The sequence below is a fragment of the Candidatus Nomurabacteria bacterium genome, from assembly GCA_016699085.1.
GTDB lineage: Bacteria > Patescibacteriota > Minisyncoccia > Phycocordibacterales > UBA9973 > CAZLWF01.
On record CP064958.1, the window covers coordinates 230,685 to 690,446 of the forward strand.

The following is a 459,762-nucleotide window of genomic DNA, read 5'->3' on the forward strand; positions in this document are numbered from 1 at the left end:
TCATTATCTTGTCCATCACCGCAACTGTAGGAAATATAGTTACCACCGGAGCCAGCTGGAGGAGCTGGAGTTTCTTCAACAATTACTTCTTCATCAGCTTCATTATCATCATTACTATCGGTACAACCTGGATCATCTGCATCAATAATACTGTCACCATCATTATCAACATCATCTCCGCACTGATAGGTTACAGTATTGCCTGTTGTAAAGGTTTGATCACTAGATGTTGCTATATTGCCACTTGCATCTGTTGATATAAGTGAAACATAGTAAAGCGTACCTGGAGTAAGGCTCTGTAGTGTAACGGAATGACTAGTAACACGAGGTAATGTGTCACTCGTACCAGTCGTTAAACCGTAACTTGTTGTAGTGCCATAGTTTACTAGCGTCGAAGCTAATTCATCAGTTGTCCAAGTGGCTACAGCCGTAGTATCCGTAGGGGAAATTGTAATACTTGATATTACTGGAGCAGTGATATCTGGTGTATCTGGTGTCACTTCTGTATAACTAAAGCCTGCTGAACAACCAGAGACATTACCAGAACTATCAGTTGCCGTTGCTTTAAATGTTGTTGTTGAATTGTCTGCAACTGAGACTGTGAGACCTGGGGAGGCAAATTTATTTGACGTGCCGGAAATAACAACACTTTCGGCACATGCGCTATCTGCGTATATTTTTACTGTTGTACCACTTGGTGCTGTTCCTTTTAGTTTTGGACTATTGTTGTTTGATCCAGAAATTGGATTAGCAGAAGTGATTGTTGGAGTTACCGGTAAAACAATAGCGAGTGTTGTAAAGAAATTATCCGACGAAGCCCCAATATTCCCTGCCGCATCTTTTGATTTTACAGAAAAATGGTACAGCGTATTGGCAGCTAGTCCGGTTATTGTCACGGTATGGTTAGTCACTTTGGGGGAAATATTTGTTTCGCTTGTCGAATTAGTATATGAGGTTGTTGTACCATAATCTACACTGGATGAAGATGCTTCATTAGTAGACCAGGTAATAGTTGCTGTCGTCTGGGTAGATGTAACACCGATTGAAGAAATAACTGGATCAGTAGTATCTGGTGTCACTTCTGTATAACTAAAGCCTGCTGAACAACCAGAGACATTACCAGAACTATCAGTTGCCGTTGCTTTAAATGTTGTTGTTGAATTGTCTGCAACTGAGACTGTGAGACCTGGGGAGGCGAAAGCTGCTGCAGTTCCAGAAGTAACCGCACTGCCAGTACAGCCAGCTGTTGTATAAAGTGCAACAGTCGTGCCTGAGTCAGCAGAGCCTAGAAGCTTCGGGCTTGTATTATTCGATCCAGAAATTGGATTTGAAGAAGTTATAGTAGGCGTGACTGGAGGAATTACAACAGCTGCGTCTGTTGTAAATGTATTATCTGAAGAAGTGCCTGTATTGCCACTTGCATCTTTTGACTTCACATCAAAATGATAGGCCGTATTTTGCGTAAGCCCAGTAATCGTAACTGAATGTTGAGTTACCATTGGCAATACATCCTCTTCAGTTGTTGTTCCGTATGAAATTGTCCTACCATATTCAACAATAGAAGAAGCATTTTCATTAGTATTCCAGGTTATTGTGGCAGATGTTTCACCAGGATCAACCGCAATTGAAGATATAACTGGATCAGTTGTATCTGGCACTACAATATCACTTATAACTACGGTAATTGGATCACTCTGTTCTGATGTATTACCACTTGTATCTGTAGCACTAACCGCGAAGATATAGGTGCCAGCAGAAAGACCAGTAATTGTTGCTGTATTGGTTGTTACTGTTGCAACGACATTGCTTGTTTTATCATTAATGTTATTTTGATTTGCATTTGGAGTCAGTGCACTCTTAATACTGCCACCAAAATCAACAATACTATTAACAACAGTTGAGAATGTACTTTGTTGTTTTGGTCCCGGGCCCGTGGTCGTTTCATCAACCGGCGTTGGCCGCTGCCGCACCGGGGTATCAGAGACTGGAGATGGATCTGCATCAATAACTCTAGCTACCCCAGTAAAATTTTGATTACTGTGGGTGAGTATAAAATAACCACCGCCAATAATAACAGCGAGAAGTAACACTATTTTTGCTGCGTTGTAGTTCGGATTAGAAAAATTCATATTGGTTTTAATTTTAACATACTAATACGATTAAGTTAATTACTACTCGATGCATAACATTCCATGTACAGTTAATTTAAAATTTTTGTAATATTACTATAGCTTTGTGGGCAACCACCTACAATAACATCAGTATATAGTTTTGAAAAAATATCCGGAATAATCTCATCAGCATGCCCTACTTTATGACCCGTATCAGGCCAATGGGTAAATGTTGATGGAATAACAGTCATAATCTGATCAAAAGCACTTTTAACCAATGTGTAGTCAAGTGTAGCATCATCTTCACCATGATAATCATGCATTGGTCCATCGTTCGCATCAAGAAATGTATTAAGCATTGTCATAGTCACACCTCCTGGATGTCCAGCAGCAGAACAAATCCATGATGGTTCACTCATATTACTCAAACTCACTCGCGCATCGCTTGTAATCGCTACATTATTCATGTTATTACCAAGCATATCAGCCGTAAATGAAGTAAGTCCACCTGCCGAGGTACCTGTTGCCACAATTCGATTTTTATCAAAATTATAAAGTCCAGCATTCGCGCGAGCCCATCGCACCGCAGCTGCAAGATCGGTGCCTGCTAAAATTTGATTGGCATTATTAAAATTACCGCCACCTGCACCTCGATAGTTTATCGATGCACATGCCCAACCTCGCATGGTGAAATCCTTGCACCAACCACTGTCAGCCTTATCTCCCCCGCCACCATGTAGATTAAATGCAAGTGGTAATCGTTCGTTGGATTCATTTGGTGGTAAATATAAATCAAGTTTTAAATCAGAATTATCATTATCTGGAGCTGATGCGTATTGAATATTAGCTATTTTAGTTACCTCTGCAAATTCATATATTTCATTACAATAACGAATTGACCCGGTATCATTAGTATTACTTGTTACACAATTTGTCGATCCTCCTATTCCTACATCATTTTGCCCTTCTTCATTGCCGTCTTCATCAATAATCTGATACACCGTATACTCTTCTATCTCACCACTATTATCTATTGATGGATCCCATGTAAGTGTCACGCTAGATGGTGACTGTTCGGTTACTTCAATATCTGTAGGTGGAGTCGGTGGAACTTTATCTTCAATTGATAGCTCTTCACTATCTAGGCCTTCGATCCTGGTAATACTAAATGGCCTGAGCACTACAGCACTTGTACCGGAAAAAGAAACCGAATCCCCATCAATAATTGGAGTAAAGGCATCGGTATTGCGCTCATCGGCACGTCCGTATGTAGAAGAGAGTTTTTGTCCATAGACTTCAGTCAGTGTAATATTCGCACCCGGATCGTTTATTGCCACACCGTCAAATGAAATTGCTGAAAGCGGAATACTTTTATTTGACCAGTTAAATATAAAGTAGAGATTTTCACCACTATTTAAATCCGTAAATCCATAAAGTTGCGCCTGACCGATCGGTACATCAGCTGGGAAAGTTGGCACCACATCGAGCACATCATGGAATCCGTCGAAGACTGGTTTTATAAGTTTATAAGTAAGACCTACTGCATTTAATTTAAGTGCATTTTTTGTGTAATATGAACCATACAGTTCGTCAACAGGAATGGTACTGTCATTGGTATTTGGTTTTGTTTTCGAGACAAGATTTTTTAAACTACCACTAAAACTCATAAGTGAAGCGCTTTTTACCGCATTGTTGTGGTCATCATTAAATTCAGCGATTTTAAATAGCATTTCTCCCATAGTTGCAGCATTTGCGAACGTATTCTCAAATGCAGCCGTTGAAAATTCAGGATTGATAGTACTTTGATCATAATTATTTATATTGATCTGCGTGGCACGAAATCCGCGAGCTGGTCCGAAGTACGAGGTATATGCATCGAGTACATTGGGCACATGCACGTCGAGCATTTCACGTGCACGGTCTCGAAAGCAGGCAAATATATCAAATCCTGTCACCTCAGGATTATTGACTGGATCACATACCTCGTCAGTATTTACAAATCCATCGGTCCACAAATACGCACCAATGTCTAGTTTGTCGATATCAGCAAACGCAGTCCGGATTGCAGCATTCCAATTCGAACTTACACCATAGTCAGCCTGATTTGGATTAGGCACTACTGTGTGAAGTTGAATACGGATATCAGGATAGTTCTGTTGAATTGCGAGTGCGATTGGATGAACACGAGCAATGAAATGATCAACGTCAGGAAATGCAACTTGGCCGTTTTCTCGTGATGGAGCATTGGGGCCACATTCAGAACAAAGCTGGACTCCCTCCACGACAATTCCTTGATCAATAAGTCCCTGGATAGCAGAGAGGCTCTCACTAATTGCAAGATTGATACTTGCCGAATCAACAGGCACTGGTGCTGTCAAACCAACCGCACTTTGTGTAACAACGTTCAAACTATACGTCACCACTGGACGGCGAATATTTTGGGCGAGATCAATGTATTTATCATAGAAGCGAGTAAACGGATTCCCATTGCTACCATTAAATGTGGTTGAGTAAGACATTTCCGTATCCTTAGTGCCATCGCTATTCCAAAATTCGTTTTCTTCAAAAATAAGTCCCATACCTGGTCCGTCGTGGTGAGCGTAGTTAGAAGTTACGCCTGGATGGATACGGAGCATGTTAATACCAGTATCAGAAAAAATCTTTCGGATATCAGTATTGGAAGTATCAAAAAGCGTGCCCGCGCCCGTATCAAATCCAGTAGAGAGGAGTGACGGCAATACTGCACCTTCTTCAATTGGACCTCCAAGATCAATCACCTGAGCACGGTTAAAAAAATTCCTTATACTAGTGTTGAAAACTATAAAAATCCCAAGAGCAACAACAGCAAGAACTAGTAAAGTAAACTTGATGGCATCGTTATGATGATTTTTTAAAAAGGTAAGCATGTATTGATAGTATAGCAGTTTCTTATTTTTTTTCGCTATAGCAACGCTTGTCCTAGTCAATAATATGGGAAAGATTGCTATAACTTTGAGGACAGCTCTCAACTATAAGTTCTTTGTATGCAGTGGGTATCACTATTTTATCCATTGCAGCATCTTCTCCTAGTCCATGCCCTGAATCATCAAAACATTTGAAATAACTTGGGATACCAAAGCTTTGCATAATTCCAAGCGCTTCATCACCATCATCATTTTGTGAATCATCTGGATCTGAACAGTGCCAACCATGAGTCGTATCTTCACCTCCCAAGAAAAACACAGATGGCGGATCATTGGCATCAATATAGTCATAAGCAAAAGGTGCAAGTGGTCCAGACGTACTCGTCACCATACAACTCCATGATGGGACAATACTACTTTGATACATTTGGTTATCTCTGTTAACTAGTGCATCACTTGATGGGTAAAAAGATGCATCATTAGCCGTAGCCGCAGCGAGCATCGAAGTGATTCCTCCAGCAGAAGTCCCCGCTAGTAGTATTTTATTTGGGTCAATGCCATATTCACTAGCATGAATTCGGGCAAATCGTATAAGTGCAAGCATATCTGAGGCTGCATGCTTCTGCTCTGACATGGTAAAACCCATATTTGTGTGATCAGTTCGATAGTCACCTGAGATGCAAACATAGCCAAGACGGGCAGCTTCATTGCATGGCGCTGCTCCACCTTCAGCTTCTCCTCCACCTCCATGCATAAATATTTTAAGTGGACGGTTAGTTACAATATCGGAAAGCGGTGGTGTATACAGATCAAAACTCAAATTATAAGTTTCTGAAAACTCTCTTGAAATTGGATCTGGTATCTCTGATTGGTCAAAAATCTCATTGCAGTAGCGGAGTGTACCTGGAGTACCAGCCACATCTGGATCACAAATTGGAATTTCCTCTTCATCTTCGCCAGTAATTTGGTATACCGTATATTCTGCTACATCACCACTATCATCGGATGAAGGATCCCATGAGAGAGTGGCTGATGATGACGTTGTTGATTGAACAGCAAGATTGGTAGGGATGGATGGTGCAATCAAATCAATCACCTGAGCTGGATTAAAATTATTCCTAAGATTCGTATTAAAAACGATAAAAACTCCAAGCGCAATAATGGCAACTATAAAGAAAAAGAGTTTAACGACATCGTATTGGGGATTTCGTAGAAAATAAAACATCGTAGCTAATGGTATAGTAGCAAATTAGAAAATGACAAGCAAAAACACGTTACTATACATAGCTATTTTATTTTTTCTGATTTTTGTATGAGATATTTTTTTTGATCAGTGATTTTGCTGACGATGAATGAAGCAATCGCGCATTTGGAATAATACAGTGGCCGCCGATTGGTCCATCGATATGTTTCAAATATGGTCGCAATACTTCGTGTCTGCCTAATTTTATATAGCCTTCATTGTAGGTTTGATTACCGAGGCGATAGACAACATCGGCATCTAAACCAAGTGCTTTACAATACGTATAGATTTCCTTCTCAAGTGCAATCAGCACACCATACTGCGTCGTATCCCAAAGTTTCAATGCTTCAGTCGTTTCAGAAAGTGCAGTTGTATAGACATTGATACCTCTATTTTTAAATAGCTTGGCTGCCTGCTTCGCATCTTTGCCGCCAAAAAATTTCACAAATGTCTTTATGCCTTTTGCTATATGAGGATGAACTCCTCGCACAGGCGAATGCACAGCAGCGAGTTTGCGCGATGTACCAACAGAAACAGATGAGTGAATAATCGTTAACGTTGGTTTAAATAATTTCTGATAACTTTTAACATGTCGTATAAATGTAGGGGTATATGGGATAGCAATATGCATGACATCGTAGTGTTTCCTAGGTGCAACCATATGCTTGTATGGGTCATGGCAATCGCAGGCTAAAACCTCTTTTAGTGCTTGCCCAACTTCCCCGTATCCAATGACGACTTGAGATCTATATGCCATAGCAAAAGTATACTATAGTTTTTCTTGCCTGATTACCGAACTTACCATTGGGTCCACAGACTATATATTCCCTTAGAATAGCTTTTATAGTAAACTTTAAAGCAGTAATGGATACATCATTAGATACAAGAAAAATCTTAATTGTTGAGGATGAAGAAATCATGCTTAATCTTTTGGGCGATGCACTTGAAAAAAAGGGCTGCGTGGTCTTTAGAGCAAACAATGGTGAGGATGGATTAAAACTTGCCTTGAGTGAGAGCCCTGATTTAATTTTGCTCGATATCCTTTTGCCAAAAATTGACGGACTTCAAGTTTTAAAGAAAATCCGTGAAGGAGCTGAAGCTATAAAGGATGTTCCAGTCATACTCCTAACTAATTTGAATCCTGACAAGGAAGAGATAAACCAAACAATCACCCAAACCTACCCTGCCTACTACCTTGTCAAGTCCAATTGGAACGTTGATGACGTCATTGATAAAGTCCGCGAGCGACTATCTCGTAAATAAATATAGTAATTAACTCTACTCAGTCGTCGTAGCTTCAAATGCAGTAACCTCTGCATTTTCTACTTCATAGCTAATGTCGATTGGATGGCAGCAAACTTCACAATCCTCAATATAACTTTGACTACCAGCTGAAAGATCTAAAATCACTGATATTTCTTCTCCGCAGTATGGGCAATTAAAAAAGTGCTCTTTGGTTTCCATTCTTGTAGTATACAATTGATTGCGCAGACAATGTCACATTATTGACTTCTGATTCGTCTATTTTAATATAAATCTATGAGCAAATCTTCAAAAAATTTTTCTATAGCATTTTCTTTTGTCGTAATAATACTTACGCTTTTTGGTATATCACAAACGAGCTTTGCAGCGACTACACAAGCAAAACCATTTGAAGTCACCGGCTGGATTCCCTACTGGAGTATAACTGCAGGCACAACCGTAGCAAATAAAAATTTAACTACTTTAACCTCGATATTTCCTTTCGGCTACGGTGTCAACACTGACGGCACCCTTACTGATCTCGCCAAACTCGCTACATCACCTACCTGGGCAAGTCTTAAGATTAATGCCAAGGCTAAACAAGTAAAGTTCATCCCAACTATTACCTGGACTGATGGTACGGCAATCAATCAAATCCTTTCTGATAAAACCCTTCGAACAAAACATATCGATACTATTGTTTCAATGGTAGAAAATGGCAAATTTGATGGTGTCGATATTGACTATGAGAAGAAGTTAGCTATAACCAAAGATAACTTCTCTGCGTTTCTAACGGAGCTCAAAACAAAACTTGGCAGTAAAACTCTCGTATGCTCGATCGAAGCACGCACGCCGCTATCTTCACTATATCGTGTCATTCCAACAAACATCCAATACGCCAATGACTACAAAGCTATCGGCAAAGCATGCGACAGAGTCGCCATACTCGCCTATGATCAAGGCCGCGCAGATTTCGTTTTGAATAATGCCAAAGCTGGCGCACCATATAATCCGATCGCTGATGCTGAGTGGGTAAGAAAAGTAGCAATGCTTGCGAGTGAATCAATTCCAAAAGAGAAAATTCTTCTCGGTGTTCCAACGTACGGATTTAACTATGAAGTAACGATCGCACCGAACTGGTTCAAGGGTTACAAAAAGGTCTCTTCTGCTACCGCTTCCTACGCTACTAAAACTGCAACACTCTTTGGCATCACCCCTACTCGCAATAAATCCGGCGAGATGAGTTACTCATTTGCTTCTGGATCTACACCAAAAGAAGTCGCGACTTATAAGCTACCAAGCACGCTCACCACTGATACCTTTGCCAACCGTGCACTCGCCTATGCTAATGCTACTGGCAAAACGTTTACCTTTAACACTGTCTGGTGGAGTGATGCTGATGCTATCAAACAGAAAGTAACTCTCGCCAAAGAATTAGGCCTCGCTGGTATCTCTCTATTTAAAATCGACGGCAATGAAGATCCAAATATCTGGACTATGCTTGCAAAATAATAGCTAGAAGAAAAATGTACTAAATTTTTTACGTATAGGTTTTGTCAAGATTTTTGTTTTATATACACCATCGTGTCATAACCGTGAGTTACTTGATCATTCAGATCAACTCCAAGACTAACCAGAAAATTAAAAAGTTCTTTTTGCACTATTTCTGCATCAACATCTTCATCCATAATTTTCTCTGCTTCTATAAATGAACCCAGGTCTCTGACTTCATCTAAACAAATTTCGATATCTTGATATGTTGTTTTGATTCTCTCTTTGTGAATATAGACTACTTCTTTGTATCCCATGACGAGGAGTGCTGCCTTGAATTCCACAGGGTCAGCTATTTCTGTTTCGTGCTCTATTGCATCAAATTCATTCTTATTGGGTTGCTTGAGGGTAAAGATAAATTTCCCGTTTGATTCTCGAATTCGTAATATATTTTTACCTGTCTGAAATTCATCATACGCACCATAGTTTTGATCTACAAAAGTAATGTCATCTTGGACAACTGGCGCAGATAACGTGCACCCAAGCTCTGTAAGCTTTTCTATAATTTTCTCTTTATCTTTTAATTTTGCTTTGACTTCAATTTCTTTTCGCATATATTGTTTTTGGGATGCCTATTGAGATTTCCCGCGACTCAAAGTTCGTCGCCACTCATTTTAGTCTAGATACCAGCTCGTTTATTTCTGTATTGAAAATTATTTGTTGTTTATAATATCTTCGATTTCCATAAGTCTATTATATTTGCAGACTCTCTCAGCACGAACAAGTGATCCCGACTTAATATAGTCACTGGCAAGTCCAACTGCAAGATCGGCAATAAACGTATCTGTCGTGTCACCGGATCGATGGGATACAAACGGAGACCAGCCCTGCTTTTTTGTCAGCTGAATCGCCTCTATAGTTTCAGTCAACGTGCCAATTTGATTTGGTTTGATAAGCACAGCATTGATCGCCTGTTTGTCGATAGCAACTTGTATTCTTTTACTATTTGTCACCGTGAGATCGTCGCCAACGATTTTTATCTTGTCGCCCAATCTTTTTCTCATTTCGACAAAACCCTCCCAGTCGTCCTCTGCTAGACCATCCTCGATAGAAATAATTGGATGTCTTTCGATCAATTCCTCATACCAATCAATTACTTGATTGGTTGTTCTATCTGCGCTTTCTCCTGCAATTTTCAATCGGTATATACCATTCTTATAGAAACTCGATGCAGCCGCGTCTATTGCGATCTTAACCTGGTCTAATGTGTAGTTAGCAGCTACAATCGCCTCTTCAATAAGTTCCAATGCCTCTTCAGAGGTTGTGAGTCTTGGCGCAAAACCACCTTCGTCGCCGACACTTGTTGTATAACCCTTAGATTTCAATATCTTTTTCAATGACAAAATGATTTCCCCCGTAGCTTGCACTTTCCGACGGAAAGAATCAAAACCAATGGGAGCAAGCATGAATTCCTGAATATCTAAGCCACTATCAGCATGCTTGCCACCATTAATAACATTAAACATTGGTTGTGGAAGTTTAAAGGTCATGGTACTCCCCAGTCCCCCCAAATATTCGTACAGCTCAACCTTTTGCTCTTCTGCACAAGCACGGGCAAAAGCCAAGGAGACTCCGAGAAGTGCATTTGCACCGAGGCGTGATTTGTTTTCCGTACCATCTCGCTGAATTAGAGCCATATCGAGACTAGTCTGATCAAAGTCTTTATCTTTGATAGACTCATAAATTTCTGTATTTACATTTTCGATAGCTCTAAGTACGCCGAGTCCTCCGTATCTGCTCTGATCGTGATCACGCAATTCAAGAACCTCATGAACTCCAGTACTTGCTCCGGAGGGGACAGATGCCTTTGCCATCACACCACCGCGCGAGAGTGTACAGCAAACCTCTAACGTTGGATTGCCACGGGAATCGATAATCTCTTTTGCTGTAACTGATTGTATCTTTGCCATATTATATGCTTTTCAGTTGGTTAAAAGTGACACTACCAGAGAGATGTTTCTCTGCTTCAATAATAATTTTCTCCATCATTATTACCGCTTCGACTGGATACTTACCTTTTGCTGTTTCGTCCGAAAGCATAACTGCATCAGCACCCTCGAGTATGGCAGTAGCCACATCGGTCACTTCCGCCCGAGACGGTGTAAGGTTTTCTACCATAGAAAGAAGCATCTGGGTAGCGACGATGACAGGTTTGCCTGCTTTTCGTGCTTTTTTGATTATCCGATCTTGTATAAACGGTATCTGTTCGAGAGGCACCTCATTGCCGAGATCGCCACGGGCTATCATAACAGCATCAGCTTCGGCAATAATCTGTTCGAGTGACAGAAGTGCTATAGCTCTTTCTATTTTTGCTATTACCATCTGCCTACCTCCAAAACCATGCACCAATCCTCTACATTTTTTTATATCCTCCGGACCAGCGACGAAAGAAACAGCTACGTAGTCAACAGCATGAAGAGCAGCAAATTTTATGAACTCCTCATCATTGCTCGTAATCGATGAGAGCGCTCGAGAGTCATACGTATGACTCTCATTTTCCTGGACCCGAGGACCAGGTAAGTCGATGATAATCGGAATTCGCCGACCACATTCTTTTTCGAGTTGTCGTATAAAAGTGATTTGTTCTGCCCATAAGGCGAGATCGCCCCAGGAAAAGTTAAGTCTCACCACATCTAGCTGGTGACTCACCATCGCCCTTAGGATGTCTGCTTTTTCTGACACCGGACCGAGTGTGACTACAATTTGTGCTTTGGAATTTGTCATGAGGGTACTTGTGATTCAGTCTGGCGAATCTCCTTGTGTATCATATGGCCAGTCTCGTCAATATCATAAATAAGAATCGAGCCAAAGGGTATCTCGATATCTGCTATATTCTCGTCGGAAATGTTCTCAATATATTTGACGAGCGTGCGAAGTGAATTACCATGCGCTACGACCAGTATATTTTTATTTTCCATAACTCGTGGCAAGATTTTTTCTAAAAAATAAGGGACCGCGCGATCATAGACCATCTTAAGCGATTCGCCATTGGGTATGGGATATTCCCAGCCTCGTCGGAGTTTCTTAAATTCTTCTTCGCCGAGAATCTTCTCCATTTCCCATTTATTCTTTCCTGTATAGTCACCATAATCGCGTTCATTCAAAGCGGCAGCGTGTTCCGTTGGTACTTTGTATCGCTTACATACATTGAGCATGCATGAAAGTGTCTCAATAGAACGTACGAGCATCGAAGCAAAGGCATAGTCGATCTCGATATCCTGTATGAGGGATCCCATATCTTCGGATTTATTGAATCCATATTGGTCCAAATGGCGATCACGCAAACCCGTCCATTTGCCGAGCTTGTTCCATTCTGATTCGTGATGTCGTACCAAGAGAAGTTTGCTTGTCATAGTTTAAGGATTAACAATATTCTCTGGAGTTCTGCCTTCAAAGAAGCTAATAATATTGCGAGCTACAATTTCAGCCATCTGGTTTCGAGCCCCAATACTTGCGGAGGCGATATGTGGAGTCAGAATAATATTTTGTAATCTGAGAAGTCCCGGAACGGTTTTGGGTTCAAATTCGAAAACATCGAGAGCTGCACCGCTAATACTTTTTTCTCTCAAAGCCACCTCAAGAGCCTTCTCATCAATAATTGGACCACGTGAAGTATTGATGAGAAAAGCAGATGGTTTCATAAGTCGAAGGCGTGCTTCATTTATCAGATGCCTTGTCGAATCAAGGAGTGGTACATGCAGACTCGTGACATCCGCCTGGGGTAAAAGCGTCTCAATTGTACTACAGTATGTCGCACCACATTCTTTTTCGATACGATCATTTCTAGCCACGTCAGTGTAGATAATTTTCATACCAAGACCCTTAGCGTAATAAGCAACTCTCTCACCGATCCGACCGGCCCCAACAAGACCAAGTGTGCTCCCAAGAATGTCTGTACCGATAAACTGCATCGGCGCCCAGCCTTTATACTTTCCTCGCCTGACAAACTCATCAGCTTCGACAATCCTCGCCGCAAGAGCAAGCATGAGAGCTATTGTGTGTTCTGCAACAGCTTCAGTGGAGAGAGGAGTGGGGGCATTTGTTACTGTTATTCCAAGTTTTTTTGCTTCTGTCACATCTATATTGTCGAAACCAGTAGCATAGTTGGCATATAGCTTTATATTTGGCACATGATGAAACACCTTTGCGTCTATACTGTCAGTCAAAAGGACGAGTACGGCATCATATGGTTTCTTTTTCAAAAATGAAATGAGTTTTTTTTGAGAAAGTGGAGAATCGTTTGGATTGATATCCACCGTATATCCTTTTTGCTTCAGCATATTAATTCCAATATTAGGAATTTGTCGAGTTACAAAAATATTCTTTGACATACCTATATCTTAGCAGGTATCTACACAAATTGCTGACTTACACAAGGGAAGCTAGTAAATGGTATTGTGTTTTCCTAAAGAAACAATCTGCACTGTTCAAATCTGAGCGCGAGTGAACCATTTCACTCGCTTATTCACCACTCGCCTTGCTCGTGGGTCCTTCCAAATTAAAATTAAGAACCATATTCCGATAAAGCCAATAGTACCAGGGTTTAGGGTTTCCAGAAATGGCAAATCTAATGGTACCACAGGGACAATAGGCCGAATACTGTATTGGCATAGAGTTGAAAATGACCTGTATACCCTTTCGAATATTATGAAGGAGTATATGGGAAAGGTGCAGAAGAAGACTGATAAGACTGACTTCTTTTCACAGTTTGATGAACCTGTTTAGGATTGATGTCTGGGAAGCAAGATTTGCTGATGCTATCAAGCAGAAAGTAACTCTCGCTAAAGAATTAGGCCTTGCAGGCATTTCTCTATTTAAAATAGATGGCAATGAAGATCCAAATATTTGGACTATGCTTTCTACTGCAAAGTAAATAGATTATATTTTTGTCGAATTTTTTCATATATATTTCTCTATCAACTCACTCAATTTACCACTGGCAAGCATTACTCCAATTTCATCATCGATAAGATTTTTTAGTGAGAGATCGTCTTTCTTGAAAACAAAAGTGTTTTCATATATGCGAATAGGGTCGCTTGTTGCTTGAACCAATTTTTTCTGTTTTGTTTTTGTAAAAATTTCCATCAGATTAATTTCTGCAAATGTCATATCTCCCTTTCCGTCAGTAACAAACTGTAGTAACTCTTGCGGGTCTGAAAGCTGCGGCACAAACACTAGTCGTGCATTTGGAAAATCAGCTTTTGCGATCGAATGAGATATATCGTTTTCTTTTACCACCACTCTCAATTCGGGGCTGTTCTTTAGTTTTTCATATTCAATGCCTGGCAATGTCCATGGATATGCATTACTCGTGTATATAGATTTTGAAAAAGATGCTTTCTCCTTTCGTTCAGGCGTCGGCCAAACAGTACTTCCAAATAAGTCAAAACGATTATGGTCCAAACCATCGATCACAACACCATATCCAGTTTCTTCACTCCACTTGATCTGCCATTCATGCTTCTTTGCTATAGCAGTAATAATCTCATAGAAAATACCCGAGAAAGTGTCGGTTTCGTGATTATAAAATAGTGCAGGTGGATAATTGGTGAAAGCTACACGTAGCGTCTTTGTCTTTTCTACGCGATCAAGAGCGGAAGTATAACTTCCATTCTCATTATCTTCATCGCCCCACACAGAACGATACGTCTCCCAAGGATTTTCCATCAGCAGAAAATCGACACTATCTTTTGACTTTCCGTCGTACTTTCCTGCGATATAGTTTTCATAGACCGGCCAGTTTTTGTGATAAATGTAGACCACTTTTTCAGCACCTAAAAACCCCGGCGCAAAATCAAGAAACGCGAATTCTGATAGTAAGTAGTGAACTGCTGTTTTTACCGCAACAGCTACATCTGCGATTTCTTTCTTCGATCCTGTAATAACACCTTTTGTGGTCTCATTCGCATCGTACTCAAACTGTTTGTTTGATTCGTATAGCTGTCGAATATACTCATAGGACTTTTTATAATTCTCATTTGGCTCTATTTCATTTTCCCAATCTATGATTCTCACTTGGTCTTTTGTATATCCAAGTTGGACGACGGCTCGCTCAGTTCTATTCTTCAGGAGATTTCCTTGTGGCAGGGCCTTATCGCGCCGCGCGCGATTTTCAGGATATCCAAGGGCAATATAAGTCGAGATAGCGGGAATATCAGCGATCATAACAGCAACTTTTCCATAGCGGTCAATGGCCGTCTTGAGGAGGTATTTAATCTCTTCATCCTTGAAGTAGCTATTGCCGGGACTCATACCGATGATTGGATATATATTCTGCATATTTTTAATTCACGTTGTTTTAGTGATTACTTAAACTCATTTAGTTTTGATTGGGTGCCTATCGGGATTTTCCCGCGACTCAAAGTTCGTCGCCACTCATTTTAGTCTAGATACCAGCTCGTCATTTTTTCTGCTGAAAAAATATTACTGCACTTTTCAAATCTGAGCGCGAGTGAACCATTTCACTCGCTTATTCACCACTCGCCTTGCTCGTGGGTGCCTATCGGGATTTGAACCCGAACTGAGAGTTCCACAAACTCTAGTGCTAACCATTACACTATAGGCACCATATTACTTGTTTGTAATTCTTAGTTTTTCTCCTTATCCAAAAACTACAAACTAGTCCCTGTTATAGCAAAATTTGCCTGAAAAATCTAGCTTTTTGAAATTACTACTACGTTCTTAGCTATACGTTGGGACTTGTTCACCTTTGTCTTCTATGTGATTAACTAATCGTGCCAAGGCATAGAGAACAGATGATAGCCGGTTAAGGTAACGAAGTGTTTCAGCGTCGACGAGATTGTTTTCTTCTTGATATGCCACAATGAGCCGCTCGAGACGCCTTGCTACCGTTCGAGTAACATCAAATCTCGCACCTGCTTCAGTTGCCCCGGGAATAAAAAAAGTTTTGATCGGCGGCAAAATATTTTCGATAGTTGTCGTAAGTGTTTCGAGGTGGACTATTTTTTCTGACTGGATCTTCATGTCTGCACCAGCGATTTCAGCTTGGATGATAAACATATCCTGCTGCAAATCCAAAACAGCATCAGACAGTAATTTCCCATCTGGCAATGCGTACTTTTTTTCATTAACTGAAGCTCTTGCAAGACCAAGAAACGAATTGAGCTCATCAAGTGTACCCAAGACTTCAAAGACGAGTGCACTTTTAGAAACTCGAACTCCCTTTTCAGTATTAAAAAGTTTGCTTGTTCCCTGATCACCTTTGCCTGTATAGAGCATATTATTTTTTTGCTACGTAGATATAGTCATAGAGTTGACTACCAATGATCGCAAGCACGAGTAGCGTGAGATAGAAAACAATAAGCGTTGCAAATGAAAAAGACACATTACGAAGTGCCCCAAGTACAAACGTAAAGTACCACGTGGTGATCGATATAGCGCCGAGCGCATATGAGAGATGACGAAGCCTATGCAGCTCACCAGGCTTGTGCGGATGCGGTTCACCAAAGGTAATATGCACAAGCTTCGGTGCAATAATGATATTAAGGAGAAATCCGTTGACGATCAGTACTACTACCGCTATCATCTTGATCAAGAATTTCGAAGACTCGGCAAGTGTGTCTGCTTGTGGCAAATAAAGCCCAACACCACTTGCAACCAGTATACCTAGCGCACACCAAATGACATGTGAAAGCGTATTCATTATGTCTGATTCTTCTTCAGATATTCTATAGTCTCGTAAGAACTTAAAGAAAAAGATATCAGTAATCGTTGCTGCACCAACACCTATCGCCATGCCGAACAAATGAAATATCGTTATGATTCGTTTGTGCTCAAGCAAAAACGGCGTGATATTGATCGGTATACTCGTCACCGTCAATAGAAAAATAACCGTACATAGGAATGCCGAGAAGAGACACCAGGTACACCACTGCTTGAGAACGAAAGCTTGAATAGATACTAAATACAGGGAGAACAAGAATGAAAAGAAAGAAATAACGAGCACCACGAACGAAAACCACCCTGGGGTACCATTCTTGTAAGCCAATAAGAAAAGGTGGGATACAGCAATGAGCGCATAGTAGGCAAGACCAAACAGTTCTACAGGCACGCCAAGAAATTTTGAGTAGTTACTATGAACGACACTTTCGCAACTCGAACGAAGCGGACAGACGAGTGGCTGTTTAGCTTTCTTCTTGGTATGAATATAGAACGCTAAAATAAATCCGCAAAAGCCTGCCAATATTAAGAAAAGTTGAGTTAGTGTCTCTGGTATCATACACGATGCATACTATCATCAATCTTGGCAGCTACAATAAAATCATTTTCAGTGAGCTCACCGATTGAGTGCGTTGAGAGTGTCAAAGTAACTTTATTATATTCAATCATAATATCAGGATGGTGCCCTTCGCCTTCGGCAATATCAGCAACCATATCGACGAAATTCACCGCACCGATAAAGTCCTTGAACTCAAACATTCGAGATATACTTTTGCCATCTTTGGCAAGGGCCCAGTGGTGTACCTCATCGAGAAAATCCTGCAAATCCGCCTGGGCAATACCCTTGGTTTTTTTGTCTTCACACGGTTTACATTTTTTTCGAGCGAGCTCCATATTAATAGCTACCTGCTTCTACATTGGCAATACTAACTTGAAGCGCAATTGCCTGAACATTACGAGTAAAAAATACGGCAAAGAGGATAAGCGCGATCCCCACGATGAGCAGTGTCCCACTACTAGCTTTTGATTGAAATTGTTTCATATAAATACATGCTAATTATAAAGTTGTAAAACTGAGTATATCACCATTTAAACGCTGATTGTTTTCAGGTTTGGGTGTTGCGTTAAAATCAAGCACTGCTTTGTAATAATATGTTGTATGTGGCTGCAAATTGATTAAAGGACTCGAAAACGGCCCAATAACCCGAAAGGAAATGCCTCCAGTTGAGGTAAAATTTAAACTTTCCTTTGAAGTGCCATATAAAAAATGAGGTAGATTTGCCGGAGGTATAGTATTGGCAGTATTTGTAATAATCCCATTTAAAATTACTGACGTTTCTGTTACATTTGTTGCTGTCATGGTTGCGACTGAATAATTTTCAATTTTATTAGCTGTCTCTCTTCCTTCTTGCATTCTTTTTTCTCCATAGCCTTGCCCATAGAGTCGCTGCTCTTCCTTTATGCTATTTTTATGTTGGATATAATCTACAAATGGTTGCCTGCACAAAACTAGAACAGGAACAATAAAGCTCACTACAAACATAATCGGAAAATAGGATAGCGTCGAATATTTTTTTATCGGCACAAGCCAAATAAGAAACAAAAGAATAGGTGGAGCAAAAATTACAAAGATAAAAAAATATGCCAAATATGCCACTGGTACAATTGAAGGCGCAAAAGCTAAAGCAGAGAAAAAGAAAAGCAGAATAACAATAGACAAAATTTGTGCCAACGGAATCAAGAAAGTCCATTTACTAATAATTTTTCTCTTTTCAATGGGCTGACTATTTGCAACTTGATTTTCAATTTCCATAATAACAATAGTATATCAATTTTCTTATATTTTTAAGAGAATATTGTGCGCGGGAGAAGATTTGAACTTCCATTCCCTTGCGGGAGCTACCACCTCAAGGTAGTGCGTCTACCAATTTCGCCACCCGCGCATGGACGTTACTATACAGAAAAGACTCTTTCTTTTCAACTAAAACAAAACATCCCGATATATGCGAGATGTTTTATACTGCTGTTTCGTCTTTTGTTTCTTCGTCAGTAATGTAGGTTTTGGCTGTCTTCATTTTACGGCGAATATCACGGACTGCTTTCTCACGGATATAGTAAAGCTTACTGCGTCGTGCTCGAGTCTTCTTGACGATCTCGATCTTGTCGATCATTGGAGAATAGAGGGGGAAAATACGTTCAACACCCACACCACTTGCAACTTTGCGGACCGTAAAGGTTGCGCCAGCTTCATTGCCATGCTTCCTCGCGAGCACCATACCTTCAAATGCCTGGAGACGAAACTTGCCCTTATCGAGAATTTTTGACCAAACTTTGACCGTATCTCCAGACGAAAAAGCAAGCTTGGTTCGCTCGTCGACTGATACAGGAGTTTGATTTGCTTTGACCTTCATAATGGGATTACCTTACCATACTTACCTTTTTCCTGCAAGAATACAAAAACCCCTCTCCGTTAGGAAAGGGGTTAGCTCTTACATATGACTAACAAGCCACTGACGAGCATTTTCTACTAATTTAATATATGGGCTTACTTTCATGCCTTTTGCGTACCCTTCTTTCCAGCTAAAATTAAGCATAGAAAGAGCACGTTCTGGGTGTGGCATAAGCCCAAGGAACCGTCCATCTTCAGAAACACAACCAGCAAAACCATATGGCGAACCATTAGGATTGTCTGGATACGTTTCAGTTAATTGACCATTATGATCAACAAAGCGAATAGGCGATAATCCTTTGTCACGGAATTTCTCTGCACATTGCACATCTTTAAAGGTATACTTACCTTCACCATGAGCTACAGGAATCGGAAGCTTTGCGCCTTCAAAGCCAACAAGCCATGGTGAATTGCTTTTAAGAAAGCTCACCGTTGGTTCCCTTGCCTCAAATTTACCAGAGATATTATGCAGAAGTCTTGGTCGCTCATCCAATGGAATGCTCGGAAACATAAAGTGTAAATAACGATCAAGCAAAGAAAAAGCTTGATTACCATTACAAACCCCAAGCCCCATAACATCAAGACGAGCAAAATGTCTCGTAACTTCTGCAAATAAAACTGGATGCTCGACAATGCCAGCTACCCATCCAACCGCACTTCCAAAGACATCGCCAAATGACCATCCTCCGACCCACGCTGTCATGCGAAAATCATCGAGAGTGGCCTGTTTGTTTCGAAGCATATCCATTGACACACTGTGTGGATGAAGTCCCCCTGCTTTGAGATATGCAGCCATCTCTGGCACACCATTACTTCCCTCTTCAAAAAGGATTGCGACTTTTGGATCAGTACCGTGTCGCTGCCTGCTATAACTAGTAAATGGCACAACATATGGCGTAGGTGATTTCTCCTTAGTAAGTACCTCAAATTCAGTCATTGCAAGTGCGGGTCCAATTTTACTTTTGTTAATCTCAGAAGAAGTCCGTTCAATCATTTGCAATAACTCAGTCGTCGTAAAACTTTCACTGCTTGCATTCTGATTAACGTACAGATTTGTGTCTTCACTGTCAGTTATGCAAATTGTATTGAATGAAACTCCATATATACGCACCTGTCTCTCAATCTCATCAAAAGATTCTTCAGTGTACTCCACAAGCATGCCTGGTGCTTCCGAGAAAGCGAACTTCAGGAATTCATTCTCTCGATTCGAATACGTCTGTCCTCCACTACAACCAGCAACCAGCATTTCAGTAAGTGCAATCAGAAGTCCGTCACCAACCCGATCATGGCACGCAGTAATTAATTTGCGACGTTTCAGTTCCATCACAAAACGAAGTCCTTGCATAAATTGTTTCGGATCCACTTTTGGATATGTCTTACCGATCTCACCGTGGGCTTGAGCCAATGCTGAACCTGCAAGCGATATATCACCAGCTGCAAAATCCACCAATCCAATCATGCTTTTGCCAGGATTTTTAACATATGGGGTCATTGCACTTCGAACATCCGGGACAGCAGCGTATGCAACCATTGCAAGTGTATCGAGTGATTTCACAAACTCTTCCATCACTTTCGTCTTCATTTTAAGGGAATCTTTCCCTCCATTTATATGAAGACCACAAGCAATGAGAAACTCTGACACAATTTTCACTGATCGATACATTCTTTCATTCTCATCAGGATCTCCGGTGGAATACATTTCATTTACCAGGAAAGCAATGTCAGATAATTCAAGTGACGACGGCGCTCCTGCTATCAAGTTTGAAAGCGCCTCAACAATTGTCTGTATTGATCCACCTTCCGCATCAGCCAAAAGGGTGTTGGGTTTATACCCAATCCCTAGGCAAATGCCACTATAGTCATCAGGATGAACGCTCATTTTAATAATTGCACAATCGTTCACCGTCATACCAAGTGGTCCACTAAATTGATGCTGCACCGTACGTCCGCCGACTGTCTGATCCATTTTGTTTACTATCCATCGTTTCGATCCAACTGCTAGTTGGGCAAATGTTATTTCGAGCGCTTTCTTAAGCGATAGGTCACTTGGTGGAACAAATTCTCTTCTTGATTGATCAATGCGTGATGCAACAATTACTTTTTCCTCCGCACGATCAAATGCACTGAGTCGCATATCCATAAGCGTCTGACCAGTCACTCCATCTATCATTTTGATTCTCCCTGTATCAACAATTTCACCAAGTATTTCCGGAACGATGCCTGTCTGACGACCAAGGACATTGAGAGCATTAAGATTTTGCTTTTTGATGATAAGGATGAATCGCTCCTGTGACTCACATAACCATTTCTGCGTATTCGACATGTCTGCACCCACATGTACTTTGCTTAGGTCTACTTCACCACCGACTGAACCAATAGCTTCGAGAAGTGCATTGCAAATACCTGCAGCACCTTGATCATTTGCAAGATCAATTATTTGCTGACCAGAAACAATTCTTAAATTAACACAACTTACTATCAAATCATGTACGTTTCTCGCCATGAGTGCATCACCCCGCTGAACCGAATTTTTATCCTTATCTTCCGATTGTGTTCCATGTGCGAGTGATGATGCCAGTCCCCCTCCAAAACCAATAGGATAAACTGGGCCACCAATACCTATAATAAGCATGCCGGGTTCTGGGTTTGATTTCTTGATATTGTCATGCGGCATAATACCGACACCACCAACATATACAACAGGCTTCAAATTTTCCCACCGTTTACCATCAGGAAGTATAAAAATACTTGATGACAAACTTCCAGCAATACCTGGTGTTCCATGTGGATTACCATAATCGCAAATACCATCTGATCCTTGTGACAGAATTGGGAACGGACGTGCACATGTTTTCGGATACACCAAATTTAAACCTTGGCCAGGAATTACATAGTCACCCAGATCTAGCGCACCAACTCCTAATATATTAAATGATCCAAAGAGAAATCCTCCTTGGCCATTGATATACACATCTCTCATCAGTCCTCCTAACCCAGTTTCAGCACCAGGCTTGGGTGAAATACCCGTTGGGTGATTGTGAGTTTCAGCTTTCATAACTGCGTCCATATCGGTCATTAAATACTCAAATGGATGCATGTTATTTTTCTCTACAGGAAGCAAGTGAGGAACCTGGAATCCTCGAATTGCACTTGCGTTATCATGAAATGCAATAACTGATTTTCCTGGATTTATTTTCCACGAAGCTTTTACTACATTCATAAGAGGCTCATGGCCAACACCGTCAATTCTATGAATACTCGTGAAATGTGGATGTTTAGAATGTTCAGTATAACCATAGAGTGGCGTCATAACTTCCAATATTCTCGCATTTCTTTTTTCTTCGTTCACAAAATAGTCATACCAATATTCTGCCACTACTTGCTTCATACCCAGATCAGTAAGATTCTTGATTCCATCACTTTTTCGAATTCCCAAAAGCTTTATTTCTTCTGGAAATGAAATGTAGGATGTGCCAATTTCTTCAGCAAAAATTGCTTCAGCTTCATAGACACACTCCTGCATGGAGTCGAAATCAGGAAGTGTTTCAAGGAAATTTTCTGTTGATATGTTCACGTCAACAAAATAGCGTCTGGCTTCTTCGCATCGCAATACACCATCAATACCAATGTGTCCAAACTGACGCAATGCTTTAGATGACCGAGGTGATGCATATTCAAGGATTGGACGAATTTCAACAACTCGCTTACCTTCTCTAATTTGAGCAGGTACGTAACTTACGGGGTAAAGACCGTGTTGTGAAAAGTGTAATCGCTCTAATGTTTGCAGATTATTTTCAGTAAAATTTTCGTTAACATGAAGTATGAAGCATACTTCATGTGTACGGCGTAGAGAATACATTCTAATCGTTTTCATGGGCTGTTATTTAGTTTAAAATATACGCTTTGTTTCCAAACTACAGTAATAAAATACCGCTGTCAACGACAGCGGTATTTTATTACTTTTTCTTATTTTACATACTTCTGGAACAACTCAGGCAGAGGCGCTTGGACAGATAGTTGCTCACCATCAGGTTTGGTAAAGGTGAGTACGTACGCATGGAGCGCCAGGCGGTCAAAACCAAGCATGTAGGGCTTCTTGGAAGCATAGAGACTATCTCCAACGATAGGATGATTCCTGTACGCCAGATGCACACGGATCTGGTGCGTGCGACCTGTCTTCGGATGGACCTCGAGATAGCTAAATGCCGTATCTGCTTCTTCAAAGTAGCGAAGGACATAGAATTGCGTAACCGCATCACGAGTCTCTCCTCTAATACCTCGCCCTGCATGCCACTTACGAAAGTCACTAGCACTTCTGCCGATCGGAGCAGTGATCGTGCCACTTGAGTCTTTCATGGTACCCCACGCTATCGCATGGTAAGTTTTTTTGATTTTGTGTTCTTGAAATTGTTTTTTAATGAAAAGAAATGTTGGCTGATCTTTTGCAATCAAAAGTACACCTGAAGTTTCTTTGTCGAGCCGATGGACGATACCTGGCCGTGGCACCTTAATCACTTCACCCTTTAGTGTCATTTCGACTGGTTCGCCAATAGTTTCCAATTCTGGATACACTTCCAAAATATACTCGGACAGAGTTTTTTCTTTTGATCTACCATCGCCGTGCACCATGAGCCCCGAAGGCTTATTGATGACGAAGAGGTGTTCATCTTCGTAGAGTATGCTTTTTTTGAGATTGAATTTCACGCTGTGCGCGATGAGGGACTCGAACCCCCGACCTTCCCAGTGTAAATGGGTTGCTCTACCAACTGAGCTAATCGCGCATATATTCATACTTTCATGGTCACAACTCTCGATTCGCCGTCGCTCATCTCGGTCACGACCCTGCCTCGCGGTTTTATCTGCTGATAAAACATCGTTCCGGCTCACAAAGCCGCAAAATTGCCATGCAATTTTAAAATTCGGCTTTGTGCCCCTGGTAGGAATCGAACCTACATCGACGGCTTAGAAGTCCGCAGTTCTATCCATTGAACTACAGGGGCAATGCAGGACGAGGCAGTAGAAACATTATCGAAAAGCTTCTAGACTATAGCAGTCAAAATTCGCTTGGTCAATTATTTAGCTGGATCAGGCAGTATGACAGTCGAAGTTTCTATCGCTTTGGTTTTTTCTGCGCGCTTGGCAAAAAATGAGAGTACTTGTTCGAGCTCGTTGCGCTTAATAATGTCTATTGGCACTGTTTCTTCTGGTGCCTTAGTCAAAAAGTAATCATTGCTAATTCGAACAAAATAAAGTGCGCTCAATGCCAATATGATAAGAAAAGCGACAGCACAGCCACCTATCATCAAAAGCCATGATGAAAAATGATGTTTTTTTGAATGAGTATTTCTTTTGAAATGTGGAAATGTAATAGACATATTATTTTGATACGTAGCTTGTTAATTCAATTTGAATATCAGCCTCCCACAATTTTGAAGGATTTTCTGGTGTCGATGCTGGGTCGTCTCGTGTGGCAAGGGAAAGAGTTTTTACTTCTGTCGCATACGGCACTTGTTCAATGAGCTGAAGAAAACGAAATACGTTCCCAAAATCTCCTACTGATGATAGAGCAACAGACAATTTCTTATCCTCCGTATTCTGTATGACAGAAGAAATTTTTACATCAGTACCAGATGTAGCACCTAATGCTTCGAGATTTTCCAGAAAAATAACAATGGTATCATCAGTGACAAAGTATGAGGATAATGTCTGACGATCTTCTTCACTTGTTGAGATAGTTTTCTTCAGGGTAACTAATTCTTGGTTTTTCTCTTCGGCTTTATCAACCTCAGCGAGAATAGTACTTGTTTCTTCGACAACTGATGTAATCGTGAAATACATAAAGAAATACCCGAGACCACCAACACAAAAGAGTGCTATTGCAATACAAAATAGAAGAATGTTTTTTTTGATTTGCATACTATTCTTTGACAGAGAAACTGATAGTGTATGGAATATTTTTGCCAGAGACATACTCAGACAAAGGTACAGAAACATCTTGTATATGTGGCAATTGCTCTAACGCCTGGGTAAATGATAGCAACGTTGCTCTGTTTTCGGATACACCAGTAATTTGGACAACTGTTCCTTCTTTTTCTTTGGTTATAGCCATAGACGAAATCACAAGAAGTGGAGGTTTAGTCATAACGACGGGCTCGACAATCTCCTCACTATACAGATGACTATCATCAGGCGAGCCAATCTTCTGCACTTTTGCATTAATATCATTGATGATTGTATTTAATGTTTCATCATTCTTGAAACCTTCGGATGATTTGATGGCATCTAGTTTGCCTTGCGCAATATCACGTTTTGTCTCTGCAATCATATATGATGGCAACAAAAGCAAAATACCTACAATGCAAAGTGTTGTGAGGAGCATCAGCGCAACAGAAAGCATACGGAATGTATGTCCGCGTTTGATGCGCTGCTTTTCTTCTGGAATTAAAAGATTAATCATTTTCGAAATGACCGAGTACAAGCCCGATCGCTGTTGCGTAGCCCAAAGCTTCGCGCTTATTCATGTCAGGTACTTCATCGGTATAGCCATCAACATTAATCCATGTATTCCCGAGTTCAACCGGAAATCGCAAACTCTGACTCAAGTAGTCTCCGACCCCATACATGTTGGCATTGCCGCCACAGAGGAAAATCTTCTGGATAGGACTCCGATCACCACCATTATCATCTTTGTGGGTTTGCCAGTATATAAAGTGTTTATTGATTTCATCACGCAACACACCGACACCATCAGTCATAATTTTGAACAATTCTTGACTAGACTGACTACTCTCTAAACTAAATGTTCGCTTCATTTTTTCTGCTTCTTCAAAAGGTATTGAGTATTTTTTCTCAATCATTTTAGTAATAGCATAGCCACCGATTTCAACTGTTGAACTAAAGAGCGTGACGCCGTTGGCAACGATTGAGATACCCGTCCTGGTTTCACCGAAATCCACTATCATATAAGTATTAAGGTCGCCCTTTTTAATAAGTGCGCGGGCAAGTGCCGTACCTTCTAACTCAAAGGATAATGGGTATAATCCCGCTTCTGCAAACACATCCATATAGTTTTGAATAAGGACTGTTTGTGCTGCACAGACTTGGACATTGTAAGCATTACCTGTTTGAGAAATAACAGCAAAATCAAAAGTTGCTTCGGCCGCTGCGATAGGAATATGCTCTTCGAGTGAAAATTCAATAGTATTTCGTAGCTCTTTTTCAGTCACATCAGTAAGTGTCAATCGAAAAGAATACACCTGCTCTTCAGGTAATGACACTCGCACGTAAGAAATATTCTTATCTTTTTTAAGTGCCGCCAAAATCGGCACTAATTTCTCTTGGTCAACAATCTTTCCTGAAGCAATAATCCCAAGCGGGATCGACACATGGCCGTAGTGTCCTAAAACCAAACCGCGCGGCTTGGCTACAAGCTCGACAAATTTTATCGATTGATCTGACACGTCGAGCCCGATAGCCGGCAATGTGATGTATGCCGGTTCAGGAAATAATCGTAATAGTGATTTGGTACTCATCGTATACTAGTATACGTGATTTCAATAAATACCGAAAGACTTATTGAGCTTTTGTGCCTGGTGGAATCGTTTGATTTGGTTCAAGTAGTGAGAATGCACCATCTCCAGTCGAGAGTGCGAATAACATACCGTTTGATTCATGACCTTTGATCAAGCGAGGTTCCAAATTTGTCACAAACATACAGGTTTTGCCCACAAGCATACCTGGATCAGGAAAATACATCGCTATACCTGAGATAATTTGCCGAACACCTAGTCCTTCCCCACTACCAAAATCTACCGATAGCTTCAGTAGCTTATCAGTATCAGGAATCTTCTCCGCACTTAGAACTTTGCCTGCTCGAATTTCTACTTTTGCAAAATCATCGTAGGTAATCATAGGATAGTAAATAGTTAATACATTTTAAAGATTAATTTTATCTAAATATCGCTGCAAAATAAGTGCAGCGGCCTTATCATCTGTTGGTCGTTGTTTTTCTTGCTTATTCTTTCGCGCATGCAAGCTTTTCTTCCCTTCTAAACTTCGTCTTGCTTCAACTGACGTAAAAGACTCATTCATGAGTATAACCTTTCCACCGACAGCATCCTCCAAAATTTTTTTGAATTCTACAATAACATGCATGACAGTATTTTCTTCACCTTTGGTATCTACTGATGAACCGAGAACAATATCCTTGCCATTAGTCTCGTCAATAATGGTAACAATTTCTACAAGAGCACTTGGAGTATTTTGAATAATTCTAAATGGAAAAGCAATCCTGCCACCTTCGTCAGAGACTGCAATGCCTATTCGTTTTGTACCATAGTCGATACCAAGATATTTCATTTGCGGAGGCGGTGAGATTCGAACTCACGATGCAGTTTCCCACATGACAGTTTTCAAGACTGTTGCCTTCAACCACTCAGCCACGCCTCCGTAATGTATTCCCACCTTACCTTAAAACAGCTTTTTTTTCAATGATTGTTTGCCCTAAACCACAAATTACAGGGGCATTTTATTGCTCTTATCACAAAAACCTATATGATACGTAATATATGACGAAGTGGCTAGATAATACCGAATCTGGAGATGACCCACAGGAGCTTTTGCGTAGAGCAAAAGCAGGCGACGAAGAGTCGTATGGCTTACTCTATAAGCTGTATTACACTCCTATATATCGTTACCTATTTTTTAGGACGAAAGACAAGACTGAAGCAGAAGACCTAACGCAGGGTGTTTTTGTGAAAGTTTTCCAGGCACTCCCTAATGTTGAAGCAGGCATGAAGGAGCCAATTGCCTATTTTTATACCGTCGCGAGGAATATGCTCATCGACCATTACCGTAAACAGAAAGTGCGCCAGACAGTAAGTGAGGACGATATGGAAGATGTTCCCGACACCCGAGAAGATATTGCAGTGTCACTTGACATCATATTTACAACCGATAAAGTAAAGGAGACGTTGAAATCTCTTACTGCCGAGCAACAAGAAGTTATTATATTAAAATTTGTGAACGAGCTCTCTAATAAAGAAATCGCTACTGTGCTCGGTAAAAACGAAGACGCAGTTCGTCAGCTTCAATCTCGTGCACTAAAACTTCTCCGACAAAAATTATTGTATTTACGTGAAAGTATGTAAAATTTTTATGAAAGACACCAGCCTACAACATATAGAAAACTTTACTCATGCGCGCGGCGCCGGTACTTCAGCTCGGGAATTTTTAAATAAGCTCACCCTGGAAGAACAGCAAGAATTGTGCGACACGATACTTTTTATTGAAGCTTTACAACAAGAGCGAGACAGTCTTGATGCCAAAGCCACGTTCAGTAAAGTATTCGCTACACTGCCTACACCAGCACAAGTACACACAACAACAGCAAAAACTGCACCTAAAAAACGTTCAGTATCATGGTCCTTTATTGGCATGTTCGCTATCCCTGGTGCATTTATTGCTCTTATTGTCTTTATTTCCAACACATCGTTAATGAACCTTTCTTTATCAAAAAGTATCCGGGGTGACGTTGCCGCCGTTAATACTATTGTTGTAAGCACCGATATAGATACTAGTTTATTCAATGAGGAAGACATGGCAAACAAGGCTGCTATTGAAACTGACTATAGCAATGACTTTACTGCAACATATTATGATGATGAACTCTAAACAATTCGCTACAGCATTTCTCGTATTGGCAGTAAGTGTCGGGCAATTTGCTTTTGTTCCTAATGCTTTTGCTGTGAATGAAGCAACGTTTTGCACGAACATTGATGCAGCAATAACTAAAATCAAAACAACATTTGACGAACGACAAGCTCAATTCCAAGCAAAGGAGAAAGGTCAGCTCAGTACTCTTCAAGCAAGGTGGACTGACATAGACCAGAAACGAAGCAACGATAACAGTGCTACAGATAAGAAACGTGACGAAGTATTTGCAAAACTTGAAGCAAAAGTGGTGACAGAAGAACAGCGCACTGCGGTAACAATATTTGAAACAGCGATCCGATCCGCGGTAAATGCCCACCGCACGAGTATTAGAGAGGCAGTAGCAATGCACCGCGCGAGTGTGACCAAACTTCTTACAGATGCTGCTACTCCAAACGATAAGTTGGTCAACAATTTAAAAAATGATTTTGATACAGCAATCCGTAAAGCTAAAGCAGACTGTGCCAATGGTATTGCACCTCAAACAATAAAAAATGAGTTACGCGATAGTTTAAAAATTGCCAAAGAATCACTCCAACAAAATATCAAAAATGATACTATAAATAAAAATATGGAAAGCATCTCTGCTGACCGAGCAAAAAATGTTGCTATCGCTGATGCAACGTTCAAAAAAGCCATAGCTGAAGCAAAAAAAGCTGTTCTCGAAGCCTTTAAATAAACCTAAAAGCTCTCCTTGTTAAGGAGAGCTTTTAGGTTATACCTATGCTAGACTTTGTATAGTTATTGTTCATTAAAATAAAAGGAGGTGCACATGCTTCTCATTCTCATTTTTTTCGCTTGCCATTGGTATGGAAGCCTTTTCTTCCAAACGTTTTTGTACCATAGATATGGTGCACACGAAATGTTCACCATGCATCCATGGACTGAAAAAGTCTTCATTTTTTTCGCTTGGGTATTTACTGGATCATCTTATATTTTAATTGGCCCATATGTGATTATGCATAGACTCCATCATGCATTTACTGATACCGAACTTGACCCGCATTCGCCTAAATACGATAAAAATATTTGGCGAATGATGTGGCACACCAGAGAGGTCTATTACAAAATAAACAAAGGAGAATATCCTGTAGATCCTAAATTTAAGAAAAATGTCCCGGGTTGGCCATGGTTCGAAAAAAATATCGGTAATAGTTGGATTTCTCGTATAGTCTGGGGAACATTCTATATTCTCGTGTATCTTTTTGCGCATTTCTACTTAGGAGCTTCATGGTGGTGGTTTCTACTATTGCCTATTCATTTCTTGATGGCCCCTTTTCATGGAGCTATCATAAATTGGTTTGCACATACCATTGGCCAAAAGAGGTTTACGATGAATGACACCTCTACAAATATAGTCCCAGTTGATTTGGTAATGTTAGCTGAGGCATATCATAATAATCATCATAAATATCCAGCACGGCCAAATTTCGGTATTAAGTGGTACGAGATTGATCCTGTATATCCATTTATTAAATTGTTTCATTGGATGAGAATCATTAAGTTGAAACCTATCAAAACTACATAGTGCCAATCCCTGTTCATGTAAATGCGCAGGGATTTTTTATTTCACGTATGCTACGATATACGTATGGATGCTCATCAAACACTCCTTGCATGGCAAGCGTACGAATATGAATTTCGAGAAAAGTCGACGGACTGGTTCTGGGCGCTCGGCATTATCACTATCGCAGGCGCAGCTGCAGCATTTCTCTTCGATGATGTTCTCTTTGGAATATTTATTCTTATCGCTGGCGGAACACTCGCTATGTATGGCGTACGTAAGCCTGAGCTACAAAACTACCAAATTACCGAAGGTGGCATATTGATTGATAAATATTTCTTCCCGTATAACAACATCGTCTCTTTTTATGTCACCAAAGACCCTTATCACAACGTACTTCTGATCCACACAGATCGTATGATGATGCCAGTTATCACTATTCCTTTGATTGATGTAGCACCCCCTGAGGTGGAAGACATCCTCCGCAGACATTTACCTGAAATCCCTATGGATGAACCTGTCTTCCATAAAATCATGGATCGAATTGGTTTTTAGATTATTTTTCTTGATTCAATAAAGACTTGTGATAACATGAGGAAAAAGTGACCTCATGAAAAAAAGAATAAGAAAATCTAAAAAAATTACAATTTTAAATTCTCACGCTGATATTATTGCTATTCAGAAAATGAATAGTTCAGCCAGGCTAACTAAACGTCAATTGCAGACAGGTATCATGAAATCTCAAAGAGCCACCATTATTGTTGACTAAAATCTCTTAATTTAAAAAGTATGCTGTCTTTTTGGCAGCTTTTTTATTTGTGTTCTAGTGTGAACCTAGCCTCTGGCTTTCCGAACTGGCAAAAGGTCATTCTTTGGTAAAAGCGAGTATACACGAACTCCAAAACCTTATCCTACCCAAAGAGGCTCTAGTAAAATGATTTTCCTTTTTTCGAGTTTGAGTGTCTTTATTTTCACAAAACCATCATATTTTATCTCTTGTTTTTTATTTAATACTATCGCTACTATTGAAACTTTAGCCAATCTAGTCTTAATTTTATTTAGAAACTTTTGTGTCGGATTAACATCTTGTGTAAGGCCTACCCAATTCGTGAGTTTGCCATAAGGGAGATCGGTTATTACAAAATCAATAGTAGGTACTTGTTTCGGCAAGTTTTCATTAGAAAGAATATCAAATCCAAAACAATTTATTTTTATATGATTTGTAGATTTTATTTTTTTCTCCAACTTGTGCGCACTTTCTAATGCTTCCTTATGTGAGACTTTACCGTATTCTTCTATAAACCCTTCGAGTTCATTTATACGCTTTTGTAAACCAATCTCACTAAGTAGTGATAAGTTTTTCTGAGCAAACTCTAATATAGTATTATTAACATCCGAAGCAAAAATATCCTTTATTTTTAAACCATGAAAAAATCCCATGACTGTAAGTGAATACGCTGAACCACAAAATGGGTCATAAATCGTGTATGGTCCAGAGCTCCCGTTTTTTTTAAGGTGTTCACTACAACATAAGAATATTTCACTTGCTAAACGAACAGGGAAATTTGTAGCTTTAGGTGCTCCATAGAGAACCCTACCACTTGAGTAGTCTTCATAATTTTCCTTAACAGGATTAAATTTATATTTCTTCCTACTTGAGTTTTGTTTTGACTTCATTTTTGTGCGTGATTCCTTGTATTCCTCCGAAAAAGAAGAATCTTTTTATGTCATAGTCTTTTTTAATCCTATTTAAATGCAATGCTATGGCTTTATCATAAGTAAAACTCTTATTTAGTAAAAGCTTTACTCCTTTTACAATCTCTGGGATTTTATCTTGTATTAATTTGTCAGAAACACATAGGGCTTTTTTGTTTTTATTGAGTAAAATATTGCACTTTTTGTCATTATCCATTAATGACGGATATGATCCACATTCTGGAAGAACGGAGTAAAATGGCATATCGTTAAAAAAATATGCAGGCCAACGGCATGTTGCAATTTCAAGCCAAGGAGCGCCAACTAGTGGGGGCATGAATGCAAATCCTGTGTGCGGTGAGATAAAAACATCACATTTAGAAATGAAAGCTATTTGATTCCACAAACCAACATCATAGACACTCTCAGCATTCGGTAATCTCTTTATAAGAAAATCTACATCATCTAAGGTAAAATCTTTCGTACTTGTTCTTCCATTAGAGCTTTTACTGATACCAGTAAAATAAATTTTAAGATTGGGAATTGATTTATAAAGGGCTTGGCAAATTTTCAGCCACATATCAATACTTGGACTTTGTTTTAAACCAGCAGAGCCACCTAACATAATGCAGATTTTTGGGCCCTTGTGTATAAATCTATTAGCAAATAACTTTGCTTTTTTGGGAATTGGCAATGTAATCTTTGGGTTTGCAACTATAGGTAAAATACTACTCTCATGAGGTCCACTCTGTTCGAGATAACCCTTCGCCGTTTTTGCAGTTAGGTATGTACTAAGTAACTGATGAGCTTTAACAAGATCTTTTTGGTCATATGCCGGATTAAAATGTCTAGCACGATTATCAGTACTAACATAATCCCATTTCTTTGGAATTTTTTGTATTGATATTGCGTGTATTCCATCTTTTGCAACTTCTTGCAGAGAAATCGCATATACCTTCTTTATCCATGGACAAGCTTTTGCGATTTCAATCGGAGAATCAGAATTTAAAATCAAATACACATCTAAATTCTTATTGGCCAATACATAACCCTTGGCAAGTTTTAGTGGCTCAATTGCGTGCCCAACGGGACGGTAATATAACCAATTTAAGAGTAGCTTTTTCTTCATTATTGCATTGTAGCAGAATTAGTCCTCGATCATTCATAACCAATATGGGTTCTGAACACCAACTAGGTATATGTTAAAAATCCTAAAAAATAAAGATAAAAAACGTGGTGACCCCGGCAGGAATCACGATTACCATGCGCGGGTACTTTTCAATTTCGCAAGCTCAATAATGAAAAGTCTTTCGATTCCTGCCCACGAGTGAAGCAGTTCACTCGCTCGTGGCAAAAATCTACACAGTAGATTTTGTGACCCCGGCAGGAATCGAACCTGCATCATAACTTCCGCAAAGTTACGTCCTATCCATTGAACGACGGGGCCAAATGTATTTTCTATTTCCACTTTACTATCACTTCAAGTATAGAAGACTATACGCTGTTTTCTATAAATAGTAAATCACACCCTAAATCTAACCGTAAATGTTGCACCTTTGTCGCGACCAGCAGATCTGACACTAATCGTACCGTGATTCTGCAAAACAATCCGCTTGGCAATATACAGACCGAGTCCCATGCCCTCAGTATCAGTAGTTTTGGCTTTATCCCCACGATAAAACTGCCTGAAAAGCTGCCTACGTTCGCCCGGTAGTATGCCTATACCCGAGTCAGATACTATGATCTCAATAAAATCCCCTTTCCGTATAGCCGCTATGCCGATACGGCCGTCTTTGGGTGTATACGTAATCGCATTTTCAATTAAAATTTCCAAAACAAATTCTATTTTAAGCTTATCAAGAATAACCAAAGGCAACGTACTAGGGATTTCAATAGCAAATGTTAGACTTTTCTCTTCTATTTTCTGGCTATATTTGGCAGCTGATTTCTCAACGATATCACGCACAGATACCGCCTCAAATTTATTTATATGGGTATTTTCAATGCCCTCGATATGCGAGAGGATTTCAACGATTTCAATAAGTCGCTCGCCGGCGTTGTTAATCTCTTGACTGATGTACGTAAGCTCAGTCGACGTCATTGGCTTGAGTAAACTTTTAGCTGCCCACTTGATACCCGTCAAAGGTGTGCGGAATTTATGCAGTGCGATCGTGAGAAACTCTTGCTGGAAATGATCATAGCGAATTTGCTCCCGAATAAAAACAACGACCATACCGCCAACGAGCAATAGTATCGCAGCCCCAAGTACGACCAAAGGCAATGTCCATATAGCGAGATTCTCAGTGCGCAACAAATAGCCACACAAAAGTAGCAGAGCAGATGCGAGAAAGATAAAGAATGACTGAGAGATAAGCCTAAGTTTTGAAGTCGAGAAAACTTTTTTCATGATATGGATTACTTAGCTTTTGACCAAGCAATGAGTTCGCTATGCGTGGCTTCACCACAAATAGTTGCATCAGTATCGGTGTTCACGAAGTAGGGCACACCGCCACATTCCCCCTCTTTATCATATGATTCAAGCTGTTTCATATGCTCTTCGTTGTGCCAAACCTCAACAAGCTCAACTTTGACGTTTTCTTCAGCCTCAAGCTTAGCTACAAGCGTACGCATCTTTTCACAATGAGGACATTCTTCTCCATAAAACATAATAAGTGACATAGGGCGAGTATACCACAGCCGTACTTAGCAGAACAAAATATATTATTTTATTCTGCCATAGATACGAGTGGTACATTTTCGCAGTGAGGACTGTTTGATTCTCGCGTGGCGAGATGAGTTCCACAACAAGAAAATGTACCACTCGTATCTATGAGACTATTTAGAAATAAAAAATTCCTCCACGTGGAGGAATTTTTTATTTTGTGATTCGAGATAAACGTGATTTCTTGCGAGCAGCAGTGTTTTTCTTGATAACACCTTGTTTAGCAGCTTTATCGATTGCAGCATAGGCGGCAGGAACGAGCTTCTTTGCATCAGCTTTCGTATCACCTTTGGCGAGCTTTTCGACTTTCTTAATAGCATCTTTCATAGACTTGCTTCGGCGGTCATTGATTTGCTTTTTGCGCATTGATCCACGAAGCGCCTTTTTTGCTGACTGGGTAATTGGCATTGCGATTAAAAATTAATGAGTAAAAATAAGTATAATCTTGAGAAGTGCGTACAGTAGACGGCGCATTTCTTGTGGGCTCATACTACCAGAAAAATCCTTAGTCTGCAAGGGTACACTAGGATCACAGCCTGACTTGCCTACTTGATACTTCGTACAGAATACCTCATACTTGCCTCATGATCGCAAGCATAACAGGCACCGTACGAAACCTAACCGACAAATACGCTGTCATCGAAACAGGTGGTATTGGTTACAAAGTCTATCTCGCCCCTGATGCACTAGCTAGTTTAACCGAAGGCACAACGACTTCTCTATCTACCTATCTATCCGTCCGGGAAGACGCGCTTGACCTCTATGGATTCAAGTCCCAAGACGAGCGAGTATTCTTTGAACTCTTACTCTCTGTTTCTGGAATTGGCCCCAAGTCCGCATTGTCTATCTTAGGCATTACGACGATCCAAACACTTGAACAAGCTATCGGCACCGGCGACACGAGTTACCTCACCAAGGTTTCTGGTATAGGCAGAAAAACTGCTGAGAAAATCGTCATTGAGCTTCGCGATAAACTTCGAGCTAATGTCGACATGAAGGAAGCTCCTGGCGCACTTCGCGCAGAGAGTGATGTCGTTGAAGCTTTGAAATCTCTCGGCTATTCGCAAAATGAAGCTCGCGATGCACTCAAAAATGTACCAAGCGACATCCTCGGTACCAATGCACGTATCAAAGAAGCACTGAAAATTTTAGGTAATAAATAATATGGGAAAACTATCTCAATTTTTTAAGAATCCACAAGCTAAAGTATGGATTATTACGTGTTTAGTAGCAGCTATTTTGGTTTTTATACGGATTGAAAACATAACATTTAAATATGATACAGCTTGGTGTATCAATACATATGGTGAAAGCTATCTGGTACACCACGGTGGGCGATATTATCGTTGGAGTGCCTGTCACTGTAATGATGGATATAGCATGAGCCATTCACAATGCCTACTGCCACTGCAAGCGGATCAAAGAAATACTGAGATAAATACTCTTATGACTGACGGAAAGATACTCTGCGATCAAGGAGAAGTACAAGCGGGTATAGCAAAAATTAAACAAGTAATTACACTCAATTCACATGAGCCCTTTAGCTATTCAACTATTGGCTACTGTTATCAACAAGCGACAGATCTACCAAATGCAGAAGCATGGTACGAAAAAGCTCTTACAGATTACGATTATAAATTTGGACCAAATTTTGAAGGCCACTACTACCATGACATGTCAGTTAATGACCTACCTGGGCATAGTGACTACATACCGGATTATCAATTTGTAGATGGCATAAAAACAAGCAATAGAGAAGCAATTTTTATATATAAAAACTTAGCAAAAATATATTTTGAAAGAAATAATCCAATACTTGCGATGTTAACCATTAACAAAGCATTTGCCTGGGACAGTTTGGATAATCCAGTTAATGCCGAATCCTACTTCATTCGTGGAAATCTGTATCTAGCAAAAGATACAGATCAAGAACAACTATTTTCAAAAGGAAGCAACACAATAAGTGGTTGCCAAGATATGAAAAAAGCTTCTGAACTAGGATGGCCTGGAGCTGAAAATATCTACATAGAGAAATGTAAATAAAAAAGCAATATACTACTGCATGTTATACTTTTTGTATGCCTGAACTCCCCGAAGTGCAAACAACAGTCGCAGGACTCGCCAAAGTGTTACCTGGGCTTCGAATTACCGATGTTTGGACTGATTTGGCCGTTAAAACTCACACAACTCCCCACCTTTCACAATCACTCAAAGATAAAAATTTTTTCAAAAAATTTAAACAGATTTTAGTCGGCAGTAAAGTAGTTTCAGTCGAACGACGCGCTAAAAATATTCTTATCAATCTTGCAAACAAAGAAACCATCCTCATCCATATGAAAATGACAGGCCACCTCATGGTCGGCAAGTATACAAAAGTTGAAAATAAGAAAACAAAAACCTTCTGGCAACCAGCAACAAGTGAGAAAAACGACGCCCTACGTGATCCATATAACAAATACTTACATGTTGTCTTTAGTTTATCGAATGACAAACAACTCGTGCTATCTGACGCAAGAAAATTTGCCAAAGTAACTCTAGCGCCAACAGAGAAAATTGCAACAAGCATTCATCTTGGGCACCTTGGACCTGAGCCACTCGAAAAAAAGTTCACGTTCAAAGAATTCAAACTGCGTCTCACCAAAAGACCACGCGGCAAAATCAAGGAAGTGTTGATGAATCAATCTGTTATTGCTGGTATCGGTAATATTTATTCTGATGAAATGCTCTGGCTTTCCGGTATTCATCCTGCATCAATTGCAAAAGAAATACCTCCGAAGTATTTGCAAATATTGTATACAGCAATGCAAAAAGTCTTGCACCAAGGCATAGACTTTGGTGGAGATTCGACGAGTGATTATCGTGACATCGATGGCAAACGCGGCAAATTCCAACACCACCACAATGTCTACCGTATGGCTGGCAAAACTTGTTCAAAGAAAGACTGCACTGGCAAGATTATTCGCATGATTATCGGCGGACGTAGTGCGCACTTCTGCAATACCCATCAGAAAATGCTAAAATAATCCTATGGATCCAATGAAAGAATTACGATGGTTTGGTGGACTTCTCCTAGTCTTTTTTGCTTTATGGCTCTTTGGCGGTGGCTACGAGCGCTATAGCAAAGAAAATGATAAGCCTTTTATTAAGCCTCCTGCACCGCTTGATACCGGTGAAGTCTATGGTCCAACAAACAATACCGTTAACACGAAAGTCCCACCTGGCTGGCAAAGTGCGACAACAGACTACTTCACTATTGCCCTACCGCCTGGCTGGTATTACAAGCCATCACCATCGAGTGTTTGGAATTCGAACCGCGGCGAATTAACCGATACCAAGACCGTCCTTTTCTTCGAATATGGACCGTATGCTGCACTACCCATAGCAACCACCGACAGTGCATACATAGTTACTTCAGAACAAATAGCTGGGGTGTCAGCCAAATTATTTCATCCAAAACTTTTCTCTGGAACAACAACTGGCGTCTTTATTGATCAAGGTGTCGGCAAAGAAAAACTTTCGATTGCAGGCTACAATTTGACTGCCACAGAACAAAACATGGCATATCAAATATTTCGAACAGTAGAATTCCGATATTAGCTGTCGAAGATACACTTTTACAAAGACTTGCACAGGTTGACGAACCGAGCATAAGGCGATTTTTCAACAGAAAAATACGCCGTTCTTTGTAAAAGTCGTATCGAGACAAATATTAAATATCCGACAATCGGAATATCGCAATACCAGCTGCCACTGCAACATTGAGTGACTCTTTTCTGCCTGCCATTGGGATTTCGACTATGGTATCTACCCCATCAAGTACACTCTGTTCAATACCCATCACTTCATTCCCAACAATAAGTGCAATAGGTTTATCTGTTTTGTATTTTTTATAGTCAATAGATTTTGGTGATTGTTCAAGTGCGACAATAGTATACTTCTCGGCTCGCAATTTTTCACATACCGAAGCAATTGTTTTCTCATACGACCATGGCACAGTAGTTTCTGCACCGAGTGAGGTCTTTATCATGTCAGCACGCTTTCTGCCAAATCGGTCAATAGGTGTCGGTGTGTAACCAACAATATAGATATGCGAAATGCCCGCCGCATCAGCGGTACGAAATATTGATCCAACATTTTGAACACTACGGATATTGTGGAGAATGAGAACCATTAGAATTTTTAAAATTATTATAAGGAGTTTAATAAGATACTAAATCTCAATTTCAAAATTAAGTGAAAGTGGCAAATGGTCAGAAACTTCATCATTTAGGACTTTAAATTCAGATACTTTTATTTCAGGAGAAGTAAAAATGTAATCTGCATAAGGAAACTCTTTTAATTTTTCATAGTGGCGACTTCTTGTTGTCGTGTAGCTACTTTTCATCATTTGATTTGTAAAAATTAAATTAAATGCGGCAATAGCTTTTGTATCGGGATTTAGATTAAAGTCACCGACGATGATTTTAGGGTTTGTATCTTTATTTACTATATCCAGTACCCTCTTAGTCTGAATATCTCTTACTGGTGTGTCTTTCTTATCTGCTTTTGGCACTCCGTGGAAGTTATATATGATTAGATTTTTAAAATGCATACATTGTAAAATCCTTGGAAAAGGAGTTGGCATGTGGGTAATTTCTTCTTCTGATAAAATAAGATGAGTTTCTATATGATCTACGACTAATTCTTTTTTTATAAAAATGGCATGTCCAGTACCTGGAACTTGAGGACTAAAGTAGCCTGTAAATTCAGGTAATACCTCTTTAATATGTGAGAAAAGGTTCTTATCTTCTTCTGGAGAGTCAACGGTTTCAGCAGAAGCATTATTGTTCATCTCTTGAAAACAGAAAATATCAGTATCATCATTATTTTTTATAAATTGCAATAATGGTTGGTTTATTCTACCACCCCAGGTGTTTAGTGTGATGAGTTTCATAAATGAGACTATAGCATAGGTTTGGACTTATATCTCAGGCAAATAAAAAACAGAATAAAAGGCAGAAGTAGTTACTTTTGCCTTTTATATCTTTCATAAACCTCACTTTGTGGTCATAAATAATTCTTTCGCCGTCGCTCAAGAATTTTCACGACCCTGCCTCGTCTATTTTTTCTGTTGAAAAAATATGACTGCGGCTCGCACAAGTCCATCTTTGTGGTCAGGAATAGTTTTCTACTGAAAACTTTCCCGACCCTGGCTCGCGCCGTCGCGCTCCGCCTCGCACAAAGTGCCCCGCACTTTGTGCGCCCGGTAGGAATCGAACCTACGACCATCTCCTTAAAAGAAAACCGCCCGGGGTTGTTTTCTAAAATATCTTTATTTATCAAGCTAAAATCGTTAAAATGAGAAGTTTTTAAATCGATTTTAACGACCAGTTCTCAATCAAAACGTGAGTGACAAAAAGCAAATAAAGTCAGCAGTCTTATTTAAAATAATAATGACCCGACACTGATATGGTGACAGATTCAGATGAGATTATCAAGACATATACTTATAGGATAATGTTCGGATATTGATAATAAAAAAGCCTCTTGGTTTACAAGAGGCTTGCTGTTTAGAATTGAAGTCTTAAGTTAATTTAGACTTACATCTTCCATTTCAGGTTGAAGGTCATCTTTAGTCATACTGGGAAGAATAAAGATGTCAAAAATGTTAATTGCTGTAGGAAGGCACTCGAATGTTTCAATATACATTTTCATTCCTTTAATCATATGGTCTGAGCCTTTCTGCAGAATTTCCTTCTCTGATTTCTCCATTACTTCTCCTGCAACAGATATTTGTAGATCAATTGCAGCTTTAAAGCCTTCACTGAAAGAAAGTAGATCTTCTACACTGGTCACGGCATTAAGAAGAACTTTCTCCCAAATTTCAAACATTTTTCTGATCTCTTCTTCATTCCCCGTTGATTCCTTTTTGAAATACTCTGCAATACTCTTCAATGCCGTTGTAATATTCAATGATTCCATGCTTATCAACAAATCCCTTGCTGATCGTAATTGCTCAAGGCCAGAGGTTGTTCTTAGGGCAGTATCAATTACTTCAAGTCTGTTACTGAAATCCTTTATCTTTAAGTATGCGTTTATTGTCTTCATTGGTTTGTTATTGGTTTCCTCAGAAGACAAGAATCTGCTGGGGGAGCCAATAAAAACCATATATTAAAGGACTATTACTTTCAGTATAATAGCATATATATTGGGAAAAGTCAATGTTTTAATAAGCAGGAAAATAAAAAGAGGTAACCTCGACGGTATACCTCTCAATGTGCTATTTACTATTTACAAATCTACCTCAATGACCTTGTGCTCATAGACTCGTAACAAAAGTGTTTCAAGATCAGGTTTAAGATTATCCAGTTTACCCTCATACTCTTGCGTGTAATGCGGGATCAGCTTTATAGGTAGAAAAGCTAAACCTTCAAACGAACTACCAGCACTCGGGCTGTAAAATGCAGAGGTGAGGACATTTGCTCCTGCAGATTCACCGGCGACAATTTTTCCTTGTAACATTTCTTTCAGAGTAGGAAACTTTTTCAGCGCCTCAAGCAATTTCAATGTTTTACCTCCCTGAAAGTAAACAATATCAGCTAAACGCAATTGTTCAATGAAAGATTCTTCCCTGGCAACATTAAAATAGATCCACTTTTGCCATTTATTTGCAGTAAATTCCTCCATTACTTTTTGTGTACTAGCCTCTATCCGGCCAGGTTCTTTTGCAAATGGCACAATTAAAATCTCTGGTTCTTCGGGGGCATCTTTTAATATTTCTGCGTAGAAATCGTCGTTATCTTCATCTGTTTTTCCTGGAGTGAATCCTCCATGTAAAATAAATTTTGTTGTCATCCTTATTATTTTTAGGTGAATACAAAAGACTTTTAGAAATCTCCTGTGTTCACCTAAAAATGGATTGTATGGAAGAGCAATTATTTTGCATATAATAGCATAAATAATAGTAAAAGTCAATCAGTACTCTACATTTTGAGGCAATGAAGAAATGTAAAAATAAAAAGTCGGAAGTGGGGATACCGTATGATACAATAAAATCATGTTTTACATGCTACAACTTAGAAAAATTGTTATTGCGATTTACGACTATCAGGTCAATACACCCGGAAGTACAATAAATGGGATGGAAGAGAACAAGATAATTGAGTATCTTATGAAAAAATATGATGCTTCCCGCGAAAAAGTACAAGCTAAGTTAAAAGAATTACAGAAAGAAAATATAATTGATGATGCCCTAAGTGGTAATGCTAATGAAAGAAAATTAGAACTAACGAAAAAGGGTTATAAATTAAAGCGTTCATGGATAAACGCTTTGATATTTGGGTTCTAATCCACAAGTTCGAAACGAATTAATCCTCTCTTTCTGATCTTTTAGATACTGCAAGCCAGATTGCAAAACCTGCGAATATTATTTCAAGAAACCCGCCCTCAATGTTTGGGCCTTTTACCGTGACATAATCACCAACACATTCACTCCCATCCCTAGTCTGTATTCTTTGAGCACATTCACTATGATACTTAGCGTTAAAAGAAAAATATGCCTGAACTAATAAGACTCCCGCAACAATGGCAATGAGTGCTCGCCAGAGTCTGTCGTTTGATAGTTTGTCCATACCCCACTTTCTTCCCCAGAAATAGAGGATCAGCCAAACCAGCGATGGAAAAATAATCAAATATGCAATGCGAACTAAAAACCCGTAGGGTTCAACTGGCCCAAAAAGAAATAGGGCAACGAAAACCATACCTACAATAAAACTTCTATTCCCACTGCTTAAACCAATCTCTTTTTCGGAGCTATGTATCATAAACTTAATTATACCACTCAAATAAATAAGCAAGCCCGAATTGCGAGCAAAATATTATCACTAGACCCCTCCCTACAGGATATTGGGAAATGCCACAAGATAAAGGAGATGTGGTAGAATTTTGACCATGAGTGATATTGAGAATGATATAAATATCGACGCAAATTATATAAAAATAAAAGAGAAAGCTGAAGTTTTTTATAAGACTGTCAGCGAAGTTTACTGTCCATATTTCAAAGAAAAAGTTGCATTTAACGATAAAGGAATTAAACATATTAAATTTAAATCCGAGAGAGTAGCACGCGATAGGAAAGATCAGTATATGCGTCTGAAAAATATTCATCTTGCTCCACTAGTGTTGAAGAGTAGCTATACACTCCAAGAAATTCAAACCAAAAAAATGTTTATTGATATCGACACCAACACAAGACATGAAAAAATGTTAAAAGAAGTTACATATTATGCTTTTATTGCAATTCTAAAAGATGGTCAGTTTGATAAAAGAGTGAAGGTAATTGTTAAACAAGTATCAGGTGGTATTAAAATGTTTTGGAGTATTATTCCATTCTGGAAAAGTAACAAGGAATTAAAACTACATACTGGTGATTTAGAAAATGACTAGAAACTAAAAACCACCAAGTTTCCTTGGTGAGTTTTAGTGTGTTTGGTTACAGTTTGGTTTCTAACCGTGACGGGGTAAAGACCCCCCAAACACTTTTCAATAATAACATAAACGATATCCACAAGTCAATAAAGTAACATTATACTTTATAATGTCAAGGTCTTTTAAAAAAGGATCACTCCCTACAGAACATGTGATATACTTAAATTGCTTAATTAAGCAACGCGTTAAATAACCTAAACAAGCAAAAGCCCGATCTCTAAATCGGGTCTTTTGTTTGCTTCAAATTATTGTCGTTTTCCAATAAGCTTAGAATGTACAGAAGTGTTCAGACAGTTCTGCCTTATTCCACCCTTAGAGGGGTGTTTATAACTTACCATCCTACCAGACAATTCTTTTTAGACTTGTACTTCCGCTCTCTTGGTAGGATGCATTTACTTACTAAATTTCTGAAAATTTAGCTTTGCTGGTTCCGCCGAGAACGAAAGGTGGTACTACTAGTATTGTTATAGTTATTTTCATAAATATAAAATAGTTAGTTAATAAACCTCTTCATTCTCGAAGAGCTGGCAATTTTTCTACCTAAACAAATAGATAATTTAAACTGCTTGTTTAGAACTATATCATTTACACATCGGAAAAGTTAATGTGAAAAGTGGAAAACATGTGATTTACTGTCTCCCGCAAAGTAGAGAATTCAGACAGGAACGTAAAATGCTTTCTAAAATTAAATCAAGACCAGAAAATTTATCATACCTAGCAAATTTTCCCTGGTAAATAATCGATTCTACGACTACCTCCCTTAGAGAACTGCTCATCCAACCTCTTTTTTAAGGGGCAGTTCTCTATTTTTGTAAAGTTTTCTTATGAACCGAGATTTTCTCCAACTCACGAAATACCTTTATATATCAACGTGAAATCAAGAATTCCAAAATTTTTCTCACGTTTCAAATCTCAAAATTTGTGCGCCCGGTAGGAATCGAACCTACGACCATCTCCTTAAAAGGGAGCTGCTCTACCGACTGAGCTACGGGCGCATATATCTACTTTAAAATCTACACTATTCTATGTTTTCTATTGAAGCCACTACGACTAGCTATGGCGCAAATGAATAAAAATTACAGACATTACTCTGTACTAAACGCTTTAAAAAGTAACATATTTACACACATAAATCAATATTGGTGGTAAATAAAATAGTTTACAAAAACATACTTCACTCCGTAACCTGTGCTAAACTAGTACTATGAAACCAAAAACCAAAATCAGTATTGCAATTGTTGTAGGGATTATTGTTCTTATTATTGCTAGTATCTTTATTAATAGCCAAAAAAGCACTGACCCTAAAGTACTTGCACCGATTGAGCAGTTTGCACAGTGTATAGCTGACAGTGGCGCCAAGTTTTACGGTGCTTTCTGGTGTCCTCATTGCGCCACCCAAAAGCAGCTCTTTAGTAAAAGCGCCTCCAAACTCTTGCCATATGTCGAATGCTCAACACCAGACAGTAAAAGCCAAACACAGATCTGTATTGATGCAGGCATCAAGAGCTACCCTACCTGGGTATTTACTGATGGATCAACACTCTCTGGTGAACAATCTCTCAAAACTCTAGGCGCTAAGACTAACTGCCCACTCCCATAATATGTTCACAACGATTCTCAACAACATAACGACAATAAGTGCGATTGTGATTGGACTTAGCGGAAGTGTGCTTATTATCTGTAAAATATGTAAAATCAAAATCCCAGAAGGGGTTGTCAAGCACGCATATTTATTTGGTTTTATTATTTCGCTCGGTGCTATATGCATGAGCCTCTTGTACTCGGAAATCATCGGTTTCCCTCCATGCAAGCTTTGCTGGTTGCAACGGATCTTTATTTACCCACAAGCGATAGTATTCGGACTCGCTCTTTGGAAAAAATACCCGACCTATATCATCCGGAATATCGCACTATGGTTAACCGCTATAGGAGGAATCATATCTGCCTACCACAACTTCATCTACTATACTGACTATTCGCCGCTACCTTGCGATGCAGCCGCTTCATGCACGCAGCAGCTGGTGACGACACTCGGCTTTATGTCTATACCGCTTATGGCGCTTTGTGCTTTTATTGGTCTTTTTGCAGTCATTTTGCTATTACCCAAAGAATCCAAGGAGTAGTTATCCACAGATGTTCTTACGCAAGTGCAGAAAATAGCATATACTGTATGCAAGTACATTTATATTTCCAACCAGAGCTTGCCGTTTAGGCATCAAATTAGTGGTATGGAAAAAATATCGAAACAGTTCTTTCAGCACAGAATTATTTGTGCATAGTATGTTCTTTATCGTAGGATAGGAGAAAGAGCCTCATGTTTGCCCCATAGATTTCTATGAGCCAAACACGAGGCTCTTTTTTTATGTTACATATATGCCAGCAGTATCGCCTCAAGTCCTTCATCAATCGATACTGTACCTCGTCTCGCATCATGATACAGTTTTACAATTGCCTGCCGGAATGCGAACAGCTCGTCGTTAGTATATTTCGTCATATAAGTACGGGATTTTTTTTCAACATAGGGATTAAGTCCAGAGGGTGCACCTTTTGGCAACTTGGTTAGAAGGCTTACTGTTTTTAAGAGCCAGAAAAGTGCACCAATAATCTCGTCAGGACTTTTATCATGGAGTATAGCCTCCGTATACATTGCCCATGCTCCTTTTTTATCGCGCATACCAACACGCTCAGTAAATGCAAATGGCGTCCACACTTGGTTACGCTCTTTTGGTAAGGCATATTCTGCACATAACTTTGCATTTTTTTTAAATAATTCTCTCTCAGCTGCAAGTATTGTCTCTTCAGAAATAACACAAACCGCAGGTGAATCTACTATTGTTTCTATGTTTGATAGGATATAGTCTTTGACCTCGCTTACCATCATCGCTCCATCGAGGATAACTACGTAAGCCTGTCCAAAGAGTGATGTACTCTCAAAATATTGAGTGAGTAATTCAGGCTTTGCCGTCAAATCATTAAGTGTAATGGTTTCGTATGCTTTATATAAATCATTGTTCACCAATTCCTTTACAGCATTCTGTCGCTTATCTGTATCAGTGCCGTAGAAAACAAAAAGCATACTAGAATGTAACTATTTTTTTATAATTTACATACGCCTCACCATATCGTTCAACCAAAATTTCTTCTTCGCGTCTGATATAGGTATATCGAGTGACCACATAGGCAACAATGGCACCCATGACAATAAGTCCAGAATTCATAATGAAGCCAAAACCAAGCACTAAAAACACAAGGCCGATATGTGTGGGACTGCGCGTATATTTATACGGGCCATACATAAAATCAGCTGGTGTCATACCTATACCATGCTCTTTTCGATTTTTAGCGGTCATTTCCGATGTATGTTGCGCCCAATATATAAGCGCCGTACCAACTATCAGGAGTACGGGACCGAAAGCTATAATCGTTCCACCAAAAATCCGAAATGGGTAGAAGTAATCAACAATAAAGCCAAATATTGCAGCTGCAAAATAGATTAAATATGAATGCGCTAGAACTTGATGAATATTGGTTATATGGCCCAAAAATTGTATATGTTTTTTCTGCATAGCGTATGATTTGCAAAGTATACCATACCCCTCCTATTTCAATTCTCCCCAATGAGCACCCTCTTTGCTATGAACTTCGATTGGTACTGACTTAAGATTCTCAAGGAATGATGGCGGGATGATGTCTTGCATAGCTTTACCAATTATCTGCTTTGCCAGTAGTGCAACTGATGTGTCCACTTCATAGACCAATTCATCATGCACCTGCAGTACAAGCAGTACCTTATCTACAATTTTGTTTTCTTCAAGCTTTACTTGAACATCCCGAATTGCCAATTTGACGATGTCTGCAGTTGCTGTACCTTGGATTGGCGCATTGATCGCCATGCGCTCTGCCATAGCGCGTACAAATGGCATTTTAGATTTCAATCCTGGGAAATAACGTTTACGACCAAAGAGAGTCTTGGTATAGCCATACTTATACGCATCAGCTTTGACCGTATCTAAATACTCTCGAATTGTAGGAAATTGTGCAAAGTAATTATCATAGAATTCCTGTGCAGTTTTCCGATCAGTACCGAGATTCTCCCTCAGTGCCGTAACTCCCATACCATAGAGGATACCGAAATTAATAACTTTGGCGCGACGGCGCATTTCATTATCTACTTTATCTTCTGGTACACCGAACACTTTCGAAGCAACAGCAGCATGCACATCTTTGCCTTCTTGAAAGACTTTAATCATAAAAGGATCTTGTGATAGAAGTGCAGCAATACGAAGCTCGATTTGGGAATAATCAAATGCTAAGAGCACACTTCCCTTTTTGGCAACAAAAGCATTCCTGATATTTCTACCAAGTTCTGTGCGAGTGGGAATATTTTGCAAATTTGGATCTTGGGAGGCAAACCTACCAGTTGTTGTGCCTGCCTGGATAAACTTGGCATGCAATCGTTTGTCGTCACTTATAAGTAACGGCAACGTGTCTATATATGTCGAAAGTAATTTCTGTAATTCCCGGTGCAGTAATATGTCAGCAACGATTGGGTGAGCATCACGAAGCTTCACAAGTTCGCTTTCCCGTGTCGAACGCGCTCCGCCTGCAGTTTTCTTGAGCTTTGTGCCCGTACCCTCGTTGATCGCCAGTTCGTCGAAGAGTATATCTCCTAGCTGCTTCGGTGAATTGATATTAAACTCTCTGCCTGCATGTTTCCATATTTTAGCTTCGAGACTAGCAAGTTCCTTGTGGTACGTCTTCGAAAGTTTTTCTAAATAAGCCTTGTCGACTTCGATACCTGTCTCATAGATACCATCAACGATAGGGATAATCGGAAGCTCTATTTGTTCATACACATATGACAAGTCATTGGTTTTGATATCTTCTAGGATCTTTGTCCGCGCGCTATCAAATGTAGCAACATGCGCATAGGCGAGCATGTCAGCAAGGGTAATATTGGTTAATTCTGAATTCAAAAGCCAGAGAGCGATTGCAGTTTCATTAAATAATTTCTGGTCGACTTGCTCTTGGGGTATTTCTGTTTTTTCTTCTGCCACAATTGCAACATTAAAAATTGTTCCAACTCGAGCAATAAGACTTCGAAATTCATACTCACGGAAAAGTATTTCGATTTTAGAAACATCAATATTGTCTCGAAACGTTTTCTCTGGTAGTTGAAATGCTATAGCTGCATCACGCCTAATGGTTGCTAGTGTTTTAGAAAAAAGGGCTTCATCCTCTCCTTCTTCGAGAAGTGTAATGATGCGGTCAGTGATGCCTGCTTTCTTGAAAGCTGCTTTGTCTTTTTTTAATTTCTTATAAATCTCTTCAATGGTGCCAAATGTTTGAATAAGCGTTGTTGCTGTTTTCTCGCCAATACCTTTGATGCCAATAATATTATCTGACGGATCACCACGAAGCCCTTTATAGTCAACGAGAAGTTTCGGCTTGAAACCATAGCGTGCCACAACCAAATCTTCATTATAGAGAATCGTGTCATTGATGCCTTTCTTCAAGGTAAAGACTTGGACCTTCTCATCATCGACAAGCTGCAATGTATCCATATCACCTGAGGCAATAATAATATCTATATCTTTATCTTTTTTCATATTCTCAACAATTGTTCCCAAGACATCATCAGCCTCAAATCCCGGCGCATCATACATAGGAATATTGAATGCTTCGAATATAGTTCGAGAACTTTTGATCTGAGTGACGAGGTCATCATCGGCTTTCATGCGTCCAGCTTTGTACGCATCGTATACTTCGTGGCGAAATGTTTTCTGCGGCAAGTCATAGGCGGCAACAATATAGTCAGGCTTGAGATCGGTAATTATCTTCATGAGCATAGTCGATAAACCATAGAGCGCCCCAGTCGGCTCACCCTTTGAGCTCATAAAATCAGGCAAGGCATGATAGGCTCGGTGAATAATCGCATGAGAATCAAGCAAAATTAGGCGTTTTTTGATTATTTTCTTATCTCTCATATTATCTGCTAACTATAACGTGTTTACATAAAATAAAAAACCGAACCTCTTTGAATGTAATTCGAAGAAGTTCGGTTATTGTGAACTAATCATATGACAGACTTTTGTGTACTTCTAAAAGAAACATTGTTAGAGAAGTTGTCATGAATCCTGTAACTGCAATAACAGGGAAAATAATCATCATGATTAATACAAAATCTAATCTTACAATAATTGAAAAAATGAGTGTCGTTGCAAACAATATTATCACAACCGGTGCAAGCGCTTTTGGTTTCTGATAACTAAAAATATCTACACCCTTTTCAAAGAGTCGGTGTGTCTCTATTAGATATTGCGCTAAGAAGAAACTGGTTGGCATGACAAGCATTAACCCCACTAAAAGAATCGTGAAATACTCTTGTAGTGTCCAAGCAAAATCTGAGTACAAATTGATAGACATACTACAGACAAATGCCCATATAATGTGGCTGATCACCAAAGCTGTCATATTTTTATTGCCCCACAGCTTTGCACTTTCTAAGGAAGTTCTTAATTTCTGTATCATTTTTAAGTTTTCTTAACAATACATTATTTATAGCATTTTGTCAAAAAAACAACTCCAATATTTTAAACCAAGATTTTTCTATCAAGAACCCACGGTAAGCCCTGGGGAATTCTTTTAGGAATTATGCAAAACATAGTTAGAGCCTTAAGCTCTAACTATGTGATCCGTATTGAGCGAGACTGATCCTTGTGTTCCAAAGAAATTCTCACCGCATCTTTTGGAATCAATTTTTTCACTCGCACTGGCCACTCAATTAAAATCAAATTTTCTGGTTCAGCTATTATTTCTTGCCAGCCAAGTTTCTCCAATTCTTGTTCACTGTCGAGACGATAGGCATCAATATGTATCAAAAGTCGAAAGCCGGGAATCATAAGTGGTATCTTGTACTTTTTCATAATGACGTACGTTGGAGAATTGACGTTTTCCTTGATACCAAGCTGTCTAGCAATTTCTTGGGTCAACGTTGTCTTCCCTGCACCGAGTTCACCGGAGAGTGCGACAACTTGTGCTTTGCGGTGAGTTGAAAGTCTTAAAGTCAAAAGTTGTTTCAAAATTTCTTTGGCTATACCTGGAAGTTCTTTTTCAGTAAATATCCTTTTCATTCCTGCACTATATCACAACCTTGTCTTTGAAACGGAGCAATCAAATATTTTGAGCCGAACATTGTTTGAGCCCCGCTCATGCGGGGCGAGTTTGAGAGGCAAAAAATATTTGATTATGAAGTGTTTGGAAATATAACAGCAAAAAATCACCCCGTGTGGGGTGATTTTTTGTGTTGTGTTCTCTTAACTAAACATTGGTCCTGTTGGTCCAGGTCGGCGAGACATATAGAGTCGTCGAGCTAGATATACGAGAGCAAGGATGATAAGGAGAAGGAGCAACCAGCCAAATAGTGAGTTTGGAAAGAATCCAAATCCAGCTAAGAAGGCAAGACCAGCAAGTGCGTTTCTGACATTATTTACATGGTTGATTTCGTATGCTGTTGCTTCTTGCTGAGCACCATTTGTATTGGTATATACCAAGTTTGCTGTTGCAACCAAGGTATCACCATAGCGAGCTACACCAGCGACCTGACCTGAGAGGTAGTATGTACCTGTCTGGTTAGGAATAAGGCTACCTAGCTCAATCGTAAGTGCATTATCTGCATTTGAGAAGAAGCCAGTTGAAGAGTTACGGTAGGAAATATCTTGTGGCAAGATAACACGGAGAATTGCGTTTTGGAGTGTTCGTCCACTGATATTTTTGTAGATTACTGTGTAGTCAATGATGTCACCAACGTACACGTTTTCATATCGTGAATCGATTGTAAGCATGATGTCACCGTTACCATTACCTGTACCAATAACGGTACCTGTATGAATAACAATTGGTGCCGGTGCAACACTAGTTGAAAGTGTTCGGAAAGAAAGTATCTGACCGTACTTCAAGGTGCCATCATTTGCACGAGCAACTGCACGGAAGTAATAGGTAGTATTTGAACTAAGTCCTGTTACTGTATTGAAGAAGCTAAGTGTGCTGTTGGTACCGAGTACTTGCTGTGTTGAATATTTACCCATCGAGGTTGTTGTACCATATTCGAACCAGCCAGTGACACTATCATTTGAGCTGTTAAGGACAAGAGCATTTAGTACTGCACTTGATTGTGTGATTGATGAAGCAGGAGTCGTGGTAACTGATACATTGCTGTATATGATACCGCCTGTCGTCGTAAAGCTAAGCACTTGTCCACAAACTGGACCTGAACTAGACGATGTGCTCTGTGCGCAAGCTTTGTAGTAATACACATGGTTAGAAGATAGGCCATAGAGTGAGTAGTTGAAACTACCAGAGTATGACTGTGTACCTGAAGCATAGACAGTGTTGGCTAGATTGTACGTACTATTTGATGTACCCCATTCAAACCATCGAGTCACATTTGAATACGAAGTATTATTTGTATTCAAGTATCCTTGGAGCACTGCTGACGTATCAGTAATGTTTGTTGGATAGTTTGTGGTAACTGTTAGATTAGTGTTATTTGAACCATTGTATAGATTTTCAGAGTCATTGAATGATGTACAATCTGGGTCAGACGCATAACCATTGTAACCACCATAGTCTATGTAGCCATCACCATCGTTATCGAGGTGGTCGTTACATGTATACACTGTTTGACCATTAAATACGTTTTCAAAATCAGTATACGATGTACAATCTGGGTCAGACGCATAACCATTGTAACCACCATAGTCTATGTAGCCATCACCATCGTTATCGAGATGGTCGTTACAGGTAGCTAAGATTTGGCCGTTAAATACATTTTCTGAATCAGTATTTGATGTACAATCTGGATCAGCTGGATAGTCAACGAAACCGTCACCATCATTGTCGAGATCATCATTACATGTTGCAGTCGCAACTGTATCTTTACTGATAAGGTATTGTACGCGGAGGTACCCTTGTGTTGACCAACCAGGAGCAATGTTACCAATATTAATACCACTAGTGAAAAGTTCACTATCACCTATAGTCTGTTGCGTCGTCTGATTTGGAAACCAAACTGCTGAACCAGGAATGTAGGCCATGGTTTGTGGAGATGAGATTGCAATCGTTACTGAATCTGAGATACCACTGTATCCATCCGCAGTAATCGTTGCTGTGTAGTTGAAACTAGTGCCTTCAGTAGGACCAGTTGTTGATGGTGACATTTTGATGCGAGTGTTATTCGCAGTTGTCGTACCAGTGTTGTGGTAGTAGATATCAAAAGATATAGTATCACCGGCATCCGCTGACACTGTTGTTGAAATCCAGTTTGAACTGTTTGGATACTTTGTCGCATTGATTGCGCGAAGTGTCGCATAGTCCTGAGGATCATTATTAAAGCTTACAAACGCTTGCGCGCTATGTGTCACACCAAATACTCCAACACTGAAAACAGCGAGGAAGGCGAACACGGTAGCGACTTTTGTTATATATGTTTTCATATTTTTATTGTGATTAAGCGCACCTAATAACTTGTTATGCTATAATAATAGCATATTTTAATAAATAAGTCAATAGTATACTAACCCTAAGCTTTTGGCCTAGTTTTATTACTGTTAACCTTATTAAACTGCTAACTACATCTTTTAGGCCTCAATCAATCTGTATGACGATTAAGAACTAAAAATGTAGTGCGATTGTTTCATAAAAACGAAACAATCGCACTGTATGCTTATAATTTTGCAAGATACTATTGGGGATAATATACCCCATTTAATACATAGCCTCCTCCAGATCCTCCGCTGGTATTAGTCCAAGGACCATTGGTTCCCGTACTACCTCCAGTGTTTGTTCCTGTCCCTGTACTTCCATTATTAAATGGGTACCCACTTGGATTCCCGTATCCAGGAATGGATCCTTTGTTATTCTTTCCTAAAGTTTCGGAAAGTATCCAAGCAGTACCGACAGCAGCAGCACCGATAGCAGCACCCACAGCATATTTGCCATTTTTGGGTTTGCATTCTTTGCAATCAGCCTCTGTTTTGGTGGTAGTTGTCGTTGCAGTTTTATCTACATACAACGTTTCAACCACTACAGTATGTTTAATAGGCGGCATTGGGGGGTAATAATTCGCGCCAGCCAAACGAGCTGTGGTGTCCGCGTAGGTAGTATGGTTACCGTTATTATTGCCGTTGTTATTACCGGCGTTAACAAAAATGTTAGTAACACCACCTGGTGTCGTTGCCACAGATGTAACTTTTGTGAACCCTTGGGGGGCACGCAAATCATCTGTAAAATTAAAACACCGTGCTGAACCAATCATTCCACCGGTTGCAGCGTGAAGAAACTGCTCACCATTAATATTTGCACGAAAGGCTCTATAATTGAAACTTCCGTCAGGATTCTGGGAGCATGAAATTTTTACTTCCCCGGCCTTGAATTTGTCCTCAGCTAAATACGATGCATGGAGTGCATCAATTAAATCTTCCTTGTAGACTATTGGTACACCTGCGGCTCGATACCGGTTTGCTAATTCAAGCTGAAAGCTCGTAGCGCCGTAATTTAAGATACCATCAACATCGCCCTTATCAACGATGTTTACCATTACGTTGATGCAATCGCTGTAGGCGATTGAACCAGCGTCTTTTAGTCCAGGCTGTGCGTAACACAGGCTAACACTTTGCAAAATTAAGAAAATTAAGAACGTTATTTGTTTCATAGTCTATCGTTTAAGGTATTATGAATTTTTTGGTTTATTTACCTATATCCTATCATATTTAACTATATATGTCAATAGCCAGAGGTAGTCTGAAAAGAGTTCTATTTCCTTCGTTTTTAGCACATTTCCTTGTATTATAAGGACAATGATTCAATTCGATGAGGATAAACAAAACAAGCGACTCGAAGACCTACACAAGCTAGAAGAGGAAGAGTTAGTCAAAGTTCTTGCAGCTGCCAAGTACGATATTCCCTATATTGATCTCTCCAGTGTCACCATCGAAAATGAGGCACTACGCATGATTAGTGAACCAGAGGCTCGCAAGGCCGAAGTTGCAGCATTTAAAATTGCCGGCAAAACCATCGATGTCGCAGTACGATCCCCTGTCCGTGAAGAGCTCGCTTCGATTCGCGACTCTCTCGAGAAGCAAAACTATAGCGTACAATTTTTCATGGCATCGCACGCTAGCCTCGAGAAAGCGTGGAGCAGATACGCTGAACTTTCTATGGCATCAGCTTCGAAAGCCGGTGGCATCGATATTTCCGGTGAAGCACTCGAAGAAATCGCCGAGAAAGTACACTCAATCAAAGATGTTGCACATGTTGTAGAAGAAGTCACCAGTGAAAGCAAGACTCACAAGCTATCACACATGCTTGAGATTATTTTAGGCGGTGCTATCGCTATCAAAGCATCCGACATTCACATCGAACCCGAAGAAGATCATGTGCGTTTGCGCTTCCGACTCGATGGTGTGCTCGAAGACATACTGACATTCCCTCACGATACGAATAAACTTTTAAATTCACGCATCAAACTTATCTCGGGACTTAAGCTCACAATGAAAAGTATTGCTCAAGACGGACGCTTCAGTATATTTATGAAAGACGGCACTGAGATAAGTATGCGTGTGTCGATCATTCCTGGTGCGTATGGTGAGTCAGTCGTCATGCGTATTTTGGATCCGAAATCTATCCAAGTAAAACTCGAAGACATGGGTATAGCCAAACGACTCTTTGAGCTCATGGATCGTGAAATCAAAAAACCAAACGGATTGATACTCTTAACAGGCCCGACTGGTTCCGGCAAAACGACGACACTCTATGCTTTCCTACGCCGGATATATTCTGCTGAAATAAAAATCATCACTATCGAAGATCCTATCGAATATCACCTGCCTGGTATTACACAGACACAAGTCGAGAATAATTATTCGTTCCTCGATGGCTTGCGTGCTGCACTCCGCCAAGACCCAGACGTCATCATGGTCGGCGAAATCCGAGACGCTGAAACAGCAAAAATTGCCGTTGAATCAGCATTGACCGGGCATTTGGTCTTCTCAACACTCCATACGAATAACGCTGGCGGTGTTATTCCTCGATTGATCGATCTTGAAGTCAATCCTAAAATTATGGCAGCGGCACTAAGGCTTTCTATCGCACAGCGACTCGTACGCAAGCTCTGTCCTGTCTGCAAGAAAGAACATGTCCCGACAGAAAGTGAATCCACAAAAATTAAAAGTATTCTAACGGCAGCAGTCGCTAATGGCAAAAACCTCACTGAGTATGGCATTGATCCAAATGCACCGATCAAGCTCTGGGATCCTGTGGGTTGTGACAAATGTAATACGACAGGTTACAAAGGACGTATGGGTATCTACGAAGCCATTTATACTGATGAAGCAGTTGAAAAAATAATTCCTCTTAATCCAAGCGAACGAGAAATCAAAGCTGCCGCACTTTCCCAAGGCACACTCGATATGAAAGAAGACGGTATCGTCAAAGTACTTTTGGGTATCACTTCCTATGATGAAGTCAAAAGTGTCGTTGATCTCGACGAGGAGTAAGAAACAACTAGAAAAATTGATAGTGGATATTAAAAAAATAAGCACTTCTCGCCCCGTAGCCAAAATATATGCATTCGATATATTTTGTGGTTCGGGGTGGTTGATTTGGATGAAGAGTGATTGCTTTGATTATATATTTAAAGAGTACGAATATTTTTGTACTCAAAAATTCCTCGAGTTCACGCCGCCGCACTCGCTAGCCTCTTGAAATATATAATCAAAGCAAAAAGGGATGGTTTGGGGAAAAATAAAACACAATTATTTTTGCAGCGAGGACTGTTTGAATCCAATTGTAATTGGATGAGTTCCGCAACAAGAAAATAATTGTGTTTTATTTTTTACTTACATTAATATACAAAAGAAAAAACATGAATCTCTAAACAATCCTTATAACGCTAGGCGCCATAAGTAACACAAGTTTGAAGGATGGCCCCAGCGCTCTTAATAAATTAAGTGCCAAAGCGTCCTACGCACAAGCATAGAGATAAATCTGATTGCTTAGAGATTCATGTCCTCTCAAGGTTTCTATTCAAAGTATACCGTGGTTACAAGTACCACCAAGCCTTATTTCTAAAGGTTTTGTGGAAATGCTGTGGAAAAATAAAAATCACTGGAGTTTCTAAATCTCCTTGATTTATATGGGTAATGGTATACTTGGGAGGTCTTATTAACCTAAAAGGTTTTCACTGAGGAGAGTATAGCATATATAAACTTTATGTCAAGCGATTCGAAACAACCAATCAAGTCCGATGATCACTACCTCGACACAACCCTTCGACCAAATACGTGGGATGAATACATCGGGCAAAATCACATCAAAGAAAATTTACAGATATTACTCCGTGCGGCGCATGAACGAAGTCATACTGCCGAACATATTTTATTTTACGGACCACCGGGTCTCGGTAAAACCACCCTTGCGCACCTGATCGCCAAAGAAACAGGCAGACAAATGAAAACAACATCAGGTCCTGCAATCGAAAAAGTTGGCGACCTTGCATCAATACTCACCAATCTCTCACCAGGCGATATACTTTTTATTGACGAGATTCATAGACTCAACAAAATGATCGAGGAAGTCCTCTACCCCGCCATGGAGTCAGGCATTCTCGATATTATCATCGGCAAAGGTCCTTCTGCACGAACCATCCAACTCGATTTGCCACCATTTACCCTCATCGCTGCAACAACACGCGTCGCACTACTCTCTGCCCCTCTTCGCTCGAGATTCTCAGGTGGCACCTTCCGCCTCGAGTTCTACACTGAGCAAGAAATAACCGAAATTGTGAAGCGTTCTGCAAGCATCTTGGGAGTTACGATCGATGAAGAAGCCATCGGAGAAATTGCCAAGCGTAGCCGCTTTACACCACGTACAGCCAACTATTTCTTGAAGCGCTGCCGCGACTATGCACAAGTCCACAAGAAAGATTTGGATAAAAAGACTGTGTTCTTGGCATTATCGCTCCTCGGTATCGATGAGCTCGGTCTTTCTGAAATCGATCGAGCAGTGCTTACGGTTATCATTGAGAAATTCGACGGAGGGCCTGTGGGACTTAACACCATCGCAGCTGCAACTTCGGAAGAAGAAGCCACTATCGAAGAAGTCGTTGAGCCGTACCTTATCCAGCGAGGATTGCTTGATCGCACTGCCCGCGGCCGCACAGCAACTAAAAAAGCCTACGAACATTTGGGATTTGAATATAAAGGCGACGTACAAGAAAAACTCTTATAATATAGTGACCAAATACATTTTAATAGGCGGACAAATTCATAAAGCAGATGACGGAGGCAAGGCATTTTGTGAAGAATTAATTAAAAACGCCACTAATAAACCTATAAAAATTCTTGACTGCCTTTTTGGCCGTGCGAAAGAAGAATGGAAAGAAAAATTTGAAAATGATACGGATTTCTTTTCTAAAAATCTTGAAAGTTTTGAGCTTGCACTTGCGTCACCCGAAAAATTTATTGATCAGATGAAAAATAGTGATGTGATATTTTTCCAAGGTGGTATTCCTGGTATGTTCATGTCGATCCTTAACACAATTCCTAATTGGCAAAATGAACTTGAAGGAAAAGTACTCGTCGGAAGTTCCGGTGGAGCAGATACTATTGTCAAATATTATGGAGTTGGAAAAACTATGAATATTGGCAATGGACTGGGTCTGCTGCCTATCAAATTTATTCCACATTGGAAATCTGATTACGCAAAAGGTTTAAATATCGACTGGGATGCACTCTTAGAGAAATTGAAATCCTATAAAGAAAAACTTGAAACAATAGTATTAAAGGAAGGAGAGTTTTTAGTTTTAAATCAATAAAAAACCCAAACATCTTAGAATGCTTGGGTTCTTGTTAACTTCAAATAATTCAGATTGTTTTGGTATGTATGCCTTTATCTTTAACGGTATATAGAATTTTTGGTTCAATCAAATCTCTGAGCCACCGAGCAGTGCTTGCGAGAAATTCAACTGTTCCAAGGATTTCCTCACTTACATTTTTAAACATATGTTCATCTGTGCGGTTATCATCCCTGAAACTAATTGTAACTTTATTGTCACGTTCAAAGTCGATTGTGACCTCCCTCTCTTGCTTTCTTGCATACTGTTCATTTAACCAAATATAAATAGAACAAGTATTTGGCTCGACCCCCTCTTCGAGGGTTAAATCCATTATTTCCCAATCGAGAATGTACTCTTTTAATTCCGTTTCCAGCAAATAAAGGAGTGTTGAGTTTTTCCGCTGAGCTATTAACTTCTGAATTTTTTTATTAATCATATAATCCAGTTTAATGGTGGACAGAAAAGACGGTACTTATCATCTACTCTGGTCACCACTAAACAATTTCAAAGAACACCATAGCACTTTTAATATTAACATAAATATATTAAATGTCAATATTCTTTCTACTTACTACTTTATACTTTATACTATCCCCATGTCTGGTCATTCCAAATGGTCACAAATCAAACGACAAAAAGGCGCAACCGATGCCAAGAAAAGCCAAATCTTCGGCAAACTTTCACGACTCATTTCAACAAATGTGAAATTGGCTCATGGAGATCGTAACGCACCATCAGTTCGAGCTGTTATAGAGAAAGCCCAAATGGCAAATATGCCGAAAGACACAATCGAGCGAGCGATCCTTAAAGCCCCTGAAACCAAAGACATGGAATACATCACCTATGAAGCATATGGCCCCGGCGGCGTTGGGATCATGGTTGAGACATTGACCGACAACCGCAATCGCACAGCACAAGAAATCAAGCATATTTTTTCAAATCATACGTTCGCACTTGCGGGCATCGGATCTGTTACCTGGGCATTCGTAAAAGAAGACGGAGAACTAAAAGCAACAACAACTATTGCCCTATCTGATAAAGATACCACCATCCTTGAAACACTAGTTGAAGAGCTAGAAGCTAATGAAGATGTACAACATGTCTACACCAATGCCGAATAATAAAATAATTTTAGGCATTGACCCAGGTTATGACCGGATTGGTGTAGCTATACTTGAAGGTAGTAAAAACTTACTTTACTCAGATTGTATTACGACAAACCCAAAAGATACTTTTTGTGATCGTCTGGTTATGCTCGGCAATGATGTTGAGAAACTTATTAAAAAATACAAACCTAAATTACTCTCGATTGAGAAACTTTTCTTTACCACCAATCAGAAAACTGCCATGCAGGTAGCTGAGGCAAGAGGGACGATTATGTATCTCGCCCGGCAAAATGGCTTGGAAATTATGGAGTTTACACCAATGGAAATCAAAGTCGCAGTTACTGGTTATGGTAAAGCATCCAAAGAAAACGTACACGATATGGTAAGAAAATTAATAGATGTTCCAATAAAAAAGACTTTCGATGATGAAATAGATGCCATAGCGATAGCACTCACCGGCGAGACATGTCAACAGTCATACAAGCGAGGTAAATAGTTTTCCACAGTATTGGTATTTTTGTCTTGCAAAGATAAACAACTTTTGTTAAAACTATCGCATACACAAAAGGTGTACTATATTCATTTTATTTTTTTGTAACAAATATGTACGAAGAAGAAGAATTGATTGGTTTGGAATTAGGAGAGGAAGAAGATCCACTAGCAGATGATATCGATTCAGATCTTGAGCCTTTAGCCGACGATGCTGTTGGCGTACCAGAAGAAGAGGAGGAAGAGGCAGGATACTAGTAAAAACACCCCATGATGGGGTGTTTTTACTAGTCTGTGACGAGTTTTATAAAACGGTGTTTGCCGATACGAATCACGAGGCTCTCAACAATTGGCATCTTGGGATCAGTGACGATAGTCTCCTTTTCGCCATTACCCATCACTATCTTGATTGCATTTTGGGTAACAAGTCTTGCAAACTCTGATTTTGATTCAATGATCCCTTTGTCTAATAGAAAATCAACGAGTGGCGTACCCCGTGTAACGATATGTTCTGGTATATGATCAGGCATTTCCTTTTTCTGAAATGTATTTATGAAAAAAGTTTCAGCACCATTCGCCTTCTGTTCACCATGATAGATAGCCACAATTTCCCGCGCTAGTCTCATTTTAAGATCCTTAGGATTTAAGTTGGTATCAGTAAGTTTTGTTTTTATCTCATCGATTTCATTAAGGGGTGTAAAAGTAGCTAGTTCAAAATAATTTGCAATTGATGCGTCCGGTATCGACATAACTTTGCCGTACATATCTTCTGGTGTATCAGTAATCGCAATATAATTATCAAGACTTTTCGACATTTTTTCTTTACCATCAGTGCCGACAAGGAGATCGCAAGCAAGAACTGCCTGCTCTGGTTGACCATTAGCTTTCATGACATCACGACCCATAAGCATGTTGAATGTTTGATCAGTGCCACCAATTTCCAAATCGCAGGTGGTATATATTCGCGCAAGTGCAAATGAGTCAATACCCTGAAGCACTGGGTAGAGCATTTCATGCATATAGAGTTCCCGACCATCATCTATCCTCTTTTGAAACATGTCCCGTTCAATAAGTCGCGCATGAGTAACATGTTTGAGTGTCCACAATAATCCCCGGAGTGTAATGGCAACGATGTTATCTGTATTATGAAGATGGGTTATTTGCATTCGCGTCTTTTCAAATAAGACGGATTTACCAATAAATGAATTTGGTGCAAATGGCACACTCATTTTTTTGTGCTCACTATCTTCTACATCAAGCGATATAGCAGTATCTTCTGATGGAGCAATGTCAGTAATACCAAAAAACCAATCAGAATTTCTGATCCAAGAAAATAATTCTGGATCAATCGTGAGAATATTGCCTACTTGATCCAAGTACGTTTGCATGTTTATTTCAACTTCCTTTTGATCCATTTCTGGTCGTATTTTATCTTTTCCGGTCGGATCACCAATTCGCGCAGTAAAATCCCCAATAAGAAAAATAACTTTACAACCCATGTCTTGGAATTTTCGCAATTTTCTAAGTACAACAGCATGACCCAAATGTATATCAGGGCGTGTAGGATCAACGCCAAATTTAATGACAACTTTTTCTGGAGTTTCTAAAATTTTCTTTTTAAACGATCCTTCTGGATCAATGAAAGAGCCCACGCCGCGGGAAAGGAGTTCATCTATTTCTTTTTCAGTTGGCTTTGCCATAGTGAGAGCCTAGCATATTTTGGCTATTTTGTCCTTATACAGTCTGCTCGTATGGTAGAATAAAGCTCTATGAAATTAACGAAAAAAGAGAGGCACTTTCTACGGAGCACAGCGCTTGTAACACTTTCTGCGGTAGTACTTATCTTATCAGCTGCTTTTATTTGGGTAGCAACACTGCAAGTCCCTGATTTCCGAGCATTTGAAGATAGAAAAATTTCAAATTCAACAAAAATATATGACAAGACCGGTCTTGTTCTACTTTATGATGTCCATCATGACTATAAACGGACAGAGATTCAACCTGAAGCCATGGGTACTAACATTAAAAATGCTACCGTCGCAATTGAAGATGCTGAATTCTACCAGCATAAAGGTATCCGCATCACTTCCATTATACGTGCTGTGCTCATAAACCTCGCCCATGGAGAATTTTCCCAAGGCGGATCGACGATTACCCAGCAAATAGTCAAAAATACACTTCTCACCAAAGAAAAGACAATTACACGCAAATTTAAAGAGTGGATTCTGGCGCTTAAACTTGAACGAACAATGACAAAGGAGGAAATACTCACGATTTATCTCAATGACAATCCGTATGGTGGCAGTATTTATGGTATTGAAGAAGCTTCAGTTACATACTTTGGTAAACACCCCATAGATCTTACCCTCGCTGAGGCAGCTTATTTGGCTGCTATACCTAAAGCCCCGAGTTATTATTCCCCTTTTGGTAAAAATCTTGATAAATTAGAGGAAAGGAAAAATCTTGTTTTGAGTCGCATGGATGACTTGCATTTTATTACACCAGAAGAGTACGCCGCAGCAAAAGCGGAAGCGGTTGTATTTTTACCACAAGAGCCTACTGGTATTAAAGCGCCACACTTTGTATTTTTTATTAAAGACTACTTAGTTCAAAAATATGGTGAAGATGTTGTTGAAAATGGAGGACTCAAAGTTGTCACAACGCTTGATTGGGATTTACAATCAAAAGCGGAAGAAATAGTTAAACGGAATGCGCTACTAAATGAGAAAAATTGGAATGCAACGAATGCTAGCATGGTTGCTATTGATGCAAAAACTGGACAAATAATTACTATGGTTGGTTCCAGAGATTATTTTGATAAAGCAATTGATGGCAATTTTAATATTGCAACAGCAAAACGTCAGCCAGGGTCTTCATTTAAACCGTTTGTGTACGCAACTGCATTTAACAAAGGCTACACTCCTAATACCGTCGTCTTTGATGTACCAACAGAATTTCAGAGCAGTTGTGATCCATATGGTAATGCCTATCCTGGACACTCTCAAAATGACTGCTACAGCCCATCAAACTATGACAACAAGTATGTTGGTCCTATCAATCTTCGAAATGCACTTGCTCAGTCTCGAAACATACCTGCTGTTAAGGTATTATATTTAGCGGGAATTAAAGATGCAATAACCGTTGCTAGAAATATGGGCATTAGTACTCTTACCGATGCTTCAGTCTATGGTCTTACACTTGTGCTCGGAGGTGGTGAGGTTAGTTTACTCGATATGACATCCGCCTACAGTACATTTGCTACAGCGGGTATTCATCATGATCCAACTGGTATTATTAGTGTCACAGATGAAGATGGTGTAACTCTTGAAACATATACTGATTCTTCAAAAACCGCGATTCCTAAAAATACTGCACTTATGATTTCTGATATCCTATCTGACAACACTGCTCGCACGCCGCTTTTTGGAGCTAATTCATTTTTGTATTTTCCTGGACACGAAGTTGCAGGCAAAACTGGTACAACTAATAATAATAAAGATGCGTGGCTCTTGGGATACACACCTGATGTTGCACTCGGTGTATGGTCTGGCAATAATGACAACAAACCGATGAAAAAAGGTTCAGCTATTGATGGACCTATGTGGAATGAATTCATGAAATTATTACTTGCTAAATATCCAAACTCTTCGTTTGAAAAGCCACTCATCAATACGGACCCATCACTAAAGCCAATACTGCGCGGGGTGTGGCAGGGAAATCAAAGTGTTGTTATAGATACTGTTTCTGGAAAACTAGCCACTGAATTAACCCCACCAGAAACGAGGAAAGAACTTGTGGTTACTGATGTTCATTCAATACTTTATTGGGTAAATAAAAATGATCCATTAGGACCCCCACCCGCTAACCCTGCTAGTGATCCAGAGTTTGATCATTTTGAAACAACTGTGCAAAACTGGTGGAATGCGAATAAATTTGCATACCCAAGCATTGCACCAAGTATGATTCCAACACTCATTGACGATGTTCATACTCTAGAACACATACCAACCGCCATACTCAATAGCCCTTCAGAAACAGTTCTCTATGGAGCAGTCAACCCTATTACTGTTGCATTGCTTTATCAAGGCTTCTATCCATTTCAAAAAATGGATATTTACGCTAATGATCAATATATAGGTACAACTTCATCACATACATATACCTTTGTACCAAATGAATTAAATACGACTAGTTCTATAAATAATCTAAAAGTTATCGTCTATGATAGCGTCTACAACCAGCAAATACTAAACTCAACCTTTAGTATTAATTAACGAATATCAATTATTGGAGATGTTTCAAACACTTCATTAATTTCTTTCAGTATAGTATCTTTTTTTAAAAAAAGTTGGCTTTTTATGATTGGTTTTATAGAAAGATATACCACATTATTAGTGATGGTAATTTGATCAATAGAAATATTTTCCGCTACTGCTTTCGATAATATAGAAGCTACCGCATCAAATGATTTCTTTTTTTTAAAAGTTTTACCTAATGATGTAAGTAATAATTCTTTAACTGTCTTCATATACTATCTATTCATGGGCATAATGAGATAACGAAATGTTGCATCTGACCCACCTTTGAGTATTAATGGTTTATTTATTCCATTAAAATTAAGTGTAATACTATCAGCACTTATTGACTGGAAACAATCAATAATATACTTATAATTAAAACTAATCGTTATAGGTTCTCCTTCTAGTGCCCCTTCAACCATAGTCTTATTTTCACCCACATCATTGTTTTTTGTTGCTAGGAAAAAAGCTTTTTGTACTGGATCAATAGTAAAAGTAATCTGATTAAACTTATCAGAGAAAATATTTGCTATTTTCAAAGCCCTTATAAAATCTTCTTTCAAAACAACGACACTAGTTGTTGTTTCTTTGGGAATAATTTGTTTATAATCAGGAAAAATTGCATCAATAATACGTGAAGTAAGATATATTCCACCATATGCTATAGCTAGTTGGTTTTTACTTGCAGTAATAGTTATATCATCATTTATTTCTTCAAAAATTCTTATTATTTCGATTATATTTTTATAAGGTATAAGAATGCCTGGAAATTCGGTATCATGGGAAATTTTTATTTTCTTTTCAGCAAGTCTAAAGGAATCAGTAGCCACAAAACTAAGTACGTCTGCGTCAGTATATATATAAATACTGGCAATTTCAGGTTTTATATCTGATATTGATGAACTATAATAAACTGATTTAATCCCTTCAATAAATTTCTTACACGAAATATGATGCTGTGCCCCCTCAACGATAGGTATTGTGGGAAAATCTTCATACGAGGCAGTCTTTATTCTAGAAAAATTATTTTTACTTGTACAGACTAAACTATCATTTTCAATAGTTAGGGTAATATTTTTTGTATCCGTTATTGTCGCTAAAAACCGTGACAACACATCACCTTTAATTGCAACAACACCTTCTTTTTCAACTGTAGCTGGAATTTCAACCTCAATACCTAAACTTAAATTAGTAGAACGTAATTTTATTGATTTTCCTGAAGCAATAAGTAATATACTTCCTAAGATAGGAAGTGATAAATTTTTCCCAGTAATTCTTTCTGCATATGTAATACCTCGTAATAATTTTTCAACTGAACATTCTAGTTTCATAGTAGTAGTATTTATTTTATATAAAATTAATTATTACTATTAGTCCTGTGGATATGTGGATTACTATATATAGTCATATATACAAGCCTATTTACCGAAATAATATTTTTTACTAACTGCGATTGTATGGTTTTATTTTTCATAACTATACTTTTTCTTTTAATTTTTTTATTTATACACAGTCTACACATTTCTATCCACACGTTATTATTATTTGAACATACCGCGTATCTGTTCAAGTTCTTGGGATAAATTTGGGTTTCTTTTTAAATCCTCTTTAATTTTTAAAAATGAATGTATAACAGTTGTGTGATCTTTGCCACCAAGTTTCTGTCCTATGAGTGGATATGAAACATTAAAATCCTCACGGAGAATATACATAATCATTTGCCTCGCGTGCACGATCTCTTTGCGTCGGGTTTTTTCATATATAGAAGATTCATCAATATTATAAAATGTGGAAATAATGTGTACTACTTCATCAATAGAAACATTTTTCTTTGGTTTGATATTATTTTTAATAAGACCTTTGACCTCACTCATTGAAATATCCTTATTTTTCAACCTTGTTTGACAAATAATAGCATTTAAACTTCCCTCGAGTTCTCGGATACTGCCGCTTATAACTGCTGCTGTATATTCTAAAACCTCATCAGAAATTTCAATTTTTTGTTCTTGCAGTTTTGTTCTGAGTATTGCTAACCTTGATTCATAATCAGGCTCAGTAATATCTACTATCATGCCAGCCGAGAATCTAGATTTTAATCGGTCTTCAAGACCGGGGATATAATTGGGATGTTTATCTGAAGAAAAAATTATTTGACGGTTACTTTCATAGAAAGTATTGAATGTATGAAATAATTCTTCTTGTGTTTTCTCCATTTTCCCTACAAATTGGATATCATCGATGATTAGCACATCGTATTTTCTATATTTTTCTTTAAAATTATTTGCTTTATTTGTTTGAAAAGAATTAATTAGGTCTGTTGCAAACTTTTCAAGGGTAATATAATGCACTTTTTTATCTGGATACTTTGTTTTAATAGCATTACCCACACCTTGAATCAGATGTGTCTTTCCTAACCCGGTACCACCATAGATGAAAAATGGGTTATAACTAGCACCAGGCTTACTAACAATAGCTTGGGCCGCTGCAAATGCTAGTTCATTGAATGAGCCAACAATAAAGCTTTCAAATATATAACGTGGGTTTAAATTATCCTCTTTATTGATATATAAGTCTTGTAAAGGTAATTCTTTGTTGATAAAAGATTTCTGCTCGATACTAACTTCCTCTTTTGGTTTAATATCATAGCGAGTAATAGTATATTCTACAGCTCTTACATTCTCTGAATATTGCATCAAGGTCTTCAGTATCAGTTTGTGGTATTTATTACAAAGCCAATCTTTAACAAATTCATTTGGTACACCAATACAAGCGGTGCCATTTTCTTGACGAGTAATTGTCGTATTTTTAAACCATGTACTATAGTTTGCTCGCGAAACTGCTTGCTCTATATCGCCTAAACATTGTTCCCAAAGTTGTTTTGTATCTTGCATAAGGTTGAAGTTAACCTATTATAGTCCCTTGTGTGGAAATGCCAACAGGGGTCAATTGGGATGTCTTTGTTGATATCATGTTAATAAGTGTATTGTCGATTTTTAGCTAGATATTGTTTTTTATTCAAATTCGCCTATACTAGCACTATGCAAACCTATAAACCTAAAAAGCGTAAGCGAGCAAAGACTCACGGCTTTCTTGTCAGAAATGAGACAAAAAATGGCAAAAATGTCCTTCTTAGGCGTCGCCGAAAGGGACGAGTGAAGCTTACTGTGTCCAAACCACGTAAATAAGCCTTACATGTTAGCCAAACAAAAGCGTATTACCAAACAAAGCTTTCCTAGAAAAGCTGATTTTCGTCTGTCAGGCAATACGCTATCTGCTACTATTACCCATTTAAATCAAGGTAAAATAGGTTTTTCAGTCGTTATATCAAAAAAGGTTGCTAAACTTGCTGTTACTAGAAATAAAGCCAGACGTCGTATTTATGCAATTCTTGAGACATATAGTACAACCACTTCCCCAATGCTTATTGTCATATATGTTAAAAAAAGCATTGAAAAGCTTACAAATCAAGAATTAAAAGAAGAAATGAAGAGATTATTTCACCAAACACCAATACACACATAACGTTCCTGTGCATTTTATGGTAAAAAAAGTTGTACTCATTGCTATTCGTGTCTATCAGAAAGTATTTTCACTTGATACTGGCATATTGCCGTGGTTGGGTTTGATTAAAACAAAGAGTTGTGTTTTTTACCCAACATGTTCTGAGTATATGTACCAAGCAATAGTTAAATATGGTATTTGGAAAGGTAGTAAGCTTGGCTTACGAAGGCTTTCTAAATGTCATCCATGGGCAAAACCTACCATTGATCCACTTCTGTAATATTCTTTCGTAATCCCTACTTTCTGCTACAATGGGGGAATGTTACTATTACTTTGGAATTTCATACTCTATAAACCCCTCCTTAATGCTTTGGTCTTTCTAACATCGATTGCTCCGGCGCACGATGTCGGTATTGCGGTCGTTCTCCTTACTATTGTCGTTAAATTGATACTTTTTCCTTTAACCAAGAAATCGATTATTAATCAGGCGAAAATGAAGAATATTGAGGGTGAAGTCGCAAAAATAAAGGCAGAAACCCCTGATAAGACAGAACAAGCTAAAAAAACCTTTGAATTGTATAAGGCAAATAAGGTCAATCCATTTTCGAGTTGTCTTGTTGTGCTTATCCAGTTCCCTATCATTATTGCGCTCTATCAGACATTCAAGAATGGACTAGATCAATATCCAGAACTTCTCTACTCTTTTGTTCATTATCCTGAACACATACGGACATTTTTCCTTGGATTTATTGATATAACCAAACACAGCTTACTCTTAGCTATTTTGGCTGGCGTAACACAGTTTATACAGGCTCACCTCTCGTTTTCATCAACTGCGCCAAGCGTCCCAGTAAGCAAGGATGCTTCGTTTAGTGCTCAACTGGGGCAAAGCATGCAATTTCAAATAAAGTATCTCCTGCCGCCATTTATAGCCTTTATTGGCTATACCGTGTCAGCAGCTATCGTACTGTATTGGGTAACTAGCAACATAGTAAGTATTATTCAGGAAGTTATCATTAGAAAAAAAGCTGGTTTATTAGACACCAAAGCACTTTTTAAGTTTAGAAATAAATGAAAGATGAAACTAAAAAATTATTGGATGATCTCATACTGAAAAGTGGTTTTGATGTTGTTAAAACTGAAGTGATTCTTGATGAGACTGGTTCGTACTATTGGTATCACATTGAAACTAGTGAGCCGAAATATTTGATTGGTCATAACGGAGAAACACTACAAGCGCTTAATCATATTGCAAGAAGAATGCTTGAAACAATAGAGACTGTAGATGACAAAACCATACTGATCGATGTCAATAACTACCAAAAGACCAGAGTAGATAATTTAAAAACAATAGCTCATATGATGGCTGAGCGAGCGATATTTTTCAAATCTAGCGTTGAGATTGACCCAATGTCTGCTTTTGAACGGAAAATCATCCATACTTTTTTAGAGAATAAGAACGACATTAAAACAGAATCAACAGGCATTGGTCGTGACCGACGAGTAGTCATCAAATATATAGGGAACATCTAAATAATTGCGAATTTACAACTACAAATTACGAATGCATACTGTATTTCAATTCGTCATTCGTAATTTTTAATTACAACTAAAATAAGACGATTATTTTCTTCTTGTGGGGCGTAGGTCCTCATCGAGAATAATCGTTTTTTTATTTTAGTTGAATTGATAGCTCCAAAGTGATCCATCGATTTTGTTGGTGAAATATATAAATTTTTCAGATGGATCAGTAAACAGTTTTGTCATGTCGATCGGGGATTGATTGATTGTGCTTGGATCGACAAGGTTGGCAAAGATGTTTGTTGTCAGGTTGATTCTCCAAAGTGAATCATCGAAAGCTACTTTGCCTTGGTACCATGCATCGGGATATGTTTCGACTGGTAGAGCCTTAGGTATGCCGCAATATAGAACCTGGCTACCTATTCCCCAGGTACATTTTTCAGGTAATGTCGCTAGTCCAAGATTTGCTGATACGTGGGTTAATACATCATACGAATAGAGGGAGTAACTGCCTGCAATTGTTGCGCCGTAAATAAGTTTTTTTCCGTCAGGGCTCATGAGAGTGGTTACTCCAGGAACATTGCCAAGTATTTTTGTCATAGTGCCCGTTGTCGCATTGATAGAATACACATAGCCGCCAAGTATACCTGCTGGTTTTGTTGTTGCGACAATAGTTGAGCTATTTGCATATTGCATGAGCCACTCAGTAAATGCTGAATTCCAAAATTGTGATTTTTTAATACCTGCAAAATCCGTACTTATCCCGAGTAGTCCCCCATCTGTTGGAAATGTATAGAATATTTTTGTGCCGTCACTTGATTTTGTCATTTCAGTAATATTTTCTGGCATAAAAGTGCCTTCAAGTGTATATGGTGTTGTGGCGAGTGGTACTTCCTTTATTTCAAGTAGCTCTTCTTCATTGGAGAGTGTATCGAGTGGAAGTTGGGCTATGAATGTTGCCATATAGGTCTTGATTTTGCCTGTCGCGTCATCAAGGTAGCGAAGAATAACAGAGGTGCCCGATGCGTCCCATATTGCCTCATGAATTCTCGGAATTGTTGTATTAGAAATCCTTTTTGTCTGTAAAGAATCGGTATACGTTTCGTAGGCATGTGCCGTCTTGGTTTCAATGTAGCGGATAGCTGTAGCTGGCACAGTGGTGATAATTGGAGGTGGAACGATCGACAGTGATCCAGGGATACCACCTGAATCGCCTTCAATTGCTGCTGGTGCGACAGGGGTCACAATGGTGCGTGTTGTTAGAAATGCAATTGCTCCTGCTACAGGTTCGGTTGTGATATGGCGAAGTTTAGGTAGTAGAGGCTCCTCGCCTATTGGTTGAGGTTCTCCAGGGACACTTCCTGGTGGCATAACGTCATTTGTTGGGGGTAGTGGCGTAGGGTTGTCATTCGTCTTTTGTCCAAATGGGAAAAGGTTTCGTAGTGTTATTTCGATATTGCTTGGATTTGGATTAGTGTCTGTTTTTTTTATAAAAAATCCAATAGCAATAAATGCAATGAGCAATATTCCCGTGATTAGTATTACTAATTTGAATTTTTTATTCATAGATATCTATTAGCCGTTGGTGAGGCAAGATTGGTAAATACCATATGCATTTTGGCCATATGCACTCGGTGATGATGCACTGCACATACTGTTACCACCATTGTAGGCTGAGAAAGTTTTTGCATAATCGCTTGTACATCCTGGGAGTCCATTGAAATATTTCCAGATTTTAGCACCTTCAGTCAAATTTTTTGTCATATCCAACATATCAGCTGGGGTAAAACCATCCCGTGTTGGGTAGGTATTCCTACTTTCCCATGATGGTGGATTCGTTGTGTATGTTCCAGAATCATACCCAATTGGGAAAAACGTAACTTGTACGAGACCTATGCCATTACTAAATCTCCAATCAAGGCCGAGTCCAGGTGTGTTGGTAATCTCATTTTTGCTTACATCATTTTTTTTATTTGGATCACTTGCACCATTAAAGGTTACTCCTTTGTATGTTTTACCTGAGTTTAGGAAAGCTTTGTTGGATTTTGTGCCTTTTACATTTGCATCCATGCCTATTTGTCCCGCTTGCCCGCCTTTAGTTTCTACTTGCAAAAGTGTGTGTAATACACAATATGGAATGCCAGTGTTTGTGGCAACGGTATGTGCTGCCGCATCAATAGCACCTGGAAGTGGTACAGCATTGCCAGTAATTGATTGGTAGACGGTATCTGGAATGATAATATCTTCGACGGCAATGCTTTGGGTACTAATCCCAAGGTGTAAGCGAACTAAGTTAGGATTGATGGTGTTAAGTATAAGAAATGCAGCAAGTGCAAGTAGTAGTCCTCCAATGGCATGTCCAATCATCCCCTTAGCATCTTCTTTTTTAGTAAATGACTCACTTCCCATGTAGGTAATACCGCCTAAGACTATCATAACTACAGCCAGTACTCCCGCAAAACCTATAGTAAACTTAACCACAATATTAAGATAATCCCCTAGGCCTGTTGTAGGAGTGACTTTTACTATGTTTGGCAATGGTGCAAGTAGACAATATTCACCAGCTCCCTCATTGCACTTTATTATTTCACCGTTTTGCGTTGGTGCTGCAGGCAAGTTAACATCTGCGTCCTGGCCACTCACTGCTCCTTTCGCAGTGTCTGGCGTTTTAAACTGCTTTAAGTCACTGACGGGTTCCTGGTTGCTAGCATTATATAATTCAAAGTAATAGGTTGTATTTGGTAGTACCCCATCAATTTTTCCGGTAAACGTATTGTCGCTCAACGGCGTAATAGTTTGCCCAGTTTTATCAAGTGACGAGGTACTGGTGCCGTACTTCACCTGCATAACTAGATTTTGATATTCAAATACTTCCCCATTGAAACTAAAAGAAGTTGGAGTTGCTTCTGTAATGCTGTAGATGATTACTTGCTGGTCTGCATGGAGTAACCCATGAGGCATGAGTATTGCAACAATGAGTGAAAAGAAGAATATAATTCGTTGTATTTTTTGCATATTATTCTAAATTAACGATTACTGACTTTTCTGCTGATTGAAAGAGTCGTGAAATACTTGCAATCGATACGGCAATCGATGCGCTTCCTGCAATACCTTCTGGTTTCTTGATGACAAGCCAATTCTTTTTGCTTGGTGTTGCTATGTTCTGCTCATTTAATTTCCAGCTGTATTTTAGATCACTGCTTACTGGATCAAGTGGTGAAAAAAAGTATGGCTCTGCAACAATGGTCGCCTCGCTACTTTCTAGACTAAATATGTTGCCAAGCTCATGGCTGTACAATATCCCTTCGAGCGGATTATAAACATAAAAAAGAATCTGTGGTTTACCGGTTGTAAGTGTGATACTCTGTGTTCCTGTTGCTCCGGAGCTTACGTCGGTTGCTTTGACACTTATCTGCTCTTTGGCATTTAGGTAGCTCGTTTGAAACAAAAAGCTATTTTTGCTATAGCCAGAAAAATCTGGGTATGCGTTAAAATTTCTTTGCCACGCAAATGTCATGCTCGTAGGACTTGCAATAGTGCCAGCTTTTACTTGTGGCATAGCAACAACTTTGATTACTGACTGGGATGATGGCATTGCTTTGCCTTTATAAAATGGTGGTACATGCGAATCAACGGCTTGCCAAAGAAGATCGATCGAGGACGGGACTATCAGAACACTTTTTGTTATTGATGAGCCATCAACTGAAATGATTGCTTCAACGGTGACTGATGTTCCGACACTGTCAGTTTTTACTTGATAGCTTATTGCTCCCGTTTTATTGAGTCCAATTTTGCCATTTACCTTCCAAGTAATGTCTGCGCGGCTTAAATCAATAGCAAAACTAGTTAATTTTATGGTGACAATTTGATCAGGCCCTGGAATTTCTGGTACTGTCGATACACTGACATCGCTTTGTACTAGTTCTGCGTGTGCGACCACAGTTAATCCGAAATATATCGAAATAATGAGGAGGATAAAAGCTTTTTTCATTGCTTAAAGTATAGCATAGGAGCATAAAACGTAAATCACATTCCTATTGAAATCAGTGCAACTTTTTTACGCACTATCCTTTTCACTTGCTTCTAGTTCCTTTTTTGCTTTTTGTATGGCAAGGACTTGCGAAGGATCAGAGGTGATAATTTGATCTTCGGTATAGGAAGCAATCGTCTTAATCGCTACATGTTTGAGTCCTGCAAAGAATATGCCTTCACCGACACCGGATTCGAGGAGAAGATATTTCTCTTCGTCAGTAAGATTAAAGGTTTTTTGTAGTAAATCGATTGACGATGGGGACTGTTTCAGAAGAAATTGGATTGAAGAGTTCGTCACAATCGGTATACCATAGGGACTTTTCATGAAGTCTGCAACGTCTTGGGTAATTGTAGCAAGTCCTAGGTAGTACTTACGGCCACGTTTTGCAATCGAGTAGAGAAACGATGCTGTATCTTCTGATTTCATCATCCACCAGGCTTCATCAACGACGAGGAGGCGTTTCCTTAAGTTTTTACGAACGGAGTTCCATATATAGTGGGTCACGATGTACATGGCAACAGGTTTAAGCTCGTCTTCCATGTCACGGACAGAAAAAACGACGAATTTTTTGTTGATATCTACATTTGATGGTTTGTTGATGAATCCTGCCCATGAACCGCGGGTATACTTGGTAAGCTTTTGTATGATTGACTCAGTTCCCTCCATACCAGAGAGCACCATTTCAAAATCAGACATGAGCGGTGGCTCAATATTTGAGAAATCAGAATTTGGAGTGATATCTTTGATGCCGTACGTTTCAGTAATCGCTCGATCAATAATAGAATCTTCTTCAGGTGTGAGGCCGCCTAGCATGATGCGGAATAGTCCGACTAAGTTGATCGTATTTGATCTGAGCACATCTGCTGCTGTCTCATCATCGTGTGGAATCGGTAAATCAAAAGGATTGATGTGGTGATCAGATGATAGTGAAATATTAAAGTATCGTCCTCCGACTGCTTCAGCCAGATATTCATACTCGCGCTCCGGATCAATAACGATTACTTCTGTATCAAACATGAGTGTACGGATGATTTCGAGTTTGGTTGCATATGATTTACCTGAACCTGATTTGGCAAAGGTAATGGAGTTGTAGTTTTCGAGAGAGAAACGGTCAAAGATAACCAAGCTTGAATTGTGGCGGTTGATACCATAGAGAATACCTTTGTCTGAGGTCAAGTCAAAAGAAACAAAGGGGAAAATTGAAGATAGAGGCTCAGAATTAAGCTTCTGGTGTACATTGAGGAGGTCAGTGCCAATCGGTATAACACTCTTGAATCCTTCTTCTTGCTGGAAAAGTGCTGGTTTCAAATACACGAGCTTAGCATCGAGTATTGATTTGATTTCATTTTCAATTTTAAAAAGCTCATTTTCATTGTCGGCATACATAGTGAGGTACAGTCCAACATCAAACATTTTCTCCTGTGCTTGCTGTAGATTATCCCGGAGCGTTTCAATATCGCGATAGGCAGTATCGAGCATTGGGTCGCGCACCAAACCGCGCGATTCGCGCATATTGATCTGGCTCTGCACTTCTGCAACTTTCTTTTGAAATTGTCGCAAAATTGTCGCAGTATCAATCGGATGAATAAAGATTGAAACATCAAAAATCTTGTCGAGGTTGATAATCGGCGCAAACCAGTTGTCAGTCAAATACCTTGGATACGAAATCACGAAGAAAGTTCGGGCAATCTTATCTCCTAGATGTAGTGCTTTTGGCTCAACTTGTAGTGCTGATGGTGCAATAATATCCTGTAGCTCAAGTGTTGCGGCCTCGTATATTTCTTGTGGCAAAACAGGCAACACTTGCTTGTCGCTCCCGCTTCCCTTTTTTGATTTTCCTAAAAGTCCAAAAAGTGCCATATATTATTCTAGTTTAATATTTTGCTCTGTCTCGCCTGGATTAAATATCTTATAAAAAAGTTCAATAATCTCTTCGGTTCCAAGTTGGGTGCTTCGAATACCACATCGGTTAAGCCCTTGTTGGATGACAGCAATGCGCTCTTCGAGTTGTGAACGTTTCTCTTCAAAAGCTGCCAATGCATCTTCTTTTGCTTCTTTTGATGATTTATTAAAGCCGGTGAACATTTGGGTAATGCCGCCAGTATTACCTATCGTAGTTGCTGAATACGGGATAACGATAAAGAAGTTCTTTGTCATGATGTTTACCTGCTCAGTAAAGCTTTTGATGAATTCGATGTATTCTTTTGTCTGTACCTTAAGGAGTGGCTCTAACTGCTCCTTCATTCTGTTTTCAAGAGTTACAAGGTATGGCTGAATATTTAATCGTCGTGATTGGATAATAATCTGAGTTGAAAATTCAATCGAATTCAAGAAATTTTGAAATTGCAGAAGAATCGCGTGCTGTTCATCAGCTGACTTGAGTGACAGATTGATTGATGAAGCTATAACAACAGCTCGTAAGCCGCCATCTTTAAGTACGATGATGCCGTCGCGAACTTCTTTGATTGGCACAAACCCTTGGGTGGCCTTCGCATTGATTGCCATATGGGACAGTATACCATCCCCGCGCATGGATATTGTTATTTTTTGTTGATATCAAGCACATCCAAGCTCCAAGAAATCTCTTTGAGCTTGCTGCCGGAGAGTCTTGGGATAACTGAGGTTGGCAATTCAGTGTCTTTTTTCTCGACAATTTTCTTTTTCGGTTCACGTTTCCAAATGTAGAGTTTTGACTGGAAAAAATATCGTAAACTATTTTCAAGTACGAATATAAATGGCTTATTATTCACCTTATAGAACGCAAGGGCGAGTGCTAGTCCGCCTATCGGTGCAATAAAAAGTACAGCAAAGAAAAATGGCAATAGCCTATACGCAATAAAGCAAAGTCCTGCCCCACCTGCGAGGTAGACGAATTGTCTGAAGGTAAATGGCCCGAATATCTTGTCTTCTATATCAATAAATTGTGGAACTTGGAATCGCATATAGGTATTATATAGCTTCTCGGTATAAATCTTTTTGTTTATCTGCACTACCTGTTACTTGAGGTAATGTGTAATTGCTTTCTTGCTTTGGAATCTTAAATGTCGTCTGTAATTTTTGAGCGACAACATTACCTTGAGGTGCTGGGACTGGTGTCGGGGTAGCTGTTGATGGTGCAGTAGATTCTGGTTGGTTTTTAGGCATGCCCACAAATTGCTGTGGCACTGGCATATCTTGGAGTTTTACTGTAGGCGGAATGATTTTTGGTGTTTGGATAGCACTAGCTATACCTACATTAGCAGGCTTTTGTAGTGGATGAGGCATCGATGTGTCGTTTCTGATTGGATTCTCGAGTGACTTTATAAGTGCATCTCGAGTCAATGCTTGAGCGTCGGTAGTATCTAATGCGTCACTAATAGCGGTCTCTCTCGGTTTGATGAGTTCAATCTTTGCGTCTTTTAGAATATTTGTGGTGTTTTTCTCTTGAGTTGGGCTATCAAGATCAACAGAAATTATTTCTTTAGGAATTACATCTTGTTGTATAGTTTCAACTACTTCTTCATCCTCAATTGGTCTATTTAATTCTTCGATCTCCTGCATCTTTTGACGAACTGGAGCAAATATTTTTTCATTGAGATCACTAATCAAAAGCGGTGTTTGGATAACAGAAAGTCCCATTTCTTGCGTGATCTCTTGTGAGAATTCTTGAGGATTAAGAAGACCTATAAATACAAGTGGAATCAAGCCATCAAGTATTCCAATTTTATCTATATGAAGATTATATTTCTTCCCTAATTCTTGAGTAATTTGATCAATTTTTATGCGAGAAGTAGCTTGCATAAGTTCAGTTGGTGCATTCTCGAAAGCTTTTTTGATTTCTTCTGGTGAAATATTTTTCATTGTTCTATTAGCTATTTAGTTTATCATTAGCGTCCCTTGTTTTTTGCTCAACAGTATCTTTTTTAGCAAATACTTCTTTATACATTTTAATATCTTCCTTTGCCTTCTCTATATTCATGTGGGCCTTAGCAATCTCAATTGGATTTTTTGAAGCTTCAGCTATGGTTAGATTTGCCTGTGCGGTTGCAAGGTCTTTTTGCCTGTACTCAACTACTTGTTTAATATGACTTTCATCTACTACTGGAGGACGAACACCTGTTTCAAATTCAATATTATCAGCAATGTCTTTCAAATGATCATTAACTTCTGCCATTTCTCGAGCGGCCTTATCAAGTGTTTGTTGTGCACGTCGTCTCTCTGTAATACTAATTGGTTTCTGTGCGTCCTTTGTTTCTTCGCCAGCTTGTTTACGCAATGAGGATATCGTTGCTTTCTCAGTTGCATTTAAGTTACGTTTTGAAATTGTTTCAGCTTCTCTCCACTTTTCTTCACTAAATGCTGCTGTTCGACTTCCAGCTGCTACACCAGCTGCTATTTCTTCGGCAACTTGCTGTTCGTTTGCAGTTCTAGCAGCATTTTTAGCACTGACATAGCCTGGTCCATATTCGATAGTATCTGCAGAATCACGCATGCGCTGAGCATTAACTTCTGCGGCTGATTGTACTTTTGCGCCACCACCATTTCCGTTGTGGGTAATATTGCCATCTTTGTCATAAATAGTTGCCATCTGTTTTTCATATAATTTTTTGAAATCTGCTTCCTTAAATTTATCACCCAGTGCAGCTCGAGCATTTTCTTTGTCTGTCTCATATCTTTCTTGCCAATCTTTTGCTTTTTTATTTTGCTGGTCAGCTTCATACCCTGACATCTTGTAAGTTTCTGCTTCTTTCATGCGAGCGTCCTTCTTGCGTTCAGTAGCACCTTTTGCTCCACCTTCAGTAGATAGATCAATTCTGCCAGTGCCAAGTGTTAAATTAGCTGCGCCCTGAGCAAATCCGCCAAGGCCAGATGAAGCTTTGGTATCCCAGCCAGTTTGTTTCGCAAAACCTTCGCCAGCTTTTGTCTTTCTGAAATCAAAACTACTTGCTGCCATTGAATTTGAAATTGTAAGTTGTCGTTGTGCCCACTTATCCCCTTCAGCCGCACGTCGTTGTAGATCAGGATCTTTTGCCCTTGCGGCTGCGACTGCTCCGAGTGTTGATCGTAGTCCAAGTGCTGCTCCACCTGTTGCAACGCCAACCGCGGCGCCGCCAACTTTGTTCATAACTGCAAGCGATGCTGCCCCAATGTCACCAGAAAGTTTGACTGCCATATCAACCGCTGTTTTTATCAAGAAATATATAATCGCAAACGGTATGATGAGGCCGATAAGTCCTTGGATATTACTTTCGAGACTGCCGCCAGTTGGACTGTTACTTGCTGCGATTGGTAGTAGCTTAAGATCAGTCGCCATAATGATGATATAAAGGAAAAAGAGGAATATTGGTGCCATAAATGCCTGAGATACTAGTTCGTGCCACCAGTTTGTCCAACCAATTTTCATCCAACCTTTCATCGACGGCACGATCCATGATACGAACGCAAACGGAGATAGTATCATTGAAACCATCAGCCCTATGACACGGCCGAGAAACAGTACAGCAACCTTGAGAAACATGAGGAACATAAATATATTGATTGCAATAGCAATGAGTAGCACAAAGAAGAACCAGCCAGTGTTTGCGTTTGCGTCGATATCGCTTGTTTTGAATATTTTCTGTGGATTAAATTTAGAAACAAGTCCAAGGGTTATACTCTTCTCGCCACCCACTGAAGAGCTTTGTCCGGTCACATTTACTGAGTCGTACATGATCCGAGCGAGGATATTTGACGTGTCGATAATAATTTTGGTAAAAAATAAGCTGAAGTTGATAAGGAGCGCCACAACGACGAGCGAGGCGATCATTTTCTTGGCATCGACACCACTGATTCGTAGAATAGTGCCGATAGCAATATAGAGCAGTACGAATATGAAAAGAATATTTGAAATATCACGAACAATGCGCCAGCCTTGAGGTACGAATTCTGTAGCGGTGTAACTTGAGCTTTGTAGGGAGAAATGTAAGAACCAATCAAGGAATCCAGCAGCAAGTCTCGCAAGTGCAGCTGTTGGAATGTATAAGACGTAATACACCAGCTGAGTAAAACACCCGAGCATGTTGATTGCTGCCCTGCCTGATGTCAGACTGAAATCTAGACAGTATGGCAAATTACCAGGATTGCCTGTGTCCGTTGAGCCTTCGACTATGTTTTGGCCCCCTGTTGGACTTGTTGTTACCTCAGGAGAGCCAGCTGGCAGAGTTTTGAAGGGCGCAATTTTTTCCTCATCATCACTAAGGGCGCTCAAGGTGTCATTACTAAGCTCACCAATACAATTACGAATTAGCGGGATAACTGAACAAGTCTCCTCAAGTCTCCCTTGACTTACATATTGGGTATCTGGCTTTAAACCCGTAACAGTAATGTTGATTGTTTGAGTGCCAAGAAAAATGTCTGGAATAACGACAATGCTCTGTCCAATATTTTGATCGAAAGTAATTCCTGGAATGGGCTTTCCTGCACGGTCTAGAATTTTACCATTGATAACTTCTTCGTCGGAGAGGGTCGCTGCTTCCTTTTTGGCCATAGTACCCAGATTGTCCTCATTTGTAGCAATATCTAAATAGACACCGCAGCCATACCCATTACATTCGAGTGGATCATAGGATCCTAGTGCCCCACCATTGCCTGGGATTTCTTCATTGCCTTGAGACGAATTGGATTGTCCAGAAAGTACTTCGTAAATAGGATTACCGTCTTGCCCTTCGATGTATGTCCATCCAGTAATTCCATTGGTGCTTCCATTAGGAGGAATTCTTCCTTTATAAATATCATGACCAATATTGCCGTCATTACCGCCATTAACTTGTAACTGGAATTGAAGTACAGCTGTTGTTGCTCCGACGCTTATCACCTTAACTTCAGGTATATTAAAATTATCATCCAAATAAGCTTCGGCTTTTTGCGGAGTAAATATTGGCAAAAAGCTTCCTGATAGGATAGTGATGAAGAGCACATAGAGCAGGAATTTTTTCATTACGTAGGATGAATAAGAAAGCTATAATCTGCCTTCTCATTTTATCACTAGAGCCTTTGTTTAGATAGCAAAAAACTGTTAATTAAAACAAAATACACTTCCTACATTAGGAAGTGTATGAGTAAGGAGATTGTTTAGTAATTCTGTGGGAGATAATCACTGATTGAGCTCCTGTAGAATTTACTACACTCCATTTTAAACGGCTCATTATTGTAGCCTTTCGTATAGGTATATCCTCCTCCCTCACCTGCGTGATAGACAAATGGTATCTCTGAGAAAATCCATTGCCAGCCTGGTTCAACGAGTGGATCGGCGTCATGATTTGCATCAGTTCCGCAGAAAAGTAGTTGCACGGCATCTTTGCCGACCGCTTCTCTTGCAATTGGGTCTGTGCTATTTTTTTCGTTTAGGCAAGCCTGCTGGAGAGATGGTTCACTAATGGTAGTTCCGGGCGTATAGTTTGCAGGATCAGATGAGCATTTTTTATATAATGCATTAATATCTTCGCCACTTACTTTAAACGCGTAGGATAGATCAGCAACATAGCCGTTACATTCATTTTGGGCATCACTAATCGTATCACTGCGGCTAATTTTATCTTTTAAAACTACATATTGTCCTGCAAGTTGGTTTTTATACTGAGCAACACTTGCAGAATCAGGGCTACCATCAGAAGGTTTTGGGTGTGCGGCTATGCCTGCAACGATGCTCTTTAATAATGCAAGGGATCGTACTTTATCAGAAATTCTATTCTGTAGATTACTTTGGTCTTGGTTGTACTCCTCGACTTTTTTGACTTGATCAACAATTGCTGCTGCAGAAGTAATATTCTTGATAAGGATATTAGTCTGGAAATTAGCGAGAATATATGACATTGCATTATTCAAATATTTTATCTGGTCCTGAGCTTGCTCTCCATTATTTGTATTATTATCTGATTTTGATTCCAGTTTTCTTGATTCAGTGGTAAATTCTGACTGCATTCTGGATGCGTATTTGTAGTCTGGTCCAGGTAAACATTGGTCAAGCTGCATTGTTCTTAATGGAAATGTTTTTAATAGATCGCGACTTGCAGTTAGAATCGTAAGCTCTGTTTGGGTTTTATTTATTGCATCAAGTAATTCTGGGGATGGTGTTCCAGGAGCTGTCCCTTCGAGAGGTACTGCATCAGCGACATTCCAGCTAAATGTTCCATTTGTGTCTGACACAAATGCACTGTTATCTCCCGGGCCTTCGACGGTTTCATCACCGCTTCCGGTTGCAATGCTGCCAATCAGTTGACTCAAGCCTTTACTAATAAGCCCTGCAGCTAAATTTGAAACAGCATCGACGACTGGACTGCCACTTGCAGAGTCAAGGAGGGCTTTTTCAAGTGGTGCAGTGACAGATTGGTTGAGCTGATCAGCAACAAGTTTGCCTGGAGTTACAGTTTCATACCTTGCGCAGTCATCGCTAGCATCAAATTGGATACTGCTTCCGAGGCTGAGGCTTAAGCTGTTCAAATAATCATCTGCATTCGTGCCGCTGCTCGTACATTCACTGGTTGCGTTTGTATTGTTTGCAGAATCAGACTGGCATTCGGTCTTGGTAGTAAACGGGCCGACAGTGTATGTTTGTAGATTGTCATTCACTGCTGTGTATGTCCAATCTGTTGCTGTAATTGCATTTTGACCACTTGAGCCATCTTTGTATTCAACACATTTTTTTGCTGACAGGAATCCTCCACTTTGATTGAGTTCATTTTGGATTGTGCCCTGTGCCTCTTTTGCCCGATTCTCTAATTCCTCAGCAGTTCGTAAATATGAACCAACGGGATTATTTGCGTCATTTTGAGTAAATGCCATCCAACCATCCCATCCTCCTACAGCAAAATCGCCGTCAGTAAAGTCTTGCCAGTTGGGGCCGATTACTTTATCTAAGGTAAATTTTGATTTATCTGCAAACACACTCGAATTTGTTGTCAAATACGAGGTAATGAGGTTTTTAGCAACCCCTTGGGAATACGGGAACTTTGTTATATCCCCTGTAATTTCATTAACAAAGGATTCAACTTTCTGGTCTGCTATGCTTTTAAAAAAACTTGATTGATCACGGACAAAAAAAGGATTGCCATTAAATCCAGTTGATCCCCAGTTGATGATTTGCTGGGTCATGTTGAGTGCAACCTGAGAACTTATACGCTTGAGAGATTTTTGGAGCAAGGTACCAGCTAAAGTTTTGCCGGCACTCGCAGCTGATTGGGAGCCAAAAATAGTCTGTATAATTTGTTGGGGCAAATTCGGCAAATCTACAACTGGCAATCCTGCGTGAGCTGGCTTAATTTGTACCGCCAATAATAAGAAAAGACTAAGAAAAGAAATAATACTATACTGATAGCGCTTTTTCATGTTGTTTTAGTATAACACCCGCTTTATTGTGAACCAAAGCCTCCTGCAATATAAATATCATTTTGAAGTATATTTAAATTTGTCTCGAGTGAAGTCAAAATATCATTTGACTGGTAAATACTTGCAAGTGCTGGAATTGGATCAATAGGATATTTGGCAATATCGGCAAACATATCAGCTGTTCTGTTGATACTATTAATAAGGGCAAGATGTGTCACTGCCTCGCTCTCAGGTACTGGCAAAGCGATAAGCGTAGTAACTAATGCGTGATACTTGTCAGCGATTTTTTGTATATTTGCATCAGGTGTCGTTAAGTTTGGAGTAACAACAATACTACCAAGGGTAATAAAATCTTCTTGTTTAATTGGGTATTTGAGTAATGCATTACCAAAACCAGTAATATATGCCAAAGAGTTAGTGCTCGTATTAGCGTTACTTTTAATATCAGTAATTGTGTATGTTTTCCCTGGTGGTTTAGTTTTTATAAACGTGATTATTTCAGCTGTAATGCTTGCTGATGATTCATCAGTTAGTTCTCCATTTTCTTGCAATGCTGCAATCGTTGAGAAAAGCTCTCTGGTAAATGTATCTGTTTGACTTAAAATTTCACTGGCAGATTCCTCTGATGTTGCTGTTGATGTATTAATAGACGTGCGTAGATTGGCAACTTCTTCACCATCGCTTATGCCATTACCATTTGTGTCTGAATTTTTTGGGTCCATATCCCACAGTGGCTCTTCCCAATCAGCTAATCCATCGTTATCTGTGTCTGTTTCAACAAGCGTACCTAATGCGACGGTAGGTCCTGCAGGAATACGAGTATCTTTGATCTCATTTGTTTTATTAAACTCGATCCGAGTACGTATGTATGAAATGCCAACACCGACAATGATGACAATGCCGATAATCAAAAGCACGCGAAGCATCTTTTTGCTAGGTAAATATGAAGTGATTCTAGATGGTTCCACAGAGTACAGTATACACGTTTTAGATTTCTTTTTCTAAAGAGTTTTGCAGTAGCTTTTTTGCAATAATAAACCAGGTTTCTAAATCTATGTCCTCTGCCCGTATTTGTTCTGGTAAATCTCCGGCTTGCCAAATATTGGTCAGTGCATCATATGGCATAGGCAATGATGTAAGATTTCTGATGAGTACTTTGCGTTTATGGGCAAATCCTGTGCGAACAACATTGAAAAAATGTTTTTCCGATACAGCATACTTTGTAAAAAGATTTTTTGAGATTTTCTCAATTGAAAGTATGGCTGAGTCGACGCGAGGCGGTGGTGTAAAACTACCGCGTCCTACCTTGGCTATGATCTTTGGGTTACCGTAGGCTTTGACTGCGATTGAGAGAATGCTTTCCTTGTTGTCTTTAGCGATAATCCTTTCGGCGACTTCTTTTTGCACCAAAAGAACCATCTGTTCTGGTATACAAGGAGCGCTCAAGATATGCTTCAATATTGCGCCAGTGATATTGTATGGGATATTGGCAATGACTTTGTAGGTAAGATCATGATAAAAAGCAAATACACCTGGGTCAAAATCAAGAATGTCTTTTTCAATAAGCTCAAGTTTACCGTCTGCTATTTCTTTTGCAAATGTAGCCGAAAGTTCTTCGACTAGTGTACGATCTTTTTCAATCGCAACCACTTTGCCAGCAAAAAAAAGTAATTTTTTGGTAAGCACACCGTGCCCTGGTCCAATTTCAAGAATAATATCAGTCGGCTGTATATCCCCACTCTCTATAATAGTGTCGAGTGCGTGTTGGTTATGGAGAAAGTGTTGTCCTAAAGATTTTTTAGCAAGCATGTTATTCAAAGTATAGTATTTTTTCACTGCGTCCTCTAGATTGGTAGAGTTCTTGTTCGACGAGCAAAGGCGGAATATCATAAATAAATTCCGAAGGTATATTGATTTGGCGCATACCAAATATAGTTCTCGTTTCTGCGTATGATAGATAGAGAAATTCCTTAGCGCGAGTGACAGCGACATAAAACAACCTGCGTTCCTCTTCGGCATCTTCGATTGTCTTACTATCGAGTCTGGCATGTGGGAAAAGATCTTGTTCAAGGCCAACAATAAAGACAACTTTAAATTCCAAACCCTTCGCGGCATGGACGGTCATGAGCCTAACCCCACCTCTGTCTTCTTCTAGATTATCTTGATCGCTTGCGAGTGCTGCGTCAGTTAAAAGCTTATCCATGCCTTCATCAATCCCCCATGCGTCATACTTGGTCGCAAGTGTTACGAGTTCTTCTAAGTTCATGAGTCGATCTTCATCATCTACGCCTCCAGCTCGTAATGTCTCGTCAATTTTTGCTTCATGAAGAATATACTTAAATACTTCTGATGGAAGCATGGTTTTTTTACATTCGTTGATACGATCGAGTAGTTCATAGAAAGCATTGATTTTTACTTGCATTGGTCTTGGTAATGATTCAAGTTCTCCGGCAAATAGTTTTACCAATGTCACTTTACCAATGCCTCGTGTTGGGAAATTGATGATGCGTTTGATGTCAGATAGTGAATTGCGATTGTGCGCTGCCCGAACATAGGCAAGCATGTCTTTGATCTCTTTACGCTCAAAGAATTTTGTACCAACAACTTGGTATGGAATATTGGAACCTAGCATGGCTTCCTCGAGTACGCGTGATTGGAAGTTGGCTCGATATAAAACGGCAATATCCTTTGGAGCTGTTCCCTCTCGAATGAAGTTGTCTGCTGTGTCAGCGACAAATTGCGCTTCATCATTCTCACCAAAGGCAGTATAGAGCTTGATACTATCACCGTCTTTACCGGTATGCAGAAGAAGTTTCGGTATCCGAACAGTATTTTTTTTAATGATAGCGTTTGCCGCATCCAGGATTACTTTTGTCGATCGGTAATTATGCTCAAGAAAAACAATCTTGGCTTCTGGATAGTCCTTCTCAAACCGAAGCATATTTTTCATGTTGGCACCCCGCCAGCTATAAATGTTTTGGTCCATATCTCCCACGACGCAGATATGATGGTCATTGCCGACCAATAGCTTGGCAAGTTCATATTGCACTGTATTGGTGTCTTGGTATTCGTCAATGTGGACGTAGCGCCAGCGCGACTGATATTCATCACGTATGGTTTGGTTACGAAGTGCGATAAGTGCATAGAGCAAGAGATCGTCGAAATCAACCGAACCTTCTTTCTTTTTCTTCTCTTCATATTTCTGCCAAACACTATTGATAAGTTCTTCACTATAGTTTGAAGCTTTGGCTGCAAATTGTTCTTGGGTCTCACCTTCACCTTTGGCCTTAGATATGACGTATCGGAATTTGCGTGGCTCTTGGGCTTTGGGATCAAGGCCGAGCTCTTTGATGGATTCTTTGATAAGCGATATCGTATCTCCGTCATCTAAAATAGTAAAATATCTTGTTAAATTAAAAAGTCTTGCGTGTTCACGCAGGATAGTCGCTGCCAACGCATGAAATGTTGCGACAAATGGCACTTCGGTTATACCTTTTGGTAACACGTTTACCACACGCTCACGCATTTCTTTAGCAGCTTTGTTGGTAAAGGTGATAGCTAGAATATGTGATGGCAACACGCCTTCTTTGATGAGGTGCACAATCCGATGAGTAATGGTTTTTGTCTTGCCAGCGCCAGCGCCGGCCACGATTAATAGTGGTCCATGTATAGAAAGTGCGGCCTCTTTTTGCTTTTCATTGAGTCCATCGAGATATTCCATCTGATTACTATAGCATGACGTAGAATTCCCCTTTCCTTTACGTTTTTTAAGAAAGTTTGGATAAATTTTTTCTTGTTGCGGAACTCATCCAATTAAAATTGGATTCAAACAGTCCTCACGGCAAAAAATATTTTTCCAAACTTTCTTTTGGTTTGTTCATAAACAACAAAAGTGCCATGGTATACCATGGCACTTTTGTTGTTTATTTATTATTTTCCAATTTGACTCATCACATCCATGCTCTCTTGTTGGAATCGTTCTGCTTCTTCTTTGGCCATGACATCGAAGTTCTCAACGTTAGTTCGTAGGTATTCCATAAGTTCTTCGGGACTTGCATCGTTATCGAGCATTTTCTCAAATGCTTTTTGCATTGTGTCATCCATTGTTTCCATTGCCTTGATAAGAACACTCTGGAAGATTAGTCCACCGATTCGTTCGATAGTATCATTCTGTTCTGCCTCAGATAATCCACCTAAGTTGTATGCAGCAATAATTGTTTTTCGTAATGTTGGATCCATATAGATAGTGTATCGTATTAATAATTTTTTACAAACTACGTTTTATTATTTTGGTATGTTGCCTGTCGGTATAGTAGCTCCGGGTCTATTTGCAACATTAGGAATTCCCCCGTTGTTTACGCCTGGCCGATTGGTAACATTCTGGAGTCCGTCGTTACTTACTCCGGGTCTGTTGGCAAGTTTCTGTAATCCGCCTGTTGTAGCTTGCCCATCTGTTGTACTGGTTGGTAGTGCATCTGGTCGTGATGGTAGTGGCTGTAAGTTTGGATTGTTAGGCAATGGCTTTAGTGCCTGTGCGCCAGTGCCAGATTTATTATTGTAACCATATTCGTAGCTATCGGGATTTGATTCAAATGCAGAACTGCCAATGATGTGCATTCCGTTGTCTTTTGGTATGCCGTCCATATATTCTTGAACTAAGTAGCCAGCGCCAAAAGGATTTTTCTCAATAGCGTACGATGCATGACCAATGCTGCCCGTAGCGAGGCGAACTTCATGTCCATTTTGGAAGTAGCCAGTTTTGCTTGCAATCTCATGCGCTTGGTGTTGTGCGAATTCATGCAAATCACCACCAGTCCAGCCCATTTTTGCAGCCAATGCACCATTATTGGCTTCAAGTTGTCGTATAAATACATTTTCAACACCGTCACCTTTTTGTACCAATGCATATTCGCTAATCGAAGTTGGAGTTTCTATTGTTGGCTGATCAATGGTCGTTGGGTGGTCTACAGTTGCTGGTGCCTGGTTTGCAAAATGCTCAGTGGCGTAGTGTCCTGCCCATAGCCCAAAGCCAATGCTCGAAGCTCCACGGATGCCGGCATTCAAGTAACGATCAAGGCTCTCACTCTTTTGCTTTCTTTTGTGAACACTTTGATACAGTGCCTCATTTCTGGTGAGCCATTCATTACCAAATCCTTCACCGTATTTATTGAGACGCTTCATGCGTTCCATGTCTCTCTCAAAATCTCTGTCAATTATTTTTTGATTATGGAAAAGATTTTTGATTCCAATCCCTACTTCACCAGCTGCGGCACCACCGACAACTCTCGCACCTACACCAGCTGCCGCTGCGCCAAAGGCAGCCAAGCCTCCGCCGCCTGTGAGTGTTGTGACTACTGCGACTCCTGTACCTATACCGATCGATAGAAGGATGCGTTTCCAGCGAGGTTGAATTTTGCCATACCATGCGATGCCTTTTTCCAAAATACCGCGTTCACGTGTTGGTAATGCCTCTAGTTTTGCTCGAGCAAGTGTGTCACCTTCATCGAGAATGAGTGTTTTAAATAAAGCGCCATTTTGAAAGCTATCGAGTGCCAATTTCTTTTCTACTGGACTCGCATGATTACGGTCAAGCTTGTCGTTTTCTTGTTTAAGTAGATGTTTGCCGTACGCGACCTTGGCGTCCTTGTACGTTTGTTGGGCACGCTCGTGTGCAAGGCGCACTGGGTCAGTCGCCTTGAGATCTTCTTTGGCAATTTTTTCACCCACAAGTTTGTTCCAAATATTTCTTTGAAACCATGCACCGAAACCTTTTTTATTGCGAGCTTGATCCTGTCGCTCTTCGAGCATGTCGCGGTAGGTTTCGATATAGATTGCACGTGCTTCTTGTAATGATTGCTCAGGAGTTTTGGCTTGTTCTTGTCGATTAGCTGGATCATTTATTTGCTGCGCAAGCACTTCTCCTGGTGCCTGCCTTGCTTCAGTCGGTTGTGGCTCTGTTCTCGCTGTAGTTTCATTTTCTGTTACTACATGGATACTTGTTGCACCTTCGTGTTCGCGTATATCTTCTGGGGTTGCGATGCGAAGTTCTCCATTTTCAAATTGTCCAAGAAATTGTCTCTCTGGTATTGATTTAGTCTGATTTGAGACAAAATAGACGTTGTACTTTATGCCTCGGGCATTAGTTTTTTCTTGAATATCAGTTATAGAAAATAGCTCTTTCTTTACACTATCGAAAATAGTAGTACCTTTTTTTAATTCAAACGCCGGGGATGTTTCCACTTTTTCTACCTCTGGAGTTTTAGTTTCGATAGGTTCCCCGTCTGCTAGTAATAATATTTTCCCTGAGGTAAATGCGCGAGCAAGGTTAATTGCTGATACTTCATTCGGTTTATCACTAAAAACATATGCATTGAATTTTTCTCCCTTAAAATTTGTTTGCTCTTTAATTTCTAAAACAGTAAGTATTTTTCTTTTACTTACACCAGGCAGAGCCTCTCCGACGCGACTACCAATCTTAAGTTTTGCAACCTTGTCCATACCGGCAGTAATTTCTGGTTTTGCTTCGACTGCCCCCGCTTTCTTTTCTGGTGGAGTTATTTTGGTTTCTACAGTTGGTGCTGGTGTTTCACTCTCAGTCATTAGTCTAATTTTCCCTGTAGCAAAGGCAAACGTGAGTCCTCTTGCAGATACCTTGTTTGCTTTGTCACTAAACGTATACATATTCTTCTCTACGTTTTTGGTCACATCCTCCTCTATATTTAGAAGAGTATGTAGTTTTCTCTTGTTTGCACGAGGTAAAGCTTCACCAACGACGCTACCATTTTTAAGTGCCATGACTTTTTCCCATGCCGCAGCCCATGATTCATCTGTAATTTTATCTTTAAATTGCTCAGAACCAGTTTTTTTGGTCTCTATTTTTGGTGGATGCGTAGATAGTATAGCTACTTTTGGTAGACGCTTTGCCTGTGCTGTGTACGTTGTATAACGTTCACCTTTTTCTTTTTTATTTGCTATTGGTCCAAGTAAGTTCTCAATGGTCTTATTCGTATATATTTCTGTAGTTGCATTTGTATTCTTATCTAAATCTTCTTTACTAGCGAACACACTTACAGTAAAATGTTCAGTACCTTTTTCGTCAGTTTCTTCCTTATCGATTCGATAATAGTTGGTATCTTTTTGCCAAGTATCTCCTTCGTGGAAAGTCTTTAATGGTGACATGTAAAATCCACTATTTTCTTTGTATCCTTCTAAGTTCACTTTCTCTTCATTTGAACTAAAAAGCTTTACACCTTGTGCAACCATGTCATCGTATGAAAAAGTCACTTTATTATTTTTTGAATCTTCGAGTTCAACAGTAGAAGCTTTTGGATCTCCAGGAACTATATTAACTTCACTTATTGTGTAATTTTTTTGATCCCCAGGGAATTTCCATACTTGGCCTTTTTCAAATTTTAAATTTTGCTTGATTTGGTCTAATGCTCTATTTTTGCGAGCACGTAAAGCTTCTAGCCCATTATTGATAGCATCTGTTTTATTATTTGAACTTTTGATTATGCTCTCAGCAATTTTATCTGTGTCGATCGACATAATGGTTTAAATTTAAAATTATTATTTAACTTCTTTAACCTCAATTTTCAAATTCAATGCTGCTTGGCGACGTTTTTCTTCTTTTGCATTTACTTTATCACCTATGAATAAATAGTAGCCTTCTCCCTCATCAAGTGCCTTAACAATATTTTTTCCTCCAGGACGATGCTCCATAGCCAGAGCACTAGTAATACGATTTGCAATTAATTCTTCATATTTATTGAGTGTAATTCGATATGAGCGATTTTTATCGTTAGTGCCAGAACTGAATTCAAGTATATCCTCATTTTTTTCAAGATCAAAGTATACTCTTTTAACAATAAATGTATCTTTAGACTTAAAAAAAGTTTCGAGAATAAACTGTTGGTAGTTTTCCGTAACCGTTTCGCCCGGCTTGTATATTTGTCCAGCCATATTTATTGGTGTTTCTTCAAGTCGTTTTGTCTGGTCTCGTAATATTTTCGAAACAACCATTCCTTGAGCTACAACAAATTCCTTGTCAGGACTTTCCTCTGGCGCAAGCACTAGCATAATATTATTTTTTTCCTCTTTTATTTCTTTCAGTATGTATTTGGGTGAATTTTGGATTGTAACTGCTTTTACTGCTTCAATAAATAAAGGTTCAGTAATTACATCACCAGGTTTTATCATTTTACCCCCAATATATGTACGTGTGATCTCTACATCACTGCCAATTTGGGCTCTACTTTCAGCAGTATCTTTAGTCCTCTTTTCGTGCTTAATGTTTCGTAGTTCATAGCCATGTCTATATCTCATTACATTCGTTAATTTTGAAACAGTCATAGCTTGTTCACCTTTTTTCTCATAGTCGCCTTTCCTAACTTGAACTTTCCTTGCCCTTATGTCATTTAACCAATCTCTTTTGCCACATAATATATTAATTATTTCATCATCAATTTCTCCCAACTCCTCATATAATTCACTAAGCTCTCTTTCAAGTGTTTCCATGGTACCTGCCCTTTCACCATTACTGATGCCAGCTTTAAATCGATCAAATTCATCAGGCTCACCTATATTTTTATAGTAATTAATTTCATCCTCAATATTTTTTAATTGTACCCCTGCTGCTTCTTTGGCTTTCTTGCTTTTTGCATGCGTAAGTTCGTCAAGTTTTTCTACATAACGTTTTAATAGTTCTTTTTTTTCATATTCTCTACGCAGTGTATCTTGTTCAGCCATCTTTTTCTTATATGCTTTCAGCTCACTTTCATTAAGTGTTTTGTTGCCTTTATTTACAAAACCACTATTTGGATCTGGTGGGTTTGTGTCAGTAACTTCAATTATTTGACCCCACATTGGATCATAAATACGATCCCCAGTTTTAAACACATTTGGTATTCTTCTATTAATACGCTCAATTTCTTCAGCTGAAAGGTTTAGGATTCCCTTCATTCGTTTCTTGAAAGCTTCTGAAAGTTTTCCAAATGGTTTTGATTCGATTTTACTTAGGGGGCCATGGCCGTTATCAACATATTCAATAATTTTATCTTTTGACCAGCTCTTTACACCTTCATGCCACCCTCGTGATTCAAGGATTGCAATACCTGTTTCAATTAGATTCTGGTTTATTTCCTGACGTTCATGCACACTCATGCCTCCTGATTCTATTTGTTCTCGTAACAAATCAAAAAATTTAGATAGAGTTGTCTCTTCTTGTTTTTTTACTAGATCTTTATTTTCAACTGATGGCGATTCAGTTTTTTTTGCCGTATTTCTTGGCTTGGCTACTTTCTTAGGTATTGATTTCTCATCTTCTGGCTTAGACTTGAGAAGATCCTTAATTTTTGATAGGTCATTAGCTTCTACAGGAGTCTTTTCGTTCGAATCCTTTTTTGCACCCTCAAATTGTTTCGCCATAGTCTTTAAATTATGTATAAAATATTAGTTTCTGTCAATTTTTAGCCTTTTTTCTTATCCACATGTCGATGTGGATATCGTGATTGACTCACCCAGCCTAAGGCGGTACCCTTGTATCTGTGGGTGGTATAGAGCTAGTATATATCCTACAAATTTGTTTACCTAGTAGATATCCCCATTTTCAAGCAATTTCCTCATATTTCTGAACTGATCGTAACGACTGTCTAAGCTTGTGTAATCCTTGCAGCCTTCTTATGTAGCCATAAGGTCGTTCTGTGAGAGAGCTTCGCAGTTATTTTTTTAGTATATAAAACCCTTTTTAAAAGATTCTTCAAGCGACAACGCTGTCTCAGATCGCTCAAAGATGATAAAACCCTTATTTTACAAGCGCGGAGCATCCGGGGTTGTTTTTGTGTTGCTGGCTATTGGTTTACTACTCTACCCACTCGAGTCATATGCCAATTTTTTCTCAACCGCTCTATTTCAAAAGCCCGAAAAAGCTTATGCCCAAAACGTGCCAATAGCTAAAAATTCACAAACATTGCCAATTTTGAGGGCAGAAAATACGACAGTGGCCATGAAAAGTAGCGAAATTGCTGACATTATTATCTCAGATGATACTGCCTTGGTACCACAAGCTGGACCTTCGGGAACTGTCGCTGATATGTCAGAAGATATAACGAGTGGTCAGATTAGCACCTATGTTGTTAGATCAGGTGATTCGCTGTCGGTCATAGCTGACATGTTTAATGTCTCTATTAATACGATTCTTTGGGCAAATGATTTAAAGAAAGGTCAAGCACTCCAAACGGGTGATACGCTCATTATTTTACCAGTAACAGGACTTAAATATACAGTCAAAAAGGGTGATACAGTTAGTTCAATTGCTAAAAAGTTTAGTCTTAGTTCATCAGAAGAAATTATTTCATACAATAATTTAGAGACAGTCACAGTTGCTGTTGGTGATGTACTCATTATTCCTGGTGCAGAATTGCCTGCTGAAGTTCCAGTGACACCAAAGAAAACCCCTGTCAAACAAGGGGGTAGTAGTAGTGTATTCGTTAAGAATCAATCTGCAGGAAGCAAAATTGCAGGTTACTTTATAAAGCCAATACCGTGTGGCCTTACCCAAAACAAGCATGATAAGTATGCGATCGATATGAGTTGCGGTGGTTCTGGTATGCCAGTCAAAGCTGCTGCAAGTGGTACTGTCAAATTTGCTAAAACTGGTTGGAACGGTGCTTTTGGTAACCTCGTCGTTATTGCTCATGCTAACGGCACGCAGACTTTCTATGCTCATCTTTCCAAGATAAGTGTTTCAATTGGTCAGGAAGTGAATCAAGGTAGTATTATCGGCAATGTCGGTTCTACAGGACGCTCAACTGGTCCACACCTTCACTTCGAAGTTCGAGGTGCGTATAATCCTGGCTTTGACACTTCAGGACAGCTTTGGAAGAAGTAAAATAGATTAAAAAGAGCGAAAAGATTTTTCTTGTTGAGGAACTCATCCAATTAAAATTGGATTCAAACAGTCCTCATTGCAAAAAATCTTTTCGCTCTTTTTATGTGACTGTACATTTCTCACAGCGCCTTCGGCCGATACTGTAGTGCTTCTAATATATGTGGAGTACCCACGGTTTCATCTCCGTTAACATCAGCGATTGTTCTTGCTAGTTTTAACACTCGATGATACGCACGTGGCGAGAGATTAAGCTTGGTTGCACTTTGATTGAAGAATGTCTGTGTTTTTGGATCTAGTGTAATTAGTGCACTAATATCTTTGGCATTCATATCACTATTGGTAGTGTGTGGGCGATTTGCATTTTCGAAACGTGTGCGTTGTTTGGCTCTGGCTACTTGAACTCGATCTCGGATGGTTTCTGTTTTTTCGCCAACAGGAGCATCACTGCCTAATTTCTCATAGCCGATCGCGCCGACTTCAACCCAGATATCGACACGGTCCATGATCGGACCTGAAAGTTTACGATTATATCTCGCTATGTCGCCTGCGGTGCAGGTGCATTCTTTTGCTCGTGTACCGCGATAGCCACAAGGGCATGGATTCATAGCAGCAATCAAAATAAAATGTGACGGAAACAATGCAGTGCCTTTGGCCCTGGAAATAGATACGATTTTGTCTTCGAGCGGTTGGCGCAGAGATTCGATGACTCGCTTGTCGAATTCTGGAAATTCATCCATAAATAATACTCCGCGATGCGCAAGTGTTATTTCACCAGGCTTCGGTGTGCTACCACCACCGATGATCGATACATAGGATGACGTATGGTGTGGTGCACGAAATGGTGGCAATGTAATCACATCAGCGTTGAGATTGCCGGCAACAGAATGAATGCTCGTGATCTCGAGTGCTTCAGTAAGTGTGAGCGACGGCAAAAGTGTTGCAAATGCTCTCGCGAGCATGGTTTTGCCTGTGCCAGGTGGTCCATACATGGCGATATTATGTCCGCCAGCTGCTGCTATCTCAAGCCCACGTTTAGCACCTTCTTGTCCACGGATATCTGAGAAATCAATATCACTGACATGCCTAGAAACATCAATTGGTGTTTTTTCTTTTGGTTGTATTTTAGCAGTTTCTTCTGTTGCAGTAAGGTGAGTAATCAATTCACTAAGCGTATGTACACCAAATACTTTGATACCATCAACCAGTGCTGCTTCACGTGCATTCGCTTCTGGTACATAGAGTTCTTCAAATCCATCACGCTTGGCTTTCTCCGCAAGCGGTAGCGTGCCTTTGATAGGTAACACTTCCCCATTGAGTGCGAGTTCTCCTAGGAATAACTTTTTTTGAATTTCAAATGTAATTTCTTCTGAGGCCAATAAATAACCGAGTGCAATGCCAATATCAAATGTTGAGCCTTCTTTTTTTGTTTCTGCTGGCGAGAGCGAGACGATGATTTTCTCGTTTTTGCTTTTTGGGGACGTGTAGCCTGAATTTTTGATTGCTGAGCTTACACGATCGCGCGCTTCCTCGACTGCTTTATCAGGCAACCCAACAATAGAGAATGTGTGGAGTCCTTTTGAAAGATCTACTTCAATAGTAATAAGTTCTCCGCGAAGGAGTGATGTTTGTGCCGAATATAATCTGGCAAAAGACATACTAGTAATTTAAATTACAAAACGTACTACAATAATCTAAGCGCACATAGTCTCCAGTCTACGTTTTATTATATGTGCTTCATGCACGTGCGAGCAGCAGGATTGGCCTCGAGTCGTTCTTCTTCGATTTTCTCCTCTCCTATTTCACATGTTCCGTAAGCATTGTCTTTGATTTTCTGAAGTGCATCTTCGATATCTTTGAGTCGACTCGTGAGAGTTCTAACAAGTCCAGTTTTCTCTTCATAATCTTCAGCTCGATCTGCGCGATCATTTTCATCGGCTTCAGCTATGCCTTCAAGTGGTCGTGCGTCCCAAAGTCCTGTTTCAGGGTTAAAGAGTGCACCTTCTGATCCAAGCTGTGACAAAAGCATTTTCTGCTCCTCTTCAAGTTTTTGTTTGTATTGGTCTGTTGATTTCATGTGCTTATGATAGCAGTCAGGCCAGTCATGTGCAAATGCTACAGTGGTGTTTGTAATCGCACGAGTATTTCTTTGATTGTATCAATACTCGTGGTGACGAGAATAGTTTCTGTATCCAAAAATACGTATACCATCACAATATTCCCTGCACCGTCTCGCAATACGCGACCATCACGATTCTCAACAATAATATCCTCAAATTTTTTCTGAAAGAGTGCTGCATTGTCGCCCTCGATAGACAGACCAAAGAGTTCATACATATTATCAAACAGTTTGCGTTCCCATGTGAGCATACCCGAGAAAGCTGTGTCATAGGAATTTGTTTTAAATATGAGAAACGGTACATTGACTATCTCCATATGCGTACCGAACATGTACTCTTCATCAAATGATCGTATGAGTGTTGGGTCGGCATCACTTTCGAGCTTCTTCAAGAATTCTTCTGTCGTAAGCATTCGCGCTCCCGGATAGGTCGGTGCCGTGAGAAGAATGGCAGTGATTTTGCCGGCATCTTGCGGCAGTATCAATTTCTCCCGTATAGCATCTACAAGCTGTTTTTTCGTGAGGAGGCTACCAGTATCGACGCTTTGGTGCGCATCAGCAAAGATGAGTGTCTCTATGGTTGGTTTTTTCTCGACGACGATTGGGTCACTATCGTGAAAGAAATACAAATAGCCAAAGATACCGCCTGCGATAACAAGGCAGGCAATCGAACCAACGAGGAATGCAATATTTTTCTTTGCGACAGGAGAAATAAGTTTGGCAGTATCTTCTTTTTTCTTTTGTTCGGCGATAGCGATCTTGATCACCGAGCCTTGCTGTTCGCGTAGTGCTTCTGCCATATCGGACTGGTAGGTGCGAAGTGGCTCGATATTCTTGGCAAATAGCGGTTTAGTTTCCGGCGTAGCAGGCTTGGGTTCCTCTGGTATTTTTTGATCTGGAAGTAATGGATCCATAGCTCTATAGTAGCGTATTAGTTGTTTCTTTTCGAGTATCTTGGAATTTAGTTTTCTTTATAAAAAAATATTTTCTGAATATTCGTTTGATTTTGTCCGCTTTATGTTTGTTGCGACTAATGACCAGTTTATTTTTACCGCGAGTTCTGATAATTTCACTTAGCCTCAATTGGGCGTCAGTATTCCATTCAGTCGTGTCCGTATAGAATATATTGATCGATTCTGTGGTTTTTTGATCAAGCCAAGCTTCAATCAAGAAATCTCCAAAGATGTTGACGTAGTAGTTCTCTTTTGGAAACAATTTCTCTTCCGTCATATAGTAGAAACTCTTTTTGTTATCAAATTCCTTGCTCGCATATTTATCAAGTGGTGTTTTCCCTCCGACAATCATATAAATTTCTTTCCCATGTTCGAGCACCTCATCAAATAGCACTCTCTCACTCGCATGGCGCGCCAAGAAGAACCATTCATGCGGATCATACATATAGAGGGGCTCGTGCTCACTTGTTGCGTTATTGAGAATACCAAATGCGTGTCCCCAAAACTGATCAGTTAGGTCTGGGTTTTTAAATGTGTATGAAATCTTGTCTCCATCTGCAAGTTTCAAGAAGTCTTCACTTGGAGTACTTGTCGACGTGTACATGCTCTCTGCTGTGCGGAAGTAGTCTGTCATTTTGTTGATCCAAATATGTGAGAGTGTTGCGCGTTTAGCATAGACTACCACCACTTCTTCCTTTTTGAGTTTCCTTAGGGCCTGATAGAAGCCCTGCTTTGTTGTTTTGGGGCGTACTACCTTAATTTTCTCTAGGAGTTCAATTGTTCCCGACGATCCCTTTTGTAGGTAGTTGAGAATATATTCTTCCAGCGTCTTTGGCTCATAAATCATCATATAAGTATAGTAAATAGTCAAATAAAAGTAAACAAAACGCTTACTTTATATATAAAATAAGCTTATTGATAGACATATATCTATATTTATGTCATAATCTGTAAAGATCGGGTTTGATTGGCAAAATGGGGCAATTCTAGAAGCCCCTCTTACTAATTAAATCCAAACAAATGAAAAATTCAAAAAAATTACTTATTGTAGCGGGAGCTGCAGGCGAAATCGGAACCGAGTATTGCAAGATGGCCATTGCACACAAAGTTAATTGCATTGGGATTGTTAGAAATCGAAGAACAGGAATCAAATCACCTTTCTTTACTGAAGTAGTATGTGGCCTCGACAAAGAAGCATCCATACATGAGTCATTTGCAGATGTTGATTTCAGTGAATATAAAGAAATCATTTATCTGCACACTATTGGCGTAGATAACTTTGATCCCCGTGGTTACCCAAATATAGAGCCCTTAAAAACAATTCCGCTAGAGATCTATGATTCAAATGTAAATTCATTTAAGTATTTACTTAGGTATTGTGGAATGAAGATCAGTGCGTTAAATGATGGTAGAAGAGACTCTAAGATTAGCTTGAAAATTGCAATTATTGCAGGAGTTTCAGACAAGTACACTCCCTTTGTAATTGAGCCTTTTTGTGAAGCTAAATTTATCTTGAGACAGTATATTCAATCATATATACAACTGCATCCGGATTGGATTTCAGGACTCTCGATAAATATTACCTCAACAATTACTGCTTCTGCATTACGAGTACGGCCACATGCAGATACCACGTACTGGCTACAGCCATCTGAAGTAGTTCAGAAATCATTTGAAACGCTTATCTCAAACGCCCGTAAGTACAAGGAGATGGATATCATAAAAAACTTTCCAGATTTTATTCCTGGATATTATATGTCCAATAAAGATTTGTATGAAAAATGGAGCAGAGAAACAGGTGTTAAGTAATAATCTAAGGAATTTCTGTCGATTAATCTTCAGAAATTCCTTTCATTATTCAGCTCACGATATTTCGTGGGTTGATAGTGAAATTGCCCTTTGTTAACTTAAAAAGTACATTATGAAAAAGGATGTTTCTGAAATTCTTGCCTTTGTGTTTGCTAAAATTGTAGGTTGTATTTTCTTTGGTTGGCTAACATACCTCGCTGGGATTCTTGTAGTTCTAGCAGTACTGGATGATAATCAAAACTTGTTTTCAACATTCGGTTATTCCATCTTTTGTTTGGGCTCACTGATCTTTGCCGTATTTTTTCTTGCAATGAGTGAAGAAGATTTAAGGAAAAAGCGGAAAGATAGGAATACTAACTGGAGAAACTTGGCTCCCAAACTTTGCCGCCAGCGGATCATTATTGAAGCAATCACGGATCACTGTGTCACACCAGAAGAGTTCAAAGACTATCTTTTGAAACTCTCTCATGTTGTCGGCATGCGATTACTGGAGCATGGCAAAGATCCTAACCCTTCTGCCTATGACGCCGAGAATATGGGTTACGGTGGCTGGATTCATTGGGTCACTTCCGGCGCGCATATGTATTCGTATCCTGCCGAGGTCACAGGTGGTGCAGGACATTTGCTTAGTGTCGATGCCTATACCTGTAAACCGTTCTCCGTCGAGAAAGCTGTTAAATTCACCCGAGAGTATTTCAAACCGAAAGACATAGTCTGGCGGGAATTTTAACTCTATCCTAAGTCGTATTTTATGAAAATGAAATACGACTTTTTCTTATAGTCAGTAAACTTAAAGTTTATTAATTTATAATAACAAACAATAAATTATATATCTGTCAATATTCCTGCTATGCTTATCACAAAATAAGTTCACTAAAAATCAAACAAGATGAAAGAAAAATATTATGTAATAGCATCCACTGCCTTCTTGTTGGTCTTGATTACTGTTTTGGTCTCTTTACCTTCTTGTGGTTTCCATCTGGTGAAATTTGGGTCACAACGCGCTTTCATTATGAAAACTGGGAAAATAGTTTCAGTTCGTAGTGTTCCGACAGATAAGGAAATCGGGGATACAATCATTGTGTTCCATACTAGTGACCAATCAGATACAACATATGTTTGGATAGAAGATGACTTTGCTCCGACACATGAGCAGGAGGGAATAAAAAATCAAAGCGGTGAGTGTAGGTATAGGGCAATAATCGTCTCTCCTGGCACGAAACAAGTGACCCCAACTAATGCTTTTACTGTTGATACTTATTCGAGCTCGTATAATCCCAATACAAATTCATTCGAAGTTGGATTCGATGTTAAAGAAAGAAATACAACAGGAAAGGTTCAGGTATTTGTAAAGCAAGGAGAAGATTGCAGAACAACCAACCATAAGATTTTCGACAGTTTATTAGTAGTAACTCAGTATGCAGACACCTACAGATTTATTTCATTTAAAGAACGTTAGGGTTCCAAAAAACCAGACAGAATGTCTGGTTTTTTATATTTTGTCCTCCAGATTTTTAGGAATGACAAAATTTTTCGTAAAGCGTTTTTTGAGTATATGGGCTTTTGATTTGTTGTGATCGACAAGTATCTTGGACTTCCTGTGCTTGGATAATATTGCTCGTAGTTTCTTGTCAGCTTCTTCGTCATATACTTTTAGCGCTCTAAACAATATGTCGATTTCATTTGCAACTTTCTCATCATAGCGAGTCGTAATGATATAGTCTCCCATCACGACAATATTGTCTGTGAGGGGAAAATTGAAACTCTCATCGATTGCAACTTGGACAGTATCGGTCTGATATTTTTTCTTAAAAGAAATTGCCATTGGTGTCTGCACACCAAGTGTTGTGAAGAGTTGGTGCCTTTTCTTCTTGATTAAATCAAATAAGTTATTTTCAGCTTCTGGCCTGTCATACATGAACCACTCATGATGGTTATAGAAAAATATTGGTTCACCTTTTAGTTCTTCGGCCAACAGTAGAAAAAGATGTGCCCAATAAATATCAAGTTCGGTAGTTGATGTGAACGTATATGACTGTATGCGTCCTTCTCGTTTGGAAAGCCTCTTAACAATACCGTATGCACTCTCTGCTTGTTCAACAAATTTGGCAATTTTTGCAATCCAAACAATATTTAACGATACACGCCGTCCATGTTTTATTACCTGTTCTTCTTTAATAAGCTCACGAAGTGCTTTGTAATAAGCTTGTTTCGTTGCGTCAAATGGTCTTGCAACTAAATCCATTAATTCGAGGCTATCCTTTTCACCAGCAACAAGCTCAAGTACGATTGCGCCTTTCAACCCTATTACGCTTCCCGGGAAAATATTGTGAGTAAACTTTTTATTTACTATCATAATATAACTATCGCATTTTTTGAAATGGTGTCAATAGCATTGTATGCTTAGAAAAATTGTTAACTTAAATCAAAACCAATGGCACTCTGCGGATTCAACAAGCAAATGATAGATGGCGTCAAGAATTTTTTTGAAGGCGCTGCTGATCAAATCACTATTCGTGCTCAAGAAGAAAATATGGTTATTCGAGAAGTAATTGAAAATATTGAGCTACCAGAACTTGATTTTATGATTTCTGAACTTTCACGTTCAGGCAAAGATGATGTATTCTTGGGTCTTTCCTATCTAGCGAGAGCACAATACAAAGTTGGACTCAAAGGAGTTAAAGAAGGTGGTGATATAAAAATTGTTTGTAATACATTTGTCGAAAAAGAAATTCCCCGACTTTTGGAACTTGAGGATAAGTATTATAAAGAATTGCGACCAAAATATGGAATGGAAGAAGCAATAAAAAGAATGTTTTCGTAAATTCAAAAACCGACTCATCGAGTCGGTTTTTTTCTTTTCCAAATTTATTATTGCTCTGGTGGAGGAGTTGGTTTTGGTGGTGTTGGAATAGCTGGTGGGTACGGATTCTTGATGAAGTCTTTGTCAGCTTCACGGATCGACAGTGATATACGATTGCGTTCTTTATCAACACCGACGACTTTAACCGGTACGCGCATGCCTTCTTTCAAAACATCAGTGACGCGGTTCACTCGGAAGCTACCGATCTCAGATATGTGTACGAGACCTTCAGCTTGCATGCCGATTTTGACGATAGCGCCGACCTCAATAATCTTTACCACTTCTCCTTCATATCGTTCGCCAGGCACATATTCATGCGTCATCTCTTCGATTATTTTTTTAGCTTTTTCAGCGCCGCCTTCCTTGCCGGTGACATACACTGTGCCATCATCTTCGATGGTGATCTCTGCACCTGTATCTTCGCGAATGGCATTGACTGTTTTGCCGCCTGAGCCGATCACCATACCGATTTGATCAGGTCTGATTTTCAATACTAAAATTTTTGGCGCTTTTGGAGAAATATCTGCACGTGGTTTCGGTATCGTCGCCTCCATCACATCGAGAATTTCGAGACGTGCTTTCTTGGCTTGGAGAAGGGATTCTTTCAAAATCTCTGGTGGTATGCCGTCGACTTTGATATCGAGTTGGAGTGCGGTGATACCAACACGAGTGCCTGCAACTTTGAAATCCATATCACCGTAGTGATCTTCGGGACCTTGGATGTCAGTTAGGATTTTATAATTTTTGTGTGACGTTGTGTCGAGCATGAGTCCCATGGCGATACCTGCGACAGGTCGGCTGATCGGCACACCACCATCCATGAGTGCGATCGATGCAGCACAGATTGATGCTTGCGATGTTGAACCGTTCGACGCCATTGATTCTGAGACGACGCGAATTGTGTATGGGAAGTCGAGCTTGTTTGGCATCACTGGCCAGAGTGCTTTTTCTGCGAGGAAGCCATGTCCCATTTCACGGCGGTTGATACCACCGAGTCGTCCAGTCTCGCCGGCTGAGTACGGTGGGAAGTTGTAATGGTGCATGAAACGTTTCTCACCTCTGACTTCCATGCCTTCTTGCATGTACGTATCAGCTGGTCCGCCGAGTGTTAGTACTGATAGTACATGTGTCTCGCCACGATAAAAAATACCTGAACCATGGAGCGATGTTGATAGTCCGCCGGCGATCGCTTCGAGTGATCGAACTTGATCCATTGTGCGCAAGTCAGCACGCTTGTTCTCCTCGAGTGCACCTTTGTGGAGGAATGCATCAACTTCATTACTGAAATAATCTTTTGCAGTTGCGAGGAGTTCTTTATTTTTCTCATCAGCACCATACTTTTCTGCGACGAGTTCGTTCCATTTGTCTTCGAGTCCATGAATCATTTTCTTACTCTCAGTGCCGAAAAGATCTGTCATCATACTTTTCTCGATATGAGCATGAAACAAGTCTTTGATGTCATCTGTTACGGTCGGGACAGCGAAGATTTTTTTCGTTTTGCCGATATCGCTCACGATTTGCTTCTGGAATGTCTCTAGGATTGTGATATGTTTCACAGCGAGGTCAAATGCATCACCTAATTCATTTTCAGGAATTTCAAATGCCAATGCTTCGATCATATTGATATGCCCTTCGCGTCCACAGACCGTCAGATCAAGATCGTACTGTGGTTCACCGCCGGGTGCTACATAGAGATTGATACCGGTATCTGGCACGCCCTTCAATCTGCCAACATGCACAGCACCGACTGGTCCATTCCATGGAATATCAGAAACTGCGATCGCAAGTGATGCAGCATTGATGCCCAAGATCGTAGGATCACAGTCACCGAGCGCGATGACTGTTACCACAACCTGTACGGCATTTTTAATATGGTGCTCAAACAGTGGTCTGATCGTTCGATCGATGACGCGCGATGCGAGGACTGCTTTGTCACTGGGTCGTCCCTCGCGACGGTTATACTGGCTACCCAATATAGAGCCAGATGCATAAAACTTTTCTAAGTATTCAACAGTCAGGTTAAAAAATCCTGGATTATTATTGCCATCTTTTGACATGACAGCAGTAGCCAAGACGACTGTGTTGTCACATTTAAGCATGACTGAACCATGCGCCTGATCAGCCAGATCAGAGAACACGGCCGTAATTGTCCGACCAGCGAGCTCGAGTGTGTATTCTTTTATTTTCATTATTTTTTGAGATCAAAAAACTTTAGTATTGTTCCTCCACTTACTATGGAACACTACTACCTGTCTTTTGACCTCGATTATTGCTAATAATTTTAGCCTAGCAGAAAATGGATGATTCTGGAAGTTTTTAATAAAAAGAAATTCCCTAACAAATTTGTTCGGGAATTTCTTTGTTATCTTCGTCCTTGGCCGAGCAAATATTTCCTTGGATTTTCTGATAGGTCCATGAAGTCATCTGCGACTTCTTTGAGTTTCATTGATGATGATTTACCGAATGAGACGACTTCGACTTGGATACCTGAATGAATCTGCAAGTATTCAACGAGCGGGATAAAGTCTCCGTCACCTGCGACGAGTATGATTGCGTCAAGCTTTGGTGCCATCGTGATCGCATCAACAGCGAGTCCGACGTCCCAGTCGCCTTTCTTGGCGCCGCCCATAAATATTTGGAGGTCTTTGGTCTTAGTTTCGATGCCCATTTTCGTCAAGGCTTCAAAAAATGCTTTCTCATCACCAGCTTCAGTGTTGATGACGTAGGCGATCGCTCGCACGAGCTGACGGCCCGCAACAGCATCTTTGACGATGGCTCCGAAGTTCACTCTCGCTTTATATAAATTGCGTGCGCTGTGGTAGAGATTTTGTGTATCGATAAATACAGCGACGCGTTGTTCTTTGTGTTTAATAATTGACATATAGTTCTTAGTATAAAAAATTGTTTACTTAATTAGTATTAAAATGTTTCGCTTGCAGTATATATTTTTCTCATTGCGGGGCGCAGTCTGTTAGGTCGCGCTTGTCCTCATTTCGAAAAATATATACTGCAAGCTCGTTGCTTGTCTGTAAGAGAATTTTTGTAACGAGGACTGTTTGAACCTTGTTACCACAAGGTGAGTTCCGCAGTAAAAAAATTTTCTTACAGACAAGTAGATTATTCTTCGATTTAGTATAACATCTGCCCGGACGATTGTTCAGTCGGACGAGGGAAAACCGCCCCGCACATGCGGGGCGGTTTTCAAGCATTACTCTTTGATTTTTTTGAGGGCTTTGGCGTAGCGAGTCTTGTCTTTCTTCTCGAGATATTTGAGGTGAGTTCGGCGATCAGAAACCATTTTGATAAGTCCACGCCTAGAATGGTTGTCTTTCTTGTGTTTCTTGAGGTGGGTCGCAAGTTCGCCGATTGAGGCTGAAAGCATGGCAATCTGGACTTCAGGAGAGCCGCTATCTGTAGCATGCGCCTGGTTTTCCTTGATGATTTTCTGTTTTTTCTTTGTCGTTAACATGGGGAAATAGTAGCATATTTAAAGGAAAAATGCAAGCCCCCATGCTATACTGACCATATGAGTGCCTCTATTGATACCTTAAAGCGTCAATTCCTCGAATATATGGAAATCGAGCGCGGTTCCAGCTTGAAAACCGTTGCCAACTACTCGCACTACCTCACTAAATTTTTTGCCTTTGCCAAAATCACCGACGTGAATGCCATAACAGATGATACGGTACGAGAATTTCGTCTGCACCTCAATCGCCAGTCTGGGTCGCGAACTCGCGGCCAGCGGAGCGGTACGATGAAGAAAAATACGCAGAACTATTACTTGATTGCCGTTAGGAGATTTCTCAAATACTTGATGAAGCGAGGCATTACGTCGCTTTCTCCTGAGCGGATCGAGCTTGCCAAAGTCGGCGTACGAGAACTTGATCTCATCGGTGGTGATGAACTGACACGACTCCTTGATGCACCTGCCAAAACTGATGTGCAAGGGCTTCGTGACCGAGCAATCCTTGCCCTTTTTTTCTCCACAGGATTACGTCTCTCTGAGCTCTGCTCACTCAATCGAGATTTGGATTTATCAAAAGATGAATTCTCTATTCGCGGTAAAGGTGAGAAAGTCCGTGTGGTATTTCTCTCAGACGAAGCTAAAGATGCAATTCGTGCGTATTTAAAATTACGGAAAGACATGGATGAACCACTCTTTACTCAGACATCCAAGAAAAAAAGTATGGACGGCAGTACTCGCCTATCCCCTCGCTCCATCGAGCGAATGGTGGCACACTATGCTATCAAAGCTGGTATATCAAAAAAGGTAACGCCCCACATCATCCGTCACTCATTTGCAACAGACTTGCTATCAAATGGCGCTGATATTAGAAGTGTGCAGATGATGCTCGGTCATGCCAACATCGCAACGACACAGGTCTATACGCATGTCACCGATCGACAATTGAAAGAAATACATAAAAAGTTTCATAGTAAGAAATAAAAAATACCCCCAAATTATTGGGGGCATTAAATAATTAACTCTGGATCAGATCATTTTTTTTTGCGGTAGTCCCGGGTTTTCCGGTGCGGGACATGCCGCGCAGTGTGGTTACAGTTTTTGTTTACTCCATGCATTACTACGTTGGTACGTAGGTTAGGTTGCCAAGACCACGGAGTTGGCGGCTTTAATTTTTGAGGTTTCTTCACCTGGCCCGGGTTATTCTACCGCGGAACAGCTGCAGTGCCGGAGTGGATTAAATGCGAATAATTTTTTTTGCAGGGTGCCTCAGCATACTGAGTAGCGGGGCCTGCGCGGCCGAGATTTGTGTTCCTCATAAGTAACAATTTTTGGTTACCAGTATCATATACCAAAGTAACAAATTTGTCAAGTGCCTACAAAATAGTCATGGATTTTAAGGTTAAATCACGTTTAACATTCTGTAGGTGCAAATGTTCGCCCAGGAAGTATTGATGAACTCAGTGTAACCGCATTCTTTGTTACTGGAGTTAATTCATCATTAATTTTTGTAGTAAATTCATCCCCATTGAAGAAAGGGTGAAACTCCTGTTTAAATATTTTGAACTTCTTTTTGCCTGGCATTAAATCAGTCATCGTAAATGATTCAGTTTGATTTTGCATAGAATTGTTATTTAAGAACGATGAAAAATGTCTAAAGACGAGTATACCTCTTTTAAATAAAATGAAAAGTGTTAACTGTGCATATATGCACTTCATCTAATGTATGTCATGCGCTATACTATAAAGTAATGGATTATTCTTCTGCGAAAAAATATTTTCAACGAGCGTATCGTACTGGCAGTGACTTCTGGACATTGATGCCATACAAACTTAAGGGTCGCGATTTGCTTCGCTACTTACCTGCCGGATCAATGCTTCTCGATGTTGGTTCGGGTCGTGGTAGATTTCCGCTTGAGTTAGCACGCTTGGGCTACAAAGTGATCGGTCTCGATTACGTGAAGAAAATAGTTACTGACAATAATGAAGAAGTGCGTGTGAACGACATGGCAAGCTCGCTTCGTTTTGTCGAAGGCAATGCGCTAGATATTCCCTTTACTGATGCGTCGTTTGATGGAGTGCTCGACTTTGGGCTCATGCAGCATTTCTATCCACCTGACCGCGTAACCTATGTTCGAGAAATCAATCGCGTACTCAAGCCTGGTGGCTATGCGCTCCTCGTGCTTCTCTCTCGCGAGACAACATCATATCTTACTTGGACTCCTAAGGCACACGCAGATGCTGAGTATGATTATGAAGATGTGCACTATCACTTTTTTACACCAGAAGAAATCATGGAACTCTTTGGTGAGGAATATGCCCTCATGAGTAAACGTATTGAATACATCGAAGGTCGCGAAAGCCTCGCCTACCTCGTCATGCTACTTCGGAAAAAATAAAAACCCGGAACGTCATTCCGGGTTTGTCATATGCTCATCTGAGAGGTCTCCACTTGTTGAATGGATTCCAGAATCACTGTGATTCTGTAGACACATCTCCGAGGATTGTTTCGACTCTACTTATCCTTACGGAATTTCAGTCGCTAACACTTCTCTCGGCTCCCTATGTATAATTCTTTGCTTTGGGAGTCTTATCGATCTTACTAACCTTATTAAATTTTATTACATTAAGTTTAGCATGTAATACACTATTTGTCAAGTTCCCTGAATTTGCTATACTGTTTTCATAATTTTTAATTATTAATTTTTACCAAATGCGAATTATTAGCTGGAACACCTTAGTATCAAAATTTACTACCGCATGCGCAGAAAATTTGTTACAGGGCGAGAAGTTATTACTATGAGTTTATATTTTATCTATACTTTGTTTATATAATTATGAGAATCATTTCATGGAACACCAATGGCATCAGAGGTACTCACAAAGCGGGACTTTTTCTGCCATTATTTACCAAATACAAGCCTGATATGGTTTGTATCCAAGAAACCAAAGCTGAGGCAGAACAATTGCCTGATGAAATTAGAAACATCCCTTCCTACCAAGCATTCTTCTCTCACTCTAAAGGTCGCAAAGGTTACAGCGGTGTCGGAACGTATACAAAAATAAAAACCACGAGCACCCATGTCGGATTTACGGTAAAAGATCTCGATGATGAAGGTCGGACGATGGTGACTTATTTTGATTCACCGGTTGGCGTTGTTGCGCTCATCAATTGCTACTTCCCCAACGGCGGCGGCGGGCCAGTACGGCTCGACTTCAAGCTCAAGTTCTACGATGAATTTCTGAAATTTATTGATCGACTTCGCAAAGACGGCAAGAAAATTATTTTCTGCGGTGACATTAACACTGCCCATGAAGAGATCGACCTAGCGCGACCTAAGGCTAATGAAGAAAATACAGGCTTCCTCCCTATCGAGCGTGCCTGGATCGATGAAGTAATAGCACATGGGTATGTCGATGTCTTCCGTCATAAATATCCAACCAAAGCTGATGCTTATACGTACTGGGACCAAAAGACTGCTGCTCGTGACCGCAATGTCGGCTGGAGGATAGATTACTTCTTTGTTTCCCCAGAACTCGTCAAAGATATCAAGGCTACGAGTATCCTTTCTGATTACTACGGTAGCGACCATTGTCCGATACTGCTTGACATATTTTAAGTGAGCGTTACACTTGCTATATTAGTTCTTAAGGTTAGTAAATTGCTGCCAGTTGGGGTTTGGTGTTTACCCCCAACTGGTTTTTTGTTGCCTCAGTCTATTTGACTATATATCATATTTATGATATAGTTTAAAAAATTCATTTTACATAAATGAGACAAAATGGAACTTCGAATAATTTCACTATACGAACTTAAAGATTTAACCGGCCCTTGTTTATGTGACATTCTCCTTGAATGTTTCAGAAAAAATAAAGCCAAAACTTTTTCCTTTCAAAAGAGTAAAGAAGAACTTGGATGGTTTCTATATAAAAGTTTACTCACAAATGATAAGTTAACATATCAACAGAAGAGGAATATTGATAATGAATATAGTATGTATCTGGGTATACAAGATGTATATATTTCTGAATTGCGAAACAAATGGCTCATAAACATACCTGAATACCAGGATGAACAAGTCGCACTTCGATTATCCAAAAGTTTCTTATAGTAGTCCGCGCACGTATGCAGCATTGCGTGAACTTTTCAAAAGAAGACCTGGATGGGTTAATGCATTTGAGATCGTTGCATTTGAGCGTGATCAGCCCTTAATAAAAGCATCATAACAAAACCCCGAAACAGCAATGTTTCGGGGTTTATTTGACAATAAAACTATATCATGCTATGATGTTTACTCGGCTGGATGAGCAGCCATTTTCTTTTGAATTTCATAAAAAACAAAAAAATCGTACATGAAAAAAATCTTTTCTCTTGTGTTGCTTCTTTCTGGAGCATTTTTTTGACTCAACCTGTGAAAGCGCAGGATTGTAATTTAAATGCCCCGGATCTCCAGATGAAATGGACACATTATATTGTCCAGCATCCAGTTGATTGGACAAATGAGGTACATGTTTGTCCCGGAGTTCAATTGGCTCTCCAGGTTAACATAGTGCCTGCACAGACATACCAAACCGATAATGTCGTTTGGTCAACTGGGGTGAACTCCCAATACCTGGAGCCGGTTATTGAAGAAGGTGCATATTTCTACACACTAACGAATCCTAATAACGGATGCGTTTACACTTCACAAACAGTGTTCGTGTATAAAGATGCATTCCCTGACGAACAGGAGGCCACTGTAAGTAATAATAGTAATCTACTTACAGTCGATAATGCATCGGCATTTGAAACAATCAGGTGGATGAGGAATGGATCTTTCTTAATGAAACCAGATGGAACAGTGATTACTGGGCCAACGTATAAGATGAAAAGAACAGGCACGTACTGGGCATTTGCAACAGAAGGAGGCTGTGATGTTTCATCTCAGCAGTTCTATTATCTAAATAATGGAGTGATGTTGCATTCAGTAGCAGAGCTTGATTTGTCCGAGGATGAATCAATTGTCATGATTGTCGATCGAATGGGTGTGCAAATGCGCACTGACGGTAGTAATCTGCAAAATGGTCAACTTTACTTCGTTATTATTCAAAGCAGTACAGGGATCGAAAAGGTTCCGATTCTAAAGGAATAACATTACTTTACCAAGCCAGCGCTCATTCGCTGGTTTTTTCTTTGCAATTTTTATAAAAAAGCATAAGGTTGAGTCAAATGATTCCCTATGCAACTACTCATGTTTTTTGTAATGCTTTTCATTGCTGGATACTGTATTGTGCAAATCGATGATATAAGTGTTCTGATTGCTGCGCTTTGTGTAACAGTGCCGGTGTATGTCGCAATCTTTTTGAGTCTAACTTCTAAAAAAGAATAAACCACTCTCGCGAGTGGTTTTCTTATTCCCCATTTTTAATAATTAAACCATTTAAACAATCCAACTTTGACTGCGGGAGTATTGCAGCCCAAGAACTTGTTCAAGAATTTATTAGTGAGTGATGATTTGATACCTGAAGTAAAGCCACCTGGATCGAGCACGTAGCTATGGAAGGTTTGTTGGAATTCACTGAGAGAATTTTTTAAAGTTTCATCAAACATAGCATTCACTGGGCCGTCGTAGTAGCCAAGTATAGTAAGCATTTGTTTGGTTTTGAAGATTTCAGGTGAAGTGTTGTTTCGAGTAGTCGAATTGTATTCAACAAATGCTGGACATGCATCAAGTGTTGGCATACAGGTGAGAATATTGATCTCGTTTTGTGTCACTGATCCAACATTGCCAAGTGGCAAGTTAACGCCCGGTAATGCTGGAATACGATCAGCATATGTTATTTGGAATCGTTTTACTGCAGCAATGTCGTTGACATCAAATATACCGTCGATGCTAAGTTTTTCACCTTCATGCTCATTCAAGAATTTTTCTAGTTTCATTACTTCATCTGGATTATTAGCTTTCTCAATATATATTGGCTCTTTTAGATATGGGCATGCAAGATTTGCTTGCATGGCTGGCGTATCAGTTGATTTGTTTTCGATCGGTACTAACGGGCTGCCACCAGAAACTGTCCCTCCTCCCCCGCCGCCGCTTGTTGTGCCGGTGGTCTGGTCAACGACTACTATTCCGTCTGTTGGGATGTGTGTGATGTTGCTGTAGGCTGGTGGGCATCCTTCAATCACGGTTGCTGTATAGATTTTCGGCAAAAGATCAGCTTCGATTTCTTCTGTGTGGCCCAGATCATGGCCAGTATTTGGAAACGATAAAAGAGTAGTCGGTATACCAAGACTACTCATTTTATTTTTTGTTGCAACAGCTTCCTCGTAGAATACTTTAGTATCTTCTTCTCCGTGGTACATAGCGGCTGGTGAATCATTGTGGTCGAGATAAGTATCTATTGTTCCATTGACGGCACCAGCAAGTGTCACTGCCATACAGCTCCATGAAGGTTCATCTTTGTGTGTTGTGTTTGATTTGGGATCATCGAACATATCAGCATCTTGGTTGTTGCCCATGACGGATGCTTGGATTGCAGTAATCGCGCCAGCAGAACTGCCCATCAAAATTATTTTGTTTGGGTCAATACCAAGCATGGTGCTGTTCTCTCGAGTCCATCGAACCGCCGCCTGCATATCCGAGAGTGCAATATTCTGGAGTTGGATAGTAAATTCACCTGGTACTTCTGTTGCACCTCGATAATCGATGCTCGCACAAACATAGCCGCGTACAGCAAATCTGTTTTTGCACCATTCTTGAATAGAGTTATTTGTTCGCTCACCTCCACCCCCATGGGCAAAAATGATTATTGGGCGAAGTGCGTCCGTGTCATTGATCGGTGCGAATACATCGATGAGGAGGTCGGCGGTGCCGTTCTCTATCGCTTTGGGCACATCAGGTGCATAGGTATAGGTTGTCATGCCAACGACTGATTCAGGGAAAATAAAGTTACAGTACCGTAACCCAGAAGCATTGGGGTTAGTGCAGGGCTCCGTATCTTTTGCTGTAGTGCTACCTGCGCCACGTGAACCTTGTGGTAGGAGTGTGTGGATATTAGTGTAGGCATCTTTGATAACTTGAAGTACGTGAGCTGATGAAGACGTAGAGCTACTTCCCTTAGTTTTTGCGATTGTTTGGCTTGGTAGTGCTATAGATATGAGGCACAGTATGACGATTAGGCTATGGAAGGTAGGATATTTTTTCATGCGCAAATACTACAGTAAATTTGGGGTTTTGTCACGTTCGGTAGTGTTTTGACAAAAGAATATTACTCATCTAAGCTTTGAGGTAAATACATGTCCTATGTCAAAAATCAAAGAACCAATTGTTGATCCAAGAATTTTACGAATGGACTTGCCATCCGATAGTGAAACAGTGAAAGTAAATTATGGTGAACATGGTGGAAACTATGAAGTATTTGTTCGAAAATCTGAGAAGAAACCTTTTGTCCACGTCGGTTCCCTCCATGCATCAGATGCGATGATGGCTTTGCTTTTAGCAAAAGAAGTCTATGGGCGCAGGCAAGTTATTTCTGAGTCGAATATTTGCATTGTCGAAACTGTGAATATGTATGGATGGAAATACGATGTGGTTGAATCTAGATTGCCGGCAGTAGAAACACAGCATCCATGTGAACCGTATCAAGTTTTTGCACAAAAGAAACGTGGTGAGCAGCATGAAGCAGTAGGTACTATTGAAGCAAGTAGCCCAGAAGAAGCTCTCGTTACTGCTAATGCATCATTTGGATTACCAAAGTTTATTCATGTGTGGGTTGCAAAAGTTTTTGCTACGCATACTTTCACTACTGAAGTACGTGAAGGACTTTTTGTTGATTCGAAAGATGAAAACAGTAACAAACACTACCGGGAAGCCGGTTCCTATGCACTAAATGTTCAGAGAAAACTAAATACATTGAAAGAAGAAAATAAGACAAAACCAAAAACCGACCCATAGTGGATCGGTTTTTTCTATACTCCATGTTTTTTATGCAATTCCCCAACCTCTTTTTCTTCAAGCTCGTCTTTCTTTTCTTTGCCTCGCTCCCCTAACGCTTTGAGTTCACTGTCGCCTAACATATTTAGTGATTTTACAAGTTCAGATAGATGCTCTTTGGTATTTTTTGTTGGATCATCGAGTACTTCTTCGAGTAGTGCATGGAGTATCCAGCCCATGCGTGGTCCAGGTGTAATACCGAGTTCATTCTTTAATACAACACCGTCGATTGCAAGTGCGCCGACTGATATCGGATCACGGAGTACTTCCTCGATCATAGCGTGGTACTTGCGCAATCTAAATGGCGCTTCTTTTTTTGCCATCCCTACCCTATCGCACTCACGTACATTCATAAGTGTCCAAATATTTTCTTTGCCAACCTTTGCTACAACTCTCCGTACGGCTGAAAGTGTAATTGTTTCTGTATCGGAGAAGAACATATGCTGTCGAACCAGGGTCACCACGAGTTCAGTTGTTTTCTTAGGAAATTTTAAACGCTCCATGATTTTCGCTGCCATACGAGCACCGATAACTTCATGGCCGTAGAATGTATAGGCTTTCTTCACCCCTGGACGCCTCGAGCGAGGTTTACCTATATCGTGGAATAATGCTGCTAGTCTTATTTCTAACGGCCAGTTTTTATCTGCTGCATGCTTAAGTGCCATGAGGAGATGTTCATAGACATCATAACGATGTGCTCCGCCCTGGATACAGCCAATACCCTCTTTGAGTTCAGGAATAATGTGCCCCAGTAGTCCAAATTTCTCAAGCATCATTATGCCGACTGCTGGTTCATCAGAAGCAATGATTTTTATAAACTCATCTCGTATTCGCTCAGTCGAGATTTGACTAATAGATGGTGCGTGTACTAAAAGCGCATTAGCCACTTCATTACTAATAACGAAAGGCTTATGTTCAGATGTTTTAAGTGTTACAGCAAAACGTACTGCTCGTAACATTCGAAGAGCATCTTCATTGAATCGTTCGCCTGCGTCCCCTACAGTTTGTATGCGTCCTTCATATATGTCCTTGATACCGTCAAATAAGTCAACAACTCCCCCCTTGTCCTTTAGGCTATATGCCAGAGCATTTATTGTAAAATCACGTCTTTTCAAATCATCTTCGATTTTGTCACTAAAAAGGACAGTGTCTGGATGTCTTTTATCACTATACTCAGACTCAATACGGTATGGCGTTACTTCTATTTGTCTCAAAGACATGTCAGTCTCATCTTCGAATATCACCGCTACAGTGCCATACGTATTTTCATACACTGTTTTTTCAAATAACCCTATGATGTCTCCAGGAGCGGCATTCGTTGTAACATCCCAATCTTTGGGTTGTTTACCAAGCATAAGATCACGAACTGATCCTCCGACTATATATGCCTCAAAGTTTGCTCCCTGTAGCTTCCCAAGCACGTCTAAAACTCTCTGAGGAAGAGAAGCACTAGTAATCTTATTTTGTACGGTTGGGCTCATTGCCTGTTATATTATGTGCACCCGGAGGGATTCGAACCCCCAACATCTGCTTCGAAGGCAGGTATGATATCCATTTCACTACGGGTGCTTTATTTCTAATGGCAAAATTATACCTAAAAAATTGAAAAAAGTAAAATAATGCTTATAAAGTATTGTTAAAATTGCGTTTCTCTAGGAAAAATAATATAATGCAACTGTTTTATTGCGGGTATGGTTTAGTGGTAGAACACGTCCTTGCCAAGGATGAGACGGGAGTTCGATTCTCCCTACCCGCACCACTAAGGGTAAGCAAGCAAACTGCTTTGCTTGCGTGGGAGATCGAAAGGCTTTTCAATCCTCAATATAATTATACTTGAGGTGAAAAGCACCCGGTTATGTAGTAACCGATTCTCCCTACCCGCACCGAGTAAGTGCAAGTAAGCAAACTTTCCCGCTTACAATACTATAAATTATAAGTCCCACTGTTTAGTGTCCTTTTAATTCTATAAATATCCTTAATTATCAACAAAATGTGGATAACTGTGTGTATATAGTGTATAAAGGACAGCTTAAATTTATAGCCAATAAATCTTATTTTTTGACTATAATGTCAGAATATCCTTATATATAAACGTTTTATTAAAGACATTTCTATAACACACAATGTATGTCTTATAAATACCAATGAAATTCAAATATGTTTCACGTGAAACATATTTCATAAGTTACACATGAAACTTATCAATATTTTGAACATTATGTTACACGTGTAACAAATTATATGAAAATACAAGCAGAGTACATTGGCTACTCAAAAGTAAAATATATACTTGAATACGAAGACTGTGATGATTTTTCTATATTGCCATATGAAAAATGTACTCAGGTATATACGGTTTGTTTTAATGAAGACAAAATAATCATTGGATACGGCGGTCATAAAAATACATGGGGACTCATAGGGGGTACAATTGAGCCTGGTGAAACTTTTGAACAAACTTTAATTAGGGAAGTACAAGAAGAATCAAACCATAAACTACTAAAAATGTTACCCATAGGCTATCAAAAGGTGACGGACACAAGAGATAATTCCATTGTTTATCAATTGCGATATGTTTCATGTGGAACACCATACGGGCCTTTTATTTCAGATCCAGCGGGTACTATAACGCAAATAGCATGTATTGAACCATGTGACTATAAGAAATATTTTGATTGGGGCAAAATTGGAGAGCGAATCATGCAACGAGCTGTAGAATTAAAAGATCAGCTTTAAATCTGTTAGTGTGACAGATATCTAAGTATGCCAAAAGTATTTACATCAAAAAGCCAAAAAATTGGAGAACTAGGTGAAGATATAGCTTGTAAGTATCTTACTAAGCACGAGTATACTATTTCGGAGCGAAACTATACAAAAAAATGGGGTGAAATAGATATTGTAGCTCAAAAAGGCCAAAAAATTTACTTTGTTGAGGTAAAATCTCAGAATCAAGTGGGTGTTACACATGAAACTATTCGTCCAGAAGAAAATATGCATCCCAAGAAATTACAGAGGCTCTCTCGAACGATTCAGACGTATGTCCTTGAGAAAACGAGTGGGGAAGTTGATTGGCAATTTGATCTTATTGTTGTCCTTTTGAATGAAAACAAAAAGACAGCCCATGTACGTCGCATAGAAAATATTATTTTGTAAATTTGACAAAATATAAATTTTCTTATATAAAGATAAAAACTTTTGTATGTTCTACACTTTGCTTCTTTTTATGGCAGCATTACAAAATGTGCCAATTCAGATTCCATTAGATGCAGCAAGACCAGTGGCAATTCTTGACAGTGTGCAATTGAAGCGGTTGCACAAGGGACGTTTTGATGACACAAAAGTAAATCGTTTAGATGGAAACCTGTACGTACGGTTTCAAGATAAAAATATTTATTTTTTCGACAAGGATAATCTTAATGCAACTCTTTCCAAAGAAGGGAAGTTACTGCAGGTGCTTATATGGAAAGATACTGTTTTATACAGCTATGTGTATTTGGATTCGTTGAGTGAGATTGGTGTAATGATGACCTATACAAAAGATAAGGAATTTATATCAGGGGGAGAAATTCCTGCAAACGAATCTTTGAGGGTTGTGTATCCAATTATTAAGGTCAGATTTGATTCAATAAAAATATTTACTTCAGGTTCAAAAAAATGATACAGCACAAGGAAAGGCGACCATAAGTCGCTTTTTTATTTTTTCTATTATTGTAAATAACATTGTATTTGAAGGGGAATATGCTAGGATAGGGAAGTTCAGTTTTTAATTCGTAATTCTTAATTTTAATTGATTTCGGGGTGTGGTCCGCCAGTGGTCGGGTAAATGTAACGGCTAATCACGACTACGCTTGCGCTCCGCTGGACTGTGATTTCTACAGTTTCTTTGAAACTAAGAAATCGGGAGCATTCCTGTTTTGGGGATACAATTCTTTTCATACCAATAAGATTTTTGAGATATGAGTCGGGGTGTGGTGTAACGGCTAACATTCCTGTTTTGGGAACAGGCGACTCAGGGTTCGAATCCCTGCACCCCGACCCATATCTTAAATTGGTATGAAAAGAATTGTATCCGGAGATTTGGGAAATCTCCGTGGCATTTTATAAAAATGAGGCGACTCAGGGTTCGAACCACTCCCGACAAAAGCAAAGCTTGTGTGGAAACGATAATTTTAAATTTCCAAATAACTATATGGATGAGCAAAAAAATGTGCCTATGCCAATACAAGTTTCTAAGCTACAAGGATTTATTGACTTCATCCGGGAGCAGGGAGTTGTTGGTCTTGCGATCGGTTTTATTTTAGGTGGCGCAGTATCAAAAATTGTTGGGTCTTTGGTAGATAATGTTATCAATCCGATCGTCGGGATTATTCTCGGTAAAGTTGATCTTGCTGAACGCATGATTACTATTGGACAGGCAAGCATTAAATGGGGAGCATTCGTCTCGTCAATTATTGATTTTGTCGTTATTGCTGCAGTCGTTTATTTTGGATTTAAGATGCTTGGACTCGAAAAACTAGATAGGAAGAAAGAATAATTTGCCTTCGTAGTTCAATGGATAGAACGCAAGTTTCCGGAACTTGTAATATAGGTTCGATTCCTGTCGAAGGCACACAAAGAGTTTTGTGTGCGCCAGGAATCGAATGGAGTTTCGTTATCGAGTTTACGAGATCGAAACTCACCTGCGGCAGTTGCCGAGATTCCTGTCGAAGGCACAGATGCATTTTCTATGATTTTTTGCTATTGTGTGAGCATTCACTGCGGGATTAGTTAAATGGTATAACTCTAGTTTTCCAAACTAGTGTCGGGAGTTCGATTCTCCCATCCCGCACAAACTTGCTATATCTGGCAATTACTCGAACTCCTTTAATAATACGCCTTATTTATCAACAAGAACTGAATTTTGATTACTAGTATTTAGTTCGATTCCACGATGGTTTAATAATCTTAAATTATGAAATGCTATTTATGTTTAAAAGAAATAATGAATGAAAAAGTATCGAGGGATCACGTACCAGCGCGAAATATTTTTCCTGAACCAAAGCCATCAAACTTAATGACACTTCCAACCCACTTAATATGTAACCAAGAGTATTCAGATGATGAGGAAATATTTAGGACTGATATTGTTTCAATAGCAGATATTGAAAATAATCCAAGCGCTAAAAATGTCTGGGAAAAAGTAAAAAGAAGTCATGATAAAAATCCAAATAAACAAATAGAAATGTTTTCAAGGATTGAGTTTATTAATATAAAAGACCACAGAATTCCTCAGCTGAAATTATCAGAAGAAAGAACAAAGAGAGTTATTACTAAAATAGCAAAAGGACTATATAATAAGCGCACAGGAAATTTTATAGATAATTTATATGAAATAAAGATACATTTCCAACCAGTAGAATTTATACCTGATTTATTAAAAAAGCTCAATATAAAGGAACTTTCACTGATACTTTTTCCTATGCAGGCGCCGTCTCAAAAAGTGGGTCAATTTGGTGGATGGTTTTCTATAAACGAATTGCTGCTATTGTTAGTTTCTGGAATGAAGAGATGGAAAAGGAAACTCAATCAGTCTAAGCTTGTGAAAATAATAATCTATTATAAAATTTGATATACTGGGTCTACTATGCCAATGATAAATGTCGAATATGATAGTAATCTGGTTCCTGAACCGGATATTCAGTCCCTATCGGAAGCTATAAGGGATATTGTATCTAATGTTACAGGAATTGAAGATGTCTTTACATATGCGAATTCTGCAAGGATCAAAATTAAGATTGCTCCAATTGAAATTTTTGTCCGCATGACAGATAAGAAAATAAAAGACGAAGACGCTTTAGTGAATGACATCAAATTAAAGCTAAAGGAATGGAAAGTAGCAAGTAATTTCCAATATCCTATTAATCTCACTTTAATACCTATGAATTGGAAGGTAGAAATAGGCATTTAATGTAAAGTAGGAATATGTATATAAGCATCATATTTTTTCTGAAACACGGTTCGAACATCCTGCACGGTGGTTGCACAAAGTTACCACTTATGGCAAGTACTCGAACTCACTTATAAAATAGCCTTATTTATCAAAAATAAATCACCAAGTAAATAAGATTCTTAGTTCGATTCCATAAGGGAATGTTTTGCTTGGTGTAACAAATAGTTAAATGCAATCAGACAAGCAAAAAGGAAAATTTCTATCAAAACTCCAGATTGTTTCTATGGAACAAAGAATTAAGGGGGCTTTAGAATATCATTTCTTTAGATATCAGACTTTAGAAAAAGAGGGGCATCCTGTTGATTTGGCAGGCAATTTTAAGTCAGACAATGAACGGTCTGAAGCCGCCAGAAATGAAATTAAGTATGAATTAGCGGCATATCTTAATCAGTTAGGAGCTTTTTACCATTTCATTTGCTCTCAAGATGTTACACAACCCGTAGACCCTGATTTAAAAGAAACTTGGTATGATTTACATAAAAATGGGGTACTCCATTTTATGGACAATAAGTGGTCTGGACACCGTTCTGTAGATTGTCCCAAGAAAGAAGATAGTGATTCAGTCCACACACAAATAATGTTTTTTGATGTTGGTGCAACTACTTGGAATGGCGAGCACTTTATGGTAAACATTCACGAGAAGTCCCTAGATCTTTGTGACCTGCATCCGAAAATTAAGAAATTTATAAACTGGGCTTTTAAGGAAATTAATAAAAAAGCCTGAGAATAGAAGGAATGATTGTATCTACAATCTTCATCTACAAGAAAACCAAATTTATTTACTACCGATGAAGTACTTATTAATAATTCTATTGATTGCGGCTGGATTTTGGATTTTTCACAAAAAAGACGTTTGGGAAGGATTTTATTATCCAAATGGTTGTTTAAGTTGTGCTGAAAACTATATCTATAGTCCAAAATTTGAAACAAAAGAGGAATGTTTTGATTGGGCAGATTCCATAAAAATTTCTAGAAATAATCCCGACGATTTATTCGAATGTGGCTTAAACTGTAAATATAAAGATGGATTTAATGTTTGTGAGGAAACTGTAGATTAGGAATGTGGATGTATTCATTATTTCTTGTTAGAAACACGGTTCGAACATCCTGCACGGTGGTGCACATAAAACACTTGACCTGGATGTAAAGCATTCAGGTTTTAGTGTTTTACTGCGGATGGAGAATCGAAAGACGGAGGCCGCGAAGCCGTCCGAAGGACGTGGCCGAGTCGGGGTCGAGAAATTTTTATGCAATAAAAAATATTCGTGACCGATTCTCCTCCGCCAAAGGTCGGACAAGCATCCCGCACAAAATAAAAATTCCCTCGAAAGGGAATTTTTTACATGATTTTTCCTAAGAAATTAGAATGATGATTTTTGATAAATTGTTTCCGAATATAATAACGTCGGGCTTTTCTTCGAAAACAATTAATAATTGTAGGTTCTTTTCCATGCTAAGTAATTATTTCTCATACTATACCACATCAATTAATTTTAAGCAAATAAAATCCCGAACAAAGTCGGGATAATAAAATTTTTCTTTATAAACATACAGCACGATATTGTATCTTGTCGATGTTCACTTCCGGTTGAACTCCATGATCAATATTTAAATAATAGGTAACCATTGACTGAATTTGAGCCAGGGTCTTGTCACTTTTCTTGCCGTTTTCTTCAATACTGATGCCATTAGTCGTGCCGGTACTACAGTCTACTTTAACTGTATATATACGTTCGCATTCACTAAAATAAAAAATTGATGTTCCGGCATCACCAGAATCAGTATTCATTATGAGTCCGTGGCTCTCAACAAAATTAACGAATCTTTCCCCGCAGTCCTGATTCGTCGTTCTGAAACTTACAAACGACGGGGTGCATGTAGGGAAGAACTCCCTCTCTTTTGCTGTTGCATTTGTTTGTGCGTATGTTTGTGTTGTCAAAATGAAGGTACTCATGAGTACCAAGAGTAGTAGTTTCATAGTGCAGTTTTTCTCCACTATACTCGCTTGTATGAGATTTGCAATAGTTTGCAGGCAAAGAAAAAATCCGGGGATAGGACCGGATTTTTTCTTATATATTTTTTTCTCGAGAAAAAAATTATTTGTCCTTCGAGATACTCAGGATAAATAATCCTAGTTTTTTTCAAAGGAATTATTTAACTGCGTCCTTAAATGCTTTTGCTGCGCGGAATTTTGGAACTTTGACTGCAGCAACTTTGACTTGCTCACCAGTCTTTGGATTTCTAGCCATGCGCGCTGCGCGCTGTTTGACTGAGAAGATGCCGAGGCCAGCGATAGATACCTCATCTCCCTTTTTCAAGGTTGAAATGATCGCATCAATCAAGCCATCAACAATTTCTTCAGCGGCAACTTTGGTGCCGCCAATCTTTCCATGAACCCATTCTACGAGTGCTTGTTTATTCATAGCAATAGAAATGTGTGTGGAACTAAGTGATAATATAACGACCCGTCATCTGGTTGCGTTGTACGAAACCATCAAACGCTTGCCTATAAGTATATCGCCCTTTGTTTACAATGCAAGGTAGGATTAAATTTGACAAATCTTATTTTCCGTTTTGCCACGCAATGTTAAAAAGCGAGGTAAGTAAGCCTGCAATTTTACTATTTTTTACAATCGCTGTGTGGAGTCCTTTGTCCCATACAGTAAATGCTACTGTATCACCGAAAATTGATGTCTGAACGTCCGGATTGTACATTTCTTTGGAAATCGATCGTACTTCGCGAGATTTGCCGAGAGCATCTTGCTTCTCAAATTCTGCAAATGGAGATTCTGGTAATAGAAGCCGAACTTTGATCTTCTTTTTCTCGCGTTTTTCTCGAAATGTTTTGAGTTTCTCCCTTGCAATAGTAAATTTCTCTGCTTCACCGCCAAAACGAAGAATTTCCGCATGACCGCCTTCAAGCGAGCGATAAAATGTCTCGACGAAACCATCTTCACCTGCAAGTTCTTCGATCTCGATAGGCTCCTCACCGCGAGAGATCGTGAAAAGTGCTTGTAGCTCTGGTAGTGTCCGCTCAAGAATGCTTTTGCGTTCATTGATACTGGTCTCATCATAGCTGATGATCTGACGCAGGCGCAAAGGCGAATCAATATAGAAAAATCTTCGCTTACCTTGCTTCTGAACAAGGACAGCGCCTTTTTCAACTAGCTCTTCGATAGAAAGATGGACGCTTGACCGAGGCAAATGCACTAGCTGTGCAACATCTTGTATGGAAAGTGGCTCTGCACCTGAAAGTGCAACAATGATTTCTACTTGCGTTCGATCGAATCCAGCTTTGCGTAAAGAAGCTTTCAATTCCTGTGGTATTTGTTTCATAAAATGACAAATATTTCTGACAAAAATTAATAATATCTATAAATAATCAATACTAACAATATACTATCACAATACATATACCAAATATAGTTGACAAAATAGAATCAAACTGGTATGTTATGTCCAGATTATTCAATACCAAATATTTCAAAGAGAGATTACTGGAAGTATGTTGAAGCTTGCTTCTGGTAACCTCTCTTTGAAAAGGCTGTTTAAGGGATAAGTCGTGGACATCGCCACTATACGAGGGCCGCCATGAAGGTAACTTCATAGGTCATACTCACTAACGGAACTTGGCACGGGCTCCGCGAGGACCGCATCTGCTTGCCTGCGAAATCAGGATATCCTTACAAAACAGTTTGATCGTACCCGCCACGCCTTTAGCGAAAGCTTGCGCACCTGGCGGGTCTATTTAAATCCTTGTTCTTTATATAGCCAGTAAGTTCTGCTGAAAGAAGAGTAGATGGTTCACGACATTGCCATGATGAAATAATTCATTGGGAACCATCGAACGTAGCGTGTGAGTATATGCACACTATGGAGTCCTCTTCGCTGATGTCATATGGAGGAAATATTCTTTCCTCCGCTTTATCAGACCTTTGAGCAATGATTCGAAGTTCTGTAGAGATTTGTTCTTTCAAATAATTTTCATTGTAACGTTTGTACTTCGCCTGAAGTATTTCTGAAATTCAAGCGCTCCATGCGTCATCTACACGAAAAAACAAACAAAACTAAAACGTTACAACATGAAAAAAGGTAATGCAGTGCTTATCACAAGAATCGGAGATTCTTGGGGACCAGATCATCCAATCGAAATCGGCCGTGAATTTATGTGTCGACTTCGCTATGATTTGGAACTCGGGGATAGTTGTTATGCAAAAGGAATCAGTCCTTCGCATGGCATCGAAACCACCACTATCCTCAGTATCATTGTGATAGGTAGAGTTGTAATCTTTAAAACTTACAATTCGGTTTATATGGTTCAGCCATTATACCGAACATATCGTTTTAAAGGTTAAAAATCTGGGAAGCTCTGCTTCCCATCTTTATCAGAATCGTGATCAAGTATCGTGATTCTGTAGAGAAATTGTTCTTTATAAAGATGTGATTAGTTACCTTAGTTTCTCATGGTGATTAAGGTAACTAATCACATTCAAATTATGAAAAAAATTAAGGAATCAATTAATAATACGATTGATAACAATATCTGGATATTCGCTGTCATTGTTGTAGGTATCTGCGGGATTAGTCACTTGTTAGTAACCTATACCGCGTTGGGTGAAGTATTCAGAGCGATGAAGCCGTAGGTAGCGTGTATGATTTCTTGAAGGTCTAACATGCCTTTCGCCGCAAGCGATAAAAGTGGTTCTAGCAGTTTCACCAACCTCTCATAGATCCCTCTTTTCGAAAGAATAAGGATCGCAAACCGGGGAAGGGAGTTCAGGCTAGTCTCCAAGTGGCGATAGAGTGCAAGATCTCTGTCAAAGCGGAATCCATCGGCTGATGGAGTAATCTCGGTCGCACCGAGTAGGAGAAAACGCATCGGAATGACGTTGCGAGTAACTCTATAGCTTTTGGGCAACAAATGTTGCCCTGATTTTTGAGAACTTAATTACGATTGAGTTTTCAAAATGAAATTGTTCTTTGTAAACGTTCGAAAAGAATATAGTTGGCATTATTGCGCATATAGTGCTCAGTATATTCTTTTCGAACTATGGAAAACACAAACACATTTCCTGTATATTGGATTACTCTTGCACATACGCATGCCACAAATGGCCTCGCAGCCTTTGCTCGCACAAAACGCGTGAGTGCTTTGATTCATGCTATTGAAAATATTGCTTCTGATTTAACTAAGGCAAAAGTTTTGCCGCGTCAAATCAGTTATGATACGAGCTCAGTAATTGAGGTGCTTACGGACTATAAAAAACGGTTCGTTGAACATTCTCCAGAAACGAAGAACTGGGATTCATGGCGTCTCGTGTCGCATAAAAATGCATTAAAGAGTTTACAGAATAGACTGGAATGGGCGATGATCGGACTTGTGCGGGCACTAAAGTATCAAGCACTTGAGCACAAAATTTATGTCCGAGATTGGAGAGGTGATCGCACATTATATATCGCGAATGACTACTGCTACTTTCAAGTTACCGGCTCTTGCCAGAACCAAGGCTGTGAGACTTGCCGTAAAAGGCTTCGCGAAATGAAATATGCACTCAATCAGGCTGATATTACTTTTAGTTATGCATGGGAACTTTCCAAGAACGTGACTTTCTTCAAGATCGAATTGCCGTCGAAAGACATTCGATCGATTGATGAAGTGAAAAGTGCGCTTGCGAAAGCCGGAGTGTATATCCATACATAGGATTGGGGCGACGAATTCGGTCGCCCATGTTATTTAGCTCGGTACAAACGTAGTGAGCTAATCGCATGTGTTCTATCGATCACAAAAATCACGACGGGGAGACCGATGAAGCCCCAGGATTGTTTGCGCAGGCAATCTGAATCATTGGCTTGGGCGTGTGTAGATGAAATGAATTGCGGATGCTGGGGTGAAACAGTATCGGATCATGTGTAATCTATGTATTCCAATGGAGCTCAGTTTACCCAAGTGAGGTGAATTGAGTATCGTATGCGGTGGTGGTACGGACGCGTCGTACTCCTTGACGGGAGGAGATGTTTCTTTTGAAACATTGAGATGTGCATCATCGAGGCAACATGCTTCCAGAAATACATCAAGGTGCTTTGCCAGTGTCTTGATGTGTAGAAAAGCCAATCTGTCTACGGATGGATTGGCTCTTTATCAGAATCGTGATCAACGATCGTGATTCTGTAGAGATAAAGTTCTTTTCATAAAAAAACAAATATGGGCAACCAAGTTGAAAAAATTATTATTGTGCAAAGGCATCAAGAAAATTTGAACAGTATACGGGAAATGGTGGCGGAAAATCTGCCATCCTGTCTGAGTATTATGACGTTTTTTACTTCGCCAGAAGATGCACTTCGTGCGGCAGCTGGGAGCAACAAGAAAACAATTGTTATTTCCGGGAACGTCTTCGAGGAGACCAATCTCGATGGCGATTGGTTCGCTCGAGAATTTAAAGCGAATATGAGTGATGTAAAAGTGTATTGTTACTCAGTTTGCCCAAGTGGTGGTGAACATTGGGACGGATTGATTGTAAAGGAACAAGGTACATGCGCTACCGGCGATCATGCCAGTTTGATTGAATTCTTGCGTGCAGGATTGAAATAATGGTGCATAATATTTTTTCACTAAACCAAATGAACTTATGATTGTAAGCATTACCGAAGAAAAAAAGCGTAAGCTCTATGCTACTGCCAACAAACTTTTAGCACGCAATAATTTTGCATTTGACGGCACGCCGAGAGAGAAAATGAAGAGAGGACAGAGACATTTTGAAAAAAGGATTATTATGACGCCGATGGGTAACGGAAGCAGGTAGCTTCCAGGACATGGACAACAAACGTTGTCCAGATTTTTGAGAACATAAAGTGATTTGTGTTTTCAAAATGAAACCCGCCAAAGGCGGATAAGTTGTTCATTTAAAAAATATAATTATAGCAAACCATAAGAAGAAGTCATCATTTACGGTTACCTTTGATAAAGTCAAAGAAATCAAACATATGTCACGAACTATTTTTATGGGAGTCGATACGAAACAAAAGCCATTCAAGGATAAAAGTAAATACTACAGGAAGGAAAAACATAGCAAAGCTTTTGCCTAATAAGAAGCATATAAATCCGACCTACATACAGGCGGATTTTATTTTGACATCGTATACATTATATGGTAATTTAAGAAATCGGGAATTTATTATGTAAGATGGTACGTTTCCTGTTTTTATCAGAATCTGAAGCATGGACTTGAGGTTCCGTAGAAATATTCAGTTCATTTTAAAAAAAAACAATAATGCCTAACACACTAGCACACATTTTCAGAAATTTACAAACATCAAATGATGATGTTCTTACAAAACTTAATGCCATGTTTACAGGTATTAATCAAATGACAGGTGATGAACTCGTGCCGGCATATCAGGCAGCGAAAGTATATGAAGAAAATTTGTTACCCAATGATCAATTCAAAAAACTGGCAGGGAGTTTAGTGGAAGCAATTAAACAACGGATGCGAAATGTTGCTCGTGCTCAATTTACAATTGTTGATAATAAGAATTTCAAAATTATTTTTGCTGAAGTTACTGGCGATGAATCATTTCGTGCATTGAAACGTTGAAATAAAAGAGATGTGTAAATAAAATCCGTCCAAGAGTTACTCTGGACGGATTTTCTTATACTAAAAAATTCAACTATCTTGCGTATTCGATTACACGTGTCTCCCGTATGAGGGTGACTTTGATTTCACCTGGATACTTGAGTTCGGATTCGATTTTCTTGGCAACATCACGGGCGAGGTCTTTGGCTTCGACGTCAGTGATTTTCTCAGGGGTGACGAATATTCTGATCTCACGACCAGCAGAAAGTGCGTAGGATTTCTCGACTGAAGGGAATTGGTTGACGAGTGCTTCGAGTTCGGCGAGACGCTTGAGATAATTCTCGACACTATCACGTCGTGCACCAGGACGTCCGCCTGAGATATAGTCCGCAGTCTGAACAATGACAGCTTCGATCGTCTCATGAGGACAGTCATCATGGTGACTTTTCATAGCGACGATGATGCGTGGATCAGCACCAAATTTCTGAAGGATGCGGATACCGATATCGATATGTGTGCCTTGGACTTCATGGTCGAGCGCTTTGCCGATGTCGTGGACGAGTGCGCCAGCTTTGGCAATAGCGACGTCAGCTCCGAGTTCTTCTGCGAGCATGCCAGCAATATGGGTCATTTCGATCGAATGTTGCAAGACGTTCTGTCCGTAGCTCGTGCGGAAGTAGAGGCGACCCAAGATGGCGATAATACGTGGATCAAAGTTAAAGATGCCACATTCATAGACGGCTTGCTCACCTTTTTCTTTGATGATTTTGTTGATATCATCTTTGGCCTTATCAACCATTTCTTCGATTTTGGCTGGTTGGATACGGCCATCGAGAATCAAATTCTCAAGTGCAAGTCGGGCGATCTGACGTCGTACAGGGTCAAATGATGAAATAACGATCGTGCCAGGTGTATCGTCGACGATGAGTTCAACACCCGCTGCTCGTTCGAAAGCTCTGATGTTACGGCCTTCTTTACCAATGATTTTGCCTTTGATTTCATCTGAAGGAATCGCAACGTTAGTCGTCATGAGTTCAGCTGCTGTCGAAGATGCGAGACGTTGGATAGAGGTCGCGAGTATGTCTTTGGCACGGTTCTCAAGTTTTTCGGCGTTCGAGTTTTCAAGCTTCTGCATACGAATAAGAAAGTCCTCTTCGTATTCATTCTCAACACTTCGCACAAGTTCGCTCTTGGCATCTTCACGAGAAAGTCCTGCGACACGTTCGAGGGCTTTAGCTTTCTCACCTTCAAGCTCGACAGCTTTCTCTTTGATCTTCTTGATGTCCTCGATCTTGAGTTTGATGTTTTCGACTTCCTTGTCGATCTCGACTTGTCGCGCATCGAGCAGTTCTTCTTTCTTGATGAGACGCTTCTCTGTGTCTTTGAATTCTACTTCTTTCTTCCTCTCTTCATTTTTAAGCTCCTCGTCGCGATCTTCTGCTTTTTTCTTGGCTTCGTCCAAGATTCTCTGGGCTTCTTCTTTGGCATCAATCATGGTCTTCTTGATCTCAAGCTCCATCGAACCTTTCTGTCCGAGAGATATGATGAGTCGTAGATAGTAGCCAATACCGACACCGGCAAGTGCTGCTATAGCCAAAAAGGCTAGTAAGTGCAAATTCATATATTTTCAGATTTCCTTATGCCAAAAGCACCGCGTGTGCGGAATGTCGAGAGTAAGATGCAAGTTCTAAATATTGTGTAACCATAGTGTGAACAAACATCGGAGCGTGAGAAAGCGGAATTTTTGGAAATCAGGAAATAACTATTTAATAAAAATCGATACTTTCATAGTAGCAAATCTTCATGAGGATGTCACGAATGCTTAACCGTCAGTAGTGTTACTTGTCTGACTTAGGTTTGGTGATGATTTCGTCTACGATGCCGTACTTGAGTGCTTCTTCGGCGCTCATGAAGAAATCACGTTCGACATCTTTTTCGATTTGTGCAAGTTTCTGACCAGTATTTTTTGCCATGATTTGATTGAGCTGATGCCGTGATTTGATGATGTGCTTAGCAGAGATCTCAATATCGGTTGCTTGGCCTTCAGCGCCGCCGCTCGGCTGGTGAATCATGATCTCAGAGTTAGGAAGTGCGAAGCGTTTGCCTTTGGCACCACCAGAAAGGAGAAATGCTCCCATTGATGCAGCCATGCCAACACAAATCGTTGAAATATCAGGTTTGACGAAATTCATCGTGTCATAGATTGCAAGACCTGAAGAAATCACACCACCAGGAGAGTTGATATAGAGACTAATATCACGCTTGGGATCTTCATTGGCGAGGAAGATGAGTTGCGCGATGACGATGTTTGCAACATGATCATCAATGACGCCGCCTAAGAAAATAATGCGCTCGCGAAGCAGTCTGGAGTAAATATCGTAGGCTCGTTCGCCGAATTGTGATTTTTCAATAACAGTAGGAATCAACATGGTTAAATTAATTATTTAGTAATTGGTCATATAAAACGTCGTACTATATCGTCTCGCCCCGTACGAAGTTTTGTGTGCGTCTGAGATGAAGCTTTCGTTCTGGGGTAACTGTTGGGATTAACATATAGGTAAAAGGTAAGGTTAAACTTGATTAGTAACAGATTAAGTATAGCAAAATAGGGCATTCTGAGGGACTTGACAGAATAGGGTATAGTATGCTATGATATAGGCACAAATTGTTCCCGTTTAATTTCATAAAAACAAAAAAAACATAAAGATGAAGAAAATCTTTTCCTTTTTGCCACTGGCAACCCTTACTTTATTTGTCATTTCAATGACCTCTTGCTGGGACGGTGATCGTCAGGCAAAGAGGGAAATGCTTTTCGAAAACCAACCGGATGCAGCTTTTGTAGATAATTACATTGCGACAATTAAATTTTCTTCCCCGATTGCTGTGGATCCTTTGACTGTCCGGGTCCAAGACGCTGCAGGCAAAACAATTTTTGTCCGCTGCATTGACAAGGCTAAGCTTACTGATATCCTAAATCTTGCATTAGATGGCAAGATTCATGGTTTTGAAGTCTGGGGAAGAGTTCGACCTACGTCATACCATACGAAGTATTTAGGCAAAAAAATATTTGTATGGGAAGTTGTAGGAGAGGTATGGACCACAGAAGATAAAGATTATCACATGGTTGCCGACTCGGTTAGAGGATACAATTTGAGGGATATTGAAAAAAACTCTCGCGAAAAATCCAAAGTCCGGATAATACAGGCGCCGTTACCGAGCAGGGTTACAAAACCTTGTGATGGATCCAATGTGGAATTTAGTTCTACATTCCCTGATGGAACGAAAATTGAATTTAAGTCGGTACAGGGAGTCGTGCAGCAAACCAAAGCACTTCCCAGTATGCCAACTGTTCCAAAGTCAGATTCAATCCCGCGGCCTGGTGCGACAGTGCCCGTGCCGCAATGATGTTTCGCCTATGCGAAGCAAAACACCCTCAATTATAGAGGGTGTTTTTTATTACATAAAGTAATCAGTGGCAAGTATTTTACTTCTGTTCTTCAAGAAACTTAAACACCCCAAACAAAATAACGGTTAATAAATAACCTATTTCGTACGGGGCGAGAAGTGATCGATGTTACTTATTCAACTTAGCAATTTCAGAGGTTTATTTGAGCCCTTCTAGGAAACTAAACACTTTTTCATTCCTAAGAATATTCTCAACATAGAGCTCTGCTTGGAGCGGATCAGCATCTTTGTACATATCCATAAGTTTCTTTACTTCGGTATCAATGTTTTCTTTTGGTACGGTAATATTTTCGACTTGGGCGATTTTGTTGAGTGTAAGCTCAAGTATTGCTCGGCGCTCGGCATCTTTTCTCCATTCCTCACGAAGAGATTCCTTGGTCTTCTTTACGTGCTTCAAGTAGTCGTCCATATTGAGTCCCATATTTGAAATGTCGCTCTCCATGCGGTGGAACATTTTATTGAGTTCAGCTTCAATTAAAATTTCAGGTACATCGACTTTGACACCATCGATGATTTTCTCAACTGCTGCAATGCGTTTCTTCTCTTCTTCTTTATTCTTTTTCTCGAGTAGGATATTTTCTCGAATTTTTTCCTTGAGCTCATCAGCTGTTTTAAAATTACCAACAGCTTGGGCGAAAGTATCATCAAACGGCGGCAATGCTTCCTCCGTTAATTCTGGATGATTGTGCTCATGCGATTCGCTAGTGTCGTCTTTGTGAAGTTCTTGATGGGCGCGCATTTTCCTGAATTCAAGTATTGCATCGTCGACTTCCTTCTCGGTTACTTCTGCCTTCACTTCTTTGCTAAAAGCCTCCGTAGCTATCTTTTTATAGTCGGGTAAGGTGAGCTCAGGCAGTACGGCGGTGCGGATTTTGAAACCGAGGGGATTATCTTTGGCAAGCTTGGTAATCATGATTTCAGGCCGGCCGATAGCGTCGATCTTCTCACTCTCCAGGATTTCTGGATAGTGTTTTGCCATGGCAAGTTCTGCCATTTCCTCAAGGATCGGCATGTCGCCGATTTGTTTGCGGAATACATCAACAGGGACTTTGCCTTTACGAAAGCCAGGCATTTCGAAATTTGCGAGCAAATGCTCGATAGCTTTGGTTTCGAATGTCTTGAATTCTGCTTCAGGTATTTCACCTTCGATCTCAATTCTGCTTTTTTCTAGTTTAGTGATTTTTGGTTGCATGGATTCGAGTGTACTTGGGAGAAGTGTTTTTGTCAAAAAGTGTTGAAATGTATAAGATACAGAGCAATTGACAATAATGATTTATTGTGATAATATGTCTTCAAACCTAAAAATAAAAAAAATGGAAAATGAATTTCTCAAAGTAAGGGTAAAACTGATTAAAGCAATTGGTGAAAAAAGATTTGATAATATTATGGACAGTATGAATGAGTGGAAAGAAGCAATAAAATTACTTGTACTTTCTGCGGAAGAAAAAGAAAATGGCAGTGGAGAAAAAATTGAGAATTTACTAAGGGAAATTTCCAACAGTTCTTTCCTTCACACTTCTGCAGTGAACGGTAAGCCAGAGAAATTAATAAAAGCTCTGGAGGAATTAAGGGATAAAATTAGTTTTGCATAATGTTTCTATGAAGAATTTACAAAAAAGCGCTCAGATTTTTTCTGGACGCTTTTTCTTTTGCAAAATTTATTTTTTTATTCCTCTAACTTCGGAGCGTAGTCACTCTCGTAACGAGCAGCACATTCATCGATAATCTTTTTTGCTTCGGCTGCGTCAAAGAATCCCAAGACTTTACATGTGCCGGGTTTCTTGAGGTCTTTGTAGTGCTCGAAATAATATTCAGTCTCCTTTTTCCAGTGTTCGCCGAGTTGATCGAGAGAGGTGAGGTGATCCATGCGCTTGTCATCTGAGAGTACAGTGATCACTTTATCATCACGCTCGCCCGCGTCTTCAAATTTCATAATACCAATAACACGAGCTTCAACGAGTGAGCCAGGCACTAATGCTTCGGTGACGTCAACAACGATCATATCGAGAAGGTCGCCATCTTGGTCCCAGGTCTTAGGAATCGCACCATAGGCAACAGGGTACGCGAGCGATGAGTAGCCGACGCGATCGAGCTTGAGATGGCCGGTTTCAGTGATGAGCTCGTATTTATTGATCGAACCAGAATTTATTTCGATAATTGCATTCACAGTATTGTCGTCTTTGTTTACATAGGGATCGAGCACATGCTGGAGATTGAGCATGTATTTTGATGGTTTGTGGTTTATGTTGGCCATGAGTTAAATAAGTATTAATTAATAATTACGAAAGATGAATTAAAATTCAGGAGATAGTATTTACTCGCGACAGTATCTTCTTTGCAGTGAGGACGAGTGCGACTTATTGACTGCGCCCCGCAACAAAAAGAGATATTGTTGCGAGTACTTTATTATTCGCTTTTTTGTTCCTCTGGTTCTTCAGCGATAGCTACAGTAGGTTCACCAGAAACATCTTCATTTACTTCTGCGGGAACATCTTTAGTTGCACTTTTCTTTTTAGTTTTAGGTTTCGTGTCAGCATTTTCATCAGCAGATTTTTCTTTGGTGAGGTCTCCGAGTGATACATAGCCTTCATCGTCGCCATCGACTTTCTCTGAAACATCTTCACCCTTGATACCTTTGATATCGATGCGCCAACCAGTGAGTTTTGCTGCGAGTCGGACATTTTGTCCGCCTTTGCCGATAGCAAGACTGAGCTGATCATCTGCGACTTCAATGAGGGCTTTGTGTTCGTTTTCTTCCATATCAATATCGAGGACCTTGGCAGGCGAGAGTGCGCTTGCAACAAACGTAGAAATATTTTCTGACCAAGGAATAATATCGATCTTCTCACCAGCGAGCTCATTCATAACGGTCGTCACACGAACACCGCGCTGGCCCACACATGAGCCGACTGGATCAACATGATCATCGGTCGACATAACTGCCATTTTACTTCGGGAGCCTGCTTCACGAGCGATCGCTTTGATAACAACAACACCTGATGCGATTTCTGGTGCTTCGAGTTCAAAAAGTTTCTCTAAGAATTTTGGATGGGTACGTGAAAGTTTGAGTGTGATACCTCGAGGAGTTTCTTCGACGAGGTAGAGGTAGGCACGAATACGCTCACCACGGCGATATGATTCGCCAGGGATTTGTTCTTCGAATGGCAATATGCCTGTTGCTCGATTGAAATCAATATACACAATACCTCGCTCTATCTTTTGGACGACGCCGTTGATGATTTCGCCTTCCTTTGTGCCGTATTCATCCATGATTGAACTTCGTTCAGCTTCTCTGATGCGTTGGATGATGACTTGCTTGGCAGTTTGTGCGGCAATACGACCAAAGTCTTCTTTGGTTTCAAGTGGGAATATGATTTCTTCATCGAGTTCGATACCTTTTTTTATCTTGCGTGCGTCATCGATAAAGATATGATGTTCTTCGTTGTAACGCACACGCTCGTCGCCCTCTTCTGGCTTGTCTTCTTCATCGAGTATTTCAGGTGATACGACTCGTACAGTCGTGTCATCGACAACTTTTTTGACTTGGTAGAATTCGGTTGTGCCAACTTCGAGATCAAATTTAGCACGGATAATTTGGCCGCGTTTGCCGTATTCTTTCTTGTAGGCAGCTGCGAGAGATTGCTCGATGGCATCTATGATTTTCTCTTTTGGAATCTTGCGCTCTTCTTCGAGCTGTTCAAGCGCTGATTTTAGTACTTTGAGGTCTAACATATTATTGTATTGTTATTAATTTTTAAGAAAAAAAGTCCGCTTCCGCGAACTTCTCTTACATCACTACTATAGCATTTTCAGAGAAATGTGCAACTATTTTTTGTTGTTTTCTATAGTAGAAATACCGCCTTCGACAGCTATGGCTACTTGCTTGGCTTTATGATATGTCGAACGAGTTTGATCGCTTGCATTTGCTGTTGCCGCGTCACCAACTTGTAGTAATACCCCCATTATTTTTTTGCGAGTTTCAGCTTTTTGCTCTGTTGTTTTCTTGGGCTTTTTATCATCTAGCGAAGTATCTATGTTTGCAAAGCTTTGGGTTGTGGCCACAGTCATAAGCAAGGCTGGAATAAGCATTTTCATTTTAGTAGCTGCTTTAGCGGCCAAACGCCCAATGTAGTTCTCTTTGGATTCTGCCTGGGAAGCAAATGATTGTTCTGGTGATTTCATATGTGGTGAGTATAGCATTTAGGAAATAAAAAAGCCCCTGATAGCATTTGCTAACAGAGGCTTACTAAAATGAAAAAACAAACCCAACTCACTCTATCTTCTCGAAGCGGGCTACACTTCGTGCGTCCTTCGAAACTATAACTATCGTGTATATGCCTGTTGGCAAATCACCGATATCGAGCCTTACCTTAGAGCCAATTCCCACACTCGGTACAACAACTTGCTGTCCCAGTATATTGACGATCTTGATTTCGTCTATATGGGTGACTACATCAACAGTAATTATATCGGTCGCAGGATTTGGGTATAGCTTTAGGGCCTGCACATTACGTATCTCATCTACAGCAGTAATTGTAAACTCTGCTGTATCAAAGACATAAATGTCTACAAGGCCATTCCCGTTTATTGAGCCAATCATTGCATAGTACTTTTCCATGAAGGGTACTCCAACATCCTTGTATCCGATGCAACCATCGTCGTCGTAGGCTTTAAAAGTGCCATTAATTCCGATGTAATTTAGATTGCATGTTTCGACATCAATATCGTTAATACGATCAATGACGCCAGTAATTAGCATTATACCTTTCCAGACATCAGTACTCAGCGCCCAGTGGCAGTCAATGAATGATTCAGATCCTACAGTGAGAATTCCCGTGCTTACGGTGAGATTTTCATCCATGAATTCGCCAACCAATATTGGTTGGTTAGATACGTTTGTGCGCACCTTAACCTTTCCTGGCTGGTATTGGGTCGGCAATGTGATTTCCTCCCATATGTGACCCTCAACGCTGTACCTTTTCAGCTTTTCTTCGGGGAAGAAGATATTTTCTTCACCTTCCACAGTGTACAAGAAGCCATCTATTACCATACCGGACTGCGTATTTAGAGTGGCCTGATTCCCAACGGGAATTACATTTCCCTCCAAATCGATTTCTACGATATGGTACACACTGTCTCCGTCAAAAGTTTTAAAATCACCAATGACGTACATTTTTTCCGGTGTTACGATTAGATCGTTTACTGGACCGTCTAAGATATATGGTGACGTCCAATGTTTTGTGGTGCCACTCATTTTTGCAAAATATTTGCAAGTGGAATTAATAAAATTTCCACCTACCCACCATGCATTGTTGAAGTAGGCACACACTTTTTTTTGATCGCTTGATAAATCGACACCTTCTAATCCTGTGGTTGGAATAATTTGCTGCTGGTTTGCTGTCCAAAGAACTGCACCTGGTGTACCGCCAAACAAAAGAAGGGTATCTTTGTTTGCTGTGATTGATGAAGGAGCATTATTTGGCTCCCCTAATGCAAGGGGAAATTTCTGCGAAAATAATGTTTGTGCTGAAGCATTGATTGCTCCAACAAGAAGTATGAGCAATAAGGCTATATTTTTCATCTGATTTATTTTTTAAATGAAGAATCGATGTTTTGTACATTAAATCATATATTTTGTCAAATGTAAAGGGCTTTATCCACAGGTAAGTAGGTACCCAATTTGAGGCCTTTTTATAAGGCTGTGGTATACTTTAGGTCAATATAACTTATTTCCTATGGATCCAATACAAGCTCAATCATCACCAGTAGCTGATTCTCATAAACGCAAGCTTTTATGGCTTGGATTGGTTGTTTTACTTATACTAATAGGTGGGTATGCATACTATACGAAGCATAAAAAACCAGTTCTTGATCCATCTTCAGTTGAAGCGCGACTAGAAGAACTCAATCGATTAGGAGAAACTTCCTCAAAAGAGCCAGTTACTCCAGAACAGCAAACACAAGAATTAGATAATTTAGCAAAATCATCTTCGGGGACTACAGTGACAACAGAAGACCAGATGAATGCTCTCAATAGTTTAGGTGGTCAATAAATAATATGAGACATTTTATTTTTGGTGCATATCTACTTATAGCATTGCTCGCCGTGAGTACTTTTCTCTATGCATCGAAAGCATTTGCTGGCTCGGGTGACAATGTCACTGGCTGGGCATGGGGTGAAGCGCAAATGCCAGACGGTAGTGCGGGGGGAATGGGCTGGCTTTCATTTAATTGTACCAATGCTAGCTCTGGAGGTTGTTCACATCTAGATGATGCAATGCAAAATATCTCCACAAAATATGGTGTAAATGTCGACATGACGACAGGTTATATGACTGGTTATGCGTGGAGTGATAACTATGGCTGGGTACAGTTTGATGCTGGCTGTCCTTCTGGAACTAGTGGAGAATGTAATGCGAGACTTAATTTTACAACAAATAAATTAGTTGGTTTTGCTAGGGTCTTGATCGGTAATGGTCAGACAGATTGGGACGGATGGATAAGTTTAAATGCTGTGAATGATCAAGACCCAAGTTCAGTTGGGTCACAACCCTCTGCATTTGCGTACGGTATTTCATATGATCCAGCAACAGGGGCTCTCACGGGATTTGCTTGGGGTGGAGAAATGATAGGTTGGGTCAAATTTATTAATGTTGTTACTGCGGCACAATCAACTGATGGACTCGCCCTTATACCAACAGCAACCCCCGCTACTAATCTACAAGGACTTCCAAAAGTAATTACTATCCCAACAGGAAATAAGGTATATCTCAATTGGTGGTCACCAAATGGTACCGTCTTTGATCATTGTGAAGCAATATCTACACAGGTAGTGCCCGCATGGACCACCCTTGATTTTTCAGCTGGCTCTGCTAATTTGCCACCTCCGCCACCGGCTAATCCTACAATATTCAAATCAATTTCCGACATACTTGTTCCTACAAGTGGGACAAAATACACACTCTCTTGTTATAAAACTCCATCAGCTACCAAGGCAACTACTGCCACAGCAACGGTAAACACTTCACCGACAATTACACCTACTTTGTCCCTTCATATTAATGGATCGACAGCAACAAGTGGTACGGCTTTCCCGCCAACATACTTGATTGATCTTGGATTTGATTCTTCTAATCCTGACTACAATCCAACTACGAGTTGTGTTGGTATAGGCGGTAGTACTGATTGGAATACGAATCTAGGCACATTAACTTCAGCAAATAATTATGCGATAAGTAAAATAGGCGTTAGTGTGCCAACAAATCCGACAAATTTCCAAGTTAGATGTCTGGCAAATAATGGCACATGGATAACCTCGAATATTGTCACCGTTTCAAAATTTACGGCAACTTGCCAAGACCCAACTGCAACAAACTACGGAGGATCATTGCCGTGTACGTATGGACAAAACCCAACTACAGGTGGAGGTGGGGGTATTGTGCCGATATATAATGAGCCGAGAAATTATTAAGCATTGTTTACTTACCATTAATTTAGTATTCTACATATTATGAAACAAGAAAAAAATAATATATTGCAAAGTGCAAAAGTGATATTACTCGGACTCATCATTGCAGTCGGGGTTAGCTATGTGTCTGCATTCGTCGGTCCGACAGCAGATGCGCCTGGCAATAATGTGAAAGCACCACTTAATTCAAGTGAGACAAATCAGGCAAAAGATATTGGTTCATGTACGACTGGTAGCTGTGGTGGTATTGCAGTCGGAACATTTAATGCGTATCGGGACTCTTCTTTTTCAGGTACAAACGTATATTTTGGTCTATCTGACCCTACTTCTCATGTTGGACCTGATCTCTTTCTCAAAAAATATAGTATTGAAGGCAGTACGGCCACAGATCCTCTTTGCGTACAGCGTTCTACTGGTAAAGTTGTGACATGTACTGGGTCAGCTCCAACAGTAACATTGACAGCTACACCTACTTCAGTTACGAGTGGAGGCACCTCAACAATCTCAGTCAATTACACAGGAAGCAATTCCTCAAGCTGTCAAAAAAGTTCAACACCATCTAGCGCATGGAGTGGAACAGGTATAGCTTCTCAATCAATTAGTAACATCACAGCAACAACGACGTTTAATATTAGCTGTGATAGCGGATCGGTAACGGATAGTGTTGTGGTTACGGTAGGCAGTGTACCTCTTCCTGTGATTACACTTACATCAGCGCTTGATCAAAGTGATGCATACGATGCATTAACAAAGACAATCAGTACGTCAGGTATTACCGCAATCAGTTCTGTTTCAACAACAGACACAGTAGCCAATGATAGGAAGGTTTGGATGGCGCTTGCAACTACCAATGCGACTTCTTGCACATACACTTCAAGTCCTTCATTTTCAACCTGGAACAGTGGATCAGCAACATCATTTAATGCAACAAGTTATGATTTGCCAAACTGGGGAACAAATTCATTTACGATTACATGTTTGAATTCTGCTGGTCAGTCAGCAACAAAAACAGTCTCATTCATTGTTAAAGGTAAAATGACTTATGATGCAAACGGGTCATGGACAACGCCTGCAAATATTACTCAAATATTCTTTGAACTTTGGGGTGCTGGAGCTGGCGGAGCTGGTGGTGGTGGTGGAGCAAGTAATGGCACACAAAGTAATGCTGAAGCTGGAGCTGGTGGTGGTGGTGGTGAAAGTGGTCAATATAATGCCAGTTTGGTTACTAGTGCATCTGGAGCGTATACGCTAACAATCGGCTCAGGAGGCACAGGAGGTAATAATGGTAACGGAGGTGATCCAGGTACAGCAGGAAGCGTAGGAAGTGCAGGTGGTAATACAACAATTGCAGGTAGTGGGTTATCTTCACTTGATACTATCGCAGAAGGCGGAGCTGGTGGTGGCGGAGGACAAGGTGGAGATCACAACAATGGTGCTTCTACTGGTGGCTACGCTGGAGGGTCACTTACCTCACCAGGTGTTGGAGATAATCGAGTTAACGGACAAAGCGGTATAGATGGTCACCCTCAAAATATTAGTGGTTGTGGCATAGACAATGATAATGGCATAGGCGGATCTGGCGGAAATCCATCTGATCCAAATGCTAGTGCTGGAACCAAAGGTGTGGGTGGATCAGGTGGATCTGGTGGTCAACCAGGACCAGGTTGTGGCGGCGGTGGTGCTGATGGTACTGATGGAGCAAATGCTGCGGGCGGACGGGCAATCATCTACTGGCCATCAATGTAAAAGTAAAATAAGTAAAAAATAAAAACTCCGAAAGGGGTTTTTATTTTTTACCCACACAATTTGCGTCATATTGTCTGTTATACTTGGTATAAGAATGCAAATCAAAGAAGAACAATTAAAAACTTTTATTGCAGAGGCAGGATTAGTTTCAAAAACAGATTTAACTGCAGCAATAAAAGAAGCCAAAGAGAAAGAGCAATCAATCGGCGACATACTCTTGTCCGCTGGTAAGATTACCGACTCTGATCTTAAACGTATGCAAGCCTACATATTGGGCATACCGTTTATTTCACTGCTTGGGGAAAAAATCCCATTTGAAATACTTTCGCTTATTCCTGAACCTATTGCTCGCAATCATAATATTATCGCGTATCGCAAGCGCGCTGATGAACTCGAAGTCGCAATGCTCGATATTGAAGACCTATCGGTGATTGACTTCATTAAGAAAAAAGTTGAACTTAAGATTTCTCCACGTTTGACTGATACTGAGTCTCTCAAACACGCACTCTCACAGTATAAGAAAAGTCTCAAGGCGGATTTTGATGACATCATCAAAAAAGAATCTGTCTCACTTAAGATGATCGCCGAAGAAAATGGTGAGGCAGGACTTTCAGGTAAAGAACTCAAAGCTATGGCTGATGATCTACCAGTCGTTAAGATTGTCGATACACTTATATCCCATGCAATTCTCCAAAATACATCTGATATCCATATTGAGCCTGAGGAAAATGAATTGCTTGTTCGCTACCGTATCGATGGCATACTCCATGATGCGATGGTACTACCAAAAGATGCAGCAGCTGGTATTACAGCGCGTATTAAAGTACTTTCGAATTTAAAGCTTGATGAGAAACGATTGCCGCAGGATGGGCGCTTCAAAATCACGACTGAAGCCGGGGATCAGGTATCGTTTCGTGTCTCAACATTGCCTACATATTATGGCGAGAAAACAGTTATCAGAATTTTGAAGGAAAATGCCAAAGGTTTTACCTTGGAAGGTTTGGGCTTCCACGGCGAAGCGATGGAGCGCATTCATGAAGGCATGAAGCAAAAAACAGGGATGATTTTAGCGACCGGACCGACTGGATCAGGTAAGACCACAACACTCTATACTGTGCTTGATATTTTAAACACTCCAGATGTTAATATTTCAACAGTTGAAGATCCAATTGAATATCAAATGCAGCGAATCAATCAAACGCAGGTAAAATCAGAAATTGGACTCACGTTTGCTAATGGACTTCGCACGCTCTTGCGACAAGACCCAGATATTATTATGGTCGGTGAGATTCGTGATACCGAAACTGCATCGCTTGCAATTAACGCCGCACTGACCGGTCACTTGGTGCTCTCAACGATCCACACCAATTCTGCAGCAGGTGCTATTCCCCGAATGATAGACATGGGTGCGGAGTCATTTTTGATTGTCTCGACAGTGAAAACTATTATTGGCCAACGCCTTGTGAGAAAATTAACCAATACGAAAGAAAAATATTTTTTGAATCCGACTGAAATAGCTGCGCTAGCTAAAATCATAGATTTGGATCGGATGCTTACCATGATTAAGACTGAGAATATTGTGCCACAAGATGCGACCTGGGAGACGATACCGTTCTATAAAGCTATACCTTCTGAAGAATCTGAATCAGGTTATAGTGGCCGACTTGGTATTCATGAAGTGCTAAAAGTGACGACAAGTATTAAGGAACTCATACTAAAAGGTGCCTCAGAAGATGTTATTTCAGAACAAGCCAAGAAAGAAGGTATGATGACGATGCTTGAAGATGGTTTATATATGGCAGTGTCTGGATTAACCACAACAGAGGAAGTGCTACGAGTCGTGTCTGAATAGGCAAAAAATATACTATGCAATTTTCATACAAAGCAAAAAATAAAGAGGGGGTGCAGACTGACGGTGTTCTTGAGGCATCAGACAAATTTGCCGCAGCCAAAGCGTTACGTGCGCAAGGACTCATACCGGTCATGCTTACACTTACAAAAGTAAAGGCATTAGGTGGACTTTCCTTTCTGAGTGGATTATTTGGCGGCGTTAAACTTCACGAAAAAATAATTTTTACCAGAAATCTAAGCGGTATGCTTTCGGCTGGGCTGTCACTGTATCGGGCTTTATCAGTCTTGGAGAAGCAGACAATAAATGAGAAATTTAAGAAAATATTAAATATGCTTATCAAGGACATTGACCGGGGTGGCACACTGTCTGAAGGTATGGGGAAATTTCCAAAAGTATTCTCTACGCTGTTTGTCTCTATGGTACGTGCTGGAGAGGAATCTGGAAGTATGCCACAGACATTGACCGAAGTTGGTGGCACACTTGAGAAGACCTATGCGCTCAATAAGAAAATAAAGGGCGCGCTCATGTATCCGTCTATTATCTTGATTGCGATTGTACTCATTGGTATTTTGATGATGATATTTGTCGTACCAACACTCACGAATACATTTAAAGACTTAGATGTAGAATTACCGAAAAGTACACAGCTAGTTATATTTATTAGTGATTCGCTCTCACAGAGCCCTGTTATTACATTCCTTGTTCTCTTCACTTTTGCAGGGGGATTGTTTGGAATTTCAAGAATAAAAGGTCTTAAAAAATACACTGATTTTATTGTTATTCGTATACCAGTTATCGGTGGCATTGTGCAAGAAGTAAATGCTGCCCGTACAGCTCGAACACTATCCTCACTTTTGAACGCAGGTGTTGATATGACTAAAGCATTAACAATTACTGAAGAAGTGGTTCAGAACATGTATTACAAAGCTGTTATTACCAAGGCGATTGCGTCAGTACAAAAAGGTATCACACTCTCCTCAATATTTAAGGAAGCAGATCGGCTCTATCCAATCATGGTTGGAGAAATGATGGAAGTTGGAGAAGAAACTGGCAAATTATCAAGCATGCTTATGGATATCGCCACCTTCTACGAAGGTGAGGTTGATACAAAAACAAAAGATCTATCAACTATTATTGAGCCGATTCTAATGATTTTCATTGGTGGTGCTGTCGGATTTTTTGCGATATCAATGATTTCACCGATGTATTCCTTAATGGATAGTGTTTCATAATATGCAACGATATAAAACAAACAGATATCGTGGTATGACACTAATTGAGACGCTTGTTGCGATAGGATTTTTCATGGTTGTGTCTGTCGCATTGTATGAAGTGTATGTAAAAATTATAAAGACTACGACGATTTTAAATGCACGTGTTGTTGCAGCGTCTCTAGCAAATGAAGAATTTGAAATTTTACGTAATATGCCATATGCAAGTGTCGGAACTCAAGGTGGCATTCCATCAGGTTCTGTCCCACATATCCAGACATTAACACGTGATGGTATTTCATTTGATGTGACAACAACAATTCGAAATATTGACGAAGCATTCGATGGCACCATCGGAGGCACACCCAATGATCTTTCTCCAGCTGATAATAAGCTAGTAACGATTGAGATTACTTGTGCAGTGTGTGAAAATTTTGTTCCACTCATGTATACAACCCACATCGCGCCAAAAGATTTGGAGACAGCTTCAACGAATGGGGCACTCATTATCAATGTTTTTGATGCAAATGGAGTAGCGCTGCCTGATGCCACAATCACCATTGATAATCCAACCCTCGTTCCAGCTGTCCATATAAGCGATGTTAGTGGTGTGGATGGCACGCTTACTATTGTTGATGCACCGCCAGCAGTCGGTTCGTACCATATTGTCGTAACGAAAGACGGCTATTCTACAGACCAGTCATATCCGCCGAATGCAGTCGATAATCCAAATCCTACAACCCCCGATGCAACAGTTGTTGTGCAGCAAATTAGTCAGGTAAGCTTTAGTATTGATAAAACGAGCACGCTAACGACTACGACAACGAGCGATACGTGCGTTGCAAAGCCTGGGGTAACGTATGAACTTTCAGGATCAAAAATAATTGGGACAACGCCTGATGTGTTGAAATATACATCTACAGAAACTACTGACAGTTCTGGGGTAAAGACTATCACAGGCCTTGAATGGGACACCTATACGATTGCACTCGCCGACTCAACCTATGATCTTATTGGTACTAATCCATTGCTGTCGCTCGGCCTCTTGCCTGATTCACTGCAAAACATGCAGCTCATTGTCGCACCAAAGAACCCAAATCGATTACTTGTTGTTGTCAGGGATCAATCAACCGGGTTGCCTATTACAGATGCTCATGTTGAAGTGGCAACTGAAGATTTGTCATATGATGTCATTCAAAGAACTGGTGAAGGATTTTTGACGCAGACTGATTGGTCGGGTGGTAGTGGACAGGAAGATTTTATTGATCCGACTCTTTACTATAGTTCAGACGGTAATATCGATACGACGAGTCCAACGGGTGAATTAAAATTGCGAAATGTATTTGGTACCTACGTAACGAGTGGATATCTAACCTCCTCAACATTCGATACGAATGGAGAAAATAATTTCCATCAGATTTATTGGTCACCTACATCACAACCCGCACAAACTGGCAGTGATAGCATTAAGTTTCAAGTGGCTACCAACAATGATAATACAACTTGGGATTTTAGAGGTCTTGATGGTACAGACGCTACCTACTATACTACCGAGGATAATGCATTGAGTGCACTTCTCAATGGTAATCGATATTTTCGTTATCGAGTGTTTCTCGCCACAGCTGATACAGCTGTCACGCCGTCAATATCGGATATTTCATTTACGTTTACAACCTCATGTACCCCACCTGGGCAAGTTTCATTCAGTGGACTTTCGCCCGGAGAGTATACGGTGTCTGTTATCAAAGCTGGATACCAGACGTATTCTGGATCAGTAACTATTAATTCAAATTGGCAGAAACTTGAAGTTGCTATAACGCCATAATTTTATGTCAAAAGGATTTACACTTATTGAATTGCTTGTAACCCTTGCTGTCATCGGTATTGTGGTTACGATCGTGGGAAGATTTAGTGGTGATACATTTTATTTTTCAAATATCTTTTCACATTCACTCAATACTTCTGATCAAGCGCGCCGTATTCTAAGGCCGATGGCGGATGAAATCAGATCAATATCGCCATCATCAGCTGGGGCATATCCAATTGAGCAAGCTGCATCAAATGCATTTATTTTTTTCTCTGATATAGATAATGATGGACTCAAGGAACGTGTGCGATACTATGTAAGTGGTACACTACTGAAGAAAGGTGTCACTAAACCAACAGGTAATAATTTTACATATGATCCTAGCTCGGAAGTTATTATTGATGTTGTTGAGGGTGTCCAAAACGGTGCGAGTCCAGTTTTTGAATATTATGATACTAACTATGATGGCACAACGAACCCATTAGTGCAGCCAGTTATCATTTCAACTATACGGCTAGTGAAGGTCACCTTTATTATTGATGAAGATGTCAATCGAATGCCGGGTCCGATGACAGTAATGACTCAAGTCTCAATGAGAAATCTTAAAGATAATTTATGAGAATAAAAGGATTTATACTTCTTAATACTATTGTTTTCTCAGCAATCGCGATTACGCTTGTTGTGGCATTTGTTGGCTGGGCAGGTGCTAGTTTAAAATCAGCAGCAAATCTGGTGAAGCGTGAGCAAGCTTTTGCAATTGCAGAAGCGGGTATTGATTATTATCGATGGCATTTAGCGCATGCAACGAATGACTATCAGGATGGTACAGGTCAGCCCGGTCCGTACGTTCACGCATTTAATGATAAAGATGGCAATCAAATCGGAACTTTTACACTTACGATTACACCGCCGCCTATTGGCTCGACACTTGTGATTATTGAGTCAAAAGGTACGCTTATCTCTGATCCAAATATATCGCGCACAGTTGTTACACACCTCGCCATACCTTCCTGGGCACGGTTTGCACTCGTGACTAATGCTGATACGCGCTTTATTGAAGGTGCTGAATTTTTTGGTCCAGTACATTCAAATGGGGGGATACGATTTGATGCTTTGGCACATAACCTAGTGACCAGCGGCAAAGCATCGTATATTGATACGAGTCATCCTGGAACTACTCAAGAATTTGGTGTTCATACTCATGTAAAACCTCCTCCACAAAATGGTATTTCCGGGGGTAACTATGTAGCCGCTGAGGCCCCACCATCTGTTATGGAAAATCGACCTGATGTTTTTATTGCCGGCAGACAATTTCCAGTACCGCAAGTAGATTTTGTAGGTATTACTAGCAATTTAGCAGCATTTAAGACAGATGCACAAACAAGTGGGTATTATTTTGCCGCATCTGGTGCTCTGGGATACCACATTGTTCTAAAAACCGACGATACATTTGATATATATAGGGTAAACAGCTTAGCTCCAGTCCCACGCAATTCATGTAAAAATATATCGAACCAAAACGGCTGGGGAACCTGGAGTATCAACCCATCCGCTGGTGGTCAGACGCTTATTGGCAATTTCCCTAATCCAATGAATGGGCTCATCTTTACAGAAGATGATGTTTGGGTTGACGGTACAGTCAACAGTGCTCGCCTTACTATTGCAGCAGCAAAATTTCCTGACAACCCCTCAACAAGAAAAAATATAATTATAAATCACAGTATTAATTATACTAACTTTGATGGGCAGGATGTTGTTGGGCTTATTGCACAGAATAATGCCATTATCGGGCTTTTTGCTGATGAAGAACTTGTTATCAATGCTGCACTTATTGCACAAAATGGGAATTTGATCCGATATAATTATCCTGGCCCTGGTAATGGTAATGGCTCAGCACAATGCTCACCGAATGATGTACTTACCTCATTTAATTCATACGGTATGATTGGTAGCAATTTACAGGGAGTACTAAGCTATAGTAATGATGCAAGTGGATTTTTATCTCGTACCTATACGTACGATGCTAATTTGCTCTATAGTCCGCCACCATCATTTCCGAGGACATCAGATAAATATTCAACAATATTTTGGCAAGAGCTGCAGTAATCTCATGCTATACTTGGTGCATGGAATCAAAGCGGAAAATTATTGTTGGCAACTGGAAAATGAATCCAGTCGGATCTTCGAAAGCTCTTGCAATATTTAAAGCAATAAAAAAAGAACATCATTCGTATAAGAATATCGATGTCATAGTTGCAGTTCCGTGTGTCTATTTACCAGTTTTGAAATTATTAGCCTCAAAACGTCTTAGTTTGGCTGCACAGAATGCCTTTTATGAAGCCGCTGGTCCCTTTACAGGAGAAATGGCAATAAGTATGTTGCAAGAAGTAGGTGCAACAGCAGTTATTGTCGGACACTCAGAGCGTCGTGCTCTTGGAGAAACTAATGAGCTTATAAATAAAAAAGTAAAAGCTGCACTCAAGAAAAATATATTGCCAATCCTCTGTATCGGCGAGAGTACTCGTGAAGATGATGTATGGTATTTACATGCTGTAAAATCGCAATTGGAAGAATGTCTTAAAGATGTAAAAGCATCAGAACTCAAGTCACTTGTTATTGCTTATGAGCCACTATGGGCAATCGGTAAAGATGCCAAAAGAGTTGCTACACCTATTGAATCAGAAGAAATGGCTATATATATACGAAAAGTGCTTACCGATCTATTTGGTGCACGATATGCAGCACTACCGCGGATTATTTACGGCGGTTCAGTAGATGAGCAAAATGCGCAAGGTTTCTTGTATCATGGCGGTGTTGATGGACTACTGCCAGGACGTGTTAGTCTTGAACCAAAGAAATTTTTAAAAATTCTAGCAATGGCAAACGAGATGTAATAAATATATGAAATCAATTACGAGTATTAAAAGCCTACAAAACAAGATTGTCTTATTGCGTGCTGACTTTAATGTACCAATTGAAAATGGCAAAGTCCGGGATGCATTTCGTATCGAAAAAACATTGCCAACAATAGACTATCTCGTAAAAAAAGGTGCTCGGATCATCATCGTCTCACATGCTGGTGAAGATGGTAGTGTTTCTTTGCAGCCAGTTGCGACATGGCTGTCAAAAAAAATGAAAGTTCGATTCATAACAGATCCATTACCAAATGCAATTGAGTTTAATACTACTAAAATAGTATTGCTTGAAAACATTAGGCAAAATAGTGGTGAAATGAATAATGATAGGACATTTGCAAAAAAATTAGCTAGACTTGCGGATGTGTATGTCAATGATGCTTTTTCTGTCTCACATAGAAAGCATGCATCACTCGTTCTTATACCTAAATTGCTCCCAAGTTATGCAGGACTTCAGGTAATGGAGGAAGTTAAGCATTTGTCGCTGATTTTAAAACCGAAACACCCATTTCTTTTTATTCTAGGCGGCGCTAAGTTTGACACAAAAATGCCTCTTATAGATAAATTTATACAATCTGCAGACCATATGCTTATTACTGGAGCGCTCATGAATAATTTTTTTAAAGATGCAGGGTTTGAAATTGGTAAGTCATTATATGAACCGAAGGATTTTCATTTACAAAAGCTTCTAAAAACGCCTAAGTTACTTTTACCTGTTGATGTAGTCGTAACACAAAAAGATGGTGGTAAGCAAACTAAGTCGATTGCTGAAATTACATCAAAGGATATTATTGTTGATATTGGCAGTCGAACAGTACAAGAAGTTGCACTACTTATTGCAAAAGCTAAATTAGTTGTTTGGAATGGTCCAACGGGCCTCTATGAAAAAGGATTTGATAGAGGGACGCGCGGTGTACTTGAACTATTAGTAAAATCCAAGGCAACTACCATAATTGGTGGAGGTGATACAGTCGCATTAGTTCACAAACTTCATCTAGAGAAAAAATTTACTTTCGTCTCAACAGGAGGAGGGGCCACCTTGGCATTTTTGACTAAAGGTACTTTGCCTGGGCTGAAAGCGTTAGAATAATTTTATAAAATTACCTATTGGTTATGTATTGTAAGATAAGTTTGGTACACTTATATATACATAAATTATATTTAAAACAAAAAGGTATAGTATGTCATTTTTACGAAACCCACAATACGATGTTGTTAAATTATTTTTCCTCGCAGTTACTATTATTGCACTTGGGGTTTTTATAGTTTTCAATATTAACAATAGAAACAACTTTAATAGTGCGCTCGTGGGAGATACACTGGCACCTTCTATTCCAACGGGGTTAACAGTAGAATCAACAACGTCATCGTCAGTCACTCTTTCCTGGGATCCATCGACTGGTGATGTTGCTAACTATACTGTCTACCAAATTACCGATGATGGGGATGTTCCAGGTGATGGTATTATGATTAATGTTTCGACTGCCCCAGGCACACCAATTGCAAAAGATATCTATGGTGTCGCAGTGAATAATCTCGGACGCGACTATGTTGAATTTGGAACTAACCCGCTTTGGAATTCGATGCTCGATGAGATCGGATTTACCAGTGCGGCATATACAGCTGGCGCGGAAGATCGATGGATACATCCAGTGTCTGCAACAGGTGGATTTGATAGTGGCAGGGAGTTTTCTGTACTAGCAGCTCCTGTTGGTATGGGAGCAAACATTGACGAAATTTTTTACCATACACAAAAGACCACAGGTGCATATAATCTACAAAAAAAGAATAACGATACCAATGTTGATTTTTGGGACGTGACCGCTGACTACATTAAAAACCATAATCAAAAAATGGTGTTTACTGCTAATGTCATCCGCGGTACTACAGAAGAGATGGGAACATTCATTAACTCTATTGGTACACACGGTATTAGTAAATACAAACTCCGGTACGGTCAAGAAGTACCGAGTGGCGAAGGGGGAAGTCTTACTTCAAATGAGTACATTGCAAAGCTCAACGAATTTGATGCATACCTTAATAGTCACTATGGATCTCTCCCTGAGCGAGTAGTAAATATGGCTGATCATACAACGTGTCCGAATACTAATCAGACCAATTGCTGGGATAACAATGCAGTCTATCAATGGGCACTTGCCCATGACGTAGAAGAATTTAGTCAGTATTTCTGGCTCGATGGTATACAAGCCACCGCAGATACTCAGTTCAAAAATATTGATGATTACTTTGCGCAATCGAATACTCTCCTGCAGACAAGTCTCAACAATGATGTACTCGTTCGTTTAACGCAGTACCAAGACGATATGCCAAATCTTAAAATGCATCTTGGGCAATACGGCATGAGTTTGCAACGAAGTGGATATGCTGCGCATACAATGCTTCACGGAGTTATGCTTTGGAATTTATTGTTTGAGATTCTTAAATTTAACAGCGAGCACAATAACTTTGTAAATTCTGCAATTTTCTTGGAGAACGAAACTGCTGTCAGTCCGTATGGGGCAGGCGATTCTTCTTTCACTATTGATCCGAGTTTTATTCAAACAAGTGGTTCAAAATCATTTGTAAAACGAGTTCCGGGTGTTGCGTATGAAATGTTAAAGCCAGTTTTCACTTCGGCAAACCCATTGTTTGTACAAACAGAAATTACAAATCGTGCCACAGGACTCGATGCAATAGCAGTAAAAAGCGATAAGACCAGATTATATATTTACAACAATGGTCCGGAGAAAACAATTTCAGGACTGACACTTAACAGTGCTCCGATTACTGGTTCGCATTATAGAAATGCACTTTGGAGTGAAAAATTGTACGGTTCAATCGGTAGTTCTCCCGCATATTCAACCTTTAAAGACGAGGATCACATCGAAGCAAATCCAAATCTGCAAGCAATTCCAGCCCAGGCCGAAAAAGGTAATATTGATTTAGGAAATCCAATTACTATTAGGCCGTACAGTATTACCGTAATTGATCTTGAGTAATTACTGTTTCAGTAAATCAAAAGCGCCTATAAGGCGCTTTTGATTTTTTCTGCGATTATCGATAACGCTTCAATGTTTGCCATCTCTTTGCCTTCACCCATGCAATCATCGTTTTCTTCATAGCAAGGGAATAATTTTAAATGACCATGGTTAACTTCTAGGCCTTCCATGACTTGTATGCATCGACGAGAACCAAGAGATGTATCAATCGCTCGTGCTATACGTTTAGTAAAAAGATGCATACTTGCAAACTCGTTATCGTCTAAAGATTGATACAGGTAACTCGAAACATGTTTTTTAGTAGCAATGACAGTCATACCAGGATATTTTGGGAATACTCCTAGGAAGGCAATGAAATTATCGTCTTCAAGAATCTTTGCCGAAGGAATTTCTCTACTTACAATTTTACAAAAAATACAGTTTTCCATGGACTAAGTGTAACATAATTAGCAGTTGTGCTTGTGGCTATTTGTAATATCCACACATATCCTTGTCTATAGATAGGTAACATACTATTATTTACTCATACATTAATCTTACCTCATGAACTTTCTCAATAATCCCGAATACTCGTCTCTTAAAATTATTGCTGTTTTAGTAGTTGTTGCAGGCCTCGGCTTCTTTGTATTTGGCAAAGAAAACTCAGGTAACCTTGCTCGCATCTTTAATGATAATAGCCGGATCGAAACAGCAAAAAACACTAATCCCACCCAAGGAGAGGGTGACCCCCAATTCTTCTCCTCTCCCACCATAGTCTCCATCATCCCAAACGTGGGTCCCACTACAGGTGGAGCTCTCGTCACCATCACTGGTACGAGCTTCTCTCCTGACATCACCGCTACCCTCGACTCTCTGCCATGTACTGACCTCTCCTATGTCAGCGACACAGAAATCAAATGCAAAACACCCCCACACTCCATTGACCTAGTAGACGTCACCATCACAGAAGCCACTGGTACTGCTACTCTCACAGATGGGTATCAGTACATTGATGCTCCAGTGACAGCAGGGAGTGGAGGAATATTCAACAATCAGGGAGGGGTGCTTTCGACTGGTGGTACTACTTCCACGAGTTCCAAGAAGCCTAAGGTTTCCTTCGAATCAGACAAAGGCATTCACGAAGAAGCCGGTACCTTCACCGTCACTGCTACGCTCTCTTTCACCTCCAACGATCCTGTCACCGTACCCTTCACCATCGCAAGCACCAGTACTGCCCTCAACCCTGCCGACTATTCCTTGATCTCCGCCAATCCACTCATCATTCCCGCCAACGAACTATCAGGAAGTATTTCTTTCAAAGTCCTCAACGACTCTTCTTACGAAAACGATGAATCAGTCATGCTTACCATGGGAACACCAGTCAACGCTACTTCTGGTGACACCACTCACACAACTATGATCGATGACAATGATGTGCCGCCGACGGTGTCGTGGGTGCTTGCCTCACAAACAGGCAATGAGAACGTGGGGACGATGAAAGTGGAAGCGAAGTTGTCATTTCAAGTTGGAGTACCGGTCACTGTACCGTTTACATACATTGGTACCGGAGGTACGGCTTCAACTCCCGCCGACTACACCATGTCAGCCAGTCCTATTATTATTCCTGCCAATACACCATCATACTTCACAACCATCAACGTCGTCTCTGACCCATATCCTGAAGGCAATGAAACCGTCGTTGTGAAAATGGGAACACCAACCAATGCCACTCCCGGAAACATCACAACCCACACAGCGACGATTACAGATGCGCAGCCGCCATGTAAGATCACTTCTTTCAATGCGAATCCAACTTCGATTGGAAGTGGAGCATCCTCAATACTTTTTTGGACGACAGGGTATTGTACTAGTACATCAATTGATCAAGGAATAAATATTGTGACGCCCGTATCGGGGGGATCGGTTAACACTCCTCCACTAGTAGAAACAACAACTTTTATATTGACTGCGTCTTCAGCAATTAATACTGTGACAGCGCAAGTAACTGTCGAGGTAGTAGGTTGTGGATGGCAGTTCGTATTAGATACCCATCCTTCAGAGATTGATTGGTATAGAGTGGCAATGTCTGCAGATGGATCAAGGATTGCAGCAGTCGCTTATGATACCCCTTTTGGCCCTTCTAATCCTGCCTATATCTACACTTCAAGTGATAGTGGTGTCACTTGGGTACAACAAACAAATTCTGGAACGGGCTATTGGCAATCCATTGCAATGTCTGCAGACGGAATGAAGATTGTAGCAATAAAAAATAGTAATTATGTTTTCACTTCCATTAATGGTGGAGTTACTTGGGCTTACACCCAAAATCCTCTTTGGAATTCTCTGCAATCCATCACCTCTTCTGCCGACGGCACAAAGCTTGCAGTGGCAGATTTTGGGGGATATATTTATACTTCTACTAATGGTGGTTCCAGTTGGGTCCAGCGAATAAATTCTGGAATAGGTAGTTGGTATTCCATCGCTTCTTCTGCTGACGGCACAAAACTTGCGGCAGTAAGAGAAAATGGATACATTTATACCTCAAGTGATAGTGGTTTTACGTGGACTCAACAAACAAATTCTGGAACGGGTCTATGGCGCTCCATCGCTTCTTCTGCTGACGGCACAAAACTTGCGGCAGTCATGGAAGGTGGTTATATTTATACATCTACAAATAGTGGGGCAACTTGGACAAAACAACTTGGAGCGGGACATCATGACTGGTTGTCGATCGCTTCTTCTGCTGACGGCATAAAGCTTGTTGCGGCAGATCGATGGTTGAGTCCAATCGCCGGCGGAGATGTTCATACTTCTACTGACGGAGGTGTAACCTGGAAAACTCATGAATGTATTAGTGGTCATCATTGGGAAGCCGTAGCTTCCTCTGCTGATGGTTCGAAATTGGTAGGCGTTTGTAATGTAGGGCATGTTCATACAACCTACTAAAGACTTCTAGGAATACTGCCTGTAAAATAATTAAAAATTACTAATTACAAATTGAAATCGTGAACACTACACACAAAATAATTCTTGTCATCATTTTTCTTACAGTCATTGTAGGTGGAGCGTTGTACTTGGATAAAAATAAAAAAGAAGAGATAGTAAATCCATATGCTGATTCGGTTGTTACTACTACCATTCTCACCAATCCTGACGGTACATTTGGTTACGACATTTTGATCGATGGCAATATCTATGTGCATCAGCCGACCAAGCCTGCTGTCGGTGGCAATGTTGGCTTTGCGACCGAAGCCGAAGCAAAGCAGGTTGCTGACTTGGTTATTTCTAAAATCAAAAACAATATTTTACCACCAAGTGTAACATCTGAAGAAATTACAAATTTTGTAATTGATTAATTTCGAAACAAATCAAAAAATCCCGCTGTGGCGGGATTTTTTGATTTGTTCTAATTTATTCAACTGTAACTGTATAGATAAAAGGTTCCGATACAACGTTTGAACTAGTATTTTTTGCCGTAAGAACTGCATTGTAGGTTCCGGCCGCAGTGCCTTTGGGAATAATTATGTTAAATGACTGGGTAGCGTATTTACTTGCAACAACATTTAGATCTTTTGAATATGATCCTGCATATTCTGTATAATTTTGATAAATAAGCGTCGGTGACGGGGAAGTCATAGTTAGTGTAAAGGCTTGCGTTCCACATAAATATGGATTGCTATTCGTTTCATTGAATTGGACATACACCATTTGCCGGTCGAGATCAACTTTTGATTTCGGTATTGTAATATGTGAAAGGTCGCCCCAGATGACTGTGTTGGGACCTTTTTGGCTGTTATTTTCTTTGACTGACCAGTATGAAGACATGACTGGGGATGTGACTGTCGAAGCGGTGCATGAAGTAGGAGTTGCCAAATCAACGGAAAATGAAATTGATCCATCGCCACCTTTTTGAACGTTACTAAGGGTAAGCCCATATAATGGATCAGAAAAACTTGTTTCTTTGCCGAGTGTGTAGTCTTTCATATCATCACCAAAGGCATGCTCACTTGGATTTGCGTCGAGAATATATGTTTGACCGTAATCGATTCGAGATAAAGTGAGCCCAAAGGGTGAAAACTGACTGAGTGACTTATTAAATCCAACCGGAGCATGGTACTCAAGGGTGTAGGGAGTAGTAATGGTTGTGCCATCTTGTGCGGTAACTGCAATCTTGATGAGTCGAGTGCCAGTACGAGACTCAACTGGTTTGAGAGTATATACTCCAGAAGTCGTAACAGTCATAACGTCTTCGTCAGGTAGCCATCCTAAAGCGTTTCTTGCAAATGCACTTAAGCCGAGTGAATAGCTTGAATTGCCCATGATATCGAAATTGTTTCCAGTTTCAATTTTTACACAATCAGTGATTTTGTCCTTAATTGTCGTGTTGCCGCAATCATAGCCGTTGGCGTGATCGAGTCCAAATAAATGACCAACTTCATGGATCATGACGCGTTCGAGGCCTGTCTGTTCTGGAGTAAATGTACTCCACAGATTTTCGTACCACCAAGAGCTTCCCATACCTGCAGCAATATTTGTGCCTAGTTGTGCAAGTCCATTGAAACCAGGATAGTCTGAGCAATTGTGTAGGATAAATGTATAGTCGTAGGTTTCGAGGTTGATGCTATTTTCCGAAATGTAATTTGCAAGCGCTGTACCAGGAATAATGCTTGCAGATGTATTGAAATCACATTCACTTGAGTCTATTGGTTCTGTAATCCATCCATAGACATCACCTCCGAAAACTATATCTCCATAGGAAGCCTGCTTAAAAAACTTTGCGAAATTGCCGCTAAATATTTTCTCAGTTGCTTCTGAAGGTGTAAATGGATTTTGAGTCGAGTCAGTATAATTAACAAGAAAAACGGCAAGTGTTTTAGTCACTACAGCTGCTTTCTGTTCATCGTTTTTAATTACGTTTACAAAACTTGTGGTTGAGATAGGAATATAAGAACCTATGCCATTTTTTGGAGTATTGTTTTCTACGGGAGAATTAACTGGATTCTTAATAGCATGCACGCTACTGCCAGTTACAAGAATGATAATAACTAAAATAGAGATACAAGTTTTGGCAAACAAAGAAAATACTGAACGTTTTTGCATATATGATGAATTGCCTATAGGGCTGGTCTTAATCGGTTAATAATAATTATTATAATATATTTTCCAGAAAATGCAATAGGTGACGAGTAGATGTTCTAATAGCTTCATGTTTGTATATTTTCCAAATAGAAAAACAAAAAATTTTTATTTTGCATATGCTACAATCTTCTCTATGAAAACTACAGATCTAATTGATCTTCTACTAGAAAAACGCGGTATTACTGGTGTGCAAGATAAAGAAATGTTTCTGCATCCTTCATATGAGCGCGGTATGCATGACCCCATGCGAATGAAAAATATGGAACGTGCAGTGGTACGGCTCTATGAAGCTATTGAAGCAAAACAAAAAATTGTTATTTATGCTGACTATGACTGTGATGGTATTCCGGGTGCGGTAATGATGCATGATCTCCTAACCAAAATCGGTTACACGAATTTTTCTATTTATATTCCAGACCGACAAGATGAAGGATATGGACTCCATATGGATGCGATTAAACAATTTATTATCGAGAAAGTTGATTTACTAATTACGATCGATTTAGGGACGACCGCTGTCGCTGAAGTTGCCGAAGCTCAAGCAAATGGTATCGATGTCATCATTACAGACCATCACCTGCCGCACGGCGATCTGCCGAAAGCATTTGCCCTGCTTAATCCAAAGCAGGAAGGCGATACATATCCATATCCTATGCTTGCAGGTTCTGGAGTTATTTTTAAGTATATCCAAGGGTTTCTTTTTAAATATAGAGAATATTACAAGATTCCAAATGGTTTTGAGAAATGGCTGCTTGATATGGCTGGACTTGCAACACTCGCTGATATGGTGCCCTTAACTGGGGAAAATCGAGTGATTGCATATTACGGACTTATGGTTTTACGCAAATCAATGCGCCCAGGACTACGTGCACTTTTTTCACATCTTAAAATTGACCAGCGACATCTGGCTGAAGATGATATTACATTTATGATTACCCCTAGGTTGAATGCCGCATCTCGTATGGATTCTCCAATGCGAGCATTTGAACTTCTATCCGAAACTGATAAAACTAAAGGCAACTTGCTTGCATTACATCTTTCGAAAATTAATGATGAGCGTAAAGTGTTAGTTGCTCAAATTATGAAAGATGCCTATAAACATTTGGAAAAGCGCGATCTAGGTCAAGTTATTGTGATAGGGAATCCTTCCTGGCGTATTGGTGTGCTTGGTCTTGTTGCGGGCAAGCTCTGTGAAGTATACAAGCGACCAGTCTTTGTCTGGGGAAGAGAAAGTCATGACGGGTCAACGACACTCAAAGGCTCATGTCGAAGCGATGGTAGCATAAGCGTTGTAGAACTCATGCAGGCAAAAGAGTCTCTCTTCCTTCATTTTGGTGGACACGAAGCATCAGGTGGATTTTCTCTGGAAGAAGCAGGGATTCATTTTCTTGAAGAACATTTAACAAAAAGCTATCTCTCACTTGCGAAAGATACCTCAGAATCGAACGTGGTCTATGATGCGCAATTGGCTGTATCAGATATAACATCCAAAATGCATACAACACTCGCAGAGCTTGCGCCGTTTGGCTGTGAAAACCGTAAGCCTACGTTCTTGTTTTCTGGAGTAATAGTAGAGCGTGTACGGCAATTTGGTAAAGAAAAAAATCATTTAGAACTACACGTTAGTGATGGTAAACGTAGTATAAAAGCTATAGCTTTTTTTACAACAGCAGATACTTTTGATGTAAGTATTACAGAAGGTTCGTGTATTGATCTGGTGGCGACTGTTGAACTCTCGTATTTTGGTGGTCAGTCAGAATTACGCTTACGAATAGTTACTATCCAATAAAAAAATGCCCACAAGGGGCATTTTTTATTTACTTCGTTTTTATTGAAGTGAAGATTGGATGTTTGAGTTAAATTCAACTGAATTTGGGAGGATACTGTTTACAGGATTTGTTGAAATTACAGCGTCTGCTTTTACATCAGCCTTAATGCTTTCAAAGAAAGCTTTTTCTTGTGCATGAAGGGCCTTTGCTGCAGTTAGGAAATCTTTAATGGCAGTAACAGCTTCTTTGAGTGCAACTTTTGCATTCTCTGTAGATTGACCATTTTGATATGCACTGACTGAAGTTTGGAAAGCTAAGATTTTTGCCTTTGCAATATCATGTTTAACAATAACCTGATCAAGCTTAGCATTGTACATACTCATGTCGTGACCGCGAGCTTGGAGTTTCTGATTGATTTCTCGTAGGTGGTTTACAGCGTTATCCATGCGTGTCATGTACTCACTGAGTCTTTCTCGGACAGACATAATTCTATCTGAAGTGCTCATAGTTGCTCGTGCGTTTGTATCTACTGTTGTAACAGCAAATGTTGGTGCAATACCTGCAAACATAAGCATTGATAAAGCGATAGTACTAATAAGAATTTTTTTTGTGTTTTTCATAAAGTAATAATTACGGTAATAAATGACAGGATCACTGTCAGAGGGCTTTCTAAGCCTCTCGCCTAGTATGACGTATCATCCTCTAAATAGTGACACTCCCATATAAAGCAATAAAATCCAGGCATCAGCCTGGATTTTATTGGGGCAACTCTTATTAGAGCCCTTGGTCAATATTGGTTGTATCAATACTATTGAGATCATTGCTTGCACTGTTAAAGTCAGCATCCAATTGCGCATCTGTGCTTGCGCCATTTGTAGTGTCAGATGGATAGGTATTTGTCATGTCAGCATTATATGGAGTAACTGCGTTTTGATTTGTATTTTTAACAATAAAGTAAACACCAATCAAAATAACAACTGCTACTAAAACCCAAATAATTGCGTTGCCTCTTTGTGAACGATTTGTTTGTGACATAGGTAGAGATGAAATATATAATCTTTTAGTTTATATATTTCAGAAATTAATATATTAATAATTGTTACCTTTTTATTATTCTACAGTGACGGGATTACTAGCTCGATATGCCTCTAGCGCAGTTTTTAAATAATCTCGAACAGTTGCTACTGTTTGTTTCAAATCAATAAAATCGTTTTTAACTTTTATCACCTGAGCTCTCATTTCTGGTGTAAAAGCTGTTGCAGTGCCAAACATTGCCTTGAGTGTATCAATATCAGCTTTAAGTGTTGCTCGCTTTGCTACAGCTGTCTGTAGAAGATTTTGTGCTTGTGTAACATCTCGTCCGCTTGCTTGCGCTCTTGTAATAAGATCGTCAAAACGGTCCATGACAGTTGCCATGCGGCTGTACATAGACTCAATACGATTACTAAGATCTGCTGGGGTAATAGTCGCTGCAAATGCCTGTGTTCCTGCAAACATGATAGTAAGTGCCAATGCGCCTACAAGGATTTTATTTTTCATAAAAAATATCTATTTTATTAGTAATAAGTAAAAATTCTATTAAGAATTTTTATCTGCTGTAATAACGAATGAATATATATATTGTGACAACGATCAATCACTCTATATGCACTTAAGTATAGCATGTATGCATTCGGCACAATGTGTTTTTGCACATGCTCCTTTTATAATAAAAAGCTATACTTGGAAAATGAAACAAGATATAACGACTGTATTTACCGATGGATCATCGCGCGGCAATCCTGGTCCTGGTGGCTGGGGGACTGTCGTACTTTATGCTACCGGTATGGTTCGTGAACTCGGCGGTTATGCAGCAGATACAACAAATAATCGTATGGAACTTACCGCTGCTCATGAAGCATTGTATTTTCTTGAGCAAGAAAAATACGACCGCGAAGTCATTGTCTGTACGGACTCTACGTATCTACTTAATGGCATTACAGGTTGGGTATTCGCATGGGAGAAAAATGGTTGGAAAACTAAAACAGGTGAGCGAGTTGAAAACCGTGACATTTGGGAAGCGTTGCTCGGGCTTACCTATCGATTAAGTCGAACAAATAAAATAACCTGGCAAAAAGTAAGTGGTCATCGAGGTGTATTTGGTAATGACCGTGCAGATTTTATTGCAACATCGTATGCACTTGGTACACCGCCACTTCTCTATAAAGGTTCATTTGATGAATATGTACGGTTATTCGGCAAAGGTGGAGCAAGTGAGGCAAAAGCACCAAAACGTAAAGGTGAAGCATATGCATATGTTTCACTCGTTGATGGTGCATGCTATTCGGATCAAACGTGGGACGCATGTGAAAAACGAGTCAAAGGGAAAAAAGGTGCAAAATTCAAAAAAGTGTTTTCTGTTGAAGAAGAGAAGGAGTTGGTAGCACTATGGAGTAAATAGGATACAATCCTTGACTTTTTGCAAAAAATATGTTTATATACAAGAAGACGTAAGAAGGAAACTTCCAGAGCGTCTAATACTTTGAAGCATTAGTGCTTCATTTTTCGTTCATTTCACTTTCATAAAAAACAAAAAAACATGAAGAAAAAACTCTCCATGATTATGATTTGCATTTTCGCAATGACTGTGCAAATTTCATTTGCTCAGGAAGCAGCTTTCACCGTCAGTAAGGCCAATCCCTGTATGAAGCAGGATTCAGTTATTTTCACCGATCAATCGACTGGTGATATCACCGAATGGTATTGGAGTTTCGGCGGAGGTACTCCATATAGCCATTATGGCCAAACTCCTCCCAAAATTCATTTTGATTGGGCAGGTAGTCATCAGGTGTGGCTTACCATAACTACAAGTGATGGATATCAACACCAGACATCCCAATATATAAATGTCAGTGAATTGCCAGCAGCGATGTTGGACCAAAATAATTTAAGTAATAACTGCCCTGGGACAGAAGTTACATTGTCTTCATCGCAAACTATGGAGAAATTTGAATGGTTCAAAGAGGACTCACTTATTTCCTCTGGTCTTGTAAAAACCATATCCGTAACTGAAACAGGTGAATACGAGCTTTATGTAACGGATGCAAATGGTTGTCGATCCCAGTATGGAGATGACATATATGTTCCATATTATCAGGAAATGATTGTTATCATGGATGGTTGGGGGCCAACAGGCGGAATGGAAAACGGGGAACTAAGTAATTGCTATAGTTCACCTGGAAGTTTGAATGCACAGGTATACAATGCCTGGGCGCAGCCACTTACCTTTGTATGGAATGGAATTGATACAACATACTATTCAAACTATACACCAACAGGTACGGGTGATTATTCAGTTCAGGTCACTGATCAAAATGGCTGCAAAGCAAAATCTGAAACTGTCCATGTAACGACGCATCCAACCCCAATCATTGCAATTAATGCATTGAATGGCACAAGTGCATGTTACGGTGATAGTCTGTTGTTGACCGTTCCAAATTCCTGGTCCTCATACCAGTGGAATTACGGCTCAACGAATAGTGTCATGTATGCCATGTGGAGTGGAAACTATAGTGTGACAGTAACTGATATGTATGGTTGCATAGGTATGGATAATATAGATCTAAACTTTATGCAACCACCCCAGGAGCCAAATATTTTTCCGGGTGATGGGTGTACACTTGCGACAGATGGAATCGATGGAGTGCAACAGTGGTATGTCAATAATGTTGCTATTGCGAATTCAGATACGCCATACTTATTTATCAATACTTCCGGTTTTTATACCGTGGAAGTTACGAATACGAATGGTTGTATTTCTGAACGATCCAATCCGTTTTGGGCAAATTGCTCAGTAACAGGAATTTTGGAGCTTCAACCAACAATTGAGTTTATGGTGTATCCGAATCCAGCAACAGATGTGATCAATATTTCACTGCCAATTTCGGATGATTATACAGTTGAACTCATTAATATGGTTGGCCAACATGTTTTTGACTTGCAAAACCAACAAGGTTTGGTAAATGTTCATCGACCAAATATTCCACCTGGTCAGTATTTACTAAAAGTTTCTGACAAAGATGGAATCAATACAGTGCAGCAAGTGATTTTCAATTAGCAAGAAAAACACTTACTGCAATACCCTCACATTCTGAGGGTATTTTTTATGTTAAAATTTTTATATGCAACGATATTTACTTTTTATCGTTATGCTTGCATTTGGTATTGGCATACTAACAGCTAGTTATGTTCCAATACCTATAAATATACTCTGTATATTTATAGGTATTGGTGTACTCCTTTTCTTTTTACAATTTGTATTTCAAAAGCGCAAAAATATTTTCCTTCTCATTTCAATACTCCTGCTTGCTTTTACCATTGGCATAGTTCGTACACAGTTTGCGATTATAGGCATACCACCCTATTTAGAAGAATTAGTAGGGGATAATGTCTCGTTTACTGGAGAAATAATTGCAAAACCAGATGTGCGAGAATCGAGCACGCGGTTAATAGTGGAGAGTACTAATCTTGTGCCAGATGAAAAAGTTAGATTACTTGTCGTTGTTGGTCCTTATGAAAATATTTCTTACGGGGATACGCTTAAAGTTACAGGCATAGTCGAGACGCCAGAAAATTTCCAAACCGATCAAGGCAAAGAATTTGATTACGTTTCCTATCTCGGCAAAGACGATGTGTATCTCATAGTACCGAAAGCAAAGGCGAGTGTTATAGACACTCGCCCACGTTCGCTCCTTAAGATGTTGTACAACATCACTGACCGTTTTAGTAATGTTATTAGTGACGCTGTTCCTGCGCCCGAAAGCACATTTGAACAAGGTATTCTTTTGGGGGCAAAGTCTGGATTATCCCAAGAGTTGCGTAATGCATTTATTACGACAAGTACCATCCATATTGTTGCCCTGTCTGGCTACAATGTATCAATAGTTGCTCGCGCAATTGAAAACATCTTCTCATCTTTCCTCTCTCAAACATTCGCACTTAGCTTAGGGGGGTTAGGCATCGTACTGTTTGTACTGGCAACTGGTGCACAAGCAACGGCAATCAGGGCAGGTGTGATGGCGCTCTTGGCAATTATTGCCAAGCGTACTGGACGGACGTACATGATTACTCGTGCGCTTTTTATTGCTGGTGCATTGATGCTTCTTTGGAATCCAAAATTGCTTGCATTCGATGTATCATTCCAGCTTTCTTTTATTGCAACAGCGGGAATTATTTGGATAACACCAATTCTTCTACAGAAACTTTCATGGATCCGTATTTTGTGGTTCAAAGACATAATTGCAACAACAATAGGGGCTCAAATTGCTGTTGCGCCGCTCATACTGTATAAGATGGGCACCTTTTCTTTGATTGCACTTCCAGTCAATATTATTATCTTGCCATTTATTCCTATCGCGATGTTGCTCGGATTTTTTATTGGGGTTATTGGACTTGCGAGTCCCGTGCTCGCCATGCCATTTGGCTATTTGTTGTACCTATTACTCCATAGCATACTTTTTATTGTGGTTACTGCGAGTCATATTCCTTTTGCAATGGTTGTTGTGTCGCATTTCCCGTTCATACTGGCATTGATTCTGTATCTGGCACTTTTGTATTGGCTTTATCGGACGCACCGAAATAGAAGTAATGAAATAAAAGACACTGCATTTTAATTCTATTTTTTATTCCAGCGCTTCCTCGAAGTTATCTTCAACATCATTCCAATTAAGATTCTCAAAAAAGGCTTCAACGTATTTTTTCTTGTCTGCTGGTGTATAGTCAAAAAGATACGAATGTTCCCACATATCAAGTGCAAGGATTGGTGAGAGTCCAGTTAGTTGTCCCAAGTGTTGCTCGTCTACCCACTGCATGATAAGCCTTGTTGTTTTTCTGTCGTAGTAAAGCATAGCCCAACCAATGCCTCGAGTAAGTGCGATTGCTTTAAATCGTGCAAGCCACGCATCATATGAGCCCCATTCTTTCTCTATATTTGTCTGCAGCACACTATCCGCTGGGAATGAGCTAGCACCGCCTTCGAGTGCGCCAAAGTAATATTCATGGTTTCGCATGCCGTCGAATTCAAATGCAAATCTGCGCTGTAGTTCGCCGAGTTCATAGGCATATTTCTCACTATTTCCCGCTAGTTCATCGATATGTTCGAGAATAAGGTTGGCATTTTTAACATAGCCCTGGTAGAGCTTCAAGTGTTCCTCGATTGTTTTTGCTGATATTCCTGCAAGTTCAGGAATTACGAATGCTTTAGCGGTAAATGGTGTCATACATTATATTGAAATAGTTAGAAGTAATGGCTAAAGTATACCACGGGAATTTTTTACCAGGAGAGGTATACTTTATATATGTCACACAGGTATACATACCTATCTATAGGATTTGGAACGTTACTTTTTGTTATTTGGTTTTTTATTTTGCAAAGTTTGCCCCACGATTCAGGTAAACTCAAAGTTGCCTTCTTAGATATCGGACAAGGGGATGCAATTTATATTGAGGCACCCAATGGCAATCAAATGATTATCGATGGCGGACCGGGGATTGCACTTATGAATAAATTGCCCGAGGTGTTGCCATGGGGTGACAAAACTATCGATACAGTTGTTATTACCAACCCAGACGCAGATCATTATTCAGGTCTAATTCCTTTATTTGAACAATATGCAGTTGCTTCAGTTGTTGAACCTGGCACGCGTTCAGAGACATCGCTCTATCAAACGCTTGAAGAGCATATAATTCTAGAACATGTGCCTCATCTACTAGCGACGCGTGGAATGGAGATTATACTCGATAGTGAGAAACATATTTCCTACGAGATCCTTTTCCCGGATCGTGATGTGTCTACCTGGGAAACTAATGACGGATCAATCGTCGGCAAACTCACCTATGGCGATACATCATTTCTTCTTATGGGTGATGCCACCATACTGACCGAAGGTATTGTCGTTGCTGAAAATAAAAATACGCTTGATACTATTGATGTTCTCAAGCTTGGTCATCATGGTTCGCGGACATCATCTGGCAATCCGATTCTTACTGCGACGACACCTGATGTTGCGATTATTTCTGCGGGATTGAATAATAAATATGGTCATCCACACCAAGAAGTCATTGATCGATTACTAGCTTTGCATATTCCATACCTTACAACATTCAAAGAGGGAACAATTATCTGCGAGAGTGATAGTATGGATATTATCTGTCAGTAAAATAAAAATCACGCATATGCGTGATTTTTATTTTACTGCTCCGGCTTTTTTGAGAGTGGCGTAGACGCCGTTTTTGTTGAGTGTTCGTAGTCCTCGAGTCGAAATTTGGACTGTGACTGTTTTCTTGAGCTCAGGTACGTAGATTCTTTTCTTCTGAATATTGATATATCGACGAGTTTTACCAGTTGGCGTGAAAATAGTAGCACGTGTGCGGTTCGCATACTTGCCGGCGGTCGTCGAACTTCGTTTTGTGACTATACATGTTTTAGCCATAGTGTTTGCATGCTATCATGCTATATACCTATATGCAAGTTACTGAATCAATTTTTTACGTTGCTGTGCTCATTATGTCAGTCGTTGTCCACGAAGTGGCTCATGGCTATGCGGCATCGCGCCTGGGGGACCAAACCGCAGTCATGGCTGGCCGGTTGACACTTAATCCCCTTAAACACCTCGACTTCATTGGATCGTTTCTTTTACCGCTCCTCCTCATTATTTCCAAAGCAGGTTTCGTTTTCGGCTGGGCTCGACCAGTGCCATACAATCCGAATAATTTACGCGATAAAAAATGGGGAACGGTGATTGTGGCTTCGGCAGGTGTTATAGCCAATGCTGGCATGGTTGTTATTTTTTCACTCGTGTTGCGGCTCTTGCCACTTGTTGGTGTCACTTCGCCAGCACTCATAGGCATTCTTTCTATTATCGTCTTGGTCAATATTGTGCTTATGATTTTTAACCTTATCCCGATTCCCCCGCTTGATGGTTCTAAAATCCTCTTTGCTTTTTTGCCACCAAGCGCTCGTCGTATTGAATACTATATGGAGCAGTACTCCCTCGTCGTACTTCTTTTCTTTGTTATATTCCTCTGGAGATATATTGCACCGTATATATATATATTATTCCATGCAGTAACAGGATTAAGCTAGGTCATGGCAGACTTGCGTTTTCCTTGGGGCTATAGTAGAGTTATCGCACTAGCTTTTTGAGCTATTTTTGTTTAGACATATGCCGACAATCAACCAATTAATCAAAAATAAAAGAAAGAAGGTTATTAAGAAATCAAAAACTGTCGCACTTGCGAGAGGGTTTAACTCGCTTAAGAACCGACCAGTCTACTACCCTGCCCCATTTAAGCGAGGAGTTTGCACGAAAGTTTCAACAACAACTCCAAAGAAGCCTAACTCAGCGCTTCGTAAGATTGCACGTGTTCGTCTCACTAACGGTCTCGAAGTGACTGCCTACATCCCGGGTATTGGTCACAATCTCCAAGAACACTCAGTTGTTATGCTCCGTGGTGGCCGTGTGAAGGACTTGATCGGGGTACGATACCACATTGTTCGCGGTATGCTCGATGCATCAGGAGTCGATAAACGTATGCAAAGCCGTAGTCGCTATGGTGCCAAACTTCCTAAGAAAGGCGATAAGAAATAATTTTAATTTAAATTCATGCGAAGAAAAGTCAAAAATCGTAATACTGCAGAGCCAGATCTAACCTACAACTCAGCCCGTCTAGGTAAGTTTATCAATGCCATCATGTTTGATGGTAAGAAAGAAACTGCGCGCCAAGTTGTCTACGATGCACTCACGATAATCAAAGAAAAAGCTGCAACTGAAGAACCGCTTGAAGTATTCGATACTGCTATTAGAAATGCTTCTCCTGCAACTGAAGTTCGCTCACGCCGAATCGGTGGTGCTAACTATCAAGTCCCTCGTGAAGTTCGTCCTGAACGCCGACAAGCACTGGCATTTCGTTGGATTATTGATGCTGCTCGTGCAAAGAAAGGCTCACCAATGGCCAACCGTCTTGCAGATGAGTTAATGCTTGCTGCTAAGAACGAAGGTTCTGCTATCAAGAAGCGTGATGATACGCATCGTATGGCTGAAGCCAACAAAGCCTTTGCTCACTTTGCGTGGTAATTGTAAATAATCTTCAATAACAAAAGCTCCCTAATAGGAGCTTTTGTTATTTGCATAAACTTACCTTATACCGTATAGTATTGGCACAAGACGCAAGTCTCTTTTTTATTTATTTTATACATATAACGAACTATGGAACGAGATTATCCGTTAGAGAAAGTAAGAAATTTTGGTATTATCGCCCACATTGATGCGGGTAAAACAACGACAACTGAGCGTGTCCTTTACTATACCGGTGTGTCACACAAGATCGGCGAGGTGCATGACGGCGAAACAACGACTGACTGGATGGAACAAGAGCGCGAGCGTGGTATCACGATCACGTCTGCTGCGGTGACTTGTTTCTGGACGCCAACGTATGCATTGACTGACAAAAATAAAAAGCATCGTTTCAATATTATTGATACCCCAGGTCACATCGACTTTACGGTTGAAGTAAAGCGCTCCCTCCGTGTGCTCGATGGAGCTGTCGTTGTGTTCGATGGTGTTGCTGGTGTTGAACCACAATCAGAAACCAACTGGCGTTATGCTGATGAGGCAAACGTCCCTCGAATCTGTTTCATCAACAAACTTGACCGAACCGGTGCATCATTTGAACATTCCTATGCAACAATCCTTGATCGTCTTTCCAAAAAAGCTGTTCGTGCACAAATTCCAATAGGACTTGAGGAGAAACATGAAGGCGTGATTGATCTCCTTCGTATGAAGGCCTACTACTTCGAAGGTGAGATGGGAAATAAAGTTATCGAAAAAGATATTCCTGAAGAATATAAAGCTGATGCGGAGAAATACCATAGTGAGCTTATCGAGAAAATCGTCGAGCAAGATGATGCAGTCATGAATGAATATCTCGAAGGCAAAATTCCTGATTTTGATATGCTTAAGAAATTGCTCAGAAAAGGCGTGATTGCCAACAATGTATTTCCAGTCTTTGCTGGAAGTGCACTCAAGAACAAAGGCGTGCAACTCGTTCTCGATGCTGTTGTTGACTATCTCCCAGCACCTACCGATATTCCGCCGATCCCAGGTATCAATCCTGATACTGATGAAGTGACGGAACGCAAAGCGTCTGACGCGGAACCATTTGCAGCGCTCGCATTTAAAGTTGCTACTGATCCATTCGTCGGACAGATTATTTTCTTCCGTGTGTACTCAGGTACACTTGAAGCCGGCTCATATGTCTATAACCCACGTACTCGCAACAAAGAGCGCATCGGCCGAATTCTTCGTATGCATGCCAACGATCGAGAAGAAGTGAAGAAAGTCTATGCCGGAGAAATTGCGGCAGCTGTTGGACTCAAAGATACGATTACGTCAGACACGCTCTGTGATCAAGAAAAACCTGTTGAGCTTAACCGTATCGTCTTCCCTGAACCAGTTATTTCGCTACGAGTAGAACCAAAGACCAAAGCTGACCAAGAGAAAATGGGTATGGCACTTAACCGTCTTGCCCAAGAAGATCCGACATTCCGCGTATCTACTGATCAAGAAACAGGAGAAACGATTATTGCTGGCATGGGAGAACTACACCTTGAAATCATCGTTGATCGTATGAAGCGCGAATTTGCTGTGGAAACCAATGTTGGCAAGCCACAAGTTGCCTACCGAGAAACAATTACCTCAGAAGCTTCAGCCGAAGGCAAGTACATCAAGCAGTCTGGCGGCCGCGGTAACTATGGTCACGTCAAAATCAAGATCAAGCCAATGGATATGTCACTTACCAAAGAAGACATTGAAGATTTACCAAAGAATACCAAGCGTGAACCACATTTCGAATTCATCAACAATATCAAAGGTGGCGCGATTCCGCAGGAATATATTCCACCAGTTGAGAAAGGCTTCCGTGAAGGACTTGATCGGGGAATTCTTGCAGGGTTCAAAATGGTAGATGTTTCTGTTGATCTCTGGGATGGTAGTTTCCATGAAGTTGACTCGAACGAAATGGCCTTCAAAATCGCAGCATCGATGGCTATCCAAGACGCAGCCAAAGCTGCTAAGCCTGTCATCCTTGAACCTATGATGAATGTTGAAGTCGTGACCCCTGAGAAATTCATGGGTGATGTAACTGGAAGTCTTTCTGCAAAACGTGGACTTATCGAAGGCATGGAAGATCGAGGTATGAATAAAGTTGTTCGTGCTATCGTGCCGCTATCTGAAATGTTCGGCTACATGACCAATCTCCGTTCGATGACTGAAGGTCGGGCAGGATTTACTATGGAATTCATCCGGTACGATATCGTACCTGCTAACGTTGCGGAAACAATTATTGCTGCAAGGAAGTAAAAGCGTACGCAAGTTTATATAACAACATCTCGCCCCGTACTAAACAATCTGCGCATTCGGCAGGTTGTTTTGGTTCTGGGGTGCCACAAAACGTCGCTGAGACGATCATTGCCGCAAGGAAATAAAATTTACATAAACAAAAATCTCCCCAAACAGGGGAGATTTTTGTTTATTGACATTTATGATAATTTGTGATAATCTAAGCAAAACTTAAAAATATGAAAAATAAAAGACTTCCTTTTATCATCTTGGCACTGGCTGCCATTGCTACGATTATTTTTTTCGCTGTCTCCTGCTCCAAGGAGAAAAGTATTGTTGATTTGGTGAACGATATTGAACCGGTTCATCGGTTAGATAATCGTTATACATCTATCCTGGATACGTTATCAACAATGACAGACAAAGGCAAATTGGAATATATTAACAAACAGTGGCCAACACTCGGAAATGATGTTGTTTATTGGGTAAGAAACTATTCTGATGATATGCCTGCATATTCTCGAATTTCAAAAACTGCAAGAATTGATTCTGTGGTCTTACTTTTCGGTAGTGGAAAAGATGCACAAGGCAACGATGCAAATGGGAATATGCATGATGGCGGAATATTTGATAATGATCTAATTGCCGCAATTTATGTTCACGGAGAAAAGGATCCTCACAAATATTTCGTACAATGCACCAATGGTATGAGCTATCCGGTAGAAACATCAAATGTTCGGAGAATTGGTCGCATAAAATATGGAAGTGAATTTACCATCGGAGAGGGAGAAGGATTCTGTCACTATATATCCTTTGATGTTGGGATTGACTTAGGACGTGAGTGCGGAATTAAATTTTATGAAGGGAGAATTCAAACCCCAGAGCATGAAATATCATATGAACGTGCATGGGAATTGAGAGATCAAACTGATGATATACAGGTTACGGCTGGATTGAAAAAAGGAGATTATTTTAACCTTACTACCAGGAAGTGCAAACTGGTTCCCAGATAAATTTGCTATTTTAAATGGCAAAACCCACCAATTAGTTTGGTGGGTTTTCTTTTGCGTCTTTTTTAGGTAATACGCCTTGTTCTTCGAGTTCCTTTCGTTTTTCTGGAGACATAAAATCTTTGGCTAACATGTCGCCTAATGCTTCGGGTGTAAGTGGTTTATCCTTGATAAATTTACCTTTTTCATAATTAAAAATTTCTCTTTTGTCCATACATATATTGTATAGCGGCATATACCACCGGTCAATCATTGTGATTGGGAAGCGCTTTACAATAAAACCAAGATACTTCATGATAGGAAAAACCATTATCTAAACAGGCAAGTACATGGAAAGTTCCAATAAAAAATACCATCAAGCATATGCAATCGCTAGAGCATTGTATACGTTAATATATGTAGGAAGCCGTAAAATGTCTCCAGAAGTTTATATATGTATCGTTCAGGGTGTCAAAATGTCCCAAGGTACTCTTGCTGAAGAGTCGGAGTTCCCCGGTGTTGTAGAATTTTCTCATGAACTAAATTTAGCTTTGCAAAAAAAATAATTGGAAGGATATCTATCTCACCTACATGTTGCAAACTTTAGAAGGAGCCCCGGCAATCATCACCGAAGCGCAAATCAAGAGTTTAGTTATTCTTTTAAGAAATGTGAGGAATATACTAGAGAAAAAAATGTTGTCTTAGTTAAGAACCCCATGGGGTTCTTTTTATTGCAAAATACAATATTTATGTTATAATAAAATAAACTTTATTTGACATGCTAAAAACAAAACAAAACAAAGAGGCAGATGTTGCGGTGCTCAATCTATTTAAGGCACTGCGAAGACTGGTAAAGGGCGAGACTAAGAAATTATCAAAAGCAAACTACAAGAAACTTACTTCTGTAGTACGTTTGATGAATACCAAACCCACCGAGAATAATCTTGAGGTGGTGAAACAATCTTTCCTGAAGAGTATCAAAGGTGATCCTGACTATATTGGCTGCAATGAAACGTATTATTTGATTGAGACGTATACCCCAAAAGAATCGCTGGATTCAATTGTGAAGGAATTGCTCAATATATGTGGATCTAAAGATTTCAAAGCCTCTGTGCTTTTACTTTGGAGCCAAACCATGCGCGATAAAGCGCTTGAAGAAAAACGAAAACTGACAAAATAAGTAACATGGAAAATACGACATCACTTGCCCGATTACGAGTGGGCACAGCAAAAAATATTGCTTTTGGACTTGTAGAATTTATTGTTAACAAAAGGGGTATTTTGTATCCTAAGATAAAAGAAACAGTCTATCAGGCATTACATTTTATGGAGACTGAAAACGGTAAAAGTATTGAAGAATACCGACCTTGCAATACGGGCGCGCGAGAATTGGCTGAGTGGATGATTGATAGTGTGAGTCAATATCGTCGTGCTGCATTTGCGGCATATGTCCGTGCGAAGTTAAATAATGATCCGATTATTGCTAACGTAGAAGAGAAACAGATATTCAACGACGCCTTGGAAGATGTGTCGTATCAGCTAGCTTGTCAACTGAAACACACGAAGTAATGCACAGATCCTTAGAACTTTCAAATGCAATGAGGGAAATTTTCCCTCAAGATTCTAAGAAAGATTTCTGGATTGAGTGTATACGAAGCAAACTCAGTCACCCACATATGAACAGTAATGCTCAAGAATGCACAGGTGATTTGCTTGTCGTGATGGAAAAAGTAAAAGATATTCTCCATCAGAGGCGAAAAGCATTTCTCTGATTGCTCAATACCCCTTCTTTCTGGGGGTATTTCTTTTTTACAGAAAATCTGTACACTGAACCAAATGGAAAACGATATGAAAAAAATTAAAGGAATTGCATTGATCACAGGCGCAACTGGAGATATTGGCGGGGATGTGGTCGCAGAAGGCATTTCCCGCGGATACTTCATATTGGCGTTTGGGCGAAATCAAGATAAATTATTGGCGCTTAAAGATAAGTATCAAGACGCAATAGAAACAGTGTCGCTTGATCTTTCTGACGAGGCACATGTTGAAAGAATACTTAAGGATATGAATCAAAAGTATCCTAAGGTTGATGTGCTGATCAATGGTGCCGGACTTTTTCGTTGGGATTATGAATACGGGAAGGCAACTGTGGATGAGAACAGGCTTGCGGCCATGGAAGACTTGATGGAGCAGAACTATACTTCAAAAGTTCGCTTCATGAAATATTTCAAACCGCTCTATCGTGGGCAGAAAGTAAAAGTGATAGATGTGTCATCTTGGGCCGCGCAGTTTCCGTTGTCGGATTTGATTATCTGGCCGGAATGGGGATATGTATTCTCAATGCGTTCTGTGTCTGCTCGAAACTTGAATTTACAGAAGCAGAATGATCCAACTGATACGTTTAGTTACGATTTGATCGAGCCGAAACTCATTGATACGCCCAAAATGCGGGAGAATATGAAAGATGACTCCGAAGGTCGTCGACCAACAATGCATGTCAATTGGGAAGTTGATGCTCAAAAGCCTGCAGCTCTTGCGAAAAATATCTGGGATCTAGCTGAACAAGAATAATCGAAATAAAATGCCTCGAAAACCTCGGGGCATTTTTTATTTATCTAAAACTCATTCTCACATTCTCAAGTATGTTGGCATGAGTTTTAGGTAAAAGAAAACCCAAGCGCATGTAGGTGTTTCATTTGACAAAAGCCCGTATTTCATTAGACTGAGTCTAAATTTCTTCATAGTAAAAATCAGTCACAATGGAATCAAAATTTAGCCAGAAACAGCTGGATGCTGCAAGAAAGAAAATCATTTTCGCGCTCGATGTGGATGATCTTAAAAAAGCTAAAAACATCATAAATGATTTAGGTCCCCATGTCGGAGGCATCAAGATTGGTTTGGAGACTCAAACAGTTTTTGGTGGTCCAATTATGCTTGATCTGACAGAAAAGCAGGACGTTGATACATTCTATGATGGCAAGTTCAATGACATCCCCGCTACCATTATTGGTGCAACAAAACCTCTCGCAAAACGTGGAGTCGGAATGTTTAATATCCACGCTACAAGTGGTAATGAGGCAATTAAAGCTGCAGTAAAAGCATGTGAAAGTGCAGGTTGTATTGTACTTGTTGTAACTGTGCTTACTTCCATTAGTCCTGAAGAATGCATGGAAATATTTGGCGATACTCCTGAAAACAAGGTGTTACAGTTTGCTCGTAAGGCAAAAGCAAATGGAGCTCATGGTGTCGTGTGTTCAGCAAAAGAACTTCCAGTGCTTATGGCGGATGAAGAAACTCATTCGCTTATAAAAGTGACTCCAGGTATTCAGCCTGAATGGATGCAAAAGAATGATCAACAGAGAGTTATGACACCCTACGAAGCGATCAAAGCTGGTGCTGACTATTTGGTGATTGGAAGAGCAATCAGTCAACCACCTAAAGATCACGAGTATATCCAAGGTGATTCTCTCAAAGCGATTGAACTCATCACTGAAGAAATCGCCAAAGCATTGAGTGAAATGAACATAGAATAAATAATTAGATATCTAAAATTAAAATCCCCTAAAGTGAATCACTTTGGGGGATTATTTTATACTAGCACCTTAGCATCACGCATTGCTTGCATTAGTATAGGCCATTCGTCTTTTGTTTGAGTCACAATATTTCCATCCTTAATGTCTGCATAAACCGCAGGATCTTCTTGTACATATTCCACAAATGGCTTTTGCCATAAAGAATATACAGGGATAGTTTGTTCACCATGCTTGAATTCTGTCTTTACTGATGGAGATCTATTAAATGCACCAACGATGGCGACAACTGTACCTCCATTTTTCTCAATCTCAGTAATGGTTTTTTCTGTGGTGCTGAAATTATTCAATACATCTTCAACTATAACAGTCACATCGCCTTTCCGTATTGAATGCCGCGCAAAAGCCAGATTTGTTTCCTCACGTTCCTTTTCTGACCTTGCCTTCTTCACCTTTTTTTCAGCACATGCATACCTTTTTGTACACACAAGAGCAAGCATCAGTGCCAGCGCGATACCGCCCATTTGAGGACCAATAAATACTGTTATCTTTTCGAGCAAAGCAGGGCTAATTTCGCGTTTTAGTTGTGTAGCGAAGTAGTGTACTAATGTTGGATGTTCTTCGGCTTTGGCGAAGTTTATGTAGATGTCGCCAACATATGCTTTTTCTGTTTGGTCAGGAAGGGGGTATTTACCCGCATACGTGACTAATGGACCTAATCGTTTGCCACCTTGATCTTTCGGACATTCATAGAATCCATCGATCGCATGCATGATACTGATAGGATCATTTTTCTGGTCATTAACGATCTGCATAATAGGTTTTTCGTGTGCCATAGGGAGTGTATTTGTGTTTTTTAAATTTTTTTAAACTTTACCATAGTATGGCTTTATAGCAAGATTTAATCTGCTTTATAAAAATCAGGGGAGTAAGAAGCCTCCTGTCAAAGGACTTATTGACAAATATTTTCTATTTGCTAGGATGAGATGTAATCGCAATTTTGCGCCGTTTTTATTTAGTCTTTTTATTATTACTAGTAATTTTTTATTTCTATGGCAGAACTATTTAAGCGAGACAAGCCACACATCAATGTGGGCACTATTGGTCACGTTGACCACGGTAAAACAACTCTAACAGCAGCTATCCTCCATGTGTTACAGATGGCTGGTAAAGAGGTGAAAATGAAGGGAGTTGGCGATATCGACAACGCTCCTGAAGAAAAGGCTCGTGGTATCACGATTAACATTTCTCACAACGAATACGCAACAGACTCACGTCACTATGCGCATATTGACGCTCCTGGACACGCTGACTACATCAAAAACATGATTACCGGTGCAGCTCAGATGGATGGTGCTATCCTCGTTGTTGCTGCTACTGACGGCGCGATGCCACAAACTCGTGAACACGTGCTTCTTGCTAAGCAAGTCGGTGTTCCAAAAATCATCGTCTTCTTGAACAAAGTAGATATGGTTGATGATAATGACTTGGTTGATCTCGTTGAAGAGGAAATCCGAGAAATCCTTGCAAAACAAGGCTTTGATAAAGATTGTCCAATTATCCGAGGTTCAGGCCTTAAGGCTCTTGAATCAACATCTATGGATGATCCATGGGCACAGAAAGTTATGGAACTCGTTACAGCTCTCGATACCTATATTCCAGTCCCAGAGCGTGATGTTACCAAGCCTTTCCTTATGCCTATTGAAGATATCTTTTCTATCGAAGGTCGAGGTACTGTGGTTACTGGTAAAATCGAACGTGGGATCGTTAAGGTTGGTGAAGATGTTGAAATCGTCGGTATCAAACCAACACTTAAAACGACCGTTACTGGTATCGAAATGTTCAACAAGCAACTCAATGAAGGTATGGCTGGAGACAATGCAGGTATACTTCTCCGTGGAACAAAGAAAGAAGAAATTACTCGCGGACAAGTTCTCGCAAAGCCAGGCTCAGTAACACCTCATGATAACTTCGAATGTGAAGTCTATATCTTGAAGAAAGAAGAAGGCGGCCGTCACACACCATTTTTCGCAGGTTACAAACCACAATTCTACATCCGAACAACTGACGTGACTGGTGATGTTACGCTTCCAGAAGGTACTGAAATGGTTATGCCAGGTGATACGATCAAGCTCGTGGTTAAATTGGTTACTCCAGTTGCCCTCGAAGATCAGACACGCTTTGCAATCCGTGAAGGTGGCAAGACAGTTGGTGCAGGAGTTGTAACTAAGATCATCAAGTAAGCTTACTATCCGAGACTATTGTTCATTCATGACAACACAAACAACAAAACCAAAGACGACTCGCAAGAAAGTCACGAAAGAAGAGGCAAGTGTCAAACTCCGCATTCGCGTCAGGGCATATGAGAATAAAATTCTCGATGCTTCAGTGAAGCAGATTATTGATACAGCTCGAAGGTACGATGCAGTTGTTGTAGGTCCAATCCCACTTCCGACAGAGATCAAAAAGTACACAGTCAACCGCGCATCGTTTGTCTACAAGAATACTCGAGAACAATTTGAGATGCGAGTTCACAAGCGAGTGATTGACATACTTAATCCTAATCAGAAAACGATCGAAGCACTGACAAACTTGAGTTTGCCGTCAGGGGTTGATATTGATGTCAAGATGATGTAAGGTATATCTCTAACCGAGCATGTCGGTTCGCCCGACCTCTACTATATGAAATTTATTCTAGCTACAAAGGAATACATGACAACCTATTTTGCACCGGATGGCAGAGCTATTCCGGTTACGGTTGTTCACGCAGGTCCTATTACGGTAACCCAAGTTAAAACTCAAGAACTCGATGGCTATGACGCTATCCAGTATGGTTCAGGCACTCAGAAAGAATCACGCATGACGAAAGCAGAAATTGGCCACCTCAAAGAATTACAGAAGACCAACATTCTCCGTGAAGTTCGGCTCGATATGCCAGCTGATGTCAAACGTGGCGATACTGCTGATGTTTCATTGTTTACGCCAGGAGATGTCGTCAGTGTTTCAGGTATTTCAAAAGGTAAAGGATTTCAAGGTGTCGTCAAGCGATATAACTTTGCTGGTGGACGTAGAAGTCATGGTCAAAAGCATTCTGAACGTGAAGGTGGATCAATCGGTGGAGGTTTGCGCTCGCGCGTACCGAAAGGCATGCGAATGCCAGGCCGTATGGGAACTGATATGATTACGGTCACTAACCTCGAAATTATCGCTGTTGAATCTGAAACTGGCACAATGCTTATCAAAGGTGCGCTTCCTGGAAGACGAGGTACGCTATTAGAAATCAAGGCAAAATAATACTTGTCCCGTTAGAAAGAAACCAAAAACAATATGACAACAAATCTGAAACAACCAAATACTAGTACAACCAAGCGAAATGAAACGCAGGTTGTTTCTGATGGTATGGAAGTAATAAAGAAACAAAAGAATACCAAAGCAAAGACTGGCAAACCAGTACTTAAGTCTTTGGAAGTGCCTTTGTATACGCAAGCTGGCAAATCTGACAGCATGCTTCCACTTCCACCTGAATACTTTGGTTTGCCTTGGAAAGCTGATTTGGTGCACTATGTAGCAAATGCAATGCTTCTCAATAAACGTGCAGGTACTGCCGATACAAAAAGTCGCGGTGAAGTTCGCGGTGGTGGCAAGAAGCCTTGGCGTCAAAAAGGTACTGGACGAGCTCGACATGGATCAAGTCGTTCACCAATCTGGAAAGGTGGAGGTGTGACCCACGGACCGCTCGCTGAGAAAAACTACAAACAGAAAATAAATAAGAAAATGAAAGTGAAAGCTCTCTTTACTGCACTGTCAGCTAAGGCTAAAGCAGGAGATATTCTTTTCATTGACGCACTAAAACTCGACAACACGAAAACTAAAGATGCAGTGAAGATTATCGGTGCAGTAGGTACTATCAAAGGATTTGAGCGAGCAGCAAAAAATACAAAACGCCAAATTGCGCTTATCCTACCTGATTTGACTTCTCTAATGGATCGCTCATTTAGAAATCTTTCCTCTGTTGAGCTTGTTGCGACCAAAGAGCTCAATGTCGTCAATATTCTCGAATACAAAACAATTATTTTTGTTGATCCGAAAGCAACCTTTGCATTATTCGCGAAGAAATTTGCATAAATTTTATGGCTACTACAACGACTAAAAATCTATACGCACATGTCCTCACACGTCCTCGTATAACTGAGAAGGCAGCACAAGTAAGCACAAAGAATGTGTACACATTTGATATTGCAAAGACGACAACGAAGAACGAAATTATGAAAGCTATAAAGGCTCTCTATAAAGTTACTCCAGTTGCTATCCGTGTAGTGACTATTCCACGAAGAAATGTTATACGACGTGGCAAGGCTGGTGTACAAAGCGGTGGTAAGAAAGCCTATGTATCACTTAAAAAGGGCGACAAAATAGAATTAATTTAATCGTACTGACATGAAGCACTATAAACCTACAACTCCATCACGACGTCACATGACCAATGTATCCTACAGAGGTGTTTTGACAGGCGTTAAGCCCCACAAGGCTCTGACGAGTGGCTTCAAGCGACATTCTGGTCACAACAACCAAGGCCGTATTACCACGAGACACAAAGGTGGTGGCCACAAACGACTCTATCGTGATGTTGATTTTCTATATAACAAAATTGATATTCCAGCCAAGATCACGAGTATTGAATATGATCCAAACCGAAGTGGTTTTATCGCTCTTGCTGTATATCGAGATGGTGAAAAGCGATATGTCTTGGCATCAAAAGCTATGACAGCAGGAACGAGTTTCATCGTTTCAGAAAAAGCACCACTAACTCCTGGTAATCGTTTGCCACTACGACTGATTCCAGTTGGAACTTTTGTATATAACATTGAAGTCAAACCAAAAGGCGGCGCTAAGATTGCTCGCTCTGCAGGTATTTTTGCGCAAGTCATCGCTAATACTGATGGTAAGACTCATATCAAAATGCCTTCGACTGAAGTACGCACAGTATCAGAGAATTGCTGGGCAACAATCGGTGAAGTATCAAATGAAGAATATAAATTGCAGAATTTCGGTAAAGCTGGCCGTTCTCGATGGAAGGGTATTCGTCCAACAGTTCGAGGTTCTGTCATGAATCCAGTTGACCACCCATACGGTGGAGGTGAAGGACGACAAGGCCGTGGCACTCGAAGGCCTAAGACTATGTGGGGTAAAGTCACTGGTGGACGCAAGACTCGCACACCAAAGAAATACTCAAACACCTTTATCGTCTCACGACGCAAAACTGGCAAATCAAGGAAGTCCCAATAAATCAAAAACAACTCCTCGCGGAGTTGTTTTACATTTGTTAAGATTACGATATGGAATCATATGAAAAAGATAAACAAGCTTTTACTATCTCTGGACGTATTCGAAGTATGCGGCACGCGTGTCGAGGACTACTCATCTTTATAAAAAATGAGCACAATGCTTGGCTGCATATCGTAGCGCTTATTGCTGTGGTGATGCTTGGCATGTATTTTTCTATTTCGTCTATCGAATGGTTGTTTATAATCCTAGCTGTCGGTATCGTCTTTGTCGCGGAAGCCTTTAACACTGCGCTAGAGATCGATATGAATCTGACGAGTCCTGAATTCAACCCCAAAGCTCGTGACACCAAAGATATAGCTGCAGGGGCTGTGCTCATCACCTCACTTGCCGCACTTCTCATCGGCCTCATCATATTTATACCAAAAATACTCTGGTGTTTTAAATAAAAAGACTAATAAATTGGGCTTTTTTAGATGTACGCAAATGCAAGGGAAATCCTTGCATTTTTCTGTAGTTATGGTATAGTGTCAACAAATTCATTGTTAAACAAACAAAAAAACAAATAAGCCATGCTGTACTTAAACATTTTGCCCGATACCTGGGGAATCCCATATGGTAATTCGATTGTATTAGGGATACTAATAATTCTTTTGGTGGTGTTTTTAATATACCGCAAAAGGATTTTTGCCCGATTTAAAACTCATAAGTCAGATAAGACGATCGGATTGAATGATCCAATTGTTGATGAAACAAACAGGTCAAAATTTGAAAATGGGAAAGCAATTATTGTGGCCACTGCTGATCCGAATGTTCGTCCACTTAAAAAAGCTGAAGAAGAAAAACAAGCTATTCCAGTGTCGGATGTAAATGAAAATAAAGCTGATGAACAAACTCTGGCAGTGAACTATGTTGCACCAGAGCCTGAGGCATTGCCATTTGCTGCTTTTCTGCCGGAAGATGCCAATGACTTAAATTCTGTCATCTCGGCGCATAAGAACATTCCAAAAATTGCCCTTAATGCAGAGGAATCCAGGAAAATTCTTGGAATGTTCGCAAAGGACTATGAGAGTACGATTCCTGATTTCTTTTCTAAATTGGAAACACAAAATGGTTTCGCATTAATTATGGAAACTTTTGATGGTTTTACTTTGCCGCATATGTTTGCCGGTTATTCAGAAAAGGAACTTGCGGTTAAAAAAACAGCCCTTGCCTTGTTGAAAGATATTTTGGGTGGAATTGAAGCCTATCCCGATATTGAAATAATGGAACGGCAATTAAGGAATACCTATCCATACAACCGCATGGAAAATGTCCTTCCTACCCTTGGGGAACGCGTGAAAGTAATTTCCTGCGAAGAAATAAAAAAGATCATTGGTACAATTGAGATAGCTGGTAATGAGCTCAATGACGCCCGTGAAGAAAATTCCGGGAACGATTTGATTGCAGAGGAATTAATTGAAAAAATCGCCGATCTTGTCAACTCAGCAATTGATATCTTGAAGCGTACATTGCTTTCAGAAAAAAGTGTTAATGATCTCAAAGATAGGCTCTACCCTTGCCTGATTAGGGTGATTTCACTTATGAAAGCCGGAGAGGAAGCACGTGCTTTTGATGTAGCCAAAGATATTACCGATTTGAAGAAAAAAGCTTTTGCAGAATTTACAGCAAAGGAAAAACTAAAAGATGAGGTAAAACCTGAAAACAAATCAGTACGCAGGAAAGTGGTGAAAAAAAATGCCGGTAATGGAATTGAAGAGTCAGCTTCTGAACAAATAACTCTGCCTACTGCTTTACAGGAGGAAGTATCCCCTAATACTAATGGTAGTGAAATTATAAATGAAGCAGAAAATAATTTGACGGAACCGGTAGTAAAAGAAGAGGCAGTAACTGCTTAATAAAAGCAATTGCAGCAAACCCAGGAAATTATCCTGGGTTTTTTATTTTGCCTGTATAGAGCTTACTGCTGTAGGATTTGACTTTGTACAGCAATTTGTTAGTATGGGAGAACTAGCTCAGAGGAGCTATTTTATTTCATACATGACACGATCCATCAAAAAAGGTCCTTACGTTGACCCAAAATTGCTCAAGAAAATCGAAGGTAAAGACCCCCTAAAGACTGGGGCTATTCGTACATGGTCACGAGCATCTCAAATCGCCCCTGAGATGGTAGGATTCATGTTCGGAGTTCACAATGGCAAGACACACGTTGAAGTCTTGGTGACCGAAGACATGGTAGGACACCGATTGGGCGAATTTTCACTTACTCGTAAATTTACTCGTCACGGCGGTAAGATGCAGAAAGAGCTTGAAGCTAAAGCAAAAGAATCTGAAATAGCACAAGCAAAGGCTGCTAAAGCTGCAACTGATACTAAGGCAACTAAGAAATAATATGAAAGCTTCTATTTCCAACTTACGCCAATCTCCACGCAAGGTCCGCCTTGTCGCAAGTCTTATCAAAGGCATGCCTGTTGCTACGGCTGAACTTGAGCTTGCATTTCTCACTAAGCGTGCAGCATTGCCATTTATGACACTACTAAAATCAGCAGTAGCAAATGCAGTAACCGCTGGAGTTCCGAAGGAAACTCTTATGGTCAAAGAAGTGCGTGTTGACAAGGGGGTAACACTTAAACGTATGATGCCTCGTGCTCGAGGTAGTGCGTATCGTATCAACAAACGCTCAAGTCATATTTTGATGACATTAGCTCAAAAAGTCGAAAAGGTAAAACCAGCAAAGAAAGCTGTTACTAAAAAAGTTTCTAAATAATTTGTATGTCAAAAATCGTCCATCCATATGCCCATAGGTTAGTCATTCTCCGAGATTGGAAGTCTCGTTGGTTTGCTACCGACCAAAAGTACAAAGACTTTTTGCGTGCTGATGTTTTGATAAGAGAATTTCTTGAAAAGCGACTTCGTGGTTCATACGTTTCTTCAATCGAAGTAGAACGCAATCAAAAAATGTTCCGGATGATTATCCGAACATCTCGTCCAGGCATGATCATTGGTCGCTCAGGTGAAGGCTCAATCAAGCTTAAGGCTGATATTTTGAAAGAACTCAAGAAAAAGGGGATTGCAGTTCCATCTGAACTTCGTCTTGATATTGTTGAAATCCAAAATCCAGAAGCAGATGCAGGTATCGTTGCATATATGATTGCAGAAGGTCTTGAGAAACGATTGACGTATCGTCGAGTGCTCAAGCAGACGATTGAAAAAGTCATGGCCGTCCGTGGTGTTCTCGGAGCACGTATCGTTTTGGGTGGACGACTCGGAGGTGCTGAAATCGCTCGAAGTGAAGAAATCAAACGTGGCTCGATTCCACTACAGACATTTAGAGCTGATATCGATTTTGCTCGGGAGAAAGCGCATTTGCCATACGGAGATGTTGGTATTAAAGTTTGGATTTACCGTGGAGAAATCTTTGCTGATAAGCGTGCTGCCCCAGGTGGAACAACTAAAAACTTTTCATAATAATTAAACTCCTATGTTACTACCAAAGAAAGTTAAATATAGAAAGTGGCAGCGCGCGAGAAAGGATATGGATTCTCTGACGCCTGATACCCGGGGTATTACGCTCTCGTTCGGCTCGTTTGGGCTCAAGGCGCTTGCTGCTGCTCAGATCAAATCAAACCAGCTTGAATCTGCTAGAAAAGCTATGACAAGGGCTCTTGGTAAGGGTGGACGAGTGTGGATCCGAATCTTTCCGGACCGACCGATTACAGCCAAGCCTGCTGAAGTAGGTATGGGTAAAGGCAAAGGGGATTTACAGGGATATTGTTTCGAAGTTCGCCCAGGAAGAATTATTTTCGAAATCGATGGTGTTGATGCAGTTGTTGCCAAAGAGGCCCTCCGTAAGGCTGGGACCAAGCTACCAGTAAAGACAAAAGTTATTGCTCGCTAGTCTCAAGCTCGACAAACATCAAAAAATAAGTATAGTGATTGAACATGAAAGACATACATCAAATGACAACTGACGCATTGGCAACCAAGCTAGAAGCTACTCGAGAGAGTTTGCGGTCATTTCGATTTACACTTTCTGGTGCTAAGACAAAGAATATCCGTGAAGGCAAAGCACACAAAAAGGCAGTTGCTCAGCTATTAACTGAACTTCGAATGCGTACAAAATAATCCTATGGAAACCAAAACACCAAAAATTAAAAAGACATTGCAAGGGGTTGTAACTTCAAACAGCATGGATAAGACTGTTGTTGTACTTGTGAACCGTTTCGAGAAGCACCCAAAGTATCAGAAATACGTCAAGATGTCTAAGAAATATAAGGCACATGTTGATGGTGAAAAAATCCCAGTTGGCACGAAAGTCATGATTGAAGAATGTCGCCCACTATCAAAAGATAAGCATTTTATCGTTGTTAAATAAATTTTATGGTACAAGACGGCTCAATGGTAAAAATCACAGACAATGCAGGAGGCACACTCGGCAAAGTTTTCAAAGTGCTTGGCAGTTCTAAACGCCGTTATGCTGGTATAGGCGACGTCGTCGTTATTTCAGTCAAGATTGCCCAACCTCGCAAAGGTGTCAAGAAAAAGGATGTGCATCACGCTGTTGTCGTACGTACAACAAATGCGTTTCGCCGAAAAGATGGTTCGTATATTCGATTTGATGACAATGCAGTTGTGATTATCGGAAAAAACAAGCAGCGTTATGAACCTATCGCAGGACGTGTTTTCGGACCGATTCCGCGAGAGCTTGGTGAGCGAGGTTACCAAAAGATTATTTCACTAGCACCAGAAGTTATATAACTATATGCACGTCAAAAAAGGAGACAATGTCATAGTGTTAACCGGCAAAGATAAAGGCAAGCGCGGCCAAGTGGTAAAAGCTATGCCCCAAAAGAACATGGTGATCATTGAAGGCATCAATATGAAGAAAAAGCACAAGAAGCCAACTCGAACAACAAAAGGGCAGACTATTGAACTCGCATTCCCACTTCATATTTCGAATGTGAAACTTGCCAGTGAGAAAGCCCCGAAGAAGCAAAAAGCAGCTAAAAAGAAAGCATAAATACTATGGAAACTGTCAAACAAAAAACTGAAAAAGCATACGATGTCATGAAGAAGCAATTTGGCTACACTAATGTCATGTCATCTCCTAAGGTTACAAAGATTATCATTGCTTCAGGTACAGGTAGTGGTATCAAGCGCGATAAGAATCGCAATACCTTTATCATGGAGCGAATCGGCAAAATCTCAGGACAAAAACCTTCAACAAAGCAGGCAAAGAAATCCGTTGCAAGCTTCAAGGTTCGCCAAGGTGATCCTATTGGCGTGATGGTGACACTTCGTGGTACTCGAATGCAGGCATTTCTCGATAAGCTTATCAATGTTGCATTGCCTCGAACCAAGGACTTTCGTGGTATTGATCAGAAAATTGTTGATTCAATCGGTAACCTCACTATGCCTATCAAAGAACATACTATTTTCCCAGAGACAGCAGACGAAGAGCTCAAGGATGTCTTCGGTCTTGCGATTACGATCGTAACGACAGCTAAATCTCGCGACGAGGCATTAGAATTTTTCAAACACATCGGCATACCATTTAAAAAATAAAAGCAATAAAAAAATCTTCACGAGTGAAGATTTTTTTATTGCATAATGTTGGATTCCTCTATACAATGTACCTATGGAAAAATTTAGTTTCGAAAAGAAAAATACTATTGACGTACATTCAGAGCAAACCCAGGTAGAATCTTGGCTTGCAAACGGTGAAATCTCCCCAGAATCTTACGCTCCACTTGCGCGTCTCTATAAGCTCCGTCAAGATGTTTCATTGTTGCCCCGAGAATAATATTATGACATTCGATGATTACATTAATGAGATAAAAGCGAGTCCTGATTTGGCTGAAGGTGACAAAGCCAAGGCTATTGCACTATTGACGTCGCGTGCGGTGACGCCTTCGATGCTCGATGAAGTGCAGGCTATTATCGATGCAGCATACGACAAGGAGTATGCCAAAGTTACTGCCCAAAGAAATGCGAGCTTACGCCACCCTCCTGAATCAGATCAGCCTATTGCGGCTTAAATGCTACATTGACAACGAAACCTTATTTTGCTATTGTGTCCTTAGGTTCATACGGACCTTTTTTATTTGGTTAATCCGTTTTACTCCTTGAGCAAGCACTACATACGTGCCAATTCAAGAAATAACACGTGACATTGCCAGAGAGAAATAAGCAATTTATTTATGGCAAAAAAATCAACCGTTGCACGGTCATTACGAAAACCAAAATTTAGCACCCGCAAAGTTAATCGGTGTTTTCGCTGTGGTCGCACGAGAGGTTTTATGGGGGATTTCGGACTTTGCCGTATTTGCTTTCGTGAGCTTGCCAATGAAGGCAAGATTCCTGGTATCCGCAAATCATCTTGGTAATATTATTTTCGACTAACACTATTTTATGGACCCTATTGCAGACATGCTCATAAAAATCAAGAACGCTAGTATTGCTTCGCATGAAGTGGTACTTACGCCTGCATCAAACATGAAGCGCTCGCTTTTGGAATGTCTAAAGCGTGCAGGTTATGTTGCAGGGTTTACAGAGAAAACACTTAAGAATCATCCAATATTTGAAATCGAACTCCTCTACAAAGATGGCAAGCCTCGCATCACTGATGTTGTTCGCGTGTCCAAGCCATCACGCCGAATGTATATGCAAGTCAAAGAAATGAAGCCTGTCAAAAATGGTCACGGTATTCTTATCGTCTCAACATCAAAAGGCATCCTTTCTAACAGTGAGGCGCGCAAAGAATTAGTTGGCGGCGAAGCAATATGTAAAATTTGGTAATACTTATACAACCTATATGTCACGAATAGCCAAAAAACCAATAGCAATTCCTCCAGACATCACCATCAAAGTTGATGGCAGTGTTATTACTGTAACCGGTCCGAAAGGCACTCTAACAAGAACATTTTTACCAACTATTGCTATTACAGTAGAATCAAATGAGCTCATCTTAGTGCCTCAAAATGATGCTCCAGCTACACGTGCACTTTGGGGGACATATGCATCACATTTGAAAAATATGATTACAGGGGTGACGACACCATTTTCCAAGAAACTTATTTTAGAAGGCGTTGGCTACAAATCAGAAGTCTCTGGTAAAAATCTTGTCCTAGCGCTGGGCTTCTCACATCCAGTTTCAATGCCAATACCAGAAGGTCTTACGGTTACTGCTGAGAAAAACCAGATCACTGTTACAGGCATTGATACTGAATCCGTTGGACAGTTTACAGCCACAATACGTTCACTGAAGAAACCAGAACCATATAAAGGAAAAGGATTTCGATATGATGGAGAAGTTATTCGTCGTAAGCAAGGTAAGAAAGCAGCATAGTACATTTGTATGAAAATGAAAAACAAAAAAACTGAAAAGCGATTGCGCATCAAGCGAAAAATCAAGATGAAAATATCAGGTACTTCAGAGCGTCCACGACTTACAGTATTTCGATCAAATAAATTTATCTATGCTCAGCTTATTGATGATGTCAAAATGGTAACACTTGCGCAGGCTTCTGATAGTAAGATTACAAAAGGTACAAAAAATGAGCGTGCAAAAGAAATCGGCAAAGCAATCGCCAAGGCTGGTATCGACAAAGGGATCACAAACGTTGTGTTTGACCGCAATGGATTCAAGTATACTGGTAGAGTAAAATTATTGGCTGATGAAGCACGCAGTGGCGGACTATTATTTTAACTATTATTATGGAACCAGAACAAGCAACAACTAAAATACCAGAGAATGCACCAGCTGAGGCACCTGCGTTTGATCGTCCACGACGAGGTACTCGCGGTGGTGGAGGTAGTGGTCGGGGAGGTCGCGGTGGATCTTTTGCAAGACCAAAGCCTGAATTTGACCAGAAGATAGTTTCAATCCGACGTGTAACTCGTGTTGTTTCCGGTGGTCGCCGTATGAGTTTCTCAGTTGCTATGATTATAGGAGACAAAAAGGGTTCAGTAGGATTTGGTACTGGCAAGGCATCAGATACAGCGCTCGCTATCGCCAAAGCTCTCAAGCATGCTCGAAAAAACATGATTACAGTCTCGATGACAAAGACTGGATCAATCCCGTATGACATATCTGCCAAATTCGCAAGCTCACGTGTTATGTTGATGCCAAACCGTGGCAAGGGAATCGTAGCCGGCAGTACTGTTCGTGATATCGTTATCCTCCTTGGTCTTAAAGACGTCACAACCAAGATTTATTCACGAAGTAAAAATGGTCTCAATAATGCACAAGCAACAATCAAAGCATTAAGTAGTATTGCCAAGAAGCGACGTGTATCTGTTGTTGAAGAGGCTCAAGCATTCACTCAATAAAATTATATGCAATTCCATACACTACAACGCAAAAATAAAAATCCAAAAAAGATTACTGTCGGCCGAGGCGGTCGTCGCGGTAAAACTTCTGGGAGAGGAACCAAAGGTCAGAAAGCTCGTGCGGGGCACAAGATTCGCCCAATGATTCGTGATATCATAAAGAAGCTTCCAAAGCGACGTGGTCGCGGTAAGAATAGTTTCAAAAGTTTTGCGTATAAGCCAAAAACAGTCAATCTTGCAGTGCTTGAAAAGCATTTCACAACTGGCGAAGTGGTGACACCAAGCAGTTTGCTTGCTAAGGGTCTCATTACAAGGACCAAGGGTGTTACTCCTCGTGTAAAAATATTAAGTGATGGTGAACTTACTAAGAAGCTTACAATCAAGGATTGTCTCGTTTCAGTAGTGACTCGAGAAAAGCTTACCACCGGAGGTAGTACTATTTTATAAAACAAATGGAAAAGCTAAAAAATAAGATAAAAATTATTCTTCATGACAAACGGCTCTTGAAGCGAATCGGTTTTGTCATTTTAATGTTAGCAGCATTTAGATTGCTTGCGGCAATTCCAATTCCTGGCATTGATGCGGCACGACTTGCACAATTCCTCTCAACAAATCAATTTTTCGGCATTCTCAATATTTTTTCTGGCGGTGGACTTTCAAATCTGTCTATCATCATGCTTGGGGTAGGACCTTTCATTACGGCATCTATCATCATGCAGCTTTTGACACTCATGGTTCCAAGGCTCAAGTCACTCTATCAAGAAGAAGGCGAAGCTGGTCGCAAGCGCTTTACGCAGTATTCAAGGCTTTTGACGGTACCGCTTGCAGCACTCCAGGGCTTTACACTCCTTATTGTTCTTAACCGCCAAGGTATTATTGAATCATTTACACCGTTTGCAATTGCAGTTAACTTGATCGTCATTATTGCCGGATCGATACTTCTTATGTGGATCGGCGAGCTTATTTCAGAATATGGCATCGGTAATGGTGTCTCACTCATTATTTTTGCAGGTATTGTATCCCAAATGCCACGGGAAATTAGCCAATTGATTTTTAGTTACGACCCATCGCAAATTCCAATCTACATATTATTTGCTGTAGTCGCGTTTGTTATGATTGCCGGTGTCGTTATGGTCACCGAAGCAGAACGACCGATTCCAGTCACTTATGCTAAACAAGTACGAGGCTCACGAGTATCAGGTGGCACATCGACGTATATTCCACTTCGTATCAACCAAGCTGGTGTTATTCCGATCATCTTTGCATTAGCCATATTGCTTTTCCCACAGCTGTTAGGGAACTTACTAGCAACCTCTACGAACGGATTCCTTCACCAAGCATCAACCGTACTGTTATCATTTACTCAAGGTTCAGTCGCATACGGTATCGCATACTTCGTTTTGGTTTTCCTCTTTACGTACTTCTACACTGCGGTGACCTTTGATCCACATACGATGGCAGAAAATTTGCAGAAAGGTGGCGCATTTATTCCAGGTATTCGTCCAGGTCAAGCAACGGAAGAATACGTTGGAACGATTGTGACGCGTATTACGCTCCTAGGTGCACTATTCTTAGGCTTTGTGGCAGTGTTGCCGCTTATCATGCAAGCTATTAGTGGTATTACAACGATCGCTATCGGTGGTACTGCACTCCTTATCGTTGTCTCAGTTATCATCGATCTCTTGAAAAAAATTGATGCCCAGGTGTCAATGAGGGAATACTAAAAATAGCGAGTATGGCACCATACTCGCTATTTTGTTGTTTTCATTTATACTACAAATATGCATCCAGAAACCTTTATCTTCATTGGCCGGTCAGGCTGTGGGAAGGGTACCCAAGCCAAGTTATTGATAGATATACTCAAAGCTCGCGATCATGATCGTGATGTTTTCTATTTGGAAACCGGTGCGCAATTTCGCGAATTAATAAAAAAGCCGACGTTCACTAGTTCACTGGCGTATGATATTTATAAGTCTGGTGAATTACAACCATCATTTCTCGCTATTCATGTATGGTCACATGAATTTATCGCCGGCTTAAATGGCAGACAGCATATGGTGCTCGATGGCACACCAAGAGGTCTAGGGGAAGCAATGATTCTCGATGGAGCGCTTCGCTTCTATCAGCGAGTAAAGCCAACTATAGTGTATATGAATGTAAGCAATGCATGGTCCCAAGAGAGATTACGAGACCGCAAGCGTTCGGATGATCGCAGTCAAGATGAGGTAACCAAGCGTCTGGCTTGGTTTGATAAAGATGTAATGCCTGCAGTTGAGTATTTCCGTAATGAGCCGTGGTATAACTTCATTGAAGTAAATGGTGAACAATCTATAGAAGTAGTTTGGGCAGAGCTTCAGGAGAAAATAAATTTTTCTAAATAAAAAGTTTTCAGAGGATTTTTTTGGTCCTCGGTTCTCCTCTTTGCTTTCGCAAAGAGGCCAGACTAAAAAAATCCTCTGAAAACTTTTTATTGGTTCAGGTAACTGGTCATGTATTTAGTCATATGGTCATCATCAAAACTGACAAAGAAATAGCAATACTTCGTGAAGGCGGCAAAAGGCTCGCTTGGATTTTAGATATGGTAGCCAAGAAAATTGTTCCAGGAATTACTACGGGCGAACTCGATAGCTATGCAAAACTTCTAATACATGAAGGCGGTGATACTGCAGCATTTTTAGGCTACACACCTGATGGTGCAAATTATCCCTATCCCGCGGCTCTTTGTACATCAATTAATGATGAAGTAGTACATGGCATACCGACAAATCGTAAACTCAAAAAAGGTGATATTGTTTCGATTGATCTAGGACTTAAACATGATGGTATGTTTACTGATCACGCGAGGACTATTGCCGTTGGTAAACCAACCAAGCAGCTACAAAAATTACTTTCGACAACCGAAGAAGCTCTCATGATAGGAATACAAGCTGCAAGGGGTGGGAGCACAGTAGGCGACGTAGGCGCTGCAATTGAGGCTTATGTGAAGCCTTATGGCTACGGTATTGTGCGTGAGCTTGCAGGGCATGGTGTTGGTCGAGCAATCCACGAAGATCCCTATGTGCCGAATTTTGGTAAAGCGGGCAAAGGTGAACGGTTGGTACCTGGCATGGTTATAGCGATCGAACCGATGCTAAATCTAGGAAGCAAAGAGGTTGTATTTGAAGATGATGGCTACACAGTCAAAACCAGAGATGGCAAACAAAGTGCACATTTTGAGCATACGATTCTTATCACCAAAGGAGAGCCTGAAATTTTGACAAGTTTAAATTAAAATTCCGCCAGATGGCGGAATTTTAATTTAAAAACCTTTAACTCTTTTTCTTGTCAGGCAGAATTTCATTGAGACCTTTAATTGATATATATGGAGATAATATGGTAGCTGCAAGATATGCGATTGAACCTGTTTCCATAAGCTCATGAGCACTGTATCCGGTCGCCCCTGCTCCGAATAGTATTGCCAAAGCGCCACCAAATTTTATAATATTTTTTTTAATATTTGAAGCAGTTTCTGGGTGCTGCTCTTCTTGTTGTATTGTGATTTGATTTGCTTCTGTATATATATCTTTTGCCTTAGTGAGTAATGCAGCTTCCTCTTGTGTTTTTGGTGTTACAGTCTCATTAATTAACTCATCCATAAGTGCGTCTTGAGCAATTTCTGCTGTTTGATCTGTGTTTGTATTTGTTCCTGTTTCCGCACGTTTCCCGATACCTGGCATTATTTCCATAATTTTTTATTTAAACTTATAATTTATTCGCTTTTCTGTATTTTCTCCAAATCTCCGTTAAGTGAATCGATGAGAGAATTAAACTCTTTGAAAAAGAGGGTTTTTTCTTCCTCAGATGCTAAACCGTCCTTGATTTTTTGTGCTAATTGTGTGATTTCTTCGTCAGTCATAGTGGTGGGTGATTAATAATGATTATCTCTATTATAGCGGGGAACAACAGTATGTCAAAGATAAAATCCCCTCCGCACAAACGAGTGTGGAGGGGATTATTAGTTATTTGCTATAGCATACTTAGTAGTTGAAACCTCTTCTATTACAGTAGACGTTCCATCCACCACCTTTTTTTCTTTGCTAAGCTTTTTAATATTCTTAGCTCTCTTTGCTGCATTATAACTACAGCCATCGATTGAAGTTATTTTTCCAACTATCCACTTTATGAATTCCATAATTTGATTTTTTTAGATTATATACTATTTATACTCTTTTGTCAATACATATACAGTGCGAGTTTGTATAGGTTATTTTTCAAAGTATTCTATAATACAAACAATGCAGCCGACGTTTAATGAACTTCCTAAATTTCAAACTCCTGAAGAGGAGCTTACTTACTTGCGAGAACATGTTGCGAGGCGTGAACAGGAACTAAAAGAGCAAGGAACTCCAGCTTCCACAGAAAGTGTTGCCAAAGAGGCGATTGCTTCCTATAAAGAAATTCCGCAGGAGCAAGTGTTAACTACGAACATCCAAGTTACTAAAAAAGAAATCGAAGGTTTTGCACTTCCGCTTACACCTGAACCTCATGATACAAAAATGGAAGAGCTTTTAGGGGTACTTTTGTCGCGTGGGGTAAAGGTCGCGCTTGAGATGGCAAATGGATTTCATAATCCTCATATTGATGATGACTTTCATCGTTTTTTGGCACAGTATCTAATCGCTACCCATGCTGTACCCGGACTCAAAGATGGCACACCAATTTTCAAAGGACTTAATATGTCGCTTTTTGAGATTACATTACCGCCAGTAGCTGCTGGTAAAGAACGTGGCTTCAAGGAACTCCTCGGCGCTATGGAACAGTTTTATGCAGGCATGCAATCTGTCGCAAGTGATACATCCAATAAAACCAAAGAGTATTACACGATAGAAATAGCACTCTCAAGTGCAAGTGATGAAGTGATTATTTATGCGGCTATACCAGCGGGGAAAGGTCCGCTTTTTGAGAAACAAGTGTTTGCTTTCTATACCGATGCTAAGATTCGTGAAATTACTGATGATTATAATATTTTCAATGCAAACGGTAGTGCAGCAGGGGCGTTTGCAACACTTGCAGAGTCCGATGCCTTGCCGATAAAAATGCATGACACACTCGATCATGATCCAATGAACTCTATCTTAAATGTCTTTACTAAAATGAAGCGTGTTGGTGAGGGGGCAGCAATACAGTTTGTTATTGCACCTGCAGGGGATAAATTTATTAAACGCTTTACATCGATGCTTGCTGATCTAAAAGACGGCATGACGATTAAAGAATCTGCCGATAAGAACAATATTGGCGCAGCCTTTCTGTCTGCTTCTAAGGATTTGATTTTTGGTGGAACTAAAAAAGAGAAAGAAAAGAAAATCGACGATAATGCAGTCACAAAAGTTGGCGAGAAAATCAAAAGTACGATTGTCGTAAGTGGTATTCGTATTATTGCTTCTGCAGAAACCAAAGAAAGGGCAAATAATATTTTATCTGAGCTTGAATCAGCATTCAACCAATTTGCAGAACCAAACAGTAACAAATTTATATTTAATAAAATAAATGATAGAAAGTTGGCGGAACTTTTTCATGCATATTCGTATCGATTGTATGAAGAGAGTATTATGATGCCATTAAATTTTACTGAGTTATCGACTGTTTTCCACTTTCCGATGGGTGTTGGTAATCCGCAGTTAAAAGAAGCCAAGGCTGGTATTGCGCCTGCACCTGTGGATATGAGTACGGACGGCATCTTGCTTGGCTACAACGAATATCGAGGCATGAAGACTCCCGTACATATGAAGCGAGAAGACCGTATGCGACATTTCTATGTTATCGGTCAGACAGGTACTGGTAAGACCGGTATTTTAAAGTCAATGATTGCGCAGGATATCAAAAATGGCGAAGGTTGTTGCTTTATTGATCCGCACGGCAACGATGTACAAGATATTCTTTCGTATGTACCAAAAGAGCGTATCGATGATGTCATCTACTTTGACCCAGCATACATTCCGCGACCAATGGCGCTTAATATGCTTGAGTATGATCCCCGTTTCCCAGAACAAAAGACAATGGTGATCGACACTCTCATGCTCATATTCAATCAGCTTTTCGATATGAAGACAGGTGGTGGGCCGATGTTCGAACAATATTTCAAAAATAGCGCGTATCTCGTTATGGATCACTTGGAAAGTGGTAGCACACTTCTTGAAATTACGCGTGTCTTGGCAGATAAATCGTTCCGCGATATGAAGCTCTCGCATTGCAAAAATCCAATCGTCAAACAATTCTGGGCTGGCGCTGAAGCAACCACGGGGGATCAGGGTCTTGCGAACTTTGTGCCATACGTGACGTCAAAGTTTGATGTCTTTATATCGAACGAATTCATGCGGCCTGTTGTGCTCCAAGAGAAGTCTGTGCTTAATTTCCGAGACATCATGGACAACAAGAAAATTCTTCTCGTTAATCTTTCCAAAGGCCGTCTCGGTGAACTCAATGCAAATCTTATCGGTATGCTTATTGTTATGAAGCTCCAAATGGCAGCACTATCTCGTGTTGATTCATATGGTAAAACGTTAGCTGATTTCTATCTCTACATCGATGAGTTCCAAAACGTGACGACGCCTGCGATCGCTTCTATTCTCTCTGAGGCGCGTAAATATCGTCTGTCGCTCAACATGGCACATCAATATATCGCTCAGCTTCCGGAAGACATCAAAGGTGCAGTTTTCGGTAACGTTGGCTCGATGGCAGTGTTTCGAGTCTCTCCTGAAGATGCAGGATTCCTGGAATCGAAATTCGCGCCAACATTTACTGCTCAGGACATTACCAAGCTTGATAACCGTAATGCGTACATGAGCATGATCATCAATGGTGCACCATCACTGAAGCCATTCAACATTGTTACGGCTGATTTTCCTAAAGCAGATTTCTCTATGGTTGATAAACTCAAAGAACTTTCATACTTGAAATATGGTAGCGATAGGGAAGAAGTCGAAGCGGCAGTATTTGCGAAATTTGATCAGTCCAGGTAAGTATAAAGAAATCAGAAAGATTTTTCTTGTTGCGGGACTCGCTTCGCTCAAACAAGTCCTCACTACAAAAAATCTTTCTGATTTCTTTATTTGTTCTGGTATACTTTCTTCATGTCAAACTATACAGCATTTGAAGTTGTAATTACCGCCATCGTTGTGAAGGACGGCAAGTATTTGATCACTCAGCGGTCAAAAGATAAGAAACGTTTTCCAGAAATGTGGACGGTGCCAGGTGGACATTTGGAGCCAGCGGATTTTCTCGAATTTCCGAAAGACACAGAACACTATTGGTACAATGTCCTTGAGCAAACCCTTCGTCGTGAAGTCAAAGAAGAAGTTGGCATCGAGATAGGTGATGTCGAATATGTGACGTCGCTCGCTACGGTGCATACTGATGGTGCGCCATCGCTCGTGATTTCGTCTATGGCAGAATATGTGGGAGGCGATATTATTCTTCAAGAAGGTGAGACACAAGACTTTGCGTGGGTGAGCCTTGAAGAAGCAAAGGGGTATAACCTTGTCGATGGTATTTATGATGGACTCGTGATGGCAGATGCAAAGAGGAAAGGAATACAGAAAGAATGGAAACGAGCATACTAATATAGTCATTTGCTCTGTATAGACTTCTCTAGTAAGATACAAGCATCTTTATTCGTAATTAATTTTATATGCCACGACCAAACGACGAGCAATCACTTATTATAATAAAACCTGATACCCTTCAGCGTAATCTTGTTGGAGAAATCATCTCTCGATTTGAACGTAAAGGCCTTAAGGTAATAGGGTTAAAAATGATGACCGTTGATGATGCGGTTCTCAAAGAGCACTACGCACATATAGTAGATAAGCCATTTTTCCCAGGAATATTGAATTACATGAAATCAACGCCTGTCGTCGTCGTGGCTCTTTCTGGTATTAATGCTATCTCCGCTATACGGCTTATTGTTGGGCCTACAAGAGGGTATGAAGCAGGTGCGGGGACAATCCGAGGCGATTACTCAATGAGTGCTCAATCAAATTTGGTGCACGCTTCTGACACTGTTGAAGCAGGTGAAATAGAAATTAAGCGTTTCTTTGACTCAAAAGAACTCTTTGATTACAAAAAAATTGATATTGATTTTATCTACGCAGATCACAAAGATGCATAAAAATTGCCCCATGCGGGGCAATTTTTGTTTTGAAACAATTATTATGAAAGTCTAGATTGCCAAGGTATGAGCAACAGTCTATACTCAAAGTAGGATTATTTTTTAGTGTATTACTTAGAACAATTTTTTTATGGGAATTTCTGATTTGTAGGTATGGATGCTATCTTCGGATGACTGAAATACTTACTTTCGAACACCCACGTAGCTACTATGGCTATGGTAATCACTAAAGAATAATCCTAAAAAAGACCTCTGCATCGCAGGGATTTTTTTATTCCTCTACATAGTGTAGACTAATGCCATGACATTGATGCGCCGAGAGCTTGGCTACACATTGCTGGGCTTTATAGCTTTTATTTTCCTCACAAATCTCATTGCGAGCGTTTTCTATTGGTATATAAGTATGTGGTGGTTTGATATGCCAATGCATTTCTTGGGGGGAGTATGGCTCGCTTTGTTTGGGTATTGGTTGTTGCTAGTTATTTTCGAACGAAAACATTTGGCTATTTCAGATATTAGGAGTATTCCCACTATACGTCTCATGTTGTTCGTATTAATTCTTGGTATATCATGGGAATTTTTTGAATTTGTCGTAAGTCATACTACTGGTGCAATGTTGGGTAACACTGTAGATTCCTTGAGTGATATCTGTTTTGATCTTGCGGGGGGATTGGTGGGATTGCTGTACCTTAAATCCGTGGGTACTAGCATTAAAGAAAATATTACTCCAGCGGAATCAATACAGTAAAAAAACCTAGCGAGCGTTTGAGATACATGCAAGGCTAGGGTATACTATTTTTATGGATAAAAATTCTGCACGTATTACATTTTGCGCTGGCGCAGGTACAGTAACCGGTGCCAATTTTCTTTTTGAAATTGGCGGTAAGAAAATTTTGATTGATTGCGGTCTTATCCAATCAACAAAGGCCGCTGATGATAGTAACTGGCAAGACTTCTCATATGATCCTGCAAGTATTGATTACCTTTTTATTACTCATGCTCATGTTGATCATATCGGTAAAATTCCCAAATTAGTCTATGACGGCTTCAAGGGTAAAATTTTCTCGACTCGAGCAACACAAGATCTCGTCGTTCCAATGCTTGAGGACACGATTGCTATATTGGGACACCAAGGTGAAGATCATTTGGAGAAAATATATGCAGCTCCAATCGTCCCAAAGATTTTAGCTCTATGGAATGGGTTTGAATATCATGAAAAGATAGACATTGGTCCAGATTTTGAAATATTTTATCGCGATGCTGGTCATATCTTGGGTTCTGGCATGCTCAGTATTCTCTATGGCGGCAAGCACTTCGTTTTTACCGGAGATCTAGGCAATTCGCCATCGCCAATACTTAAAAATACTGAGCTCGTCGATGATGCAGATTATCTTATTATGGAGTCTGTCTACGGTGATCGTAATCATGAGTCCCGCGACGAGCGCCGCAAGAAGCTTGAAGAAGTTATTGAGGACAACTACAAGCGTAAAGGTACGCTGATTATCCCAACATTTTCCCTCGAGCGAACCCAAGAGCTTTTGTTCGAGATTAATACACTCGTAGAAAACAAACGCATTCCGCAGATGCCTATATTTCTTGATTCGCCACTTGCGATCAAGCTGACAAAGATTTATCGCAACTACGAGCACTTATACAATGATGCTGCTAGGGAACACATCACGCATGGTGATGACATATTTATTTTTCCTGGTCTTATGTCTACACTTGAAACCAAGGAATCAAAACATATTCTCGAAACTCCAAACCCAAAGATCATTATCGCAGGATCTGGTATGTCGAACGGCGGCAGAATTATTCATCACGAGAAAAATTATTTACCAAATGAAAATAACACTCTGCTTCTAACTGGCTATCAGTCTGCTGGCACGATGGGGAGACAAATCGAAGACGGTGCTAAAACTGTGAGAATTTTTGGTGAAGATGTGCCCGTGCGAGCACATATTGTGAAAATTAGTGGCTACTCTGGTCATAAAGATTCTGATCATTTGGTAGGTTTTGTTGAAACTATGAGTGAGCGAGTACAAAAGGTATTTGTCGTCATGGGTGAGCCGAAATCTTCGTTCTTTTTAGTTCAAAAGCTCCGCGACATGCTCGGTATTGATGCCGTAGCACCCGAAGGAGGAGAAACAATCACGATCTCATGGTAAACTAGAACATATGGATGATCAAAAATATATTTGTTACAACGGACCGATAGGTAATGGTGAGAAGCATAACCATTTAAAAGTAAAACTTGGTGTTTCGGGTGCAGCAGAAACAGGGCATTGCGGACTTGGAGCGCTTGATATTGCCAAAGAATTAGGACGTGAAATTATCCGCCAAGGCGGGGTGTTGGTTACTGGAGCTACTACAGGGTTTCCGTTCTGGTCTTCTATAGGAGCCAAAGAAGAACGTGGGCTTGTTATTGGACTTTCGCCAGCAGCAAATGAGAGAGAGCATGTTGAAACTTTCCGTTTGCCATTAGATTATACTGATCTCATTATTTACACTGGGTTTGGTTTCCCCGGGCGAGATCTTCTGTTTACGAGGAGTACTGACGCTATGTTCATAGGCTGTGGACGAATAGGCACTATACACGAATTTACTATTGCATTTGAAGATGGCAAGCCAATAGGCGTCTTAGAGGGTCCATGGAATATGGATAAAGAAATCAGAATGATACTTGAAGAAGGACATAGATCTAATCCCAAAATTGTTTTTGATAGCGATCCCAAGCGACTTGTGGAAAAAGTAATGGCACTTGTTGCCAAAGATAAGATAGCAGAATTTAAAGTCGGTGCGCCAGCATTGAAAACATTACTCTAATAAAAATCCCCGCAAAAGCGGGGGTTTTTATTAGAGAGTTCCTACGAGTCGTTTTAGGGTTTCAGGGTGCTCACCAGCAAGCGAAGCCAAAATCTTACGGTCAACTTCAATATTTTTTTTCTTGAGCTTGTCGATGAAAACACTATATGACATGCCGAGTGTGCGGACGCTTGCGTTGATGTCGGTATTCCATTCTCGTCTCCGTGTGCCTTTTTTGTCTCTGCGGTGAGCAAATGCATAGGCGCCAGCATGTGCGATAGCTTCTTTTGCTTGAGCTTCTTTTGTGCTGCGACCGAATCGGTAGCCTTTAGTTTTCGCTAGAGTATTTTTTCGGCGTTTATTTTTGATAATACCTCGTTTAACTCGGGTCATAAAATAGTGATTAGTAAATAGTAATTAGTAAAAAGGGGAGATGCCAGTTTCTATATATTTGGCAACAAATGGCTTTTGACTTTATTTTTCATAATGAAAACCTTCATTTTTCTGCCAGCGAGCTGCGTTGTGCGGCTTTGTTTAGCATTGAAATGGTTAAAGCCAGGCTTGCGTGCCATCAGCTTGCCAGTCTTCGTGATCTTGAGTCTTTTTGTATAGGATTTATTTGTTTTCATGGATTTAATTGATTATGTAAACTAGAGCTTTCATTACCCTAGCATACATCTTTGTGTGATTCAATAGAATTATTTTTTAGTATCGCGCTCGATGGTTATCATAAGGCCTTTTGGTCCTCGCTTATATGCATCAGCGATTTTGTAGTCTTCTGTTATTAAATGCAGGATTCGATCGAGGCGTTCACGATGGAATTTTTCATCCATGTATTTCGATCTGCCTGACAAGAAAAGCTCAACTTTGATTCGGTGTCCTTCTTTAAGCCAAATAGATGCTTGCTTAGCTTTGAGCAATAAGTCGTGTTCTCCAGTGCCAACTTTAACTTGGATTGCTTTTGTTTCTGTTGGTTTTGCACCTGCTTTTGCTTTCTTTTGTTTTTTGTTCTGCTCGTAGAGATATTTGCCGAAATCCATGAGCTTAGCAATTGGGGGATTGGAATTCGGAGCAATTTCAATAAGATCGACACCTAGGGCATTAGCTTTGGCGAATGCATCCTCAAAGGATAAAACGCCTAAATTAGCACCATCGGCATCAATGACACGTAGCTCTTTGGCTCGTATTTGATTGTTGATTCTCTCTCGCAAGTGATATCAGGTAACAAAAATAGCAATAAATAGATACGAATACCTAGGCTTAAATATAGCTTGTAACCTAAGAAAAGTCAATGGATTACACACTAGAAGCATATAGGTGATTTTCTATGCTAGGCTACTTGTGTGGAAGAAAATCTATTTCTTGTATATAAAAATCTAGGGGAAACACCACTTGAGGCACTCGAGAGACTGCGTCTTGATAAAAATCTAGGAGACATACCGCTTACCTATGCCGGTAGACTTGATCCTGCGGCAGAAGGTTTGCTTCTAATTCTCGGTGGAGAAACATGCAAAGAAAAAGATACCTACCTCGGGCTTCCTAAGGTCTACACTGCACAAATACTCTTTGGTATTACTACTGATACCCATGATCTCTTGGGTATACCAGCAAGCTCTCTTCATGTTTTACCCGACACTACTACCTTTGCCAACTCACTGGAAAACATACTACAAACATATCCATCTACATTTATCCAACCATATCCGGCATATGCATCAAAAACGGTAAGAGGTAAACCGTTGTTTACCTACGCTAGAGAAGGGGAGGTGGTGTTACTTCCAGAGCATGAAGTCACCATGCATGCCATAACACTAGAGAAGATCGAAGAAATCACTTCAGCGGACATCGGCGAACGAGTAACTAGGCTTTTATCTTTGATCAAAGGAGATTTTCGACAAGAAGCAATAGGAAATGCTTGGAAAGAAATACTACACCATGACCGAAAATATTGCATGGCAACGGTAACCCTGACGGTTAGTTCTGGTTTTTATGTGCGAGTGTTTGCAGATACTCTGGGCAAGGAACTTGGTACTCCCGCAGCACTTTTCTCACTCATACGTACTCAGGTAGGTTCCTATACTTTGGATATAGAATAAAAGAAAAAACGCTCATGATATAGGACATGAACGCTAATTGTAGTGAGTTTTTTCAAGTAGTGAATCAATGGTCCTTTTCTCGGAGATGACTGGTGACAGAATAAACAATTCACCTCTCGTTATGCTTTTAGGGAAGATATAAAGCGAACCAACCAGGAATGCATCGATATATATTGCACTAGTCTGTTCCTCTTCATATATCGAATCACGCATGTCCCATGAAAACGATGGTGGTTTGAGCTCATGGAGTTTCCAATTGCTTCTCGTTGGTACCCATATTTCTGTAAACCAAATTTCAATAGTTGTTCCTTTGACAAAGATTTCTTTGATTTGGCCGCGATATATGGAATCAATATCCATACATTCGAAAAATCTGTTACATATCGGATAGTCACACGCTGGTGCGCAGTAAAGAGCAATAAAAATTTCCCAATTATTCATAATGGCGATTTTCTTTATTGAAGCATATATTTACCAAAAGAAAAACCCGACAATATTGTCGGGTTGGAGTAAATTATTTTGGTTGTTTGTAAGCAACTTTCAGGAGGAGTGCGGTACTTACAGTTTTATTTTCTGGGAAAATGTACCATTCTTCGCCCTTTGTTTTAATCGTAATTGTCCCGTCATCAGAATATAGGATATTGTCATCCTTAATATTACAGATAAGATCTGCATCATCACCGTCAGACCATATTTTCTCATCCCATACTGCGACAATCTGGATATGGAAGAAAAATATGGTATCGCTATTATGTTTGGTCATATCACTGATACACCCTCGCTGTCGTTTTTTTTCAGTTGAATAAAATTCCACTAATCGCCCAACGAAATTAGTCCTATCCTCTGTATCTTCTATAAAACGCTCTTTATGTTCCATGAAAAATGTTTCTTGCATTTAAGCATATAAATTAGACTGCGTCAAAGAGATCTACTTTTTATTGAAAAAATAGAGTGGTACTATATAAAGAAAGCTCTTTATGAAAAAGATACTCATGCTCATTATTGGTCTTTTCTTTTTAAGCAAATATACACCCATCGCACATGCGCAGACGCAAGATTCATTGATTTTTTGCAATCCCAAGAAAATTGAATACGTTTTCAGATTTGCATTGTATGATAACCTTCTGGCGGATTCTGGGCTCGTTGTCAAATATAGCGGTCAGTGCAGTGATGAGTTTTTCGTTAAGCGAACTGATGCATCATGGGAGAAGATAAATATCCCGAACCGTCCACGTGAAATATATGTGCGCATTCATAAAACGCATACAGACTTTAGCTGTTATCCGAAGAAGGAAGTTTGGCGATTAGATTATACAAACTTTACCTTTTCTGATATCACTAGAAAGCCTGGCGCGATCTTTGTGCATGATTGCGCCGATGAAGTACGATTTTAATAAAAAACAAAACCCCGCGAAATAATGCGGGGTTTTAATATGACCTATGCATTGTAATTTTTTAAAAATGTGGTATATTGTAGATAATACTTTTCTTTACGTAAAAAATATAAATAATGATACAAGATCATAGATTAAACAACTATCTTCGTGCGTTAATTGAAAATTCACCCGCAATTGCAAAAATATATGCTCAAACTCCTGAGGTTCCAAAAGCAGATTCTTTAAATGAAGGGACGTTTGAAGTTTCGCCAGGGCTTGTGCATAAATTTAAACCAAGCGTTGTACTGTTGCTTAACGGGATTTGTGCTGCGCAATGTTCATTTTGTGAACGTTTACCCACCGGAGTCGGTGATCCAAATTATTACGGTGATTTGACTATGAATGCGCTCGATCTCGCTAAAGCTGTTTCTTACATACGAGCAGATGCAGATATTAAAGATGTTATTTTCTCTGGTGGTGATCCACTTAATTCTCTCTCTGAACTATCGGCATGTGTACAAGAGCTTTCGAAAATAGATCATATTAAAACAATCAGAATTCATACAAAATTTCCGCTGCAGAACCCGATTGGCATGAAAGGGAAGTATTGGTTACTCAGGAATGTCTCTCTTTGTATTAAGACTGCTAAGAAGATACCGTATCTTTCATTAAACATTAGTCACCCTGATGAGTTTACAAAAGAAGCTTGCAATGCCATCTTGGAATTGAAAGATATAGGCTACACCTTAATATCTCAGTCAGTTTTTTTGAAAGGAGTAAATAATGATGTTGGTACTCTCGTGCGGATGTTTGATCTTATTGTGGAAAATGGGATATCTCCCTATTATCTTTATCATTGTCAATCAAAACCTCACACTCATGCGCTTGGTTTTGTAGAAGATCTGAATAAGGAAATTGCAATAGTTAGACAAGTTTTCGAACGTCTTCCTGGGATCTATAGACCCACGCATGTTATCGATATTGAGGGAAATCAGCATGCTTCAGGTCTGGCTCGTGGTAAAGTTACTGTCCCGCATCATTTTTCAGGAAAAGAATTTTTTGATTTTGATAGAAAATCTTTTTCCCTTTCGGATTACATATAAATAGTTGGTGGCAAATATTTAATACATTTGTCACCCTTTATTGGTACATAATTTTCTGTGCATAGTGTATCGATAAAGGGTATAAATATTCATATGAAAACAATGTCTCAAAAACAGAAAACTTTAGTGCTCTTTAGCGGGGGTAAAGATAGTGTATTTGCACTTTACAAAGCACTATTAGATGGATATGAACCTGTGTTACTTTCATTTGTAAACAAAAGTGATCAAGTACAATTTACTGACGGCCCGGAAATTGACCATATCTTTTGGCAAATGTACCTATCTCTATTTGGGATGTTTCAATCCATTAGTATACAAACTGATGGGTTGGATAATTCTTTAGCACAAAAAATACAATCTATATCACACGAGAATAATATTGAATCAATATACACCGGAGATCTTGGGCACCCAAATGGCATTGATGAGCTCCTAATAAGGCAAACTCAATTGAAAGTTTATACACCAGGTCGTAGTTATGTAAAATCATATGGAAAGAAGGCATACATAGAATATTTGGTTTCTCTTGGTTTCGTTATGCCTATAATTAGTGTGCGATCAGATGTTGCTCAGGTAGTCTCTGTAGGGGAAATACTAACTGTTGAATATTGCAATCGATTAGAATTGTGTGGAGTTGACTGTACTGGAGAAGATGGAGAATTTCAAACTATTGTTACAAAATGTCCACTGTATAAATATGAAATGCAAATTAATGCATATTTACTTGAAAGTAATAAAGGTCGGGATGATAAAAATTTTGAATATAAGCGTATGGTGTCAATAAAAGCAGTTTTAAAATAAAAACCCGCATTATTTCGCGGGGTTTTATTTTTGTGGAACTGGGGAGAATTGAACTCCCGTGCAAAGGGGATTTACCTATACGTCTACATGTGTAGTATGTTTCTTTGTGTTCAGTTTCTATGCTAGGAAACAAACAAAATACAGAGAAACTAAAGTCTCATTGTTTCGAGGAAGAGGTGAGACACTCCTCTTTCTCTAGTTCGATAATATAGTGTCAGAGTTATTCCATCGAACAGAGAATAGTCTGACATTCGCGAGCGTTACGCTCGAGCGAAAGCAAAATCTGACATACTGAAGTATGGAGACTTTACTGAACCAAATGCTTTTGCATTTAGAGGTTGCACGATGGTTAACGAGAATACGTACGTACTCGACATGCATATAGCTAAAGCATCCCTCTGTCGATGCCTTGCAGTCCCAGATATATCTCAGTGAATATTCTTTCTAAAAGCACGGATATTTTTGTGTTCAAAAATTCCTTGAGCTCGCGCCGTCGCATTCGCAAGTCTTTTATGAAGAATATTCACTGATTGATTTTTTTAACGAGCTTTTACATTTCTTCGAATTTCTCGGTCGAGATCTCGTTTCTTGATTGTCTCACGCTTGTCGAATTTCTTTTTGCCACGAGCAAGCGCTATCTCTACCTTAATTTTCGAGCTTTTATTATACAATGATATAGGAATAAGTGTCAATCCTTTCGTGAGGAGCTGTTTTTCAAGATTTAGGATTTCTTTTTTTGTCAAAAGCAGTCGTCTGGTGCGCAGTGGATCATAGTCATCGGCAGTATTACCAGCTTGATATGGTGGGATCGATATGCCGACAACATAAGCTTCGCCTCCGCGAATAAGCGCACGGGCACCTTCGAGTGTTGCCTGCCCTAGTCGTATAGATTTGACCTCGGTTCCGATAAGTTCGATCCCGGTTTCATATTTCTCGAGTATGTCGTAGTCAAAATGTGCTTTTCGATTGGTTGCGTAGGCTGCCATAGAGAAAATTGTAGCATATTGACCTTTATTTTCGTTTTTGACATTTTCCTGTATACTATGCTCTATCAAAAACATATATGAAATTGCCATTACAAAATCTAAGTTCGAAAGGTAAAAAGCCGAATATGCCCAAGGCCGGTATCGGTAGCCACTTGTTGACTGCGTTCCTTATATTTATGGCTATTACAGCTGCCTATACGCTTATTGTCGGCAATACAAAAACGACCAAAGAAGTCCCACTTTCAGAAGTTGCAACATCAATCAATAATGGCGAGGTAACAAAAATCATTGTTGACGGTGACAAGCTTACCATTACGCTTGCTGACGGTACAGAAGAGAAATCAAAAAAAGAATTGGAATCATCGCTCACTGAAACGCTTGCTAATTATGGTGTACCAGCTGAAAAGATCGCTGCAACCGAAATCAATATCAAAAGCCAATCAGGTGTAAGCTTTTGGCTGGCGACGATTTTACCCATACTGCTGCCTATTTTGTTTGTCGTCGTATTTTTCCTCTTTATTTCTCGCCAAGTCAAAGGTGCAGGCATGCAGGCATTTTCGTTTGGTCAATCCAAAGCAAAAATTACTGATCCAAATGATAAGAATAATCGTGTAACCTTCAAAGATGTTGCTGGTAGTAAAGAAGCTAAAGAGGAACTCAAAGAGATTGTTGATTTCCTCAAGAATCCAAAAAAGTTTCTGGATATTGGAGCTCGAATTCCTAAAGGGGTATTACTAACAGGCGTGCCAGGTACAGGCAAAACACTTTTGGCTCGAGCAGTTGCAGGAGAAGCTGCAGTGCCATTTTTCCATCTGTCAGGTAGTGAGTTTGTTGAAATGTTTGTTGGCGTTGGTGCGTCACGCGTGCGAGATCTTTTTATGATGGCCAAGCGTGCAGCGCCCGCGATCGTCTTTATCGACGAGATAGATGCTGTCGGCCGTGTCCGCGGTACTGGTGTTGGTGGTGGCAACGACGAACGTGAACAAACCCTTAACCAAATATTGGTTGAGATGGATGGTTTTGAGCCTAATGAAAAAGTGATCGTTATGGCTGCGACGAACCGCTCAGATGTGCTAGACCCCGCACTACTACGACCAGGCCGATTTGATCGACGAGTGATTCTAGATTTGCCTGATCGCTCTGACCGAGAAGAGATTCTCATTATTCATGCTCGCAAGAAGCCATTTGCCGAAGACGTTAATCTCAAAGTGATTGCAGAGCGTACACCAGGGTTTTCAGGAGCTGATCTTTATTCGCTTATGAATGAGGCAGCAATTCTCGCTGCTCGAGAAGACAGGAAAAGTGTTGCGCAGTTTGATCTCATTCGTTCTATAGAAAAAGTTATGCTTGGTCCAGAGCGCAAAAGCCACCTCTTTTCGAAACATGAAAAGAAAATCACGGCATACCATGAAGCTGGTCATGCAGTGATCGCATCAGTCTTGCCATATGCTGACCCTGTGCACAAGGTTTCCATCGTTGCACGTGGGAGAGCAGGTGGCTATACGTTAAAACTTCCACTTGAAGATCGTAAACTACAATCCAAGAAAGAATTCCTCGATGATATTGCGATGTCGCTCGGCGGGTACGTTGCTGAGGAAATGATTTTCGGTGATATTACGACTGGTCCATCAAATGATCTGCAGGTTTCAACATCACTTGCGCGAGCTATGGTTACCCGCTGGGGCATGAGTGAGCTTATCGGTCCAATCGCACTAGAATCTGATGGAGGCCGTCCATTGTTTGGCAGAGGAGTTGAGAGTCATGAATATTCTGAAGAAATGTCTGGCAAGATTGATAGTGAGGTCAAGAGAATTATGGATACGGCATTTGCGAAAGCTCGTGATGTACTGACTACTCACCGCAAGGCACTCGATGCTGTTGCAGAGAAACTTATTGAAGTCGAGACTCTCGAACAAGGAGCGTACGAAGATATCATCAAAATGCATGGCATCATGCCGAAAAAGAAAGAAGGACAAAAATCAGATCTTGTTGTAGCAGAATAAATTACAATAAAAGTCAAAACCCTCACTATAGTGAGGGTTTTGACTTTTATTGTAAGCAGGCGTATGGTAAAAGAAAAATGTTCATGGCACGTATCATACCATTTCGACATCAGCAAAAAAGAACTGCAGGTTTTGTTTGTAGGCTTATTTTTTTGAGCTTGCTCATAACTTCCGGTGTACTGTTTTGGGCAATAGCAGCGTTCGCCCTCTCTCTTAAGTTATTTATTTTCATGCTTGGATTACTGGCAGATCATTCTGTATTTACCTTACAGTTATTGCTATACCGTATCGGGGTCATTACTATTGGTGGTAGTTTAGTTCTTAGTTTTGTTATAGTTTTGGGTGTATATCGTAACAATATAAAAGACTACTCTGACTTTCTAAAGGGAGCAAAGGATGCAGCACTTTTTGCCAATATTGTTGTCCTACCATTCTATGTGGCTTGGCAGGCATGTCTCTTCATAAAGAAAATGTTTGAAAGTTTTTTGTAGTTTTAAAATAAAATGGACTCGTTAGAGTCCATTTTTTATTTCGCTTTATCTTGACCAATGGTTTGCAATTCACCGGCGACAATGTCGAGAAATGAATGATAGGCATCGAGTGCTTCATCGGCGAGCATCATGAGAGGCTCGTTACTTATCGTCTCCGCTGCGCCTTTGATAACTGCAAAATGCACCATACACGCTCCAAAGTAGAATCCATGCCATTCCAGTATCTCACTTGCTTCTTGCCATCCGTGTTCTAAGTATTCGTCTCGCATATCTCGCAACTCTTTGAGAGTTTCGTCACGCTTTTCATTGGTAGTTTCTTTTACACCACTTTCATTTACTATATTGGCAATGTTCTCTTCATATATGCTGCATTTCTCTGCCATGTCAGCAAAAACACCTTCACCTAAGACTGGTTCAAGTACTGCCTGCGTCTTTGAAAATGTTTCTTTGCCGATATTCATAAAGGCAATCACTTCACCTAACTTTTTTGCTGTAAATTCATTCATAGGTTTTTTAATTAAAGTAAATAAAATCTGATATAGCATTATATCATGGCTAATTAGATTCTTTTTTAAATGTATGCTTTTTATTGACAATGCAACAATTTTATATTAAGGTTTTGTTAAATTAAACTATTTTAAAATTCAAAACCTCTTCGCATGTTAGAAATTCAGATTTCACGGAGATGTGATTACTCTGTGCAAAACTTAAATAGTCGTTTATTTAAAGTACTAGAAGCATTAAACGTATATTTCACAACAAAAGAAAAAGACATTATTGATAAAGTATTTGCCAGTATTGATTTTGCTGATCAGATTATTGACGATAATTATATCGTTATTGATAACCCACAAAGACAAATTCTTGGTTTTGTTGTTGGGGAACTTGAGGTGCTACCTTGTGCCATCCCTAAAAACGTCGTTGACCACTTTGTTTTTGTAAGAGATATTATTGCTCATAAAAAAAATGCAGGAGCAGTCCAGAAGCAATCACTTGCATTATTTGAAGTGCACGATAACCGTCTATGTACTAATTCAGAAAAAGAGTATGTACGTCTAACCATAGCGGAAAGTATAGGTCATTATAACGTTCTTATGCTACTTTTCCCCGATAATAAATTAACCGAGCAGGCAAAAAAATTTATGTTGCAAGCAAGTATGATCGGTAGTTTAGCTGATAATCTTATTGATTTAAAAGAGGATTATTCAAGTGGTAGTATAAAAATTAAACCGAGTTTTACTCTACAATTGCGCTTACAAGTTGCGTTAATGAGAGCCTCGTTTAAAGCATTTTATTTATATCCCAGTAAATTAGAAGCTTTAATATTAGGTTTGCGATATATAAAGTATTCTCTAGGATTTTTGAAAAAAGTAGTAATTTAAGCTTCAGTTAATAATTGACTGAAGCTTTTTCTATTGTCCGTCCTCTTGGATTCGAACCAAGGACCCTCGAGGTATAAGCTCGATGCTCTAACCAACTGAGCTAAGGACGGATTAACGGAGTGTAACTGAAATAAGCAACTATTTCAATCAGTACTCCTTATTTTGGTATTTCTTTGTTATACTTACAAGGACAAAGTACGCTAATTGACTATTATTTATTAAAGTAGCATAATTTTGATATGAAAAATATTGAAGAGTTTGTCGATAAGATTATCGAAGAAAAAGGTTTCAATACAAAAGATCCAGAAGTTGTTGCACAAATCAAGTCTGATTTATTGTCGCGCGTTGAAGATCGGATCAATGCCATGATAATGGCAAATATGCCTGAAAGCGCACTAGTCGAATTCGAAGGTTTGCTCGATGCAAAAGATGAGAAGACAACAGAGGTCTTTATCCGTGAGCAAATACCAGATATTGATGAAAAAGTTGCAAGTACACTACTCGCTTTTAGAACTATGTACGTAGGATAATGCCATGCCTCACGAAACTCCAAATAATATTGCTAGTGATCATGCAGTAACAGAGCGCACCAAGAAAGATATTGAAGAGAAACTCGCACTCGAGCAAGAAGAGAAAAATAAAAAAATAGAAAAGAAAATTTACAAAGCGGCAGTAGTGAATGCCAACAAACTTCTCGAAACTCAAGCTCGGGATATTGGCGATGCCAATATGACAGAGTCGAGCGAAGAACGTTCCGGTAATTGGTTGAAAAAACACTGGAATCGAATTTGGAAGCACAACCTGGCCCAGGAATATTATCGTCAGAAAAAGATCGCGGAGGCGCGTAATGAAATTATAGAGACAGGCAATTTGTATGCTGGCGAAAAAGGTTTTGGTCCTGATAACGTAGACACAAGCAAGGCAAGCGAAGAAGCCATGCAGGCTATTGTTAATCGTTTTACGAGTGAATATGAGAAGGACACACTTAGAGAAGATGAGCTTAAATCTAAGAAAGAAAAAACTGAGAAAATTCCAGCTGAAGTTAACGAGCAAATTAAGAATCTCATTAGAGCATTTGCGGGAGGCTCTATGGATAAAGCGGCATTTACAGAAGAAAGGAATCGTATACTTGCTCCGTATGATCCAGAAATTGCTAAAAAAGGAAGTCTATATGCTGATAACCTTTTTACTATAGCCGAAGAAGTTAGAAGCGCAGTAGATCACGGGACAAAACTTACTGAGATTGATTTTGATGTAGAAATTACGCTCGGTACAGCCCGTGATAGTTTGAGCACAAAAGCGAATTTTAATGCTTTTGATAAAAGTGTTGAGTATTTACAAAATTCCAAAGTTGGGAAATATATTGTGAATGCACCTGGTGCAATGTTGGCAACTGCAGCTGTATATGGTGCAGTTCTTGTTGCAGGAGAGCAAGCCGGGAGATGGGGATCGAAATTTGCTAACATATTTACGTTTGGTGCTGCGGGTCTAGCATTCTCAGGTGGCGTTGCAGCGCTGAAAGAATCAGCTCGTGTTACTCGCGAACGCTCACAGCATATGCGTGAACGTGCCAAAGGTATGGAATTTACCGAAGAAGACATGAAGCGTCGTCGGAATATGGAGAAAAATACGTATGAAATGAAAGGTGCGACAGAAATTATTGCAGGACTCGAAGCTGATCTAAAAAAAGTTAATGAAGGCAAACTTCCTGCTGGTGCTATAGAAGATATTCTGGGGCGTGTTGCTGACCTAGAGGCAAGAACCAAACTAAATAACCAAAAAAATATTGATCTCATTTCATATGATAAATTCAATAGTATAGAAACAGATCGAACCGACTTGCTTGTTAAAAATGCAGAACTAAAAGTTGCATTACGTAACGCAGTCGCTTCTGGTGCAATAACATTGCCAGGACCAGAGAATTTTGATAGGAATTTGGAAATACTAACCAATGTGTATCGCGATCTTTTGGTTGAGGGAGAGAAAGGCATTGAAGCAAAAGATAGAATTTTTAGAAAAATGAAAGCAAAGCGAGTTGCCGGAGCATTTGCCAAAACTGTGATTGTTGGCAGTGCGGTTGGACTTGCTGTCTATGGTGTTGCGCACCTTGCTGGTCCGATTGTACACAAACTACAAGAATGGATAGGAGGCAAACAAGACCTCTTTGTTCCTAAAGGCCAAGAGCAAGGAATAATCGTGGGCAACGGCAAAATGTTGCTTCCAGAGGGAGTGTCAATTCACGCAAGTCCAGATGGTACGACATATGAGATCTTGAACGGCGATCAAACTGTTGCAAGTGGTGTCCACCTTAAGTTCAATCCAGATGGAACGCTTGCTCCTGGTTCACAAGCAGAGCTTGCTCAGCATGGCATTGTTCCTTCGATGACTCAAGCTTCACATGAAGTCAGTCAGCATGTGTCTGGTACAGCACATGATTATATGCAAAACCATCCAGATGCACGTCAGATTCATCGTGATGGGTGGATGGATAATGATACACGAACCTCAAACTTAAATGAGCTTAAAACGCACTGGGGTTCTGGTATTGGTGCTCCAAGTATGGATGCTCAAGGCAATATAACAATGAATATTGCACATATGACCCAAGGAGGATCTTTCCATGAAGGTATGCATGTTGATGTACCTGGGCAAGCTTCTAGTGGCAACATGAAAATGCTGTTCTCACTTTCCCTTGATTCCCAACATCGAGTTTTTGAAATACCAGTTGATGCAAAAGGGAATATAGATATTCCTCCGGATCATCCAATAAATAAACTCATGTTTAAAAATGTAAATGGGGAGACTATTTTCACAGGTAAACTTGCAGAAGTTGCCCAGTCAGTTGGGTTTGATGCAGCCGGCGAAGAGCATTTCCAAATTATTTCAACAATTGTTGGTCCCGGCCAAGCTGTAGTTGATCATACGATCGTAACGACAGTTCCTGATCATATTGTACGGTTAAATATTCCAACAGGCGGCGATGATTATCATATGCCATTTGTCCCAGTGCCGATCGTTGGACGTCGACCTCTCGAGCGAGGTCAGTATAAAAAAGATGCAACAATCCAAGAACGAAACAAACCAAAGAGCTCTGTCATTGATGCAATCTATAAACCTGGACAAGGTTTTCACGCTGAACCAACAAAAATAGAAAAAAAGAAAGGTAATGATTATGCGCTTAACCCAAATGCAGACTATGTCTATGGATTTATGGGCACTAATGCTGCTGATCTCGGAGTCCGGGTCGCAACATACACACAAAAGCACGCACATCCAGAAGTGTTAGTTTTTGAAGCTGATCCAAAAAAGCGTGAAGAATTTATGGCACAGATCGAATATATGAAACCTCGTCATCCAAATGTGACATTTACGTATGTTGAATTACCACAAACTAAAGCAGAGCTTGTTGGACAGAAATTCACGACGTATATGGAGGACCGATTTAGAAGCATCGTCGATTCATCTGATGTTGATCCAGATATTGCCCATATACTGCAGACAGATAATGTCTCTCGACAAATTGAAGGTTTTAATGAAGAGATAAAAGCTGAAGTAAAAGTAAGTGACAAAAAATTAGAAGCAAGCCAAGCTGTATCAGAAGATATTCAGTCAGCAATTAAGACACTCGAAGCTGATCTTCGTCAGTATGAAGTCGTGAATGGCTATGTCATAAAAGATAGCGAACCAGTAAGTGCCTACGAATATGAAAATAAGAAAAATGAGCTGAAAAAATTAAAACAAGAAGCAGGCTTATTGCCGAAAGTAGAAAAAAAGATAAGTCCAGAGAATCTTTTTGATACACCATTAGAGAAAAAGCCAGATGCAGTGTCTACAGAAAATCCCCGAGTTGCTATCACTGAGGAAGCCTTACCTGCTGAGTCCGTAGATGCTGTCAAAGAGGCAGTTGTATCTCCAGAAACACAAACAGAGAAAATTACTTTTGCAAATGATACTGACCGCGTCTTGGGTATTATGACAAGTACAGGCAGCAAGCTTCAATCCGAAGTTGAAAAAATAATGAGTAATAAGAAGTATAAGAAACCAGCTATAGTTTTGTTTGATTCAGTGACGACCGCTTCCAGTCGTGGACAAATAAAACTAGCTATCAATAGTATTCGTGCAAAATATCCAGATATACAGTTGGAAGTAGTACCAGTTGAATCAACCGAAGAAACAAAAGCACAGAAAGCTGGTGCCTATATGAAGCAATACCTCAAAGAAGTTATTGCTGATTCAAATATCACAAAAAAGAAGATTCGTCCTACCGTAAGTGGTAATGCACTGGCCTTTGCGCAGTAACTTACATAATAGACTTCACAAATTAATAATTTCTCACCTCCAATACTATTATTCAAAATGCATTTCGTTAGACTTTCGTTCCGCAAGAGCATGTTCAAGTGCGGGGTAGCTTGTAAGTTTGCCTGATTCTATGAGTTCGTATGCCTCACTTCGTGCTGCTTCTACCATCTTGATATTTTTGATTGCTTCCATACCGATATCAGTAATGCCCCATTGGCGCCCTCCACCAAGCTCACCTGCACCACGAAGTGTAAGGTCGAGTTCGGATAGTTCAAAACCATTTTTTGCAGTCACAAGGGCTTGCAACCGGTCACGAGTTTTCTCTGATTTTGCTTCAGCAAATAAGTAACAGTACGCTTGCTCATTGCTGCGTATCACACGGCCACGGAGCTGGTGTAATTGTGCGAGTCCAAATCGCTCTGCGCCTTCGATAACGATAACAGTTGCATTTGGGACGTTGACGCCAACTTCGACGACTGAAGTCGCGCAGAGGATATCTATTGCATGCTTTGAGAAATCATCCATAACTTCTTCTTTCTTTTGTTTCGTCATTTTCGAATGCAGAATGCCGATGGTGTACTTGGGGAATACTTTCAGTTTCAATCGTTTTGCTTCTTCAGTCACAGACTTCGCTTGGAGTGCTAGTTCTTTGGTTGGGTCAGGCTCGTTGATTCGCGGACAGATAATATATACTTGTCTGCCTTTGACGAGTTCCTTCTCTATCTCACTATACGCTTCATCACGCTTTGCTGAGGCAATGATTTTAGTAATGATAGGCAATCTCCCGTACGGCATTTGATCGAGAAGCGTCAGATCAAGATCGCCATAAATCGTAAGCGCTAGTGTTCGGGGGATAGGTGTCGCAGTCATCGAAAGCAAATGTGGTACCACAGTACCGAGCTTGTTATCTTTATGGACGAGCGAGCTGCGCTGCATCGTGCCGAAACGATGTTGCTCATCGATAATGACGAGTGCGAGATGCTTGAAGATGACACTTTTCTGAATAAGCGCATGAGTACCGATAAGTATTGGTATTTCCCCGTTGGCAACCCATTTCAAAAGTTGCGCACGCGAAATAGTCGTCCAGGTCGTTGTTGCAGATGCGACCTTGCTCGGGAATTTTCGACAGCCTGAGCCAGTCATGAGTCCGATCTGTATGCCAGTGTGCCTAAAGTAGGTAATAAAATTCTCAAAGAGCTGGGTGGCAAGTATTTCCGTTGGTGCCATATAGGCTACTTGGAGATTACCAAATGTCTGCAGTGCTGGGCGATTGGTGACGATACCATAGGCTGCTGTTGCGGCAATAGCAGTTTTGCCGGAGCCAACATCACCCTCTAGTAGTCGTGCCATAGGATGACCTTTGATAAGATCTGCAGTGATGCCTTTGATGGCACGCTCTTGCCCTTGGGTTAATGCAAAAGGGAATCGCTTGGTAAAGTCTGTGGTCGTCGCCTCTGGAATACTAATCGTGTATGAGCGTTCATTTTTGAATTTCTTGCGTTCTCCTTGCTTGATGAGCTGTATGAAAAATACTTCTTCAAATGCAAAGCGTTTGCGCGCAGCGAGCGCATGATTTTCGTTTTGGGGCGCATGGATCCAGATGAGAGCAGTCTGGAGCTTAGGCAAGCTATACTTTTTTAAAATAAATTCTGGAATAGGATCAATAATCGACTCGAGTAAATCACTTTTTAATATTTTTTGTATAGCATGGTACATAAACTTGGACGTTACGCCGCGGCTCTCAGGGTAAATAGGATAGGAAATACTTGCATGTGGTGTAGCGTCATTTGCAAAAAGTGTATGGTGTATGTCGATCGCAAGAGTAGGAGTTTTTTCGATTTCTGGATTGGTAAGTGTCAGACCATGTTTGGTTTCGGTGACACGACCGGTAACTTTGACACTATCGCCAACCCGAAACATTTTTGCTAAGTAGGCTTGATGGAACCAAACGATAGAAATAGTACCTGTCTGATCTTCGAGGGTGACTTCGGCCATGGGTACTTTTGTTCTGAAGGATTTTTTGGTATTTGCTTTGGTAATCGTACCGAGAATGGTTGCCTGTTCACCGACTGAGAGTTCATTAATAAAATGAAGTTCTGCAATACTCGAGTAGCGAGCAGGGAAATGATAGAGCATGTCCTCGAGAGTAACGATCCTTAAGCGTTTGAGGGCTGATTGAGCCTTGCTGTCAATTCGAAAATGGGTAGTAAGTAGATCACTTTTTTGCATGCAGGTCTATTGTAGCTTATTCTGTAAGGTTTTTGTTCTATTGACAAGATAGCTAAATTTATGCTATAATATACTCAAACCAAAACTGTTAAATAATGAAAAATTCCATAATCCTCCTAATTACCCTTGTTTCTTTTGTTACAATTTTTTCTTCTTGCGAAGACCATCGGTCTGGTAATCGTGTTCCAAGAAATAAACCATTTGATATTACCGGTGGACCATCAACTGTTGATACATTAAGCAATGAACCAATTCCTGTACCAATACCCGTATCGGTGAGTTACACTTTCACGCCCGATAGTGTTCGTGTAACTGAGCCCGAAGAAGGAGATTTTCTTTCTGGTGAGGGTCAAATTCCCGCTACCATGTATCGTACATATGTCTATTTCTTTGATTCCAATAACCATAAATTTGGTATTTGTTTGAATGAATCAGTATATAATGAGCCAAAAAATTATGCTGATTTAGGTGAGACAACACCTAAAGGTAAAGAAATAAAAGCAAGGAAAATGCTTTTACTGGATAAGGCCAAAGATTGTTTTGAACAAATAACAAAGGCAGAACTAAAGGATCTCATTGTGACTATTGAAAATGGTGAAATCGTTCAAGTTGAACAAAGAGTGTATCCAGTAGAAAGAAAAATCGGGAATGCAATCGTTCAACAAGATGCCACATCCAAGTTGTGGCCATATAACGCGTATTGAGTATAGTTAAAGTACATAACAAAAACCCCAAGCATTTACATGCAAGGGGTTTTCTTTTTTCAATCAAACTACTTATCTCCTGCAACTACGATGATGGTACCACCGAGTGAAGAATGCAAATGATCATGGAAGGGGAATGTGCCAGTTTCAGTGAAAGTATAACTATAGCTTTCACCCGATGCATAGCCTTTCTTGGCGTCAAATGCTGAATAGTCAGTGTGGGCAGGATGAGGATTTGATGCAACCCACATATTTTGAGTACCCTTGTTTTCAAAGGTTACCGTGTCGCCCTTATTGATGGTTACAGTTGCTGGACTAAAGCCTGTGTTGGTATAGCTGACGGCAACTGTTTGCGGCTCTGGAGTAGCAAGGAAGTCTTGGCTGTTGGTATCAGGAACGTAGGTATTAGTTTCTGTGGTAAATGTTGGTGTCGTCGATTCAGGTGTCTTCTTTTTATTAAAAAGTAAAAATCCTCCGACAGCGACAAGCACGATAAGCCCAATAATTGCTGATGTTTTGCTCATATATAAAATTTTAGATTAATAAAATTACTTGAGAATGCTCTTGATCTTTTCAGCCAATTCATCAAGTGTAAAGTTTGATTTGATCATGAAGTCTGTAGCACCGAGTTCTTTGGCATGGGTGATGTTTTTCTCTTCACTCAAATTTGAGAAGACAATGACTGGTGTCGCAGCAAGGGCTGCATTTTTCCTTATTTTATCGAGTGTCGTAAAGCCATCCATACCAGGGAGCACCAAATCGAGCAAAATCAGATCAGGCTTGTCGCTATCGGCGAGTTTGATTGCATCTTCGCCGTTACCAGCAGTCGCTATTTCAAAACCTTCTTTGGCAAGTTTGCCAGCAGAAAGGCCTTGGAGGAAAGAATCATCTTCAACAATCAAAATTTTCTTGTGCATTCAGTAGTGGTGAGAAAAGGATATCCTCTTCTACATAAATTAATTTAATAACGAATATGTTTCCGGATGTATAGTCTCAGTTTCTCTCGGATATGTATCGAGTATACACCTAGTGGGACGCCTTGTGCAAGGGAAGCGTTATCGTAAATGTTGTCCCTTCGCTATCTTTGCTCTCAAAGGTAATAGTTCCGCCATGTTCAGCGATGATATTTTTGACGGTATAGAGTCCGAGTCCTGAACCGATCTCTTCTTTTTCTTTTGCATTCGTTGCGCGGAAGAATTTCTCAAATATATGCTCTTGCTGGCTTTGGGGAATACCAATACCGGTGTCTTTAACCGTGAGGCTCACTGAGTCAGGATAGACATGGATGCCGATGAAGACCTTGTCGCCTTTGCGACTGTACTTGATAGCATTTTCGATGAGGTTTTGGATGACGACGCGGACTTTCTCCTTGTCGAAAGGCAAAAGTGGGATTGTTTCTTCTGGTCGTAGAAATACGATCTCGACGCCTTTCTTGAATGACTCACCAGTAAAGTCAAACAGCGTTGATTCGATAATATCCATCAGGTTATTCTCTTTGATATCGTAGGTAAGTGTCGCTTCGTCATTGTGATTTAGCGATAGCATTTCTTGGATGAGGGCAAGCATGCGCTCGTTTGAGCCATATGCTTTGCTCATCATTGAGTCTTGTTCTTGTGAGAGTTTGCCGAAGTCGCCATCAATAAACATTTTGAGTATCCACTTGATAGCAGAGAGGGAGGTACGCAGTTGGTGTGCTGCGATTGAAATCCATTCGCTTTTGACCTGATTCATTTTGTTCAGGCGCTCGTTTTCGCTCTTAAGTTTAGCCAACTCTTCTTCCATGGAAATAGTATAGCATCTACGATATAAATTCTTTACTGAATAAGTTGACAAACAGTTGTCGTAATGCTAATTTTGGTTCAAATTCATTAGTATGAAAATAAACATAGTTACAGATTGCACTGGCAACAAACAAGAGGTAATCAGAAATATATTTTCAGAAATATTTAAAAATGAGGCGATCGTAATATCTCTAAAAAAGGGCGAAAGCTTTGAAACTCCTCTAACACTAGAAGGCTTTCCATTAACTGTAAAGAAACGGTTTCAGTGGATAAAGAAGAATATCGATAACCCTGATGTTTATATCGCAACTATCCAAAAGGGTTACTACTATTCTCATGGACTGTGGTACCTCTGTGCATGTGTGGGAGTTGCATATCCTTTAATGGGTCTTCTTACGGCAATGACATCGAGTGTTCCTGTGGATCAAAATTGTTCTGAGAAAAAATCTCTCGACTTGTCCAAAAACATGAGTGATATCATTAAAGAGGAACATCCAGACTGGGATAAAGAAAATGGTTCTGTGTATGAATTATTTACAGCCGAGAATGAAACACTATGGCTTGAACAACCACTTCGCCACTGCCTCAAGTTTATTACTCATCGTAAGTAGGAATCTATAATCGAAAAGTTCAAAAGCCTTATATAAGGCTTTTTTTATTTTTCTTTTTTACTTGCGGAGGCGGTGAGATTCGCCGATACTGCGGCGGGTACTTTTCGACAAAATTCCTTAGAGTCTTTTGTAACGAAAAATCTTTCGAATCTCACACACGAGTATATTAGTAACGTCACTGAATAGGCATGTAAACCAGGCTAGCTTTTGATATTGGGGAAGTTTTTGATTTAGGTGCATCTTTATTTTTTAAGATAGCACTTACCTGAGGTGATGTTACTGGGTGTTCATAAGTACCTGTTGAGCATGCGCAATAAGTTCTCGCATGTTCGTAGATTGCGTGTATCTTTCCAAAAATTCAGTAATAGGTATTACTTCTCTACTCAGGGCATCCTCGCTCGGAGTAAATTCGCCGAGTTTGAAATCATTTGTTGTGTAGACTAGCATAACCATATCTTTGTAGTTGCCTTGCGTGTTAGATTCCACAATTGCGAAAAGTCTCGGGTGAGAAAAAGTCGCCCCAGCTTCTTCTTGTACTTCACGAATGAGAGCTTGTTCAGGTGTCTCACCCTTTTCAATATGTCCACCCGGAATATCCCACCCCCTCTCATTTTCTATTGCAAGAATTTGGGATCCATCAATCGCAACTAAAAATACTGCGCTCAGTAATTCCTCTTTTGGAAGGATTGTGTTCTCCTCTATATATGTAACAAAAAATTCTGGCATATTCTAAAAAATGCGGAGGGGGTGAGATTCAGCTACCTACAGAGCCTGGTACTTTTCCACCTTGCTACGCTCGTACGGAAAAGTCTTTCGAACCTCACCCGCATGTGAAGCAGTTCACATGCTCGCCAGCGCTTTCGCGAAGCTCAAGCGGAGGCGGTGAGATTCGAACTCACGGACCCGGTAAAGGGTCGACAGTTTAGTAAACTGTTGATTTAAACCACTCATCCACGCCTCCAATATATTTTTTTTTAACAAGATTCTCCCTCGACTTTCTTTTCGTCGCCACTCAAAGAAGTCTGGTCACCAGCTCATCCATTTTTTCTGCTGAAAAAATATGATTCCGCTGTTCGAATCTCACACGCAACGTGCGCAGGCACGTTGCTCGTCTCCGCAAAGTTTTTCTCTTCGCTAAAAGACTTTGCGGAGACGGCGAGATTCGAACTCGCGAGGGCTTTCACCCTGCCTCCTTAGCAAGGAGGTACGTTAGACCACTCTGACACGTCTCCATACTATATATAATTGTGAGGTTAATTTAGCATATTATTTCAAGTTTTGAAAACTTGATTTTAATCAATGTTTTATTGCATTCAAGATTGCCAAATATTCTTTTGACAATACATAAAGTAGATGGTATGTTTCGTGCAACTAAACTTCTTTGCAAATGAAGAAAACTCAGATTCTTATAGTTGATTTTGGCTGTCAGTATACGCTTGTCATTAGGCGTACCTTATCAGAACTTGGTTACCAGTCGTATGTCATCAGTCCCGAAAAAGTGTCGGAATATTTAGAAGAACATTCGCCGAAGGCTGTTATTCTTTCAGGTAGCAATGCGAGCGTCTATGATGAAAATGCACCGACCATTCCGCGAGATCTTTTGGAAGGAAATTACTTCGTGCTTGGCATCTGCTATGGCATGCAATTGATCTCTTATTTATTAGATACATTATCTGTTATCCGTGGTGATGAAAAACAGAAAGGTTACGGAGGTGTACAGGTGAAGCAGTATACAAGGAGCGTTCTCTTTGAGGGGTTGACTCATGAATTCCGTGTATGGGCAAGCCATGGAGATGTTGTTGCTCGAGTTCCGGCAGGCTTTACGATTACTGCGCTATCAGAGCAAGGTACCTCACAAGTTATTGAAGGGATGCAAAGTGAGACGAACAAGATTTTCGGCGTACAATTCCATCCGGAAGTTATCCAGACGGAAGACAATAATCACATTCTGAAAAATTTTGTTGAGCTTGCGGGATGTCATATCGATTGGAAACCTGATCAGACGATTGAATTCATACAGAGTGAGGCATTGGAAGCGATCGGCGAGGGTAAGGCCCTTCTCGGTGTCAGTGGCGGTGTCGATTCGATGACACTTGCAAGGATTTTATCGCCAAAATTAAAAAACAGGCTCTTTGCCTGTATTATTGACCATGGCGGTATGAGGAAGCATGAAGTGGCTGATGTTTGTGAAGTTGCAAAAATAGCTGGGATTGATCTTCGTGTCATTGATGCGAGCGACTATTTTCTCGAAACGATTGGGGACGCAGTAGATCCTGAAGAAAAGAGGAAAAGATTTCAGAAGGCATATGCAAAAACATTTGAGAAAATCATTGTCGAAGAGAAGATTACGCATATGATACAGGGGACGCTCGCAACAGACCTTATTGAGTCAGCGCATGCAGGCAAATCCTCGCATATTAAGACTCATCACAATGTCGGACTCGCGTTCTCAATACCTGAGATCATGCCGTTTCGCAATCTGTTCAAGTATGAAGTACGTGCTATTGCTCACACGCTCGGACTAGATAAAGCGATCGCAGAACGCAAACCGTTTCCAGGACCTGGTGAGTATTTGCGAATTCTTGGAATTCCAGTGACGAAAAAGTTACTCGAAGTTGTCAGTTGGGCGGATGATGCTATTACTGAAATTCTTAAGACAGAGAATTGCTATGATGATATCTCACAACTAGTCATCGCCTTAAATGGGGTAGAGACAGTAGGGATAAAAGGTAGTGCAAGATCTCTTTCGTATGCTATTGTTGTGCGGCCGGTCAAAAGTTCTGACTATATGACAACAAAGGCGTTCTACATTCCTGAAAGTGTTATGGAGCTCGTTACGAATGAAGTGACGAAGCACGAGCTCATCAACAGAGTGTGGTGGGATTATACACCTAAGCCACCAGCAACAACTGAATTTCAATAAATTAACAAAACTGCAGCCGTTGGTTGCAGTTTTTTTTGTCTATTATCTTCATGAATAATTCATGAGGGCGTATTACAATAGAGATATGAAAGTATTGGTTGTCGAAGATAATAAAAAACTTGCCGATGTGATGAAGCGCGGCCTTGAGCAGGAAGGCTTTGCTGTTGATACGCTCGGCGAGGGAATAGCAGCTGAGAAGCGAATACTGTTAAACACGATTGAGTACGATCTGGTTATTCTCGATCGTATGCTCCCTGGCAAAGATGGTGTTAGTATTTGCAGGTTTTGGCGTGCAGCGGATGTCACGATTCCTGTTATTATGCTTACTGCACTCGATACAACCAATGACAAAGTACTCGGTCTTGATGCTGGGGCAGATGATTATCTCGCCAAGCCATTTGCATTCGAAGAGCTTGTTGCTCGTGTGCGTGCACTCATGCGCCGACCAAAACAGTTAGAAGAAAATAAACTACAAGTGCAAGATATCATACTCGATACTACAGAGCATCGAGTTACAAAAGATGATACAGAAATAACTCTTACCCTTAAAGAATTTATGGTGCTTGAATACTTGATGCGTCATTGTGGTAAAGTCATTACTCGAGATACGCTGTATGACCATGCTTGGGATTTTGCTGACTCAACCCTTTCAAATACGGTCGATGTGCATATCAAAAATATCAGAAAAAAACTACATGACAATGGAACACTTATTGCGACCGTTCGCGGTGTTGGTTACAAAATGGAATAATGATGAACTGTTTGCTGCCCGGGTAAAGTTGATGCTTCTCTATACGGGGACGACGGTCGTGCTTCTGGGTACTTTTAGTTATCTGCTTTTTAGTTCCATTCAAACACAGCTTGGAACTTCGATACGTGAGCAAGTTGCTGATCCCATATTGCAAATACTCATTCTTGATAAGGCAAACGAAGTGCTCAAAAGCCGAATTATTTTTGCTGATCTAGTCGTGCTTGGTTTTGTTATTGTCATAGGGCTTCTCTTGACCGAGCGAACACTTGCCCCAGTACGAAAATCTATAAATCGTGAGCGGCGTTTTGTTGCTAATGCTTCCCATGAGCTCCGCACACCACTTGCTGTTATGAAAACAAATATTGAAGTTGCACTTCGTAATGAAAAAATGCCAAGTAGTCTCGCCCGAGAGACACTCGAAAATGTGCTCGTCGAAGTCAATGATATGACGACACTTGCTAATACACTTCTTGATCTTGCAAGGCAGAGAGAAAATACTATGACTACAGCAAGTGTTCCATTAATTGATGTTGTTACTGCTGCTGTGAAAAAATTGCAGCCGCTTCTGGATGAAAAGGGAATCATTGCGAATGTCTTTGCAGAAGCTACGGATATCACAATACAGGGAGATAACATAGCGCTTTTGCAGATGTCCTACAACATCTTGAATAATGCCATCCAATATAGTGAACGAGGAGATACGATTACGGTCAAAATTAAGAGAGATGATCTTGGTACTATTACTATTACTTTTGCTGATACGGGCATGGGCATTGCAAAAGATAAACTAGCATTTATTTTGCAGCCATTTTTCCGAGCAAACGATACGCATGATGGAACATTAAGTACTGGGCTTGGTCTTGCTATCGTCAAAGAGATAGTTGACCGTCATTATGGTTCGATCAATATAGAGAGTGAATTAGGCAAAGGGACGACAGTAGTAATAAGTTTTCCAAATATCTAACAATTACTTAATGCGCGACAGTAAACATGTAGACTTTTTTAGCTCCTGCAGATTTGAGTGCACGGGTTGCATCTTTGAGTGTGGCACCAGTGGTCGTTACATCATCGATCAAAAATATTGTCTGACCAAGAAGTGAGATATTTTTCTTAGCTGCAAAAACGCCTTCGACGTTCTTGAGTCGTTCCTGTCGGTTCTTGATCCTGGCTTGAGGTTCAGTATTTTTTATTTTCTCTAATATGCCGATACCATTTTTGAATAATTTTTCATGATCTGATGCAAGTATGGCTCGAACTAAAAGCTCGCTTTGGTTATAGCCGCGCTTGCGTTTGCGAGATTTACTAATGGGGATGGGAACTATGATCGGCGGATTACTTTTGCCGATGAGCTTTATCTCGACGTATTCCTCGAGGAGTTTTTCATAGAGCGCTTTGCCTAAATTCTCTGCAATGCCACGTTTGTTTTTATACTTCAAGACCCAAAGCGCATGCTTTACTATTGGATTTCTGTAATCAAAGAGACTAGTTGCTTTTGAATCTTTGTTTTCTCTGGGTTCATCAAATTTACTAATACAAGAAAAACATAAAAATTCACCTTTTTTCTTACACGAGAGGCAGTAGGTAGGGAAGATGATGTCTAAAATCATCCTATAAAAATTCATATACTATATGATATACTACATACGTATTTTTCTCATATGAATCCATTCTCAAAAATCTTATCAACTGGTTTGTCTGCATTTAGTAGTGGCAATAAAGGCGAGAGTGTTGTTGGTATTGATATTGGTTCATCCGCTATCAAAGTTGTTCAACTTAGGCGCAAAGGTGCAAAAGCAATCCTCGAAACCTATGGCGCACTCGCGCTTGGGCCGTATGCTGGAGTAGAAGTTGGTCATACGACTAATTTGCCGCCAGATAAATTAAGCCTAGCCCTTACCGATGTGCTTCGAGAAGCAAGTATTACGACTAAAGAGTGTGCGATTTCAATCCCGGCAGCTTCGAGCTTGGTGTTTCTGATAAACTTGCCATCATCAATTTCAGAAAAAGAATTGCCGAACGTCATTGCAACTGAAGCCCGCAAATATATCCCGGTACCCATAACTGAAGTCTCCCTCGATTGGTGGATTATTCCAAAGAAAGAGGAATCTTTTGAGGAAAGTCCGACCGAAGGGGCAATGGTAGCAAAACGAGAAATTCTTATTGCAGCAATTCATAATGAAACGATTCAAAAATACCGAGATATCGTGAAGTCTACTGCGCTTGATGCTTCCTTTTTTGAAATTGAACTTTTCTCGAGCATACGAAGTAGCTTCAATCATGAGCTCTCGACGGTGCTTATTATCGATATGGGGGCTATGAAAACCAAGCTTTCAATTATTGAATATGGCATTGTGCATAAATTCCATACTATTAATCGCGGGTCGCAGGATATTAGTAGTGCACTCGCAACGTCGCTTAATGTTACTTTTTTGCAAGGTGAACAAACTAAGCGTGAATTTGGACTCCTCGGTAACCCAGCTGATCCGAGCGTTGCACAAGTCGTCAAATTATCGATTGATTATATTTTATCTGAAACAGCTAGTGTTATTTTAAATTATGAGCGTGAACAAAATAAAACCATCAGTAAGGTTATTTTGACAGGTGGGGGAGTACTGTTGAAAGGTTTCTTGCCGGCGGCACAGGAAGCATTTAAAAGTGAAGTCATTTTGGCCAAGCCATTTGATAAAGTAGAAGCACCAGCATTTCTCGATAAGGTATTGGAGAGTGCAGGACCTGAATTTGCCGTTGCTGCAGGTCTCGCACTTCGACAACTTGAGCAGAATAGTTAGGTTATACACTATACATTGCACACGTTGCATATTAGAATGAGAGTAGTTATTTATTTTTTTAGTTTATTCCTTCTCAATGGATAAAGAAGCTCAAACATCTTTCATACCCAAGAAATCACTTTCTGAAGAACGAATACAATCGTCTCAGCCAGTTTCGCTCACTGTATTTATTGGTACGATCATATTTTTTGCATCAATTGCAGCCGCAGCAGGTGCGTATTTTTATCATGCAGTGCTCGTCAAGCGCGTAGATGATATGTCAAATCAGCTTGAGCTCGCTAAATCACGCTTTGAACCATCGCTTATCAATGATTTACAGACGCTCGATAGGAGGATAAACGGTTCTGATCAGTTACTTGCAGGACATACGATTGTAAGCCCCTTGCTTGATTCATTACAAGCTCTGACGTTAAAGACGATCAGGTATACTAAATTTGATTATGATATCGGCAAGTCTGATACTACGCTTGGTACAGATGTCGTCGTTAATATGGACGGTCAATCTGCAAGTGGTTATACACCAATCGCGCTTCAGGCAGATGTATTTTCACAAAATAAATATATCAAAGACCCTGTCTTTTCTAGCTTAACGATTGATCCATTTGGTAAAGTAAATTTTCATCTCACTTTTTCAGTTGATAGATCATTTGTCTCATATCAAGAAATGATTAATCGTCAAGCTGGCATACCTCAGGCTCCAGAAAACACTATAATAACCGTGCCAGCAGAACCAATACTTTCTCCAGCACAGCCGTCACCTGCATTACCAACTAATAGTACAACCACCAACTAGTATGTTGCGCTTTATTTTCCCAGCTGTACTAGTCTCCCTTGCGATTGGGCTTTTCTTATTGGTAACCAATCCAATGTATAAAGAGGTCAAAGAGTTACAAGTCAAAGAAGCAGCGTTTGGTCAGGCACTTGCCAATGCCAAACAACTTGAAGAAAAGCGAGATGAGCTGGTAGCAAAGTATAATGAATTTTCTCCAGAACAAATTGAGCAGTTGCGCAAACTATTACCTGACAATGTCGACAATATTCGCCTTATTCTTGAAATCGATTCTGTTGCGGCCAAGTATGGCATGTCACTTACGAATGTCAGTGTCAGTCCAACTCTTAAGAAAGATGCATCAGGCAAGCCAATCGATGAAGGTGGTGCCGCACTTGCGCTCCAGGACCAGGAATACGGTCTGTTTGATATGTCATTTGCCGTTCAGACGAATTACGAGAATTTTTATACATTTCTAAAAGATATTGAGCAAGGGCTACGCATTGTTGATATTCAAAGTATATCGTTTGATGCGATTAGTGATAAAGACTTGTACATCTTTAATTTTAAAATTCGTACCTATTGGCTTAAGAATTAACTATGGGAAAGATTATCAAAAAAATAATAATTTTTATTGTCGTCGCTGGGATTTTGTTTGTGGCATACACCTTTATTTCTGGTAAGAAAGATTCAACCGATACCTTGGTTACTGTTGGCGAAACTCCAGAGATGCAGACTACAGGCACAAGTGTTGGAGAAGATTTTCTCAATACGCTACTTAACATGCAGGCAATAAAACTAAACGGAGATATTTTCTCCAATCCATCTTTCACAAGCTTGAAAGATTATAGTATAACGCTTGTGCAATTAGGTAATCAGGGGCGTGCAAATCCTTTTGCACCAATTGGGGCTGATACTTCAGAGAGTACTGTTGTCCCAACAGTCCAAATTACGACTAATCCTGTTACTCAAACAACACAATCATCTGCTGTTGCAAATGGTGTACTTGCAAGTGGTATGATTGCCACCGAACGATGGTTTGAATGGGGATTGACGCAGACATTAGGTGCGGTTACGGTAAAACAAACTAGTAGTACGGTACCATTTACAGCTACTATTGCAGGATTGTCTCCAGCGACAACCTACTATGTAAAAGCGGCAGCAAAGATTGATGGTCAAATAGTGTATGGAAGCGTTATCTCCTTCAAGACCTTAAGTGCTGGACTTAATTAGTGATCATTTTGAATTTATATGACTTTTTTAGACAACCTCGCAACCCAGGGTCTTATTCGAGAAAATCAAATTAATGAAATAGCACGCCTTGCAGATGAAAAGCATGCAGGTGATATTGATGCAGTGCTTTTGGAGCTTGGACTTGAGGCTCAAAAACTTCTTGAACTAAAGGGAGCGTATTACAGTATTCCCACAAAAACTGTTGACCCAAAATCGGTTACCTTTGAAATATTGAAATATATTCCTGAAGATTCAGCAAAGCACTATATGTTTGTGCCGCTTGCAGTTACTGCTGGTGTTTTGGAAGTTGGTGTTGTTGAGCCAGATAATTTTGAGGCTATTGATGCGCTGCAATTTATCACCTCTAAGCTTGGGGTGCCCTACAAGATTTTTTTGATTACAAAGAAGAATTTTGAAGCAGTTTTAAATAATTATAAAGGGCTGAGTGGAGAAGTTGATCAAGCGATCTCCGAAATTGATTCTGAGCTTGCTGATGTAGATACCAAGGATGTTAAAATCGAAAATAATAAAATACAAAACACGCTCAAACCGGGACAAGAAGAGCAGATTATAGAAGAAGCGCCGATTATAAAAATTGTGGCAGTTATTGTCCGGCATGCAACTGAAGGTAATGCATCTGATATCCATATCGAAAATACAGGTGATAAAGTTAAAGTCCGCTTCCGTATTGATGGAACACTGCATACAAGTCTTGTTTTGCCGCTCAATGTTTATGCCGGCATCGTTGCGCGTATCAAGATCATGGCGAAGCTTCGCTTAGATGAAAAGCGTAAGCCTCAAGACGGTAGTTTTGCAACAAAAATTGCTGGTAGAAAAGTTGAATTTCGTGTCTCAACATTTCCTGCATATTATGGCGAGAAAGTTGTTATGCGTATCTTGGATTCGGAAAAAGGTGTTAAGACGCTTGATCAGCTTGGCTTAAATGAGCGCAATATGGGTCTTGTTCGTGGTGCATTGAAGCGTCCGTATGGACTTATTTTGATTACTGGTCCAACTGGGTCTGGTAAATCAACAACGCTTTATTCGATGTTAAATGAAATAGATCGCGAGAAACAAAATGTTGTCTCACTTGAAGATCCAGTCGAATATCAAATTCCAGATGTTAACCAATCCCAAGTCATGCCTGAAATCGGTTATACCTTTGCTTCAGGCCTTCGATCCATACTGCGTCAGGACCCTGACATAATCATGGTTGGAGAAATCCGTGATAAAGAAACTGCTCAGCTCGCTATTCAGGCTGCATTGACTGGTCATTTAGTGTTTTCAACACTACACACCAACAATGCAATTGGTGTTATCCCGCGTCTCATTGATATGGGCGTTGATCCTTATTTGATCGCGCCGACGCTTATCCTCTCTGTGGCCCAGCGTCTAGCTCGTGTGGTATGCCCAGATTCTCGCAAGCAAGTACCAATGGATGATACGATGCGACAAATTATGGCTAAAGAATTTACTGATTTACCAGAAGAAGCTAAAAAACAAATTCCAACCGATAATGTTATGTACGAAGTCGTGCCGTCGCCAGAATGTCCCAATGGTACCCATGATCGTATGGCGGTATTTGAAATGTTTGCAGTCGATAAAGAAATGCAGCACATAATATTGACGAGTCCGATTGAAAGTGAAATTTATAAATCCGCTAGGAGTCGAGGTATGCTCACGATGAAAGAAGATGCGATTATCAAAAGTTTGCAGGGTATACTACCGTTCCAAGAAATCTATAATGATTTATAAAATGAAGAACCAGTGCTATACTATATACGTATATTTATTTTTACTACAGTAGTGAGAAAAGAGTTATTGAAAAAGTATGGATTACATAAAAGAAGTTGATGAACTCATAACTACTCTCATCCGCGAAGGCGGATCAGATTTGCATATTGCAGGCATGCGTTACCCTGCTATTCGCGTAGCAGGGCAGTTGATATTCCTCGTCAAGAGAAATGTGTATACGAAAGAAGATTCATTAGGAGTTTTGAATGTACTCTTGGGGGATGAAAAGTTTAAGCTCTTCCTAGTCAATCAAGAAGTTGATTTCTCCTATGAATTCAAAGGACAAGCAAGACTTCGAGGTAATGCATTTTATACCAAAGGTATTGTAGCAATCGCACTTCGTCTTATCCCTGAAGTGAAATCACTCGCAGAACTTCATCTGCCAGCTATCATTGAAACATTTACTAGAAAAAAACAAGGTTTTTTCTTGGTTGTCGGCCCAGTGGGACAAGGCAAGTCTACAACGCTAGCTTCGATGATTAACCTCATCAACAATGAACGCGCAGAGCATATTGTCACTATCGAAGACCCGATCGAATACATGTATCAACCAAAACATGCGATTATTGATCAACGTGAAATTGGTATAGATACCAAAGATTTCAATACTGCACTCAAATCGATTTTCCGTGAAGATGTTAACGTGATCTTGATCGGTGAAATGCGAAGCCATGAGACTATAGCTACCGCTGTCAGTGCTGCAGAAACTGGCCACCTTGTACTTTCGACGCTCCACACCAACAATGCATCCCAGACGATTGATCGTATTATAGATACATTCCCTGGTAATCAGCAAGATCAAATTCGCGTGCAGCTCGCGTCGTCTCTCTTGGGTGTATTCTCTCAGCGTCTTATCCCAAAAATCACCGGTGGACTCGTGCCGGCATATGAGCTTTTAATAAACAATACAGCAGTATCAAATTTGATCCGTGAGAAACGCACACATGAAATCGATGTTGTTATTGAAACTGGTTATGAGCAAGGCATGATTGACATGAACCGATCGTTGCTAGAGCTCGTTCGGGCAGGGGAGATCACGATGGACAATGCGTACCTCTATTCATTTAATCCAAAGAACTTGGAGCGCTTGGCATAATCACATGCAATATAAATATAAAATCGTTACCACAGGAGGCGAAAATAAAGAAGGACTTATTGAAGCTCGCACAAAAGACCTGGCTATTGCAGCCTTGCAGCGCCGAGGTTTTGTGGTTGTCTCGATCAAAGGTGAAGAAGATAAGAAATTAGGATTGAAGATGTCTCTCTTTGAGAAGGTGAAAGTGAAAGACGTCGTAATTCTATCGCGTCAGATTGCAACATTGTTTGAGGCGCAAGTTTCAGCACTCAAGGCATTCTCACTTCTCGCTTCGAATGTTGAGAATCCGCTCTTGTCAAAAAAGCTTACGCAGCTTGTTGACGATCTTCAGGCTGGTTATTCTATTTCTGGTGCAATGGAAAAACACCCCGATGTCTTCTCAGATTTCTATGTCAACATGGTTAAAGCTGGTGAAGAGTCTGGGAAGCTTACCCAAACATTTAATTTCTTGGCAGATTATTTGGATAGAAACTATGCACTGGCATCAAAGACTAAAAATGCATTGATTTATCCAGCGTTTGTCATATTTACATTCTTTGCGGTGATGGGGATTATGTTTACCGTGGTTATTCCAAAGTTGTCACAAATTATTAAAGAAAGTGGGCAAACAGTGCCCTTGTATACCAAAGTGGTTATTGCCATGAGTGACTTCTTTGTTCATTACGGCATCTTTGTCCTTATTATCCTTGCAATGGGAGTTGGCTATGTTTGGTATCTCTCAAGAGGTGACTCTGGCAAGCAATACTTGGATGGGATTAAACTCTCATTTCCAATTATCGGCAAAGTTTTCACTAAATTCTATTTAGCACGAGTTGCTGACAATCTGGATACTATGCTTTCTTCAGGTATTTCAATCGTTCGATCAATCGAAATCACTGGGGCTGTGGTTGGGAACCGAGTATATGCTGCTGTTATGAAACAAGCAGAAGAAGACGTCAAAGCAGGTAGCTCGTTTTCTGATGCATTAGCAAAGCATGCCATGATGCCACCGATACTTGTGCAAATGGTGAAAGTTGGTGAAGAAACTGGTTCACTCGGCTCAATACTCAAAACCTTGGCGAAGTTTTACAAGCGCGAAGTTGATGATGCTGTTGATACTATGGTTGGGCTTATCGAGCCGATTATGATTGTGGCGCTTGGTCTTGCTGTCGGTGTGTTATTGGCCTCAGTTCTTATGCCGATTTACAATATCGCCGGCGGTATACAATAAAAATATTCTTAAACTTATCCACAGCCCTTCCTTTACAGGCATTCTAGGTATCCATGCTAAAATAAATCCATTACAAAGTAAGTCTTGCCAGCATCACCCATTATTATTATCGTGAGGTTGGCGACAAAAGTTAATTTATTATGGAAAAGAATAACAAAGGTTTTACACTTATCGAACTTTTGGTCGTTATTGCGATCATTGGTATTTTGGCGTCAGTTGTGTTGGCATCACTTAACTCAGCCCGAAGTAAAGGTGCTGATGCAGCGATCAAAGCTAACCTGACAAATGTTCGTGCACAAAATGAGCTCTTTTATGACTCAAATGGTAGTCAGTATGCAAAAGGTACTGGTATCACAGCTGCGGTAACAGCTTGTACTGCAACAATTGGTACAAACACAGCCAATATCTTCTCTATTATCAATGACGCTAATGTGTTCAATGCTGTAACTCAGGCTTCTGCGCAAGCAGGTGGCACAAACACTTGTGGATACTGGAGCACAGCTACAGCTTGGGCTATTGCAGTGAAGCTTAAAACTTCAGATGGTGCTGGTGCTGGTAATTCACTAGTTGATGCATGGTGTGTCGATAGTACTGGTCAAGGCAAAGGATATACCTATGCAACAGGTGAAAACGTTTTGAATGCAATCAGTACAACCACAGGTGCTTGTATATAATATCTATCTGAATTATTACAAAACAAAAACCGCTTATGCGGTTTTTGTTTTGGTTATCTGTATACAACCTATGCTATACTTCATATAGTTTTAATCATATATTCTCATTACTTGTATATGTTACTTTATTATTTTGCTCTCTTTATATTAGGTACACTCATTGGTAGTTTTCTCAATGTTGTTATTTACCGCTTTCAAACTGGCAAGGGGCTCGGTGGTAGATCAATGTGTATGTCATGTGGCAAAACACTTCACTGGTATGAATTACTCCCGATTGTGAGTTTTGTTATTCAACATAGACGCTGTACAAAATGCAAAAGCAAAATTGCCTGGCAGTATCCGATCGTTGAAGCAATAACAGGGCTAGTATTTGTTGCACTTGCAGCAAAGTACTATATGCCAGGTGCTACACTATGGCAGTTTCTAGCTCCGCTCCTATTTGCTGTTTTCTGTATGTGTCTACTTATTGTTATATCGGTCTATGATCTTAAGCATATGATCATACCAAATCGGCTGTGCTACTTATTTATAGCGCTCACCTTTCTTAATCTTTTCATTTCACCAGCTGGTATAACAGTGCCTGAGCTTTGGCATCTCTTGGGTGGCATACTCTTGCCATTACCGTTTTTCTTGTTGTGGTACTTCTCAGATGGCAAGCTTATGGGATTTGGGGATATTAAACTTATGATTGGTATTGGTTTTTTGCTTGGTATTGCAATGGGAATCGCAGCACTTATGATTGCATTTTGGTCTGGAGCGTTAGTTGCGATCGTCTTATTATTTTTTAGAAAAAAACGTTATACTATGAAGAGTGAAGTGCCATTTGGGCCGTTTTTAGTACTGGGAACTTTTATTATGTATGCTTTCGGTACGTGCCTTGTGCAACTTTTCCCATATTTTTCACTATAGCAATACAGCTTGGATGCAAAATTTCAAGCATATACAATGATATATAACGCATACCACTTACTAGGTAAATATTTAAAATCAAAGCTTGCGATTGCAGGTAGTGATAATCGCGGGCTTACTTTTATTGAGCTTATCGTTGTACTTTCAATTGTTGGTGCAATATCAAGTACCGTACTTTTTCAATTTGGCTCTTTTTCTAGTAACGTGACATTGCAAAATTTGGCGCAAGATATTGCTCTCATTATTAAGAAAGCCCAGACCAATGCCATATCAGGTAGCTTGTCGAGTGGGTTTATTGCTGGCCAGGCGCCTTCATATGGTGTTAATTTTGATACAACATCTGGCAACCAGAATAAATTTAACTACTTTCGAGATATTGGTACGGTCGGAATTACTCCGGACGGTATTTTAAACGGTAACTGCAATAACCCAGGTGCTTCAGGTAATGAATGTTTGGGAGTAACAACGATCCAATCTTCTGATACTATTGTTTCCCTTTGTGACGGTGGTGGTAAATGTACATACAAGAATCTTTCAGTTACATTCTCACGTCCATTTCCTGATCCGACATTCCGAACAAAGACTGCTGGTGTTGCTGTACCGCTAACGACGGGCGGTGCTCAGATTGTTATTCAATCTGCGAAAGGCTTAAAGAAGACGATTATTATTTGGCCAATCGGACAAATCAGCGTTGTTGATGGTGATGCAAAGAATTTATTTCCTAATGGCGGCTCTACCTTATGATGCATAACAAACTAAAAGATACATCTGCATTTACTTTGATCGAAATTATGATTGCTGTCGCACTTTTTTCTATTATTATGACGATTGGTATTGGTGCGGTACTTAATGTCACCAAATTGCACAAAAAAAGCCAAGCCACCCGTAATGTGCTTGATAATATTGATTTCATCATGGAGGATATGACGAGAAATATCAGACTTGGTACTCTCTACCATTGCAATATTTATGCAGCAAGTGCGATTAATATCCCAAATGATTGCCCAATTACATCAAGCACTCCCGAGCCATATTTTTCTTTTGCTTTTGAGCCAGTTGGAGGCAATACTGCGGATTTGTCTGATCAAGTCGTGTATCGAATGCAGTCAGTCGGAAACTATTATCAGCTTATCAAAGGTAAAGGTACCGACCAATCGAAAGATCAAATATTGACGCCAGCTGAAGTGCATATATTTAAATCATCTGGTTTCAATGTGGTTAATGCTAGTAATCTTACGGGCCTCCAACCAATGGTAACAATACGGTTAGTTGGTGAAATAGTTTTTCAAGATATCAAAACTCCATTTGCCATACAAACAACCGTCACTGAACGACAGATTAATTGTGATACTACCTGTGATTTAGTTCCAATAACTAATTAAAATGCAAAGCGTATATAATAAAAAAATAAAAAAATGTTCGGATAATCAAGGATTTACCATTATCGAGACTTTGGTTTCATTGGTTATTTTCTCAACATCAATTATTTTTTTGATTAGTGTATCTGCATCTGGTGCTGCTAATGCAACTTTTTCGAAAAACCGCATGACAGCATCCTATCTAGCTGAGGAGGGGATTGAACTTATGCGCGGACTTCGAGACAGTATGGTGCTTTCTAATACAACAGGAGGTGGATGGGAAACCTTTAAAACAGTAACCAATACTGGTGCTTGCAGTACAGGTTGTAATATTGATCCCGCGACACTTGCTATCTGTCCATGTACAGGATCGACGTGTCAGGTACCGGTTACGCTCTATACTGAAAGCAGTAGTTATGTCTATTATGGATATGGGCCATCCTGCCAAATTCCCACAGGGCAAACGTTCTCCCCATATACCCGAACAATAAAAATTGAATCGTTGCAGCAAGCAGACCAAAGCGATGGGTATTTGGTAACAAGTACGGTCAGCTGGCTTCAGGGTACTGTTACCAAATCAATCAAATACCAAACTGTATTTTTTAATTGGGAACCAAACCACGCGCCTTCAACCGGGGGAACTCAAGAATAATATATGGCAAAAAATACATTACCTAAAATAAATAGCATACAAAACACACAGTATACTTCTTCTCTTTATAGAAAAGAGCAACATGGCTTCGTTGTATTATTCACTGTGCTTATTGCAGGTATTGTTTTAGCGCTTGGATTAGGAATTTTTAGTATTGCGTATAAAGAATTGCAACTGACCTTTTCTGCCAAAGAATCACAGTATTCATTTTTTGCAGCAGATGCTGGCGCAGACTGTGCATTATTTTATGATCTAAAAAAAGGTAATTTTTCTGTTGCTTCTCCAGCAATTCCACAATGTAATGGTGCGCCCGTAGCGAATTTCACTAGTATTTCACCTACATCATTTTCATTTCAATTCAACTCAGGAGATAAGGGTTGCGCTGTTGTTTTTATAGACAAGGCACATAGCAGTGGGACACAAACTCGTATAATATCGAAAGGATACAATACGACATGTAATACGATAAGCACATTTGACACAAACCGCATAACTGAAAGACTTCTCGAGGTAAAGTATGCTAACCCTACTGGTGGGACAAATGGAAACGGTGGAACAAGCGATTAGTTAGACTTCTCATATCGACTGTAAGGCTAAAATGCTATACTTTGGCGCATAGTAGGTTTTTCTAGAATATGAATTCCAAAGAAGCTAACAAGAGAATACAGGCATTGCGTAAAGAGATTGTTCGCTTGCGAACTCTCTATCATGTCGATAATGCAAGAGATGTCACGGACGACGTCTATGATTCACTTACACAAGAGCTTCGTAAGCTCGAAAATGCCTACCCATCACTTAAGGATTCAACTTCATCGGTTAATAGAGTGGCGGGAGCAGTGCTTGCCAAATTTGAAAAAGTCCCACACGCGTCACGTATGCTATCGCTTAATGATGCATTTTCAAAAGAAGAAGTGCTTGATTGGCAGAAAAGGATCAAGAAATTACTTCCTGGCAAAAAAGATATAGAATATTTCTGTGAACTTAAGCTTGATGGTCTTGCGGTGTCACTTATTTATGAAGATGGGAAATTTATTCGCGGGGCAACGAGGGGAGATGGATTTATTGGGGAAGATATTACTGAGAATTTAAAAACAATTGAAAATATTCCACTCGTATTACCGAAGCCATATCCAAAGTATATTGAGATTCGCGGTGAAGCATTGCTTTCAAAAAAAGTTTGGGAACGTCTGAACAAGGAAAATGAACGTTTGGGTAAAATGCTGTTTGCAAATACTAGAAATGCCGCAGCGGGTTCGCTGCGGCAGCTTGATCCGAAATTGGCCCAAGAGCGTTCTCTAGAATTTTTTGCTTGGGATATACAAGGACTAACTGATACGTCATATTCATTAGTAACTCATTCAGAAAAGCACCTGCTCTTACGAAAACTTGGTTTTACGATTGATTCTCATGAGAAAAAAACTCAGAAGATAGAAGAAGTTTTTGCATTTATTGATGTAATTGAAAAAATTCGCCCAAGCTATCCATATGGGACAGATGGTGTGGTCATATCGGTAAATGCTTTGGATCAAGAAGAGACCTTGGGTGTGGTAGGTAAGGCGCCACGGTGGGCTATAGCTTACAAATATCCAGCTGAAAAAGCGACAACCATTGTAGTAGATATAACAGTTAACGTAGGCCGAACTGGCGCACTTACTCCACTTGCACATTTTAAACCAACGCTTGTGGCTGGCTCGACGGTTTCGAAAGCTACGCTTCATAATATTGATCAGATTAATCGTTTGGATATCAGAATCGGCGACACTGTTGTTATTCAAAAAGCTGGTGATGTCATACCTGAAGTAGTAGAAGTTCTAGTATCTTTTAGAACTGGTAAGGAAAAGAAATTCTCAATGCCTCAAGAGTGCCCAGTGTGCCGTGCTACAGTCGAACGTCGTCAGGGGGGAGCTGAAACAACAGTCGCGTATTACTGCACAAACATTCATTGCCCAGCCAGAAATCGTCGGGGTATGCAACATTTTGTCAATGTCTTTGAAATTTATGAAGTCGGTCCAAAAGTACTCGATAGGCTTAAAACTGAAGGTTTGATTAGTGATGCAGCTGATCTCTTTACACTTACTGAAGCTGATCTATCTGGACTTGAAAGATTTGGGGAAAAATCTGCCAAAAATATTATAGACTCGATAACTTCACGGAAAAAAATATCACTATGGCGGTTTTTATATGCACTAGGCATTCTCCATGTTGGCGAGGAAACAGCCAAGGATATTGCAAATCATTTTGGCTCGTTAGAAAAAATCAAGAGTGCGACAAGTGAATCAATCAATGCAATTCCGAACATTGGTCCTATTGTATCCAAATCCGTGCACACATATTTCCAAGAAAAAACTAATACTAGATTTATCGAAAAATTATTTGCCAATGGAATTCGTATTGAAAAATCAATAAAAAAACAAAATGGCAAATTTACTGGTATGACGTTTGTGCTTACAGGAACACTGCCTACGCTTTCGCGCGATGTTGCCAAAGCAAAAATTGAGAATCAAGGGGGCAAGGTCTCAAGTAGTGTTTCTAAAAATACAAGCTATGTCCTAGCAGGGGAAAGTCCTGGATCAAAATACACTGACGCTCAAAAATTAGGTATACAAACCCTTACTGAAGAAGCATTTATGCAATTATTGCAATAAGTAGCAGAAATATATTTTTCTAGTATACTTTCTGTATGCAATTACGCGATATCGATAAATTAGCAGAATTGGCACGGATGGAAATCCCACAGGCAGAAAAAGAGAAAGTCCTACAGGATTTGTCTGGGATTTTGTCGTATATTGAACAAATTAAGGAAATTGCCGTCGCGGATATTATGACAGACTACCCGTTGCGTAACGTTTTCCGAGAAGATGAGAAAGTGAATCAACCTGAGGCTTGTACAGAAACATTACTAAGAGAAATGCCTGATACACAGGATGGATTTTTAAAAGTGCAGAAAATACTTTGAGTATTTGTCTGCGCTAAAACTACATATACCACATGATACCAATACATGATCTTACAATTGAAAAAGCACATGAGCACCTTACTAATGGTGATTTCAGTGTTTGGGAATTATGCCAAGCATATCTAGAAAATATTACAGCAAGGAATACTGAACTTAATATTTATCTGGAAGTGTTTGATGATATACAAACACAAGCGCAAGCTGCTCAGGAGCGTTTTATAAATGGTACTGCGACACTTTTGACAGGCATTCCATTTGCTATGAAAGATAATATGTTGATAAAAGGCAAACGAGTGACAGCAGGATCAAAAATATTAGCTAATTACAAAGCGACATATGATGGCACGGTGTCAAAACTTCTCAAGGATGCTGGTGTGATTTTCCTTGGTCGAGCCAATATGGATGAATTTGCTCAAGGAAGTTCAACTGAAAATTCAGCATTTGGTGTAACAAAAAATCCTCTCGATAGTAGTCGTGTACCAGGAGGTTCTTCAGGAGGATCGGCTGCTGCTGTTGCTGCAAATATGGCATTAGTGTCACTCGGATCTGATACGGGGGGATCGATTCGTCAGCCAGCTGCATTTTGTGGGCTCGTTGGACTCAAGCCGACATACGATACTGTTTCTCGTTACGGACTTATTGCACTTGCGTCGTCACTTGATCAGATTGGACCAATGACAAAATCTGTACGTGATGCAGAAATTATTTTTGATACGTTAAATAAGTATGATCCACTGGATGCAACATCAATGCCGACTGCCATGCGTCACATGAAGCATGATAGTTCAAATAAAAAGATCGGTGTACCAAGAGCATTTCTTACGGGTGAGGGAATCGACAAGGGAGTGCTTGAGAATTTCAACACAAGTTTGGAACGAATGAAAGTATTAGGGTATGAAATTATTGATATTGATTTGCCACTTATGCCGTATTCACTGGCTGTCTATTATGTGTTGCAGCCAGCAGAAGCTTCTTCGAACTTATCGCGCTTTGATGGGGTGAAATATGGGTTGAAAGATAAAGGTGCTGATCTGCTTGCAACATATATGCAAACGAGAGGTAGTGGTTTTGGAATGGAGACACGGCGAAGGATATTATTGGGTACCTACGTACTATCTCATGGTTATTATGATGCGTACTACAGGAAAGCAGTCAATGTCCGTGATCAGATTACAGCTGAACTTGATCGAGCATTTGAAACGGTTGCTATAATTGCCACACCAACGACACCAACGCCAGCATTTAAGATTGGAGAAAAGACTACTGATCCGGTCCAAATGTATTTGTCAGATATTTTTACTGTACCAGCAAACATTGCTGGTAATCCAGCGATCTCAGTTCCTTCAGGGGAAAGCAATCAGGGATTGCCGTATGGCATACAATTTATGGCACCACATTTTGGTGAGAAAGTACTTTTTGCTATTGGTAAGGAATTTGAAAAAAGCGTACAATAGTACATATGGCAGATGCAAAAGCAAAACCTGCAAGCAGCACAAGTGCAGGTCCTTGGATTATAGCTTCAGTTGTTGGTATTTTCCTTGCGCTTGTTTTTATTAGTCGTGGTGTGCCTACTACGAATGAAGGGGGATTGCCGACATATTTAAATCTTGAGTATGTTTTCTATAGGATTGCAGCATTACTTCAGGCAATATGGGAAGCTCTCGTAAATGGTTCAATCTATGCAATACTTGTTGGTATTTTAACTATAGTTGGAATTGCAATGGCGATTATTATTGCGTACACCCATATTCGGTCAAAGGAAATTGAAAAGGAGCAAGAAGAAGCAATGAAAAAGGTTGCAATAACGATACCAACTAATGAGGCCAAAAATCCACGATGGGATAGTGTCAAAAAACATATGGCAACTACCAATGAAAGTGAATGGCGACAGGCGATTATTGATGCAGATATTATTCTTGATGAAATGGTGAATCGGATGGGATACAAGGGCGAGAATCTGGGTGAGAAACTAAAGGTAATTGAAGCAAGTGATTTTACTACACTCCAGGATGCATGGGATGCGCATAAAGTCAGAAATCAAATCGCTCACGATGGTTCAAATTTTGAGTTGACAGAGCATGAAGCTAAACGAGTCATTGGGCTCTATGAGAGGGTCTTTCGAGAATTTGATTTTATTTAGTTTTCTATATCTGGAATAAATAATTTTCTCATCTGCGGAACTCGCAATTTCTATGGAAATTGCTCAGACAAATCCTCGACTCGAAAATTACTTATTCTAGACTTTACAATTTTTAGGTTGCAAAATATCCTAATTTGGCTAGAATGGGAAAGCATTACTAAAATCAGATCGCGGGTAGAAATGGTTATCTCCAGTGAGACTACAGCGCGAATAACCAGAGGTTATGAGTATTGGTAAATGGTATAGTAAGTAATATAAAAATATCGCGGGGTAGAGAAGTGGTTATCTCATCAGGCTCATAACCTGAAGACGGCCGTTCGAATCGGCCCCCCGCAACACTCCCGCCACAGGCGGGCAAGTCGGCAAGTGACATGCCACATCTCATGTCTTTGGGCCGTTGCTTTAGTTAGTGGTGAATATGACGGGTAGGCTTTGCCGAACAATGTCGTCACGATATACTTCGTGGCAATACCATCGACAAAAAGCAAAAATGTTTGCTTTTTGTCGGGGTAGCTTCCGCCAAAGGCGGACAAGCAGTCAATATGTTTTGACTTTTACCCGCCAATGACGGAGTAGCTCAGTTGGTAGAGCACAGGACTCATAAGCCTGGGGTCGCGAGTTCGATCCTCGCCTCCGTCACAGTGTCCGTCATATGGCGGGCATAAGCCCGGGGTCGCGATTTCGATCCTCGCCTCCGTCACAGTTACTTGAACATACAATGTTCAAGATGATATAAAAAGAGAATAAAATATTTGTGATTGTGGCTGTTTTGGCTAGACAAGCAAAGATGATATAAAAAGAGAATAAAATATTTGCGACCGTAGCTCAGCTGGTTAGAGCGCCCGCCTGTCACGTGGGAGGTCGCCGGTTCAAGTCCGGTCGGTCGCGCAAGAATTTGGTATTAAAAAAATTTTAATCTATGAAATATACATTTAAAGCATTGACCCTGTTTATTGGACTTACGGCTATACTGTTCGTATTTTTCGTCTTTAATATCAATTCTAGTAATGGTAGTAGTACACTGGCTTTTGGTTCTGTATCTAATTTAAATATTGAGACACTAAATAACTGGCGTGCAGCTGGTGGTTTTACACGAGAACTTCAGTTAGGTAATCACGGAGGGGATGTAAGCTATTTACAAAAATATTTGCGTAGCATATATCCCAAAAGTATTTCACGCATAGACGGTGTGTTCGGTATAGAAACCACAAATGCACTTGCTCTTTTTCAAAAAGACGCATCTTTGCCCATAACTGGCATGTTTGATAAAGAAACAAAAGAAACAATAAATCAATTATTCATAGGAGCCCTTTGCCCCAAGGGTGATGTGGCATATGCTGAGACGTTACTATTGCCGATAAGCAAAACACAAATGGTAGATAGAGACTACGCACCATCTGATCTGGTCGTATTACCAGAACAAGTGGTGACGAATGGCATTATATGTCTGAGAACTGAAACAGCAGATGCTTATATTCGTATGACCGATGCTGCACGTACTCAAGGGCTCGTTATACGTATTACATCTGGATTTCGGAATTTTGAAATACAAGAATACCTATTTAATTTCTATACTAAACTACGAGGTATAGCATATGCGAGTAGAGTAAGTGCATTACCAGGGCATTCAGAACATCAATTAGGGACAACAGTAGATCTCACGGGAGCATCATTGCGCTATGTATCAACGAGTCATTCATTTGCGCAGTCACCTGAAGGTAAATGGCTTGCAGCACATGCCGGTGAATATGGCTTTGTGCTAAGTTATCCTAGGGGCAAAGAATCAATAACAGGTTATACCTATGAGCCGTGGCACTATCGCTATGTAGGGATTGCACATGCAGAAGCACTCAAATCATCTGGTCAAACTCTAAAAGAATATTTGGAAAACCTAGAGACGACAGAACAACTTTAGTATGTACCATCCAACAGTTGAAACAATAAAGACACTTTTGGATTCTAAAAGTATTGTGTATGAGGCATTTGAACATGCTCCTGTTCGGACCAGCGAGGAAGCAGCTAGTATCCGCCATGGGTACACAATCCATCAAGGAGCCAAGGCAATTATTGTGCGTGTAAAAATACCAAACGAAGCTAAAAAATTTATTATGCTCGTTGTGCCTGGGGACATGCGCTTTAGCGAAAGGCAACTGAAAGCAAATCTTGGTATTACAGAAGTTAGATTTGCAACAGAAGTCGAAGTAGGCGAGATAACGGATGGCATACTTCCAGGGGGAGTACCACCATTTGGTAATCTATTTAGCCTAGAAGTCTATGTGGATCCAGAAGTTTTAAAAAATGAAAAAATTATTTTTAATGCAGGTGATCGATCGTATTCTATCGCAATGAAAGCGGCGGATTATGAGAAAATAGTTACCCCTACAATTGTCCAGATTACTTAAGCTTATTTGCAAAAAAGTAGAAAATCTCTATAGTTGAAGAGTATTTTAAGGTTATTTTCTAATAACCAAAAAAAACGATAGCTTGCATGCCGTTGTAGCTGTTTTGGTAGATCTAAAAGTATATATGCTGCCGTAGCTGTTTTGGTAGATCTAAAAGTATATAAGCCGTTGTAGCTCAGTTGGTAGAGCACGTTCTTGGTAAGAACGAGGTCTCCGGTTCAATCCCGGACAACGGCTCATAAAAAACTCTCATTGACTCAAGTCATAGGTGAGTATAGACTAATGCAAACCTTTGATAAATAAGGTACTGGCGCTCCTACAAGAGTGTTTTTTAATGTAACCTTTATAAAATAGAAAAATGAATAGACTTAAGAAGATTACCTCAAATGGATTAACCTATGATGATGTTCTCATCCTACCTGGTTATTCAGAAGTATTGCCTCGACAAGTGAATACGAGTACAAATCTTACTAAAAACATTCGACTCAACGTTCCGGTGCTTTCAGCGGCCATGGATACCGTCACCGATTGGCAAATGGCTATTGCCATGGCAAGTCAGGGTGGCCTAGGTATTCTGCATAAAAATATGTCTATTGAAAGGCAGGCGGAGGCAGTGCGAAGGGTGAAACGAAGTGAAAGTGGTCTCATTATTGATCCGACCACACTTCATCCGGAAGATACTATTGGTCAGGCACTGCAGCTCATGAAGGAATTCAAGATCGGTGGCATTCCCATTGTAGACAATGAAAAGAAATTGGTAGGTATCCTTACCAACAGGGATCTCAGGTTTGAAAAGAATATGAAGCGGAAAATTTTAGAAGTGATGACAAAGGACAGGTTAGTTACCGCACCTGAAGGTACAGATCTGAAAAATGCAGAAGAAATTCTGCAGGACTATAAGGTTGAGAAACTTCCCGTTGTAGACAAGAAAGGCAAATTAAAAGGTCTTATAACTTATCGGGATATTTTGAAATTAAAAAGTCATCCAAATGCGTGTAAAGACACCTTTGGACGACTTCTGGTAGGCGCAGCTGTTGGAGTGACGACAGATATATTGGATCGTATAGAAGCTCTTGTTCACAATGGGGTAGATGTTATTTGTATTGATACTGCGCATGGTCACTCTCATGGGGTACTAGAGTCAGTAAAAAATGTGAAGAAAAAATTCAAACATCTTGAGGTAATTGCCGGTAATGTAGCGACCAGTGAAGGTGCAGCAGCACTTGCAGAAGCTGGAGCTGATGCTGTAAAAGTTGGCGTAGGTCCAGGATCAATATGTACTACTCGAATTGTTACAGGGGTAGGCGTACCACAACTTACAGCTGTAATGGAAGCAGCAAGAGGATTGAAGAAATATAATATTCCACTCATTGCAGACGGCGGTATTCGATACACTGGTGATATTGTCAAAGCAATCGTAGCCGGTGCTGATGCGGTTATGGCAGGTTCACTTTTTGCAGGACTTGAAGAATCTCCAGGTGAGACAATTATTTTCGAGGGTCGCAAATTTAAGTCATACAGAGGTATGGGTTCGATCGAAGCTATGCAGGACGGATCCAAAGATCGTTACTTTCAGGATGCAGAAGATGACATAAAGAAACTGACTCCTGAAGGAATAGTTGGCCGTGTTCCATATAAAGGGACACTCGCTGAAGTAATGGTGCAGTGTATTGGTGGATTACAAGCAGGTATGGGCTATACTGGCTCTCCAGATATTCCAACACTAAAGCAAGCACGATTTGTTCAAATTTCAACTGCGGGTATTCGTGAAAGCCATGTGCATGATGTGGCAATCACGAATGAAGCACCAAATTACAGTAAATAAAATAATTCACAAAAAATTCTTTTCACAAAAATCTCGTTTGAAAATGAAACAGATACTAGCAGTTATTCAAGGCTTCATTGATGTCCTTATTGGATTGCAATGGGGTGACGAAGGAAAAGGGAAAATAGTAGATTACTTATTGAATCTATATGACATTGTTGTCAGGTTCCAAGGTGGGCCAAACGCAGGTCATACATTGGAATTTGAAGGTAATAAGATTGTTTTGCACTCGTTACCATGCGCTTTTGGTCAAAAAGATAAAATAGGATGTATGGGTGCCGGTATGGTAGGGAATCCAATTAAAATAGTTAATGAAATCCATGAGCTTGAAAGCCTTGGTATTGAAGTAATCAGTCGATTATTTATATCCCGGCATATGTCTCTTATTGCACCGTTCCATATCTATCGCGATATGGCTGAAGAGAAGAAGAAAGAAGTATCAACTGGCAAGAAAATCGGTACAACATGTCAAGGTATCGGACCGGCATATGAAGATAAATATGCAAGGCGCGCACTCCGGATGGGAGATATTCTTTCACCAGACTTCCTTATTCGATTTGAAGCATGGGAAGCATATCACATGGAGCAGTTTACTCTTTTCGAGAAATACTTCTCTTTTCCGATGGAAGAGTATCTGAAAGATAAGGCAGATTGGCTACGTGCAATTGAATTCGTTAGGACTCTCAATATTGTTGATTTGTCGCAATATTTACTAGACGCCATGAAGCAAGGTAAAAAAATACTTGCAGAAGGTGCTCAAGGCAGCATGCTTGATGTTGATTACGGTGATTTCCCTAATGTAACCAGTTCTTCCACTTATGCAGCATATGCAGCAGTAAGTTTGGGGGTTCCAGCACACTCAATCCGCACTGTCATGGGAGTTATTAAACTCTATGCTACCAAAGTTGGTAGTGGTGCATTTCCATCACGTATGCCTAAAGAGGTAGAAGAGAAATTCAGAAAGGAAGGTAATGAGTATGGTGCAACGACGGGGCGTCCTCGAAATTGCGGATGGTTGGATTTGCAGGCATTACGGTATGTTGTCGAAAGAAATAATGTAACAAAAATGTTCATTACCAAAGTGGATGTTTGTCCAACTAATATCATCAAAGTTGTTACACACTATAAAAAAGATGACGAAATTATTAAAGAATTTCCGTCAACTTTTGAAGGAATAACTTGTGAGACTGAAGAACATTATGGATGGCAGGTATCTCCAGGATCAATGAAGACGCAAGATATTCCACCATCTCTTTGTAACTTTCTTAACTGTTTGGAAAACGTCTTTGCTGCCTGGAATTGTGATCCAATAATTATCGAAGCAATTGGTACAGGGCCTGATCGGAAAGATATTGTTCGTTGGCAAAGTTAATTAAATAGATTTTTAAACCTGTACATATGTACAGGTTTTTTTGTTTGAATACTTAGGTAAAATCTGCTACAGTCCAGGCGTGTTATAGTGGATAAATCAATTTGCCACCCTAGCTCAGTTGGTACCTGCCCGAATGACTGTAGAAGAATTATAATAAGCCGATGTAGCTCAGTTGGTAGAGCATCGCTTTCGTAAAGCGAGGGTCGTCAGTTCAATCCTGACCATCGGCTCAAGTAGTCATTCAGTCGGGCGGGGAGCATCGCTTTCGTAAAGCGGGGGTCCCGAGTTCGATCCTCGGGGGTGGCTCAAAATTTGTAAAATATTTTATGAGAAATACCTATGCAACCATATCAATACGCACATTACAAAACAATGCAGATAGTATTACGCATGCTTGTAAACCAGGCGTAAAAGTTTGTGCCGTAGTAAAAGCTGATGCCTACGGTCATGGCATGCTACAAGTCGCACAAGCTCTCGCAAAGCATGTGGATTATTTTGCAGTGGCTCTGGTATCAGAAGGTTGTGTGCTTCGAGCAAATGGCGTTGAACTTCCTATTCTTGTTTTCGCGGCATTAGATACTCAGGAAATTGAGAGTGCAATTACACATAATCTTACCTTAACAGCATCTTCAGTTGATAAACTTGTTCTCATATGTAATGTTGGTCAAAAACTGGGGATACTGCCAAAAGTGCATTTGAAAATTGATACAGGTATGGGTCGTATTGGTGTGCACTGGGATCGATCTGAACCTTTAATACAAAAAGCTGTAGAATTTTCAAAAAATAAGATGATGATCTGTGAAGGATTGTACTCGCATTTTTCAGATAGTTTGGATACTAATTTTACTAAAGTACAAGCCGAGCGTTTTATTCGGATTGTTGAATACGCAAAGATACAGCATCTTTCTCCGCCACTGATTCATGTGTGTAGTTCGCGATCAATTTTCTTATATCCAGAGTATCATTTCACGATGGTAAGACCAGGCATAGCACTCTATGGAATCGAACCTGATTATGATTCTGGTATACTGCCAAAATCAATTCATCCAGTGTTAGAGTTAAAAACAAAAGTCGTATATTTTAAAGTTCGTGAACAAGGGGAATTTATTGGCTATGGGAGATCGTATACAATTACAAATATGTACGAACGTTTAGTGACTATTCCTATTGGGTATGCAGATGGATATCCGCGACGACTATCAAATAAAGGGAAAGTATTAATCCATGGCAAAAAATATCCTGTAGTTGGTCGTATATGTATGGATCAAACAATGGTCTCGCTTGGTGATGAAGGAGAGGCATATCTCGAAGATACAGTAACATTGATTGGTCACGAAGGAAATGAAACTATCAAAGTTGAAGATATTGCAAGAATAGTTGATACTACACCTCATGAAATTACAACTTGTATTTCAAATCGCGTACCAAGGATTTATACTTAAATTGCAAGGTAGAACTGTATTAGTATATTTACATATATGAATGAACAGGAAATTGAGCAAAGAATAACTGAAATCGAAACTAGTATGACATCTGGGGATTTTTGGTCTGACAAATCAAAAGCGCAGTTGCTTGTTAGGGAACTTCAGGATCTTAAGAACAAGAAAGATGGCGTAAATGGTTTCGATGCGGGTAATACCATTTTCTCTATAGTTTCAGGCGCAGGAGGTGCTGATGCAGAAGATTTTGGCCGAATGCTATTTCTTATGTATATGAAATATTTCCAAAGAAACGGTTTTGCTGCCAAGGTAATTCATGAGAATGCCAATGATCATGGCGGTTATCGTAACATAACTGTTGAAGTTGTTGGCAAGGGCGCCTATGGATTACTCAAGCATGAAAATGGTGTGCATCGGCTCGTACGACTCTCACCATTTAATTCGAAAGCTAAACGCAATACTAGCTTTGCGCTCGTTGAGTTCATTCCTCAAATTCCAAAAGCACTTATGCCGGAATTACATGAAGGCGATATAGTAATCGAATTTACCAAAGCTGGTGGGCCGGGCGGTCAAAATGTGAACAAACGCGAAACGGCAGTCAGAGTTACTCATGCTCCAACGGGGATTACAGTTCATGTACGTGAAGAACGTTCACAAGAACAAAATCGTGAACGAGCGTTGGAAATACTTCGCGGCAAACTATGGAAGAAAGCACAAGACGAACAAAAAACATTAGCAGAGAGTTTACAGCTAACAAAGGGTACTGATATCGAGTGGGGGAACCAGATTCGTTCGTATGTATTGCATCCCTATAAAATGGTCAAAGATCACCGAACGGACGTGGAAACAAGCAATGTTGACAGTGTCCTTAGTGATGGTGAACTTGATGCTTTCATCGAAGCAGAAAAAAAGTTATACTAGGGATATTGCATGATTAACTTCAATAGTGTTACTAAGCTATATCCCGGTGCCAAAGAGCCATCACTTGCTAATATTGATTTGGCTATTGCTGAAGGTGAATTTGTCTCGATTGTAGGGCATTCGGGTGCTGGGAAAACGACCCTTACAAAGCTCATACTAGCTGAAGAGCGTCCGACTGAGGGGTCAGTTTTTTTTGAATCAAAAAATATTCACGAGCTTAAAAGTCGTGCGATTACGGGTTTGCGTCGCCAAATCGGCGTTGTGTTTCAGGATTTTCGCCTGTTGCCCAATAAGACTGCATATGAAAACATCGCTTTTGCCATGGAGGCAGCTGGTAAAACAGACGAAGATATAGCTTCAGATGTGCCACATGTGCTTGAGCTTGTTGATCTTGGAAATAAAATATTTAGTTTTCCACACCAACTCTCGGGTGGTGAGAAACAGCGACTTGCTATTGCTCGAGCTATTATTAATCAGCCAGATGTTATCATTGCAGATGAACCGACTGGAAATTTGGACCCGATTAATACATACGAAGTGGTACAGATTTTAAAAAAGATTAACGATCTTGGCACCACAGTACTTTTGACGACTCACAATCGTGGTGTTATTGAATCAATCGGTAGACGTGTAGTTACACTTGAGAAAGGCCGGATTGTTAGAGATGACAAAGATGGGAGATATAGCATGTAATTTTTATTTTTTTAATATATATGACACTTCTAGATATAAAACGTATTATCCGATCTGGCTTCATAAGCTTTTGGCGAAATGGCATTGTCTCTGTCGCATCGCTCCTGGTGACAACGATTACACTTTCAGTTATTGCAGGACTTATTCTACTCCAAGCCGTGCTACATATTTCGCTTGAGCAAATTGAGAATAAAGTTGATGTGACCATCTACATGACGACAGGTGCAGCTGAAAATAAAATTACCGATATTAAGGCCTCACTTGAACAATTACCTGAAGTCAAAACTGTAACCTATGTTTCAGCAACAGAGGCGCTTGATAATTTTAAAAATCGTCACCAAGATGATTTCTTGACTTTGCAAGCACTCGAAGAATTGGGGCAAAATCCTCTTGGTGCAACACTCAATGTCAAAGCCAAAGACCCTTCGCAATATGAAAGTATAGCCAAGTTTCTAGATACAGAACAAGCTAAGCCAGACGCAGGTGGTGTCATTGATAAAATTAATTATCATCAAAACAAGATTGTTATTGACAGACTCAATTCGATTATTGCAGGCGCTCGAGAATTGGGCTTACTGCTCACGATCGTTTTTGTAGCCATTTCAATTATCATTACCTTTACGACTATTCGGTTAACGATATACTTTACGCGTGAAGAAATTGGAGTTATGCGACTTGTCGGTGCAGAAAACAAGTATATTCGTGGTCCATTTATGGTTGAGGGTATTTTATATGGCACCATTGCCTCAATTTTGACTATAGTAGCGTTTTTGCCACTGACGTATTGGTTGGGAAGGAATATGACTGAGTTTCTCGGTATGAACTTATTTGATTATTTCATCCGTAACCTGCTTCAAGTTTTTGCCATTGTCTTAGTTTCTGGTATACTCTTGGGAGCAATTTCAAGTTTTCTAGCAGTTAGAAAGTATTTAAGAAAATAATCTATTTAGCCTATGCGGAGCAAACAAGCAAAATATATTTTTGTGGTGGGGGGAGTTATATCCGGAGTTGGGAAAGGTGTCACTGCCTCCTCAATTGGTAAGATTCTCCAAGACCGCGGGCTTACCGTTACAGCAATAAAGATTGATCCTTACGTTAATGTCGACGCTGGGACTATGAATCCCACCGAGCATGGTGAGGTTTTTGTTTTACATGATGGTGATGAGACTGATCAAGATATGGGCAACTATGAGCGATTTCTGAATACGACACTTTCGCGTGTTAATTACATGACAACAGGGCGAGTATATCAAAGCGTTATTGCACGAGAGCGAAATCTTGAGTATGGAGGCAAATGTGTAGAAGTTGTGCCACATGTGCCAATGGAGATCATTGCTCGTATTACCGAAGCTTCAAAACAAGCGGATGCTGATGTCACAATCGTAGAAGTAGGCGGCACTGTTGGTGAATATCAAAATGTGCTTTTTCTAGAAGCAGCACGCATGATGAAAATCAAATACCCAAAAGATGTTGCATTTGTCATGGTCTCGTATTTACCTATACCGTCAAAAGTTGGTGAAATGAAGACAAAACCGACACAGTATGCGATTAGGACGTTGAATGCTTCTGGAATTTTGCCTGATGTTATTGTTGCGCGTGCAGAAAAACCACTTGATGCAAAACGCAAAGAGAAATTGGCATTCTCATGCAATGTGCCTACCGATCATATTATTTCAGCACCTGATGTTGACTCAATATATGATGTGCCGATTAATTTTGAGAAAGAAGGTTTAAGTACACTCTTTTGCGATATGCTTGATATTGTTTGTCGTAAGCCTGCAATTGATACTGTTAAAAAGTGGAAGAAAATTGTCCAGACTATTCATCATACTAAAGACGAAGTACACATTGCTATGATTGGGAAATATTTTGATACAGGTGATTTTACACTTTCTGATTCGTATCTTTCCGTAATAGAAGCGATTAAATTTTCTGCATATGCGGTGGGTAAAAAACCAATTTTAAGCTGGATCAATGCGTTAGATTTTGAAGGTCCAGGTGGCAAAGCCAAGCTCAAGAATCTCAAACATTATGATGGGATTATTGTGCCGGGCGGTTTTGGTGCGAGAGGAATCGAAGGGATACTGGCAGCTATTACATTTGCACGTCTAAATGCTATCCCATATTTTGGGCTTTGTTATGGCATGCAGCTTATGGTTATCGAATATGCACGTAACGTACTAAAGCTAAAAGATGCAACCTCACGGGAAATTAATCCATCAAGCAGACATTTAGTCATAGACATAATGCCTGAACAAATTGAGAAACTCGCTAAGAAACAGTTTGGCAATACTATGCGGCTTGGAGACTATGATGCTTTACTTGCAAAGGGAACGATTGCGCACAAAGCGTATGGTACAGAAAAAATTACTGAACGTCATAGACATCGTTATGAAGTTAGTAGGGAATATATCAATGCTCTTGAAACTGCTGGTCTTGTATTTTCTGGCACATCACCTGACGGTAAGCTTATGGAGATTGCGGAGCTAAGTACGAAATCACATCCGTTTTTCTTAGGTACACAGTTCCACCCAGAGTTTCTTGCTCGTCCGCTCTATCCGCATAAACTATTTACTGCATTTATTAAGGCGGCGTATAGTCGTCGGCAGCAAAATAGAAAGTAGTAGAGTATCGTAATTTAAGTTTAATTCTTATCTAAGGATATAGTATTTTTCCTTGATCCATACAGCAATAAAAGTGCCAATCAATACACTGATCCAAACAAGGAGAATTTGCTGTAACGCTTCTGCCTCTCGATTCTCTGTTTCTGCTAATGATCGCCCCGCAAGTACATAGCCTGATACTTTCTCAGCAGTAAAAGGTAATACAATAATCGCTTCGCGAATACCCACTGTTGGTTCCCAGGTGATACGGTTTTCTCCATGTGTCTTAGTGTATTCAAAGATATCAGAAGGGGGAATCGGCAGTACACCTTTAATATTCCCTGATCCAACAATTGGTTTGCCTTTGTCATCATAGACAATGACAAACGGTGCAATGCTTGTCTCAAGTGGTATGCTTGTTCCTGCCACAAATACATCTGGTTTCGCTCCGTGTTCAAGTGCAAAGACTGTATCTTTTGCGATCTGTATTTGAGGGTCATTAGCACTTTGTCTTAATTGCTGTTGAATAACGATATATATACCAGCTAGTATGAGGGTTATACATACAGCAAACGGTAGCCATGAAAGTAGTGTCCTTTTTATTGGTTTCATAAGTACATACTAACGTACTATATGCATATAGCAAACAAAAATACACCAGTTAACTGGCGTATTTTTGTTTGCTATATGGAGGGAACAATTATTTTATTGGATTCTCGCCTCGAATGACACGAACTAAAAATATGATAACTGCAGCAATTAAAAGGATGTGAATATACCAACCAATGGTGTAGAGACCCACAATACCTAGTAGCCATAAGATTAAAAGAATGACCCCGATTGTTATAAGCATAATATTATATTTAATTATTTTTTTTAATAAAGTTATTTCTTGCTTGATTTCTTTTTCGCCGAACTTGTTGCTTTTACACTTTTCTTCACTTTCTTTGCTGATTTGGCAATATGCTGCCAGTCTTCTTTAAGATTTTTGACGTAGGCTGCAAGTTCGCTCTTATCAACAGACTGCGCAGTTGCGTATGCTTTTGCAGCACCGTCAATTATTTTTTGATAGATTGGTTCACTTACTTCCTGTAAATTTTCTAATTTTTCACCAATTTCGCCTTTCATTTTGACCATCCAGCTTTTTATCTTCTTTTGGTTTGTCTTGCCACTTGGCCCTAAGAGAAAATAACTTGCAACAGCTAAAGCTGCAACTCCTGCGCCCATAGCGATCATCTTACCTCCATTCCCACTAGAAACTTTTGATACTTTTTTCATAATAAGCTGTGTTTGTTAAATTGATAATTCAATAAATACTAACGTTTAACTTTCTGTTCCGTGACGTTTCTGTGAAGCCTTCTTACTTCTGTGGAAAAATAATGTGAATACTTTACTCATTCGTATGTCAGTTAGCATGTCTTGTATGTAGGCATTAGTTCCGGTTACTTCTTTGGTTAGCATATCGAGTAGCTTGTTTGCTTTCGATACAGTGGCCAATACGTATATGATGCCTATTAAAATAAAAATAGTCAGTAAAATAACCGAAATTGTGGTTATAAAGAAAAATATATCTGCTTTTACAATTGTTTCCATGATAAGTATTTTACGGCGAATCTTTACTTCTGTGTCATCTTGACTACTCTTTAGTGTACCATGTTTATCTATATGTATAGTTACCGAAAGACTATTTTATATTACGATTCAAAATCAATATTGTGAGTATGAAGACTAAAATACAATATTGACATATTAAAATATATAGCATAGTCTGAAAGAAAAAACTGAATATGAAAGCGATATTTTTGTTTGTAGCATCTGTACTCCCTAGGATCATCTTTGGGCAAACAGTTGTAGACTTTACTGCTTACTATCCGAGCGCTCATGATGCGTATCGTGGTAATGATAAATTTGTCAAAGCCTCGCTAAGTTCTTTTATTGACGCAAAAGAATTGGATGAATTGGTAGCTAGAAGAAATACATTTAGTGAAAAAGATTTTTATATTGAATGTATTAAAGCGTATAGCAACCATACATTTACCAATAACTTTAGAATTTTACACTATCAAACATTTAAAGATAGTGTACTAAAGTATGCTGCAGTATTAGGATATAGCGAGACAAGTATCAAGAAATTATCTATCCATGATCTTGTACTATTATCCGGACTCATTACTTCATCGCGTCTATACTATGATGATCACTATGATCCATCTGTAAGCTTTGAATATTATAATAAGTTTTACCCAGATGAACTATTACAGAAGAAGACTGTTGTATGTACTCAGTTTGCATTTTTGAACCTATCGATTTTCTATGTACTCAAAAATCACAATGACAATGCAAATGGTACCTATATGTCTGCGTATAGTATTGATTCACATGTGTTTAATAAAGTGATTTCGCTTGATGGAGATGGATTCATTATTTCGTATGTTGATCCAGCGCAGTTATATATGTATGAAGTTTCACTACAGACATATCTAAACCCGACTAAAGAAAAAGCGCTACTGGCTACTGCAGGAAATATAGGAACAAAAGAAGAGCGAGAGTATGCAGAAAAAGTTAAAATTGAGCGTGAAAAAGCTTACTCAACGCGTACACAAATTGACCACAATCCAAATCTTATGCATATGCTTAAAAGTCATACAGCAATAATATTTAAAAAATAACAAAAACAAACCCAAGGAAGCTTGGGTTTTATTACTAAATACCAATACACACGGATACTTTGCACCGCTGCCTGTACAGCGCTCTAGTGTGGTATAATTCATTTGTAGATACTACAGCTATTATGTACACACCTTTTGCTGAGAGAACTCATGAAGAAATGAAAGATGTGCTTATGTATCCTGAGGCAATAGGGCCTCAGGTTCATTACTATATGATTCGTGGTGGTACTGACAAGACAAATGTTACTATTTTGGAGAATGGTACCGTTGGTGGTGAATATATTAAAGCCTATGGTCACTACCATGCATATCCATTTATAGAGACCTATACCATAGTCAGCGGTGAGGGTATTTTACTCCTTCAAACGAGGAAAAAAGATGCACAGGGTAAATTCATCGATGATAGCATTGAATCAATTTCTGCGACATTCGTGGCGGCCGGCGATACGATTAAAATACCAGAGGACTGTGGGCACTTATTAGTAAATATCGGCTCACACTGGCTTGTTACTATCGATGATAGTCCAGTTAATCTTACAGAGACAAATGCCGTTAAAGCTCCGAGTCATGCTGATTATGAGCCAATGCGCAGGCTCCGTGGATTTGCTTATTACGTCATTGAAGAAAATGGCAAGCCAATTTTTGTTAAAAACCCAATGTATACAGAGGTACCGCCGATTACTATTTTTTCGAGAAAAGAAACTCATTAATCTATGTTTACAACTACTAAAAAGAAAAAATTGAATATTCTCTTTGTTGGGTCAGAGGCTGTGCCATTCGTCAAAGTTGGTGGCTTAGCAGAAATATTATCGACATTACCGCTTGCACTTCGTGACTTGGATTATGATGTGCGAGTTATGATACCGAAATATGCAATCATTGATGAAAAAGAGTTTCCAATGGAAACGATTGTTAGTCAGCTAGAAGTACCGAACAAGACAGATGAAGCCATCATCTGCAATATCAAGGAATATGTCAGTGACAATGGCATGGTCAATTACTTTCTTGAGAATCAAGAATTTTTTGAAAAACGTGGCAGTGTGTATGGGTATGATGATGATCCTTCTAGGTGGGCATTGTTAGCTCGCGGCGCAATAGAATTTGTTCGTACCTATGAGAAGTGGCGCCCAAGCATTATTGTTGCCAATGATTGGCAAGGCGGACTCATTCCTAATTATATGCAAGCCGAATATAAAGATGATCCGGTTATGCGAGAAATCGCATCAGTCTTTGTTATTCATAATATTTATTATCAAGGGATACTCAACCACAAGCATATTAGCGAATTAGAATATGATGATGGGCAAACAATAATCCCAGCAATTTCTGATCCAGCAATTTGTAAACTTAATTTTATGCGACGTGGGATTCGCTATGCGGATGTGATTAATACTGTCTCACCAACCTATGCTCGAGAAATTACAACACCAGAGTATGGGGAACTCCTAGACCCGTTACTCCAAGAGAGGCGTTCTCGATTGTTCGGTATTTTAAACGGGCTTAATTATGATATTTATAATCCAGAAACGAATCCCTATGTGGAATATCCTTACACTGAGAAAAATTTATCTGAACGTAAAAAGAATAAGAAAATATTACAACAAAAGTTTAATCTTGATGGTCGTCCTGATGTGTTTGTAGTCGCAATCGTCTCGCGATTGACGAAGCAGAAGGGACTTGATCTTGTCCTTGAAACTATTGAGCCGCTTTTAGATAATTACGACTTTCAATTCATTGTGCTTGGTTCTGGTGATTCAAAGTACATGTCATTCTTTGAAGAGCTCGATAAGAAATATCCACAAGTTGCAACACATCTCTCTTTTGATACTATTTTGCCCCACAGCATTTATGCAGGAGCAGATGCAATTCTAATACCGTCCAAGTTTGAGCCATCTGGATTAACCCAAATGGAAGCGATGCGATATGGTGCAATACCGATTGCAAGAAAAATTGGTGGATTAGCTGATAGTATTGAAGACTATGATCCAGTAGCAAAATCTGGTACTGGATTCCTATTTGACAAGTATGATCCGTATGCATTTTTTGGTGCATTTATACGAGCCCACGAGACACACAAACACAAAAATCATTGGCAAGATATTCAGCATCATGCAATGCAAGCGAACTTTTCTTGGGAAAAGTCAGCTCAAGAATATGCCAAGCTTTTTGAGCGAGCGCGTAATCAATTTAATCAATAACTACGATGCGCTGGGTAAATTTTCTCCACATTTATCAGCCTGCAAACCAAGCGGCTGATATAGTGACGCGGGTAGCAAATGAGAGTTATCGTCCTCTTTTAAAAACGCTCAAAGAAAATCCTAATACAAAAATTACGCTTAATATCAATGCTGCACTTTCTGAACAGTTTGTCTCTTTGGGATTCCAAGATTTAATTAATGATATTATTTTTGTTGCCACGAGTGGTCAAATCGAATTCACCGGTAGTGCTAAATATCATGCACTCTTACCATTTCTGTCAGAGGATGAAATAATTCGCCAAATTACTCTTAATTTTCAAACTAATCAGAAAATTTTCGGTGACGTATACAACCCTAAAGGCTTTTTTCCTCCAGAAATGGCGTATGCCCCCCTGATTGCTCCAATTGTTGAGAAATTAGGATATACATGGATTCTGATTGATGAGGTCGGCTTCAACGGGCGGGTTGCTGGAGTTGATACAAACGTTGTCTATACGATTGAGAATACTAAGCTTTCAGTTTTTTTCCGTGAAAGAACATACTCAAATTTAATTATGAGTGCATTGGTCCGCCGAGAAGAAGATTTCAAAGACATGGAAGATTTCAAGTCAAAAAACTACTTAGTTACTGGTATGGATGGGGAAACGTTTGGCCATCATCGCCCAGGGTTACAAAAGCTTTTGACAGGACTTCTGACAACACCGGATTTTGAGCATGTTTTTATAGAAGATCTAATGAGAGACATACCAGCGAGAAAAGTTATCCAGCCTGTTATTTCCACTTGGGCATCCACTGAAAAAGATATTGAAGAAGGTAATCAATTTTTAACGTGGGATGATCCAAATAACACTATTCATCGAATGCAGTGGGAACTGCAGCAATTGGCAATTGAAACTGTCAAAAATGAAAATATTGAGGATTCTATGGCCCGTCATTTACTTGATGAAGCTTTAGCCTCGGATCATTTTTTCTGGGCATCGGCGAGACCATGGTGGTCACTTGAAGTGATAGAATCAGGAGCCTGGCTATTGCTCGACACGATTAAAAAAACTCAAAATGTAGAACGTACGATAAATGCTAAAGCGCTTGAGTTGTACTACGCGATCATAGCTTCGGCATTCAGTTGGCAACGCACAGGACATATTAAGGAAATTTATAAAGAGTACCGCGAAATTCCACGAATCCCATTTAAAGATAAAACGGCAGGTGAACCCTGGGTATATGCTGCATTTATTGAGCTTATGAAAATAAAGATCAAAGAAGCAGTAGTAAAAGAAAATTTTGAGGAAGCAATACTGTGGCGTGATGCGATTTGGAAACTTGAGACAAAGAATGATTTATATGATTCACTGCATGCGGTTGATTTACTGCGACAGAAAATTACTAATGGTGATGTGCTTGATATGATTGATAAATATAAACTCGAGTATCAGAGACTCGCGTCCGGGCAGCCTGAGCAGCGAGGGATTTAAATATATACATATGAATATCGAAGATTGGTTCGCAAATGTAAAAAATACTGAAGATTACAAAGCATTGGAGAGAAATCCAATTGCATATTTCTCTGCTGAGTATGCGCTTGATTCTGCGTTGCCCACGTATGCGGGTGGCTTAGGAGTTTTGGCAGGGGATTATATCCACGAAACTGTCTCTCATACTTTCCCACTCATTGCCATCGGACTTCGTTACCATAATGCCCAGCATTCAGTTATATCTATGGGTGCTGAAATAGAAGAACATATTGCAGAAGCAAAACTTGTGCCGCTTATAGATGCCCAAGGAGTGCCAGTAGTTATATCGCTTCCAATTGGAGATCGAATTGTTCATGCAAAAGCTTTTATTTGGAATAACTTCCCACTATATTTTTTGGATACAAACATAGAAGCAAATCATCCAGATGACCGAAGTATTACACAGGTGCTCTATGTAGAAGATCGTACGCTTCGATTAAAGCAAGAAATTCTTTTGGGTATAGGTGGCTTTAGATTGTTAAAGCGACTTGGGCATCATCCGTCGGTATATCATCTCAATGAAGGTCACTCAGCGTTTCTTGGACTTGAGCTTGCCCATCACGAGATGGAGCATCGCCATGTTGATTTTAAAACTGCTTGTGACTATGCCAAAAAACATGTGCTTTTTACCAACCATACGCTTGTGCCTGCTGGTCAAGAGCAGTTTTCACTCGAGACGGTTACGAGTCTTATGAAAAACTATGCGGAAGAAATCGGCGTGGCGACATATGATATTGCGGAACTTGGTAAAAATGGAGATGCGTTCTCAATGACGACTCTTGCGTTTCGACTTTCGAGTAAAGCCAATGCTGTTAGCGTACTCCATGGGCAAAAGGCAAAAATACTCTGGCCTGAGCACCCTATGGAGGCAATCACCAATGGTATTTATCTTCCACGCTGGGATAAGATAGGGGCAGTTAGTGCAGAAGATATTTTTAAGATTCACCAAACAAATAAAACCAAGCTGTTAAAATATATTTTTGATATTACTGGTGAAACCTGGCATGAAGACGAGCTTTTGATTGGCTGGGCGAGACGAACAGTTGATTACAAACAGCCACTCGCCTTTTTCTCGGATATCGCGAGACTACAAGAAATTATATCGAAATCTCACAGGTCAGTTAGAATTGTGTTTTCTGGCCCAACTGAAAATGGCAATGAAAATGCAAATACATTAGTCGCTATGCTGCGTGCACTCTTTGCCGCTGACCTTAAAGGCATTGCAGTCTTTCTTCCAAATTATAATTTAGACATAGCCTCACTGATGACCTCAGGTACGGATATATGGCTCAATACCCCTATGATCGGCTCTGAGGCTTGTGGTACGAGTGGTATGAAGGCACTTTTGAATGGATCATTGCCATTATCTACTCGGGATGGCTGGATAGCAGAGGTAGCTATGGAAAATATTGGCTGGATTATAGATGAACCAAATATTGGCAGTAAATTGCTTGATGTTGTGGAGCAAGAAATTATACCTACCTATTACGCGCATATAAAAAATCAAAATGAGAGTGATTGGATCAAGAGAATGAAAGCCGGCCGAGAATTAATACTTGAGAAATTTTCTGCATCCCGGATGCTTAGGGCATATATAGAAGAAGGATACATACCCCTCTTGCATCAGCATCATAAAGAATAATTTACCCTGTAAGTATGGACTCAATATAAGCTGCTGTTTCTTCTGGCCCACTGACGGTAACGATTGTTATGCCAAGAGGGATAACAACCGCATCATTACCACCTTCAAAAAGTGCATCCCCCACATACACAGCTTCTTTAAGGGGTATGTTGGTATATGCAAGAAGCTGCTTGATGCCGTAGGCTTTATCAATACCAGCTTTGGTGACATCAATCGACGTTGTGCCAGCAACGCTTATTGCATAGTTTGGCAGAAGCTTGGTTAATACTGTAATTATTTGTTTACGCTTGGTATGGTCGGGATCCCACGCTCTTTTTTGTTCCAGTGCTGCATCAATACCAAGTGCTGAGAAGGTAATTTGTGATCTGCGATCATCAAATAAATTACCTGCAGGGTTGTTTGATTTTCCAATGCCGGTTTCTGCAAATGCTTGCTCAAATGCTGTAATAATTTTCTTTTTTTCTATCTCACTTAAAATTTCTTTGTATATTTCTTCCCAGGCCTCCTTATAGACATAGAAACTACCCCCATCGGTAGGAAGTAAATAAAGATTCGCTAGCTGTTCGTCTGTGCATGATACATGCGTGAGTAATTGTTTTTCAAACTGAACAAATGATGCACCAGAGGTAACAGCTACTTTCTTTTGTTGTAATAAGCTCGAGAGCAGATGGGCCATGGTTTGACTGATTGGAGTTTTGCTCTTAGAGAGTGTGTCGTCGAGGTCAAAAATAATAAGTTTTGGCAATGTCATACCACCTAGTATACACAGTTTTGTTGTTTTTTCATTGGCTATAGTAGTTTTCCACTAGTGTCAAAAGGCAATTAAGGATACAATAAAAGCAAGGAAAGTATTATTACTAATAGTTTTTTATTATGAAATCATTGCATACGGTTACATTTATTCTCCTTATTATTGGAGGTCTTAACTGGCTTCTTGTTGGTGTTATTGGTTGGGACGTTGGCCAAGTCTTTGGCGGTCAAGCAGCAATCATCTCACGCATAATTTATATTCTTGTTGGTCTCTCAGCTGTCTATGAGATCGTGAGTCACAAGAAAAATTGCAAAGAATGTATCGCAAAAGGTCCGGTGGCTCCTAGCGCAATGCCTCCACAGAATATGTAAAAGGTGTTCAATAAAAAATATCCCGCTTACTCGGGATATTTTTTATATTTGCTTACCAGCAACATACCCAGTTGTCCAGCATAATTGCAACGAATAGCCGCCAGAGGGGCGGTTGATGTGGAGTAGGTCTCCGGTAACATATAGATTTTCAATAATGAGCGACTTCATATGTTTTGTGTCTATCTCAGTTAGGGGGACACCACCATCAGAGACAACGGCTCGGTCATATCCCATGAGTCCGCTTATAGAAAGTGGTAATGTTTTCAAAAGTTGCACGATATGTTTACGCATTGGAACGGTAATACTGTGGACTTTTGTATTCGGATCAATCATCTCTGGTAGAAGCGATAGTATGGCTTCACTCATGCCCTCTGGTGCAATATTTTTGAAAATATTTTTAAACATTTTGTTTTTATTCGCATCGAACACGGCGATTATTCTAGAGTCAAGTGCGCCATGATCAGTATCGGGGAAGCAATCGATGGTCGCAGTGACCTTCCCGCCCTCGAGAAAGCCTGAAACTTCACTTGCAGCGTTTAGTATAAGTGGACCAGACAAGCCGAAGTGAGTAAAGAGCACTTTGCCTTTTTTTGTTAGGATACGCTTGTCGTCAACAAAAAAAGTAATTTTCATAAAATCAATTGACACTCCGGCAAGGGAATGAATCCATTTGTCAGGAACTTTAAGCGGTACAATAGTAGGTGTTGGTTTGATAATCGTATGGCCAAGTTTTTTCAGAAAACCAAATCCATCACCAGTGGAGCCTGTTTCAGGATGGGATATACCGCCCGTAGCCAAGATATACTTTGCTGCTTTATACTCTTTACTTTTGACAAAAACACTAGTGATTTGATTGTCCTTGTGTGAAATCCTTGTAATAGGAGAGTTAGTTAAAATAGTGATATTATTCTTCTTGAGTATTTTTTCGAGCGTGAGATACACATCGAGTGCCCGTTCAGTATGAGGGAATGCACGATTACGAGCTTGAACAACAAGTGGCAAACCGTGAGATTCAAAAAATCTAAACGTATCTTTAACACCAAATTGCGAATATGGTGAATAGAGAAATGGCGCTGCTTTGCCATAGTGAGAGAGAAATTTGTGCACATCATACTCTGCATTAGTGATATTACATCTGCCACCGCCCGAGATTTTCAATTTCTCGCCGAGATTTTTATTCTTTTCAATCAAGAGTACTCGCTTACCAGATTCTCCAGCTACAGCTGCTGCCATCATGCCCGATGCTCCGCCGCCAACAATAATGACATCGTACATATTATTGGATGAGAGTTAAATCACCATGCACAATAATTGGCTTCATCGCTTCAATTTCAGTTTTATAGAATGCAATATCAGGAATAGGGTTTAAGAGAAATATTTTCTGATTAAGCACATGGGCAAAGCCGATTTCCATAAGCGTATTGCCACCGATGTAGTTTGCAATGTTGTTTTTATCATAATTAGCTACAAGAACCGCATCCGCTCCTTGCATTTCACGCCAAAAAACTCTAATAGCATCTTTATTGTTTTTCTGGTCTATTTTGATAACCTCTATCTCTTGGTCAGTTTTACCAATAAAAGGTTGGTGTAGTTCAGTTATAAAGGCAGTATGGCCAAGTTTAATCAGCTTATCTCTAAGTTCAAGCATTTTCTCTGTATATTGCATGCTGCCAATAATGCCGATTTTCATATAATCTGGATTGTAGCAGAATATTTCGCTTCGCGCTTATATTTTGACAGAATAATTTTTTTGTAGTAAGGTGAAGTAAAATCTTACAAAAAAATGGGAAAACCAGTTATATTTCTTGATTTTGATGGATTCAAATTCGATACATTAGATGCTCATGTTGAATATCAGAATTACCGGTACGGTATAAATTCTACACGAGCTGATTATGTCAAAAATCCTTCTCTTGACACAGTTATCAACAAATATTTGTCTCAGGAAAAGCAAGTGACTTCAAGAGATGTGTACGTTGATAGTGTTGAGAATTTCCTAACATCACTCGACTGGCACAAGAATGTCAAGCCTGTCGATGGAATGTGTGAAGTGATGTCAAAACTTACTCTGAAATACAAACTTGTTACGGTCACTGCTCGAGAGAAAAATGGGCTAGCAGTTATACAGCACTTTCTCGACACATATATTCCAAACTGTGTGAGTGAGATTCATTGTGTTTGGGAACACGCTGGAAATGGAATTTTTAATGCACATTCAAAAAGAGATTTTATTAAAAATTACTCTGGCAAGAAAGTCGCTTTCTTGGATGATTCTGATTATGAAATCTTAGAGTTACAAGATATTATTTTGTCGTACCTTTTTGATCCATTGGGTACACACGACGATAATAAAAAGATATTGCATCGAGTAAGAAGTTGGGAAGAGATCGGAAAATTGTTCCTTTGATATAATAGACAGCACTATGTGCTGTTTTTTTATTTGTATTGCATGCAAATACACACTGTGGTATATATAAAGTATGCATTTAACGTTTACACAATTTGTTTGGTATCGATGTCTACCCGGAACATGGCTCGGAGTGGATTGTTGTTAATTGTGTAATCTAAATCTATTTACACTAACCCCCTCCAAGTCATGGAGGGGGTTTTGTTTTGTGTCCCATACATACAACATCATGTTCTTTAAAAAAATAGCTATGCAACAAACAACTAGCAGACCATCATTTCTTCCGGAAATTGTTAAAACATTCACCGTAGGCAATTGGAAGATACGAACTTTGCCAATAGAAGTACCTATTTATGCATCAGAAAAAAGCCAATTGGAGTCACTTGCTAATCAGTGGCCAGCATGCTTTAACTCGAAGCATGCAAATTGGATGACTGACGTATTTGGGGTGCCAAGTGTCGTTATTCGGATTGATTATACGGTTAGCTTTGAGGGTAAGGTTAATGTATACGAAATCGAAGACAGACCGGCAGGATTTGAAATCGATGCACTAGCATCAGCTAAGGCCTTCCAAGCTTTTGTGGAAACACTAAAGAATATATGCGAATATACTAATAAGCCACTCGGTATCTGTGTTTCTCGAGGTCGTATGTTTAATTCTGATGATTTCTACTGGGCACAGAGACTCAAGGATTTTGGTGGTATACGAATGGTTTTTGGGGAAGTCCCAACAAATCCAGAAGATGCAATTTGGTTTGTACGGACACTTCGAGATGAAAAAGAGTACTATGCATTGTCTCCGTATTCACTTACAACTATCAAGTATGAGGGTGATAAATCATATGGTATTGCTTTAAAGTTATGGAAACCTCTAAAATATATAGTTGGTGGCATGGATTCTTTTGAGGGGATATATGAATTCAAAAGAACTATAGAAATTCCTTGGAGTAAACCTTTTGTGGTTAAACCTGGATTTGGCTGCCGTTGTGAAAATGTACACCTGTATCATCCCAAGAGACCAAGTAACGGATTCTCGACGAAGACAAAAATTGAGAAGGCTATAGCAAACAATGAAGTTCATTATATTCAGGAGTACTACGAACCAGAGTCGCCGGCATTTCTACCAACTGAATACGCTATGATTCGTAGATGTTACTTAGTGTTTGACATAGCGAGTAAAGCATACAAAGTGATTGGTGGCCAATGGGAAGCAAGACCCAACTGCCATAAAATTCATGGTGCCTCTGATGCTGTTTGTGGGCCACTTGTTGTTACATAGAATTTAAAAGCACGGATTTCATATCCGTGCTTTTTTGCTATACTCAAATCTATGTGTAGATTATTTGCTTTTAGTGGAAATACTGGTAGCCCGGAGTACCGAGATGCGCTCATGGCTTTTGCTGTATTGGCAGATAAAGGCTGTGTGCCGTGCGGTATTGAGCCTGGGCACCAAGACGGCTGGGGTATACATAGCTCAAACAAAGCACATGAAGTATATATCCGCTCAGTCGAACCTATTGATGGAGACAGTGTTATTTCATCAACTGAATCTGTTTCAGGTGATGGTCAGGTAATCGCTCATTTGCGCAAGGCAACTGTTGGAACAAAAGCTATTTGTAATACCCATCCTTTTCTACGTTCAGGTATATGTTTTTGCCATAATGGCTCGATACATGCTTTTGAAAGCACGGTTTTTACTAACGATAGGCACTTGCGTGAAGGCCATACGGATTCTGAAACTTTCTTTTTACGCATTCTTGATCGCATAGACGGGCAATTAGGTGATGGTAGCCTCTCTATGTTTGAAAAGGCGATTAAGGACGAAGTTATAGAAATTCAAAAGATTAGTGAATGGACATCATTGACATGTCTACTCAAAACTAAAGAGGGGATTATACTTCACTATTTATGGAATGAAAAAGATCCCGAACGTGAGACGCTCAAATTAGATGAGTACTATACTTTTTACAAAGGCACAAAAGATGGTATGACGATTCTATGTTCTGAGACGCTAGATATACAGGGTTTTACTTGGGAAAAACTAGACAATGGGACAATACTTACATTGCCAAATAATCATTAAATCTTGTTTTTAATGCAGGAATAACATCTTGTTTTGCGAAAAATGTTTCTTGATCGAAGAGATCCCATTTTTGACCCTCAGTTAATTTAATTTTATCTGTTTCTTCAGCAGAGATACTAGCTACCATGAAAACTGCTTTTTGGTTTGGATCTTTTTGAGCTGGGTATACTTTTTCCCAAAGAAAAGATTGAGGTGATAGGACTATGCCAAGTTCTTCCTCTACTTCACGTATAGCGCATTCTTGCGAACTCTCTGTACCTTCTCTCCCTCCACCTACAAAATCCCACATGTTGGCATTAAACAATCCGGGCTTGTTATCTCTGAGATGCATTAAAATTTTGTCACCAACGAGTAGTGCGATCTTTACCCCATGAAAATCGTTTTCCATACAGTTTAAAATTTGAGCTCTTATTTCTTGCGTTTAGCTGCAAGTTTGATAATTTTTTCAAGTTCTTTTGTATTAATATCAGAAAGTTTGTTGATGTAGAGACATGAGCCTCCTTCTTTGTACTTGCCTAATTTTAAAAGGAAATCGTTTTCACCTTTCTTTTCTTTTAAACCACCATGCGTCATCGTAAAAACCTTTAAACCATAGAGAGCAGTATTTTGTTTGCGTGGAGAAAAACCTATGAGCATCCATTCTGCTTCTTTGCCATTTGCATAGGTATACTTCCTGCGGCCAAAGCCAACGATCGATGCACCCCACATTTCAGGCTTTGCTTTAGTTACTTTCTCCATCATCAAAGATATAGCGAAGCAATCCTTACGCTTCTCTTCGTCTTTGATTGTACTCAAAAATTTCTTTACGCTCGCTTTATTAACTTTTGTTTTTATTTCTGGCATAAATAATGTTTATTGTTGTAATGATTGGTCTACTATCACCACGGGCGAGGTATCATAAGCTCAAAAGTCTACTTCCGAATTATTCGGTACATTCTCCATCTATAGCCCATATCCTCAATTTCTATGTATCTTTCTGGCTTAAAATTATAAAAAGATAACATTTCTTCGAACTCTTTGAAGTCTTCGTTACCTTTAAAATCAATGTGGGTCATGATTATTGCGCCACTATTTTGAAGATAACTGGTAGCTTCTTTTAAAAAGCGTTTGTGGATTTTATATTCAGGATCATAAAGAGCCGACTCGACTAGTCCATTAAGCGGAAAATCAGTAATTGGTAGATTCGCAATTATAATGTCAAACTTATTTCCATTTTCAATCTTGATAAACAGATCACTTTCAAATGCAGTGATTTTATCTGAAACACCATTCAATTTAAAATTCTCTTCTGCACAAGAAATGGCAGCTGGATTTATATCCACAACTACAACACTTTTTGCGCCATCCTTAATAGCTTGTATCGCCTGGATTCCTGTACCTGTGCCCATGTCAAGAATATTTAGACCAGTTAAATCACCGAAAATGGTATGAAGCTTTTCTGAAGTATGTGAAAAATTGCTTCTCGGCGGGAATACGCCCCTGCAAGTTTTAATCTTTACACCCTCAATATCGATAATTTCAGGGATTTGATTTTTTATTTGCTCAAGAAATTTTTGGCTAATTTGGGGATTTATCTTATCCATATATAAGTAGTATTTTAGTAATTTTTTTGTAGCTTAGCTTCCTTCTTTAGATTTGCCTAGTCGAGTTGCGCCCTTATTTTTAGATGAGCCAAATCAGAGACTTGTTGCTGCGGGACTTGCACTCGAACCCCGCCCGAACGATTTCTATCATTCAGTCGGGCGGGCAAGATACACGGTTCCAGAAACCTCTATTGCTTTTATATTCAGGGCTGCGGGACTTGGACTCGAACCAAGATACACGGTTCCAGAAACCGTAGTCCTACCATTAGACGATCCCGCAATAGGTCAACCATACAGGAAAAGAGGCTTTTTTTCAAGAAAATAAAAAGCCCACATAATAATGGGCTGGTAAATTTGTCTCTACTTGTAATGTCATTTGCTTCTTACTTTACTAATAATCATATCGAATATTTTCTTGGTACGGTATTGTGGTGGGTTGCATTGATATGACAACTCATGTGTTGTATTCCAAAGCAATACAATTTTCTGTGAAGACGGGTATTCACTCAATAAGTTCGCGAATCTCTGATTTGCTTCGGTATCTTCAGGTAATGATAGTATGTGCCTGATCTCTTTTGTAAAATAATCATTTGCCTGAGTATCGTTTAAGAAAAATGTTGCCATTATTTTTTCAGTCATTGTACTACTTGGTGCCATAAATTCAAAGTATGTCGTAAAAAACCGCCCCGGAATTTTTATCGGGACGGCCTCGGCAAGGTTGACAAATCCACCGCGATGGACGGTCGCACTAACCAATGGCTGCCTACTTAATTTCGAACAGCAAGAAAAATTATATCAAAATATACATTAATTCCAAAATAAATTTTAGAAATTTTGCCTTATTTTTTATGCTACACTCCTCGTATGAAGATGAAAATATTTCAGAAAACTATTTTAGATTATTACAGGACTCATGGACGGAAGTTTCCTTGGCGTCAAACACACAATCCATATAAAATCTTGGTATCTGAAGTCATGTTGCAACAAACACAAGCAGATCGTGTCGTCCCGAAATTCAATGCCTTTATCAAAAAGTTCCGAACTGTGGAAGCCTTAGCACATGCATCACAAAAAGATGTCCTCGTGCTTTGGAGTGGTCTCGGGTATAATCGCCGCGCACTCAATCTACACAGAGCAGCGAAAGCAATAGTCTTAGATCATGCTGGTAAAGTGCCCAAAGCAAAAGAAGCTCTGGTTGCACTTCCAGCTATTGGTCCCTATACCGCAGGTGCGATACGAGCATTTGCTTTTAATGAGCCTGATAACTTCATCGAGACAAATATCCGCTCAGTATATATTCACTTTTTCTTTGCTGATCGCAAAACAAAAATAACTGACAAGGAACTTCTCGCTGTAGGGGAGAATGTTATGTATTTGGAAAATCCGTGCGAATGGTACCAGGCACTCATGGACTATGGTGCAATGCTCAAACGAGAAGGGAAAGGATATCTCAATAAAACCAGAAACTATACTAAACAATCAAAATTCCAAGGGTCTGATAGGAAAATCCGCGGAGCCATACTTAAACTCCTGCTTCAGAAATCTGAAACATTAGAGGGTCTCGTTACTCAAATAAATGAAAATAAAGCACGGATTACAAAAATCATCACTGGTCTTAGCAGAGATGGCTTCATTAAAATCAAATCGAACCGTTTCTTCATGAAGTCTTAATTTTCTCTCATTAGAATTGACAGATTATAAGCCTCAATTAAAATATAGAATATATGTCTACGAATCTACGAGAATTTAAAATAAAACCATTACAAAAAAAATACATCGAAATGGGACTTGTTGCTCTCGTGACGACACTTGTCGTGATGGTGATTGCCGGCAGTCTACTTTGGGGTAATCGCACAAAAATCATTAGTTTGCTCGCTGGGAGCTACATGGCTCAAACAAGTGAAAATCCTTTAGCTGGAAGCTCACCTGTGCCGTTTACTGAGGAATCATTCGTCGTCAATGCTGTTAAACGTGCCAATCCTGCCGTGGTATCTATTAGTATTACCAAAGACGTACCAACCTACGAAACATACTACTCACCATCACCGACTAATCCTTTTGGTGATATGTTTGGAGGCAATGATTTCTTCAATCAATTCTTCCAACAGCAAGTCCCGCAGCAAAAGCAAAATGGTACCGAGAAGCAAGAAGTTGGCGGTGGATCAGGATTTATTATTACCGATGATGGGCTGATAGTGACCAATCGCCACGTTGTTGCAGATGAAGATGCGGACTATACCGTCTATACCAATGATGGCAAAAAATATACTGCTAAAGTTTTAGCTCGCGATCAGATACTCGATATTGCAGTTATTAAAATTGATGCGCCGATAGGTGGTTTGCCGTACCTTGAGCTTGGCGATTCTGATTCGCTCGAACTCGGGCAGTCAGTGGTCGCTATAGGAAATGCGTTGGCAGAATTTAAAAATTCTGTATCAGTTGGGGTGGTGTCAGGATTGTCGCGTTCGATTGTAGCAGGTGATGCATTCGCAGGAACGAGTGAACAACTCGATCGTGTAATACAGACTGATGCAGCTATTAATCCGGGTAACTCTGGTGGCCCCCTCCTTAATCTTCGCGGGCAAGTAATCGGCATTAATGTCGCTGTCGTACAAGGCTCATCTAACATCGGCTTTGCATTACCTATCAATAGCGTCAAATCAGTTATTAGTTCAGTCAAAGAAACTGGCAAAATCATAAGGCCCTACCTTGGTATCCGTTATACAGAGATTACGCCTGAACTCAAAGATGCCAATAAACTTGCTGTTGACTACGGAGTACTCATCCAGCGCGGGGAAGATAAAAATGATTTGGCAGTGATACCCGGCTCGCCAGCGGATAAAGTAGGCATCGTCGAGAACGATATAATCCTTGAGCTCGATGGCGTTAAACTTGATGAAGATCATAGTCTGGCGCTCATGATACGTGATAAAAAAGTGGGGGATACAGTGACGCTCAAAGTCTTATCAAAAGGTGTAGAGAAGACTGTGCAGGTTAAACTCGAAGCTGCACCGGAATAAAAAGAAAATCCCCTTTGTGTGGGGATTTCAAGAATTTATTATATATATATTTATATATCCGTAGGGAATACCTGTGTACCCAATGGACTGCAACTAGGTGGGCCGCCACCTCTTCCTATAGATCCGACAATGGACACGATTGCAAAAAAATTTGCAAGTGTGAAGAATAAAAGATTCGATGTCATCATAAGCAAAATTGTAGATGACTTAAAGATGTAGTACTTCGTAGCATCCTCGCCTGTAAAGTACAGATGCATTTCAATCTGACTCCAGGCATTCTTCTCGAATTTTATAGACCAAGGATAGAGGTCAGATATACGATATTTTTTTTGTGCGTAGTTTTGAACAAAGTCCCGCATATTTTTTATAGGGATATTGTTTTTCAAAATTACACTTCTCAATTCCAATTGTGCTTTTCTTGCACCTATATACATTGGATAGTTTACTCCTATGTAAATGAAAAGAATTGTTATTACCATAAAGAACGTCTTCATTTTTTTAAATTGATTAGTGATCTTAAACGCCAGATCTAAGATCACTAATCAACCGTGCTTGATAGTATTATATCATTATATTTCAATAAAGTCAATAGTATAATAACCTTGTGGATTAAGGTTATTTAGAGTGTTTTAACATGATATACTTTAGATATGTTAATCAAGAAATTAGGCCACTGCTGTCTCCACATTAAGCTTCCAAACCTTACTATTCTTACTGATCCTGGGAGTTATAGTACGCTGCAAAATGAAGTGAAGGGGATTGATCTTATACTCATTACTCATGAGCATGGGGATCATTTTCATATTGAGTCGCTAAAGAAAGTGCTCATGAATAATCCTGATGCTAAAATTATTACTAACGTCTCAGTTGGTAAACTTCTCGATGTAGAAAATATACCGTATAGCATTATTTCAGACGGGCAATCAACGACGATCGAAAATATTTTAATCGAAGGCTTTGGTACATTGCACGAAGAAATTTATGATGGCTGGGGTAGAGTAGAGAATACGGGCTACTTTATTGATAACAAACTCTTTTACCCAGGGGACGCGTTTACTGATCCTAAAAAACCAGTTGATATCCTAGCCTTGCCAGTTTCCGGACCATGGATGAAGATCCATGAAGCCATTGATTATGCACTACTACTAAAGCCACGAGTCGTATTTCCAGTCCATGACGCTATTTTGAAAAATCCTGGACTTGGGCATGCAGTTCCAAGTAAGTTTCTCCTAGAAAGTAATATCGAATTTGTTGTTATGAACGAAGACGACGAACACGAATTTTAAAAAGAAAACAGCACCGAGAGGTGCTGTTTTTGTAAATACATTACTTATGCATGGATTCTAGTTGTTCCCGCAAAATTTTCCATACCGCCTTTGTCATTTAAGGATACCTGTGTAGTATAGGCGAAACCCTTCTTTATGACGCAACATCTACATCCCGTGATTTCTGTTTTGAAAAACAGAGCAAATAAAGCATTTCCATTTGACGATGGGAGGAAGGTAATTCTTATTCTCCCTGGTGGACTTATGACGAGTATCAACGGCGCAGGTGCGCTTGTGGCACTTGAGATGCTTGGGTTGTACCGTGCATTTGATTCTATATACACCGGCTCGGCTGGATTCTTGAATGCATGCTACTTTCTCACCAAGAAAACACAAAGAGGAGCAACGATTTACTGGGATGATCTTGTCGCCAATAAATTCATTCAGCTTACCCGTTTCTGGGATCCCATTAGACCGAGTGTAGTAGTGGAAGCAATCAAAAAGTCCAAGCCATTTCCATATCAGGAATTATGGAATACTACCACAGAGCTCCATGTACAGATGCGAGATATGCGTGTAGGAAAATCGTGTGACCTTACCCTGAATGATTACACGCCACAAGAATTTTTTGAAATTGCCGAATCGTCTATCTCGTTTCCATATCTATGGAATGGTGTTCCGCATCATTTGAGGTACAGTGACGGACAGACGACAGGAGAGGCAACGAGGAAACTTTTTTGTTCCGGAATACACTCAGATGCGACTGATGTTGTGATTATTTACAACAATTTGAATCAGGTATTCCTCAATCAACACCTCGGAAACGAACGAGTGTGTGAGATACTTCCGCCTCGCGATTCACACATTAGTCCAATCGAAATGAGACCAGATATACTGATAAAAGCATGCACTGCTATGTACAAAAAAGTCTTCTCGGAATTCAATGAATAGCACAGGCATAGCCGAATAGAAAAACCTTACATCAAAACGATGTAAGGTTTTTATTTTTACATATGACAACAAGCGGGTTTTTTGCTAGTACCGATTTTTATCGCGTACTTTGTCTTTCCCAATAGCTTTACTGAGAGCCTCGTCCATAGAAATATTGTTTTTATTGCAAAAGCATGCAATAGCAAAAAGTAAATCACCCATTTCCATCTCCAGTTTTTCTACGTCACCTGAGATCACTTCAGCTTTCATCTCTCCTAATTCTTCATCAATTTTGGAAATTATTTTTTCAGTGGAGAAATAACTCCAACCCATTTCCTTCATAAAATCACTTACTCTAGTCTGTAATGTGTTCATAAGAAAGTTTTTAGTATTCTATATCTTACAACTGGCATGTCAAATTTATGCCGTAGGTATGCCGAGAGACTCTAGGAATCCTGTCAACTGTTTGCCCTCGAGTTTCTTCTGATCGCCTGGTTTCATGTTGCCTAGTTTGATATCCATAATGCGGAATCGTAAGAGTGATTTGACTTCGAAACCAAGTGCCTTGCACATTCGTCTAATCTGGCGGTTCTTGCCTTCGGTTAGGATAATATCAAACGTTTCTTCGTCTACTTTGCGAGTTTTGGCAGGCCTGGTAAAATCACCGGCACCGATACGCATGCCTTCTTTGAGTCCTCGTAGGAGGGAGTTGGTGATTTTCCTATTGACGACCACACGATACTCTTTCTCATGTTTTTTCTTTGGATTTAGGAGTGCGTCAGTGATTCGTCCATCATCAGAGAGAATGATAAGTCCCTCTGAATCTTTATCGAGTCTGCCGACAGGGGAAACACCTTTGGGAAATTTACTGAGATCGATAACACGCTCACCCGGCTGAGGTGCGACAGTAACGAGCCCAAGTGGTTTGTAGTAGGCGATGTAGCTATAGTTTTGTTTGACTGCCTTGTCCCATGATACTTTGTCTTTTTCTTGTACCATTTGGCCAATCTTGGCGCGTTTGCCATTGATGAAAATTTTCCCTTCATCAATTAAAACATCGGCATTACGCCGTGTTGTGACTTGTTTTTCTGCCAGGTAATGGTTGATGCGAATAGGGTAGGTAATCATATGCTTGTATCTCGGAGCGAAAACCCATAGTAGAGTGATGACAGAACAATAATACCCAAGATAATATAAAGAGTTGAAAATGTACCGAATGAAAGTATGCATATGCCAGCAAGCGGCGCAATGATGTAGGCAAGCGGCGACATGTCTCGGAATATGCTGATATAGTTGCTCTCAGCATCATTTACTTTCTTGAAGAAATAGACCTCGGTCATAACTTCTGTTACCGCAGCGCCAACGCGTGTCATAAAGAGTACAATTGCCCATGTCCAAATGTTTGGTTCTATAAAAGCGAGAAGAAAGGTGCTTGCACCTAAGATAACTAAGCCTACCAATAAAAATGATCGTTCGCCAACTTTATCAGCATAGCGTCCGAGTGGATATTGGATAAACACAAACGGCAACAGCATGATCGTAAAAATAAAGCCGATCGTCGTCCAAGAAAAGCCTAAATAATTATGCATATACAGTGGTGTGTAGATAACCATTGTGGCGTAAAAGAATTGCAAGACAAAGTTGATAACGGTGATATTTCTCAAATCAGGATTCTTGCCAATATTGATAAGGGTTTGCAAAAATGAAAAGCGTTTATATGGCGCGTCGTGATAGTTGGTGAGCTTGGTAAGCGTCAAATAAAAGACTATGAAGATAAATGCCATACTGATGCTGTAGAGCAAATGGTACCCACCAGTAGTCAGTAGCATGCCGGCCAATAGTGGTGCAAATATCCACGCACAGTTGATAACAGTAAGATAAATGCCACGCATGACACCGGTATTTTTATTTTTTGAGAAATGCTCAACAAAAATATCAAATGTAAAGACGATCAAATTGTTGCTGATAAGGTAAAACAAAATACCACCGACTTGTCCAGCTTGATTGCCGTGGGTCACCATGAATAGTGCAGTAAAGTTTACTATGAGCAATCCCAAGAGCAGTCGTCTATTGCCGAATGCTCGTAATAATGTAGGCATTTCTGACAGTGCGATCAGTGTCAGCATGGCACTGCCTGCGAAAACATAGCCTAGTATTTTTTCTGAAACAATTCCAGAGAGAAATGTTGAATTTATATATGATGCGAGTGCAACCTGCAGGGCAAAGAAAAAGGTTGTCGTATAAATACTTCTGATCGTGAAGGAGTGTAAATGCTTCATGCAGTAAAGTATAACATTTTAAATACCTAAAATAACAGGGATAACTAATGGACGCTTCGCAGTTTTCTGGTACAAGAACTTGGCAACAGTATCAGTAAGATTGTTTTTTACGAAATCAAAGTTAATCGGGTTCATGCCAGCTGTTTCGTCTTCGACAGTTTTACGTATCAAGTTTCTCGCTTCGTGTAGGAGTTCTTGATTTTCTTTAAGGTAGACGAATCCTCGTGATATGAGGTCAGGGGATTTTTTGAGTTTACCAGTCGCAGCGTTCACCATGACCATAACGATGAACATGCCATCTGCTGCTAGCATTCGTCTATCGCGTATAACAACATCTTGTTCGTCGCCAACTGAGAAACCATCAACCATCATGTTTCCAGATGGCGCTTTCTCTTTGCAGAGAACCATTTTGGTACCATTATCAACTATCTCTATAATCGAGCCGTTATCTGGAACGATTATATGGTTATCTGGCATACCTAGTGATAGCGCCAGCTCTTTGTGTAGCTTAAGCATGTAGTGATTTCCGTGGATAGGAATGAAAAACTTTGGATGAGTTTTAGTGTGAAGCCATTTGATTTCTGGAATATTACCGTGACCTGTTGAATGGATTGAAACTTCACTCGTGCGATAGTGAATAATGCGTACACCTTGTCGAGCGAGGTTATCTTTTAATTTCTGCACTGCGAGCTCGTTGCCTGGAACGATTGAAGCTGATAAGACGATTGTGTCTCCTTTGCCGAGCTTGAAGTTCTTGTGGGTCTTATTTGATGCACGCATGAGTGCTGAAAATTCCTCACCTTGGCCACCGGTTGATAGTATGATAATTCGATCTGGTGGGTAGTTGTCGACTTGCTCGATCGTAATGATCGTGCCTTTTTTAGGGTTCAATAATCCAGCTTGGATTGAGACTTCCATATTTGTTTTCATACTGCGTCCTTCCAAGACAATGTGTTTATTGAGGACTTCTGCAATCTCGACAATTTTTATTAATCGTTCGATATGTGATGCAAAAGCGGCAATAATGAGACGCCCTTTGACGCTCCGGATAATACTCTCGAGTCCTTTGTGAACTTCAGTTTCAGGGATTGCCCAGTCAGGATTTTCAATGTTCGTCGAGTCAGTCATCAAAAGTAGTACTTTAGCTTTATCAAAAATACTGTACTCTTTCTCTTCCCGATCTGATGGAATACCGTTTTGATGTTCAAGTTTGTAATCTCCAGGAGTTACTATCCAACCATGTGGAGTTTCGACAATGATTCCCATTGAATCTGGGACCGTATGAGTAACACCAAAGAAGCGAATTTTTATATTGCCAACAGTAATAACACTATCGTTTTCTACGATATGAGCATCAAGCGGTTTGAAATGTGGGAATTCTGACTGACGCTTTTTGATGAGAAGGATTGATAGATTTCGAGAATATATTGGGGGGTTGCCAATACGATCCATAACAATCGGCACTCCGCCGATGTGATCTAGGTGGCCGTGCGTGATTATCATGGCTCTAATTTTATCTTTTCTCTCTTCGAGATAGGTCGTATTTGGAATAATATAGTCAATACCGGGAGTATCTTCAGTTTTAAATTGCATACCTGCATCAATAACGATAATATCGTTACCAATTTCGATTGCTGTCATGTTCTTGCCGATTTCTTCCACACCTCCAAGTGGCACAATACGAATATTGCCAGGTGCAAGTGGAGGAACTTTTACGGCTGGACGTTTAGAAACACTTGCCTTCGATGGTGGTGGTGTGCCACGTCGTTTTGGTGGGAATTTCGAATAGCGAAATTTCTGTCCACTCGCTGCAGGTCTCGCTGTTCGAAGTGGGTGCGGTGTACTTTTTGTTGGTGCAGTCCGTGCTGGTACTGGCGTATCATTTCTCACCACTTGTGTACGTGGATGATTGCGAAATGCTGGTCTGTCTGGTCGTTGTGGTTTGTCGTTCATAGTTTTTGTATTTATTAATGGGTGAATAGTTTCCAAACTGAATCAGTTGCGAGGTACCACTGGTATACATCTCGAAACCGGTCGCTTGATTCAACTATATGTGCTAATGAGAATCCATTTATTTTTTTATCAACAATGTAAATATATTGTGGTGAATACAAGAAGATTGCGGGTTTATCATTTTTGATTTCAATCTTAAATTTTTCATATAGCTCCTCTCGGGCAGAAGCTTCCAGAGTGCCTTGGGCTTTTTCAAGTGCAGTATCGGTTTTTGTATTTGCATACATAGCAACATTGAGTCCTGGATCATTGCGCTGCGATGAGTGCCAAAATGCAAAAAGGTCACTTTCCGTACTAACAATTTGACCAAAGAGTAACACATCATACTTTCTTGGTCGGATAATTGTTTGATTAAGTGTTCCAATATCAAATATTTTTATTTCAGCACGTGCTCCGATCCGTTCGAAATCTGCTTTAATCATGGCAGCAGTTGCTTTAAGTTCAGGTGCATCACCAGTTGCGATTGAGAAGGAAAGTGGTGTTGTGCCGGTAGTGCTTTTCTTTGATCGATAGCCGTCGTCACCCAAGAGCCAGCCATCTTTTTGTAGAGAAGCAGCTATCGCTTCACTATCAACAGTATGCAGAGGTGGTATTTGCGATGAAAGGGTAATTGGAATAGGACTGTCGATTGCTTGTCCAAATCCTGATAGCACAGTGTCAATTATTGCCTGTTTGTCGATACTATCGTTAAGTGCAGTTACGAGTGTCTTGTCGCTAAAAAGTGGAGCTTGTGCTTGATTAAAAAATAGTCCAAAAATGCGAGGTAAGATGCTTGTTTCGATTCTTCCGCCGTTTTGCATTATCGCTTGCGCTTCAGATGGAGATACAGCTCCAAGTGATGTAATCGTCTTTTCAGCATAGGCGTCTAAGAGCTCACCTTCATTTGGATAGAAATATATTTTTATAGTTGGAATGTAGGGCTTACCAAGTGCAAATTTTTCAAACGATTTGAGTGTTGTTGCTGTTAGGGTGCCATCAGAAGTTACTGATTTTTTTTGAAACATGTACGGACCTGAACCGATCGGAGCAGTATTGTATTTACTAAATATCCAATCAGTAGCCTCGATGCTTTGCCAAATATGCATTGGCAAAATACCTACAGTTGTATTTTCTAAGAAAGAAACAAACGGTTGTTTCAATGTAAATGAAATAGTAGCCTCATCAATCTTCTCGGGTGTTACGCCTTGCCATTCAATTGCATGCTGGCTTTTGATTGATGAGTCTTTTATTTTGTTGATTGTATAAAGTACATCATCGACAGTGACTGTAGTATTGTCGTGGAAAAAGATATCTTTTTTTAATATAAAGGTATACGTTAATCCGTCTGCAGATATGGTGTAGCTCTCAGCAAGGTCAGGGATAAAGGTGCCATCGGCTGATTTTCTCATGAGACCTGAATAGATGAGGGTCGTCATATCTTTATCAGCATCAGAAACTGCGAGTACTGGGTTGATAAATCTAGGCGCTCCAATAATGCCTTCATGTATTGTGCCACCGATTGTTGGTATCTGTACCATGAATTTTTGATTAATTCGGTAAAGAATTGCAATAGTTGCTGTTGCAAGAATAACAATGAGCACTGCAAAAATAGTCCACTCGCGACGGGTCAAATAATATGGTATTTTTTTTAATTCTTGGTTAGTTGGCAAACGAAGCTGTCGTAACGTAGAAAATAATGAAGACATAAAATCAATACTAATAGTATAGTTTCGAGGTTAATATATTGGAAATTAATTCCGTTAGAGTATGATTGCAAGCAGTGACGCAAGTGCAAAAAGTATTGCAGAAACAATACTAGTTATGAAGAGCACTTTTTCTGCGCCTCGTTTTGTATGAAACGTAGCAAAATTATCTGATCCTCCAAGAGCACCAATACCAGCACCTGATTGCTGGAGTAGTATTGAACCGATAAGGATTATTGAGAGAATAATTTGTAGATACGGGAGAAACGTTAGTACCATACTCATGCAAAAGAGTATAGCATAGAATAAATAATAGGCAAGCTACAGTTGCATTAGTGTGATGCCTTGTATAAAATATGACCGCATTATCAGTAATTCACTTAAAGTACATTTATGGCAAAAAAAATTATTCCTTTGGGTGACCGCGTACTCGTCAAGCCATTACGCGATAGTAAAACTAAAACCAAGTCAGGTATTTATCTACCAGAAGCAAATGAAAAAGAACGTCCGGAACAAGGAGAAGTAATTGCTGTAGGGGAAGGAAAAATAAGTGATACTGGTACTCGTATCCCACTTGAGGTCAAAAAAGGTGATACAGTGTTCTTTTCTAAGTATGGTCCAGAAGAAATCAAGGTCGACGACAACGAATATCTTCTCATCAAAGAAGATCAGATTTTAGCAATCATTAAATAAATTTTTAGAAACTATTTTTATCAAGGCCCTCGGATTTCCTCGTAAAACTCGGCCAGACCTTTCAAAAAACAGTTTCTAAAGATTTCTCACAACTATGTCCAAACAAATTTTATTTAGCGCAGATGCAAAGATCGCTTTAAAGCGAGGTATTGATATAGTCGCAGACGCAGTCAAAATAACACTAGGGCCAAGGGGTCGTAATGTTGTCTTCGACAAAGGCTATGGTGCGCCGACAATCACGAATGATGGCGTCTCGATCGCCAAAGAAATCACCCTCGCAGATAAATTCGAAAACATGGGCGCGGAAATTATCAAAGAAGTAGCAAGCAAGACCAATGACATGGCAGGTGATGGCACGACAACATCGGTTATTTTAACTGCTGCGATTATCACGGCAGGGCTCAAACAGACAACTATGGGTGCCAATGGCATGCTGGTGCGTCGCGGTATTGAATCTGCGAGAGAAGAAGTAGTGAAAGCATTACGTCAAATGGCGCATCCCATTAAAAGCGATGCGGAAATTAGACAAGTAGCTACTATTTCAGCTGAATCAGAGGAGCTTGGCAATATTATCGCTGACACGATAAAAAAAGTTGGCAAAGATGGTGTTGTCACTGTTGAAGAATCACAATCCTTTACGGTTGAATCTGAAGTCGTCGAAGGACTCCAATTCGACAAAGGCTATGTGTCGCCGTATATGATCACTGATACTGAACGCATGGAATCAGTTTTCAAAGATGCACTCGTACTCGTCACTGACAAGAAAATTTCTTCAGTCAAAGAAATTTTGCCACTTCTTGAGAAAGTTGCTCAAACAGGCAAGAAAGAACTTGTTATCATTGCTGAAGATGTTGATGGGGAAGCACTCACGACGTTTGTCCTCAATAAACTCCGTGGTGGATTTAATGTCTTGGCTGTCAAAGCACCTGGCTACAGTGATAAAAAGAAAGATATACTCGAAGATATTGCAATCATAACTGGTGCGAAAGTTATCTCTGATGATGTGGGACTTAAACTTGATACAATCGAACTTAACGCACTTGGTCGTGCTAACAAAATTATTGCAACCAAAGATAAGACTATTATCGTCGGTGGTAAAGGTAAAAAGTCAGACCTACAGAAACGAATCGAATCACTGAAAGGGCAAATAAATGCTCTCGATGGTAAATTTTCAAAATATGATCGTGAGAAATTAGAAGAGCGTGTTGCAAAACTTTCTGGTGGTGTGGCAGTGGTGCGTGTTGGAGCAGCCACAGAAACTGAAATGAAATATCTGAAATTAAAGATTGAGGATGCAGTGAACGCTACGAAGGCAGCAATCGAGGAAGGTATTGTGCCAGGTGGAGGTGTTGCACTCGTCAAAGCTTACGAGAAAGTGAATCGTGATCACATTGCATCAAAACAAAAATATACGAGTGAATTTGAAGTCGGTTTCCAAATCGTACTTGACGCATTGATGGCACCGCTCAAACAAATCGCTATTAATGCCGGCAAAGAAGATGGTTCGGTTATCGTTGAGAAAGTTAAAAACGGTAAAGGCAATATGGGATATGATGCCCTCCTCGATGTTATGATTCCCGATATGCTCGCTGCCGGTATCGTTGATCCTGTGAAAGTCACCCGTAGTGGCGTCGAGCATGCAACAAGCGCAGCTGCAATATTTCTCACGACTGATGTAGCAATTGCAGATCTGCCAGAAAAAGAAAAACCGCAGGCTGGCGGCATGCCGGGGATGGGAATGGACTATTGATTAAAAAACACGGGTTATTGACTAAAATCACTCATTTATAGATCAAAAAGTATTAACAAGAAACCGCCTTGGAATCCATAGATTTCAAGGCGGTTTCATATGCTTGACATTGCATTTCGTCTCGTCTATACTATCTCCACTCTTCAGTAAGAAGGGTATCTAACAGATTATGCCTATGAAAAACTAAACTTTTTATTTTGTAAACAAGTAAAGTTCATATATGCGCCTGTTAGACGCTTTTTTCTTTGAAAATTTAAACATCAATGTAATGTGAATTAAAGTCAGTAAGTAAAGTAATCTGAGTCAAGAAAATGTATTTTTTCTTTTGTTTCGTTCTATTTTTTAAGTAGAGTTTGATCCTAGCTCAGGATGAACGCTGGCGGCGTGGATAAGGCATGCAAGTCGAACGAATTTTAATTGTTGAAGTTGAAATGAAGTAGCAATATGGAATTTTGATAGATATTTTTAAAATTAGTGGCGAACGAGGTAGTAACACGTGGGTACTTCCCCCTAAGTCGCGAATAATCCATCGAAAGGTGGACTAATACGCGATATACTTCAGAGTGAAAGATTTTTCGCTTAGGGAAAGGCCTGCGGGATATCAGCTAGTTGGTAGTGTAATAGACTACCAAGGCTATGACGTCTAGGGGAGCTGAGAGGCTGACCCCCACCGATGGGACTGAGACACGGCCCATACACCTACGGGTGGCTGCAGTCAAGAACCTTCCACAATGGACGAAAGTCTGATGGAGCGACGCCGCGTGATTGATGAAGTCCTTCGGGACGTAAAGATCTTTTATGAGGGAAGAAGTTTATTGACGGTACCTCATGAATAAGGGGCTCCTAATCTCGTGCCAGCAGGAGCGGTAATACGAGAGCCCCGAGCGTTATCCGGAATTATTGGGCGTAAAGGGTGCGTCGGTTGTTATATTAGCCTCACTTTAAATCTTCATGCTCAACATGAAGCATGGGCGGGGAACGGTATGACTAGAGGTTGTGAGAGGTGTGCGGAACTCAAGGTGTAGGGGTGAAATCCGTTGATATCTTGGGGAACACCAAATGCGAAGGCAGCACACTGGCACATATCTGACACTCAAGCACGAAAGCGTGGGTAGCGAATGGGATTAGATACCCCAGTAGTCCACGCCCTAAACGATGATCTCTCGGTTTTCGGAGTATCGACCCTCTGAGAGCCTAAGCTAACGCGTTAAGAGATCCGCCTGGGAAATACGGCCGCAAGGCTAAAACTCAAAGGAATAGACGGGGACTCGCACAAGCAGTGGATTATGTGGTTTAATTCGATGGTAAACGAAGAACCTCACCAGGGTTTGACACCTACGTGAAAGCTCTAAGAAACTAGAGCCCTCGCAAGACTAGTAGGCAGGTGTTGCATGGCCGTCGTCAGTTCGTGGTTTGAATTGTTCCCTTAAGTGGGGTAACGAACGCAACCCTCGTCGTGTGTTATATTTGTCACACGAGACCGCCCAGAACAAAGCGCGTGAATGCGCTTCTAGTAGAAAGTGTAAAGTTGAAAGTCAAAAGTGAATTCAGAAATGCATTTACTTTAAACTTTCTACATTCAACTTTTGACTTGAAGTGTACATCGTACGTTTCGTTCTGGGAGGAAGGAGAGGATGACGCCAGGTCAGCATGACCCTTTGATATCCTGGGCTACACACATAATACAATGACGGCTACAACGCGTTGCGACGAGGTAACTCTGAGCTAATCGTTATAAAAGCCGCCTCAGTTCGGATTGAGGTCTGCAACTCGACCTCATGAAGTTGGAATTGCTAGTAATCGCAGGTCAGACATACTGCGGTGAATACGTTCTCGAGTCTTGTACTCACCGCCCGTCAAGTCAAGGGAGCTGGGAATACCCGAAATTTCTACATTAGTAGGACCTAAGGTAAGCTCAGTGACAGGGACTAAGTCGTAACAAGGCACGGGTAGCGGAAGCTGCTCGTGGAATAATTCAATTTGAAACCTTTCATTCGTAAGAATGAGATTAAGGTGTCGGTGTTCTGTGCCTCAATTGAGCACAGAATGGTCTATAAGCTTTATGACCTAAAAAAGTTTTGACATAAGGGGAAAGACCCTAATAGGACGAAACAAAAGAGGACATACTAAGACTTTCACATACTAAGATGAATAAATAACAGAAAAACCACAATAATTATTGTGGTTTTTCTGTGTCTGCATAAAATTGACATTATATTTATTTATGATATTATGAAGAAAAACTAAACGTACATGAAAAACAAACAAATAGTGCTTTCAATTTTTACTTTTGGCCTCATTTTATGTCTGTCAGCATGCGGTATCTTTAACAAAAAGGATGACCCACAGCCGAACATGCCAGTGGTAGAAACACCAGTTGATATTTTTTCAAAATTTCATAGTACATGGAATTCCGAAGAAGAAAACTATCAAAGTACTTACCTGCAGCTTCCAGATGGTAACGACAGTTTGATACGGGTTATTGCTATTACAAATACCGACAATGGATTGGGTGAAAACTTGATTACTATCGATGATGATTTTTTGAATAAGATTGGTCAAGGTATATCAAAAGATTCGGCATTTCCTAAGCCACTACCGGATCCGATCTTCGCCGATCTACAAAACCAATTTCAAAATGTGATGCAAACTTTTCTGGATGATTTTTCCAGCGAAAACATAACTCGAGATAGTGCTCAGAAAAAGCAAATAGCTACGAGTATATCGCAGGCAAACCCAGCAATGGAGGCGCAGTTTGATGCCTGGATTGAGACAAATTTCAAGGTTGGTAATCCAAATCAGCCTCGGTATGAGCTCTATATAGGCAGCGATCCTGTTATTTTGCAGCAAATTGCCATATTGCAAAGAGGCAAATGAGTAAGAATAACGTCATTAAATCCCACCAGAGAAATTCTGGATGGGATTTTTATTTTTTATTATGAAATATTTTTTCCGACACTAAAAGGTGCATCACTGTAAGGCTTATTCAGAACCCTGCTTTACAAAATATTTTTTCATTTTGAAGGGCTAAAATTGCAAGTTATCCACACAGCGCCAAAAATTTTTTTTATGTACAATGAGTATCCAAGGATACATTTTTAGCAGCTAATTTTATAAGTATGGGCAATAAAAAACGACGCATTTCAATACCTTCTGCTGATTTCAAGAAAATCAAAGAGATCCGTAACCGTGAGCATGATGTTATACCATTTGATATAGCTAAAATCCAGGAAGCGCTCCTCAAAGCGTTTACAGTCACCGGTGAGGGAACTGCGTCTGATGCTGAGTATATTGCTAGACTTGTCTTCAAAGAACTTCTTGCTCTTCGAAAAGCTTCAAAAGATAAACATTTTGTCCCAACTGTTGAACTCATCCAAGACCTTGTTGAAGGAGAGCTTATCCGTGAGCAATTTGTTCATACTGCTAAAGCCTATATTCTCTACCGCAATAAACGTGCAGTTCTTCGTCGTGAAGTTGGTCCTGTCCCTGAGAAAGTAAAACAGCTAACCGAAGAATCTAAGAAATACTTTAGAAATCCGCTTGCCGAATTCGTCTATTATCGATCATATGCGAAGTGGATTGAGGCCGAAGGCCGTCGTGAGACTTGGATTGAGACCGTTGATCGCTATATGAATTTTATGCGCGAACACATAGGCACCAAGCTTAAAGAATCTGAATACAATGAAGTCCGAGAAGCAATTTTGAGCCATGATGCGATGCCATCAATGCGCCTCATGCAATTTGCTGATCATGCAGCGAGAAAGACTAATGTCTGCGCTTACAACTGTTCATATATTGCGCCGACATGTTTCCAAGACTTTGGTGAAATTATTTATATATCTATGTGTGGCACTGGTGTTGGATTTTCTGTTGAAAGTAAAAATATTCAAGCGTTACCGCAAATCAAACCCCAATCTGGCAAAAAGCCAAGTAAGTATGTTGTTCCTGATAGTAAAGAAGGCTGGGCAGATGCATTTGTGCTTGGTATGAAGACGTGGTTTGGTGGGGAAGACGTTGAATTTGATTTCTCATTGCTTCGTGGTGCAGGTGCACGACTTCGCACGATGGGTGGCAAGAGTTCTGGTCCAAAGCCACTCCAAGACCTGTTGCAGTTTACTCGTGAACGTATTCTTCGTCGCCAAGGACGTCATCTGACGAACCTCGATGCTCACGATATTATTTGTAAGATTGGTGAGTGTGTCGTTGCTGGGGGCGTACGCCGAAGTGCGCTCATCTCGCTCTCTGATCTCGATGATGAAGCGATTCGTGATGCCAAGAAAGGCCAGTTCTATATCAATGAGCCACAACGCATGCTTGCGAACAATTCTGCCGTCTACGAATCAAAGCCTACAGCAGTCGAATTCATGGATGAATGGATTGCCCTTATGAAAAGTGGCTCTGGCGAGCGAGGATTGTTTAACCGCGGAGCATTACCAAAGCAGATACCTGAACGTCGCATTAAATTCTGGAAAAAGTCTGGCTACATCAATGCTGATGGACGTGTTGTTGGACTCGTGGGAACCAACCCATGTGGAGAAATTATTTTGAAATCAAAACAGTTTTGTAATCTATCAGAAGTTGTTTGCCGGGCGGAAGATACAGAAGAATCTCTCATGAGAAAAGTCCGTGTGGCAACAATTTTAGGTACCTACCAATCAACACTTACGTATTTCCCATACCTATCCAAAGAGTGGAAGAAAAATTGTGAAGATGAAAGACTCTTAGGGGTGTCACTCACAGGTCAATGGGATTCAAAATTTGCTCGTGATCCAAAAATACTTGAAAAGCTCAAAGCTGAAAGTGTGAAGATCAATAAATTATTTGCTAAACGTTTCGACGTCAATGAATCAACCTGCATTACCTGCGTGAAGCCTTCTGGTACGGTGTCCCAGGTCGTTGACTGCGCTTCAGGTATGCATCCACGTCATAGCCCATACTACATCCGCCGAGTTCGCATATCTGCAACCGATGCACTTTTCCAAATGTTGAAAGACCAAGGTGTGCCATATTATCCAGAAGTGGGACAGAGTGTTGAAAATGCGACGACCTATGTTCTCGAATTCCCTGTAAAAGCTCCAGAAGGTGCAATTTGTAAAGACGATATCACCGCGCTCGATCAGCTCGCGCATTGGAAAGTTATCAAGGAGCACTTTACTGAGCACAATCCATCAGTGACGATCTCAGTCGGCGAAGACGAGTGGATCGCTGTTGCACATTGGCTCTATGGCAACTGGGATATGTTAGGAGGGCTTTCATTCTTGCCTCGCTCAAACCACGTTTACCAGCTCGCCCCTTATGAACCAATTAGCAAAGAGAAATACGAAGAACTTAAGCATACCGTTGAAAACATTGATTTCTCAAAAATTGTTACCTACGAACTCGATGATGAGACTGAGGTGAAGAAAGAACTTGCTTGTGTCTCTGGGGTTTGTGAAGTGTAAAGTAAGTAAATAGTAATTAGTAAACAGTAAATAGAAAAAACCGCTGCTCAGATTTGATCGGCGGTTTTTTAAATTTTCTACAATACCCAGGTACCGTTGCCAATTTTTTTTGTTTTCGCAATGTCGAGAATGATATCGTGATATATTGTCTCTTCAGGGAAATATTCTTTGATGAAATTAAAAATCATTCTCCATGCATCACGATCCCCAGCTGCAACATCCTCAATAATTTTTTTTGTTTCCTCTATCCATTCTTCCTGTGCGTCTGGATTACCTCCTATTAGAAAGTTCTCAAGTGCGGTATGAAGGCGAACCTTGTTTATATCATTTGTTTCTGTCAGGTAGGCAATCCATGCATCGATGAATTCTTGCCACGACTTACTAAGTTTTTTCGCCATACATATTGAATTTTTACTCACTCTAATCTCAATTTGGATACTTGTCAAATAAAAAACCACCTCCAAATTAGAAGCGGTTTATAGTGAGTTTGCTTGAATACCTTTTTCCCTTAATTCGTTTAGTAATGCAGTCAAACCTGGCTTATTCGTACCACCTAATTTTAGAAGGTCACTGAAGGATAAATCCAGAAACTCCTGTTTAGTTTTTACATGAGGAATCAAATTTCGGGCATAGTTATTTGCTCGAATTCCTAAGTTTAGACTATCAAGGAAAGTTGTAAAATCTTCTTGGCTGCTTTCTTGGTCGCTATGTATGTTCATTTTTTCTGTCATGGTTTTAGTATAGTATGAGCTTAATTGAAATACTATTGCAGGAGAGTTTTGACAAATGTTAAAGATAGACAGACCAAATGAAGAGAAAGGCAACATACATGAGAAACCAGAATCCTACATGTATCGTTACTTTAATAACTTGTAAAAATCTATCATCATTTCTCGACAGGAATATCAACGTTACGATTCCAAAAATGAAGCATTTATTAGCAATGAAATACATGAGACCGTAGATCAAAAGTTCTTGTGTAAGAGCCTCGGCCATAGCAGAAATAGTAAGGAATAAGTATGCAATTTTTGCCATTGGTAACTTTTCTGTTATTATCGTTTTTTAGTACATTTTGTCAAATAGAAAACCGTCACTTGGAAGTGAACGGCTTTGATTTTTTTTATTTAACTATTATATAAGAGAAAGTCAGATAATTTAGAAGGAAAATATTGGTATCTAAGTCTCAAGGTGCCCTGTCTTTGTATGTTGGGTCTAAGGGATACGCCTTTGATGTCAAATAAAAATCCATCATTTAGCGGATAATAATTCGTTTTCAATATCCCAGTTGCTCCCCTGTGAAATTCATCAACAACTGGTGCTAGAATAGTTATTTTTTGTCCAGCTTCTATTTCTACAGAGAAGTTTTCAGTAACATTACGATCACCCTCCTGTGAAATATCAATTATTATTATGTTGGCAATAATTGACTGTTTTAGTGTGATTTCTCTTCCGAAATACTTGTTATCTATCATGGTTCGTGCTTTTATATAAAATATCATAATATATACGCTTGTCAAGTATTATAAAATCGTGTATACTGTTTCCGTTGTACTGGATAATCGCCACGTGAGATATATATGTATTATGTTTACATATTAAAAGGCCCCAAGCAGTTGTATATAGGATCAACCAATGATTTAAAGCGACGATTTACTGAGCATCAGAATAATGAATCGTTAGCTACAAGAAATCGAGGTCCTTGGACAATTGTGTATTACGAAGCTTCTCGATCTAAAACTGATGCTTTAATAAGAGAGAAGTATTTAAAAACTGCTTGGGGCCGAAGGTATGTTAAAGGTCGTTTAAAGAACGATAAAGTGTAGTACCTATCTATCTCACGTGGAGGAAAGTCCGAACACAGCCCCGTGAGATAAGAGTATCTAAATAATTTCTATACTTTCTGAAGCATTAGATAAATAAAAATGGAAATAGTTTGGAGGTTGTTATCTCACGGGGAGCATAGTAGCGGGTAACGCCCGTCTGGAGTAATCCACGAGGTGCGAGCAGTGACGTCCAATCCGAAAGGAAAGGATATCCCGAGAGTAATCGAGGGATAAATCTTCGTATAAGTTTAGGGCTTGCCCTCTACGAAGTCGAAGGGTGAAACGGCTAAATCCTTACTTCTGTGCAAGGCCGTGCTATGGGTAGGTTACAGGTTGTAGGTTAGAGGGAATAGTAATTCGTGAAATGTATTTACTATAACCTATTCACTATCACCTATAACCTGCCCGTGGAGTGCCGCTTGAGATTGTTGGCAACAACAATCCTAGATAAATGATTATCGCCCCGCACTTGCGGGGTACAGAATTCGGCTTATAGGTACAATACAAAATGAAAAAGCTTCCCGAAAGGGAAGTTTTTTCTGTTATACTTATACTATGTTTATCAACAATTCTCCCTGGCTCAAACAGCTCGCTCGAACTCGACCAGTTGCGAAAGGAAAAATGACTGAACAAACTGATATTGCAATTATTGGAGGAGGAATTGCTGGAGTTACTACTGCTTACTTCACGCTGCTCTTTACAGATAAAAAGGTGACTCTTATTGAAGCAGATAAAATTGCCCATGGGGCAACAGGGCATAATGCCGGCCAGGTAACTAGTTATTTCGAGGCGCCTTTCCAGGACTTTGTAAAAAAATACGGACTTGAATTAGCTGCTCATGCACAGCGTGCCATTGAGTTTGATGCTAGAATTTTGCTCAATGAGATTATCCGCGATGCACAATTACTTACACCAAAGTCAGAATTTGAAGGATATAACGGTCTCGAAACTAAAGAACAAATTCTCATCTCGCTCGAAGATCTTTTTCAAAGAGGTGAAGCAGTAATTGCAACTCGCGCTCTCTTGATTTCAAAAGAGTGGCACGAGCATATCCACTTACCAGAAAAATATAAACCGTACTACAGTATTGTCGATAAAGAAAATATACTCTCGTTACTTGAGACAATTGATGATCGTTATATTGCCTGTTTACCTTTTCTTTCAGGATGCATGAATAGTGCGCTTTTTACTGAAGAGTTGGTAGGTTTTCTCATGAGTACATACAAAGAACGTTTTACCTTACTTGAAGAAACTTTGGTAGAGGATTGCATACTCTCTCAAAACGAGGCGCGACTTAAAAGTGGAACCAATGAAATACATGCTTCACGAGTAGTGCTATGTACTAATGGTTTTGAAAAAATTACGCTTAAAAATCAATCTGGTTCTGACATTGATACTAAATTTCATCATAGTGTCACTGGACTTATAGGTTACATGGCAGGATTCTTAGATGTTCCTGACCAGAAACCTGCTGCGAGTATTTATTCAAAGACTGATTCTGATACTGGGGAAGCATATTATTATGCGACAAGACGTCCCTATGAGCATTTGGGTGGTAAGTATAATATTCTTTCGGTAGGCGGTCCTGAAGAAATGGTTGAAGATACACGAACCTATGATCCAAAAATGCCATATCCAGAAAAGCATCTTGAGTTCATATTTAGTTTTATAAAAAAAACATTTAGTAGAACATACGAACGAAGTGCGTTTTATTTTGCATGGCATGGCCTTATGGGATATACGCCCAACGGTGTACGACTTATTGGCAGTGAGCCATGTAACCCTATTTTAATGTACAACTTAGGTTGTAATGGTGTAGGAATACTCCCATCTATTTATGGGGGTCATAGAATTGCGCGGATTTTGCGTGGTGATACTATCGAACCATCTATTTTTGACCCCCAGGATCAACGATGTCCCACCTAGTTGACTTTTTTAACATAGTTTGCTATACTATCCCTGTGAGTGAATAGCTCCGTCTCAATTTTTAGAGACACAAGTGCATCACAAATCCGCCTTCGGGCGGATTTTGTGTTGCTAAACATGCATATTTTGTCATTTTACCTATGGCTAGTATTTGCTATTACTTCAGAATACAGTATACTTTTTATGCAGTCGTTGTCTGTGTTTACAGCGAGCGGCTGCACTCACATATGCACTTGTGTTGGAGTTAGCACCCGCTCGCTCTAAGCACAGAAAATAAAACACCCCGCACGTGCGGGGTGTTTTATTTTCTGTTACGTACAGATATTAATGTGCTACATTTTTTTTAAAATAAAGAAATTCTAAAAAAATAATTTTATTTTTTTAGATACATTTTACTTTTTAAATTAAAACAATTATTTTTTTATTTTTATTTACAAAAAAGTTATCCACATATTTGCATGAAAAAATATTGTCAGGAAATTTATTCTGTACGATAATAGTAGTAGTAATGCATGGTTGATACAACAAATATTTTTTTGTTGTGGTCGCAATCATCGCAGAAAACTTTACAAGCTTAATTCCACAACTATGGCAACAAAAAAGAAAGCAAAGAAAGCAGCACCAAAGAAAAAGGCTGCAGCTAAAAAGAAGAAGAAATAGTTTTCTTCAAAGTTACAAAACAAAAATCCCCCTATCCAGGGGTTTTTGTTTTGTAATGCTAAATTGCTACTTTTGTGCTATATTCTAAGCCATGACATTCATAAAATCATTATTTGGTAACGCCGATAGCAGATTTTCCAAAAGCGTTGCGCCGACACTCACAAAAATAAATGCTCTAGAAAAAGATATACAGAGCCTCTCTGATGCGGATTTCCCACGCAAGACCAATGAGTTCAAGGAACGTATTCAAAATGGCGAGACATTAGATCATGTGTTGCCTGAGGCGTTCGCCTTAGTACGTGAAGCTGCGAAGCGTTCGCTTGGTCAGCGACACTACGATGTGCAGCTCGAAGGTGGCATTGCGCTTCACCAAGGCAAAATTGCCGAAATGAAAACTGGTGAAGGTAAAACACTTGTTGCAACACTTGCAACCTATTTAAATGCCCTCGAAGGTCGCGGTGTGCACGTCGTCACTGTCAATGACTATCTCGCGCGCCGTGATGCACAGTGGATGGGGCAGATATATTCTTTTTTAGGCATGTCAGTTGGTATTATCAATAGCCAACAAGTATCATATCTCTACGACAGTACTCATACCGCAGATGACAAAGAGCATGATGAGACGAGCTCTTTTAAGGTCATGTATGAATTCCTAAAGCCAGCACCGCGCAAGGCTGCATACCTCGCTGATATTACGTATGGCACGAACAATGAGTTTGGATTTGATTATCTGCGCGACAATTTGGTTGTTTCTAAAGATCAGCTCACCCAGCGTGAACATTATTACGCAATAGTTGATGAAATCGATTCGATTTTGATTGATGAGGCACGAACGCCGCTTATTATTTCTGCTCCTTCAGGAGATTCTGAAAAGCTCTATAGTACATTTGCCGATATTGCAACCAAGCTCTCCGTTGGAGAAGATTACACGGTTGATGAGAAGCACCATTCGATTGCACTAACTGATGCTGGTATTACGAAAGCAGAAAAATTGCTCGGCATAGATAATATTTATACAGAAAAAGGCATTAAATATGTCCATCACCTTGAGACTGCTGTTCGTGCGCGGGCATTGTATATCAAAGACAAGGAATATGTTGTCAAAGATGGTGAAGTTATTATCGTCGATCAATTTACTGGGCGATTGCAACCTGGGCGTAGGTATAGTGAAGGCATCCACCAAGCTGTGGAAGCTAAAGAGGGGGTTACGATCCAGCAAGAAACCAAAGCAGCTGCATCTATAACCTACCAAAATTACTTCCGTCTGTATAAAAAATTATCAGGCATGACTGGTACGGCTAAAACTTCAAGTGAAGAATTCTTCAAGGTGTACGGTCTTGAAGTCATGACTATTCCGACTCATCGGCCGAACAAGCGTATCGATACGCCGGACTTGGTGTATCAAAGTGAAATCGGTAAGTGGCAAGCAATTGCTAAAAAAGTTAAAGAGCTTAACAAAAAAGGGCAGCCAGTACTTATTGGTACGATTTCAATCGAGAAAAATGAAATGCTTTCAGCATATCTTGCCAAAGAAGGTGTGCCGCATACCATACTTAATGCCAAAAACCACGAACGTGAAGGTGAAATCATTTCTCAAGCAGGACGCAAAGGCTCTGTGGTGATCGCTACCAACATGGCTGGTCGTGGGGTTGATATTGCACTCGGTGGTAAGCCTTCAACACCAGAAGAAAATGAAGAAGTAAAAAATCTCGGTGGACTTTTTGTCTTGGGTACGGAACGTCATGAAGCTCGCCGTATTGATAATCAGCTGCGTGGCCGTTCAGGTCGTCAAGGTGACCCAGGTGAAACTGTTTTCTTTGTATCGCTCGAAGATGATCTCATGCGAGTATTTGGCGCAGATAATATCAAGCGCATGATGGGCAAATTTGGTATTCCTGAAGACCAGCCAATACAAAATAAACTCATTTCTCGCGCACTTGAAAGCGCGCAGGCTAAGATCGAAGGATTTCACTTTGATGCCCGCAAGTATACGCTCGAATATGACAACGTTATGAACCATCAGCGTCATGTGATTTATGATCGTCGCCGGGTATTACTGGTTGGTACTTTAGAAGAAATTAAAACCTATATTGATGGATTTATAGCTCAACACGTAGAGCTTGCGGCATTGGCCGAAGAGAAAAAAGTATTACTCTCTGAAGAGACGTATTATGAAACACTTCGCCGGATTATTCTCTATGTTACTGATGCGCTCTGGTCAGAGCATTTGGAAACTATGGAATATACTCGCTCATCGGTAAATTTGCGTGCATATGGTCAGCGTGAACCGCTCATTGAGTATAAAAAAGAAGGCTTGAGGCTTTTCAAGGAACTCGAACAATCATTACTCGAGCAAGTTTATGAACTAACTAAAACGATTGATACTGGGACAACTGTTGCTCCAGAGAATCCTACACCAGCACCGCAATTTACTGTTACAAGCAATCCCGCACAAAATCTTGAGCCGCAAAATGTAGCGAGTAATGTTTCAGAAGGTGGATCAAAAATTGGCCGCAATGATTCTTGTCCATGCGGTAGTGGTAAAAAATGGAAAAAATGTGGCATGCTCAACACTACTGAGCATCAAAAATTACTGGCAGAAAAAAGTAAGTAATAGTATTTCGTACATAAAAAACCGCCCCTGGTATTTGGGGCGGTTTTTGCAAGATATCTTATTGTTTTTCAATCTTGCATTCTTTCGTTTTTGTTTTAATTATATACAGCCCGTTTGGCTGATTTGATAAATCGATATCTCCAGCATAAATTCCTTTCATTAGGAGTTTATTATTGGCTGAGTAGACTCGTATTTCCTCCTCTGCATTTCCTGTCACATTAATTCTCCCGGTGGTTGGATTTGGATACGCATGCAGTTGATTGTCTCCTTCTTCCAGATCAATAGTCCCGACTCTTGGTGTATTTACCACCAAAGAACAAGGCAATATCGTCTCAACAGCTAGATCATTGGCAGCAATTTTTGCAGCCGACAAACGATCTCTGTAAGACTGAATGGTTGAACTGAACGCAGGATTATTTATCTGATTGGTCAGTTCTAACGGATCATTGACCAAATCGAAAAATTCTTCTGTCGTACTACTACAGCCCGAATACAAGTATTTATACTGCAAATCCCATAGTCCATGAATGTAAGGTAGATCCTGGTACTGATTCTCCGTTGTGTAGAACGAATGGTAATAAATTTCATTCACCGTAGCAGTATGATTTGCTAGATTTCTCAGTGAATATCCATCCATACCAAACGTATTCGGTATACCAACAGCATCGAGAATTGTTGTTGGGATATCGATATTTCTTACCAAATCTGTAACGATTGTCCCAGGTGCAAACCAAGCAGGGTAGCGTACAAACAATGGCAGTTTTACCGATGGCTCATAAGCGATACGCTTCATATTGTAGTGATGCTCACCATACATGTAGCCATTATCTGAGCTGAAAATGATTATAGTATTGTCGAGTTTGCCTGTAGCGGTAAGCTCATCTAGTATCCTGCCAATATTGTAATCAAGTTCGGCGATCACAGCATAGGTATCGTAGTACTGCTCCTGTAGTTCACTTCCCACAGCATAGTTTTTGCCTGGTGGCAAAAGGTATGACCAAGACGCGTAATTTTGCGTATACTTTGCCGTGTCCGGCTTTAATTGCAATGGGAAACTGCGGTATATATCGTATATCGATGTATAGGCAAAAGGGGTATGGGGTGCCTTGTAGGGAAGGTATAGATAGAATTGACTGTTCACGTTATGGATGCGATCAATCGCGGCGTCGGTTATGAAATTACTGCTCAGTCCTGTCACTTTTATGCTTGGTCCATCTGAATTAATATTCACATTCTTCTTTGTGGCTTCGTCGTTCGACAACACTTCATACCAATAGTCCCAATCTCCGTCTGCATACGCCTGAATTTCGTGGTTTTTCCCGATCAATCCTGTGTAAATTCCACTTTCACGAAGGATTTTGGGCACTCTTGGTAGGGTTTTATCAAACTGAGCTTGTTTTGAGTTATCAGTGACATGATGAACGTTCGCACGCCGTCCTGTTAACAAGGTTGCTCGCGTGGGAGCACATAGCGAATATTGGCTATAGCAGTTAGTAAATTTCGCTCCCTCATTTGCTATTCGATCAATATTGGGAGTTTGAAAGAAGGATGCAGCACCATTACAACTGAACCAATCATACCTGGAATCATCCAAAAGGATAAATATAACGTTTGGATGGGGAATGCCACCAGTGGTGGTAAATGTAGTAATCGATGTCCAATTAGCTTCAATAGCTGTATCACAGCTATTTATTCTGACCTGGTACATCGTGCCTACTACTAATCCTGTTAGGTTTATGCTTGTGCCTCCAGATAGTATGGTCCATGGAGTTGTTCCAATTGGTCTATATTCCACAAATGCATTTGGGTTACATGCAGCTGACCATGCAACTGTTGCAGACGTGTTGGTAATATTACTTACCTGCACATTTGAAGGCAGACTGCAGGCAAGCGTTGTGGTATTCTTGCCGTTTTGTGTAGCCCCAGGGGTACTGTCGGCGCAAAATCCTTGCAATTTGAACGCATACTGGGTGTCTCCGATAAGTCCTGTCACTATATACGTGGTTACATTACCTACGTTTACAATTGTCCAATTTCCATTGGGATTAATTTTTCGATAACTTAATTCATAATAAGTGGCATTTGCCACCGTGTTCCAGTTAACCGTAACTGAACATTCAGTTACATTGGTCAGTGTTTTAACTGCAACGGGTCCTGGCGGTGTGCATACTGCCATTGAAAAGTTAAAGGGGATAGTGACTGAAATCACTATCGCCAAGAAGAAGGTGAGGATCTTTTTCATAGGTGTAGGTTTTTGGTTTTTTATTCGTTTTTTAAAAAATGCCTTGGATCTATTTAAGCATTTATTGTATTTTTTTACAATTATGGATTTCTATTGTTTAGTTTTTTAGGTAAAAATTGATATGTTTTACTCGTTTTGTATCTATTTTTCGATTAAAGTAAAGAATTTTATAAAGTCTGCTAAAACTACACATATTTACTGTATATTTGTCAATGTTTAATCTCTAAAATATCCTTATAAAATAAGGATATTTTTCATTTGACACACTACAAAAATGTTGTCTAACTATTGACTTCTTGTGTCAAACATGCTAGTATATGGGCATCTCCAAAAGTCTATTGTCTTATGGAGTTTTTTAATTAGAGGCCGAAGTTCGGCTATACCGATATGACGTTTGATGGAGCAAAACCATCAGTTATGGGTAAAAACATACTTATACGCTCTCTACAGTCATTTGTCGTTATTCCTATTTTGGCGACAAACTTTGCCACTTTCCCACTAGTTAGTACAAAGCTTCCTACTGTAGCAGTATCAATGTCCGAAGAAATTAGGCTCCTTGATGAAAAGTCCACTGATAACAAACAGGAGGAACGTATCATTAAGGCCAAACAGATTGACAATTATTTTCTCGATAACGGCATGAAGCCACTAGTTGGCTATGGTATGAAGATGGTTCTTGCTGCTGAAGCAAACGACATTGATTCATATCTATTGCCTGCGATTGCAGTTCGTGAATCTACGGGCGGTATACATGCTTGTAAAAGCGTGCCGAACAATGCCTGGGGATGGCATTCCTGTAAGCGTGGTTTCAAATCTTATAATGAAGCAATCGATACGATTGCCAAGCATTTGGGTGGAAACATGACGACAACAGCAAAGTACTACGAAAATAAAACAACTATTCAAATTCTCGAAAGTTATAATCCTCGTTCAATCGTACCTCGGTACCCTGAACAAGTGATGAATATTATGAAGAATATTGAAACACATACAACTCAAGAAGCCTAATAAAAGGGAAAAGCGCAATCAGTGATTGCGCTTTTTTCTTTTGTTGCTATCGCCATTGGCCACTAGCATGACTCGGTGTGAAGAGTTCGCCTTGGTTGACTCGTTCAATACCTCCGGAAGTCTTGATGAGCTCTTTTTCATGGAGGCAGCCCCCAATAAATTTCTCAAGCATGTCCCTATTTTCTGTAGGATGGTCGTTTAAGAATTGCTCCTGCAAATGCTTGTATTCAGGGATCGCATTAAATACAACCTCTACTTCCTTTGCCCAGGATAGATGAATAATTGTATTAGTTTGCTTCTTCCTTCTGCTGATGAGGCTCATGAAGTCTCGAACCGTATAAGATGAGCGAGCTTCACTATTCCAGACCAAGAATGCTGCAAGGGGGTAAAAAATACGCATAGGATTTGTCAAATCTTTTATGTATCTTGCAAAATTCAATTGGAACTGTCCAATGCTTTCATTTGCAGAAGAAATCTGCAAATGGTTTCTGCTTTCGCTTTTGCATATTGCCGTTATTATCTTTTTTACGGCTTCATCAGGGGGAACCCCCTTAACTTTTTCAGCAAACTCGGACTTTAGTACAAAGTACAAGGTGCCGACAATGCTATGCCAAGAACTTAACGTTTGTTTCATAACAAAGTGCTTTAGTTTGTCTAATTATACAAAGTTTATACCCTTTGTCAAAAAAGCTTATACTGTAAGGTTATTTTCTATGCTTACTCTATTGACTTATTGATATGTATTTGGTATAATGATACCAAATATAAAACTCTTTTTAAATTCATAAAAACAAAAACATAACAGAATGAAAACAAGAATTCTCTTTATTTTTGCTATCGCTAGTATCCTTTTCAGTTCATGTGGGCTTTTCAAAAAAGCTGACAAAACTCCTGAAGAAAAAAAACAGGATACACTGACCGTTAAGATGGTCAGCAATGAACCAGGGGGGCTGAATTTAATCCCTCAAAGAATCAAAGATTCAACTCAGTTTTATTTAAGCTCTAGCATTGAATTATTTGCAGTTGACACCGGTTATGATGTAAAGGTTGAGGGAGTTATCAATGTCTATGCTCGTCCAGAAATGTATCGGAATTTTAAAGCCGGTAAACCAGGGCTGGCAAAAGACCTGAGTGGAACACAGCCTGATTATATTTTGGATGTTTTATTTGATACTCTAAAATCTGATCATGATAAGTTTTTAAACTTTGAAAGTGATGATAAGGGGTATCGATTTATTGATGACTATGGAGATGCTTCTGATAGTATTATCTATTATGATGGTCGTGAGTTTCGTTACAGATTCGATACACTACCATATTTGATAGTTAAGCCAAACTTTCATTCCGCACCGGTAGACAGAAAGGAAGCATCTGGTGTTTTGTTTGGACAATCTACAGAACCTTCAGCATCCGCACCGTTAGCATCTCCTAATACTACTGTGAAAAAAGATTCAGTTACAAAAACGAATCCAACAGTTTCTGGAAAAGGAGGATTGCCAAGTAGAAATGGAAGCGTTTCCACAGATACAGTCGCATTAAATATCACTTTCACCCCAGGTAAATTAAATGCTCAAGGAGGAAGGGAGGGGATTGTAAGCTGGGATAAAAAATTGATTGGTGCAACATATAAACTTATAGTTTATTATGAGCAAGAAAATTTGTCACAAGCTGATAATATTACCGGCTCCGCATCGCCAATTATATTAACTCCAGGGTTTACTTATACTCTGAAAGTTATAGGAAAAGATGCAACGGGCAAAATTATTGCACAAGGTAAAAAAATTATAACCTTGTGATTAATTGAAGTGTTCAAAACCGCGACATATGTTGCGGTTTTTTTTATTTTCTATACGAGAAAAAGTAGTATAAGAATACCTACAATAATTCGATAGATCCCGAAACCTATGAACGTGTGATTTTTGATGAAGTTCAAGAATACTTTGATGGCGATAAGTGCTGTGACAAATGACGTTATAAAGCCTACAGAGAGTAGTAGGTATTCATTGGTTGTAAAAGCAAACCCAGTCTTCATCAGGTCAAACCCTGTCGCTGCGGCCATAGTAGGTATGGCGAGTAGGAATGAAAATTCTACTATCGTTTCTCGTGGAATGCCGAGAATAAGTCCACCAATAATTGTTGCGCCTGACCGTGATACGCCAGGAATGACAGCGAGGGTTTGGAAAATTCCTACGAGTCCAGCGCGCTTATACGTAATAGCATTTTCGAGTCTCATGCTGTTTCGCCAATATAGCTCGAGAGCTATCATGATGATGCCGCCGACAAGGAGTGCAGTAGCGACAATCATGATGTTTCCAAGAAGAAAACTTTTGATAAAAGGGTAGAGGACAAAGCCGATGATTGCAGTAGGGATAAATGCAAATGCGACTTTTTTGAATGTTGGCACATTTGCCAATATTTTCTTGAGATAAAGTACAACAACAGCCAGAATTGCGCCGAGCTGAATAATAATATCGAAACTTTTGACGAACTCGGTTTCAGGAATGTTCAGAATATGATTGGCAATAATGAGATGACCAGTGGATGATATTGGGAGAAATTCTGTTATTCCTTCGATGATGCCTAGAATAAATGCTTGAAATACGTGCATGTGAGTTAATTCGCGAACATGCTATAGATAAATTTTACGACTGGATCAATATCAGGTCCGTAGACAATAGCGGCGCCTAATGAGCCAGTGATCGTGATAAGTGCAAGGCCTATAATAGCAAGTGGTACAAGAAAAAATCTTTTCCAGAAATAATTTTTGATTTTTAGCACTCTATTCCAAATAGAAATGAGTCGAGGAGATTTGTCACCTAGTGGTGCATATCGTTCTATGAGGGTTATGAGGTACAGGAGTGCGATGAAGCCGTAGATATAGGATGCAGCATTAGCAAAGGTCGAATGTGTCTCGACGAGATTGTGAATACTTGAACTATTGCCAAGTGCTTCTTCTGCCATTTCGCCGGTTTTAAGTGTCACCAGTGAGGAGAGGCTACCAATGATGATAAATGTTGCTTTAATCGCAAATGCAGGCCGTGACCGCTGAAATCGTCTCCATGGCAGAATTTCGAGTAGGGTAAAGATGGTAAATAAGGCTATAGGGAAGTGCACAAAAAGGGGGTGTATGTTTGACATAGGTCAATTATACCATGTAAAGTAAAGGTTTTTAAGTTATATATGGCACTCTAAACAGTTGACTTTTTCATATATATGTGATATGATACAAGTCTAAGTTCTTCTCACAAAAAAATAATCTACTATGAAAAAATACTTCAGTCAGTTTCTCACCTTATCTTTTTTCGGATTTTTACTGCTTACTACTGCATGTCACAAACCAGTGCCTTCGAGCATATCAAATCCACTTAATTGGCAATTTCGCATTTTTGATGCCAGGCCTGTACAATTTATTAACTCCACAGATCAGGGAGTAAATATGTACATGAGCTTTTTCCAAGCTCAGCCACCATTAAATATGAATTTTGAGTTCATTAATTCAGGCGGGGGGATTGCAGCAAATGAGCAACCTTATCTTGGAAATGAATTGATCCCAGGATCATATGGATATCACCGTAAAGTTACCACATTGCAATTTGCAAACAGTGATACACTTCGTATCACCGAGCAACGCAAGTTTGCTCTTGATGTGTACAATGGCGACTATGATCTTCTTGATGGAAGAACATATATGCCATCCTGGGAAAAAAGAGCTGCTTTTGTTTTACAGAGTGCATTTGATAATGGGATTTATTTTGTAATCGTCAAAGAAGAAAAAACGGCATTTTTCCGTACAACAAGCGGTGACTTAATTCATCCAGTTGTATATGATTTACAAAATCCTCCTGATATCGCTGTAGATTCAAATGGTAATGCAGAGGAGCTTGATTCACTTGGTAATCCAGTGATCCTTTATCATGAAAGAATTACTGTTGAAATGATTGATAGCATCGCTGCCATTCAGGAGAAGCAGCAAAATATTGTCTTAGACTAAGCCATAGTTAAAAGACAAATATCGCACCCAATTTATTAGGGTGCGATTTTTATTTTCTCCATTCTGTTATAGCACTTGCTTGTTGTTCAAATTGAGTTGCTTTTGCAAATTGTTGGATTTGGGAATTGGTAAAAAGTGTAGTGTGTGGTGATTCATCGAGTGCTGTACCGATATCCCACAGGTCTTCGTCGCTTGTGACCCACGATGGATCAAGTTTTGATACATCAAAAGGTTTCGAGTAACTCCGCAGTGTTTTACTACCTGTTGCGTCTGTGTACTCGTGAAAGTACGACATGACGAGTTCACGGATAGTTGTGTACACCGCTTCGCGAAATCTGAGTACAGGATAGTTGGTTTTACTAATTGCTCCCCAGCATGTCCCAGCTTTAAAGAGTGCAACAACATGATCTACATCTTTGCGGCTAGCTTTAAGATCAAGTATGAGTGGTTTATGTCCATGGTAAGCAAGTGCAAGTGCGGCAAATAGTGCACCTTCAATACAGTGGGCTTTTTTATTTTTCATTACTAAACGAGGGGAATATAGTGTCTCATCAAAATTTTGTGGAATAGTATTGAGCCAGTTTTGAATTTTCTTGGGTGTATTGAGCTCTTTAAGAAGGGCAAGCTCAGTCTTGGTGAGGTCTTTAAACATAGTGCCAGTATATGCTAGTATGGTTTTTTATGGAATATATAAAAACTAAGTATCCGAATGTTAAAGTAAAACGATCCGGTCACGGCGGGCTCGGGCTTTTTGCCGAGGAGTTGATTGAGAAAAATAGGGACATCATAGAATACGTAGGGGAGATTATTACCGCCAAAGAAGCTGATGAAAGTAAGGGTAAATACTTGTTTGAACTCAATAGTAAGTTTACACTCGATGGCAAATCACGCACTAATATTGCTCGCTACATTAATCATTCATGTCTGCCGAATGCCGAAGCTGATGTCATAAAGATGAAGATTATAATTTCAGCCAAGCGAACAATACTTTCTAGTGAAGAAATCACCTATGATTATGGCAAGGAATATTTTGATGAATTTATTAAGCCACATGGATGTAAGTGTGGTTTCTGCGATGGTCAGGGCAAGATACGTAGTAAAAAGTAGAAAGATATAGCAGGTGCTATATCTTTCTCTGGTTTTTTTCATGACCTCTGTATGACAGTTTTTACTTCGCGTCCCTGGTTGCTTCAGCAAGCTTTTTGGCCGCATTAGCTTCTTCTTGTTTTTGCTTGGCTAATAGCTCTTGAGCTTTAATTTCAGCCTGACGAGCGTCTTCTGTTTTTTCACGTGCTTGGTCAACGTCTTTTTGTGCTTGTGTTGTATCTGTCATAAATGTATATATTACGCTAATAAATCGCCCTGTGACATATACAATTGACGAATATTAGTCTCATTCGTGACACTAGCGAGTAGTCATGTATTTATCGAGTACATACGTACATGAAGCGCCAATGAAAAATATTTGAGCAGAATAAAATAACCAAAGGAGCAGTGCAATAAACGATCCAACGACGCCATACAGAGAAATATTGGCAAAGTGAGCAATAAAAAAACTAATCAATAATTCGCCAAAAATAAAAAGTATGGCTGTGACTACAGAGCCACGTAGTATGGCTCCCCATGAGAATTTTTCTTTTGGCACAATGCGATAAATAGCTGCAAAGAAACATGCTAATAATAATATTGATAGGATATAGCCAGCGACTTGGTAAGCGGTTAGTGAAATAGCCCCCACAACGACAATTTTACCAAGTATTGAAAAGAAAATGTTTGCTAGTATTGCTGCAGTAACAAATAAGCCAAGCAGTGGCAATAGTGCAAGTACGAGAAAATGATTTTTTAATTCTTTGAATATGTTTCTTTTGTTATGAGTTTTTGTAATGACGGTTTTGGTATCCCAAAGTATATCAAGCGACGTATAAAGCGAATTTAAAAGTGCTGTGACACCAAGGATGATAGATACAAAACTAATTGCTATACCAACAAATGTTGTATTTGAAGTTGCGGCTGTCATTACACTCGAAATGAATGTGGCTGTTTTTTCTCCAACTGCATGCGTGAGATAGCTAAGGAGACTGGCTTCAACGATGGCTTGGTTAAAAAAGAAGCTTGCAAATGAAAGTATGACGATAAAAAGCGGCACTATAGAAAATGCGGCATAGTAGGAAAGTGCTGCAGACATCCGTCCAGGTTTGTGGCTTGACCAGTGTACGAGAGTTTTTTTTACCAGTTGTTTGTAGTTAAACACTTTTTTATTTGGCGGAGTAATAGTGGTTATTGGTTCCATGTACCAAGGATACGCTATATTATCTTTGTAGACAATATGATTTCATGAGTGCTACACTAAACCCTATGGTTATATTTATTGGCTTTCTGGCATTTTTGGCGACATACCTTGGCGGGGTATTTGCACTAAAGTTCAAGGATAAATTACATCTTATTTTAGGATTTAGTGCTGGGGCAGTAATAGCGGTTGCTTTTTTTGATCTGATACCTGAGGCTGTAGAACTGGGGGAGGCATTCTATAGTATCCCAACAATGCTATCGATAACTGCGGTTGGATTTTTTGGGTTTATGATTCTTGACCGATTCGTTATATTTCACAGTCATGATGAACATGTACACGAACATGCTGGTTCAACAAAACGTGGACTCTTGGGCGCGGGTAGTCTTTCCATTCACAGTTTTCTTGATGGACTTCTTGTCGGTCTCGCTTTTCAAGTTTCAAGTGCGGTGGGGCTCGTTGTTACGAGTGCTGTCTTGGTGCATGATTTCTCAGATGGTATTAATACAGTTAATCTTATTTTAAAAAACAATGGCAATGTCCAAGAAGCAAAAAAATGGCTCATGATAGATGCACTCGCACCTATTGCTGGAGTTGTAGCGACACTTTTCTTTACACTTCCGCAAAATATTTTAGGGATTATCTTGGCAGTATTCTCGGGTTTCTTTCTCTATATCGGAGCAAGTGATTTATTGCCAGAAAGTCATCACAATCATCCAACAATCTGGACAACGATTGCAACACTTGTTGGTGCTGGGGTACTTTTCAGTGCAATACAAGTGGCAGGCATCTAAGTGTGAATTTAATAGCTAGAAAATCCTTAGGTAGCTATGCTATGCTCTTTGTATGCAGGAATCAATTATTACAATTAAAAACCTTACGAAATCATTCAAAGATGTCAATGTACTAACAGGAATTGATCTAGAAGTCGCTTCTGGAACGATGCTGGCCCTTCTTGGGCCTAACGGTGCTGGTAAAACAACCATAGTACGGATTTTAAGTACGCTTCTCACCCCAGATTCAGGACAAGTACGTATTGCAGGATTTGATGTAGTTGCCGAACCTGACCAGGTTCGCTCCTCAATTGGTCTTACGGGTCAGTATGCAGCTGTTGATGAATTTCTAAGTGGGGAAGAGAATTTGATTATGATGGGACGTCTCTACCATCTCTCAAAAGTAGATGCCAAGAAACGCGCAGCAGAGTTACTGGCTGAATTTGATCTCGTTGAGGCCAAAGATCGCAGTGCCAAGACATATTCAGGCGGCATGCGACGACGACTTGACCTCGCATTGTCACTCATCGCGACACCTCCTATCCTTTTTCTTGATGAACCAACGACTGGACTTGATCCACGTAGTCGAATTAAAATTTGGGAAATTATCAAAAAGCTTTTAGCACAGGGGACAACGATACTTTTGACGACGCAATACCTAGAGGAAGCAGACAAACTGGCGGACAAGATTGCTGTGCTTGATCATGGCAAAATCATAGCCTACGGCACAGCAGATGAACTCAAGCAGAAGGCTGGCAAAGAGAGACTAGAGATAGTTATAGAAAAAGAAAGTAATTTCAAAGAAGCACTACGGACAGTTGAAGGTAGTGGTAAGCAGACTAATGAAGATGAACGTCGCATTAGTATTGAAACTGACGGAACAGTTGCGAGTGTTAAAAAAGTACTCGACATACTCGAGCAATCACATATAGAAGTTGAAACACTGTCATTACACAAACCAACGCTTGATGATGTGTTTTTGAAATTAACTGGTCATGCTGCCGATGTACCTCAAGCAGAAAAATAATATGTCTACTACAATGATACAAACAAATAAAAAATCTGGTTCTAAGCTATATTTCGCTTTCTCTGATACGAGAGTTTTGGTTGGACGAAGTCTCAAACATATTTTCAAAAATCTTGATCAATTGCTCTCGATTATTATTTCGCCGATTATGTTCATGCTCTTGTTCCGGTATGTTTTCGGTGGAGCTATTGCCACAGGGGAGACTACGTACGTAAACTATTTAGTTGCGGGTATTTTAGTGCAGACTGCAGCATTCGGTGCGCTCACGACATCGCTCTCTGTCGCCAATGATTTAAAGCAAGGCATCATCGAGCGATTGAAAACATTACCGATCGTGAGCTCGGGTGTTCTGATGGGACACGTTATTGCTGACTTGGTGAGGAATATATTGTCATCGATCGTTATGATAGGGATTGCGCTTGTTGTTGGTTTTCGGCCAAATGCATCATTTGTTGAATGGCTACAGATTCTCGGTATTCTCCTACTCTTTACATTTGCCATCTCATGGCTCTCAGCTATCATGGGGCTTCTTGCAAAGACAGTTGAGGCAGTGCAATGGCTTGGCTTCGTAGCTATATTCCCGCTAACTTTTGCATCGAGCGCATTTGTACCGACGACTGGCATGCCCAAAGGGCTTAAATTCTTTGCTGAAAATCAACCAATCACCCATGTCATAGAAGCTATACGCTCACTCATGATCGGCACGCCGATAGGCAATCATGGCAAACTCGCAATTGCCTGGTGCGTTGGGTTTATCGTCATTGCAGTTCCACTCGCTTCATATCTCTTTAGAAAGCATAAAGGAAATAGATAGTTTTTTATATAGCTTCAAATGTATTGCAATCCGATAGACTGCCATTGGTAAAGCCTTTGGTAAACCAAGCAACACGATCGAGAGAAGATCCATGTGTCCACGTTTCTGGCCTCACTGCACCAGATTTGCTTTGGATGTTGTCATCTCCAACAGCTGCTGCTGCATCCAAAGCTTCTGTTATTTCTCCAGGTAAAAATACTCCAGCATCTTTGATTGAATATGCCCATAGGCCTGCAAAACAATCTGCCTGCAGTTCCAATTTAATTGATTGCATGTTAGCTTCGTCAGGGTTTATTTGCATTTCTTTGTCCATACTCTCTAGAATGCCTAATTCATTTTGGACGTGATGACCTACTTCATGTGCTATGACGTACGCTTGGGCTACATCACCCGTGTTAGCTCCATAACGCTTTTGGAGTTCATCAAAAAAAGTTTCATCGAGGTAGATAGTTTCATCGAGATTGCAGTAATGCGGTCCAATCGCAGTATCTGCACCGCCGCAATCTGAGGTGGTGTAATTTCGAAAGAGGACAAGACGTGGGGGAACGTAGGCTACGTTATTTTTAGCAAGTGTACTAGTCCACATATCATTAGTAGAACCGAGGACAGTTGAAGTAAAGATTTCATACGAATCCGCGCCTTCAAATTTTGAAGTATCAAGCGCACTCGGATTGACCTGGACGTTTTGCAATACTGACATGACATCAGATACGTTTATGTCACCACCGCTTAAAAGTTTTATAACAATTAGTGCTCCTATGCCGACAATACCGAGGCCACCTCCTCCAAATCGAAGCAGCGATCCACTGCCGCGGCGATCGTCTACGTTTCCTCGCGATAGAATTTTATTCCAGTTTGCCATAGATATTATTGATTAATAATAAGAGTTCGACGAATCTGATCAAATTCTTGGATTAGTGCATCTTTGTCAAATTCTGTGATCGTGCCTGGTTCATAATTTTCAAATGCACCGTAATGGATAAAGTATTTAACACCTATGCATGGATTTGTCCCTGGAAGAGCATAAACGGTTAGTTCGTAACGGTTGCCTGCAGCTGCGTCACTTATCGTACCAATAGAATATGTTATACCACTCTCTGTAGCTGTATATATAGTTGCGCCTTCGTACAGAAATAGTTTTGCAGTGCATTCGTTTGTTTGTGGAATTTGTTCAATGATAATGGATGAATCTTGACTTAGGTTCGTACCACTTACGATACTTGTTGGGATCTTGAATTCAGTGCCAAAAATTTTATCACCTGTATCGATCGAATCACTAGAGTACGAAGCATTAACAGTGTACCCCTCAGGATATCGAATTGAGAATCCTTGTTCGCTGTTCTTGTATATTTGCGAAAGATTGCTATCCGTGATTTCTGTTAATTCATTATTATTTGCATAAGGCTTAGTAGGGACTTGAGTGGCAATCAAGACTGCAACGATACCAAGGCTTATAAGAATACCCAAAAGCATAATATATTTTTTCATATACGTAGTATAAACAACTTCATCTATAAATAAAATCCCGCATCTAGTGCGGGATTTTATTATTTCTTCTTTCGTTTTGCTGCTTTCTTGGCGAGCATGACTTTCTTGACCGCCAATCGCTTCTTGGTCTTATGAGATCGTCGTGATTTTTTCTTTGGACTTAGTGTTGTTCCTCGTTTTGCCATATATGATGTTTATTTAATAAAAGTACCTACAGTATACTCTAAAACATACTAGGTATCAATTTATTTATTATCGAAAGCTTCTTGGAGTTTTGCTATGTCGATTTTCTTCATAGCAAGCATTGCCTGCATGGCCCTCCTATTAGCTTCACTGTCAGGACTCGTGAAAAATTGTTCCATTGAAGGGCAGACTTGCCAAGAGAACCCCCATTTGTCCTTGCACCAGCCACATTGACTCTCTTGTCCTTCTTTGGTAAACGCATTCCAATAGTGATCGATCTCTTCTTGAGTTTTACACTCAATCAAAAATGACATTGATTCATTGGGTTTGAAAAGTGATCCACCATCGAGACACATAAATGTCTGTCCCTCGAGCGTAAATACTCCGGTGAGGACTTTGCCATCCATGCCTGCCATCGGGCCTTCGGTAATGCCAGGAGGATAGTATTTAATCTTCACAACTTCGGACTCAGATTTTTTGCCAGGTGAAGTATTAAAGGTGGCAACGTAAAAGTCCATTGCTTCTTTTGCATCTTTGTCGAACCATAAAAACGGTGTGATTTTTTGCATATGCTCAGTATACCAAAAACTTGTACGACAATCGTAAAGTTGACTATAAAAAAATATAGTGTATAATTTTCTCAAATGTTTTTCATATGTACATAGAAATTTTTCCGACTAAAGACGCATGTCCAGCTGGATGTGTACGATGCCCTCTTTCTCGCCGAGTTGGCGCAGAACGGAGTGATCCAGTTGACTCCAATATCCTCACGTCATTTAAAGCCTTGGAAGAAATTCTTTTAAAAATCAATCATCCGTATGCGTTTATCTACGCAGGTCCAAGTGCGTCATTGAGTGAACACATCATTAGTCTGGTTCATGAACCACAATTGATAAAGACGCTACGCTATGCGTTTGATCCAAAAGATACAACCCCATTCGCGAAATTGCTGCAGGAAATAAAGAGTCAAGATACTCATATTCATGGCGCATTGCCTAACCTCGCACTTGAGGAACTCGCAGCGACGATTTATCCGAAAGATCCGTACAAGCTTTCTCTCCATGAAAGACGATTTACAACAAATCTATTTCAAATCATGAAAGAGTTTCACATCCTAGGGAAGAAACCGACCCTTAAAGTCGAGCTCCATGCCAATATGATTAAATTTCAAGAATTTGTAGATCGAATGCAATACTTTGAACGCAATGACTACAAAACATTTGATTCCATCGCTAATACTATAATTGAAAAACGAGGAAGTTTTCCTGATCTGATTCAAAAAAATTATTTAGTTACTTCCTGGCTTGGTCTTGCGTATGAAAGCTCGTTTGTTATAGCTTCCTTTATAAAAGATTACATGAAGTGGTATGTTGAAAATAGAATTATTGCACCGCAAACATATGGTGAAGAATGGACAAAGCTTATGATTGCAATTCATCAAGGTCAGCAGATCTTGATGGGGGATACTATCGTAAAGAAACCCGGCATCTCTTTTGCACCAGAAGGAGTAATGATTCAACATTCATCAATCTATGTCACTAATCCAGTCATCTGGATTTCGCATGAGGAATTTAGAGAACTCCTTTGTAAATATGGAACCAGTATTAAAGGAATCGGTGAAATGTCGAAGTTCATAATTGAAACTAATCTTGAATTTCTTAAAACCCAGCTCAGTTTGCCAGCATTCAAAACTTCAATACACATGTTCAGAGCTATGCGGCAAGAAAAGAAAGTCGAGTAAATGTAAAACCCTCCCCCAAAAAGAGGGTTTTTATTTTGTCGAGAAAAATAAATATAGTAGGTATTAATACCTACTTATTCACTTTAAACGACTTTCCACTTGCTTTTAGTGCTGTACGGAGTTTCGGAAGAGAACTTGGGCCCATACCATGCAATGTAAGTAATTTTTCTTCACTCCATTTTGCCAGTTCTGCAATGGTAGTAATGTGAGCATTTGCAAGTGCACGTTGGGCAGGTGCACTTAACATCTTAAAATCAGTTTTCTTTTTATCAAATAGATTAATTTTATAACATTTGCCTTTCTTGTCGTAGGTAATCCATTCTCCAACTTGTTTACCCATAACAAAATTTCCGGATCGCATTCTCGTACCATCCTTACGGAACCATTCCCAATACCCGTCGCTTATACCATCAACCATTTTTCCTTTGGCCCGGATACTGCCATCCCGGTGGTAAATCTTATTTTCTTTTAGATTTTTCTTTCTCCTCATTATATTTCATCCGCGCCTTAATTAATTTTTTAATAAGGGTGACGGGCAGTTTTTTATCTAATGGGAATTGAACAGTAGCTTTTGCTGTCTTGTAATCCTTCAATTCTTTTTTGTTCTCTGCAATGATTGGTGGGGGGATATACAACCCAATATGCTTTTTCGCGAATGCAAAATAGACTAACTGCTTTTTATAACTATAGTAGGGCATTCCATAGCTAAGACGTTCTTCAGCGGCGGGTGCTACTGTTGTAATGATTTTTCGCAGTTCTTTTAATTTTTCTCGCGTTTCTTTCGGGGCTAGCCTTACATAAGAATCAACATTTTTTGCTTGAATCATATCTTTTCGACATACGTTTTAAAATTCCCAAGTATTGCTTGCCAACCACTACGTTGCATGTCGAGTGGATTTTCATTTTCTGGATCAAATGTTTCAATAATTTTTACCCCGGCTGGAGTTTCAATAAATTCAATTTTCACATGTCGAGGTATTTCTTCATTTGGGGCTTTGTCCATATCGTACTCAATAAGTTCGTTAGGCACGACATTGGTGTAAGTGCCCATAAAGTCAAAACTAGCACTTCCGTCTTTGGCAGCCATTGTTGTTTTAAATGTGCCGCCAATGTGTAGATTATTTTCTGCGCTTGGTGCTTCCCAGTCCTCTGAAGCAAATGCCCACTTCGTGATGTGTTCTGGTACAGTCCAATACTCCCAAACTTTTTCTATAGATGCATTGATAGTTATTTCAACGGTAATTTTATCTGACATGTTAGTTATGAAATTTTAGGTAGATCACTTACAAATACTGGGTGAAGTTTGTGGTATGAGATGTACGAGAGTACAAGGACAACAAGTGCAATAACAGGTAAAGCAAGTGCGCTGGAAAAGCCGCCAACGATCCAAATGCTTATAAATGCACAGAGGAAGTCAATACCAAACCCAGCATATGCCCATTCTTTCACACGAGGAGGGACTTGAGGAATAATAAGGGCAAGTGAACCGAGGACTTTGAATACAACAATGACTGTCACGAAATATATCGGATAACCCAAACTAGCGATACCCGTGATAGACATTTCACTATGTCCGGTAAATGCTGACATGACACCTTCTAATAAAAAGATAAGCCCTGTGGTCACCCAAAAAATGATTTTATATTTTTTCATTTCTCTATAGTACCCCAGAATAATCTTTTGACAAACAAATATGAAGTAAGTGGACTCTCAACACTGCACAAGAAAGATTTAGGGAGTATACTTAGAATATATGAAATTACAAAAACCAGCATTTTTAATATTGCGATTGGGGATGGCTTTTATTTTTCTCTGGGCCTTTGCTGATAAATTATTTGGTCTTGGATTCGCCACGACCGCTGACCGGGCATGGCTTCATGGCGGTTCACCAACGACAGGATTTCTCATGAATGCCACCAAAGGTCCTTTTGCCGAGTTATTTCAATCCTTGGCAGGAGTTGGGATTGTCGACTGGCTGTTCATGCTTGGACTCCTGTTTGTCGGACTGACACTTGCATTAAACAAATTTGTGAAGTGGGGAAGTGTTGTCGGTTCAGTAATGCTCATTTTGATGTACCTTTCAGTATTGCCTCCAGAGAACAATCCGCTCATTGACGATCATATTATCTATATTATTATCCTATATCTTCTTGCTACACGAGCGTCTTTAGAACAAAATGAAAAAAGCTTATCTTGAAATACTCAGTGCTACTCTTTTTGTCACTGGGACTACTTTCTTTCTCTATACTTAACTTGCAGATGTCACATTATTTTGGGACAGGCAATTTGTCTTGAGTATTGCACTCGTCATTTGTTTGATAGTCGTCTCTGCAGGATATTTTCACCAAGGTTTGATTGTCCGAGCAAATCATAGTGCAGTCAATGTCTCACTTGTGCCTCAGTGTACCGTCTTTGCGGTGCGGTGTATCTTGTTTGTGAAGGGGATATACTACAAAGGTTTCTCACTTATCTTCGGGGCAGTCATGGTAAATTGTGGTGTGATTTTTAGTTTGTATCAGATCATTACCACGCGAATGAAAAATAAAGCTTAATTGTCTATTTTTTTTGGTGGCGATTTAAAAAATCTTCAATCATGGTTTCTTGTTCTTTTTGAAATTCTGGGCCACTGTGAGCCTCAAGATATCTACGCAAGAAACCAACTTCTGCTCGGAGAGCCATGATGATGCCTGTTTCTTCTCCAAATCGCTCACTTAATTCTTTTATAAATTCTGGGTAGGTCATATTGATATAGTAACAAAAATGTATTTGAACACACTTTTACAGCCTGGACAGAAGCACGGAAGGAAAGGAGAAGTATTAGATTTAGAATTTACTGTTGAGGTATTTACTCGCGACACTTAAGGCAAATGAAGGCAATATAATAAAGACGGTTGCAAAGAGAAGTCTAATCAACATCTCACTAGTAGGAGTATCTGGTGTATCGGGTCCGCCAGATGTCAACACAATTAAGATACCAATGATCCCAAACATAATAGATGAATAAATAAAGATTTTTGTAGCTATTTTTTGCATAATTTTAGTATACCAATTAAAACAGTATAAATCATTCTGAGGATTTGATAAGATAAGTGTATGACCAATATGCCACACATACTACCAGTGGATTTGAGAAAAGCACTTGCTTCCGTTCCGAAAGCTCTCGCTGTATGGAAAAATATTACACCACTCGCACGCAATGAGTGGATCTGCTGGGTTACGTCAGGTAAAAAAGCTGAGACGAGGAGTATTCGCATCGAGAAAGCACTCTCAAAGCTTGGGGGTGGTATGCGCCGACCGTGCTGTTGGGCTGGGTGTATGCATCGCTCTAAATAATTTAATACAGGAGACTGACTACTCCGCCTAGTTTTAGTGATTGTGTCACCACTTATTTCTTCTTAAATGAGAAAACTTCAATATTTTTGAGAAACCGTGTAGACTTTTTTATTACGCTTCTTCTGTTGTCTTTCCATCAAATTCATCTGTCGTATCTGCCTCACCATCGGCTTTTGTGGCGTGGACGACAGCATCTCTGTGATGTGGTGGCATGTAGAGGGTATAGAGTTTCATTGGTTCATCTCCAGTATTGATGAGATTATGTTTTGTTCCAGCTGGCACAATAATCCCACTGCCGTCAGTGATGTCCTCTGAAATGTCATTCAAAATGGCTTTACCATTTCCTTTTTCTACTCGTAGAAATTGATCTACATCGTGTATTTCTTCCCCGATAGCTTCATGTGGGAGAAGCGACATCAGCACAAGCTGGCAGTTTGTGCTCGTGTATAACACTTTGCGAAAAGTATCGTTTTCGAGTGACTGCTTCTCAATGTTTGTGACGTAGCCTTTCATATACCTATTGTAGCACAACATAGAGCTCTATAAGTCCAGTGTAGGGAGGAGAATTTTTCCAACCCTACTGGTAGTGAGATAAAAAATGCTAAAATGACTATATGAAGTCAATCCTCGCTATATGTATTCTTATCGCGTTTGCTACATTTGGTGGATTTGGCATGCTGGCTATAGCGGGAATGGACGGACACCACCATGAGCCAGGCTGTCCTTTTATGCCTGGTGAGCAGGCTATCTGCGACATGAATGCCTCGGACCATGTTACCGCATGGAAAAATGCGTTTACCGTTCCACTTCCGATGCTCTTCACATACTTCTTACTCGCAGTAGCAGTTTTATTTGTTTGGAAATATTACAGTCCTTCAGACCTCTTTGTTCGGCGACTTCTACCAAGTCGTAGAGATCTTGCATCAATCTCGCTCTACCAAGAATTGTTCTCAGGCGGTATTTTGAACCCTAAAGCCCCTTAATATTTTTAAGGATTTTATTAATATTTAATCTTTAAAACATTATGCAAAAAAATACAGCAATTATTATCGCAATCGTTACGCTTGTCGCAGGTCTTGGTATCGGATATCAATTAGGCGGAAGTAGGGGGTCGTTCGAAACAGCCAATCAAAACACTCCAGGTACTCACATGATGCCAAATGGCCAAATGATGGGTAATGGGGCAAGTATGAGTATGGCAGACATGATGACCAGTATGAATGCAGAGCTAGAAGGGAAGACAGGAGATCTATTCGACCAAGCATTTCTTGCTGAAATGATCGTCCATCACCAAGGTGCGGTAGAGATGGCGGAGCTTGCTCTTACCAATGCCAAGCATCAAGAGCTCAAGGATTTGGCAACCGGAATCATTTCTGCGCAGAATAAAGAAATTGCAGAAATGAAGTTGTGGCAAACTGATTGGTATAACCAGTAGAAGTGTAATGGGGTCTAAGCTATATCTGAACAAAGCACCACAATATATGGTGCTTTGTTTGATGCTCCCTCTGGTGGACAAGTTCAGAACCCTCAATTGGATTCAAATTAAAAGAGATTTAGAGTTTTCTAAAATTTTTGAGGTATTCCCAATGGTAGCACTTCAGAAATCATAATAAAAAAAAAGACCCGCCCAAGAGCAGGTCTTTTTAAAAGTCGATTTATAATTTTTCGGCAACAACCTTACCTTTCTCGGTCAGATAATAGTACCCTTTGTTGTCTAATTCTCCGAATGAGAAACCAATGAGTTTCATATCCCAGAGGTTGCCACATGGTGTTCCTGTAAATATTTTTTCTCGTTCATCGAGAGTAATATCTACATCGCCTTTCTTTTTAGTTTCTTTAATAATTTTTTCTTCAGCACTTGAGATTTGAATTGATAGTGTACTTTTTATTTGTTTGTGGAGGTTTTTTTCAATTATGATTGTTTTCATTTTTTACTTGATTGGTTTCCATAAACCCCAATAAAGGATCTCTGAAAACCAATCAAATACATGTGAAAGGGCAGTGCTGTTCATATAATACTTATAATATATGTATTTGTCAAACCTTGCTCCGAACATGGGTTGACTAAGGAAACCGAATTAATACACAGTCGGAAACTCAGCAACTGATTCATATTGATACGATGGCGAGGTGTAGTCGGGGAGTGCCTCCTCAAAAGTTTTACGCAGTACTAGGTAGGAGTTTTCACCTTTAGTTATCTTAAACCATTGTCCCAACCCAGCTGCATAGCACTGAATCTTGCTGGAACCCGCTACGATATCCGTATCTTCCTCTGAAGGAAGGATATCATTACAAGAACCATCGACCTCGTCAATTTCTTTTGAAAGCACCTTTCCATTGGCATTCATTGCATCCAAGAAAATTTTAGTACCTGGTATACCATCAAGATTTAAAGCGCCTTCTTGATATCGCCATGTAAAAGATACAAGTGGAGCTTGTTTTATAGTAGTAGATTTATATCCCCCTATGCCTACATAGGTAGCTATAGCTAATATCACAATCACGAGAACTATTGCAATTCTTTTCATAAAAAAAGTATAGCACAGGTTCAAATTCTTAGTTTTGGCAACAAAAAAACTTACAGACTAAGAGTACTTAATTGTCCGAACCTACTTGTTTATCCTTCAACAGGGGAGGATACTCGGAAAGTTTCCAAAACAAATTTAAAATAAAAGTCATTGACTTTATAAAATACTTTGCTATAATAATTTCAAACAAAAACTAAGCGTTATGGCAGAAAAAAACGGTTTGACCAATGTAAAATTGGTCGCATCTATTTTACGTGCTCTCAATCATAAGTTGAGACAGAGCATGATGGAATTAATGGAGAATAAGCCGGGAATCACCGTCACAGAAATATACGCCAAGTTGCACTTGGAACAGTCTGTGGCATCACAACATCTTGCTATCCTGCGACAGGCGGGAATTGTAAAGATCGAACGAGACAAGAAAATGATTCGCTATTCTTTAAACAAGGAGCGAATCAAAGAAATCGATTTGCTGCTTCAAAAAATTGTTGCAGGGCATAAGTCGATAACCAAAGCCTGAGTCAAAAAAGCATCCCAAAATACCGGGGTGCTTCTTCTTTTGTCAGACCTTCACCACATTCACAATGTTCACGTGCTCCGAATGTGAATGTTCGGAGAGTAATAATTGAAACTACTAGTTAAACAATAACAGTAAATTACCTTTATTTCTCAGCTAACTGCTTTAATGTTTCTAGGGCTTTTGGCCACATACCGTTAAACATATCCTTGTACTCATCTTTCACGTTAATGTCTATAATCAATTCAGTTCCACCATCTTTTTCCTTGAACGTGTAGTTTTCAAAATACAACTCATCAGGTCCATAGCTATTTTCCTTGCCCTGCATGATTTCACCCGAGTATTTGATAGAAATAAATTCACCTGGTCTGGATTCTTGTATTTTTCCGATCATCCCTGAAATAGTGCCATTTTTTTCCTTGCCTAAAAACTTAATATCACTTCCTTCATCCCAACCACCTTCAACATATGATTGTGCTGTGGGGTCAGGATTAAAAACTGATGTCCATTGCTTGTATGTTTCTTCGCCTAGCATTGTGTCCCAAACTTTTTGCTGAGGAGCATTGATATCAATTGTATAGTGTAAATGTTCCATATGTGTATTATTGATTATTCTAATAAAGTTATTATAACAAAACACCTGCTTTTAACAGATGTGTCTTGTTGGCTCCGAACCTGCTCGCCCGACCTCTGGTGGGGAGGATAATCAGAAGAGTTTGGCAAGGAAGTAAAAAAACCTGCTGGTGCAGGTTTTAAGCTAATCTTTAGCTAATGGTTAGTGATAGAGTACTACTTGTGGATCTGCTTTCTCAATTGCGCTGAAGATTATTGGAAGATGAGCTTTGTTCCAAAGTTTCTCTTCCAAAGAGAGTGCAATAGGGCCACTGTTCTGTATTTTGTTTAAGCAGCTCTGAAGTGTACTGATATCTTCTATTTCATTCTCTGCATGCAATTTGTAACAGACAATGCCATGGTAAGTATGGTCACTCTTCTTTATTTCAATGATCTCACCAAGTTTTCTCTGTCTAAAATAATTAAACTCTGGAACTATTTTAGTTTTAACAAGTAATCCTGCAAAACTACTCACTCCTTTTTTTGCGTAAAATTGGCTGCTTAAATCGTTGTATCCTGAGGGTGGGTACATATAGATACCATCTGTATTCAGGAGCACTGCAATGTCATGGCACCTAGTTGTGAGAATTGATTCGAGGGATACGTGTTTGAGTAGCATAGCTTTATTTATTGATTAGGAATGTGAAAAAACTATCTGGATATATACTACAATATCATTTTATTTAGTCAACTCATGCTCCAAGCTTGGGAGGATATTCGGAAGGGGATGGTAAAAATAAAAAGCCAACTAAATGAGTTGGCTTCTCTAATCATTTCCTTCTCAACAAAAAAGAAATTCCTTACACTTGTCTCTAACGGCTCTACAATGACTCATTTGTTTTAAGGTAGTGATAATTTCTAAATTTGGCTTATCTTTTTTGAGCAAAATGTTGACTGCGAAAAGAGCTTCTTCATCTGAATATTCATTATTTTTAGCCTTAGCTATCTTATATAGTTCATCATCGGACATTTTTTTGATTTGCCTTTTCTTCTGTTCATTTTGTACTTCAGTGGCAAGATTTTTTAGCTCTTCATCAGTCATGGTTTTTGTTTCTTTCATTTTATTACGTATTGAATTGGTTCCCACAAAAGCCAGAAGCTTCTCTGGAAACCAATCAAATACCATGTGAAAGGGCAGTGCTGTTCTCTACATTACTACGATATTGTTTTTTGTCAAACCTTCCTTCGGACATGTCTCTTCCTGCCAGGTTCACAACATACACAACGTTCACTTGACTCCGAACTTGGGACGATGCTCCCGATTTATTAAATTGTACTCAATTTGTTTAAATCGCAGTCCTGTTAAGGGTTCGGAAAGAGTTTGATAGAAAATTAAAAAGACCAACACTCGGTTGGTCTTAAATCAGACTCGGATCATTCTTGAACAAAAAAGGTTTTCTCTTTTCAATAAATTGGATAATCAGTAAGCATAAGACTCCCATAAGTGCGTTATACCAAATACAATCTACTGAATAAGCGTTGCTTTTTATTTTGAAAAGCCAAACAAAAATTGCTGAAATAGAGGTGCCAAAGAAAAACTGACTAAGGAGCTCTAATCCCTTAACACGCTTTACTAATAGAGAGACAAGTATTGTTATGACAAATAACAATACTGTGAAATAAAACCAATGTTCATGACTGTCGTTGCGAAAATGGAAAAGTTCACAGAAGAAATTTTGCACAGCTATTAAGTTTTATAGTGTTAAAGAACTGATATTATAATAGCATAAAATATTACAATAGTCAACTATGTTCCGAACGTGGATGTTCGGAAGGGTCTATCAAGAAAAGTTAATCACTCTATAAAAAGTATTTATAGGTAAGGAGGATGATTCCGATAAGAGAAAGAGATACAGAAAGGACTTTTGCACTTTTATCTGGTAGCTTATTAAGTATTTTTTTTCCATAGTGTTGAGCTAATAGTAGGAAGGGGATAACGGTAACTACAAGGATAAGGTCTCTTGCATTAAGATGGTTATGAAATAGAATAATAATTCCAGTTACAAAAAACACTGAAAGTCCAAGAGTTGAGCCAATTGCTCGCACAGAGACTTCAGAAACTACTGTTCGCAAGTAATTGTTTCTAATATCTGCCCCAGGTAAACCTCCCCCTTGTAGAAAACCAGAAAATAGTGCAACCATACTAAGCTTTGCTCTGTGCACAGACTCAATTGGTGTTTGGTCTGTTGAAACGTGTCGAAGTGTCTTGTAGATAAAATATATTGATGCAATTACAACGACTGCAGCTAAAAGTTTTGCACTCATATATGAAATAAGGGTACCACCTAAGATTGCTCCAATGATTGAGAAGGGCATAAGAGCTTTTACAATATCCAGATTCCTCTTTTCAGTAAATGCTTCTTTTCTAAATAAATAGACTCGATGTATACCACTAAAGAAAAAAATAAATGCACCAATCCCTATTGCTCTTTGGGGGTCTGTAAAGAACGCAGTTACAGGATTGATAATCATTGATCCAGAAGTTTGAACAACGATGTTTATAAATGTTGTAGCAATAAGCCAAATATATACAAAAAGATACTCAGAAAGAAAATCTGTTAGTATAGTCATCGGATCACTGTAACATAGTTTTCTGAGAGTGACCATGCAGCTCTAAAACCTTCACAACATACACAACGTTCACTTGCTCCGAACGTGGATGCTCGGAAGAGTATTAGTCAAATAAAATAATAGATTTCGTATGATTATTAAATGATTCAAAAACAAAAAAGATACCTGCTCCTACAGATATCTTTTACATACAAAGTCAGAAGATTTTAAACTCCAAGTAATTTTTTAGACTTCAAAATTCCTTCAGGGTCAAAGGGGGTGTTTAGTTGTCGAACAATCCTTGCTCTTGAAACTTCAAGCTCCACTTCCTTCTCAACTGAATGATTAAGGATTTCACTTTTTAAATCTGGCACATCGTTCTGCATTTCTATTACTGAAGTAAGTAATTCAAGAAATGTATCCTTGTCGATTGAATGATTTCCAAACTTCCCACAAATAAACCTAATCGCCCCTAATCGACTTTCGTAAAAATTAGATTGAATATTGTTGATAATTATAGCAACCAACAAGCCATTTTCCGAAATTAAAACGTTTTTCATATATATGGGTTTATGTGAAAGTTTGACTTAACAATTTAAACCAATACTACGATATTATTCTATTTAGTCAATGGTGCTCCGAACTTGCCTGCCCGACCTCTGGCGGGGGATGATGCTCCCGATTTATTAGATTGTACTCAATTTGTTTAAATCGCAGTTGATTCAACAGGATCATACTAGGTACACGGAAGGGTTCGGAAAATTTTAAATTAACTATTCGCTAGAAACCAAGTTATCTCTTCACTGACACTGGCAAACAAATCATCAAGTTCTTTACTTACACCTCTACACGCATTCGCAACTTTTTTTACACCTTCAAATCTTTCCAGCCTTTCCTCCTTACTCATTAGTGTATTCTTGGCATCTAATTCACCTCCAGAAATTTGATCCGCAATCTTTATCCGTCGTACCGACTCACTTTCTTTAGAAATTTTTTCTGCCTGTATTGCTTTTCTTTCACCCACAGGAAGATTTTTCCATTCAGGAGAATCAGTTAAACCATTCACCATGGTTGCAATATGTTTACCAAATTCTCTCTCGATATCTTCTATCGTTACACCAGTATCTTCCACAGTGTCATGCAGCCAGGCTGCAGCAATCTCTTCTTCACTGCCTCCTGATAACTGTACTAGACTAGCAACTCTTTGAAGATGAAAATAATATGGTGTTTTGAATGCATCACTTTCGGTGTGATTTTTGTGAGCTTCTTTGGCAAACTGCTTTGCTTTTTCGATAAGTGTAGTCATTAGTAGATTATAGAAAGTTAATTTCGATAGATCTCAATTCGTATTCCATCTGGGTCATCAAGCCAGATGTATTCATTACCAAATTTGCCTAGTTTTATTTCACTGTGTTCTATATCAACTTCAGAAAGAAGTTTTTGAAATTGTTTTAGTTCATCTATTGTTTTTACACCAAAGCCAATATGGTTCATGCCAATACTATCCTTATCGTACTCTCTATCCGAAACATCTTTTGGACTTAGCTTGAAAAACAATCTGGTCTCTCCAACCTTATACACGACCATGTGTTCATCATGAATAATCGGTTTAGGCAGGAATTTTGAGTAAAACTCTGCAGTCCTACTTATATCTCTAACTATTAAAGACATGTGATCAATAAATGCTGGTTGCATGGTTGGATTATAGCAGATTGAGAAAGCTTATCTCCTGCAAACCTTCACAACATACACAACGTTCACAGGCTGCGAACTTGCCTGCCCGTCCTCTGGCGGGGGATGATGTTCGGAAGAATTTATTGATATAGTTATATTGACAATTTAATTTAAAAATGTTACTATTTCACTAGTAAATAAGTTCATTAAATCACATAAACTAATAACATAATGAAAAAAGCTATTCAACCTCAAGGGTTTGGTGAAGGACTAACTGTCCCGATGCCTAAAATCTGGGTATCAGATGATGACATGATTGACCAAAAGGTTGGAATTCACATGTGTGAATTCCATGAAGATTGTGATCCTGCTCCAGGATGGAAGAGAAAAGATGTAAGTATGACTGGGAATTGTAACTGTCACCTTAAAGGAACAACAGTGACAATAACTGGTCTGAAAGCAACCAGTCGTGCCACCTTTTATCGTTCCACCTGTTACACGATTGCTGAAGATAAAAACCTTATTCATGAATCTGAATTTTCATCTGAAAAAGAAGACTCAGCAGGGGTTTCGGGCTATGTACTGGAAAATGAAAAGGGTCAGTTACTTACTGCTGCGTATACATATACCTCAGCTATTAAACAGCCTCTGTTTGGATATGTATTCAATACTGGTCTTCTTAAGATCATGTTAAAAAACGGACTTGCAGTAGGTAATCCTATTAAGGCCTGGCCTGTAAAATGTAAAAACAATGAGGGTAGCAAAAGATCCTTAAATGGATCATCCCTCACATGGCAGGAATTAGCAAATGTTATTTTAGTGAAAAAGAAATAATAAAGAAAAGATTGTTTAAGCCAAACCGAAAGGGGAGGCTTTTTCTTTTCCCCCACACCTTCACAACATACACAACGTTCACTTGACTCCGAACTTGGGACGATGCTCCCGATTTATTAAATTGTACTCAATTTGTTTAAATCGCAGTCCTGTTAAGGGTTCGGAAATCCTTGTTTGACACGGTATTGAGTGTATAGTAGGTTTAGTAAAATTATACTGACATGAAATACATCGATTTAACTCATACACTTTCATCACCTATCCCAAGCTGGGATGGAGATTGTTGCTTTACTGCTCCTATTGTTTACGATTATAAGGATTCAAAAGAACCCAATCTATTCCGTATCCATAGAATCGAGGCAAAAGCTGGTTGTGGTACGCATATGGACGCTCCTGCACACTGTATTCCTGGTGGGAAGACTATCGATACCCTCGATCTTGATACTCTCTTAGTTGATTGTATTGTTATCGACATCTCTGAATCTGCACATGAAAAGTATGTTGCTGGTTTAGATTGTATTGAAACTTTTGAGAGGGAACACGGCAAAGTGCCAGTAGGAAGCTTCGTGATTTTCTATACTGGTTGGGACAAGTATTGGGATGATAAAGAAAAATATCGCAACAATCTAAACTTCCCAAGTATTAGTGAAGATGTTGCCAAGTTTCTTATTGAGAGAAATGTTTCTGGTGTTGGTATTGATACCTTGTCACCAGATGCAGTCGGTAATGATTTTCCAGTACACCGCGTAATGCTTGGGGCAGGAAAGTACATTGTTGAAAATGTTGCAAATGCAGGGATGTTGCCTGCAACTGGTGCAAAAATTTCTGTCATGCCAATAAAGATAAAAGATGGCACAGAAGCACCAATACGACTTGTCGCTCAGATTCAGTAAGGCTTCTTTTAAAAGATCTCTCAAATGGGATCTTTTTCTTTTCCCCAGACCTTCACCACATGCACAACATTCACTAGCTCCGAACTTGGGATGTTTGGAGGGTGGAGCATAATATTGACAATAGTGCATATATAGTATATAATATATAAAAATTTAAGAGTATGAAAAAGCACTATTTCTTTGTCACAGCTGATTTCAAATTTAGGAAAAAATATGTTAACACACAATATGATTCCCATCCAACTGATGTGTGGAGGTTTGATCAGAAAGAGACCTACATGATTGAGCAAAAAAAAGATGAAACGGATGAAATTTTCTTCCCAGCTCTAAAAAAGTATATTACCGATGCTTTGGATGCATATGCGGATTCGTGGCTTGCTCAAAGTAATTCAAAAGTACCGCAAGATAGTGGGTGGCAATGGGCAAAAGACAGTGTTAGCTTGATAACCTTTTCAAAGTTAAACTAACATCTGAGTGTTGTGAGAAGTCTTGCATTATAGGCAAGGCTTTTTCTTTTCCCCAGACCTTCACAACGTTCACTTGGCTCGGGAGGTAGGGTGATCTTTCGTTACACGAACAGTAGACCTTTTTGAAATGTTCAGAATATATTCTTCACATTTAGCAAAAAGCTTTTCGATCCCTACACGAAAGCCAAGCAGTTGGCTTTCTCTCCCTCGCCACAAAAACTAAAAACCCCCGAAGGGGTCTAAAGTTTTTGGGCTCCGAACTTGGGATGATGTTCGAATGAATATAATGAGGAAATAAAAAAGCCCTTTATATCACTAAATGAGAAAGGGCTTTAATAAGTGAAAATCAAAGTTTATTTATTTCGTTTGCAATCTCTAAAAGTTTAGGATCGTTAGTTTTACAAAGAAAAAATAATTGCTCATAATTTTCTGGTGTAGTAGGATTCTGAGCTTTTAATTTTTCAAGGATTTTAGTTGTTAAATTAAACCACTCGGCCTCAAGTCTTTTTTCAAGAAGAGAGGCTTTTGCACCCCATCCCATTTTTGAAGAGTCTTCATAGACGTTTTTTATCAGTCTAACTTGATCTAGATCATCTTCTTTTTTGATATTTGCAAGAAGTTTATTAAACGCAATATACATTTGAAGACAGATGAGATCTTTTATTTCCTGAGAAGCTACACTAACCTTTTCGCCACTATAACCAAATGCATTTACACCATAATAAAGACTTATGTAATGTTTTAGTTCTCTGCATTTTGCTAGCACAGCTTTAGTTTCTTCAAGATCCCATTCCCAAATGTGGATACTATTAGCTTTGCTAACTAGATTTTCAATTGGAGAATCAAGAATGATTTCCATCTTTGTTGCACCTTGTCCCTGTGCTTTTTTAAAGAGTTGCATAATTTTGTGTTTATTTGATTGGTTTCCACAAAAGCCATTTATGCTCCTCTGAAAACCAATCAAATACTATGTGAAAGGGCCGTACTGCTTATACAATACTGTAATATCTTAATTTGTCAAATTTTGCTCCGAACTTGCTTGCCCGACCTCTGGCGGGGGATGATGTTCGGAAGAGTTTAAAAAAATGTTAATGTATACTCATGAACTCTAACCTCGCCCCAGAAATATTTCGCAAACGCCTTATTATTGAAGGGAAATACACGGTTGAAATAAAAGAGGAGCAATTTGTCACTGATTTCCTCTCTGATCTCTCTAGAGAGCTTGGAATGACAATTATTGCTGGCCCATTTATTTCGAGTGCCACAGGTAAGTCGGTACCCCTTCATGATGGTTATGAAGGTTCACTTGTGTGGGCAGAATCAGGAGCAAACACATATATTTGGACACGTTCGAAATTCTGCACCGTTGATATTTATTCATGCAAGGAATTTGATTCAGAAAAAGCAATCAGTTTTATAAAAGAACGATTTGGCATTATAGAATTTTCATATTTTGAATTACCAGACCCTATGGCTTCAAAGCAAGATTCTCGAATCGTATTACGACAAAGTGAAAATAAGGGGAACGGTGTTTTTGCCAATAAGGCAATACCTCAAGGAACAGTCGTTTCTTATGTGGATGGACAGATTCACTACGCTCAAAAAGAATCTGAAGTATATGTGCATGCTTCAAATCACGCAGTTCCTTTTCATAAATATTTTTATAGAAATGGCTTCAACACAGACGCAGTCAAATTAAATCACTCGTGTGAACCAAATTGCTATGTAAAAGATTTATTTTTCGTGACAACCATGCGAGATATACAAGCTGGGGAAGAACTTACATACTGTTATGGGCTTTTCTGTAACTCTGATTGGGAAAATCCCGAAGGTGTGTGTCATTGTGGTTCTAAAGAATGTCTTGGAAAAATTCTGCCATGGAGAGAGCTCCCTCAAGACTTTAAGATTAAATACTTTGACTACACCGCTGATTGGATTTTGTTTGATGAAATAAAGAATAAAGGACTTCTTGAAGAACTAAAGAAAAGCATTTAGGTTAGAATTTCTAAAAAGGTAACAAAAAATCACCTTGTTTTGAAAGGTGATTTTTCTGGCTCGGGAGGTAGGGTGATCTTTCGTTACACGAACAGTAGACCTTTTTGAAATGTTCAGAATATATTCTTCACATTTAGCAAAAAGCTTTTCGATCCCTACACGAAAGCCAAGCAGTTGGCTTTCTCTCCCTCGCCACAAAAACTAAAAACCCCCGAAGGGGTCTAAAGTTTTTGGGCTCGGGAGGTAGGGATCGAACCTACGACCAACCGCTTAACAGGCGGTCGCTCTACCGCTGAGCTACTCCCGAATCTATTTAAAGAAGGCTGTTTCGGCATCCTCTGCCTTCTCTACTCTTTAACCACTGAATAATTTTCTAACATTCTCATATAAGAATGTGCAATTATCCTAGCAAAATTAGGCATAAAAAGCAAAAACAGGCATATATGCCTGTTTACTGTTAATTTCCTCATTGATAGTAGTCCTGCCCATTTATCCTGTAGCCATATTGTGTTACAACCTGACCAGTACTTAAAGTCACCGATCTTGAAATTGGTACTGCTTCTACGGCGTTCTCAGTCTTCTTAGTTTGTTGAGAAATATCTGATATGACTAGGTAGACTATTCCCACCGTCTGTAGTACATCATTTACAGTTCTCATTATTCGAATACCTTGCCCTCTGTCTGAATAGAAATAGCCAGTAGGGGTCATGTACCTCCTGTCGTTTCCATAGATCGATTGATTAGGAGTCCAATTCGGGTACTGATTTCTGTGTACTGTTTGTCCACTATTGGTATTCCAACAGTTTCCATACATTTGTGAATTGGCAGGGTAATTCAATGGAGTATAGTTTGGAGGCGTCATGTTGTACTGTGCATTGACAGCATGTGCCATAAAGCTCAGTAAGGCTGTAATTACAATGAACGTTTTCATAGTAGATGATTTTCTTCATTGAACCACTTTTGTGCATATACTGCAATGGGTGGAGGTTAATAATCCAATTCCTCAACATTCGTATATTTGCTATACTTATAGTAAGCATTATCACTAACTATTTACGCTTATGCTTACAGTCAATATAAAAGCAACGAATATCGAACTAACAGATGCCATCAAAGACTACGCTGAAAGAAAATTAAATAGTCTCGATAAATTCATGCATTCAGAGGCTGAAAATATGCATGTAGAAATCGGTAAAATTAGCAATCATCATAAACAAGGGGAAGTATACAAAGCAGAAGTGAACTTAAGTATTGGCGGCAAGAAATTTTATGCTATAGCTGAGAAAGAGGATCTCTATGCAGCGATCGATGAAGTGAGAGAAGACATTGTTCGACAGCTGACTGAGAACAAAGAGCGAAGTGTGACGTTGTTCCGCCGAGGAGCAAGAAGTGTCAAGAAAATGATGAAGGGCATTTCAAAGAGAAATCCATTTACGTCGAAGTATTAACTAGTAAATAGAAAATAGTTAATAGAAAGCATGGAGACTCAAATTGAATTTAGAAAGGCAACGATTGCTGATGTGGAACGCTATATAGAGATAGAAAAAACAGCAATTGGTAAGAAAATATATTTAATCACCACTGATCCCGAGGAAGTGCGAGATGTAATAGAAACAAATGAAATTTTCTTTATATATGTAGATAATCTACTTGCTGGACGTGTTGCATACGAAATAAAAAATAAAAATGAAGTGTATCTGAGTGATTTAATTATACTACCTGAATTTCAAGGCCTGGGCATTGCTCGGAAAGCAGCTCTATTTCAATTGGATCAAACAAAAGAATATAACTACGTTTGGTTTGTGACACATCCGCATAATAATAAAATTCTCACTCTCTATTTATCTCTTGGATTCACTATCGAGTCTTGGAAAGATAATTATTTTGGTGACGGGGAACCAAGGTTGGTACTTGCTCGTACGAAATCTTCATAACGAACTTCCTTTTTGCCTTCGGGAATTACTTTCTGTATTTTAAACATACCATCTTCGTACATCGCATCAGTGATTTTTACGCGCTTATTATTTTTATCCATAAAATAAATTCCTGGCCAGCCATAATACGCACGATATTTTCTCCACAGGACACTTGGGAGCTCAACTCCCAAGTCTACGAGGCCATCTTCCTTTTTGATTTTCTTAGTGAAGGTTGCTTTGGTGTGATCCTGTTCTGTCAGAATAATTTTTCCGAGAATGTATTCTGGAATTATTTTACTTAACATTTCACCACCATGACAGAAAAGTTCATTACCAAGATCATTTGCCCGCTCATTACCAGTTAGTATTCGTTCGTCTTGGAACATTATTGGTCCATGGTCGACTTTTGCATCAAGTTTAATAATACTTACTCCTGTTTTTATATCACCAGCAAGTATTGGTCCAACGACTGGCGCAGTGCCACGGTAGAGTGGCAAGAGCGATGGATGAATGTTGAGTGTGCCAAATGTGGGCATAGTGAGTAATTTCTCTGGCAAAATTTTGCCATAGGCAGCGACGATGCCGAGCTCAAAGTTCAAAGTTGAAAGTTCGGCAAAAAATGCATCATCAATTTTTGCAGGTTCGAGGACTGGTATATGGTGAGCTAACCCCCAAACTTTTGTAGGTGATGGTGAGAGAACTTGGTGTCTGCCGACTGGTTTGTCAGGCGAGGTAACAATGGCGGTCGGTAGATATCCATGTTTGGATAATCCTTCAAGTGCACTCACAGCCAAGTCCGGTGTGCCAAAAAATACGAATGATGGTTTTTGATTCTGGCTTGCCATTAGAATTATTCAGTTTCCTCGTTATGTTTTGGAAGAATTTCTTCAATATTTTTTGCATGGTCAATGAAGAGTATGCCATCGAGGTGATCCATTTCATGTTGGAAAATTTGTGCCAAGAGTCCACCGCCACCACGAGTAAACTTCTTGCCATATCTATCGTAGGCCTCAATCGTGGCATTCTTGGCACGTTTGGTGTCACCATAGAGCCATCTGACTGATAGACAGCCCTCTGGAGCAGTAACTTTTTGCTTAGACATTTTGACAAATGTCGGATTGATACAGATAAGGTCATCGGGCCAGCCAGCCTTGGGTTCCTTGATAGGGCCTTTGGCTTTGAGAAAGTTTTTGTCAAAAATTTTACCAGAGACAATAAAGATACGCAGTGGTAATCCGATCTGCGGTGCAGCAATAGCGACACCATCATCTTCCGCGTGGAGTGCAGTTTGCATGTCGCGTATATAGCCTTCGAATTTTTTTGTGCCGATGTCAGAGAGGGATACTTCTTTAGCTTTTTTTCGAAGGATCGGATTGTCGGATTGGAGAATCGTAACCATAGTTTGTAGACTACTTCATTTCCTTGACGTATTCGAGTAGCTTGTCGAGTTTGATTGTTTCTTGGCTTCGGGTACGCATGTCACGGACGATGACGGATTTCTCAAGTGCTTCTTTTTGTCCGAAGATAAGTGCGTGCGGGATTTCTAATTTCTCAGCAATAGCGAGCTGCTGTGAAAGACTATCTTTCGAAAGTGATTGCGCGATCGGGATATGAGCTTTGCGGAGAATTTCAATGACGTTGAGACTTTGGAGTTTTGCATCAGTGCCGAGTTGGATGAAGTACATTTTAGGTTTCTTGATAATGCGTGGTGTGAGTTTCTTGTACCATGGAGAGCCGACAATGCGGTCAACGCCGATCGACATACCGACTGCAGGTACATCTTTCTTGCTGCCTAATTGTTTAGCGAGATAATCATAACGTCCACCACTTGCAATCGTAAGAGCATTGCCGTTCTCATCTGCTTCAGGTTGGATTATTTCAAATACAGTTCGTGTGTAGTAGGAAAGACCTCGAACGAGAAGTTTGTTAATCGTATATGGAATACCCATGCCTTCAAGGTATTCGAGTACTTCTTTGAAATGTTTCTTGCAGTCGTGACAGAGATAGGCTACAGCATCAGGAGCGTTTTGGTTGATTTCCTTAGTCTTTTCTTCTTTAGAATCTAAGATCCGTAGTGGATTGGTCTTGAGCCGTTCACGATCAACAGGCGGCAAATTAGCCATGTATTTTTTGTAGTAATTCGTAAGTTCACGGATATACGTGTTTCGGCATTCTTTATCCCCTATAGAATTAATATCGACAGAAAGATTTGTAGCCCCTGCTTCTTCGAGTATGGTCATCGTTGTCTTTATAGCGAGCGCATCCATGATAGCTTTGTCACTGCCTAGTATATCAGCGTCAAATTGCCAAAACTGTCGGTAGCGACCTTTCTGTGGGTTATCGTGACGAAAAACTGGACCGTATTGGTAGTACATGACAGGCTGTGGCATGTTTTGCATACCGTGTTCGATATAGACACGCATAAGAGATGCAGTATGTTCTGGTCGCATAGCGAGTTTGTCACCACCGCGTGTGCGGAGTGTGTACATTTCTTTGTCGATAATATCAGTGCCAACGCCGATCGTCGAAGTGAAGACTTCTTCGTTTTCAAGGATTGGTGTTTCTATTGGTTTGAAGCCATAGTAGATAGCGACTTCTTGTGCTTTTTCGAAAAATCCCTGGAAGAGGTAGTACTCTTCATCTTTGATATCACGCATGCCTTTGACGCTCATGGGCGCTTCTTTTTTAACTTTTTTTGCTTGTGGTGTAGACATAGAGATTACTGAATAGTATTAATAGCTGTCGTAGCTTCCTGGGAGCGCTGAAATTTCTTTGATGGGGAAGAGTCTGAGAAATGCTCTTCCAACGATGAGATCTTTTTTGACACTACCCCAAATACGTGAATCTGAACTTGCCGGTCGATTGTCGCCCATAACATAGTATTCATCTTGACCTAATATTTTTGTTTGTGCAATTTGATTGTGCATGTTGTTGACAACATATGGTTCGCTTAGAGTAAAGCCATCAGGGTGTTCACTATTTTTTATCACAATCGTAGTATCACCTTTGACCTCAACTGTTTCATTTGGAAGTCCTATTACTCGCTTGATGAAATATTTCGTCGTATCTTTTGGATAATGGAAAATAACGACGTCCCCTCGTGCAGGCTCGCCTAAATGGTACGAAAGTTCATCAACGATTAAATATTCGCCATCATGGAATGTTGGTACCATCGATGTACCCGAAACAATAAATGGTTGTGCCACCCATGTTCGGATCGGTATAACTATCAAAAGTGCAATGATACCAAAACGAACTACATCCCAAATACTTTCTTTTTTTGTTGGTTGAGGTATCGTCGTAGTCTCAGTACTGTTTTCATTTTGCATGCGATGATTGTACTACGAATATGTTGTTGACACAAAGGCTCGTTTGATGGTCTTTTTTAAAAACACGAATAATTTGCTGATGCAAATTTTCTTTGCTCGCGCCGTCGCGCTGCGCAGAGTCTTTAAAAAAGATCATCTGCACTCGCTTGCAATAAGAGTCGCGCTGCGCAGAGTCTTTAAAAAAGATCATCTGCACTCGCTGTGATGACAAAATTTCTGCGCAAGGTCTTTTAAAACACCATCTTCATTCGCATCCTACACTTTCTACTTTCCACTTTTTACTCTATACTAGCTCTATGTTTATTATCGTCGGACTTGGCAATCCAGGTGAAGAATATACGAAGACTCGTCATAATACTGGCAGGCAAGTATTAGAAATGATTGCCAAGAAATTGGCTTTTTCGCCATGGAAAGAAGATCTCAAGACAAAGTCCCTCATAGCAGAGGGGAAGATAGGTAAAACTAAGGTAGTCTTTGTGCTTCCGAACAATTTCATGAATAATTCTGGCAAGAGTGTTACGCCGTTTGTGAAAGTTAAAAAAGATCTTGAATCGCTTGTTGTGCTGTATGATGACCTGGATATTCCTATCGGCAGTATCAAAATTTCTCATAATCGAAGTGCTGGCGGGCATAATGGGCTTGGCTCTATTATCAAAGCGGTTAAATCAGAAGCATTCGCTCGTATACGTATCGGCATTACACCGACAACCCCTGGTGGAAAATTGAAGCGTCCCACTGGCGAGAAGCCGGTTATTGATTTCCTTATGAAAGATTTTCGTGAGCCAGAATATGCTGAACTAAAAAAAGTCGCGAAGAAAATTACCGAAGCACTCGACGTGATGCTTAATGAAGGTCGACCGAAAGCTATGAGTATGTTTAATAATTAAAATTATACCTAGTACAACTTATGTTCTTACCGCGGAACTCGCTCGACTAAAGTCGAGCTCAAACAGTCCTCAATAAGTACATTGACCTACTGGGTCGTTTCGGAAAAAATATTGCGTATAAAATTAACACCACTGATATTTAATTGTATGTCTCAAGAATCTCTCTATATATATGGCAAGCATCCAGTTGAAGAGCTGCTTACAAGTGATCCTAAACGTATCTCAAAGTTTTTTGTTAAAGAGGGAATTGATGCCCAATTTTTTAACATAGTAAAAGCTGCGTCAACCAAACATCGCATTCCGATCGCTCATGTAGATCAAAGGAAATTAGACGAACTTGCAGGAGATGGTATACATCAGGGTATTGTTGCACTTGTTACCGACGTGCCGTACCTTGAGCTTAAGGAATGGCTCAAAACAATAGATATCACTACGAATCCTTGCTGTGTACTTCTCGATGAAATTGAAGATCCGCATAATGTTGGTGCCATTGTGAGAAGTGTGGCTGCATTTGGGGCAAGTGGTATCATATTGGGCAAGCATAGACAGGCGCAGGTAACGGGTACTGTTGTCAAAGCTTCAGCTGGTACGATCGATAAGATTGCACTTATTCGTACAACAAATACGAATGATGCCATAGAAAAATTGAAAGAAAAAAAGTTCTGGATCGTTGGGCTTGCAGGTGAGGGCGCGACAACACTTAGAGACCTCGATATGCATATGCCTTTATGTTTCGTTATCGGTAGCGAAGAGCATGGTATTCGTGAAAAAACTCGCGAGCATTGTGATTTCTTGGCTTCTATCCCTATGCACAATAATGTTGAATCATTGAATGCATCTGTCTCAGCAGCAGTCGCGCTCTATGAATGGCAGCGGCAAGCAAAAAAATAAACTGTCCACAGTGTGGACAGTTTATTTTTTATTGTTTTTATTTCTTCTCCTCCAAATACGCTAGTGTCATGCGTTGATCTTTTGGTTCAAAGAGTGTGACTTGGAAATTGTAGGTCTTACCAAGTTCAAGTGTCTCGCGGAGCTTTGCTTCAGAACCAAAGAGCGAATTGTGGACAAGTCCAGCAACGCCTTCTTTGATTGAGACGAGCGCGCCATGGCGATTGAATTTAATAATGACACCTTTGATAATATCGCCTTTCTTCAATTTGCCTTCAAATTCTTTCCATGGATTTTCTTTAAGTGCTTTGATTGAGAGAGAGATTTTACCTTCTTTGATTTCGATTACTTTAGCTTTCACAGGATCACCTATCTTATACATACTGCGCAAGTCTTCGATAAGTCCCCAATCGATTTCAGAAATATGAACAAGTCCTTCAAGTCCTTCTTCGATCTTCAAAAAGACACCGAAATCAACAATGCCGGCCACCGTAGTGTCGAGCTCATCTCCGATATTGTATTTGCCAATAATTTCTTTGCGTTCCTCTGGATTGTTATCTTTTTCTGAGAAAATGAGTTTACCTTCTTTTGGTAGTGCTGAGATCATAATGACAGAGAGTTTCTTGCCAACGAGTTTCTTGAGTTCGCGAAGAATTTTCTCTTTATCACTGTCTTCAACACGAGGGTAGTGTTCAGGTTTAAGTTGTGAAGCAGGAAGGAAACCTTGGATGCCTTGCCATTCTAAGATAAGACCACCTTTGTTGGCTTCCTTGACCATAATTTCAAGCAATGATTTTTCGCTGATTGCACGTTCTGCGTCACTCCAGATAAGAGCTTGTTTTGCTTCTTTGAGGGACAGTTCAATATAGCCATTGTCATTTTCTGATTCGACAACTTTCGCTTTGATAGCGTCGCCGATATTGATTTTCTTGATGATATCGCGTGCATTGATAAACTCACGTCCATAAATAATACCCGTACCATACGGTGCGAGATCGATATAAACTGATGCTTTTTCAACAGCGATAACTGGTCCTTCGACAAGTGCGTCTACTTCAGGTCGAAGTGCTGCGCCATCGAGCAATGCTTTTGTTCCAGTTAATTTCTCCGGTACTTCTTTGTCTTTCTTTGTATCGTCTGATTTTACTTTCGGCATATAAATAAAAAATCCGCCGCAGCGGAAAAACTCCAACTTCGAGTATGGGTATTTTGGGTTGTTTCTCCCAAAAGGGTTATTCCACACTTCACGTAAAGCCTCTCGACTTCACGGCTGCTAATGTGGAGACTGTACCACAACACATGGAAATGCACAAGCAATTTTTATTTGAAATACAACGAATTTCTGGTACACTACAAAAGTGATTATTACCTATTACGGCAAACAATTTTTCAAAGTGCAGCAAGGAGATCTAACGATTGCGCTTAATCCTATAGCAAAAGAAAGTGACTACAAAGGCACTGCCGCTCGCTTTGGTGCTGATATTGTACTTTCAACACTCCATCATCCAGATTACAATGGTCTTGAGACAGTGACGTACGGTGAACGGGAGCCTTTTATCGTTGACGGTCCTGGAGACTTTGAGGTAAAGAATGTATTCATCAAAGGTGCCATGACCAAGACATTGTTAGACAAGAAAGAGTATATCAATACAGTCTACTCATTTATTGTTGATGGTATTACGGTTGTTTTTTTGGGTGGTATACAAGACTTAAGTCCAGAGGCTAAAGAACTCATTACAGATGCCGATATACTATTCGTTCCAGTCGGTGAGCCATTTGTGGCACCAGGGGCAGCGTATAAACTAGCTGTATCACTCGAATCAAGTATTGTTATCCCTATGGATTTTGGAAGCATGCAATCTGGTGAGCTTAAACAGTTCCTCAAAGAAGGCGGTGCAGAAAAAGTGACTGAAATTGATAAACTAACTATCAAGAAGAAAGATTTAGAAGGCAAAGTTGGAGAGATCGTATTACTATCATATGGAGCATAATTATGTACCATCGCTTACTTACAACATTACATCAAAAACCAGAACACGTACGACAAAAAATTGCTCTTGTTAGTGCGATTTGTGTGACTGCTGTTATCGCTCTTGTTTGGATTAGTACGTTTCGCATTCATCCAGTATCGTCTTCTGCTGCGACTGCAATCAAACCACTCCTGCTCTTGAAAGAAGGTTTTGTCGGCATGCTACATACATCAGGATCAGGACTTGCAAATATTAAAGCCGGCTTTGATCAGCAATCACAACTAATTGTTCCAGGTAATTAATTCATATGGCAAAGAAAACTAATGAACCAATAGTTCCCGAACTTGCACCGCGACAAAGCGTGGTGGCGATGAATATTACGACAGAAATGAAAGATTCTTTCATTAGTTACGCCATGTCGGTTATTACTGACAGAGCCCTGCCGGACGTCAGAGATGGGCTCAAGCCTGTGCATCGACGTATTCTCTATTCCATGCATGAAAATGGCCATACAGCGAGTGCGCGAACGGTCAAATCTTCCCGCATTGTGGGAGACGTGCTCGGTAAGTATCATCCTCACGGCGACGCATCTGTCTATGATGCTATGGTTACGATGACACAGGAATTTTCTACGAGGTACCCACTCATTATTGGTCAGGGTAACTTTGGTACGATTGATGGTGATAATGCTGCTGCTATGCGTTATACAGAAGCTAAAATGTCACGAATTTCAGGTGAGCTCTTGCGGGATTTAGATAAAGAGACAGTAGATTTCAGGCCAAACTATGACAATACGCGCAAAGAACCAGTTGTGTTACCGACGGCCGTACCTAATTTGTTATTGAATGGAACTCTGGGAATTGCTGTTGGTATGGCGACAAGCATTCCGCCGCATCATTTGGGCGAAGTCATCGATGCAACATTGCATTTGATTGATTCACCAGAAGCAACTACAGAAGATTTGGTTACCTATATCAAAGGCCCAGACTTTCCAACCGGTGGTGTTATTTTTGATCAAAAGGAAATTTTACGTGCCTATGCAACTGGCCGCGGTGGTGTGGTAACTCGTGGTGAAGCTGAAATTACAGAACAAAAATCTGGTCAAGCACAGATCGTGATTACATCACTACCGTATCGAGTCAACAAAGCAGACCTTATTATGCATATGGCAGATTTGATTCGTGAGAAGAAACTCGAAGGCATCAAAGATGTTCGTGATCTTTCAACCCGCGATATACGTGTGGTGATCGATTTGAAAAATGGCATTCACCCACAGAAAGTATTGAACTTTTTATACAAACATACACAGCTTGAGAATACATTCCATTTCAATATTGTGGCTCTGGTTGATGGCGTACCGCAGACGTTATCCTTGAAATCATTGCTAACAGAATTTATCGCTCATCGCGATATTGTGGTTCGCAAACGTAGTGCCTATGATCTTCGCAAAGCCCAAGAGCGAGAACATATCCTGTTGGGTCTTAAAAAAGCGCTTGATCATATCGATAAGGTTATTTCAGTTATTCGTGCATCAAAAGATACAGCAATTGCTCGAGAAAATTTGATGAAAGAGTTCAAATTCTCAGAACTTCAGGCAATCGCAATCTTAGAGATGAAATTGCAAAAGCTTGCTGGACTCGAAAGAAAAAATGTTGAACTTGAGCTCAAAGAGAAACAAGAATTAATTGCATTTTTGACAGATCTTTTAGCACATCCAAAAAAGATTATGGCAGTTGTTGCCAAAGAATTAGCAGAAATCAAAGATAAATATGCGGATGAGCGCCGGACAAAAGTCATCAAAGGTGGCGTCAAAGCAATAAGCGATGAAGATCTAATTCCAGAGAAAGAATCAGTCTTAGTTTTTACTGAAGGTGGTTATGTCAAACGCACTGACCCCGTAGAATATCGTAGCCAAAAGCGTGGTGGAGTCGGTGTCATAGATCTCGAAACCAAAGAAGAAGATTTCGTTACGATGCTTTTAAATACCAACACGCACAGTGATCTTTTATTCTTTACGAATTTAGGTAAAGCCTACCAGATCAAGATGTATGACATTCCCGAAGGACGCAAAGCAACCAAAGGCAAATCAATTATGAATTTCTTGTCGCTTAGTAGTGATGAGCGAGTCATGTCAATATTACCTGTCGGTAAAGCTGAAAAAGGTAAAGAACAATATCTGATGCTCGTCACAGCTGGTGGTACGGCCAAGAAAATGGCGTATTCACAATTCAAAGAAGTCAGACGCAGTGGTATCATTGCTATCAGACTAGATAAAGATGACTCACTTAAAACTGCCCTCCTTATTGAGCGAGGGGATGAAGTCATGCTCGCTACTCGCGGTGGACAATCAATCCGCTTTAAAGAAAGTGATATTCGTGAAATGGGGAGAACGGCTGGAGGTGTACGGGCGATGAAGCTCAGCAAGACTGATACGCTCGTAGGAGTTGATGTTATCAAAAAAGATACCGCTAAAGATGCAGCACTGCTCGTCATGAGTGCCAATGGTCTCGGTAAGAAAACCAAGTTATCTGAATACAAAGTCCAGAACCGTGGTGGCTCCGGCATCAAGACCGCCAAGATAACTCCAAAGACTGGTCCACTCATTGTTGCTAAAATAATTACTATCGAAGAAGAATTAATCGCTATGTCAAAGAAAGGTCAGGTACTCCGCACTGAACTCAAATCAATTCCATCGCTCGGACGACAAACTCAAGGTGTTACTATTATGAAACTTCGCGCAGGGGATGGTATTGCATCGCTGACATGTTTCTAGAATATTTTATTAATTAAATGAAATGTACCAAATTAAAAATTTCGAACCGAACACTGTCTGAGTCCCGTCTTACGGGACGAGTTTGAGAGGAGAGAAATTTTTAATTTGGTACATTTTCTAACTTAGCGTATATGGAATTCATTGACCCAGCCTCAACAATAAAATATCTCGAATTAGCTGATACGATGCATGTGGCTGACATGGGATCAGGTTCAGGTCACTACACAATCGCCCTTGCGAACATCGTCAAAGCGGGCAAGGTGTACTCCTTTGAAGTGCAAAAAGAAGTATTGGAGCGATTGCGCCATGAACTTCAAAGTCTCCATATTACAAATGTTGAATGCCTATGGGTTAATATGGAGAAAATGAATAGCACGAAACTTGCTGACAATTCACTCGATGCTGCGGTAGTCTCAAATGTGCTTTTCCAGATTGAAGATACGTTTACCTTTATGAAAGAAATTGGGCGAATCATTAAGCCTGGGGGTAAAGTACTCTTTATTGACTGGTCGGATTCTTTTGGTGGCATGGGACCAAAGAGTGATGCAGTCATTACCAAAGACAAAGCGATTGCATTATTTGCCCAAGTCGGTTTTAGTGTCGGCAACGATGTTCCATGCGGATCGCATCATTACGGCGTACTATTTCGCAAGCAATAAACTGAGTTAGTAGATTCTCTTTACAAAAAGTACTATACTAGTAGTATACATTTTTAGCATAACGACAAATGTATACGTTGTCATACCTAAAATTGCATGAATAATTTTCAAATTGGTCTGTCGATTACTTTTGTTGTTGCTTTTGTTGTTGCTGTAGCAATTTTTGCTGGAATTATTAAAGTTCCCACAAAGGCAAGCAAGGCTGTTGGTGGTGCTGAGGGTCAAGTCGTCATGTGGGGAACACTCGATGGTGGTGTATTAGCAAAGCCCCTTGAGGATTTTAATTTCAAAAAGCCGTATAACGTCAAATACGTCAAGAAAAATATTGAGACTTTGGACCAAGAATTACTCGAAGCACTAGCCTCTGGCAAGGGTCCTGATCTTGTCCTCATGCCATCTGAACTTCTCTGGCACTTCAAAGATAAAGCGTACATGATTCCCTACACTGGCTATAGTGAGCGATCGTATCTAGATACCTTTATACCTGAGGCAAATATGTACCTCTTTAAAGATGGAATATTGGCACTACCGTTTAGGATTGATCCCTTGGTGTTGTATTACAATCGGGATTACTTTACCAACGCTGGTATAGTCAATTATCCACGAACATGGACTGATGTCATTACTGATGTACCGTTACTTACCAACAAAGATGCCAATGGCAATATTATCCGCAGTGCTATCGCGCTCGGAACGTTTGGTAATACAACACATGCCAAAGCAATCATGTCAACACTACTTTTCCAAGCTGGGAATCCAATCATGAGTTATGACAGAAATGAGGATACAATCAATCCAACATTCAAAGGTAATTTTTCTGGTAAAGCATCAGAAGATGCGCTAGCCTTTTACCAAAGTTTTGCGAACCCAGCTGTTAGTAATTATTCTTGGAATGCTGTTTTCCCGAATGCACGTGATGCGTTCGTGGCTGGTGATGTTGCGATGTATATAGGATACGCGAGTGAGCTCACATCACTGCATGATAAAAATCCAAATCTTAATTTTGACGTCGTCACTATTCCTCAGACAGCGGAAGGTGATACGAAGGCAACCTATGGCAATCTCGAAGGGCTTATGGTGATGAACTCATCTCGAAATCTTACAACAGCCTATGTTGTAGCGGCGCTTCTTACGGGAAAAGATTTTATGAATACGATTATTCCAAATTTGCTACTACCACCAGTGCGTCGTGATTTGTTGGCTGAGCGTCCTACTGATCCGGCGCTTCTTGTGTTCTATACTGCAGCATTGAACGCTCGAGGGTGGATAGATCCAAATACCAAAGAAACTGATGCGATTTTTGCAAAAATGCTTCAGGATATTACAACTGGCATAGCAACACCCGCACAAGTGTTGACTGATGCGCAAGCTACATTATCTTTATATCTAGGTAAATAATATATGAAACTAAAACACCTCCTTGTTACGCTTATGTTCGCTGCTTCTTTCGTTGCAGTGCCAGTTTTTGCAGAACCTACGTATGATGCTTCGAAAGGTCTCGTGCCGTGTGGGGGCTACAACCCGGACGGGAGCGAGCAGGCAATGTGTACCTTTACTGACATTATGATTTTGATTAATACCGTCATTAATTTCTTGATTTTTACATTAGCTCTACCGATAGCGGCCATCGTCTTTGCATGGGCAGGATTTATATTTATTACTGAAGGCTCAAATCAATCCAAACGCACACAAGCAAAAAATATGATGATAAACGTAGTTATCGGCCTGGTGCTGGCGCTTGCATCATGGCTCATCGTGAAGACGATCTTGGTGTCATTAGGAGTTAAAATTAATTTCCTTGGTATAGAAATGTAAGGTATACTTATGTATATGAAAAAACTTCTTAGTTCGATTGTAGTGATTGTAATACCGGTGCTCTTTGTTATGGGACTTGCGAGTATTGTCTATGCACTCGATGCTACATCAACTGAAAGCATTAGTCTCGATATAAATATTGCAAACCCGCTCAGTTCTGAAATTGATACATTGCCAGCATTCGTCGAGGAAATACTTCGTATTGTGCTTAAGATTGGTATACCGATCGTCGTTATATTTATCATTTATGCTGGCTTCCTTTTTGTGACAGCTACAGGCAATGCAGAGAAACTAAAGACTGCTAAAGCTACATTGCTGTATACACTCGTAGGTTCTGCGATCCTATTAGGTGCGTGGGTTATTGCGGAAGCTATCCAAGGCACTATTAACCAGCTCGGCGCGTAATATGCTAGATCTATTTGCTAAAACTGCCTTCGCTGATCTAACTGGCGGCAAAGCTGCTGTAACAGCTTCGTTTTGTCCCGCTAGTATCAAGACTGTCGCTGACTTTCTTAATTTCTTTACTTGCCTTATTAGCAAATCAGTTATACCGCTTTTGATCGCAGCCGCACTCATTTGTTTCATCTGGGGTATCCTTACATTTATTTTACATGCTGATGATGAGACCAAGCGCAAAGAAGGCAAGTTGTTTATTATGTGGGGCATTATTGGGCTCTTTGTTATGGTCTCGATTTGGGGATTGGTGAATATTTTGGTTAATACGTTTGGTACAGCTAACGTTATTCCACTACTACCGACGAATTATTAGTTGTGTTTTAAGCATGCTCTAGTATACTTAATCCATATACAGCTTATCTCATCCTGGTCGGAGAGAAGGCAATTATTAATAAAATTTAGGAACTGTTTTTATGACAATTACATCAGTCTTACTTAAAATTGGAGGTATATTAAATGTTATCATTCCAATATTGATCACCTTAGGTGTTATCTACTTTATCTGGGGTGTTATCAAATACGTTACAGCGAAAGATGAAGAGCAGCAGAAAGAAGGCCGCACAACCATAGTTTCTGGTATCGTCGGACTCTTTGTTATCGTAGCGATTTGGGGTCTTGTTGGCATTCTTCAGAATACACTTTTTGGCGGAGCAACTAATAACCAGCTCAACACGAACCAAATTCCTTGTATTCCAGGAACAGGTGGTAACTGCTAATATGTTTCTTGATCTCATCAAGAGGGCATATGCAGCGGGTCCAATCGAGAGTTCTGTTGATTCGCTCCTAGCGAAAATCAATAAAGTCATATTGAATCCACTCATCATTCTCATGTTCGCTGTTGCGCTGGTCTACTTCATGTATGGTGTCGTTGAATTTCTCGCGAACTCAACCAGTGAAGATGCTAGGAAAACAGGCAAGGCTCACATGCTCTACGGAGTTATCGGTATGTTCATTATGATTGCGGTGTATGCGATTATGAATATTATCGTGAACACACTCGGAGTCACGAATATCAATATTCCAAATCCACGTTAGATATTGCATGGTATAGAAATAAAAAAAGCCGCTCTCAGAAATGAGGGGCGGCTTTTGCTGTAATAAAAATTCTTTTTAATGGGGGAATAATGGTGTCCATGTACCTGGACTTACACGAAGTTTAACCGTGTTGTTGTCTGCGCTATCCTCAAAAGGAGTCACGAAGCCAAGTACATATGCACCAGCAGCTCCTGCAGCTTTAGCTTGGTCATATGCCATTTGCATTGCCTGAATTGGCTGCGATCCATCATCACTCAACCTTACTGTAAATACCGGCCATGGATTATTTGAAATTGAAGACTGTAATAATCCAAGCACGCTGGCATTTAACGGCCACACATTTACGTTCCACGTATCTCCCCAAGGGCGTGGTGCGCTTGTTGAAATATATACATAAAATTGTGCTGGTTGATTAATACTGAATGCACAGGAGATCTTTCCTGTATAGTCATGAGTATAGAACCACTCACCGTTTGGTGAAGTGTTCGGGGCTACCTCTCCACCTATTCCAAACAGCTCGCTGCCTTTCGTGCAGCTTGCAAATGATAATGTAACAAAAACAAAAGTAAGAATTTTTATTGAATTTTTCATAGTGTATGGTTTTTTTGAAAGGTTTAGAATGAATGATTCTAGGCACAAAGATGTGCTCACAATCATTCACTCAAACCAAAACCAAACTACGAAGTAATGAACCTTTCTGATATAAGTATAGCATATACAACTATAAATGTCAAGTAGCTGTGATATCTAAAATGCTTTATAAAATAAGGCTTATTTGCTAGGATAGGAGAGTGAAATTAACTATTCTCATCCCTTGCTTCAATGAAGAAAGAACTATCGCAACAGTTCTCGAAAGGGTAAAAAAGGCTCCGATTGGGGATGTAACAAAAGAAATTATCGTAATTGATGATGGTTCGACAGATAAGACCAGAGATATTCTTTTGAGCTATCAAGATGATGCAGTAATCCAAGTCGTACATCATGCGGTAAATGAAGGCAAAGGCAAATCAATACGTACAGGACTTGAGATCGCAACAGGGGATATTGTTTTGATCCAAGATGCAGATCTTGAGTATGATCCCAACGAGTATATGAAACTTTTGGAACCGATGCTTCATACTAACGCACCTGTTGTATATGGTTCGAGATATATGACCCCTCTATCAAAAAATCTTCGACCTTGGGGAACAGGATTTATTACAGAGGTAACTAATGTGTTGTATGGCTCAAAACTTACTGATGAACCGACATGCTACAAATTATTTACAAGAGAAGTAATCAAAAATATTACATTTGAAACATCTGGTTTTGCGTTTTGTCCAGAAGTAACAGCAAAAATCCTAAGAAAGCATATATCTATCGTTGAAGTACCGATAACATATCATCGCCGTACTAAAAGTGAAGGCAAGAAGTTATCGTGGTTTCGAGATGGTTTTGGTGCATTGTGGACACTTATAAAGTATCGAATTGTTGACTAAACAGAAAATAATTTTCGGCGTGGATTTTTAAGAAGACGGATATTTTCTTGCTAGAAAATTCCTCGTACTCGGCTCGCCAGCCTCACAAGCATCTTAAAAATCCACACCTCAACAATAAGTATCGACTTATATTATTTAAGGCTATACACTCGGACATTGGGGAATGTCGCGTCTTCGAATACTTTAGTAAATCTGGGGTCATTTTCCAAAAGCTTTTGAAATGTTGGCTTGTTTTTATTTTGTAAGAAATAACGCGTATCAATAAAGACAAATTGGGTCTTTATTGTATCTTGTAGGAATGCGTATGCATCTTCGCCTTGGCTGCATGTTGGTTCACCACAGATAAGCTCACCAGAGTTTAGGTGGAGCATTTTATAATATAGTGTCTCATCATGCATATAGGTAAATGTCGGATCAAGGCCGCTGGTGTACTGAAGTGTTGGGTTAAAGAAAAAGAGTCCCGTAAACATACCAAATCGTGGTGTGTAGATGATTGATCCTGGGATTACATGAGTTTGCAGGTATTCGCTCGCACCCTTGTACATAAGGTAGCTCGGTGCCTTTCTCTCTGTACGGATCATGCTGGTGGTTTGAGCGACAAATATAAGTGCCATAAAAAGGAATGCCAGTATTCTAAACTTTTTTGCATGGTCGATGAACATTCTGTATAAGACACGTAGTAAGTCTTGGAATTTATGATGTATAGCAGTGACTTCGTATATATCCTGTTTAAGGATCGGTATATACAAAGTGATAGTTGTCAGTACATATAGTAATGCAAAAGGAAATGCGTATTCAATCGTGCGTTCAACAACAAAAAATCCAATAACGAACGAACTAGCCAGGCAAAATAAAAACCACGTTGTAAAAGATACTACTCGTTTGCCGCGAGTGAAAAGTATGTAGAGTGTTGTCAGGAAGCATATAGCAAACAATGCTACCCAATATTCGTGGGCAATATTGCCTAGTGCATTGCCAAGTTCTGCTGGTTGACCTGGGGTATCGGTAAATATCGTTCTATAAATCGTGAGTATATGCACCAGGTAGCCATTGTACAGGTACTGGAGCGAATCTGGTCGGGTAGCTATACCGACGGCAAGTGCTGCAAAAGAGATAAGTAGTGGTTTTATTGATACAAGAAAAGATTGCTTGCCATGATAGAAAAGTGACGCAAGGAAATAAATTCCTGGTGGGATAAGAATTAAAAATGAGGCAGAATAAAAGAATGGAAATAGAAAAATGGATAGAAATAACCAGGTGTATCTCTGCCTTACTAAGCAGGCAAAGACGATAAGCATAAAGATAATCGAAATCGTATGCGGCCGCTCTAATAAAATACGGAAGCTAAAAATATGTGAAACAGCAAAAAGGAGAATCGTCCCTATGAGTGCAGTTGGGATTTTGCTGAGTCTGCTATTGATTAAAAACAGACATCTGGAAATCACTAAGTAAAACGTCAGGAATAGTAATCCGTTAATGAGTGAATGATATATTTTATCTCCAATTATGAGCGCCTGGTAGTTATCTCCTTGGAAAAGGAATGTAAAAGGTGCCATGGTGACGTGATAGAGCGCATAGAGATTAACAGGCTTATCGGAAAGGGTAGAGAATACTGGCATCAGTATCGTTTCGTTACTCCAGATACTTGCAGAACGCATCGCATGATAGTACGGATCATCGGCAGATGATAGTGAGAAGGATTGGAGGCGAATACAGAGTGTAAAGAGAAAGAAAAAGAGAAATACAGCTAGCGGAAAGAACTTTTGATATTTCGTAAGGTTATGAGATATAGCCATATCCCATAATAGCCCAAAAACCTTTATTTCCAATCTATTATTGACAAATAGGTATATTTATGATATTATGTTGTCTATATAGGTACTTTGACAAAGGTTGCATGTAATCAGTTTTGTCTGTCTCAAAAAGTAACAGAGATTGATAAACCTGATTACATTTCTAACCTAAAATAAAAAATACATGAAAAATCAAATCCTGTTTTTCTTTTTGTTGATTGTAATTCTTACTTCATGCAATAAAAAAAATGATACATCAGCAGATGGATCAACGTTTGTTATTTCTGAAAGAAACAGCAAATGGGCAATTCATAAAGCAACTGATTCTGGTGTATATCGATATGATAGGGTTTATGATTTATACCTGAATGAAAATATGGATAAAACAATTCACCAGAATGCAATCGTAAAAAAACGAGATGCATATCCAACAAATTCCGATTATTTTTTTGTCACTGAAATTGCTGACCCAAAAACTTGGAAATCAATGTATGGGTTAGTTATTGACGACGAAGTTCTATTTGAACCGGGTCAATTTGACTCGTATGAGTTATTGGATGCAAAAGAAAACGGCGTTTTTATCAGAACAAAAAAAGGCACGGCGTATAGTGTGTATGATATTTATGGAGAGATCATAGTGCCTGCCACTGACAGTCTCCCGGATATTGCACGTTGGCAGGAGAGTGCTTTTATTGTTAATTCGACAAAAGGAAAGTTAGTCTACACATTCAGTGGACAATATAAATTTGGTCCATACGAAAATATATATTTTACTGATGGGTGTCTTAATTGGAGAAACAAAAATATCGCTGGACTCATTGATTTGAGAAATAATAATAATGCCTTCTCAATTGAAGATAATGATAAAGATATGACGTTTTATCGATATGATGGTCGAGGGAAATTTTTCCTTATCTCAAAAGAGAAAAGTAGTATGTGGGGAATTGTAGATAAAAAAGGTAAAATTATTATTTCACCAAATAATACTGGGAGGCGTTGTTTTGTTACAGACAGTATAGTTGCGTATATTGAAAAAAACTTTCTTACATATTGTACTCTGTATAATGGGCAATGCTACTCAACTGATATTAAAGTTAGTTCAGTTGGGGATAAGGCGCAAGATGGGCTCTTTACAGTAGCCTTTGACAATAAGACAGGTGTCTTTGATTTTAAGTCAAAAAAATTACTTCTTCCCATGGAGTATATAAGGGTGGATATTAATGAGAAAAACATTGAATGTAAGAAAAGTGTTGACGATGCGAAATGGGGAGTATTTGATTTTTCAGGAAAATTCATTATGTTTGACTACGTTTATTAAGAAGTTAGTAAGTGAACAGATCCTATGCATTCATGCATGGGATTTTTTATATCTGGTCCTTAACTTTTAATCAAAAATAAGCTATGATGCAAAAGCTATTCAATATATTGGATACATGCCGGGATGGCGAAATTGGCAGACGCACTTGCCTTAGGAGCAAGCGAGAGTAATCTCATGGAGGTTCAAGTCCTCTTCCCGGCACCAACGGCCTAGTCGCCAAGTGGTAAGGCAAGAGTCTGCAAAACTCTTATACGGCGGTCCGATTCCGCCCTAGGCCTCCGTTTTGATATTTAACATGCCCGGGTGACGGAATTGGTAGACGTAGGGGACTTAAAATCCCCAGACAGCAATGTCGTGCGGGTTCGATTCCCGCCCTGGGCACATTTATATTTCATAGATATACAACGTATGGTATCCGCGAGGCAATGAATATTTTTTTGTCTCGATCGGGGCGAGATCTTTAAACTTAAAGTCACATGAGACGATACGAGTGCCAGGCTTGAGTTCCTGCCTTAGTTTAGGTAGCAATGCATCCATAACTTTTGGTAAGAGGTACATAAAAATATGTGTGGCATTATGAATATCTACGTTAAAAAAATCTCCGTGGATGAGTGTTAGATTTCTCTTTGACCAAAAGGTATTCCAAAACTTTGCAGTGTAGTAGGGAAGGTCTGCCCACTCAACACCGACCGTATGGATAGTTTTGTTTCTTTTCATAGCGTAGCGAAGCGCTCGGCTGTCGCCACAACCGAGGTCATACAGGATGGCATCCGGAGACAAATGTAATTCCTCGTAAATATAGGGGAGCATTTTCTCTGGAACTGGCAGAAATGGGACCTTGGTTTTGGCTTTGCCTCGAATAAGCATAATGAGCGCTATGAGCTCAAAGAGGATAGTGATGATGAGGAGAGTAAGGAAAATATAGTAGAGGGTCATGAGATGATTTTTGAAATTAATACTTGCGACCCCGCCTCGGCACCGACGTGCCTGCGGCTCGCACAAGTCCATCTTTGTGGTCAGGAATAGTTTTCTACTGAAAACTTTCCCGACCCTGGCTCGCGCCGTCGCGCTCCGCCTCGCACAAAGTGCCCCGCACTTTGTGCGCCCGGTAGGAATCGAACCTACGACAATCTCCTTAAGAGGGAGCTGCTCTACCAACTGAGCTACGGGCGCAAATATTCTAATTACGAATTAGGAATGCAAAATCAGTATACCGAAAATTATAACAAAATCCAGTTATCGGTCTTTGTCACCAAGTAGAAGCTCATCAATCTTCTGCCGGTTGATTTCACCACCATCAATCATGGCATCCAAATAGGGGATGGAATGAGTTCGCATATGTTCCATAAGGTATGTTCGAAGTTCGCCTAAGTTGCGCTTGATAAAATCAAGCACTTGTTCGCGTTTAGAATCAGGAAGAACTGAAAGTAGTATTGTCGCACTTTTTTCATCCTGTGAGACGATCACTCTCGTTACTGAAACCAACGCATCTCTGTTACTGATAGTTTCAATAAATGTTGCTGCAAGTTCTCTAATAAGTTCTTCTATTCGATCGTGTCGGTGTGGATTATTCATAGATAGTTACAAAGGTTTCAAGTATGTCGCCAGCTGAGATTTCAACTTTTGATTCAATCAAAATGCCGCACTCGACGCCTTCGATTACTTCTTTTACTTTTGCTCTGCCTTGCTCGATGCCGACAATATTACCTTTGCCGATTTCGAAATCACGGCGAAGAATTCTTACTGTTCCGCCATCGACAATTTTACCTTCGGTAACCTTACCGCCAACGACTTGTTTTTCTTTTGTCTTACTGAAGCATTTAATAATTTTAAGTCGTCCAGTGACCGAGAGTACCTCCTTGCGGGGTTTACGTTTCTCCGCTTCTTCCTTTAGGAAATCATTCATATGGTAAATAACATCAAATAATTTGATGGTGACGCCAGTTTTCTCATTCAAGTCACGTGCGCGTGGATCTAGTTTCGTATTAAAGCCAAGAATTATTGTGGTTGGATCAGAGCCCGCGAGTCTAATATCGTTCTCGCCGATTGATCCGACTGTACTATCAAGAATTTTAAATTTCACTTCTTCGAGTTCGAGTTTTTTCAATTCTTTAACTACTGCTTCACTTGCACCTTGGACATCTGTTTTAATAATTATCGGAATAGTGACTGTGCCTACGGGAACACTATAGGCATCAGGTACAATCTTTTGATTGTTGGCGCAAAAATTTTGTACGCATGCATCAGCTTCTTTTTTAGTAGCAAAGGTCGCAAAGACACTACCAGCAGGTGGTAGCTCAGAAAATCCTGCAATAGCAATAGGAGATGATACTGTTGCACTATCGATGCTCTTGCCCGTATAGTCTTCGAAAATTCGAACAGGCGCACTTGCTTTGTCTGCAACAATAAAGCTTCCGCGTGTTACGGTGCCATTTTTAATGATGAGAGTAGATGATATGCCGCGCTTGCGATCAAGATGAGACTCGATAATCACACCAACGCCTGGGAGGGTTGGATCGGCACGCAATTCTTTTACTTCTGCAACGAGGAGTATGGTATCGAGAAGTTCAGGTATGCCATCGCCTGTTTTAGCTGATATAGGAACGACTGGTACATCACCGCCATAGCCTTCGAGGTAAATACCTTTTTCCGCTAAATCAATTTTTACTTTTTCAATATTGGCACCTGGCTTATCGATTTTATTAATAGCGACGATGAGTGACAATTTACTTTCGGAAATAGTTTGCCAAGCTTCTACTGTTTGTGCTTTGACAGAGTCTTCTGCTGAGACGACGAGTATGGCAATGTCTGCGGCGATCGCACCACGTTCGCGCATTTTGGTGAATGCTTCATGACCTGGTGTATCTAGAAAGGTAATTTTTTTATCTTTGCCTTCATGCTTCTGGATAACTTCGTAGGCAGATAAATGTTGAGTAATGCCTCCGGCTTCACCTGCGGTACTGTTCGACTTCCGAATAAAATCAAGCAAGGTTGATTTGCCGTGGTCGATATGTCCCATGACAACGACAACAGGGGGACGCTCTATGCTTGTAGGTGTAGTTGCATTTTTCATTATTGTTTACTGTTGGTTATTGCGTTTGTAACAACTGTACTCTCTTCGTCAGTAAGTTCATACGTTGATTCGCCGCGTACAATTGGTTTTGCGAATACACTCATTCGCTCTCGTGCATAGAGACTCGAAAGTACAATGCCATCGCCGTGTTCATCTGTTAGTGCAATCGCAAAACTTTGATTACTACCAGCATCAGGAAAAGGATTAAATCGAGTCATGGAAACGCCACGAATTGCTGTCGCGAGCTTGTGGTTAATCGTTGAGAGCTCTCCCTTTATCTGTTTGTTTTCGGATCGTATTTGGCTAATTTCTTGATTGAGTGCATTGATCTGTCCTTCGAGAGATTGTCCATCTTTACCGCGGAAAAACTTGGCTAGCCTGCGGTGGGTGTGTATAGTAAAAACAGCGAGTGCGATCGCAAGTAAAATGACTAATATGACGACAATAGTGATTGATTGCATTGAGACAGAGATTATATACTATAAATCGACTTTCGTAAAATGAAAAAAAACACTAATAAAAAAAATAAGAGGATATATCTTGACCATGCATCGAGCACTCCGATAGATACATCGGTGTACAATATTCTCACAAAAACGACGAAGACGTTCTTCGGTAACCCGAGTGCGCTCTACCTTGAAGGACAACAGGCAAAAAAACTGATTGAAGATTCAACAGCAAGTATAGCGAGACTTTTCGACATCCATGCAGATGAAATTATTTTTACAAGCGGCGGCACAGAAAGCGATACGCTTGCAATCCAGGGAGTCGTTCGGGGAATTATGACTGACGTTGCCTGGAAAAACCGTCGGCCACATATACTAGTAAGTGCAATTGAACATGTGGCTGTTTTAGAGACAGTGAAGCAGTTTACAAAGCAGGGGATTGACGTGACGTTGTTGTCGGTGACAAGCGAAGGTATTGTTGAACCAAAAAGTATTCGGCAGGCAATAACACCTGAGACGATTTTAGTTTCAATCATGTATGCAAACAATGAAATCGGCACTATACAACCAATTCGCGAAATTGCAAAAGAAATACGCCATGCAAGAAAGAAAAATAAAAGCTCATATCCATATTTCCATACAGATGCAGCCCAGGCAATCAATTATTTGCCAATTCGTATTCCTGCGCTCGGCATTGATATGCTAACCGCAAGCAGCTCAAAGCTATACGGACCAAAAGGTATTGGTATGCTCTATATAAAAAGAGGAGTTCTCGTTACTCCTATTTTATTTGGCGGTGATCAACAACAGGGATTGCGGCCTGGCACAGAAAGTGCACCGCTGATTGCTGCATTTGCTAAAGCGCTCGAAATAACAGAGAAAATAAAAGAAAAAGAAACGCTGCGATTGCTGGTACTTAAAAAATTTTTAACATTAGAACTCTTGCGAGCTTTCCCATCCATGCGTAGTAATGGAAGTAGTGAGGTGAGCTTGCCAAATATTCTCAATGTTACATTCCCGGGATTTACTAGTGAACTTTTGGTCATAGAACTAGACGCAAAAGGTATTTCAGTTTCTGCAAAGAGTGCTTGCAAATCTGATGACCCTGAAATCTCTCATGTGCTCGCTGCTATTGGTAAAAATACTCACGATGAGGGAAGTATACGCATAGCAATGGGCAGATCAACAACAAAAAATGAGCTGATACATTTTATTGCGTCACTTAAAACAATTTTTGCAAAATATAATACTGTACGTAAAAAATCCTAAATGCTATACTTTTAGTATGAATATTGAAGACTTAACAAAAACACAACTTGTCTTCCTCTTGCTTCTCATCACGTTTGTTACTTCGATTGCGACTACCATAGCGACCTATACGCTTTTAGGCACAACACCAGCATCAGTTACAAGTGTTATCAATCGTGTTATTGAGCGAACAATAGAGAAAAATCCAATTGAGGATACAGTAACACCTGTGCAGTCAGTTTTGGTGAGTGAGCAAGATAAATTACTTGCTGTTATTGCAAAATATAAAAATGCAGTAGTCACAGTTGCTTCATCTGTCAACACAGATTCGTATACAGGGACTGTACTCGATACACAAGGTCATGTCGCGATGGTTGATGTACTTAACTTCACTAACCCTTTTACTGTATCAATCAACAAAGAAATATATGATACGACATATGTACGGACCGAAGGAGATTTGGCACTGTATAGAATATTACCAAAGCCAGGCATAGCATTTACATTTGTGCCACTGCCAATTACTAGTTCACGGTCACCACAAATTGGGGAAGTTGTACTTTTCTTGGGACCTCAAGGTACATTTATTAATAAAGGTACAGTGACAAAAATTATAGGCGAAAATAGTTCTCAAGCATTTGAAACAACGGTCCCGTTGACCACTGAGCTTACTGGATTGCCGATATTTGGACTCGATGGGAAATTATTAGGGTTTGTTGATCATGACGCTTTACATATGCCTATAATTCAAAATCCAAGTAAGCTCACTGAACTGTTGCAACCATAGGCATTGACAAAATATTATAAAGTTTCATAATGTAGATTCAGTCATTAATACTTGACGCATTCGTTATACTATACATATGCAACCATTCAATAATTTCACAACAAAAGCCAAAGAAGCCATACGCAAAGCTCATGAGCTGGCAATCGAGCGTGGGCAAAATCACGTTAACTCGATTCACTTATTGACCGCACTTGTGTTACAAGAAGAGTCAATGGTTATTTCTGTGCTTGACCGACTCGAAGTAGATACGGTTCTCCTTACTGATTCATTGCTCGAATCGATAGAATCTGCTGAGTCACGTACTACAGTTTCACCTTCGTATCAAATATTTCTTACCCCTGATTTGGCCCAAGTGATCGAGCACTCAAGTAAAATTGCGCAGTATCTTAAAGATGAATTTGTTTCAACTGAGCACTTACTCGTTGCGATACTCGAAGTACCATCTGAAGCAAAAGAAATCATCAGTAAGTTTCGAATTACTAAAGAGCAAATACTTAAAGTACTCGAAGAGTTTAGAGCAAATAATATTACTGATGCTGAGACGCCAAAGAAATTCCGTGTCCTAACTAAATTTACAAGAAATCTCACTAAGCTTGCACGCGAAGATAAGCTGGATCCTGTGATTGGTCGTGATACGGAAATCATGCGCATTATGCAGATTCTTTCTCGTCGTACAAAAAATAATCCAATACTCATCGGTGAGGCAGGTACCGGCAAGACCGCTGTTGTTGAGGGGCTTGCACTTCGAATCACAAAAGGTGAGGTGCCAGAATCTTTAAAAGATAAAGAACTTGTTTCGCTTGATCTGGGGTCACTCTTGGCTGGTACTAAATATCGGGGAGAATTTGAAGAGCGTCTCAAAGCTATTATGAAAGAGATCGAGCGTTCTGACGGCAAGATAATTTTATTTGTCGACGAAATTCACACAATAGTTGGTGCAGGATCAACTGAAGGATCGCTCGATGCAGCAAATATGTTAAAGCCGGCACTTGCTCGGGGGGAACTCAGAGCTATCGGAGCAACAACACTGAAGGAATATCAGAAGCATATCGAAAAAGATCCAGCACTCGCACGACGATTCCAACCAGTCTTTATTGATGAGCCATCACCTGAGGATGCTATTGCAATATTGCGTGGGCTCAAGGAAAAGTATGAGTTATATCATGGCGTTAGAATTACAGACGATGCAATTATCGCAGCTGTCCAGCTTTCGTCGCGCTATATAACCAATCGCTACTTGCCTGATAAGGCAGTTGATCTGATCGATGAAGCATCATCGGCACTGCGGATCGCACTTGAGAACAAGCCACCACTACTCGAAGAGGCGCATCGGAAAATTATGCGACTTGAAATAGAAAAAGAAGCGCTTAAAAAAGAGCTTGAAGTTCATGAGTCAGATAAAGCTACCAAAGCTCGTGTCAAAATCATCGACAAGGAAATTGCTAATCTTAAAGAAAAGACTCGGGAACTTGAACTCAAGTGGCAAAATGAAAAGGAGACGGTTACTGAAATCAGGAGTATTAAGAAAGAATTAGAGGCACTTCGCCTCGAAGCTGAGTCTGCAGAAGTGCGAGCTGACCTAGGGCGTGCTGCAGAGATACGCTATGGCAAAATTCCAACACTGCAAAAGGAGCTTGAAACCAAATCAAATCGTTTGAAAAAATTGCAAAAATCACGCCGAATTCTAAAGGAAGAAATAATTGAAGAGGATATTGCTGAAGTGGTATCACGCTGGACTGGCATACCACTTGTAAAAATGCTCGAAGAAGAACGTACTAAGCTTGCGCGCATGGAAGCTGAACTTAAAAAGCGCGTGGTTGGGCAAGATGAAGCTATCAAAAAGATCGCTGATGTTGTGAGACGTTCACGGGCTGGGATCGCCGATCCAAATCGTCCTATCGGATCCTTTATATTTTTGGGCCCGACAGGTGTGGGAAAGACAGAGCTAACTAAAGCATTGGCTCAGTTTATGTTCAATGATGATAAAGCGCTTATTAGGATTGATATGAGTGAATATATGGAACGGCATAGTATATCGAAATTGCTAGGCTCTCCTCCAGGATATGTTGGCTACGATGAATCTGGACAACTAACTGAAGCCATCCGTCATCGCCCATACTCAGTGATACTTTTTGATGAAATTGAAAAGGCACATCCAGAAGTCTTCAATATACTTCTCCAGGTCTTGGATGAAGGTCGTATGACTGACGGAAAGGGAAGAGTGGTAAACTTCAAAAATGCGATTATTATATTGACCTCTAATAGCGGATCAAACTTTATCGATAAAATGGAATCAATGGGCTTTACCGCCAAAGATACTCAAGCTGAATACGCTTCTATGAAAGAGCGCGTACTAGAAAGTCTCAAAGATTACTTCCGCCCAGAATTTCTAAATCGACTCGATGAAGTGATTGTCTTTGATGTGTTATCTCCAGAAGTTATCCGACAAATCGTCACGATTCGAGTACAGCTGGTGATCGAGCGGTTGGGGCAAAAAGAAATTAAATTAGAATTAAGTGATGCGGCATATATGTATCTCGCTAAAGAAGGATACAATCCCCACTATGGTGCGCGCCCACTCAATCGTCTCATCCAGACGAAGATTTTGAGTCCTGTTGCAATGCATATCATCGAAGGTGGCGTTGGGAAAGGTGATGCCGTTATTGTCGATGTTAAAGACAATGAGCTTACAATTGAAACTAAGAAAATGAAAAGTAAAGCAAGGATTAAAAGTTCGATTCAAATGAGAAATTCAGAGCAAACAGTATAAAAACGAAAACACCCAAATGGGTGTTTTCGTTTTTATACTTGTAGACTTCTCTATTAAGAAACTGTAGAATTGGCACATGGAAGGAAGAAAAGCACCATCATTAATCGAGACAAAAAAGGGGACTAGGCCCAAGCCAGAGGATGCATATGGCGAAAATCAGGTAATTAGCAAATATCCTAAAAAACGTGAGGAAGGCAATAGCAGCATAGAAGAAATTCGTGAGTTGCTTGCCCAAGGTGTCGACCGAATTGTGGTGCATGGTAATACCAAGGAGCTCCTAGGTGGACAGAAACATTTAATCTCGGAGCCTGATCTTGATGTTTTGGGGGCAACGTACTTGCTTAATACACTTACCAAAAATGGCAAACCGCTTGTCTCGTATAATATGGGAGATCTGAATCGCGATGGAGCCTATAGTGAAATTGTCCCTAAAGGATCAAAAGCTATTAATCCTACACAACGTGGTGAAGTGATTGTGCATATTGATACTGGAGAGGAATCATTTTCTGTAGAAACTCAAAATGGCACTAAAACTATATATATTGACCACCATGGCAAAGAGAAAGAAAAACGTCCAACATCTGCAACAAGCATTATGGCGGAAGTGTTAGGCCATTCAGATACCTGGAGAGAAAAGCCGTGGCTCAACAACTTCGTCAAATTTGTTAATGCAGCTGATAACCTGTCATATGTTGATGATATGCGAGATGGTAAAAGAATGTTTAATGAGGGATCGTTTCAAAGTGCGTGGCCAAAATCTCTCTATGCTTTGTATAAAGAATTACCTTTCGATATGATCCTCAAGCTTTTTGAGGAGAAACGAGATCCATGGAAACCGTTTACAGAGGATGAACTTACAGGAAAAGATAAAAACTTTCTTCTCACGAAAAAAGTCACTAAGAAAGGATGGAAAGCCACCAAAGAAGAAAATGCACTTCTAGCAAAAGATCCTGAGAAAAAGTCAGATGAAGAGAAAAAGGCAACATTAGCGATATTTAAAGATATATATGAAATTAAAACTTCAACCATACATGAAGTAGTTAAGACATTACAAGAAACTGCAAAATATTCAGTTTGGTCTGCCAAAAACGCAGATATCATTGCAAGGCGAGAAGCTATTCGTACTGAAACTAAGGATCTCGGCACTTTTACCTATCATAACTATGGTCAGTTACCAGATAAAGATGATCCAAAAAAAATGTATGTTAATACGTTTCCACCATTCGAGTTTGGATTTCTCAGTGCAAAAGCCCTGGGTAATGAGACCTTCCTTTCATTTAATCCTAAAAACAGATCTGTGTATGTTAATTCATCGCGAGACCTGATGCCGGTATTTCAGAAACTAGAAAAGGTATGCCCGGGTCTTAAATTGATCAGAGGTGTCATGATTTTATCGCCCCGGGGTGAGGAGACGTGTCCAGGTCTTACTGAAGCAAAATTTATACAAATATTAGGGCTGAAATAAAAATTAGGATAAAACTCTTGCCTACATGAGGTATTTATTCGTTGCCGTTAGACAAATATGAAGTTTTAAGTATAATCGATGTATTGCGTCGGTGGTAGAGTGGTCAATTACAACAGACTGTAAATCTGTCGCCTTCGGGCTACGAAGGTTCGAATCCTTCCCGACGCACCAGAATAGAACTTAGCGGTTTCTTCGAAACCAAGGAATGGGCGTGCCGAAGGCACGCCCATTCTGTTTGCCCTGATTTTACGGGCGGGTAACTGGAAAAAATATCTAAAAATGATAAAGTATGAATACTTTATGGAATCTTTAGATAACCGCAAACCTCTTACTGGCGGAAAGAAAAAAATTGAAGAATACGTCAATCGTATAAAAAACGGAGAATCTAAAGATTCCATTTTTCAAGGTTTGCCAGAATCATTTATATCTGGTGTCAAAAAAAAACTTGTAGAGCCACCTGATGAAAAAACGAAACAAGAATTAAATGAAATTCCTTCGCAGTATAAAGGATTAGATTTTGAAATTCTAAAAACACAAAGACGTGAAGCTGATCAAAAAAAGATTGAGGAACTGAGAAAACAATTAGGAGTCACTGAAGAACACCTAGATAAAAAAAATATTAATTATGATTTACTAAAACCTGAAGAAGTCTTGATAAAACTTGCAGAATATTGTGAGCCCTATATGAGTGCTCCACGAGAGGCTGTACAAGATGGTACGTTTGCAGGTGTAGCGAAACTTAAGATTGAAGCAGGAAATATTGTTCTTATTCGCCATGCTGCAGATGAGAATCATTTAATTAAGCAAGGAAAAAATGCATCCGCGCAAGAAATGATGGATTCCAGTTTGTTTTCTGGTGGATCCCATGAAGCAGGAGCAGTTCATACCTCCGCAGATGTTGAGAATTGGATTGGTAGATATGAGAGATATCCAGTATATGGAGAATTTCGAATACCGGTAAAAGATTTTTTAGATTTGGCAAAAGAAGGTAAAGTGATTATTGGTAATCTCGGAGAAGCAGAAATTGTAATTTCAGGTGATGTAGCCAAAAAATATCTAACAAAAATTATTGAGAAAGCTAAAGAATAAATTTTTATGAAAGATGATCTAAGAATAAAACAATTAGAGAAAAAATTTAAGGTCAAAAATATTGGTCTTTTAACTACTGGTCTATTTTTAGAAGATTTCGGTTTAACTATACAAATATCAGACGGAATTCTTGATAAAGAAAGTTTGATTGCGCCCTGTATAGTTTTTGAATTATCAAAAAAGCCAAAATTTAGATTTTTGAGTGAAAATAAATTCCTTAAATCATACCTGACTAAAATTGGCAAAAAGAACATCAAAGAAATGGGTAATCATGAATATATTAATTATATTTTTTCTTCTACAAAAAACGGTGAAACACGAGAGTATAAAAAATGGAGAGAGAATAATCAGAAGAAAGTTAAATATATTCACTCCCTAATTTCTAAATTTAATAAGAAAAGAAAAAATCCAATATTAGAACTTACTCAATTTGAAGATGGTGTTGCACGAATAGATTTTGGAGCTGACGATTCTCTTTTTAATAAAAGACAAAAAATGAGTTTTGTAAAAAAGAAAAAGCTTTTCGGTGAAATGCTAAATGAGTTTGGCTTATTTTCTACTAATCTGAAAGTACTTAAATAAATTCAGCCAGTTTTTCTTTTTTAATACCCGCCCACCAAAAATCCAAAATGAATCTGCCTCCCATTCCTCCCCAGACTCCTCCTGCGGGGCGGAAGCTTAAACCCCGCCGAATTTCAAAAACCGAACTCGCATTTGTATTCGTACACTCCGTCTTTTCCCTTTGGGAAAGCTCTGTGCTTCGCACAGAGGCGCTTCAGTGCACGGATGTCCGATTAGTGTTTGTTTTGAAAAATTGTTCGAGCTTGGTACAATAGAGACACAAACAAATCCCGAAAGGGATTTTTGTCTTGTGCGTCGAGAGAAAGCCAACTACTTGGCTTTCGTAAGGATTCGAAAGATTTTTCGTTATCCGTGTATTACGGATCGAAAAATACCTGTGGCAGTCGGCCGAGAAATTCCTTCCCGACGCACAAAAAAATCAATTATATCTCATTTACTTGACAGCTTTGCTATACTTGAAACATGAATACACAAACAGTTATATTTTCTGGAGGATGTTTCTGGTGCACTGAACATGACTTGAGGGCGCTTACTGGTGTCAACAACGCAATTTCAGGTTATACAGGAGGAAGCGAAAATACAGCAAGGTATAGTGAAGTTGTAAAGGAAACAACAGGGCACAGAGAGTCAGTTCTGGTGACCTATAATCCCGAAGTAACAAGCTTCAAGAAAATCTGTCAGTTTTTCTTGGACCACATTGATCCAACTGATGCAGGAGGTCAGTTTGCTGATCGTGGTGAAAGTTACAAAACAGCAATTTACTACGAAAATGAGGAAGAGAAAGCTATTGCAGAAAGTTTACTCAAAGAGCTCGCTGAAAGCGGTATTTATGACAAAGCGATCGCAGTTGAAGTATTGCCACGACAAGTATTCTACAATGCTGAAGACTATCATCAAGACTATGCTGATAAAAATCCAGGACATTATGGTATGTATCGCAAAGGCTCAGGCAGAGAAGACTTTGTGAACCAAGTGTGCCAAATCCGTGATGATAAAAAGGTGCAGTGGAAGGAGTAAAACTAGTAAATAGCAATAAGTGAGCAGCGAACAGAGTAAGTCAAAGCACTACATGTGCTGTTTTTGAGTTGAGAACGGTTTGAACATCGCAAAGCGAGGTGAGTTTTCGAAAGGAGAAAACAGTATATTTGGTGCTTCAAATAAGTATTTACAAGGATTTTTTTTCATGCTAAGATACTCCCATGCCGCAAAAACAATTAATTAAGCTGACCAATAAAGACACAAAAGAGGTCTATTGGACTCGGAAAAACAAGAAGCTCGTGACTCGCAAGATTGAGCTCAAAAAATACAGTAAAAAACTCCGCAAACATATCATGTTTAAGGAAGCAAAGAAAAACTAAAAAATCCCTTAAGGGATTTTTTAGTTTTCAGTAACTTTTACCTTACAAACAAATATTTTTGGATGTAAATATGCACCGCTTGCAGTAGGTATTGTAAGATCCAAAATCTCTATGATAGTAAATTTTGATTGCAGTAGCAGTGTGTGCAAAAGAGTATGTTCGGATGTGTATGCAACTAGTATTCCATTAGGATTTAGAGATCTCTCGCTGTAGTCTAAAAAACATGTATAGAGCTTGTGTAGATCTTCACCTTTGCCGATTTGCATACCAAATGGTAGATCAGAAGTAATAACATCGAAAGTACCTATGGTTGGTGTCGAGTAAATATCCTCAGTTTTAAGAGTAATCTTTTTTAAACTCCCAGCTTTTTTTATATTTTTTATTGCTTCTGATACAGTTTTTCCATTATTATCAAAACCTACAAGATGTAAGTTTGGATTTATATCTGCCGCTTCGATAAGTAGTGTTGCACTACCACAAAAGATATTTAGATACGAATGTTGTGAATTTAAATTGCAGAAAGTATTCATTGCATAGGCAATAGTAGGGTTAAGGCCACCTTTTATATTTGCTACTTTATAGTCCCTTAAGGATAGGGGACGCCCACTAAGTCTTACTCCAATTTCCCAAATTGTTCCTATTTTACCTATATAGATTTCTAAATCAGCATCTTCTGTCTCAGTGATTGTATATGTTTCTGTTATAAATTTTTTTATTGCCTGGATTTCTTTGGTGTCAGAACCTGCACAGCTTAATTTAAATGTTGTAAATGTATCATTGCTAGTGTTTAAAACAGTTTCAATTAGTTCCCCAAGTATTGATTTATGGTTAGATACATAAAGGGGATTATACTTCGCGTCTTGTTTAACAAGATAGGCATTCATTACACTTCTAAGGTTAAGCAAATTTCTTGTGTTTTGAATAAAATCAAGATATATCGCATTGTTTGTACTTTTTACAATGGTAAATTCTGGGTATTGTTTTGTCTCATCGAGGACAACTTCTTTTAATCCTGGAATAAATGTAAGTTTAAGAAAAGTTTGTAGCATTAGTAGGCAAAATAGCACAAATAAGCTTACTTTGCTATAGTATTCAAATATTAGGGCGATTAGTTTAGTGGTAGAACAGCGGTCTCCAAAACCGCTGGCGGGGGTTCGATTCCCTCATCGCCCGCAACTTCGAAGAAGTTATCTTTGGGGGAATCGAAGGCCGGAGCGCACGAAGTCGGTCGAAGACCGGCGCGAGGCGGGGTAGCGGAAATTTTCGAAGAAAATTATCTGTGACCGATTCCCTCATCGCCCTCAGAATAAAATGAATTTAGACGAAATAAATAAAAAAATAAATCCTAAGAATATTCCTTGGTATTATCAGAATCCAACAACCTGGCAAAAAATTCGCTACGTATTTTGCCTTATTTTATTAGTTGCATTTTTTACCATACTCATATGGATTATCATCCAGATCAGTAAGTATAGTATTCTCTGTAAAAACATGGGCGGGACATACCATCAGACTTGGGGAAAACATCAAAACTATAATCATCCAGATGGTTGCTACCTTGATGAATTTCAATATCAGTCAAAACAAGAAGAAATAAATGTACTGACTACAAAATACAAGTCCCATTTTCCATCGCTCAAATTTTATATTCAGCAATTTTAAATTTTCTTGGATCAATCCAATCAATCTCTTTGTTCCTCTTAAACCAAGTCTTTTGCCGCTTGGCATACTGCCAGATTTCTTGCTCAAGTTTCTCCAGCATTTCTTTTTTGTTTATCTTGCCCTGCAAATATAGTGCAGTATAGCGTACTTCCAAGCCTAGCTCATGCATGCGTTTCCAAGATACACCACTCTCATGGAGTTTCTTTGCTTCACGTAGCATGCCACTTTTTAATCGGTTTTGAAGTCTGATATGGATTTTTTTCTTTAGAAGTTCATCTGGTACATTAAGTCCAATCCATGTTGTTTCATATTTGGACAGTCCATGTTTCAAAGGTGGTACTTTGCCAACAGCTTGCACAATTTCAATTGCTCGTATAATTCGAACATTATTATGTCTATCTATTGTTTTCGCACGGTTGGGGTCAAGCTTTTTCAATAGTACAAAATTTTTCTCAGCAGAATTTAAAGTTAGCTTTTTGCGCAATACTTGGTTTGGTGGGACCTCTGGCAAGACATTGCCTGAGACGAGTGCATCAATATAAAATCCGGTACCTCCCACAATGATCGGTGTTTTGTCCCTACTTAAAATATCTTGTATTATTTTTTCTCCAGTCTTTTTGAAATCCGCGACTGTATATGATTTCTTGGGACTAACAATATCGAGCATATGATGGGGGATACCCCGCATCTCTTTTTTAGTGATTTTACCCGAAAGGAGATTGAGTCCTCTATATACCTGTCTCGAATCCGCAGAAATAATCTCACCTTTGATATTCTTGGCGAGTGTAACTGCAAATGCACTTTTGCCAGTAGTTGTTGCTCCGACGATGACTATAACTTTGGGTTTTTTCACACTCGGAGTATAGTCTTTCGTAATATAGTTGGATACTTGACAAATTTAGATAGGTATGATAGGCTTTATTCGAATCAAATTGTATCCAGCATGCAGATCAAAATAGGAAGTTTCATACACTTCCTTTATTTGTTGCCAATGCTGTTGTTGCCCCCGGTTTTTTTGAAAGTGCCACAGCAATCAATGCCTTACCACCTCCACCAGAGGTTGCGTATGGTTGCTGTTGTACTAAAAACAACAGTATCTCGAACATTGCCCCCTGATCTTTATCGGGGGGCTTTTTGTTGTGCCCAGAGACAATCCCCCGCGACTCTCGTTTTGTCGTCACAAGACTCGGTCTGGGCACCAGCTCGTCTATTTTTGAAGCTTCAAAAATGAGACTCCGCTGTTCGATTCTCTACAGGAGCAAAGCAGTTTGCTCGTTCTCAGGACACAAAAAACGCTATGCTTATTTTGTGCCCAGAGAGAGAATCGGTCACGAGTATTTTTCTACTGAAAAATCTCGCGACCCCGCCTCGTGTCGCCACGCTCCGGCTTTCGATTCTCTTGACCATTATAAAAACACTTCAAAAAGAAGTGTTTTTATAATGGTGCCCAGAGAGAGAATCGAACTCTCATGATGTTGCCATCGAAGGATTTTGAGTCCTTTGCGTCTACCAATTCCGCCATCTGGGCATATACTTAAACTAGCTTATACGCTAATACACTTTTTCGCAAATAATAAAACTGCTCTTTTATGAGTTGCAAAAATAAGCTATACTCTCTCCATGCAAGGATCATACGAAAAGGCGATTTTTTTTATTGATGTAGAAAAGATTCTGCCGAACCCATTCCAACCCCGTCGCGAATTCGAAGAAGGTCCACTTCGTGACTTGGCGGACTCTATTCGTCAGTACGGTGTACTCCAACCACTTGTTGTCTCACGTACAGAGAAAGAAACGCCTGAAGGAGGTCTCACAACCGAATACGAACTTATCGCTGGTGAACGTCGACTGCGAGCATCAAAGCTCGCAGGACTACCACAGGTGCCCGTCATTATTCGTACCGGTGATGACTCAATGGCAAAGCTTGAGCTTGCGATCATTGAGAACCTGCAGCGCGAAGATCTCAACGCTGTCGATCGGTCACGTGCGTTTCTTAGACTTCAAGATGAATTCAAATTTACCCATGGCCAGATTGGCCAGAAAGTAGGCAAGAGTCGTGAATATGTCTCGAATACGATGCGTTTATTGGCATTACCGCAAGAAATTCTTGAGGCGCTTTCTCAAGGTAAAATCAGTGAAGGTCATACACGTCCACTGCTTATGCTTTCAGACAAGCCAGAAGAGCAGATGGTACTATTTAAAGAAATAGTCTACAAGAAAATGACGGTTCGCGAGGCAGAACGAGCGGCACGGCGGGTTGCGGTTAATAAAATTCGCAATAAAGAATATCTGCCTGATCCAGAAATATCTGAAATCGAAACCAGGCTCGAAGAAGCGTTGGGTACTCGAGTTCATATCGAACGTAAAGAAAATGGCGGACATATTACGATTGATTTCTTTACTAACGATGACTTGAGGACAATACTCGGCATGATTCATGCAGAAGAAATCAAAGACAAAAATGCCATGCTCGAGAAATTTATTGCTGCCGGCAAAGAAATACCACCAGAAATTAAATTAGAGGAAAACCCAACACCTGAATCAGAATCAATAGAAACGCCTTTGACTGACGCATTAGCAGCCGAGTCTATCGAACTTGTCGATGATCGAGGAACTACAGAAAAAACCGAGGATGATGCTGATCTCTACAGTATCAAGAATTTCTCTATTTAACGTCCAAATGATAAAAACTTGGAAAGTAGGCTGTGCTCTTTGAGGTACTTTTGTATTTTATTTCGTGCGAGGGTTGTTTTTGCAAACGTAAGCCACTTACTCGATGGTACAGTTTCTTTTTTTACAATTATTTCGACGATGTCGCTATTTTTAAGCTTTGTTGCAATGGCATTGAACTTGCCATTGATATGCGCACCACTTGCATGATCGCCAATATCAGTATGTACCGCATAGGCAAAATCAATCACACTTGAATCTTCGGGCAAATCAATAATGTCACCATTTGGGGTAAAGACAAAAACTCGATCTTTGAAGAAGTCCATTTTAAGTGTTTCAACAAATTTGTTCGTATTCGCAATTTCACGTTGAGCTTCTCGGAGTTCTTCTACCCAAGCATATTGTTTTGTTAGTTTCTTTTTAGTTCGAGATACGGGTAACTTTTCTTTGTAGGTAAAATGCGAAGCAATACCGTATTCGGCTTGTGCATGCATTGCTTGTGTCCTAATTTGTATTTCCACAACACCGCCGGTGCCAGTAAAGATAGTGGTATGGAGACTTTTGTATCCATTTGGTTTTGGTGTTGCAATATAATCCTTGATACGTCCCGGTAGAGGCTTCCAGAGGCCGTGTACGACACCCAATACTCGATAGCATTCTTCAATATCACTAACAATTATTCGAAGCGCCATAATGTCATATATCTTATCTATATCCATGTCGTATTTCTTGAGTTTCTTGTACAGAGAGTACAAATGTTTAAGTCGATGATCAATCGTAATGGCAGATACCTCAAGCTTTCTAAGTTCACGCTTCAATGCTCGCTCAACTTCAAGCATGTATTTCTCGCTGATTCTAGATTGCTCACCTAAAAGCGCGGTAACTTGTTCGAATTCTTTTGGATATGCATATGGAAATGCTGCGTCTTCAAGCCAGCCTTTCAATTTACCTATACCCAAGCGATTTGCTAAAGGTGCATAAATCTCAAGTGTTTCAAGCGCGATACGCTCTCGTTTGTCGGGGCGAACATATTCCAGTGTTCGTACATTATGTAGTCGGTCAGCAAGTTTGATAACAATTACTCGTAAGTCTTCTGCCATCGAAATAAAAAATTTGCGTAGATTTTCAACATTACGTTCAATGCCGCGGTACTTTACTTTACCAAGTTTTGTAACACCGTTGACGAGGAATAAAATTTCTTTACCGAATTCCCGGTCAATATCTGCTTCGGTTGCTTGGGTGTCTTCAATCGTGTCGTGAAGCAATCCTGCAGCGACTACTGTCGGACTCATGCCGAGTTCTGCAAGCGTAAGCCCTGTGGCAAAAACATGGTTGAAGTATGGCTCGCCAGAAGCACGCTTCTGACCTTCGTGGGCAAACTCAGCGAAGTGATATGCTTTGGTTATAAGTTCGCGATCCTTGTGATCAGTAAGTTCAAGCTTTTGAGTGAGGAGACGGATATGGGGCTTTTGTATTTTATAGGTAGTAGTTTTCATGCGTGTATAGTATAGCGAACGCATGGCACGTTGGTCTACTGCTCATTGTACATTTGACAATTTGACAATATTCGCTAGGATTTGGAAAGATAACATTCTTTCATAAAATCTTTTCCGAAGGAGGGAAATCCTATGAAAAAATTCTACGTGACGGTTAAAAGAAACGAAGGAAGAATCGCTTCTGCCATGAGAGTACTCTTTCTTCTTTTTGGAATTTTTATGTACGTGTATTTTCCTTTCTCACGCCTTTTGTATTGGGTAGCACTTTTAATTGGCATGGTTGTCTTTGCTTCCATTTCAAGGAAAATGTTTGCACCGACATTTACAGAAGAACATGATATTTTTGTTGACATCTGTATATTTATTTTTGATGTCGTTATTATTTTAGTTGCACTAAGTGTGGGGTGCTTCTTCAGACATATTCTCAGCCTTAATCACAACCTTCCATGGCTTATTTTTGGTATAGATTTTGTCTTTTTATATTTTGATATAAAAGATTGGATACATCAATCAAAAAGGATGCAGTATAAATCATGGGTCAAGTATCGACCTGGGTAATACAAAACAATATAAAAAAAGTTCCCACATGGGAACTTTTCTATTTTTTATTAAGTTTATCGGGTCTATGGTTGGGACACTTAGTATTACTGCATCGTTCTGGAATCGTTTTGGTGCCTTCCATCATGAGAGAGTCACACATAGTGCAAATATTACCAGTTGGTTTGGCTTTGATGGCATTTTTGCAATCTGGATAATTTGAGCATGAATAAAATATCCCAAATCTGCCCCGGCGCTCCATCATTTCACCTTTCTTGCACGTTGGGCAAGCAACACCAGTCATCTTTTTTTTCCTCTCTTCTTCGTCCTCCTTTATGAATTTACATTTTGGATATCTTGAACAGGAGACAAACATACCGAAGCGACCTTCGCGTGTTACTAATTTGCCGCCTTGCTTCTCCCCGCAAAGTGGGCACATTTCTCCAGTTTCTTTTGGTCCCTCCATAACCTTGCCTTCAATAGTTCGTGCTCCTTCGCAATCAGGATAGCGCGAACAAGACATGAACTTGCCATTCTTACCGAGTTTGATAATCATATCAGCGTTGCATGTCGGGCATTTAAATTCTTCTGGTGCATCACCAAGTGTTGTTAGTTTATCCATTTTTTCTTTGGACTTCACTTCTTTGGTAAATGGACCATAAAAATCTTTAAGAGTTTTTACATATTCGCGTTCACCCCGAGAAATTTCATCGAGTTCATCTTCGAGTTCGGCTGTAAAAGTATCGCTTATATAGTGTTCGAAGTTTTTCTCAAGAAAACTTGATACGACATCGCCTGTATCGGTAGGGAAAAGTGTTCGGCCTTCTTTGGTAACGTACCCGCGCTCTTCGAGTGTGCGCATGATTGATGCATAGGTTGACGGTCGACCGATGCCTCGAGCTTCGAGCTCTTTGACGAGTCCTGCTTCAGTGTAGCGGTTGGGTGGCTCGGTCGCTTTTTCTTTGCTCGTTAAATCTGTGAGCTTGAGTATTTCCCCCTCATGCACTTCTGGTAGTTCTACGTCATCACCTCGTGATGCAACATCAGCTATAAGCCAGCCAGGGAAAAGCACTCGAGACCCATTGGCAGAGAATTCAGGAATCGTATCGTTACCATCTACCATTGCAGAAATTTTAGTCTTCAAAAGTTTGGCGTCAGTCATCTGTGAAGAAATAGTTCTCTCCCAAATGAGTTTATACAATTTGCCTTGCTCGTCATTGGCGCCTTCGCTCATATGTTCCGGATGTGTTGGTCGGATTGCCTCATGTGCCTCCTGCGCATTTTTACTTTTTGTTTTGTAGGTTCTAACTTCTAGATATTCTTTGCCATATTTTTTCACAATAATATCTGTGATTTGTGATTGGGCAGTTTGTGCCAAGTTTGTACTGTCGGTACGCATATAGGTAATATGACCAGCCTCATAGAGTTTCTGGGCAACTTGCATGGTACGTGATGGTGAAAAACCAAGACGTGTACTTGCAGTCTGTTGTAGTGTAGATGTAGTAAATGGTGCTCGAGGTGAACGTTTCTGTTCAGAGGCTTTTACACCACTTACTTTCCATGTGCCAGCTTTGCCTTCTTTTAGTATTTTTTCTACTACTTTTTCATCTCGTGGCTCAACGCTACAAATGAGTGTAAGCATGTCCTTTTTCTTTGTTTCGAAAATGCCTTGCAGTGTCCAATATTTCTCTGGGATAAATGCTCTAATTTCGCGTTCGCGTTCCATAATGATACGGAGCGCAGGTGATTGGACGCGTCCCGCAGAAAGTCCATAGCGGACTTTTTTCCAGATAAGACCTGACAAATCATACCCAACCAGTCGATCAAGTACTCGGCGTGCTTCTTGGGCTTTGACTAAGTTGCCATCAATTTTTCGTGGATGTAGTAATGCCTCTTCAATCGCTTCTTTTGTTATTTCGTGGAACGCGACTCGCTGTATTGGTGCTTTTACTTTCTTATCTTCATGCAATAACTCTCCGATATGCCATGAGATGGCTTCACCTTCGCGGTCCGGATCAGTTGCAAGCATGATTTCTTTGGCAGTATGTGCCAGACTGCGAAGTTCGTTAACAATTTTTTCTTTACCTTTTGAAATTTCATAGTTGGGTACAAAGCCAGCTTCGATATTGATTGCTTTCTTATTTGATTTTGGCAGGTCACGAATATGTCCAACTGAAGCACGCACTGTATAGCTGCCGCCTAAATATTTTTCTATTGTCTTGGCTTTTGAAGGGGATTCGACAATTAATAGTTTCATATGACCTTAACTAATACTATAGTTTCTTTTTTAAAGCAAATAAAAACCACCGATAACTGCTTATCGGTGGAGACGCTCATCTTTTCATGTATCATTCAGGGGTGTTGTGTTTCATCCATGCTCAGTATCCGACGTGATTAGCACTTTGTGCTCGAATCCGGGATAAAGACAAATCTGAACTAGCACATCATAGAGCTATCTAAGATAAGTATACCATTTTCTGCAATATACTATTTAGCACCTGCGGATTTCACCGAGTTCTTCTTTGATAAGTCCTTTGATTTCAAGTATTGAGATAGTTGCATTGGCTTCGTGAATTGGCTTTTCAAGTAGTCTTAAAAGTTCATCTTTTGGTATTGGTTCGCGCAGAAGGTCTAATATTTGTAATTCTTCTATAGAGCAATCAATGAGCTCTCGTGAGACATCTGCATTTTCCGTAGGTTCAAACCCAAGCAATTCCAAAAGCTGTGAAGCATTTGTTATAGGGGTGGCGCCAAGTCGGATGAGCATATGAGTTCCAGCAGAAAGTTCTGAAAAAATTGACCCAGGCACAGCGCCGATATCACGGTTATATTCGGTGGCAAGCTTAGAGGTAATAAGGGTGCCGGATTTTTCTTGCGCCTCAATAATAAGTACCGCTTTGGCAATACCAGCCATTAAGCGGTTGCGCTTTGGGAATGTCCACATCGCTGCTTTGGTGTCTGGTTCAAATTCCGAAATGAGCGCACCACCCGAAGTGACTATTTTTTCAGCCAATGCACGATTACTCGCCGGATATAGATTTTTTGGATTAAGTCCAGAGCCCGGGAAGGCTACAGTCGTAAGACCACTATCTATGGCCTTACGGTGTGCAATACTATCAATGCCAAGTGCTAGTCCTGATACAATGACGATAGGGTATCCTCGTAATCCTTCAATTAATTTTTCACACACATCTCTGCCGTAACTTGTATGTTTTCGTGAACCGACAATAGTTAAGTATACGGATCCAGGTTTGGGTAGGGTCCCGATGCAATAGAGCTTCTTTGGTGGTTGAGGGATTTCAAGAAGCTGCTTAGGTATCTCGTTTTCCTCTAGAAGTTTCATACGCTATGACATTTGTCCATTTTAGCATTTTTTTGTATACTCGAGCCATGCTAGATATCAAGTTTATAAAAGAGAATAAAGATATTGTCACAGCAGCTATAAAGAATAAGAATATTAAGGCGCCTATTGACCTTGATCGACTTTTCGTTTTATACGATGAACGCCAAGCAAAGAGAACTCAACTGGATGAGCTAAATCAAAAAAGAAACCTGGCCGCTGGAGAGCGAAACATTGAAGAGGGGAAAAGATTAAAAGAAGAATCCACAGAGATTGAAACAGCATTTGAAGCTATCAATAAAGAATTTATGGCGATGATGCTTTTAATCCCAAATATACCATCACCTGATACTCCTGTCGGACCAGATGAAAGCGGAAATGTAGTTATTAGAAAATGGGGAGAGCCTAAGGTTTTTGATTTTACTCCCAAGGAACATTTTGAACTTGGGAAAGCATTAGACGTAATCGATAATGAGACTGCTGGGGAAGTAGCTGGTGCAAGATTTACGTATCTTAAAGGTGATCTTGCGTTGATGCAATTTGCGTTAATTCAGTATGCATTTTCTGTACTCACCAATAAAACAATTCTTGAGCAAATCGCACGTACTGCAAATATTGATATCGCGATTACGGCGTTTATGCCGATCATTCCGCCTGTGTTTATAAAACCTGCAGTTTTTAATCGTATGGCTCGACTTGAACCAAGAGATGAGCGGTATTATATTCCAAGCGATGATCTTTTTCTTATTGGCAGTGCTGAACATACAATTGGACCAATACACATGGACCAAATTATTGAGGAAAAGGATTTGCCAAAACGTTATGTTGGTTACTCAACAGCATTTCGAAGGGAGGCAGGGACTTATGGAAAAGATACAAAAGGCATATTGCGAATGCATCAATTTGATAAGATCGAAATGGAAACCTTCTGTCTACCAGAACGTTCAATGGTGGAACAAGATTTTATTGTTGCAATTCAAGAATATTTAATGCAGCAACTTCAATTACCATATCAAGTTATTTTAATTTGTACTGGTGATATGGGTGCTCCAGATTATCGTCAGCTGGATATAGAAACTTGGCTTCCTGGTCAAAATAAATATCGAGAAACTCAAACGGCAGATCTCATGGGAAGTTATCAGGCACGAAGGTTAAATACTCGTGTTCGAAGAATAGATGGGAAAGTAGAGCCAGTGCATATGAATGATGCTACTGCATTTGCAATTGGTCGTACTCTTATTGCAATTATGGAAAATTACCAACAAGCTGATGGATCAATCAAAGTACCAGATGTCCTGAAACTATATCTCGGGAAAGATAGCATTACACACTAGGAAAAGCTCATGGAAATAAATCGAGCACCAATAAAACCCTCGCATATTGTACGACGAGAACGGCGCTTGAAATTCCGCAAGCGTATATTGATAGTTTTTTTAACCCTCGTGTTTTTAGGTGGTCTTATTTATTCCACCCATGCACGATTTATGAGGATTGAAACAATTACAATTGAAGGAAATCGCGTCGTTGATACAAGAGAAGTTAATCGTTTACTTGAAGCAAGTATTGATGGCAATATGATCTTTGTTTTTCCTAAAAATAATATTTTTTTAGTAGGAACACATAGCTTAGAAAATACAATATTACGTGATTTTCCAAGAATTGAAATGGTTAGTATTACGAAACATTTTTTCCACGAACTCAAGGTGTCAATCACAGAACGTAAAGGAACATACCTATGGTGTGGTGCACTACTTAGTAATGATTCACAAGAAAATACTTCTTGTTACTTTGTCGATGATGCAGGGTATATATTCTCTCCGTCCCCATATTTTTCTGGTGGCGCATATTTTAAATTTTATGGGGGACTCGACACAAATGAGATCGCAAATCCCGTTGGTGCATATATCTTAGAAGAAGACACATTTGCATCACTAGTACATTTTACCGATCAAATTTTGACATTAGGATTTGAGAGTGAGGCACTTGAAATCGAGGAAAATGGTACATATAGCATTTTACTGAGCAAGAATTCAGATAAGCAAGAATCAAACACAAAAATTATTTTCACAAAGGATAATACACTAGATGATATATATAAGAATTTAGTTACAGCATTATCATCTGTTGATTTCAAGCGTGAGGTTCGGGATAATCGTGATCGCTTATTATATATTGATCTACGATTTACGAATAAAATTTATTATAAATTTGCTCCTGCAACCGCTTCATTCTAATATGGCTTCATTTTGGAATAGTCTACCCAAGCCCTTCTTTGCCCTTGCACCTATGGCGGATGTTACGGACGCAGCATTTCGAAGTATAATTGCAAAATATTCTAATCATGGTACTCCCGATGGGGGCCCCGATGTTTTTTGGACTGAGTTTGTTTCTGCTGATGGTCTCATGAGTCAAGGCAGGGAAGTATTGAAAAGAGATTTAATTTTTAGTGATAATGAACGTCCAATAGTTGCGCAGCTTTTTGGTTCTAATCCTGAAGTTATGGAAGGTGCAGCAAGGCTCTGTATGGAGCTTGGATTTGATGGTATCGACATCAATATGGGTTGTCCAGATAAATCTATTGAGAAACAAGGATCCGGAGCAGCCATGATACAAAATCCTGAACAAGCTAAAGCTGTTATTGTTGCAGCGAAACGTGGGGCACCAACGCTACCAGTATCAGTTAAAACAAGGGTTGGCTATAACAAGGTCATACTCGATGATTGGTTGCCCCAACTACTTCGTTGCGATCTTGCTGCTATTACTGTTCATGCGCGGACTCGCAAAGAAATGTCGAGTGTGCCGGCGCGTTGGGAACACGTAAAAGAAGCTGTAGAAATTAGAAATGCTATAGGGGCAGAGACGCTCATTATTGGGAACGGCGATGTTAAAAATATTGAAGATGCAAAACAAAAAGCATTTGAAACCAATTGCGATGGTGTGATGTTGGGGAGAGCAATTTTTGGCAACCCATGGTTGTTTGCCCAATCGAGAAATAATCAAGACAGTGTGCAAGGTATTTTATTAGAAGAGCGATTGCTAGTTATGGTTGAACATACAAAACTTTTTGAAGAATTACTCGGTGATATCAAAAGTTTCGCGATTATGAAAAAACACTTCAAGTCTTATATTGGAAGTTTTGAAGGCGCTAAGGAGTTTCGAATGCAGCTTATGGATGAAGCCAAAAACAGCCATGATGTAGAGAAGATTGTGGATAACTTTCTTGCTGTGCACAAGAATCTGTTATAATGCATTCTGATGAGTCAAAAGAAAAAGCAAAGATGTTTTTTGTCGACCATTTTTGTTGTTTCGCAAAAACACCCCGCTATCGCGGGGTGTTTTTGTTTTATCACTTCTTATGCATTATTAAAAACTATTTGAAATAATCAGTTTTTTTGTTTTATTCCCATATGCGCTATACTCTCATTATCTATGCAAGAACTGACTCTCTATCGTAAATATCGCCCACAGAAATTTGATGAAGTTATGGGGCAGGAACATATTGTAAAAGTTCTATCTGCTTCGATAAAAAGTGGCAAGATTGCTCATGCCTATCTCTTCTGTGGTGGTCGAGGCACCGGCAAGACAACGATTGCAAGAATCTTGGCAAAAGAGCTCGGTACCAATGAAAATGATATTTATGAAATCGATGCTGCGTCCAATAATGGCGTTGATGATATTCGCGAGCTTCGTGAAGGCGTATCGACGCTACCGTTTGATTCAAAGTATAAGATTTATATTCTTGATGAAGTGCACATGCTTTCGAAAGGTGCATTTAATGCATTACTGAAAACACTCGAAGAGCCGCCACAGCATGCCTTGTTTATGCTTGCAACAACAGAGATTGAGAAAGTACCTGAGACGATTATTTCTCGCTGCCAAGTGTTTACGTTAAAAAAGCCGAACGAAGCGATGCTCAAAGAAATAGTGAAAAATACTGCCAAGAAGGAAGGGTATACATTGGCTGATGGATCTCTTGGGCTTATTGCAACACTCGGTGATGGGTCATTTCGTGATACGTTAGGTATACTGCAGAAAGTAATCAGCTACTCAAAAGATACTAAAATTAATGAAGCAGAAGTTGCATTGATAACTGGTGCGCCACGGAGTGAATTAGTGAATGACTTTATCACAATGCTTGCAACGAGAGATATTGCTGGTGGCTTTGCAACTATCCAAGAAGCAGTGAAAGCTAATATTGATATTAAAATATATTTGAAACTTATACTTGCAAAGCTCCGCTTTGCACTGGTGCTTCGGTATGCACCTAGTATGAAGCCATTGCTCGCAGAATCAGTTTCGGAAAGCGACCTGATATTTCTAGAAAAATTAATTAAAGATAAGCCTGATACAATAACCTCTAAGTCCCTGGAAGTGCTTCTGGCAACGTCTCAAAAACTTCGATACGCGTTTATTCCAAATCTACCTCTTGAGCTCGCACTCGTTGAAATTATTGAGGGAAAATAAAATCTCAAGCAACTTGTGCTTGAGATTCGTGCTTAAGATGATGTGGCTACCTGGAGGATTCTCTCCTTTATTTTAGAGAGTAATATTTCAGGCTTATGCATTAGCCAATAAAAAGGAAGCTCAATGACAACATCCTTTTTACTTTTCATCATCAGGCGCAAATAATATTCCAGATCACACGGCTCATTTTTCAAAAAATATGATAGTTCAGACCACGATCTGGTTTGGAAATGAAGCACTCTTGTTATTCTTTTCCCCAGTACCTGATGTAAGAAATCTTCTTTTTTGTAGCGAGTACATTTGAATTCCTTAATGTGTTGTGTATCGAGTACAAGTCCATGAGGATGATGTAGAAAATAATCAAAATTTCCATTTACCGGTGAAACTTCTACGAGACTTATTGGATCTGTTGCAATGTCTATTCTCATTGCATTAGGGAAAAATGATTCAAATAAATAAAGTGTGTAGTCAACTTCATTTTGATTTCGGAAAAAAATATCCGCAATTAGGTCCCATTTTTTCTTAGGATCTCTAAAACTTCCCTTATACGCTACAACTAGGTCTTTGGGATAATTGCGCAAAACATCAAAATGAATTCCTCTGGCAGGCACAAGTTGGAGTCCGTCAAGCTTTGCATCTTTTCGTATTACTTCGATTTGTTGAATTTTTCTTGGCCAAAGTGTCAAAGTCGATATGTAGATTTTTGGAATGTACATTTTTACCTCCTGTTTTTTTCAATTTACATTGTATTTTAAATTTTGTCAATCAATTGTATATTTTATTTTGTTATTTTTGATTATAGTTAGCTTATCCTTTCGACTTAATTTTTTTAATTCAGCTTCTCGATGGCGAGCTTCATTGTATGTCGCAAAGACTTCCTTGTATTGTAATGTGACAGGCCGTCTAATCTTTGTATAATGAGCACCAGATTTCAAATTATTATGGGCATACAGCCTCTTGGTAAGATTATTCGTTGACCCTATATAGAAAGTAGCATCACTGCATTTTAAAATGTAGGTGAAGTATGCTTGGTGTGCAGTTTTCATTTTATTTTCCGCTTATTGTGAGACTTTCAACCATTTTCTTGAGATCATCTCCAAATGCTCTAACAGGAACTGCCGTTATGCCTTTATTTATATACTGTTCCATATCACCACTGAAGTTATTTTCCAATTCTTCAAGCTCTGGTGAGTCAAAATAGGGAATAAAACTCATGTATGCTTGAAGTACAGTAAGACCAGTGGATTGGTTTTTCGGGATGAAAAATGTGTATTGTGTTCGAGATTCGGTATTGAGTCTGCTAGCTTCGGGATTATGTATTCCTGATAGTCCAGATGGAGTTGTTATAGAAAAAAGTCTGAAAGATGAAAGTATTTCTGGGGCCACTTCTCCTGTGGCAATTTTCAAAAGAAAATCATCTCCACAATCATTTTTGTTTTGTGGTTCAAGCTCATACATTCTAATGCCACTGCGGATAAAACTCTCTGAATTTTCAAGTTGTACATCTGGAAATACATATTCAAAGTCAAAGACATTCAAGGTGTCAGCTGTACGATAAGTGTCTTCCTCAGGACAATTTTTGTTACCCTCATTGAGACTAATAGAGCCCCAGCTTTTAGGAAAAATAAATTCTAATCCGTACTCTGAAATTTTATATGTTACATATTCTTGTGATTCTGAAATATGTGTCGCATCAGGCTTGTTGATTGTTTCGTTTTTAATCGAAACAATCAATGCGATACCAACTAATGCAATGATGCCAAGAGCAATAAGATGCGATCTATTCATATGAATAGTATAGCAAATAGATTAATCTTTTTATCTTGATTCGCTTAACAGTTTATTGTGTCGCAATACATTGTGATTCGGCCAAATCTTTTTTAATTAGAGTAGTCAAATCTAGGCTTACTTTCGTATGTATTATTGCGTCAAAACCATCAGATATATAGCTACTTGCTTCGGGACAATTTTCTGGAGTTACTGGAAGAGTTGTTGGATTCCAGTAGGTAAGCACATCTGCCTCTGCTACAACTGGTTTTTTATATAAATCCTCGTACACTTTTTTACGAGAATTTAAGTCATATATTTTTAAACCTCGATCAGGGCCAGTGCCGCTATCTAATACAAGGAAATTATTAGTGAAAAGCATAAAATATTCGGCATACTCATTCTTCACTTCAAAGTCATTTGTGCCTACTGTATATGAACATTCAAATTTCTCATTTTCATCTGTCTTAAACTTTACTAAAATATCTGAACCAGCGTCAAGATTTGAATTTTTTTGAATAGCAAAATATTTTGAATTCTCAAAACATTTATTTAAATTAGGTGTATTAGTAGTAGCAAGTTGTGCAGGTTGAATATTATTTTTGTCGTATATATATATTCCGTAACAAATCGCTAAAATTGTTACAATTATTATTGAAATAATGAGGCCTTTTTGTTTGTTCATGCGTATGAGTAATTAATAATAAACTAAACTTAGTAAACTCAACAAGCAAATGACGCTTCGCTTGACTTGCTGGGGGACAGGGATTCGGTCACAGGTATTTTTCTACTGAAAAATCTCGCGACCCTGCCTCGCACCGTCGTGCTCCGGCTTTCGAATCCCAACCCGCCCCATCGATGCAAATTTGCAATAGAAGTATCTATACAAATTTCCATTGCTGGGGGACAGGGATTCGAACCCCGATTAAAGGCTTCAAAGGCCTCTGTCCTACCATTAGACGATCCCCCAATGTATGTATCTTCGGGCCAATAGAGTGGTAGTAGGCAGAAGATTTGCTTGACGAATTGAGAATACACTATTTTTCTTTCTCTTACAATAAATAGATGTATCTCTAAGGTTGCATTGCCTTTGCATATAGTGATTTTCCCCAGAAAATCTTACGTTTTACATGGTATACTTAAGGAACTATATCTATGCATTTTCTTCAACACTTTTTTAAAAGACGCAAAGAGTCTGAACAGGCCCATCTTGATGATATTTTTTTTGATGAAAAGAATACAGTTTTGTCTTTAAAAGAGAAAGTTTGGACGATTACCCTAAGCTACAATCGAATCAAGTCATTTTTACGGCAGCATGAATGGCCACTTTTTTATATTACAATCACGATTGTTGTCTTTGTTATTCTCGGTAGTTCCATGAGGAGTCAAGCCTCTGTTGCGCAGTTATATGCTACTTCATGTCTTGGAGGCTGGCAGAATACTAAAAATGCAGAAAATGCACCCGATGTTGCCGATAGAAATAATCTTTCACTTTTCTCAAAAGCAAACTCTGCATTCCTCGATAGTGCGAGTGGACAAATGTACTGTGGAGGATTTATCGGTGAATTTCCTGAAGCATCAATTCCAAATCAAATTAATGTTAAGTTTTCCTTATCAGTAGATACAGGCGATGTCCTTCATACAATAAATGAAGTTCCACAAAATGTTTCGCCGATTGACGCCTCACTAAATGGAACTGGCGACACTATACAAATACTTGAAGATATTAGTACAACAAATACAGAAGATACAAATGTCCCAAGTGATGTTGAGATTGTGCCAGAACCTCAGGCGATTGAAGAGCCTGCTGCACCAAGTGAAGAAGTCCCTGTCGTGCCACCATCTCCAGAACTCGGTGCATTTCTTTTTAGAAATCTTTTTGCTAGGGCTCTTGCAGAAGATACTGTGCCTGAGTCTGTAGTACCATCTGAGCCACCTGTTTCAGATGTTATTCCAGAAACCAACAATGAATCTTTAGTAGAGGTAATACCTATTGAAACGCCATCAGATGTCGAGCCAGTGCCTGAAGTGTCAAATAGTGAGGAACAAGTTCTTGAGGTGTCCAATACTGAACAGATAATAGATGCGACTATAACCGCAGAAGAAGTAAGCAAAGCGGGAGACATATCATCTTCTGGATCATCTGCTGCAACATCTAACGTGCAGGAGTCAGTACTGAAAGTTGCGTACACCTTAAATGGTGTAGATTGGAAACCGCTTGGTTTTATTACTTGGAATACTTGGAAAGATGCTAGCTTCTCAATTCCATTGTCAGAAGCAAGCACATGGGGCGATATTGCAAAAATCCAAATAAGCATCGAGAGTGTTCCGAGTATTGATGAGCCACCAATTATCTATGTGGATAGTGTCTACATTGAAGTCGGGTATGATGAAATCAATGAATCAGATAATCATCCAGTCATTAAAATTATTGATCGATCCCTCAACCCGATTTCTGGAGAAACAAATTTCACGACTAATGATGCTGTTATTTTTGATGTCGTAGAACCTAATTTCACTAATGAGGAGATTACACGTCTTATTCAAGAAGGCAAAGTTGAAGTGCTCCATGAAAAAGAAAATATATTTGGAGATGAGACATTTTCAGATGAGTTACTTCCGTCAGAAAGCTTAGATTCATTAAAGGAAGTTATTCAGCCTGCTATTGATGGAATAACTACTGAGGCCAATAACCAGTCTGATGAAAATGCTATAAATGACTTACAAATTATAGAAGGTGCTCCGCCTGAATCTTCTGAGCAAAGCATGGTACATGCCACCCCACTTAGTTTACTTCGTACTAGTAACACTAGAAAAGATTTTTTTTCGTTTAGTCCAAACGTTGCAATTGCAGCATCAATATATAACCAACCGCTTGATGTTGTTGTTTTAGATACTGATGGCAAGCCTACTGAAATTGCTGTAACAGTAACAAATGTAGAAGTAGACGGTATCTTTAAGCGCCACATTAGTATCGAAAAACCTGAACGAAGATTTCGTCCAGGTAAATACACATTACGTATTGGGATTCATACACAAAATGCTGTCATTCAGTCAGATCAGGATTTTACATGGGGAGTGCTGGCTATTAACATAGATCGTTCAATTGAATTACCAGGCAAAGACGCATATATCCAAATGGGCGTATTGAATGATCTGGGTCATACAATATGTAATGCCGTACTTACTCTTGATATAAAAAGTCCAAGTGGAATTGTGACGCATTTTGATACGAGCGATGACAGTATTGTATCAGCAGATGAATGTGGCCCCGATAATATAACTGAAGTTCCAGATTACTTTAGTCACTATGTAGTTCCGGAAGAGATTGGTGTGTATACCATGACATTAACAGCACAAACATTAAGTGGCACCAAAACAGTTAGTGATTCATTTGAGACGAAGTCATCTCCTTTGTTTGATGTGGTGCGGACAGGACCAACAAGAATAAATCCAACCGCAGGGTATCCAGTAACGATTGATATTATTCCTAAAAAAAATTGGGAAGGGGTGATCACTGAAAGAGTGCCTTCTGATTTTACTATTTCACCACCAATAAGAAGTATTTCATACGATACTGTTGAAACTCTAAATAATGAAAAGATACTTACGTGGAATGTATCACTTGTTAAAGGCAAGAAAACAACTATTGGCTATTACTTTGATGCTCCAGACGAAAGTCCGCAATTTTATCTCCTTGGACCACTTACATTTGAGCTTGCTTCAACAGAAGACACAAAAGCGACAACAGTATTTAAGGAGGCACGACAATGGCAAATTGCAAGTGACGTTGCGACTGTCGTACTTTTAACGACTGGTACGAGCTGGAGTGTGCCTGTAGACTTTGATCCAGCAAATAATACTATTGAAGGCATTGGTGGCGGTGGCGGCGGTGGTGGCGGAACAAATGGGACAGGAGCACAGGGTCGTGGAGGTGGAGGAGCTGGTGGAGGAGGTGAATATAGAAAAATTTCGAATTTCAATCCAGGCGGTGCTGGATCAATATCATATGTAATTGGTCAAGGTGGTAGTTTTGGTGCAGCAAATGCAAGTGGTAGTAGTGGTACTGATACGACATGGAATAGTACATCACTCGTAGCTAAGGCGGGTCTTTTAGGTGCAAATACAGGAGCAGGTACAGGAGGTACTGGGGGCGCAGGGGGCACTGGTGGCACAGGAGCTGCAGGGAATAATGATGGTGGTAAGGGTGGCAAAGGTGGGAATCGAAGTGTTACATTAGGTGGAGGTGGAGGTGGAGGTGGAGGAGCTGGCGGAACAAGTGCTGTCGGAGCTGGAGGAACAAACGGTACTGCTGGTAGTACTGGGGGCGCAGGAGGTGCTGGGGGTAATGCTTCTGGTGGAACAGCAGGAACGAGTAATGGAGGAGCTGGAGGAGCTGGTACTGTTTGGACCGATAACTCAGGTGGTGCTAATAATGGCGTACAAGGTGGAGCTGGTGGTGGCGGTGGAGGAGGACTTGCCGGTGCTGGTGCCGGTGGCGCATCAGGTACGGCTGGTAATTATGGAGCTGGCGGTGGCGGTGGAGCCGGTGGAGGTTCAGGTTCTTCAGCTGGAAGTGCTGGTACTACAGGAGCAAACGGTATTATTGCTGTTACCTATACTCCGTTTACTATTTCGGGTACTGCAAACGGTAATGATACTGCCACTGTAAGAGTTGCTATTAATGGAACTTTACAAGCTCAAACAGGAACTATTTCTGCTAGTGCCTGGTCTATTAGTGGAGTTACTTTACCAACGTCTGGAGATATTATTACTGTTTGGGTAGATAACGTAACTGATGCAAATGAATCAACTGCTGTAACCATATGGAGCTCGGGTAGTGTTTCTAGTATGTTGCTAAACACAAATTTTTTAACAATTGGAAGTAATCAAAATACAAGTTTGACGGTCACTAATCTTGGTCAATATGATTCTGATAATGACGAAGATATTATGCACACCGCAAATAGTGGCGCTTTCTTAGTGCAAGCAGCTGGCAATACGTATACAGGGGAAACTGTTACAATCGCTTCAAGTAATACACTAACAGTTAGTACGAGTGAATCACTTACAACAGAAAAAATGATTATAAGTGGGACAGTCACTTCATCTGGTACTGCTACGTATACATTTACAGGGACAACAGGGACACTCCTTACTAGAACTGGAACATTCACTCAAAGTAATTCAACGGTTAATATTACATCAGCATCTGGAACACCAACATTGCTGTCTGCTGCGGTCACGTTTCATATTCTTACTATTAATGCAGCTGCAACAGTCATAAATGCAGGTGCCGTCATAACTATCGAAGACACAAGTGGATCTTTGCTCTATATCCAAACTGGAGTACTCAATGATGATGGTTTAGGAATATCAACTTCGGCTTCTACCACCAATACATTGCAAATTGATTCTGGAGGTACGCTGTGTTTAGGTGGATCAAGCTCAAATACATCTGCAACTTGCAACACTGGTACTGTATCAACAACGACAAGGTCTATGCCAGCATTTAGTACGTATACATTAAATGCTTCTTCGACTGTTATTTATTTATCAGATGCGGACACAACTATTTCATCTACACCAACATATGGTAATTTGAAATTACAGCCAAAATTCGTAACTACTGCACGTACATATACCTTAAATGGCGCTATGACCGTTAATGGTAATTTTGATATAAATCCCGAAGAATCGGGTGCGGGCACACCTGCACTTACAGTTAATGCCGGAGGTACCATTACAGTAGCGACAACAAAAACAATAACTCTAACAAGATCAAATAGTTCAAGTAGTTCTCTTGATCTAAGACCTTCATCAACTGATTACGATCTTTCGGCTGGGTTCTTGGTGGTAGCCACTAGTGGTACTCTAGATGCAGGAAGTGCTTCATCTGCTATTACACTTACTGGTACTTCTGGAACGCTATTTACAAAAGCGGGTACCTTCACGCAAGGTACTTCTGAGGTAATTATAACGAGTGCGTCAGGTACGCCGACCTTGCTCTCGGCTGCAACAACATTCCATAAGTTGACTATTAATAGTACGGCAACCGTGATCAACGCTGGTGCTGTAATAACACTATCGAGTGCAGATGCTGCTAATAAACTTTATATTCAACAAGGTGTATTAAATGATGGAGGTAATCAAATCGTTGGCACAGCAAATGGAACTATGCAAATAGATGCTAGTGCAATGCTTTGCATAAATGGCACTGCTGCAGGAACAAATGCAACTTGTAATAGTGGTGCAACTATAGGTGGTGGATCAGGCGGATTCCCAACTAACTATACGAATGGCAATATTACCCTTGCAGTTACGTCTACTGTTTCATATTTGGGAAATGGTGGTCTGTCTATTTCATCTACACCGACGTATGGGAATCTTAAATTTAATCCAGTAATGGCTGGATCAAATAAAAGTTATACATTTTCTGGCGCAACAACTATAAATGGGGATTTTACGATCCTACCTTCAGGTGCTGCATTAGAATTAAAAGTAAAATTAGGGGGCGATCTGACTGTGGCTGCAACTAAAACAACGACAATTTCAAATAGCGGGGTTCCAACATCTTTATTGCAGCTACGTCCCGTGAGTACAGATTATAATTTGACCACTGGTTTTTTGAATGTCAGTAGTGGTTCCGAACTTGATGCAACTATCAGCTCATCGACTATTACTATTACGGGAACATCAGGTACGCTGTATACCAATGCTGGGACATTTGTTAATGGAAGTACAGAAGTAAACTTTTCCGGTAATGGTAGTGCGACGATCAATTCTGGCAGTATTACCTTTAATAATTTTAGAAGTTCTGGTACTGGTACAAAAAGCCTTGGTGTTTCAGGAATTTCTGTTGCGAATAATATATTTATTACTGCAGGAACCTTTAATCCAAACGGAGTAGCCATATCAGGTTCAGGAATTAGTAATGTACTAACAGCGACAAATAGTACTCTATTGGTAGATCAAAATACAACGACTGCTTTTTCTGATAATTATTCAAGTATGGAAACAGTAACACTTGGTACTGGTTCGACAGTTGACTACACGGGAAGTGGTTCGCAGACGATTAGTAGTTCATTCGGTTATGAAAATATAAAAACCTCAACAGGAGGCACCAAGACTTTAAATGGCACAACGGTGGCTAATGGATCAATTACCATTACTACATCAACACTTACGACAGCAGGTAATACACTGACCGCTCTGAGCATTTCGGTTGATGGGACAAGTACATTTACTGCTAGTTCGACATCTACTGTCACGATTAACGGCACCACCGGACCAGTTTTTACGCTTACCTCGGGGGGTGCATTCAATGCAAATTCATCATCGTTTATCTTTGACGGCAATGCGAGTATGACGCTTCTTTCTGGTGCATTCACCGGTAGTAATGCATTTAATAATGTCACCTTCTCTCCGACAGTGTCGATTGGCGGTAATAAAACCTATACTCCAAGCTCTACAGCAGTAGAGATAAATGGTAATTTTATTATTAATCCTTCAGCATTGGCTGTCTCGACAACTTTGATAGTAAATTTAGCAGCAAATCTTACTGTCGCAACAAATAAAACGGTAACAATCCAAGGAACTGGCACTGGGTTAGGCAGGATTGATATACAATCATTTGCTCTGAGTGCAGGTTCGATATCAATTGCATCAACTGGGACTATACTCGGTAATAGTGGGAATATTACCTTAGCTGAAAGCTGGACAAATAATGGAACATTTACTGCTGGAACATCAACAGTAACATTAAATAGTGGGACAACTGCAGTCGTAACCGGAACAACGACATTTTACAATCTCACTATTACCCATACGGCAGCCAAAGAGGTTGATTTTGCAACATCGGGCACCCCAATTTTTCACGTAACGAATGCATTTGTTGTTACGGGTAGTTCAGGTAATTTAATCAAACTGTACTCAGACTCTGCTGGTACTCAGTGGGAATTTCATCCTACAGGAACTGCTTCAGTTGATTATGCTGATGTCAAAGACGGCGGGTGTCAGTCGGGCGCTATAACTATTTCACCGACAAACTCAACGAATAGTGGCAATAATGATCCTTGTTGGTTTTTTGGTACTGCAATATCATTTGATATTGATACAGCGCTCACCGATAGTGACTCAAATGCCCCATATAGTGTGGCACTGGGCGCTATTACAACATCTGATACGAGAGTATCAGGAAGTACTGATTCTATAAATTATATTTGGTTTGATGTATCTAGTTCTGCATCTGGTGGTGTAGTTATAACAGTTGTTAATACAAATGGCTCCAATGGTTTAGTTTCTACTTCAGTACCAGCAGATAACATAAATAGTGCTGACGGTTCTGTCGCAGATGGTACCGAAAATTACGGATTGTGTATTGTTGCGGTTTCAGCAGTGTCAGGCACACTGGATGATGAAGGAGGGTATGATGGAGATACGTGTGCAGGTGACAGCGAAACCAATAATGTGCAACAGTTAACATCCACCGGTGAAATTTTATTTGATACAAATGGAGCCCCTATTACTACAGGTAGGGCACAAATCTCAGTTAATGCTTCAATAAGTGCCACAACTCCGGCACATGATAATTACACGGATACCTTGACCTTTATTGCAACTGGAACATTTTAAAAAAATAATAATTTTTGTTGGCAAATTATGATGGTAGTATGGACTGTGGATAACCCATATTGTGGATTTAGATGTTTTTTTGTGTTAAAATAATAGCACCTACGAAAATTTATTAACTATTTCATTTCTCTATATTATGAAAAGTATGCGCAGGTCTTTGGTTTTATTAGTTATACTAGCTGTTATTTTAAGTACGACTTATTATCCGTATCCTCATCTTGTTGAAGCAGCGTCAATTACTAGTGCAAAAGCAACATTTGGTAGATTAAAAGCAAGTACTGCCAATGAATTTGGTACCATCGAATTTGCAACTCCATCAGGTATTCAGACCGGCGGTGCTGATACTATTTCATTTACATTTAGTGCTGATTTTACTCTAGCCGCTGAAGTTGCCAATAACTACGATATCGAGCTTGGTGATAGTGCAACTTGTTCGAGTGCTACCTATACAGATGAAGTTGTGGCGCTTTCACCATCTGCGACTGATTGGGGGCTTGATATTACAGGTCAGGTAATCACACTTAGTCCTGAAACGGACCAGGTCCTTACGGCTGGTTTTTGTATGCGACTTGTTTGGGGTACAGCTGCAACAACTGGTGCGACAGGTTCATCGAGTACGATTACAAACGGTGCAGTGGATGATGATGATACCATTACGATTGGAGGCGTTTTTGGTGATAGTGGAACAATAACTGTGGATATTATTGATGATGATCAAGTCAGTGTTACTGCATCAGTTAATCAATCCATTACGTTTGACCTTGATGCAACAGTAGCTGATGGCGAGACAAATACGCCGTATTCTGTGGCACTTGGAACTATTACAACGACAGACACAAGAGTTTCTGGATCAACGGATACTGTGAACATGATTGTTGCTGAAGCAGACACCAATGCTAGTGGAGGCTTGGTTGTGACAGTCAGAAATGCTAATGGATCAAATGGTCTAGTTTCAACTTCTGTCCCAGCAGATAATATAAATAGTGCTGACGCTGCAATGATTGACGGAACAGAAAATTACGGACTATGTGTTATCACTGCTGGTCTAAGTGGCTTTACAATTGCGACCCCCTATGCGACTAATACCTGTGCTACCAACTCAGAAACAAATGACGTTGAAGCTCTAACAACAACAGGTGAGAGTATTCTAAGTACAACTGCCCCAGTAGCAGCGGCCCATGCAGAAATTTCAGTTAATGCTGCAATATCAGGCACTACAGTTGCTCATTCTGACTATACTGATACCCTTACCTTTATTGCCACGGCCACATTCTAATATCTTTTAATTATTTGATGAATCACATTAAAAAAAAGAGAGTAATCACATTGCTTGTTGTATTGTTTTTTTCTATTGTAAGTTTTACAACAAAAGCTGAGGCCCTGTCTCTTTGAAGGAGGGTATGATGGAGATACGTGTGCAGGTGACAGCGAAACCAATAATGTGCAACAGTTAACATCCACCGGTGAAATTTTATTTGATACAAATGGAGCCCCTATTACTACAGGTAGGGCACAAATCTCAGTTAATGCTTCAATAAGTGCCACAACTCCGGCACATGATAATTACACGGATACCTTGACCTTTATTGCAACTGGAACATTTTAAAAAAATAATAATTTTTGTTGGCAAATTATGATGGTAGTATGGACTGTGGATAACCCATATTGTGGATTTAGATGTTTTTTTGTGTTAAAATAATAGCACCTACGAAAATTTATTAACTATTTCATTTCTCTATATTATGAAAAGTATGCGCAGGTCTTTGGTTTTATTAGTTATACTAGCTGTTATTTTAAGTACGACTTATTATCCGTATCCTCATCTTGTTGAAGCAGCGTCAATTACTAGTGCAAAAGCAACATTTGGTAGATTAAAAGCAAGTACTGCCAATGAATTTGGTACCATCGAATTTGCAACTCCATCAGGTATTCAGACCGGCGGTGCTGATACTATTTCATTTACATTTAGTGCTGATTTTACTCTAGCCGCTGAAGTTGCCAATAACTACGATATCGAGCTTGGTGATAGTGCAACTTGTTCGAGTGCTACCTATACAGATGAAGTTGTGGCGCTTTCACCATCTGCGACTGATTGGGGGCTTGATATTACAGGTCAGGTAATCACACTTAGTCCTGAAACGGACCAGGTCCTTACGGCTGGTTTTTTGTATGCGACTTGTTTGGGGTACAGCTGCAACAACTGGTGCGACAGGTTCATCGAGTACGATTACAAACGGTGCAGTGGATGATGATGATACCATTACGATTGGAGGCGTTTTTGGTGATAGTGGAACAATAACTGTGGATATTATTGATGATGATCAAGTCAGTGTTACTGCATCAGTTAATCAATCCATTACGTTTGACCTTGATGCAACAGTAGCTGATGGCGAGACAAATACGCCGTATTCTGTGGCACTTGGAACTATTACAACGACAGACACAAGAGTTTCTGGATCAACGGATACTGTGAACATGATTGTTGCTGAAGCAGACACCAATGCTAGTGGAGGCTTGGTTGTGACAGTCAGAAATGCTAATGGATCAAATGGTCTAGTTTCAACTTCTGTCCCAGCAGATAATATAAATAGTGCTGACGCTGCAATGATTGACGGAACAGAAAATTACGGACTATGTGTTATCACTGCTGGTCTAAGTGGCTTTACAATTGCGACCCCCCTATGCGACTAATACCTGTGCTACCAACTCAGAAACAAATGACGTTGAAGCTCTAACAACAACAGGTGAGAGTATTCTAAGTACAACTGCCCCAGTAGCAGCGGCCCATGCAGAAATTTCAGTTAATGCTGCAATATCAGGCACTACAGTTGCTCATTCTGACTATACTGATACCCTTACCTTTATTGCCACGGCCACATTCTAATATCTTTTAATTATTTGATGAATCACATTAAAAAAAAGAGAGTAATCACATTGCTTGTTGTATTGTTTTTTTCTATTGTAAGTTTTACAACAAAAGCTGAGGCCCTGTCTCTTTCTCCTGTGCGATTTGAGCTTTCTGCTGACCCTGGAACCGTGATAAAAGATGAAATGGTATTACTCAATGAGACTGATACCACTGAAACATTTTATGCATCATTCTCAAATTTCGAGGCACAAGGCGAGAGTGGAAGTCCTAGCTTTTTGGAGCCAACAGAAGGTCTCGGTACTTGGATTACTACGCAAGATAGTATTACGATCCAAGGTGGTCAATCACAGATAGTTCCTTTTGAGATTACTGTGCCAAGCAATGCTCCTGCTGGGGGTAATTTTGCAGCAATTTTTTGGTCAACTAGTCCTCCAGTTGATGGTAGTGACTCTGTTATTATTGGTGCAAAAACAGGTATATTAGTCCTACTATCAGTCAATGGAGACGTAAAAGTTGCGGGTGGTATTAATGACTTTGATACTCTAGGGGGTCAACATTACTTTGAATCATTGCCTATTGATTTTATATATCATTTTCACAATGAAGGTGGCGATAGAATAAAGCCAGACGGAAATATTATTATTAAGAATATGCTTGGTTTGACCACTCTTATTCCTGCCAATAAGGTTGAGGGGAATGTGCTTCCAAATCAAACTAGAAAATTTGAAGTATTGTGGCAAGGTAAAGGTAGTCATTCAGTTAGTGAAGCCCAAGCAATCAGTGGATTTTTTAATAAAGCAAGATACGAATGGCAAAATTTTGCTATTGGCCGATATAAAGCTACATTATCGCTCATCTATGGCACCGTAACCGAGCCAGTAACCAAGTCAACTGTCCTTTGGGTTTTTCCATGGCACTTCCTGCTTATTTTTACCATAGTACTTCTCTTGGTATTGTTTATACTAAGAAAACTAATACGCACCTACAATCATTGGATTATTAAGCAAGTTGAAAAGCGGATGGAAGCTCAAGCCGCAAAGGACGCTACAATTTCTCAAAAAACACCTAATGATATGGGCCCGCGGATATAAGAGTTTTGCATTAATGCTTATAGCACTCACCTTTGGGTGCTTTTGGCTTTTTCAGTCCGCAGACTTATTGCCAATTACAGTCTTTGCTGATGAAATCATAGTAGAGGAAGATCCGGTAAGTGTTAATGCAGTCGTTGGGTCAGGTGATGGTGGGGAAGATACAGGCGGTGGTGGAGGTTCAGTTTCGTACTGCCAAGACGCAGCTGCAACAAATTTTGGAGATGTGCTGCCTTGTCAATACTCTCCATTGCCGACGACGTGCGTAAATCCACTTGCAACAAACTATGGAGGTGATTTGCCATGTGTTTTTGCAGTAGAGAATTTATGTCAAGATCCTGATGCAGTAAATTATCAAGGTGTATTGCCGTGCTTCTATGCTCCACCACCACCGAGATGCCAAGACGCAGCCGCGACAAATTTTGGAGAATTTTTACCATGTACATATCCTGAATCTCTCTTGTGTCAGGATTTATTTGCAGAAAATTATGGTAATCCACTGCCTTGTAGTTATCAAGAAGACTGTACGGGGCCTGATTGTGATGTTCCGTCGCCGTGTGTTGGCACAGGCTGCACGAATGATGAGAGTACTACTCCAGGAGGTGGAGGGACTGGAAATACAAATCCAACAGGACCGAGCGATTTTGCGACGGCTATTACCAACGTGGGCATAATTACTGATCAGGTTACTGAGAGCCTTTCAAATGCGCTTACTATTATCGGCAATACGATCCAGAATGTGACACCAGTTCTGGTGATGCCTGCAGGTAGTGTAGAAACAAAAATAATTACAACAGGAGGTTTGGTTGGGGCGGGCGTGTTCTCGCTTGCTTCATTGCTGTTTATAAATCCACTGTCATTTTCAGAAATTATATTCTTGCCGCTTCGTCTATGGTCGTTACTTCTCGCTGCACTAGGATTGTGGAAGCGCCGTCCGCCGTGGGGAACTGTGTATGATTCAATAACCAAGCAACCGCTTGATCCTGCTTATGTTGTTCTTTACGATAAGGATGGCAAGGAAGCTGCAACATCGATTACAGATCTGGATGGGCGATACGGCTTTTTGCCCCACGTTGGCACCTATACGATTACAGTTCAAAAAACCAATTATGAATTTCCGTCTAAAAAATTACAAGGACTTACTCATGATGAAATCTATCAAGATTTGTATTTTGGTAGCAGTCTAATAATCAAAGAAGAAGGGGAAGTTATTACTAAAAACATCCCTATGGATCCGCTTAATTTTGACTGGAACGAATTTGCTAAGCGCCAAAACAAACTCATGAAATTTTATTCAAAGCGCTATGTTATTTGGAAGCAAATAAGTGACACTCTTTTTGTTATCGGTCTTGTGCTGGCATTGATTGCATTCCTTGTTGCTCCAAAACCATACAATACGATCATACTACTGTGTTACTTGGTCTTTCTGTTCCTTCGACAAACTAATCTATTTCGTCATCCACTCGGTAGTGTGGTTGAAAAGAGTACAAATGAGCCACTGGCATTTGCTGTCGTACATATATTCCATGCCGGGTCTACCAGTGAGATTATGCGCAAAGTTGCAGATAAAAGTGGGCGTTTCTACTCATTGGTTCCTAACGGTAAATATTATGTAAAAATAGAGAAAAAGAATGCAGATATGAGTTATAGTCTCGTTCACACTTCCATGCCGTTTATTGTTCGTAAAGGTCATATCGATACAACGTTTAAAATATAGAAAGAAAATTGCTATACTTACTACTATGCAAAGTAACTATCAAATAAAATTTAAGACGTACGTTGCGCGGGTAGTACTTGCCTCGCTCCTAATTATTATTGGTCTAGTTCCGGTTCTGGTACGCGCAGCTGCTACTCCGTTACCGCCGACTGCTGTAGGAATATTTAATAATATAGACTCTGTACAAACAAAAGTTGAAAATGCAATTCCGCCAAGTGTCTTAGTAAACCTGCAGAAAATTTTTACCACCATTGATGCATACCGAGTAACCATAGCAAATGTGATAGTTAGTAAACGCACCTCGCTCGAAAAGAAATTACAAGATGTCCTCATACAAAAGTTAGAGAAATCAGATACACTTTTTAATTTTGAAACTAATACGAATGATGAAACCTCTGAGTATAATCCACTCGAAATGGGCATTATTCAGTTTGAAGTATTCTTGTTGACGTTTATTTCCTATATATTTACGAGTGTAGTTATTTTCTACATTTGCTTGGCACTTTTGTTGTACTGGCTTATGAGGGCTTTTTATAGGCTTATTCGAGGCCGGTAAATAGGTATAGGCAAGCGTGGTGGGGGTGTGATATACTTTTGCCATGGGAAATATTCTCCACAAGGCTCTGTATACTGTTATTCTGCTTGGTTCATTTGTCTATTTGCCATTTTGGATAAGCATTTGTATCGGTATTTTAGGTATCTTCTTGTTTAGTTTTGAAATTATCACAGTCATTATTTTTTTTGTTGCAGACATGGTGTACGCGGATCATTTTCTGTTACATATGTTTGTCGGCAAAATTGCTCTGACATTATTAGCACTTTTTTTAGTTGGTATTTCACTTTACATCAAGCCAAAAATTCGCAGTTTACAATACAATGAGAATTAAATTTTATAAAAAGAAAGTGCAACTTTACGAAATCGCACCTGATGAGATTTTTCTTGACGCGCAAAATATACCTGAATTCGATACACAGCAGTTTGAAGGCAGACTAGAAAAATCAATCAACAAGAAGACTATCTTTGCGCTTGGTTTTTTTTCATTGCTATTTGGGATCTTATTTGCTGGAAGAATTGGTATTTTAGAAATTAAAAAAGGTCAAGCATATCTTGATCGAAGTGAATACAACAGTCTAGCGACAACTCCACTGTTTGCTGATCGTGGCATTGTTCTTGACCGCAACAATAAAGAATTGATTGCAAATGTTTTAACCACTAGCGAAGATACGTTCCCGCACCGTACGTACATCGATTTGCCTGGCTTTGGACATTTATTAGGCTACGTAAGCTACCCCGCTAAAGATAGTAATGGTATTTACTGGCAAGAAAAGATAATTGGCAAGGATGGTGTCGAAAAGCAATTCAATCAAGAACTTGCTGGAACTAATGGTCTTAAAATTCTTGAAACCGATGCGTTTGGTAATGCACAGTCAGAAAATATACTTGATAAGCCAAAAAATGGCGATAATCTTGTCCTTGCCGTTGATGCTGATATTCAAAGTGTTTTATATAATGCAATCAAAGATTTCACTGCTCAAACAAAATTTGAAGGCGGCGCAGGTGTCATTATGAATGTAGAAACTGGAGAAATTATAGCTATGACTAGTTTCCCTGAATATGATTCGAATATATTATCTGAAGGTGCTGATAGGGAGATGATCAATTCATATATTCATGATCCAAGAAAAGTCTTTTTAAATAAAGTCGTTTCTGGACTTTATACACCAGGGTCCATTGTTAAGCCATTTGTTGCTATTGGGGCATTGTCTGAAGGTATTATTTCACCAGAAAAGCAGATACTAAGTACTGGCTCTATTGCAATCCCTAACCCGTATGATCCAGATTTAAAAACTGTGTTTAATGACTGGGAAGCTCATGGTTGGGTCGATCTTCGCCACGCATTAGCAGTATCATCAAATGTGTATTTTTATGAAATTGGGGGTGGATTTCAAGAGCAAGTAGGTCTTGGTATTGATAACTTACATAAATACGAATCTATGTTTGGTATGGGCAAAAAAACAAATATAAATATGCCAGGTGAAACGGCTGGCAATATTCCTAATCCAGTATGGAAAGAGAAAAATTTTCCTGGTGATCCTTGGCGAATTGGTGATACATACAATACAGCAATCGGACAATATGGCGTGCAAGTTACGCCGTTACAGATGGTGCGAGGTATCGCAGCAATAGCCAATTACGGTCGCATGATTACTCCCACTGTACTTAAAACTGATGATGTGCAAAAAGGTAGCCCAATAGATATTGCTAAAGAAAATTTTACGATTATCCACGAAGCAATGCGGCTCACGGTAACTGAAGGCACTGGTACAGTTTTAAATACGCCGGCAGTTATGGTTGCAGCAAAAACAGGTACAGCTCAGGTTGGTATTGCAAAACAGTTTATGAACTCGTGGTCAGTTGGTTTTTTCCCGTATGAACATCCCAAATATGCGTTTGTTGTACTCGTTGAACGTGGCCCAAAATCAAATACAATCGGGGCTTCGCATGTCATGCGAACCGTGCTTGATTATATAAGTGCAAATAAGCCATCTATGCTCGAGTAATAAGATTGACTTTAGCCTATAAATGATTACAATAATCCAATGAATCAAGACACAGAATACCTAACGAAGGATAGAAAAAAGGAGCTTGAAGTCGAATTGCTGAATTTGCAAACGAACAGGCGCAAGGAGATATTAGAAAATTTGGAGTATGCCAAATCTCTTGGTGATTTGTCTGAGAATGCTGAATATCACCAAGCACGCGAAGAACAAACAAAACTTGAGGAACGAATTTCAAAAATCGAACATGTGCTCAAAGAGTCAAAAGTCATTGAGCAGCATCACAGTACAACAGTTGAAATCGGCTCAACAGTCCAAATACAAAAGAAAGGCGTCAAGGATGTGCAGACAATGCATGTCGTTGGAAGTGAAGAGGCTGATATGGCGCAGGGTAAAATATCTCACCGATCACCGCTTGGCAATGCACTCTTAGGCAAGAAAAAGAATGATAGTGTTTCAGTTAAAAGTCCCAACGGTACAGCAACTTATACCATAATTGCCATTGAATAATAATTCGCCGCACTATGGCGTCATTTGAAGAATTACAACAGGCACGCAAACAGAAACTCGACCTACTTATTACAGGCGGTGTTAATCCATATCCAGCATCATCAAAACGAGATACACGAATCGTTGATATTGGTGCGCAATTTGCATCCCTAGAAAAAGAGCAAAAAACTATCACAATTGCAGGTAGAATCCTTTCTCTGCGAGGACAAGGGGCAATCATATTTGCAAATATTACTGATGGTGGAGCTATATTTCAGCTGCTTTTCAAGCGTGATGTACTTGGTGATGAAGTATTATCATTTTTTGAAAGTACGATTGATATTGGAGATTTTATCGATGCAACGGGGACTGTTTTTTTAACAAAAACTAATCAACAAACACTCCAAGTCTCATCATGGCAAATGCTCACGAAGAGTCTTGCCCCACTTCCAGAAAAATGGCATGGGCTTGAGAATTATGAAGAGCGGTTCAGAAAACGTTACTTAGATTTACTCTTGAATCCAGAAGAAAGAGAGCTTTTCATAAAAAAAGCAAAGTTCTGGGAAGTGACAAGAACATTCCTCAAAGAGCGAGGATTTTTGGAAGTCGAAACTCCTACACTTGAAATCACAACAGGCGGTGCTGAGGCAAGACCATTTAAGACTCATCACAATGATTTTGATCTAGATGTCTATATGAGAATTTCCGTAGGAGAGCTATGGCAGAAACGCCTTATGGCTGCTGGCTTTGAGCGGACATTTGAAATCGGAAGAGCATATAGAAATGAGGGCTCGAGTCCTGAGCATGTTCAAGAATTCACAAATATGGAATTTTATGCAGCTTACATGAATTTGGATGAAGGCAAAAAAATGGTAAGAGATTTATATATTAAAATCGGGAAAGAAGTATTTGGCAAAACAATTTTTGAGACGCGTGGTCATACATTTGATTTAGAGAGTGAGTGGGCTGAAATTGATTATGCTCAAGAGATAGAGAATCGGACAGGTATTGATATATTCTCTGCGACTGAAGATGAAATGATTGCAAAACTGACATCGCTTGGCGTTACATACGAAGGCAAAAATAGGGAGCGATTGACTGATTCCTTATGGAAATATTGCCGCAAGCAAATAAGCGGGCCTATATATCTTATTAATCATCCAAAGCTCGTTGCTCCATTATCTAAAACAAATCCACTTGATCCAAGAAAGACTGAAATGTTCCAAGTTATTATTGGGGGGAGTGAAATAGGGCGCGCTCATGCTGAGCTTAATGACCCGATTGATCAGCGAGAGCGTTTCGAAAAACAGCAAACACTTGTTACTGAAGGTGATGAAGAAGCTATGATGGCTGATTATGATTATGTCGAAATGCTTGAACACGGCATGCCGCCGACATTTGGCTTTGGTTTCGGTGAACGATTCTTCTCATTCTTGGCTGACAAACCTATTAGAGAAACACAACTCTTTCCATTAATGAAGCCAAAGGAAAAATAAAAAAGCACTCTATATCAGAATGCTTTTCTTCTCTTAACTAAATAGATCAGTAAACAAAATCTGTAACGGGTGTGCAGATATTTTCTCTTTCCGTTATAATTTTCATTGCCTCAAAAACCATTCGATGCCCTGCGCACTGTGTCTTAATCTCGCAGGAGGGCAACATATAGTGAGAAAATAAACTTATTTCTCCTAACCGGTCCACCATTGTGTGGGATAAAAATTTTCTTTGCAATTCGTCAGGGCTTATTTCTTCATCGGGCCACACAACAATTTTATGATACTCAAGATTGAATAATCTTGATATAAATTTGAAAAGGTTTGAAATCCCCTGAGGTCCAACTGGAAAAATTTCCGCAATAAGTTCGTCCGTTACTGTCCTACTTGCTCTACCTTTGACTGACAATTTTTTGTAGTCAATTGATACATTTAATTTAGTCACTTCGTGATTCGCAGGACGTATTTCAACAAACTTATAAAGTCCATTTTCCCTTAGACTTAGTGGTCCGTATGAATTTATAAATGAAAGATATGGAACTTCGTTATTAGTTATTTCTGCATGTTCCATTATTTTTTCAAACATTGTTCCTGAAGTTAGGTACGGAGGCCATGTGCTTGCTGAAATTGCAATACTATCAAGTCCCGTGAATCGTAGTGCTCCAATATGTTCGTAAATAAATAATTTTTTCTTCCCATATTGTAAATAAATATTATGCAACTTTGAAATTTTTGCAATTCGATAATCTATTGGGATATATTTATAAGTGTTTTTTTTGGAGGTAGGTATTTTCCAGAAAATACCCCTTTCTCCATTAGGCATTGGTTCAAACATTATCCAGGCTTCTCCTCCAAAAGGGTTTTTTCCTAGTATAGGAGTCACAGGTTCTTTGAGTATGATCTGTTTCATTGTCAATTTTTTATTATAATACAATTTTTATTTATTTTTGTCAAAGTTTCGTTACTTCAAGTTATCCACAGGGTATAGCTTTTTGTATTGTGGGAGAAAGTGGAGTATAATCACATGCAGTGGGATTAAGTGGGAAAAATGTTTTTATGCTAATCGGACAATACTCGCATACATTGGATGAGAAAAATCGCATATCGCTTCCTGCCAAGTTTCGTAGGGAAATGGGGAAGAAAGTTATTCTTGCGCCTGGACTCGACCAATGTATAGCGATGTATACCGAAAGCGAATGGAAACGTGTTTCCGCGAAGTTGGGTGATTCCTCGGTGTTAGCTTCAGACAATAGAAGCTTTAGCCGGTTCATGTTTGGTGGAGCTGTAGAAACACAACTAGATGGAGCAGGCAGAATCCTCATCCCAGATTTTTTGAAAGAACGAGCAAATCTCAAATCAAAGGTAATTGTTATCGGTGTTCAAAATCGCATAGAAATATGGAATGAACGTATCTGGGAAGACTACAAACAGCAGATAGATGCAAAAGCCGATCAATTAGCAGAGAAATTGGGGCAGCTTGGTGTCTTATAACATGCATACAAGTGTTCTTTTACGCGAAGTTATAGATGGTTTGGCGATACAAAAAGGAGATATTGTCGTCGATGCAACATTAGGCGGTGGTGGTCATGCTGAAGCAATACTAGACGCATTTGGAGACAGTATTACGTTTGTTGGTTTTGATGCTGATAGTAGTGCAATTGATCGAGTAGGGCAGAGACTACAACAGTGGCATCTGCATTTAATCAATGCAAACTTTAGATCTATGCAGGTAGCATTGGAGAATGTAGGAATTTCAAAAATAGACAGAATTATGTTTGATCTTGGTATTAGCTCTTTTCAATTAGAAACAAGCGGGCGAGGCATATCATTTAGTAAAGATGAGCCACTCGTGATGACACTCTCGGACACGCCTACAGAAGAAACTTTAACAGCACGAGATATTGTTAATGCTTGGGATGAAGAAGCAATTGCCAATGTGCTCTACGCTTACGGCGAGGAAACATATGCAAGACGGATCGCCAAAGGTATCGTTACTGCCCGGAAAGTGAATCCTATAGAGACAACATTTGCTCTCGTTGAGATCATCAAGCAAAGCGTTCCAAAAGCTTACACCTATGGGAAAAAGCATTGTGCAACGAAGACATTTCAAGCCTTGAGGATTGCAGTCAATGACGAATTAGATACACTGCGCACTGGGTTAGAGACAAGTTTTGAACTTTTAGCAAGTGGTGGACGAATGGCAGTAATTTCATTTCATAGTCTAGAAGACCGAATCGTTAAACATTTTATATTAGAAAAAAAAGAAGCAGGCATAGGATTTTCATTACATAAAAAGCCGATTGAACCATCCGAAGAAGAGATCAAAAGTAATCCACGTTCTCGAAGTGCAAAATTAAGAATTTTAGAAAAAAAATGACCTTACACCAAGTACACACCAATACACATGCATTAGCAAAAGCCAGAGGCAAGCAGCTTTTTTATATACTCATTTCGGTTATTGTCCTGGCTTTCTGTGTCTATGTGTATTTTCTCGGCAGAACAGTGTTTGCTGTCGTCGTAAGGAAAAATATTGAGAATAATATCCGCACAAAAGTTACTGCTATTAGTGAGTTAGAACTTGCTTATTTGTCAAAGAATAATACGATTGATCCAAATTTGCTGCAGAAAGAAGGATATGTTGCGCCAGAAAAAATGTATTTCATTTCAAGAGAAAATACCGTTGGACTAGCATCAGTCAAGGGCTATGACCTCTAATTTTTTATTGCGCCTGAGAATACTTGCTGGTTTTTTTATTGTCCTCATTATGCTTATTGCACTGAGGCTTTTTAGTGTTCAGATTGTGCATAGTGAGGATTATAAAGATCGAGCTGATCGTCAATACGCTGCACCTGCCAGCTCTCTTTTCGAGCGAGGTAGTATATTTTTTACTGAGAAAGATGGATCGAACGTAAGTGCAGCAACATTGAAGACATTATATAAGGTAGCAATTAAGCCTAAAGAAATCAGTGATAGTGATGCGACGTATGCATTTCTCGAACCGTATGTATCACTAACACGTGAAGAATTTCAAAAGAAAGCAAAAGCGATTGATGATCCATACGAACAAGTTGCCAGTCGATTGCCTAAAAGTGTCGCTGATGCTATTGAAGCTAAACATTTGCCAGGTGTCTATGTATATAAAGAAAAAATTAGATTTTATCCAGGTGAAAGCCTGGCGGCGCAGGCTTTGGGATTTGTAGCTTATAAAGGTGATGAACTCTCTGGTCGTTACGGTATTGAGCGAATGTATAATGCGATCTTATCCCGTGACAGTAGTACAACTCAGGTGAATTTTTTCGCAGAAGTATTTTCAAATATTACAAAAACCATTTTTAAAAATCCTGAGGCAGAGGGTGATATTGTACTGACACTTGACCCCGCAATACAAGCAACGTTTGAGAAAACCTTACTCGAAACTAAGACCAAATGGAATGCGGACGCTATTGGTGGCATCGTTATTAATCCGATCGATGGTGCAATTTATGCCATGGCATATGCGCCAACCTTTGACCTAAATGCATTTCAGAGTGTCGAAGATCCACTCTTGTATGCAAATCCAAATGTTGAGAACGTCTACGAATTTGGTTCTGTGATTAAGCCTCTAACGCTTTCTGGTGGTCTCGATACTGGTGTGATCAAGCCTACAACAACCTACGATGACAAGGGTTTTGTGATACTAAGCGGCAAACAAATAAATAACTTTGATAAAAAAGCTCGTGGACCAGGAACCAGCATGCAAGATGTGCTCAATGAATCATTAAATACTGGCTCTGTCTTTGTTATGCAAAAAATGGGTCGTGAAAGTTTTAAGAAATATATGCTCTCGTTTGGTATAGGAGACAAGACTGGCATTGACCTGCCAAACGAAACCAGCGGCCTCATATCGAATCTAAAGACCAATCGTGATCTCGAGTATGCCAATGCTGCCTTTGGTCAGGGAATCGCTATTACACCGATCGAGGCTGTACGTTCATTTTCAGCTATTGCAAATGGTGGACTGATGATTACACCTCACTTGGTGAGCCAAATCAACTACACCAATGGCACGCATACAGAAATTGAACCAAAGGCAGGTACACGTATCTTGAAGCCTGAAACTTCTCTCGCGATGACAGAAATGTTAACCATTGTGGCTGATACAATGATGAAAACATATAACGAATCACTGCCACATTATAGTATTGCGGTTAAGACTGGGACGGCTCAAATTGCCAAAGCTGATGGTACTGGCTATATCGAAGGCCAGAATCTGCACTCTATATTCGGCTACTTTCCTGCGTATGATCCGAAATTCCTAACTTTTGTCTATATGAAAAACCCAAAAGGTGCGAAATTCTCAGCGCAAACCTTATCTGGGCCGCTTCTGAGTACAGCGTCGTTCCTACTTAATTACTACGACGTAACACCGGATATTACTTCCGAGTAATTACAAATTTCAAAAAAAATGTTATAGTGTTTTCGCAATTTGGCCCTATCGCCCCCGCCTGCCCTCATGAGTACACGAGGGAGCGGGCAGGTAACGGCTAACGCATTAAAATCGTTATGTACTTTGTCTATGTACTTAAAAGCAAAAAGGATGAGAAACTTTATTATGGGTTTACAGAAAATATAGAAAAAAGGTTACATCAACACAATAATGGTGAAGTTCGATCTACGAAATATAGAATTCCACTTCAGTTGCTTTATTATGAGAAAGTGGATAATCTTACAGAAGCACGAAAACGCGAAAAGTATTTTAAATCTGGATTTGGTCGAAAATATATAAAAAGTAAACTTTAGCATTTGGCCCTATCGTCTAACGGCTAGGACAGATCCTTCTCAAGGATTAAATCAGAGTTCGATTCTCTGTAGGGTCACCAGTTGCCAGATCTAGCAATTTTTCCCCCTTGATTAATATTTAAATTGAACTTTAATGATAGCGAGATTTAAATGTCAGATAATACCAAGTTTTTCAATTCCAGTACCGGTATATTCGGTACTAGAACCCATTAAGACTCACTTGGGTATAATGGAGGTTGTAATTCATTCACCGCTACAGGCAGAGGCTGAGCTCCCTGATCTAAGTCTGCCGCGACAGGTATTACCAGGAAAAACACCACCTTATTTTTCACCAAAAACTCATCCTGTTGTCTCAAATACGAAGATTAATGACGAGGAAACCATAAAAGCTAATTTGATTTTTATCGATTTTAAGAAGGAGAGCTTTAGGCGATTTCGTAAAGAACCAAACCCAACTGACCCTTCGAAAGAACAAGTTGAAGAAATTTTATTGCTTTATATTTCTTCGATTAGAACGATCCTTCAAGGTGGTCAGATAAAGTTTAAACCCATAGACTCAATTCCTTGGATGATTGAATATCTGAATGATGACTACTCCGAACTACCCATAGATGAGGCATTGATTAGGGGCGCATTCAATTTTAAATCTGAATTTAATATTTCCCCAATAGATGGGCCTTTATGGGAGCAAATTAAATTGCTCGTTATGACCAAAGAAAAACCACACATTTGGGAGACTTTATATTTAAATGCGTTATCAGTTTTACCAGATAGCGGAGCAGCCATAACCCTTACGTTTGCATCATTAGAAAATCTTATTAACCACGCTTTAGAGTCTCTTGTAGTAAAAAGTAGTATAACCCCTGAGGTTTGGGATTGGATTAAAATTCCGTCAAATGAAAAACGTAATTGGTTCAAGGAACCATCCGTGATTGAGCAATACACAAGTATTTTACACATGGTTAGTGGGAAAAATATACAAGAAGATAAGGAATTGTCTGAGCTACTTTTAGAGATCAAGAATGTAAGAAATAATTTTATTCATGAAGGTTTACTTTTAAATTCTAAGAAGAAGGAGTTATCTGATACTGAAGTTGAAAATCTTGTAAGAAGTGCCTCAAAAATTATTGAATGGGTTGAAAGTTATTTACCTGAAGAAAAGCGCCGCAGGAAAAACACGACAAAAATAAATTTTGAGGACTCAATAATTTATGACACAACACAGCTTAATGATCGCTCTAATTAATTTTTGTATCTGTTTCTTTTTCTCATTTCTCTTAACGCCTCCCCATACAACTGATGTGGATACACCCCATAGAGCACACAGAGCCTAAACAAGTACTCTGTTCCTGGATAGTAATGTCCTTGCTCCCATTTAGAAACTTGGCCTTCATCTGTAAATCCTAGGTACGTTGCCACGTCTTTCTGTGTAAGGCCATTGAGCTTCCTAGCTTCTCGTAGTTTGTTTGGTATAGGCATAGGTTATAGCGAAGGGAACCTACCTAAGAATGGTAAGTCATTATCAAGGTTCTCCAGCTTCTCCTTGGTCTCTTTTTCCTTCTGCTCCCGCTCCCAAGCATCTACTTTCTCCTGAGCCTTCTCAGCAACACCAGGGAGTGACAAAGCTTTTAAATCCGCTATACTGCTTTGTACTGGTCTCTTATTTTCTAGCAATTCGGAAATCCAGACATTTGGATCACAAACGGCGCAAAGCCAAATAAACTGCTTTATTTGCGAGCCGTTCGTGAAGCCGCAGTCATGTCGCTTTGCGACAGACGAGGCGGGGTCGCAAGTACTTACGTAGAATTTGAGCATAGCGAAAAATTATACTTAGTAACTTGTGACCACATAAACAAAGTACGCGCAGCGTACAAAATAATGGCACCTAAACCCATAATCAAAACATGGAAAATCAAAACTTTAGCAACGGATCAGCCAAAAAGAATGAAAAAGAAACTCAAAACAATGAGGTGTCTTTGGGTGCAGATAGTGTTTCAAAGAAAGAATTAGGTAAAAAGGAAAAAATAACCCTGGAAATTAATGGGCAAACAATTGAAGCAGTAAAGTATTATTTTGAATACCCTGAAAAGATTCAAAAAGAATCAGGGATTTTGGGGTATGAGAGAACAAAGATTTCAATAGATGAAAAGTTGATAAGTGACGAGATGGAGCATTATGAGCAATCTAAAATAATTACAGATTTACTTGTTACTTTATCAGATGGAGAATATCCTGAGACATGTGTTACGCATAAATTCGGAGCTTATGGTTCTCATGAAGGATTCAAAAAAGGGTTTGCTGAGGATAAATTTTTTGTTCAAAAAATATATGATTTAGATCGGATAGAAAAACTAAAAGATGAAATGGATCCAAATTACATATTTAATAACAATGGTGCAAAATTAGACATTTTTAATAAAAAAGACAACAGCCCCTATTCTGAAAATACCTATGGAAAAATTCCTGAACACCAAGTCTATCATGAAGGAGTACTCTTTTATGAGACTACCCCAATTGCAAAAATTCCAAAAAAAATCTTAAGCAATGAGAGTGAATTTTACATTAAAAAAGATTTTTACCTAGAACCAGGGAATTTTTGGCATGGTGTAGGAATAAAAGATATTGGATTTGGTTTTTCAGTTCTCAATGATCCTTTTTTCTTAAAATATATTGAAGAATCCATTTTACTTGATCCTGAACCTTTATTTAAATCTGAGGACTCTACCACAAAGGATATATTTTGTATTTATCTTATAAATGAGTACCATCGACTTGGTTACTCTTTTATTAGTAACTCATCTGATGATAAAACTATCGATGAAATAAAAAGAAAATTTATTTTAAAAATAGATGAAATTGCAAAAGAATTTTTAAAAAACAAGATATTATCCAATGGTGATTTATATAATTCTGAAATTAGTATGGGTAAGTATGCCACAGAAAAATTTTTAGGGCGTTCGGGTGCTTTTAAAGGAAATTATTTTGTAGGTAATGAAATAAAAATTCCAATTTTTATGAATCATGACAATATTCCCCAGCTTTCGTGGGGTCACGCAAAATATGCTCATTATTTCAATGATAAAGGTTTAAATTTTTTCAAGTTCAAACACGCAGACTATTTACCAAAGAAAGAGTAAATAAATTCTTCAAATCTATAATGCTACGGTTCATTTTTCATATTTACAAACATATTTTCTCAAGATGACACAATGAAGGACTTGAACTTTTTTAATTCTTTGTTGCATTTTGGATTATCTTTTATCTGAACCTTCATTAGTACAAGCAGCTGCAATGACTACTTTTTACATTGTGGTACTAAAATCTCTAATACTGCTTTTTTTCCTTAAGTTCACCATGATATAAAAATGTCCATTATAAAATGGTTATCCACAGCTAAATTCTTGCAAGAGAACGAATGTTCTCCTATACTATATTCATGAGCAAGCATGAATATTTTAAATCAATACATAAGGAACTTAAAAAGATCAATAAAGTTATTGATGAGAAAATTATTCTTGGCAAGAGCTACAAAGAAGAATCTATGCGTCATAAATTTCTCCTTACACAAATCCGCAAATTGCAAAATAGTCAGATGATGTATAAATTCATGACTTTTCTATTCTAATATGTTTGAAACATACAAAAACAAAATAGTAGCGTTCTACAAATCCAACAAGCGTATGCCAAGTTATTCAGAAATTATGAAAATTACCGGACTCAAATCAAAGAGTCCGGTATTTAAGCTCGTCGGCAAGCTCGTCGAGCAAGGATTCATTGGGAAAGACGCAAACGGTAAACTTATCCCCAAGCAATCATTTAACAGCATTACACGACTTTCTCAGACAGTATCTGCCGGATACGGTGCAGCTGTGGAAGATGAGGTGGGGGAAAAGGTTGACCTTGATGATTGGCTTGTCAGAGATAGTAGCAAGACGTTTGTACTTGAAGTAAATGGAGATTCGATGAAGGATGCCAGCATTCTCGATGGTGACAGTGTCCTTGTTGAACGGACGACTAACTTCAAAGATGGTCAAATCGTTGTCGCGCTTTTAAACGATGGCTATACAGTCAAATATCTCCGGAAAACACAAAAGTCTATGTATCTTGAACCAGCAAACAAAAAGTATAAACCCATATATCCAACTGAAGATAATCAAATAGAGCTTGTCGCTGTGGTAAAGACAATCATACGAGAGTTATAAAACATAAAGTAAAACAAAAGTATCTTGACAGGATATGTAAGTAGAGTATTCTATTTTCAGAAAGCTATTTAAATCCAAAAACTACTAGTATGGCCACATCCAGCAAGCTCAGTGATAAAAAGAAAATAGTAAAAATAAAAAACTGGTATATGTATGCAATTTGCATCCTTGTTGCCACTACCTTAGGTGTGTATAGCTATCAATATTTTTGGGAAATATATCCTAAAAGCGATAATCCATATAGCTATATGATATTTATATCAATGCCTATTGGACTGTTGTTTAGTCTAATATTACTCATGGCAATTGCCGATTGGAGAGATGTGTTTATGGTTACTATTTCGAGACGCATGTACTATATGATAAAAAATATTTTAGATAGGATTATTTTCCTACTAACAATAATTGGTATAACATTGTTCCTACTAATTTTCTTTACACTTATTGTTATTTTAATTTAAAAAACTTCTGGTATTTCCAGAAGTTTTTGTTTTGATAACGATTATTGTACTAATTTGTACATTTTAACATGTGGCTCATCACGTAATAGAAATATGTCAGATTGTATAGACCAGCCTAATTTTTTATAGAATCCTATCGCTGATTGTCTGGCATTACACCAAAATTCATGAATATTTGTTTCGAGAATTATTATTGTCTCAGCGGTTATTAGTAATTCTTTACCGATTCCATACCCTTGGAACTGAGTATGTGTTGCCATGCCGCGCAGTTGATATGCAGGTTTTTGTTCCCAAACGTTTAAAATAAATGTGGCGCATCCAAGGATATTTCCTATAGGGTTGCCAGTCGGATCTTGCCAGTAAGCTCCAAAATGATAGGTTGTACTCTCATTATCGCCTATAAATATGGCCTCATCTTTTGGCAGGCCTTGCCTTAGAATGTGATGCCTAAGATCAAATATTGCTTCAATATCTACTTTTATTGCAATACGAGCAAGTATGTTATTTTCAACCATTATAAATTTTTCATTACAATACCATATCAAAAATAATATGTACACCTAATGAGATGTAACAAAAATACCTGTTTTGCGTTACTATATAGGCATGAAATCACATACACGAAACATATTGTTACTGGCAGGTGTTGTTCTCATTGCTCTATTTTTTATAATAAGCAATAAGTACAACTTGCCTGTAGCTATACCCAATGAATCTGAAGATATACCTACAATAAAATTTGATGCGCCAATCTTTATTTCACCAATTAGTGATCTAGGGTTAGATACTAGTACGCTGTCAGGTTATTTTTCTCTCGCTCCTGATGGCTCAAAAATTCTTTTTAATGGTATGGGAACAGATGATGAAGTGCATACTGCTGTTGCGCATTTGGATACAGGTAGTGTTGAAGATTTAGAAGGGAATTTACTTTCTGGTTGGGTAGATAGCGATCTGGTTGTACTCACAAGTAATACTGATATTGTGTTGCATGATTTTAAGACTGATAAGATATATACGATACCGTCCGATGGCAACATGTACCAAGGCTCACTTTCTCCAGATAGGAAGTGGTATGTCTATCACACACAACAAGGCTTGCGACTGTTCAATCTAGATACTCAAGCGGTCACTGTGCTTTCAACTAATAACTACGATGGCGCACATGCATGGTATGCAGACTCAAAACATATCCTCGGGTATAGAGGGACCGATGAAAATCTATTTGAAGCAGGCAAAGGCAAGCAGTTGGCTATCTGGGACATAGAGACCAAAACATATCAGGATCTACATGTAACACTTCCTATTCATACGCTCAAATATGTTGAATGGCTTGTTCCAGACCATATAGCAAGAGTTGTGGCAGGATATGATGACGGATCACATGATTACATCGTCAATATTGATAAAAACATGGTAGTTGATCTAGGTGATACATCAGGGATGCTTATGGGTGGTATTGCTATTGATCAGAGTCTGGGCTTGATTGCCTATGTCGGACCAACATACTCAATAAGCGGGGACACAAAAAATAGCGCTAAAGTGTACACATTTGATGGGGTCATACAGAAAGAAGTACCATTTGCATTTAGTCCTGATCCGAATGCATATGAGAGTAGGGAAAGTGTACGAATACTGAGTGATCATGAACTTATATATATTAAAAAAAATGCAGACAAGGGTAGTGCGGCAACAGCATCAATCATAAAACTAGACCTTACAACTCAGGAAGAAATCACACTCCGAGTAGTTGATGCTTCGGTAAAGCAGATTGCAGTATTGCCTGATCATACAGCTTGGATTACCGCAGATGCGAAGCAGTTTTATATCGAGAAGCTATAGTATCAAATAAATATACAAAATGATATTTGTGTGGTAGAGTATTTGACACGTTCTTTAAAACAATAAAAAAGGAGGATATAATGCCGAAAAGGTTAGATTTAAGCAATAAGGCATTTTTTGAAATTAAAAATTGGCTAGTAGATACATTAAAATATCGACAAGTTGGTAGAACAGAATTTCAAAAGGACTTTGAAAGATTGGGATTAGTTCCGCCAAGACCCAGAGAAGGTAGGGAAGTAGGTTTTGTATTAACAATGAATGGCTATACAGCAAAAGTCTGGCCAACGTATGATATTGTACATGGAAAATTTATAGAAAGTGATGCTGCCTGGTTCCTGATTTGCAAGGGAGACAACGCTCTTTATTTTTCTGGGCCAATTCATAGAACAGAGCATTTCGTTCAGACCCTAGTTTCACTTGCCTGGATTGGTAGAATACGATTGGAAAATTGGCCACTATGCCCAGAAGAAATGTGTAGAGCAACTATGCAAATTGGAACTGGAAAGAAAAATTTAAAACAAAAGTATCTCTATTGCCCGCACAAAGAATATCATTTAGATGGTGAGGTTAGAATGGAAAGTTGGGACTATGGTATGCCCTGGCAATTCTATCCAAAAGCACATAAGTTTGTTTTGGAAAGGAGAAAGAGGAGAGCTCGTTGGTATAAAAAACTCAAACAAGATGGCAAAGAACCAAACCAAGCAATGAAGAGGAGAAAAAAGTGGAAAATAACGAAACCACAAAATATTAGACATTAGACCCGTATGAATATTACGGGTTTTTTATTTATTCTTATGCAACCACATGTATATATCTTCAAGAGCTTTGACAGCATCTCCTACGGCGATGTTGTTCTGATGGTAAAGGCCATTGGTGACATCGCCGGCTGCCCAAACACCAGAAACACTTGTGCGTTGGTTCATAGGATCAACAACAATTTTCTTCTCTTCGTTAAGTGTGACAAATGATGCAACAAAATCTGTATTTGGAATTTGGCCGATTTCTACGAAAATCCCGCCAGTTGGAAGTGTTGTCTCTTCGTTCGTATTTTTGTCTTTAAATGTAATTGATTCGATAAATTGTGAACCGCTAACTTTCAATACATCAACATTTTTGTAGGCTTTCATGTTTGGATTCGCAAGTACTTTGGCTACCGTCACTTCATCTGCTCGGTAAGTATCGCTACGGTGTAGGAGGGTAACACTAGGGCAGTACGCAAGTAATTGTGCTGCAGTTTCAAAGCCAGCATTGCCGCCACCAATCACAACAACATTCTGTCCTGCAAAAAGCGGACCATCGCATGATGCACAATACGTAATACCTTTATTCTCATATTCGCTCGCATTCTCTGCCTCAAGCTTCCTTCGTCCAGATCCTGTGACTATGAGGACTGATCTTGATTCATACGTTTTGCCATCATCTGTGGTTACATTAAAACCTGAATCAGTCTTGGCAATAGTTGTCACTTTGACGCCTTCAACTAGATCGAGCATGTCAGCTTTATACGCAAGGACGTGATTTTTGAGAGTTTTAGCTAGATCGTTACCACTTATTTTTTCTGTTCCAATCCAGTTCTCGATACCTTCTGAGACCGTTGATTGTCCACCGAATTCGTAGGTGAGCATAAGCGTCTTCAAACGCTTACGAGAAGCATATACAGCTGCTCCCGCGCCTGCTGGCCCGCCTCCTAGTATAAGTAAATCGTATTTCATGACAGAAGTATACCATATGGGTCAATATGGGGAATATAATAAAATTCCGCTTTGAAGCGGAATTTTATTTAGGCAATTTTACTTTTTTGAACGCCTTAAGAAGGCTGGTACACCTCGCCAGTCATCGTTATCTTCATCAAATATATCGATATCTTCCTTTTTAACATCACCTTTCTTTACATAATCAGTTGGGAGTGCATTATGAATTTCTTTTTTATTTGAAGCCATATCACCAGTTGCATCAATTTCACCAACATCTACTTTTTCGATTTTTTCAATTCGGTCATTTTGGAACAATGATCGCTTTGGCATAGCAGATGCGTTAAATCCTGTTGCAATGACGGTCACTTTGATCTCGCCTTTTTTCAAACGGTCATCCTTGATGGTGCCAAAAATAACTTTTGCATCTTTATCGATAGATTCAGTAATTGTCTTGGCCGCTTCTTGGATTTCAAGTATGCCGAGATCTTCACCTCCTGAGATAGCAAAGAGTACGCCACGAGCACCATTGATAGAAATATCGAGTAGGGGAGAATTAATAGCCTGGAGCGCTGCAGTTTGTGCACGATTTTCGCCTGAGCCATAACCAATACCCATCAGTGCTGAACCTGCATCTGCCATGACAGCCTTGATATCAGCAAAGTCGATGTTGATAATACCAGGAGTCGTAATGAGATCTGAAATACCTTCGACAGCTTGTCGGAGGATTTCATCACAAAGTGCAAATGCATCTTTGAAGCTAGTATTTTTATCAGCGATCATGAGCAGACGATCATTTGGAATAACTAAAATTGCATCAACTTCTTTTTCAAGTTCTGCAATACCGTTCTCAGCGATCCGCATTCGTTGGTTGCCTTCGAATGAAAATGGTTTGGTTACAACTGCAACTGTGAGAATGCCTTGCTCTTTGGCTGCGCGTGCAACGATAGGTGCTGCACCTGTTGCAGTTCCGCCTCCTTGTCCGCAGGCGATAAATACCATATCTGAACCTTTGAGTGTATCTTGAATTTCTGCTTTGGTTTCTTCTGCAGCTTTTTTGCCAATCTCAGGATTCATACCGGCACCGAGACCTTTTGTTAGATTTTTACCAACATGGATTTTCTTATCAGCAAGTGATTTGTGCAAGTCCTGCGTATCGGTATTCATGCAAATAAACTCCACACCCTTTATCTTGGATTGGATCATGTGGTTAATGGCATTGCCTCCAGAGCCGCCAACACCGATAACCTTGATTCGTGCAAATGTTTCTATATCTGGGTTGATTTTAGGCATATAAAATAAGCTTTTTTCACCTACGAGCGCTGGTGAATTAATAATGCTCGTCTTATGGGGCATCATAGCAGAAAAGCCAAAAAAGATACAGCCTAGGGTAAGAGCTGGTTTCCTATGCGAAGGAAGAACTGTTTTATTGATTCCAGTAATCCTGAAGAAGAATCAGGACGACGTTTTGCGGTGTCATCGCGATCAAGGACACAAAGTCCATACGCAACTGCAAATGCAGTGTCGCGTAGTTTGCCTTTGGTGCGTTCGACGAGAATATCAATACCAAATTTTGCTGGTAGTCTTAGTGCTGCTCGTGCTGCCTCATCTATCATGGGAAATTGGGAACTTCCGCCAATCAGTATTGCACCGGCAGGCAGGAGGCCGTTACGACGGATTTTTTTTAATTGCGCATCAATAAGATCAAACATATCTTCAAGTCTAGCATTGACTATTTCATCCAGTTTCTTTTTTGGTGTGTTGCTCATGATACTGCCGATTTTGATACCATCAGCTTCTTCAAGAGGAATTTTGAGACCAAGCGCAATATCATTTGTTATGTCATTGCCTCCAATAGGAAAAATTTGTAGCGAGACTAGTTTGTTATCCTCGTAGACAATTGTTGAAAGTGTTTCTGCTCCAAAATTTGCGAGCACGCAGCCAGCCATACGTTGCTTATCAGATAGTATGCCGGCAGCACTAGCAACTGGTGCAGGGACAACGTCGATTACCTCGAGTCCAGCGTCAGAAACGGCTACAATAAGGGAGTCAATATGTTGGCCAAGTGCAGTAACAAATAATGATCTGACTTCGAGTTTTACTCCTTTCATGCCTTCAGGTTCTCCGAGAAGCTCTTTACCATCTAAGCGATAGGCAATCGGGTAGCTATCAATTATTTTCTTATTTGCAATAATAATTGATTCCTCAGATTGATCCAAAGCTTTCTTGACATCAAGGTGAGTAATCTCACTATCGGCTTTTGAAATAATTGCGCTACCGAGGCCTATGTCAGTACCTAATGTAATACCACCAATACCGATCATGACCTGCCGTACTCGTACGCCCGCGCTTTTCTCTGCTTCAGCCAATGCTTGTTTAATACTCTCACACGCAAGTTTAAGATTTGTGATGTAGCCATGATGTATACCTAAAGACGGTGCAGTGCCTACACCTAAAACTCTTGGATATTCTCCAGATTTTTTTTCACAGACGACTATGCGAGTAGTTTGTGAACCAACATCAATACCAGCTAGAATGGTGCGTATCATTCGAATAAGAAAAAGAGTAGAACGCTTTCTTTTTTAAGCAATAATATGGAAATGTTTTTTCCAACGTTCCTCTTCTGTATCCATCTTACTACTATGTTCCATTCCTTTCAAATGAAGCATACCGTGGATAAGTAAATACGCGAGATGCTTTGTGTAGTCTGCTCCAAGATTTTTTGCTTCTTTTTTAATTAAGCCAAGTTCAAGCATCAATTCACCACTTACAGGAGATAGAGAAAAACTTAGAATGGTTGTTGGTTTATCTTTTTTTCGAAAGCGAAAATTAAACTTTTTTGAAACAGCGGGAGTGGCGATGATGATTGATAGATCGTATGTTTCGCCTAGGATTGCATTTTTTATAGACACCAAAGGCAAGCTTGGAAGCTTGCCTTTGGTCATTGATGAAATAGCTACAGTATCAGTCGTGTACATTATCGTCCTCGTTCTACATACTTACCTAATTTCTTGAGACGCTCAGTTTCTTTGCGTCGTTTCATTTTTTTGAGAGCACTTTTTTTCTGGGTCAGTTTTGAAGGGCTTCGTTCGCTGTAGCGATTGCCTTTTACTTTAGGAAGAATACCGGATTCTTGGACTCGGCGCATAAAACGACGAATAACACTTGCGTTATTTTCGTTTGCGTTTTTCTTTATTTCAATGGTTGTAATTGACATAGGAAAACAATAGCATAGAAAAAGCAGCCCCGCAAGATCTCAAAGGAGGACATCCGAATCTACATGGATAGAGACTGATGGAGGTAGACATGCTAATTTTTCATACAAGGTAAAATCAAACTCATTTTTTTCTGTTAAATAATTGATGTTCCAGCATTCTCGAGATAGTTTGACTAAACATGTTTCTACTGACATCTTTTTGTTACTAGAATAGCCAGAAAAGAAGTAGTGTGTCTCATTTGCTAAAAAATTTGTAAGCATAGCATGGACAGCGTTGCGCTCTTCTCCATTACCGCCATATTGGATGCGAATGAGAGAAGCAAACGGTGGATACTTGTATTTTTCTCTATCTCGAATTTCACTTCGATAAAAATCAGCATACATGCCATGCATTAGTTCCTGGTAGATATTTTCCTGCTTGGTGCGAGTTTGTACGAATGTATGCTTTGTTGCCAATTGGCGGACTTTACTACTTAAGCGAAGTATTTTTTCATTCATATTAAAACTTGGAATCGAAAATAATGAATCAAAAGAAGTAATGAGTGTAATAGCAACTGGTGTACTCAAATAGAAGAGTGCCATTTCTGTTCCGACTAAGATACTGCCTGGTGTTTTATAATATTGCTCGACAAGCTCGTAAGCTTCTTTGTTTGAATGAACAGTATCTTTGCTCAATATAAAAACTGGTACTTTTGCAAAAGTTTCTTTTACTTCTTCAACAACACGCTCAATCCCTATACCAAGTGGTACTAATTGCCAATTGCCGCAGTACGTACATGTGCGTTCTGTTGTCTCTGTGCTCTGACAATGAGAACAATAGAAAATTTTTTGTTCTGAATGGGAATCTTTGCTTTGTTTTAAAATTAAGCTTTGGCCACACTTTGTGCATCCTACGCGTTGTCCACAGTCGCTACAGATTGTAATGGGGGCGTAATTTTTACGGAGCGTAAATATAAATGAATGCTCGCCGTGTTCGATAGCATTTGCCATCGCAGCACGTGCTTGCAGTGAAATATTTTTAAAACTGTCTTTATTTTTTTGATCTTTCATATGTATGACATCAAACATTGTCACACCCGGTAGTCGCATACTAATGGGTGCATACTCTGTTGCCTCGTGAGTCTCTAATCGATGTAGTGTCTCTATTCGCAAGATAGTATCCGCAAAAATTATTTTTGCTTTCATGATTACCGCGTAGGTCTCTGCAATCACACGCATATCTAGGTATGGCCTTGCTAATCCCACATATGCCTCAGAACTCTCAGATTCAATAATAATTGTTTTGATATCTTTTCTTGGAATAGAGAGAAAACTTCCTGTGCCAATAATAACAACTGGATGTTTTTCATCCATAATCTTGTTGTAAAAAGCTAGCAATTGTTTGTCTGATACAGAATTGTGCAACATGAACGTATAGGGTTCTATGCCTTTTTGAAGTTGCTCATGTAAAACGGTAATATCAAAAATAGTTGGCGCACAAATGTATACCGATTGCTTGCGGGCAAATGATTCGCGGATCAGAGTTTTGTAATGTCCTAATCGCTCCTCCAAACATGCTTGTAGCAAGAGTCGTTCAGTACGTAGTGGCAACTTTTTCTCTGTTTCGACAGCGCCTATTTGTAGTGTATTTGCGCGTTTTAAATATATGGAAGGGATAAGGCTTTTAAGAATGGCGCCAGTACTTGCGACATAGTAGTAATGCAAAACTCTGGCTAATTCTAAAAATTCTAAAGATATGAATGATGGACCAACAATGCTTTTTATTTTCTTTAGTGTATAGGAGCTATTTTTAAGAGCTTGCTTTTCATACACAGCGTCTTCGCATTCGATAACAAGCGCGACAATATGACGTTTTGCAATAGGCACTGACACTAAGGTTCCAATGGCAATAGGAAGTGAGGAGAAATAAGATAATGATTCCTTTTGAATACCCCGTGACAAGGGAATGACGCGGACTATTTTCATACACCTAGGGTAGCATATTTGCCACCTAGATGCTTTTTAGAATTTTTATGTCTGCGCCGATTGATCGCAACCTCTCGTCGATGCGCTCGTAGCCTCGTTTAATTGCGTAGACATTCCTCAGTATTGAAGTGCCTTTGGCACCAAGCATGGCAACAAGGATCATCATTGAAGGTCTAAGCGCTGGTGGACAAATAATTTGGGCAGGTACGAGTTTGGTGGGTCCTTGGACGAGAACTCGGTGGGGATCAGCAAGCGTGATTGATGCTCCAAGTCGATTGAGCTCAGTAAAATAAATAGCGCGATTTTCCCACATCCAGTCATGGATAAGTGTTGTTCCTTCAACTTGAGTTGCAATAGGTACAAAAAAAGGTAAGTTATCCGAATTAATGCCAGGATAGGGAAGTGGATGAATTTTGTCTTGGGGGGCAACCATAGATGATGAGTAAACGGTTATATCAACAAGTTTTGTGCGATTGTTGAAGGATAGGTATTCTTTTCCATAGGAAGTTTTGAGACCCATCTTTTCTAATTTCAAAAGCTCAAGTCGCAAGAAATCAATTGGGCAGCGAGTAATCGTAAGTTTTGATTTAGTAACAATCGCAGCAGCTATAAACATCATTGACTCAATTGGGTCTTCGCTGTTTGTGTATTCAATTGTTTCTTTGATTTCACTTTTGCCATGGATGACAAGCGTTGTGGTGCCAATGCCTTCGATACTCACTCCTAATTTTTCAAGAAAAAAGCAGACTTCTTGCACTTGGTAATTTGGTGGAGCAAAACGAAGTGTTGTTGTGCCTGGAATAAGTGCAGAAGCTATGAGTACATTTTCGGCAGCCGTATCACTTGCTTCATACAGGGTAATATCAGCTGAGTGCAGTTTGCTTGCTTTAATTTCATATACAGATTCTTTTGTCGTTATTGCCACTCCTAATGATTCCAATGCGTACCGGTGCGCCGCTATTGTTCGTTCGCCCATTTTGCATCCGCCAGCATGAGGAATAACAAATCGCTTTTTGTTGTGTACAAGTGCTCCAATGAGCATAATAATTGATCGTATGCGAGCAGCTGAAACATTATTGAGTGATTCAGTTCTGAATACTTTCGGTGGGGTAATGCGAATGCTATGTTCTGCTATCCATTCAATTTTAACCCCGATACTCTCAAAGACTTCAATCATCCGGTATAGTTCTTCTATTTTAGGAATACCATGAAATACTGTTGGTGCTTTATTTATCAGCGCAGCACAAAAAAGTCCCATAGTTCCATTTTTAGAAGTATTAGTTTCAATAGTCCCGTGTAATTTTTTGCCACCAGTAATTTCGAAGTCATCAGTGAGATCTGCGATACGTACAACATTTTGTTTCAATACACCACTAATTTTTGAGAGTTGCTTCGTGGTGAAATTCTGCTTGCCCTTTTCCATGCGAGCAACAGCGCTTTGGGAGGTCTGCAGTGCACGAGCAAAGTGCTTCTGGGTCATATTGCTGGCTTCACGACGAGTTTTTATAAATGTTGCAATTTGTTTTTGAGCAGACTCTTTTTTCATGTTTGTACTATATCACATGTGATATACTTTTTATATGAAAATTATTGACCATATTTCGCTTGAGAAGCTATCTACATTTAGTATTGGTGGTACTGCGAGGCATGGCATTGTCATTTCAGACAAAAATGATATTCCTAAAGCGTTTGCATTTGCCGAGGAACAAAAGCTTAGAGTGCATGTTACAGGTGGTGGATCTAATACCATATTTGATGATAGTAAAGAGTTGCCACTTTGTATACTTAAGATAGAAATTGATGGCAAGGATGTACACAATCAAGGAGATAAAATTCATATTTCATTTGGTGCTGGGGTATCTTGGGATGAGGCAGTGCAATATACACTCGATCATAATGCAAGCGGCATCGAAGCATTATCAATGATACCAGGCACTGTTGGTGCTGCCCCGGTACAAAATATTGGTGCGTATGGTCAAGAAGTTTCGCAGACGATTTATGCTGTACATGCATATGACAGCATTGGGAAAAAATTTGTAACATTATCGAATCGCGATTGCGAGTTTTCTTATAGACAGAGTATTTTTAATACAGTGGCAAAAAATCGCTATGTTATTCATTCGGTTACGTTTGCTCTTTCAATGGAATTGCCAGCAGTACCTGTGTATGCGGGAGTATCAGAATTAGTCCAGGCAAAAACGGAAGGAAGTTTGTTGGAAAAAATTAGAGAATCAGTCATGGAGCTCCGTAAAAATAAACTACCAGATCCTTCACATATTCCAAATTGCGGCTCATTTTTTAAGAATCCGATAGTCGCAAATAATCTTATCGAGACTCTGCAAGCTGCTTATAAAACTATGCCAGTCTATAAAGTAACTGATAAGCAAAGTAAATTATCAGCCGGGTGGCTGATCGAGCAGTTAGGTTATAAAGGTACAACCATTGGCCCAGTTGGCATATATGAAAAAAATGCTTTAGTACTTTACAACCGAGGTGGTGCAACACTTATTGATCTAGAACAAGCCATACGAGAAATTACTACCAAGGTGAGTAATCGTTTTGCTGTTACACTTATTTGTGAGCCTCTTATTCTTAAAATATAAACCAATATGGAATTAGAAAAAATATTTATTGATATCCCAATAGAAAAAATTCATGGCAGTTTTGATTGCAGTGTTTCTCATATGACGCTCGATTCTCGCGATGTGCGTGGTGATTCAATTTTCGTAGCAATCAAAGGGGACAAGAGCGATGGTCATGTATTTATTGACTTGGCGATTCAAAGTGGAGCATTAATGATTATTTGCTCAGTGATGCCAGAGAAAATCCATGAAAATATAACCTACGTTTGCATATCAAATATTGAAAGGTTTATTGGAGTTATTGCAAGTCGGTTTTATGGACATCCATCAGAAACACTAAAAGTTATTGGTGTTACAGGAACTAATGGCAAGACGACTATTGCAACACTTCTATATAAAGCAGTGGGACATTTAGGGAAAAAAGCCGGCCTTATTTCGACAATCGAAAATTATGTCTGTGAGAAAGTATTGCAAACAAGCAACACAACACCTGATGCCATAACAATACAGCGATTATTCCGTGAGATGATCAATGCAGGATGCGAGTATTGTTTTATGGAAGTCAGTTCTCATGCGCTTGTGCTTGGACGTGTCAATGGCATAAAATTTCATGGTGGAATATTTACAAATCTAACACTTGATCATTTGGATTTTCATAAAACTCTTTCTAATTACTTAGAAGCCAAAAAACTATTTTTTGATATGTTGCCACAGGGTGCATTTGCACTTGTAAATAGTGATGATGAAGCAACTGCAAAATTAACTAGAGATACGAAAGCAACTATTTCGACCTATGCACTTTTAAAGGACGCTTTTTATAAAGGTGAAATTAAAGAATTAGTATTTCCTAAAATGGCATTTGAGATTAATGGACTCCAGGGTAATTTTAAGCTAGTTGGGGATTACAATGCGTATAATATTTTAGCTATATATGGCACATTACAAATATTGGGCTTTGAGCCAAACAAAAGCATACAAATAATTGAACGACTTGATGGAGCTAGAGGTAGGTTTGAAATATTAGTATCAAAACTTGGCGCTATAGCAATTATCGATTATGCGCATACTCCAGACGGTTTGCAAAATGTTTTAAAAACTATAAGTAATATAAATCAAAACAAGCATAGCATTATAACTGTATTTGGATGTGGAGGGGACAGGGATAGAACCAAACGGCCACTCATGACTGAGATTGCACTACGCTACAGTAATAAAGTTATAGTAACAACAGATAATTCTCGTAGTGAAAATCCAGAAAACATAATTGCTGATATGGTTGCGACTCTTGCAGAAAAGACAAATATTGAAATAATTCTAGATCGTAGTTTGGCAATTGCAACTGCGGTGAAATCATTACAATCGGGAGATATTGTGCTTATTGCAGGTAAGGGTCATGAAATGTATCAAGATATCAAGGGTCTCAAAACTCATTTTAGTGACAGAGAAGAAGTAGAAAAAATTTTTACATTTTAGGAAACTTTTTTTCAAAAAATATAGGCAAGGTTTGGGGTAAGTTATCAAGGCCGCCTGAAGACATTAGGACAACAATATCATCTGCGCCAACTTTTTCATTAAGAAATTGTGTTGCTTCGGTATTCGTACGTACTCCGATGGCCTGAGGTGTATGGATATGTACACGATCAAGAATTTCCTCAAATGAGCTTTGTTCATGGGATGCTTTGCCATGGGTTGGCGGTTCAAAAATAACTACATTGTCAGAATCTCGGAAAAGGTCATCGTACCAAGGCAGTGCAGCCTTATTTCTCCAACTAAATGTATGTGGCTCAAAAACGGTTATTATTTTTTTATTTGGAAAATGGAGTTTTAGTGCGTCAAAAACACTTCTCGCTTTTGCGTAGGATGAGCCAAAGCCATCATAAATATGCACAGTTGTTTTTTGTGACTTTAAATTAATTCTTCCCTCTAAGCCTTCGAAAGATGCAAGTGCGAATTTAATTTCATTTGGTGTAAGTAAATTTTTTTCTAACAATACAGCGCTGACACCGATGCAATTTTCGATATTGTGTTTCCCAAGTAGTTTAGTTTCTAAAGATATAATTTTTTCCTCATCGTGATAAAGATCAAAGCTTGTTATATGGTCAAAAATTAGATTTTTTGCGTACCACCCATTTTGGTTAGCCAGACTGTATGTACTTTTGTTTGATTTGGTCTCTCTTAGTAACTGTGGAATATTGGGATGTTCGATTGCTGCGACAATGAGTCCATCACTTGGTAGGTTTTGTAAAAGTTTCTTGTATGGTTTTAAATAACTTTCTTCTGTTGGAAATATATTGAGATGGTCATGTTCGCCTGAGGTGAGTAATAGAGTGCTTGGGGTATAGTAAAGAAATTTTGAAGTAAGATCCCAATTAGCGGATGGGTATTCATCGCCTTCAATAATAAAAAGTTCACCATCACCCAAGTGAGCTGTCTCTTCAAAGCCTAAGGGCACGGCACCAATAAAATAGCTAGGGTCTTTGCCATTTTCTTTGAGACACCAGGCAAGCAACGCGGTACATGTAGATTTGCCGTAACTTCCTGCCACAACGATAGTCTCCTTATCTTTTGCCAGCTCTCTAATAATTTCTGGAAACGATGCAATCCGAATGCCAGAATCAAATGCTGCTTTCACTTCTTCATTTTTCTCTGGTACCAATTCTGCATGTTTGCCAATAATAATGACATCAACGTCACGTGGAATATTTTCTTTTGCATAGTGTGGTGAAAAAGAAATATGCTGATTTACTAGATAACTAAATACTGGTTCGTATGTGCCACTATCTGAGCCGGTAATTTCCCAGCCTCTCTGTTTTAGCATGCTCGCAACACCACTCATGCCTTTGCCGCATATACCAATAAAGTGTGCTTTCATAACAAAACTATATCACATTAGCCTATGAGTACTTCTTTCATTGTAAGTAGGTATTCACCAAACAAATCTGAAGATTGAGATTTATTCTCTGATCCCAATAGGATATCGATCGGGTGCAAATTTGGCTGCTTTGGAAACATGCCTGTTGTCAAGTTATCTGTTGGCACTTTTTCTGGTTTGTATTTAGTAAATAATGCAAGCTTTTGCCACTCCTCTTTGTATTTTGAAAGGTATTCTACTTGTCGAAAACTGCCGAGACATTTGAAATGATTAAGTAATGAGAGAATAGTAAAAACAAGCAGTGTGCCAGGGCATAGATCTCGCGATTCGAAAGCTTCAAGCAGGTTTTCTTTAGTTAATTTTATTACGGTTGATTTGCTTTGTATAAAACCTTTGTAGAGAATAAATGTCTCTAGTTTGGAATGCTTACTATTTGATTTACCGTAAAATAGACAAACCTTTTCTCCAAATGCTCTTATGATCTGCTCTTGGTGCTCCTCCTTTAGAAGTATTTTTGTTATTGGATGATTATCGTTTTCTAGTACCTTTTTTATATACGACATGATTACTTCATTAATATCTACATAAACAGACGTAGTCTGTGGGAATAGACGTTTGGCAATTTTCGAATGGTTTCCCAAAACCCATGCTGAAAAAGAAGTTTCCTCATCTGGTAGTGCAAATACTGATTTTGCTGTATCGGTAAAGTATTGTGCGTAGTGGTGTGCTTTTGATGGGATAGTACTTCGATATACTAATGCGTCTTGCATAGAAGAAGGTATAAAAGATATTTTCCTGACTTCCGATACGGTTTGCGCAGATCGTGTCTCCGCTGAGATTATTTGCTCACGTTCTAAATCTTTGGGAAGCTTTACTAATGACTCAAGTTTAGTAGTAGCTCCATAATGAATGCAGCCAGGGCGAGTGAGATTCGAAAACGGTATACCAGAGAACATTGCAACAATATAGTAATCTTTTTTACCAAGTGATGAATTCGAAATCCAATCAATGCAAAACATTCGTGATGTATGAGAAATGCCTAAATGTGGTGCGGTTTGTATGACGCGTGATCGAGTAATATAGTCTCGTATGTTGGAACTTTCCTCAGTCGGATACCCTAATCTGGTGAGTTCTTCTTGGAATGCTTCATCTAGTGCTTGCTCAAGAGGTAAAATTGGTTTGTAGCTATAGAGTTCACGGCTGTAGTTTTTGATGGATAGATGCGCATGTGATTGGATAGCTTGAGCGAGGTAAGGTTTTTCTTGAGCTTCTAATATTTCCACGAGGCTTTCAATCTCTTTTTCCATATAGTTAGTATAGCAAAGTATTAATTTGATATGATAAAACCATGACAGATGTAGAACATATATATAAGCTCTATAAAGTGTGTCCTAAAGTTTTTACTGATTCACGAAAAGTTGAAGTAGGAGGCATTTTCTTTGCTCTCTCTGGTGAACAATTTGATGGTAACGCCTTTGCAGAAAAAGCACTTGAGCTTGGTGCCCGATCTGCAGTCATTGATAATGAAATATATAAAAAAGATGAGCGATATATCGTTGTACCCAATGTACTGCAATCATTGCAAGAGTTGGCAAGAAAACATCGTGAGCAATTTACGATTCCAATAATTGGCATAACAGGCAGTAATGGAAAAACGACGACAAAAGAATTGTGCAGAGAAGTGTTAAGTCAAAAAGGGTATGTGCTCGCGACGGAAGGTAATTTGAATAATCATATTGGCGTACCACTGACGATCCTTACACTCACTCATGAACATCAATACGCAATTATTGAAATGGGGGATAATAAACGCGGAGATATTAAAGAATTATGTCAAATTGCGAAACCAACTATTGGCATTATTACAAATGTAGGTAAAGATCATTTGGGTGGCTATAAAAACCAAAAGGAAAATGTCGCAACTAAGCTTGAACTCTTTGACTATCTCAAAGAGCAAAATGGTGTCGTGCTCGTCAACAGTGAAGATGCAGACTTGATGAATGCAGCAGAACATATTGAAAAGAGTATATATACACCGAGTAACTATGAAGTAAAACTAGAAAATGCATATCTTACGTACAAACAAAAAGACGCTTGGATACCAACAAAACTGTATGGATTATTTAATATTGCAAATATAGCTTGTGCTAAAGCGCTCGGAGATCATTTTGCTACAAATAATAAAGAGATGGATAAAGCAATAAGTAATTATGAACCGCTCCTCATGCGTTCGCAGATTGTAGAGACGAAGACAAATACGATTATTCTGGATGCTTACAATGCGAACCCATCATCAATGGTACTTGCGCTTGATTCATTCAATATACTTGAAAGCAAAAATAAAAAAGTCGCCATTTTGGGTGATATGTTGGAACTTGGAATTGAAAGTGAGGAAGAGCATAGAAAGATTGTCGACTTGGTTGAACAGTATGGAATCGAAGCTTATTTGTATGGTCCAGAATTCTATAAAAGTAAAAATGACAAAGCACTTTTCTTTCCAAATTTTGAAACGTTATTTGACCATATTACAAATATGAAATTTTCGAATACAACAATACTTTTGAAGGCATCACGTGGAATGAAAGTAGAGAGATTGGTGCCAGTACTGTAAAAAGAAATTCCCCATTCATCAGAATTGATAAAAGGGGAAAGATTTATATGCACCAGGGAAATGCACGTAGTGATTTATAATTACTGATGGTTGTGACAATAGTCCCAACACTTAGTCCTATTGGAAACCCGATATATACCGGAGTAATGGAAGAGTGTGTTAGCAATAGTAATGCAATAAATATTTGTATTGCAACGTAGCTGTACAGCACCTGGTTAATTTTAGGTCTATAAATTTCTACGGAGAGTGCTATGTCATTATTTATATCCTTAATAATGGCGTTAATTGCAATCTTTAAGGCAAAGGCTGTGAGACCCGCGCCATAAATGCTGAAGCCGAGGTTGAACACTAGTGCATTATTTTCATTTACGCTTATTAGTAGTACGATAGCAATTGCGATTGCAATAGAGTCGCCTATATTAGCCCAGATACTGGTTGGAGTAAGAAAGATGAGCTTGAATATCCGAAGTAGTTTCATTTGCTTTGATTTAAGTTAAAAGAATGTTGAATTTATTTAATCACATCTTAATACATTAGTCAATATTTTTTATCGTCCGGTCGAGAATATGCTATTATCAACTCCACATGGGACTTTTTTCTAAAAAATTAGGCATTGATTTAGGGACGGCCAACACGCTCGTGTTTGTTCCAGGCAAAGGCATTGTCTTAAACGAGCCTTCAGTTGTCGCTGTTTCTGAGCTCGATAATAAGATTTTGGCTATCGGCAACGACGCCAAAGAAATGATCGGACGCACACCAGAAAGTATTATTGCCTACCGTCCAATGAAAGATGGTGTGATTGCAGACTATAGGGTAACAGAGGCTATGTTACGTTATTTTATCTCCAAAGCTCTCGGCAAATGGAATCTCATCAAGCCTGAAGTTATGATCTCTGTGCCTGCGGGCGTGACCTCGACTGAACGCCGTGCAGTTGTTGAGGCTGCGATCAAAGCTGGTGCCAAGAATGCATATGTTGTCAAAGAACCGATCTTGGCAGCGATCGGAGCGGGTATACCGATCCATGAATCTCGAGGCTATATGATCGTTGATATCGGCGGAGGTACGACAGATGTGGCAGTGATATCTCTTGGCGGTATCGTTGCGTGCACGTCGGTCAAATGTGCTGGCAATAAAATTGATCAGGCAATCGCTGATTATATTAAGAAAACATTTAGCTTGGCTATCGGAGATAAGACTGCTGAAGAAGTAAAAATCCGTATCGGGGCAGCCGTACCACTCGAAGAAGAACTTACGATGACGATCAAAGGTCGTGACTTTATCCAAGGTCTACCACGCTCAGCACAAGTGTCGACCAATGAAATCGTCAAAGCTATCGATAGTGAACTTAGGCAAATGATACGCGCCATTAAAGATGTGCTCCAAGAAACCCCACCTGAGCTTGCCTCAGATATTATTGATCAAGGCATCATTATGACTGGTGGTTCTTCTATGCTTCGCAATCTACCAGACCTCGTATATAGAAAAACTGGTGTCAAAGCGAGACTCGCCGAAGATGCACTGTATTGTGTCGCCAAAGGCACTGGTATCGCTATCAACCATCTCGATACCTACAAAAAGACGATTATCTCTAAGCGTTAGACTATGGAAGATATTTTTGCGCATCTGTCACTTGAAAAGCTACATCATGCGTACTTAGTGCCGTATGCCCATGAAGGAACGAAGGCTGCATTATTGGAATTTCTCAAAAAAGAAAATGTTACTCTAACAGAGAATCCAGATATGTATAATGCAACATTTTCAACGTTTACTGTTGAAGATGCAAGCATACTTAAGTCTCAACAATTACTGCGAGGAATAGGGAACGGAAAAAAGTTTTTCATCATTTATTTTACTGCAATGACGAGTGAGGCTGAACATGCACTCCTGAAAGTACTTGAAGAACCAGCTCGTGATGTGCATTTTTTCTTTCTTACCCCACAGAGCGCAACGATGAAAGATACATTGCTATCTCGCATGCAAATTATCGTTGGAACATTTGCAAATGAAGAGATACGAAATGCAAAAATGTTTTTGGAATTCGCAATACAGGAGAGATTGGCATTTGTTACAAAATTCCTAAAGGCATTCGATGATGAAGAAGACACAGGGAAAGTTCGCAATGCATCGATAAAACTTTTGCAGGGTATTACATCGATACTCTATGACACGAACCATGATCTTGTACATACTAGCCCAGCATTATTTAGAGAATTGGAAAATTGTATTGTGTACCTCCATGATCGAGGGTCATCGCCAAAGATGCTTTTGGAACACATTGCACTAATGCTACCGTAAGTATCCAATTGTGATTTGTGCAGATACAAGAAAAAAGCTACACTTAGATCCATGGCATACAATTTCTCATCATTTAAAGATAAGATTGCGAAAGCGGAAGAATGGCTTTTGCATGAATACGCATCACTTCATACAGGACGTGCAAGTCCAGCAATACTAGACGGTATAACTGTCGAATCATATGGCACTATGCAGACACTAAAAAATGTTGCATCTATCGGTATTGAAGATGCCAAAACACTCAAAATCGCTCCGTGGGACAAATCACTGATTCCTGAAATCCAAAAAGCAATCGGTGCAGCAAATATTGGCCTATCAACAGCGCCGGATGATACAGGAGTTAGAGTTATTTTCCCAATGCTGACGACTGAAACGAGAGAGCGATTGGTCAAGGTCGTCAAAGAACGACTCGAGGATGCACGTATTACGATTAGAAAAGAGCGCGAAGAAGAACAGTCAAACATGAAGGATGCAGCAATGTCCGAAGATGAGCATTTTAGAGCTAAAGAAGAATTACAGAAGTACGTTGATGAAGCAAACAAAAAACTCGAAGGGTTGTTTGAGAAAAAGCAAACTGAAGTAATGAATTAAATATGTCTATACTTATTTTTATAATCGTCTTATTAGTGCTCGTTACTGTTCATGAATTTGGGCATTTTATTGTTGCCAAAAAATTTGGTATTAAAGTGGATGAATTTGGTTTCGGCTTCCCACCACGGGCAGCTGTACTCGGTAAAATCGGTGAGACGCTCTACACAGTAAACTGGATTCCATTTGGAGGCTTTGTAAAAATTTTTGGCGAGAATCCTGATACTGAATCAATGACCGGACCTGACAGTAGTAGAAGCATGGTGAATAAACCCAAACTCGTCCAGGCAGCAGTCTTGTTTGCTGGAATCTTTTTTAATATCGTTTTCGCGTGGATTCTGATTAGTGTTGGTTACATGACAGGATTGCCGACATCAGTCTCTGAGGCGCCGAAAAACGCGACTATTACAAACCAAGTATTGATGATTACAGAAATATTGCCAAATTCACCAGCACTAGCTGCAGGACTCAAATCTCAAGATATTATTACGAACATTTCAGCTGATGGCGATACGATAGGTATACTAACGCCAGAATCATTGCATGACTTTATTATTGCACATGGCGATAGTGACATCCTCATCACCTATGAACGCGACAAAGTAGAAGCAACGACGAGTGCACGTCCGGTAGCTGGCATTATTGGTACTGATAAGGGTATTGGTATAGCAATGGATGCCGTTGGTATTATTCGCTTGCCATTTTTCTCTGCGATAGGTAATGGTGCCAAGACGACTGCATACTTGTTAGTAAATACGCTCAAAGGTTTCGGCATGCTCATAAGTGGGGCGTTTAATGGAACAGGGAATTTAGATCAAGTGTCTGGTCCAGTGGGTATAGTGAAAATAGTTGGTGTGGCATATAACTTCGGCTTTGCATACTTACTCTCATTCACCGCACTCATATCGATCAATCTTGCAATCATCAACCTGATGCCATTTCCGGCACTCGATGGCGGACGACTACTCTTCATCCTCATCGAATCCATCAAAGGCTCACGTATTAATCCGAAGGTGGCAAATATTATCAATTTCGCTGGCTTCATAATATTGATAGGCCTGATGCTCCTCGTGACTGTGCATGATGTGATAAAACTTTTCTAAATATACAAAAAGAAAAACTAATGATATTCATTGGTTTTTCTTTTGCTTGAACAATTTTTGTTTTTCATGTATAGTATTTCTGCATTCCTTGCGGGGAATTTTTTATTTACACTATGGCAACCTACAAACAAATTAGAAATATCGCTATCATTGCTCACGTTGACCACGGTAAGACGACACTTACTGATGCGCTTTTAAAACAGCAAGGTATGACAGAAGGTGATGTAACGATGGATTCAAACGCGCTTGAACTTGAACGCGGTATTACTATATATGCAAAAAACACTTCGCTTTTCTATAAAGATACAAAAATTAATATTGTAGACACACCAGGTCATGCAGACTTTGGTTCTGAAGTTGAGCGCGTACTCCGCGCTGTTGATTGTGTGCTCCTCGTTGTTGATGCTCAAGAAGGTCCTATGCCACAGACACGATTTGTCTTGAAGAAGTCTCTCGAGCTCGGTATGAAACCTATCGTTGTCATTAATAAAATCGACAAACCTGCAGCTGATCCTAATCGTGTTCATGAGGAAGTATTAGAACTTTTCTTAGAACTCGGTGCCAATGAAGATCAACTTAATTTTGAAACTATTTATGCGATCGGACGGCAAGGTATAGCAAAGCGAAGTCTCACTGATGAATCAAAAGATTTAACACCATTACTTGATCTTATACTAACAGCTGTGCCAGAAGCATCTGGTAAAGAAGATGCACCGTTTACTGCACAAGTATTTAATTTAGCGTACGATAATTTTTTGGGTCGTATGGCTATTGTCCGGGTATATCAAGGTATCGTCGAAGATGGTAAAACGCTTACTGCAATCATGCCAAATGGTGAGCGTCGAGTAGGGAAAATTACCAAGCTCTTTACCTTTGAAGGTATCGCTCGTAAAGAAGTCAAAAGTGTTAGTGCCGGCGACATTGCCATGATTGCAGGTATTCCTGATATTTATATTGGCGAAACACTTTCTAATGATGCAGATATGGCTCCGATGCCTGCGATTGCGATCGATGAACCAACGATATCTCTTCGATTTCTTGTTAATGATTCACCATTTGCGGGGCGCGAAGGTAAGTTTGTTACGGGGCGTCAGATTCGAGAGCGACTTGAACGTGAGCTCGAGATAAATGTTGGGCTTCGAATTGATTTTGATACGAGTGAATACTTTTTAGTGTATGGACGTGGGGAACTTCACATTGCAGTACTTTTGGAAAATATGCGCCGAGAAGGTTATGAGCTTCAAGTGTCACAACCGCATGTCATCATTAAAGAAGAAAACGGCGAGAAGTTGGAACCATTTGAAGAAGTGGTGATTGATGTTCCGGAAGTTTCTTCTGGTGTTGTCATTGAAAAGTTAACCAAGCGCCGTGCGCTCATGACAGAAATGCGAGAAAAAGATGGTCGCATGCGTGTTGTTTTCGAAATGCCATCACGTGGACTTTTGGGGTATCGAGGTGAATTTGTTATTGATACAAAAGGTGAGGGTATTATTTCATCTCGCTTTGTTGGTTTCAAGCAGTATGTCGGCGAAATCAAAAAACATGAATTAGGTTCTATGACTTCTATGGTCAAAGGATTTGCGGCCGGCTACGCACTTTGGAATTTGCAAGACCGTGGTGTTTTATATATTGAACATGGCGCAGAAATATACGAAGGTATGGTTATTGGTAATGTGACCAAAGGGGAAGAAATGGTGGTAAATCCAAGCAAAGGCAAACAGTTGACCAATGTCCGTGCGTCAGGAACTGATGAAGCGATGGTGCTCAAACCGGCGTTTATTCTTTCTATCGAGAGAGGACTTGAGACTATGGCACCAGATGAATACCTAGAAATAACACCAAAATCAGTCCGATTGCGCAAAAAATACCTTACTGAGCTCGAACGGTCAAAGAAGGGCAAGGAGTAAAAAGGCTAGTTTTCCCCATTTTTGCACATGCTTGACAGGTTTTAGTATATCGAGTATAGTAAATATGACTTAGTTATTAACGTTTATATATTTATATATTTTATGGCAACAACAAGCTTCAAACCTAAACAAGTTACGAAAAAAATCTTATCACCACTTCAAGACCGTGCGTATGATGTTATCCTTTCCCGTTTCGGGCTAGGTGATGACGCCAAGCGCAAGACGCTCGAAGCTATCGGTGAGACATATGGCATTACTCGTGAACGCGTTCGTCAAATCGAAAACGCGGCTTTGCAGACGATCAGAAAATCAGATGATTTTAAAGAACAAGAATATATTTTTGATGAATTGAAAGGTATTATTGAATCATTGGGTTCTGTTGTTGCTGAAGATGATTTACTTGAACATTTAGCTAAGGATGAATCAACGCAAAATCATTACCATCTCTATCTGGTGCTTGGTGATGAATTTGAAAAAAGCAAGGAAGATGACATGTTTAAAGCTCGATGGAGCGTTGATCAAGAGGTAAGTAATAGCGTCCATACATCACTCGAGAAATTATATTCGTCAATCAAAGATGAAGAACTCATACCTGAAAGCGAACTTATTGCAAAATTCCTCGAGCATTTAAAGGATGTTTCAGAAGAATATAAAAATAAAGAAATTGCTCGACGATGGCTTAATATTTCTAAGAAAATCGACAAGAACCCACTGGGCGAATGGGGTAAATCAGATTCAGCAAATGTTAAAACCCGCGGTATTAAGGATTATGCTTTTTTGATGATGCGCAAGCATGGCTCTCCGATGCATTTCCGAGAAGTTGCAAATGCTATCTGTGATACGTTTGGTAAAAAAACTCATGTGGCTACATGTCATAATGAACTTATTAAAGATGGACGTTTTGTATTAGTTGGTCGTGGTGTGTATGCGCTTAAGGATTGGGGATATGAGGCAGGTGTGGTTAAGGAGGTAATCAGAAAAATTATCAAAAAAGAAGGTCCGCTTTCTAAGGAAGATATAGTAGAGAAAGTTATGAAAGAGCGTTATCTTAAGAAAAATACTATTCTTGTTAATCTCCAAAATCCAAAATATTTCAAGAAAAACAAACAAGGATTGTATACGATCGCATAAATTTTATTCCCGAAAAGAGCAGCAATAATTTTAAAAGTCTTCGGATCTCCTGTCAGCAGACAGGCCAGACATTTTAAAATTATTGCTGCTCTTTTTCTGTTACCCTCGTATGTAACTGTTTTTTATTATTTGCTATACTACACCCATGGAAAATCGAGGATTTGTGAATATACTGCTTATTATTTTTGGGTTTATTTTAGTAGGTATTATAGTAGGATTTTTTGCTTCGAGACATTCAGTTTCACCGATAGTATTCCCAAACATAACTGGCAAAGAAACCGCCTCACCATTTACGACATTTACTACTGCAAAATGCGGTCTTGTTATAACATCCCCAGAGCCTAATGCAACAGTAACAATACCCATTGTTGTAACTGGCTATGTAAATGGCTGTGGATGGAATGAAGATGATCAAAATGCCGGGACAGTAGTGCTCTTGAATGACCAAGGTCAGGTTATTTCAGGTACATACGTGCTATTTGTAGGTCAGCGCCCACTTTTTTCTTCTGCAAATTTTACAGCAACGATTTATTCTTCTGGCAAAAAAACTACAAATATGAGTCTGCTTTTCAAAAGCAATGATATTCCGTCAAAGCAGCAAATCTTCCAGCTTCCTCTTATATTAAATAAATAAAACATAGTATACTCTACATATATGGATCCGAGTTTTGTTGGTGGAACGTTTGTACAATTACTTTTCTTTATTTCATCTTTGGCGCCAATTTGGTTTCCGATTGTGTTGGTTTTCGTGGCATGGCATTCGTGGCTGCGTTATGTTCGACTTAGTTTCATTTCGAGCCTCAAATGGACACTCTTAGAAATTCGTTTGCCACGTGATGTATTTAAATCTCCTCAAGCGATGGAAATAGCGCTTGTTAATGCATTCCATCAAGGTGGGGGTGTGGGTACCTGGTATGCAAAATATTATCTTGGAAAAGTGCTCATGTGGTTTTCGCTTGAAATTGTATCTATCGATGGTAATGTCTTTTTCTTTATCCGCATCCCCTTAAATTTCAAAAGCTTGGTTGAATCCCAGATCTATGCCCAGTATCCTCAAGCTGAGATAAAGATTGTTGAAGACTACACCGATCGCATACCGCATGAAATGAAAACTAATGCATGGAGCATGTGGGGCACTGAATTTGAATTTACCAAACCTGACGTTTATCCAATCAAAACGTACGTTGATTATGGCTTAGATAAGAGCACGAGTAGCCTAGATCCTGAGCAGCAAATCGACCCTATGACGCAAATGATTGAGTTTATGGGCTCTCTCGGCAAAGGTGAACAATTGTGGCTACAGATTATTATCCAGGTTCATTCAAAGCGATTTTCAGAACCGGGTAAAATGTTTGGTGGTCGCAATTGGCAAGGGCTCGCAAAGGAAGAAGTACAAAAAATCGTCAAGGATGGATTGCTTACAACTGGTGATGAAAAAATAAAATCAACTCTCAATCTCACCAAGACACAACAAGATGTCATTACTGCCATTGATCGACATATAGAGAAGCCAGCATTTGATACAGGGATCAGGGCGATTTATTTAGCAGAGAAAGATAAATTTAATCCGATCAACATCGTCGGCTTGCTTGGTATGTTTAAGCAATACAATTCAAATACCCTAAATGGCTTCAAGCCACGTAACCTAACAGATTTTGATTACCCGTGGCAAGACCGAAGTGGTGCTCGTAAGGCCGCACTTAAATTAGAGATGTTTGAGGCATATAGACTTCGATCATATTTCAATGCACCACATAATAGTAAAAAAGCCGGGGGAAAACATATAATCAGAAAACCACTTGTACTATCAAGTGAAGAATTGGCCACACTGTTTCATTTTCCTGGTCGTGTATCTGAGACACCTTCATTTGGTCGTATTGAGTCAAAGAAAATTGAGCCTCCACAAAATTTGCCACTCTAACCTATGTCTTTTCAAGAAAATCCTACAAATGAGCACAGTATTTTACCTCGTACTTTTAATAAAAGTAATTTGCATTTTCTTATTAGACAGTGTATTTTTCTTGCTGTCATTTTATTTACGGCGAGACTTGTCTTTCTCATATTTGTACCGGCAGCTACGTTCACGCAAGGCTCGATTATTCGTGTGTCACGCGGGGAGAGTCTTATGCATGTGAGCGAAGAATTAAAAAAAAATAATATCATTTCATCCATTCCTCTATTTCAATTCTTTGTCGTACTTAATGGAGGTGATCGCAGTATAGTGGCTGGAGATTATTATTTTGGTAGTGCGCAGCCAGTCTATACTGTAGCCAAGCATATGGTAGAAGGCAATTTTGCTATTACTGCAACAAAGGTCACAATTCCTGAAGGATTTACTAATAGCGAAATAGGGCAAACATTTGATAAGTTATTCCCATATTTTGATTTGGCAGCTTTTGATGAATTAACAAAAGACAAAGAAGGTTATTTGTTTCCTGATACGTATTTCGTCTCGCCTTATAGTGACGCAGCATTTTTAACGAGCACACTTGAAAATACTTTTACAAAAAAGATTTCAACACTCACAGAAGCTATTGCTTCAAGCGGTCATACGGAAAAAGATATTATAACCATGGCTTCTATTATTGAACGTGAGGCGCGCGGTGATGATGATCGAGAAGTCATTTCTGGTATACTTTGGCACCGAATGGCGATTGGTATGCCGCTTCAAGTCGATGCAACCTTAGGTTATGTAACAAAGAAAACTAGCAGTGAACTGACGCTTACAGACCTTGCAAGTGATTCATTGTATAATACCTATACTCATACTGGTCTGCCACCTGGTCCAATTGCTAATCCAGGAATGCTTGCAATAAAAGCAGCACTAGAGCCTAGTGCATCGCCGTACCTCTTTTACCTCCATGATAACGACGGGGTGATACATTACGCAAAAACTTTTGATGAGCATAAAGCCAACAAAGCCAAATACCTAAATTAATATATGCATACACAAAATTTAGCCTTTATAGATACTGAAACAACAGGACTTGATATTGAAAAGCATGAGATTATTCAGCTTGGTTGTGTAGTAGTTTCGCAAACGCCAGGCGCTAGTAATGGCGAGGTATATGATATTGTCGAAGAATTTGAATTAAAGATTAAGCCCGCAAGGATTGAAGATGCAGATAAGACTGCACTTAGGATTAATGGGTACAACGAGGCTGACTGGGTACTTGGTTACACACTTACTGAAGCAATGCAGATCTTTGCCAATAAGACCAAAGATGCCATCATGGTAGGACATAATTTGCCATTTGATTTCGCTTTTATTACCAAGGCTTTTGCAACGACTGGTGTCGAGAATAAAATGCATTACCACAAGCTCGATACGATTTCTATAGCCTTTGCAAAAGCTAAGAAGCGTGATGATATCAATCGTTTCTCGCTTCGATCATTATGCGAAGTATTTAAAATTGAAAATACGCGCGCACATACGGCACTTGCGGATGCACGGGCGACATTTGAATTGTATAAAAGGTTAATGGCGCTTTAAAATGAATCACGGTCTTGAAAATCACTTTGAAAATGGTGAAAAGATGTCTTTGGGATCTGCCCTCTCTGAAGTTTTTGAAGCTCACAAAGCAAAAAGTCTCATTAATTCATATTCTATCCGGACCTTAGAATTATCAAGATCTTATTTTTGCAAGATAAATTACAAAAGTCCATATAGTAAAAATGCAAAAATATATTTTACTATTAATTCAGAATCTTATGACGTTCCAAATTACCAACTTACTGAAAGAACAAGTATTCACGAGGTAGAACAATTATTGAATACGATTTTTGAAAATAATGAAACGTTTCTAAAGACAAGCAGAATTGGACAAGAAAAAGGCATAAATGCTGAGAATATGTGCCAGCAAGCCCTACTTATTTTGCAAAATCAAGGGAAAATCACTACATTTGAAAAAACTAATTTATGGGAGGAGGGGAAAGCAAGAGATTTTAAAATAGAATACAAAATTTTTATTATTCCATTACAAATTAAATCTTCAACAAAAGGACAATTTGAGCACAAGAAAAATGCTCTTGGTGTACCTTCATTAGTAATAAAAGACACAGATAGGGTTGAGTCAATTACTGAAAAAATCATGAAAATTGTCACTGCCTATGAAGAAAAAGGAAATATTCTTCATTTGTAACGCTTTGCCCCATCTTTCAAAAAAGGTATAGTAATAAGCCATATGAATAAAAGCAGAAAAAAACAAACTGTCTTTGTTGGGGTTTCGGGCGGTGTAGATTCCTCGGTCTCGGCGTATTTGCTCAAAAAAGCTGACTACAATGTTGTCGGTGTTTTTATACGTACATGGCAACCGGACTTTATCGAATGTACCTGGCGGGAAGAGCGACGAGATGCTATGCGGGTCTGTGCCCATCTAGATATCCCATTTCTTGAGTGTGATGGGGAAGTTGCGTATAAAAAGGGTGTTGCAGACTATATGATCGAAGAATATAGACAAGGACGAACACCAAACCCAGATGTGATGTGTAATCGAGAAGTTAAATTTGGTGTATTTTGGCAGTTTGCAAAAGACTATGGTGCGGATTATATAGCAACTGGACATTACGCACGGGTTAGTAAAAAGGAAACAGCAAACAGTAAACAGAGGGTATTAGAAATGGGTGTTGATACGACTAAGGATCAAAGCTATTTTCTCTGGACACTGACAGAAAAAGATCTTGAGCATACACTTTTTCCCATAGGACATCTCAAAAAAACAGAGGTTAGAAAAATCGCAGCAAAGATTAAATTACCAACTGCCGCTAAAAAAGATAGCCAAGGGGTATGCTTTTTGGGGCCCCTCAATATGAAAGAATTCATAGAGCACTATATTCCAAAGAAAACAGGGAATGTGCTTGATACAAAAGGCAATATCATCGGTACACATGATGGTGCGGTTTTTTATACATTGGGCGAGCGTCATGGTTTTACTATTACAAAGAAATCGGCAATTGATAAGGCATACTATGTTGTCGCTAAAAATATGAAAGCGAATACAATTACGGTTTCTGCATCAACAAATAATATTTCTAATACCGGTATTTTGCAAAATAACAGTATTGAGCTCATTGGAGTGAATTGGATACATGGGCTACCAAAAGATGGCAAAGAGTATACTGCCCAGATTCGCTATCATGGTGAACAGGTACCTTGTACAGTTACGAGCAATAAAGCTAATAATGTCACAGTTTTTTTCACTAAGGAAATCTTAGTTTCTCCCGGACAATCCATCGTTATCTACAATAAAGATGTATGCGTAGGTGGTGGCATTGTTAAATAAAAATATTACAAATATTTGCTATACTCACTACATGAAAACAAAATGGAATTTAAAGCTACTGTATAAGTCACTTGAGGATCCTCAAATCAATAAGGATGTTTCAAAACTTGAAGAATCCTACCAAAATTTTAAAAAGAAATACCAAGCTCAAAATTATTTACATGATGAAAAGAAATTACTTGAAGCTCTCGAGTTATATGAGAGTTTTGATCTTATACAAAACCCACTGTATTACCTATTTTATTTCACTGATATTCAAAACGGGAATGCTAAAGCGGAAGCATTACGAAGCAGTATTACGCAAAGATTGACCAATGCAAGCAATCAGATTGTCTTCTTTACATTATCCCTAGCCAAGATCTCTAAAGCTGAACAGCAAAAAATACTTACTAATAATAAATTCAAAAAATTCCATCATTTCTTAGAGCAAATTTTTATCACTAGTAAGTATCGTTTGACAGAATCAGAAGAGAAAATTCTTAATCTGAAATCGCTTCCCGGCCATACATTATGGAGAGAAGGGCAAGAAAAACTACTCGGGAATACGAATGTCATTTTTAAAGATAAAAAAATGTCTATCGGTGAGGCTATGAATAAAATACCAGAGTTATCTTTAAGGGAAAGACATGGATTGAATGAACAAGTAATGAAAATGTTAAAATCAATTAGCCATTTTGCTGAAAGTGAAATGAACGCATTAATTATTGATAAAAAAATCAATGATGAATTGCGAGGGTATGCACATCCAGCCAGCGCAACTATCATTGGTTATGAAAATGACGAAAAAGCAATATTAAATTTTGTTGAAACTGTTAGTAATTATTTTCCTATAAGTCATCGGTTTCTTAAAATAAAACAAAAAATGCTTGGTTTGAGAACATTAACCTATGCAGATCGTTCAGCTCCTGTAGGTAAAACGAAAAGAAAAATATCATTCGAAAACGCCATTGAGATTATCAAGGTTGCATTTGAGAAGGTAAATCCTGAATATCGAAAGATATTTGAAAACTATTTGCGTAATGGACAGATTGATGTTTTCCCGTATCCCGGCAAAAGAAGTGGTGCCTATTGTTCGTCTGATGAGGTGCGACCGACTTTTGTACTTCTAAATTATACAGAAAGTATGAAGTCAGTAATGACAATGGCCCATGAAATGGGTCACGCTATTCATGCAGAATATTCTAAAACTCAGCCGATAATTTCAAGGAATCATACAATTGCAACTGCGGAAGTTGCGAGTACGCTTTTTGAGAATTTTGCATTCGAAGAAATATTTGCAACTCTGAGTGAGGAAGAGAAAATTATTGCTTTACATGATCGAATCGGTGATGATGTGCAAACAATCTTTCGACAAATTGCTTGTTTCAATTTTGAAACTGAACTTCATCTAACCGTCAGAGAAAAAGGTACTCTTGCAAAAGAAGAAATTGCTAAACTTATGAACAAGCATATGGGTTCGTATCTTGGTCCAAATTTTAAATTTACTGAGCTTGATGGGTATTTCTTTGTCTATTGGTCACATATTCGTCAGTTTTTTTATGTGTATTCATACGCATATGGCCAGCTCATAAGTAAGTCATTGTATGCAAAATACAAAGCTGATCCATCATATCTCTTAAAAATTGAGGAATTTCTAAAAGCCGGTGGAAGCAAAAGCCCAGAACAAATTTTTAAAGATATAGGCATTGATACTTCTAAATCAGGCTTCTTTATAGAAGGGTTGAAAAGTATAGAGGCAGATATAAAACGCTTGGAGAAATTGGTTGGGAATGGTAAAAAGAAAAAGTAATATGCGATCCGAAGAAATTAGAAAACGATTTTTAGCATTTTTTGAAAAGCGTGGCCATACGATTATTCCATCTGCGCCCTTAGTGCCCCAGAACGATCCGTCAGTGCTTTTTAACACTGCAGGCATGCAACCGCTCGTGCCGTATCTTCTCGGTGAACCACATCCAGCTGGTAAACGAATAGCAAATATTCAAAAGTGTGTACGCACAGGTGATCTTGATGATATTGGCGACAATCGTCATTTTTCTTTTTTTGAAATGATGGGTAACTGGTCGCTTGGAGATTATTTTAAAAAAGAAGCAATCAGTTGGAGCTATGAATTTCTGACATCGAAAGAAGAGGGGCTAGGGCTCAACCCTAGTCAGCTTTATGTGACTGTATTTGAAGGCGATGAGAACGCTCCACTTGATATGGAGTCGATAGAAATCTGGAAAAGTCTTGGTATTCCCGAGAACAGAATCTATGCACTTCCGGCTGATGATAACTGGTGGAGTCCTGGAGATAATGGTCCGTGTGGTCCTTGCACAGAAATGTTTTACGATGTGACAGGTAAAGTTGGCGATCTTACTCAAGAGCAATTTATTGAAGCAGTGAAAAAGGAAGATGTGATAGAAATATGGAATGATGTTTTTATGGAATATGAGAAAAAAGATGGAAAGGTGATCGGGAAACTTGCTCAAAGAAATGTTGATACTGGCGCTGGTCTTGAACGTATTACAGCAGTGATGCAAGGAAAGAAAACAGCATATGAGACGGATTTGTTTGAAGAACTAATACAGAAAATACAGAAATTGTCGGAAATTAAAAATGAAAAACTTGAAAGAATTATTGCTGATCATATTAGGACATCAATTTTTCTAATTTCAGACGGAGTTATTCCATCTAGTTCTGCGCAAGGATACATTCTTAGACGTTTACTTAGACGAGCAATTCGTTCCGGACATGCATTAATAACGAACGTAAGTGGAAATTACAATCAATTAGTAGAGATTGTAGTAAATAAGTATCAGGTCAGTTATCCTAACTTGAAAGAAAATAAGAATAAAATAATTTTAGAGCTAGAGAAAGAATTTGATAAATTTATTAATACACTTGAACTTGGCTTAAAAAAAATTAAAGAGTTATTTGGAAAGGAGGAAGATATAAATACTTTTGGTTTAAATAGTGCTATTTTGTTTGATCTTTATCAGACATATGGATTTCCACTTGAGCTTAGTATTGAAGAAATAAATAGAGAGCGTTCTAACCGAGGTCTTCCAGTGTTAGATGAACAGCTACGAAAAATTTACCAAGAACAATTTAATAAAAATATGGCTGAGCATCAAAAGCTTTCTCAAACTTCATCCGCTGGCATGTTCAAGGGCGGACTGGCCAATCATAATGAAAAAACAATTCGTCTTCATACAGCGCACCACCTACTTCTTGCTGCACTTCAACAAGTTTTAGGCAAAGAAGTAAAGCAACGCGGTAGCAACATTACTGAAGAGCGATTGCGCATTGATTTTTCTTTTGACAGGAAGATGACTGATGAAGAGAAAAAGCAAGTTGAAGATATTGTGAACGCCAAAATCAAGGAAGGATTAATTGTCGAACGGTGTGAAATGTCAAAAGCTGAAGCTGAAAAGTTAGGCGCTGAAATGGAATTTGGGACAAAGTATGGCGATATGGTCAGTGTCTATCTCGTGCATAATAAAAACAGTGGTCATTTTTCAAAAGAATTCTGTGGTGGCCCGCATGTTGGCAATACGAGCGAGCTTGGCATATTTAAAATTCAAAAAGAAGAAGCATCATCGCAAGGTGTGCGTCGAATTAAAGCCACACTGGGGTAGCTGTCACTTCCTATTGATGTAGAGTTTGCTATACTCTATGTATCGTATGGGATTTTTTTCTTCATCAAGTGGCAGAGGCAATCGTGTACTTATTCTTGATATCAGATCATCAAGTGTAGGTGGCGCGCTTGTTGAGTACAAAGAACCTTCTCATGGTCAAGGCAAAACATTGCCGAGTATTATCTATACCACTCGCAAAGATTTGATTTTCCAGGAAGATCTTAACTTCGAAATCTTCCTGGAAATGATGCTCAAGTCGCTCGAGGAAGTAGTGGTCGATGTACTCCACGCAAAGCTTGGTGCACCGAGCGCTATCTACTGCGTTCTTGCGTCTCCATGGTACGCATCACAGACACGAGTAGTCACGCTCGCAAAAAATACACCGTTTATTTTTACAAAAAAGTTTGCGCAGGAATTGATAGACAAAGAAATAGCTTTATTTCAAAGCGAACAAGTAACTAAGTACCAAGAACTCGGACAAGCAGTTCGCACAATTGAAGAACAGACCATCGAAGTTGCCTTAAACGGCTATAGCGTCAAAGATCCGATTGGTAAGCAGGCGCGGGAGCTATCGATGACGCTTTTTTTGAGCTTTTCTCCAGAGGTTGTTATCAAGGCGATTGAAAATAGTATCCATAAACATTTTCATAATAGGCACATAGCGTATTACACGTTTGCGTTTGCCTCATTTATTACACTACGAGATCTTTTTATGAATGAGGATACGTTTTTACTTGTAGACGTTGGAGGAGAAATAACAGATATATCGATTGTTAAAAATGACCTTTTGTTGCAGTCAGTTTCTTTCCCTTTTGGTAAGAACTTTTTACTTAGAAAAATCAGTAAAGCGCTCGGCAAGTCTGGTGGGGAAGCATTGTCGCTCTACCGTATGTATGCAGATATGAAATTGGAGAAAAATACGATTGATCAATTGGCAAAAATTCTAGCAGAAGCCCGCGTCGAGTGGTTAACACAGTTCCAGCATTCGTTGGAAGACATTAGTAAGGAGTTTACTTTGCCGGATACAATTTTTATGACAGCTGATCGTGACACTGTCTCCTGGTTTGTCGACACGCTCCATGCTGAGGAATTCCATCAATACACGAGTACCAAAAGCACATTTAAAATAGTAACGCTTACGCCGCAGCTTGTGAGTGAATATATTCATTTTGGTTCAGATATGCCGAGAGATTTGGCAATAATGCTCGAAACTATTTTCCTTACTCGAATAAAAGGTGTAAAATAGAACTATGCCTAAAAAAATTGTTGAAGATATGGTCAAATCAAACAAACGTGAGCCGTCAGTATTTTTTTCTGAATTGGCAAAAGCAACAAATAAAAATTTAAGTGGCATGACACCACAAAAAACTATTCCTGTTGGAGAGGTGACTCCACCTTTACCACAAGCTCCAATGCAGTTTGAGCCTATGGTGCAAAAAGCAGCAATACCCACTCCTGTTCTATTATCGAAACCAATACCACCAGTTCAAAGGCCGCCAGCAGGAAGAAAACTTCATCCTGGAGCTATGCTCTGGACTGTAGCTGGACTCACGGTCGTTATCTTGCTATTCGCACTCTCCTTCCTTTTCTCAGGAGCAACAGTAACGGTAAAGCCAAAAAAAGTATCACTTGATTTGGTAAGTGATTTTACTGCCAACAAAGATGCTGTTATGCCGACATTGCCATTTCAACTCATGGCCATAACTGCTGATCAGACTATTGATGTACCTGCTACAAGTAGCACAACTGAAAGTAAGAAAGCAACAGGACGCGTGATTTTATATAATGCCTACAGTGCATCTCCACAAAATTTATTGATTAATACGAGGTTAGAAGCGGCGTCAAATAATAAAATTTACTTTACTGATACGGCAGTTGTTATACCAGGGCAAACGGTTAAAAACGGTCAAAAGATTCCAGGTCAGATTGAAATTGCTGTGACGGCCACTGAGCCCGGTCCAGAGTACAATACTGATTTGACGGATTTCACCATAGTTGGTTTTAAGGGTACGTCAAAATACACAGGCTACTACGGTAGATCAAAAACAGAAATAACAGGTGGCACCTCAGGCCTGGTCAATACAATTACTCCAGAAGCTGCAACAGCGGCATATACTGACGTATCAACCAAGCTAGAGAAAACACTTGCTGATCGTATTCGCAATGAATTACCTGAAGGATTCGTACTGTTTGATGACGCATTGTTTATAACTCTTGATTCAAAAGTACCGCCTACTCAATCATCTGAACCGGCTATACCAGTTACCGCAAGTGGCAGTGCGCAAGCTTTTATCTTTAAAAAGACCGATCTCTACCAGACTATTGCTAAATCATTAGTTCCGAACTTCGATGAATTGCCAGTAACTATTCCTAACCTAGATTCTTTGTCGTTTACACTTACTAATAAAGCAACAATGAATCCAAAGTCTGTCACATCAGTTTCGTTCACTCTCGGTGGTCAAACAAACATTGTATGGGATGTTGCTAGTGAAGAAATCATTGATAGTTTACTTGATAAGAAAAAAAGAGATTTTGAAAGTATTATGAGTACCTATAAAAATATTGATAGTGCATTGGTCGTACTGCGGCCATTTTGGCAGACGACATTTCCGAGTAAACGCGAGGCTATCCATGTGCTACTCTCTGAATAGAGGAATTATGCCCATATATTGCTTGACTCTTCTAGTTATTTTTGTTAAGGTTGTATTTGTTTAAAACATGAGTGAAAAAAGCGAAGAAATACGAATGGGAACTATCACAGAAGCATTACCAAATACGCTTTTTCGTGTGGCATTTGATGAGGTAGGAGAGCCAACGTTGGCATATCTTTCCGGTAAAATGCGGATGCACCGAATCAAAGTATTACTTGGAGATAAAGTGGAAGTTGTCATTGATCCATATGGCGGCAAAGGACGTATTGTCAAAAGATTATAAATAGGTTATTATGTACTCTCACTCATTCATGACGTGAAAGTAAGTTACTAATTAAGGGACATACCCTTAATTTTCAATTGATTAATCATTTTATTATGAAAGTACGCTCAAGGGTAAAAAAAATGTGCGCGAAATGTAAAATTGTTAGCAGAAAAGGTCATTTTCGCGTCATTTGTGATAACCCAAAGCATAAGCAAAAACAGTAATTATGAGAATTCTTGGTATTACAATTCCGAATGAAAAGCGATTGGAGATTGGACTGACGTCTCTTTTTGGTATAGGTATTTCTCGAGCTCGATCTATCTTGGATGAAGTCAAGATTGCTCACAATATTAAAGCCGGTACACTTACCGTTGATGAAGAAAATAAAATTAGAAAAATCGTTGAAGGTCTAAAAATTGAAGGCAATCTAAAGCGTGAAGTCGCTGCAAATATCAAACGACTTAAAGATATCAAAGCGTACCGAGGTGTTCGCCACATGAGACGTTTACCTGTTCGTGGACAACGTACGAAGACAAACTCCCGAACTATTCGAGGCAATGTCCGAAAAACCATGGCATCAGGCCGACGTAAGACTGAGAAAACCTAATCAATAATTATTTAGTATGGGAAAGAAAAAAATTATAACCAAAGAGAAAGATGCAGAAACTGCTGTTGAAGGAGAAGTCAAAGTAGCTGCAGCACCAAAAGTACCAAAGAAAAAGGTAGTGTCTTCAACGCTCCACGTTGAGGCAACATTTAATAATACGAAGGTGGTACTTTCAGATAAGTCAGGTAATACGCTCTTTTGGTCATCAGCAGGGTCTCTCGGGTTTAAGGGTGCTAAGAAAGGTACACCATTTGCCGCTGCTAAAGTTGGTGAAGTGTTGGCAGACAAAGCGTTGGCGCTTGGTATTAAAGACTTTGATGTGATTATTAAAGGTGTTGGCTCTGGTCGGGAATCAGCAGTGCGCGCATTTATGGCTCGAGGATTTGAGCTTACTGGTATTAAAGATATGACGCCAGTGCCGCACAACGGCCCAAAGCAAAAGAAGCCACGACGAGTGTAATATATTTTTATGATAACAGGACCAAAATACAAAATTTGCAGACGATTAGGCTCACATGTGTTTGAAAAATGTCAAACGCAGAAATTTTCAGTTTCTGAAGGCAAGCGAGTTAGAAGTGACAAGCGACCAAAGCAGCTTTCTGATTTCGGTGCGCAACTCTTGGAGAAGCAGCGTATTCGATTTAGTTACGGTATAGCTGAAAAACAATTTAGAAACTATGTCGACAAAGCCATAGCAGTCAAAGGTGTACCAACAACAGAGAAAATATACGAGCTACTTGAAAGTCGTTTAGACAATGCTGTCTATCGTATGGGACTTGCACACACCAGATCACTTGCACGTCAGATCGTTTCTCATGGGCATATGGTAGTGAACGGCAAGCGTACCACAGTACCATCACAGCATATCAAGAAAGGCGACGTCATTACTATTCGTGAAGGCAGTCGCAGCAGTGTGCTTTTTGCTGAACTTGATAAGAAGCTTAAGAATTACACTTCGCCATCATGGATTTCATTTGACCCTACTTCGATGGAAGGCAAGGTAGTCGGCATACCAAAAGGCAGCGATCCAGTCCTTAACTTTTCCGCTGTGCTTCAATTTTATAGTCGTTAACTATTATTAATTAATTTTTTGATAACGTATGTCTGATCATAACATCATGTTACCGTCAAAGCCTCGAGTTGTTTCTGAGACTGACCTCAAAGGAGTATATGAGATTGATAATCTCTACCCTGGGTATGGCCACACGCTCGGCAATAGCCTCAGGCGCATCATCCTCTCCTCGCTCTCTGGAGCTGCTATTACTTCGATAAAAATCGAAGGTGTTTCGCATGAATTTTCTACAATCGAAGGTGTCAAAGAGGACGTCATTATGATTTTGCTTAATTTGAAAAAAGTTCGCTTCAAAATTTCAGGCGATGAATCTCAAGAGGTAACACTAGAAGTCAAAGGTCCAAAAGCTATTACCGCTTCCGATATCACATGTCCTGGGCAGGTTGAAGTACTCACACCTGAGCAGTATATTTGTGAAATCACAGGTAAAGTAAAGATCAGCATGACGCTACGTATTGAAAAAGGTCTTGGCTTTGTTCCAAAGGATGTACATCAAAAAGACAAAACTGAAATTGGTACAATCGCGCTCGACGCTATCTATAGTCCAATTCGTCGCGTTGGTTATGAAGTTGAAAACATGCGTGTAGGGGACAAGACTAACCACAATCGTCTTCGTATGGTAATCGAAACTGATGGTACAATATCGCCACGTGAGGCACTTCAGAAATCAATCGAAATCATGATCATACAGCTTAAGGCAATATTTGACTTCAAGTTTGAAGAGGAGACAGAACCAGTGGCAGTGAAAGCACGTAAAGCAGATGATGCTACTCCTGCTCTAGCTGAAACTGATGCTGACAACAAAGAGGATGTTGCTGAAGTTCTAAAAACTCGTATTGATACGCTCACGCTCTCATCTCGAACACTAAACGCTCTTACCGCTGCAAATATCCGAACGATTGGTGGCGTTGCCCGTAAGCGAAAAGATGATCTCTTGGAGATCGAGGGTATCGGTGAAAAGGGAATTCAAGAAATTAAGCGAATATTATCAAATTACGGCCTTACGCTTAAATAATTGTCAGTTTAATGTATTTGTATGCGACACCACAATAACGTCAGAAAATTTGGAAGAACAACAGGAGCAAGAAGTGCACTTATGAAGTCCCTCGCACTCTCGCTTATTACTCATGGTAGAATCACGACAACACTTGCTAAGGCCAAAGAGCTTCGCCCATACGTTGAGAAGATTGTTACCAAAGGTAAAACAGCCAATACTGGTAGCAAGCGCCTCGTTATTGCGAAGCTTGTCAATCGCAAAACAGAAGTCAAAAAGCTTTTTGACGAGATTGTGCCAAAGTATAAAACTAGAAATGGTGGGTATACTCGTATTCTGAAATTGCCGCCACGCCTAAGCGATAGCAGTAAGATGGCTATTATTGAATTTGTGTAATTTTAAATACTACGCTAGTATACAAACGCTATGAACCACACTATCGATGCCACAAACCAATCAGTCGGACGAGTTGCAAGCAAAGCAGCGGTATTTCTCCTTGGTAAAAATGAAGTAGGCTCAAAGAAGAATGAAGTAATTAATGTAATGGTAACGATAACGAACGCTTCTAAAGCAGCACTTACACCTAAGAAACTGCTCACGACCATGTATGCTAACTATACTGGTTTTCCTGGAGGTTTTTCTGAAAAAAGCATGGGCGAAATAATCAAACGCAAAGGCCATGCAGAAATTTTCAAGCAAGCAATATACGGTATGATTCCAGCAAACAAGCTCCGAAGTAAGATTATGAAGCATGTTATTATCACCGAATAAATCTATGGCAGAAAAAACAACAAAGAAATATACAGAAACTATTGGTCGCCGCAAGACAGCGAGTGCGCGTGTTCGACTGACACCAGGAAGTAAATTTTCAATGATAGTAAATGGTAAGGAGTATACAGAATATTTCCCAACCACAGAGCATAAAAGTATTGCAACAGCTGCACTTGATAAAACTGGTGTCGTAGCAAAATACGAAGTTACCGCAGTTATTACTGGTGGTGGTATTCATGGTCAGGCAGAAGCATTGCGCCACGGTATTGCCCGAGCACTTGTTATTCTCGAAGAAGATAAAAAAACAGATATCAAAAAATTAGGTTTCTTGAAGCGTGACCCACGAGCCAAGGAACGACGCAAATTCGGCCTTAAGAAAGCTCGCAAAGCACCACAGTGGTCTAAGCGTTAAAAGAAAAAGCCGCCTATGCGGCTTTTTCTACGCTTAGACGGGCGCAGTGTTGTTTTGTATTTCGAAACCACGAGCCGGGCTCGCAAGTACATTGTAAAATCAGAGTTAATACTATGATTTTACTTAGTAACTTGTGAGCTAAACGTTCAAATAATCTAAAAAATTCGCAAGGGAGTTTTTGTTTGAAAAACAATATCAAATAAGTATAATGACTCATATGCAAGACGACCAAGAAGAGAAAAAGGAAATACCAGAGACCGAAGAGGCTGTTGATGATGTTGTCGAATTTGTCTTTAATGACGATGGCGAAGAAGACGTCAAAGCAACGCTCAAGAAATTCCGTAAAGATTTAAAAGATTGTAAAAAAGAAAAAGAAGAATATTTAGCGCAACTGCAACGTGAGCGGGCAGATTTTATTAATTACAAGCGTGATGAAGAAACGCGAGTAAAAGATAAACTGGCCTATAGTCGCGAGCGACTTATTATGGATTTCCTACCCGTACTCGACTCGTACGATATGGCATTTGCCAACAAGGAAGCTTGGGAGAAAGTGGACAAGAATTGGCGCATGGGTGTCGAGTATATTCACCAGCAGCTTTTGAAAGTGCTTGCTGACTACCAAGTCTATCCGATCGATACTAAAATCGGTGATGCTTTTGATCCAAATATCCACCAGTCGATTGAAAATGTCACTACAGATGATAAAGAAAAGGATCATACGATCGCTCAAATAACCCAATCAGGCTATAAGCTCGCAGATCGAATTATCCGTCCTGCGAGAGTGAATGTGTTTGCGTATAATCCGAAATAGTGATAGAACATATGTATCTGTTTGGGTTCACCCGCCTTACTGAGCAGTGTGTTTCAGGAAACTGAAATAAGCTAAGGGTTGTGTGCTATCTTTGACTCTGATTTAGCACATGGGTAGCTAAGAGGATCCGGCTTCGTGAAGCCGGATTTTTATTTTGACAAACATATTAAAACTAGATTCATTTCATGATACAGTAAATAAAATACTGGATATGCCGATGCCAGTAAGTACTAAGTAGGCTCATTGAAAAATCAAATACCATGAAAACGATTTTCTCATTTTGTTTTTTCTTTTTGCTATGTGTACCAACTTTTACACAAGCTCAGATTGTCGGTATTGATTCAATGTATAGAGTAACGAATGACTCTTTGCAGGTCGCTGGTTCGTCGGATACTATCGAGCAGTTCCTCGTTGAGTATCGTCTAGTCCCCAAGGTTGATACAGCAAGTAGTGAATTACAACTCTCTCCAATATTTCTTTTTAATAATCAGGGAGTAATCCCATTTGAGCACCAGGCATGGCTCCATATTGCGCTCGCATGTGATGAGTGCACAGAATTTATGACTCTTAGGCTCAATGAGTCTGGTGTATCGGGCAATGATCTCATATATAGCACAGACCAGACGATTGTGTTCCAGACAGGCTATGGTGCACTTGCGTATCGCTATTGGATAACAGGAGCCTTTCCATGTGATCTTATGTATCTCACAGAAGGAGATGTGCGGTTACAACTTGTCGAAACATCACAACAAAGTTCGATACTCTCTGATACTAGTCATTATTTCTATAGTTGTTCAATGGATGCTATAGCAACTGTTAATCAATCAGGAGCTTTATATGAATTAGTAGGAAATCATTTGTATCTTGTCCCAGGAGCAAAATGTCATCTTTATGATGTCTTAGGTAGATGCATAGCAAGATATGAAAATATTGAACAGATTAGATTACCAGTTGGGCAGTTTGTAGTAGCTCAAATAGCAAAAGAACAAAAGAGGGAAGTTAGAAGAATTTTCCTTTTCTAATTTTATTTTAATGAATACAGCCTGTGTAATTCCTTTTCAGTTACGGAATCAAGGGATTCAGTTAAGATAATCATCATCTCGGTCGAAAGGCCGAGATCTTTTTTTATGTTCGTAAACAGATGTTCGAAAGGGTACGGTGAAATCCAAGCAGAATTTTTGAGCATAACAAAGCCTGCTTTCTTGAGGAGGTAGCGGAGTGCTTCACGTTCGCTTTTGCGGCTCTCAGGGAGATCAAGCAGGATAATTCGCCACTTGTTATCCCAGGTAGGATTAACGAGAGAACTTTTAGCTTCTAATTTGTAGCTATTTGCTTTAACCCTACCAGATTTGGTAAGTCTAGCATAGTCATTTTGACCAGATGATATATGATCGACAAAGCCTGCTTCTTGGAGACCTTTTAAAGAGCGTGTAATGGCGTAACGGCCCGCCTTTGATGCAATGGCGGGTAAAGCTTTCTTTGTGTCGTCTATGACCCATTTTGAGAGCTCTGGAAGAGAAATAGCCGGTTTTTCGCTCAATATCCTCAATATTTTCTTGGAGAAGTCTTGTTTTGCCATAAAATTAAAGAGCCAAGCGACTATAATTTTTGAGCACCCCGGTCTGCGGGGTTGAATCACTTGACATACCCATATCCTATCAAGTATATTTACATTGTACAAGTATTTCGCGACCACGAAATACTTGCATATTTACTTTTTACAAGTAATATTAAAGTCATGATCGAAAAATTATTGGGAAAAAGTCACGAGGATTGGAAGAATCATCTGTTAAAGATGTTTAAAGATTTTCACGATAATTTTTCTGATGAAATACCTGAACAAATTGTTCACGGTGATAATCCAAAAAATTATAAATATAAAGTTCGGGGTAATTGGTTAGCTGGAGTAAGAACTGCTTTGCAGAATGCAGCCCTTCTAAAAATGTTTCCGGAAGATTTCAATACCGAATGGAAAAGTTTTTATAAGGCCTGGGATCAGAAAATGAAAGAAAGTAATAGCACTGCACGAACAACGAAAGAAGAAATTGATATAGTAAATAATTTTTTAATAAAAGCACAAGAAATTATAAGTAATTTAAAATAATCATATGTCAAAAATAATTGGAATCGATTTGGGTACTACAAATAGCGCTGTTGCCATCATTGAGGGAGGACAGCCGAAGATTATAGAAAACATCGAAGGTGTCCGTACGACACCATCGATTATTGCTCAGGCAAAAAACGGCGAGCGTATGGTAGGACTTTTGGCAAAGCGTCAGTCAGTTACCAATCCTGAAAATACCATCTATGGCATCAAACGATTTATGGGTCATAACTTCGACGATGCTGAAATCCAAAAAGATGCCAAGACTATTCCGTATAAAATCCAAAAAGGTTCTACGGGTGGTGTTGAAGTAAAACTCGGAGACAAATGGATGCGTCCAGAAGAAATCTCTGCCATGGTTTTGGGCAAGATCAAAGCTGATGTCGAAGCCAAGCTTGGCGAGAAAATAACCGAGGCGGTGATCACGGTTCCGGCATATTTCAACGATGCACAAAGAAAAGCTACCAAAGACGCTGGTGCGATCGCGGGACTTGATGTCAAACGTATCATCAATGAGCCGACTGCCGCAGCGCTCGCGTACGGATTTAATACAAAGAAAAATGAGAAGATTGTCGTCTACGACTTCGGCGGAGGAACATTTGATGTCTCTGTGCTTGAAGTAGGGGACGATGTTATCGAAGTAAAGTCTACTGACGGTGACTCACACATGGGTGGCGAAGATATTGACCAGAAGATTATTCGCTGGATTGCTGACGAATACAAGAAAGAATCTGGCATCGATGTGACTAAAGATGTCTTGGCACTGCAGCGTCTCAAGGAAGCTGCTGAGAAAACCAAGCATGAGCTTTCGACAACAATGGAGTCTGAAATTAATATTCCATTTATCACTTCTGATGCATCAGGGCCAAAGCATTTGCTCTTGAAGATGTCTCGTACAGCACTTGAGAACCTCGCACGTGAATATATTGATCGATCGATCGACATAACCAAGCGCGCTCTCGAAGCATCACCATTTAAAATGAATGAAATCAACGAAATCATATTAGTTGGTGGACAGACGAGAATGCCAGCCATCGTTGAGGCAGTCAAGAATCTCTTTGGCAAAGAGCCAAACCGCACCATCAATCCTGATGAAGTTGTGGCACTCGGTGCGGCAGTCCAAGGTGGCGTGCTCAAAGGTGACGTACGCGATGTACTTCTACTCGACGTCATTCCACTATCGCTTGGTATCGAAACACTTGGAGGTGTCGCAACCAAGCTCGTCGAGCGCAATACAACGATCCCATCATCGAAGTCTCAGGTATTTTCTACCGCTGCTGATAACCAAACTTCAGTCGAGATTCACATTACTCAAGGCGAACGACAAATGGCATCTGATAACAAGTCTCTCGGACGATTTATTCTCGATGGCATTCCACCAGCGCAGCGCGGCATGCCACAAGTCGAAGTCACCTTTGATGTGGATGCCAACGGAATACTCAACGTAAAGGCCAAGGACAAGACCAGTGGCAAGGAACAATCAATTCGTATCGAAGCAAGCTCAGGGCTATCCAAAGAAGACATTGAAAAAATGCAAAAGGATGCTGAACTCCATGCTGATGAAGATAAGAAAAAGAAAGAAGGCGTCGAGATCAAGAACACTGCTGAAATGATGATCTACACAGCTGAGAAATCTATCAAAGATGCAGAAGGTAAAGTAAGTGATGATATTAAAAATGCTGTGCAGGCTAAAGTTGATGCACTCAAGGCAGTCAAAGATGGCAGTGATATGGATGCAGTCAAAAAAGCTAATGAAGAATTATCTGCTGAGCTTTCAAAGATCGGCGAGGCCATGATGAAAGCAAATCAAGACGCAGCTAGTCAGCAAACACCACCTGCTGACAATCCTGCTGAAGGACCAGTCCGTGATGCCGAAACCAAAGAGGGGGATACTCCAGAAGAAAATCCTCCAAAGAATTAACTAACCAAAAAACATCCCGATTCGGGATGTTTTTTGTTATGTAGCAAGAACGTTATATTCCTTTTAAAATCTTCTCTGCAACCTCGTTTCCGCTTCCTAATGCTCCTTCGACTGTTGCGGTTTCCTCTCCGGTATATAATGCCTCACCCGCAAAGAAAACTTTGTTATCTAATGGTTCTACAAGTTTCTCATATGCATCTCCTGTGTCCATAGCGGTGTAGCTATACGCACCGAGCGCATAAGGATCTTTAGGCCAATTAACTACTTTCCAAGTTTCTATTTGATTTTTCAAAAAATCATTATCGATGTTGAACATATTACTTAGAGCCAGTAAGCCAAGATCGAGTAATTGATTTTCTAATAGCTCTTTATTCTTGTCTGCATTTGGACCAGCCATCCAGCCAACCATAATATTTTTTTCTACCGGATATTGTGTCCACCATGCAGTGAAATCATCATTGCAAAGTGCAAAGGATAATTTGGAAAGATCATGATTTGTAACATGCTTCCACCACTGACTTTTGAATTTAATAAGAAGTTTAATTGCGGGTCCGAAACCAATCTTTGCAGTAAGAGCTAATTTTTCTGAAATATCCGGAATGAATTCAATATTTTTAAGTATTGGTAATGGTACGGTCACAATAACCTGGTCTGCTTCAAAGGATTTGTTGTCAGTTTTTACCCTGACTTTATTAGAAGTAAAATCTATCGCTGTCACACAAGCATTAAGTATGATTTCAACGCCATTTTGCTTGCACTCTTTCTCGAGGAAGTTAAGAAGTTTACCATAACCTTCTCGTATCCAACCATCGGCATGATAGAGTTTACCGAGTACATCTCTACGCAAATAATCAACAGATACTCTCCTGGGATCCGCAGCTTCATAGCCTTCAACCATCTTAAGAATCGAATTTCGCAGGTTTGCGTACTCTTCTGTATCGAAATACGTCTCAAGAAACTCTGCGATTGAGATATCATTTTGTACTCTCTCAAGAGTGTCTTTGAGGATTGGGTTGCTTTGGATAAATAAGGTACGAAGAGATAACGGGCCACTTCGTGCATCCCATACTTCACCATCATGTGCTTCGGGTATAAATGTAAGTCCTGCTTCATCGATGAGAGCTTTGGTGACAGGAGCTATACCATGAACGAATTCTGCTCCGCCTTGCGCAGGGTAACCAAATGCTTCCTCTTCAAGAGGGAAGATTCTTCCACCGATTCGATCTCGTGCTTCGAGAATAGTTATTTTCTTTCCTGCCTTAGCAAGTTCCCGCGCTGCCATTAAGCCCGCTGCACCAGCCCCGATAATTAAGGCCTCTGTTTGATTTGTTGTAGTATCCATATAGTAGACTCACTTTAGCATTTTTAGTTTCTAATAGAAATTGTGTTCTGTTATCTTATCCACATTGACGGTAAACGATCGTTCACCTATACTTAAGTAATGCAACCAGAAGAAAAAATCCAAGATTTCTATAGAAATAAAAAGCGCATGCCATCATATGCTGAGATAGCCAATCTTTTCGGTTTCCAATCCAAGAATGCTGCCTACAAACTCGTCCGAAATCTCATCGATAAGCGAATACTCGCCAAAGACAAACAGGGCAAGCTCATACCTCTTGCATTAGAGTCATCTATACGACTCTTGGGACTCATTGAGGCAGGATTTCCGACACCAGCTGAGGAAACACTTATCGATACGATCTCGCTCGATGAATTCCTGATCGAAAACAGGGAAGCGACATTTATGTTACGAGTCAAAGGTGACTCTATGTATGATGCCGGTATCCGAGAAGGTGATATGGTTTTGGTCGAACGGACAACAACAGCCAAGACTGGCGCGATCGTGATTGCCGAAGTCGATGGTGCGTGGACGATGAAGTATTTGCGCAAACAGGGAATGTACTTCTACCTCGAGCCGGCCAATAAAAAGTACAAGCCGATTTTCCCAAAAGAATCACTGAAGATCGCAGCGGTGGTGAAAGCGATAATTAGGAAGTATTAACCCGCCTATAATTTTTCTAAATATGCATTATGTTTATATTTTACAAAGCAAGAAAGATCGAGATTTATACACTGGCTGCACTAAAGATTTAAAGGAAAGGATGAATCTACATAATGCTGGCAAAGTACCATCAACAAAATTACGTAGACCATTTATGCTTATTCATTACGAAGCTTTTATAAATAAAACTGATACATTTGCCAGAGAACAGTGGTTAAAAACTGGTTGGGGTAGAAACCATTTACGAAAAGTTTTATTCAATTATTTAAAAAATTATGGCGGGTAAATCACTCATCCTTCACCTTGATGGCGATGCATTCTTTGTTGCCTGTGAGATGGCGCAATTTCCAGCACTTCGTGGTAAACCAGTCGTCGTTGGTGAAGAGCGAGGTATAGCTGTTGCCTTAAACTATGAAGCCAAGGCGCTCGGTATTACGAGAGGTATGCCAATATACAAAATCAAGCGATTCTTCAAAGAGGTCTACATTTTGCCATCACACTTTGAACTCTACGAAGCCTACAATCAAAAAATGTTAGCAGTCTTACGCAGGTTTGCCGCTCAAGTCGAAGAGTACAGTATTGATGAATGTTTTTGTCTTCTTTCAGATGCACAGGCAAATCTTCATGGCGGCTGGATTCCCTATGTGACTACGATCAAACAGGTTTTGCAGGAAGAGCTCGGTATTACGTTCTCGTTTGGTTTAGGAAATACCAAAGTCTTGGCTAAGGTTGCATCAAAGTATCACAAGCCTGATGGATTGACCTACATTGCACAAGGTGAGGAAGAGCAGTATCTGACTAATGTCCCAATCGGCAACGTATGGGGTATTGGTTATCGCACAGCACCAAAACTTTTAGAGCGGGGGATTAAGACAGCTCTGGATTTTGCGAAACTTTCACAAGCATATATAGAAGAGCATTTCTCCTTACCGTTCCAAGAGCTTTGGCATGAGCTCAATGGCGTGAGAATATATGACGTGCATGGTGGTTTAGATGAATTACCCAAATCACTTCAAGCAACCAGAACATTTACTCCTGCATCATCTGATCCTATCCGTATCCATGCTGAATTATCTAAAAATATCGAAACCGCTTGTACGCGTATGCGACGATTTCATTTGGCAACGAGTCGGGTATCAGTCTTTGTTAAAACGAGTGAATTTAAGTATCGCAGTATGGAAATTGGATTCGTTAGTTCTACCGTTGATCCGTCGGCTATACTTTTGGAAGTGGATAAAATATTTGCAAGCTTGTTAAGGAAAAATGAGCAGTATAGAGCAACAGGTATTACACTCTCATCACTGGTGCCGGAGCGGGGAATGCAGCAAGACCTCTTTGGCGGACATGAAATAATGAAAGAAAAATCACTCTTATTGCATTCGATAGATGAGATCAGCAAACGATATAGCACTAATGTTATCTTTCTGGCATCGAGTCTCTCAGTTATCAAGGCCAATAAAGAAAAAAGTACTATTCGGCGTCTGACTGATCCATTTGTTTTTGGATTACCATTTCCGTACTTAGGAGAAGTGCTGTAACGATGTGTGGTATACTCAAGAAAATGGTAACTCGTTAGTACTGATCGTGTGTTAGTACCAATAAAAGCAATTATTAATTTACATTAAGAGTATGATGATATTTATTGTAGGAAGAATACTATTAGGAGGTTATTTTATCTATAGCGGCATCAATCATTTTTTAGAGCACAAAGGCATGGTTGGCTATAGCAAATCAAAAGGTGTACCGATGGCAGAGATCGCAGTACCAGCAACAGGCATCATGCTTGTTTTTGGAGGACTAGCGATAGTATTGGGTACCTTCGTTTCGATTGGTATGTGGATATTAATTATATTTCTAGTAATTACTAGCTTTGCTATGCATCAATTTTGGAAAATAAAAGATCCTATGGCTCAAATGCCCGAGCGCATAAATTTCCTAAAAAATATGGCACTTGTTGGTGCGCTCCTTATGCTATTAGCACTCCCATTGCCGTGGGTGTATGCAATACTTTAAGCTTTATAAAATACAGAAAAATCCCAGCTGTTAGCTGGGATTTTTCTGTATTTTATGGTATAGTATGACTATGGCAAAGAAAGATTACTATGACATATTAGGTGTTACCAAATCAGCCTCAAAAGATGAAATTAAAAAGGCTTTTCATAAATTAGCGCATAAATTTCATCCTGATAAAAGCGGTGGTGACGACTCAAAATTTAAAGAAGTTAACGAAGCTTACCAAACGCTTTCTGATGAGAGTAAACGTGCCCAGTATGACCAATTTGGCCAAGCGTATGAAGGGCAAGGTAGTGGCTTCGGTGGGCAATCCGGCGGATACGGTTTTTCTGGTTTCCAAAATGCTCAGGGTTTTGACATGGGAGATCTCAATGATATTTTCTCAGAATTTTTTGGTGGTGGTATGGGTGGCGGTAGAAATCAAGTTAGACGAGGCAGAGATATTTCTACAGAAATCACTATTTCATTTAAAGAAAGCATTTTCGGTATAGAAAGGAAAGTGCTTATTACTAAAGTAAGTACTTGCAGTACATGTTCAGGTAGTGGAGCAAAACCAGGCAGCAGCATGGATGCCTGTAAACACTGCAATGGTAAAGGCAGTATTCATGAAGCACGACGGTCAATATTTGGCACGGTAAGCGCGTCTCGAGCATGTGATACGTGTGGCGGTAGTGGTAAAGTGCCAAAGGAAAAATGTGTGACCTGTAAAGGTGTTGGAGTGCTCCGAAAAGAAGAGGAGATCTCAATCAAAATACCAGCAGGCATACAAAATGGTGAGATGATCAGGCTTACAGGGATGGGAGAGGCTATACCGCATGGCACATCTGGTGATTTATATATTAAAATCAATATACTTGCACACCAACTGTTCAAGCGAGATGGTCATAACTTGCATATGGACTTATCAGTCAAATTAACTGATGCACTTTTGGGTAAAGATGAACACCTAGAAACATTGGACGGTGCATTGACTGTAAAAATCCCTGCAGGTATTGCTCCAGGAGAAATTCTTCGTGTCAAAGAGAAAGGCGTTCCAACTTTGCGTGGACGTCGCGGAGACTTGCTTATAAAAATAAATATTAAATTCCCTACAAAATTATCTAAGAAAGCTCTTGAAGCTGTGGAGACACTAAAAAATGAAGGGAACTAAATAGCTAGCAATATACCTCGATCAAATCCGCCTCATCAAATGTAATTCCTCTAATAAAAAATCCGACCAATTTGGTCGGATTTTTTATTTTGTTTAAATCTTTTTTATTTGTTGTCCAGTATCTGTATCTACTATTTCGTAACCTTGCGATGCAATCTCTTGTCGTAGTGTATCAGCTAAGCTCCAATTTTTTTCCAAACGTGCTTGAGCCCGCTTGCTTGCAAGCATTGTTATTGCTTCGGGGATTATTTCTTCTGATATATCTGCAAGATTAAAGCCAAGTACAGTGTCAAAAGCAAGTAGTGTCGCACGCTTGTCGGCATTTGGCATCTCCGTATCCTTAAGCATTTCCCATACAACTGCCAAAGCTTGTGGCATGTGTAAATCGTTATTAATTGCCGTTTGGAATTTGGTCATGTATGACTCATTTAGCATGCCGCTATCTGTACCAAGTGAGCGGAAATGCTCAAATAACTTTGCATAGCTTCTTGAGGCACCTTCGAGTGCTTCCCAGGTAAAGTTTTGTGGTGATCTATAGTGCGCGGTTAAATAAAAATATCTGAGTGCAAGAGGTGAAAATCCGTGGGATTCAATATCATGTAATGAGTATGCATTGCCTAAGCTTTTGCCCATTTTCCCACCATCAACTTGTAAAAATGCTCCATGCATCCAATATGCAACAAAAGGCACAAGGCCGGTTGCTCCTTGTGATTGGGCAATTTCATTTGGATGATGCGTACTTTTCAAATCTTCGCCGCCTACGTGTATGGCAAACTGAGCACCTAAATATTTCATACTCATTGCAGAACATTCTATGTGCCAACCTGGGAAGCCGACACCCCATGGACTTGGCCATTCCATGTGGCGTTTTTCTCCTCCTTCTTTTGCTGTTGAAAATTTCCAAAGTGCAAAGTCTCTAGGATTCTTTTTCTCGTGATTAATTAGAACACGCACGCCTTCTTTTATCATTTGTAAATTTGAAAGTTCACCATAGGTAAACCCAGCATTCTCATACGATAATGTGTCAAAATATATACCATCGCTTATTTGATATGCAAAACCGCGGGCAATTAATTGCTCGACGAGAGAAATCTGTTCTGTAATATGATCAGTTGCTTTGGCAAAAAGCTTTGGCTGTGTCAAATTAAGTTTCTTGTATCCTTGTAGAAAGTCGTCAGTATAAAATGCTGCAATTTCCCAGGCAGTTTTACCTTCACGACGACTTGCTTTTTCGAGTCGATCTTCACCAGTATCTGCATCGCCTAGGTTATCACCTGTTAAATGCCCGACGTCAGTTATGTTCATAACATATGTTGGTTTATAACCATTTAGTCTAAGTGCACGTATGAGCAAGTCACCGAGTGTATAGGTTCGCCAATTTCCAATCGTCACGTAGTCGTAGACGGTTGGTCCGCACGTATATACGCCGACAGTGTCTGGAAGGTGAGGCTTGAAAACCTCTTCGTTTTTACTCAGTGAGTTATAGATACGTAAGTCCATAATACCTGATTAGGATAGCAAAAATAATGATAAAAGCCAGCAGGAGAATACTAAGCTTAAATGTATGACGCAGGCGTTTATTCTCTTTGGCTTGCTCTTTTGCATATGCTTTGTGCCATTCTATATACTTGAATTTGATTTCTTTAATGGCAAAAAGGTGAGATTGAGTTTGTAATATAAGCTGATTGAGCTTGATTGGGTGCGGTAGTAGCACATGTTCCGTGCTCTCTATTGTTTTAAGTAGTAATGTGTAAAGCTCTTTCAATTGAATTTCTGCAATCTGTATTTGTTCTTCAAATTGGCCTAAGACTTTAAAATCTCGTTGTTGTATTTTTGTACCAATAGTATCTATCTTGGCCTGTAAAAATAGGAGTAGCAATTTTGCTGGCAGAAGGGTATCAGTATGACTATTTTCAAGTGGCGAATCAATTGAAAATATATTCCGAAATGGATGCTCAATAGATAGTGGGTGCATATGATAGGTATACAGACCATTTTTTGTTAGGAGTACATTTATAGGCTGGATTGTTTCAAGTCCAGCATATTCATGCATTTGCAAAAACAAAAAATCTGGATGTGAAATAAACGGTTCGTCTTGCTGTGTTACAAAAAAAGTTTCTGGTAGCAAATGCTCTTCCTCGCATGCTATAAGTTCTGCTGCCACAGGGGACTCAATATCAATCCAAAAAACATTTTTAAAGGTATGTTTTGCGATCATAGCAATTAGAAAATAAAGATAAGCGTTGCAATAGCAGATATGGTCATAAGGAATGCAATAATCCAACTGAGCGTGAGAATAAATGGGTGGCTTTTCCAGTTGCCCATTATATTTTTATCACTTGCGATTCGAATAATACAAAATAGGACTACGGGGGCAACCAGACCATTTAATATGGCCGCATACAACAGCATTTTAATAGGGCTTATATTGAGCAACAATAATAATAATCCAATAACAATACTTAAGGTAATTATGGCGTAGAAGGCCTGTGCCTCATTCCACTTTTTTGATAAGCCCTCATTCCAGTTGAATGTTTCTGAAAATGCGTAGGAGGTAGAGCCTGCAAGTATTGGCAACGCCAAAAGTCCAGTACCGACAATACCTAAAGTAAACAATAAGTACGCAAATGGACCAGCAAATGGCTCAAGTGCCATTGCAGCATCAGTTGCAGTGTTTATGTTCGTTATACCATGTGTATGCAAGGTGGCCGCACATACGACGATAATAAAAAACATGACTATATTTGATATTGCCATGCCAACAAATGTATCGACATGCATGTTTCTTATGGATGTTTTGATTGTATCTATTGTACTGTGCGAAGTTATCTCTAATTTCTCCTCTACTTCCTGTGATGTTTGCCAAAAAAACAAATACGGTGAAATAGTTGTCCCCAAAAGGGCCGTTAGAAGTAAAATATTATCCTTTGTAAATGCGATGTGGGGAACAACTAAAGAATGCAGTATTTCTTTCCATGGGAGATCAAGTGAGAACGCAACTATAATATAAAAGAAAAGTACAAAAGTGAGCCATTTGAGGTATTTAGTATATTTTTTGTAGGGAATAAAAATTTGTAAATTTAAAGAAAGTAATGCAAAAAAAATAATAAAAATTGCAGGTGGCACACTCGGTAGTAATAGTGATGAAGCACTTGCCATAGCGCCCAAGTCTGCTCCAATATTAAAAGTGTTGGTTATGAACAGCAAACTTATACAGATATACACAAGAGGCTTTGGAATAACGCGGCGCATGTTGGTGGCTAACCCTTTGCCAGTAACAATACCAATTCTTGCGCACATCGTCTGTATAATTATCATGAATGGTAAGGTAAAGAAGGATACCCATAAAAATTGATAGCCACCTTGCGCGCCTGCTTGGGAATAGGTTGCAATACCTGATGGATCATCATCGGCGGCGCCAGTCACGATGCCTGGGCCCAAAGCTTTGTAGTATGTAGTGATACTTGAGCTTTTTTTATTATGTTTAGATTGTTCCATTAGATGAAGTATATCTTACCAATAACTCTAAAACAATGACTTTATTGACTTATTTGGAGGTTTGAAGTACTATGGCTACACATGGCAAAGAAAGCAACAACTAAAAAAGACGGTGAATTTGCAGTTATTGCAACCGGCGGTAAACAGTATAAAGTCACTCCAGGTGACGTTATTAAAATTGAGCGTTTGCAAGGTAATCACAAATCAGGCGATATTATTTCATTCGATAAAGTTCTCCTCGTTGACAATGGCACTGATACAACAATCGGTATGCCATATATTAAAGAAGCAAGCGTCGAAGCAGAATACATCAAAGAAGGACACTATCCAACTGTTGCTGTCGTCAAATATAAGCAGAAAAGTCGTAATATCAAGCGCAATGGCCATCGCCAACTGTACGCTGAAATAAAAATTACAGCTATCAAATAAAAATCCCGAATGTTCGGGATTTTTTAATGTCTATTTTTAAATGCATTAGCCATAGTTTCCGTATCAGCATATTCCAGTTCGCTGCCTGTTGATAGTCCTCGTCCCAATGAAGATAAACTAACTGTGTCAGTGGTAATATATGGCGCTAATCGTACACGCAAATAGTGATCAGTATGTTCACCTTGAGGTGTGAGCGACAGTGCAAGAACGATTTCCTTGAGTCCGGTTTTTATATATTCTTTGATTTTTTCTTCAAGCTCGCGAATGCGGATATATTGTTCAACATTTGTTTCAATAGCTGGCACTAATCCTCCAAGTACAAAAATTCTGCCATGATAAATGTTAGTACGCCTGATGTTCTCATAATCGCTATCTTTTGAAACTATGAGAAGTGTCGTTGTATCTATAGTAGGTTTGCTACACATAGCACAAAGTTCTGCATCATTATTTTCAAAATGCACAAAACAGGCTTTGCATGTATTGGTTGCTTGTTGTAATTCTCTGATCGCTTTTGCCAAGTCGTTCACATAGGTCGATGGTTGTGATAAAAGGAAATATACAAATCGTTTGGATTGGCGCATTCCTATGCCAGGAAATTTTGCAAAAAGTTCAGATAATGTATCAATATGATTCATCCCGTACGAAATTAAAAACTAATAAAATTATTCCTGTTTTTCTTTTGTCCCATAATAACAAAAATCCTCCTAAACTTTATCTTTTTATAATTTCGTATGGGATTCATAATTAAAATATATCATTAGATGAATCAGAACTTCTTTGTGTCTGCTGTGAAAAAGATCCCATATTGCCTTTTTCAATAGGTAAGAATGTTGAAAGCTTTTCTTCAAAATATAGTTCAACCTTCCCAGTAGGTCCATTTCTGTGTTTTTCAATTAAAATCTCTGCAATATTAGTCCTCTCAGATTCATCTTTGTACTTATCTTCACGGTGGATAAACATAACAACATCGGCATCCTGCTCGATAGAACCAGAATCTCGTAAATCAGAAAGTCTTGGTTTGCCACCGCGAGCTTCGATCGCACGAGATAACTGAGAGAGGGCAAGGACTGGTACATCGAGATCTCGGGCGAGACTCTTGAGAGAGCGTGAAATCTCTGTTACTTGATTAACCATAGAATCATAATTCTTAGAGGTCGTCATGAGCTGCAAGTAGTCGATAATAATAAGTCCAAGTCCATGTTCACTTTTGAGTCTTCTCGCTGTTGCGCGCATATGCATGATTGAGTTGCCAGCCTGATCGTCGATATAGATAGGCGCCTTTGATAACTTGTCGAGAGCATCGCGAAGCCTTGAAAATTCATTATCGGTACTAAGTTTGCCAGTACGAAGATTCCAAGCATTCACTTTTGATTCAGCTGCAAGCATACGGTCAACAAGCTGTTGTGCGCTCATTTCAAGTGAGAAAATACCAACTGGAATATTATGAGTTGTTGCAGCCATGCGAGCAATATCAAGCGCTAGTGTTGTTTTACCGATTGATGGACGAGCAGCCAAAATAATAAGATCTGACTTTTGGAGTCCAGCAAGCATACTATCCAAATCTGCAAAACCAGTCGGTATGCCGCGAAGTTCACCGCTTGTCCCATGGAGTTTCTCTATTCGCTCCCATGCACCACTTAAGGTCTGCTTGATACTAATAAACTTCTTGCCTTTTGATGAGCCAGTAATACTGAAGAGTCTTTTTTCAGCACGATCGAGTATTTCTTCGACAGGCTCTGTCGATTCTTCAAATCCAGTCGCTGACACATCATCGCCAGCACTAATAAGTTCTCGAAGAATATATTTTTTCTCAACAATATCTGCGTAGTGCTTTAAGTTCGAAGCAGAAGGTACTTTGTCTATAAGTTCCGTAAGATAACTGTTACCGCCAACTCGCTCAAGTAGATTTTTTTCAGTTAAGATTGTTGAAAGTGTTAGAAGGTCAATAGGTTGGCTTTTAAGTGATAACTCGAGCATAGCATCAAAAATCAATCGGTGTCGCTCACTATAAAATGAGTCCGTAGAAATCGCATCAGTGACATCGAGTAACCCACCTGGGCGAATAAGGATTGATCCAAGTACCGCTTGTTCTGAGTCTAGGCTTTGCGGTGGCAATCTCAAGGATGGTTTTTTAGGTGATGACATGTCGCCAATTCTAACATACTGAAATATCTACAGTGAGTGCTCCTATGGAGCCTAATTGTGTGTAAGTTGTGGATACATACACAACGATTCCAAAAAAACTTATTATTTGTTATGCTTCATACTATGAAAAACAATGCTGTCATCACTCTTACAGGGGATCGCCCTACAGGTCGGTTGCATTTGGGTCACTACGTAGGTTCGCTTACAGAACGGATCAAACTTCAAGCTACTGCAGAACAAGCATTCTATATGATTGCTGATGTGCAGGCACTGACAGATAATGCTGATAATCCAGACAAGGTACGAAATAATGTGCTTGAAGTTGCGCTCGATAACCTCGCTGTAGGTGTTGATCCAACCAAGACAACTATGTATATACAATCATTAGTTCCAGAAATAGCTGAACTGACTATTTTTTTCTTAAATCTAGTTACTGTAAATCGATTACTTCAGAACCCTACAGTTAAGACAGAAATTTTACAAAAGGGATGGGGACTGTCTGAAATTAAAGAAACAAATGGAATTTTAGAAAAAACTGAAAATATTAACAAACCTGGTGTGCCAGCTGGTTTCTTGACGTATCCTATCTCCCAAGCTGCCGATATTCTTATTATGAAAAGTAACATTATCCCAGTCGGTGAAGATCAAAAACCGATAATTGAACTAACAAACGAAATTATTGATACCTTCAATCGTTATTACGGCGAAGTTTTTTCTAAAGTTAAGATTCAACTTAGTGAGACCCCAAGACTTGTCGGCACAGATGGCAATGCCAAAATGTCAAAGTCACTTGGTAATTGTATTTACCTAGCAGATAGTAATGAAATAATTGAGGAGAAAGTCATGGCTATGTACACTGATCCAAATCATATACGAGTCGAAGATCCAGGGAATATTGAAGGGAATGTTGTATTTACGTATCTAGATATTTTTGATCCAAATAAACCAGAAGTCCTAGAACTCAAGGCCCAGTATCAAAAAGGCGGTCTCGGTGATGTTGTTCTCAAAAAACGGCTAGTAGGAATTCTGCAAGAATTGATTACGCCTATCCGTGAGAAGCGGGAACGCCTTGCACAAGATCCACGAATGATTATGGATATATTGAAAGATGGTACTGCTACAGCACGTAAAACCGCCCAAGCTACCCTCGCCGAAGTTCGTCAAGCGATGAAGATTGACTATTTTTAATATATGGATAAACCAAAAGCATTATTCTCACGCTCGCTTTTATTTTTTAAGCCATTTTGGAAGTACATAGCAATAGTATTTTTTATGATGGTTATTGGGCAGGCTGCTGCTACTTTTTCACCATTTTTATTCGGGAAAAGCGTGGACGCTGTAACTCATAATAACATCACTCTTGCCTTCAAATATATTGGTGGCGCATTTTTGTTGGCAATTTTTCAATCAAATGTCTTAGTATGGATTAGAGAACGAATCGAAATTGCTTTTCTTGATGATCATGTCGATAAAGCATTCTCACTTAATTCAATGGGAAAAATGTTTGCTTTTTCAATTGGACAGCATGTTAATGAACACTCCGGTGTAAAACAAAGTATTGTGAATAAAGGCCAAAATGCATTAACGCAACTTATGTACAATGCGTTGTATAATATTGTCCCGAATATTTTGCAAGTGCTTGTAACACTGGTAATACTATTCTTTTTTGACTGGCGAATCGCAGCGGTTGCTTCAATTTTTCTTTTTACTTACATCTATATTTCCTATAAACGAAATCAAGGGTTTTTACCCAGCATTCAAGAAATTAGAAAGAAAAATCAGGCTCAATCAAAATTGCAATCTGAATTATACAGAAACGCAACATTAGTCATCGCTGAAGCTCAAGAAAATGAAACGTTGTCATTCTTTAAGAAAGCGGCGGATACAATTACAGATTACTCAACAAAGACATGGTTCCATTACTTGACAGTCTTTTATAGTCATAAAACATTAATTCTTTTCGGTCAGTACATATCGCTTGGTTTTGGTGTTTATTTGATAATCATCGGAGAACATTCAGCGGGTATGTTTGTTACGTTTTATGCATGGACGAACTCAATATTCTCTAACTTAATTATGATCATGAATTCTCAAAGGCAAATACTGATGCAGGTAGCAGATATTAAGAAGTTTTTTGATTTATTAAATATTACTCCAGATATAGATCAAAATGTAAATGGAAAAATTATTGAACAGTTCTCAGGTGAAATTAAATTCACTAATGTAAGCTTCGCATATCCTTATAGAATGAATCAAGAAGAAGCTGACAAGGCAGAAGATTTAAATGAGGTAGCAGATGAGGAAAAGGATGAGGATCATGCAATTACAAATGTTAGTTTTACTATACCTCCGGGCGCTAAGGTTGGCTTTGTAGGTCAATCAGGGTCTGGTAAATCAACAATAGTAAATCTACTACGACGTTACTATGACCCAACAATTGGAGAGATATTCGTTGACAATATAAACCTTAAAGAGCTAAACCTACACTGGTTTCGTTCTCAAGTTGGTAATGTTGAACAAAAAATTGAACTCTTTGACCGAAGTATAAAAGACAATATTTTATTTGGAATGTCAGATAATAAAAAAGTAAGCAATGAAGAACTCTTGCAGGTAGTTCACGATGCATCGTTAGATGACTTTGTAGTAAAACTTAAGGGTCATGGCCTTGATACCCTCATTGGAGAAGCAGGAATTAAAGTTTCTGGGGGAGAAAGGCAGAGAATCGGTATAGCGAGAGCTTTAATCAAGAATCCTAAAATTCTTATTTTTGATGAAGCCACTAGTGCACTTGATTCTGTAAATGAGAAACTAATTCATGAGGCAATCAATCGAAGCGCTGAAGGAAGAACGACAATCATAATCGCACACAGGCTTTCAACAGTAATGGATGCCGATATTATTTTCGTGGTAGCAGAAGGAAAAATTGTAGCACAAGGTACACATGAGGAATTGCAAAAAAATTCCCTAGACTACCAAAAACTTCTTAAAAATCAAATTGTTGCTATATAAATACTTGCGGTTTTTTATTTGCTTGGTACACTAAGCATATCTAATGATCCGTTGACAGCGGGGAAGATGGAGTCAAATCTCTCGGGAAAGCCCGTTATAGCTAGGCTAAAAGCCGAAATGAGTTTCACCTGCCAACATTTTCAAAATTTGCGGCAGGCATGAAGTAGGGTGGCACCGCGATCAAAAATCGCCCCTGCGAATTTACTAGTAATGTAAGTTCGAAGAGGCGATTTTTGTTTCCTCTTTGAATCAAAATAATATGATTCAAGCAAAACATGTCAGTGACCTAAAAAGTGAAGTTGGAAATGAAGTTATTATCCAAGGTTTCGTGCAAACACTGCGCGTACAGAGTAAAATTATTTTCCTCATTCTTCGAGATGTGACCGGTATCGTACAAAACATTATTGAAGCAAGTGTCCCAGATGTATTTGAGACTGCAAAGACACTTTCTCATGAATCTGTGGTACGAATCACTGGTGTTGTCAAAGAAGCGGCACAAGCGCCTGGAGGATTCGAGCTTGGTGTAAATAGTATTGAGGTGCTTTCTGTTGCAAATCCAGAACTACCAATACCTATTGTCGTGAAGGGAAGTGATGAAGAATCAGAAGCGCCAACGAGATTTGATTATCGCTGGATTGATCTTCGTAAGCCTGAAAAAACAAAGATATTTAAAGTTTGGACAACACTTGAGAAAGGTTTCAGAAAATACTGGGACGAGAACAATTATATGCAAGTGTATTCACCGTCATTCATGTCGACACCGTCTGAGACAGGCGCAGAAGTATTCGAAGTAAAATATTTTGATCGCAAAGCATACCTTGCCCAGTCGCCACAATTCTACAAACAAATGGCAATTGCTTCTGGTTTCGAGCGAGTGTTTATTGCAGGGCCTGTGTTTCGAGCAGAGGAATCATTTACCTCAAGACATCTCACCGAATTTACCGGTTGGGACTTTGAACTGGGATTTATCGACTCACATCATGACGTCATGGATCAAGAAGAAGGCATGCTTGTTGCAGGATTTGAAGCAGTATCTCAAGCATTCCCGGAGCTCGGTGTTATTGTGCCAAAACGACCATTCCCACGAATTACGATGCTAGAAGCTAAAAAAATACTATCTGGGTTAGGCGTTTCAAGTGCCGAAGACTATGATCTATCACCAGAAGAAGAACGAGTAATGAGTGACTATGTGAAAAAGGAATTTGATCATGAATTTGTCTTTATCCATGAATATCACAAAAGCAAGAGTGCGTTTTATCATATGAGACTCGAAGAGAGTAGTGACTATTCGAGACGCGCAGACTTACTTTTCCGTGGCATAGAAGTTACAACACTTGCACAGCGTGAGCATCGAATTGAAATCCTAGAGCAACAGGCAAAAGATAAAGGCATGAGCCTCGAAGCACTTAAAGATTACTTGAATTTCTTCCGTTATGGTGTACCACCACACGGCGGTGCTGGCATAGGCCCAGGACGACTTATTATGAAGCTCTTGGATCTTCCAAATGTGCGAGAAGCAACGTACATCCCACGTGATGTAAAGCGATTGAATCCGTAAACTAGCCATAATGGTTGAATTAATTCAATCCCGTAATTTTGCAAAATTACGGGATTGAATTTGATATAACATGTCACAATAAATGGTTGTGGATAACTTTACTTGACTAAAGAACTTTAGTTTGCTAAAGTGGCGCTATGGAATTCAATTGGAATATAAAACCAAATACGCAACTACTTGAAGCCATCGTTTCGCTTGAAAACACTGACGAAGCCAAGCGTTTTCTGCGCGACCTTATGACTGAAGGCGAAATAGAAGAATTCGGCAAAAGACTCGAAGCTGCACGTCTGCTTTCAAATAATGTTCAATACAACACAATCATAAAACAAACAGGGCTTTCTTCAACGACAATTGCTCGTATCGCTAAATGGCTTCGAGGCTCACTCGGGGGATACAATCTCATACTTACTCGTATTGCTCATCATCATAATTCTATCCAACCAAGGAGAGGATTGTCTTAATGCGTGTCGTATGAAGCTAACCCCCTCCTTGTTTGGAGGGGGTTGTTTTTATTCACAGTAAAATTTTTACTATGAGATTTCCAAGCATTACTTGTTCTTTCGGTGGATCACTAGGCGGTGCCGGTGTACACCTTAACCAAAGCGAGGAGACAAGTATTCTCCTCGTTATATGGTCTCCGTAGCTCAATAGAAGAGCGCTTCTTTGTGGAAGAAGTGGCTGAGGGTGCAAGTCCCTTCGGAGACCCACGCAAAATTTGCGTATATATGAGTTACAAAAATAATAAAAAGAAAAAGAAT

General features: G+C 39.6%; 488 protein-coding genes, 33 tRNA genes, 1 rRNA gene and 1 other RNA gene (1 of these 523 cut by a window edge). 308 read left to right on the forward strand and 215 right to left on the reverse strand.

Going from position 1 to position 459,762, the window contains the following annotated elements:
- The 4 genes from IPF86_01160 to IPF86_01175 form a co-directional block, all read right to left on the reverse strand.
- Positions 1–2,129 carry the 5' portion of a fibronectin type III domain-containing protein gene (locus tag IPF86_01160; GenBank protein ID QQR50515.1) on the reverse strand. 349 nt of this gene lie to the left of the window's left edge, so only the first 2,129 of its 2,478 coding nucleotides appear in the window; the start codon lies at positions 2,127–2,129; its stop codon lies beyond the left edge, outside the window.
- A 71-nt stretch (positions 2,130–2,200) separates the two neighbouring features.
- Entirely contained in the window at positions 2,201–5,017 is a 2,817-nt protein-coding gene (locus tag IPF86_01165; protein QQR50516.1) for a hypothetical protein, read from the reverse strand.
- A gap of 52 nt (positions 5,018–5,069) precedes the next feature.
- Positions 5,070–6,239: an alpha/beta hydrolase fold domain-containing protein gene (locus IPF86_01170; protein ID QQR50517.1), complete on the reverse strand. Its 1,170-nt coding sequence runs from the start codon at positions 6,237–6,239 to the stop codon at positions 5,070–5,072.
- Positions 6,240–6,306: 67 nt separating this feature from the next.
- Positions 6,307–7,014, reverse strand: a complete 708-nt coding sequence (locus IPF86_01175) for a hypothetical protein (protein ID QQR50518.1) — start codon at positions 7,012–7,014, stop codon at positions 6,307–6,309.
- 107 nt (positions 7,015–7,121) lie between these two features.
- Here IPF86_01175 and IPF86_01180 point away from each other — a divergent pair, with 107 nt between their 5' ends.
- Positions 7,122–7,520 carry a response regulator gene (locus IPF86_01180; GenBank protein QQR50519.1) on the forward strand — a complete coding sequence of 133 codons (399 nt, stop codon included), beginning with the start codon at positions 7,122–7,124 and terminating at the stop codon, positions 7,518–7,520.
- Positions 7,521–7,535: 15 nt separating this feature from the next.
- On the opposite strand, the gene IPF86_01185 is transcribed toward IPF86_01180, so the two are convergent.
- On the reverse strand, positions 7,536–7,721 hold the full coding sequence (locus IPF86_01185; GenBank protein QQR50520.1) for a CPXCG motif-containing cysteine-rich protein: 186 nt from the start codon (positions 7,719–7,721) through the stop codon (positions 7,536–7,538).
- A 75-nt stretch (positions 7,722–7,796) separates the two neighbouring features.
- On the opposite strand from IPF86_01185, the gene IPF86_01190 reads away from it, so the two are divergent.
- Positions 7,797–9,011: a hypothetical protein gene (locus IPF86_01190; protein ID QQR50521.1), complete on the forward strand. Its 1,215-nt coding sequence runs from the start codon at positions 7,797–7,799 to the stop codon at positions 9,009–9,011.
- Positions 9,012–9,055: 44 nt separating this feature from the next.
- Here IPF86_01190 and cyaB read toward each other — a convergent pair whose 3' ends face one another.
- The 5 genes from cyaB to IPF86_01215 form a co-directional block, all read right to left on the reverse strand.
- Complete coding sequence (gene cyaB, locus IPF86_01195; protein QQR50522.1) at positions 9,056–9,604, reverse strand: class IV adenylate cyclase; 549 nt, start codon at positions 9,602–9,604, stop codon at positions 9,056–9,058.
- Between the two features lie 99 nt (positions 9,605–9,703).
- Entirely contained in the window at positions 9,704–10,960 is a 1,257-nt protein-coding gene (gene eno, locus IPF86_01200) for a phosphopyruvate hydratase (GenBank protein ID QQR50523.1), read from the reverse strand.
- 1 nt (position 10,961) lies between these two features.
- Positions 10,962–11,774, reverse strand: a complete 813-nt coding sequence (locus IPF86_01205; GenBank protein QQR50524.1) for a hypothetical protein — start codon at positions 11,772–11,774, stop codon at positions 10,962–10,964.
- Positions 11,771–12,403: a 2,3-bisphosphoglycerate-dependent phosphoglycerate mutase gene (locus IPF86_01210; protein ID QQR50525.1), complete on the reverse strand. Its 633-nt coding sequence runs from the start codon at positions 12,401–12,403 to the stop codon at positions 11,771–11,773. Before IPF86_01210 ends, IPF86_01205 begins: the two co-directional genes overlap by 4 nt.
- Before the next feature lie 3 nt (positions 12,404–12,406).
- On the reverse strand, positions 12,407–13,381 hold the full coding sequence (locus IPF86_01215; GenBank protein ID QQR50526.1) for a D-glycerate dehydrogenase: 975 nt from the start codon (positions 13,379–13,381) through the stop codon (positions 12,407–12,409).
- A 377-nt stretch (positions 13,382–13,758) separates the two neighbouring features.
- On the opposite strand from IPF86_01215, the gene IPF86_01220 reads away from it, so the two are divergent.
- On the forward strand, positions 13,759–13,923 hold the full coding sequence (locus IPF86_01220; GenBank protein QQR50527.1) for a hypothetical protein: 165 nt from the start codon (positions 13,759–13,761) through the stop codon (positions 13,921–13,923).
- Positions 13,924–13,949: 26 nt separating this feature from the next.
- On the opposite strand, the gene IPF86_01225 is transcribed toward IPF86_01220, so the two are convergent.
- The 20 genes from IPF86_01225 to IPF86_01320 all read right to left on the reverse strand — a co-directional run bounded on the left by IPF86_01225 (position 13,950) and on the right by IPF86_01320 (position 27,627).
- Positions 13,950–15,329 (reverse strand): tRNA-dependent cyclodipeptide synthase, encoded by a 1,380-nt coding sequence (locus IPF86_01225; protein ID QQR50528.1) that lies wholly within the window; start codon positions 15,327–15,329, stop codon positions 13,950–13,952.
- A 215-nt stretch (positions 15,330–15,544) separates the two neighbouring features.
- Positions 15,545–15,616: transfer RNA gene (locus IPF86_01230), tRNA-His, on the reverse strand.
- Positions 15,617–15,731: 115 nt separating this feature from the next.
- Positions 15,732–16,289, reverse strand: coding sequence for a cob(I)yrinic acid a,c-diamide adenosyltransferase (locus tag IPF86_01235; GenBank protein ID QQR50529.1), 558 nt, complete (start codon positions 16,287–16,289; stop codon positions 15,732–15,734).
- Position 16,290: 1 nt separating this feature from the next.
- Positions 16,291–17,289 carry a vitamin K epoxide reductase family protein gene (locus tag IPF86_01240; protein ID QQR50530.1) on the reverse strand — a complete coding sequence of 333 codons (999 nt, stop codon included), beginning with the start codon at positions 17,287–17,289 and terminating at the stop codon, positions 16,291–16,293.
- A complete protein-coding gene (locus tag IPF86_01245; GenBank protein ID QQR50531.1) occupies positions 17,286–17,624 on the reverse strand; it encodes a 4a-hydroxytetrahydrobiopterin dehydratase in 339 nt (112 codons plus the stop codon). The genes IPF86_01240 and IPF86_01245 overlap by 4 nt, the downstream gene beginning before the upstream one ends.
- A 1-nt stretch (position 17,625) precedes the next feature.
- A complete protein-coding gene (locus IPF86_01250) occupies positions 17,626–17,772 on the reverse strand; it encodes a hypothetical protein (GenBank protein QQR50532.1) in 147 nt (48 codons plus the stop codon).
- A gap of 15 nt (positions 17,773–17,787) precedes the next feature.
- The gene (locus IPF86_01255) at positions 17,788–18,543 is read right to left on the reverse strand and encodes a hypothetical protein (GenBank protein QQR50533.1); all 756 of its coding nucleotides are present in this window, start codon (positions 18,541–18,543) and stop codon (positions 17,788–17,790) included.
- 46 nt (positions 18,544–18,589) lie between these two features.
- Positions 18,590–18,673: transfer RNA gene (locus IPF86_01260), tRNA-Leu, on the reverse strand.
- A 72-nt stretch (positions 18,674–18,745) separates the two neighbouring features.
- Positions 18,746–19,141, reverse strand: coding sequence for a 50S ribosomal protein L19 (gene rplS / locus IPF86_01265; GenBank protein ID QQR50534.1), 396 nt, complete (start codon positions 19,139–19,141; stop codon positions 18,746–18,748).
- Positions 19,142–19,219: 78 nt separating this feature from the next.
- Positions 19,220–23,053: a phosphoribosylformylglycinamidine synthase subunit PurQ gene (locus tag IPF86_01270; protein QQR50535.1), complete on the reverse strand. Its 3,834-nt coding sequence runs from the start codon at positions 23,051–23,053 to the stop codon at positions 19,220–19,222.
- Positions 23,054–23,145: 92 nt separating this feature from the next.
- A complete protein-coding gene (locus tag IPF86_01275; GenBank protein ID QQR50536.1) occupies positions 23,146–23,883 on the reverse strand; it encodes an RluA family pseudouridine synthase in 738 nt (245 codons plus the stop codon).
- Positions 23,884–23,887: 4 nt separating this feature from the next.
- Positions 23,888–23,960: transfer RNA gene (locus IPF86_01280), tRNA-Val, on the reverse strand.
- A 147-nt stretch (positions 23,961–24,107) separates the two neighbouring features.
- Positions 24,108–24,179, reverse strand: a tRNA-Arg gene (locus IPF86_01285).
- A gap of 72 nt (positions 24,180–24,251) precedes the next feature.
- Positions 24,252–24,554: a hypothetical protein gene (locus tag IPF86_01290; protein ID QQR50537.1), complete on the reverse strand. Its 303-nt coding sequence runs from the start codon at positions 24,552–24,554 to the stop codon at positions 24,252–24,254.
- Between the two features lies 1 nt (position 24,555).
- A complete protein-coding gene (locus tag IPF86_01295) occupies positions 24,556–25,095 on the reverse strand; it encodes a hypothetical protein (GenBank protein QQR50538.1) in 540 nt (179 codons plus the stop codon).
- A gap of 1 nt (position 25,096) precedes the next feature.
- Positions 25,097–25,636, reverse strand: coding sequence for a hypothetical protein (locus IPF86_01300; protein QQR50539.1), 540 nt, complete (start codon positions 25,634–25,636; stop codon positions 25,097–25,099).
- A complete protein-coding gene (gene pilM / locus IPF86_01305) occupies positions 25,629–26,711 on the reverse strand; it encodes a type IV pilus assembly protein PilM (protein QQR50540.1) in 1,083 nt (360 codons plus the stop codon). Before pilM (IPF86_01305) ends, IPF86_01300 begins: the two co-directional genes overlap by 8 nt.
- A gap of 40 nt (positions 26,712–26,751) precedes the next feature.
- Positions 26,752–27,090 (reverse strand): hypothetical protein, encoded by a 339-nt coding sequence (locus IPF86_01310; GenBank protein QQR50541.1) that lies wholly within the window; start codon positions 27,088–27,090, stop codon positions 26,752–26,754.
- 24 nt (positions 27,091–27,114) lie between these two features.
- A complete protein-coding gene (gene ruvX, locus IPF86_01315; protein ID QQR50542.1) occupies positions 27,115–27,537 on the reverse strand; it encodes a Holliday junction resolvase RuvX in 423 nt (140 codons plus the stop codon).
- Between the two features lie 3 nt (positions 27,538–27,540).
- A tRNA-Ser gene (locus IPF86_01320) sits at positions 27,541–27,627 on the reverse strand.
- Positions 27,628–27,746: 119 nt separating this feature from the next.
- On the opposite strand from IPF86_01320, the gene IPF86_01325 reads away from it, so the two are divergent.
- From IPF86_01325 to IPF86_01350, 6 genes are all read left to right on the forward strand, one after another.
- A complete protein-coding gene (locus IPF86_01325; GenBank protein QQR50543.1) occupies positions 27,747–28,328 on the forward strand; it encodes an RNA polymerase sigma factor in 582 nt (193 codons plus the stop codon).
- A 7-nt stretch (positions 28,329–28,335) separates the two neighbouring features.
- Complete coding sequence (locus IPF86_01330; protein QQR50544.1) at positions 28,336–28,851, forward strand: hypothetical protein; 516 nt, start codon at positions 28,336–28,338, stop codon at positions 28,849–28,851.
- A complete protein-coding gene (locus tag IPF86_01335) occupies positions 28,841–29,569 on the forward strand; it encodes a hypothetical protein (GenBank protein ID QQR50545.1) in 729 nt (242 codons plus the stop codon). Before IPF86_01330 ends, IPF86_01335 begins: the two co-directional genes overlap by 11 nt.
- Before the next feature lie 93 nt (positions 29,570–29,662).
- Entirely contained in the window at positions 29,663–30,418 is a 756-nt protein-coding gene (locus IPF86_01340; protein QQR50546.1) for an acyl-CoA desaturase, read from the forward strand.
- 63 nt (positions 30,419–30,481) lie between these two features.
- Complete coding sequence (locus IPF86_01345) at positions 30,482–30,949, forward strand: hypothetical protein (protein QQR50547.1); 468 nt, start codon at positions 30,482–30,484, stop codon at positions 30,947–30,949.
- A 55-nt stretch (positions 30,950–31,004) separates the two neighbouring features.
- On the forward strand, positions 31,005–31,163 hold the full coding sequence (locus IPF86_01350) for a hypothetical protein (protein QQR50548.1): 159 nt from the start codon (positions 31,005–31,007) through the stop codon (positions 31,161–31,163).
- A gap of 137 nt (positions 31,164–31,300) precedes the next feature.
- Here the strand turns inward: IPF86_01350 and IPF86_01355 are convergent, their stop codons facing one another.
- The 6 genes from IPF86_01355 to rpsT form a co-directional block, all read right to left on the reverse strand.
- The gene (locus IPF86_01355; protein ID QQR50549.1) at positions 31,301–32,071 is read right to left on the reverse strand and encodes a hypothetical protein; all 771 of its coding nucleotides are present in this window, start codon (positions 32,069–32,071) and stop codon (positions 31,301–31,303) included.
- Positions 32,046–33,218 (reverse strand): hypothetical protein, encoded by a 1,173-nt coding sequence (locus IPF86_01360; protein ID QQR50550.1) that lies wholly within the window; start codon positions 33,216–33,218, stop codon positions 32,046–32,048. Before IPF86_01360 ends, IPF86_01355 begins: the two co-directional genes overlap by 26 nt.
- Positions 33,219–33,464: 246 nt before the next feature.
- Positions 33,465–33,536, reverse strand: a tRNA-Arg gene (locus tag IPF86_01365).
- Between the two features lie 75 nt (positions 33,537–33,611).
- The gene (locus tag IPF86_01370; GenBank protein ID QQR50551.1) at positions 33,612–34,496 is read right to left on the reverse strand and encodes a HAMP domain-containing histidine kinase; all 885 of its coding nucleotides are present in this window, start codon (positions 34,494–34,496) and stop codon (positions 33,612–33,614) included.
- Between the two features lie 8 nt (positions 34,497–34,504).
- Positions 34,505–34,768 (reverse strand): hypothetical protein, encoded by a 264-nt coding sequence (locus IPF86_01375; GenBank protein ID QQR50552.1) that lies wholly within the window; start codon positions 34,766–34,768, stop codon positions 34,505–34,507.
- 196 nt (positions 34,769–34,964) lie between these two features.
- Positions 34,965–35,219 (reverse strand): 30S ribosomal protein S20, encoded by a 255-nt coding sequence (rpsT, locus tag IPF86_01380; GenBank protein ID QQR50553.1) that lies wholly within the window; start codon positions 35,217–35,219, stop codon positions 34,965–34,967.
- A gap of 176 nt (positions 35,220–35,395) precedes the next feature.
- Between rpsT and ruvA the strand changes: the two genes are divergently transcribed.
- Genes ruvA through IPF86_01400 form a run of 4 tightly spaced genes read left to right on the forward strand, consistent with a single transcriptional unit; the run spans position 35,396 to position 38,408 of the window.
- A complete protein-coding gene (gene ruvA, locus IPF86_01385; protein ID QQR50554.1) occupies positions 35,396–35,974 on the forward strand; it encodes a Holliday junction branch migration protein RuvA in 579 nt (192 codons plus the stop codon).
- 1 nt (position 35,975) lies between these two features.
- On the forward strand, positions 35,976–36,854 hold the full coding sequence (locus IPF86_01390) for a hypothetical protein (GenBank protein QQR50555.1): 879 nt from the start codon (positions 35,976–35,978) through the stop codon (positions 36,852–36,854).
- Positions 36,855–36,889: 35 nt separating this feature from the next.
- Entirely contained in the window at positions 36,890–37,834 is a 945-nt protein-coding gene (gene mutM, locus IPF86_01395; protein QQR50556.1) for a bifunctional DNA-formamidopyrimidine glycosylase/DNA-(apurinic or apyrimidinic site) lyase, read from the forward strand.
- A gap of 4 nt (positions 37,835–37,838) precedes the next feature.
- On the forward strand, positions 37,839–38,408 hold the full coding sequence (locus IPF86_01400) for a hypothetical protein (GenBank protein ID QQR50557.1): 570 nt from the start codon (positions 37,839–37,841) through the stop codon (positions 38,406–38,408).
- Positions 38,409–38,520: 112 nt separating this feature from the next.
- Here the strand turns inward: IPF86_01400 and IPF86_01405 are convergent, their stop codons facing one another.
- From IPF86_01405 to IPF86_01420, 4 genes are all read right to left on the reverse strand, one after another.
- Complete coding sequence (locus IPF86_01405; GenBank protein QQR50558.1) at positions 38,521–38,982, reverse strand: TrmH family RNA methyltransferase; 462 nt, start codon at positions 38,980–38,982, stop codon at positions 38,521–38,523.
- Between the two features lie 39 nt (positions 38,983–39,021).
- Positions 39,022–39,744 carry an endonuclease/exonuclease/phosphatase family protein gene (locus IPF86_01410; GenBank protein ID QQR50559.1) on the reverse strand — a complete coding sequence of 241 codons (723 nt, stop codon included), beginning with the start codon at positions 39,742–39,744 and terminating at the stop codon, positions 39,022–39,024.
- A gap of 635 nt (positions 39,745–40,379) precedes the next feature.
- A complete protein-coding gene (locus IPF86_01415; GenBank protein QQR50560.1) occupies positions 40,380–40,958 on the reverse strand; it encodes a hypothetical protein in 579 nt (192 codons plus the stop codon).
- A gap of 123 nt (positions 40,959–41,081) precedes the next feature.
- On the reverse strand, positions 41,082–41,645 hold the full coding sequence (locus tag IPF86_01420; GenBank protein ID QQR50561.1) for a Type 1 glutamine amidotransferase-like domain-containing protein: 564 nt from the start codon (positions 41,643–41,645) through the stop codon (positions 41,082–41,084).
- 211 nt (positions 41,646–41,856) lie between these two features.
- Here IPF86_01420 and IPF86_01425 point away from each other — a divergent pair, with 211 nt between their 5' ends.
- Positions 41,857–42,138: a hypothetical protein gene (locus IPF86_01425; protein ID QQR50562.1), complete on the forward strand. Its 282-nt coding sequence runs from the start codon at positions 41,857–41,859 to the stop codon at positions 42,136–42,138.
- 19 nt (positions 42,139–42,157) lie between these two features.
- On the opposite strand, the gene IPF86_01430 is transcribed toward IPF86_01425, so the two are convergent.
- Positions 42,158–42,613, reverse strand: a complete 456-nt coding sequence (locus tag IPF86_01430; GenBank protein ID QQR50563.1) for a hypothetical protein — start codon at positions 42,611–42,613, stop codon at positions 42,158–42,160.
- Between the two features lie 127 nt (positions 42,614–42,740).
- On the opposite strand from IPF86_01430, the gene IPF86_01435 reads away from it, so the two are divergent.
- On the forward strand, positions 42,741–43,235 hold the full coding sequence (locus tag IPF86_01435; GenBank protein ID QQR50564.1) for a hypothetical protein: 495 nt from the start codon (positions 42,741–42,743) through the stop codon (positions 43,233–43,235).
- A gap of 964 nt (positions 43,236–44,199) precedes the next feature.
- Here the strand turns inward: IPF86_01435 and IPF86_01440 are convergent.
- Positions 44,200–44,272 (reverse strand) — tRNA-Lys (locus IPF86_01440).
- 209 nt (positions 44,273–44,481) lie between these two features.
- On the opposite strand from IPF86_01440, the gene IPF86_01445 reads away from it, so the two are divergent.
- Together IPF86_01445 and IPF86_01450 are read left to right on the forward strand one after the other, a co-directional pair.
- Positions 44,482–44,877 (forward strand): hypothetical protein, encoded by a 396-nt coding sequence (locus IPF86_01445; GenBank protein ID QQR50565.1) that lies wholly within the window; start codon positions 44,482–44,484, stop codon positions 44,875–44,877.
- 1 nt (position 44,878) lies between these two features.
- Positions 44,879–45,400, forward strand: coding sequence for a disulfide bond formation protein B (locus tag IPF86_01450; protein QQR50566.1), 522 nt, complete (start codon positions 44,879–44,881; stop codon positions 45,398–45,400).
- A 242-nt stretch (positions 45,401–45,642) separates the two neighbouring features.
- Here IPF86_01450 and IPF86_01455 read toward each other — a convergent pair whose 3' ends face one another.
- The 7 genes from IPF86_01455 to IPF86_01485 form a co-directional block, all read right to left on the reverse strand.
- A complete protein-coding gene (locus IPF86_01455) occupies positions 45,643–46,353 on the reverse strand; it encodes a hypothetical protein (protein QQR50567.1) in 711 nt (236 codons plus the stop codon).
- Position 46,354: 1 nt separating this feature from the next.
- Positions 46,355–46,843, reverse strand: a complete 489-nt coding sequence (locus IPF86_01460) for an isoprenylcysteine carboxylmethyltransferase family protein (protein QQR50568.1) — start codon at positions 46,841–46,843, stop codon at positions 46,355–46,357.
- Positions 46,844–46,876: 33 nt separating this feature from the next.
- A complete protein-coding gene (locus IPF86_01465; protein ID QQR50569.1) occupies positions 46,877–49,264 on the reverse strand; it encodes a hypothetical protein in 2,388 nt (795 codons plus the stop codon).
- Between the two features lie 85 nt (positions 49,265–49,349).
- A complete protein-coding gene (locus IPF86_01470; GenBank protein QQR50570.1) occupies positions 49,350–49,703 on the reverse strand; it encodes a hypothetical protein in 354 nt (117 codons plus the stop codon).
- Positions 49,704–49,963: 260 nt separating this feature from the next.
- The gene (tsaE, locus tag IPF86_01475) at positions 49,964–50,410 is read right to left on the reverse strand and encodes a tRNA (adenosine(37)-N6)-threonylcarbamoyltransferase complex ATPase subunit type 1 TsaE (protein ID QQR50571.1); all 447 of its coding nucleotides are present in this window, start codon (positions 50,408–50,410) and stop codon (positions 49,964–49,966) included.
- A 183-nt stretch (positions 50,411–50,593) separates the two neighbouring features.
- Positions 50,594–52,771: a hypothetical protein gene (locus tag IPF86_01480; GenBank protein QQR50572.1), complete on the reverse strand. Its 2,178-nt coding sequence runs from the start codon at positions 52,769–52,771 to the stop codon at positions 50,594–50,596.
- 248 nt (positions 52,772–53,019) lie between these two features.
- The gene (locus tag IPF86_01485; GenBank protein ID QQR50573.1) at positions 53,020–53,988 is read right to left on the reverse strand and encodes a hypothetical protein; all 969 of its coding nucleotides are present in this window, start codon (positions 53,986–53,988) and stop codon (positions 53,020–53,022) included.
- Positions 53,989–54,133: 145 nt separating this feature from the next.
- Here IPF86_01485 and IPF86_01490 point away from each other — a divergent pair, with 145 nt between their 5' ends.
- The 3 genes from IPF86_01490 (at position 54,134) to IPF86_01500 (ending at position 58,149) form a co-directional block, all read left to right on the forward strand.
- Positions 54,134–55,831 (forward strand): type II/IV secretion system protein, encoded by a 1,698-nt coding sequence (locus IPF86_01490; protein ID QQR50574.1) that lies wholly within the window; start codon positions 54,134–54,136, stop codon positions 55,829–55,831.
- Positions 55,832–56,546: 715 nt separating this feature from the next.
- On the forward strand, positions 56,547–57,563 hold the full coding sequence (gene ruvB, locus IPF86_01495; GenBank protein ID QQR50575.1) for a Holliday junction branch migration DNA helicase RuvB: 1,017 nt from the start codon (positions 56,547–56,549) through the stop codon (positions 57,561–57,563).
- A 4-nt stretch (positions 57,564–57,567) separates the two neighbouring features.
- Positions 57,568–58,149, forward strand: a complete 582-nt coding sequence (locus IPF86_01500) for a hypothetical protein (protein ID QQR50576.1) — start codon at positions 57,568–57,570, stop codon at positions 58,147–58,149.
- Positions 58,150–58,198: 49 nt separating this feature from the next.
- Here IPF86_01500 and IPF86_01505 read toward each other — a convergent pair whose 3' ends face one another.
- Positions 58,199–58,606, reverse strand: a complete 408-nt coding sequence (locus IPF86_01505; protein QQR50577.1) for a hypothetical protein — start codon at positions 58,604–58,606, stop codon at positions 58,199–58,201.
- Between the two features lie 160 nt (positions 58,607–58,766).
- On the opposite strand from IPF86_01505, the gene IPF86_01510 reads away from it, so the two are divergent.
- From IPF86_01510 to IPF86_01520, 3 genes are all read left to right on the forward strand, one after another.
- The gene (locus IPF86_01510; protein ID QQR50578.1) at positions 58,767–59,291 is read left to right on the forward strand and encodes a YebC/PmpR family DNA-binding transcriptional regulator; all 525 of its coding nucleotides are present in this window, start codon (positions 58,767–58,769) and stop codon (positions 59,289–59,291) included.
- Entirely contained in the window at positions 59,269–59,772 is a 504-nt protein-coding gene (gene ruvC / locus IPF86_01515) for a crossover junction endodeoxyribonuclease RuvC (GenBank protein QQR50579.1), read from the forward strand. Before IPF86_01510 ends, ruvC begins: the two co-directional genes overlap by 23 nt.
- A 107-nt stretch (positions 59,773–59,879) precedes the next feature.
- Positions 59,880–60,023: a hypothetical protein gene (locus IPF86_01520; protein QQR50580.1), complete on the forward strand. Its 144-nt coding sequence runs from the start codon at positions 59,880–59,882 to the stop codon at positions 60,021–60,023.
- Positions 60,024–60,052: 29 nt separating this feature from the next.
- Here the strand turns inward: IPF86_01520 and tyrS are convergent, their stop codons facing one another.
- Positions 60,053–61,465 carry a tyrosine--tRNA ligase gene (gene tyrS, locus IPF86_01525; protein QQR50581.1) on the reverse strand — a complete coding sequence of 471 codons (1,413 nt, stop codon included), beginning with the start codon at positions 61,463–61,465 and terminating at the stop codon, positions 60,053–60,055.
- 69 nt (positions 61,466–61,534) lie between these two features.
- Here tyrS and IPF86_01530 point away from each other — a divergent pair, with 69 nt between their 5' ends.
- Positions 61,535–64,039 (forward strand): PBP1A family penicillin-binding protein, encoded by a 2,505-nt coding sequence (locus IPF86_01530; GenBank protein ID QQR50582.1) that lies wholly within the window; start codon positions 61,535–61,537, stop codon positions 64,037–64,039.
- On the opposite strand, the gene IPF86_01535 is transcribed toward IPF86_01530, so the two are convergent.
- The 3 genes from IPF86_01535 to dnaA form a co-directional block, all read right to left on the reverse strand.
- A complete protein-coding gene (locus IPF86_01535) occupies positions 64,036–64,293 on the reverse strand; it encodes a hypothetical protein (protein QQR50583.1) in 258 nt (85 codons plus the stop codon). The genes IPF86_01530 and IPF86_01535 overlap by 4 nt on opposite strands.
- Before the next feature lie 3 nt (positions 64,294–64,296).
- Positions 64,297–65,394, reverse strand: a complete 1,098-nt coding sequence (dnaN, locus tag IPF86_01540) for a DNA polymerase III subunit beta (GenBank protein QQR50584.1) — start codon at positions 65,392–65,394, stop codon at positions 64,297–64,299.
- A 210-nt stretch (positions 65,395–65,604) separates the two neighbouring features.
- Positions 65,605–66,954, reverse strand: coding sequence for a chromosomal replication initiator protein DnaA (gene dnaA, locus IPF86_01545; GenBank protein ID QQR50585.1), 1,350 nt, complete (start codon positions 66,952–66,954; stop codon positions 65,605–65,607).
- A gap of 147 nt (positions 66,955–67,101) precedes the next feature.
- On the opposite strand from dnaA, the gene rpmH reads away from it, so the two are divergent.
- Genes rpmH through IPF86_01570 form a run of 5 tightly spaced genes read left to right on the forward strand, consistent with a single transcriptional unit; the run spans position 67,102 to position 69,097 of the window.
- Positions 67,102–67,248, forward strand: coding sequence for a 50S ribosomal protein L34 (gene rpmH, locus IPF86_01550; protein QQR50586.1), 147 nt, complete (start codon positions 67,102–67,104; stop codon positions 67,246–67,248).
- A 7-nt stretch (positions 67,249–67,255) separates the two neighbouring features.
- Positions 67,256–67,585 carry a ribonuclease P protein component gene (gene rnpA, locus IPF86_01555; GenBank protein ID QQR50587.1) on the forward strand — a complete coding sequence of 110 codons (330 nt, stop codon included), beginning with the start codon at positions 67,256–67,258 and terminating at the stop codon, positions 67,583–67,585.
- Between the two features lie 16 nt (positions 67,586–67,601).
- Complete coding sequence (locus tag IPF86_01560) at positions 67,602–67,844, forward strand: membrane protein insertion efficiency factor YidD (protein ID QQR50588.1); 243 nt, start codon at positions 67,602–67,604, stop codon at positions 67,842–67,844.
- A gap of 39 nt (positions 67,845–67,883) precedes the next feature.
- Positions 67,884–68,639, forward strand: a complete 756-nt coding sequence (locus IPF86_01565) for a YidC/Oxa1 family membrane protein insertase (protein QQR50589.1) — start codon at positions 67,884–67,886, stop codon at positions 68,637–68,639.
- Positions 68,636–69,097 (forward strand): hypothetical protein, encoded by a 462-nt coding sequence (locus IPF86_01570; GenBank protein QQR50590.1) that lies wholly within the window; start codon positions 68,636–68,638, stop codon positions 69,095–69,097. The genes IPF86_01565 and IPF86_01570 overlap by 4 nt, the downstream gene beginning before the upstream one ends.
- Before the next feature lie 144 nt (positions 69,098–69,241).
- Here IPF86_01570 and IPF86_01575 read toward each other — a convergent pair whose 3' ends face one another.
- From IPF86_01575 to IPF86_01645, 15 genes are all read right to left on the reverse strand, one after another.
- Entirely contained in the window at positions 69,242–70,651 is a 1,410-nt protein-coding gene (locus IPF86_01575; protein QQR50591.1) for a hypothetical protein, read from the reverse strand.
- A 9-nt stretch (positions 70,652–70,660) separates the two neighbouring features.
- The gene (locus IPF86_01580; protein ID QQR50592.1) at positions 70,661–72,100 is read right to left on the reverse strand and encodes a hypothetical protein; all 1,440 of its coding nucleotides are present in this window, start codon (positions 72,098–72,100) and stop codon (positions 70,661–70,663) included.
- Between the two features lies 1 nt (position 72,101).
- Positions 72,102–73,076, reverse strand: coding sequence for a hypothetical protein (locus tag IPF86_01585; GenBank protein QQR50593.1), 975 nt, complete (start codon positions 73,074–73,076; stop codon positions 72,102–72,104).
- Between the two features lie 66 nt (positions 73,077–73,142).
- The gene (locus tag IPF86_01590) at positions 73,143–74,978 is read right to left on the reverse strand and encodes a DUF87 domain-containing protein (protein ID QQR50594.1); all 1,836 of its coding nucleotides are present in this window, start codon (positions 74,976–74,978) and stop codon (positions 73,143–73,145) included.
- Between the two features lie 3 nt (positions 74,979–74,981).
- Positions 74,982–75,623: a hypothetical protein gene (locus tag IPF86_01595; GenBank protein QQR50595.1), complete on the reverse strand. Its 642-nt coding sequence runs from the start codon at positions 75,621–75,623 to the stop codon at positions 74,982–74,984.
- A 35-nt stretch (positions 75,624–75,658) separates the two neighbouring features.
- Complete coding sequence (locus IPF86_01600) at positions 75,659–76,060, reverse strand: PrgI family protein (protein ID QQR50596.1); 402 nt, start codon at positions 76,058–76,060, stop codon at positions 75,659–75,661.
- Positions 76,061–76,067: 7 nt separating this feature from the next.
- Positions 76,068–76,958 carry a hypothetical protein gene (locus tag IPF86_01605; protein QQR50597.1) on the reverse strand — a complete coding sequence of 297 codons (891 nt, stop codon included), beginning with the start codon at positions 76,956–76,958 and terminating at the stop codon, positions 76,068–76,070.
- 7 nt (positions 76,959–76,965) lie between these two features.
- A complete protein-coding gene (locus IPF86_01610) occupies positions 76,966–80,073 on the reverse strand; it encodes a hypothetical protein (GenBank protein QQR50598.1) in 3,108 nt (1,035 codons plus the stop codon).
- Between the two features lie 134 nt (positions 80,074–80,207).
- Positions 80,208–82,460: a hypothetical protein gene (locus IPF86_01615; GenBank protein ID QQR50599.1), complete on the reverse strand. Its 2,253-nt coding sequence runs from the start codon at positions 82,458–82,460 to the stop codon at positions 80,208–80,210.
- A 23-nt stretch (positions 82,461–82,483) separates the two neighbouring features.
- Positions 82,484–83,428 (reverse strand): hypothetical protein, encoded by a 945-nt coding sequence (locus IPF86_01620; GenBank protein ID QQR50600.1) that lies wholly within the window; start codon positions 83,426–83,428, stop codon positions 82,484–82,486.
- Positions 83,429–83,447: 19 nt separating this feature from the next.
- A complete protein-coding gene (gene rsmA / locus IPF86_01625; protein ID QQR50601.1) occupies positions 83,448–84,269 on the reverse strand; it encodes a ribosomal RNA small subunit methyltransferase A in 822 nt (273 codons plus the stop codon).
- A 1-nt stretch (position 84,270) separates the two neighbouring features.
- The gene (locus IPF86_01630; protein ID QQR50602.1) at positions 84,271–86,181 is read right to left on the reverse strand and encodes a UvrD-helicase domain-containing protein; all 1,911 of its coding nucleotides are present in this window, start codon (positions 86,179–86,181) and stop codon (positions 84,271–84,273) included.
- A gap of 209 nt (positions 86,182–86,390) precedes the next feature.
- Complete coding sequence (locus IPF86_01635) at positions 86,391–86,699, reverse strand: hypothetical protein (GenBank protein QQR50603.1); 309 nt, start codon at positions 86,697–86,699, stop codon at positions 86,391–86,393.
- Positions 86,700–86,744: 45 nt separating this feature from the next.
- On the reverse strand, positions 86,745–90,008 hold the full coding sequence (locus tag IPF86_01640) for a hypothetical protein (protein QQR50604.1): 3,264 nt from the start codon (positions 90,006–90,008) through the stop codon (positions 86,745–86,747).
- Between the two features lie 21 nt (positions 90,009–90,029).
- The gene (locus IPF86_01645) at positions 90,030–91,886 is read right to left on the reverse strand and encodes a hypothetical protein (protein ID QQR50605.1); all 1,857 of its coding nucleotides are present in this window, start codon (positions 91,884–91,886) and stop codon (positions 90,030–90,032) included.
- 364 nt (positions 91,887–92,250) lie between these two features.
- On the opposite strand from IPF86_01645, the gene IPF86_01650 reads away from it, so the two are divergent.
- Positions 92,251–93,348 (forward strand): peptidoglycan DD-metalloendopeptidase family protein, encoded by a 1,098-nt coding sequence (locus tag IPF86_01650; protein QQR50606.1) that lies wholly within the window; start codon positions 92,251–92,253, stop codon positions 93,346–93,348.
- A 119-nt stretch (positions 93,349–93,467) separates the two neighbouring features.
- Here IPF86_01650 and IPF86_01655 read toward each other — a convergent pair whose 3' ends face one another.
- From IPF86_01655 to IPF86_01670, 4 genes are all read right to left on the reverse strand, one after another.
- The gene (locus tag IPF86_01655; protein ID QQR50607.1) at positions 93,468–95,003 is read right to left on the reverse strand and encodes a YifB family Mg chelatase-like AAA ATPase; all 1,536 of its coding nucleotides are present in this window, start codon (positions 95,001–95,003) and stop codon (positions 93,468–93,470) included.
- 68 nt (positions 95,004–95,071) lie between these two features.
- Positions 95,072–95,422: a hypothetical protein gene (locus tag IPF86_01660; GenBank protein ID QQR50608.1), complete on the reverse strand. Its 351-nt coding sequence runs from the start codon at positions 95,420–95,422 to the stop codon at positions 95,072–95,074.
- 38 nt (positions 95,423–95,460) lie between these two features.
- Entirely contained in the window at positions 95,461–96,378 is a 918-nt protein-coding gene (locus IPF86_01665) for a hypothetical protein (GenBank protein QQR50609.1), read from the reverse strand.
- 4 nt (positions 96,379–96,382) lie between these two features.
- A complete protein-coding gene (locus tag IPF86_01670; GenBank protein QQR50610.1) occupies positions 96,383–97,267 on the reverse strand; it encodes a hypothetical protein in 885 nt (294 codons plus the stop codon).
- A 170-nt stretch (positions 97,268–97,437) separates the two neighbouring features.
- Between IPF86_01670 and IPF86_01675 the strand changes: the two genes are divergently transcribed.
- The 3 genes from IPF86_01675 to IPF86_01685 all read left to right on the forward strand — a co-directional run bounded on the left by IPF86_01675 (position 97,438) and on the right by IPF86_01685 (position 99,685).
- Complete coding sequence (locus IPF86_01675; protein ID QQR50611.1) at positions 97,438–98,226, forward strand: hypothetical protein; 789 nt, start codon at positions 97,438–97,440, stop codon at positions 98,224–98,226.
- Between the two features lie 112 nt (positions 98,227–98,338).
- Positions 98,339–98,956: a hypothetical protein gene (locus IPF86_01680; protein ID QQR50612.1), complete on the forward strand. Its 618-nt coding sequence runs from the start codon at positions 98,339–98,341 to the stop codon at positions 98,954–98,956.
- Between the two features lie 159 nt (positions 98,957–99,115).
- Positions 99,116–99,685 carry a hypothetical protein gene (locus IPF86_01685; GenBank protein QQR50613.1) on the forward strand — a complete coding sequence of 190 codons (570 nt, stop codon included), beginning with the start codon at positions 99,116–99,118 and terminating at the stop codon, positions 99,683–99,685.
- Between the two features lie 33 nt (positions 99,686–99,718).
- Here IPF86_01685 and IPF86_01690 read toward each other — a convergent pair whose 3' ends face one another.
- Positions 99,719–100,582, reverse strand: a complete 864-nt coding sequence (locus IPF86_01690; GenBank protein QQR50614.1) for a hypothetical protein — start codon at positions 100,580–100,582, stop codon at positions 99,719–99,721.
- Between the two features lie 78 nt (positions 100,583–100,660).
- Between IPF86_01690 and IPF86_01695 the strand changes: the two genes are divergently transcribed.
- The gene (locus tag IPF86_01695; GenBank protein QQR50615.1) at positions 100,661–101,050 is read left to right on the forward strand and encodes a hypothetical protein; all 390 of its coding nucleotides are present in this window, start codon (positions 100,661–100,663) and stop codon (positions 101,048–101,050) included.
- A gap of 47 nt (positions 101,051–101,097) precedes the next feature.
- On the opposite strand, the gene IPF86_01700 is transcribed toward IPF86_01695, so the two are convergent.
- The 3 genes from IPF86_01700 to rpsO form a co-directional block, all read right to left on the reverse strand.
- Positions 101,098–103,278, reverse strand: a complete 2,181-nt coding sequence (locus IPF86_01700; protein ID QQR50616.1) for a polyribonucleotide nucleotidyltransferase — start codon at positions 103,276–103,278, stop codon at positions 101,098–101,100.
- Positions 103,279–103,451: 173 nt separating this feature from the next.
- Positions 103,452–103,970 (reverse strand): NYN domain-containing protein, encoded by a 519-nt coding sequence (locus IPF86_01705; protein ID QQR50617.1) that lies wholly within the window; start codon positions 103,968–103,970, stop codon positions 103,452–103,454.
- Between the two features lie 327 nt (positions 103,971–104,297).
- Positions 104,298–104,558 carry a 30S ribosomal protein S15 gene (gene rpsO, locus IPF86_01710; GenBank protein QQR50618.1) on the reverse strand — a complete coding sequence of 87 codons (261 nt, stop codon included), beginning with the start codon at positions 104,556–104,558 and terminating at the stop codon, positions 104,298–104,300.
- A 57-nt stretch (positions 104,559–104,615) separates the two neighbouring features.
- Here rpsO and IPF86_01715 point away from each other — a divergent pair, with 57 nt between their 5' ends.
- The gene (locus IPF86_01715) at positions 104,616–105,536 is read left to right on the forward strand and encodes a tyrosine-type recombinase/integrase (GenBank protein ID QQR50619.1); all 921 of its coding nucleotides are present in this window, start codon (positions 104,616–104,618) and stop codon (positions 105,534–105,536) included.
- A 429-nt stretch (positions 105,537–105,965) separates the two neighbouring features.
- On the opposite strand, the gene IPF86_01720 is transcribed toward IPF86_01715, so the two are convergent.
- The gene (locus IPF86_01720) at positions 105,966–106,175 is read right to left on the reverse strand and encodes a hypothetical protein (GenBank protein QQR50620.1); all 210 of its coding nucleotides are present in this window, start codon (positions 106,173–106,175) and stop codon (positions 105,966–105,968) included.
- Between the two features lie 128 nt (positions 106,176–106,303).
- On the opposite strand from IPF86_01720, the gene IPF86_01725 reads away from it, so the two are divergent.
- The 3 genes from IPF86_01725 (at position 106,304) to IPF86_01735 (ending at position 109,684) form a co-directional block, all read left to right on the forward strand.
- Positions 106,304–106,951, forward strand: a complete 648-nt coding sequence (locus tag IPF86_01725; GenBank protein ID QQR50621.1) for a class I SAM-dependent methyltransferase — start codon at positions 106,304–106,306, stop codon at positions 106,949–106,951.
- 438 nt (positions 106,952–107,389) lie between these two features.
- Positions 107,390–108,172: an exodeoxyribonuclease III gene (gene xth / locus IPF86_01730; GenBank protein QQR50622.1), complete on the forward strand. Its 783-nt coding sequence runs from the start codon at positions 107,390–107,392 to the stop codon at positions 108,170–108,172.
- 834 nt (positions 108,173–109,006) lie between these two features.
- A complete protein-coding gene (locus tag IPF86_01735) occupies positions 109,007–109,684 on the forward strand; it encodes a hypothetical protein (protein QQR50623.1) in 678 nt (225 codons plus the stop codon).
- A 272-nt stretch (positions 109,685–109,956) separates the two neighbouring features.
- On the opposite strand, the gene IPF86_01740 is transcribed toward IPF86_01735, so the two are convergent.
- Positions 109,957–111,738 (reverse strand): carboxylesterase family protein, encoded by a 1,782-nt coding sequence (locus IPF86_01740; GenBank protein ID QQR50624.1) that lies wholly within the window; start codon positions 111,736–111,738, stop codon positions 109,957–109,959.
- 97 nt (positions 111,739–111,835) lie between these two features.
- Here IPF86_01740 and IPF86_01745 point away from each other — a divergent pair, with 97 nt between their 5' ends.
- Entirely contained in the window at positions 111,836–112,486 is a 651-nt protein-coding gene (locus tag IPF86_01745; GenBank protein QQR50625.1) for a hypothetical protein, read from the forward strand.
- A 14-nt stretch (positions 112,487–112,500) separates the two neighbouring features.
- Here IPF86_01745 and IPF86_01750 read toward each other — a convergent pair whose 3' ends face one another.
- Positions 112,501–114,006 carry an HD domain-containing protein gene (locus IPF86_01750; protein QQR50626.1) on the reverse strand — a complete coding sequence of 502 codons (1,506 nt, stop codon included), beginning with the start codon at positions 114,004–114,006 and terminating at the stop codon, positions 112,501–112,503.
- Between the two features lie 16 nt (positions 114,007–114,022).
- Positions 114,023–114,094, reverse strand: a tRNA-Arg gene (locus IPF86_01755).
- A gap of 116 nt (positions 114,095–114,210) precedes the next feature.
- Between IPF86_01755 and IPF86_01760 the strand changes: the two genes are divergently transcribed.
- The 12 genes from IPF86_01760 to IPF86_01815 all read left to right on the forward strand — a co-directional run bounded on the left by IPF86_01760 (position 114,211) and on the right by IPF86_01815 (position 119,572).
- A tRNA-Gly gene (locus tag IPF86_01760) sits at positions 114,211–114,284 on the forward strand.
- A gap of 482 nt (positions 114,285–114,766) precedes the next feature.
- Positions 114,767–115,261, forward strand: coding sequence for an NUDIX hydrolase (locus IPF86_01765; protein QQR50627.1), 495 nt, complete (start codon positions 114,767–114,769; stop codon positions 115,259–115,261).
- A gap of 27 nt (positions 115,262–115,288) precedes the next feature.
- Positions 115,289–115,678: a YraN family protein gene (locus tag IPF86_01770; protein QQR50628.1), complete on the forward strand. Its 390-nt coding sequence runs from the start codon at positions 115,289–115,291 to the stop codon at positions 115,676–115,678.
- 70 nt (positions 115,679–115,748) lie between these two features.
- A complete protein-coding gene (locus IPF86_01775) occupies positions 115,749–116,183 on the forward strand; it encodes a hypothetical protein (GenBank protein QQR50629.1) in 435 nt (144 codons plus the stop codon).
- A gap of 304 nt (positions 116,184–116,487) precedes the next feature.
- Positions 116,488–116,560: transfer RNA gene (locus IPF86_01780), tRNA-Pro, on the forward strand.
- 154 nt (positions 116,561–116,714) lie between these two features.
- Complete coding sequence (locus tag IPF86_01785) at positions 116,715–117,059, forward strand: MscL family protein (GenBank protein QQR50630.1); 345 nt, start codon at positions 116,715–116,717, stop codon at positions 117,057–117,059.
- 3 nt (positions 117,060–117,062) lie between these two features.
- Positions 117,063–117,134, forward strand: a tRNA-Arg gene (locus IPF86_01790).
- A gap of 148 nt (positions 117,135–117,282) precedes the next feature.
- Positions 117,283–117,353, forward strand: a tRNA-Gly gene (locus IPF86_01795).
- A 123-nt stretch (positions 117,354–117,476) separates the two neighbouring features.
- Positions 117,477–118,133 carry a hypothetical protein gene (locus IPF86_01800; protein ID QQR50631.1) on the forward strand — a complete coding sequence of 219 codons (657 nt, stop codon included), beginning with the start codon at positions 117,477–117,479 and terminating at the stop codon, positions 118,131–118,133.
- Between the two features lie 15 nt (positions 118,134–118,148).
- On the forward strand, positions 118,149–118,472 hold the full coding sequence (locus IPF86_01805) for a hypothetical protein (GenBank protein ID QQR50632.1): 324 nt from the start codon (positions 118,149–118,151) through the stop codon (positions 118,470–118,472).
- A gap of 211 nt (positions 118,473–118,683) precedes the next feature.
- Entirely contained in the window at positions 118,684–119,238 is a 555-nt protein-coding gene (locus IPF86_01810) for a hypothetical protein (GenBank protein QQR50633.1), read from the forward strand.
- A gap of 64 nt (positions 119,239–119,302) precedes the next feature.
- The gene (locus tag IPF86_01815; protein ID QQR50634.1) at positions 119,303–119,572 is read left to right on the forward strand and encodes a hypothetical protein; all 270 of its coding nucleotides are present in this window, start codon (positions 119,303–119,305) and stop codon (positions 119,570–119,572) included.
- Positions 119,573–120,054: 482 nt separating this feature from the next.
- Here IPF86_01815 and IPF86_01820 read toward each other — a convergent pair whose 3' ends face one another.
- The 3 genes from IPF86_01820 to IPF86_01830 all read right to left on the reverse strand — a co-directional run bounded on the left by IPF86_01820 (position 120,055) and on the right by IPF86_01830 (position 121,850).
- Entirely contained in the window at positions 120,055–120,492 is a 438-nt protein-coding gene (locus IPF86_01820) for a hypothetical protein (GenBank protein ID QQR50635.1), read from the reverse strand.
- A 172-nt stretch (positions 120,493–120,664) separates the two neighbouring features.
- Positions 120,665–120,937, reverse strand: a complete 273-nt coding sequence (locus tag IPF86_01825) for an HU family DNA-binding protein (protein QQR50636.1) — start codon at positions 120,935–120,937, stop codon at positions 120,665–120,667.
- Positions 120,938–121,076: 139 nt separating this feature from the next.
- Positions 121,077–121,850, reverse strand: coding sequence for a winged helix-turn-helix transcriptional regulator (locus IPF86_01830; protein ID QQR50637.1), 774 nt, complete (start codon positions 121,848–121,850; stop codon positions 121,077–121,079).
- A gap of 1,714 nt (positions 121,851–123,564) precedes the next feature.
- Here IPF86_01830 and IPF86_01835 point away from each other — a divergent pair.
- The 4 genes from IPF86_01835 (at position 123,565) to IPF86_01850 (ending at position 126,106) form a co-directional block, all read left to right on the forward strand.
- Complete coding sequence (locus tag IPF86_01835) at positions 123,565–124,215, forward strand: hypothetical protein (GenBank protein ID QQR50638.1); 651 nt, start codon at positions 123,565–123,567, stop codon at positions 124,213–124,215.
- A 501-nt stretch (positions 124,216–124,716) separates the two neighbouring features.
- Positions 124,717–125,103: a hypothetical protein gene (locus IPF86_01840; protein QQR50639.1), complete on the forward strand. Its 387-nt coding sequence runs from the start codon at positions 124,717–124,719 to the stop codon at positions 125,101–125,103.
- 37 nt (positions 125,104–125,140) lie between these two features.
- Positions 125,141–125,314: a hypothetical protein gene (locus tag IPF86_01845; GenBank protein QQR50640.1), complete on the forward strand. Its 174-nt coding sequence runs from the start codon at positions 125,141–125,143 to the stop codon at positions 125,312–125,314.
- Positions 125,315–125,782: 468 nt separating this feature from the next.
- Positions 125,783–126,106 carry a hypothetical protein gene (locus tag IPF86_01850; protein QQR50641.1) on the forward strand — a complete coding sequence of 108 codons (324 nt, stop codon included), beginning with the start codon at positions 125,783–125,785 and terminating at the stop codon, positions 126,104–126,106.
- A 73-nt stretch (positions 126,107–126,179) separates the two neighbouring features.
- Here the strand turns inward: IPF86_01850 and rny are convergent, their stop codons facing one another.
- Both rny and clpP read right to left on the reverse strand, forming a co-directional pair.
- Positions 126,180–127,706 (reverse strand): ribonuclease Y, encoded by a 1,527-nt coding sequence (gene rny / locus IPF86_01855; GenBank protein QQR50642.1) that lies wholly within the window; start codon positions 127,704–127,706, stop codon positions 126,180–126,182.
- 217 nt (positions 127,707–127,923) lie between these two features.
- Positions 127,924–128,514, reverse strand: a complete 591-nt coding sequence (gene clpP, locus IPF86_01860) for an ATP-dependent Clp endopeptidase proteolytic subunit ClpP (protein QQR50643.1) — start codon at positions 128,512–128,514, stop codon at positions 127,924–127,926.
- Between the two features lie 277 nt (positions 128,515–128,791).
- Between clpP and IPF86_01865 the strand changes: the two genes are divergently transcribed.
- Complete coding sequence (locus IPF86_01865) at positions 128,792–129,490, forward strand: hypothetical protein (GenBank protein QQR50644.1); 699 nt, start codon at positions 128,792–128,794, stop codon at positions 129,488–129,490.
- Between the two features lie 199 nt (positions 129,491–129,689).
- On the opposite strand, the gene IPF86_01870 is transcribed toward IPF86_01865, so the two are convergent.
- Positions 129,690–130,742 carry a hypothetical protein gene (locus IPF86_01870; protein QQR50645.1) on the reverse strand — a complete coding sequence of 351 codons (1,053 nt, stop codon included), beginning with the start codon at positions 130,740–130,742 and terminating at the stop codon, positions 129,690–129,692.
- A 94-nt stretch (positions 130,743–130,836) separates the two neighbouring features.
- Between IPF86_01870 and IPF86_01875 the strand changes: the two genes are divergently transcribed.
- Entirely contained in the window at positions 130,837–131,142 is a 306-nt protein-coding gene (locus IPF86_01875) for a hypothetical protein (protein ID QQR50646.1), read from the forward strand.
- A gap of 74 nt (positions 131,143–131,216) precedes the next feature.
- Here IPF86_01875 and IPF86_01880 read toward each other — a convergent pair whose 3' ends face one another.
- The 4 genes from IPF86_01880 to IPF86_01895 form a co-directional block, all read right to left on the reverse strand.
- On the reverse strand, positions 131,217–131,804 hold the full coding sequence (locus tag IPF86_01880; GenBank protein QQR50647.1) for an inorganic diphosphatase: 588 nt from the start codon (positions 131,802–131,804) through the stop codon (positions 131,217–131,219).
- A gap of 152 nt (positions 131,805–131,956) precedes the next feature.
- Positions 131,957–133,282 (reverse strand): transcription termination/antitermination protein NusA, encoded by a 1,326-nt coding sequence (gene nusA, locus IPF86_01885; protein ID QQR50648.1) that lies wholly within the window; start codon positions 133,280–133,282, stop codon positions 131,957–131,959.
- 93 nt (positions 133,283–133,375) lie between these two features.
- The gene (locus IPF86_01890; protein ID QQR50649.1) at positions 133,376–133,732 is read right to left on the reverse strand and encodes a hypothetical protein; all 357 of its coding nucleotides are present in this window, start codon (positions 133,730–133,732) and stop codon (positions 133,376–133,378) included.
- Between the two features lie 88 nt (positions 133,733–133,820).
- A complete protein-coding gene (locus IPF86_01895; protein QQR50650.1) occupies positions 133,821–135,131 on the reverse strand; it encodes a T9SS type A sorting domain-containing protein in 1,311 nt (436 codons plus the stop codon).
- Positions 135,132–135,285: 154 nt separating this feature from the next.
- Here IPF86_01895 and IPF86_01900 point away from each other — a divergent pair, with 154 nt between their 5' ends.
- The 11 genes from IPF86_01900 (at position 135,286) to IPF86_01950 (ending at position 149,548) form a co-directional block, all read left to right on the forward strand.
- Positions 135,286–135,603, forward strand: a complete 318-nt coding sequence (locus tag IPF86_01900; protein QQR50651.1) for a hypothetical protein — start codon at positions 135,286–135,288, stop codon at positions 135,601–135,603.
- Between the two features lie 5 nt (positions 135,604–135,608).
- Positions 135,609–137,021 carry a hypothetical protein gene (locus IPF86_01905; GenBank protein QQR50652.1) on the forward strand — a complete coding sequence of 471 codons (1,413 nt, stop codon included), beginning with the start codon at positions 135,609–135,611 and terminating at the stop codon, positions 137,019–137,021.
- 39 nt (positions 137,022–137,060) lie between these two features.
- Positions 137,061–138,764: a hypothetical protein gene (locus tag IPF86_01910; protein QQR50653.1), complete on the forward strand. Its 1,704-nt coding sequence runs from the start codon at positions 137,061–137,063 to the stop codon at positions 138,762–138,764.
- Between the two features lie 94 nt (positions 138,765–138,858).
- A complete protein-coding gene (locus tag IPF86_01915) occupies positions 138,859–140,616 on the forward strand; it encodes a type II/IV secretion system protein (protein QQR50654.1) in 1,758 nt (585 codons plus the stop codon).
- 14 nt (positions 140,617–140,630) lie between these two features.
- Positions 140,631–141,848 (forward strand): type II secretion system F family protein, encoded by a 1,218-nt coding sequence (locus tag IPF86_01920; GenBank protein QQR50655.1) that lies wholly within the window; start codon positions 140,631–140,633, stop codon positions 141,846–141,848.
- Between the two features lies 1 nt (position 141,849).
- The gene (locus IPF86_01925; protein ID QQR50656.1) at positions 141,850–143,652 is read left to right on the forward strand and encodes a hypothetical protein; all 1,803 of its coding nucleotides are present in this window, start codon (positions 141,850–141,852) and stop codon (positions 143,650–143,652) included.
- A 4-nt stretch (positions 143,653–143,656) separates the two neighbouring features.
- Positions 143,657–144,253: a prepilin-type N-terminal cleavage/methylation domain-containing protein gene (locus tag IPF86_01930; protein QQR50657.1), complete on the forward strand. Its 597-nt coding sequence runs from the start codon at positions 143,657–143,659 to the stop codon at positions 144,251–144,253.
- Positions 144,250–145,740, forward strand: a complete 1,491-nt coding sequence (locus tag IPF86_01935) for a hypothetical protein (GenBank protein QQR50658.1) — start codon at positions 144,250–144,252, stop codon at positions 145,738–145,740. Before IPF86_01930 ends, IPF86_01935 begins: the two co-directional genes overlap by 4 nt.
- 20 nt (positions 145,741–145,760) lie before the next feature.
- A complete protein-coding gene (locus IPF86_01940) occupies positions 145,761–146,528 on the forward strand; it encodes a triose-phosphate isomerase (GenBank protein QQR50659.1) in 768 nt (255 codons plus the stop codon).
- Between the two features lie 7 nt (positions 146,529–146,535).
- Complete coding sequence (pgk, locus tag IPF86_01945; protein QQR50660.1) at positions 146,536–147,639, forward strand: phosphoglycerate kinase; 1,104 nt, start codon at positions 146,536–146,538, stop codon at positions 147,637–147,639.
- A 91-nt stretch (positions 147,640–147,730) separates the two neighbouring features.
- Positions 147,731–149,548: a hypothetical protein gene (locus IPF86_01950; protein QQR50661.1), complete on the forward strand. Its 1,818-nt coding sequence runs from the start codon at positions 147,731–147,733 to the stop codon at positions 149,546–149,548.
- 26 nt (positions 149,549–149,574) lie between these two features.
- On the opposite strand, the gene IPF86_01955 is transcribed toward IPF86_01950, so the two are convergent.
- Positions 149,575–149,976: an HIT family protein gene (locus tag IPF86_01955; GenBank protein ID QQR50662.1), complete on the reverse strand. Its 402-nt coding sequence runs from the start codon at positions 149,974–149,976 to the stop codon at positions 149,575–149,577.
- Between the two features lie 115 nt (positions 149,977–150,091).
- On the opposite strand from IPF86_01955, the gene IPF86_01960 reads away from it, so the two are divergent.
- Both IPF86_01960 and IPF86_01965 read left to right on the forward strand, forming a co-directional pair.
- Positions 150,092–152,473 carry an IPT/TIG domain-containing protein gene (locus IPF86_01960; protein QQR50663.1) on the forward strand — a complete coding sequence of 794 codons (2,382 nt, stop codon included), beginning with the start codon at positions 150,092–150,094 and terminating at the stop codon, positions 152,471–152,473.
- Between the two features lie 59 nt (positions 152,474–152,532).
- On the forward strand, positions 152,533–152,883 hold the full coding sequence (locus tag IPF86_01965; GenBank protein QQR50664.1) for a DUF4907 domain-containing protein: 351 nt from the start codon (positions 152,533–152,535) through the stop codon (positions 152,881–152,883).
- Between the two features lie 55 nt (positions 152,884–152,938).
- On the opposite strand, the gene IPF86_01970 is transcribed toward IPF86_01965, so the two are convergent.
- The gene (locus IPF86_01970) at positions 152,939–154,627 is read right to left on the reverse strand and encodes a hypothetical protein (GenBank protein ID QQR50665.1); all 1,689 of its coding nucleotides are present in this window, start codon (positions 154,625–154,627) and stop codon (positions 152,939–152,941) included.
- 172 nt (positions 154,628–154,799) lie between these two features.
- On the opposite strand from IPF86_01970, the gene recJ reads away from it, so the two are divergent.
- Positions 154,800–156,455 (forward strand): single-stranded-DNA-specific exonuclease RecJ, encoded by a 1,656-nt coding sequence (gene recJ, locus IPF86_01975; protein ID QQR50666.1) that lies wholly within the window; start codon positions 154,800–154,802, stop codon positions 156,453–156,455.
- 39 nt (positions 156,456–156,494) lie between these two features.
- On the opposite strand, the gene IPF86_01980 is transcribed toward recJ, so the two are convergent.
- The 3 genes from IPF86_01980 to IPF86_01990 form a co-directional block, all read right to left on the reverse strand.
- Positions 156,495–157,055, reverse strand: coding sequence for a hypothetical protein (locus IPF86_01980; protein ID QQR50667.1), 561 nt, complete (start codon positions 157,053–157,055; stop codon positions 156,495–156,497).
- A 154-nt stretch (positions 157,056–157,209) separates the two neighbouring features.
- Positions 157,210–157,470 carry a hypothetical protein gene (locus tag IPF86_01985; protein ID QQR50668.1) on the reverse strand — a complete coding sequence of 87 codons (261 nt, stop codon included), beginning with the start codon at positions 157,468–157,470 and terminating at the stop codon, positions 157,210–157,212.
- 75 nt (positions 157,471–157,545) lie between these two features.
- Positions 157,546–157,974 carry a hypothetical protein gene (locus IPF86_01990; protein ID QQR50669.1) on the reverse strand — a complete coding sequence of 143 codons (429 nt, stop codon included), beginning with the start codon at positions 157,972–157,974 and terminating at the stop codon, positions 157,546–157,548.
- A 190-nt stretch (positions 157,975–158,164) separates the two neighbouring features.
- On the opposite strand from IPF86_01990, the gene IPF86_01995 reads away from it, so the two are divergent.
- The 3 genes from IPF86_01995 to IPF86_02005 all read left to right on the forward strand — a co-directional run bounded on the left by IPF86_01995 (position 158,165) and on the right by IPF86_02005 (position 162,086).
- Positions 158,165–158,875 (forward strand): ribonuclease HI, encoded by a 711-nt coding sequence (locus IPF86_01995; protein QQR50670.1) that lies wholly within the window; start codon positions 158,165–158,167, stop codon positions 158,873–158,875.
- A 162-nt stretch (positions 158,876–159,037) separates the two neighbouring features.
- A complete protein-coding gene (locus IPF86_02000) occupies positions 159,038–160,531 on the forward strand; it encodes a T9SS type A sorting domain-containing protein (GenBank protein QQR50671.1) in 1,494 nt (497 codons plus the stop codon).
- A gap of 64 nt (positions 160,532–160,595) precedes the next feature.
- Positions 160,596–162,086, forward strand: a complete 1,491-nt coding sequence (locus IPF86_02005; GenBank protein ID QQR50672.1) for a ComEC/Rec2 family competence protein — start codon at positions 160,596–160,598, stop codon at positions 162,084–162,086.
- Positions 162,087–162,095: 9 nt separating this feature from the next.
- On the opposite strand, the gene IPF86_02010 is transcribed toward IPF86_02005, so the two are convergent.
- Positions 162,096–162,692, reverse strand: a complete 597-nt coding sequence (locus IPF86_02010; protein ID QQR50673.1) for a superoxide dismutase — start codon at positions 162,690–162,692, stop codon at positions 162,096–162,098.
- A gap of 78 nt (positions 162,693–162,770) precedes the next feature.
- On the opposite strand from IPF86_02010, the gene IPF86_02015 reads away from it, so the two are divergent.
- Positions 162,771–163,631: an MBL fold metallo-hydrolase gene (locus IPF86_02015; protein ID QQR50674.1), complete on the forward strand. Its 861-nt coding sequence runs from the start codon at positions 162,771–162,773 to the stop codon at positions 163,629–163,631.
- A gap of 27 nt (positions 163,632–163,658) precedes the next feature.
- Here IPF86_02015 and IPF86_02020 read toward each other — a convergent pair whose 3' ends face one another.
- Positions 163,659–163,904 carry a 50S ribosomal protein L28 gene (locus IPF86_02020; protein ID QQR50675.1) on the reverse strand — a complete coding sequence of 82 codons (246 nt, stop codon included), beginning with the start codon at positions 163,902–163,904 and terminating at the stop codon, positions 163,659–163,661.
- A 17-nt stretch (positions 163,905–163,921) separates the two neighbouring features.
- On the opposite strand from IPF86_02020, the gene IPF86_02025 reads away from it, so the two are divergent.
- The 5 genes from IPF86_02025 (at position 163,922) to IPF86_02045 (ending at position 168,823) form a co-directional block, all read left to right on the forward strand.
- Positions 163,922–164,557: a site-2 protease family protein gene (locus tag IPF86_02025; GenBank protein QQR50676.1), complete on the forward strand. Its 636-nt coding sequence runs from the start codon at positions 163,922–163,924 to the stop codon at positions 164,555–164,557.
- Positions 164,558–164,636: 79 nt separating this feature from the next.
- Positions 164,637–165,062: a 30S ribosomal protein S12 gene (rpsL, locus tag IPF86_02030; protein ID QQR50677.1), complete on the forward strand. Its 426-nt coding sequence runs from the start codon at positions 164,637–164,639 to the stop codon at positions 165,060–165,062.
- A gap of 15 nt (positions 165,063–165,077) precedes the next feature.
- On the forward strand, positions 165,078–165,548 hold the full coding sequence (gene rpsG, locus IPF86_02035; GenBank protein QQR50678.1) for a 30S ribosomal protein S7: 471 nt from the start codon (positions 165,078–165,080) through the stop codon (positions 165,546–165,548).
- Positions 165,549–165,680: 132 nt separating this feature from the next.
- Positions 165,681–167,831: an elongation factor G gene (fusA, locus tag IPF86_02040; GenBank protein QQR50679.1), complete on the forward strand. Its 2,151-nt coding sequence runs from the start codon at positions 165,681–165,683 to the stop codon at positions 167,829–167,831.
- A 218-nt stretch (positions 167,832–168,049) separates the two neighbouring features.
- Positions 168,050–168,823, forward strand: coding sequence for a hypothetical protein (locus IPF86_02045; GenBank protein ID QQR50680.1), 774 nt, complete (start codon positions 168,050–168,052; stop codon positions 168,821–168,823).
- Between the two features lie 31 nt (positions 168,824–168,854).
- Here IPF86_02045 and IPF86_02050 read toward each other — a convergent pair whose 3' ends face one another.
- On the reverse strand, positions 168,855–169,034 hold the full coding sequence (locus tag IPF86_02050; GenBank protein ID QQR50681.1) for a hypothetical protein: 180 nt from the start codon (positions 169,032–169,034) through the stop codon (positions 168,855–168,857).
- Between the two features lie 115 nt (positions 169,035–169,149).
- Between IPF86_02050 and IPF86_02055 the strand changes: the two genes are divergently transcribed.
- The 6 genes from IPF86_02055 to pyrF all read left to right on the forward strand — a co-directional run bounded on the left by IPF86_02055 (position 169,150) and on the right by pyrF (position 172,332).
- Positions 169,150–169,365, forward strand: a complete 216-nt coding sequence (locus IPF86_02055) for a hypothetical protein (GenBank protein ID QQR50682.1) — start codon at positions 169,150–169,152, stop codon at positions 169,363–169,365.
- Between the two features lie 212 nt (positions 169,366–169,577).
- The gene (locus IPF86_02060) at positions 169,578–169,979 is read left to right on the forward strand and encodes a hypothetical protein (GenBank protein QQR50683.1); all 402 of its coding nucleotides are present in this window, start codon (positions 169,578–169,580) and stop codon (positions 169,977–169,979) included.
- A 5-nt stretch (positions 169,980–169,984) separates the two neighbouring features.
- Positions 169,985–170,368, forward strand: a complete 384-nt coding sequence (locus IPF86_02065; protein ID QQR50684.1) for a hypothetical protein — start codon at positions 169,985–169,987, stop codon at positions 170,366–170,368.
- Positions 170,368–170,571 (forward strand): hypothetical protein, encoded by a 204-nt coding sequence (locus IPF86_02070; protein QQR50685.1) that lies wholly within the window; start codon positions 170,368–170,370, stop codon positions 170,569–170,571. The genes IPF86_02065 and IPF86_02070 overlap by 1 nt, the downstream gene beginning before the upstream one ends.
- A gap of 64 nt (positions 170,572–170,635) precedes the next feature.
- Positions 170,636–171,370, forward strand: a complete 735-nt coding sequence (locus IPF86_02075; protein QQR50686.1) for an SDR family NAD(P)-dependent oxidoreductase — start codon at positions 170,636–170,638, stop codon at positions 171,368–171,370.
- 188 nt (positions 171,371–171,558) lie between these two features.
- The gene (pyrF, locus tag IPF86_02080; GenBank protein ID QQR50687.1) at positions 171,559–172,332 is read left to right on the forward strand and encodes an orotidine-5'-phosphate decarboxylase; all 774 of its coding nucleotides are present in this window, start codon (positions 171,559–171,561) and stop codon (positions 172,330–172,332) included.
- Between the two features lie 56 nt (positions 172,333–172,388).
- Here pyrF and IPF86_02085 read toward each other — a convergent pair whose 3' ends face one another.
- Positions 172,389–173,165, reverse strand: coding sequence for a hypothetical protein (locus IPF86_02085; GenBank protein ID QQR50688.1), 777 nt, complete (start codon positions 173,163–173,165; stop codon positions 172,389–172,391).
- A 216-nt stretch (positions 173,166–173,381) separates the two neighbouring features.
- Between IPF86_02085 and tuf the strand changes: the two genes are divergently transcribed.
- The 28 genes from tuf (at position 173,382) to map (ending at position 189,214) form a co-directional block, all read left to right on the forward strand.
- Positions 173,382–174,572, forward strand: a complete 1,191-nt coding sequence (tuf, locus tag IPF86_02090; protein ID QQR50689.1) for an elongation factor Tu — start codon at positions 173,382–173,384, stop codon at positions 174,570–174,572.
- 28 nt (positions 174,573–174,600) lie between these two features.
- A complete protein-coding gene (rpsJ, locus tag IPF86_02095; protein QQR49863.1) occupies positions 174,601–174,966 on the forward strand; it encodes a 30S ribosomal protein S10 in 366 nt (121 codons plus the stop codon).
- 45 nt (positions 174,967–175,011) lie between these two features.
- A complete protein-coding gene (rplC, locus tag IPF86_02100; GenBank protein QQR49864.1) occupies positions 175,012–175,623 on the forward strand; it encodes a 50S ribosomal protein L3 in 612 nt (203 codons plus the stop codon).
- Between the two features lie 105 nt (positions 175,624–175,728).
- Positions 175,729–176,454 carry a 50S ribosomal protein L4 gene (rplD, locus tag IPF86_02105; GenBank protein QQR50696.1) on the forward strand — a complete coding sequence of 242 codons (726 nt, stop codon included), beginning with the start codon at positions 175,729–175,731 and terminating at the stop codon, positions 176,452–176,454.
- A 5-nt stretch (positions 176,455–176,459) separates the two neighbouring features.
- A complete protein-coding gene (locus IPF86_02110; GenBank protein QQR49865.1) occupies positions 176,460–176,756 on the forward strand; it encodes a 50S ribosomal protein L23 in 297 nt (98 codons plus the stop codon).
- 10 nt (positions 176,757–176,766) lie between these two features.
- Entirely contained in the window at positions 176,767–177,615 is an 849-nt protein-coding gene (gene rplB, locus IPF86_02115) for a 50S ribosomal protein L2 (GenBank protein QQR49866.1), read from the forward strand.
- 50 nt (positions 177,616–177,665) lie between these two features.
- Positions 177,666–178,061, forward strand: a complete 396-nt coding sequence (locus tag IPF86_02120) for a diacylglycerol kinase family protein (protein ID QQR49867.1) — start codon at positions 177,666–177,668, stop codon at positions 178,059–178,061.
- A gap of 279 nt (positions 178,062–178,340) precedes the next feature.
- Complete coding sequence (locus IPF86_02125; protein QQR49868.1) at positions 178,341–179,510, forward strand: hypothetical protein; 1,170 nt, start codon at positions 178,341–178,343, stop codon at positions 179,508–179,510.
- A 142-nt stretch (positions 179,511–179,652) separates the two neighbouring features.
- Positions 179,653–180,003, forward strand: a complete 351-nt coding sequence (rpsS, locus tag IPF86_02130) for a 30S ribosomal protein S19 (protein ID QQR50697.1) — start codon at positions 179,653–179,655, stop codon at positions 180,001–180,003.
- Between the two features lies 1 nt (position 180,004).
- The gene (gene rplV, locus IPF86_02135) at positions 180,005–180,379 is read left to right on the forward strand and encodes a 50S ribosomal protein L22 (GenBank protein ID QQR49869.1); all 375 of its coding nucleotides are present in this window, start codon (positions 180,005–180,007) and stop codon (positions 180,377–180,379) included.
- A gap of 5 nt (positions 180,380–180,384) precedes the next feature.
- A complete protein-coding gene (gene rpsC, locus IPF86_02140) occupies positions 180,385–181,080 on the forward strand; it encodes a 30S ribosomal protein S3 (protein ID QQR49870.1) in 696 nt (231 codons plus the stop codon).
- Positions 181,081–181,093: 13 nt separating this feature from the next.
- A complete protein-coding gene (gene rplP / locus IPF86_02145) occupies positions 181,094–181,510 on the forward strand; it encodes a 50S ribosomal protein L16 (GenBank protein ID QQR49871.1) in 417 nt (138 codons plus the stop codon).
- A 44-nt stretch (positions 181,511–181,554) separates the two neighbouring features.
- Positions 181,555–181,737, forward strand: a complete 183-nt coding sequence (locus IPF86_02150; GenBank protein QQR49872.1) for a 50S ribosomal protein L29 — start codon at positions 181,555–181,557, stop codon at positions 181,735–181,737.
- Between the two features lie 4 nt (positions 181,738–181,741).
- Entirely contained in the window at positions 181,742–181,987 is a 246-nt protein-coding gene (gene rpsQ / locus IPF86_02155; GenBank protein ID QQR49873.1) for a 30S ribosomal protein S17, read from the forward strand.
- 5 nt (positions 181,988–181,992) lie between these two features.
- Positions 181,993–182,370, forward strand: a complete 378-nt coding sequence (rplN, locus tag IPF86_02160; protein ID QQR49874.1) for a 50S ribosomal protein L14 — start codon at positions 181,993–181,995, stop codon at positions 182,368–182,370.
- A gap of 4 nt (positions 182,371–182,374) precedes the next feature.
- Positions 182,375–182,632, forward strand: a complete 258-nt coding sequence (gene rplX, locus IPF86_02165) for a 50S ribosomal protein L24 (GenBank protein QQR49875.1) — start codon at positions 182,375–182,377, stop codon at positions 182,630–182,632.
- A gap of 5 nt (positions 182,633–182,637) precedes the next feature.
- Positions 182,638–183,177, forward strand: coding sequence for a 50S ribosomal protein L5 (rplE, locus tag IPF86_02170; GenBank protein QQR49876.1), 540 nt, complete (start codon positions 182,638–182,640; stop codon positions 183,175–183,177).
- A 73-nt stretch (positions 183,178–183,250) separates the two neighbouring features.
- Entirely contained in the window at positions 183,251–183,415 is a 165-nt protein-coding gene (locus IPF86_02175) for a hypothetical protein (protein ID QQR49877.1), read from the forward strand.
- A gap of 4 nt (positions 183,416–183,419) precedes the next feature.
- Positions 183,420–183,650: a hypothetical protein gene (locus tag IPF86_02180; GenBank protein ID QQR49878.1), complete on the forward strand. Its 231-nt coding sequence runs from the start codon at positions 183,420–183,422 to the stop codon at positions 183,648–183,650.
- 162 nt (positions 183,651–183,812) lie between these two features.
- Positions 183,813–183,998 (forward strand): type Z 30S ribosomal protein S14, encoded by a 186-nt coding sequence (locus IPF86_02185; GenBank protein ID QQR49879.1) that lies wholly within the window; start codon positions 183,813–183,815, stop codon positions 183,996–183,998.
- Between the two features lie 25 nt (positions 183,999–184,023).
- Entirely contained in the window at positions 184,024–184,410 is a 387-nt protein-coding gene (gene rpsH, locus IPF86_02190) for a 30S ribosomal protein S8 (GenBank protein QQR49880.1), read from the forward strand.
- A gap of 16 nt (positions 184,411–184,426) precedes the next feature.
- Entirely contained in the window at positions 184,427–184,960 is a 534-nt protein-coding gene (gene rplF / locus IPF86_02195; protein QQR49881.1) for a 50S ribosomal protein L6, read from the forward strand.
- 15 nt (positions 184,961–184,975) lie between these two features.
- Positions 184,976–185,320 carry a 50S ribosomal protein L18 gene (locus tag IPF86_02200; protein QQR49882.1) on the forward strand — a complete coding sequence of 115 codons (345 nt, stop codon included), beginning with the start codon at positions 184,976–184,978 and terminating at the stop codon, positions 185,318–185,320.
- An 8-nt stretch (positions 185,321–185,328) separates the two neighbouring features.
- The gene (locus IPF86_02205; protein QQR49883.1) at positions 185,329–185,943 is read left to right on the forward strand and encodes a 30S ribosomal protein S5; all 615 of its coding nucleotides are present in this window, start codon (positions 185,329–185,331) and stop codon (positions 185,941–185,943) included.
- A 6-nt stretch (positions 185,944–185,949) separates the two neighbouring features.
- Positions 185,950–186,390, forward strand: a complete 441-nt coding sequence (locus IPF86_02210; GenBank protein ID QQR49884.1) for an uL15 family ribosomal protein — start codon at positions 185,950–185,952, stop codon at positions 186,388–186,390.
- A gap of 5 nt (positions 186,391–186,395) precedes the next feature.
- On the forward strand, positions 186,396–187,667 hold the full coding sequence (secY, locus tag IPF86_02215) for a preprotein translocase subunit SecY (GenBank protein QQR49885.1): 1,272 nt from the start codon (positions 186,396–186,398) through the stop codon (positions 187,665–187,667).
- A 57-nt stretch (positions 187,668–187,724) separates the two neighbouring features.
- Positions 187,725–188,324, forward strand: a complete 600-nt coding sequence (locus IPF86_02220; protein ID QQR49886.1) for a nucleoside monophosphate kinase — start codon at positions 187,725–187,727, stop codon at positions 188,322–188,324.
- Between the two features lie 122 nt (positions 188,325–188,446).
- Positions 188,447–189,214: a type I methionyl aminopeptidase gene (gene map / locus IPF86_02225; protein QQR49887.1), complete on the forward strand. Its 768-nt coding sequence runs from the start codon at positions 188,447–188,449 to the stop codon at positions 189,212–189,214.
- A gap of 37 nt (positions 189,215–189,251) precedes the next feature.
- Here the strand turns inward: map and IPF86_02230 are convergent, their stop codons facing one another.
- The 3 genes from IPF86_02230 to IPF86_02240 form a co-directional block, all read right to left on the reverse strand.
- Entirely contained in the window at positions 189,252–189,668 is a 417-nt protein-coding gene (locus IPF86_02230; GenBank protein ID QQR49888.1) for a hypothetical protein, read from the reverse strand.
- 23 nt (positions 189,669–189,691) lie between these two features.
- The gene (locus IPF86_02235; GenBank protein ID QQR49889.1) at positions 189,692–189,838 is read right to left on the reverse strand and encodes a hypothetical protein; all 147 of its coding nucleotides are present in this window, start codon (positions 189,836–189,838) and stop codon (positions 189,692–189,694) included.
- A 99-nt stretch (positions 189,839–189,937) separates the two neighbouring features.
- The gene (locus tag IPF86_02240) at positions 189,938–190,114 is read right to left on the reverse strand and encodes a hypothetical protein (protein QQR49890.1); all 177 of its coding nucleotides are present in this window, start codon (positions 190,112–190,114) and stop codon (positions 189,938–189,940) included.
- A 103-nt stretch (positions 190,115–190,217) separates the two neighbouring features.
- On the opposite strand from IPF86_02240, the gene IPF86_02245 reads away from it, so the two are divergent.
- The 6 genes from IPF86_02245 to IPF86_02270 all read left to right on the forward strand — a co-directional run bounded on the left by IPF86_02245 (position 190,218) and on the right by IPF86_02270 (position 196,915).
- The gene (locus tag IPF86_02245; protein ID QQR49891.1) at positions 190,218–192,941 is read left to right on the forward strand and encodes a type IV secretion system DNA-binding domain-containing protein; all 2,724 of its coding nucleotides are present in this window, start codon (positions 190,218–190,220) and stop codon (positions 192,939–192,941) included.
- Positions 192,942–193,052: 111 nt separating this feature from the next.
- Positions 193,053–193,541, forward strand: coding sequence for an NUDIX domain-containing protein (locus tag IPF86_02250; protein ID QQR49892.1), 489 nt, complete (start codon positions 193,053–193,055; stop codon positions 193,539–193,541).
- 68 nt (positions 193,542–193,609) lie between these two features.
- The gene (gene ndk, locus IPF86_02255) at positions 193,610–194,089 is read left to right on the forward strand and encodes a nucleoside-diphosphate kinase (GenBank protein QQR49893.1); all 480 of its coding nucleotides are present in this window, start codon (positions 193,610–193,612) and stop codon (positions 194,087–194,089) included.
- 301 nt (positions 194,090–194,390) lie between these two features.
- Complete coding sequence (locus IPF86_02260) at positions 194,391–194,837, forward strand: hypothetical protein (protein QQR49894.1); 447 nt, start codon at positions 194,391–194,393, stop codon at positions 194,835–194,837.
- Positions 194,838–194,889: 52 nt separating this feature from the next.
- Positions 194,890–196,257 carry an MBL fold metallo-hydrolase gene (locus IPF86_02265; protein QQR49895.1) on the forward strand — a complete coding sequence of 456 codons (1,368 nt, stop codon included), beginning with the start codon at positions 194,890–194,892 and terminating at the stop codon, positions 196,255–196,257.
- 10 nt (positions 196,258–196,267) lie between these two features.
- On the forward strand, positions 196,268–196,915 hold the full coding sequence (locus IPF86_02270) for a hypothetical protein (protein ID QQR49896.1): 648 nt from the start codon (positions 196,268–196,270) through the stop codon (positions 196,913–196,915).
- Between the two features lie 30 nt (positions 196,916–196,945).
- On the opposite strand, the gene rplT is transcribed toward IPF86_02270, so the two are convergent.
- The 3 genes from rplT to infC form a co-directional block, all read right to left on the reverse strand.
- Entirely contained in the window at positions 196,946–197,287 is a 342-nt protein-coding gene (gene rplT / locus IPF86_02275) for a 50S ribosomal protein L20 (protein ID QQR49897.1), read from the reverse strand.
- Between the two features lie 50 nt (positions 197,288–197,337).
- Positions 197,338–197,523, reverse strand: a complete 186-nt coding sequence (locus IPF86_02280) for a 50S ribosomal protein L35 (GenBank protein QQR49898.1) — start codon at positions 197,521–197,523, stop codon at positions 197,338–197,340.
- 69 nt (positions 197,524–197,592) lie between these two features.
- On the reverse strand, positions 197,593–198,105 hold the full coding sequence (infC, locus tag IPF86_02285) for a translation initiation factor IF-3 (protein ID QQR49899.1): 513 nt from the start codon (positions 198,103–198,105) through the stop codon (positions 197,593–197,595).
- Between the two features lie 132 nt (positions 198,106–198,237).
- Between infC and IPF86_02290 the strand changes: the two genes are divergently transcribed.
- Entirely contained in the window at positions 198,238–198,990 is a 753-nt protein-coding gene (locus IPF86_02290) for a hypothetical protein (protein ID QQR49900.1), read from the forward strand.
- Positions 198,991–199,023: 33 nt separating this feature from the next.
- Here the strand turns inward: IPF86_02290 and IPF86_02295 are convergent, their stop codons facing one another.
- Together IPF86_02295 and IPF86_02300 are read right to left on the reverse strand one after the other, a co-directional pair.
- The gene (locus IPF86_02295; GenBank protein ID QQR49901.1) at positions 199,024–199,350 is read right to left on the reverse strand and encodes a hypothetical protein; all 327 of its coding nucleotides are present in this window, start codon (positions 199,348–199,350) and stop codon (positions 199,024–199,026) included.
- Positions 199,351–199,504: 154 nt separating this feature from the next.
- Positions 199,505–199,885: a hypothetical protein gene (locus IPF86_02300; GenBank protein ID QQR49902.1), complete on the reverse strand. Its 381-nt coding sequence runs from the start codon at positions 199,883–199,885 to the stop codon at positions 199,505–199,507.
- An 82-nt stretch (positions 199,886–199,967) separates the two neighbouring features.
- Here IPF86_02300 and IPF86_02305 point away from each other — a divergent pair, with 82 nt between their 5' ends.
- The 3 genes from IPF86_02305 (at position 199,968) to IPF86_02315 (ending at position 202,270) form a co-directional block, all read left to right on the forward strand.
- Entirely contained in the window at positions 199,968–200,384 is a 417-nt protein-coding gene (locus IPF86_02305) for a hypothetical protein (protein QQR49903.1), read from the forward strand.
- A 116-nt stretch (positions 200,385–200,500) separates the two neighbouring features.
- Positions 200,501–201,469 carry a lysine 2,3-aminomutase gene (locus IPF86_02310; GenBank protein ID QQR49904.1) on the forward strand — a complete coding sequence of 323 codons (969 nt, stop codon included), beginning with the start codon at positions 200,501–200,503 and terminating at the stop codon, positions 201,467–201,469.
- A gap of 93 nt (positions 201,470–201,562) precedes the next feature.
- Positions 201,563–202,270 carry a hypothetical protein gene (locus tag IPF86_02315; GenBank protein QQR49905.1) on the forward strand — a complete coding sequence of 236 codons (708 nt, stop codon included), beginning with the start codon at positions 201,563–201,565 and terminating at the stop codon, positions 202,268–202,270.
- A 30-nt stretch (positions 202,271–202,300) separates the two neighbouring features.
- Here the strand turns inward: IPF86_02315 and ssrA are convergent.
- Together ssrA and smpB are read right to left on the reverse strand one after the other, a co-directional pair.
- Positions 202,301–202,689: a transfer-messenger RNA gene (gene ssrA / locus IPF86_02320) on the reverse strand.
- Between the two features lie 120 nt (positions 202,690–202,809).
- On the reverse strand, positions 202,810–203,256 hold the full coding sequence (gene smpB / locus IPF86_02325) for an SsrA-binding protein SmpB (GenBank protein QQR49906.1): 447 nt from the start codon (positions 203,254–203,256) through the stop codon (positions 202,810–202,812).
- Between the two features lie 176 nt (positions 203,257–203,432).
- Between smpB and ftsH the strand changes: the two genes are divergently transcribed.
- The gene (gene ftsH / locus IPF86_02330) at positions 203,433–205,259 is read left to right on the forward strand and encodes an ATP-dependent zinc metalloprotease FtsH (protein QQR50698.1); all 1,827 of its coding nucleotides are present in this window, start codon (positions 203,433–203,435) and stop codon (positions 205,257–205,259) included.
- Between the two features lie 83 nt (positions 205,260–205,342).
- Positions 205,343–205,750: a hypothetical protein gene (locus tag IPF86_02335; protein QQR49907.1), complete on the forward strand. Its 408-nt coding sequence runs from the start codon at positions 205,343–205,345 to the stop codon at positions 205,748–205,750.
- 35 nt (positions 205,751–205,785) lie between these two features.
- Here the strand turns inward: IPF86_02335 and IPF86_02340 are convergent, their stop codons facing one another.
- Positions 205,786–206,256 (reverse strand): hypothetical protein, encoded by a 471-nt coding sequence (locus IPF86_02340; GenBank protein QQR49908.1) that lies wholly within the window; start codon positions 206,254–206,256, stop codon positions 205,786–205,788.
- Positions 206,257–206,409: 153 nt separating this feature from the next.
- Between IPF86_02340 and IPF86_02345 the strand changes: the two genes are divergently transcribed.
- Positions 206,410–207,132, forward strand: coding sequence for a hypothetical protein (locus IPF86_02345; GenBank protein QQR49909.1), 723 nt, complete (start codon positions 206,410–206,412; stop codon positions 207,130–207,132).
- A gap of 36 nt (positions 207,133–207,168) precedes the next feature.
- On the opposite strand, the gene IPF86_02350 is transcribed toward IPF86_02345, so the two are convergent.
- A tRNA-Ile gene (locus IPF86_02350) sits at positions 207,169–207,242 on the reverse strand.
- A gap of 129 nt (positions 207,243–207,371) precedes the next feature.
- Between IPF86_02350 and IPF86_02355 the strand changes: the two genes are divergently transcribed.
- Both IPF86_02355 and IPF86_02360 read left to right on the forward strand, forming a co-directional pair.
- Positions 207,372–207,662 (forward strand): hypothetical protein, encoded by a 291-nt coding sequence (locus tag IPF86_02355; protein QQR49910.1) that lies wholly within the window; start codon positions 207,372–207,374, stop codon positions 207,660–207,662.
- A 4-nt stretch (positions 207,663–207,666) separates the two neighbouring features.
- The gene (locus IPF86_02360; protein QQR49911.1) at positions 207,667–211,431 is read left to right on the forward strand and encodes a hypothetical protein; all 3,765 of its coding nucleotides are present in this window, start codon (positions 207,667–207,669) and stop codon (positions 211,429–211,431) included.
- Between the two features lie 48 nt (positions 211,432–211,479).
- Here the strand turns inward: IPF86_02360 and IPF86_02365 are convergent, their stop codons facing one another.
- Entirely contained in the window at positions 211,480–213,660 is a 2,181-nt protein-coding gene (locus IPF86_02365; GenBank protein QQR49912.1) for an ATP-dependent DNA helicase RecG, read from the reverse strand.
- 95 nt (positions 213,661–213,755) lie between these two features.
- Here IPF86_02365 and IPF86_02370 point away from each other — a divergent pair, with 95 nt between their 5' ends.
- Positions 213,756–214,364: a hypothetical protein gene (locus tag IPF86_02370; GenBank protein ID QQR49913.1), complete on the forward strand. Its 609-nt coding sequence runs from the start codon at positions 213,756–213,758 to the stop codon at positions 214,362–214,364.
- A gap of 68 nt (positions 214,365–214,432) precedes the next feature.
- Here the strand turns inward: IPF86_02370 and IPF86_02375 are convergent, their stop codons facing one another.
- The 3 genes from IPF86_02375 to IPF86_02385 form a co-directional block, all read right to left on the reverse strand.
- Positions 214,433–214,888 (reverse strand): cupredoxin domain-containing protein, encoded by a 456-nt coding sequence (locus IPF86_02375; GenBank protein QQR49914.1) that lies wholly within the window; start codon positions 214,886–214,888, stop codon positions 214,433–214,435.
- 24 nt (positions 214,889–214,912) lie between these two features.
- Entirely contained in the window at positions 214,913–215,281 is a 369-nt protein-coding gene (locus tag IPF86_02380; GenBank protein QQR49915.1) for a response regulator, read from the reverse strand.
- Positions 215,282–215,390: 109 nt separating this feature from the next.
- The gene (locus IPF86_02385; protein QQR49916.1) at positions 215,391–216,146 is read right to left on the reverse strand and encodes a HAMP domain-containing histidine kinase; all 756 of its coding nucleotides are present in this window, start codon (positions 216,144–216,146) and stop codon (positions 215,391–215,393) included.
- 91 nt (positions 216,147–216,237) lie between these two features.
- Here IPF86_02385 and IPF86_02390 point away from each other — a divergent pair, with 91 nt between their 5' ends.
- Positions 216,238–216,756 (forward strand): hypothetical protein, encoded by a 519-nt coding sequence (locus IPF86_02390; GenBank protein ID QQR49917.1) that lies wholly within the window; start codon positions 216,238–216,240, stop codon positions 216,754–216,756.
- A gap of 276 nt (positions 216,757–217,032) precedes the next feature.
- On the opposite strand, the gene IPF86_02395 is transcribed toward IPF86_02390, so the two are convergent.
- The 3 genes from IPF86_02395 to IPF86_02405 all read right to left on the reverse strand — a co-directional run bounded on the left by IPF86_02395 (position 217,033) and on the right by IPF86_02405 (position 217,988).
- On the reverse strand, positions 217,033–217,482 hold the full coding sequence (locus IPF86_02395; protein ID QQR49918.1) for an NUDIX domain-containing protein: 450 nt from the start codon (positions 217,480–217,482) through the stop codon (positions 217,033–217,035).
- A gap of 148 nt (positions 217,483–217,630) precedes the next feature.
- Positions 217,631–217,717 (reverse strand) — tRNA-Ser (locus IPF86_02400).
- A 186-nt stretch (positions 217,718–217,903) separates the two neighbouring features.
- Positions 217,904–217,988 (reverse strand) — tRNA-Ser (locus tag IPF86_02405).
- Positions 217,989–218,143: 155 nt separating this feature from the next.
- Between IPF86_02405 and guaA the strand changes: the two genes are divergently transcribed.
- From guaA to IPF86_02420, 3 genes are all read left to right on the forward strand, one after another.
- A complete protein-coding gene (guaA, locus tag IPF86_02410) occupies positions 218,144–219,679 on the forward strand; it encodes a glutamine-hydrolyzing GMP synthase (GenBank protein ID QQR49919.1) in 1,536 nt (511 codons plus the stop codon).
- 85 nt (positions 219,680–219,764) lie between these two features.
- On the forward strand, positions 219,765–220,430 hold the full coding sequence (locus IPF86_02415) for a response regulator transcription factor (protein QQR49920.1): 666 nt from the start codon (positions 219,765–219,767) through the stop codon (positions 220,428–220,430).
- Positions 220,381–221,394 (forward strand): HAMP domain-containing histidine kinase, encoded by a 1,014-nt coding sequence (locus IPF86_02420; GenBank protein QQR49921.1) that lies wholly within the window; start codon positions 220,381–220,383, stop codon positions 221,392–221,394. The genes IPF86_02415 and IPF86_02420 overlap by 50 nt, the downstream gene beginning before the upstream one ends.
- Positions 221,395–221,401: 7 nt before the next feature.
- On the opposite strand, the gene IPF86_02425 is transcribed toward IPF86_02420, so the two are convergent.
- Positions 221,402–222,052: a ComF family protein gene (locus IPF86_02425; protein QQR49922.1), complete on the reverse strand. Its 651-nt coding sequence runs from the start codon at positions 222,050–222,052 to the stop codon at positions 221,402–221,404.
- 36 nt (positions 222,053–222,088) lie between these two features.
- Here IPF86_02425 and pilM (IPF86_02430) point away from each other — a divergent pair, with 36 nt between their 5' ends.
- From pilM (IPF86_02430) to IPF86_02585, 32 genes are all read left to right on the forward strand, one after another.
- Positions 222,089–223,219 (forward strand): type IV pilus assembly protein PilM, encoded by a 1,131-nt coding sequence (pilM, locus tag IPF86_02430; protein ID QQR49923.1) that lies wholly within the window; start codon positions 222,089–222,091, stop codon positions 223,217–223,219.
- Between the two features lie 76 nt (positions 223,220–223,295).
- Positions 223,296–224,012, forward strand: coding sequence for a hypothetical protein (locus tag IPF86_02435; protein QQR49924.1), 717 nt, complete (start codon positions 223,296–223,298; stop codon positions 224,010–224,012).
- Between the two features lies 1 nt (position 224,013).
- On the forward strand, positions 224,014–224,586 hold the full coding sequence (locus IPF86_02440) for a hypothetical protein (protein ID QQR49925.1): 573 nt from the start codon (positions 224,014–224,016) through the stop codon (positions 224,584–224,586).
- 2 nt (positions 224,587–224,588) lie between these two features.
- A complete protein-coding gene (locus IPF86_02445; GenBank protein QQR49926.1) occupies positions 224,589–225,221 on the forward strand; it encodes a hypothetical protein in 633 nt (210 codons plus the stop codon).
- Positions 225,222–225,239: 18 nt separating this feature from the next.
- On the forward strand, positions 225,240–226,976 hold the full coding sequence (locus IPF86_02450) for a type II/IV secretion system protein (protein QQR49927.1): 1,737 nt from the start codon (positions 225,240–225,242) through the stop codon (positions 226,974–226,976).
- A 76-nt stretch (positions 226,977–227,052) separates the two neighbouring features.
- Positions 227,053–228,111 carry a PilT/PilU family type 4a pilus ATPase gene (locus tag IPF86_02455; protein ID QQR49928.1) on the forward strand — a complete coding sequence of 353 codons (1,059 nt, stop codon included), beginning with the start codon at positions 227,053–227,055 and terminating at the stop codon, positions 228,109–228,111.
- Between the two features lie 4 nt (positions 228,112–228,115).
- Positions 228,116–229,321: a type II secretion system F family protein gene (locus tag IPF86_02460; protein ID QQR49929.1), complete on the forward strand. Its 1,206-nt coding sequence runs from the start codon at positions 228,116–228,118 to the stop codon at positions 229,319–229,321.
- Positions 229,322–229,461: 140 nt separating this feature from the next.
- A complete protein-coding gene (locus IPF86_02465) occupies positions 229,462–229,995 on the forward strand; it encodes a type II secretion system protein (protein QQR49930.1) in 534 nt (177 codons plus the stop codon).
- Positions 229,996–230,112: 117 nt separating this feature from the next.
- The gene (locus IPF86_02470) at positions 230,113–230,904 is read left to right on the forward strand and encodes a prepilin peptidase (GenBank protein QQR49931.1); all 792 of its coding nucleotides are present in this window, start codon (positions 230,113–230,115) and stop codon (positions 230,902–230,904) included.
- 36 nt (positions 230,905–230,940) lie between these two features.
- Positions 230,941–231,648, forward strand: coding sequence for a type II secretion system protein (locus IPF86_02475; protein ID QQR49932.1), 708 nt, complete (start codon positions 230,941–230,943; stop codon positions 231,646–231,648).
- A complete protein-coding gene (locus tag IPF86_02480; protein ID QQR49933.1) occupies positions 231,645–232,286 on the forward strand; it encodes a prepilin-type N-terminal cleavage/methylation domain-containing protein in 642 nt (213 codons plus the stop codon). Before IPF86_02475 ends, IPF86_02480 begins: the two co-directional genes overlap by 4 nt.
- A 1-nt stretch (position 232,287) precedes the next feature.
- Entirely contained in the window at positions 232,288–232,914 is a 627-nt protein-coding gene (locus tag IPF86_02485) for a prepilin-type N-terminal cleavage/methylation domain-containing protein (GenBank protein QQR49934.1), read from the forward strand.
- A gap of 3 nt (positions 232,915–232,917) precedes the next feature.
- Positions 232,918–233,481, forward strand: coding sequence for a hypothetical protein (locus IPF86_02490; GenBank protein QQR49935.1), 564 nt, complete (start codon positions 232,918–232,920; stop codon positions 233,479–233,481).
- A 68-nt stretch (positions 233,482–233,549) separates the two neighbouring features.
- On the forward strand, positions 233,550–235,559 hold the full coding sequence (gene ligA, locus IPF86_02495; protein QQR49936.1) for an NAD-dependent DNA ligase LigA: 2,010 nt from the start codon (positions 233,550–233,552) through the stop codon (positions 235,557–235,559).
- A 35-nt stretch (positions 235,560–235,594) separates the two neighbouring features.
- Positions 235,595–235,870, forward strand: coding sequence for an Asp-tRNA(Asn)/Glu-tRNA(Gln) amidotransferase subunit GatC (gene gatC, locus IPF86_02500; protein ID QQR49937.1), 276 nt, complete (start codon positions 235,595–235,597; stop codon positions 235,868–235,870).
- A 32-nt stretch (positions 235,871–235,902) separates the two neighbouring features.
- A complete protein-coding gene (gene gatA / locus IPF86_02505; GenBank protein QQR49938.1) occupies positions 235,903–237,324 on the forward strand; it encodes an Asp-tRNA(Asn)/Glu-tRNA(Gln) amidotransferase subunit GatA in 1,422 nt (473 codons plus the stop codon).
- A gap of 5 nt (positions 237,325–237,329) precedes the next feature.
- On the forward strand, positions 237,330–238,010 hold the full coding sequence (locus IPF86_02510) for a hypothetical protein (GenBank protein QQR49939.1): 681 nt from the start codon (positions 237,330–237,332) through the stop codon (positions 238,008–238,010).
- A 264-nt stretch (positions 238,011–238,274) separates the two neighbouring features.
- A tRNA-Met gene (locus IPF86_02515) sits at positions 238,275–238,346 on the forward strand.
- Positions 238,347–238,576: 230 nt separating this feature from the next.
- Positions 238,577–238,649: transfer RNA gene (locus tag IPF86_02520), tRNA-Met, on the forward strand.
- A gap of 175 nt (positions 238,650–238,824) precedes the next feature.
- Positions 238,825–238,898: transfer RNA gene (locus IPF86_02525), tRNA-Asp, on the forward strand.
- Between the two features lie 31 nt (positions 238,899–238,929).
- Positions 238,930–239,925, forward strand: a complete 996-nt coding sequence (locus tag IPF86_02530; GenBank protein QQR49940.1) for a D-alanyl-D-alanine carboxypeptidase family protein — start codon at positions 238,930–238,932, stop codon at positions 239,923–239,925.
- A 1-nt stretch (position 239,926) separates the two neighbouring features.
- Positions 239,927–240,412: a hypothetical protein gene (locus tag IPF86_02535; GenBank protein ID QQR49941.1), complete on the forward strand. Its 486-nt coding sequence runs from the start codon at positions 239,927–239,929 to the stop codon at positions 240,410–240,412.
- Positions 240,413–240,576: 164 nt separating this feature from the next.
- Positions 240,577–240,649 (forward strand) — tRNA-Thr (locus IPF86_02540).
- Between the two features lie 121 nt (positions 240,650–240,770).
- Complete coding sequence (gene guaB, locus IPF86_02545) at positions 240,771–242,237, forward strand: IMP dehydrogenase (protein ID QQR49942.1); 1,467 nt, start codon at positions 240,771–240,773, stop codon at positions 242,235–242,237.
- A gap of 43 nt (positions 242,238–242,280) precedes the next feature.
- Positions 242,281–243,609: an adenylosuccinate synthetase gene (locus IPF86_02550; GenBank protein ID QQR49943.1), complete on the forward strand. Its 1,329-nt coding sequence runs from the start codon at positions 242,281–242,283 to the stop codon at positions 243,607–243,609.
- A 157-nt stretch (positions 243,610–243,766) separates the two neighbouring features.
- Positions 243,767–243,839: transfer RNA gene (locus IPF86_02555), tRNA-Thr, on the forward strand.
- Positions 243,836–243,912, forward strand: a tRNA-Thr gene (locus IPF86_02560). The genes IPF86_02555 and IPF86_02560 overlap by 4 nt, the downstream gene beginning before the upstream one ends.
- Positions 243,913–243,935: 23 nt before the next feature.
- Positions 243,936–245,051 (forward strand): alanine racemase, encoded by a 1,116-nt coding sequence (gene alr, locus IPF86_02565; GenBank protein ID QQR49944.1) that lies wholly within the window; start codon positions 243,936–243,938, stop codon positions 245,049–245,051.
- A 36-nt stretch (positions 245,052–245,087) separates the two neighbouring features.
- The gene (locus IPF86_02570; GenBank protein ID QQR49945.1) at positions 245,088–245,969 is read left to right on the forward strand and encodes a PCRF domain-containing protein; all 882 of its coding nucleotides are present in this window, start codon (positions 245,088–245,090) and stop codon (positions 245,967–245,969) included.
- A 9-nt stretch (positions 245,970–245,978) separates the two neighbouring features.
- Positions 245,979–246,662, forward strand: a complete 684-nt coding sequence (gene ftsE, locus IPF86_02575; protein QQR49946.1) for a cell division ATP-binding protein FtsE — start codon at positions 245,979–245,981, stop codon at positions 246,660–246,662.
- A gap of 20 nt (positions 246,663–246,682) precedes the next feature.
- Entirely contained in the window at positions 246,683–247,603 is a 921-nt protein-coding gene (locus IPF86_02580; protein QQR49947.1) for an FtsX-like permease family protein, read from the forward strand.
- A 12-nt stretch (positions 247,604–247,615) separates the two neighbouring features.
- Complete coding sequence (locus IPF86_02585) at positions 247,616–249,286, forward strand: CTP synthase (GenBank protein ID QQR49948.1); 1,671 nt, start codon at positions 247,616–247,618, stop codon at positions 249,284–249,286.
- Positions 249,287–249,313: 27 nt separating this feature from the next.
- On the opposite strand, the gene IPF86_02590 is transcribed toward IPF86_02585, so the two are convergent.
- The 4 genes from IPF86_02590 to IPF86_02605 form a co-directional block, all read right to left on the reverse strand.
- A complete protein-coding gene (locus tag IPF86_02590) occupies positions 249,314–249,877 on the reverse strand; it encodes a hypothetical protein (protein QQR49949.1) in 564 nt (187 codons plus the stop codon).
- A gap of 88 nt (positions 249,878–249,965) precedes the next feature.
- A complete protein-coding gene (locus tag IPF86_02595; GenBank protein QQR49950.1) occupies positions 249,966–250,118 on the reverse strand; it encodes a lmo0937 family membrane protein in 153 nt (50 codons plus the stop codon).
- 32 nt (positions 250,119–250,150) lie between these two features.
- Positions 250,151–250,543: a hypothetical protein gene (locus IPF86_02600; protein ID QQR49951.1), complete on the reverse strand. Its 393-nt coding sequence runs from the start codon at positions 250,541–250,543 to the stop codon at positions 250,151–250,153.
- 45 nt (positions 250,544–250,588) lie between these two features.
- Positions 250,589–250,858 (reverse strand): hypothetical protein, encoded by a 270-nt coding sequence (locus IPF86_02605; GenBank protein ID QQR49952.1) that lies wholly within the window; start codon positions 250,856–250,858, stop codon positions 250,589–250,591.
- Positions 250,859–251,052: 194 nt separating this feature from the next.
- Here IPF86_02605 and IPF86_02610 point away from each other — a divergent pair, with 194 nt between their 5' ends.
- The 5 genes from IPF86_02610 to glgP all read left to right on the forward strand — a co-directional run bounded on the left by IPF86_02610 (position 251,053) and on the right by glgP (position 257,285).
- A complete protein-coding gene (locus IPF86_02610; GenBank protein QQR49953.1) occupies positions 251,053–251,934 on the forward strand; it encodes a hypothetical protein in 882 nt (293 codons plus the stop codon).
- 122 nt (positions 251,935–252,056) lie between these two features.
- Entirely contained in the window at positions 252,057–252,644 is a 588-nt protein-coding gene (locus IPF86_02615) for a hypothetical protein (protein QQR49954.1), read from the forward strand.
- A 3-nt stretch (positions 252,645–252,647) separates the two neighbouring features.
- Complete coding sequence (locus IPF86_02620; GenBank protein ID QQR49955.1) at positions 252,648–254,132, forward strand: glycogen synthase; 1,485 nt, start codon at positions 252,648–252,650, stop codon at positions 254,130–254,132.
- A 5-nt stretch (positions 254,133–254,137) separates the two neighbouring features.
- The gene (locus tag IPF86_02625) at positions 254,138–255,604 is read left to right on the forward strand and encodes a hypothetical protein (protein ID QQR49956.1); all 1,467 of its coding nucleotides are present in this window, start codon (positions 254,138–254,140) and stop codon (positions 255,602–255,604) included.
- 10 nt (positions 255,605–255,614) lie between these two features.
- Positions 255,615–257,285 carry an alpha-glucan family phosphorylase gene (glgP, locus tag IPF86_02630; protein ID QQR49957.1) on the forward strand — a complete coding sequence of 557 codons (1,671 nt, stop codon included), beginning with the start codon at positions 255,615–255,617 and terminating at the stop codon, positions 257,283–257,285.
- A gap of 1 nt (position 257,286) precedes the next feature.
- On the opposite strand, the gene IPF86_02635 is transcribed toward glgP, so the two are convergent.
- Entirely contained in the window at positions 257,287–258,036 is a 750-nt protein-coding gene (locus tag IPF86_02635) for an HAD-IIB family hydrolase (GenBank protein QQR49958.1), read from the reverse strand.
- Positions 258,037–258,158: 122 nt separating this feature from the next.
- Between IPF86_02635 and IPF86_02640 the strand changes: the two genes are divergently transcribed.
- Entirely contained in the window at positions 258,159–258,407 is a 249-nt protein-coding gene (locus tag IPF86_02640) for a DUF378 domain-containing protein (protein QQR49959.1), read from the forward strand.
- Positions 258,408–258,449: 42 nt separating this feature from the next.
- Here the strand turns inward: IPF86_02640 and IPF86_02645 are convergent, their stop codons facing one another.
- On the reverse strand, positions 258,450–259,682 hold the full coding sequence (locus IPF86_02645) for an NAD(P)/FAD-dependent oxidoreductase (GenBank protein QQR49960.1): 1,233 nt from the start codon (positions 259,680–259,682) through the stop codon (positions 258,450–258,452).
- Between the two features lies 1 nt (position 259,683).
- Complete coding sequence (locus IPF86_02650; GenBank protein ID QQR49961.1) at positions 259,684–260,097, reverse strand: hypothetical protein; 414 nt, start codon at positions 260,095–260,097, stop codon at positions 259,684–259,686.
- A gap of 93 nt (positions 260,098–260,190) precedes the next feature.
- On the opposite strand from IPF86_02650, the gene IPF86_02655 reads away from it, so the two are divergent.
- From IPF86_02655 to IPF86_02665, 3 genes are all read left to right on the forward strand, one after another.
- Positions 260,191–260,814 carry a hypothetical protein gene (locus IPF86_02655; GenBank protein ID QQR49962.1) on the forward strand — a complete coding sequence of 208 codons (624 nt, stop codon included), beginning with the start codon at positions 260,191–260,193 and terminating at the stop codon, positions 260,812–260,814.
- A 250-nt stretch (positions 260,815–261,064) separates the two neighbouring features.
- Positions 261,065–262,093, forward strand: coding sequence for a hypothetical protein (locus tag IPF86_02660; protein ID QQR49963.1), 1,029 nt, complete (start codon positions 261,065–261,067; stop codon positions 262,091–262,093).
- A 51-nt stretch (positions 262,094–262,144) separates the two neighbouring features.
- A complete protein-coding gene (locus IPF86_02665; GenBank protein QQR49964.1) occupies positions 262,145–262,897 on the forward strand; it encodes a class II glutamine amidotransferase in 753 nt (250 codons plus the stop codon).
- Here the strand turns inward: IPF86_02665 and IPF86_02670 are convergent.
- From IPF86_02670 to IPF86_02690, 5 genes are all read right to left on the reverse strand, one after another.
- Positions 262,875–263,285 carry an NUDIX hydrolase gene (locus IPF86_02670; protein QQR49965.1) on the reverse strand — a complete coding sequence of 137 codons (411 nt, stop codon included), beginning with the start codon at positions 263,283–263,285 and terminating at the stop codon, positions 262,875–262,877. The genes IPF86_02665 and IPF86_02670 overlap by 23 nt on opposite strands.
- A gap of 20 nt (positions 263,286–263,305) precedes the next feature.
- The gene (locus IPF86_02675; protein QQR49966.1) at positions 263,306–263,740 is read right to left on the reverse strand and encodes a DUF1801 domain-containing protein; all 435 of its coding nucleotides are present in this window, start codon (positions 263,738–263,740) and stop codon (positions 263,306–263,308) included.
- Positions 263,741–263,808: 68 nt separating this feature from the next.
- Positions 263,809–264,480 carry a class I SAM-dependent methyltransferase gene (locus IPF86_02680; protein ID QQR49967.1) on the reverse strand — a complete coding sequence of 224 codons (672 nt, stop codon included), beginning with the start codon at positions 264,478–264,480 and terminating at the stop codon, positions 263,809–263,811.
- A gap of 209 nt (positions 264,481–264,689) precedes the next feature.
- Positions 264,690–264,760: transfer RNA gene (locus IPF86_02685), tRNA-Gln, on the reverse strand.
- A gap of 92 nt (positions 264,761–264,852) precedes the next feature.
- Positions 264,853–265,137, reverse strand: coding sequence for a hypothetical protein (locus tag IPF86_02690; protein ID QQR49968.1), 285 nt, complete (start codon positions 265,135–265,137; stop codon positions 264,853–264,855).
- 207 nt (positions 265,138–265,344) lie between these two features.
- On the opposite strand from IPF86_02690, the gene IPF86_02695 reads away from it, so the two are divergent.
- From IPF86_02695 to IPF86_02710, 4 genes are all read left to right on the forward strand, one after another.
- Entirely contained in the window at positions 265,345–266,151 is an 807-nt protein-coding gene (locus IPF86_02695) for an A/G-specific adenine glycosylase (protein QQR49969.1), read from the forward strand.
- A 53-nt stretch (positions 266,152–266,204) separates the two neighbouring features.
- Entirely contained in the window at positions 266,205–267,500 is a 1,296-nt protein-coding gene (locus IPF86_02700) for a trypsin-like peptidase domain-containing protein (GenBank protein ID QQR49970.1), read from the forward strand.
- Between the two features lie 650 nt (positions 267,501–268,150).
- Complete coding sequence (locus tag IPF86_02705) at positions 268,151–268,786, forward strand: MBL fold metallo-hydrolase (GenBank protein ID QQR49971.1); 636 nt, start codon at positions 268,151–268,153, stop codon at positions 268,784–268,786.
- A 135-nt stretch (positions 268,787–268,921) separates the two neighbouring features.
- Complete coding sequence (locus tag IPF86_02710) at positions 268,922–269,716, forward strand: hypothetical protein (GenBank protein ID QQR49972.1); 795 nt, start codon at positions 268,922–268,924, stop codon at positions 269,714–269,716.
- An 84-nt stretch (positions 269,717–269,800) separates the two neighbouring features.
- On the opposite strand, the gene IPF86_02715 is transcribed toward IPF86_02710, so the two are convergent.
- The 6 genes from IPF86_02715 to secG are packed head-to-tail and all read right to left on the reverse strand — an operon-like array spanning position 269,801 to position 275,948.
- Positions 269,801–270,070 carry a hypothetical protein gene (locus IPF86_02715; protein ID QQR49973.1) on the reverse strand — a complete coding sequence of 90 codons (270 nt, stop codon included), beginning with the start codon at positions 270,068–270,070 and terminating at the stop codon, positions 269,801–269,803.
- Positions 270,071–270,115: 45 nt separating this feature from the next.
- Entirely contained in the window at positions 270,116–270,823 is a 708-nt protein-coding gene (locus IPF86_02720; GenBank protein QQR49974.1) for an rRNA pseudouridine synthase, read from the reverse strand.
- Positions 270,820–271,974 carry an MFS transporter gene (locus IPF86_02725; GenBank protein QQR49975.1) on the reverse strand — a complete coding sequence of 385 codons (1,155 nt, stop codon included), beginning with the start codon at positions 271,972–271,974 and terminating at the stop codon, positions 270,820–270,822. Before IPF86_02725 ends, IPF86_02720 begins: the two co-directional genes overlap by 4 nt.
- Positions 271,975–271,992: 18 nt before the next feature.
- Positions 271,993–273,927 carry an RNase J family beta-CASP ribonuclease gene (locus IPF86_02730; GenBank protein QQR49976.1) on the reverse strand — a complete coding sequence of 645 codons (1,935 nt, stop codon included), beginning with the start codon at positions 273,925–273,927 and terminating at the stop codon, positions 271,993–271,995.
- Between the two features lie 14 nt (positions 273,928–273,941).
- Positions 273,942–275,672: a hypothetical protein gene (locus tag IPF86_02735; GenBank protein ID QQR49977.1), complete on the reverse strand. Its 1,731-nt coding sequence runs from the start codon at positions 275,670–275,672 to the stop codon at positions 273,942–273,944.
- A gap of 54 nt (positions 275,673–275,726) precedes the next feature.
- A complete protein-coding gene (gene secG / locus IPF86_02740) occupies positions 275,727–275,948 on the reverse strand; it encodes a preprotein translocase subunit SecG (GenBank protein QQR49978.1) in 222 nt (73 codons plus the stop codon).
- Between the two features lie 114 nt (positions 275,949–276,062).
- Here secG and IPF86_02745 point away from each other — a divergent pair, with 114 nt between their 5' ends.
- The 5 genes from IPF86_02745 to IPF86_02765 all read left to right on the forward strand — a co-directional run bounded on the left by IPF86_02745 (position 276,063) and on the right by IPF86_02765 (position 283,553).
- On the forward strand, positions 276,063–276,362 hold the full coding sequence (locus IPF86_02745) for a co-chaperone GroES (protein ID QQR49979.1): 300 nt from the start codon (positions 276,063–276,065) through the stop codon (positions 276,360–276,362).
- A 94-nt stretch (positions 276,363–276,456) separates the two neighbouring features.
- Complete coding sequence (gene groL, locus IPF86_02750; GenBank protein ID QQR49980.1) at positions 276,457–278,112, forward strand: chaperonin GroEL; 1,656 nt, start codon at positions 276,457–276,459, stop codon at positions 278,110–278,112.
- 341 nt (positions 278,113–278,453) lie between these two features.
- Positions 278,454–280,093 (forward strand): 16S ribosomal RNA (locus IPF86_02755).
- 272 nt (positions 280,094–280,365) lie between these two features.
- Positions 280,366–280,989 (forward strand): hypothetical protein, encoded by a 624-nt coding sequence (locus tag IPF86_02760; GenBank protein QQR49981.1) that lies wholly within the window; start codon positions 280,366–280,368, stop codon positions 280,987–280,989.
- 242 nt (positions 280,990–281,231) lie between these two features.
- Positions 281,232–283,553, forward strand: a complete 2,322-nt coding sequence (locus IPF86_02765; GenBank protein ID QQR49982.1) for a ribonucleoside-triphosphate reductase — start codon at positions 281,232–281,234, stop codon at positions 283,551–283,553.
- Positions 283,554–283,630: 77 nt separating this feature from the next.
- On the opposite strand, the gene IPF86_02770 is transcribed toward IPF86_02765, so the two are convergent.
- The 3 genes from IPF86_02770 to IPF86_02780 form a co-directional block, all read right to left on the reverse strand.
- Positions 283,631–283,951 (reverse strand): hypothetical protein, encoded by a 321-nt coding sequence (locus tag IPF86_02770; GenBank protein QQR49983.1) that lies wholly within the window; start codon positions 283,949–283,951, stop codon positions 283,631–283,633.
- Positions 283,952–284,029: 78 nt separating this feature from the next.
- The gene (locus IPF86_02775; protein QQR49984.1) at positions 284,030–284,284 is read right to left on the reverse strand and encodes a hypothetical protein; all 255 of its coding nucleotides are present in this window, start codon (positions 284,282–284,284) and stop codon (positions 284,030–284,032) included.
- A 393-nt stretch (positions 284,285–284,677) separates the two neighbouring features.
- Entirely contained in the window at positions 284,678–285,025 is a 348-nt protein-coding gene (locus IPF86_02780) for a hypothetical protein (GenBank protein QQR49985.1), read from the reverse strand.
- Between the two features lie 105 nt (positions 285,026–285,130).
- Between IPF86_02780 and IPF86_02785 the strand changes: the two genes are divergently transcribed.
- The 3 genes from IPF86_02785 (at position 285,131) to secA (ending at position 290,576) form a co-directional block, all read left to right on the forward strand.
- Positions 285,131–285,376: a GIY-YIG nuclease family protein gene (locus IPF86_02785; protein ID QQR49986.1), complete on the forward strand. Its 246-nt coding sequence runs from the start codon at positions 285,131–285,133 to the stop codon at positions 285,374–285,376.
- A gap of 555 nt (positions 285,377–285,931) precedes the next feature.
- On the forward strand, positions 285,932–287,302 hold the full coding sequence (locus tag IPF86_02790) for an FAD-binding oxidoreductase (protein QQR49987.1): 1,371 nt from the start codon (positions 285,932–285,934) through the stop codon (positions 287,300–287,302).
- Between the two features lie 751 nt (positions 287,303–288,053).
- The gene (gene secA / locus IPF86_02795) at positions 288,054–290,576 is read left to right on the forward strand and encodes a preprotein translocase subunit SecA (GenBank protein QQR49988.1); all 2,523 of its coding nucleotides are present in this window, start codon (positions 288,054–288,056) and stop codon (positions 290,574–290,576) included.
- Positions 290,577–290,634: 58 nt separating this feature from the next.
- Here secA and IPF86_02800 read toward each other — a convergent pair whose 3' ends face one another.
- Complete coding sequence (locus tag IPF86_02800; protein ID QQR49989.1) at positions 290,635–292,818, reverse strand: sulfatase-like hydrolase/transferase; 2,184 nt, start codon at positions 292,816–292,818, stop codon at positions 290,635–290,637.
- Positions 292,819–293,205: 387 nt separating this feature from the next.
- On the opposite strand from IPF86_02800, the gene IPF86_02805 reads away from it, so the two are divergent.
- On the forward strand, positions 293,206–293,826 hold the full coding sequence (locus IPF86_02805; GenBank protein QQR49990.1) for a hypothetical protein: 621 nt from the start codon (positions 293,206–293,208) through the stop codon (positions 293,824–293,826).
- A 46-nt stretch (positions 293,827–293,872) separates the two neighbouring features.
- Here the strand turns inward: IPF86_02805 and IPF86_02810 are convergent, their stop codons facing one another.
- Positions 293,873–294,460, reverse strand: a complete 588-nt coding sequence (locus tag IPF86_02810) for a hypothetical protein (protein ID QQR49991.1) — start codon at positions 294,458–294,460, stop codon at positions 293,873–293,875.
- A gap of 172 nt (positions 294,461–294,632) precedes the next feature.
- Between IPF86_02810 and IPF86_02815 the strand changes: the two genes are divergently transcribed.
- The gene (locus IPF86_02815; GenBank protein QQR49992.1) at positions 294,633–295,622 is read left to right on the forward strand and encodes a hypothetical protein; all 990 of its coding nucleotides are present in this window, start codon (positions 294,633–294,635) and stop codon (positions 295,620–295,622) included.
- Between the two features lie 50 nt (positions 295,623–295,672).
- On the opposite strand, the gene uppP is transcribed toward IPF86_02815, so the two are convergent.
- Positions 295,673–296,434, reverse strand: a complete 762-nt coding sequence (uppP, locus tag IPF86_02820) for an undecaprenyl-diphosphatase UppP (GenBank protein ID QQR49993.1) — start codon at positions 296,432–296,434, stop codon at positions 295,673–295,675.
- 5 nt (positions 296,435–296,439) lie between these two features.
- Positions 296,440–296,964 carry a hypothetical protein gene (locus IPF86_02825; GenBank protein ID QQR49994.1) on the reverse strand — a complete coding sequence of 175 codons (525 nt, stop codon included), beginning with the start codon at positions 296,962–296,964 and terminating at the stop codon, positions 296,440–296,442.
- Positions 296,965–297,088: 124 nt separating this feature from the next.
- On the opposite strand from IPF86_02825, the gene IPF86_02830 reads away from it, so the two are divergent.
- Complete coding sequence (locus IPF86_02830; protein ID QQR49995.1) at positions 297,089–297,817, forward strand: hypothetical protein; 729 nt, start codon at positions 297,089–297,091, stop codon at positions 297,815–297,817.
- Positions 297,818–297,866: 49 nt separating this feature from the next.
- Here IPF86_02830 and IPF86_02835 read toward each other — a convergent pair whose 3' ends face one another.
- The gene (locus tag IPF86_02835; protein QQR49996.1) at positions 297,867–298,469 is read right to left on the reverse strand and encodes a hypothetical protein; all 603 of its coding nucleotides are present in this window, start codon (positions 298,467–298,469) and stop codon (positions 297,867–297,869) included.
- 29 nt (positions 298,470–298,498) lie between these two features.
- Between IPF86_02835 and IPF86_02840 the strand changes: the two genes are divergently transcribed.
- The gene (locus IPF86_02840; protein QQR49997.1) at positions 298,499–298,924 is read left to right on the forward strand and encodes an SET domain-containing protein; all 426 of its coding nucleotides are present in this window, start codon (positions 298,499–298,501) and stop codon (positions 298,922–298,924) included.
- A 61-nt stretch (positions 298,925–298,985) separates the two neighbouring features.
- Here the strand turns inward: IPF86_02840 and IPF86_02845 are convergent, their stop codons facing one another.
- Both IPF86_02845 and IPF86_02850 read right to left on the reverse strand, forming a co-directional pair.
- The gene (locus IPF86_02845) at positions 298,986–299,150 is read right to left on the reverse strand and encodes a hypothetical protein (protein ID QQR49998.1); all 165 of its coding nucleotides are present in this window, start codon (positions 299,148–299,150) and stop codon (positions 298,986–298,988) included.
- Between the two features lie 72 nt (positions 299,151–299,222).
- Positions 299,223–300,107, reverse strand: a complete 885-nt coding sequence (locus tag IPF86_02850) for a YihY/virulence factor BrkB family protein (protein ID QQR49999.1) — start codon at positions 300,105–300,107, stop codon at positions 299,223–299,225.
- 65 nt (positions 300,108–300,172) lie between these two features.
- Between IPF86_02850 and IPF86_02855 the strand changes: the two genes are divergently transcribed.
- From IPF86_02855 to IPF86_02865, 3 genes are read left to right on the forward strand one after another with little or no spacing between them, the layout of a single operon-like run.
- The gene (locus tag IPF86_02855; GenBank protein QQR50000.1) at positions 300,173–300,898 is read left to right on the forward strand and encodes a ZIP family metal transporter; all 726 of its coding nucleotides are present in this window, start codon (positions 300,173–300,175) and stop codon (positions 300,896–300,898) included.
- A gap of 52 nt (positions 300,899–300,950) precedes the next feature.
- Positions 300,951–301,904 (forward strand): ATP-binding cassette domain-containing protein, encoded by a 954-nt coding sequence (locus IPF86_02860; GenBank protein QQR50001.1) that lies wholly within the window; start codon positions 300,951–300,953, stop codon positions 301,902–301,904.
- A 1-nt stretch (position 301,905) separates the two neighbouring features.
- On the forward strand, positions 301,906–302,718 hold the full coding sequence (locus IPF86_02865; protein ID QQR50002.1) for an ABC transporter permease: 813 nt from the start codon (positions 301,906–301,908) through the stop codon (positions 302,716–302,718).
- Positions 302,719–302,722: 4 nt separating this feature from the next.
- Here the strand turns inward: IPF86_02865 and IPF86_02870 are convergent, their stop codons facing one another.
- The 3 genes from IPF86_02870 to IPF86_02880 all read right to left on the reverse strand — a co-directional run bounded on the left by IPF86_02870 (position 302,723) and on the right by IPF86_02880 (position 304,958).
- Complete coding sequence (locus IPF86_02870) at positions 302,723–303,580, reverse strand: neutral zinc metallopeptidase (GenBank protein ID QQR50003.1); 858 nt, start codon at positions 303,578–303,580, stop codon at positions 302,723–302,725.
- Positions 303,581–303,585: 5 nt separating this feature from the next.
- Positions 303,586–304,206: a hypothetical protein gene (locus IPF86_02875; GenBank protein ID QQR50004.1), complete on the reverse strand. Its 621-nt coding sequence runs from the start codon at positions 304,204–304,206 to the stop codon at positions 303,586–303,588.
- 245 nt (positions 304,207–304,451) lie between these two features.
- On the reverse strand, positions 304,452–304,958 hold the full coding sequence (locus IPF86_02880) for a VOC family protein (protein QQR50005.1): 507 nt from the start codon (positions 304,956–304,958) through the stop codon (positions 304,452–304,454).
- 86 nt (positions 304,959–305,044) lie between these two features.
- Between IPF86_02880 and IPF86_02885 the strand changes: the two genes are divergently transcribed.
- Positions 305,045–306,130, forward strand: a complete 1,086-nt coding sequence (locus tag IPF86_02885; protein ID QQR50006.1) for a hypothetical protein — start codon at positions 305,045–305,047, stop codon at positions 306,128–306,130.
- A gap of 70 nt (positions 306,131–306,200) precedes the next feature.
- Here IPF86_02885 and IPF86_02890 read toward each other — a convergent pair whose 3' ends face one another.
- The 4 genes from IPF86_02890 to IPF86_02905 form a co-directional block, all read right to left on the reverse strand.
- Positions 306,201–306,491, reverse strand: coding sequence for a hypothetical protein (locus tag IPF86_02890; protein QQR50699.1), 291 nt, complete (start codon positions 306,489–306,491; stop codon positions 306,201–306,203).
- Positions 306,492–306,588: 97 nt separating this feature from the next.
- Complete coding sequence (locus IPF86_02895) at positions 306,589–306,957, reverse strand: DUF1801 domain-containing protein (protein QQR50007.1); 369 nt, start codon at positions 306,955–306,957, stop codon at positions 306,589–306,591.
- A complete protein-coding gene (locus tag IPF86_02900; protein ID QQR50008.1) occupies positions 306,954–307,385 on the reverse strand; it encodes an SRPBCC domain-containing protein in 432 nt (143 codons plus the stop codon). Before IPF86_02900 ends, IPF86_02895 begins: the two co-directional genes overlap by 4 nt.
- 5 nt (positions 307,386–307,390) lie before the next feature.
- Positions 307,391–307,783, reverse strand: a complete 393-nt coding sequence (locus tag IPF86_02905) for a DoxX family protein (protein ID QQR50009.1) — start codon at positions 307,781–307,783, stop codon at positions 307,391–307,393.
- 100 nt (positions 307,784–307,883) lie between these two features.
- On the opposite strand from IPF86_02905, the gene IPF86_02910 reads away from it, so the two are divergent.
- On the forward strand, positions 307,884–308,327 hold the full coding sequence (locus tag IPF86_02910) for a hypothetical protein (GenBank protein ID QQR50010.1): 444 nt from the start codon (positions 307,884–307,886) through the stop codon (positions 308,325–308,327).
- Between the two features lie 359 nt (positions 308,328–308,686).
- On the opposite strand, the gene IPF86_02915 is transcribed toward IPF86_02910, so the two are convergent.
- Both IPF86_02915 and IPF86_02920 read right to left on the reverse strand, forming a co-directional pair.
- Positions 308,687–308,872, reverse strand: coding sequence for a hypothetical protein (locus IPF86_02915; GenBank protein QQR50011.1), 186 nt, complete (start codon positions 308,870–308,872; stop codon positions 308,687–308,689).
- An 81-nt stretch (positions 308,873–308,953) separates the two neighbouring features.
- Positions 308,954–309,163 (reverse strand): hypothetical protein, encoded by a 210-nt coding sequence (locus IPF86_02920; GenBank protein QQR50012.1) that lies wholly within the window; start codon positions 309,161–309,163, stop codon positions 308,954–308,956.
- Between the two features lie 60 nt (positions 309,164–309,223).
- Here IPF86_02920 and IPF86_02925 point away from each other — a divergent pair, with 60 nt between their 5' ends.
- Positions 309,224–309,463 carry a YdeI/OmpD-associated family protein gene (locus IPF86_02925; protein ID QQR50013.1) on the forward strand — a complete coding sequence of 80 codons (240 nt, stop codon included), beginning with the start codon at positions 309,224–309,226 and terminating at the stop codon, positions 309,461–309,463.
- A 111-nt stretch (positions 309,464–309,574) separates the two neighbouring features.
- Here IPF86_02925 and IPF86_02930 read toward each other — a convergent pair whose 3' ends face one another.
- Entirely contained in the window at positions 309,575–309,976 is a 402-nt protein-coding gene (locus tag IPF86_02930; protein ID QQR50014.1) for a cupin domain-containing protein, read from the reverse strand.
- A 101-nt stretch (positions 309,977–310,077) separates the two neighbouring features.
- Here IPF86_02930 and IPF86_02935 point away from each other — a divergent pair, with 101 nt between their 5' ends.
- Complete coding sequence (locus IPF86_02935; protein ID QQR50015.1) at positions 310,078–310,446, forward strand: hypothetical protein; 369 nt, start codon at positions 310,078–310,080, stop codon at positions 310,444–310,446.
- Between the two features lie 41 nt (positions 310,447–310,487).
- Positions 310,488–310,898 carry a DUF305 domain-containing protein gene (locus IPF86_02940; GenBank protein QQR50016.1) on the forward strand — a complete coding sequence of 137 codons (411 nt, stop codon included), beginning with the start codon at positions 310,488–310,490 and terminating at the stop codon, positions 310,896–310,898.
- A 220-nt stretch (positions 310,899–311,118) separates the two neighbouring features.
- Here IPF86_02940 and IPF86_02945 read toward each other — a convergent pair whose 3' ends face one another.
- A complete protein-coding gene (locus IPF86_02945; protein QQR50017.1) occupies positions 311,119–311,391 on the reverse strand; it encodes a hypothetical protein in 273 nt (90 codons plus the stop codon).
- Positions 311,392–311,541: 150 nt separating this feature from the next.
- The gene (locus IPF86_02950; GenBank protein ID QQR50018.1) at positions 311,542–311,991 is read right to left on the reverse strand and encodes a hypothetical protein; all 450 of its coding nucleotides are present in this window, start codon (positions 311,989–311,991) and stop codon (positions 311,542–311,544) included.
- 202 nt (positions 311,992–312,193) lie between these two features.
- Here IPF86_02950 and IPF86_02955 point away from each other — a divergent pair, with 202 nt between their 5' ends.
- Positions 312,194–312,511 carry a helix-turn-helix transcriptional regulator gene (locus IPF86_02955; protein ID QQR50019.1) on the forward strand — a complete coding sequence of 106 codons (318 nt, stop codon included), beginning with the start codon at positions 312,194–312,196 and terminating at the stop codon, positions 312,509–312,511.
- A gap of 142 nt (positions 312,512–312,653) precedes the next feature.
- On the opposite strand, the gene IPF86_02960 is transcribed toward IPF86_02955, so the two are convergent.
- The 7 genes from IPF86_02960 to IPF86_02990 form a co-directional block, all read right to left on the reverse strand.
- Positions 312,654–313,103, reverse strand: a complete 450-nt coding sequence (locus IPF86_02960) for an SRPBCC domain-containing protein (GenBank protein QQR50020.1) — start codon at positions 313,101–313,103, stop codon at positions 312,654–312,656.
- A 180-nt stretch (positions 313,104–313,283) separates the two neighbouring features.
- Positions 313,284–313,739 carry a hypothetical protein gene (locus IPF86_02965; protein QQR50021.1) on the reverse strand — a complete coding sequence of 152 codons (456 nt, stop codon included), beginning with the start codon at positions 313,737–313,739 and terminating at the stop codon, positions 313,284–313,286.
- A 162-nt stretch (positions 313,740–313,901) separates the two neighbouring features.
- On the reverse strand, positions 313,902–314,180 hold the full coding sequence (locus IPF86_02970) for a hypothetical protein (GenBank protein QQR50022.1): 279 nt from the start codon (positions 314,178–314,180) through the stop codon (positions 313,902–313,904).
- Positions 314,181–314,920: 740 nt separating this feature from the next.
- Complete coding sequence (locus IPF86_02975) at positions 314,921–315,691, reverse strand: sulfite exporter TauE/SafE family protein (GenBank protein ID QQR50023.1); 771 nt, start codon at positions 315,689–315,691, stop codon at positions 314,921–314,923.
- A 206-nt stretch (positions 315,692–315,897) separates the two neighbouring features.
- Positions 315,898–316,230, reverse strand: coding sequence for a hypothetical protein (locus IPF86_02980; GenBank protein QQR50024.1), 333 nt, complete (start codon positions 316,228–316,230; stop codon positions 315,898–315,900).
- Positions 316,231–316,439: 209 nt separating this feature from the next.
- Complete coding sequence (locus IPF86_02985) at positions 316,440–316,976, reverse strand: bifunctional (p)ppGpp synthetase/guanosine-3',5'-bis(diphosphate) 3'-pyrophosphohydrolase (protein ID QQR50025.1); 537 nt, start codon at positions 316,974–316,976, stop codon at positions 316,440–316,442.
- Positions 316,977–316,993: 17 nt separating this feature from the next.
- Positions 316,994–317,365, reverse strand: a complete 372-nt coding sequence (locus IPF86_02990; protein ID QQR50026.1) for a VOC family protein — start codon at positions 317,363–317,365, stop codon at positions 316,994–316,996.
- A 210-nt stretch (positions 317,366–317,575) separates the two neighbouring features.
- Between IPF86_02990 and IPF86_02995 the strand changes: the two genes are divergently transcribed.
- The 3 genes from IPF86_02995 to IPF86_03005 all read left to right on the forward strand — a co-directional run bounded on the left by IPF86_02995 (position 317,576) and on the right by IPF86_03005 (position 319,538).
- Positions 317,576–318,178 (forward strand): hypothetical protein, encoded by a 603-nt coding sequence (locus IPF86_02995; protein QQR50027.1) that lies wholly within the window; start codon positions 317,576–317,578, stop codon positions 318,176–318,178.
- A gap of 221 nt (positions 318,179–318,399) precedes the next feature.
- Positions 318,400–319,071 carry a cyclase family protein gene (locus tag IPF86_03000; GenBank protein QQR50028.1) on the forward strand — a complete coding sequence of 224 codons (672 nt, stop codon included), beginning with the start codon at positions 318,400–318,402 and terminating at the stop codon, positions 319,069–319,071.
- A gap of 161 nt (positions 319,072–319,232) precedes the next feature.
- Positions 319,233–319,538 (forward strand): hypothetical protein, encoded by a 306-nt coding sequence (locus IPF86_03005; GenBank protein ID QQR50029.1) that lies wholly within the window; start codon positions 319,233–319,235, stop codon positions 319,536–319,538.
- A 346-nt stretch (positions 319,539–319,884) separates the two neighbouring features.
- Here IPF86_03005 and IPF86_03010 read toward each other — a convergent pair whose 3' ends face one another.
- The gene (locus IPF86_03010; protein QQR50030.1) at positions 319,885–320,439 is read right to left on the reverse strand and encodes a hypothetical protein; all 555 of its coding nucleotides are present in this window, start codon (positions 320,437–320,439) and stop codon (positions 319,885–319,887) included.
- Positions 320,440–320,639: 200 nt separating this feature from the next.
- Between IPF86_03010 and IPF86_03015 the strand changes: the two genes are divergently transcribed.
- Entirely contained in the window at positions 320,640–321,533 is an 894-nt protein-coding gene (locus IPF86_03015) for an SET domain-containing protein-lysine N-methyltransferase (GenBank protein ID QQR50031.1), read from the forward strand.
- A gap of 235 nt (positions 321,534–321,768) precedes the next feature.
- Here the strand turns inward: IPF86_03015 and IPF86_03020 are convergent.
- Positions 321,769–321,840 (reverse strand) — tRNA-Asn (locus IPF86_03020).
- Positions 321,841–321,999: 159 nt separating this feature from the next.
- Entirely contained in the window at positions 322,000–322,464 is a 465-nt protein-coding gene (locus tag IPF86_03025; GenBank protein ID QQR50032.1) for a hypothetical protein, read from the reverse strand.
- A gap of 130 nt (positions 322,465–322,594) precedes the next feature.
- On the opposite strand from IPF86_03025, the gene raiA reads away from it, so the two are divergent.
- Both raiA and IPF86_03035 read left to right on the forward strand, forming a co-directional pair.
- Positions 322,595–322,981, forward strand: coding sequence for a ribosome-associated translation inhibitor RaiA (gene raiA / locus IPF86_03030; GenBank protein ID QQR50033.1), 387 nt, complete (start codon positions 322,595–322,597; stop codon positions 322,979–322,981).
- Positions 322,982–323,011: 30 nt separating this feature from the next.
- A complete protein-coding gene (locus tag IPF86_03035) occupies positions 323,012–323,467 on the forward strand; it encodes a GNAT family N-acetyltransferase (GenBank protein ID QQR50034.1) in 456 nt (151 codons plus the stop codon).
- Here the strand turns inward: IPF86_03035 and IPF86_03040 are convergent.
- Genes IPF86_03040 through lepB form a run of 4 tightly spaced genes read right to left on the reverse strand, consistent with a single transcriptional unit; the run spans position 323,413 to position 326,778 of the window.
- Complete coding sequence (locus IPF86_03040) at positions 323,413–324,294, reverse strand: methionyl-tRNA formyltransferase (protein QQR50035.1); 882 nt, start codon at positions 324,292–324,294, stop codon at positions 323,413–323,415. The two genes, IPF86_03035 and IPF86_03040, sit on opposite strands and share 55 nt — an antisense overlap.
- Positions 324,295–324,299: 5 nt before the next feature.
- Complete coding sequence (gene def, locus IPF86_03045) at positions 324,300–324,848, reverse strand: peptide deformylase (GenBank protein QQR50036.1); 549 nt, start codon at positions 324,846–324,848, stop codon at positions 324,300–324,302.
- 10 nt (positions 324,849–324,858) lie between these two features.
- Positions 324,859–326,163 (reverse strand): histidine--tRNA ligase, encoded by a 1,305-nt coding sequence (locus IPF86_03050; protein QQR50037.1) that lies wholly within the window; start codon positions 326,161–326,163, stop codon positions 324,859–324,861.
- 18 nt (positions 326,164–326,181) lie between these two features.
- The gene (gene lepB / locus IPF86_03055) at positions 326,182–326,778 is read right to left on the reverse strand and encodes a signal peptidase I (protein QQR50038.1); all 597 of its coding nucleotides are present in this window, start codon (positions 326,776–326,778) and stop codon (positions 326,182–326,184) included.
- Positions 326,779–327,074: 296 nt separating this feature from the next.
- Between lepB and IPF86_03060 the strand changes: the two genes are divergently transcribed.
- Positions 327,075–327,665, forward strand: coding sequence for an aminoacyl-tRNA hydrolase (locus tag IPF86_03060; protein QQR50039.1), 591 nt, complete (start codon positions 327,075–327,077; stop codon positions 327,663–327,665).
- Positions 327,666–327,812: 147 nt separating this feature from the next.
- Positions 327,813–328,556 carry a 23S rRNA (guanosine(2251)-2'-O)-methyltransferase RlmB gene (rlmB, locus tag IPF86_03065; protein QQR50040.1) on the forward strand — a complete coding sequence of 248 codons (744 nt, stop codon included), beginning with the start codon at positions 327,813–327,815 and terminating at the stop codon, positions 328,554–328,556.
- A gap of 37 nt (positions 328,557–328,593) precedes the next feature.
- On the opposite strand, the gene IPF86_03070 is transcribed toward rlmB, so the two are convergent.
- Positions 328,594–329,709, reverse strand: a complete 1,116-nt coding sequence (locus tag IPF86_03070) for a 30S ribosomal protein S1 (protein ID QQR50041.1) — start codon at positions 329,707–329,709, stop codon at positions 328,594–328,596.
- A 202-nt stretch (positions 329,710–329,911) separates the two neighbouring features.
- Here IPF86_03070 and IPF86_03075 point away from each other — a divergent pair, with 202 nt between their 5' ends.
- The 10 genes from IPF86_03075 (at position 329,912) to IPF86_03120 (ending at position 337,261) form a co-directional block, all read left to right on the forward strand.
- Positions 329,912–330,544 carry an MBL fold metallo-hydrolase gene (locus tag IPF86_03075; GenBank protein QQR50042.1) on the forward strand — a complete coding sequence of 211 codons (633 nt, stop codon included), beginning with the start codon at positions 329,912–329,914 and terminating at the stop codon, positions 330,542–330,544.
- Between the two features lie 2 nt (positions 330,545–330,546).
- The gene (locus IPF86_03080; GenBank protein QQR50043.1) at positions 330,547–330,825 is read left to right on the forward strand and encodes a hypothetical protein; all 279 of its coding nucleotides are present in this window, start codon (positions 330,547–330,549) and stop codon (positions 330,823–330,825) included.
- Between the two features lie 5 nt (positions 330,826–330,830).
- A complete protein-coding gene (gyrA, locus tag IPF86_03085) occupies positions 330,831–333,296 on the forward strand; it encodes a DNA gyrase subunit A (GenBank protein QQR50044.1) in 2,466 nt (821 codons plus the stop codon).
- A gap of 131 nt (positions 333,297–333,427) precedes the next feature.
- Complete coding sequence (locus tag IPF86_03090; GenBank protein ID QQR50045.1) at positions 333,428–333,955, forward strand: class I SAM-dependent methyltransferase; 528 nt, start codon at positions 333,428–333,430, stop codon at positions 333,953–333,955.
- A gap of 96 nt (positions 333,956–334,051) precedes the next feature.
- Positions 334,052–335,353, forward strand: a complete 1,302-nt coding sequence (locus tag IPF86_03095; GenBank protein ID QQR50046.1) for an extracellular solute-binding protein — start codon at positions 334,052–334,054, stop codon at positions 335,351–335,353.
- 3 nt (positions 335,354–335,356) lie between these two features.
- Positions 335,357–335,770 carry a hypothetical protein gene (locus IPF86_03100; GenBank protein ID QQR50047.1) on the forward strand — a complete coding sequence of 138 codons (414 nt, stop codon included), beginning with the start codon at positions 335,357–335,359 and terminating at the stop codon, positions 335,768–335,770.
- 15 nt (positions 335,771–335,785) lie between these two features.
- Positions 335,786–336,175 carry a hypothetical protein gene (locus IPF86_03105; GenBank protein QQR50048.1) on the forward strand — a complete coding sequence of 130 codons (390 nt, stop codon included), beginning with the start codon at positions 335,786–335,788 and terminating at the stop codon, positions 336,173–336,175.
- 1 nt (position 336,176) lies between these two features.
- On the forward strand, positions 336,177–336,539 hold the full coding sequence (locus IPF86_03110) for a hypothetical protein (GenBank protein ID QQR50049.1): 363 nt from the start codon (positions 336,177–336,179) through the stop codon (positions 336,537–336,539).
- A 100-nt stretch (positions 336,540–336,639) separates the two neighbouring features.
- Positions 336,640–336,942, forward strand: coding sequence for a hypothetical protein (locus IPF86_03115; GenBank protein ID QQR50050.1), 303 nt, complete (start codon positions 336,640–336,642; stop codon positions 336,940–336,942).
- Position 336,943: 1 nt separating this feature from the next.
- Complete coding sequence (locus IPF86_03120) at positions 336,944–337,261, forward strand: hypothetical protein (protein QQR50051.1); 318 nt, start codon at positions 336,944–336,946, stop codon at positions 337,259–337,261.
- Between the two features lie 75 nt (positions 337,262–337,336).
- Here IPF86_03120 and IPF86_03125 read toward each other — a convergent pair whose 3' ends face one another.
- Positions 337,337–337,852 (reverse strand): hypothetical protein, encoded by a 516-nt coding sequence (locus IPF86_03125; protein ID QQR50052.1) that lies wholly within the window; start codon positions 337,850–337,852, stop codon positions 337,337–337,339.
- A 200-nt stretch (positions 337,853–338,052) separates the two neighbouring features.
- Here IPF86_03125 and IPF86_03130 point away from each other — a divergent pair, with 200 nt between their 5' ends.
- Positions 338,053–338,739, forward strand: a complete 687-nt coding sequence (locus IPF86_03130; GenBank protein QQR50053.1) for a glycosyltransferase family 2 protein — start codon at positions 338,053–338,055, stop codon at positions 338,737–338,739.
- Positions 338,740–338,870: 131 nt separating this feature from the next.
- Here the strand turns inward: IPF86_03130 and IPF86_03135 are convergent, their stop codons facing one another.
- Entirely contained in the window at positions 338,871–340,535 is a 1,665-nt protein-coding gene (locus tag IPF86_03135) for a hypothetical protein (GenBank protein QQR50054.1), read from the reverse strand.
- Between the two features lie 181 nt (positions 340,536–340,716).
- On the opposite strand from IPF86_03135, the gene IPF86_03140 reads away from it, so the two are divergent.
- From IPF86_03140 to IPF86_03155, 4 genes are all read left to right on the forward strand, one after another.
- Positions 340,717–341,850, forward strand: a complete 1,134-nt coding sequence (locus IPF86_03140) for a hypothetical protein (protein QQR50055.1) — start codon at positions 340,717–340,719, stop codon at positions 341,848–341,850.
- Positions 341,851–341,967: 117 nt separating this feature from the next.
- A tRNA-Leu gene (locus IPF86_03145) sits at positions 341,968–342,054 on the forward strand.
- A 2-nt stretch (positions 342,055–342,056) separates the two neighbouring features.
- Positions 342,057–342,128, forward strand: a tRNA-Cys gene (locus tag IPF86_03150).
- Positions 342,129–342,147: 19 nt separating this feature from the next.
- Positions 342,148–342,231, forward strand: a tRNA-Leu gene (locus tag IPF86_03155).
- 3 nt (positions 342,232–342,234) lie between these two features.
- Here IPF86_03155 and IPF86_03160 read toward each other — a convergent pair.
- From IPF86_03160 to IPF86_03180, 5 genes are all read right to left on the reverse strand, one after another.
- Positions 342,235–342,786 carry an SAM-dependent methyltransferase gene (locus IPF86_03160; protein ID QQR50056.1) on the reverse strand — a complete coding sequence of 184 codons (552 nt, stop codon included), beginning with the start codon at positions 342,784–342,786 and terminating at the stop codon, positions 342,235–342,237.
- A 164-nt stretch (positions 342,787–342,950) separates the two neighbouring features.
- Positions 342,951–343,023 (reverse strand) — tRNA-Lys (locus IPF86_03165).
- A 63-nt stretch (positions 343,024–343,086) separates the two neighbouring features.
- Complete coding sequence (locus IPF86_03170) at positions 343,087–343,425, reverse strand: ribosome-binding factor A (protein ID QQR50057.1); 339 nt, start codon at positions 343,423–343,425, stop codon at positions 343,087–343,089.
- Complete coding sequence (infB, locus tag IPF86_03175) at positions 343,418–344,923, reverse strand: translation initiation factor IF-2 (protein QQR50058.1); 1,506 nt, start codon at positions 344,921–344,923, stop codon at positions 343,418–343,420. Before infB ends, IPF86_03170 begins: the two co-directional genes overlap by 8 nt.
- Complete coding sequence (locus tag IPF86_03180; GenBank protein ID QQR50059.1) at positions 344,923–345,384, reverse strand: DUF4446 family protein; 462 nt, start codon at positions 345,382–345,384, stop codon at positions 344,923–344,925. Before IPF86_03180 ends, infB begins: the two co-directional genes overlap by 1 nt.
- Before the next feature lie 39 nt (positions 345,385–345,423).
- Here IPF86_03180 and IPF86_03185 point away from each other — a divergent pair, with 39 nt between their 5' ends.
- From IPF86_03185 to rpmG, 9 genes are all read left to right on the forward strand, one after another.
- The gene (locus IPF86_03185; protein QQR50060.1) at positions 345,424–346,638 is read left to right on the forward strand and encodes a cysteine desulfurase; all 1,215 of its coding nucleotides are present in this window, start codon (positions 345,424–345,426) and stop codon (positions 346,636–346,638) included.
- A 16-nt stretch (positions 346,639–346,654) separates the two neighbouring features.
- Positions 346,655–347,404, forward strand: coding sequence for a hypothetical protein (locus IPF86_03190; protein QQR50061.1), 750 nt, complete (start codon positions 346,655–346,657; stop codon positions 347,402–347,404).
- A 76-nt stretch (positions 347,405–347,480) separates the two neighbouring features.
- On the forward strand, positions 347,481–350,174 hold the full coding sequence (locus tag IPF86_03195) for an AAA family ATPase (protein ID QQR50062.1): 2,694 nt from the start codon (positions 347,481–347,483) through the stop codon (positions 350,172–350,174).
- A 76-nt stretch (positions 350,175–350,250) separates the two neighbouring features.
- Complete coding sequence (locus IPF86_03200; GenBank protein QQR50063.1) at positions 350,251–351,639, forward strand: hypothetical protein; 1,389 nt, start codon at positions 350,251–350,253, stop codon at positions 351,637–351,639.
- 85 nt (positions 351,640–351,724) lie between these two features.
- Positions 351,725–351,810 (forward strand) — tRNA-Tyr (locus IPF86_03205).
- Between the two features lie 129 nt (positions 351,811–351,939).
- Positions 351,940–352,728, forward strand: coding sequence for a hypothetical protein (locus tag IPF86_03210; protein QQR50064.1), 789 nt, complete (start codon positions 351,940–351,942; stop codon positions 352,726–352,728).
- A gap of 6 nt (positions 352,729–352,734) precedes the next feature.
- The gene (locus IPF86_03215) at positions 352,735–353,310 is read left to right on the forward strand and encodes a hypothetical protein (protein ID QQR50065.1); all 576 of its coding nucleotides are present in this window, start codon (positions 352,735–352,737) and stop codon (positions 353,308–353,310) included.
- 462 nt (positions 353,311–353,772) lie between these two features.
- On the forward strand, positions 353,773–354,327 hold the full coding sequence (gene msrA / locus IPF86_03220) for a peptide-methionine (S)-S-oxide reductase MsrA (protein QQR50066.1): 555 nt from the start codon (positions 353,773–353,775) through the stop codon (positions 354,325–354,327).
- A gap of 182 nt (positions 354,328–354,509) precedes the next feature.
- Positions 354,510–354,668 (forward strand): 50S ribosomal protein L33, encoded by a 159-nt coding sequence (gene rpmG, locus IPF86_03225; protein QQR50067.1) that lies wholly within the window; start codon positions 354,510–354,512, stop codon positions 354,666–354,668.
- A gap of 20 nt (positions 354,669–354,688) precedes the next feature.
- Here the strand turns inward: rpmG and IPF86_03230 are convergent, their stop codons facing one another.
- Entirely contained in the window at positions 354,689–355,717 is a 1,029-nt protein-coding gene (locus IPF86_03230) for a methyltransferase domain-containing protein (protein QQR50068.1), read from the reverse strand.
- Between the two features lie 53 nt (positions 355,718–355,770).
- Here IPF86_03230 and IPF86_03235 point away from each other — a divergent pair.
- Both IPF86_03235 and IPF86_03240 read left to right on the forward strand, forming a co-directional pair.
- Positions 355,771–355,841: transfer RNA gene (locus tag IPF86_03235), tRNA-Trp, on the forward strand.
- Positions 355,842–355,979: 138 nt separating this feature from the next.
- Entirely contained in the window at positions 355,980–356,330 is a 351-nt protein-coding gene (locus tag IPF86_03240; protein QQR50069.1) for a hypothetical protein, read from the forward strand.
- Here the strand turns inward: IPF86_03240 and miaA are convergent.
- The 3 genes from miaA to IPF86_03255 form a co-directional block, all read right to left on the reverse strand.
- The gene (gene miaA / locus IPF86_03245) at positions 356,305–357,183 is read right to left on the reverse strand and encodes a tRNA (adenosine(37)-N6)-dimethylallyltransferase MiaA (GenBank protein QQR50070.1); all 879 of its coding nucleotides are present in this window, start codon (positions 357,181–357,183) and stop codon (positions 356,305–356,307) included. The genes IPF86_03240 and miaA overlap by 26 nt on opposite strands.
- Positions 357,184–357,295: 112 nt before the next feature.
- Positions 357,296–357,436 carry a hypothetical protein gene (locus IPF86_03250; protein ID QQR50071.1) on the reverse strand — a complete coding sequence of 47 codons (141 nt, stop codon included), beginning with the start codon at positions 357,434–357,436 and terminating at the stop codon, positions 357,296–357,298.
- Positions 357,437–357,771: 335 nt separating this feature from the next.
- A tRNA-Leu gene (locus tag IPF86_03255) sits at positions 357,772–357,858 on the reverse strand.
- Between the two features lie 92 nt (positions 357,859–357,950).
- Between IPF86_03255 and IPF86_03260 the strand changes: the two genes are divergently transcribed.
- On the forward strand, positions 357,951–359,000 hold the full coding sequence (locus IPF86_03260) for a ParB/RepB/Spo0J family partition protein (GenBank protein ID QQR50072.1): 1,050 nt from the start codon (positions 357,951–357,953) through the stop codon (positions 358,998–359,000).
- Here the strand turns inward: IPF86_03260 and IPF86_03265 are convergent.
- Complete coding sequence (locus IPF86_03265) at positions 358,997–360,493, reverse strand: bifunctional (p)ppGpp synthetase/guanosine-3',5'-bis(diphosphate) 3'-pyrophosphohydrolase (GenBank protein ID QQR50073.1); 1,497 nt, start codon at positions 360,491–360,493, stop codon at positions 358,997–358,999. The genes IPF86_03260 and IPF86_03265 overlap by 4 nt on opposite strands.
- Before the next feature lie 132 nt (positions 360,494–360,625).
- Between IPF86_03265 and IPF86_03270 the strand changes: the two genes are divergently transcribed.
- Positions 360,626–361,051, forward strand: coding sequence for a hypothetical protein (locus IPF86_03270; GenBank protein ID QQR50074.1), 426 nt, complete (start codon positions 360,626–360,628; stop codon positions 361,049–361,051).
- A gap of 40 nt (positions 361,052–361,091) precedes the next feature.
- On the opposite strand, the gene topA is transcribed toward IPF86_03270, so the two are convergent.
- Both topA and dprA read right to left on the reverse strand, forming a co-directional pair.
- Complete coding sequence (gene topA / locus IPF86_03275) at positions 361,092–363,287, reverse strand: type I DNA topoisomerase (GenBank protein ID QQR50075.1); 2,196 nt, start codon at positions 363,285–363,287, stop codon at positions 361,092–361,094.
- A 234-nt stretch (positions 363,288–363,521) separates the two neighbouring features.
- Positions 363,522–364,373: a DNA-protecting protein DprA gene (dprA, locus tag IPF86_03280; GenBank protein QQR50076.1), complete on the reverse strand. Its 852-nt coding sequence runs from the start codon at positions 364,371–364,373 to the stop codon at positions 363,522–363,524.
- A 47-nt stretch (positions 364,374–364,420) separates the two neighbouring features.
- On the opposite strand from dprA, the gene serS reads away from it, so the two are divergent.
- From serS to dnaX, 4 genes are all read left to right on the forward strand, one after another.
- Positions 364,421–365,704: a serine--tRNA ligase gene (gene serS / locus IPF86_03285; GenBank protein QQR50077.1), complete on the forward strand. Its 1,284-nt coding sequence runs from the start codon at positions 364,421–364,423 to the stop codon at positions 365,702–365,704.
- 9 nt (positions 365,705–365,713) lie between these two features.
- Entirely contained in the window at positions 365,714–366,604 is an 891-nt protein-coding gene (locus tag IPF86_03290) for an FtsQ-type POTRA domain-containing protein (GenBank protein ID QQR50078.1), read from the forward strand.
- 1 nt (position 366,605) lies between these two features.
- A complete protein-coding gene (locus IPF86_03295; GenBank protein ID QQR50079.1) occupies positions 366,606–367,616 on the forward strand; it encodes a tRNA-dihydrouridine synthase in 1,011 nt (336 codons plus the stop codon).
- A gap of 183 nt (positions 367,617–367,799) precedes the next feature.
- Positions 367,800–368,834, forward strand: coding sequence for a DNA polymerase III subunit gamma/tau (dnaX, locus tag IPF86_03300; GenBank protein QQR50080.1), 1,035 nt, complete (start codon positions 367,800–367,802; stop codon positions 368,832–368,834).
- Positions 368,835–368,866: 32 nt separating this feature from the next.
- On the opposite strand, the gene IPF86_03305 is transcribed toward dnaX, so the two are convergent.
- From IPF86_03305 to IPF86_03325, 5 genes are all read right to left on the reverse strand, one after another.
- Positions 368,867–369,550: a hypothetical protein gene (locus tag IPF86_03305; protein QQR50081.1), complete on the reverse strand. Its 684-nt coding sequence runs from the start codon at positions 369,548–369,550 to the stop codon at positions 368,867–368,869.
- Positions 369,551–369,595: 45 nt separating this feature from the next.
- Positions 369,596–369,880: a GIY-YIG nuclease family protein gene (locus IPF86_03310; GenBank protein QQR50082.1), complete on the reverse strand. Its 285-nt coding sequence runs from the start codon at positions 369,878–369,880 to the stop codon at positions 369,596–369,598.
- A gap of 1 nt (position 369,881) precedes the next feature.
- Positions 369,882–370,622, reverse strand: a complete 741-nt coding sequence (locus IPF86_03315) for a hypothetical protein (protein QQR50083.1) — start codon at positions 370,620–370,622, stop codon at positions 369,882–369,884.
- Positions 370,623–370,674: 52 nt separating this feature from the next.
- Entirely contained in the window at positions 370,675–371,286 is a 612-nt protein-coding gene (locus IPF86_03320; protein QQR50084.1) for a hypothetical protein, read from the reverse strand.
- A gap of 214 nt (positions 371,287–371,500) precedes the next feature.
- Positions 371,501–371,571: transfer RNA gene (locus IPF86_03325), tRNA-Gln, on the reverse strand.
- Positions 371,572–371,756: 185 nt separating this feature from the next.
- On the opposite strand from IPF86_03325, the gene IPF86_03330 reads away from it, so the two are divergent.
- The 12 genes from IPF86_03330 (at position 371,757) to lysS (ending at position 389,453) form a co-directional block, all read left to right on the forward strand.
- A complete protein-coding gene (locus IPF86_03330; GenBank protein QQR50085.1) occupies positions 371,757–379,235 on the forward strand; it encodes a hypothetical protein in 7,479 nt (2,492 codons plus the stop codon).
- A 136-nt stretch (positions 379,236–379,371) separates the two neighbouring features.
- On the forward strand, positions 379,372–380,511 hold the full coding sequence (locus tag IPF86_03335; protein QQR50086.1) for a hypothetical protein: 1,140 nt from the start codon (positions 379,372–379,374) through the stop codon (positions 380,509–380,511).
- 466 nt (positions 380,512–380,977) lie between these two features.
- On the forward strand, positions 380,978–381,484 hold the full coding sequence (locus IPF86_03340) for a hypothetical protein (protein ID QQR50087.1): 507 nt from the start codon (positions 380,978–380,980) through the stop codon (positions 381,482–381,484).
- Positions 381,405–381,926 (forward strand): hypothetical protein, encoded by a 522-nt coding sequence (locus IPF86_03345; GenBank protein QQR50088.1) that lies wholly within the window; start codon positions 381,405–381,407, stop codon positions 381,924–381,926. Before IPF86_03340 ends, IPF86_03345 begins: the two co-directional genes overlap by 80 nt.
- Positions 381,904–382,119, forward strand: coding sequence for a hypothetical protein (locus IPF86_03350; GenBank protein ID QQR50089.1), 216 nt, complete (start codon positions 381,904–381,906; stop codon positions 382,117–382,119). Before IPF86_03345 ends, IPF86_03350 begins: the two co-directional genes overlap by 23 nt.
- 17 nt (positions 382,120–382,136) lie before the next feature.
- Entirely contained in the window at positions 382,137–383,195 is a 1,059-nt protein-coding gene (locus tag IPF86_03355) for a hypothetical protein (protein QQR50090.1), read from the forward strand.
- Positions 383,173–384,909, forward strand: a complete 1,737-nt coding sequence (locus IPF86_03360) for a carboxypeptidase regulatory-like domain-containing protein (protein QQR50091.1) — start codon at positions 383,173–383,175, stop codon at positions 384,907–384,909. The genes IPF86_03355 and IPF86_03360 overlap by 23 nt, the downstream gene beginning before the upstream one ends.
- Positions 384,910–384,934: 25 nt before the next feature.
- Positions 384,935–385,465, forward strand: a complete 531-nt coding sequence (locus tag IPF86_03365) for a hypothetical protein (protein QQR50092.1) — start codon at positions 384,935–384,937, stop codon at positions 385,463–385,465.
- Positions 385,466–385,508: 43 nt separating this feature from the next.
- Entirely contained in the window at positions 385,509–385,796 is a 288-nt protein-coding gene (locus IPF86_03370) for a hypothetical protein (protein QQR50093.1), read from the forward strand.
- The gene (locus IPF86_03375; protein QQR50094.1) at positions 385,786–387,471 is read left to right on the forward strand and encodes a hypothetical protein; all 1,686 of its coding nucleotides are present in this window, start codon (positions 385,786–385,788) and stop codon (positions 387,469–387,471) included. The genes IPF86_03370 and IPF86_03375 overlap by 11 nt, the downstream gene beginning before the upstream one ends.
- Positions 387,472–387,510: 39 nt before the next feature.
- On the forward strand, positions 387,511–387,978 hold the full coding sequence (gene greA / locus IPF86_03380; protein ID QQR50095.1) for a transcription elongation factor GreA: 468 nt from the start codon (positions 387,511–387,513) through the stop codon (positions 387,976–387,978).
- 14 nt (positions 387,979–387,992) lie between these two features.
- Positions 387,993–389,453 carry a lysine--tRNA ligase gene (lysS, locus tag IPF86_03385; protein ID QQR50096.1) on the forward strand — a complete coding sequence of 487 codons (1,461 nt, stop codon included), beginning with the start codon at positions 387,993–387,995 and terminating at the stop codon, positions 389,451–389,453.
- Between the two features lie 46 nt (positions 389,454–389,499).
- On the opposite strand, the gene IPF86_03390 is transcribed toward lysS, so the two are convergent.
- Positions 389,500–390,360, reverse strand: a complete 861-nt coding sequence (locus IPF86_03390; GenBank protein ID QQR50097.1) for a UDP-3-O-acyl-N-acetylglucosamine deacetylase — start codon at positions 390,358–390,360, stop codon at positions 389,500–389,502.
- Positions 390,361–390,506: 146 nt separating this feature from the next.
- Between IPF86_03390 and mraZ the strand changes: the two genes are divergently transcribed.
- The 7 genes from mraZ to IPF86_03425 all read left to right on the forward strand — a co-directional run bounded on the left by mraZ (position 390,507) and on the right by IPF86_03425 (position 395,475).
- Positions 390,507–390,941, forward strand: coding sequence for a division/cell wall cluster transcriptional repressor MraZ (gene mraZ / locus IPF86_03395; GenBank protein QQR50098.1), 435 nt, complete (start codon positions 390,507–390,509; stop codon positions 390,939–390,941).
- A gap of 1 nt (position 390,942) precedes the next feature.
- A complete protein-coding gene (gene rsmH, locus IPF86_03400; protein QQR50099.1) occupies positions 390,943–391,827 on the forward strand; it encodes a 16S rRNA (cytosine(1402)-N(4))-methyltransferase RsmH in 885 nt (294 codons plus the stop codon).
- Positions 391,824–392,165, forward strand: coding sequence for a hypothetical protein (locus IPF86_03405; GenBank protein QQR50100.1), 342 nt, complete (start codon positions 391,824–391,826; stop codon positions 392,163–392,165). Before rsmH ends, IPF86_03405 begins: the two co-directional genes overlap by 4 nt.
- Entirely contained in the window at positions 392,155–393,876 is a 1,722-nt protein-coding gene (locus IPF86_03410) for a penicillin-binding protein 2 (GenBank protein ID QQR50101.1), read from the forward strand. The genes IPF86_03405 and IPF86_03410 overlap by 11 nt, the downstream gene beginning before the upstream one ends.
- A gap of 116 nt (positions 393,877–393,992) precedes the next feature.
- Positions 393,993–394,229, forward strand: coding sequence for a GIY-YIG nuclease family protein (locus tag IPF86_03415; GenBank protein QQR50102.1), 237 nt, complete (start codon positions 393,993–393,995; stop codon positions 394,227–394,229).
- Positions 394,230–394,234: 5 nt separating this feature from the next.
- Positions 394,235–394,309, forward strand: a tRNA-Glu gene (locus IPF86_03420).
- Between the two features lie 149 nt (positions 394,310–394,458).
- A complete protein-coding gene (locus IPF86_03425) occupies positions 394,459–395,475 on the forward strand; it encodes a hypothetical protein (protein ID QQR50103.1) in 1,017 nt (338 codons plus the stop codon).
- Here IPF86_03425 and IPF86_03430 read toward each other — a convergent pair.
- Together IPF86_03430 and IPF86_03435 are read right to left on the reverse strand one after the other, a co-directional pair.
- Positions 395,472–395,708, reverse strand: coding sequence for a helix-turn-helix transcriptional regulator (locus IPF86_03430; GenBank protein ID QQR50104.1), 237 nt, complete (start codon positions 395,706–395,708; stop codon positions 395,472–395,474). The two genes, IPF86_03425 and IPF86_03430, sit on opposite strands and share 4 nt — an antisense overlap.
- A 3-nt stretch (positions 395,709–395,711) precedes the next feature.
- Positions 395,712–396,044 carry a hypothetical protein gene (locus tag IPF86_03435; GenBank protein ID QQR50105.1) on the reverse strand — a complete coding sequence of 111 codons (333 nt, stop codon included), beginning with the start codon at positions 396,042–396,044 and terminating at the stop codon, positions 395,712–395,714.
- 89 nt (positions 396,045–396,133) lie between these two features.
- Between IPF86_03435 and IPF86_03440 the strand changes: the two genes are divergently transcribed.
- From IPF86_03440 to IPF86_03455, 4 genes are all read left to right on the forward strand, one after another.
- The gene (locus tag IPF86_03440; protein QQR50106.1) at positions 396,134–397,366 is read left to right on the forward strand and encodes a hypothetical protein; all 1,233 of its coding nucleotides are present in this window, start codon (positions 396,134–396,136) and stop codon (positions 397,364–397,366) included.
- A 299-nt stretch (positions 397,367–397,665) separates the two neighbouring features.
- On the forward strand, positions 397,666–397,854 hold the full coding sequence (locus IPF86_03445) for a hypothetical protein (protein QQR50107.1): 189 nt from the start codon (positions 397,666–397,668) through the stop codon (positions 397,852–397,854).
- Between the two features lies 1 nt (position 397,855).
- Positions 397,856–398,431, forward strand: a complete 576-nt coding sequence (locus tag IPF86_03450; GenBank protein ID QQR50108.1) for a hypothetical protein — start codon at positions 397,856–397,858, stop codon at positions 398,429–398,431.
- A gap of 89 nt (positions 398,432–398,520) precedes the next feature.
- Positions 398,521–398,892, forward strand: coding sequence for a hypothetical protein (locus IPF86_03455; protein QQR50109.1), 372 nt, complete (start codon positions 398,521–398,523; stop codon positions 398,890–398,892).
- A gap of 41 nt (positions 398,893–398,933) precedes the next feature.
- Here the strand turns inward: IPF86_03455 and IPF86_03460 are convergent, their stop codons facing one another.
- Positions 398,934–399,407 (reverse strand): GNAT family N-acetyltransferase, encoded by a 474-nt coding sequence (locus tag IPF86_03460; protein ID QQR50110.1) that lies wholly within the window; start codon positions 399,405–399,407, stop codon positions 398,934–398,936.
- 91 nt (positions 399,408–399,498) lie between these two features.
- On the opposite strand from IPF86_03460, the gene IPF86_03465 reads away from it, so the two are divergent.
- Entirely contained in the window at positions 399,499–400,731 is a 1,233-nt protein-coding gene (locus tag IPF86_03465; protein ID QQR50111.1) for a hypothetical protein, read from the forward strand.
- 26 nt (positions 400,732–400,757) lie between these two features.
- Positions 400,758–401,489 carry a hypothetical protein gene (locus IPF86_03470; protein QQR50112.1) on the forward strand — a complete coding sequence of 244 codons (732 nt, stop codon included), beginning with the start codon at positions 400,758–400,760 and terminating at the stop codon, positions 401,487–401,489.
- Positions 401,490–401,513: 24 nt separating this feature from the next.
- Here the strand turns inward: IPF86_03470 and IPF86_03475 are convergent, their stop codons facing one another.
- The 7 genes from IPF86_03475 to IPF86_03505 all read right to left on the reverse strand — a co-directional run bounded on the left by IPF86_03475 (position 401,514) and on the right by IPF86_03505 (position 409,150).
- A complete protein-coding gene (locus IPF86_03475) occupies positions 401,514–402,443 on the reverse strand; it encodes an FAD-dependent oxidoreductase (protein QQR50113.1) in 930 nt (309 codons plus the stop codon).
- A gap of 78 nt (positions 402,444–402,521) precedes the next feature.
- Positions 402,522–403,715, reverse strand: a complete 1,194-nt coding sequence (ftsZ, locus tag IPF86_03480) for a cell division protein FtsZ (protein ID QQR50114.1) — start codon at positions 403,713–403,715, stop codon at positions 402,522–402,524.
- A 92-nt stretch (positions 403,716–403,807) separates the two neighbouring features.
- On the reverse strand, positions 403,808–404,971 hold the full coding sequence (gene ftsA / locus IPF86_03485; GenBank protein ID QQR50115.1) for a cell division protein FtsA: 1,164 nt from the start codon (positions 404,969–404,971) through the stop codon (positions 403,808–403,810).
- A gap of 33 nt (positions 404,972–405,004) precedes the next feature.
- On the reverse strand, positions 405,005–405,400 hold the full coding sequence (gene ybeY, locus IPF86_03490; protein ID QQR50116.1) for an rRNA maturation RNase YbeY: 396 nt from the start codon (positions 405,398–405,400) through the stop codon (positions 405,005–405,007).
- On the reverse strand, positions 405,400–405,639 hold the full coding sequence (locus IPF86_03495) for a hypothetical protein (GenBank protein ID QQR50117.1): 240 nt from the start codon (positions 405,637–405,639) through the stop codon (positions 405,400–405,402). Before IPF86_03495 ends, ybeY begins: the two co-directional genes overlap by 1 nt.
- Positions 405,640–405,678: 39 nt before the next feature.
- Positions 405,679–407,604 carry a hypothetical protein gene (locus tag IPF86_03500; protein ID QQR50118.1) on the reverse strand — a complete coding sequence of 642 codons (1,926 nt, stop codon included), beginning with the start codon at positions 407,602–407,604 and terminating at the stop codon, positions 405,679–405,681.
- Positions 407,605–407,629: 25 nt separating this feature from the next.
- A complete protein-coding gene (locus tag IPF86_03505) occupies positions 407,630–409,150 on the reverse strand; it encodes a UDP-N-acetylglucosamine 1-carboxyvinyltransferase (GenBank protein QQR50119.1) in 1,521 nt (506 codons plus the stop codon).
- 34 nt (positions 409,151–409,184) lie between these two features.
- Between IPF86_03505 and murB the strand changes: the two genes are divergently transcribed.
- Complete coding sequence (gene murB, locus IPF86_03510; GenBank protein QQR50120.1) at positions 409,185–410,207, forward strand: UDP-N-acetylmuramate dehydrogenase; 1,023 nt, start codon at positions 409,185–409,187, stop codon at positions 410,205–410,207.
- A 6-nt stretch (positions 410,208–410,213) separates the two neighbouring features.
- Positions 410,214–411,659 carry a UDP-N-acetylmuramoyl-L-alanyl-D-glutamate--2,6-diaminopimelate ligase gene (locus tag IPF86_03515; protein QQR50121.1) on the forward strand — a complete coding sequence of 482 codons (1,446 nt, stop codon included), beginning with the start codon at positions 410,214–410,216 and terminating at the stop codon, positions 411,657–411,659.
- Here the strand turns inward: IPF86_03515 and IPF86_03520 are convergent.
- Together IPF86_03520 and IPF86_03525 are read right to left on the reverse strand one after the other, a co-directional pair.
- Positions 411,649–413,058 carry a hypothetical protein gene (locus IPF86_03520; GenBank protein QQR50122.1) on the reverse strand — a complete coding sequence of 470 codons (1,410 nt, stop codon included), beginning with the start codon at positions 413,056–413,058 and terminating at the stop codon, positions 411,649–411,651. The genes IPF86_03515 and IPF86_03520 overlap by 11 nt on opposite strands.
- 17 nt (positions 413,059–413,075) lie before the next feature.
- On the reverse strand, positions 413,076–414,365 hold the full coding sequence (locus IPF86_03525; GenBank protein ID QQR50123.1) for a hypothetical protein: 1,290 nt from the start codon (positions 414,363–414,365) through the stop codon (positions 413,076–413,078).
- 41 nt (positions 414,366–414,406) lie between these two features.
- On the opposite strand from IPF86_03525, the gene IPF86_03530 reads away from it, so the two are divergent.
- The gene (locus tag IPF86_03530) at positions 414,407–415,669 is read left to right on the forward strand and encodes a UDP-N-acetylmuramoyl-tripeptide--D-alanyl-D-alanine ligase (protein ID QQR50124.1); all 1,263 of its coding nucleotides are present in this window, start codon (positions 414,407–414,409) and stop codon (positions 415,667–415,669) included.
- Positions 415,670–415,712: 43 nt separating this feature from the next.
- Here IPF86_03530 and IPF86_03535 read toward each other — a convergent pair whose 3' ends face one another.
- Positions 415,713–416,147, reverse strand: a complete 435-nt coding sequence (locus IPF86_03535) for a hypothetical protein (protein QQR50125.1) — start codon at positions 416,145–416,147, stop codon at positions 415,713–415,715.
- Positions 416,148–416,254: 107 nt separating this feature from the next.
- Here IPF86_03535 and IPF86_03540 point away from each other — a divergent pair, with 107 nt between their 5' ends.
- The 27 genes from IPF86_03540 to IPF86_03670 all read left to right on the forward strand — a co-directional run bounded on the left by IPF86_03540 (position 416,255) and on the right by IPF86_03670 (position 440,197).
- Positions 416,255–417,268, forward strand: coding sequence for a rod shape-determining protein (locus tag IPF86_03540; protein ID QQR50126.1), 1,014 nt, complete (start codon positions 416,255–416,257; stop codon positions 417,266–417,268).
- A 3-nt stretch (positions 417,269–417,271) separates the two neighbouring features.
- On the forward strand, positions 417,272–417,964 hold the full coding sequence (locus IPF86_03545) for a hypothetical protein (GenBank protein QQR50127.1): 693 nt from the start codon (positions 417,272–417,274) through the stop codon (positions 417,962–417,964).
- A 51-nt stretch (positions 417,965–418,015) separates the two neighbouring features.
- Positions 418,016–418,555, forward strand: coding sequence for a ribosome recycling factor (gene frr / locus IPF86_03550; protein ID QQR50128.1), 540 nt, complete (start codon positions 418,016–418,018; stop codon positions 418,553–418,555).
- A 2-nt stretch (positions 418,556–418,557) separates the two neighbouring features.
- Entirely contained in the window at positions 418,558–419,655 is a 1,098-nt protein-coding gene (locus tag IPF86_03555; GenBank protein ID QQR50129.1) for a site-2 protease family protein, read from the forward strand.
- Between the two features lie 113 nt (positions 419,656–419,768).
- Positions 419,769–421,562 carry a translational GTPase TypA gene (gene typA / locus IPF86_03560; protein ID QQR50130.1) on the forward strand — a complete coding sequence of 598 codons (1,794 nt, stop codon included), beginning with the start codon at positions 419,769–419,771 and terminating at the stop codon, positions 421,560–421,562.
- 102 nt (positions 421,563–421,664) lie between these two features.
- Positions 421,665–422,693 (forward strand): hypothetical protein, encoded by a 1,029-nt coding sequence (locus IPF86_03565; protein QQR50131.1) that lies wholly within the window; start codon positions 421,665–421,667, stop codon positions 422,691–422,693.
- A 145-nt stretch (positions 422,694–422,838) separates the two neighbouring features.
- The gene (locus IPF86_03570; protein QQR50132.1) at positions 422,839–423,327 is read left to right on the forward strand and encodes a hypothetical protein; all 489 of its coding nucleotides are present in this window, start codon (positions 422,839–422,841) and stop codon (positions 423,325–423,327) included.
- Between the two features lie 21 nt (positions 423,328–423,348).
- Entirely contained in the window at positions 423,349–424,614 is a 1,266-nt protein-coding gene (locus IPF86_03575) for a hypothetical protein (protein ID QQR50133.1), read from the forward strand.
- Positions 424,615–424,617: 3 nt separating this feature from the next.
- Positions 424,618–425,631: an endolytic transglycosylase MltG gene (gene mltG, locus IPF86_03580; protein ID QQR50134.1), complete on the forward strand. Its 1,014-nt coding sequence runs from the start codon at positions 424,618–424,620 to the stop codon at positions 425,629–425,631.
- Between the two features lie 3 nt (positions 425,632–425,634).
- The gene (locus IPF86_03585; protein QQR50135.1) at positions 425,635–426,186 is read left to right on the forward strand and encodes a 3'-5' exonuclease; all 552 of its coding nucleotides are present in this window, start codon (positions 425,635–425,637) and stop codon (positions 426,184–426,186) included.
- A 1-nt stretch (position 426,187) separates the two neighbouring features.
- Complete coding sequence (locus IPF86_03590) at positions 426,188–426,835, forward strand: hypothetical protein (GenBank protein QQR50136.1); 648 nt, start codon at positions 426,188–426,190, stop codon at positions 426,833–426,835.
- Between the two features lie 42 nt (positions 426,836–426,877).
- Positions 426,878–427,975, forward strand: a complete 1,098-nt coding sequence (mnmA, locus tag IPF86_03595) for a tRNA 2-thiouridine(34) synthase MnmA (GenBank protein ID QQR50137.1) — start codon at positions 426,878–426,880, stop codon at positions 427,973–427,975.
- A gap of 31 nt (positions 427,976–428,006) precedes the next feature.
- Positions 428,007–429,764, forward strand: coding sequence for a M3 family oligoendopeptidase (locus IPF86_03600; protein ID QQR50138.1), 1,758 nt, complete (start codon positions 428,007–428,009; stop codon positions 429,762–429,764).
- 1 nt (position 429,765) lies between these two features.
- The gene (locus IPF86_03605) at positions 429,766–431,592 is read left to right on the forward strand and encodes an alanine--tRNA ligase (protein ID QQR50700.1); all 1,827 of its coding nucleotides are present in this window, start codon (positions 429,766–429,768) and stop codon (positions 431,590–431,592) included.
- Positions 431,593–431,638: 46 nt separating this feature from the next.
- Positions 431,639–432,838, forward strand: a complete 1,200-nt coding sequence (locus IPF86_03610) for a hypothetical protein (protein ID QQR50139.1) — start codon at positions 431,639–431,641, stop codon at positions 432,836–432,838.
- A 4-nt stretch (positions 432,839–432,842) separates the two neighbouring features.
- Positions 432,843–434,243, forward strand: coding sequence for a hypothetical protein (locus IPF86_03615; protein ID QQR50140.1), 1,401 nt, complete (start codon positions 432,843–432,845; stop codon positions 434,241–434,243).
- 67 nt (positions 434,244–434,310) lie between these two features.
- Positions 434,311–434,526 carry a translation initiation factor IF-1 gene (gene infA, locus IPF86_03620; protein ID QQR50141.1) on the forward strand — a complete coding sequence of 72 codons (216 nt, stop codon included), beginning with the start codon at positions 434,311–434,313 and terminating at the stop codon, positions 434,524–434,526.
- A gap of 95 nt (positions 434,527–434,621) precedes the next feature.
- A complete protein-coding gene (gene rpmJ, locus IPF86_03625; GenBank protein ID QQR50142.1) occupies positions 434,622–434,732 on the forward strand; it encodes a 50S ribosomal protein L36 in 111 nt (36 codons plus the stop codon).
- Entirely contained in the window at positions 434,732–435,115 is a 384-nt protein-coding gene (gene rpsM, locus IPF86_03630) for a 30S ribosomal protein S13 (protein QQR50701.1), read from the forward strand. Before rpmJ ends, rpsM begins: the two co-directional genes overlap by 1 nt.
- A gap of 16 nt (positions 435,116–435,131) precedes the next feature.
- Complete coding sequence (rpsK, locus tag IPF86_03635; GenBank protein ID QQR50143.1) at positions 435,132–435,575, forward strand: 30S ribosomal protein S11; 444 nt, start codon at positions 435,132–435,134, stop codon at positions 435,573–435,575.
- Between the two features lie 9 nt (positions 435,576–435,584).
- Complete coding sequence (gene rpsD, locus IPF86_03640; GenBank protein ID QQR50144.1) at positions 435,585–436,187, forward strand: 30S ribosomal protein S4; 603 nt, start codon at positions 435,585–435,587, stop codon at positions 436,185–436,187.
- A gap of 28 nt (positions 436,188–436,215) precedes the next feature.
- Entirely contained in the window at positions 436,216–437,202 is a 987-nt protein-coding gene (locus IPF86_03645) for a DNA-directed RNA polymerase subunit alpha (protein ID QQR50145.1), read from the forward strand.
- Positions 437,203–437,223: 21 nt separating this feature from the next.
- Positions 437,224–437,577 carry a 50S ribosomal protein L17 gene (rplQ, locus tag IPF86_03650; GenBank protein ID QQR50146.1) on the forward strand — a complete coding sequence of 118 codons (354 nt, stop codon included), beginning with the start codon at positions 437,224–437,226 and terminating at the stop codon, positions 437,575–437,577.
- 30 nt (positions 437,578–437,607) lie between these two features.
- Positions 437,608–437,952 carry an uL13 family ribosomal protein gene (locus IPF86_03655; GenBank protein QQR50147.1) on the forward strand — a complete coding sequence of 115 codons (345 nt, stop codon included), beginning with the start codon at positions 437,608–437,610 and terminating at the stop codon, positions 437,950–437,952.
- 4 nt (positions 437,953–437,956) lie between these two features.
- Positions 437,957–438,364, forward strand: a complete 408-nt coding sequence (gene rpsI / locus IPF86_03660) for a 30S ribosomal protein S9 (GenBank protein ID QQR50148.1) — start codon at positions 437,957–437,959, stop codon at positions 438,362–438,364.
- Positions 438,365–438,581: 217 nt separating this feature from the next.
- Positions 438,582–439,175, forward strand: coding sequence for a nucleotide exchange factor GrpE (locus IPF86_03665; GenBank protein ID QQR50149.1), 594 nt, complete (start codon positions 438,582–438,584; stop codon positions 439,173–439,175).
- Positions 439,176–439,435: 260 nt separating this feature from the next.
- The gene (locus IPF86_03670; protein ID QQR50150.1) at positions 439,436–440,197 is read left to right on the forward strand and encodes a hypothetical protein; all 762 of its coding nucleotides are present in this window, start codon (positions 439,436–439,438) and stop codon (positions 440,195–440,197) included.
- Between the two features lie 2 nt (positions 440,198–440,199).
- Here the strand turns inward: IPF86_03670 and IPF86_03675 are convergent, their stop codons facing one another.
- Positions 440,200–440,754: a hypothetical protein gene (locus IPF86_03675; GenBank protein ID QQR50151.1), complete on the reverse strand. Its 555-nt coding sequence runs from the start codon at positions 440,752–440,754 to the stop codon at positions 440,200–440,202.
- 159 nt (positions 440,755–440,913) lie between these two features.
- Between IPF86_03675 and IPF86_03680 the strand changes: the two genes are divergently transcribed.
- Positions 440,914–441,279 carry a hypothetical protein gene (locus tag IPF86_03680; protein QQR50152.1) on the forward strand — a complete coding sequence of 122 codons (366 nt, stop codon included), beginning with the start codon at positions 440,914–440,916 and terminating at the stop codon, positions 441,277–441,279.
- 4 nt (positions 441,280–441,283) lie between these two features.
- On the forward strand, positions 441,284–443,200 hold the full coding sequence (dnaK, locus tag IPF86_03685) for a molecular chaperone DnaK (GenBank protein ID QQR50153.1): 1,917 nt from the start codon (positions 441,284–441,286) through the stop codon (positions 443,198–443,200).
- Between the two features lie 52 nt (positions 443,201–443,252).
- Here dnaK and IPF86_03690 read toward each other — a convergent pair whose 3' ends face one another.
- Positions 443,253–444,542 (reverse strand): FAD-dependent oxidoreductase, encoded by a 1,290-nt coding sequence (locus IPF86_03690; GenBank protein ID QQR50154.1) that lies wholly within the window; start codon positions 444,540–444,542, stop codon positions 443,253–443,255.
- Positions 444,543–444,641: 99 nt separating this feature from the next.
- Here IPF86_03690 and lexA point away from each other — a divergent pair, with 99 nt between their 5' ends.
- From lexA to dnaJ, 5 genes are all read left to right on the forward strand, one after another.
- Positions 444,642–445,202: a repressor LexA gene (lexA, locus tag IPF86_03695; protein QQR50155.1), complete on the forward strand. Its 561-nt coding sequence runs from the start codon at positions 444,642–444,644 to the stop codon at positions 445,200–445,202.
- A 22-nt stretch (positions 445,203–445,224) separates the two neighbouring features.
- Positions 445,225–445,488, forward strand: a complete 264-nt coding sequence (locus tag IPF86_03700; GenBank protein QQR50156.1) for a GIY-YIG nuclease family protein — start codon at positions 445,225–445,227, stop codon at positions 445,486–445,488.
- On the forward strand, positions 445,478–446,740 hold the full coding sequence (locus tag IPF86_03705) for a DNA polymerase IV (protein ID QQR50157.1): 1,263 nt from the start codon (positions 445,478–445,480) through the stop codon (positions 446,738–446,740). The genes IPF86_03700 and IPF86_03705 overlap by 11 nt, the downstream gene beginning before the upstream one ends.
- Positions 446,741–446,831: 91 nt before the next feature.
- Entirely contained in the window at positions 446,832–447,215 is a 384-nt protein-coding gene (locus IPF86_03710; GenBank protein QQR50158.1) for a DoxX family protein, read from the forward strand.
- A gap of 70 nt (positions 447,216–447,285) precedes the next feature.
- A complete protein-coding gene (gene dnaJ, locus IPF86_03715; protein ID QQR50159.1) occupies positions 447,286–448,365 on the forward strand; it encodes a molecular chaperone DnaJ in 1,080 nt (359 codons plus the stop codon).
- A 93-nt stretch (positions 448,366–448,458) separates the two neighbouring features.
- Here dnaJ and IPF86_03720 read toward each other — a convergent pair whose 3' ends face one another.
- The 3 genes from IPF86_03720 to IPF86_03730 are packed head-to-tail and all read right to left on the reverse strand — an operon-like array spanning position 448,459 to position 451,863.
- Positions 448,459–449,865 (reverse strand): cysteine--tRNA ligase, encoded by a 1,407-nt coding sequence (locus IPF86_03720; GenBank protein ID QQR50160.1) that lies wholly within the window; start codon positions 449,863–449,865, stop codon positions 448,459–448,461.
- Complete coding sequence (locus IPF86_03725) at positions 449,846–450,583, reverse strand: hypothetical protein (GenBank protein ID QQR50161.1); 738 nt, start codon at positions 450,581–450,583, stop codon at positions 449,846–449,848. Before IPF86_03725 ends, IPF86_03720 begins: the two co-directional genes overlap by 20 nt.
- Before the next feature lie 5 nt (positions 450,584–450,588).
- Entirely contained in the window at positions 450,589–451,863 is a 1,275-nt protein-coding gene (locus IPF86_03730; GenBank protein QQR50162.1) for an Nramp family divalent metal transporter, read from the reverse strand.
- Positions 451,864–451,944: 81 nt separating this feature from the next.
- Here IPF86_03730 and rplU point away from each other — a divergent pair, with 81 nt between their 5' ends.
- Positions 451,945–452,292, forward strand: coding sequence for a 50S ribosomal protein L21 (gene rplU, locus IPF86_03735; protein QQR50163.1), 348 nt, complete (start codon positions 451,945–451,947; stop codon positions 452,290–452,292).
- Positions 452,293–452,315: 23 nt separating this feature from the next.
- Here the strand turns inward: rplU and recR are convergent, their stop codons facing one another.
- Both recR and dnaB read right to left on the reverse strand, forming a co-directional pair.
- On the reverse strand, positions 452,316–452,927 hold the full coding sequence (recR, locus tag IPF86_03740; GenBank protein QQR50164.1) for a recombination protein RecR: 612 nt from the start codon (positions 452,925–452,927) through the stop codon (positions 452,316–452,318).
- Positions 452,928–453,036: 109 nt separating this feature from the next.
- The gene (dnaB, locus tag IPF86_03745; protein QQR50165.1) at positions 453,037–454,437 is read right to left on the reverse strand and encodes a replicative DNA helicase; all 1,401 of its coding nucleotides are present in this window, start codon (positions 454,435–454,437) and stop codon (positions 453,037–453,039) included.
- A 123-nt stretch (positions 454,438–454,560) separates the two neighbouring features.
- Here dnaB and trpS point away from each other — a divergent pair, with 123 nt between their 5' ends.
- From trpS to IPF86_03770, 5 genes are all read left to right on the forward strand, one after another.
- A complete protein-coding gene (gene trpS, locus IPF86_03750) occupies positions 454,561–455,625 on the forward strand; it encodes a tryptophan--tRNA ligase (GenBank protein ID QQR50166.1) in 1,065 nt (354 codons plus the stop codon).
- 3 nt (positions 455,626–455,628) lie between these two features.
- Entirely contained in the window at positions 455,629–457,446 is a 1,818-nt protein-coding gene (locus IPF86_03755) for an ABC transporter ATP-binding protein (GenBank protein ID QQR50167.1), read from the forward strand.
- Positions 457,447–457,705: 259 nt separating this feature from the next.
- Complete coding sequence (gene aspS, locus IPF86_03760; GenBank protein ID QQR50168.1) at positions 457,706–459,004, forward strand: aspartate--tRNA(Asn) ligase; 1,299 nt, start codon at positions 457,706–457,708, stop codon at positions 459,002–459,004.
- Positions 459,005–459,141: 137 nt separating this feature from the next.
- The gene (locus tag IPF86_03765) at positions 459,142–459,465 is read left to right on the forward strand and encodes a DNA-binding transcriptional regulator (protein ID QQR50169.1); all 324 of its coding nucleotides are present in this window, start codon (positions 459,142–459,144) and stop codon (positions 459,463–459,465) included.
- Positions 459,466–459,637: 172 nt separating this feature from the next.
- A tRNA-His gene (locus IPF86_03770) sits at positions 459,638–459,709 on the forward strand.
- Positions 459,710–459,762: the final 53 nt, after the last annotated feature.

What these genes read in the sequence shown, in the direction of transcription:
- IPF86_01165 (QQR50516.1), bottom strand. Translation starts at nt 5,017, where the DNA reads ATGCTTACCTTTTTAAAAAATCATCATAACGATGCCATCAAGTTTACT.
- IPF86_01170 (QQR50517.1), bottom strand. Translation starts at nt 6,239, where the DNA reads ATGTTTTATTTTCTACGAAATCCCCAATACGATGTCGTTAAACTCTTT.
- IPF86_01175 (QQR50518.1), bottom strand. Translation starts at nt 7,014, where the DNA reads ATGGCATATAGATCTCAAGTCGTCATTGGATACGGGGAAGTTGGGCAA.
- IPF86_01180 (QQR50519.1), top strand. Translation starts at nt 7,122, where the DNA reads ATGGATACATCATTAGATACAAGAAAAATCTTAATTGTTGAGGATGAA.
- IPF86_01185 (QQR50520.1), bottom strand. Translation starts at nt 7,721, where the DNA reads ATGGAAACCAAAGAGCACTTTTTTAATTGCCCATACTGCGGAGAAGAA.
- IPF86_01190 (QQR50521.1), top strand. Translation starts at nt 7,797, where the DNA reads ATGAGCAAATCTTCAAAAAATTTTTCTATAGCATTTTCTTTTGTCGTA.
- cyaB (QQR50522.1), bottom strand. Translation starts at nt 9,604, where the DNA reads ATGCGAAAAGAAATTGAAGTCAAAGCAAAATTAAAAGATAAAGAGAAA.
- eno (QQR50523.1), bottom strand. Translation starts at nt 10,960, where the DNA reads ATGGCAAAGATACAATCAGTTACAGCAAAAGAGATTATCGATTCCCGT.
- IPF86_01205 (QQR50524.1), bottom strand. Translation starts at nt 11,774, where the DNA reads ATGACAAATTCCAAAGCACAAATTGTAGTCACACTCGGTCCGGTGTCA.
- IPF86_01210 (QQR50525.1), bottom strand. Translation starts at nt 12,403, where the DNA reads ATGACAAGCAAACTTCTCTTGGTACGACATCACGAATCAGAATGGAAC.
- IPF86_01215 (QQR50526.1), bottom strand. Translation starts at nt 13,381, where the DNA reads ATGTCAAAGAATATTTTTGTAACTCGACAAATTCCTAATATTGGAATT.
- IPF86_01225 (QQR50528.1), bottom strand. Translation starts at nt 15,329, where the DNA reads ATGCAGAATATATATCCAATCATCGGTATGAGTCCCGGCAATAGCTAC.
- IPF86_01235 (QQR50529.1), bottom strand. Translation starts at nt 16,289, where the DNA reads ATGCTCTATACAGGCAAAGGTGATCAGGGAACAAGCAAACTTTTTAAT.
- IPF86_01240 (QQR50530.1), bottom strand. Translation starts at nt 17,289, where the DNA reads ATGATACCAGAGACACTAACTCAACTTTTCTTAATATTGGCAGGCTTT.
- IPF86_01245 (QQR50531.1), bottom strand. Translation starts at nt 17,624, where the DNA reads ATGGAGCTCGCTCGAAAAAAATGTAAACCGTGTGAAGACAAAAAAACC.
- IPF86_01250 (QQR50532.1), bottom strand. Translation starts at nt 17,772, where the DNA reads ATGAAACAATTTCAATCAAAAGCTAGTAGTGGGACACTGCTCATCGTG.
- IPF86_01255 (QQR50533.1), bottom strand. Translation starts at nt 18,543, where the DNA reads ATGGAAATTGAAAATCAAGTTGCAAATAGTCAGCCCATTGAAAAGAGA.
- rplS (QQR50534.1), bottom strand. Translation starts at nt 19,141, where the DNA reads ATGAAGGTCAAAGCAAATCAAACTCCTGTATCAGTCGACGAGCGAACC.
- IPF86_01270 (QQR50535.1), bottom strand. Translation starts at nt 23,053, where the DNA reads ATGAAAACGATTAGAATGTATTCTCTACGCCGTACACATGAAGTATGC.
- IPF86_01290 (QQR50537.1), bottom strand. Translation starts at nt 24,554, where the DNA reads ATGTCTATTACATTTCCACATTTCAAAAGAAATACTCATTCAAAAAAA.
- IPF86_01295 (QQR50538.1), bottom strand. Translation starts at nt 25,095, where the DNA reads ATGCAAATCAAAAAAAACATTCTTCTATTTTGTATTGCAATAGCACTC.
- IPF86_01300 (QQR50539.1), bottom strand. Translation starts at nt 25,636, where the DNA reads ATGATTAATCTTTTAATTCCAGAAGAAAAGCAGCGCATCAAACGCGGA.
- pilM (QQR50540.1), bottom strand. Translation starts at nt 26,711, where the DNA reads ATGAGTACCAAATCACTATTACGATTATTTCCTGAACCGGCATACATC.
- IPF86_01310 (QQR50541.1), bottom strand. Translation starts at nt 27,090, where the DNA reads ATGATTACCTACGATGATTTTGCAAAAGTAGAAATTCGAGCAGGCAAA.
- ruvX (QQR50542.1), bottom strand. Translation starts at nt 27,537, where the DNA reads ATGAAATATCTTGGTATCGACTATGGTACAAAACGAATAGGCATTGCA.
- IPF86_01325 (QQR50543.1), top strand. Translation starts at nt 27,747, where the DNA reads ATGACGAAGTGGCTAGATAATACCGAATCTGGAGATGACCCACAGGAG.
- IPF86_01330 (QQR50544.1), top strand. Translation starts at nt 28,336, where the DNA reads ATGAAAGACACCAGCCTACAACATATAGAAAACTTTACTCATGCGCGC.
- IPF86_01335 (QQR50545.1), top strand. Translation starts at nt 28,841, where the DNA reads ATGAACTCTAAACAATTCGCTACAGCATTTCTCGTATTGGCAGTAAGT.
- IPF86_01340 (QQR50546.1), top strand. Translation starts at nt 29,663, where the DNA reads ATGCTTCTCATTCTCATTTTTTTCGCTTGCCATTGGTATGGAAGCCTT.
- IPF86_01345 (QQR50547.1), top strand. Translation starts at nt 30,482, where the DNA reads ATGGATGCTCATCAAACACTCCTTGCATGGCAAGCGTACGAATATGAA.
- IPF86_01350 (QQR50548.1), top strand. Translation starts at nt 31,005, where the DNA reads ATGAAAAAAAGAATAAGAAAATCTAAAAAAATTACAATTTTAAATTCT.
- IPF86_01355 (QQR50549.1), bottom strand. Translation starts at nt 32,071, where the DNA reads ATGAAGTCAAAACAAAACTCAAGTAGGAAGAAATATAAATTTAATCCT.
- IPF86_01360 (QQR50550.1), bottom strand. Translation starts at nt 33,218, where the DNA reads ATGAAGAAAAAGCTACTCTTAAATTGGTTATATTACCGTCCCGTTGGG.
- IPF86_01370 (QQR50551.1), bottom strand. Translation starts at nt 34,496, where the DNA reads ATGAAAAAAGTTTTCTCGACTTCAAAACTTAGGCTTATCTCTCAGTCA.
- IPF86_01375 (QQR50552.1), bottom strand. Translation starts at nt 34,768, where the DNA reads ATGTCACTTATTATGTTTTATGGAGAAGAATGTCCTCATTGTGAAAAG.
- rpsT (QQR50553.1), bottom strand. Translation starts at nt 35,219, where the DNA reads ATGCCAATTACCCAGTCAGCAAAAAAGGCGCTTCGTGGATCAATGCGC.
- ruvA (QQR50554.1), top strand. Translation starts at nt 35,396, where the DNA reads ATGATCGCAAGCATAACAGGCACCGTACGAAACCTAACCGACAAATAC.
- IPF86_01390 (QQR50555.1), top strand. Translation starts at nt 35,976, where the DNA reads ATGGGAAAACTATCTCAATTTTTTAAGAATCCACAAGCTAAAGTATGG.
- mutM (QQR50556.1), top strand. Translation starts at nt 36,890, where the DNA reads ATGCCTGAACTCCCCGAAGTGCAAACAACAGTCGCAGGACTCGCCAAA.
- IPF86_01400 (QQR50557.1), top strand. Translation starts at nt 37,839, where the DNA reads ATGGATCCAATGAAAGAATTACGATGGTTTGGTGGACTTCTCCTAGTC.
- IPF86_01405 (QQR50558.1), bottom strand. Translation starts at nt 38,982, where the DNA reads ATGGTTCTCATTCTCCACAATATCCGTAGTGTTCAAAATGTTGGATCA.
- IPF86_01410 (QQR50559.1), bottom strand. Translation starts at nt 39,744, where the DNA reads ATGAAACTCATCACACTAAACACCTGGGGTGGTAGAATAAACCAACCA.
- IPF86_01415 (QQR50560.1), bottom strand. Translation starts at nt 40,958, where the DNA reads ATGGTTTTTATTGGCTCCCCCAGCAGATTCTTGTCTTCTGAGGAAACC.
- IPF86_01420 (QQR50561.1), bottom strand. Translation starts at nt 41,645, where the DNA reads ATGACAACAAAATTTATTTTACATGGAGGATTCACTCCAGGAAAAACA.
- IPF86_01425 (QQR50562.1), top strand. Translation starts at nt 41,857, where the DNA reads ATGCTACAACTTAGAAAAATTGTTATTGCGATTTACGACTATCAGGTC.
- IPF86_01430 (QQR50563.1), bottom strand. Translation starts at nt 42,613, where the DNA reads ATGATACATAGCTCCGAAAAAGAGATTGGTTTAAGCAGTGGGAATAGA.
- IPF86_01435 (QQR50564.1), top strand. Translation starts at nt 42,741, where the DNA reads ATGAGTGATATTGAGAATGATATAAATATCGACGCAAATTATATAAAA.
- IPF86_01445 (QQR50565.1), top strand. Translation starts at nt 44,482, where the DNA reads ATGAAACCAAAAACCAAAATCAGTATTGCAATTGTTGTAGGGATTATT.
- IPF86_01450 (QQR50566.1), top strand. Translation starts at nt 44,879, where the DNA reads ATGTTCACAACGATTCTCAACAACATAACGACAATAAGTGCGATTGTG.
- IPF86_01455 (QQR50567.1), bottom strand. Translation starts at nt 46,353, where the DNA reads ATGCTTTTTGTTTTCTACGGCACTGATACAGATAAGCGACAGAATGCT.
- IPF86_01460 (QQR50568.1), bottom strand. Translation starts at nt 46,843, where the DNA reads ATGCAGAAAAAACATATACAATTTTTGGGCCATATAACCAATATTCAT.
- IPF86_01465 (QQR50569.1), bottom strand. Translation starts at nt 49,264, where the DNA reads ATGAGAGATAAGAAAATAATCAAAAAACGCCTAATTTTGCTTGATTCT.
- IPF86_01470 (QQR50570.1), bottom strand. Translation starts at nt 49,703, where the DNA reads ATGTCTATCAATTTGTACTCAGATTTTGCTTGGACACTACAAGAGTAT.
- tsaE (QQR50571.1), bottom strand. Translation starts at nt 50,410, where the DNA reads ATGAAAAGGATATTTACTGAAAAAGAACTTCCAGGTATAGCCAAAGAA.
- IPF86_01480 (QQR50572.1), bottom strand. Translation starts at nt 52,771, where the DNA reads ATGAAAACATATATAACAAAAGTCGCTACCGTGTTCGCCTTCCTCGCT.
- IPF86_01485 (QQR50573.1), bottom strand. Translation starts at nt 53,988, where the DNA reads ATGAAACAAATAACGTTCTTAATTTTCTTAATTTTGCAAAGTGTTAGC.
- IPF86_01490 (QQR50574.1), top strand. Translation starts at nt 54,134, where the DNA reads ATGATTCAATTCGATGAGGATAAACAAAACAAGCGACTCGAAGACCTA.
- ruvB (QQR50575.1), top strand. Translation starts at nt 56,547, where the DNA reads ATGTCAAGCGATTCGAAACAACCAATCAAGTCCGATGATCACTACCTC.
- IPF86_01505 (QQR50577.1), bottom strand. Translation starts at nt 58,606, where the DNA reads ATGATTAATAAAAAAATTCAGAAGTTAATAGCTCAGCGGAAAAACTCA.
- IPF86_01510 (QQR50578.1), top strand. Translation starts at nt 58,767, where the DNA reads ATGTCTGGTCATTCCAAATGGTCACAAATCAAACGACAAAAAGGCGCA.
- ruvC (QQR50579.1), top strand. Translation starts at nt 59,269, where the DNA reads ATGTCTACACCAATGCCGAATAATAAAATAATTTTAGGCATTGACCCA.
- IPF86_01520 (QQR50580.1), top strand. Translation starts at nt 59,880, where the DNA reads ATGTACGAAGAAGAAGAATTGATTGGTTTGGAATTAGGAGAGGAAGAA.
- tyrS (QQR50581.1), bottom strand. Translation starts at nt 61,465, where the DNA reads ATGGCAAAGCCAACTGAAAAAGAAATAGATGAACTCCTTTCCCGCGGC.
- IPF86_01530 (QQR50582.1), top strand. Translation starts at nt 61,535, where the DNA reads ATGAAATTAACGAAAAAAGAGAGGCACTTTCTACGGAGCACAGCGCTT.
- IPF86_01535 (QQR50583.1), bottom strand. Translation starts at nt 64,293, where the DNA reads ATGAAGACAGTTAAAGAATTATTACTTACATCATTAGGTAAAACTTTT.
- dnaN (QQR50584.1), bottom strand. Translation starts at nt 65,394, where the DNA reads ATGAAACTAGAATGTTCAGTTGAAAAATTATTACGAGGTATTACATAT.
- dnaA (QQR50585.1), bottom strand. Translation starts at nt 66,954, where the DNA reads ATGCAAGATACAAAACAACTTTGGGAACAATGTTTAGGCGATATAGAG.
- rpmH (QQR50586.1), top strand. Translation starts at nt 67,102, where the DNA reads ATGCAAACCTATAAACCTAAAAAGCGTAAGCGAGCAAAGACTCACGGC.
- rnpA (QQR50587.1), top strand. Translation starts at nt 67,256, where the DNA reads ATGTTAGCCAAACAAAAGCGTATTACCAAACAAAGCTTTCCTAGAAAA.
- IPF86_01560 (QQR50588.1), top strand. Translation starts at nt 67,602, where the DNA reads ATGGTAAAAAAAGTTGTACTCATTGCTATTCGTGTCTATCAGAAAGTA.
- IPF86_01565 (QQR50589.1), top strand. Translation starts at nt 67,884, where the DNA reads ATGTTACTATTACTTTGGAATTTCATACTCTATAAACCCCTCCTTAAT.
- IPF86_01570 (QQR50590.1), top strand. Translation starts at nt 68,636, where the DNA reads ATGAAAGATGAAACTAAAAAATTATTGGATGATCTCATACTGAAAAGT.
- IPF86_01575 (QQR50591.1), bottom strand. Translation starts at nt 70,651, where the DNA reads ATGAATAAAAAATTCAAATTAGTAATACTAATCACGGGAATATTGCTC.
- IPF86_01580 (QQR50592.1), bottom strand. Translation starts at nt 72,100, where the DNA reads ATGCAAAAAATACAACGAATTATATTCTTCTTTTCACTCATTGTTGCA.
- IPF86_01585 (QQR50593.1), bottom strand. Translation starts at nt 73,076, where the DNA reads ATGAAAAAAGCTTTTATCCTCCTCATTATTTCGATATATTTCGGATTA.
- IPF86_01590 (QQR50594.1), bottom strand. Translation starts at nt 74,978, where the DNA reads ATGGCACTTTTTGGACTTTTAGGAAAATCAAAAAAGGGAAGCGGGAGC.
- IPF86_01595 (QQR50595.1), bottom strand. Translation starts at nt 75,623, where the DNA reads ATGGCAATCAATGCGAAGGCCACCCAAGGGTTTGTGCCAATCAAAGAA.
- IPF86_01600 (QQR50596.1), bottom strand. Translation starts at nt 76,060, where the DNA reads ATGCGATTCCAAGTTCCACAATTTATTGATATAGAAGACAAGATATTC.
- IPF86_01605 (QQR50597.1), bottom strand. Translation starts at nt 76,958, where the DNA reads ATGAAAAATATTTCACCAGAAGAAATCAAAAAAGCTTTCGAGAATGCA.
- IPF86_01610 (QQR50598.1), bottom strand. Translation starts at nt 80,073, where the DNA reads ATGAAAAAATTCCTGCTCTATGTGCTCTTCATCACTATCCTATCAGGA.
- IPF86_01615 (QQR50599.1), bottom strand. Translation starts at nt 82,460, where the DNA reads ATGAAAAAGCGCTATCAGTATAGTATTATTTCTTTTCTTAGTCTTTTC.
- rsmA (QQR50601.1), bottom strand. Translation starts at nt 84,269, where the DNA reads ATGCTTGCTAAAAAATCTTTAGGACAACACTTTCTCCATAACCAACAC.
- IPF86_01630 (QQR50602.1), bottom strand. Translation starts at nt 86,181, where the DNA reads ATGGAATATCTCGATGGACTCAATGAAAAGCAAAAAGAGGCCGCACTT.
- IPF86_01635 (QQR50603.1), bottom strand. Translation starts at nt 86,699, where the DNA reads ATGGATCCAACATTACGAAAAACAATTATTGCTGCATACAACTTAGGT.
- IPF86_01640 (QQR50604.1), bottom strand. Translation starts at nt 90,008, where the DNA reads ATGTCGATCGACACAGATAAAATTGCTGAGAGCATAATCAAAAGTTCA.
- IPF86_01645 (QQR50605.1), bottom strand. Translation starts at nt 91,886, where the DNA reads ATGGCGAAACAATTTGAGGGTGCAAAAAAGGATTCGAACGAAAAGACT.
- IPF86_01650 (QQR50606.1), top strand. Translation starts at nt 92,251, where the DNA reads ATGATAAAACCCTTATTTTACAAGCGCGGAGCATCCGGGGTTGTTTTT.
- IPF86_01655 (QQR50607.1), bottom strand. Translation starts at nt 95,003, where the DNA reads ATGTCTTTTGCCAGATTATATTCGGCACAAACATCACTCCTTCGCGGA.
- IPF86_01660 (QQR50608.1), bottom strand. Translation starts at nt 95,422, where the DNA reads ATGAAATCAACAGACCAATACAAACAAAAACTTGAAGAGGAGCAGAAA.
- IPF86_01665 (QQR50609.1), bottom strand. Translation starts at nt 96,378, where the DNA reads ATGGATCCATTACTTCCAGATCAAAAAATACCAGAGGAACCCAAGCCT.
- IPF86_01670 (QQR50610.1), bottom strand. Translation starts at nt 97,267, where the DNA reads ATGATGATTTATGAGCCAAAGACGCTGGAAGAATATATTCTCAACTAC.
- IPF86_01675 (QQR50611.1), top strand. Translation starts at nt 97,438, where the DNA reads ATGAAAAATTCAAAAAAATTACTTATTGTAGCGGGAGCTGCAGGCGAA.
- IPF86_01680 (QQR50612.1), top strand. Translation starts at nt 98,339, where the DNA reads ATGAAAAAGGATGTTTCTGAAATTCTTGCCTTTGTGTTTGCTAAAATT.
- IPF86_01685 (QQR50613.1), top strand. Translation starts at nt 99,116, where the DNA reads ATGAAAGAAAAATATTATGTAATAGCATCCACTGCCTTCTTGTTGGTC.
- IPF86_01690 (QQR50614.1), bottom strand. Translation starts at nt 100,582, where the DNA reads ATGATAGTAAATAAAAAGTTTACTCACAATATTTTCCCGGGAAGCGTA.
- IPF86_01695 (QQR50615.1), top strand. Translation starts at nt 100,661, where the DNA reads ATGGCACTCTGCGGATTCAACAAGCAAATGATAGATGGCGTCAAGAAT.
- IPF86_01700 (QQR50616.1), bottom strand. Translation starts at nt 103,278, where the DNA reads ATGAAAATAAAAGAATACACACTCGAGCTCGCTGGTCGGACAATTACG.
- IPF86_01705 (QQR50617.1), bottom strand. Translation starts at nt 103,970, where the DNA reads ATGTCAATTATTAAACACAAAGAACAACGCGTCGCTGTATTTATCGAT.
- rpsO (QQR50618.1), bottom strand. Translation starts at nt 104,558, where the DNA reads ATGTTAACGACAAAGAAAAAACAGAAAATCATCAAGGAAAACCAGGCG.
- IPF86_01715 (QQR50619.1), top strand. Translation starts at nt 104,616, where the DNA reads ATGAGTGCCTCTATTGATACCTTAAAGCGTCAATTCCTCGAATATATG.
- IPF86_01720 (QQR50620.1), bottom strand. Translation starts at nt 106,175, where the DNA reads ATGCAAAATCAAACTGAATCATTTACGATGACTGATTTAATGCCAGGC.
- IPF86_01725 (QQR50621.1), top strand. Translation starts at nt 106,304, where the DNA reads ATGGATTATTCTTCTGCGAAAAAATATTTTCAACGAGCGTATCGTACT.
- xth (QQR50622.1), top strand. Translation starts at nt 107,390, where the DNA reads ATGAGAATCATTTCATGGAACACCAATGGCATCAGAGGTACTCACAAA.
- IPF86_01735 (QQR50623.1), top strand. Translation starts at nt 109,007, where the DNA reads ATGAAATGGACACATTATATTGTCCAGCATCCAGTTGATTGGACAAAT.
- IPF86_01740 (QQR50624.1), bottom strand. Translation starts at nt 111,738, where the DNA reads ATGAAAAAATATCCTACCTTCCATAGCCTAATCGTCATACTGTGCCTC.
- IPF86_01745 (QQR50625.1), top strand. Translation starts at nt 111,836, where the DNA reads ATGTCAAAAATCAAAGAACCAATTGTTGATCCAAGAATTTTACGAATG.
- IPF86_01750 (QQR50626.1), bottom strand. Translation starts at nt 114,006, where the DNA reads ATGAGCCCAACCGTACAAAATAAGATTACTAGTGCTTCTCTTCCTCAG.
- IPF86_01765 (QQR50627.1), top strand. Translation starts at nt 114,767, where the DNA reads ATGAAAATACAAGCAGAGTACATTGGCTACTCAAAAGTAAAATATATA.
- IPF86_01770 (QQR50628.1), top strand. Translation starts at nt 115,289, where the DNA reads ATGCCAAAAGTATTTACATCAAAAAGCCAAAAAATTGGAGAACTAGGT.
- IPF86_01775 (QQR50629.1), top strand. Translation starts at nt 115,749, where the DNA reads ATGGCAGCATTACAAAATGTGCCAATTCAGATTCCATTAGATGCAGCA.
- IPF86_01785 (QQR50630.1), top strand. Translation starts at nt 116,715, where the DNA reads ATGGATGAGCAAAAAAATGTGCCTATGCCAATACAAGTTTCTAAGCTA.
- IPF86_01800 (QQR50631.1), top strand. Translation starts at nt 117,477, where the DNA reads ATGAAATGCTATTTATGTTTAAAAGAAATAATGAATGAAAAAGTATCG.
- IPF86_01805 (QQR50632.1), top strand. Translation starts at nt 118,149, where the DNA reads ATGCCAATGATAAATGTCGAATATGATAGTAATCTGGTTCCTGAACCG.
- IPF86_01810 (QQR50633.1), top strand. Translation starts at nt 118,684, where the DNA reads ATGCAATCAGACAAGCAAAAAGGAAAATTTCTATCAAAACTCCAGATT.
- IPF86_01815 (QQR50634.1), top strand. Translation starts at nt 119,303, where the DNA reads ATGAAGTACTTATTAATAATTCTATTGATTGCGGCTGGATTTTGGATT.
- IPF86_01820 (QQR50635.1), bottom strand. Translation starts at nt 120,492, where the DNA reads ATGAAACTACTACTCTTGGTACTCATGAGTACCTTCATTTTGACAACA.
- IPF86_01825 (QQR50636.1), bottom strand. Translation starts at nt 120,937, where the DNA reads ATGAATAAACAAGCACTCGTAGAATGGGTTCATGGAAAGATTGGCGGC.
- IPF86_01830 (QQR50637.1), bottom strand. Translation starts at nt 121,850, where the DNA reads ATGAAACAAATACCACAGGAATTGAAAGCTTCTTTACGCAAAGCTGGA.
- IPF86_01835 (QQR50638.1), top strand. Translation starts at nt 123,565, where the DNA reads ATGGAAAACACAAACACATTTCCTGTATATTGGATTACTCTTGCACAT.
- IPF86_01840 (QQR50639.1), top strand. Translation starts at nt 124,717, where the DNA reads ATGGGCAACCAAGTTGAAAAAATTATTATTGTGCAAAGGCATCAAGAA.
- IPF86_01845 (QQR50640.1), top strand. Translation starts at nt 125,141, where the DNA reads ATGATTGTAAGCATTACCGAAGAAAAAAAGCGTAAGCTCTATGCTACT.
- IPF86_01850 (QQR50641.1), top strand. Translation starts at nt 125,783, where the DNA reads ATGCCTAACACACTAGCACACATTTTCAGAAATTTACAAACATCAAAT.
- rny (QQR50642.1), bottom strand. Translation starts at nt 127,706, where the DNA reads ATGAATTTGCACTTACTAGCCTTTTTGGCTATAGCAGCACTTGCCGGT.
- clpP (QQR50643.1), bottom strand. Translation starts at nt 128,514, where the DNA reads ATGTTGATTCCTACTGTTATTGAAAAATCACAATTCGGCGAACGAGCC.
- IPF86_01865 (QQR50644.1), top strand. Translation starts at nt 128,792, where the DNA reads ATGAAGAAAATCTTTTCCTTTTTGCCACTGGCAACCCTTACTTTATTT.
- IPF86_01870 (QQR50645.1), bottom strand. Translation starts at nt 130,742, where the DNA reads ATGCAACCAAAAATCACTAAACTAGAAAAAAGCAGAATTGAGATCGAA.
- IPF86_01875 (QQR50646.1), top strand. Translation starts at nt 130,837, where the DNA reads ATGTCTTCAAACCTAAAAATAAAAAAAATGGAAAATGAATTTCTCAAA.
- IPF86_01880 (QQR50647.1), bottom strand. Translation starts at nt 131,804, where the DNA reads ATGGCCAACATAAACCACAAACCATCAAAATACATGCTCAATCTCCAG.
- nusA (QQR50648.1), bottom strand. Translation starts at nt 133,282, where the DNA reads ATGTTAGACCTCAAAGTACTAAAATCAGCGCTTGAACAGCTCGAAGAA.
- IPF86_01890 (QQR50649.1), bottom strand. Translation starts at nt 133,732, where the DNA reads ATGAAATCACCAGAACAATCATTTGCTTCCCAGGCAGAATCCAAAGAG.
- IPF86_01895 (QQR50650.1), bottom strand. Translation starts at nt 135,131, where the DNA reads ATGAAAAATATAGCCTTATTGCTCATACTTCTTGTTGGAGCAATCAAT.
- IPF86_01900 (QQR50651.1), top strand. Translation starts at nt 135,286, where the DNA reads ATGGATCCAATACAAGCTCAATCATCACCAGTAGCTGATTCTCATAAA.
- IPF86_01905 (QQR50652.1), top strand. Translation starts at nt 135,609, where the DNA reads ATGAGACATTTTATTTTTGGTGCATATCTACTTATAGCATTGCTCGCC.
- IPF86_01910 (QQR50653.1), top strand. Translation starts at nt 137,061, where the DNA reads ATGAAACAAGAAAAAAATAATATATTGCAAAGTGCAAAAGTGATATTA.
- IPF86_01915 (QQR50654.1), top strand. Translation starts at nt 138,859, where the DNA reads ATGCAAATCAAAGAAGAACAATTAAAAACTTTTATTGCAGAGGCAGGA.
- IPF86_01920 (QQR50655.1), top strand. Translation starts at nt 140,631, where the DNA reads ATGCAATTTTCATACAAAGCAAAAAATAAAGAGGGGGTGCAGACTGAC.
- IPF86_01925 (QQR50656.1), top strand. Translation starts at nt 141,850, where the DNA reads ATGCAACGATATAAAACAAACAGATATCGTGGTATGACACTAATTGAG.
- IPF86_01930 (QQR50657.1), top strand. Translation starts at nt 143,657, where the DNA reads ATGTCAAAAGGATTTACACTTATTGAATTGCTTGTAACCCTTGCTGTC.
- IPF86_01935 (QQR50658.1), top strand. Translation starts at nt 144,250, where the DNA reads ATGAGAATAAAAGGATTTATACTTCTTAATACTATTGTTTTCTCAGCA.
- IPF86_01940 (QQR50659.1), top strand. Translation starts at nt 145,761, where the DNA reads ATGGAATCAAAGCGGAAAATTATTGTTGGCAACTGGAAAATGAATCCA.
- pgk (QQR50660.1), top strand. Translation starts at nt 146,536, where the DNA reads ATGAAATCAATTACGAGTATTAAAAGCCTACAAAACAAGATTGTCTTA.
- IPF86_01950 (QQR50661.1), top strand. Translation starts at nt 147,731, where the DNA reads ATGTCATTTTTACGAAACCCACAATACGATGTTGTTAAATTATTTTTC.
- IPF86_01955 (QQR50662.1), bottom strand. Translation starts at nt 149,976, where the DNA reads ATGGAAAACTGTATTTTTTGTAAAATTGTAAGTAGAGAAATTCCTTCG.
- IPF86_01960 (QQR50663.1), top strand. Translation starts at nt 150,092, where the DNA reads ATGAACTTTCTCAATAATCCCGAATACTCGTCTCTTAAAATTATTGCT.
- IPF86_01970 (QQR50665.1), bottom strand. Translation starts at nt 154,627, where the DNA reads ATGCAAAAACGTTCAGTATTTTCTTTGTTTGCCAAAACTTGTATCTCT.
- recJ (QQR50666.1), top strand. Translation starts at nt 154,800, where the DNA reads ATGAAAACTACAGATCTAATTGATCTTCTACTAGAAAAACGCGGTATT.
- IPF86_01980 (QQR50667.1), bottom strand. Translation starts at nt 157,055, where the DNA reads ATGAAAAACACAAAAAAAATTCTTATTAGTACTATCGCTTTATCAATG.
- IPF86_01985 (QQR50668.1), bottom strand. Translation starts at nt 157,470, where the DNA reads ATGTCACAAACAAATCGTTCACAAAGAGGCAACGCAATTATTTGGGTT.
- IPF86_01990 (QQR50669.1), bottom strand. Translation starts at nt 157,974, where the DNA reads ATGAAAAATAAAATCCTTGTAGGCGCATTGGCACTTACTATCATGTTT.
- IPF86_01995 (QQR50670.1), top strand. Translation starts at nt 158,165, where the DNA reads ATGAAACAAGATATAACGACTGTATTTACCGATGGATCATCGCGCGGC.
- IPF86_02000 (QQR50671.1), top strand. Translation starts at nt 159,038, where the DNA reads ATGATTTGCATTTTCGCAATGACTGTGCAAATTTCATTTGCTCAGGAA.
- IPF86_02005 (QQR50672.1), top strand. Translation starts at nt 160,596, where the DNA reads ATGCAACGATATTTACTTTTTATCGTTATGCTTGCATTTGGTATTGGC.
- IPF86_02010 (QQR50673.1), bottom strand. Translation starts at nt 162,692, where the DNA reads ATGACACCATTTACCGCTAAAGCATTCGTAATTCCTGAACTTGCAGGA.
- IPF86_02015 (QQR50674.1), top strand. Translation starts at nt 162,771, where the DNA reads ATGTCACACAGGTATACATACCTATCTATAGGATTTGGAACGTTACTT.
- IPF86_02020 (QQR50675.1), bottom strand. Translation starts at nt 163,904, where the DNA reads ATGGCTAAAACATGTATAGTCACAAAACGAAGTTCGACGACCGCCGGC.
- IPF86_02025 (QQR50676.1), top strand. Translation starts at nt 163,922, where the DNA reads ATGCTATATACCTATATGCAAGTTACTGAATCAATTTTTTACGTTGCT.
- rpsL (QQR50677.1), top strand. Translation starts at nt 164,637, where the DNA reads ATGCCGACAATCAACCAATTAATCAAAAATAAAAGAAAGAAGGTTATT.
- rpsG (QQR50678.1), top strand. Translation starts at nt 165,078, where the DNA reads ATGCGAAGAAAAGTCAAAAATCGTAATACTGCAGAGCCAGATCTAACC.
- fusA (QQR50679.1), top strand. Translation starts at nt 165,681, where the DNA reads ATGGAACGAGATTATCCGTTAGAGAAAGTAAGAAATTTTGGTATTATC.
- IPF86_02045 (QQR50680.1), top strand. Translation starts at nt 168,050, where the DNA reads ATGAAAAATAAAAGACTTCCTTTTATCATCTTGGCACTGGCTGCCATT.
- IPF86_02050 (QQR50681.1), bottom strand. Translation starts at nt 169,034, where the DNA reads ATGGACAAAAGAGAAATTTTTAATTATGAAAAAGGTAAATTTATCAAG.
- IPF86_02055 (QQR50682.1), top strand. Translation starts at nt 169,150, where the DNA reads ATGGAAAGTTCCAATAAAAAATACCATCAAGCATATGCAATCGCTAGA.
- IPF86_02060 (QQR50683.1), top strand. Translation starts at nt 169,578, where the DNA reads ATGCTAAAAACAAAACAAAACAAAGAGGCAGATGTTGCGGTGCTCAAT.
- IPF86_02065 (QQR50684.1), top strand. Translation starts at nt 169,985, where the DNA reads ATGGAAAATACGACATCACTTGCCCGATTACGAGTGGGCACAGCAAAA.
- IPF86_02070 (QQR50685.1), top strand. Translation starts at nt 170,368, where the DNA reads ATGCACAGATCCTTAGAACTTTCAAATGCAATGAGGGAAATTTTCCCT.
- IPF86_02075 (QQR50686.1), top strand. Translation starts at nt 170,636, where the DNA reads ATGGAAAACGATATGAAAAAAATTAAAGGAATTGCATTGATCACAGGC.
- pyrF (QQR50687.1), top strand. Translation starts at nt 171,559, where the DNA reads ATGGAATCAAAATTTAGCCAGAAACAGCTGGATGCTGCAAGAAAGAAA.
- IPF86_02085 (QQR50688.1), bottom strand. Translation starts at nt 173,165, where the DNA reads ATGGCACACGAAAAACCTATTATGCAGATCGTTAATGACCAGAAAAAT.
- tuf (QQR50689.1), top strand. Translation starts at nt 173,382, where the DNA reads ATGGCAGAACTATTTAAGCGAGACAAGCCACACATCAATGTGGGCACT.
- rpsJ (QQR49863.1), top strand. Translation starts at nt 174,601, where the DNA reads ATGACAACACAAACAACAAAACCAAAGACGACTCGCAAGAAAGTCACG.
- rplC (QQR49864.1), top strand. Translation starts at nt 175,012, where the DNA reads ATGAAATTTATTCTAGCTACAAAGGAATACATGACAACCTATTTTGCA.
- rplD (QQR50696.1), top strand. Translation starts at nt 175,729, where the DNA reads ATGGAAGTAATAAAGAAACAAAAGAATACCAAAGCAAAGACTGGCAAA.
- IPF86_02110 (QQR49865.1), top strand. Translation starts at nt 176,460, where the DNA reads ATGGCTACTACAACGACTAAAAATCTATACGCACATGTCCTCACACGT.
- rplB (QQR49866.1), top strand. Translation starts at nt 176,767, where the DNA reads ATGAAGCACTATAAACCTACAACTCCATCACGACGTCACATGACCAAT.
- IPF86_02120 (QQR49867.1), top strand. Translation starts at nt 177,666, where the DNA reads ATGGAATCATATGAAAAAGATAAACAAGCTTTTACTATCTCTGGACGT.
- rpsS (QQR50697.1), top strand. Translation starts at nt 179,653, where the DNA reads ATGACACGATCCATCAAAAAAGGTCCTTACGTTGACCCAAAATTGCTC.
- rplV (QQR49869.1), top strand. Translation starts at nt 180,005, where the DNA reads ATGAAAGCTTCTATTTCCAACTTACGCCAATCTCCACGCAAGGTCCGC.
- rpsC (QQR49870.1), top strand. Translation starts at nt 180,385, where the DNA reads ATGTCAAAAATCGTCCATCCATATGCCCATAGGTTAGTCATTCTCCGA.
- rplP (QQR49871.1), top strand. Translation starts at nt 181,094, where the DNA reads ATGTTACTACCAAAGAAAGTTAAATATAGAAAGTGGCAGCGCGCGAGA.
- IPF86_02150 (QQR49872.1), top strand. Translation starts at nt 181,555, where the DNA reads ATGAAAGACATACATCAAATGACAACTGACGCATTGGCAACCAAGCTA.
- rpsQ (QQR49873.1), top strand. Translation starts at nt 181,742, where the DNA reads ATGGAAACCAAAACACCAAAAATTAAAAAGACATTGCAAGGGGTTGTA.
- rplN (QQR49874.1), top strand. Translation starts at nt 181,993, where the DNA reads ATGGTACAAGACGGCTCAATGGTAAAAATCACAGACAATGCAGGAGGC.
- rplX (QQR49875.1), top strand. Translation starts at nt 182,375, where the DNA reads ATGCACGTCAAAAAAGGAGACAATGTCATAGTGTTAACCGGCAAAGAT.
- rplE (QQR49876.1), top strand. Translation starts at nt 182,638, where the DNA reads ATGGAAACTGTCAAACAAAAAACTGAAAAAGCATACGATGTCATGAAG.
- IPF86_02175 (QQR49877.1), top strand. Translation starts at nt 183,251, where the DNA reads ATGGAAAAATTTAGTTTCGAAAAGAAAAATACTATTGACGTACATTCA.
- IPF86_02180 (QQR49878.1), top strand. Translation starts at nt 183,420, where the DNA reads ATGACATTCGATGATTACATTAATGAGATAAAAGCGAGTCCTGATTTG.
- IPF86_02185 (QQR49879.1), top strand. Translation starts at nt 183,813, where the DNA reads ATGGCAAAAAAATCAACCGTTGCACGGTCATTACGAAAACCAAAATTT.
- rpsH (QQR49880.1), top strand. Translation starts at nt 184,024, where the DNA reads ATGGACCCTATTGCAGACATGCTCATAAAAATCAAGAACGCTAGTATT.
- rplF (QQR49881.1), top strand. Translation starts at nt 184,427, where the DNA reads ATGTCACGAATAGCCAAAAAACCAATAGCAATTCCTCCAGACATCACC.
- IPF86_02200 (QQR49882.1), top strand. Translation starts at nt 184,976, where the DNA reads ATGAAAAACAAAAAAACTGAAAAGCGATTGCGCATCAAGCGAAAAATC.
- IPF86_02205 (QQR49883.1), top strand. Translation starts at nt 185,329, where the DNA reads ATGGAACCAGAACAAGCAACAACTAAAATACCAGAGAATGCACCAGCT.
- IPF86_02210 (QQR49884.1), top strand. Translation starts at nt 185,950, where the DNA reads ATGCAATTCCATACACTACAACGCAAAAATAAAAATCCAAAAAAGATT.
- secY (QQR49885.1), top strand. Translation starts at nt 186,396, where the DNA reads ATGGAAAAGCTAAAAAATAAGATAAAAATTATTCTTCATGACAAACGG.
- IPF86_02220 (QQR49886.1), top strand. Translation starts at nt 187,725, where the DNA reads ATGCATCCAGAAACCTTTATCTTCATTGGCCGGTCAGGCTGTGGGAAG.
- map (QQR49887.1), top strand. Translation starts at nt 188,447, where the DNA reads ATGGTCATCATCAAAACTGACAAAGAAATAGCAATACTTCGTGAAGGC.
- IPF86_02230 (QQR49888.1), bottom strand. Translation starts at nt 189,668, where the DNA reads ATGGAAATAATGCCAGGTATCGGGAAACGTGCGGAAACAGGAACAAAT.
- IPF86_02235 (QQR49889.1), bottom strand. Translation starts at nt 189,838, where the DNA reads ATGACTGACGAAGAAATCACACAATTAGCACAAAAAATCAAGGACGGT.
- IPF86_02240 (QQR49890.1), bottom strand. Translation starts at nt 190,114, where the DNA reads ATGGAATTCATAAAGTGGATAGTTGGAAAAATAACTTCAATCGATGGC.
- IPF86_02245 (QQR49891.1), top strand. Translation starts at nt 190,218, where the DNA reads ATGCAGCCGACGTTTAATGAACTTCCTAAATTTCAAACTCCTGAAGAG.
- IPF86_02250 (QQR49892.1), top strand. Translation starts at nt 193,053, where the DNA reads ATGTCAAACTATACAGCATTTGAAGTTGTAATTACCGCCATCGTTGTG.
- ndk (QQR49893.1), top strand. Translation starts at nt 193,610, where the DNA reads ATGCCACGACCAAACGACGAGCAATCACTTATTATAATAAAACCTGAT.
- IPF86_02260 (QQR49894.1), top strand. Translation starts at nt 194,391, where the DNA reads ATGACATTGATGCGCCGAGAGCTTGGCTACACATTGCTGGGCTTTATA.
- IPF86_02265 (QQR49895.1), top strand. Translation starts at nt 194,890, where the DNA reads ATGGATAAAAATTCTGCACGTATTACATTTTGCGCTGGCGCAGGTACA.
- IPF86_02270 (QQR49896.1), top strand. Translation starts at nt 196,268, where the DNA reads ATGGATGATCAAAAATATATTTGTTACAACGGACCGATAGGTAATGGT.
- rplT (QQR49897.1), bottom strand. Translation starts at nt 197,287, where the DNA reads ATGACCCGAGTTAAACGAGGTATTATCAAAAATAAACGCCGAAAAAAT.
- IPF86_02280 (QQR49898.1), bottom strand. Translation starts at nt 197,523, where the DNA reads ATGAAAACAAATAAATCCTATACAAAAAGACTCAAGATCACGAAGACT.
- IPF86_02295 (QQR49901.1), bottom strand. Translation starts at nt 199,350, where the DNA reads ATGGATATTGATTCCATATATCGCGGCCAAATCAAAGAAATCTTTGTC.
- IPF86_02300 (QQR49902.1), bottom strand. Translation starts at nt 199,885, where the DNA reads ATGCAAGAAACATTTTTCATGGAACATAAAGAGCGTTTTATAGAAGAT.
- IPF86_02305 (QQR49903.1), top strand. Translation starts at nt 199,968, where the DNA reads ATGAAAAAGATACTCATGCTCATTATTGGTCTTTTCTTTTTAAGCAAA.
- IPF86_02310 (QQR49904.1), top strand. Translation starts at nt 200,501, where the DNA reads ATGATACAAGATCATAGATTAAACAACTATCTTCGTGCGTTAATTGAA.
- IPF86_02315 (QQR49905.1), top strand. Translation starts at nt 201,563, where the DNA reads ATGAAAACAATGTCTCAAAAACAGAAAACTTTAGTGCTCTTTAGCGGG.
- smpB (QQR49906.1), bottom strand. Translation starts at nt 203,256, where the DNA reads ATGGCAGCCTACGCAACCAATCGAAAAGCACATTTTGACTACGACATA.
- ftsH (QQR50698.1), top strand. Translation starts at nt 203,433, where the DNA reads ATGGCTATTACAGCTGCCTATACGCTTATTGTCGGCAATACAAAAACG.
- IPF86_02335 (QQR49907.1), top strand. Translation starts at nt 205,343, where the DNA reads ATGGCACGTATCATACCATTTCGACATCAGCAAAAAAGAACTGCAGGT.
- IPF86_02340 (QQR49908.1), bottom strand. Translation starts at nt 206,256, where the DNA reads ATGAATGAATTTACAGCAAAAAAGTTAGGTGAAGTGATTGCCTTTATG.
- IPF86_02345 (QQR49909.1), top strand. Translation starts at nt 206,410, where the DNA reads ATGTTAGAAATTCAGATTTCACGGAGATGTGATTACTCTGTGCAAAAC.
- IPF86_02355 (QQR49910.1), top strand. Translation starts at nt 207,372, where the DNA reads ATGAAAAATATTGAAGAGTTTGTCGATAAGATTATCGAAGAAAAAGGT.
- IPF86_02360 (QQR49911.1), top strand. Translation starts at nt 207,667, where the DNA reads ATGCCTCACGAAACTCCAAATAATATTGCTAGTGATCATGCAGTAACA.
- IPF86_02365 (QQR49912.1), bottom strand. Translation starts at nt 213,660, where the DNA reads ATGCAAAAAAGTGATCTACTTACTACCCATTTTCGAATTGACAGCAAG.
- IPF86_02370 (QQR49913.1), top strand. Translation starts at nt 213,756, where the DNA reads ATGAAAAATTCCATAATCCTCCTAATTACCCTTGTTTCTTTTGTTACA.
- IPF86_02375 (QQR49914.1), bottom strand. Translation starts at nt 214,888, where the DNA reads ATGAGCAAAACATCAGCAATTATTGGGCTTATCGTGCTTGTCGCTGTC.
- IPF86_02380 (QQR49915.1), bottom strand. Translation starts at nt 215,281, where the DNA reads ATGCACAAGAAAATTTTGATTGTTGAAGATGATTCTTTCCTCCAAGGC.
- IPF86_02385 (QQR49916.1), bottom strand. Translation starts at nt 216,146, where the DNA reads ATGGAAGAAGAGTTGGCTAAACTTAAGAGCGAAAACGAGCGCCTGAAC.
- IPF86_02390 (QQR49917.1), top strand. Translation starts at nt 216,238, where the DNA reads ATGAAAATAAACATAGTTACAGATTGCACTGGCAACAAACAAGAGGTA.
- IPF86_02395 (QQR49918.1), bottom strand. Translation starts at nt 217,482, where the DNA reads ATGCCAGAATTTTTTGTTACATATATAGAGGAGAACACAATCCTTCCA.
- guaA (QQR49919.1), top strand. Translation starts at nt 218,144, where the DNA reads ATGAAGAAAACTCAGATTCTTATAGTTGATTTTGGCTGTCAGTATACG.
- IPF86_02415 (QQR49920.1), top strand. Translation starts at nt 219,765, where the DNA reads ATGAAAGTATTGGTTGTCGAAGATAATAAAAAACTTGCCGATGTGATG.
- IPF86_02420 (QQR49921.1), top strand. Translation starts at nt 220,381, where the DNA reads ATGGAACACTTATTGCGACCGTTCGCGGTGTTGGTTACAAAATGGAAT.
- IPF86_02425 (QQR49922.1), bottom strand. Translation starts at nt 222,052, where the DNA reads ATGAATTTTTATAGGATGATTTTAGACATCATCTTCCCTACCTACTGC.
- pilM (QQR49923.1), top strand. Translation starts at nt 222,089, where the DNA reads ATGAATCCATTCTCAAAAATCTTATCAACTGGTTTGTCTGCATTTAGT.
- IPF86_02435 (QQR49924.1), top strand. Translation starts at nt 223,296, where the DNA reads ATGGATAAAGAAGCTCAAACATCTTTCATACCCAAGAAATCACTTTCT.
- IPF86_02440 (QQR49925.1), top strand. Translation starts at nt 224,014, where the DNA reads ATGTTGCGCTTTATTTTCCCAGCTGTACTAGTCTCCCTTGCGATTGGG.
- IPF86_02445 (QQR49926.1), top strand. Translation starts at nt 224,589, where the DNA reads ATGGGAAAGATTATCAAAAAAATAATAATTTTTATTGTCGTCGCTGGG.
- IPF86_02450 (QQR49927.1), top strand. Translation starts at nt 225,240, where the DNA reads ATGACTTTTTTAGACAACCTCGCAACCCAGGGTCTTATTCGAGAAAAT.
- IPF86_02455 (QQR49928.1), top strand. Translation starts at nt 227,053, where the DNA reads ATGGATTACATAAAAGAAGTTGATGAACTCATAACTACTCTCATCCGC.
- IPF86_02460 (QQR49929.1), top strand. Translation starts at nt 228,116, where the DNA reads ATGCAATATAAATATAAAATCGTTACCACAGGAGGCGAAAATAAAGAA.
- IPF86_02465 (QQR49930.1), top strand. Translation starts at nt 229,462, where the DNA reads ATGGAAAAGAATAACAAAGGTTTTACACTTATCGAACTTTTGGTCGTT.
- IPF86_02470 (QQR49931.1), top strand. Translation starts at nt 230,113, where the DNA reads ATGTTACTTTATTATTTTGCTCTCTTTATATTAGGTACACTCATTGGT.
- IPF86_02475 (QQR49932.1), top strand. Translation starts at nt 230,941, where the DNA reads ATGATATATAACGCATACCACTTACTAGGTAAATATTTAAAATCAAAG.
- IPF86_02480 (QQR49933.1), top strand. Translation starts at nt 231,645, where the DNA reads ATGATGCATAACAAACTAAAAGATACATCTGCATTTACTTTGATCGAA.
- IPF86_02485 (QQR49934.1), top strand. Translation starts at nt 232,288, where the DNA reads ATGCAAAGCGTATATAATAAAAAAATAAAAAAATGTTCGGATAATCAA.
- IPF86_02490 (QQR49935.1), top strand. Translation starts at nt 232,918, where the DNA reads ATGGCAAAAAATACATTACCTAAAATAAATAGCATACAAAACACACAG.
- ligA (QQR49936.1), top strand. Translation starts at nt 233,550, where the DNA reads ATGAATTCCAAAGAAGCTAACAAGAGAATACAGGCATTGCGTAAAGAG.
- gatC (QQR49937.1), top strand. Translation starts at nt 235,595, where the DNA reads ATGCAATTACGCGATATCGATAAATTAGCAGAATTGGCACGGATGGAA.
- gatA (QQR49938.1), top strand. Translation starts at nt 235,903, where the DNA reads ATGATACCAATACATGATCTTACAATTGAAAAAGCACATGAGCACCTT.
- IPF86_02510 (QQR49939.1), top strand. Translation starts at nt 237,330, where the DNA reads ATGGCAGATGCAAAAGCAAAACCTGCAAGCAGCACAAGTGCAGGTCCT.
- IPF86_02530 (QQR49940.1), top strand. Translation starts at nt 238,930, where the DNA reads ATGAAATATACATTTAAAGCATTGACCCTGTTTATTGGACTTACGGCT.
- IPF86_02535 (QQR49941.1), top strand. Translation starts at nt 239,927, where the DNA reads ATGTACCATCCAACAGTTGAAACAATAAAGACACTTTTGGATTCTAAA.
- guaB (QQR49942.1), top strand. Translation starts at nt 240,771, where the DNA reads ATGAATAGACTTAAGAAGATTACCTCAAATGGATTAACCTATGATGAT.
- IPF86_02550 (QQR49943.1), top strand. Translation starts at nt 242,281, where the DNA reads ATGAAACAGATACTAGCAGTTATTCAAGGCTTCATTGATGTCCTTATT.
- alr (QQR49944.1), top strand. Translation starts at nt 243,936, where the DNA reads ATGAGAAATACCTATGCAACCATATCAATACGCACATTACAAAACAAT.
- IPF86_02570 (QQR49945.1), top strand. Translation starts at nt 245,088, where the DNA reads ATGAATGAACAGGAAATTGAGCAAAGAATAACTGAAATCGAAACTAGT.
- ftsE (QQR49946.1), top strand. Translation starts at nt 245,979, where the DNA reads ATGATTAACTTCAATAGTGTTACTAAGCTATATCCCGGTGCCAAAGAG.
- IPF86_02580 (QQR49947.1), top strand. Translation starts at nt 246,683, where the DNA reads ATGACACTTCTAGATATAAAACGTATTATCCGATCTGGCTTCATAAGC.
- IPF86_02585 (QQR49948.1), top strand. Translation starts at nt 247,616, where the DNA reads ATGCGGAGCAAACAAGCAAAATATATTTTTGTGGTGGGGGGAGTTATA.
- IPF86_02590 (QQR49949.1), bottom strand. Translation starts at nt 249,877, where the DNA reads ATGAAACCAATAAAAAGGACACTACTTTCATGGCTACCGTTTGCTGTA.
- IPF86_02595 (QQR49950.1), bottom strand. Translation starts at nt 250,118, where the DNA reads ATGCTTATAACAATCGGGGTCATTCTTTTAATCTTATGGCTACTAGGT.
- IPF86_02600 (QQR49951.1), bottom strand. Translation starts at nt 250,543, where the DNA reads ATGAAAAAAGTATCAAAAGTTTCTAGTGGGAATGGAGGTAAGATGATC.
- IPF86_02605 (QQR49952.1), bottom strand. Translation starts at nt 250,858, where the DNA reads ATGGAAACAATTGTAAAAGCAGATATATTTTTCTTTATAACCACAATT.
- IPF86_02610 (QQR49953.1), top strand. Translation starts at nt 251,053, where the DNA reads ATGAAAGCGATATTTTTGTTTGTAGCATCTGTACTCCCTAGGATCATC.
- IPF86_02615 (QQR49954.1), top strand. Translation starts at nt 252,057, where the DNA reads ATGTACACACCTTTTGCTGAGAGAACTCATGAAGAAATGAAAGATGTG.
- IPF86_02620 (QQR49955.1), top strand. Translation starts at nt 252,648, where the DNA reads ATGTTTACAACTACTAAAAAGAAAAAATTGAATATTCTCTTTGTTGGG.
- IPF86_02625 (QQR49956.1), top strand. Translation starts at nt 254,138, where the DNA reads ATGCGCTGGGTAAATTTTCTCCACATTTATCAGCCTGCAAACCAAGCG.
- glgP (QQR49957.1), top strand. Translation starts at nt 255,615, where the DNA reads ATGAATATCGAAGATTGGTTCGCAAATGTAAAAAATACTGAAGATTAC.
- IPF86_02635 (QQR49958.1), bottom strand. Translation starts at nt 258,036, where the DNA reads ATGACATTGCCAAAACTTATTATTTTTGACCTCGACGACACACTCTCT.
- IPF86_02640 (QQR49959.1), top strand. Translation starts at nt 258,159, where the DNA reads ATGAAATCATTGCATACGGTTACATTTATTCTCCTTATTATTGGAGGT.
- IPF86_02645 (QQR49960.1), bottom strand. Translation starts at nt 259,682, where the DNA reads ATGTACGATGTCATTATTGTTGGCGGCGGAGCATCGGGCATGATGGCA.
- IPF86_02650 (QQR49961.1), bottom strand. Translation starts at nt 260,097, where the DNA reads ATGAAAATCGGCATTATTGGCAGCATGCAATATACAGAGAAAATGCTT.
- IPF86_02655 (QQR49962.1), top strand. Translation starts at nt 260,191, where the DNA reads ATGGGAAAACCAGTTATATTTCTTGATTTTGATGGATTCAAATTCGAT.
- IPF86_02660 (QQR49963.1), top strand. Translation starts at nt 261,065, where the DNA reads ATGCAACAAACAACTAGCAGACCATCATTTCTTCCGGAAATTGTTAAA.
- IPF86_02665 (QQR49964.1), top strand. Translation starts at nt 262,145, where the DNA reads ATGTGTAGATTATTTGCTTTTAGTGGAAATACTGGTAGCCCGGAGTAC.
- IPF86_02670 (QQR49965.1), bottom strand. Translation starts at nt 263,285, where the DNA reads ATGGAAAACGATTTTCATGGGGTAAAGATCGCACTACTCGTTGGTGAC.
- IPF86_02675 (QQR49966.1), bottom strand. Translation starts at nt 263,740, where the DNA reads ATGCCAGAAATAAAAACAAAAGTTAATAAAGCGAGCGTAAAGAAATTT.
- IPF86_02680 (QQR49967.1), bottom strand. Translation starts at nt 264,480, where the DNA reads ATGGATAAGATAAATCCCCAAATTAGCCAAAAATTTCTTGAGCAAATA.
- IPF86_02690 (QQR49968.1), bottom strand. Translation starts at nt 265,137, where the DNA reads ATGGCACCAAGTAGTACAATGACTGAAAAAATAATGGCAACATTTTTC.
- IPF86_02695 (QQR49969.1), top strand. Translation starts at nt 265,345, where the DNA reads ATGAAGATGAAAATATTTCAGAAAACTATTTTAGATTATTACAGGACT.
- IPF86_02700 (QQR49970.1), top strand. Translation starts at nt 266,205, where the DNA reads ATGTCTACGAATCTACGAGAATTTAAAATAAAACCATTACAAAAAAAA.
- IPF86_02705 (QQR49971.1), top strand. Translation starts at nt 268,151, where the DNA reads ATGTTAATCAAGAAATTAGGCCACTGCTGTCTCCACATTAAGCTTCCA.
- IPF86_02710 (QQR49972.1), top strand. Translation starts at nt 268,922, where the DNA reads ATGACGCAACATCTACATCCCGTGATTTCTGTTTTGAAAAACAGAGCA.
- IPF86_02715 (QQR49973.1), bottom strand. Translation starts at nt 270,070, where the DNA reads ATGAACACATTACAGACTAGAGTAAGTGATTTTATGAAGGAAATGGGT.
- IPF86_02720 (QQR49974.1), bottom strand. Translation starts at nt 270,823, where the DNA reads ATGATTACCTACCCTATTCGCATCAACCATTACCTGGCAGAAAAACAA.
- IPF86_02725 (QQR49975.1), bottom strand. Translation starts at nt 271,974, where the DNA reads ATGAAGCATTTACACTCCTTCACGATCAGAAGTATTTATACGACAACC.
- IPF86_02730 (QQR49976.1), bottom strand. Translation starts at nt 273,927, where the DNA reads ATGAACGACAAACCACAACGACCAGACAGACCAGCATTTCGCAATCAT.
- IPF86_02735 (QQR49977.1), bottom strand. Translation starts at nt 275,672, where the DNA reads ATGTCTTCATTATTTTCTACGTTACGACAGCTTCGTTTGCCAACTAAC.
- secG (QQR49978.1), bottom strand. Translation starts at nt 275,948, where the DNA reads ATGGTACTAACGTTTCTCCCGTATCTACAAATTATTCTCTCAATAATC.
- IPF86_02745 (QQR49979.1), top strand. Translation starts at nt 276,063, where the DNA reads ATGGCAAAAAAAATTATTCCTTTGGGTGACCGCGTACTCGTCAAGCCA.
- groL (QQR49980.1), top strand. Translation starts at nt 276,457, where the DNA reads ATGTCCAAACAAATTTTATTTAGCGCAGATGCAAAGATCGCTTTAAAG.
- IPF86_02760 (QQR49981.1), top strand. Translation starts at nt 280,366, where the DNA reads ATGAAAAACAAACAAATAGTGCTTTCAATTTTTACTTTTGGCCTCATT.
- IPF86_02765 (QQR49982.1), top strand. Translation starts at nt 281,232, where the DNA reads ATGGGCAATAAAAAACGACGCATTTCAATACCTTCTGCTGATTTCAAG.
- IPF86_02770 (QQR49983.1), bottom strand. Translation starts at nt 283,951, where the DNA reads ATGGCGAAAAAACTTAGTAAGTCGTGGCAAGAATTCATCGATGCATGG.
- IPF86_02775 (QQR49984.1), bottom strand. Translation starts at nt 284,284, where the DNA reads ATGACAGAAAAAATGAACATACATAGCGACCAAGAAAGCAGCCAAGAA.
- IPF86_02780 (QQR49985.1), bottom strand. Translation starts at nt 285,025, where the DNA reads ATGATAGATAACAAGTATTTCGGAAGAGAAATCACACTAAAACAGTCA.
- IPF86_02785 (QQR49986.1), top strand. Translation starts at nt 285,131, where the DNA reads ATGTATTATGTTTACATATTAAAAGGCCCCAAGCAGTTGTATATAGGA.
- IPF86_02790 (QQR49987.1), top strand. Translation starts at nt 285,932, where the DNA reads ATGTTTATCAACAATTCTCCCTGGCTCAAACAGCTCGCTCGAACTCGA.
- secA (QQR49988.1), top strand. Translation starts at nt 288,054, where the DNA reads ATGACATTCATAAAATCATTATTTGGTAACGCCGATAGCAGATTTTCC.
- IPF86_02800 (QQR49989.1), bottom strand. Translation starts at nt 292,818, where the DNA reads ATGAAAAAGATCCTCACCTTCTTCTTGGCGATAGTGATTTCAGTCACT.
- IPF86_02805 (QQR49990.1), top strand. Translation starts at nt 293,206, where the DNA reads ATGACGTTTGATGGAGCAAAACCATCAGTTATGGGTAAAAACATACTT.
- IPF86_02810 (QQR49991.1), bottom strand. Translation starts at nt 294,460, where the DNA reads ATGAAACAAACGTTAAGTTCTTGGCATAGCATTGTCGGCACCTTGTAC.
- IPF86_02815 (QQR49992.1), top strand. Translation starts at nt 294,633, where the DNA reads ATGAAAACAAGAATTCTCTTTATTTTTGCTATCGCTAGTATCCTTTTC.
- uppP (QQR49993.1), bottom strand. Translation starts at nt 296,434, where the DNA reads ATGCACGTATTTCAAGCATTTATTCTAGGCATCATCGAAGGAATAACA.
- IPF86_02825 (QQR49994.1), bottom strand. Translation starts at nt 296,964, where the DNA reads ATGTCAAACATACACCCCCTTTTTGTGCACTTCCCTATAGCCTTATTT.
- IPF86_02830 (QQR49995.1), top strand. Translation starts at nt 297,089, where the DNA reads ATGAAAAAATACTTCAGTCAGTTTCTCACCTTATCTTTTTTCGGATTT.
- IPF86_02835 (QQR49996.1), bottom strand. Translation starts at nt 298,469, where the DNA reads ATGTTTAAAGACCTCACCAAGACTGAGCTTGCCCTTCTTAAAGAGCTC.
- IPF86_02840 (QQR49997.1), top strand. Translation starts at nt 298,499, where the DNA reads ATGGAATATATAAAAACTAAGTATCCGAATGTTAAAGTAAAACGATCC.
- IPF86_02845 (QQR49998.1), bottom strand. Translation starts at nt 299,150, where the DNA reads ATGACAGATACAACACAAGCACAAAAAGACGTTGACCAAGCACGTGAA.
- IPF86_02850 (QQR49999.1), bottom strand. Translation starts at nt 300,107, where the DNA reads ATGGAACCAATAACCACTATTACTCCGCCAAATAAAAAAGTGTTTAAC.
- IPF86_02855 (QQR50000.1), top strand. Translation starts at nt 300,173, where the DNA reads ATGGTTATATTTATTGGCTTTCTGGCATTTTTGGCGACATACCTTGGC.
- IPF86_02860 (QQR50001.1), top strand. Translation starts at nt 300,951, where the DNA reads ATGCAGGAATCAATTATTACAATTAAAAACCTTACGAAATCATTCAAA.
- IPF86_02865 (QQR50002.1), top strand. Translation starts at nt 301,906, where the DNA reads ATGTCTACTACAATGATACAAACAAATAAAAAATCTGGTTCTAAGCTA.
- IPF86_02870 (QQR50003.1), bottom strand. Translation starts at nt 303,580, where the DNA reads ATGGCAAACTGGAATAAAATTCTATCGCGAGGAAACGTAGACGATCGC.
- IPF86_02875 (QQR50004.1), bottom strand. Translation starts at nt 304,206, where the DNA reads ATGAAAAAATATATTATGCTTTTGGGTATTCTTATAAGCCTTGGTATC.
- IPF86_02880 (QQR50005.1), bottom strand. Translation starts at nt 304,958, where the DNA reads ATGCAAAAAATCACACCGTTTTTATGGTTCGACAAAGATGCAAAAGAA.
- IPF86_02885 (QQR50006.1), top strand. Translation starts at nt 305,045, where the DNA reads ATGTACATAGAAATTTTTCCGACTAAAGACGCATGTCCAGCTGGATGT.
- IPF86_02890 (QQR50699.1), bottom strand. Translation starts at nt 306,491, where the DNA reads ATGCGATCCGGAAATTTTGTTATGGGTAAACAAGTTGGAGAATGGATT.
- IPF86_02895 (QQR50007.1), bottom strand. Translation starts at nt 306,957, where the DNA reads ATGATTCAAGCAAAAAATGTTGATTCTTATGTAAGGCTAGCCCCGAAA.
- IPF86_02900 (QQR50008.1), bottom strand. Translation starts at nt 307,385, where the DNA reads ATGTCAGATAAAATTACCGTTGAAATAACTATCAATGCATCTATAGAA.
- IPF86_02905 (QQR50009.1), bottom strand. Translation starts at nt 307,783, where the DNA reads ATGAAAAAATATAAAATCATTTTTTGGGTGACCACAGGGCTTATCTTT.
- IPF86_02910 (QQR50010.1), top strand. Translation starts at nt 307,884, where the DNA reads ATGAAATTACAAAAACCAGCATTTTTAATATTGCGATTGGGGATGGCT.
- IPF86_02915 (QQR50011.1), bottom strand. Translation starts at nt 308,872, where the DNA reads ATGACCTACCCAGAATTTATAAAAGAATTAAGTGAGCGATTTGGAGAA.
- IPF86_02920 (QQR50012.1), bottom strand. Translation starts at nt 309,163, where the DNA reads ATGCAAAAAATAGCTACAAAAATCTTTATTTATTCATCTATTATGTTT.
- IPF86_02925 (QQR50013.1), top strand. Translation starts at nt 309,224, where the DNA reads ATGACCAATATGCCACACATACTACCAGTGGATTTGAGAAAAGCACTT.
- IPF86_02930 (QQR50014.1), bottom strand. Translation starts at nt 309,976, where the DNA reads ATGAAAGGCTACGTCACAAACATTGAGAAGCAGTCACTCGAAAACGAT.
- IPF86_02935 (QQR50015.1), top strand. Translation starts at nt 310,078, where the DNA reads ATGAAGTCAATCCTCGCTATATGTATTCTTATCGCGTTTGCTACATTT.
- IPF86_02940 (QQR50016.1), top strand. Translation starts at nt 310,488, where the DNA reads ATGCAAAAAAATACAGCAATTATTATCGCAATCGTTACGCTTGTCGCA.
- IPF86_02945 (QQR50017.1), bottom strand. Translation starts at nt 311,391, where the DNA reads ATGAAAACAATCATAATTGAAAAAAACCTCCACAAACAAATAAAAAGT.
- IPF86_02950 (QQR50018.1), bottom strand. Translation starts at nt 311,991, where the DNA reads ATGAAAAGAATTGCAATAGTTCTCGTGATTGTGATATTAGCTATAGCT.
- IPF86_02955 (QQR50019.1), top strand. Translation starts at nt 312,194, where the DNA reads ATGGCAGAAAAAAACGGTTTGACCAATGTAAAATTGGTCGCATCTATT.
- IPF86_02960 (QQR50020.1), bottom strand. Translation starts at nt 313,103, where the DNA reads ATGGAACATTTACACTATACAATTGATATCAATGCTCCTCAGCAAAAA.
- IPF86_02965 (QQR50021.1), bottom strand. Translation starts at nt 313,739, where the DNA reads ATGCTACTCAAACACGTATCCCTCGAATCAATTCTCACAACTAGGTGC.
- IPF86_02970 (QQR50022.1), bottom strand. Translation starts at nt 314,180, where the DNA reads ATGAAAGAAACAAAAACCATGACTGATGAAGAGCTAAAAAATCTTGCC.
- IPF86_02975 (QQR50023.1), bottom strand. Translation starts at nt 315,691, where the DNA reads ATGACTATACTAACAGATTTTCTTTCTGAGTATCTTTTTGTATATATT.
- IPF86_02980 (QQR50024.1), bottom strand. Translation starts at nt 316,230, where the DNA reads ATGAAAAACGTTTTAATTTCGGAAAATGGCTTGTTGGTTGCTATAATT.
- IPF86_02985 (QQR50025.1), bottom strand. Translation starts at nt 316,976, where the DNA reads ATGACTACACTTATCGAAAAAGCAAAGCAGTTTGCCAAAGAAGCTCAC.
- IPF86_02990 (QQR50026.1), bottom strand. Translation starts at nt 317,365, where the DNA reads ATGCAACCAGCATTTATTGATCACATGTCTTTAATAGTTAGAGATATA.
- IPF86_02995 (QQR50027.1), top strand. Translation starts at nt 317,576, where the DNA reads ATGAAAAAAGCTATTCAACCTCAAGGGTTTGGTGAAGGACTAACTGTC.
- IPF86_03000 (QQR50028.1), top strand. Translation starts at nt 318,400, where the DNA reads ATGAAATACATCGATTTAACTCATACACTTTCATCACCTATCCCAAGC.
- IPF86_03005 (QQR50029.1), top strand. Translation starts at nt 319,233, where the DNA reads ATGAAAAAGCACTATTTCTTTGTCACAGCTGATTTCAAATTTAGGAAA.
- IPF86_03010 (QQR50030.1), bottom strand. Translation starts at nt 320,439, where the DNA reads ATGCAACTCTTTAAAAAAGCACAGGGACAAGGTGCAACAAAGATGGAA.
- IPF86_03015 (QQR50031.1), top strand. Translation starts at nt 320,640, where the DNA reads ATGAACTCTAACCTCGCCCCAGAAATATTTCGCAAACGCCTTATTATT.
- IPF86_03025 (QQR50032.1), bottom strand. Translation starts at nt 322,464, where the DNA reads ATGAAAACGTTCATTGTAATTACAGCCTTACTGAGCTTTATGGCACAT.
- raiA (QQR50033.1), top strand. Translation starts at nt 322,595, where the DNA reads ATGCTTACAGTCAATATAAAAGCAACGAATATCGAACTAACAGATGCC.
- IPF86_03035 (QQR50034.1), top strand. Translation starts at nt 323,012, where the DNA reads ATGGAGACTCAAATTGAATTTAGAAAGGCAACGATTGCTGATGTGGAA.
- IPF86_03040 (QQR50035.1), bottom strand. Translation starts at nt 324,294, where the DNA reads ATGGCAAGCCAGAATCAAAAACCATCATTCGTATTTTTTGGCACACCG.
- def (QQR50036.1), bottom strand. Translation starts at nt 324,848, where the DNA reads ATGGTTACGATTCTCCAATCCGACAATCCGATCCTTCGAAAAAAAGCT.
- IPF86_03050 (QQR50037.1), bottom strand. Translation starts at nt 326,163, where the DNA reads ATGTCTACACCACAAGCAAAAAAAGTTAAAAAAGAAGCGCCCATGAGC.
- lepB (QQR50038.1), bottom strand. Translation starts at nt 326,778, where the DNA reads ATGCAAAATGAAAACAGTACTGAGACTACGACGATACCTCAACCAACA.
- IPF86_03060 (QQR50039.1), top strand. Translation starts at nt 327,075, where the DNA reads ATGTTTATTATCGTCGGACTTGGCAATCCAGGTGAAGAATATACGAAG.
- rlmB (QQR50040.1), top strand. Translation starts at nt 327,813, where the DNA reads ATGTCTCAAGAATCTCTCTATATATATGGCAAGCATCCAGTTGAAGAG.
- IPF86_03070 (QQR50041.1), bottom strand. Translation starts at nt 329,709, where the DNA reads ATGCCGAAAGTAAAATCAGACGATACAAAGAAAGACAAAGAAGTACCG.
- IPF86_03080 (QQR50043.1), top strand. Translation starts at nt 330,547, where the DNA reads ATGTACCATCGCTTACTTACAACATTACATCAAAAACCAGAACACGTA.
- gyrA (QQR50044.1), top strand. Translation starts at nt 330,831, where the DNA reads ATGGCAAAGAAAACTAATGAACCAATAGTTCCCGAACTTGCACCGCGA.
- IPF86_03090 (QQR50045.1), top strand. Translation starts at nt 333,428, where the DNA reads ATGGAATTCATTGACCCAGCCTCAACAATAAAATATCTCGAATTAGCT.
- IPF86_03095 (QQR50046.1), top strand. Translation starts at nt 334,052, where the DNA reads ATGAATAATTTTCAAATTGGTCTGTCGATTACTTTTGTTGTTGCTTTT.
- IPF86_03100 (QQR50047.1), top strand. Translation starts at nt 335,357, where the DNA reads ATGAAACTAAAACACCTCCTTGTTACGCTTATGTTCGCTGCTTCTTTC.
- IPF86_03105 (QQR50048.1), top strand. Translation starts at nt 335,786, where the DNA reads ATGAAAAAACTTCTTAGTTCGATTGTAGTGATTGTAATACCGGTGCTC.
- IPF86_03110 (QQR50049.1), top strand. Translation starts at nt 336,177, where the DNA reads ATGCTAGATCTATTTGCTAAAACTGCCTTCGCTGATCTAACTGGCGGC.
- IPF86_03115 (QQR50050.1), top strand. Translation starts at nt 336,640, where the DNA reads ATGACAATTACATCAGTCTTACTTAAAATTGGAGGTATATTAAATGTT.
- IPF86_03120 (QQR50051.1), top strand. Translation starts at nt 336,944, where the DNA reads ATGTTTCTTGATCTCATCAAGAGGGCATATGCAGCGGGTCCAATCGAG.
- IPF86_03125 (QQR50052.1), bottom strand. Translation starts at nt 337,852, where the DNA reads ATGAAAAATTCAATAAAAATTCTTACTTTTGTTTTTGTTACATTATCA.
- IPF86_03135 (QQR50054.1), bottom strand. Translation starts at nt 340,535, where the DNA reads ATGGCTATATCTCATAACCTTACGAAATATCAAAAGTTCTTTCCGCTA.
- IPF86_03140 (QQR50055.1), top strand. Translation starts at nt 340,717, where the DNA reads ATGAAAAATCAAATCCTGTTTTTCTTTTTGTTGATTGTAATTCTTACT.
- IPF86_03160 (QQR50056.1), bottom strand. Translation starts at nt 342,786, where the DNA reads ATGACCCTCTACTATATTTTCCTTACTCTCCTCATCATCACTATCCTC.
- IPF86_03170 (QQR50057.1), bottom strand. Translation starts at nt 343,425, where the DNA reads ATGAATAATCCACACCGACACGATCGAATAGAAGAACTTATTAGAGAA.
- infB (QQR50058.1), bottom strand. Translation starts at nt 344,923, where the DNA reads ATGAAAAATGCAACTACACCTACAAGCATAGAGCGTCCCCCTGTTGTC.
- IPF86_03180 (QQR50059.1), bottom strand. Translation starts at nt 345,384, where the DNA reads ATGCAATCAATCACTATTGTCGTCATATTAGTCATTTTACTTGCGATC.
- IPF86_03185 (QQR50060.1), top strand. Translation starts at nt 345,424, where the DNA reads ATGAAAAAAAACACTAATAAAAAAAATAAGAGGATATATCTTGACCAT.
- IPF86_03190 (QQR50061.1), top strand. Translation starts at nt 346,655, where the DNA reads ATGAATATTGAAGACTTAACAAAAACACAACTTGTCTTCCTCTTGCTT.
- IPF86_03195 (QQR50062.1), top strand. Translation starts at nt 347,481, where the DNA reads ATGCAACCATTCAATAATTTCACAACAAAAGCCAAAGAAGCCATACGC.
- IPF86_03200 (QQR50063.1), top strand. Translation starts at nt 350,251, where the DNA reads ATGGAAGGAAGAAAAGCACCATCATTAATCGAGACAAAAAAGGGGACT.
- IPF86_03210 (QQR50064.1), top strand. Translation starts at nt 351,940, where the DNA reads ATGGAATCTTTAGATAACCGCAAACCTCTTACTGGCGGAAAGAAAAAA.
- IPF86_03215 (QQR50065.1), top strand. Translation starts at nt 352,735, where the DNA reads ATGAAAGATGATCTAAGAATAAAACAATTAGAGAAAAAATTTAAGGTC.
- msrA (QQR50066.1), top strand. Translation starts at nt 353,773, where the DNA reads ATGAATACACAAACAGTTATATTTTCTGGAGGATGTTTCTGGTGCACT.
- rpmG (QQR50067.1), top strand. Translation starts at nt 354,510, where the DNA reads ATGCCGCAAAAACAATTAATTAAGCTGACCAATAAAGACACAAAAGAG.
- IPF86_03230 (QQR50068.1), bottom strand. Translation starts at nt 355,717, where the DNA reads ATGCTACAAACTTTTCTTAAACTTACATTTATTCCAGGATTAAAAGAA.
- IPF86_03240 (QQR50069.1), top strand. Translation starts at nt 355,980, where the DNA reads ATGAATTTAGACGAAATAAATAAAAAAATAAATCCTAAGAATATTCCT.
- IPF86_03250 (QQR50071.1), bottom strand. Translation starts at nt 357,436, where the DNA reads ATGTTCGAGATACTGTTGTTTTTAGTACAACAGCAACCATACGCAACC.
- IPF86_03260 (QQR50072.1), top strand. Translation starts at nt 357,951, where the DNA reads ATGCAAGGATCATACGAAAAGGCGATTTTTTTTATTGATGTAGAAAAG.
- IPF86_03265 (QQR50073.1), bottom strand. Translation starts at nt 360,493, where the DNA reads ATGAAAACTACTACCTATAAAATACAAAAGCCCCATATCCGTCTCCTC.
- IPF86_03270 (QQR50074.1), top strand. Translation starts at nt 360,626, where the DNA reads ATGAAAAAATTCTACGTGACGGTTAAAAGAAACGAAGGAAGAATCGCT.
- topA (QQR50075.1), bottom strand. Translation starts at nt 363,287, where the DNA reads ATGAAACTATTAATTGTCGAATCCCCTTCAAAAGCCAAGACAATAGAA.
- dprA (QQR50076.1), bottom strand. Translation starts at nt 364,373, where the DNA reads ATGAAACTTCTAGAGGAAAACGAGATACCTAAGCAGCTTCTTGAAATC.
- serS (QQR50077.1), top strand. Translation starts at nt 364,421, where the DNA reads ATGCTAGATATCAAGTTTATAAAAGAGAATAAAGATATTGTCACAGCA.
- IPF86_03290 (QQR50078.1), top strand. Translation starts at nt 365,714, where the DNA reads ATGGAAATAAATCGAGCACCAATAAAACCCTCGCATATTGTACGACGA.
- IPF86_03295 (QQR50079.1), top strand. Translation starts at nt 366,606, where the DNA reads ATGGCTTCATTTTGGAATAGTCTACCCAAGCCCTTCTTTGCCCTTGCA.
- dnaX (QQR50080.1), top strand. Translation starts at nt 367,800, where the DNA reads ATGCAAGAACTGACTCTCTATCGTAAATATCGCCCACAGAAATTTGAT.
- IPF86_03305 (QQR50081.1), bottom strand. Translation starts at nt 369,550, where the DNA reads ATGTACATTCCAAAAATCTACATATCGACTTTGACACTTTGGCCAAGA.
- IPF86_03310 (QQR50082.1), bottom strand. Translation starts at nt 369,880, where the DNA reads ATGAAAACTGCACACCAAGCATACTTCACCTACATTTTAAAATGCAGT.
- IPF86_03315 (QQR50083.1), bottom strand. Translation starts at nt 370,622, where the DNA reads ATGAATAGATCGCATCTTATTGCTCTTGGCATCATTGCATTAGTTGGT.
- IPF86_03320 (QQR50084.1), bottom strand. Translation starts at nt 371,286, where the DNA reads ATGAACAAACAAAAAGGCCTCATTATTTCAATAATAATTGTAACAATT.
- IPF86_03330 (QQR50085.1), top strand. Translation starts at nt 371,757, where the DNA reads ATGCATTTTCTTCAACACTTTTTTAAAAGACGCAAAGAGTCTGAACAG.
- IPF86_03335 (QQR50086.1), top strand. Translation starts at nt 379,372, where the DNA reads ATGAAAAGTATGCGCAGGTCTTTGGTTTTATTAGTTATACTAGCTGTT.
- IPF86_03340 (QQR50087.1), top strand. Translation starts at nt 380,978, where the DNA reads ATGAAAAGTATGCGCAGGTCTTTGGTTTTATTAGTTATACTAGCTGTT.
- IPF86_03345 (QQR50088.1), top strand. Translation starts at nt 381,405, where the DNA reads ATGCGACTTGTTTGGGGTACAGCTGCAACAACTGGTGCGACAGGTTCA.
- IPF86_03355 (QQR50090.1), top strand. Translation starts at nt 382,137, where the DNA reads ATGAATCACATTAAAAAAAAGAGAGTAATCACATTGCTTGTTGTATTG.
- IPF86_03360 (QQR50091.1), top strand. Translation starts at nt 383,173, where the DNA reads ATGATATGGGCCCGCGGATATAAGAGTTTTGCATTAATGCTTATAGCA.
- IPF86_03365 (QQR50092.1), top strand. Translation starts at nt 384,935, where the DNA reads ATGCAAAGTAACTATCAAATAAAATTTAAGACGTACGTTGCGCGGGTA.
- IPF86_03370 (QQR50093.1), top strand. Translation starts at nt 385,509, where the DNA reads ATGGGAAATATTCTCCACAAGGCTCTGTATACTGTTATTCTGCTTGGT.
- IPF86_03375 (QQR50094.1), top strand. Translation starts at nt 385,786, where the DNA reads ATGAGAATTAAATTTTATAAAAAGAAAGTGCAACTTTACGAAATCGCA.
- greA (QQR50095.1), top strand. Translation starts at nt 387,511, where the DNA reads ATGAATCAAGACACAGAATACCTAACGAAGGATAGAAAAAAGGAGCTT.
- lysS (QQR50096.1), top strand. Translation starts at nt 387,993, where the DNA reads ATGGCGTCATTTGAAGAATTACAACAGGCACGCAAACAGAAACTCGAC.
- IPF86_03390 (QQR50097.1), bottom strand. Translation starts at nt 390,360, where the DNA reads ATGAAACAGATCATACTCAAAGAACCTGTGACTCCTATACTAGGAAAA.
- mraZ (QQR50098.1), top strand. Translation starts at nt 390,507, where the DNA reads ATGCTAATCGGACAATACTCGCATACATTGGATGAGAAAAATCGCATA.
- rsmH (QQR50099.1), top strand. Translation starts at nt 390,943, where the DNA reads ATGCATACAAGTGTTCTTTTACGCGAAGTTATAGATGGTTTGGCGATA.
- IPF86_03405 (QQR50100.1), top strand. Translation starts at nt 391,824, where the DNA reads ATGACCTTACACCAAGTACACACCAATACACATGCATTAGCAAAAGCC.
- IPF86_03410 (QQR50101.1), top strand. Translation starts at nt 392,155, where the DNA reads ATGACCTCTAATTTTTTATTGCGCCTGAGAATACTTGCTGGTTTTTTT.
- IPF86_03415 (QQR50102.1), top strand. Translation starts at nt 393,993, where the DNA reads ATGTACTTTGTCTATGTACTTAAAAGCAAAAAGGATGAGAAACTTTAT.
- IPF86_03425 (QQR50103.1), top strand. Translation starts at nt 394,459, where the DNA reads ATGGAGGTTGTAATTCATTCACCGCTACAGGCAGAGGCTGAGCTCCCT.
- IPF86_03430 (QQR50104.1), bottom strand. Translation starts at nt 395,708, where the DNA reads ATGCCTATACCAAACAAACTACGAGAAGCTAGGAAGCTCAATGGCCTT.
- IPF86_03435 (QQR50105.1), bottom strand. Translation starts at nt 396,044, where the DNA reads ATGCTCAAATTCTACGTAAGTACTTGCGACCCCGCCTCGTCTGTCGCA.
- IPF86_03440 (QQR50106.1), top strand. Translation starts at nt 396,134, where the DNA reads ATGGAAAATCAAAACTTTAGCAACGGATCAGCCAAAAAGAATGAAAAA.
- IPF86_03445 (QQR50107.1), top strand. Translation starts at nt 397,666, where the DNA reads ATGAGCAAGCATGAATATTTTAAATCAATACATAAGGAACTTAAAAAG.
- IPF86_03450 (QQR50108.1), top strand. Translation starts at nt 397,856, where the DNA reads ATGTTTGAAACATACAAAAACAAAATAGTAGCGTTCTACAAATCCAAC.
- IPF86_03455 (QQR50109.1), top strand. Translation starts at nt 398,521, where the DNA reads ATGGCCACATCCAGCAAGCTCAGTGATAAAAAGAAAATAGTAAAAATA.
- IPF86_03460 (QQR50110.1), bottom strand. Translation starts at nt 399,407, where the DNA reads ATGGTTGAAAATAACATACTTGCTCGTATTGCAATAAAAGTAGATATT.
- IPF86_03465 (QQR50111.1), top strand. Translation starts at nt 399,499, where the DNA reads ATGAAATCACATACACGAAACATATTGTTACTGGCAGGTGTTGTTCTC.
- IPF86_03475 (QQR50113.1), bottom strand. Translation starts at nt 402,443, where the DNA reads ATGAAATACGATTTACTTATACTAGGAGGCGGGCCAGCAGGCGCGGGA.
- ftsZ (QQR50114.1), bottom strand. Translation starts at nt 403,715, where the DNA reads ATGCCTAAAATCAACCCAGATATAGAAACATTTGCACGAATCAAGGTT.
- ftsA (QQR50115.1), bottom strand. Translation starts at nt 404,971, where the DNA reads ATGATACGCACCATTCTAGCTGGTATTGATGTTGGTTCACAAACTACT.
- ybeY (QQR50116.1), bottom strand. Translation starts at nt 405,400, where the DNA reads ATGTACACGACTGATACTGTAGCTATTTCATCAATGACCAAAGGCAAG.
- IPF86_03495 (QQR50117.1), bottom strand. Translation starts at nt 405,639, where the DNA reads ATGTCAATTACAACCATTGAAATAAAGAAAAACGCAAACGAAAATAAC.
- IPF86_03500 (QQR50118.1), bottom strand. Translation starts at nt 407,604, where the DNA reads ATGAAAATAGTCCGCGTCATTCCCTTGTCACGGGGTATTCAAAAGGAA.
- IPF86_03505 (QQR50119.1), bottom strand. Translation starts at nt 409,150, where the DNA reads ATGAAAAAAGAGTCTGCTCAAAAACAAATTGCAACATTTATAAAAACT.
- murB (QQR50120.1), top strand. Translation starts at nt 409,185, where the DNA reads ATGAAAATTATTGACCATATTTCGCTTGAGAAGCTATCTACATTTAGT.
- IPF86_03515 (QQR50121.1), top strand. Translation starts at nt 410,214, where the DNA reads ATGGAATTAGAAAAAATATTTATTGATATCCCAATAGAAAAAATTCAT.
- IPF86_03520 (QQR50122.1), bottom strand. Translation starts at nt 413,058, where the DNA reads ATGAAAGCACACTTTATTGGTATATGCGGCAAAGGCATGAGTGGTGTT.
- IPF86_03525 (QQR50123.1), bottom strand. Translation starts at nt 414,365, where the DNA reads ATGGAAAAAGAGATTGAAAGCCTCGTGGAAATATTAGAAGCTCAAGAA.
- IPF86_03530 (QQR50124.1), top strand. Translation starts at nt 414,407, where the DNA reads ATGACAGATGTAGAACATATATATAAGCTCTATAAAGTGTGTCCTAAA.
- IPF86_03535 (QQR50125.1), bottom strand. Translation starts at nt 416,147, where the DNA reads ATGAAACTACTTCGGATATTCAAGCTCATCTTTCTTACTCCAACCAGT.
- IPF86_03540 (QQR50126.1), top strand. Translation starts at nt 416,255, where the DNA reads ATGGGACTTTTTTCTAAAAAATTAGGCATTGATTTAGGGACGGCCAAC.
- IPF86_03545 (QQR50127.1), top strand. Translation starts at nt 417,272, where the DNA reads ATGGAAGATATTTTTGCGCATCTGTCACTTGAAAAGCTACATCATGCG.
- frr (QQR50128.1), top strand. Translation starts at nt 418,016, where the DNA reads ATGGCATACAATTTCTCATCATTTAAAGATAAGATTGCGAAAGCGGAA.
- IPF86_03555 (QQR50129.1), top strand. Translation starts at nt 418,558, where the DNA reads ATGTCTATACTTATTTTTATAATCGTCTTATTAGTGCTCGTTACTGTT.
- typA (QQR50130.1), top strand. Translation starts at nt 419,769, where the DNA reads ATGGCAACCTACAAACAAATTAGAAATATCGCTATCATTGCTCACGTT.
- IPF86_03565 (QQR50131.1), top strand. Translation starts at nt 421,665, where the DNA reads ATGGCAACAACAAGCTTCAAACCTAAACAAGTTACGAAAAAAATCTTA.
- IPF86_03570 (QQR50132.1), top strand. Translation starts at nt 422,839, where the DNA reads ATGGAAAATCGAGGATTTGTGAATATACTGCTTATTATTTTTGGGTTT.
- IPF86_03575 (QQR50133.1), top strand. Translation starts at nt 423,349, where the DNA reads ATGGATCCGAGTTTTGTTGGTGGAACGTTTGTACAATTACTTTTCTTT.
- mltG (QQR50134.1), top strand. Translation starts at nt 424,618, where the DNA reads ATGTCTTTTCAAGAAAATCCTACAAATGAGCACAGTATTTTACCTCGT.
- IPF86_03585 (QQR50135.1), top strand. Translation starts at nt 425,635, where the DNA reads ATGCATACACAAAATTTAGCCTTTATAGATACTGAAACAACAGGACTT.
- IPF86_03590 (QQR50136.1), top strand. Translation starts at nt 426,188, where the DNA reads ATGAATCACGGTCTTGAAAATCACTTTGAAAATGGTGAAAAGATGTCT.
- mnmA (QQR50137.1), top strand. Translation starts at nt 426,878, where the DNA reads ATGAATAAAAGCAGAAAAAAACAAACTGTCTTTGTTGGGGTTTCGGGC.
- IPF86_03600 (QQR50138.1), top strand. Translation starts at nt 428,007, where the DNA reads ATGAAAACAAAATGGAATTTAAAGCTACTGTATAAGTCACTTGAGGAT.
- IPF86_03605 (QQR50700.1), top strand. Translation starts at nt 429,766, where the DNA reads ATGCGATCCGAAGAAATTAGAAAACGATTTTTAGCATTTTTTGAAAAG.
- IPF86_03610 (QQR50139.1), top strand. Translation starts at nt 431,639, where the DNA reads ATGGGATTTTTTTCTTCATCAAGTGGCAGAGGCAATCGTGTACTTATT.
- IPF86_03615 (QQR50140.1), top strand. Translation starts at nt 432,843, where the DNA reads ATGCCTAAAAAAATTGTTGAAGATATGGTCAAATCAAACAAACGTGAG.
- infA (QQR50141.1), top strand. Translation starts at nt 434,311, where the DNA reads ATGAGTGAAAAAAGCGAAGAAATACGAATGGGAACTATCACAGAAGCA.
- rpmJ (QQR50142.1), top strand. Translation starts at nt 434,622, where the DNA reads ATGAAAGTACGCTCAAGGGTAAAAAAAATGTGCGCGAAATGTAAAATT.
- rpsK (QQR50143.1), top strand. Translation starts at nt 435,132, where the DNA reads ATGGGAAAGAAAAAAATTATAACCAAAGAGAAAGATGCAGAAACTGCT.
- rpsD (QQR50144.1), top strand. Translation starts at nt 435,585, where the DNA reads ATGATAACAGGACCAAAATACAAAATTTGCAGACGATTAGGCTCACAT.
- IPF86_03645 (QQR50145.1), top strand. Translation starts at nt 436,216, where the DNA reads ATGTCTGATCATAACATCATGTTACCGTCAAAGCCTCGAGTTGTTTCT.
- rplQ (QQR50146.1), top strand. Translation starts at nt 437,224, where the DNA reads ATGCGACACCACAATAACGTCAGAAAATTTGGAAGAACAACAGGAGCA.
- IPF86_03655 (QQR50147.1), top strand. Translation starts at nt 437,608, where the DNA reads ATGAACCACACTATCGATGCCACAAACCAATCAGTCGGACGAGTTGCA.
- rpsI (QQR50148.1), top strand. Translation starts at nt 437,957, where the DNA reads ATGGCAGAAAAAACAACAAAGAAATATACAGAAACTATTGGTCGCCGC.
- IPF86_03665 (QQR50149.1), top strand. Translation starts at nt 438,582, where the DNA reads ATGCAAGACGACCAAGAAGAGAAAAAGGAAATACCAGAGACCGAAGAG.
- IPF86_03670 (QQR50150.1), top strand. Translation starts at nt 439,436, where the DNA reads ATGAAAACGATTTTCTCATTTTGTTTTTTCTTTTTGCTATGTGTACCA.
- IPF86_03675 (QQR50151.1), bottom strand. Translation starts at nt 440,754, where the DNA reads ATGGCAAAACAAGACTTCTCCAAGAAAATATTGAGGATATTGAGCGAA.
- IPF86_03680 (QQR50152.1), top strand. Translation starts at nt 440,914, where the DNA reads ATGATCGAAAAATTATTGGGAAAAAGTCACGAGGATTGGAAGAATCAT.
- dnaK (QQR50153.1), top strand. Translation starts at nt 441,284, where the DNA reads ATGTCAAAAATAATTGGAATCGATTTGGGTACTACAAATAGCGCTGTT.
- IPF86_03690 (QQR50154.1), bottom strand. Translation starts at nt 444,542, where the DNA reads ATGGATACTACAACAAATCAAACAGAGGCCTTAATTATCGGGGCTGGT.
- lexA (QQR50155.1), top strand. Translation starts at nt 444,642, where the DNA reads ATGCAACCAGAAGAAAAAATCCAAGATTTCTATAGAAATAAAAAGCGC.
- IPF86_03700 (QQR50156.1), top strand. Translation starts at nt 445,225, where the DNA reads ATGCATTATGTTTATATTTTACAAAGCAAGAAAGATCGAGATTTATAC.
- IPF86_03705 (QQR50157.1), top strand. Translation starts at nt 445,478, where the DNA reads ATGGCGGGTAAATCACTCATCCTTCACCTTGATGGCGATGCATTCTTT.
- IPF86_03710 (QQR50158.1), top strand. Translation starts at nt 446,832, where the DNA reads ATGATGATATTTATTGTAGGAAGAATACTATTAGGAGGTTATTTTATC.
- dnaJ (QQR50159.1), top strand. Translation starts at nt 447,286, where the DNA reads ATGGCAAAGAAAGATTACTATGACATATTAGGTGTTACCAAATCAGCC.
- IPF86_03720 (QQR50160.1), bottom strand. Translation starts at nt 449,865, where the DNA reads ATGGACTTACGTATCTATAACTCACTGAGTAAAAACGAAGAGGTTTTC.
- IPF86_03725 (QQR50161.1), bottom strand. Translation starts at nt 450,583, where the DNA reads ATGATCGCAAAACATACCTTTAAAAATGTTTTTTGGATTGATATTGAG.
- IPF86_03730 (QQR50162.1), bottom strand. Translation starts at nt 451,863, where the DNA reads ATGGAACAATCTAAACATAATAAAAAAAGCTCAAGTATCACTACATAC.
- rplU (QQR50163.1), top strand. Translation starts at nt 451,945, where the DNA reads ATGGCAAAGAAAGCAACAACTAAAAAAGACGGTGAATTTGCAGTTATT.
- recR (QQR50164.1), bottom strand. Translation starts at nt 452,927, where the DNA reads ATGAATCATATTGATACATTATCTGAACTTTTTGCAAAATTTCCTGGC.
- dnaB (QQR50165.1), bottom strand. Translation starts at nt 454,437, where the DNA reads ATGTCATCACCTAAAAAACCATCCTTGAGATTGCCACCGCAAAGCCTA.
- trpS (QQR50166.1), top strand. Translation starts at nt 454,561, where the DNA reads ATGAAAAACAATGCTGTCATCACTCTTACAGGGGATCGCCCTACAGGT.
- IPF86_03755 (QQR50167.1), top strand. Translation starts at nt 455,629, where the DNA reads ATGGATAAACCAAAAGCATTATTCTCACGCTCGCTTTTATTTTTTAAG.
- aspS (QQR50168.1), top strand. Translation starts at nt 457,706, where the DNA reads ATGATTCAAGCAAAACATGTCAGTGACCTAAAAAGTGAAGTTGGAAAT.
- IPF86_03765 (QQR50169.1), top strand. Translation starts at nt 459,142, where the DNA reads ATGGAATTCAATTGGAATATAAAACCAAATACGCAACTACTTGAAGCC.